We start from the raw sequence: 461373 nt of genomic DNA on the forward strand, positions 1-461373 counted from the left end.
ATCAAAGGCATCGTTCATTAAGGTGCGCGACATCTCTGTCATATGGTACTTGGCAATGGCGGTTACCACGCTTGGGCTTAACTTCATGTCGATAGCACCGGCGGTCATTACCCGTATTGCTTCCAGGCTGTAGGTGAAGCCACCGATACGCGCCAGCGACTCCTGCACACCTTCAAACTTGCCGATAGACATACCAAACTGTTGACGCACATAGCCATAAGCACCTGTCATCCGCGCTGCTAAATGCCCGGTAGCAGTAGCCAATGCCGGCAAGCTGATACCACGCCCCGCTGACAAACACTCGACCAGCATGCGCCAGCCACGACCAGCGTAATCCGGACCGCCTATAATCCACTCCAGCGGAATAAATACGTCTTTACCGTAGGTAGTACCGTTCATAAAGGCCATATTCATCGGAAAGTGCCGGTCACCAATTTCTACGCCTTTATGGCTGGTAGGAATAAGGGCACAGGTAATACCCAGCTCTTCTTTATCACCAAGTAAACTGTCCGGGTCATACAGCTTGAACGCCAGGCCCAGCACTGTCGCCACCGGTGCCAGCGTAATGTAACGCTTATCCCAATTTAAACGGATCCCAATAACTTCTTTACCTTCAAACTCGCCTTTACACACCACACCGGTATCCGGAATACCACCGGCGTCAGAGCCAGCCTCAGGCCCGGTCAGTGCAAAACAGGGTACATCGGTACCGTTAGCTAAGGTCGGCAACCAGAAATCTTTTTGCTCTTGGGTGCCATAGTGCATTAACAGCTCGCCCGGGCCCAATGAATTAGGCACCATTACCGTTACCGCTGCGGTTAAACTACGGGTAGCAATGCGCGATACAATAGTGGAGTTAGCAATAGCAGAAAATTCACGGCCGCCATAGGACTTAGGAATAATCATCGCGAAGAAACCTTCACGCTTTAGAAAATCCCATACCTCTTTAGGTAAATCACGCTGCTCCTGCACAATCTTGTAGTCATCCAGCATTTGCAGCAGGGTTTCTACCTGATTATCCATAAACGCCTGTTCGTCGGCATTTAATTCCGCTTTGGGAAAGCTGTGCAGCTTATGCCAGTCCGGCTTACCTTTAAACAACTCGCCATCCCACCACACATCACCGGCTTCCATCGCTTCACGCTCGGTATCCGAGAGCGGTGGCAGGATTTTTTTAAACATAGCAAAAACCGGCTTGGTGATCAGGTTACGGCGAATATCGCCAACACCCAATATAATCGCCACAGCAACAACTAATATTAACAGCACTAACATATTACCTTCCTTCACCCGCCAACAGCGGCGCGGTTTGACTAATGGGAGTAACGGTGGACACCGGCGCCGCTATCGCGGCCGACAAATAAGGCAGTAACCGCAGGATCACGCCTTCAATATCAACTTTTTCGTTAAAGTCAGCTTCAGCAATCTCAGCTAACGCTTCGTTGGATGCCATGGTAAACACCACAGTACCAAGCGAAAAATGTAACCGCCAGAACAACTCTCCGGGCGGTAAATCGGGGCACGCCTGCTGTACCAATAACACCAGCTTATCCAGCACACGGCCGTAATGATGGTTAAAGAACCAACGCAAATGGCCCTGCACATCGGTGTAGCCACGGCCGAGTAACTGCAAAAAAATCCGCGTACCGTTCTGATGTACTTTATTCAACTCCAGCAGCGGCTTAACAAATACCGACAATACTTGGCTTAAATTGTTTGCCTGCTGCGAGGCCAGCAACCGGGTAAATTCCTGATCTAAGCGTGGCATTAACACCACCAGATAGCGTTGCAATACCGCCTGGATCAGCTCTTTCTTTGAACCAAAGTGGTAATTAACTGACGCCAGATTCACCTCTGCCAGGCTGGTGATCTGCCGCAAAGACGTGTCATTAAAGCCGGTTTCGGCAAATAAGCTTTGCGCCGCATCAAGAATTTTATGTTGGGTACTGAGTTTACTTGTCATTACCAAACCAATATTTAAACAGGTGTTTGAAATGTACGTTTGAATCGGAAAACTGTCAAGCGGCAAATCTGTTACTGGTCTAACCTCAACGCTGAAAAATAACGGCAATTTGGGTACATTTCAGCCAATTGTTAAAAAGCGCTTGACAGTTTTACGCAGATCCGCGAGTTTAACCGGCAGCAAATTAATCAATTCTTCAGTATAAGGAGGCGTAACGATGCAAAAATGTGCAGTTAATCATCGCGGCTATTACGTCTCTCCTCACTATTTGTCCGAGTGGTTCAATAATTAGTTCTCCCTCTGCGTCTGGCAGAGGTTTTTACTGATCTTAAATCCCTGATCTGACTGACAATCGCATGTTGCGTTTGCCATCCTATTTGGGATCCCGCTGCTAAGACGCATTTTTACTGCTTTTTAATCAGATCGCCTTGCAAGGCGGCGTTTATTATCCAGAGGAATGTGTATGTACATTAAAGCAAAAATGAAGCTATCTACCCTGAGTGTGGCCATGTTGTTAGCAACAACCGGTTATAACGTGCAGGCGGCCGAAGAAGCCACCGCCGAACAGGAAAAAATTGAGAAAATTCAGGTAACCGGTTCACGCTTAAAAGGTGTGGACATGGAAGGCGCGAATCCGGTGCAAATCTTCAGCCGTGATGACCTCGCCAACCGCGGCTACGATACCGTTAGCGCCTTTTTACGGGATTTGCCACAGGCATCAAGCGCCGGCACCTTCACGGAAAATGGCGGTGTTGGTGGCGCTGATGGCGCCCCTGCCGGGTCATCCGGTGTTAGTTTACGCGGCCTGGGCAGCAGCTCTACCCTGGTACTGGTGAATGGCCGCCGCGTGGCTGTCGATTCCTTTACCAACGGTTTTGACTCCTTTGTCAATGTTAACGCTATTCCGATGTCAGCGCTGGAACGGGTAGAAATACTCACCGATGGTGCCTCATCAGTGTATGGCTCTGACGCCATCGCCGGCGTTATCAACTTTATTTTGCGCAAAGACGTCGAAGGCCATGAAATTTCGGTGTCTTATGGTGATGACACCGCCAGTAGTGACTTTGGCCGCACTAACCTGACTTATGTCGGCGGCTTTAATACTGCTAACAGCAACACCACCCTGGTCGTCGATTATTTTGACCGTGAAGCCCTGTTTAACAGCGACCGGCCAATAGCAGTAACGTTAACATCCAGCACCCGCACCACCATAGACGGTGTGGATTACGCTGAGCCCTGGTGTGGTGACAATACCAGCAATAACGGTAGCCGCTGCCGCTACGATTACGTGATCCAGCGGGCAATTCAACCTGACACTACTGCGATAGGCGCTACCTTGCACCACAATTATCGCCTGGCCGGTGGCACAGAATTCTTTGCCGAAGCCATGTATCAACAAAACAGTGGTTCTGCCTATGACGCTGCCGCCGCTTTTGATATCGGTATGGACGGTGATTTATCAGTGGTACCGGCCTGGGCCCGTGACATTGATGCGCTGGATGGCGAAGTGAATTCAATCCGTGTGCGTTCACGCTTCCCGGAAACCCGTATTCAGGATTATGACACCACCAGTTACCGTTTGTTGGCCGGTTTACGCGGCGAATTAGCCGACTGGTCGTGGGAAACCGCGGCCACTTATGGCAAAACCGAGAACGAAATTACCCACGTGCAGGGTTATATGGGTGTGGATAAAGTGCTTAACGCTATTGCCGACGGCTCCTTCGACCCGTTTAACCTCGGCCGGGATAACAGTGCAGCGGCACGCGCCGCAGTGCGTGAGTTGGCGCCGAGAGTGGGCGAATCAGAAGTATTCTCTGTCGACTTTAATATCGCCGGCGACCTGCCCATTGAGCTGTCAGCCGGCAACATCAGCGCAGTATTTGGTGGCGAATTCAGAAGTGAAGATATTTTCGACCGGCCGTCGCAAATAGCCAAAGATGGTGGTGTATTTGCACTGGGTGCCAGTGATGCCGAAGCCGATCGAAGCCAGTACGCTGCCTATGCCGAGTTTAATGTGCCGATTACAGATAGCCTGGATGTAATAGCCGCCCTGCGCTACGACCATTACAGCGATTTTGGTGGTGACGCCAACCCGAAGTTATCGCTACGTTACCGTGCTACCGATGATTTGATCTTGCGTGCGTCATGGAGCACCGGCTTCAGAGCTCCGTCGTTATCACAATTGGGCGCCGGCGAATCCCTGGGCACGGCCTACATCAACTGTGGCGCGGATCAACCATTTGATGCCTTGTGCGGTGATTTTGGTGCCTCATTCGGTGAGTTAGAATTAGACCAGGAAACCCTGGGCAACCGTAACCTGGATGCAGAAAACTCCGAAGCCATTAACCTGGGCTTGTCATGGAACCTTACTGACAATCTGCAAATTACCGCCGACTACTGGCGCTATGAGCACACCGATATCGTTGATGTCGATGCCAATACCACGTTAAAAGCTTGTATTGCCGGCACAGCGCCAACTACTGACAGCATTGCCGCATTAAACGGGGAATTTGGCTGCGTACTGGATGGCGGTAATGATCTGGTGTTTTTACGAACCGGCTTCTTTAACGTCGGTAGTCAGGAAACCGACGGTATTGACGTTAAAATTGATTACCGCATTGATACCGCCAACTTCGGTACTTTTAAGCTGTATGCCTCGGGCACGAAAACCTTTAGTTATGAGCGCCAGGTAACGCCCGATAGCAGCAAAGAAGACCTGTTAGGCAAGCTCAGTGGCGCCAACGAAGTTGCCCGGCCTGATTTTGTCGCAGATTTTGGCACTGACTGGAGCCTGAATAACTGGTCTGCCAGTTTGTCAGCCCATTACATCAGCGAACTGGGCGACGGCGATTTTAAATTTGGTGGCAACGAAACCGTTGACGCCTGGCTGGTATTCAGTGGCAGCGTTGGTTACGACATCAATGACAACCAATCATTGCTGTTTTCCGTTCGCAACCTGACGGATAAAGAACCACCTTATGCGTCATCACCAACCAATGGTTACGCCAGCTCAGTACATGACTGGATAGGCCGCTTATGGACCGTACGCTACACTATTCGCTTCTGATAAACCGCAGCTAACGCTAAGGCCGGCATTATCCGGCCTTTTTTTGTTCTGTATCATTGGTATTGTGCGCTTTGCTGCATAAACTAATGGCTAACATTGTTTAAACTGCGCCGGAGTTATGCTTGTCTGTTTTAAAAATTAAACCTGCGGCATTAAAATTAGGTTATGCCGTTAAATTGCCGGGCGGCTGGTTGAAACATCCGTTTTTATCCGGCGATATGATTATTGAAAACGCCCAGCAACTGCAGATAATCCGTTCACTTAATCTGGACTATGTGTTTTTCTACCCGGATAAAAGTGTCAAAGTTGCGCAACCGGATGAGTTAAGCGACGAGGACACAGCCGGGTTTAATATGGCCGCCAGTGAAGCACAGCTGAAAATGCAACAGGAAAAAATGCAGCGCATTGAACAGGCCAAAGCGCACCGGCGTGATTTACAGCGCACCGAAAAAGCCTTTGACCAATCTTTGCTGCAGGTAAAAAGCCTGATGAGCAAAATTAACAGCCGGCCACTTAATGCGATAGACGAAGCCGGCAGCCTGATCAGCGCCATGGCAGATATTCTGCTGGGTGCTGATTCGCTGGTGCTGCATTTAATCTCCGGCGCCGCGAAAGAGCAGGAAGGCTTGTATTATCATTCGTTGAATGTCGCCACTTTATCGATGATGCTGGCGAAAAACCTTAACCTGACACCGGCGCAGGTTAAAACCGTAGGTATTGGTGCTTTATTCCATGATATTGGCAAAATTAAAATACCCAGCCAAATCTTACGTAAAACCACACCCTTAACCACACCGGAGCAAAATCTGCTGAAAATGCATACCAAATATGGTGTCGAGTTAGTGGGGTTAACCGATATCTTTCCGCTGGATGCCTGGGCTATTATTGAGCAACACCACGAATATATTGACGGCAGTGGCTACCCCAAAGCCTTAAAAGAGCCGCAAATAGATGCCTTGGCAAAAATTGTAGCAGTGGTGAATGCATTCGACAATTTATGCCATCCGTTAGATATCAACAACGCCCGCTCACCACACCATGCGTTGTCGTATATGTATCGCAGCATGAAAGGCAAGCTGCCCGAGCGGGAAATGAAAGTGATGATTAAAATGATGGGCGTGTATCCGCCGGGTACCATTGTTTTATTGTCAGATCAACGGCTGGGGATTGTGATGTCCGTAAACAGCGACAACCTGCTGTGTCCTAATGTACTGGTGTATGACGCCGATGTGCCAAGACTGGAAGCACCGATCATTACCCTGGAGCCGGATAAACTCAGCATCAGCAAAGTGGTTAAAATTCAGTCTTTACCGCAACATATTGCGGAGTATCTCAACCCAAGGGCACAGGTCAGCTACCATATTCAGGGCAAACCATAATTAAAAGGCCGGTAAAATACCGGCCTTTTTTACTACTTCAGATGGCGGTCAAAAAACTGCGTAATGCTTTTATGCAGATGAGTTTGTACCGGCTGGCCAAACATCGAGTGTTTGCTGCCCGGGTAATTGATCATATCAAACAGCAAGCCCTTATCCTGCAGCTGTTTATACAGCTTGGTACTGTGGGTAAACAACACGTTGTCATCTGCCATACCATGGTAAATCAGTAAGTCGCCTGTTAAGCCATCGGCATAAGGGAACACCGCACTGTCTGTATAGCCCTTAGCATTTTGCTCCGGATGACCTAAATAACGCTCGGTGTAATGGGTATCGTACAACGCCCAGTCGGTCACCGGTGCACCGGATACGCCGGCGGCAAAATAATCCGCGGCTTTAAACATCGCCATTATGGCCATATAACCGCCGTAGCTGTGACCATAAATAGCGATTTTATCTGCCGCGACGTACGGCAAGCTACGCAGATACTCTACGCCGCGGATTTGGTCATTTAACTCTACCTCACCCAGTTTTAAGTAAATCGGATCTTCAAAGGCTTTGCCACGGTTATAAGAGCCGCGGTTGTCCAGCTGAAATACCAGATAGCCTTGCTGTACTAAGTAATGCAGATACAGATCGCGCGCACTCCAGCTGTTGGTTACGCGCTGCGCATGCGGGCCACCGTATACGCTGACAATTACCGGATACTTTTTATCCTGAACCAGGGCTTTTGGCGCAAACAGCCGGTAATGCATAGTCTGGCCATCTTCTGCTTTAAGCGTACCAAAACGCGGCGCCGTCAGTTCAGCGTGATACGGCGTGAGCGCATGGTTGCTGTTCAGCTCGTTTTGTTCCAGCCAGGTTAGCACTTTACCGTCAAGACCACGCAGCGCCACTTTAGCAGGCGTACTGACATTAGAAAAGCTGTCGATAAAGCTGCTGCCATCTTTGGCCATAACCAACGCATGGTCAAAGCCAGCTTCGGTTAAACGCTTAATATTGCCGTCTTTTAAACTGACCTGATACAGATGCCGCTCCAGCGGCGTATCTTTGCGGCCGGTAAAATACACCATGCCTTGCTTTTCGTTTACTGCATCCAGTTCGTCCACTACCCAGTTACCACTGGTTAATTGGCGCTGTAGTTTGCCGTTAAAGTCAAAATGATACAGGTGTTTGTAACCATCACGTTCAGAGGCCCAGATAAAGCCCTGCTCGTTAGCCAGAAAATGTAAATCATCATGCAGGTTCAGCCAGGTTTTGCTGCTTTCGCTAAGCAGTACTTTTTGCTGGTTGTTGTTTAAATCGACCAGACGTAATTCCAGTTGCTGCTGGTTACGGCTTTGCCACTGGTAACTTAAGTAACGGGCACTTTTTGTCCATTCAACCCGCGGTAAATAGATATCTTCGTCATCACCATGTGAAATCCAATTAACACTGCCGTCTTTCAGTGTTACTACGCCCAGCTGAATCTTGGCATTAGCGGTGCCGGTGTAAGGATAACGCTGGTTAAACAGCTTAATTTCGTCGGCATAAATCTCGTTGCGTACTACTTCTGCCACACCGCTTTCGTCGGTGCGGGTAAAGGCAATTTTGCTGTCGTCCGGTGCCCACCAATAGCCGGTCATGCGGCCCATTTCTTCCTGGGCAACAAATTCTGCCATGCCGTTTTTAATATCACCGCCACCATCTGTGGTCAGTTGGGTCTCTTTGCCGCTGGCAATCTCCAGCACAAACAGGTTTTGGTTACGGATAAAGGCAACATAGCGCCCGGTGGGCGAGATAGTCGCATCGGTTTCAAACTCGCTGGTGTCGGTCAGCTTTTTCGCGGTTTTGCTGCTTAGTTGGTAATAATACAAATCACCGTTTAACGGAAATAACAGCGCATCACTGTTTTTCGACCAACTGTAACTGATAATGCCTGAGGCAAATAACCGCATGCGCTCGCGTCTGGCCTTTTCTTCATCTGATAGGGTTTCAGCGCCGCTGATTAAACTGTCGGCATCGACCAACAGACTGTGTTTGCCCTCCTTAATATGGTATTGCCATAAATCCAGCCGGTTAGCATCTTCCGCTTTGCCTTTAAGATAGGTAACCCTGCTGCCGTCCGGAGCCATACTTAACGAGCGCGGTGTGGCACCGCTTAATGCCGGATCAGCAAATAAGCGTTCTAACTCCAGTTGCTTCGCATCTGCCATATTGCTGCCTCCGAATAGTAAACACAGTGCCAGTACAAAACGTGGTAATTTAACGTGCATTATTGTCCCTGCGACTTTGATTTAATTTTGCTTGCCGTTTGTATAATGCTTCAGCCTAAACTGCAACAAAAAGCCGCTTGCGTTATGCTTAGCTGCGATAAACAGAGGATTTTACAGATGAAACTAACCGAAGTTAACCATCCGCTGGTAAAACATAAAATTGGCTTGCTGCGCGCCGCCGATATCAGTACCAAACAGTTTCGCCAACTGGCCGCTGAACTGGGTAGCCTGCTGACCTATGAAGCCACCAAAGATTTGGCCACCGAAACGGTTAGCATCGACAGTTGGAGTGGCCCGGTGGAGATTGAGCAAATTCAGGGCAAAAAAGTCACCATAGTGCCGATACTACGCGCCGGCTTAGGTATGCTCGATGGCGTGCTGGAGCTGTTACCCAGTGCCCGCATCAGCGTGGTGGGTATTTACCGTGACGAACAAACCCTGCAACCGGTGCCGTACTTTCAAAAACTGGCGTCGGATCTCGGGCAACGCCTGGCGATAGTAGTAGACCCTATGCTGGCCACCGGCGGCTCGCTTATTGCCACCATTGACCTGTTAAAGCAGCACGGCGCCCGGCATATTAAAGCCCTGGTATTGGTCGCTGCGCCCGAAGGTATAGCCGCACTGCGTCAGGCGCATCCGGATGTCGAACTGTACACCGCGGCGGTTGACCGTTGCCTGAACGAGCACGGCTATATACTGCCGGGCTTAGGTGATGCCGGCGATAAGCTGTTTGGCACCAAATAAAACCCGATCTTGTTTAACCGTATAAAGCGTGGCAATTTAGCGCCGGATTTATTATCAAGGGCAACAATACTATGCAGTTAATTCCATGGTCTTATCATACCCGACAAGGCTTTACCCTGCGTGGCTATCGCAGCGAAGCCAGCGGCAAGCCGGTATTGCATATGTTGCATGGCAACGGTTTTTGCAGCCGGATGTATCAACCTATGCTACAGCTGTTAGCAGCGGATTATGACTTATTTTTATCTGATGCCCAGGGCCATGGTGACAGTGATCACGGCGGCGCTTTTGTTGGCTGGAATAAGAGCGCAGACCTGGCGGCAGAAGCCTGGCAGGCACACAAAACCTTGTATGCAGAGGTGCCGGTATACGGCGTCGGTCACAGCTTTGGTGGTATTTTAACCGCTTTGATCCACACTACCAGCCCCAGCCCCTTTGCCGCCGCCATCTTGCTTGACCCGGTACTGTTTACCCCTGGCATGCTAACGGTAATGAGCACCTTAAAGGGGGTACGCTTATATCATAAGAACCCGATGGCCAAAGCTGCACTGCGCCGTCGTCAGCACTGGCCGGACAGAGATACTGCACTGAATTATCTTAACAACAGGGGCATGTTCGCCAACTGGCACCCTGATGCACTGGCAGCCTATATTGACCATGCACTAAAACCGACTGAGCAGGGCCTGAGTTTAAAATGCCTGCCGCAACGTGAAGCTGATATTTTCTCGTCTTACCCTGAGAAGTTATGGCAACAACTGGCCCGGCCGTGCCCTCCGGTGCATGTCATCTACGGTGATAAAAGTTACGACTTTGTCGCCAAAGCGCTGAAAAAATGGCAAAAACGCAATAGCGCTGTCAGCATTGAACAAGTCAGCGGCGGCCACTGTTTTATGCAGGAACAACCGGCTATGGCAAAGCAGCAGATTCAGCATGCGGTTAACGCCCTGAATTCACCGTTAAAATAGCTGTTAATGCGCAGCACAATTTCCGTTATAATAGCGCAAATTTAACCGCGGATCCCAAGATGAAAAAGTGCTTACTCGTTACCGCCCTGCTGTTGTCTGCCTGTAGCCAGGTACCTTCTGAGCGCAGTGCAGAGACGAAAACCGCCATAGCTCCGGCGCAGGAAACACCGGTAACACAGCCGGAAGAGGTCGTTGTAGCAAACTCAACTACGGCCGAAGCCATGGCAACTGATTTTGAGCATATTTTTGTCGATGCTGATATGACCTTCAGCGGCACTCTGCCCTGCGCTGATTGTCCGGGCATTGCATATCATATCAACCTGTTTCGCGACGGTCGCTTTGAAGCACGTCAGGAATACCTTGAACGTAATCAGGTAAGTATCGTAAAAGGTATCTGGTTGTTGGAAAAACGCAGCCTGCATTTAGTCAATCAGCAACAAACCCTGCCGGCATTCCATTTTTTATCTAACAACCAGTTAGCCATGCTGGATTTGAACGGTAAACCTATCAGCGCTAATCCGCAATATCAGTTGCAGCGCGAAGCCGAATTTAAAAAGCTCGACACCCGTCAGGCCATGCTTGGCTTATATATGCTAAGCAATAATCAGGCGACCTTTACCAGCTGCCGCAGCGGTGACTCCCTAAGTGTGGCGAATACGCAGCACCATTTGCCGGTTATGCGGCAGTACCAGCAAGATGAGCGCTTTAGCGGCAATGCCGTTATCGCTACCTTAGTTGGCCGCAGAGGCCAGGACGAGCAAGCCGGTACGCTGTTTATCGACAAGTTTGAACAGTTTTGGCCAGGCGCCATCTGCCCCGATCATATCCAGCCAGGCAAAATGCAAGGTATCGTCTGGCGCGCAGAAAAGCTGACAGATCGTTATGTACCACAGCAACTTAATGTCAGAGTGATCTTTGATCAAAACGAGCGCCTGTATGGCTTTGCCGGTTGCAATAACTTTAATGGTAACTACAAGCAACGCTCTAACCAGTTAACGGTGCAACCGCTGGTCAGCACGCGTAAGTTTTGTGCCGACAGCAGTGATTTAGAGCAACAGTTTACCCAATCGCTGCAATCTGCCGACAGAGTTGAAGTAAACGGCGATAAATTACAGCTGTTTAAAAATAACCAGCTTATTCTGCAATTTAAGCCTGCGGTAAATTAACCGCCACCGGCAATCACACTGCTTATTCACTGAATATCAGACATAAAAAAGCCACCTTGCGGTGGCTTTTTCATTGCGGCGTAAATTACGCTGCTAAGGCTTGTTTCGCTTTGCTCACTAAAGCAGTGAATGCTGCTTTATCGAATACGGCGATGTCAGCTAAAATCTTACGGTCGATTTCAACAGAGGCTTTTTTCAGGCCATCAATGAAACGGCTATAAGATAAACCATTCATACGTGACGCAGCGTTAATACGCGCGATCCACAGTTGACGGAACTGACGCTTACGTTGACGACGGTCACGGTAAGCATATTGGCCGGCTTTAATAACGGCTTGGAAAGCAACACGATAAACACGACTGCGGGCACCGTAGTAACCTTTGGCCTGGTTTAACACCTTCTTATGGCGCGCACGCGCCGTTACACCACGTTTAACTCTTGGCATGTCAGACTCCTAATTAATTATGCGTACGGCATGCAACGGACTAAGCCGGCGATGTCTACTTTAGCGACTAAGGTTTTAGGACCTAACTGACGCTTACGCTTAGAGGTCTTCTTCGTCAAAATGTGGCGAAGGTGTGATTGCTTACGTTTAAAGCTACCAGAAGCGGTTTTTTTGAAACGCTTCGCAGCACCTTTATTGGTTTTCATCTTTGGCATAGTTAAAAACTCGCATTGTTAAGTTACAACGAATAATAAGGCGTCAACCCCACCCTTTGCAGTGCGGGGTTACACTTGAAAGCACTTATTACTTCTTATTTGGGGCCAGCATCATGATCATCTGGCGACCTTCCACCCGTGAAGGGAAAGATTCGCACACAGCAATGTCTGATAAATCTTCTTTAATCCGATTTAACATCTCAATGCCTATCTCAGTATGCGCCATTTCACGACCACGATAGCGCAGCGTTACTTTAGCTTTGTCACCCTCTTCAATGAAGCGACGCAGGTTGCGTAGTTTTACCTGGTAATCGCCTTCATCAGTTCCAGGCCGGAATTTTATTTCCTTAATCTGGATCTGTTTTTGCTTCTTCTTCTGCTCTTTCAGAGCTTTACTCTTTTCAAACAGGAACTTACCGTAGTCCATCAACTTACATACTGGCGGTTCGGCTGTCGGGCTGATCTCTACTAAATCTGCGCCGCCTTCCTCGGCCAAACGAATGGCTTCAGCAATACTTACTACACCCAGCTGCTCACCTTCAATACCAATTAACCGTACCTCTGGCAGGTTAATTTCTTCATTGATCCTGTTAGGACGGTTTGCAGGTAATGTTTTCTTTCCTACTTTAATAGTATGTTCCTCCGAAAATTAATCTTATACGCTTAATCTGGTTCAAACCCGGGTTTTAATTTCTGTTGTCAGCTTTTCTACAAAGGCTGCAACCGACATTTTACCCAAATCTTCACCCTTGCGCGTTCTCAGTGCAATATCACCGGCTTCCATTTCTTTATCACCAACGACAACAAGGTAAGGAATGCGCTTAAGCGTGTGCTCGCGAATTTTAAAGCCTATCTTCTCATTTCTCAAGTCACTTATGACTCTAATACCGTGAGATTTGAAAGTTTTTACTAAATTCTGTACATATTCGGCCTGATTATCGGTAATGTTCATCACCACCACCTGAGTTGGTGCTAACCAAGCCGGGAATAAACCGGCATATTCTTCAATTAAAATACCGATAAAACGTTCAATTGAACCCAAAATAGCACGGTGGATCATTACCGGCGTTTGCTTCTCGCCACTTTCAGCTACAAAGGTCGCACCTAAACGGCCGGGTAATGCAAAGTCTAACTGTACTGTACCGCACTGCCAGGCACGGCCCAGACAGTCGTGTAGAGTAAATTCAATTTTCGGGCCGTAAAACGCGCCTTCGCCCGGCTGTAAATCATAGGCGATATCATTGGCTTTTAACGCTTCGGTTAAGCCCTGCTCAGCGCGGTCCCACATCTCGTCGGTACCGATACGCTGTGCCGGCCGGGTAGACAGTTTAACTGCGACGTTTTTAAAGCCGAAGGTGCTGTAGGTATCAAATACCATTTGGATACATTTGGTCACTTCAGCCTGCACCTGATCTTCAGTACAGAAGATATGCGCATCGTCTTGGGTAAAGCCGCGCACCCGCATTAAACCGTGCAAGCCACCTGATGGCTCGTTACGGTGGCAGCAACCAAACTCAGCCATCCGCAGCGGTAAATCGCGGTATGATTTTAAGCCCTGATTGAAGATCTGCACATGGCCCGGGCAGTTCATTGGCTTAATGGCATATTCGCGGTGCTCAGACTGGGTAGTAAACATGTTGTCGGCGTACTTTTCCCAGTGGCCGGATTTTTCCCACAGCACGCGGTCCATCATTAACGGACCTTTTACTTCGTCGTAGTCGTACTCACCCAGCTTCTCGCGCACAAAGCTTTCCAACTCACGGAAGATGGTCCAGCCGTCGTTGTGCCAGAACACCATACCCGGCGCTTCTTCCTGCCAGTGAAATAAGCCCAGCGCCTTACCGATTTTACGGTGGTCGCGTTTCTCGGCTTCTTCTAACTGCAATAAATACGCCGCCAGTTGCTTTTTATCGGCCCAAGCGGTGCCGTAGACACGCTGCAGCATTTTATTTTTTGAGTCGCCGCGCCAGTAGGCACCGGCCACTTTCATAATTTTAAAGTGCTGGCAAAAACGCATATTCGGCACATGCGGGCCACGGCACATATCAACGTATTCTTCGTGATGGTACAAACCCGGCTGGTCATCTTTGCTAACGTTTTGCTGAAGAATTTCCAGCTTGTAGCTTTCGCCACGGGCTTTAAAAGTATCAACCGCTTCTTGCCAGCTAACCTTTTTCTTAATAACGTCGTATTCGGTTTTCGCCAACTCCTGCATGCGCTGCTCAAGCTTAGCTAAATCGTCGCTGCTAATCGGCTGGTCTAAATCAACGTCGTAGTAAAAGCCGTTATCTATTACCGGACCTATGGCCATTTTCACGTTTGGCCACAGCTGCTTAATGGCATGGCCTAATAAGTGCGCGCAGGAGTGGCGGATAATTTCCAGGCCGTCCTGATCTTTGCTGGTAATAATGCTTAAGGTTGAGTCTGTGGTGATAGGGTCACAGGCATCAACTAACTGGCCATTCACCTTACCGGCGATGGTGGCTTTGGCTAAGCCCGGGCCGATGTCTTTGGCAACATCCATAACTGAAACAGCATGATCAAAAGCGCGCTGGCTGCCATCAGGCAGAGTAATAACTGGCATGATAAATCCTTATACAGTGGTGGCCCATACCAAGGGTCACATGTTAAATAACGAGGCTAAAGCCGCTGTGCAGCAAAGCAGTTAATGGCCTATACAAGAAGCCATCTGCTAAACCGGGCACGGCAGCCGGTAAAAAATGCAGCGCTATAGTAGCATCAGCCGCGGTACTTGACCACACAGCGACAGGCTTTTGCTCAGCTGCAGTGATTTTTCCGCTTTATCAGCCATACTCAAACCACAGCACGACGCGGAGGTTATTATGTGGCAGGCGATTACAGATCATATCAACAGTGAGCTGGGCGGGCAGTTTCATATTACGCAGAAAACTCAACTTAGCGGTGGTGAAATTAATCTGGCCTGGCATATCAGCAACACTGAACAGGATTTCTTTGTCAAAATTAATCAACGCGAACAATTCGAGCAGTTTGAAACCGAAGCTTTAAGCCTGCAGGCATTGCGCCAGCACCACTGTATTCGCGTACCGGATGTGATCTGTGCCGGCCAAACTATTGATAAAGCCTTTTTGGTACTTGAATACTTACCACTGATTAACGACAACGGCGGCGACTGGCGCCAACTGGCACAGCAATTAGCCTTACTGCATAAACAACACGACCAGGCAATGTATGGTTTTGACTGGGACAATATGCTTGGCCGCACTGTGCAGCCAAATAAATGGCAAAGTAACTGGAGCAGCTTTTTTTCTGAGCAACGTATCGGTTGGCTATTACAGTTGCTGCTGGAACAAGGCTTCGGCTTTGGCAAAATTGATCACCTGGTAGAGCAATGCCGCCAGCGCCTGCAACATTACCAACCCCCACCCAGCCTGCTGCACGGCGACTTATGGCGTGGCAATGTCGGCTTTATGACAAGCGGCGCGGCGGTGTTTGATCCCGCCTGCTATTATGGCGACAGAGAAACCGACATCGCCTACAGCAGCCTGTTTGGTCGCTTTGATGACAGCTTTTATCAGGCGTACAATGAGTTTTATCCGCTGGATGCCGATTTTGAGCAGCGCAAAGCGTTGTACAATCTGTATCATGTGTTAAACCATGCTTATTTGTTTCGCGGTGCTTATCTGGTCCAGGCGCAGGAAATGGTAAAACAGCTGTTTTACTAGACTGCAGCCGGCCACAACAATAACGCCGCCTGTAGTTCAGGAAGAATACCAGATGTCCACTCCCGCTACCCAACCTGTTGTGCTTATTACCGGCAGCGCCAAACGTCTTGGCCGGCAAATGATAGAAACACTGCACCGGCAGCAATACCGCGTCATTATTCATTGCAACCGCTCCCGCAGCGAAGCCGACGCTTTGGCACAACAGTTAAACCAACTCCGGCCACACAGCGCGGCAGTATTGCAGGCCGACTTACTCGATATTGCAGCGCTGCCACAGCTGGCACAACAGGCTCTGGCTTGTTTTAACCGGCTGGATGTATTGGTAAACAATGCCTCGGCGTTTTATCCCACCGCAGTTGGCAGCGCAACACCGGCACAGTGGCAGGAGTTATTTGGCAGCAATGTGCAGGCGCCCTACTTCTTAAGCCAGGCCTTAGCGCCACAGCTGGCAAAAAACCACGGCGCCATTATTAACATGGTAGATATTCACGCCGAAAAGCCGCTGCTGGGCCACAGCATTTACTGTATGGCCAAAGCCGCCTTGTTAATGATGACAAAGTCGCTGGCACGGGAATTAGCGCCTACAATCAGAGTCAATGGTATTGCACCGGGCGCAATTTTATGGCCTGACTCGCCGGCAACAGCAACACCGCTGGCAGAGCAGGATAAAGCGCAGATTCTGGCGCAAATACCGTTACAACGGCTGGGAGCCACCACCGATATTGCGCAAACCCTGCTGTTTTTATTACAGGCGCCTTATATCACCGGGCAAATTATTGCCGTAGATGGCGGCCGCAGTTTAGGCGGCAGCAATAAGGCCTGATATTAAGCTACGCCAGTTAGCGGCGGAGGGAGTATGGACATACTGCACAAAACCATTGAATGCCCGTTTTGCGGTCACCCTGTGCATCTGAGTGTGGAGGTAACCGATGAAGACCAGGATTACATCGAGGACTGCAGTAACTGCTGCAACCCTATCCATGTGCGGGTGCATAAAGATGAGCTGCACCACAGTGTGCAGCTGTTTATCGACGCCGACGACGAACAGTATTACTAAGTCGTCGTAGCAGTAAAACGCTCTGCCATAATACGCTCTACCGTTTGCACTATGGTTTGCGTTTGCTGGTCCAGCTCGATATTTAGTATATCGCCCGGCTGCTTTTGCCCAAGGGTGGTAACAGCCAGGGTTTCCGGGATCAAATACAAACTAAAACCATCGGCATAGGTTTCGCCTACCGTTAAGCTGCAGCCTTCCACCGCAATAAAGCCTTTGCTAAGAATATAACGCATATATTCCGGCGCCAGCGTCAGGCGCATCGCACAGTTATTAGTGCTTTTATCCACCGCCGTTATCGTCGCCGTGGTTTGAATATGGCCGGAAACAATATGGCCGCCCAATTCACTGCCAAAGCTTAACGAGCGCTCAAAGTTAACCGCATCGCCCACTTTTAAGCCGCCCAGGTTAGTTTTGCTTAAGGTTTCGGCTATTACATCAAAACACACCCAACCGGCGTTACTGTCAAAATCGGTTACCGTTAAACAAACACCGTTAACGGCAATACTGGCGCCACGGCTTAAATTCTGCAGGTGTGCAGCGCCCGGCTGCAGGGTTAACTGACGAAATGCCGCTTTATCGGCAATGGCTGTTAACTCAGCCTTAGTTTGAACTATTCCGGTAAACATAAGCCCCCATTTGTGCTACATTGCGCGCCATTACACGCTGCTGATACAACAGACCTGCATATGTTACCTTTTTCCCGCTTTGAAGCCAGAACCATCCTGAAACTTTCCGGCCCCATAGTGCTGGCGCAGCTGACACAAACCTTAATGTACTTTGTCGATACCGTAATGGCCGGCCGATACAGCGCGGTTGATATGGCAGCGATAGCCGTCGCCTCCGGTTTATGGTTTCCGGTGGTCATGACCATGCAAGGGTTATTGCTGGCGCTTACGCCGATAGTGGCGCAGTATTACGGCAGCAAGCAGGTAAAACCGGTAACCCACTTTACTATGCAGGCCATGTACCTGGCCATGGCATTAGCGGCGGCGCTGTTTGTCGTGATGCTGTATGTGCATGTACCTATAGATTTGCTGAACATGGATGAAACCCTGCGGCAAAAATCGCTCGACTACTTATATTACGTCAGCTTTGGCTTGTTCCCGGCAGCAGGCTATATGGTGCTGCGCAGCATGTTTGAAGGTATCGGCAATACCAAAGCCAGCATGTGGATAGGCTTTGTCGGTATCCTGGTGAATATTCCGGCCAACTATGTGTTTATTTACGGCAAGCTCGGCATGCCCGCCATGGGTGGCGCCGGTTGCGGTATCGCCACCGCGCTGGTGTTCTTAGCCATGTTTATCGCCATGTTGGTATACGGCTGGTTTAGCCGCAGCACGGCAAATTACCGCACGCATCCGGATAGCTACAGCGTTAATCTGAAAGATATCTGGCAGATTGTTTGTATCGGTACCCCGATTGCCTTTTCTATCTTCTTTGAAGTTACCCTGTTTGCCTGTATCCCGCTGGCCATAGTGCATCTTGGCCCTATTATGGTGGCAGGCCATCAGATCGCGCAAAACTACAGCGGTATAGTGTTTATGCTGCCGCTGTCATTGGGTATGGCAACCACTATCCGTGTGGGCCATCTGGTAGGCCAGCAAAGCATTATGGAGCTGAAAAAAGCCGTGTCGACAGCCATCATACTGGCGGTGCTGATATCCTTGGTGATCGCCGGCCTGACCTTTATTCTCAGAGGCAGTATTGCAGCGCTGTATTCGCCTGACGCTACCGTTATTGCGCTGGCGGCGTCCTTGCTTATTCTGGCCTGTTTTTATCAGGTGTCTGATGCCATCCAGGTAGTGTCGGCTTGTGCCCTGCGCGGCATGAAAGTGACCAAACCGGTATTTTTTATTACCTTTATTGCCTACTGGCCAATCGGTTTTGGCCTGGGTGCCGTACTGGGATTAACCAACTGGCTGGTACCGGCGATGGGCGCTCATGGCTTTTGGATTGGTATTATCGCCGGGCTTAGCGTGGCCGCTGTGCTACTGGCCATTATCTTAAAACGCACTTTGCTTAAGTTAGAACTGCAAGCGGGTTAGACTATGAGGCCGTTGAAAAGATGAAGTTATGGCTGCTGCCACTGCTGCTGATTAACCTTATTGCCTGCTCAGACAATAACGGTGAGAAAGCGCTGCAGAACTATCAACAACGACTGGAGCGGGTGCTGGACACGGAAATAGCCGGTACACCACGCCCTGCTGCCGCGCCATTGACGGCACCACGTGATTTAAAACAACCGCTGCCGGATTTGCGGCTGGATCTTACCGATGCCTACGCCACCCGGCACTGCAGCCTGGATACCCTAATCGGCGAGCGCAACTCCAGCCTGGGTAAAGTGTACAGCGCCAGCAAACAGCTAAGCTACGAGCTGCGCTTTTTAAGCCAGTTACAACACTGCCTGCAGCAAAACTGGGACAACAGCGCGCTGTTAAGCCAGTTACAACAGGTGTACCGGCAAAAACAACACAGCATTGATATTGCCTTTAATAATATGCTGCTAACCGACGATACGCTGCGCAAAGAACTGCTGGGCATACGCAAAGCGCTGCCACTGCAAACTGCGCCCGGCTTTAGCGAAACCTGGCAAGCGCTAACCGAACTGAACCGGTTGCAGCAGTTTATCGCAGAGCAAAACTGGCAGGCTGCCAGCCAGGTGGATATCGAGCAACAACTGCAGTTGTTGTACCGCTATAACTTTGTTGCCAGGTTGCAATACAGTTTACGTGCTGCCAACCATCAGTTGGCACAACTTAACCTGCTAACCGAAGCCGTTGCGCCCATAACACTGTGCCCGCAGCAACGTGACAGCGAACAGTTACAAATTCTGGCCAATGTGTTCAGCAAGTATTTTGTCAGCGAAATACAGCTGTATACCAGCGAGCTAAGCCGCTACCACCAGCAGCTGTGGCCGCTGCTACAGCAACTGTATCAACACACCGACCTGAACACCCCGCTCACATTGCGTTTTGAACAAACGTACCTGGATATGCGCACCGAACTAAGCCGCCATGTAAAATGGTGGCAAGCGCTGAACAGCCAATGCCCGGTTAAACTTACCGCACAGCAATAAGCCGCCAATACGGCGAAAAATGCACCAAACACACAGTGTTAGCAGAAAAACACTTGCCATTGCCCCACTGGCGCAATAACATAGCCGCCGTTGTCTGCCAAGCTTAGCTTTGGCCTGCAACCTAAAGTGTGCGTCCTTAGCTCAGCTGGTTAGAGCACCACCTTGACATGGTGGGGGTCGGTGGTTCGAGTCCACTAGGACGCACCAATAAATTTAAACAAAAACGCCGCTCAAACTTAATAAGTTCAGCGGCGTTTTTGTTTAATACTCCTAACGGCAATGAAAGATCATGCCACCATGATGTAAAGTGTTCCGGTCAACAAACACATCATCGCGGTCCCGGTAAGTAGCCGCTGCAGGGCCGGCTCCAGCCCCTGAAGAGTTGCTTACGTCATACTTTGGTCGTTGTTGGTAGTAAGTGTTGTGTACTCTGATAGCGACCACGCCTGAACAGTAACACCATGATGAGCCCAAAAAGAGCAGTGCCTGCACCAGCCAACGGCACTGAGCTCAAGCTAAAGCCGGTATTGAGCATCGCAGCGCCAAGCATTGCACCTAAGGCATTACCCAGATTAAACGCGCCTATATTCATGGCTGAGGCTAAACTGGGTGCCTCTTTTGCCTCCTGCACCACTAAAGACTGCAGTGGTGGCACCAGGGCAAAACTGGCTATGCCCCATAAAAAGATTAACGGCGCAACAATCATCTTCGATGACAGGGTTACAGCAAAAACCACTAATAACACCGCTACTGCGATTAAAGAAAACACCAGGGTTAAATCCAGCGAGCGATCGGCAAAGCGGCCACCAAGATAATTACCAACGGACAACCCCACGCCATACAAAACCAGCATCGCAGTAATAAAAATGGTTGAAGCCTGAGTTTCATCCTGCAAAATTGGCACTATGTAGGTAAACACAGTGAACATGGCGCTTGAACTGACAACGGTTAATAACAGCGCGATTAACACCGGTCCTTTAGTGAGTACCCGCAACTCATCCCGTACATTGGCCTTGCGCTCGTTAGCAAGAGGCGGTAATGACATCCGTAGTGCAAGCATGGTAATTACGCCAATCGCTGCCATGGCAAAAAAAGCCGGCCGCCAGCCAATCACCTCACCAATATAAGCCGCCAACGGCACGCCACCTATTGTTGCAATAGTCAGCCCGGAAAACATTGCTGCCACTGCGCCGGCACGTTTTTCCGGCGGTACTACACTCATGGCAACAATAGCGCCCACACCAAAAAAAGCCCCATGATTAAACGAAGTAATAATACGCCCCAGCAATAACACGTTGTAACTGTCGGCCATTGCCGATACCAGATTACCTAATGTGAAAATTGCCATCGACAACAGCAGCAAGTTCCGTCGTGCCATATTGGCAAACACTAAGGTCATAAAAGGCGCCCCAACCAGCACACCAAAAGCATAAGCGCTGATTAACATCCCGGCGGTAGGAATAGAAACAGCTAAATCATTGGCAATGACAGGTAACATTCCCATTGGAGAAAATTCCGTCACACCAATGCCAAAAGCGCCGAGGGCAAGAGCAAGCAAAGGAATATTGATTTTCATATGAACTCTCGTTAATTTGTGATGTATGAGAATATAACCGATGAAAAACTGCTGAAAAAGTAGCGTCGAAGATATTCAGCTTTGCTTTGGAGGCACAAATGAACCACGGAAAAACCGATAAAACTGCTGAAATGGAAACCTTTTTGTGTGTGGCCTGCACCGGCAGTTTAAGTGCTGCCGCCCGTGAGCTGGAGCTTACCCCTTCGGCCGTTAGCCGGATCATGACCCGGCTTGAAAAGCGCCTGGGTGTCAGATTAATTGTCCGCAGTACCCGCAGCCTGCGCTTAACCAGCGAAGGTGAGTCTTATGCGCTTGCCGCCAGGCGGATTTTAAAAGATTTAGACGATACAGAAACCGCTATCGCCAACCGCGGCAGCCCAAGTGGCAATATCAAGCTCAGTACCGCAACAGCACACAGCCGCCTGACAATTGTGCCGTTAATAAAAGAATTTCTGCAGCGTTATCCTGACATCACTATTGAAATAGATGTGTCGGATCAAATCCGCGATGTCAGTGCCGGCCATGTCGACGTTGCTATCCGCTTTGGTCCGCTGGCAGATAACGGCCTGCATGCCAGGCGTCTTGGCGAAACCGGCAGGGTTGTAGTAGCGTCACCTGAATATCTGGCAAGCGCAGGCATACCGCAAAAGCCGGCCGATTTAGCGCAGCATAATTGCTTAGACTTTAGCTTTCGCCGCTTAGAACCGGGTTGGCCGTTTCGTGAAAGTGGCCGCGATTTTATGTTAGCCGTGAACGGCAATGTTATTGCAAACAATGGTGAAACCCTGGTGGAGCTTGCGCTGCAAGGGATCGGCATTACCAGAGTGGGCTGTTTTCATGTGCAACCGGCTCTGGCAAGCGGGCAACTGGTGCCTTTACTGGAAGAATATAACCCGCAAGACCGCGAAGCTATCCATGCGGTTTTTATCGGTGGTAAAAATATTCCGGCAAGAATACGGGTATTTGTCGATTATCTGGTTGAAAAAATGCAGTACGTTTAACCACATTAACCGGCTTTGTCGCCAGACAAACTGAGTTTTAACTGCCTGCTGTAGGTTCTGCTGACTTTCAGCGATTTACTGTTCACTAACGTCAGGTTGTACTCTGAATTGATTAAGGGTTCGAGCCTGGCGACATGTTGCAGGTTAACAATGGTTGATTTGTGAATACGCAAAAAGCCATCGGGCAACACATCGTTGATCAGGCTTTTTAATCTGGCCCGCATCACGAAGGTATCATCCCGGGTGTGCACACACATATAGTCGCCGGCAGCATCTATCCATAAAATATCGGCATAGGGGATCAATTGCGCCGGGTGATGCCCGTCCTGGATCACCAGCTTTTCCTGCTCAATGCGGTATGCGCTGCCAGGCTCTGTCTGCCGGGCGGTGTCACCATTTAGCAAGATGTCGCGTACTTCCAACATATGCTGCTTATTGGCCGGGCTATTAAGCCTTAATGATACCCTGGCTATGGCTTCTGCCAAACGCTCTTTTTTTACCGGCTTAAGTAAATAATCCAGCGCCCTTACTTCAAACGCCTTAACGGCATATTGATGAAAAGCCGTAACAAAAATAATCGCCGGGCACGATTCCGGCTGCAGCTGTTTAATCAGCTCAAAACCCGATTTACCGGGCATTTCTATATCGAGGAAAATTAAATCCGGCGCAGATTGACTGATTAATGCCATGGCTTCGTCAACACTGCGCGCATGTCCAACGATGCTGATCTGTGAAAATGCGGCCAGCCGGATGGCCAGCCCTTCGATAGCACTGTATTCGTCATCTACCAGTAAGGTTTTCAGTGGCTTCATCAAAGGCTCTCAAGCGTCTCCAGTGGAATTGACATACAGATCCAGGCACCACCCTTTTCATCATTGCCCAGCTTAAAACAACTGGCTTCCGGATAAATCAGCTGCAGTCTGTCGCGGCAGTTTTTCATACCAATGCCACCTGACGCCGGCTCTGCCAGATTAAAACCAGTACCGCTATCACTCACTCTGATATGTAACCGGCTGTCATCACAGCTAAAATTAACGGCAATAGCAATATTATTCTTGTTGCCAATACCGTGTTTTAAGGCATTTTCAACCAGCGGCTGCAGTAGTAAAGATGGCATCAGCGCAGAGTTGCAGCCTTTGTCTGCACTGATCTGTACATTAAGTTCACTTTGAAAGCGGCACTGTTCAATATCAATATAGGTTTGCAACAGCGTGATTTCTTCCTGTACCGTGATTTTTTCCAGCGGATCGGTGTATAAGCTGTAACGCAGGAAATCACAGAGTTTTTCCAGCATAATTACCGCGTTGGCGTTGTGCTGCTTCAGGATCAGGGTACAGATAGCATTAATACTGTTAAACATAAAATGCGGATTCAACTGATAACGCAACATTTTAAGCTGTGACTCTTTTGCCAGATGCAGCGCTTCTGCCGCTTTATGCTTTTGCTCAGCATTATCCAGATAGATTTTTATACCATAGTAACCGGCGGTCCAGGTTGCCAGCATGGTTAACGACGCCGAGGTCCAGGTACCAAAGTCGAACCAGGTCATCCGTTGCCACCAACTGCCATAAAACCACTGCAAGCTATGCCATTTAAATTGAGTCCACAGCAGTGACGCCGCCAGTAAACAGATAATATGCAAGCAAACGCTTACCCCGGCCGGTTCCTGCCTGAACCAGCCATATAGCTTTCTTAACAGCAGAGTAATAAAAAAGCCGCAGCAGGTATCCAGTAGCAAATGAGGCAGATGAATTGCCCACGGCTCCTGGCCGGGCATTTTAATCATCAGTTCAGTAAGCACAGCATAGGCTACCCAACCACAATATTGGCATAACCAGAACAGCTGCGTTTTTGATTCTAACTTTATCAAGTTACTTTCACTTCACTATCACTTCACTGCCTTAGCCTTAGCGCTGAATATCGTGCCGGGCCTGTTATTACCCGGCACGATATCACTGTATTTACTGCGCGCAGTCAAGTAGCTGTGTTGTTTGAGCCACACTGTTAACCAGCGCTATATCCGCCAGTGCCAGGCTAAATTGCTGTGTTGTGCTTAGCCGCATGGCATCTTCTGCTACTTGCGGTGCGCTGGCACCTTCGCAGTGCAGTGGCAGCGCTATACTATGCCATTGACCGCGCTCAAGGCCAGTTAAAAGCGGCAGCAGCGATTCTGCGCGCAGGCATGAGGACTGCTGACACATCAGCGCTATGCTGACATCTGCCACCGGCGTTTGATCAAGCCGGATACTCATTTGCAAAAATTTACTGTCGCCAAGCGCAGTTAATGGCTGTGCTGCCGCGTATTTCAGGCTGGCACTGGCATTGCCCCCCTCAGTTTGCCAGACAAACTTACGGCCATCTTCCTGATAGGCTAAATTAACGGACTGCATCGATAAACTTTTACCATCGCCACTGACAGCTGACGACGCATTGACCGTTTTTTGCCCTGTTGTGCTGTCTGATAATGCCCACGCCAAACCGTCGGCCAGGTTTCTGACAAATAATGGCAGCTGTTCGCCGCTGTGTTGTTTTGCTGCCGCACGGGTCACTTCTGAAAGTGGCGCCAGCCTGGTGTTGTCGGCATAGGTAAGGCCGTAGCCATAAGCAAACAACGGCTGGTACTGCGCATCTTTGACATTAAGCAGGTACTGATCATCGTATTTGGGCCAGGAAAAGCTCAGTTTACCGCTAAAGTCGTACTGTATATTGCCCTTGCTGTCGCTCAGCAACACATCAGCAATACCCTGGCCTTCCGAGCCGGGTAACCAGGCAGCGACAAAAGCATCAGAAGCGTTCAGCTCTTTATTTACCCACAGCGGCCGGCCGCTTAAAAACACCGTTACCAGCGGAATATTCTGCTGCTTTAAGCGTTGCAGCAGTGCTAAATCGCGCTTATTGCCATGCTGATATTCCAATAGCTGAATATCGCCAAACCACTCTGCATAGGGCTCTTCGCCAATAACCACTATGGCCACATCCGGCTTGCTGCTGTATTGGCCATCGGCACGGAGTTCTACCGTACCGCCGGCGGCTTCAATTTGCTGGCGTAAGCCGGCATATACTGACGTAGCGTTAGGAAAATCGGCATTGGTGTTATCCGTACCCTGCCAGGATACACTCCAGCCACCGGCCTGTTTGGCAATATTGTCGGCACCGTCACCGGCAATCAGTACCCGGCTTTTTGGCGAAACAGGCAGAATATTATTATTGTTTTTCAGCAACACCAGCGATTTTCTTACCGCTTCTCTGGCCAACTCACGGTGTTCAGGCGCATTAAACCACTCTGGCTTTAACGATTCCGGCCGGGTTGAGGGTTTACCACGCGTAAATACGCCCCAGCGTATTTTGGCGCGCAAAAACCGCCGTACTGCATCATCAAGCCTTGCGGTTGCAATAACACCGTCTTTTACCTGCTGCACCGTATTGTGGTAAAAGGCTTCAAAGTGCTCCGGCACCATCATTACATCCACACCGGCATTAAAGGCGGCGGCGCATTGCTCTAAATCGCAGCCATCAACAAATTTATGCGCATTCCAATCGCTTATGACAAAGCCGTCAAAGCCCATTTGCTGTTTCAGTACTTCGGTCAGCAGGTAGTGATCACCGTGCACCCGCTTGCCGTTCCAACTGTTAAAGGATGCCATCACCGACTGCACCCCGGCGCTGATAGCGGTGTAATAACCTGCAGCATGGATATTACGCAAGCTTTGCTCATCGGCCAGCGTATCGCCACGGTCAAGGCCGTTTTCGGTGCCGCCATCGCCGATAAAATGCTTGGCAGTGGCAATACGGTGATAAAAGCTTAAAAAATCAGCGCCAATATCACCTTGTACCCCGGTTACCATCGGCCCGGCATAGGCCGCGACAACGTCAGGATCTTCAGCGTAACTTTCATAGGTGCGGCCCCAGCGATCATCTCTTACCACGGCAACGGTGGGGGCAAACATCCACTCGATACCGGTTGCCGCCACTTCTTTAGCGGTGGCGTGGCCAATCCGGTGAATTAAATCAGCATCTCTGGCAGCCCCCAGGCCTATATTGTGCGGAAACAAGGTGGCGCCAAACACATTGCTGTGGCCATGCATAGCATCGGTGCCCCAGATGGTTGGAATGCTGCTGCCATCTTTGCTGCTGTCGACCGAGGCGGCATACATTTCATCGGCATATTTTAGCCAGGTTTTGGCATCCGCCTGCTTCTGGCCATAGGGTGCAGTGTTGCCACCATTCAGATAAGAGCCAAAGCCGTATTTGCGCATTTGTTCAACACTCAAATAGCCAATTTCCGGCTGGACAATTTGCGCCACCTTCTGCTCTATGGTCATGTTTGCCAGCAAGGCATCCAGCTGTTGCTCGGTTGCCGCATCGGTTTTTAACGCCGTGTCGGCCTTTGGCCAGCTAACTCCAGCTGCATCTGCAGCCAGGCCGCTTAACGGAAGCAGCAGCGAGCCTAACAAAAAGGTGTTGCGAAGCGCTGCATCTGATAGTGAAAACATAACGGGTTCCTTTGCGTCAGCAGCGGCAATACCAACAGATTGCCGCTGCTGACGCCTGTGCTTTAATGGGGAATATATTCAATGAAGTCGTAATAGGCCCAGGCATCGCCGCCAAAGTACTGGCCTGGAAAGTAAAAGCCGTCTTGCGAGTTGTCACCGTGCCAGTGGTTAAGCATAATTTTGGTGTTATCTACCGGCCAGGCATAGGCCGGTATTTCATCAGCGGCCAGATAACCATCGCCATTATCTTTATAGACCGTTCGGATAGTTTGCTCATTACCCGCCGCATCAAATACATACCAGCGGATTTGGTTTTCACTCCAGTCAAAGCCGATGCTCAGCAGGTTTTGCTGAATATTCAGCCCGTACTGGCCAAGGTCAATGTCCTGCTCCCAGCTTTGATAGGTACCGCCCTGAGGCTGATAAATCACATTGGTATGCACCACATTGCCAAGCGAGGGCAGAAATTCAATATCAATTTCCTGCCAGGCCCGGCCGGGCGCGTCCCACCAAGAGGTATAGGTAAAAATAGACGCCACGGTGCCGGGCGTATTGCCGGTTCTTAGCGCACCTTGTACTTTGCCGTAGCGATAACTGTTGCGGCTTTGCAGCTCTGCGCAACTGCCCTGATTTAGTGCCAGCGTAATACCATGCGAGCCGGGTGAAATCATGCCAGGGGTGAAGGTACAACCAAAAGGCGAGCCGTTATTACCACTTCTGGCTGACCATATACTGTTGTTAAAGCCCCAGCTGAAATCATCTTTAAAGTACTCTGCCTGCACAGTAGTAGTACTGCAAAGGCAGGTTGCCGCAAATATAACGGGCTTAAGTATACTGTTCATAGTGATGTCCTGTCGGTACACAAGATATTGCGCCCAAGCCATATAACAGACTGGTTTGGGCGCATAGTTAGCAGATGCTTAGCTTAGAAATTAAAACCGGCTCTGATCCCGTAGTAACGCGGCATACCAAAGCTGCCTTTGCTAAAGCCTTTGCTGGTGTTGTTCCAGTACTGCACCATTTCATCGGTGGCATTATTAACAAACACTTCGGCGTACCAGGCCTGGCTTTGCGGTTCATATTTCAATGAGGCATTAACCATGGTATAGGCGTCACGTTTATCGGTAATGTACTGCGCCGCTTCATCGCTTACCGCAAAGTCCATGTCATCCAGATGCTTATCCAGGTTCCAGATGGTGGTGTAGGATTTATCTTTCCAGCTTAAATTAAACCAGCTGTGTACATAGCCAAAGCGGCCTAAATCAAAGCTGTGGGTATAGCTGACATTAGCGGTAAACCGGGGCGTCATCGCCAGATCATTGCCCTTGAGATTGGTAGTCAGCAGGGTATTTTCCGGATCGATTGATTCTTCATAGGATAAATTAAACAAGTATTCAGGATCGTAATCCCACTTGGTGAGCCAGTCTTTTGTCACACGGGCGTGGGTCCAGGTAGCATAGCCAGTGATACGGCCATTCTGGTATGGCTTCCAGTCAAATTCAAACTCAACGCCTTTAATAGTTGAGCCCGGCACGTTTTGCGTATAGTAGGCAATGACCGGTTGGTTCTGGAAATCCAGCACCGGCATGCCGTTTTCATCCAGAATTGGCGCGCCGTTCTCATCTTCTACCGGCGATAAACGCTCAACATTACCAATTGAACCGACAGAGGCATACTGCATATCGGTATAATCGGTGTAGAAAAACGCCGCTTGCAGGTTCAGTGAGTTATTCAGAAAACTTGATTTAGCGCCCAGTTCTAACGTCAGCACTTTTTCCGGATCAAACTGGGTTTCAAAGCGGTTAACCTCACCGGTTCTGTCGTTCACCACTTCGAATACGTCACCAATACCACCGGCTTTAAAGCCTGATGCCAGATAGCTGTACAACATGGTGTCCTGGCTCAGGTTGTAATCCAAGCCAATTCTGAAGTCGTGATTATGCCACTGGCCTTTATTGTCATTGGCAAAGTAAGATGCATACAGCGCCGGGTCGTTAAAATAATCCACCGGCAACGCATTAAGTACGCTGCGATTTAACCAGCCCGGCGCACAACCATCGGCATTCGAGCAGCGATAAGTACGGCCGCCTTTGTCCTGCTTGGTCTCGTGGCTGTAGCGGTAGCCAAAGGTGGCGTGCAAGTCATCGGTAATATTGTAGGTGGCCTGGCCAAACAGCGCATAAGCTTTGGTAGAGCGGTCCGGCTGGTCCCAAAATGCTTTGTCATCCATTGGGTTGTCGTAATAGCCCAATGTCGTCGTTTTTTCATAGAAGTAATTCACGCCGGTTATCCAGACCAGATCGCCAAATTCGTCAGACTGCAGCTGAATTTCTGTCGAATAAGAAGTCGCACCGGTACCTTTGAGGAAATAGATGGCGCCATCCCAGGGATCAAGGCCGGTTTCACTGTCCTGGGCGGATGATCTGTCCATGTCCTCATAGCCCACTTGCCATACCAGGCTTAATTCATCACTAAGGCTGTAGTTCAATGTATTGCGCAGATAAGTAATATCCAGGTTCAGCTCACCCGGTACGTTAACCACCGCCTGGTAGGTATTATCGCTGGGTAAAAACGATGAGCAATCGCCGCCATATTCGTCAGGCCGGCCGCGCAGCTGGTCGCAGTTAACCAAATCCAGCGTGCCGGCACTGTTGTTCACATATTGCTGAAACACGGTATGGTTGCTGAATAGCCCATGTGCAGGTTGCCACAATGTGCTGATGCGAAACGAGTGCTCATTGGCATTATTATAAAAGTCTTTCTTATTGGCCGGCGTAAGCGCCCGCACCCGCTGTGCCTCCGGGTCGGTACCGGCACCGTCTATCCACCAGTTTTCGCGCTGTGTTACGGTAGAGCCAATGCCCTGGTAAGAGTCTTCAGAAATCACCGGGGCGTTTAGTACGTCTTCGCTAAGGCGGCGTGTATCGTACTGGTTCGGATCCCAGTAGCCTTCGAGGTAAGAGTCGCGTTTCAGCCCTTTTGCTGCAATCCGTACAGCAAACTCGTCATTTAGCGGAATATTGATAAAACCGCCGAGATTTTTGCTGTTAAATCTGCCCGCTTCGGCATTTATATTACCGGCAAAACCGGTAAAGTCGGGTTTGGCTGAAATAACGTTGATACTGCCAACGGTGGAGTTACGGCCAAACAAGGTGCCCTGGGGTCCACGTAGCGCTTCAACCCGCTCTACATCGTACATCAGTGCCAAAGCGCCCTGCATCCGCGGCGAGTAAATGCCATCTAAATGCACGCCAACGGCAGGGTCACCCAGCTCAGTAATATTGGTAGAGCGCACACCCCGCATAGAAATAACCGGCGCCGCCTGATCGGTCGCCGTTGAAATATCCAGCCCCGGCACTAAGTCGGCGATATCTTTTACGTTATTAACCCCGCTTTGCCGCAGCTGCGCTTCACTTAACGCGGATATAGCAACAGGCGTTTCCATCAACCGCGTCTTACGCTTGGTGGCAGTAACCGAAATCACTTCGATTGCAGTGTTATTTTTTGCTGATGCTTGTTTTGCTGCATCATCCGATGCCTGCTCAGTTTCCTGTGCAGAGAGCGGCAATGAAAAAGCCATTATAATGGCCATGGTTATCGTATTAAGCTTTTGCATATCTTATCCTCCCCGGACGTACTTAGTTTTTTGCAGGCACAACTACCCTGCTGTTGTTATTTTTTTAAGCACTCTAGTCTGGTCATCCAAGCGAAGGCTATATCATTTCGGTAAAGCGAACCTCTGATAATACAAGCCGATATTTCTGTTGTGGGAAGAGGGTGTTTCAGGGCCAGCGGGACGCAGCAGTAAGTTCATATAAAAACACCGCTCTTTGAGCGGTGTTTTTATATTTTAACCGATGCAGTAAAGCAATAGTTTCAGCGGGCAGCATCGGGTTTCACGCAGCTACACCACTTTGGAGTAACGCTGCTGGCCCTGGTTTAAGTAGGCATCAAAGCAGGCGCAGATGCTGCGTACCCACAGCCGGCCGGCGTCGGTTACTTTGATGCGTTCGGCGTATACCTCAACCAAACCGTCTTCCATAAACGGCTGCAAGCGCTGTAACGCTTCAGCAAAATATTGCCAAAAACCAGTGATGCGCCATTTGCTGCTGAATACCTCTGTATCCAGCTGAAAATGGCAGATTAGCTGGCTGATCAGTGCCGCCCGTAGTTTGTCATCGGCATTTAAGCTAAAACCGCGCTCAACCGGTAATTGCCCGGCGTTAATAGCGCGGTAGTAATCCGGCAAATCTTTGCTGTTTTGCCACAGCACACCGCTTACCTGGCTGATACTGGATACGCCCAAGCCAATCAACGCATCCTGGCCGGCTGTGGTATAGCCCTGAAAATTACGCTGCAGCTTGCCGCTTTGCTGGGCTTTTGCCAGCGCATCATCCGGCCTGGCAAAATGGTCCATACCAATAAACTGATAACCGGCAGCAACAAAATGGTCAATCGCCAGCTGCATTAACTCCAGCTTTAACGGCGCATCCGGCAGGCTGCTATCGGCAATTTTACGCTGGGCAGCAAAGCGCTCAGGAATATGCGCATAGCTAAACAGCGAAATACGCTGCGGGTTAAGGCGGATAATTTCATCTACCGTTTCACTAAAACTGGCCGGCTGCTGAAATGGCAAGCCGTAGATTAAATCCAGATTAATCGAGCTGAAACCCAGCTCGCGGCTAAGCGCTACCTGGTGACGAATAAGGTCAGTATCCTGCACGCGGTTAATAGCAATTTGCACTTTTTCATCTAAATCCTGCACGCCAAAGCTCACGCGGTTAAAGCCTAAAGTGCGCAAATGCCGCAATTTGTCATCGCTGCAGCTGCGCGGGTCTATTTCAATACTGATTTCGGCATCAGCATTAATCGTAAAAAACTTATGCAACAGCGCCATTAAGCGGCTAAGTTGCACTTCAGTCAAAAAAGTTGGGGTACCACCGCCCAAGTGCAGCTGATTAATACGTTTACTGTCCAGCAGTGGCGCATACAGCGCCATCTCTTTGGCTAAGGCATCAAGATAGGTATCGGCTTTATGCTGGTGCCGGGTAATCACTTTGTTACAGCCACAGTAGTAGCACAGCTTATGGCAAAACGGGATATGCAGGTACAGACTAAGCTCGTCCGGGCTTTGGCTGATTGCGCTTTGGATCAGCCCGTGCTCAAAGTCAGTACTCAGCGCCAGCGCTGTGGGGTAAGAGGTATAACGCGGGCCGTTAATATTGTACTTGCGAATTAACTGTGGGTCCCACTGCAGCTTGTTTAGATCCGGCGCCATTTTTACCTCTGTAATTACGCTTAGCTTAGGGTGCGAAGCGCCAGTATAGAGTCATTTCGCCGGGGTAACTTTGATCTGCCGCAGCTAACGTTGATATAGGTGCAGCCTGTAAACTGCTGCCAATGCTGAGTAGCGATATATTGCTGCAAGCGGCACAGCCGGTTTTACTCTACCTCTGGTAACAATTGCGGGTTCCACACTACTTCCCATAAATGTCCGTCCGGGTCTTGAAAATAACCGGCATAGCCGCCCCAAAAGGTATCTTTTGCCGGTTTTACTATTGCTGCACCGGCTGCGCCGGCCTCTGCCATGACCTCGTCAACTTCTGCCTTTGACATCACATTGTGGCCAATTGACACACCTGAGCCGTGGCTGCTGAACGCCAGGCCGGTATCATGTGCCAGGCTGCTTGTTGGCCACAGCGCCAGCTTCAGGCCGGCGGCTAAATCAAAAAACGCCACCGCTCCGTTTTCAAATTCGGTGCCGACTATACCTTCAGTTGGCAGGCCGAGGCCATCGCGATAAAAATGCACGGCGCGCGCTAAATCAGCCACGCCAAGGGTTATAACGGAAATTCGGGCTTTCATTTAAACTAACCGCCAGAGCACAGCTTTTGCATCTTTACTGTTACCTTTTATGGTACATAAGCGACAAAATCGGTTACACCAACGTCATGGCCAAGCTGGTGCAATAGCGTGGTTAGCTGGCCACGGTGGTGGGTTTGGTGATTAAACATATGCGCTACGGCCACCCAAGTGGGATGTTCGCGCAATTGGCCCTGCGAATTGCTGTACTTCATTGTGCCGGCAAGCTGTACATCGGTTAGCTCATCGGCAAACTGCGTTATCACCTTGTCGGTCGCCAGCCTTTGTGCGCTAAGTTCAGTAAAGTCGGCATACAGCTCATCGCGCAGTGAAGCAAACTGCTGCACCAATTGCGCCTGCTGCAAAGACGCCATAGCAGGCAAGGCGTTGGCAAAGCGGCCAAGCCAGATGCGGTCGGCCAGCAGAATATGATTAAGCGTGCCGTGGACAGAGCCAAAAAACGCGCCCAGATCTTTTTTGCGCTCTTTATCGCTTAAACCCGCCACCAGCGCGAACAACCTGGCATTAAACTCACAGTTATATTTGGCAAAGCCCTGCATTTGCTGCTGATGTGTGCCCATTATTGCCTCCTCTTGCTGGTTCCGGCATCATTTTTTATTCAGCGGTTTTACCAGCGATAACTGATACACATCATGGCGCCGGTCTTTCATGGTATGCACACTGCCATGGCTGTGCAGCTCTTTTAGTGCATCCAGGTCAACATCAACAATCAGCAGCATCTCTGAGTTGGGCGTGGCTTCAGCTTTAATACCGGTGGTAGGAAAGGCGAAATCCGACGGTGTAAACAGTGCCGACTGCGCATACTGAATATCCATATTATTGACCCGCGCCAGGTTACCTACCGCACCGGCAATAGCGACATAACATTCGTTTTCAATGGCTCGTGCCATGGCGCAGTGCCGTACCCGGGTGTAGCCGTTTTGCGTGTCGGTTAAAAACGGCACAAACAAAATATTCATGCCCTGATCGGATAACAGCCGCGCATATTCCGGAAACTCCACATCGTAGCAAATCATAATGCCGATTTTGCCGCAGTCGGTGTCAAACACTTCGACCCGGTTACCGCCACTCATGGCCCAGTTGCGTTTTTCTGCCGGAGTAACGTGTACCTTATCGTACTGCTCCCAGCTGCCGTCACGGCGGCATAAAAAGCCGCTGTTATACAGCTTGCCGTCTATCAGGTACGGCATGCTGCCGGTAATAATATTAATGTTGTAGGAGATGGCAAATTCAACAAACTTATCACGAATGGTTTCAGTGTATTTTGCCAGTTGACGGATGCTTTCGGTGACACTTAAATGGTTGTAATGTGCCATTAACGGCGCGGCAAACAGCTCGGGAAACAGAATAAAGTCGCTTTTGTAATCCGACACCGCATCAACAAAAAACTCCATCTGCTCAAATAGCTGCTCAATGCCGGCCATGCTGCGCATTTGCCACTGCACCAGCCCCAGCCGTACTTCGGCTTTGGGCGCATTAATCAGTTTTACCGACTTGGTGTAATAGATATTGGCCCATTCGATCAAGGTGGCATATTCCTGCGATTCAGTATCGCCACGCAAATAGCCTTTGAGTAATTTGCGTACATGAAAACCGTTAGCCAGCTGAAAGCTCAGCACCGGGTCATGCACTTCTTTGCCTTTAACCTTTTCAATATATTGCTTGGCGCTTAGCGTGTCTGCGTGCTGGTTATAGTTCGGCATGCGGCCGCCGGCCATAATGGCGCGTAAATTCAGGTTTTCGCACAGCTCTTTGCGGGCATCATACAGCCGGCGCGCCAGGCGCATGCCACGGTAATCCGGGTGAATAAACACCTCTATGCCGTACAACACATCGCCGTTGGGATCATGGTTAGCAAACGAATAACCGGTAACGATTTGATCGTAGGTGTGCTCGTCACTGAATTTGCTGTAATCGATAATAAGCGAAAAGGCACAGCCGACTACCTTGCCGTCAACACAAACGCAAAGCTGGCCATCGGGAAATTTGGTTAACAAGGTATTTACCACCGGCTCGGTCCAGGTAAGCAGAGGCCCGGCCTGATATACCTGCTCTGAAGCTTCGCGCAGTTCTGTCATATCCTTGCGGGTAAGGTGGCGCACTTCCACATGATTCGCTTCCATGATGTCTCCTGCAGTATCAATGATACCTTAAGGTTAACACATCAGGCCGCCGCTGACAGAAGTTAAGCCACCGCGCAAAACCGGTGTATAGCCGCACTTATATAGCGCTACGCCGCCAAATGCTCCCTTACAGCCACCATCAGCTGTGCCGTCCGGCGCTGGCGCCGCACCACCTCACCCACCAGGATTAAGCACGGTGACTGCAACGCCATGCTTTGTGCTGCAGTGGCGGCATCGGCCAGCGTAGTTAACAACTGGCGCTGTCCGGGCCGGCTGCCGTTTTCAACCAACAGCAGCGGCCAGTCGGCACTCAGGCCATGCGCTATCAGCTGTCGGCTTATTTCGCTAAGGGCGCTCAGCCCCATATAAAACACCAGCGTTTGGCCGGGTTTGGCCAGGCTGGCCCAGTCTTGTGCCGTGTCGCTGTTTTTATCTACCGCGCTGATAAAGCGCAATTGTTGGGCAATACCGCGTTCGGTCAGCGGTATGCCGGTAGCCGCCGCACAGCCTGAAGCCGCACTGATGCCGGGCACTATTTGCCAGTTGACACCAGCGTGATCCAGCGCATCCAGCTCTTCGGCCAGCCGGCCGAAAATAGCCGGGTCACCGCCTTTTAACCGCACTACTTTTAAGCCCTGCTGCGCCAGTTGTACTAACAAGGCGCCGATTTCTGCCTGCGACACACTGTGGCGGCCACGGCTTTTACCGACATCAAAGCACGGACATCCGGCCGGAATAAGCGCCAACACCTCTTCGCTTACCAAGCGGTCATATACCACGGCACCGGCTTGCTGAATAAGCTTAAGCGCACGCAGAGTAAGTAAATCGGCTGCGCCCGGGCCTGCGCCCACCAGCGCCACTTCGCCGCTATAACGGATACTGTTAATTGCTGACATCACTAAGCTCCTCACTTTTTTGCTGTGTCAAAGTTTGTTGCCGGGTTAAAGCTTTTTGCTGCAACAACAAGGCACTCAGCTCCGGTAAACAGGAGCCGCAGTTAGTACCGCACTGCAGCTGCTTACCCAGCTTGGCTGTGCTGTCGGCGCCGTTATTTATCGCCCGGCATATCGCCTGGCTGCGCACATTAAAGCAGCTGCAAATCAGCGCACTGTTGTCCAACGTTTTACCTTGCCCGGCCTGAGCACTGAGCAATTGCCGGCGGCTGTCAACGCTTAACGGCGCAATAAATTGCCGGTTCAGCCAAACCTGATCGGCAGCCGCTAATTCAGTACCGGCCAGCAACAACCATTGCAATTGGTTGTCCTCAATAGCCGCTGCGCGATAGCCCGTTAATTGGCTTTGCAGGCCTTGTTGGTCTTGTTGGCTATCGCGGCACGACAAGGTTGGCGTTAACTGCAGTTGCTGTAACAGCTGCTGCGGGCCAAGTGCCTCCGTTAAGCCAAGCCGGTAACTCTGGCAGTCCGCCAGCGGTACCCGCGCCAAATAATGCTGATTAAATAACTGCAGTTGCAGCGCCGTTAACGGCTGCTTAGTCAGTAGCAAGGCCTGCCACTTTGGCGTAAAACGGCGCAGTGCCACCTGGCTGAGTTTTAATGCCGGCTGGCCGGAGATAGGGTCCGTATCGGCAGCAAACAACACGTCAGCGCGGGCCCGGCTGGCAAACTGTGCGCTCCAGTGCATCGGTATAAACAGCTCGCCCGGGCGCTGGTTATCGCTGATATCAACGCGCAGCAGCAAGCGGCCGCTGGCGTTACTCAATTGCACCAGCTCGCCCTCACTGATGCCATATAAGGCAGCATCAGCGGGGTGCAGGCTAACAAAAGGCTCAGGCCTGTGCTGCATTAAGCTGGCGACCTCTCCGGTGCGGGTCATGCTATGCCATTGGTCGCGCAAGCGGCCGCTGTTGAGCCATAAGGGTGTGGCCGGCGCTGCCTCGTTAAACGCACGCTGGTGCACAGCAATAAACTGCGCGCGGCCATTAGCGGTAAAGAATTTGCCATCGGCAAATAAACGCGCCGTACCCTGTGGCCTGGTATCGGTTACCGGCCACTGGATAGGTGCAAGTTGGTGGTACTGCTCAGCGCTAAGTTGCGCCAGCACCGAGATATTAAAAGCACGTTCACCGCTATTTTGATAACCGGACAACGCGGCATGCTCGGCAAAAATCTCTGCCGCGTTGCTAAAGTTAAAGCCCTGGTCAAAGCCCATGGCTTTAGCAACCTCACAGATAATCTGCCAGTCGGCTTTAGCCTGACCAGGTGGCGGAGATAACGCCCGCTGGCGCGAAATACGCCGCTCAGAATTAGTTACTGTGCCGTCTTTCTCGCCCCAGCCCAAAGCCGGCAGTTTAATGCCGGCGACATCCAGCGTATCGGTATGCTGATAAATATCGCTGACGATAACCAGCGGGCACCCGGCCAGCGCCGCTTTTACCTTGTCGGCCTGTGGCATACTGACCAGCGGATTGGTCGCCATTACCCACAGCGCTTTTATCTCACCGCGCGCAATGGCATCAAACAGCTCAACCGCTTTATAGCCGGGCCTGGTCACCAGCCTTGGCGCCTGCCAGAACCGGCCAACCAGGGCTTGCTGCGCTTTATCACTGTAATCGATATGCGCCGCCAACTGATTGGCCAGGCCGCCTACCTCGCGCCCGCCCATGGCATTGGGCTGACCGGTCAGCGAAAACGGGCCACAGCCTGGCTTACCAATGCGGCCGCTGGCCAGATGGCAGTTGATAATGGCATTGACTTTATCGGTGCCATCGACTGCCTGATTCACCCCCTGCGAGAATAATGTCAGGCTAAGCGCTTCTGCAGCAAACCAGCGGTAAAACTGCAACACCTGCTCTGAGGGTAAATCACAGCCAATGGCCACCTGCTCCACTGTCGCTGCTTGCAGCTGCGCACTGGCTAAGGCCCGGGCAAAACCATCGGTATGTAAATTGATAAAACGATGATCAAGCTTGCCCTGTTCGGCCAGAAAGCTGAGTAGGCCATTAAACAGCAGTACATCGCTGCCCGGGCGCAGTTTAAGATGCAGTTGTGCCGCTTCACAGCTGGCACTGCGCCGCGGGTCAATTACTACTAACTTAGCCTCCGGGTTGGCTTGCAGTACCGCCTGAATGCGGCCAAATAACACCGGATGGTTCCACGCCATATTGGCGCCCACCAGCACAAACAACCGCGCCTGTTCAATATCGTCATAGCAGCCGGGTACTACATCGGCACCAAAGGCGCGTTTATGCCCGGCCACGGTCGATGCCATACATAAGCGTGAATTGGTATCGACATGCGCACTGCCGATAAAGCCTTTCATCAGCTTATTGGCGACATAGTAATCTTCTGTCAGCAACTGGCCGGATAAATACATCGCCACGGCGCCCGGGCCATGCTCAGCTATGGTTTGCTGTAAGCCCTGTGCCACAGCGTTAATCGCCGTTGGCCAGTCGCAGTCAGCACCGTTAAGCTGTGGCTGCAATAAGCGGCCCTCAGCAGACAACGTTTGCCCAAGCGCACTGCCTTTGACACAAAGCCGGCCGAAATTCGCCGGATGGCTGCTATCACCCCGAACAGTCGGAGTCTGCTCCGGGCCCTCAGTTGCCGCGCTGGCGCGGATACCACAGCCGACGCCGCAATAGGGGCAGGTCGTTAGAATGTCACTCATGCGTTTGGGCCATCTCCGAAAAAGGCGAAAAAAAACGCCCGCTACGTTAGCCGGACAACCGGATAACATAGCGAGCGCCATTGCTCGTGAAACTTTTGCTTTGTTCTTACATCTTAGTGCACCTAACGATTTGCAAGCACGATGCCAATCCGTAACTTTATTTATTATCAATACGTTACTAAAAAATCACCGTTGCAGCGCCCGCCCGTTGCGCCTTAGCACAGTGCAAGCTGCACCAAATAAGGGCATTTCAACCACTTTATTTATGCCGCCAGAATGAGTTATGCCGGTGCCAGCCCAGCCATGGCGCTAAATGCAGTGCGCTGGAACAGCTCTTGCTACATAGACGTTACAACAACCCAATGGCAGACAGCAGTACAGTGGATAAAACGCCGTTATCAGTGATGCTGGTAGATGATGAAACCGACCGCGCCCTGCTGGTAGAGCAGGCATTGGCACAGCATGGCTATCAGGTAGTATGCCGGCTAACCAGCACCGCTGCGCTGCGCTATCACGTCGAGCGGGTGCAGCCGGATATTATTATTATTGACATGGACTCGCCCGATCGCGATACGCTGGAGCATATGACGGTAATAAGCCAGCATAACCCAAGGCCTATAGTGTTTTTTGCCGGGCCGAATGACAATCCCGACAGCGCCGACAGCATTAAACTGGCGATCCAGGCCGGCGTCAGCGCTTACATTGTTGATGGCTTAACGGCAAAACGGGTAAAGCCGATTATTGATGTCGCTGTGGCACGTTTTAATGAGTTTCAGCAGTTGCGCCAGCAGCTGCATAGCAGCCAGAACCAATTAGCAGAGCAGCAATTCATCGATAAAGCCAAGCGTTTGCTGATGAAAAAGCAGCAGATGGACGAAGCCAAAGCCTTTAGCACTCTGCGTAAGCTGGCGATGGACCGGCAACAAAAAATGGCCGACGTCGCCAAAGATGTGATCGCTATTCTGGAGGCACTATGACCAGGCTTTATCAGACAGGACAACAAACACTTACGCTGGGCTTTGTGCCGCTGCTGGACGCCGCACCGTTAATAGTGGCGCAAGAGCTGGGGCTGTTTGCCGCCCAAGGGCTGAAGGTGTCGCTGCAACGCGAAGCGTCCTGGGCCAGTATCCGCGATAAAGTCGCCTTTGGCGTGCTGGATGGCGCCCAGATGATAGCCCCACTGCCGCTGGCCTCCAGCTTAGGCTTGGGCGCCGCAGCGGTGCCGATGACCACAGCACTGGTGCTAAGCAGTGGTGGCAACGCCATCACGCTGTCCAGCCGCCTGTTGCAACAGCTGGATCTGGACCCGGCCAAGCTGCCCTGCCCGCTGGCCAGTGGTAAAGCGCTGCAGCATTATCTGTTGCAACAATCACAGCAGAAACGCTCGCAACCACCGCTGCGCCTGGCTACCGTATCGCCTTATTCCTGTCATCATTACCAGCTGCATTACTGGTTAAGCACCGCCGGCATCAGCGCCCGCCAGGTAGAGGTGATAGGCGTGGCCCCGGCGGCGATGACGGCACAACTGGCCAGCGGCGCGATTGACGGCTTTTGTGTCGGCGAGCCGTGGAGCAGCCTGGCGCAATTAAGCGGCCACGGCAGCATTGTTACCAGCTGTGATCAGCTGTGGCACAACTGGCAGGAAAAAGTATTTGCCGTCAGCCAGCAGTTTGCCGACAGCAAACCGCAGTGTTATCTGGCCTTGCTTACTGCACTATTACAAGCCAGCCACTGGTTAAGCGACATCCAAAGCAATAGCGATAAAACTGCGCAGCTATGGCACTGGTTGGCGCAACCGCAGTATTTAGCGTTGGCAGACAGTGGCCTGAACAGCACAAACCTATTTAATCTGGCGGTAGCGCAAGCCTTTTTTGGCCCGGCGCTTAATATGCCGTGGCGCTCGCAGGGTGCTTTTATATTGCAGCAAATGCGCAACCTGCAGCAGTGGCAGGGGCCGCTTAATCAGCCATTGCTGCAACAGGTATACCGGCCGGATTTATATCGCCAGGTCGCCGCCAGCCTGGGCTTTAACGCTCCGGCAGAGGACTGGCGGCTGGAAGGCAGTGCCGGCATAAACGGCGAAGGCAGCCGCTTTATTGATGGTTTGCTGTTTGGTATGCAGCAATAGTTTTTTATATAGCGGCAGCAAGAGCCATGCTGGTGCAATTTGCACCGTTATTGTGCCTGAACACAGCTGACGCAGGTTACCAAAAAATATTAAGCAACTGAAAGTAAACACTTTTTAAAACTGGCACACTAGCTGCTTAGTTTTAGTTACAGGTTGCAAAGAGGCAACCAAAAGACAAAACCAGCTAACAAGCTAATGGCAAAGGCGCCATCTGGCTGTATCCACAACAGGGTGCAGCCAGATGGCGTTTTTTTTCGCCCTGCTTTTTAAATAATAAAAGGACAGCATAGATGACACAGCCGAATCGTAACAAAAGCACCCGCCTGCTGTTGGCCCTCGGCTTAAGCCTTAGCCTGCCGGCATGGGCCGCACCGGAAAAGCCGGATTTAAAGCTTGGCTTTATTAAGCTGACCGATATGGCACCGCTGGCGGTAGCGCTGGAGCGCGGTTACTTTGAAGACGAAGGCCTGTATGTGCAGTTAGAAGCCCAGGCCAACTGGAAAGTGCTGCTGGACCGCGTCATTGACGGCCAGCTCGACGGCGCCCATATGCTGGCCGGTCAGGCCTTGGCGGCCAGCATCGGCATAGGCACCCAAGCAGCAATGCAAACCGCCTTGGTGCTGGATTTAAACGGCAATGCCTGCACCGTTAGCAACGCCGTATGGCAGCAGATAGTACCGCAGGTGGCGCGTAATAGTGCAGGTAAACCGGATTATCCGGTTGGTGCTGATGCACTGCAGGCGGCGCTGGCGGCAAAAACCAAACAAGGTAAAAAGCTGCAATTTGGCATGGTATTTCCGGTATCGAGCCATAACTATGAGCTGCGTTACTGGCTGGCTGCCGGTGGCGTGCATCCGGGCTTTTACGCGCCAGAGCACGGCGATAACAGCGGCCAGCTAAAAGCCGATGTACTGTTATCGGTAACGCCGCCACCGCAAATGCCGGCGACGATGGAAGCCGGTACCATTGATGGTTACTGCGTTGGCGAGCCATGGAACCAGCAGGCGGTACTGCGTGATTTGGGCGTGCCCTTAGTCACAAATTACGATATTCACACTAACCTGGCAGAGAAAATCTTCGGCGTTAGCCAAAGCTGGGCTGAGCGTTACCCAGAAACCCACTTTCATCTGGTTAAAGCCTTGATCCGCGCCGGCCATTGGCTGGATGCCGATAACAACGCCAACCGCGCCGCGGCGGCCAAACTGATTTCGCAGCCGTTTTATGTTGGTGCCGATGAAAACGTTATTGCCAACAGCATGACCGGGGTGTTTGCCTATGAGCGCGACGATATCCGTGAAACGCCGGACTTTAATGTGTTTTTCCGCTACCACGCTACCTACCCCTACTACTCAGATGCTGTCTGGTATTTAAGCCAGATGCGGCGCTGGGGCCAAATCAGCGAGGCCAAGCCCGACAGCTGGTATCAGGATATTGCTAAACAAGTGTTTCAGCCGGCGCTGTACCAACGCGCTGCCAAAGCGCTGATTGCTGAAGGTAAGCTTACTGAGGCTGATTTTCCGGACTTTAGCGTGGAAAGCGGCTACCGGTCACCGGAAGCCACCCGCTTTATCGACGGCAAACAGTTTGATGCCACAGCGCCAAACGCCTATCTGCAGCAATTTGCCATTGGCCAGAAAGACTAACAGGAGCATAACGATGAGCGCTATTCCAACGCAATGGTCAAGGGTTAAAAGCGTGTTACCGGGCCAGCAACAACTGGCACAGTGGCTGAAACAAAGCCTGTTATCGGCCGCCGGTATTGCCGTGTTTGTCTTGCTGTGGCAACTGCTGGCCAGTCAGATCACTACCTCGCTGGGCAGTTTTCCCGGGCCGCTGCAGGTAGCACAGCAATGGTCCGGCCTGGTGGCTGAGCATAAAGCGGAGAAAGTGCGTGAGGCAGCTTTTTTTCAGCGCCAGCTTGAGCGTAACAGCGCCACCCTGGCCGCCAACCCGGATGCTGTGGTTAGCGTGCGGCCCTATAACGGCCGGCCGACCTTTTTCAGCCAGATTTTTACCAGCCTTTACACCGTACTCACCGGCTTTGTATTGGCATCAATACTGGCAATACCGGCCGGTATTGTTATCGGGCTAAGCCCCAGGCTGTACAGCGCCTTTAACCCGCTTATTCAGCTGTTTAAGCCGGTATCGCCACTGGCCTGGTTGCCGCTGGTGACCATTTTGGTCAGCGCCTTGTATCAAAGCGAGCAACCGCTGTTTGCGCGCTCGTTTTTGGTGTCGGTATTTACCGTTACGCTGTGTTCCTTGTGGCCCACCCTGCTTAACACCATTGTTGGCGTGAGTAATATCTCGCCCGATTTACAAAACGTCAGCCGCGTACTGCAACTGAACTGGTTAACTCATGTGCGGCGCATTGTGCTGCCCTCGGCGGTGCCGATGATCTTTACCGGCCTGCGCTTATCGCTCGGCATTGCCTGGATGGTGCTGATCGCCGCCGAGATGCTGGCGCAAAACCCGGGCCTGGGCAAGTTTGTCTGGGATGAATTTCAAAACGGCTCGTCCGACTCGCTCAGCCGCATCTGTGTGGCTGTGCTGGTGATTGGCTTAATCGGCTATGCGCTGGATCGGCTGATGCTGCAACTGCAGCAGCGGGTGAACTGGGATAAAAGTGCCACTCTTAGATAAAACATCAGTGCGCCAGGAGATAATGTATGCAAAAACCACATTTAGAACTCAGCCAGCTGGGGATCAGCTTCCCGACGCCAAAAGGGCCCTTTGTTGCCCTGCAAAACGTTAATCTGGAGATTGGCAAAGGCGAATTTATCAGCCTGATTGGCCACTCCGGCTGCGGTAAATCAACGGTACTGAATCTGGTCGCCGGTTTGCTGCAGGCAAGCAGTGGCGGCGTAATTTTAAACCAAAAAGAAGTCAATGCCCCGGGGCCGGAGCGCGCTGTGGTGTTTCAAAACCACTCGCTGCTGCCCTGGCTTAGCGTGTACCAGAATGTTGAGCTGGCGGTAAAACAAGTGTTTCGCGGCCAGAAAAACAAAAGAGAAATGCGCGACTGGATAGAGCATAACCTGGCGCTGGTGCAAATGAGCCATGCCCGTGATAAGCGCCCGGCGGAGATTTCCGGTGGTATGAAGCAACGGGTCGGTATTGCCCGTGCCTTAGCCATGCAGCCGCAGGTACTGCTGATGGATGAGCCGTTCGGTGCCTTAGATGCGCTGACCCGTGCCCATTTGCAGGACTCACTGATGGACATTCAGGCACAGCTGAATAACACCGTGATTATGATCACCCACGATGTCGATGAAGCCGTGCTGTTATCGGACCGCATCGTGATGATGACCAACGGCCCGGCGGCCACCATCGGCGAAGTTCTGCAAATTGAGCTGCCGCGGCCGCGCAACCGCATTGCGCTGGCCGATTGCGCCACCTACAACCATTACCGCCACCAAGTGCTGAGCTTTTTGTATGAAAAGCAGCGCAAAGTGGAAGTATTAGCTAAAGCTGAGCCGGTAAAAGCTGCGGTTAATACATCAGAGGCGCTGACGGCAAAGGAGAAACGGGCATGACAGAAGCAGAGCTGATTATTATCGGTAATGGCATGGCCTGTCAGCGCTTGCTGACAGAGTTAGTGCAACAGCCGAACCGGCCATCAAGCATAGTGGTATTTGGCGCTGAAGCTAAGCCGGCCTACAACCGTGTGCTGCTGTCCGGTCTGCTAAGTAATGAGCTGCCCGACAGCGCCGCCGAACTGGTAAGCCCGGATTGGTACGCTGAGCACAATATCGAGTTGATTTGCGACGATGCGGTGGTGCTGATTGATCGCGAGCGCAAGTTAGTAGTAAGCCGCCACGGCCGCTACCGCCGCTACCGGCAACTGGTGCTGGCCTGTGGTGCCCTGCCGCTGACACCAGGCTATGCCAACGAGAAGGCCAACAAGAATGCTAACGAGAATGCCAGGGATAGCGACCAGATTTTGCGCCCCGGTATTTGCCATTTTCGTAACTGGCAGGATTTAGCCACGCTGCGCCTGGCTGGCCAGCAATTACAACATGCGGTGGTGGTAGGCGGTGGTTTTCTTGGTCTGGAAGCCGCCGAAGGCCTGCGTAAACTCGGCATGCAGGTCAGCCTGTTGCAGCGCGGTGCTTATCTGCTAAACCGACAGCTTGATGCCAGCGCCGCCGGTTTACTGCAACAACAACTGACGCAGCGTGGCTTAAATATTATCACCAACAGCGAAATCAGTAGCCTTAACTATCGCCGCGGCCAATTGCAGTCTGTGGCGCTAACCAGCGGTCAGCAGCTTAAAGCCGATTTAGTGGTGCTGGCACTGGGCATTCGCCCGAATATCAGCCTGGCACAGCAATCTGGCCTTAGCGTTAAACGCGGCATCCTCGTTAACCGCAACTTACAAAGCTCAGACAGCGCCATTTATGCGTTAGGCGAATGTATTGAGCTTAACGGCGAAACCTTTGGTTTAGTAGCGCCAATTAACGATCAGGCGACACAGCTGGCGCAAACATTGTGCGGAAAACCTGCGCCCTATTGCAGCGAACAGGCAGCAACTCAGCTGAAAATAAGCGGTATTGCGCTTAGCTCCTGTGGCGATATTGCCACGCTTTGTGCCAATGCCGACAGCTTTGATGGCTGCACAGATTATCTCGATAGCGAACTTAATGAATACCGCCGGCTGTGGTGGCGCGGGCCTTACTTAGTCGGTGCCGTGCTGTATGGCGATACCGGCCTGAGCCAACAACTCAGCCAGCTGATTAATCAGCAGCAGCCCTATCATGGCTGTCGCAGCGCGCTGTTGCTTGGCCAAATCGAACCCGGCCCGGTCAGCAGTGCCGCGACAGAGCCCGCCGCTGTCAACGAACCACAACAAGATGCCGCTTAGGAGCACGACGATGACAACAAGCATCACAAAACAACTGCTGGTGATCGGCAATGGCATGGTTGGCCAGCATTTTATTGAGCAATTTCTGACCCGAGCTGATGCAGCGCAGTGGCAACTCACAGTATTTGCCTTTGAGGACAGGCCCGCCTACGACAGAGTGCATTTATCCGATTACTTCAGCGATGGCAATGCCGGCAAACTGCAACTGGCCCCTGACAGCTTTTATAGCGATAACAACCTGGCCTTAAAGCTGAACGAGCCGGTGCTGGCGATTGACCGCGACGCCAAAACGGTAACCACCGCTAAGGCGCGTTACTTTTACGACAAGCTGGTACTGGCTACCGGCTCTTACCCTTTTGTACCGCCAATTGCCGGTAACGATAACGCCCACTGCCTGGTGTACCGCACCATTGCCGATCTGGAAGCGATCAGTGCCAGCAGCAAAGGCGCCCGGGTTGGCGTGGTAATAGGCGGCGGCCTGCTGGGGCTGGAAGCGGCCAATGCGCTGAAACTGCAGGGCTTAGAAGCCCATGTAGTGGAATTTGCGCCGCAATTAATGCCGGTGCAACTGGATAAAGATGGTGGCGAGCTGCTACGCCGTAAAATTGAGCAGTTAGGCGTTAGTGTGCATACCGACAAAGCCACCAGCAGCATTACGCCAGGCACAGAGCAGCGCTTACAGCTTAACTTTGCTGATGGCAGCGTGCTGCAAACCGATTTAATTGTGTTCTCCGCCGGGATCCGGCCGCAGGACCAACCCGGCAAAGACGCCGGTTTAGAGCTGGGCGCACGCGGCGGCATCGTTATCAACAACCAGTGCCAAACCAGCGACAGCGATATCTATGCCATTGGCGAATGCGCACTATGGCAGGGCCAGTTGTTTGGCCTGGTGGCGCCGGGTTATCAGATGGCGCGCACTGCCGCAGCGGTGCTAAGCGGCGATAACAGCCACAGCTTTACCGGCGCCGATATGTCAACCAAGCTGAAGCTGCTCGGTGTTGATGTCGGTTCCATTGGCGATGCACATGGCCGCACACCAGGCAGTATCAGCCTGCGTTATCGCAATGACTTGCTGGGCGAGTACCGCAAATTAGTGCTGAGTGCGGACGGCAAACAACTGCTGGGCGCAGTGCTGGTGGGTGATAACAGCTATTACGACAGCTTATTGCAATATGCGCTGAACGGCATTGCTTTGCCTGCCGATCCACAAAGCCTGATCCTGCCACAAAGCAGCGGCAAGGTACTTTTGGGCCCGGCGGCACTGCCCGCTACGGCCACGCTGTGCTCTTGTCATAATGTTAGCAAAGACGCCATTTGTGCTGCGCTCGATAGCGGCGTGCAGGACTTAGCTGGCATTAAAAGCTGCACTAAAGCCGCCACCGGCTGTGGTGGCTGCGCTGCACTACTAAAAAGCGTGGTCGAGCACGAACTCACAGCCCGCGGCGTGGCGGTAAGCACCGATCTGTGCGAGCACTTCAGTTATAGCCGCCAGCAGCTGTACCATCTGGTACGGGTCGATGGCGTTAAAACCTTTAATGAGCTGATACAGCGCCATGGCCGTGGTCATGGCTGCGAAATCTGTAAACCGGCGGTGGCCTCGATTCTGGCCAGTTGCTGGAACGAGCCGGTACTGGCCAAACCGCATGTCGCCCTGCAAGACACTAACGACACCTTTTTAGCCAATATGCAGAAAAACGGCACCTACTCGGTAGTACCGCGCATTCCGGGCGGCGAAATAACCCCGGCAATGTTGATCAGCATTGGCAAGGTGGCGGAGCAATATCAGCTGTATACCAAGATCACCGGCGGCCAGCGCATTGATTTGTTTGGTGCTACGCTGGATCAGTTGCCGCTGATCTGGCAACAGCTGATCGATGCCGGCTTTGAAACCGGCCATGCCTATGGCAAGTCGCTGCGCACGGTAAAATCCTGTGTTGGCAGTACCTGGTGTCGTTATGGCGTGCAGGACAGTGTCAGCATGGCCATTTTGCTGGAGAACCGCTACAAGGGCGTGCGCGCGCCGCACAAAATTAAAATGGCCGTCTCCGGCTGCACCCGCGAATGCGCCGAAGCCCAAAGCAAAGACGTCGGCGTAATTGCCACTGAAAATGGCTGGAACCTGTATGTCTGCGGCAATGGCGGCATGAAACCGCGCCACGCTGACTTATTTGCTACCGACTTAAATGACGAGCAGTTGCTGAGCTATATCGACCGGCTGTTGATGTTTTATATCAAAACCGCTGACCGCCTGCAGCGCACCGCCACCTGGATGAATAACCTCGAAGGCGGCCTGGACTATCTGCGCGATGTGATTATTCACGACAGCCTGGGCCTGGGCGCCGAGCTCGAAGCGCAGATGCAGCTGTTAATAGGCAATTACCAGTGCGAATGGCAAACCGTACTGAATGACCCGGCGCAGCGCGCCCGCTTTAACAGCTATGTTAATGCCGCAGCCCCTGCACGCAGCGAGTTTGGTTTTACGCCTGAGCGCGGCCAGTTGATCCCCACCCGCCAGCTCAAAATCGACAGTAAGGAGACCAGCCTATGAGCCAGCTTGCCTATGCCTTAGACAGTCAGCCCGGCGTACAACAGCAGCCGGTTTTATTGTGTCAGCAGCAAGATTTAGTGCCGTTCTCCGGCGTAGCGGCACGTTTTGCAGAGCATGCCATAGCGCTGTTTTACCTGCCCGGCCAGGACGTCGAGTTGTATGGCGTTAGCCATATCGACCCTGCGACAGGCGCACCGGTTATCGCCCATGGCCTGATTGGTGAAAGCGGCGGTGAGTTTTATATCGCCGCGCCACTGCACAAGCAGCAATACCGGCTCAGCGATGGCCAGTGCTTAAGCGACAGCGAGCTGAAATTGCAGGTTTTTGCTGTGCAGCTACAGCACGGCCAGGTCTGGCTGCTACCCCCAACGGAGTAGTCAGGCGCCCCTTAATGGCAATAACAAAAGCAGATAAAAGCTTTTAAGCTTAACGACACAACACCGAGCAAGGCGCTCTAAAGCAGTATTGCAAAGCCATACTGCCATGAGGCCTTTGCCGTGGCACTAACGCCACCGGGTAAGTCTGGAAACGGCCTTACCTCCCCACTTGGAAAGGTGAATTATGTTAACTGACGCCTATGCGCGCCGCTTTAGTTATTTGCGGCTGTCTGTCACTGAAAGTTGCAATTTTCGTTGCAGCTATTGCCTGCCTGACGGTAATGACTGCGACTCCCGTAGCGGCGAGCTTAACCTGACTGAAATTCGCCGCTTAGTCACCGCCTTTGCCAAACTGGGCACCCGTAAGGTACGGATTACCGGCGGCGAGCCATCGCTACGTAAAGACCTGACTGAAATTATCGCTACCTGCAAAGCCGTGCCCGGCATTGAAAAAGTGGCACTAACCACTAACGGCTATCGTTTAAAGCGCGATGCGCTGGCCTGGCAAGCAGCCGGGTTGGATGCAGTGAATGTCAGTGTCGATAGCTTAGATGCTGATACCTTTCATCTGGTGACCGGTCAGGACAAGCTTGCCGATATCTTAGATGGCATAGCGCACGCTAAAGCCATTGGTATTAAGCAAGTGAAAATTAATACCGTGCTGTTAAAGCAGCACAATGCGCTGGCGCTGCCCGATTTTCTTAACTTTATTCAGCAGCAGGATATCGCGCTGCGCTTTATCGAGCTGATGCGCACCGGTGACAATGCCGGCTTTTACCAGCGCCAGCATTTAAGTGGCGCCGGTATTCAGCAACAGTTGCTGGCACAGGGCTGGCAGCTAAACGCCAAAGCAAAAACCGACGGTCCGGCGCTGGAGTATTCGCATCCGGCTTATCAGGGCCAACTGGGCCTGATTATGCCCTACAGCAAAGATTTTTGTGCCGATTGCAACCGGCTAAGGGTATCCAGCACAGGCGCGTTGTATTTATGCCTGTTTACCGACAGCCACCAGGACTTACGTAGCCTGCTGCAAAACGATGACAGCGCGCCCTTGATGCGTTTTCTACAACAAGCGGTGCAAGGCAAAGCCTTCAGCCATCAGCTGGCGCAGGATTACAGCGGCAGCACCCGTCATTTAGCCCAGATTGGTGGATAGCAGGTGGTTAACATGAGCAGCAATAAACCCTTTAGCGCACTGATTTTAGCTGGCGGTCAATCCAGCCGTATGGGTCAGGATAAAGCGTTGCTGCAACTTAATGGCCAAAGTCTACTTGAGCATATGCAGCAACTGGCGCTGGATAGCGGTGCCGTAGAGGTGCTGATTAGCCGCAACCAACCGGGCTTTATTGCCGATGCTGAGTCAGCGCAGCAGCAAGGACCTTTAGCCGGTATTTTAGCGGCATTACAACACTGCAGCAGCACACAGTTACTGGTACTGCCTATTGATACACCACTGTTAAGCGCCGCCAGCCTGCAACAGCTGGTGCTGCAAGCCAATGGTGCCGCTGCTTATTTTGCCAATAGCCCACTGCCCTGTGTGCTACCGGTTAGCCCGGCGCTAAGCGAGCTTATCAGCAACCAATTGCGCAGCGGTCAGCGCCCGGTAAAAGCGCTGCTAAGCAGCCTTAATGCCATAGCCCTGCCAGCGCCAACAACAGAACTACTCAATACCAATACACCAGCAGACTGGCAGCAATGTCTGGCAGTAGTTAACACCGGGAGCCTGTATGCCTAAGCCTGATTTACGCCGGTTTTATCCGCTCAATATCGCCGTACTCACGGTATCGGACAGCCGCAGCAGCGCTAACGACAGCAAGAGTGACAGCAGTGGCGACTTGCTCTGTGGGCTGTTGCAAAGTGCCGATCACCAGCTGGCCGCGCGCGCCTTATTACCCAATAACAAATACCAGCTGCGCGCTACCTTAAGCCAGTGGATCGCAAGCGATACCATTCAGGTAGTGCTGATTAATGGCGGTACCGGTTTTAACAAGGGCAACTGCACCGTTGAGGCCATAACACCGTTGCTGGATCGGCCGGTACCGGGTTTTGGTGAGCTGTTCCGCCAGTTATCGTTTAGCGAGCTGGGCTCAGCCGCGCTGCAATCCGGCGCTCTGGCAGGCCTGGCCAATGGCACCCTGCTCTTTGCCATGCCAGGCTCCGGCGGCGCCTGCACCCTTGCGATGCAACAACTTATTTTACCGCAGTTAGATAACAAAACCGGGCCCTGCAACTTTGTTGCCCATGTAAAAAACAGCCCAAGCCAGAGTTGTGGAGCTTAAGATGACAGCAACCCTTACCCATTTGGATCAGAGCGGCGCTGCGACTATGGTCGATGTCAGCGCCAAGCCAAACACCACCCGGCTGGCCCGCGCCGGCGCCTTAGTGCAAACCACGCCACAGGTGATTGATTTAATTGCCCGGGCATTGCTGAAAAAAGGCGATGTACTGGCCACCGCCCGCATTGCCGGCATTATGGCGGCGAAAAAAACCAGCGAGCTTATTCCGCTGTGCCATCCGCTGCTGTTAAGCAAAGTATCAGTCGATTTTCAGCTGCTGCCGGAGCAAGGCCAAATTCAGATAGAAAGCTGCTGTGTGCTTAGCGGCAGCACCGGCGTGGAAATGGAGGCACTCACTGCCGCCTCGGTTGCCGCCTTAACCATTTACGATATGTGTAAGGCAGTAGATAAAGCGATGAGTATCAGCGATATCCGTCTGCTGGAGAAAACCGGCGGCAAGTCAGGGCATTACCTTGTGGAGGCAGTATGATTAAAATTCTGTTTTTCGCCGCGCTGCGCGAGCGGCTTGATTGCGAACAATACCTGCTTAGTTGCGATGGCAAAATGTTGCAGGTGGCCGATGTACTGCAGCAACTGCAAAGCCGTTGCCATAACTGGCAGCAGGAACTTAGCCGCAGCGATTTGCTCTGCGCCGTAAATCAGCAACTGGTACCGTTAACGGCCAGCGTGCAGGATGGCGATGAGCTGGCGTTTTTCCCGCCGGTAACCGGTGGCTAGCAGGTGGTAAAGGATATGAACATCTTTGTTGCAGTACAAAGCGATGATTTTTGTGTCGCCAGTGAATACGACGAGCTACGCCGCCACTCAGCTTGTGGCGCTGTCGTCACTTTTAGTGGCCTGGTACGTGAGCTAAGCGATAACACCCTGCACAGCATGACGCTGGAACACTACCCCGGCATGACAGAACAAGCCCTTATCGCTATTGCTCAGCAGGCACAGAGCCGCTGGCAGCTTGGCGCGGTGCATATTATTCACCGCGTTGGCCCCCTTAAACCGAATGAGCAAATCGTGTTTGTCGGCATTGCCAGCGCGCATCGCGCTGGCGCCTTTGCCGCCTGTGAATTTATTATGGATTACCTGAAAAACCGCGCGCCATTCTGGAAAAAAGAGCATACCGCCAGCGGTGATTATTGGGTTGCAGCCAAAGCCAGCGACAGCCAGGCGCTGGCGCGCTGGGAGTAGCCAATGCGTCAGTTACTGCTGGTAGTGTGCTTTCTCTACGCTGTAACCGCCGATGCCAGTGACAAGCTGACTATCGCAGCCGCATCTGACTTACGCTATGCGCTGGATGAAATCAGCACACTGTTTCGCCGGCAACACCCCGCACTGGCGCTAAATATTGTCTATGGCGCCAGCGGCAAACTCAGCACGCAAATCCGCCATGGTGCACCCTATGACATGTTTTTCTCGGCCGACAGCCAGTTCCCGGCACAGCTGTATCAGGACGGCCTGGCAGCAACAGCGCCACAGCCGTATGCACTGGGGCATTTAGTACTGTGGAGCCCAAAACAAAATATGGCCGGAATTAGCCTGAGCCAACTGCCTGAGCTTAACTTTAACCGCCTCGCCATTGCCCAGCCCGCCCATGCGCCTTATGGCCAGCGCGCCAAACAAGCACTGCAGGCTGCCGGGGTGTGGGCCGCAGTAGAACCCAAATTGGTGTATGGCGAAAATATCGCCCAAACCGCGCAGCTGGCGCAAAGCGGTGGTGCCGATATCGCCATTATTGCGCTGTCGCTGGCCAAGTCTCCCGCGCTGGCTAAGCTTCCACAACTGGCCAGCCAGGGCTATCAGCTAATACCGGCAGAGCTGCATCAGCCGCTGCTGCAGGCTTATGTGATTACCCGCCAAGGTGCCGATAACCACAATGCCAGGCTGTTTAGCGCTTTTATGGCCAGCGCTGAAGTGCTACGCATTATGCAGCGCTATGGTTTTGAGCTTCCGGCCAGTCAACCGCAAAGCAGTCAGGAGTAACGCTATGCCGGAGCTTTTCGCCACGCTAAGCCCGCAGGACTGGCAAGCCATCCGGCTCACGTTAAAGCTGTGTTTATACACCACTATTATTTTATTGCTGCTGGGTACACCGCTGGCTTGGTGGTTGTCACTTAGCCACAGCAAACTACGCACTGCTATTCAGGCGATAGTGGCGCTGCCGTTGGTATTACCGCCAACGGTGCTGGGGTTTTATTTATTGTTACTGCTGGGGCCGCATGGTGCCGTTGGCAGTACCTTAGAGCAACTGGGGCTTAATCATCTGGCGTTTAGTTTTAGCGGCATTTTAATCGGCTCGGTGATTTACTCGCTGCCTTTTACCGTACAACCACTGCTGGAAAGCTTTCGCCGCATGGGGCCAAGGCCGCTGGAAGTAGCCGCAACCTTAGGTGCCGGCAAGCTGGATCAGCTGTTTAGCGTGGTACTGCCGCTATGCCGCGGCGGTTTTATCATCGCCGCCACCTTAACCTTTGCCCATACGCTGGGCGAATTTGGTGTGATCTTAATGCTCGGCGGCAGTATCCCGGGCGAAACCCAGGTGTTATCGGTGCTGATTTACGATCACACTGAAGCGATGAACTACGCTCAGGCGCAGCAGCTATCGCTGGGCTTAGTTATCAGCGCCTTTGTGGTGTTGTTTATTGTCTATGGCTTAAACCGCCGTTTTGAGCGCGAGGCCGTCCTGTGATGAACAATGTAATCAGCCTGTTTCATCGCACCGCGCGCCAGGGCAAACCCAGGCTGGCAGCCGGGCAGCGGGCGGCTCCATCAGCTCCGGCGGCTCCATCAGCCCCGGCGGTTCCATCAGTCCCGGCAGTCCCGGCGGCCCCGGCAGCCCCGGAAACTGCCGGTTTAACCCTGGCGTTAACTATTCAGCGCGGTGATTTTTCTCTGCAGCTTAACAACAGCTTGCCGCTACAGGGCGTAACAGCGTTATTTGGCCGCTCCGGCTGTGGTAAAACCACCTTGCTGCGCGCTATTGCGGGGCTGGATCGCCATGCCGGTGCCAAAGTGCAATGTGGCGCCGCCATATGGCAAAAGGGCAACACCTTTGTGCCGGTGCATCAGCGCCGTATTGGCATGGTGTTTCAGGAAAGTAGTTTATTGCCGCACTTAACAGTTGCGCAAAACCTGCTGTATGGCTTTAACCGGCTGGCAAAACCCACGGCAATACAGCTACAACCCGAGCAGGTGATCCAACTGCTGGAGCTAACGCCATTATTGCAGCAAGCACCAGAGCAACTCTCCGGCGGCCAGCGCCAGCGCGTGGCACTGGGCCGCGCCCTGCTATGCCAGCCGCAATTGCTGTTGCTGGATGAGCCGCTGGCATCGTTGGATCAGCAAAGCCGCAGCGAGATTTTGCCGTTTTTACAACGCATCGCCAGCCAAACCGGTATTCCGATGCTGCTGGTAAGCCATCAATTGGACGACGTGGTAAAACTGGCCGATCATCTGGTACTAATGCAACACGGCCGCATTCACAGCCAGGGCCCGCTGCAACAGCAGTTACTACAACCCGAACTAGCCGCTATCGGCGCTATGTCGCTATTGCATGCCAAAAGCCACGGCAGCAATAACCATCTACTTAAGCTCAGCATTGGCAAACAGCAGTTACAACTACCGGCGCCGCTGCATGGCGATACAGCAAGTTACTCACCCACTTCATACCGCTTACGTATTCAGGCCCGCGATGTGGCGCTTAGCCTAACACCGCTTAGCGACAGCTCGGTCAGTAATCAATTGCAAGTCAGCATCAGCGGCTTTAACCCCGCCCCCCACCCGGCCGAAACCCTGGTGCGGCTAACACTGGAAGGCCAGCCACTGCAGGCACTGCTAACCACACAGTCAGTTGAACGGCTGGGTTTACAAATTGGGCAGTTGGTATATGCGCAGATTAAGGCAGTGGCGTTGGATTAGAGTTTAAAAAGTCTTGTTCAACAGTTAAGAATATCGGCAATACTCTAAAATTTTCAACTTTGTTGCTTACTTGTACTTTTTCTATTATTGTATGTCGATTTTTTGGCTACATGGAAGACACGCTAATGACTAAAAATAAATGGCCTTCTGACTATCCTAAACATTTAGATATCCCTCCTGAAGCTGCTACAGGCATTCACGATACACTGCATCGGATTGTTCGAAACCAAGTCCCTAATGATAGTGATTTTTTAGCAAGCTATAAGGACCCGCGCCAGAAATGTTTAGCTAGAAATCCTGCGATTAAAAGCAAGCCAAGTTATTATGGAACTTCATTTTTCTCTACTAAAGAAGGAATTGATAAAGTGGTAGAAAGAAGTCCCGAAAAGTTTGCACATGACTTTGTGGCAATCGGTGAGATCGAGCCGAATCATGGAAAAGGCGAGTACTCTACCAACACTGATCATGTCACAGTTTGGTTTTATGAAGGAATATACCCAAAAGGATTTAAAGTTATATGAGCACTAGAGATGAATTGCTATTTTTAGAGAGTGCTCGCTATGGAGTGCTATATTACCATAACGTGTATAGCTATTATGATGAACCAATAATTTTCACCGCACTCAACGAGTATGACCAGCTGTTTTTTTGCTATAGCCTAGGAAATAATGAAACTCATGATCGGTGGATCATTGTTCCGACATCTCAAGATAAAGTTAACAAGTTGGAGCAGAAAGATCTATCTATTACAGGGATGATAAAGCAGGTCGGAAAAATAAAAATTCTTTTATTAGAAATAGATTTAAATGACTTCAGCATAAAAGAAAGCCTTATAAACTCGAAAAAATTTAACTTTAAGATGCCAAACGAGAATGTTTTCATACATGAAAATATTAACTATGATGGAAGAAGAAAACACACACACAGAATACGCATTGCTAAAACTTCAAGTTCAGAAATAATGTCGGAAGTTTTAAATAAAGTATCAGAAGTTTTCGGAGAATTCTGCCGTCACTATCTCAGAAAACATGACATATCTGTTTCATTATTTCCACAAGATGCAGTTGAGGGTTCATTTGTTTATCGAGTTAAAACGAAAGCAAAAGATGACCATCTCTTTAAAACAAAAGGGTATGAACTATTATCAAAAGTATCTATAAATGACAGTTTTACAAACGCATTGAAGCAACAAGAGATTGATTTGAGAATTGTAAGAAAACTTTTTGACTTAATAGGCACTAACAATATCGAAATTCAACTTATAGATGAAGATACTACTGACACAGTATTGAATTTATCACCAAGTTATGTTAGAGAAATCATTCCGGAAGTTGATAACTTGCTTGGAGCCTACCTTGATAGCAGCATGGTTCCACAAGCTGATAATTTAAGTAGAATTAAAAAATATTTAAGTCTTTTGGCAGATAAGCATTTAGTAACAGCAGAAGAACTTGATGTCGATCCGAGACAAGTAGATTACTACAGAGATGCTTGCAAGATTTTGTCTCTAATCCATGACTACTCATCATTAACACCTTTAGGTTTGAAAGTTGCACAATCTCAAAGCAACCATGAATGGATAAACATAATTCAAAGACAATTTGAAGAGTCTGACTGTGGTAGTTTATGGATGTTAAATCAAAAAGTTGATTCTTTACTAGAGATTGATGAAGGTTCTGCAGTTCAATTCTTAATAGAAAATTGTAATGGGCTCAGTATTAGTACAAGTACGAGAAGAGCCCAAACATTAAAATCATGGGTTAAAGCTTTCAAACAGTATTCCTAACTTGCAATATCCTTGTTTTAGTGATTTCTACAGCTTCAGCATTAAGGTCGTTCCCTTTAAAGTTACGACCAAGTATCTCTGCCGCTTGACCTACGAAACCTGCCCCACAAAAAGGGTCAATTACTATTTCATCTTCCTTTGAACTTTGAATAATCAAAGTCTTCGCAAGGTTAACAGGTTTCTCGGTTGGATAGCCTTTCCAAATTCTCTTCTCAGTTAAAACATCTGGTATTGATAAGTCGTTTATTTTTCGCTTTCCCTTTTCAAAGAAAAGAATGAACTCATATCTCGCTCGATAATGGTAACCCATCCCAATTACTACCTTGTCCCACACTATTGGCTTCCAGAATTTAAATCCTACAGCTTCTGCGATAGGTTTTATCACAAACATAGTTTCTTGATCACAAAATAAATAAAAGTGAGAATTTTTTTTCAATACTCTAAATACTTCCTCAAAGAACTCTTCAAAACGAGAATTTGGAAATATTTCAAACCATTGATTACTTGACGATTTACTGTTTTTAAGTCTAGTAGTAGTGCCTACTTTTCTGTGTTTCTCTAGAGATTCATAAGGAGGATCTGTTATTACTAGATCTATTGATGAATTCGGTAAAGTTTTAAGCCAATCAACCGCATCTTGATTAGATACATCTACTGTCTTAAAACTAGCATCGTTAGCTTCAGTCATGCTTACCTTGCATAGTGGTTATTTATACAGTGCATTATCGCATGGATATTTATAGAGGTCACCAAATTATATTTTTAATAACTAAGTTGGGTACAACCTAAATTTTGCAAGCGCCGAGGGTCGATCTTGCGTTCTGACATGCATTTCCGCTTCAGCATAAGTAAGTGAGTTAACCTTAAACCAACTGTTACATTTTCCGAAAAAACACACTTGGTCAAGCATTTAAATGGCATGTGCTTAGATGGCTGGATAACGCTGGTTTGCGCTGATGGTTAAAGCAGAGGGACGCTTTGCGAAGTGTTTTAGCTTTTAATAGTAAGCTCTTACTGCACAGGGCAATTACCGATTATATCGGACGGAATTTCCAATTTTTAGGATGTCGGCTGCCATGCAATACCGCATAGATCACAATAACATTTTCTTTTTCAGCGAAATAAACAGCAAATGGAAACTTAGAGCGATATAACTCACAGCTTTTGACGGATTTCATTTAATACCGTTGTTGCATCACGGCCCTGATTGCCGTCCTGTTCATAGGCATCAAGCCGGCGATCTAATTCTGCCCGTTGCGCATCGGTAACCGGCAGCGCTTGCTGATCTTGCGCAATGCTGTCCCATAAATCTTCAACCAATTGCACACGTTGCAGCAACGGTAAATCACGTAATGTTGGGTTCATAACAGCCCCCGGATAACGTTTCATTTAAGTGAAAGCACAGCGTAATTTAACCGGATGAAGTTCGCAATCATCAATCAGTGCAGCGCCAGATTAAACGGAGCCAAATTTGCAGGCAAAACAACATTACGCAATTAGCCCGTTTGGCATTGCGTTACGCAAAGCAACTGACCATTTCATTTGATCTGAAAATCTTCTGTCAAATTACGCCAGTGCTGCTTTAGCTTAAGTTTGTGATCGTCATGCATTGGCAGGTTGTTGATGGCCTCTGGCCAAAGGCTCCTGGCTTTTGCTATGGCATCATCCAGATGAGGTTTAATGGCTCGCCAAGGGATGCCGGCGCGGTCAGCCCACAACTGAAAGTTTGCCAGCGAAACGCCGTACCATTGTTTGGTTTTGCCTAAATTAAGGGCAAAGTGCCTTTCGCCGTCAATATATACACTGGTTGTGACGATGTCGTAAGCCGGTGACAGCCGTGGCGTGACTTGATCAGCATAGAGCAAGCTCCAATTCTTCAGGTGTGCATCGCCGTTGGCGAGCAGGATATTACCCAACAGCCGTCTGGCAAATTGTTGCGCGTCAGCCAGGCCGTCTCCGGAAAAATCATAGATAATCTTGCCAATTTGCTCATAGTTCGCCGATTGGTATTTTTCATGCGGATACTTCACTAATACCTGAGCAAAATCTTCCATGTGAATACGGATATTATCGTTGCGATCAAAACGTTTTATCGCAAAGGCCAGCTTTTCATCAGGCAGATTTATCGGCGGAAGGTTGTCCAGTTTATTCAGTTCAACCAGCTTGATCTCGGGAATGTCGATGCCAACCAGTGCCGCAAGTTTCATTGCCGTGTACTCGTTCAGCGGTACATCTTTATGTTTGGTCGACGGTGTTTTGATTATCCAATCTCCCAACACATCACCTTTGGCCAGGTTGTAGCGTCCATCCTTTTCCTTCATGGAAAACTTCATCTGCACACCCGCCAACGAAAACTTGTTCTCTGCGGCTGTTTTATTAAATTTAACGGCTCTGGCGTTGCGGTGTGTACTAAGCACGGTGTCTGGCACGTCTTCTGGTTCCATAGGCTCAGCTACCAGAGCGCCGGGCAAATCCGCGCCCAAATAGGAAAGAATATGGAATTCGTTATCGACATGCACTTTAAGGCCTTGTGCGATTAACTCCCTTAACGCACCTTCCGGCAGCAGATTGGATAATATAGGGTGCAACCTTTGGTTTCTTGACCAGGGTTCAGCCATTAATTTTTCAGCTCTGGGAAACGCCGGGTGGGTTATCAGGCTAAAGGTAGGGCGATTAGTGTCCTGCTTAAATTCCCCGGCAAAGCTCAGTACATTTTTACCACTTTGAAATCCGGCCAGGTAGCCCACTAACCTGTTATGCAAGGTTAACTTTAAAACACTTATTTCGTCCGCGAGGCCACTACTCATTGGTCATCTCCCAATAAATCCTGCCATGGGTCATCGGCCAGACTTTTCTGCGCATTTTCAGCTGTGGATTTAGCGGATTGTTGCAGTGAGGGACCTTGTTCCAGTAGCGCGACTACTGCACTGAGTTTTTCTTTCGGGATCAGCAGCAACTCGCTGTTTAACCCCTGCGCTATCAGCTCAAGAGTATTCAATCTGGGGTTACCCTTGGCTTCAAGGCGCTGGTACTGCTGACGGGATACCCCGACACGCAGCAGCATATCGTTCTGTTTTAAACCTAGTGTCAGCCGGCGCTTTTTTATTTGTTGCAGAATAGAGGCCATATTAGTAGTCACATATCTTGCTTTTATATCAATAAGAAACATATTAGCTTCCTATCAGACAAAAAGCAATAAATACGTTTCCTTGTCATACACTACCTTCTGGCAAAACCTTTTCTATTTGCCGCGATCAGGGAATTAGCTTGCTGCAATTAGGAGAGATAAAGTTATTGTCGCCGGACAAAGACATCCGCTAGTCCGCAATTTCGTCATATCCCGCGCCGAGGAATTGCACAAAACAGAAGCCGTGGCCAAAGGGGTCCGCCATTGGTGCCAACTTGCCCCAATTTTGCGTTACGATTGGTTTCTCCAACCGGGCGCCGGCGCGAACCGCTTGCTGAAGACTGGCTTCAATGTCTTCTACCACGAAGTCCAGATGCACCGGTGTCCAATGCCGCCGGTAGTCCCGCTGTTGTGGCAACGCCTCTACCGCTGCTGTGCCGGCGGCTTTGACCAGCAAATAAATGGGGGCCGAACTGCCAAGCATTTCTACGCCAAAACTGCCGAAGCGACGGCCAATGCGCAGGCCGAATGCGGCAGTATAAAAACCCACCGCGCGCTCAAGATCGTCAACATCGATGTTTACCAGCATATTCATAATTTTGTCCCTGAATTGCCTAACGTTCAGTTAAACTATATATCAGCTTTGGCAGAACAACACAGCGCAAAAGGGCTTGGCTACTTTGCCGCCTGCCGCAGCTCTGTTACCAGCTGATAGCCGATCCCCCAGTTATCGGTGCTCACTTCTTCTATCAGCACAAAGGTCGTAGCCGGGTTTTTACCCAGCACATCCACCAGCAGTTGGGTGGTGCCCTGCACCAGCTTGCGTTTTTGCTCGGTGGTTACACCTTCGTCGGTTATTTTGATATTTACATACGGCATAATGTGCTCCTAATGGGTGTTAATAAAAGGGTTGTCGGCGTACAGCTTGGCGACAATACGCCACTGGCCCTGCTCTTTTAGCAAACTCAGATAATCAATGTAGTGCCGGCCCAATAACGGACAGGATACTTTTGCCAGCGCTTGCCCGCCCAAGCATTCCACCGACAAAACTTGATAGGCAAAGGCGTGCCCCAGCGCTGCCGGTACCGGCCGGTTTGCCACCAGCTCCAGCCACTGCTGTTTGCTGCGACGCACCTCGGGGGCGTATAAGCGTGCGTCATCGTCAAAGATCTGATTTAGCAGCGCCGTATCGGCGCGGTGCAAACCATCGAAATATTGCCCGAGCAGCGCGGTAATGGCCGGTAAGTCAGTATCTTGCTCAGCAGCACTCATTATGCTGCCTGCTGCTCTGCCGCTACTGCAGCCTGATAGCCAGGCAAAGCGCGCACCTGGTCAATCATCGCCTGCGCGCGTGGGCCTATGTCGATAGTGACAGCAAAGAACCGGCCCCAACCGGCATACACCGCCAGCAAAATATCAGCGGCAGAGTAACGCTGGCCACCCAGATAAGGCTGGCTTTGCAGCCTGGTTTCTACTAACTGCCACAGCTTGCTGAGCTGATCTGCTGCCGCTTGCAATAGCTGCTGTTTAACGGCACCGTCTGCCAATTGGTTGTTGAGGAAAAACAGCTTGCTGTAAGCCGGATGCACAGTAGCATTGGCAAACATCAGCTGCTGTATCGCCTGTTGGCGCGCCGAAGCTTCAGCCGGTAGTAAATCGTTGGCGTGCTTGTCCAGCAAATACAGCATGATAGCCGCGCCTTCTGTCAACACAGTGCCATCAACCTCTAAAGCCGGTACCGCACCAACCGCATTGATCTGCTGATAATCCGCCACCCTGGCTTTGTGGATCAGTTCAAACGGCTGGCCCAGTTCGCGCAAAATAACCTGAACCGCTAACGAACAAGCACCGGGCGAAAAATACAATTTATACATAGTGAACTCCTGTTGTTAAATACTCCGCAGCGCCGGAGCAACGTCACTATAGCGATGTCTATTGAGTGGATATATAGCTACAATAGAACAAGTTTATTTCCTGCAAGGAAACAATATGGATAAATTAAGAGCCATGCAGCTGTTTGTGCGGGTGGCAGAATTGGGTAGTTTTAGCCAGGTTGCCGGGCAAACCGGTTGCAGCAAATCGATGCTGAGTAAGCAGATAAGCGCGCTGGAACAAACATTGGGCACCAGATTGCTGCAACGTTCCACCCGCAGACTACAGCTAACCCAAGCCGGCGAAGACTATTTACAGCGCTGCCGCGATATTTTGCGCCAGATAGAAGATACCGAAGCCCGTATGCAACAGCAGCAGCAAATACCGCAGGGCAAACTCAGAATTAACGCCGCCATGGCGCTGGGCCTGACGGCGTTGGCACCGGCCTTTGCGGAATTTATGCGGCTATACCCGCAAATTGAGCTGGATATCCAGTTAAGCGACGAAGCGCAGGACTTGCTGCAGCATAATTTTGATTTGGGCTTACGCGTGGCCAGCCAGGCGTTTGACTCGGCTTATGTCGGCCAAACCATTACGCAGTTTAGCTACAGCATCTGTGTCTCGCCAGAGTATTTACGCCAGCACGGCGCCATCAACTGCCCGGAAGATTTACTGAATCATCAGTGTCTTGAGTACAGTTATTTTCGTCATAAGCATATCTGGCCGGTAGGTAAAGATGGCGTAGCAATCAGCGGTAAGTTAAAAGCCAACAGCTCAGTATTTTTACTTGAGATGATTAAACAAGGCATGGGGGTTGGCTTTATTCCGCGCTTTATCAGCTATCAGGCCTTGCAAGATGGCGAAGTAGTTGAAGTGCTGGCAAACGAGCATAAACCGAAGATGACCTTGTTCGCGCTGTATCCGGTACGGCAATTTACCCCGCCCAGATTAAAGCTGTTAATTGAATTTCTGCAAAGTTGGTTTAGCCGGCATCCGTATCTTTAACTGCGCCCGAATCGCCTGCGGTGCGCTACTGCAGCGCCAGGTTAAGCGCGATACCGCCAAGCAAAATGGCGATGGCACCATCAAACAGCTGCCAGCGTTTGGCCGAGTTAAGCCAGATTTTTAGCTTTGGCGCCAAAGCGGTTAGTGAGGAAAACCACACTAACGAGGCGATACAAGCGCCGGCCATAAACCATAGCGGTGCGGCTTGCTGGTTGGCCACTCCGCCAATTAAAAATACTGTGTCCAGATACACATGCGGGTTTAATAAGGTAATGGCCAGTGCCGTTAGTGCGGTTTTGCTGTTACTCATTACCTGAGTAGTGGTATCGGTTTGCAAGCCTTTGCCGCCAGCCCGGGCGCGGCTGGCCGCTTGCCATGCCAGCCATAGCAGCAACGCCACACCCAGCCAGGTCAACAGCGGCACCAATGGCGGTACCCATTGCTGCATTTGCTGTACGGCAAATACCCCCAGCACAATCAGCAGGCAGTCGCAGAGTATACAGACAGCAGCAATCACCAGCCGGTTGGCCCCGGCCATGCTCTGGCTTAACACCCAGATATTTTGCGCGCCAATGGCGACAATTAAACTTAAACCGACACCAAACCCCAGTAAAAACGTCATGCTGCTTACCCTGTGCAGAAAAATCTGCTGCAGAAAATACCCTTTACGCTACTATTAATCCAACGAATTATTTTACGTATAAATGAATAAAATTAATGATTGATTATCGCTTATTGCAGGCGCTGTCTGCAGTGGTAGAACAAGGTGGTTTTGAACGCGCAGCAAAACTACTGTGCCTGACTCAGTCGGCGGTTAGCCACCGTATTAAACAGCTGGAAGCCCTTGCCGGCCAGCCGGTATTGCTGCGCACTGCCCCGCCGGTTGCCACGCCCGCCGGGCAGCGGCTGCTAAATCACTTGCAGCAAGTACGGCAAATGGAAGCCACGCTCGGGCTGGACGCCACCAGCGTGACGACGCTGCGATTGGCGGTAAATGCCGATTCACTGGCTACCTGGCTGCCACAGGCACTGGTACTGCCGGACTACCCACAGCTATGTTTTGATTTTGTAGTGGAAGATCAGTCGGTTGGTTTAAAACGGATGAAACAAGGCGATGTGATGGCGTGCCTGTGTGCCAGCAGCCAGGCCGTAAACGGTGCTAAGGTACAGCCGCTGGGTGCATTACGTTATCGCGCTGTGGCCAGCCCGGAGTTTATCCGGCGCTACCAATTGCAGCGGGATCTGCTGACACAACTGCCGCAGGCGCCTTGTTTGGTGTTTAATCAGGATGATCAACTGCAACATCAGTACCTGCAGCATATATGCGGTAAACCGCCGCAACAAACCCATTTATGCCCGTCGTCGGAAGGTTTTTTACGCGCGGCTCTGGCCGGGCTGGGTTTTGGCCTGCTGCCGGAATTACAGATGCAGCCTTATCTGGAAACTAAACAGCTGGTTGATTTAACGCCGGATTACCACCTCGATACCCCGCTGTACTGGCACTACTGGCAAAGCGAAAGCCCGCTAATGGTGCAGTTGCGCCAGCAAATTACTACCACCGCGCAGCAGCAACTGTACTGAGTTAGCTAAAGATGGCTCAGACCTTTATTACCGGCCGTTTAGAGCGCCATCAACCGATCGGCCAATTTTTTCATTGCCATTTCGGTGGAAGCATCGGCGCTGCGATTCATCAGAATAATAAAACCATCACGGCTGGCGCGATCGAAGTATAAAGCAGTATAAACGCCCAAATCCGAGCCCATATGGCCTGTCCAACCTTTACTGTTGTCGCGCCAGAAAAAGCGCTGGTTCTGTGAAACATCCGGCGACTGTAGCGCCAGCATTTCCTGATACAGCGCATCAGACAACAGTGGCTCGTCATGCAGGTCTTTATTACGCAGCACCGCGGTTAACAAAACACTCATGTCGTGAATGCTGCTGCGCATGCCGCCATCGGGATATTGTGGGTTGCCAAAATGCGGATAAGGCCTAAAGTGTTTAAAGGCGTAATCAGGGTTAATATAGTGGCCTATTAGCTGATTTAACCGCGGCGATTCAGTGTCGGCACAAAGGGATAAATAAGGCACGCACTGCTCTACTTCATAAGGTAACGCCACCTTAGCTAAATTTATATCGCCTATCAGCCAGCTGGTGTGCTGCATCCCTAATGGCCCAAATAGTTTTGCTTTACTGTATTGCGCCAGCGACTCGCCGGTTGTTGCTTCAACCAGGTAGCCTGCCAACCCGGCTGCCAGATTGCTGTAGGTTCGCGCATCGCCCGGCATTTGCGCTAAAAAATATTGCCCCTGGCCATATTTACTGCCGCCGGGAGTTAATAAAGCCAACAGATGAGCTTGTAAACTGATGTCCGCGTCTTTATTTTCGGCGTAACTGCTTAAATCATAATAATCGGCGATGCCAGAGGAATGGCTGGCCAGATGTCTCAGTGTGATGACTTCACCTTCGGTATGCGGGTTATCAAGCTTGAATGGCAGAAAGTGGTTAATATCCTCATCCAATGCCAGCTGTTCCTGCTGCACTAACTGCAACAATATCAACCCCATTACCGGTTTACTAATGGAGGCAATATTAAACATGGTGTTATCCTGCACCGGAACGTTCTGCGCAATATCGGCATAACCAAAAGTTTGCCGGTAAACCACATCGCCGGCATTGATTTTGGCTACCGCAAGCCCGGGAATGGCAGCTTCCCGCATCAGCGCAGTAATAAAATCATCAGTGCCGGGCGTATTGTCACTTAACGCAGCCTGCCGTGGCAAAGAGTAGATAAACAGCGCTAACAGACACAGCAATAACGCTAAGACGTATTTTTTCATTAGTTTAACCATCCAATAGCTGAATAAAAGAAACAGGTCAGCAAAGAATGGGCCACATACATATCTTATTGATATGTATGTTTTTAGTTGCACTGCCAATACCAGTGCAGCACCTGACTACGCGGAGTTAAACCAACTATTGCGCTATTTGACTAATGAGCAGAAAAACACAGGGCACGCCAATACACGCCCTGCAACATTTAGGTAAATGACTGGCTTGCCGTTACAGAGAAATAAACTCAGGCGCTTGCCGGCGATCGTTTAAACCATAGTCGCGCATCACAGTTGCAACGCGTAGCCGGTAGTGGGCAAACAAACCGCTGCGGCCTTGCTGCTGCGCTGCCTGATGCTGCAATTGCTGCCGCGAGCCGGACTCGCGTGTCATTCGCTTTAGCGCCAGCGGTATGGCGGCATTTCGCCGCTGCTATGCGATTACTTAGGTATTAACTACTTAGCCGCTGAACTGTTTTCGGCCAGCCGCGCTGCGGCGATATCGGCCAATTTGCTATCCAGCGTTGCCCGGCTTAGCCATTGGCCGCGCACCATTACGCCGGCCGGCTGATACAGCACAGATAAGTCATCCAAAGGGTTACCCTCTACCAACAGTAAATCAGCGCGCTGGCCGGCTTTTACCTGACCAAAGCGGTCTTTATCGGCAAAATACTCGCCTACCAGTACAGTACCACTGCGTAAAATGTCGTAGTTACTGATGCCCGCTGCCGCCATTTTTGGTAGTTCACGGCGCAGCGACAGGCCCGGTACACTATATAGTTGCGGCGCGTCGGTACCCATTAAGATAGTGACATCAGCGTCATTTAACGCCCGCAGCAGGCGCTGGCGGTTTTGTGCATGTAACGCCGCAGTGTCGCCACTGTAGTAAGCGCCAGCGGGTTGCTGCAGATAACGCTGCCAGCCGGAAATTACCCGCGCCGGCATATATTTCAACTCGTCATAGCGTTGCAACTGAGTGGCATCTGAAGCGCCGATAATGGTTTCCCACAACGCCTGGGTAGGCACTACGGCCACATTGTTGGCTTTAGTCAGCGCCACCAACGGAGCCATATCGGCAGCAGTCAGCGCTTTATCAAAACCGCCCAACGCTGCCATATACCCATCCAGATGATCAATGGTACGGCTGCCGAGCAAAATAGCCTGCTCAATACCGACGTCTTCCGGCACATGGCCGGCAAAGTCGATGCCTTGCTTGTTGGCTTCATCGGCTATCGCCTGATACTGCTCCAGGCTTAAACCCGGGTGAATTTTTAGTAAGTCCCAGCCTTCCTGTTTATGCTGGCGCACCCGCTCACGCGCTTGCTCTGCTGAGGTTACCGTATGCTGATTAAAACTGGGCCCGGCCAGATATAACGTAGGCCCCAGCCGTTTGCCACCGGCAATATCCTCTTTTAAGCGCAATTGCTGATCATGCCCCAGCATACCGCGCACTGTGGTAACGCCACCGGCCAGATACAGTGTTAATACATCATCTAAATAACGCGCCGGCATGCCGCTAAAATCGGCCAGCGGCGGTACATGGCCATGCATTTCAGCCAAGCCAGGCATCAGGTAACGGCCCGCGCCGTCAATCACAGTCGCGCCCTCTGGCACTGCCAGCTCAGCCGCCGGCCCCACGGCCATAATGCGATCGCCCTGCACCAGTACGCGCTGATTACGCAGTACCTGCTCTGAGTCCATTGGCAACACGTGCACCTGATCGAACACGGTAATGGCTGCGTCGGCCGATGGTTTTTGCTGCGCCAGCAGCCAGCTGTACAAGTCCTGGCCGGCATATACCTGGCGCCAGGCGTCATGTTCGGCCTGCTCCAGCATGCTAAAACGTACCTTGCTGTGGCCCAGCTGGCGCAGGGTTTCAATGCCGGGGTAAAAGTAGTTTTTATTAATAGCCGAATCACGCCCGGCGGCAAATACCCACAGCGGCGTTTGCGCCCTGGCGATAGGCGGCATTAAATCCGGATGGCCCCAACCGACTACCGGCGCCACAGCGGCGAATAACTGCGGGTGCTTACTGGCCATAAACCAGCTGCCAAAGCCGCCATAACTGATACCGGTTAAATATAAGCGGCTGGCGTCGGTGTTGTAGCTCGCCTGCACGTTTTGCAGTATGGCCAGCAGGTCTTGCTCTGCGCGCTCCCAACCGTCGGGTAGCAGCGGCGGTATTGTGCTCATATCGCTTACCGGCTCAGCCGGTGCAATGGGCCTGGTGGATGGAAACATATCCGGCCGTGGCGGAACGCCATCTGTTAAGCGCTTGGGAATATCCGCCGGCGAGCGGTTAGCTATATAAGGCAGTTGGCCCATAGCAAACATCTGTAGCTGTGGCACCACGATAATGAACGGCAGATCGCGCTTTTGCACCCAGGCTTCATACAAAGGCCCATGGATTAAGGTGTAATCCAGCTCATCCAGGCCGTTACCGCGTTCGCCATTACCATGTAAAAACAGCATCAGCGGCCATTTTCTATCACTGTTTTGCTGATAGCCGGCCGGTAAATAGACAAAATACTGCCGGTTGCTGTTGTCGATACTGCTGACATAGTCCAGCCGTAACAGCTGAGCTGCACTGCTTGCCTGCGGCGCAGTTGTGTCGCTACTGACGCAGGCGGCCAGCACCATAACCGTTGCTGCCAACAAGGATACCAGTGCCCAAAATTGCTTTTTCATCTTTGCTCCGCGGCCAAAAGTCCTGCTTTACACTGTATCACTGGCCAAACATCTGCGCCGCGCGTTTTGCCATTTCCTGCTCAGACACATCTTCAATATGGGTAGAAATCATCCAGCGGTGGCCAAACGGGTCCAACAAACAGCCGCTGCGATCACCATAAAACTGGTCCGCCACCGCCATAGTTAATTTAGCGCCGGCAGCAACAGCGCGCTCAACAAAGGCATCAACATCGGGCACATATACCATCAGCGTTACCGGGCTGTCGCCCAACATATCCGGGCTTTTGTTGCCCCAGTCATCGCTTTGCTCACTCAGCATAAATACCGCACTGCCAATGCGCATTTCGGCATGCATTACCGCACCGCCGGGCATATCCATGCGCATTATGGTTTCTGCGCCAAAAGCGTTTTGATAAAAATCCAGTGCCGCTGCTGCATTTTTGATTACCAGATAAGGCAGCACTGCTGCATAACCTGCCGGAATAGCCTGAACCTTAGACATTATTCTCTCCTTGCTGTAGTTAATGGAAATTAAAAGCGGTTTTAGTATAGCTGGCGACAGACGGCTTGCCGGTTCATTCTAACTGCTGTTTCAGTAAATCGACCACCGGTTGAAACTGCGATTTATTACTGTCGTTCAGCGCAATCAGTGCTTCATGCGCGCGCAGGATCATCAGGCCTTGTTGCTGCTCGCTATAGTGCTGTGCAGATACCGGTACCATATCGACAGCATGCTGAGTAGGCTGTTGAATAATATCAAACGCCTGATCCAGGCAGAGGCTAAACAGCAACGCGTTAACTTCAGCATGGGTAGAAAACAAGGCGGGCCGCGGCAATTGTTGCTGCTGGCAATAACGCGCCAGGCTGGCCAACAGGCCAATATAGGTGCTGTCCATAAAGCTGGCTTCGTTTAAATCGACCACCACCTGGTTGCAATCCGGTTGTTGCCGGAACAGCCGCTCTACCAAATCATCCATACCGGTAGCATTGGTGTAGCGCAGCTCGCCGCGTAATTTGAAGTAACAGCAGTTATCAATACAGGCAAACAGGATTTGCTCCTGCTCTGTCATAGGATCCTTACTCATCATCTGCTCCGCTGCTCTTTCCGCTTATGCCGTATAAGCTAATGCCGTGACAATTTAAGTATAGTTAAATCGTCCGGCAATGGCTGAGCCGGATCGATATTCAGTGCCTGCAGCAGTGCAGCTATGTCACTGTGTTGCTGGCTGCTTTGCAGCAAATGTTGCAGTTTTTGTTCAGTGCTTTGTTGCGGCAGTATATCTAACATACCATCAGAAAATAATAACAAGCTGCTGTCAGGTTGCAGTTGCATGCTTCGATTAGCGTAAGCGGCAAAGTCAAACATCCCCACCGGTGTGCTTTTTAACGGTAGATAACCGGCGTCTTGCCCCTGCAACAACAACGGCCAGGGAAAAGCGCCGGCATTGGCGAAAGTTATTTCACCGCTACGGGTATCCAGCACGGCATAAAACAGTGCGATGTATTTGCCGATTTTTTCCTGCAGCAATTCTGAGTTTAGCGCCACCAGTAGTGCTGCCGGATCAGTCAGCATAGCTGAACTGCCGCGCCGGTAACGCTCCAGGTTGGCACTGATAAAGCGTTTTAAGTACACCGTAACAAAGGCTGATGCCACGCCATGGCCTGACACGTCGGCAATATAAAACACGACTTTGTGTTCATCGGCAGCAAAATAGTCGACAAAATCACCACTCATAAATTCCGACGGATACAAGGCGTGGCTGAAGTGATAATCCGCGCAGTTAAAATCTTGCGGCGGCAGCATTTTAAACTGTACCTGCTTGCCGGCGCGCTCACCAGCTTCCAGCTCAGCCAGAGATTGCTGCAACTGTTGATTACTCTGTTGCAGCTGCTCTGTTCTGGCCTGCACCTGCTGCTCCAGGTTGTCATTTAGCCTGGCTAATTGCTCGATAGCGGTAAACGCCCGTAACGCTGATACCACGGTTGTGGTAAGGCGCTGCACCGTCAGCTCGGTTTTGGCGCGATAGTCGTTAATGTCATAATCCTGCACCACACGCTGCTCGGGCGCCTGCCCGGGCTGGCCGGTGCGCAAAATAATCCGTACCAGAGCGTTGTGTAAAGTTTCGCGAATATAGCGTACTAACGTCAGGCCGGCATCATCGGTTTCCATCACCACATCCAGCAGGATCAGCGCAATATCATGCTTTGCCGCCAGAATATCCCTTGCCTCAGCAGCACTGTAAGCACTGATAAAATTAAGCTTGTGCTGTTGGAAATTAAAATCACGCAGTGCCAGCCTGGTGATCTGATGGATCTCAACGTCATCATCGACAATCAGCACCGTCCAGCTGTCATATTGCTCGTCGGTAGCTTCAGTATCAGCAGCAAACACCAACACATTTTCATCCGCTGCAGAATTGTGCTGGCCATCAAAGTCCTGCGGCATAGGGCATTCCTTCACATTACAGTCTGCGCACGCAGCTATCAGCTAAGTAGCATAACTATAGCTGCCTGTCGGTTAAGATGCCCAACGTATGGTACAGATAGACATGCTGATGCTGTCGCTTAGGGTTAAACTCAAAATCCCACAGCGCTTTTAAAAGCAGCCTCGTTTGAATTGGCTCAGTGTTAACTAAAGTGCCGTTTGTACTGGCCTGGCGTGCAGCCAAAGGCAGAATTAAATAAGCGGACCAGGCTGCGTGGTTCATTGATCCCCACCGCATTACAGATGCGCTGCAGGCTATAGCCGTCGCACAACAACAAGCTGCGGGCTTTATCCAACCGCAGTTGCTGCAGGTATTGCACCGGCGCCATCGCAAAACGGGCGCGAAACACACGGCGAAACTGACGTTCACTCAGTGCTACCTGCGCTGCCATATCGGCCACAGTCAGCGGTTGCGCTAAGTTCTCCAGCAGCCAATGCTGTAACTGAATAAAGCGCTGTTCGGCGCTGTGTTGGATTTTTAGCGGGCTGGCATATTGTGATTGATCACCACTGCGGCGTAGGTACATCACCAACTCCTGCGCTACGGCCTGGGCCACTGCCACGCCCAGGTCCTGCTCAATCACCGCCAGGCATAAGTCAATACCGGCCGTCATACCGCCGGAGGAGTAAAACTTACCGGCATTAACATATAAGGCCGCTGAACTAACCTGTACCTTGGGGTATTTTGCTTGTAAATCAGCAGCAAAACGCCAATGCGTTGCCAACGGTTGGCCATCCGACAGACCACTGTGCGCCAGCAGATAGGCACCGGTGCAGATAGACAAAATCTTATCCGCCTTAACTGCACGCTGCTGTAGCCAACTGATAAACCGCGGATTACTGCTCAGCACTCTGGCGCCGGCACCACCCGGGATCACCAGATAATCCAGTGCCGGACAATCATCCAGCGCGTAGCCGGCGCTTAGCTGTAAGCCATTCTCAGCACTGATGCTGTCGCGGCTGAGCCCAACAGTACACAGTTGGTAGTAAGGTTCGCGCCCGCCGCTGATTAGCTCCTGATTCGCCTGGCCAAAACAATCCAGGGCGCCGGCAAGATCCAGCGCCTGAATGTCCGGGTAAATAACAATACCAACAGTAACCATAGTGGCCTCTGAAATAGGGATTTTTCTTTACTCTAACAAATTACATTATGGCCGGCAGGACATTAAATTCACCATTTCGGCCAAAGTTGCAAACTAAATAGCTAAGCACTCCCGGCAATCACGCTACGCAACTGTCCCCGGAAACAGCAGATTTTCACTAAGCCAGCGCAGGTATTCAGTGTCTCCTGTGCGCTAATAAGCCTATACTGCAGCACACTGTAACGTTAATGCAGGTTTGTATGTCTGATCCGATCATTCCGTCGCACATAGCCGCGCCGCTGCGCCAACAAGCTGAACAGCAGCTTCGTTCAGGTACGGCGCAGTTAAGCAATGCTTTTACCGCAAGTGCCGATGCGCTGGGCGTGCTTTACCGGCTTAGTAGTGTGGCCACTACTGCCGGTGACGGCCTGAAATTACTACATGAATTGCAAATTCATCAGGTAGAGCTGGATTTGCAGCTGGAGCAACTGCAACAGAATGAGCGCGAGTGTAATCACGAACTTGCTTGCTACCGCCAGTTCTTTGAACTGGCGCCGGCAGGCTGTTTTATTCTCAGCCTTGACGGCATGATTAGCGCCGCCAATGCTGCTGCGACAGACTTATTTGCCCACCTGGTTGCTAACCATGCAGAACTTCAACCTGCGCAGCTGACGGAACAACTGTGTGGCCGCTCAGTGTTATCGCTGTTTAGCGCGACATGCCGGCCAATGCTTAGCGCTACCCTGGCCCGGGTGCAACGCAAGCAACAAAGCGCGACGCTGATGCTGAGCACCGACGCGGCAGCAGCACGCACTTTGCGCCTGAGCGCACAGCTGAGCCCGGATCATAACGCTATATTGATTATGCTAACGTGAGCACTGCCAGCTCAACCAAAGCCGTAGCGGCTACCCCGCCCAAAGCCATAGTCGGTATTGGCGCCTCTGCCGGCGGTTTACAGCCGCTGGAGCAGTTCTTATCACACACGCCGGTGGACACCGGGCTGGCGTGGATAATAGTGCAGCATCTGGACCCGACACAAAAAGCCATGCTGGCAGAGCTGTTACAGCGTGCCACCGCCATGAAGGTGCAACAGGCGACCCAAGGCATGCAGGTAAACGCCAACCAGATTTATGTGATCCCGCCCAATACCGAGCTCAGGGTACATAATGGCGCCTTAAAACTGACTAAACCGACAGAGGCGCGCGGTTTGCGTCTGCCGGTAAATATCTTATTCCAATCGCTTGCCGATACCCTGGCTGAGAATGCTATCGGCGTGATTTTATCCGGCATGGGCAACGACGGCACTTTAGGGTCTCAGGCCATTAAAGCTGCCGGCGGCCTGGTTGCCGTGCAACAACCCGGGTCGGCGCAATTTGACTCGATGCCGCAAGGCGCTATTGCCGGCGGCGGTGTTGATATTATTGCAGAAGCAGCTGAACTGCCGGCACGGATCTTATCTGCTATGGCGCAAATGCCGTTTAATACAGTGCAGCCGTTAGCGGCGCAGATGGCTGCCCAAATAGAAAACGCGGCACAGCAGCCGGCACCTGACAGTGCGCTGCAGCAGATCATCACCCGGTTGCAAAGCCATACCCGGCACGATTTCTCGCTGTATAAAACCAGCACCTTGCAGCGACGCATTGAGCGGCGCATGGCGATTCACAATCTTGATAGCATGCAGCACTATGCCGATTTTCTCGCCGACAATCCGCAGGAAAACGATTTACTGTTTAAAGAGCTGCTGATTGGCGTAACGCAATTTTTCCGTGACACTGCGGTGTGGGATTATCTGACCGACAGCGCCCTGCCGGCACTGCTGCAACACAGCAGCGAAACAGCCCTGCGTGCCTGGTGTATTGGCTGCTCTACCGGCGAAGAGGCTTATTCACTGGCCATCACATTTTGCCAATTGTTGCAGCAACAACCGCAACTGCGCCGTTTCAGTTTAAAAATTTTCGCCTCTGATCTCAGCCCGGATGCGATTGCCCGGGCACGGCGTGGCCAATACCCGCTGGCGATCAGTGAGCATGTCAGTGCAGAGCAGCTGCAGCAGTTTTTTATCCGCCATGACAGCTATTACCAAATTAAGCAGCATATCCGCGACATGGTATTGTTTGCGCAACATGATGTGATACTCGACCCGCCCTTTACGCGGCAGGATTTAATTATTTGTCGCAACCTGCTGATCTATTTTGATACCCTGCTGCAGCGTAAGTTACTGCCGCTGTTACATTACAGCCTGCGCCCTAACGGCATCTTGTTGCTGGGCAGCTCGGAAACCATTGGCCGCAGCCAGAATTTATTTCAACCATTACAGGCCAGGTTACGGCTGTACTCGCGTAAGGATCCGCTGGCACATAGCGTGCGCAACCTGCCGGTACACTCGTTTCCGCCTTTATCAACCCTTGCTAAGGAGCATCCGGTGCCCAGTCAGAAAACCCCTTCGCCAGCGCCGGACAATCTGCAAACGGCAGCCGATCAGGTACTGCTACAGGTGTATGCCCCGGCGGCTGTGGTACTGAACAACGCCGGTGATATTGTTTATATCAGTGGCCGCACCGGTAAATACCTGGAGCCGGCCGCCGGTAAAGCGAACTGGAATTTCCATGCGATGGTACGCGAAGGGCTGCGCGCGCCGCTGGCTTTAGCACTACAACAAGCCGAAACTAAAGCAGCGCCGCTGCAATTACACCGCTTGCCGCTGTCTGGCGCAGACAACAGCATGCAGGTGGATGTGACGGTACAGGCGCTGCAGGAGCCGGCTGCGCTGCAGGGCATGACAATGGTGGTGTTTCGCGATGTTGCCGCGTCGCAACAGACAGATGCAGCAAGCGACATGGATTTTTCGCTGGCGGCCATACAGCAACAATACCTGGATGAAATTCAAACTTTACGTGAAGAAACCCGCACTTCCAAAGAAGAGCTGCAGTCAAGTAACGAAGAGTTACAATCGACCAATGAAGAGCTGCAGTCCACTAATGAAGAGCTGACCACCTCGAAAGAAGAAATGCAGTCGATGAATGAAGAGCTGCAAACCATTAATACCGAATTGCAGGCTAAGCTGGATGACCTGGCATTGGCGCAAAGCGATTTGCAAAATACGCTTAACAGCGTTGAAATTGCGATTTTGTTTTTAGATCAGCAATTAAACGTGCGCCGCTATACCGACCGCGCGGCGAATATTATTAACCTGCGGGAAAGCGATTTGGGCCGGCCACTGAGCGACTTAACCAGCAGCCTGCAGTATCCCGCCTTACACGAGGATGCACTGGACACCTTGCGCACACTTAAATTCAGCGAAAAACAAATTCCCACCACCGACGAGCGCTGGTTTTCGGTGCGTATTATGCCGTACCGGCGGCTGGATAATGTGATAGACGGCGTGGTGATCACCCTGGTGGATATCAGTGCGACGAAAAAGCTCGAAGCCGCACTGCGCGAAAAATCGCGCAGCTAACGGCCACAAGTGTACGGATAAAACCGCCAGTATCAGTTTAACAGCTGTAGCTGCGCTAATTGTTGATATAATGGACTGCTTTGCAACAGTTGCTGATGCGTGCCGCTGGCCACTAACCGGCCCTGCTCCAGCAGTAAAATACGATCGGCATTTATTACCGTGGCTAAGCGGTGGGCAATAATCAGCGTGGTTTTGCCTTGCATTAAATAATCCAGCGCCTGTTGCACCTGTTGCTCATTAACGGCATCCAGCGCGCTGGTGGCCTCATCCAGCAACAGTACCGGCCGGTCAGCTAAAATGGCGCGGGCAATGGCAATACGTTGCTTTTGGCCACCGGATAAACGTACACCGCGCTCGCCTAACTGGGTAGCGTAGTCGTCACTAAACTCACGAATAAAACCATCCGCCCGCGCCGCAATACAGGCAGCAATAACCTCTTGCTCTGTCGCATCAGGCCGGCCATAACGCACATTTTCCAGCACTGAAGTAGCAAAAATCACCGACTCCTGCGGCACCAGGGCAAACCGGGCGCGCAATACCGCTAAATCCAGCGCGCTGATATCCACACCATCCAACGTGATCTGCCCGGCTGTGGGTTGGTAAAAGCGTTGCAGCAACTGAAACAAGGTGGTTTTACCGCCACCGCTGGGCCCCACCAGCGCAACGCGCTCGCCGGGTTTAATGTCGACATTAAGCTGCGTAAGCACGGTTTTATCCGGCGCCAGCGGATAGGCAAAACTAAGCTGGCGGATGCTCAGCGCACCGGCAACCGGGGTGTTCAGGCTTAACGGCTGTGCCGGAGAGCGGATCTCTACCGGCGCTGTAGCAAGCTCAATTAAGCGCTCGGTAGCGCCTGCTGCACGCTGAATATCGCCTATTACCTCGCTGATGGTGGCGGCGCTGCCGGCTACCATAACGGCATAAAACATAAAGGCCGTCAGCTCGCCGGCACTGACCGCACCGGCCATCACATCACGGGCGCCAACCCAGCTTATCAACACCATAGCACTGATGCTTAGCAGCATGACTGCGGCAATCAGCAGCGAGCGGTAAAAAATACGCTGTTTTGCCGCCTGCATTACCTGTTCAATCCGATCGGCAAACAGCTGTTGATCTTGCGCTTCATGGCCGTACGCCTGCACAGTGTGTATTTCATGCAGGCTTTCATCCACATAAGCGCCGACATCGGCCAACCTGTCCTGGCTGGCGCGGGATAAACTGCGTACCTTACGACCCAGCACAATAATCGGCAGCAGCACCAGCGGTACCGCCAGCAGCACTAAACCGGTCATTTTAAAGCTGGTTAGCGCCATCATCAGCAAACCGCCGATAGCGGTTACCGCCGAGCGCAGCGCCATCGACAAGCTGGAGCCCACCACACTTTGCAATAAGGTGGTGTCAGCGGTAAAACGCGAAATGACTTCGCCGGTGCGCATCTGGCTATAAAACGCCGGCGACAGCTTCAGCATATGTTGATACACCCGATTGCGGATATCGGCACTTACCCGCTCACCCAGCCAGGTCATTAAATAAAAGCGGCAAAATACCGCAGCAGCGGCCAGCGCACACACCAGCAAAATAGCCAGCGTAATTTGGTTTAACCTGGCGGCGTTGCCGGCAACAAAGCCATCATCTACCAGCAGGCGCACGCCCTGGCCCAGTGCCAGCCAGCTGAGTGAGCCTATCAGCAAAAACAACACTGCCAGCATTACGCGGTTGCGGTATGGGCGTAAAAAACTGCCCAACCAGGGCAGCACGGCTATTTGCGGGGATAGCGTTATTTCTGCTGACACTGCTACGTTAGATGGTACAGCGAGGTGCGGGGTTTTATCAGTCATAGCCTGTGCTTAGTAGTTAACATTGCATTAGAGGTTAAAGTTGTGGCTGGCGCGGCAATTTAACAGTAAAGCAGCTACCCACGCCTGGTGTACTGCTAACATCAAGCACACCCTGATGTTTTTCAACGATGCTGCGCGACAACGGCAAGCCCAAACCAGTACCCTGGCCTTTGGGTTTAGTGGTGTAAAATGGCTCAAAAATGCGGCCAAACTGCGCCTCGTCCATGCCTTTACCATTATCGCTAACGCTAAACCAGACCCAGTTATCATCAAAGCCGGTACTGATACGGATAGTACCATGTTGCTCAATAGCATGAGCGGCATTCACCAGCAAATTAAGCAATACCTGGTTCAGCTGTGACGGAATACAACGCACCGGCGGCAACGCGGCAAAATCTTTCACCACCTCAGCTTTGTACTTTAATTCATTGCTGACAATATTCAGCGTTGACTGAATACCCTGGTGCAAGTCAGCATCGACAAATTCCGCCTCTTCAATATGAGAAAAGTCTTTTAGATCGTGAATAATATCCACTACCCGGTTCAGCCCCTGCTCGGATTCCTGCACCAGCTTGGGTAGGTCGGCACAGACATAATCAAAATCAAACTGTGCCAGCAGTGGTAAACGCTGCGCTTCATCAACCTGCAGGCTCAGTAGCTTAACCAGATTAATTAAACTGTCGGAATATTCCGCCAGCATTTTCATATTCGACGACACATAACCAATAGGGTTATTGATTTCGTGTGCCACCCCGGCCGCCAGCTGGCCTAAAGACGCCAGCTTTTCTGATTGCAACAATTGCTCTTTCAACACCAGCAGCTGCGCATCCAACCGCGCTATCTGTGCATCTTTGTTGTCATCGTCCTGGCTCATCACTCCCCCGTTTTGCTGTGGATCTGCTGCTGGTACTGCGCAAAGGCTTGCTTTATTTCGCTGCGCAGTTCGTCGTCCTGCCACGGCTTGGTCATAAATTTATAAATCGCACCTTTGTTTATCGCCTCGGTAACCGAGCGTAAATCAGTATAGCCGGACAACACAATACGAATGGTATCGGGGTACATATCTTTAACCTGGCTGAAAAACTCCGTACCGCTGACACCCGGCATACGTTGGTCGGACAAGATCACCTGCACCTGATTCAACGCCAATATATCGAACGCCTGCTTGGCGCCGGTACAGGTCAGCACCCGATAATTATCGCGCCGCAGCACCCGCTTCAAAGCACTGAGAATATTCTCTTCATCATCTACCAGCAGAATAGTTTGCTGATTACTGACCGACTCCGGCCGGATCTGCCGCTGTTGCGGGTATTGTTGGATAAATTGCTCAAGCTGGTCAGCTGGCATAGGTTTGGCAAAATAATAGCCCTGATATTCATCACACAGGCTTTTGCGCAGTAGCGCCACCTGGGCTTCGTTTTCCACGCCTTCAGCAATCACCCTGATATCCAAATGGTGCGCCATGGCAATAATGGCTCTGCTGATGGCCGCATCGCGTTTGTCGGTAACAATGTCGCGGATAAAACTGCGATCTATCTTCAGCTTATCCATTGGTAAGCGCTTCAGGTAATTTAAACTGGAATAGCCGGTGCCAAAATCATCAATCGATACCTTTACCCCCAACTGCTTTATTTGTTGCAGTTTGAGGATCACCTGTTCGGTGTTATCAAACAGCACTGACTCTGTCAGTTCAACTTCAAACCAGCGCGGCTCCAGGCCGTTTGTCTGCAAGGTATGTTGGAGATGTTCAACAAAATTACTGCGCTGAAACTGGATTGATGACACATTCACTGCCATCACCACAGAAGCAATACCGCGCGCTATCAACGACTGGTTATAGCGGCTGGCGTTATCCAGCACCCAGTTACTCAGCGGTACTATTTCACCGGTTTCCTCAGCCAGCGGAATAAACTCCTCCGGGCTGATAAAGCCTTGCTGCTCAGGCCAGCGCAACAGCGCTTCCAGCCCGATGATATCACCACTAACCGCATCAATTTGTGGCTGATAATACAGCTCAAACTCTTGATTGCTGATGGCTTTTTTTAGTTTTGCCCGCAAATTCAGTTGCTGATTCAGTGCAACATCCAAATCGGCGCTGTACCATTGGCAATTATTGCGGCCCAGTTGCTTGGCACGGTACATGGCCAGGTCAGCCTGTTGTACCATCTGCATCGGTTCAGATTGTGTATTGTCTGACAAACTGATACCAATACTGGCGGTGATATGCAGCTCCTGGCCGTCAACGTCAAGCGGCTGCGCCACTGCTGCCAGGATCCGCTCTGTTACCGGTAATACCTCATCTGCTGAGCTGAGATCGGTCAGCATTAACACAAATTCATCGCCGCCAATTCTGGCCAGGGTATCACCCGGCCGGATACAGGCGCTGATACGCATACTGCTTTGTTTTAATACTTCATCGCCGTTTAAATGGCCTAAGCTGTCATTTATCAACTTAAAACCATCTAAATCGATAAACAAAATGGCCACTTTCTGTTGGTTACGTTTACTGATTTGATAGCTCTGCGTCAGGCGGTCTTTTAACAGTGCGCGGTTAGGTAAACCGGTGAGGATGTCATGCGAAGCGTTGTAAGCCAGTTCCTGCTCGTAGTAGCGCTGCGCCGTAATATCGCTTTGCACACCAATATAATGGCCGATAAAGCCGTTTTCATCCGGCACCGGTGCCAAAAATAAGTTATTCCAGAACATACTGTTATCTTTACGATAATTCTTCAGTACCACACTACACTGCTGCTTTTGCGCTATTGCCCGTTTTATCTGATTTATCGCCAGAATATCGCGGTCATGGCCCTGTAAAAACCGGCAGTTACGCCCTAATGCTTCAGCAGCGCTGTAGCCGGTGAGCTTTTCAAACGCCGAATTAACATAAATCAGCGGCTGATCCTCAGCGGCAATGTCGACTATTACCACGCCGCTGGAGGTGGCATCTACCGCGTGCTTGTACAATCTGAGTTGGCGCTCAGCCTGCAGCCGCAGCGTAATGTCTTTGGCCATACCAAATACGCCGGCAATCTCGCCGTTGATCCAGATTGGCAGATTTATCACCTGCAACTCAATTTGCCGGCCGTGGCGGTTTAATACTGTCGTTTCATAGCGCTGAGCATGGCCCTGTGCTGCCAGTTGAAACTGCCGTGTTACCGCATCGAGCTTTTCCGGCAGGATTAGCCGGCTAAAATGCATCTGCTGTAATTCAGCTTCCGTCAGCCCCAGCAATTTGCAGCCCGCCGCATTCATATTGCTGAAATAGCCATTTAAATTAAAGGCATACACCGGCTCAGGGTTAAACTCATACAGGGAACGGTAGCGCTGCTCGCTGTCTTGTAGCAGACGTTTATGGTCAGCGCGCTCTATTGCCAAAGCAGCAAAACGACTGCAGCTAATCATCAGCTCCAGCTCGTCTTTACGCGCGGTTCTTGCCTCGCTGCAATACAGCGCAAAAGTACCTGCAACCTCATCCTGCGCCGACACCATCGGCATAGACCAGCACGCCTGCACCCCTTGTGCCTGCGCTGCCGCGGCATAAGCACGGCAATTTTCATCGCCGCCAATCGACGCTATCATGACCAGGCTTTTCTGATAAGCTGCCGTGCCGCAACAGCCGGCATTTTCCGCCACCGCCAGAGTATTAAGCGCCGCGCTAAAACCAACATTAAAAGAAGGTGCGGCTGCCAGTTGCAGTTGGTCGCCCTGCTTTAACATCACTGCCGCACGCACTATACTGCTTTGCTGCTCTGCCATCAGGCAAATACGCTGCAGGATATCAGGCAACGCCTGCTCGGTTGAGATCATTTTCAGTATATCTTGCTGTGCCTGCTGATATTGCTCAGCCTTTACCAACTCAGTAATGTCTCTGGCTATGGCATACAGCGTTTTGGCACCAGCCACATACCGCGATGACCACATTAAATGTACTAATGAGCCGTCCTTACGCAAATGCCGGTTACGGAAATTGCTGTTTTGCCCGCCAGGCTGCATGCGCAGCGCTTCAGCTTCAGTGCGCGCTTTGTCATCCGGATGAACAAAATCAATATAGCGCTGCTGCAGCAACTCCTGCCTGGAATAACCCAATACCGTTTCGCAGGATTCACTCAGTTCAATATAACGGCCGCGGTCATTAACGATACAGATCACATCGGCAGAGTTTTCCATAATCTGTTGCTGCTGCAGCTGTAACTGCTGCAATTGGTTCAGACTGTGGCGCAATCTGTCGTTACCTGCCATCAGACGTACACGATGCGACTGGCTTTGTTGATAATACTTTTGGCTTAACATCACCAGCAAGGTAGCTAACCATCCGGCCAGCAGAATCACCTCTGCTGTTCGTAATATCGCTTTGGCATCATTGTCCAGGTTAGTGTATACCGTCAGTTGCCACGACATGCCCGGTATCACATTAATTGCAAATTGCCCAACGCCGCTGACATCCGCCTGATTAATAGCAGAGCGATACAGCAGCCTGTCTGAGTCCTGCTGCAAACGGCCAAAATAGCCCTGCGCCAGCAACTGCGGTAAAACCAGCCGCAGCGCTTTGGCAAAATCAATACCTGCAACAATTTGTGCCACTCCGGCCTGATTACCGGGCGGCAATTTCGCCAGGATAAAGGCATGATCTGTAACGGTATCGTAATGCAGCGTTACGACAGGCTTAGTATTATCTGCTACCGGTTGTTGTAGCTGTGCGTCCCGGTGTTGATAGATATAGCGGTTAAACCAGGCCAGCACTTTGTCGTCCCGCGCGCCGGCATACAATACAGCTCCGTCAGCGTTCTGCACGGCCAGGTAGTCAATATAAGCATAATCGCGCAAATAACCCTGAATTTCAGTGCTAAGGTAAGGTGTTGTCAGTAGATGCTCTGCCACATTGATCCGCTCAGCCAAGCGGTTCACCAGAGCACGTTGCTCTGACATCATCTGCTCAACATTAAACTGCAGCTTGTCTGCAATCTGCTCAGCGGCCTGCTCTACTCTGTGTTGCAACTGATGGGCAAAATCAAACCATAATAAGGTGGATGCCAGCGCAATAAAGCACACCAGTAACCAGCCGCTGCTGCGCAGTTGCTCCACCGATGGCCGCGTTTTAACATAGGGCGCACTTAAGCCGGCAACCGCCAACAGCAATAAATAAAGCGCGGTATAAACAGAGGCCGATGCACTGGTGCCAAGCGCCATAGCAGGCAGAAAACCATGCTGCGCCAACAATACGCTGATACTAAAGCCGGCTAACAACAAATTACATAACAGCCTTAGCACAGTAAACAGCGGCCAGCGGCCGGCATTTTTACCACTGAACCAGCCGAACGAGCTCAGACACAACAGCAACAGTGCCAGACTTTGCAACAACGGCACTCTGGCCTGCGAACTTTGCCAGTTGATGGTTGCAGCGGTAGCGTCTGCCTGGTGCCACACCAGGCCGGCCAACGCGATCACGGCGATAACCAGATTAGCCTGTAACACCAGGATGCGTTTTTTACTGACAAGGCCCCACAACATCACTACCGCAGCGATAAACGCGAGTGCTGTATCCGGCAACATCACAAAACGGTCAACCCTGGCATCATGATGCAACAGCCAGCCGGATAGCAATAACACAGCGCCAAACAGCACAATAAGGCAGCTACTGTAAAACACACTGAGCCCCATTACCTTACTGATGCGAAATCCGCCGTTTATCATGTGTGTGCTGTAAGCCCCCCGCTAAGGCGTTGTAAGCATTCAACCAGTGCAGCTTTACTACAGGGTTTTTCTAAGCTGGCATGCAGTGTCAACCCCGTAGCCTGTTGGCTTAATGCTGATTGCAAGTCGCCGCTGATTAAAACACGCTGAATGGCCGGGTAATCGTGCTGCAACTGCAGCAATAATTCAGTGCCGCTGATACGTGGCATTTGCTGATCTGCCAGCACTATCTGCAGTGAACTTAAATAGGCTTGTTGCCATAACTGCTCAGGTTGTTGCAGATAAAAACCCTGATACACAGTGCCGCGCAGCATGCGCTGATAGGCGTTGAGAATAAAAGCATCATCGTCAATAAACAGGACGTTATACATCGGTATGGCCATGCTGCAGTAAAGTACGGTTCAGCTCTGTCAACAGCGCCAACCAGACGTCGGCTAATGCAGGCAACTGAGCCTGCAACACCAGCTGGTCTTGTTGTCTGGCGGCCTGCTCCAGCGCAGCGCACAGCTGCATCAGTTGCACGGCGCCTATCAGGCCGCACATACTCTTTAAACTGTGACATAAACGGGCGATATCAGCCGGCGCATTTTGTTGTGCCGCGCTTTGCAGCTGCTGCACATACTTAGTGGCCTCACGGCGAAAACCGGATAACGCCAGGGTAATAGTGGCGGCGCTGTCATCACCGTACATAGCAATCAGCACGTTCAGGTCCAGCACCGGCATTGCGGCTGCATCAGTCATGCCTGGCCTCCTGCTCATCATTTAATTGAATAATCGGCCGGTTACAGGTTTGCATCCACCAATACGACAGTTTTTTCAGCAGTGCCAATACCTGGGTATGGTGTTTAACATTAATAGCTGCTAATTCCGCAGCCAACGGTTCAAGCTTCAGTAAGCGCTGATTAAACAGCAGCCAGAAATCGTAACGCCGCTCTTTCTGCTTCATACTTTTGGCAATATGAAACAGGTAATCCATCGCTTCACAGGCGCGCTTACGTTCGCTTTCAATCGCCACCAGCTTGCAATTGCCGACAAACACATTGTGAAAACAACTGACATTAAAAGCGAAGTTGCGCAAACGGCGGTCAAGCTGAAAATAACCGGTAGTGGCATGTTCCGGCCAAAACAAAAAATCTTTTTTCTCCGGCTTCTCACCGGCCGGCGTCTCTTCTGCAGCCGCGTCGGCTTTTTGCTCCTGCTCGCGTACTATCGCCACACTGATTTTACGCGGTCCATCATCCGGCACTACTACTGCTTTGCTAAATTGATGGCCCAGCGCTGCATAATGCTGCGGGCCTTTGATGGGTTTGTCGGTTTGTAAATGATGCTGAATTTTCCGCGTCAGCAGATCAAAACTAATGGGTTTGGCCAAAAAATCATTTACATCATAGCTTTTGCATTGCTGGATCAGCTCAAGATAGGTATTGCCGGAAAAGATAATCACCGGGATGTCGTGCGGGGTGGCGTCAAAACTGCCACTGCGTAGTTGATACACCAGTTCCAACCCGGTTGGCGCCTTCATTTCAATATCGGTGATCAGTAAATCTATAGTTTCATTTTGCAGAATATCGGCCGCAGTTTTGCCATCCAGCGCTTTAAAAGCACTACAGCCCGGCACTTTATTGGCCACACCATGTAAAAAGTCACACATTAAAATTACATCGTCGACCACCAGCACATTGAATTGTTTCAGCAGCATAGTTCCCCTGTTTCGCCGTAGCATGCATTATCTAAGTGATACAACTGGTTAGATAATGAACAAAGAAAGTAATAAAGCCGAGTATACGCCTAAAAGCGGAAAATTTCTGTAGCAGAATCCTAACAAAGCCGGGTATTTGTTAATCAACCAACAAGCAGCTGAAACTCAACCGGTAATTTTCGGCCAGTGCCGGCACAGGTCACGTTGCAACCGGCCAAACTCAGCATTGCTCAGCGCCTGTTGACGCAGATAGGCGCATTGCACACTTTGCAGCGGACTGTTGCGGGATAAGGAGACAAAGTCGCGGTACACCGGGTAATAAGCTTTAGCCAGTTTTAACTGGTTACGAAAATACTGCGCTTTAAATTCAGCCGGCAATTGCGGCCAGAAGTCGTTTGCCAGCCGTACGCTTAGCAATAAAGGCTGCGGCATAAAGGGGCCATGGGTATCTGCCAACAATAATTGTTCTGCCGCAGCGCCGGGTTGGTCCAACACCCAGGCCAACGCATACGCATAAGCGGCATAACCATCGCCCCAGGTGGGTCGTTGTGCTACTGCGTGGCGATACAACGCCTGCAGCCGTGTGGGATCTATCGGCTCAAGTTGCTGATAATGCCCCCACTCCAAGGTGCGGGCTAACATTAAGCGATAATGCGGGTTAGCGCGGTCAAGCTTTACGGCTTGCTCTGCAGCGGCTTTCGCATCCTGATAAGACTGCGCAGTGGCTGCTTTGCCTTGATGCCAGCTATCAAGATAAAATACCGATTTAAAGTGAAAAGCACTGGCAATGCCCTGCCGCGCAGCCAGCGTTATGCCGGCCAGCATCAACAGCGCCAGCAGCGGATACAACCAACGGCTTTGCATCAGACCGCCACCAGCATGCCGCCGGCGTTAAACAGTGATTGGCTGATCTGCTGTGGTGTATCCTGCGCCAATTGCTGCGCCAGTTCAGGCGAGGTCCAGCTGCTGATTTGCGCCATGGCTTGTGCCAATAAAGGTGGCCGGCGTTTAAGCGAATGGCAATCCGTGGCCACCACACTGAAAATACCATCAGCCAAATACAGCTTTGCTACGTGCAAGGGCATATCGCCCATCGCCCCCAGCACTGAGGATGCGGTTAACTGAAACAAACAGTCCAGCCGTTGTAACTGAATAATCTTAGCGGGATCTTGTTGTAGCTCGCGATTACGTTCAGGGTGCGCCACCATAATGCGGTAACCTGATTTCGCCAGATATTTGATCAGCTTATCACTGCCAGGCGGTATATGGCTGTGCGGAAACTCCAGCAGCAGCAGCTTATCGCCCTGATAGTGCCCAAGCAGTGGCAGCGCTTTACGTTCGGCCAGCTGAATTAACTGCGGCTCTACCCTAAGCTCGGCCGCGGCAGCCAGTTGCACATTAATGCCTTCGCCTGCGGCGGCCGCACGCAAACTTTGCAGCGCTGCGCTTATGCTGTGCACGGTATTGTCATAATAACCACTTTGCACATGCGGTGTTGCCACCATATGGCTGATCCCCTGCTGCTGCGCCAGACGCAGCAGTGCTAATGACTCGGCCATATCGGCCGCGCCATCGTCTATGCCGGGTAAAATGTGGCAATGTAAGTCAATCACGCTTAGCCCTGCTCTGCGCCGTAGTAGCCATAAGAGCCGTAGGAGCCATAGTAGCTGGCCGCTTTTTCGGTATCCATTTGGTTTAGAATAACACCGTACAAATTGCCATGTGCCTGGTTAATTTTCGCGATTGAGTTTTTCACTGCCGGGCTGCGGGTATGGTCGGCTTTTACAATCAACAGCACCGCATCACTCATCGGTGCCAACAACAAGCCATCACTGACCATTTGCACCGGTGGCGTATCAACAATAATTTTGTCGTAGTCGGCTTTTAACTGCTCCAGCAAGCGTTCGAAAGCACCACCTGCCAGCAATTCCAACGGGTTCAGCGGCACAGCACCGGCAGTCAGCACATCTACGCCGCTTTGCTCATCTTTTACAATGCAGTCAGCTACGGTTTCAGTGCCGGACAGCACATTGGCTAAACCTGGCTGATAACCGGGCAAGCCCAGCTTGGTACCCAGGGTTGGTTTACGCATATCAGCATCTATCAGCAGTACCCGCTCCAGCGCGCCAAAGGCAAAAGCCAGGTTTAAGCTGGTAGAGGTTTTACCTTCGCCCGGATATGACGAGGTAATTTCTATTACCTTTAACGGCTTATCAATGGATAACAGTGACAAACCGGTGCGGATGTTAGACACCGCTTCAATATGCTGGCGCTGCGAGCGGTCAAAGAAGGCCCGCGCGCGGTCGGTCTCGCCGGTTTTCTTGCCGCCTTTGGGTAAAAAGCCCAGCGCGCGTTGATTCAACAGTTTTTCAACGTCAGTCAGGTGTTTTACTGTGTCGTTCAGTGCATCAAACACCAATGCCATTACCGTAGCTAAACCACCGGCAGCAATCAGCACCAGCAATAAAATCAGTTTTTTCTTCGGTTTTTCGGCTGTAGTTGGTAACTCTGCTAAGTCAGTAAATCGGGCTATAGGCGCATCAAAATCACCGGTTACTTCGGTTTCTTTTTGCCGTGCCATAAAGTTGTCAAACAATAAGCGGTTAGTTTCCACTTCGCGCTTAATACGGCGATAATCAGACTCCAGCGAGCCCATACCGGAAAAGCGGCTTCTGGCCTGTTCAAAGCGCAGTTCCAGTGCAGCCAGGCGTTCGGCAGCGGCTTCTGCTTCTTTTTCTACACCGTCAATTAAGCGTAAAATTTGTTGCGTCAGGCTTTGCTGCACCGAGCTTAACTCTGCCTGCGCCGAAATCATCTTCGGATGCTTAGGGCCATATATTTTGCCAAACTCAGACACTTTACGCTCTGTCAGCAGCACTTCGCGCTTCACGTTTTGCACAGAAATATGCGAGGTAATTTCCGGTAAACTTTCCAACCGGCGAATATCATCGCGGCCAAAGCGTTTTACCAGGGTTAAAAAACCTTCTGTTTCGGCTTTACGGGCCCGGGCCACAGACAGCTGTTCATTCAGCCGCTCCAGCTCTTGTTGATCCAGCGAGGTAACCCCCGCCACATCAACTAAGTTATTTTCAGCACGAAACAACTCCAGCTTTAACTCGCTTTGTTCCAGCCGCTCACGTAGCTCGGCTACACGGCCGCCTAACCAGCTGTTGGCCTTTTGCGTAATACCCAGCCTGGCATCCAACTGGCTGTTAATATAAGCGTCGCCCAGCGCATTGGCCACTGCCTGCGCCAGCTTAGGGTCTTCAGAGCTAAAGCTCAGCTTAACCAACTGAGTACGGCGCACCGGTACTATGTCAATGTTCTTAACAAAGGCATCTAACTGGCTTTTGCGCTGCAAAAAAGCAGCATATTCCGGGTCGTCTTCGACACCGGTTTGCGGTAAAAACGGCAGTAATGCCATCAGTTGTTGCTTTAAGCCGGCAGTGGGCTGGTATTCGGCATGGTTCGCCACATCCAGGTTGACAAACACCTGCTCGGCAATAGAGCGCGATTTGAGCACTTCAAATTGCGTCAGGTAGTATTCCTGCTGTGACGAGTTAAAGCCGTATACTTCTTCTATTTTAATTGCCCGCGCCTGGGTAGCTTCAAGCAATAAGGTTGAGGTGGCACGATACACCGGCGACATGTTCAGCAACACAAAAGTGGCCAGCACACCGCACAGTAAAGTAAAGGCCATAATGCGCCACTTGGCGCGGTAAACCACATTAAAGGTTTTCTTTAAATCAATAACCTGTACCGCCTGACCGGCCCCGTCAGCGCGTGCTGTTTCAACATGCATTAAAAGAATCTCTGTAAAATAGTGACAGTATCACCCGCCAGCACGCGGCTGTTCAGCGTACCGTTTTCGGTTTGGGCTTTATTGGCTTCGCGGGCAATAACAATGCGATCGCGTGAGGCGCGCTCTGTCAGGCCGCCGGCCAAAGCCACCGCCTGGTTCACTGTCATACCGGGTTGGTACGGGTAGGCTCCGGGCTTTTTCACTTCGCCATGGATATAAAACGGCCGGTACTCATCAATACCAACGTACACATTAGGCTCTATCAGATAGTCGCCTTTAAGGCCCTGATAAATTAATTGCTCCAGTTCTTTTAATGTTCTGCCGGTGGCTTTAATACTGCCCAAAAACGGATAGTTAATGTTGCCACTGTCCGTCAACTGGGTTTGCAGTTCCATATCATCCTGGCCAAACACCTTAATACTGATCTTATCACCGGCGCCAAGCAGATAGCTGTCATCTGCCAAAACGTTCAGGCTGGCAAATGCCAGCCCGCCTATTAACCACAACTGCTTCATTGTTAACATCAGAAACCTGCTTGTACACCAACATAGAATACGTTTTTGTCAAAACGGATATTCTGCACCGTAGAAGACTTACGCGTCAGATCGGTACCGGCCGTTAACATAATGTTAGTGCGCAGCAGGTAGTTAGCCGCCAAGCTCAGCGTTTTGGTTTTATCCGTGCGATCGGCACCGGAGTAATCTTCATGGCTGTAATTAAAACCGGCCGTGCTGGAAAATAAGTCAGACCAATCGTGCGTCCAGCTTACACCGTGCAGCGTTTCTTTCACGTAATCGCCTTCAACATTAGGATCTTTCGCCTGACGCCCGGTAGTCAGTGTGAAAGTAGAGTAGCTTAACGGTGCATAAGCCACTGCGGCTTCCCACGTCAGGCCACTGAAATCTTTACGTTCAACGCTGTCGAAGTCTTTGTCCTGGTAACCAATGCGGAAGCTACCCGAGGTTAACGCCGAGGCTTCCCATTCCATACCCACACGGTATTTGGTGGTGATGCTGTCACGTTTACCGGTAGGATCAACCAAGTCATAAGAAATATCTTCGCGGATAATCTCTGCCACTACACTGGTGGTCGCCTGAGTGTCATAGTAAAACGCTGCACCGTAAGAGAATTTGTCAAAATTACGCACGCTGGTCAGCGCTTCGTAATTAGTGAACTCTTTATCAAAATAACCCGCCATTACGCGCAACCGTGCCGGGGTAGACATAGCACCGTATTCGTAGTGGGCCTTGAGATTCCACGTATCAAATTCAGCCGGTTCATCCTGCAGGTTACCTAATCCTTCAGATACCCCGGTACCACGATCTTCATGGCCGGACACATATTCCACACCGGCTTCAAACCGGTTGCTTTGGTTCAGTTCAACTTTTGCCATAGCATCTGCATAAAAATCCAGATAGTTATCATCTGAACTGGAGAAATAAGTGCCGCTGGCCACGCTTAGTGTAGAGGTGTACACATTAGCGCCATCTTGTAACAAAGCGCGCAGGCTTGGTGTTACTGCAAAAATCCAGCTGGACTCTTCATTAGTGCTGGTACTGGCAATGTTGTCATTATGGGCTAAACGGGCTTGCACCATAGGTGTGAAGTCAATACCGCTCTCTGTAGTAATAGCAGCCGCAGTCATTTCGTTTGCAGCCAGATTTGCCGACAAACTAACAGCAGCGATAGCCAGCGTAATGCGTGAAATTTTAAACATTGAACGTCCTTATTAATAAGCGTTTTTGTTAATAAAACCTTTGAGCAAGGTGTTAAGGATAATTTTGATATCAAACAGCAGTGACCAGTTGCGGATGTAATCCAGGTCGAATTTTACCCGCATTTCCATCTTTTCCAGGGTATCCGTTTCGCCGCGCCAACCGTTTATCTGGGCCCAGCCGGTAATGCCGGGGCGCATTTTATGGCGCAACATATAAAAGGCAACCTGCTTACGGTACTCTTCGTTGTGCGCTACAGCGTGCGGGCGTGGCCCCACTACTGACATATCGCCCATTAACACATTAAAAAACTGCGGTAATTCGTCCAATGAGGTACGGCGTAAAAAAGCGCCAACCGGCGTTATGCGGCTGTCATTGCGCTTGGCCTGTATTACCTTGCCGCCATTTTCCATAGTGCGCATAGAGCGGAATTTGTACACACCGATACGGCGGCCATCCAGGCCATAACGGTCTTGTTTAAACAGGACCGGCCCCTTGGAGGTAAACTTGACTGCAGCGGCAATTAATACCAGCAACGGCGCTATAGCCAACAGCACGCTGGCGCTGAAAGCAATATCAAAGCTACGCTTATAAAAGTCCTGGATACCAAAGCCCGGCGATTCAAACACACTGATGGTATCAACATCACCAACATTACCAATACGGCCATGCATCAGGTTCTTCATCAGAAAATCCGGCACCAGTAACACATCTACTGTGCTGTCGCCCAGGGCGGTAATCATATCAGCCACACGCTGCTCGGCCAGCATTGGTAAGCAAATATACAGTTTTACCAATTCACCGCTGCGCGCCAGTGCCACCGCTTGCTCAATACCGCCACGTATATGCTGGCGCGCATCAACCGGCAGCCGGTCTGTAGTTCTGTCATCAAAAAAGCCGATACACTCAAAGCCCAGCTCAGGGTGGTTGGTTATTTCATTCAGTAAATTCAGGCCACTGCCGGTGGCGCCGATAATCGCCACTTTCTGCATTGCTAAACCACGGCGGCGTTGCATGGTTTTGATCACTCTGGCGCCAATACGCCACAAAGCCAGGGTAACTAAAGAGGCAACATACCAGCCGACTAATACTGCACGCGAGAAAGCTTCCGACTGCTTAAACAGGAAAAGTGCCGCCAGCACCAATAAAAATGCCAGCGTATGTGCTACCGCCAGCAGTACCAGCATGCGCGAAAAGCGCCCCACCCGCCAGGAACGGTATAACTGTACAGACTCTGCTAAATAGGAATAACACACCAGATAGCCGCACAGCAGCAGGCCGTATTTGCTGTTTAGCGTCACGTCATACATAGCGGCGCCCAAGACAAACACCGCAGCCAGGATCAGTAAATCTATCAGCCGGTAAATAACAGAAGAGGCATGGCCGGTATATCTAAACGTTTGTTTATTCACTGTGTTAACTCCGTTTAACTGTCGTAAAGCATGGGCATCTGACACTGCAAGGCGCAATGCCGCTGAGAAAAGTATGCCGTTGTACACTCAGGGCGGATAAAGCAAACCGCTTCTGCGCTGAATATCTGTTTGTAACCAATACCGCCACGCAAGCTAAGCTTGTACTATTATCTGCAAGGTAATTTGTTACTGCATGCTGTACTTAAAACGCCGACAATTTATCACATCGCGCGCTCAATGCAAGCAAAAATACCCACATATATACACCCACAGTTTACATAAGGTTATCATCGATACAATTCGATTAAAAAACAACCGTATCGATTAAAATATCACCAGAAAACCGCAATACTCACCAAAACAGTGCATGGCAGTAGTAATCTCACTGTAAGCGGTATTTATACAACTTTAATTAATCATTAAATTTCAACAGCTTAATTAAATAAAGCCCTAACAACTGCACTTTACTCATGCATATGCTATTCCACACCTGCCAGCCTGAACACAATCTGAACACATATTTATTACAACAAGACGACAAAATGGCGCAAAATCCAGCTTTTTGTTCAACCTGAAGCTCAAACCGCCAGCCTAAATTGTAAATATCAAGGCAATTTTAAATGTGTCATAAAATCTTACAGTTAACAAACAGCAAGATTATAATAGACTGTATTTAAACAACTTTAAAACAGGAATGAATATTGCATTGTAAATTTTGAGTATCCAAAAAAGGTGATGCATTATGAAAAATACGTTAACAAAGGTTTTATCCGCCACTGCGCTGTGTTTCAGCCTGAGTAGCCATGCAGCGCTAATTCAGGTATCTGCTACCGACACGGCGCCGGGCAGCAGCAGCTATCTGGCGCCAGGTGCCGGTGATGTGGGTGGTTTCCCAACCCCTTACAGCCCGGGTTCATCAATTCAACCGCAAAATCTGTTTGATGCTATGGACGATATCCGTATCGCCAGCCGGCTGGATCTGAGCGCTCTGGACCGCAACAGCGACAATGGTGATCCGGCTCTGGGTTGGGATCTGGACCAACTGGAGTGGTACACCGAGTTTTACTACTTTGACACCCTGCTGGACGACTGGCAGCAAGTCACTTCCTGGTATGCTTTTATCAGTTGGGATCAGGTAGAAACCTGGCAAGCAGATCCGGAACTTACCGGGATTGACTTCTGGACCGGTGACGTGCGTGGCTTCCTTACTGACAGCAGTTGGTTAGCCGGCGACTGGTTAGCGGTTTCCAGCTTTGAAGGTGCAAGCAACACTGTAAACAACACCTTTTTCTCAGTACGCGATCCTGCAAACATACCGGAGCCGGCCAGCTTAGCGCTGTTTGGTTTAGCCTTAGCCGGTATTGGTATTCGCCGCAGAAAGCAACAACCGCTTTAGTTTGAAAAGCCGCTGTTTGCCCTGCTTCGGCGGGGCTTTTTTCGTTGCTACGCTTTAATGTCAGTATTTTTTACACCATTATATTTCATCGCACTAAATGCTTTACAAATCAAATACTTTAGTAATGGCATAAATACTGCTAAGTACTGGTTTAGCTGAATTATGTTGTAGCCACCAGGAGTAAAAATGAAAGCCACTACTAAGCTGTTATTTGTATTAGCCACTGCAGTTTTTGCCTTTGCTGTTAAAACCCACGCCACACCAATTGTTATCAACGCCGCATTACACGATTATCAAAGCAACCAAAGCTATTATCGCACTGTTGATTTTTATCAGTTTTCCTCCACCGGCGGTTTAGCCAGCTTTGATATTCTGGCGTGGGGCTACCAGGGCAGCTACTTAGACAGTATGTTATGGTTGTTTCAGGATGACGGTGATTTAGGAGTGTCAGCTTTACTTACACAAAATGACGACTTTTGGTCATTAACTGGTCGCGGTTTTACCGACGGCAGCACCAGCGCGCTGGATTCGTATTTAAGTTTTAATTTTTCCGCCGGCAATTATCTGTTAGCCGTAGGCAGCTGCTGTAATTATGGTGCCCACGATATTATCGACGGTATGCAGTGGAATGGTGCAGCCAGCTATGACAACCCAACCTTGTACCGCACTTTGCCGTACCAGTTAACCGTAAATGGCGCGGTAAGTAACTTTCGCCCGCAAGACACGGCTATCAGCAATATACCGGAACCGGCATCTATTGCTTTATTAGGTATGGGGTTGTTGGCGTTACGCCTGTATCGCAAAAAAGCCGCTGTTTAACTACTGCTTGCCCAACTCAGCCCCGTAATCCGGGGCTTTTATATGCCGTTGCCAACAAGACCCTATAGCACTAATTAGTTTGCTCATTATGTTGCTTAACAGCCCGGTGGGCTAACGCGCGCAGCTCGGCGGCAAATTTAGCATCAAGCCCTTCAGGCACAAAATCGACATTAACAACCGACTCATTAAACAGCACTTCATACCAAACACTGGCGGTAAGGTATTTCCCGGCGATGTCCAAATGCGCGCCATCATCACTGTAAAGCATGTTAGAACGTTGCTTAATAGACGGCGCATTCTCAATACTTGCAGCCTGTTTCGTGTTGTTGGTGCTGGCTTTTTCTTCATCATCCGCTTTTGGCAATTGTTGATATGCCAGAGACATTGCATCGGCGGAGGGGATTATCGCTAAGCCGTACCTGGCAGCAAACCGGTTGTAAGCCTGTGTAAGTTGGCTATGCATATCAGTATGGCTCACCGGCCCTTCTTGCTGCTGTTTAAACATTAAGTGCTCATCATGATAAGCCCAGGTTTTATGCAGCAGTATTTTTGCGCCAGGGGCGTCACGTTTAATCTGAGATATCAGCGTTTCGCCATAGGGTTCAAAAGTAGCGAGGTCGACGCTCTGCCGGCTAGTCTGCTGAATAGTAATGACATCCCACTTCTCTGCTTTAAGTGCATCGTCTAAACTGACATTTGGCACAGCACCAGTATAGTTCTTCAGAACCCGCGTTACCTTGTAAGCCCTGCCATCAGGTTCATTCTGGCGCGCTAGCTGTAAGAAGTCTGCATGACACTGTAACGAACAGCCTCCCTTACTTGCTGCAAATATTGTTATTTTTCGTCCACCGGCCCTTGCCAGCTGTGGCAAGTAATGTGTGCTGTTCCATGAAAAGCTATTACCAATATGCATCAACTTTAGCTCGTCTGGTCCAGCAGTAGCACAAGCGGAAAAACCAAAATAACAGCCAAGCAAAAACAGTAAGTATCTAACGTTTAACATCTCTATCCCTCTGCAGCTAAAAAACATCGGTAAGAGTGCCCAGGGTTGACGGATATCGCAACCACAAATCACACTAAAACAAACTTTTTAAGATATTTAATTAACAATTAAAACAACTAAAACTCGCAACAAGGTATCATTAATAACATTAGTCATACAGAAATTAAACAGAGGAATTGCACCACATGACCAATCAGTCTCGAGAACTATGGATAGATGCCGTAAAAGGCCTGACAATAATTCTGGTGGTTTTTCACCATGTATTTCAGGGAGTACAAACCTCTATAGGCTTTTCCGACCTGACGCTGGAAATATACCGCTTAACCAGCCCAATCCGCATGCCACTGTTTTTCCTTGTAGCGGGCTTTTTTGCGAAAAAAGCGATAGAAGGCGACCTAAAGAACTTTGTCCACGGTAAGCTGCTGCACTTTGCATACTTTTACATTCTGTGGAGCATAGTCAGTATTGGAGTACGTTACCTACTGAGCTCATTTACAAATAACGAAGTCAAAATGACTGATATATTGCATATTTTCTGGGAACCTACGTTTTCACTTTGGTTCTTATATGCGCTGTTTCTTGCTTTTGCAACAGCAAGGTTAACAAGAAATATTTCATTTCTAACTCAAATTTCAATTTTTACATTGATCGCTGTCACACTAAATACAGTTCCGAATAATGACTTTATTTTGATTAAAACCTTTAAGTTATATCCTTTTTTCCTCATTGGTGTTTACGGCTCGTCGCAGATCAGGAGCTGGGTTAGCAAAGCAACGGTTACAAGGGTTGGCTGGTTAATCGTTACATACATACTGATTGCAGCATCCATTTCCCTACTTTCGTGGAAAGTAAATTCAGTACACTATTACGTAATGGCTCTACTTGGGTGTGCGGCTGTTATGTCATTAATATACGTTACTAAGAACACGTTTTTGGTATCACGTGTTTTAACGTATGTTGGGGAAAGAAGTCTTTACATTTATCTGATGCACTTTGTACCTGCCGCAGCGGTAAGAGTTATAGGTGTTAAACTTGGATTCGAAAGTTACCCGTTGCTTATGTCGTTGATTGGCACTCTGATCTCAGTAGGACTATGCCTGATAGTATTTAAAGTTTTGCAAAGTATCAGCATACTCAAATTTCTGTTAGAAAAACCCAGCTTCAGAGCAAAACTCAGATCAGCTTACTAACTGCTTTTAAACTAGAAACTATAGAGCCTGCGGTAGTTTTACAAGAGCTTCATACGCAGGCTTCGCTTTCAGAGACCTGTCAAAAATTAATGGATAATCAGTTCTCCCCTGAAGCGGCCAGTTATTACGCCAGTTGTGAGCGTCCGTTATCCCCCAAAAAGTAACTCTGCTTACCGACTTATGGTGTTTTAAAAAAACTTTAAACAAAGAAACGTACCTATCAGCAAGCTGCTGCTCAACGTCATCTGGTAGTTGCTCAACAAACGGGTTTAATGCTGTCATGCGCTCGGTGCTGATCACAGCATCTTCGCCGCGTTCCTCCTGACCCGGAAAGGGTAAAACAGACACATCTAATTCAGTGATCATTACCTTAATACCCAGCGTTGCAAAGCGCGCTATGGTTTTATCCAGTGCTTTCAGATCCGGATAAGTAAGGCTGTAATGGCCTTGTATACCAACTGCATGGATAGGTATACCTTTTTTCTTCAGTCGCTTGATTAGTGCAACCACCGCATCCTGCTTCTTGGGATTTACCAAGCCGTAATCGTTGTAGTATAACTCTGCATCAGGATCAGCCTGGTGCGCAAATTTAAAGGCTTTTTCGATATAGTCTTCACCAATAATATCGAGCCAGCGGCTGCTGCGGTATGAACCGTCAAAATTAAAAGCTTCATTTACCACATCCCAACCTTTAACTTTGCCACGATAACGCCCAACGTAGGTGTTTATATGGTACTCAAGCTTTCTTAATAACTTTTCTTTAGTTTCGGGTTTGCCGTCTGCATCCACAAAAAGCCACTCAGGGTTGCTCTTGTGCCATACCAACGTATGGCCAATAACGTTTTTGTTATTATTTTCTGCATAATCTATAAAACTGTCTGTCCAATTGAAGTTGTAAACCCCTTGCTCCAACTCAACAAAATTCCATTTCATCGAGTATTCAGCGGTAACAGAGTTGAAATTTTTATTAACTACTTTAATTTTATCATCCCGGAACAACTGTTTTCCGGAAACGGAGACGCCAATATCGAAGTGATTCTTGTAGGCTTTATATAAATCGGCAAAAGCTAAAAAAGGCCAGAGCAAAACCACTACCAACATAAACTTCATAAAGCTACCCGCTAAACAAATTTAAAGTCTGAAGCAAATTAACCTTACTGTACTTATCAAGACTGCTGTAATTGCTGTCTCCAGCTTTAGCTGATAAGGCTTGTTCAAGATTTTTTAACCTTGTCAGGTATTCGCACTCTAAATCATGCCACTCCTGCGAGCGAATAATAACGTTCCAATCCCCCCAGGAGTCCTGATTACCGCGCACCATACCAAGCTTTTTAGCCAGATGCCGCCAACTCCAAATCACAAACTGAACCGGTATATTTTGCCACCAACTCAGATAAGGCAAGCGGCCGTCACCATGAAGTAACCACTTACTTTTGCTTAAAAAAGGCTTACAGCCTTTGTGAAACAATTTGCGGTTTAACTTCCACTCAGTAGGTACAGCTGCGGCCAGTTTTACGACTTGCTGACACATAAAAGGTTCATAAGATCGGAATAACCGTCTGTTGCAATACAAGTTAGGTAATGCCACCCGCATGGTGGTGGGCCATAATACAAACCATTCATGTGCCGTGTGCGGCCGGATCTGCTGTATGCGCTGAAAATGTGCCAGCCGTCGAGTATCAAGTTGCTGCAAAATATCCGCTTTAAAAAAAGCATGCTTAGTTGGTTTGGTGCGGCTTTCGCCTTGTACAAAGCGCTCCGGAACAAAAGGATACTTTCGGCTACCACCTTTTTTATTGGCATAAGGTGCTTTTAGCAAAGAGTCAGCCAGGTAACCGCCAAATACCGCCTGATATTGCGGCAGCTGGCAGTCCTGATAAAAGCCCAGCGTATGCGCATGCATATACTGGTGACCGGCCCCAACCAACTTACTTGCCGCAGGCAAAATATCGACATAGTAGCCTGGTTGGCGTAACTTTAAATTGAATGACGAGCCGTAAGCATCGGCTACCTGTTTCGCTATTTTGCCTTCGCGATTGTAGCTATCAAGAAAGACAAAAGCATCCCGCTCCGTATACTCTGCCAACAGCCCCGACATGGCGCGGGAATCCTCCCCCCCACTAATAAACTGAGCCACCTTGCTACCACTTTGCACTACATTACTAACATAGTGCTGTAAACCTTGCCGTAAAGCTTGTGCGGCCGCACTGATGTCTTTGTAGGGGGTAACTTCTTCAGGTTGCCAGTAAGGCTGCACATCAAGCGTAATGTTCTGCGCCAAACTATACATTTGCAAAGCGGCAGGTGCACACTGCCGGATGTTGCGGTAAAGAGTGTACGGATAGGTTACAACATCATTCAGCACAAAATCGGCTACAGATACCATATCTATCTGCTTAGCTTGTCCTGTGCATTGCGCCAACACATCAACATGGGTAGATAAGACCAACTGCTCCGTCGTGTGATACTGATACGCCGGTATAAACATCATTAAATCGGTGATACAGCTCAGCGTCCTGTGCTGTTTATCCACAATTAACACCACAAAAGGCCCGCTAAGATCGCTATCCCATTGCAGCTCGCCGCTTAACCAGCGCCGATACAGTGCTTGCGTACCTTTATCGCTATCCGCTTCAGCTAAAAAGCTGTTAGTGGTAAAACTCAAAACCGGGCCGCCAATAACTAAAAAGATATGCCGCTCTGTTTGCAGCGGTTTAAAGCCACAATACAAATTCGGTGTATAGGCCAGGCTGCCCCAGGCGCCACTGATAAATTCAACGGCAGGTTGTGCCGAACTGTAAATACCTTGCAAGGCAGTTCTCGCTGTAGTTTCTGCCAGCGGTGCAGCGGAAAAAATAAAATCACTCATCGGGTGCGTTGCTCCACAGCTGCAGCTTTAATAAAGGTGAAAGCAATCAAAAGTACATTTAATGCCACACTAACCAAAGAGAACAACATAACAGCGATAACATCGCTGTTAAACAGCATAAACCCCGCTACCAGGGCGGCAGCCCGAAGCAGCACACTAACGATCTCATAACACAAGAAAAAGCCTTGCAGGGATAAGGTGGCAATAGCCGCTACACTGGGCCGGTTCAGAAAACCGGCATATAACCACAACGCCATCCAACGGGCATACTCACCCGATACAGTCCACTCAGCACCAAAGACAAAACCAAACAACCAAGGCCCTGCGACTACAATTAATGCAAAGGGTAACACTCCGACACCGGCCAATGCCCATGTGGCTTTGCGTAGCAAGGCAGCAACGTTCTCTCCGTTGTTGGCAGCTTCGGTAATGCGGGGATAAAACACGTCTGCCACTGCTTTACCCAGCAAGTTTGCCGGCATAGCCAAAATGGTTTTTGCTAACGCATAAAAGCCGGCTGCCGCAGGCCCGAAAAAGCTCATCAGCATTAGTACCGGCAAACTTAGCGACACCGCATTGATTAATGCCTGCGGTGCACGAAACAGCGGAAAATCGTAGTATTTCTTTGCTAACGCCCAAATACCGGCATTAGAGTTATCATCAACGGCTTGGCTTGCTAACGTAGCTTTAGCGCCAACAAATAACATTACGGCATGCAAAGCGTGAGCAAGGGTGGCAATAACTATTAAAACTGCCGCCACGGGGTTAAACCAGCCAATCCCCACTTTAGCGGTGTTAACAATAGCCGACTGCATAAAAGCCACTTTGGCGGTAACCTTAAATTGTTTTTTGCGGATTAACCATTGCTGCAAAATTTGATGCAATGCTGAGAAAAACATCGCCAGCGGGATAAACAACACAAAGGCATAAATAGCCTCTAACCCTAACCAGTGAACTATGGTTTCACCTGCGACCAACAGCAGTAAGGTAATGACAAATGCCAAAGTCAGTGCCAATAAGGCACTTAATTGCGCAATTTTTTTAGCTTCGCTGTCCTGACGTGGCAGTACAATAGCAATAGGGTAACAAAGCGCCGCTATCGGGCTTAGCACCATAACCAATGCTAAAAAAGCGCCCAGCACACCAAAAGCTTCCGGGCCATACAAACGGGTAATAAAAGGTGATGCCAGCATAGTAATAGCTTGGGCACCGGCAGTGCCGGTCGCAACTGTAAGGATATTACGGAATAAACTCCCCTGAGCCAGCTTTTTAAATCGCTTTAGCACAATAAGCCTCTTAACAGTCGTTTACAGCCAATATGCTAGTTTAATGATATCTTTTGGGGGAATATTAAGTCCCGGTACTTGAGCTTGCTTTAGCAACAGACTTGTCTCATGCAATGTGGCCAAAGCTCCGGGCAGCTTATGCAGGGAGTAACCTTCCGCAGGTATTGCATCCAAAAAATTTACCAAATCAACGTTGAATTTGCTAATACGCTGATTAATACTATCTGAACATTTCTGAGGCTTCTGCTCCAACGCTGTTCTCATTAACTGAATGTAATCAAAATCCAGACAGTAAGGCACCTTTTCTAAAAACGGTTCAGCTGTTAAATCGCTCTTGCATCTGTCGATTAACTTATCAGCGGCAATATAGCATCTGTCTGTTGCATGGTTTATCCAGTGAACATGCACCAAACCACCAATATCGCCATGCTCAGGATTATGCCGTAGCCGGTACGCCAAACGGAATAATTGCTGCAATAGTTCACTACGATAAGCTTTCATCAAGCCGGTATGAGCCTGTAAAATATGTCGATCGCAAGCTTCAAGCACCTGCAAAACTTGTTGCTCAGACACCTGCATTTTTGGATCATGCCGGGCAAAGGTTAGTAAAATTGAGGGGATACCACCAATCCAGTGGCTTACACGCCAGGTATGGTGCGACCATTTTGCAGGCCAGATAGGCAACTGCGTTTTTGCATCGACAAGTTTACTCAAATCCAGCGTGATTGATCCCAGTACATCTGCGCGAACATCTGCCCCTGCGTGAGCCAGCAAATTCAACGATGCCAGCAAATAAGCTGTAAGATGCGGTAGCATGGCTTGCTCAACACCATCTTTCCCTGCCAACGGTGCACTTTTTATAACTTCTGCGTATTTTGTAACTGCTTCAGGAACAAACCAGTCTGAATCGCCTAGCAAGGTCCTGGTATAGATATAATCCGCGTGATCTTGTAACGACTTCGCATTCCATTCTGTTTCTTTTCCGGTTAACCAAAATGCTTTGACAGCAGGAGCAACAACATCCAGATAAGCTTCAATTTTTATTTTCAATTCATAACTCCCGACAAAAAACTGCCAAGCCTTCCATGATTAAGGCTGAACACCAAACTTTGCTAAAACATCAGACATTCTACGATAGGCATTTTTTGACAACGCTACCTGTAAAAAAACTACTATCGCCATTTTCAATCTGAAACAGCCTTTGAACAACGCTTTAAAGTAATGCTTTAAGGCAATAGTTTTCTTCCCCTCTTCAGACAAGTATTTTGCGACAGGCCAGCCCATTTCAGCATAGTAAGCTTTGTCAGTAATCAAATCGCGAATACGATTCAACCAGTCAATTCGTTCTTGTGTATTCCGTGCGTTGGACAATCGGGTTGGATTCCATTGATCATCCCAAACAGCAGAGGGCTCACTTAACATCATGAATTTTCCACCCGCTGCGGCTAATCTGATAGCAAAGTCATAATCATCCCCTTTGCTAAGATTCTCATCATACCGGACCCTCTTAGCTAACTGCGCAGGCACTATCAAAGATATTGTTGGTACAAAACCTCTGTCACTCATTAAGTATTCAGAAATATGCTCATTTGCTCTGATCGCCCTATTAGGCTTAACATATTTAATACCGTCACCACGTTCTACGATTATCTGTGCATAAGTGCAAATATCATCACCTTGTTCTAAAGTACTTAAAGCTTGTTCCAAATGGTGTGGCAGAAAAACATCATCAGAGTCGAGAAATGCAATATACTTCCCGCGCGCAGCATCTATACCGGAATTCCGGGCGCGTGAGGCTCCGCCATTTTCTTGAGTAATTAGCTGTAAGCGAGCATCATTCATATTATTGACAACATCTGCTGTATTATCAGTTGACCCGTCATCTACAACAATCACTTCGTAATCTTCAAAAGTCTGATCGAATACAGAAGATATTGCTTTTTCGATAATACCTGCCCGATTATAAGCTGGTATAACAACACTAAAAATTGGAAAGCTAGCCATAAAATAACTCTATTTTAATACTATACATTAACGAGTCGTCGCACTGTCTTTATACAGCAACAGATAAAACGAAAGATAAAGCAACCAGTTTCCATTAGTTGCAACTAAAAACCCTGATTCCAGGAAGTTTCTAAAAATGGTAAAAAAGAATACTGCAGATAAAAGAAACAAAAAGTTATAATCACTCCCCTTCCAAGTGCAAAGCTTATATACCGGAGCAACAACAAAAACAGATAGAAAGATTAAAGTACCTAAAAAACCTATCGATGCGAATAAATCTAAGTAACCACTATGCCCCGTGGTTAGCGTAAATACCCAGTCAATCCAGCCATGAGCATATTCTACCAACGTCATATCATCACCGACTCGCCAAACCGAGCCGTAACCAAGGCCGAGCCAAAAATGATCCTGTATTGACAAGTACAAAAGGTTCCAAATGGTTGACCTACCCGTAAAAGCTGCAGGATCGTCCAATATATGATTAAAAGCCGATATAAGATAGTCACTCAAAACAACAGAAAAGGCACATGCAGCAAAAAAAACTGAACAGTTGAATAATTTACCAAGTCTAAAGCGCGTTACAGAAAACAGATAAATAGCAATTAAAAGCGAAGGAAGGAACAAATATAAGCTTGTCTTAGATTTAGTAAAATACAAAAAGACCAGCGAAACAAAAATTAGGAGTATCCAGCTAATTTTCCGACTTCGAATATACTGATAAGCACATAAAAATATTGACATTACAGCAGTAGGGCCTGCTCCGTTTTTATGTGAAAATATACCTTTCCAGTTACCAATAAGCCCGGGATCTGTCAATTCAGCTTCAATATGTTTCGCACCGGGAATAAAAAAGCAAGATATAAAACTTATTACAACAAGAGACACTACAACCTTAGTCAGCAAGTCAACAACATCATCTTTACTGAGTATAGAAATCAACATCATTACACTTAAAGAAGTTATTATTAGAAGAACTGAACGCCTGAAAGACACAGATGGATGAGTTGCCCAAAGTACGGACAACAAGCATACGACTAAGATAAGAGAAAACCCCTTCCAACACTTTAACTTATCAAATGATGAACACATAATAAATGTGTAAAAAGACGCAGAAAAGAACAACAGGAATATAATTTGCCTTATCACATTGCTGTAGCCTGTTTCTGACAATTCAATATCCCTGCCAGACATTGAAAATGGAGCTAGTCCAACATAGCAAAAAACTAACAACGCTGCGAACAAGAAACGCGCCAGTTGATAACAATCAATATGTATGCGTTGCTCATTTAACTTTATAATATTATTAATCACAATTTGCACCAGATGCTGAGTATCGGCTAACTACCATGAACCTTTTTATAAACCTCCCGCTGGCGCCCCCACAAGGCACTGAGCTTTCCAAACTGCCTTGCTAGCTTTAATCTGGCATGCATTTTTTTGTAAGGCACGCCCGACATAACTATTAACATGATCGATGACACAATAATCGCAGCTACAAACTTGAAAACCTCTGCACACCAGGCAATGAGACCAGGTTGAGATTTGCTGATAATACGAATATCACCGGCACCGATGCGATAGGCCCGCTCAATCGCCCATTTTTTGGTTAAACGTGATGCACCAAAAATTTCATGCGCCTGGGCTTCATGCGCAAAAGCAAATGTAGCGCCGCGCCGCTTAATGCGGGTAAAAAACTCTTTATCTCCACCACCGACCAGCGAATAGAACGGATCGAAACGTTCTTCAGGGTAAGCGTCGACAATATGGCGGCTAAGCAGTACGTTTGTAGTACCGGAAACCAGAGGGATGACTCCTGATGTGGTTTCTTCACTCTGATAGTAAATATTTAAACCTTTAGCCCACGCCGGCGGCGCCACTTCAAATTCCGGCGCGACACTACCACCTACTACATCAGCCTTAGTTTGTTGCTGCACCTTAACTAAAGCAGCAATCCACTGCGGCTCAACCCACTCATCGTCGTCAATCATCGCCAGCAAATCGGCCTGCATATTGTCAAAAGCCTCATGCATCAAAGCATTGCGTACTTGCGAAATACCGCGCTCATTCACCGCTATGGCTTTTAACGGCAGCGGATAACCTTCCGCCATTATTTGCTGCACAGTAACCAAACCCACACCACCATCGCCTTCGTTATCTGCAACTAATACCACAGGTTCAAAGCCGGCAACCTGTTTACTGATGGACTCCAGTAAACGCCGGACACCCTGCGGCCTTTTAAAGGTAGGTATGCCAATTACAACTTTAAGTTGACTCATATAATGTATCTTTCCCGACTCTGTTGCGGTACTCATGTTAACTTTGCCGCGCCATACCGTGTTTTACCACACAGTAAATGGCATGTGGATTAGTTAGCAAATAACGGACAAACAACTTACGCGGGTCGTTTGCCATACGAAACAGCCATTCTAAGCCGGCGTTTTGCATCCACATGGGCGCACGCGGATATTCACCGGTGATGTAGTTGTAGCAGCCACCACAAGAAATAATAACCGGCACCTTTAAACGGTGTTTGTTGCGAATGCAGAAAATTTGCTCTTTCGGCTTACCCAGCCCTACCCAAAGCACATCCGGCTTGGCGGCGTTAATGGCATCACAAATTGCCGTTTCATCGTCATCGCTGAAATAACCATGCTGGTGGCCCACTACGTCAAAATTAGCGTAGGTTTGCGCCAGTATTTCACCGGCTTTAGTTACCGAGACATCCTTGCCGCCAAGTAAAAAGTGTTTCAACTTACCGGGGTAAAAATTTGGAATATCGTGGATCATATCTGTAGTAGCTGTGCGTTCCGGCACGGCATTGGCTTTATTAAACCAACGCGAAAAACTGACTACACTCTGGCCGTCGGCATGTACCAGGTCGGCCTGATCCATTTGCTCACGCGCTTGTTTATCAGAATTATAAATTGAAATGGCATGGCCATTATTACTGAAAATAACAAAAGGTTCTGCGTTAGCCTTAGTTGCATAACCGGCACAAATATCGCCCACCAGCTGCGCTAATTCCTTACGCCCCAGCCTGGCGGTGTTAATACCACCGACATTTACCGTGTCAAAAACCGGCTTAGACATGTTTTTTCCTATCTGTTGTTCAATATAAAGCAGCCGGTTAAGGCTGCTTTAGCTGTGTTAGTTACCGCACGTTAAGACTGGGCTATCGCCAGTTCCAATTCGGCTCTTTTCAATGGCTCGTTAATCAGCTTTTGCATCTGCGCTTTTAACGGAGCGCCAAGTGTAGGGTGGCGCAGGCCGTATTCCATATTGGCAGTTAACAAGCCCAGCTTGGTGCCACAGTCGTGGCTTTTGCCCACTATGCGGTAAGCTTCCAGTTGCTCAAGTAAACGCAACTGGTGCAACGCATCGGTCAATTGAATTTCATCACCGGCGCCTGGTGGGGTAAATTCCAGCAGATCCCAAATAGCGGCAGACAGCACATAACGGCCGGTAATGGCGTAATTGCTTGGCGCCTCGTCCAACGCCGGCTTTTCTACCATATCGTAAATTTTAGCGGCGCAACCTGCGCCTAAATCGGTGCCGTTTAAATCAACCACACCATATTGGTTTACCATGTCGTGCGGCACCGGCTCTACCATGATCTGGCTGGCATTGTTTTCTTTGTAGCGCGCGATCATTGCTGCCAGGTTGTCTTTTTTCAGGTTGCTGTGGTATTGGTCTATCAGTACATCCGGCAGTAATACAGCAAAGGCGTTGTCGCCTACTACCGGCCTGGCACATAAAATAGCGTGACCCAAGCCCAGTGCCACCGGTTGGCGCACGGAAATAATGGTCACATTTTTCGGCACTATGGCACGCACCTCCTCCAACAGCTGACGCTTAACGCGTTTTTCCAGCGTAGCTTCAAGCTCAAAGCTGGTGTCGAAGTGGTTTTCAATGCTGTTTTTCGACGAGTGCGTGACCAGCACAATTTCAGTGATACCGGCGGCTACCGCTTCCTGTACTACATACTGAATAAGTGGGCGGTCTACTACCGGTAACATTTCTTTTGCCATCGCCTTGGTGGCGGGCAACATACGGGTACCCAAACCCGCAACCGGAATAACAGCCTTAGTGATGGCAGAGGTTTTTACTGCAGATAACGATGAAGGCATAGTACCGGTCCTTGTGATGAATGACAATTAATTAACAAAAATCGACACAACATTACAACATTCTGTACGAATAGACAAAGCGGGCACGGATAAAAGCGATAATAAGCGGCAAAAGCGCAATGCTGGTGCGGTAATCGTCCATGGCTGAAATGTTACATCTTGTCGAGCGTCGCAATTTTACGTACACAAATTGTAAAGTCAAAGTATTTTAACTGCTATTTATGACGCTCTGATGGCAAATTGCTACCGCGGTAATTGCAGCGCTTAGCCGCAGCCGCTATAGTCTGGCAATAACTTACTGATAACGCTGGTGTGTTACATATTGCGGTTTAGCCTGCAGCTCTCCTGTCCCTGGTATCTTACCGAAAGCTTTCGCCGTTTTTGCCGGCGCTTTAGCTATTGCCTGTTACTTTCTGTTAGCATACTGCTCAGTTTTCAGGTGTTTACCCGGGTAGAGCCTTTTGCGTTAAGTGATACATTACTGCAACAAACCGAACAGCGCTATGGCGACACAGCATTGCAACGGGTATTGCGTTGGCAAGCATTAATTAACAACAGCCGCGGTAACAACGACTGGAACAAGCTGCACAAGGCTAACGACTTTGCCAACCGCGAAGTAGCTTATGCCAGTGATGAAGCGCATTGGGGCAAAAGCGATTACTGGGCTACGCCGCTGGAGTCACTGCAAACCGGTGCCGGCGACTGTGAAGATTACGTGATCCTGAAGTACTTTATGCTGCGCGCTATGGGCGTGGAGGAAAACAAACTGCGTTTAATGTATGTACGCGCTCTGACACAGAATGAGCCGCATATGGTGCTAACCTACACCGAAAAGCCCGGCCAGTATCCACTGGTACTGGACAATATAAACCCGAAAATTTTGCCGGCGAATAAACGCACCGATTTGCGACCGGTATACGCCTTTAACGGCAGTGGTTTATGGATGGCAAAAGCCCAGGGCCTGGGCAATAAGGTGGAGAACAGTGCCGGTGTGGCACAATGGCAACAGTTGCTTGAACGGATAGAACATGGTAATTAACAATTTGCATACATTAAAGGAACAACAAGCGTGTTGAGTAAAGGAATCAGTCTAAGTACACAGTTTTATGCGCTGATCATTGTAATGACCTTTGTCGCCTTTGCCGGCAGCTTGCTTAGCAGCACGCTGACGCTGCGCGATTATCTTAACAGTCAATTAGGTTCACATGCACAGGATGCAGCCCATAACCTGGGGTTAGCGATCAGCAGCAGCGGTGGCGCCGACAAGGTACTGATTCAAACGTTAGCCAGCACCTTGTTCGACTCCGGTTACTATCAGCAAATCCGCTTTGTTGACAATGAAGAACGCGAACTGGTTAATCTGAGCCACAACACCAATGCTGCCGTTCCGCGCTGGTTCAGCGATGTTTTTGCGTTGCAGGCACCGATAATGCAAAGTGAAATAAGTGATGGCTGGTTAGTGCTGGGCACGCTAACAGTGCAATCTAACACAGTGCTGGCTGAACGCAGCCTGTGGCAACAAACTACCCGTAACCTGCTCAGCAGTGCACTGTTGTTTGCGCTGGCGGCATTGGCAATTCATGTTATTTTGCGTGCCCTGCTCAAGCCGCTGCGGCAAATAGTGCAGCAAGCCGAAGCCGTGGGCCGCAAAGAATTCCGGCAGAACCCCACCCGCACCGCTACCCGCGAGTTAAACCTGGTGCTAACGGCGTTAAACACTATGGTGCTGAATATCAGCAAGGTATTTAGCGAGCAGAGCCGCTATGCCGAGCAATTAATGCAGCAAGCCTTTTTAGACCCGTTAACCGGCCTGCCAAACCGCCGCGCGCTGCAGCAGCAACTGAGTAATTTGCAGCAAGACGCCAAACTTAATCACAATGCGCTTTATGTGGCAATGATCACCCTAAGCTCGCTGCAACAAACTAATGACGAGCAAGGCTATGCCAGCGGTGATGAATATGTGCAAAAAGCGGCCGGCCTGTTACAGCAGCTAAAGCAACAATATCCAAGCCTGCAGCTGTTCCGGCTGTCAGGTTCAGAGTTTGCTATTATTGGCGCGGCAGACAAAGCCGGTGCTGCAGAGCTGGACAACAAGCTGACACTGGCGCTGGAGCAAGAACACAGCCAGTGCTACAGCCTGGGCTTTGGCCGTGCGGTAAGTGTACTGGCGCAAGCTGCAGAGCCATTTAGTAATATTTTGGCCAGGCTCGATACGCTGCAGGCGCAAGACAGTGTGCAGCTGTTAAGCGGCAGCATGGCTACAGAAGCCGACTTGTGCGCGCCGGGCCGCCTGCAGTGGCAACAACTGATTGACCGGCTGTTGCACCACAACGACAGCAGCGATGCCAATATGGAGCTGTTGCTGCAGCCGGTAGCCGATCAGCAACATAAGCTACTCTATGCTGAATGTTTACTACGTTTTGTGGTAGACGATAAGCCCTTGTCTACCGCCGAAGTGCTGGCGATGGCTGCCAGGCTAAACCGCGCAGATACGTTAGAGCGGCAAATGTTGCAGTTTATTTTACAATCACTGCCGCAATTAGCCGGCGGTGCAGTGGCCATTAATATCAGCGAAGCGGTATTATGCTCGGACGATTTACGCCAATGGTTGTTGCTGCAACTTAGCCAACGCGCTCCCCAACTGCCGCCACTATTGGTAGAAATTGCCGAGCACAGCATTCTGCAACACCCGCTACAGGCCGCTCAATTTATAACCAAATTGCAACAATTGAAGATAAAAGTGGTGATTGAGCGCTTCGGTGCCAACTTAACCTCACTGCGGCATATTCAACACTTAAACATTGACTACGTTAAGCTGGATGCCGGATTTATCAATGACTTAGAGCAAGAAAGCAGTCGGTTTTTTATTATGACCCTGACACAAATTTGTCACAGTGTCGGCATTAAGGTTTTGGCCACACACCTTGAAAGCATAGACAGCTTGGAAGCCTGTAAACTACTGAATGTAGATGGGTTTCAGGGGTTCGTTTTAGGTGAGATCATAAATTTTACCTTTTTAAGCAAAAAAGGGGATGCCAATAAAACCAAAATGCAATATACTCTGAAACAAGTTTTTAACCCCAAAGGAGATACCTATGATGCTTCGTAAAGCTCTGGTGCTGGGTACCGCTTGCACAATGATGTTGTGTTCAGCTACGGTATTTGCACAGGACATTGCACAAACGACTGATGTTGCTGTTGTTCAGACTACTGCTGAATTTGCCGCTCAATTAGCGGCTGCACCTGAAAATGCTGCGCAATTAATTGCTGATGCTATTACTGCAGCCAACGGTGATGAAGCCGCAATTGAAGCTATTTTAGCTGCTGCTGCAGACGCAGGTGTTGAAGCCGACGTTATCCTGGCTTCTGCAGTAAGTGCCGGCGTTGACCCAAGCTTAGTGGCTCAGGTTGTTGCTGATACGCAAACGGCTGCAGCGCCGGTTGCACCTGGTTCACAAGGCCTGCAAACCGCTGCTTCTGTAGCGCCGGTTGCTTTGCCCGCGCCTGGTGCACCTGGCTTCGGTGGCGGCGGCGGCGGTGGCGGCGGTACTATTTCAGGTAACTAAGCCTCTGTTTGTTGCGAAAAAAGGGCCTTTGGCCCTTTTTCTTTGCGCAGGATTATTTTAATACGGATGTTACGTAGTCTTTGATGAAAACACAGCACAGCACTTTAAGCCGCTTCATCCCCCTACTGTTAGGCTTTATTATTATCTGGGCCCCCATACCGCTTGGCTCTAACCGTATTTGGGCCTGGTCTGTGTTACACAGTTTAATTGCCGTTGCGGTATTACTGCACTGTATAGTGGCATTTCAACAGCGTCAGCCGTTATGGCGCGAGCGTTGGATAGGCCGCTTTCTTGCTGTGCCGGCCTTTACTGCCCTGTATATGTGGCTGCAGTGGTTGGATGTTATTCCCGGCCTGTCCACCTTTGATGCTTATCACACCTCTATGCTGGCGCAACGCACCTTTTACCTGCTGCTGTTTTTATGGCTGTTGTGCCAGTACACCGATTCGGTAACCCGGATCAAAGCCATATTAATTGCCATTGTTAGCGCCGGCTGCATTCAAGCCTGTTACGGCAGTATGATTAATTTAGCCGGGTTGGAGCAATCGCCGCTGTTCGGTGTCATTGAAGCTGACAAAGCCCGCGGTAGCTTTGTGTATCAGAACCATTATGCCAATTACCTGGCATTGTGCCTCAGTATGGCCATTGGCTGGATGATCAGTGAGCTGAATGTAGATAAAGTCAGCGGCAGCCGTAAAGCCAAATTACGCGAAGCCGTCAGCACCTTACTCAGTGCTAAAATGCTGCTGCGCCTTGCCGTGATAGTAATGATTATCGGCTTAATTTTAAGCCGCTCGCGTATGGGCAACAGCGCCTTTTTTGTCGGTCTGGGCGTAACGGCGCTGCTGGCGATTTTTTGTTATAAAAAGCCGCCACGGCTGCTCAAACCGTTAGTGTTAAGTATTTTTGTGCTGGATCTACTGATAGTCGGCGCCATGTTTGGTGTAGAAAAAGTAAAACAGCGATTGGCAGAGACCAGCTTTGCCGGCGAAACCCGCGATGAAGTGGTGCTGCACAGCTTACCGCTGCTGCAACAGCATTGGTTAACCGGCAGTGGCGCCGGCAGCTTTTACACCGTTTTCCCGGCGCAACAGCAAGGCGTATACACCGGGTTTTACGACCATGCCCACAATGAATATCTGCAGTTCAGTATAGAGCTGGGCATACCGCTTACGCTGTTGTTAGGCGCCTGGCAACTGTATGCGCTATGGTTATGTATACAGACCATGCGTAAGCGCAATACCCGCCTGTATAAGGGGGTTGCCTTTGGTGCCATGATGGCCAACCTGCATATGCTGCTGCATAACACGGTGGACTTTAACCTGCAAGCGCCGGCTAATGCGTTGTTATTTGTCAGCATTCTGGCACTTAGCCATCTGGCTTACCATAACAACCAACCGCAGCGCGCGGTTTAACAACAGGCCACTTTAACCCACAATTAATTCAATATTAAATTTTTACATTAACAACTGTTGTACCATAATTACCGAAACAGACTGATCGGTACAACCTTTGATGAGCCAATGGATCCAGCAGCTAAGGGATAGCGACAACAGCCAGTATCTGGTTTATCTGTTACTGCTGCTGATATTCGCCGCCGATAGCCAAACCCAGCTGGGCTTTGCGCACGGCTTTTTATATGCACCTCTGCTGCTGTTAGCCAGCCTGGCGAATAAAATCCGTTTGTTAAACACCTGCTTTTATAGCGCCATACTGCTGATTATTCTTGGCATTTTCACCTCGCCTGCCGCGCCGCAAGGCTTTGCTTTCGGTTATGTTGTTGCCAACCGCCTTGGTGCCTGTATCTGTTTACTGCTGATTTATCTGCAAATGCGCGCAGCTATAGTGCTGCAGCTACACCAGGCGCGGCAACAAGCTAATCTGCAGCGCCAGCAACAACAGTTGCAATTAATTAACCAACTGACACATTTCGGCCGCTGGACGCTGGACCCGCACAACCATATGCTGTTGCTGTCTGCTGAAGCCAAAGCGCTGTTGCCATCGGGCAGCCGCAGCCGGCTGACACTGAGCCAGTTCAGTGCGTTATTTCACAGTCCTTACCAGGCGGCCTTGCAGCAATTGCTCAGCGACTGCATTGATCTGAAGCAGGCCTTTGATATTGAGTGCGCTTACCGGCTGGATAACGACAAAACACATTGGCTGCGTATTGTCGGCTATCCGGCCACAGACAGCGACACCGGTATGCACGGCATAGTGCAGGATATTAATTCCGCCCACCAAATCAGTATGCGGCTGGCACAGCAGCAACAGCGGTTTAAACAATGGGCCGACAGTATGCCCATTTTTGTCTGGACCGCAGACAGCAGTGGTAGCGTTACTTTTGTTAACCAAACACTGACGGCATTTTGCGGCAAAACAGAGCAGGAGCTGTTAGATAACTGGCTGGAGATAGTACATACGGAAGATCGTGACGCCGTTATGTCGCACTGGCTGCACTGCGTACAAAGCGGCGATGCTTACAGTATAGAATTTCGTATGCGCCGGCTGGACGGGCATTATGTCTGGCATCTGGTTAAAGCGGTTGCCGTGTACGACACTGATGGCAAGATTGAAAAATGGCTCGGCTCTGCCATGGCGCTGGGGGCAGCAGCCAAACCCGGCGCCGCTAAGCCTTATAACGTGCTGTCCGGCTGATACCAATCTGTCCAATTGCGGCTGAGCATAAACACACTATAGCTGGCAAATTCTGCCATCAGCTTGCTGTAAAAATCAAAGTTGGTCAGGTTAACGGTAACCAGGCAATTGAAACCACAATTAACACGGCGGAAAGTTTGGCTGGACGTTGCCACCACCTTAGCGCTGAAACCATGGTGCGCTGTCAGCTGTGATACCCGCCAGGCATGAAAATCACTGGTAAGAATATAATCCGGCTTAAGCTGCGGCCTGGCCGCCAAGCTGTTAAATTCTTTATAAGTATTGTCGCCGCCGAAAAAACAATCAATGGCAAAATCACCCGGCATAGTCAGTAAATAATCAACATAAGGCCGGCAGTAACGGGTGGTAATAAGCACGCTGCCGCCATGCGGCATTAACGCGGACAGTTGCTGCAAGCGCGCTTTGGCACAGGCTGGTAAGGCGCTGTCAGAACCGCCGCAGCCCAGCACCACTACCGTGCTGTCTGCACTTAAGGTGTAGGCGGCGCTATAACTGCCGTACCAGGCCCGCACCTGATTAGCTACAAAACTGTTGCCGGCCAGATAATAAAACACCAGCAACAACCAGAGGCCTTTTTTACGGTAGCACAGGCAAGCCAGCAACAGTCCGTACAGCATAAGATTATGCGGAAACATTAAGGGTTCAAGAATATCTTTCATCAGCACTCCTCTTGCCGGCGGCGCTTTGCAACAACAAAGCATTACATAAGGCCCAGGGCAGCCACAGCATGCCGGAAGTCAGAATATGCCCGGCCAGCGACGACACCAGCAGCAACAACAGGTTTAACACTAACAGACTGCGCCCGGCACCACTGGTACGCAACTGCCAGCTATGACGGATAAACACAGCAAATACCAGCACAAATGTCAGCAAACCGGCGATGCCGTGAAAAACCAGTAAATCAAACCAGTCCAGCTCGGCAAAGTATTTTTTCAAATACAATGCGATGCCGCCCTGACCTACCCCAGCCAGGCGCTGCCAGTCGCTGTAGTGGTCAGCTGCGGTTTGCCAGATGCGGCCGGCATAATAGTCACGCGACGACAATAAGATACCGCTGATACCACGCTGCTGATAGACAAAACTCAGCTTGTCGTAAATGCCGAGTAGTCTGAGCAGGTATTCGCCGTTTAACAGCAACAGCATTAATAACAGCAGCGATAACGCCGCCATTATTGCGATAACACGGCGTTGCCGCTGCCAAAATGCCGCCGGCTGCATCAGCAGCGGCACCAATACCACCAGCACTAACACACCGAACAAGCCGGTTTTGGTCAGCAACAGCACTGCCAACACCAGCGCGCAGACACTGATTAGAGCGTAAGCGGCTTTATATTGCGGCCAGCTCAGCACCAGCAAGCCGCAACTGATTACCAGCAGTACGGCGGATAATTCATTGGTGGAGTAAAAAAAGCCTTTAATGCCCAAAAACGACTGCGCCACGCCATCCAGCGGCTGATAAGCGGTAAAGCCCAGGCCGGCAACGCCGGCCAGCACATTTAGCAACAATACCAGAGCACTGATATACAGCGTTTGCTTTAACAACCGTTTTGCCGGCGCGGGTTGGCGCTGTTGCAACGACAGCAGATAAACAAAAGCCAATAGCGGGCTGACCGCTTTAACCGCCAGTTGGATGTCGGCCAGCATCCAGCGTGTAGCAACAACAGGCCAGTGCATGGCCGGCCCTGCCAACAGCAGCAGTAACAGCGCCAGCAGAGCAAACGCCAACCGGGGTTGTTGCAGCAGCAATGTCAGCGCCATCAGCAGCAACACAACAAACTTATAACCAATGGATAAGCCATAACTGCTGCCATGCCATTGCAGCAAAGCACCATTTAAGCAATCAAGCGCTAAAAACAGCGGGATCAGACAGCACAGCAGTTTATCAATGCTACTTTGCAGCTTCGTGATCAGTAACAGCGACGGCATTATTTTTTAAACAATCCAGCCAGGCCCTTACTAAACACCTTAATGCGCCAGCGACTGAGCACACCCAGCTTATGCTTAATAAAGTAGCGCCACTTTAACCGCACCAAACCATAACGGCTGCTGCTGAGTAATTGCGCCAGCGTCAGCGGAATTTGCTCCATGCTTTGGCGGTAAAACATCTGGTTTTGCAAGTTGCGCTCGCTCATATGCACACGGTGCTTGGCAACAAACTGTTTATGCGCATCCAGCCGTTTCGGTGAATTGGTAATGCGCCCCAGCTCATGGCCAACATTTACCTTGTAGCTGGCATCAGCAATACGCAGCGCCGGTCCGAAGGCCTGCACTACCCTTACCCACATATCGTAATCCTGAAACGCGGCCAGGCCGGTATCAAAACCGCCCAACTGCAGCATGCGCTCGCGCCGCACCAGCGCCTGATTAGACAGCGTATGTAAATCAAGCAATTCAGGAAGATTGACCACCCTGCGCTCAGCATACAGCTTTTTTTGTACCGTACCGTAATCCCAGATATAGCCGGAGCAAACACAGCTGTATTTGTCGTTATAAGCGCTATACAAACTGCTTAAACGCCAAGGCAAAAACTCGTCGTCGTCGTCAATGCCGGTAACAAATTCGCCTTTAGCCTCGCTAATAGCGCGGTTACGCGCCGCACAGGCGCCCTGCCCGCTGGCCTGGCGGAAAAAGCGGATCCGCTCGTCATTAATGTATTTATTGGTCAACACCGCCCAGGTATCATCGGTAGAGGCATCATCGACTACCAGCAATTCAATATTGGTGTAATCCTGCGCCAATACCGACTCAATGGCGCGTATTGCCATCTGCACACGGTTAAAGGTCGGCATATAAACACTGATCAGCGGTAACGGTTGCGTGCTCATGTTGTTAGCTTCCATAGCGTTAAATTTTACCGGTCCAATACCACCAGACGTAGCGCAGCAAACCCAATTGCCGGCCAATACGGCTGGGTTGTGATAACAGGCGATAGGCCCATTCCAGATTCAGCTTACACCAAAGCGGCGGTGCCCGTTTTACATTGCCGGTAAATACATCGTAAGTGCCTCCCACGCCCATATAAAAACAGTCCGGATGCTGCGCCCGAATACGCTGGATCAACAGCTCCTGCTTCGGCGACCCCATAGCTACACTGACAATACGCGCACCACTTTGCTTAATTTGCGCAATCAGCGCCGCTTCATCTTTAAAGTAACCATCTACCGCGCCCACCAGAACGGCCTTTTGTTGCAGTAATTTAGTTGCCGTTTGCCGGTTAACCTCCGGTGTGGCCCCAACAATAAACACCGGCACCTTATAGTGTGCCGCACGCAGCATTAACTGCTGCCACAGCTCGCAACCAGGGATCCGCTGTACTGCCCGCTTCAGCCGTTTGCGCATCACCTTTACCACGCCGATACCATCTGCATAGCGGATATCCGCCGCAGCAATAACAGCGGCAATTTGCGGTTCACGCATTGCGGTTAATACTTTTTCCGGGTTAATGGCAATGGCAGAGCCGGCGTAGACACTGCCGTCTTCGCGCACTATGTAAGCCAGTAACTGTGTCATACCGGCAAAGGCCGACACCTGCACCGTCCCTATGCTCACCTGTGGCGGTGCCGTGGCAACGGAATTATCCGGCATCATGCTATTGGCGTTGCTTGCATTCATCGTAAAACATCCTGATAAAGCTGTTGTAATTCGGTGATCACCCGACTTAGCAGATATTGCTCTGCGCTGCTACGGGCGGCCAGCTGCAGTTGCCGGTATTGCAGATCTGATAGAGCAAAAAACTGTGCCAGCGCATGTTCCAGCGCGGTATGCAGTTGCTGCTCTGTGCCCTGCTGGCTGATAAGAATACCATTGTCACCGTGGTTAATCTGCTCTGCTGCACCGTCGGTATGGGTAGCAATAACCGGGGTGTAGCAGGCCATGGCTTCAGCCATCACCAAGCCAAAGGCTTCATGGCGTGACAGGCTGATAAAACAGCGCGCCTGGCTGTATAACTGTTTTAACGCCTGGCTGTCTTTTGGCCCTACTACCAGCACATTGGGAAAACGCCTGGCAGCAGAATGCAGTTTATCCAGCCAGGGGCCGGAGCCGGCGATCACCAGTTTTTTATCCTGTAATTGCGGCAGCAAGGCCAGTAAGCGATCCATGCCTTTGTTGTGATCCAGGCTGCCGACATACAAGATATCGATGCTTTTATCCTGCCAACTCAGCTGCTGTGCCTGGCCAAACAGCTCACTGATACCGGCCGGCAATACTATGGCGCGTTTTAGCGGTAAACTAAACTGCCGTGCCAGCGCTTTGCTGGCAAAAATCCATTGGTCTACCTTTGCCGCGCACCAGCGATAAGCTTTACCGGGCGGCTGATATAAGTAAATATCACTGCCGTGGCAGGTAACGACAATCTTCACTTTCGGGTTGCGCAAGGCTTTATACAGCATCGCCAGCCAGATAGTGGGGTAAAAATAATGCACATGCACAATATCAAAACGGCGCCGGCTAATGACAAAGCGCCAGAGAAAATCGAGCGCAAAAACCGGATATTTCAACCACTTGTTCAGCAAAGAGTCACTGTGCCAGCGCATATAATGATACGCAGGGTTAAGCGCTGCCAGCGCCCATACCTGATTGTGGACAAACTTGCCCTGAAACGGTGATGATGGCTTGGGGCCCATATTACTGATAATTAAAATGTTGCTCTTTGCTGCCTGCACGCTGAAATATCACCCTGAACCGCTGGCGGACTGTGTACAATACTTGTTGTCAGCCGGAAAAACACTTAGTTTATAGCGCATTGCGCTACAACCGGAATAGCGCCAGTAAAACCGATTGTAGCTGACGCCCGGCTGAATAGCTGTTCACCCTGACGTAACCAGGATAGTTAAATGTCTGAATATATTAGCCTTTATGTTACTGCCTTGTTCGCTGCCATCGCCGCCATCGCGGTATTATATCCGTTGTCGGTGCGCGTAGGTCTGGTGGATGTACCGCGCGGTCGCAAGCAGCACCAGGGCGCGGTGCCATTGATCGGCGGTATTGCCACTTACTGCGGCCTGGCCATTGCAATGCTGCTGTTTGCCGACAGCAACATACAACCTGTGTATTACCTGGCCTGCAGCGGCGTTATTCTGGTATTGGGCGTGTTTGATGATTACCTCGATTTAAGCGTAAAGCTGCGCCTGGCAGTACAAACCTTAGTGGGCCTGGCGATGACTTACAGCCTGGATTTGCATTTGGCCAGCCTGGGCAACCTGTTTGGCTTTGGCGTAATAGAGCTTGGTGTGCTGGGGCTGCCGGTGACGCTGATTGCCGTTATCGCCGCGATTAATGCCTTTAACATGACCGATGGCATAGATGGCCTGGCCGGTATGCTCAGCCTGGTCAGTTTTATCAGCATCGCTATTTTTATGGCGTTATGGGGCCAGCAGTTGTATGCCGGTTTTGCGCTGGCGTTGGCACTGGCACTGCTGCCCTACCTGGCGTGTAACCTGAATTTAGTGCCCGGCCGGCGTATTTTTATGGGTGATGCCGGCAGTATGTTAATTGGCCTGAGCGTGATCTGGCTGCTGATTATCGGCACCCAGAGTGAGAGCGCCAGCTTTCGCCCGGTTACCGCACTGTGGATCATTGCCATTCCGCTGATGGACATGATTGCCATTATGGTGCGCCGCATCCGCAAGGGCCAGTCGCCGTTTCAGGCCGACCGCGAACACCTGCACCATATTTCATTGCGTTTGGGCTTAAGCTCACGCGAGTCGTTGGCGCTTATTACCGCGCTGGCCTGTATTTGTGCCTGTATCGGCATTATCGGCGAATACCTGCTGCTGCCGGAGCCGCTAATGTTAACGCTGTTTATCGCGCTGTTTGCCGCTTACCTGTATGGGCTGCAGAACATCTGGCGTATTATCTCGCACTTTCGCCATAAGCGACTGCACAACCGCCAGCCAAGGGCGGTAAAGTAACGCCAGTGAAGCAGCCGTCATTAAATAAGGACAGTTAAGTAGTGAACATCATTAGAAAGCTGTTGCAGGCCCGCGCCACGGCGATGCTGGGTGACAAAATGGTTAAGCTGGCTGCCGGTGCGGTACTAACGGTATTTGTTGCCCGCATGCTGGGCGCCAGCGAGCTGGGTGTGTATTCCATTGTGATGGCCTGGAGTGCCTTTTTGGTGCCGATAACCAGCATGGGGCTGAACAATATCGTAGTGCGCCAGATGGTAAAACACGACAGCGGCCACGATGCAATGACCATGCTGTACAGTGCCATCAGTATCCGGCTGGGCCTTGGCATAGCGGGCGGCAGCCTGATGTTGCTGGCGTTTTATCTGCTGTATCCGGCCATGTTTAGCGGCAATACGGCTGTTGCCATTCCGGTACTGTTTTTGTTGCAGGCATTTTTCGGCTTTTTACTGTTTGAATTTTACTTAAATTATCAGGGCACCTTTCGCACGGTGGCCTATGTTAAATCGGCTATATCACTGCTCAGCTTTGGCGTTAAACTCGCCCTGCTGTACAGCGGCTTTGGTATTGCCAGCCTGCTGCTGCTAACCGGTATCGAGTTTTTTCTGGTTGGCATGGCACAGTACGTTATTTACCGGCGCAAACTGCAGCCGTTTAGCAAAGATGAAGCACGCTGGCCGGGCTATCATCCGCGCTGGTTTAATTGGCAGCAGGCTAAACAGCTGCTGCGCCGCTCTTCCTGGTTGTGGTTGTCCGGCATAGTGTCGGTAATTTACCTGAAAATTGATATTGTTATGATTGGCTCTATTGCCGGTACCGAACAGGCCGGTATTTATGCTGCCGCCAGCCGTTTATCTGAGCTGTGGTATGTGTTTCCGGCTACCTTAGCCGCACGCTACTACCCGGATATGCTAAAAGCTTATCAACTGGGCAAAACCAGCTACTATCTGAAATTACGCCGCTTTGCGCTGCTGTTTTTCAGCGCTGCCTTTGCCATAGCGGTGCTGATGTCGCTGGCCGCGCCGTGGCTTATCAGCCTGTTATTTGGCGACAACTTTGCCGCTGCCGTTGAGGTGCTGCGTATTCATATCTGGGCCGGTTGTTTTATCTTTGTGCGTTATTTGATCAGCCAGCATTTACTTATTACCGAGCAGGAACCGCTGTCGCTGCTCAGTCACGGTATCGGCGCTATCCTTAATGTCGGGTTAAATTTATGGCTTATTCCAACCATGGGTATTGTAGGCGCGGCCTGGGCAACGTTGATTTCCTACGCCTATGCGTCGTTGTTTTTTCTGCTGCTGGCAAAGAGTACCCGCGCCCAGCTATGGCAACTTATTACTGTGCGTCGCACAGACACTCACTGACAAGGTTTTTCTATGAGCAAACCACTTTTCGTTGAAATTAAAGGCGTGCAGTTTCGCAATAAAGGCGCTTACTTAATGCTATTGGCCAGCCTGGAAGGGTTAAAAGGCATTAAACAACCGGTAGAACTGGTGTTATCACCCGGCCCTAACCTGCCCTACGTTGAGCGTGCCCGGTTAGGTGCCTGGCAAAAGCTGTCGTTTCGCCGCGGTGGCCTGGATTTAACGCCGTTAATCGGCAAGTTACCGGGCGCAGTACAGCAGCTGTTTAACCGCTACGGCATGGTAAGCGAGCAGCAAGTTGATCTGGTGCTGGAAGCCAGCGGCTTTGCTTATGGCGAGCAGTGGCCACTACGCTTTTTGCAAAACACCGCTAAAGAAGTAGTGCGTTTTGCCAAAGCCGGTAAACCTTTTGTGTTTATGCCACAGGCCTTTGGCCCGTTTAAAACCGACGACAGTAAAGCGGCGATGCGCGATATTATTAACCACGCCAGGTTAATTTTTGTGCGTGACCCGGTGTCGTTACAACACTTGCAAAGCTGTGTTGCAAACCTGCCGGACTCGGTAGTATTAACGCCGGACTTCACTGTGGGGTTAACCGCTCGTGCCAATGCTGAAATACCGGCTTTAAATGGCCCTTATGCCGCACTGATTCCGAACAACAAAGTGGTATCCAGCTTTAACCACGCCGGTGCTGAGCAGCAGCGCACTAACTATATTGCCGCCTTTGCCGCTGCCGCCAATAAACTGGCCGCCGAAGGGTTACAGTGCGTACTGGTAAACCATGAAGGTAAAGAAGATGCACAATTGTGCGCAGAAATAGCGGCTAAAGCGCCATGCCAGATAGTGCAAATTGACGATCCGCTGGCGGTAAAAGCCTTTATCGGTCAGGCGGAACTGGCGATAAGCTCACGGTTTCACGGTGCGGTAAATGCGCTAAGCCAGGGCGTGCCCTGCATTGCCACCAGCTGGAGTCATAAATACCACGCCATGATGACTGACTTTGGTATGGCTGATTATTGCGTAACAGAACTGAGCGAGCAGAGTTTGCTTAGCGCGCTGCAACAGTTGCTGGATAATAAAGCCAGCCTGGCCGCTGAGGTAAAACTTAAAGCGGCCGGGTTAAAACAGCAAAATGCCGCTATGTGGCAGCGACTGTATCAGGCTATCGGCTAGTGTGTTAACTGACACCGGGTACAAACAGCGGCACTTTTAAGGTGTTATCCACTTTTTCAGCGCCACCGCACATTTCATCATAAGCTGACAGATGCACTAAATACGCTTTGTAAATAGTGCAACGGTCCAGCGCCAGCTTCACTTCATCTATGCTGTGAAACTGCTGTGGTTTGTTATCTGCATCAACTAAAAACGCTTTGCGGCCGTCATAGTCGGCCTCAGCCAGATACACACCCATTTCAAACGAGTGAATGGTCAGTTCATTGATGCGTACACCCTGATGATTTAAATGATTAGCACGATGATAAGGCATGCTTAGGCTCCTGTTTTCAGGTTGGCGTTATATCTGCAATGTTATTGCTGTAACAACATTGCTTCTACGACGCCGGCTGAGGTTCAGATCTGCCGGAGCTGAACCCGGATACTACTAAGTATAGCCAGGTTTAACTATTACCAAATTGTACTATGGCCAAATTGCACTGCGCTGACGCCAGCCCCAATGCCTGCAGTTTTTAGCTATCGCGTGGGGCCTGGCAAATTTCTGCGTTAGTTATGGGCGGATTTTCCCATCAGCAGCAGCCATACACCTGCCATTGCCGATGCAGCGCCGAGGATCAGAAACCAGGTGGTAGAGTCAGTAAAGCGGCCGGTAACGGCTTCTGTTACCTGCTCGCCCAGACTTTCAGATGCCTGATATCCAAAGAAAAGCAGCAGTACACCCACAACAAGTAATACAATGGCCAGGATTCTGTTATTTATCATGTTAATCTCCTTCCGGTAAATGAAACCTGTGTTCTGTTGTATAAAGGTAACGCCGGCCGGGGCCAGCGTTACCTGAAGCGGACAGCTAACACTGTCCTTATCTCAGGCTTATTGCCTGCCGGGTGCAGCCATTATCTGGCGTAGTAGGACTCGACACTTGAGTTCCAGCTGGCATCAGCCATATCCGGCCATTGATCTTTATCGAAGCCCGGCGCGTTCTTTAAGCGCTCAACATCGACATCAAGCATAAAACGCTGATTCTCCCTGTCCAGCGTCAGCGCTTTCCACGGCACAGCAAACAGACGATCGCCGATACCAAGAAAGCCACCTGCCGATAGCACAACATAACGTATTTGGCCCTCTGCCATATCCAGCATAATGTCCTGGATTTTACCCAGCTTTTCATCCTGCATATTGCAGACTTCATCGCCGGTAATACTGCCGGCACTGAGTAAGGCGCCTGTGCCATTAAGGCCGCCATTCGGTTGCATCATGATAGTGCTCATTTGTTTTTCTTCCCGGTAGGATCATTAATTTCACCTAACACGGCGCCGTTTCTGCCGTCATTTTTCTCAGTTCTGTCCTTCTTAGGCACTTTTTTGTCGTCAGTTACTTTTTCAGCAACTTCCCTGCCCTGTCTTTTATCGTCGTTTGAACTGCCTTTGTTAGATTGATTTTTGTTCATAAGTTGTGCTCCACATATTTATTACGCTTGGTATCTGCCTCTTATCATTAACTGATTCAGATGCAGGGTGACGCTATTACGTTAGTTCAGCCGCAAGCTATGTTCTGTACGCTATCTAACGTAAGCCATCTTTTAACGCCAATACGGATAGCCGCGTTCTTAAATTCACGCTGACTCCTGACTTAACGTTTGCGCTCTGTGTATCTGCCGGAACAGCCCGACACGCCGGCAACGTTGGTGCGCTGTCGCACAGACAATGGCCGCCTGCGCCCGCAAAATCGTTGCAGGCCGGCGGTTCGGGCGAGATGCCGATTGACCACCTTCCCACCTCAGCGCAGCATGTTGTTAGTACAGGCGTTGACACCTATGGCAACAACATAAGGCAAAAAAATGGCAACAAAGCATAAATCCGCCAGACCAGACGTGTTAAAAACCAACGACATCGTGGCCAAGCAGGCACAAGCCAGCGACGATTTTGTGGCAGCGATGCCGCATAACAGTAATAAGCCACTCGAGCATGGCCACAACAATGCCATGGCGCCACCATCCGGTGTAACCGTAAAGCCGGATTCAGCGACATTAACGGCCAGCACCGACACTGAACAAGGCAGCACGGCAAAAACCGGTGGCGCCGCAACGCCCGGTTCAAACCCCATGGTGGCAGCGCTTGAACGCGTGCGGGTAGATGGCAGCGGGCAACGGTTAACCACCAATCAGGGTGTTCCGGTTGGCGACAACCAAAACAGCTTAAAAGCCGGCCTGCGCGGACCAACATTATTGGAAGATTTTATTCTGCGGGAGAAAATCACCCATTTTGATCATGAGCGCATCCCCGAGCGCATTGTGCATGCCCGCGGCTCAGCCGCGCACGGCTACTTTGAAGCGTACGATGCCCAAACCAAATACACCCGCGCCGCGCCTTTTAGCGAAAAAGGTAAGATAACGCCGGTGTTTGCACGCTTTTCTACTGTGGCCGGCGAGCGCGGCTCGAAAGACACCGCACGCGACGCCCGCGGTTTTGCGGTGAAGTTTTACACCGACGAAGGCAACTGGGATTTGGTTGGCAATAACATCCCGGTATTTTTTATTCAGGATGCGATGAAGTTTCCTGATCTGGTACACGCCGTTAAACCAGAGCCGCACCACGGCATGCCGCAGGCAGCGTCGGCGCATGATACCTTCTGGGATTTCGTGTCGTTAATGCCGGAATCGACACATATGCTGATGTGGGTGATGTCAGATCGCGGCATACCACGCAGCTACCGGATGATGCAGGGTTTTGGCGTACATACTTTCCGGCTGGTTAACGACGAAGGCCAGGCGGTATTCTGTAAGTTTCACTGGAAACCCCTGCAGGGCACCCATTCATTAGTGTGGGATGAAGCAGTAAAAATCTCCGGCGCCGACCCCGATTTTCACCGCCGCGATTTATGGGAGGCCATTGAATCCGGCGAATTCCCGGCTTGGGAGCTTGGGTTGCAAATTTTCAGTGAGGCCCGGGCTGAAGGTTTCAGCTTTGATGTGCTCGATGCCACCAAGTTGATACCGGAAGAGCTGGTACCGCTGGTACCCGTCGGCCGCATGGTATTAAACCGTAACCCGGACAACTTCTTTGCCGAAACCGAGCAAGTGGCATTTTGCACCGCGCACGTTATCCCCGGCATTGATTTCTCCAATGATCCGCTGCTGGCCGGGCGGATCCACTCTTATGTTGATACGCAGATCACCCGGCTTGGCGGGCCAAATTTTCATGAAATTCCGATCAACTCCCCATTGGCGCCGGTACAAAACAACCAACGCGATGGCATGCACCGTCAGGCAATAAACCGTGGCCGCGTAGCCTACGAGCCCAACTCCCTGGCCGGTGGCTGCCCGTTTCAGGCCGGCGCCAACGGCTTTGTCTCCTTCCCCGCCGCTGTTAGTGCGAATAACGTCAGCGAAGATAAAGTGCGCGGCAAGCCGGAAAAGTTCGCTGAGCACTATGCCCAGGCGACGCTGTTCTTCGACAGCCAAACGCCGCCAGAGCAGCAACATATCGCCGACGCCTTTCGCTTTGAGCTGAGTAAAGTCGGCGTGCCGGCGATACGTCAGCGCATGTTGTCTTCCTTGGTAAACGTGTCACAACAACTGGCCGCGGAAGTGGCCGCCGGTTTGGGCATGCAGCTACCGGACGCTATGCCCAAGGCTATTGCCGCACCGCAGCCACCGGAAGTAACGGTTTCACCGGCACTATCGTTAACAGCACTGCCCGGCGAGTGCGGCATTCGCAGCCGGCAGATTGCGGTGTTAGTTGAAAAAGGCGTGCACCAGGCCTCCCTCGCCACGCTGTATGCCGCCCTGACTGACGCCGGTGCCGTGGTGCATTTCGTCGGGCCACGGGTAGGCATGTTCACCGGCTTAGCCGGCGAGAAAATAGCCGCAAACAAGTCGCTGGAGAATTCGCCATCTGTACTGTTTGATGCACTGATCCTGCCCGACGGCAACGAAGCCGTACAAGCACTGGCACACAATATAGATAGCATGGCGTTTATAAAAGATGCTTTTCGCCACGGCAAGGCAATGCTGGCATTAGGCGCCGGACAGGAATTGCTGGATATGGCTGGCATTAAACCCGGCGCGGAGCAAACCGCAGGCGTATTACGGGCAGAAAGTGCCGACGCTGCCGCCGTAGCGCCAACCTTTATTAAAGCGGTTGCTGCGCATCGCCTGAGTAGCCTGAGTTTTACTTAACAGAGATGGAGAATCTTACGTCACAAATTAATACAGCAACTGATCCGGCAGCAGCACGCAGTGCGCCAACCGTTGGTGTAGATAGGCTAATTCCTGTTATCATCATTATCGCGCTGATTTTTTAGCAGCAATATAAATAAGCGGCAGAGGCTTTCGCCCCTGCCGTTTAATTATATCCAGCTAATCAGATAACCGGCAGATGTTAATCCAGTTTTGCAAACTTCGGTGCGGCTTTTAACTCATCACGGGTCACATCTACCCGTAATTTCACGTCATCAGCTGTGCCGGAGCGTTTTATGTGGTCCCAGCCAATGGCAACGTCTTTCTCGCCCATACCGAGAAAGCCGCCAACACTGACAACAATAGCCATCACCTGGCCATTACTGCCAATAATCAGATCGCTTACATCACCGATATCTTCGTTATCAGCGGTGTGAACATCAGCGCCAATAAGGTGGCTGGCATGCGAGCCATTGGCCGGCACAGAACCTAAATAGTCGCGGTTCTGCATCCGGGATTTGCCCTGCATGTTTTTGCGTTCAATATCCCGTTGCGCGTCAGACTGCATGGTGCGAGGTTGGTTTTGATCACTTTGAGTATTCTTATCTGTGGTTTGTTGCGCTAACACAGAACCGGCACCTAAGGCGATAGCCGGTGTAACCAGCGCATAAAACACTAACGAATTTAGCTTTTTCATATGAATCTCCGTCGAATTGAATGTGTTTGCCGGACACAATGTCCGGTATAACCGCTTCATCACAGCTTTTCTTCGCCGGCAGCATTTATTAGATAAGTACTGAATAAATACCGGAAAAGGGCTGAATCGCCACGAGATATGGAATTCAGGATGAACCTGTAAACTACGCTGCAAAAGCCGCGCAGTCGGTTCGCTAGCGCACTTAGGAAATCACAGTAAAGCAAGTGCCTGAAATAGTTGACCGCCCTGCCCGGTTAACCAGCTAAGCACGGCCAGATTAACCAGCACGGTAAGCCAAAACACGATAAGAAAGGCGCGCTTTTTTGATTTATGCCGCAGATAGCTTTGCGCCAGCAACGCACCTGGCCAGCCCCCGATTAGTGATAACAACTGTAAATTTGCTTCCGGTATGCGCCAGCGGCCAGTCTGAGCTTTGCGCTTATCCAGCCAGTAACTGATAAAGGTAAACAGACTAATAGCGGCGTAGGCGGCAATAACGTATAGCGGCAACCTTTCCAAAGCGAACGCTACTACAAGCGCTGCGCTAAAAATAGCTACCAGCGATAACGGCCAGCGCGATGAGGTTCTGGCAGTTTTAACAATAAGCTTTTCACCGGCAAAGGTTACCGCGTTGGCCTGCGCCCTGCCTTTGTCATCTTTACCAACCGAATAGGTTACCACCTCGCCAATAACCGGCCGGCGTGCGCGGTTTTGCAAGGCTTTAATATGTACAAATACCCGATCACCTTTCAGCAGCGGTTGGATAAAGCCAAAACCTTTAGCGTCATCCCACTGAGTAATTTTTCCTTTTACGCGCATTACGACTCCGTGTTAACCAGCAAATAATTTCAACTCATCTCGCTGTAGTAAAATTGGCTACGATTGAAGCTTTTTTAACTTCATTCGTCAATACACATCAAATATTCACCAAAGCACTAAGTAATTATTTTTATAGCAATGTGAATTCACAAAAAATTAAATTATTGCTATCATTTTTGCAGTTTACCCTTGATTGGTATCTGAAAAAGCTCAGCTTAGCCTCGTTAATGCTTAACTTCACCACCTGCGAAGCAGAGCGTTTCAATTAGCTACGCGCATTCGCACTAACATACTTATGTATCTTTTTTCATTAACTTATATTGTTGCTATCAGCTCGGAGGATAGATTGTGATTACGCTAGAACAGATTATTATTGCCAGAGGCGATCTCGAAAAGATTTACCGTTCAGATATTTCACTTACGCTATGGCGCGCCATCAACAAATCAGAAACCGCTATGGCAACCAACCCGCTTTATCCAGACCTGACAGACAGATCGCTTCCAAATGGGCGGGTGCGGCTAGCCGATGTTACAACGTATCCGAAAAATGGCATTACCTATGTAAAATCTGAGGAAAGCCGTGGTACATCTTTATCCGACATAAACGGTTTGTTTGGCCATAAAAACTGGGACTATGTTGTAATTCCCGCCGGTACCATTATTCCGAAAGAGTTAGTTATTACAAAAGATCACTACATCCCGAAGAAAGATTCGTGGCATTATTCCATTTCGCCAAACTTTGATATGCCGGTAAATAAATTCCTCAGGGCGTTGGACCAGTTGGCAATAAATGCTGAGATTAAAATTCAGGGGGTGTCTAATGCAAAATCTTGATCTTCGTTCTGTAGCAGTCTGCATTCAGGCATTAGAAGACGCTATTCGTTATTACGAGCTACTGGCTCAATCAGAGACGACCGATAGCGACGACTATGAAGAATGCAAATACATGTATGAAGTCGAACTAAGCCGCTTATGCGAATTATATTCAGCAGCAGAACAGCGCGGAGAAGCACCGACCCCACTGAAGAAACTGCTGAAGTCTGGCTAAGAAGAGTGTCTGCCTGGTTGTTGCAGCAATTGCTCTTGCTCGACGCTTTCGGCCAGCAGGTAAATAATAATATCACGGCCGCGAATAGCAAAACCGCTAAGCGGGGCTTCATCGCTGCCGCGGCTCGCCAGGTAATTCGCTACACTGGCGCTGGTTGCTTTGGTTTTTGTCTCTGCCATTAGCCCTTAGCTTCTGGTTTTACCGGGTTAGCTGCGCCTTCGCCTACTACTGTATGCCAGGGTTTAACCTGCCAGCGGGTTACCAGGCCGTTTACTACGTAGGGGTCGGCTTTGGCAAAAGCGGCCGGAATATCCGCGCTATCGCAGCGAAACAGCAGCAGTGCGCTGTCTGCCGGCTCGCCCACGGCGCCGCCCAGCAGCAACTCACCACGCTCAACTGCTTGCCACGCCAGTGCCAGATGCGCCTGGCGAAATTCAGCGCGCCGTTGCAGATAATCCGGCGCAGTGTCGTATATCAATACAAAGTGTTTCACAACATCTCCGTTAGCCGGCAATCCCGTGCGTTTGGGTTATTCCGCTTTACTCGTGGCTTGCCAGTTTACTGCCTGCCATTGGCCGTTTTTACGCACAAAAGTACCGCTGTTTAAATAGCGTTTGGTTTCATTAGCTGATTTACCCACCAATACAAAGGCCACCACTGCGGTATCGCCGTATTGCATAATGCGCACATCTTCGCTGCTATACACGGTGTCGATCTCTTCTGGTTTTAACATGCCACGGCTGGTTACGCCTTGCATCAACTCAGCCTTACCAAAACGGGTGCCGCCAGAGCTGGTGTAAATAAGCTCGTCAGCCCAGTATTTATTGTGAATGCTTGCATCGTTGCGGCTGGCGCCGTCTAAAAATTCGCTTAGCAGTGCAGTAAGTTCGGCTTTGTCATCGGCCAGGGCCGGCATGGTACAAAACAGCAGTGACATAACGATTAGTATTTTTTTCATCAGAGGTTCCAAGATGTTGTTTTTGCTTGCTTCAGAGTAACAATTTCAGCCACTAACGCAATATATAAAGTATGTCCGCCAATTAAACTGTTGACCTTAAGCTAAGTTGAGCTTTTACAGTGCCTGCGTTTTGCAACAAGCACTTAGCTTAGTTCTTCTTAATCCGCTTATTTCAGGAGTTGTTCAATGAGTTCAGCCGTAACGCAAGCCCGCTGGTTCGATATTGGTTTAACCGCTGCAGCACCATTAATTTGGGGCAGCACTTATCTGGTTACCACAGAGTTTCTGCCACCCGATGTACCGCTGCTGTCTGCCACGCTGCGCACCCTGCCGGTTGGCTTACTAATGCTGTTGTGTTTGCGCCAACTGCCGGCTAAAGGCTGGTGGGGCAAAATTTTTCTGTTGGGCATGCTGAATATCGGCATCTTTCAGGCGCTGCTGTTTGTGGCCGCCTATCGCTTGCCCGGAGGCGTGGCAGCAACAGTTGGAGCCATTCAACCGCTGGTGGTGGTACTACTGGGCTGGGCAGTGCTGAATGCCAGAACCAGCATGCTAAGCTGGATTGCCGCACTGTGTGGTTTAGCCGGCGTGGCCATGTTGGTGCTGGGGCCGGCCGCGAAATTGGATGTTATCGGCGTAGCCGCAGCGGCGGCAGGTGCCTTTGCCATGGCCTGCGGTACTTTACTGACCAAAAAATGGCTGCCGCCAGCCAGCGCTATGGTACTAACCAGTTGGCAGCTAACGGCCGGTGGTCTGTTTTTATTACCGCTGGCTCTGCTGTTTGAAACCTTGCCAGCCCAACTTAGCCTGGCTAACGTTTTCGGCTATATCTGGCTGGGGTTAATCGGCACCGGTTTAACTTATGTGTTTTGGCTACGCGGGGTAATGAAAATGCCGGCAGCGGCCGTAACTACACTTAGCCTGCTTAGCCCGCTAAGTGCTACCGTACTGGGCGCACTGGTGCTGCAACAAAAACTAACACTGCTGCAAAGTGCCGGTATGGCGCTGGTACTACTTGGGGTGTGGCTGGGGCAGCGCACTACTGTTATAGTGCCGGCCTCTGCTCAAGTGAAGCTTAAAGTAAGCAGCTGAGCATAAAAAAGGCGCCGCGGCGCCTTTTTATTCAAAACAAACTGTTTATCCTGCTCACGTTAAAACCCAAAATCGGGCAACGGCAGCGTTATGTGTTTAATATCGGTTTTGCCCTTAGCGAAAAACTGCAGTATTGCAGTTTCAACCTGCGGCGACGCCATAAACAGATTGTGCCCGGCATGCTCAACAACCACATGGTTAAGCTGAGTTAGCCCCATCACTGCTTCAATTTGCTCTGGCAGGTAAGTTCTGCCGTCAAGCGTACCGCTGAGTAATAAGGTTGGCACCTCTGAGTTTAGCGGTTGGCGAAAATCAGCACCCAAATCAAGCGCCGGTACCTGTCCCAGTAAATGTGGCATCGGGAAATTTAATATTCCACCAAGCAAAGCGCCGGCATTTTGTTGTTTAAACTGCTGCAACCTGTTGTTTGATATGCCTGAGGCAATATCCATTACTGTTGGCATAATCCGCATTGTGATCGGCTGGTTGGAAAAAAAGCCACGCTTTAAAGCAAATTGCAGCATGTCGGTTTCACCTTGGTCCAAACTGCGGTATAGCTCCAGCAATAAACCAACAGAGCGATTGGGATCGGCGATAAGCATCGACGATAACAATTGCAAATGCAGCTTCTGAAACAAAAAGTCGGTTTGCTGACCATCGTCAGTAGCCAGTTTTACCTTTATTGGCGCTTGCTCAAGCTTTTGCTGTACCCGTCGCATCATGTTTGCAAAATCAGGATAACGCGCGTTAAGCGCTGGCTGCATCTCTATTACCCGCTGCAATGCTGCAAAATACTCATCGGTATGCCGGGGTAGCTTTACTGTCTGATCCAACCCTTCGGCACTGGCCAGAATCACTTTATCTAAGTTACCTGCAAACAGTTTTATAGCCGCCAGCGCTAAATGACTACCGTAGGATATGCCCCATAAACTGACTTTCTCCGCCTGTAAGTGCTTACGCAGATCATCAATATCCAGCGCATTTTGCACTGTGGTATAACCATAAATGTCAGCACCTTCTGCCTGCCAGAAGGCGGTGCATTCTACCAGTGCTTGCTGGTGTAGCGCCGTCAGCTTCTGCTCATCCCAGGCTGCGGTGGTATCCATAACCTGGCTGGACTGGCAAGGCGCCACGTCATCCGATAAACCGGTGCCACGCTGGTCCAGCGCTATTACATCAGCGTGCTGACGCAGCGCCATAAATAGCTCAAAGCGTCGTCCCTTAGCGGTGCTAATGCCAGAGCCGCCGGGCCCGCCGGCAAGATACACTATTGGTGCTGCCGGTTTATCAGTTAAGGCGGGAAAGCGCACATAGTGAATTGTAAGTTGGCGGCTATCTGGTTTGTTTCTGTTCTCCGCCACCTGAAATGACCCGGCATAAGCTTCAGTGCTTTTTCCACTGTCGGCAGTGAAGGTTATTGCCGTTTCATTCGCCGTCGGTTGCATTGCTTCATTAGGCTCTGACGGTATAGGCTGAATGTATTTCGAAGCTACAATTTTTAATTCATTCAGAATCTTGTATAACGTCGATTTGTTGCCGTCACTCGACATTAAAATAAATACATTGCCTGTGATAAAGTCATGATGTTTAAGTGTGTGATGGCTGGGATTTGAGCCGTCGTGCTGCCAGGAAACCAGACGACCTTTATCGTCGAGCGAAAAATTGCCAAAATCAAAATATGCCCTGTTGCCTTTTCCTGACAAAATGTCGCCAGGCAAGACCCGCTTTAACTGCTCTGCGTCAATTAACGAACCGTTCCACAGAGCGCTCTCAAACTTAAACAAGTCAAGCGGCGTTACATAGATGGTTAATCCAGCAATATTCGTCGGAAAATCACCTGAAACAATGGCTTTAGAGGCAAGTTCTTTTTCGGCTTGATGAAACGAGTCTGTCATGCCCGCTACATTAAAAATGCTCTTCGCAACATAGTCTGAATAGCGTTGCCCTGTCATGCTCTCCACTATTAAAGCACGAACAACAACATTCAAATTTGTATATTTGTAGCCTGCTCCGGGCTCAAAAGCTAACTGCGCTTGCTTAATTTGCTGCACCGCATCGGCTGTCCTGATGTGCTGCTTCCACACCACATCAGGTAACCCTGAAGTATGAGTAAGTATGTGCTCTATGGTTATGTTATTCGCCCACGAGGGTAATCCATGGATATATTTTGAGATTTTATCTTGGTATTCCAAGCTGTTATTGGCCGCCAGTTGCATAATTGAGACAGTAGTAAACTCTTTACCAACCGATCCCGGGCTAAATAAGTGCTTTGCAGTAAGTGGTATTATTCTATCAGCGTCGGCGTAACCTATGCTTTTCTGCCAAATAACCTGCGTCTTATTGCCGATGACAATGGTGCCATTAAAACCACTTTCCTTAACAGCTTTCTCAATGGCGCGCCAATACTTATCACCTTTGGTCTCATCTGCCTGCACAGGTAAAAATAAAACGGCAACGTGTAACAACAGCAATAGAAATTTCATAACCATTTCCTCGTTTCGACCGCGAACATTGATACCGAGTCGATAACGGCTAGCCTCGCTATTAATTCTTTTTTTGATAACATAACATGCTCTCCTTGATTAACCTGCTGACAATACAGCAGAAACAACCACAGACAGCCCGCGCTATTCGTTTAGTGGTAGCAATTTGCAATGTAAAACCATTAAGCGGTAGCTAATAGTCGATAAATGGTTGGACAACTTACAACCAACAGGATACCGATGTTCGTAGCTCTAAACCGGAAAACAGCCAGCCTGCTGCTTACTTTGCTAACGCTGTTTAGCGCAAGCTGTTTTGCTGTTATAACGCCGCAGCGGCAGCAGGCTGTGACAGTTTGTGATGCGACAATACAGCCGGATTGGCCTGTCGACTTTACCGCAGCCACATGCCAGCACCTCGCCTTGGCAGATGTTGACCCTCAGGGCAAAACGCTCTGGTTGCAGCTTACGTTATCCGTTAGTAAGCAGCAGTTAACTCAGCTAAAGCCTCCGTTAGCGCTGTATTTAAACGCCAAAGCGTCCAGCAGCAGCTATTTAAACGGCTACCATCTTGGCAATAATGGCCTGCCTGGCAATCAACCAAACGAAATCGCAGGTAATATGGATGCACGATTTTATGTTCCGTTGGATCTGCTGCTGGTGGGTGACAATCAACTGGTTGTTAAAATGTCTGCCCAGCAAAGTTTATTTACGCTGCCTAACCCGGTGCACTTTATTGGCATCGACCACTACAACGCTCCCCAACACCATCTGCAACGTTACAGTAGCTGGATGTTGGTTATACTCGGTATTTTGCTTACTGCCACTTTGTATTTTGCTATCCGCAGCTTGCAGTCAATGCAGCGTGGTCAACACCTATTGTTAGCTCTTATGAGCCTTTTTGCCGCGCTGCAGTTGTTTAGTGAAATTGGCCGCGCCTTGTTCAGCTACTCCTATCCATTACACGACGTACGGTTGTTAGTTATCGTAACCTTCTCTTTTGGCTTTGGGCTTTGTTTGCTAACCCTTATAACGCAACGCTTTGTCAGGACCCATGCCGTGCACTGGATTTATGCCGGCGCTGTTGCAACGCTGCTAACCGTACTATTGATACCCGGCTTCGACAACAAAACCACAGCAGCAACTTTTTGCCCGATGCTGCTATCTGTGATCCTGGCGGCGGGACATGGGTACCACCGCAGAAGCTTAACAGCCGTAGCGACAACAGTGACACTATCGCTGTTTTTACTGATTATTGTACTAACTGCCGATTACTTTCATGAGACCTTGTACTTTGTGCTGATAACGCTGTTGCTGAGCGTTTTATTTATGCAACAGGCTAAGGATTACAACGCTCTGCTCAGTAATCAGCAACTCGATAAAGAACGCATCGCCAAACTGACGTTACGATTGGAGCAGAACCAGCAACATAACAGACCCGCAATACTGAAAATAGCCAGTGCCGGTAAAGTGGACATAATCAATACCGCTCAAATAAACTTTTGTCAGGCAGCCGGTGATTACAGCGAGATTAATTTGACGGATGGCCGCCAGCATTTATACAGCGGTACCCTGAAAAACCTGGAGTCGGAGCTGCCCAGTACCTTTTTGCGTGTGCATCGCTCATATTTGGTCAACTTAGAACAGGTAACACGATTACAAACCAGTACCAATAAAAGCAGTGGCAGTGCCGCTTCGCTATTATTACAGAATGGTCAGCAGCTGTCGGTAAGCCGCCGCCTGATCCCTGCAGTGCGCCAGGCTGTTACGACAGAGATAAACTAACTTTGGCGAGGATGCAGTTTTAAAATGCTAAATTGCTTTCCTAATCAAAAAAGGCGCCGCGGCGCCTTTTCTGCTCGTATCGGATGTGAAATTAAATTTATCGTAATTTTGCCAGAGGATCCTGCCAGCGGCTCAAAATACGCAATATAAGCAGTGTATCTCCTTTTACCCGGTAATAAATGCAGTGAGAACGGTGCACGATGCGCCGCACGCCGGTTCTGATATCACTGCAGTCTTTACCCAACAACGGCTGTGTGCACAATAAATCAAACATTTTCAGCAGTTGCTGATAGCAAATGTATGCTTGATATTCACCGAATTCAGCCAGGGTAAAATCGGCGATAACAGTTAAATCCTCTTTCGACTGCGCCGAAAGCTGTAATGTCAGCACTTACTTTTATGCCGCATCAATGCTGCCTGCCAAATATCCAGCGGGGATGATTCGCTGACACCTGACGCCAAAGCCTGATCCAAGATATCGCCCAGCTCAGCCTCAGCTTGTCGGCGCATCTGATCCTGCCTGACCAAATGCCGGATATATTCAGAGTCGTTACCAAACTGACCGGACGCCACCTGAGCTTTAACCCACTCGTCTTGCTGTGGCGTTAAGGTAATGGTTTTACGTTGCATAACATACCTCCACTAACAGTATGAATTTATCATACGATCCGCTGCCGGATCCGGCAACAAAAAAGGCGCCACGGCGCCTTTCATTCTGGTGCGAAAAGCAGCTTACATGCTGATGCCGCCGTCGATTTCTACTACCCGGCCGGTGAAAAAGTCGTTTTCAAAAATGTATTTAGCCGTATGAGCTATTTCGCTGGCTTCGCCTAAGCGCCCTACCGGCTTCATTTTCTCTAAGCGGTCACGCGCTTCAGGCTTCATCGCATCGGTCATCGCCGTGCGGATAACGCCTGGCGCTATAGCACCAACGCGAATACCAAAGCGGCCCAGCTCGCGCGCCCAGGTAACTGTCATGGCTACCACGCCGGCTTTAGAAGCGGCGTAGTTAGTCTGACCCATATTGCCGCCACGGGCGACGCTGGACATATTAATAATCACGCCTTTGGTACCGCGTTTTACCATCACCGCCGCGGCTTCGCGGCCACACAGGAAGACGCCAGTCAGGTTTACATCGATAACCGATTGGAACTGCGCCAGCGACATCTTACTTTGCAGCTCGCCGTCTTTGTATTTCAATAGCAAACCATCGCGCAAAATACCGGCGTTGTTAATCAGGCCATCAATGCCGTTAAAGTCGCTGTCGATTTGCGCAAAGGTAGCTTCTATCTGTTCTTCATTAGCCACGTTGGCGATGTAGGTGTGTACTGTAGTTGTAGCACCCAGCTCAGCTTTGGCAGCCGCCAACTGATCGGCATTCATGTCAATTAATGCCAGTTTGGCACCTTCTGCCGCGCACATGCGTGCCATTTCCAGGCCCAGTCCTTGTGCCCCGCCCGTAATAACGATGGTTTTGTTTTGCAGGTTCATTATTTTTTCTCAAACAGTTTAAAAATACTGGAAAAATCCAGTTTGCCATTACCGGCCCGCTGATGTGCCACGTACAGGCTACGTGCCAGTGCGCCCATTGGCGTGCTGCTTTGGCTTTGCAATGCTGCTTCCAGCGCCAGGCCTAAATCTTTTGCCATCAAATCCACCATAAAGCCGCCCTGATAACCATTTGATGATGGCACATTCGGCATCACGTCCGGGCAGGGGTTGTATAGCTCTAATGTCCAGTTACGGCCTGAGCTTTTCAGCATAATATCAGACAGCACTTTTGGATCCAGGCCATTGTCCACGCCCATTTGCAGCGCTTCTGAGGTGCCGACCATTAAAATACTTAACAGCATATTGTTGCAGATCTTGGCGACCTGGCCTGCACCAACATCACCGGCATGAAACAGGTTTTTACCCATATTGCCAAGCACGGTTTTCGCGCGCTCAAAATGCGCTGCATCACCACCGATAATAAAGGTTAAAGTACCAGCCTTAGCACCACCGACACCACCGGATACAGGCGCATCAATAAAGGCAATGCCCTGTGCGGCAAGGCCTGCACCGACTTTACGCGCGCTGTCAGCATCTATGGTAGAGCAGTCAATGACCAGCGCTTCTTTGCTGATACTGCCGGCAATGCCCTGCTCACCCAGATATAAACCCAATACATGCTTACCGGCCGGCAGCATTGAAATAACAAACTCCGCCCCTGTTACCGCTTCTGCTGCGGTAGCAGCAACGACTGCACCTTCGGCTTTCACTTGCGCCAGCGCCGCTGCCGATAAATCAAAGGCGGTTACTGCATGCCCGGCCTTAACCAGATTGATGGCCATAGGGCCACCCATATTACCTAAGCCTATAAATGCAACCTTAGCCATGTTTGCTCCTAATCAGTTATCCGGTTGACCCAGTTCGCGCAGCGGGTGCTCGTTAGCATGCCACGGCGAGCGGAACAGCTCATCAATGACGCTTTGCGGCACGTCGCTCACCGTTTTGTATTGCCACTTAGGTTGTAAATCTTTGTCCATTAACAGCGCGCGCACACCTTCGGTAAATTCACCCAGCTTGCCGCACTGCACGCTTAAGCCCAGCTCCAGCCGGAAGCTGTCAGCCAGTATTTTGCTCTGGCCCAATTTTAACAGCTCAAATACGATATGCGCCGTAATGGGGCTGCCATAGGCCAGCGACTCTTTGGCTTTTTGCAGCCATTTATCTTCGCCCTGCATGGCATTAATGCTGGCAATAACAGCAGGCAAACTCTCCAGTTTCGCCAGTGTTTCAATGCCGCCCTGATGTGGCCGGATATTACTCAGCGGCATCTGGGTGCGGCACTGGTCTTCTTCGCTACGCAGTACATCGCTGAGTTTTTGATGATTAAGGGCAACAGTATCGCCCCACTTTACTGTCAGCAGCTTTTCCAGTAACGCGGCTTTACGCTCATGCAGTAAGAAGTTATCGGCCAGGCCGATAAATTTGGCGTCAGCAGCGTTAATAGAAGCACCGGTTAAACCTAAAAACAGGCCACAACCGGCGGGCATGCGGTTTAAAAACCAGCTGGCGCCAACATCCGGATACAAACCAATCGCCATCTCCGGCATAGCAATACGGCTGGTTGCGGTTACCACCCGATGCGAAGCGCCGGCCATTAAGCCTAAACCGCCGCCCATCACGATGCCATTGCCCCATACCAGTACCGGCTTGCCAAAGGTGTGGATTAAATAATCCAACGTATATTCTTTGGTGAAAAACTCTTCAACGTACGGCGCATAAGTACCGGGCTCTGCCAGCATAGCTTTGTATAAATCACGAATATCGCCACCGGCACAAAAGGCCTTATCGCCTGCGCCCTGCAGTAATACCATGCTGATGCTGTTATCCGCCTGCCAGGCTTGCAGTTGTGGCAGTAACGACTCCACCATCGGCAAACTTAGTGCATTCAGTGACTTTTCTGAATTCAGAGTAGCAACGCCGATTTTTTTACCGTTTTGTGCTGCAAGCTCTTGATACAGCACTACGTCATTTGCGCCGCTCATCAGCCATTCACCCAGTTAGCTTTGCGTTTGTCTAAAAACGCCTGCACACCTTCTACCTGATCCTTGGTATCAAACAGGCCGACAAACAACTCACGCTCCAGCGGCAGCGCGCTTTGCATAGTGCCGCTGCGGCCTTGCTGAATAAGCTTTTTACAAGCGGTAACCGATGACGGGCTTTGTTCAGCGACTTTATCAGCAAGTGCCAGTGCACTCTCCAGCGCCATACCGGTTGCCACCACTTCTTCCACTAAGCCAATTTGCAGCGCTTTTTCTGCACCTAAACGCTCGCCGCATAAAATCATCCGCTTGGCCCAGCCCTCGCCTACCAGCCAGGCCAGGTTCTGGGTACCACCGGCACAGGGCAGTAAGCCGACCTTGGCTTCCGGCAGTGCCATTTGCGCTTGCTGCTCGGCAATGCGTATATCACAGGCCAGCGCTACTTCTAAACCGCCGCCCATGGCATAGCCGTTAATGGCCGCAATAGACACACCGCTAAAGGCGCTTAAGGTTTCAAAGGCTTCGCCGAAGATACGCGCCATATCGCTGGCAATAGCTTTATCGCCATCGGCAAACAGCTTTAAATCAGCGCCGGCAGAGAAAAATTTATCGCCTTCGCCGGTGATGACCAGGGCATAGATATTTTTATCCTGATCCAGGCTTTTTACCGCGTCGCGCAGCTGGGTTAAGGTGTCACGGGTCCAGGTATTGGCCGGCGGGTTAGACATAGTGATAAGCGCCGTGTGACCACGCTTTTCCAGTTTTAGTTGAGCCATTTAAATCTCCTGTTACAGAATATCGCCTGCGGCTTCATCCAGTAAACGCCGGCCGATAATCAGCCGCATAATTTCGTTGGTGCCTTCCAAAATCTGGTGCACGCGCACATCGCGGAAATGCCGCTCCAGCGGATACTCTTTAATGTAGCCATAGCCGCCGTGCAGCTGCAGTGCCTGATCGCAGACCTGGAAACCCACATCGGTAGCAAACCGCTTGGCCATAGCGCAATAAGCAGTGGCTTCGCCGTCTTTCTGGTCCAACTTAAACGCCGCTAAGCGCACTAACTGCCGTGCAGCCACTAACTCGGTGGCCATATCAGCCAGTTTAAACTGCAGTGCCTGAAATGCTGCCAGTGGCTTACCAAATTGCTGGCGCTCTAACATATAGTTGCGCGCGGTATTCAGCGCCTGCTGCGCAGTACCGATAGAACAGGTGGCAATATTAATCCGGCCGCCGTCTAAGCCTTTCATGGCAAAACCAAAGCCTTCGCCTTCGTTGCCCAGCAGGTAATGCGCCGGTACACGTACATCTTCAAAGGTAATCAGCCGGGTTGGTTGGGCGTTCCAGCCCATTTTTTCTTCGGCTTTACCGTAAATAACGCCCTTGGCATCGGCCGGTACAATAAAGGCCGAAATGCCTTTTGGCCCGGCTTCGCCGGTACGTGCCATCACTACTAATACTTCGGTTTCACCGGCACCGGAGATAAACATCTTCGAGCCGTTGAGTACATATTCGTTACCATCTTTTTTCGCACTGGTACGCAGGCTTGCTGCGTCAGAGCCAGAGCCTGGTTCTGTTAAGCAATACGACGCCAGTTTTTGGCCGGTAACTAAATGCTCCATCCACTGGGCTTTAGCATCACTGGTGCCCCAGTTGGCGATCATCCAGGTGGCCATATTGTGAATGGTCAGCATGGCCGTGGTGGCGGTACAGCCCATCGACAGCTGTTCGAAAATAATGGAGGAGTCTAAGCGCGATAGCCCCATGCCGCCGTCATCTTCCGGGGTGTACAGCGAGCAAAAGCCCAGTTCACCGGCTTTTTGGATCACGTCTTTGGGAAAGTGATGCTCACGATCCCACTGGGCTGCGTGTGGCGCCAGTTCTTGTTCGGCAAACTGTTTGGCCACATCGACAAAGGCTTGTTGGTCTTCTGTTAAATTGAAATTCATCTGTTTGGACCTTACCGCTTAACCAATCGCTACGCTTTCAGGGGATTTAAACGCTCGCCCGTTCGGCTCTCCCAGCCTCACTTTTGATCGCTCGCTAATTAATTCCCCTTACGCTGCGCTTGTTCCGATTAGTAATTTACTCAGGACTTGCAGGCGGGCGGAACCGGAACAACTAAGCAGACGATCAAGAGCGAATTTGGGAGAAATTCGCGGGTCTGCGTGTTGTTACGGTGGAAGCGCCGCACTACAAATGCACTTTAATCTGACTTAACGCAAGTTAATCGACATATTCGGGCCGGAAACCGGAATATCGTCGTCAAACCAGCGCGCTGTAATAGTTTTCGTCTCAGTGTAAAAACGCACCGCCTGCTTACCGTAAGCATGCTGGTCACCATAGAACGAGCCTTTCCAGCCGGTGAATGAGAAAAACGGCAGTGGCACCGGAATTGGAATGTTAATACCCACCTGACCTACTTCCACCTCATGCTGATACTTACGTGCCGCAGCACCGCTGGCGGTAAAGATAGAAGTCCCGTTACCGTACGGGCTGTCATTTACTACTTTTAATGCTTCAGCCAGCGAGCCAACCTGCATGGTAGTTAATACCGGGCCGAAAATTTCCTGCTTATAAATTTCCATCTCGGTGGTGACATTGCTAAACACCGTTGGTCCTACCCAGTTACCGTTCGGGTAGCCTTCCACTTTGCAGTCTGAGCCATCCAGCACACACGTGGCGCCTTCTTTTTTACCCTGTTCAATCAGCGATAACACCCGGGCACGCGCCTGCGGGCTGATCTGCGGGCCATAAGCAGCGTTAGGGTCGGTGTAGACACCCGGGCGTACTTTGCCAATGGCAGCGGCCACTTCGGGGATCCAATCTGCTGCTGCGCCAACAAATACTGCTACGGATATGGCCATACAACGCTGACCGGCGGCGCCTACGGAAGCACCAACCAAGGCATTAACTACCTGCTGCTTATTGGCATCCGGCATAATAACCATATGGTTTTTTGCACCGGCAAAAGCCTGCACGCGTTTTAAATTGTCAGTACCGGTTTTGTAGATGTACTGGCCAACATTAACCGAGCCAACGAACGAAATGGCTTTAATATCCGGGTGGTGCAGTATCGCATCTACCTGCTCTTTGGCGCCGTGCACAACTTGTAATACGCCTTTAGGCGCACCGGCTTTAACAAACAGCTCGGCAATTTTGTTTACCGTCATCGGGTCTTGCTCAGACGGTTTTAAAATAAAAGTATTACCACAAGCAATGGCCATCGGGAACATCCACAGTGGGATCATCGCCGGGAAGTTAAACGGCGTAATACCGGCGCAAACACCCAGCGGCTGAATGTAACTGTAAGTATCGATGCTGCGCGCCACGTTTTCTACTGTTTCGCCCATCATCAGCGATGGAATGTTAGCGGCCTGCTCGACCACTTCAATACCACGCCAAACATCGCCTTTGGCGTCTTCTACCGTTTTACCTAATTCGCGGCAGATAATGTCGGCAATCTCGCCCTGGTGTTCTTTTAACAAATGCGCAAAGCGCATCATTAAGCGCGCGCGCTCTGATACCGGCACTTCTTTCCACGTTAAAAAAGCCGCTTTGGCCGACTCGATCGCCTGCTCCATTTCGCCAGCTGTGGCACATGCCACCTGAGCAATCACTTCTTGTGTTGCCGGGTTGGTAACGGGGATCAGTTTGTCACCGGTAGGGGTAACGAACTCGCCGTCGATAAAATGCTTAACCTGTTGTGTCATGTTGCTTCTCCCGATTGTTTGGCTGTACTGCCGGCTTGTTATCTGTGTAATGCTATTCGCCAGTCAGTTGTTTATTTGTTACTACAGTTGCAGTAAGTCGGTAGCAAAGCCTGCTATGCTCGCCACAGCGGCATTTCGGCCAATCCCGGCCTCAATGAGGCGGGCCGGCTTACGCCGACCAGCTTCGTTCCCGACGAAGCTGTTCCCCGCCTTCGCTACCGCGAAATGGGTCTGTGCCTGCGCTATCAGGTTTACCACCTTGCTTGTTTGATTCGTTACAGTACTTCCACAGCTAAAGCTACGGCTTCACCGCCACCGATACACAGTGAGGCCACGCCTTTGCTTAAACCGCGGTTGCGCAGCGCATGAATAAGGGTAACCAGAATACGCGCGCCTGAAGCACCGATAGGATGGCCCAGCGCACAAGCGCCGCCGTTTACGTTTACTTTGCTCTCATCCAGGCCCAGTTCATTAATCGCCAGCATGGTGACCATGGCGAAGGCTTCGTTAATTTCCCACAAATCTACCTGCTGTTTATCCCAGCCGGCTTTTTGCAGCGCTTTTTGCATAGCGCCCACCGGAGCAACAGTAAACAGTGCCGGTTCCATCGAGTTAGTCGCATGTGCGACTACGCGGGCTAATGGCTTAACGCCCTGCGCTTTGGCATCGCTTTCGCGCATCAATACCAGCGCAGCCGCGCCGTCAGAAATTGAGCTGGAGTTAGCCGCCGTAATAGTGCCGTCTTTGGCAAAGGCCGGACGCAGAGAAGGAATTTTGTCAATTTTGGCATTGCCCGGTTGCTCGTCTACTGCAAAGGTCATTTCACCTTTACGGGTCTGGAAAGTGACCGGGGTAATTTCGTTTGCAAAAGCACCGCTGGCAATCGCCTGCTGCGCACGGGTGGTAGATTGCACCGCGAAGGCGTCCATCTGTTCACGGGTAATGCCTTTCTCATCAGCAGTGCCCTGGGCAAAACAGCCCATAGCTTTACCGTCATAGGCATTTTCCAGGCCGTCTAACATCATATGATCTTTAATTTCGCCGTGGCCCATGCGGTAGCCGCTACGGGCTTTTGGCAGCAGGTAAGGTGCGTTGCTCATCGATTCCATACCACCGGCTACCACTACATCAGCGCTACCGGCCTTTAACAGGTCGCTGGCCAGCATTACCGCTTTTAAGCCCGAGCCGCATACTTTATTAATGGTAGTGGCACCGGCACTTAGCGGTAAGCCGGCTTTTAATGTGGCCTGGCGTGCCGGAGCCTGGCCTAAACCGGCCGGCAGCACGTTGCCCATAATCACTTCACTGACCTTATCACCGCTGATACCAGCCTGCTCTAACGCAGCTTTAATCGCCGTGGCACCCAGCACTGTCGCATCAACGTCGGTTAAGCCGCCCATAAAGCCGCCCATAGCGGTGCGTGTAGCAGCAACGATTACAATATTGTCGGTAGCCATGAAGTTCTCCTGAAAAAGCTGTCGGCTAAAAAGTTGTTCCAGAGCCTACACCAAATTTACGTTTACGCCAACGTCAACCACCTAACACTATGGTAGTGTGCACCGCTTTTGGTTCAGCAAAGTGTACAGTCTGACCAGTACAAACTGGCATTTTAGCTTTACAAACACGGTAAAAATGGCCGTTTTGCCAACTTAGCACCAAGTCACCAGCTTTACCTTTACGTAAACTTCACTTATATTGACTGCGTTTTCGGGGAAGGCGGATATGACAGAAAAAGAAGAAAAAACATATAGCATCAGCGAACTGGCCAAAGAGTTTGATATTACCACCCGTAGTATCCGCTTTTATGAAGATCAGGGGCTGATCACGCCTTTACGTAACGGCCAAACCCGTATCTACAGCAAGCGCGACCGGGTGCGGTTAAAGCTGATTTTACGCGGCAAACGCCTCGGTTTTAGCCTGGCCGAAACCGGCCAGCTGTTCGAACTGTACGACGCAGATAAAAGCAGCGTCACCCAATTAAGTACCATGCTGAAGCTGATAGAGCTGAAAAAAGCCGAGCTGCATCAGCAATTGGACGATATCAAAGTTGTGCTGATGGAGCTGGTAACAGTAGAGAAACGTTGCCGCGACACCTTAGCCGACGCCAAACAACATAAAACCGGCCTGAATTAATACAGCGCCGGTTAAAAAACATAGCAAACGGGGATCAACATGATTAGTAGTTATAAAGGGCTTAATTTCGATTTAGGCGAAACGGTAGATATGATTCGTGAGCAGGTTAACGCCTTCGCCCGCGAAGAAATCGCGCCGCGCGCTGCCCATATTGACGAGAAAAACGAGTTCCCGAATGAGTTATGGCGCAAATTCGGTGACTTGGGCCTGCTGGGTATTACCGTAGATGAAAAATACGGCGGCTCAGGCTTAGGCTACTTAGAGCACGTGGTTGCGCTGGAAGAAATCAGCCGCGCTTCAGCCTCTGTTGGCTTATCGTACGGTGCGCATTCAAACCTGTGTGTAAACCAGATTTTCCGCAACGGCACTGAAGCGCAGAAGATGAAATATCTGCCGAAACTATGCTCTGGCGAGCATATCGGCGCGCTGGCGATGAGTGAACCGAACGCCGGCTCAGACGTCGTCAGCATGAAGCTGCGCGCTGAGAAGCAAGGCGATAAGTACATTTTAAACGGCAATAAAATGTGGATCACCAACGGCCCGGATGCACACACTTATGTGATTTACGCCAAAACCGACATTAACGCCGGCTCTAAGGGCATTACTGCTTTTATTGTTGAGCGTGGCACTAAAGGTTTTAGCACGGCGCAAAAGCTGGACAAGCTGGGTATGCGCGGCTCTAACACCTGTGAGCTGGTGTTTGAAGATTGCGAAGTACCGGAAGAAAACGTGCTGGGCCAAATCGGCGGTGGCGTTAAAGTATTGATGAGTGGCCTCGACTACGAACGTGTGGTGTTATCCGCCGGCCCACTGGGCATTATGCAGGCCTGTATGGACGTGGTAGTGCCGTATATTCACGACCGTAAACAGTTTGGCCAATCTATCGGTGAATTCCAGCTGGTACAGGGCAAACTGGCTGATATGTACACCCAGATGAATGCAGCGAAATCTTACGTTTACACAGTAGCTAAAGCCTGTGATCGTGGTGAAACCACACGTAAAGATGCGGCCGCAGTAATTCTGTACTCGGCAGAGCTGGCGACTAAGATGGCACTGGATGCGATTCAGCTGCTAGGTGGTAATGGCTATATCAACGAGTACCCTACCGGGCGCTTACTGCGCGATGCCAAGCTGTACGAAATTGGCGCCGGTACCTCGGAAATCCGCCGTATGCTGATTGGCCGGGAATTGTTTACCGAATCAAACTAAGGTTTAAAGGCGAAACTCGGGTGGAAGCGGCTGCTTCCACCGTAACAACACGCAGACCCGCGAATTTCTCCCAAATTCGCTCTTGATCGTCTGCTTAGTTGTTCCGGTTCCGCACCGCCAAAAATAGCCGTAACCAAATAGAAAGTTGAACGAGGCGAAGCGCGTAACAGATTTAACTAAACGAGCGATCAAAAGTGAGCCGGGGAGCGGCGAACGGGCGAGTGTGTTAAATGTGTGAAAGCAGCGAAGCCGTGAATCTAAGTCCGGTGCAGGCCAAAGCTTCCACCGTAACAACACGCAGACCCGCTCGGATCTCCCATCCTCGCTCTTGATCGTCTGCTTAGTTGTTCCGGCTCCGCTTTGTCTAACCAGCTCTGGTATAAGGTGACTTAAGTGACCAGAATTACCTCCAAAATAAACCCTCGCTCTGAGGACTTTCAGAATAACGCCGCTGCCATGCAGGCTGTGGTCGATGATCTGAACAGCAAAGTACAGCAAATTAAACTCGGTGGCGGCGAAGCCTTAATTGCCCGCCATACCGCCCGTGGCAAGCTGTTTGTGCGTGACCGCATCCAAAAGTTACTCGACCCGGGCTCACCGTTTTTAGAAGTCGGCCAGTTTGCCGGTTGGGAATGCTATGACGACTACGTACCCAGCGCTGGTGTGGTCGCCGGTATTGGCCGCGTTAGCGGTGTCGAGTGCATGATTGTCGCCAATGACGCCACAGTAAAAGGCGGTACTTACTACCCGCTAACGGTGAAAAAACACCTGCGCGCACAGGAAATAGCCGAGCGCTGCCACCTGCCGTGTATTTATCTCGTTGATTCCGGCGGTGCCAACCTGCCGCGCCAGGACGATGTGTTCCCCGACAAACTGCACTTTGGCCGTATCTTCTTTAACCAGGCCAATATGTCAGCTAAAGGCATACCGCAAATTGCCGTGGTAATGGGCCTGTGTACTGCCGGTGGCGCCTATGTGCCGGCAATGGCCGATGAAAGCATTATCGTCAAAGAGCAAGGCACTATCTTTTTAGCCGGCCCACCGCTGGTTAAAGCCGCTACCGGCGAAGAAGTCTCCGCCGAAGAGTTGGGCGGTGCCGATGTGCACTGTAAAATCTCCGGCGTGGCTGATCACTATGCGTTAAACGACGAACATGCGCTGCAACTGGCACGCAATGCGGTAAGCCGCCTTAACCGCCCTGCCCCGCAAGCGATGGACGTTAAAGCACCGCAAGAGCCGCTGTATGACGCCAAAGAGCTGTACGGTGTTGTTGGCACTGACCTGCGCAAGCCGTTTGATGTCAAAGAAGTGATCGCCCGTATTGTTGACGGCTCTGACTTTGATGAATTTAAGCAGTACTACGGCGCAACCTTAGTTTGCGGCTTTGCACGCATCTTCGGCTATCCGGTGGGCATTGTCGCCAATAACGGCATACTGTTTTCAGAGTCGGCGCAAAAAGGCGCGCACTTTATTGAACTGTGCGCTCAGCGCAAAATTCCGCTGCTGTTCCTGCAAAACATTACCGGCTTTATGGTAGGTAAAAAATACGAAGCCGAAGGCATTGCCAAGCACGGCGCTAAAATGGTGATGGCCGTAAGCTGTGCCAAGGTGCCGAAATTTACTGTGTTGATTGGCGGCAGCTACGGCGCCGGCAACTACGGCATGTGTGGCCGTGCCTATGACCCTACCATGATGTGGATGTGGCCTAATGCGCGTATTTCGGTAATGGGTGGCGAGCAAGCCGCCGGCGTTATGGCGCAGGTCACCAAAGATGGCCTGGCGCGTAAAGGTGAAACTCTGTCGGCAGATGCCGAAAAAGCACTGAAACAGCCGATTATTGAGCAGTATGAAAAACAAGGCCATCCGTATTACGCCAGTGGCCGGTTGTGGGATGACGGTATTATCGACCCGGCACAAACACGGATGACAGTAGGTCTGGCATTAGCTGCAGCGCTGAATGCACCGATTGAAGAGAGCCGTTTTGGCGTGTTCCGGATGTGATTTTGAGTATAAACACGCACTTGCTGGTTCAACGGTAGAGGCAAGCGCGCAGCACACTTTGACCAGAACCGTGTTTTTCAGGGACGAAAAACACGAGCCTACAGGGAGGTATTTACGGCGTGTTCTGGCAAAGTTGTGCGGAGTGATTGCCGGTTGAATAAACACTTTCATTGAATAGAGAGTAAAAACTTTCGGAGAGAAAATGAACCAGGTTTACACAGAAGTCAGTATCGACCTGCGCGGCGTAGCCACCTTAACGCTAAACCGCCCCGAGGTACATAACGCCTTTGACGATGCGATGATAGCCGAACTTATCACCGTACTGAAAGACTTAGCCAATAACGACAGCGTGCGGGTGCTGGTACTGACCGCCAACGGCAAAAACTTCTCTGCCGGCGCCGACTTAAACTGGATGCGCTCGATGGCGCAAAAAGACTACCAGCAAAACCTGAATGACGCAGGCGAACTGGCCACCCTAATGCACCGGCTGGATAAATTTCCTAAGCCCACTCTTGCACTGATAAAAGGTGCCGCCTTTGGTGGTGCTTTAGGTTTGGTTGCCTGCTGCGATATCGCCATTGCCGAAGAGAACGCCAGCTTTTGCTTAAGTGAAGTGCGCATCGGTTTAATACCGGCAGTGATCAGCCCCTACGTAATGCGCGCCATTGGCGAGCGTGAAAGCCGGCGTTACTTTTTAACTGCCGAGCGCTTTATGGCACCCAAAGCCAAACAGCTCGGCTTATTGCATGAAGTGGTAGGCGATGGTGAATTAGCCGACAGCGCAGAAACCTTTATCAATACCCTGCTGCAAAACAGCCCTGCGGCGTTAACTGCCGCTAAATCGCTGATCCATAATATTTATAACCGCAAGATCAGCAATAACGTAATAGCCCATACCGAGCAGGCGATTGCTGAAATCCGGGTATCGCCGGAAGGTCAGGAAGGCTTAAGTGCATTCTTAGAAAAACGTAAACCGGCCTGGCTTGGCAAGGAAGACGCATAATGTTTCGCAAAATATTAATAGCTAACCGCGGCGAAATTGCCTGCCGCGTTATCGACACCGCGCATAAACTCGGCATCCGCTGCATTGCCGTGTATTCCGAAGCTGACGCCAACGCCCGCCATGTGCGCATGGCCGATGAAGCCTATCTGCTGGGCCCGGCACCGAGCAAAGACTCTTATCTGCGTGCGGATAAAATTATCGCCATCGCCAAACAAAGCGGTGCAGAAGCGATTCACCCGGGCTACGGCTTTTTGTCAGAAAACGAAAGCTTTGCCAAAGCCTGTGATGAGGCCGGCGTGGTGTTTATCGGCCCACCGGTAGGTGCCATTACCGCTATGGGCTCAAAAAGCGCCGCCAAAGACATTATGGCCAAAGCCGGAGTGCCGCTGGTGCCCGGTTATCATGGCGATGATCAAAGCGATGCGCTGTTAAGCACAGAATCAGAGCGTATCGGCTACCCGCAACTGCTAAAAGCCGCTTACGGTGGCGGCGGTAAAGGCATGCGCGTAGTGTGGAAACAAGCTGAGTTTGCTGATGCCTTAGCCAGTGCGCGCCGTGAAGCCCAGGCCGGTTTTGGCAACGACAAAATGCTGATTGAGCGCTATTTAACCAAGCCGCGCCATATTGAAATTCAGGTATTTGCCGATAATCATGGCAACGCTGTTTACTTAGCAGAGCGCGACTGCTCCATCCAGCGCCGTCACCAGAAAGTGATTGAAGAAGCGCCGGCGCCGAACTTCAGCAGCGAACAGCGCAAAGCCATGGGCGAAGCGGCAGTAAAAGCCGCCAAAGCCATTGATTATCGTGGCGCCGGTACGGTGGAGTTTTTATTCGACGAAGACGGTTCGTTCTATTTTATGGAAATGAACACCCGGCTGCAGGTAGAACACCCGGTTACCGAGATGATCACCGGCCAGGACTTAGTAAAATGGCAGCTGTTAGTCGCCGCTGGCGAGACTCTGCCACTGGCGCAGGACGATATTCAGCTGGATGGCCATGCGATAGAAGTGCGGGTGTATGCAGAAGACCCGGATAACGATTTCCTGCCGCAAACCGGCAAGCTGACTTATTTGCGCCAGCCCGAAGCCAACCGCCATGTACGGGTGGATACCGGCGTGGTGGAAAACGATGAAGTATCGCCGTTTTACGATCCAATGATAGCCAAGTTAATCGTCTGGGATGAAAGCCGCGACCGCGCTATCGCCCGCATGCTGCGTGCACTGGACGATTACCGTATTGCCGGTGTTACCACTAACCTGGGCTTTTTAACCAGCCTCACCGAGCACCCGGCGTTTAAAGCGGCTGAGCTTGATACCAACTTTATTAATCAGCACCAACAGACGCTGTTTGCACCAGCCAACAAAGAAAACAACCAAGCGCTGGTGCTGGCAGCACTTTATATATTGCAGCAGCAAAAAGCACCGCAAAGCTCATGCAACAGCTTCAGTCCGTGGCAGTTCAGCCATGGCTGGCGGATGAACGAGACACCGACTGTCGAAATTGCGCTGCAACATGGTGAAGACACCAGCCTGTTAAAAGTGCAGCAACTGCAGCAGCATTATGTAATTGACGTTGAAGGCCAGCAGCTTTGCTGCACAGCAGAGCTAAACGGCGATGAGCTAAGCGCGGTATTGGGCGATCATCGCACCAAGGTGCGGGTAAGCCGCTATGCTGACACCATCAGCGTGTTTATTAAACATCAGCGTTATGACTTTATCTACCAGACCGAAGTAACCACAGAAGTGGAAGGCGCCGAGCACGCCGGTAGCTTAACCGCACCAATGAACGGCACTATAGTGGCGGTAATGGCCAAAGCCGGCGCAACCGTAAAAGCCGGTGATACGCTGGTGATAATGGAAGCAATGAAGATGGAGTACAGCATTAAAGCGCCGAAAAACGGTGTGGTGAATGAAGTATTCTATGCCGCCGGCGACCTGGTAAAAGACGGCGCCGAGCTGGTTGACTTTACCCCGGAGGAAGCATGAATTTCCCCAAACAAGTTCGCCTTGTTGAAGTAGGCCCGCGTGATGGCCTGCAAAACGAAGCTGCAGTTGCTACCGCCGATAAAATCGCGCTGATTGATATGCTAACCGCCGCCGGCCATAGCTATATCGAAAGCGGCGCCTTTGTCTCGCCGAAGTGGGTACCGCAAATGGCGGACTCTTCAGACGTATTTGCCGCTATCAGCCGTAAAGCCGGGGTTACCTACGCTGCGCTGACGCCCAATTTAAAAGGCTATCAAGCCGCCAAAGCCGCCGGGGCGACTGAAGTAGCAATTTTCGGCGCCGCGTCTGAAGCCTTCAGCCAGAAAAATATTAATTGCAGCATCGCAGAGAGTTTGGAACGCTTTGCGCCTGTGGTAGAAGCGGCCAAAGCCGACGGCATCAAAGTACGCGGTTATGTGTCTTGCGTGGTCGGCTGTCCGTATCAGGGCGATGTCGCCCCTACTGAAGTGGCGTTAGTGGCGAAAGCGCTGCTGGAGATGGGCTGCTATGAGATATCGCTGGGCGATACCATAGGCGTCGGTACGCCGGCTAAAGTCAATGCGATGCTGGATGCGGTGCTTTCCATGGTGCCGGCAGATAAGCTGGCGGTGCATTTTCACGACACTTACGGCCAGGCGTTAACCAATATTTACGTGGCGCTAAACCGCGGTATTGCTGTGATAGACAGTGCCGTCGCCGGTTTAGGCGGTTGCCCTTATGCCGCCGGGGCGTCAGGCAATGTTGCCACTGAAGATGTGGTGTATTTACTTAACGGCCTTGGCATTTCGCACGGTATAGATTTAACTGCGCTGGCAAAGGCTGGCTGGTTTATTACCGACAAGCTCGGGAAGCAGCCTAGTTCTAAAGTAGGATTGGCGCTAAAGGCCAAGTGCACGCAAACTAACAGTTAAAAAAGCGCGTAGAGGATTTAAAATGGCAGGGTTTAATAAAGTCGTACATAGCTACGAAGACGCCATGGCAGGCCTGCAGGACGGTATGACCGTCATCGCCGGTGGCTTTGGCTTATGCGGTATTCCGGAAGGCTTAATTGCCCAGATCAAAAAAATGCAAACTAAAGATTTAACCGTGGTATCAAACAACTGCGGCGTTGACGGCTTTGGTTTGGGCATTTTGCTTGAAGATCGGCAAATCAAAAAAATGGTTGCCTCTTATGTCGGCGAAAACGCCCTGTTTGAAAAACAACTGCTGAGCGGCGAGCTGGAAGTAGAGCTAACACCACAAGGCACCCTGGCCGAGAAAATGCGTGCCGGCGGCGCTGGCATACCGGCGTTTTTCACTGCCACAGGTTATGGCACTCCGGTGGCTGAAGGCAAAGAAACCCGCGAAATTAACGGCCGCCATTATGTACTGGAACCTGCAATTACCGGTGATTTTGCCATAGTGCGCGCCTGGAAAGCCGATCGTTACGGCAACCTGGTGTTTCGTCACACCTCAATGAACTTCAACCCGATGGCCGCTACGGCCGGTAAAATTACCGTGGCTGAAGTAGAAGAAATTGTCGAGCCGGGCGAGCTGGAACCGTCACAAATTCATACCCCGGGTATTTACGTGCAGCGCGTTATTAAAGGCAACTTTGAAAAACGCATTGAACGTCGTATGGTCCGTCAAGGTTAAGGAGGCAACAATGGCTTTATCTCGTGAACAGGTTGCCATGCGCGTGGCGCAGGAGCTGCAAGACGGTTACTACGTTAACTTAGGTATTGGTATTCCTACGCTGGTGGCTAACTATGTGCCGGCCGGCATTGAAGTAATGCTGCAATCAGAAAACGGCTTGCTCGGTATGGGCCCCTACCCGACAGAAGACGAAATTGACGCCGATATGATTAACGCCGGCAAAGAAACCGTTACTGCCATTAAAGGCGCGGCCATTTTCAGCTCAGCAGAAAGCTTTGCCATGATCCGCGGTGGCCATGTCGATCTAACCGTACTGGGCGCATTTGAAGTGGACCAAAACGGCAACATCGCCAGTTGGATGATCCCAGGTAAACTGGTTAAAGGCATGGGCGGCGCGATGGACTTAGTCGCCGGCGCGCAAAATATCGTCGTAACCATGACCCACGCTGACAAGTACGGCAACAGCAAGCTGCTACCCGACTGTACGCTGCCGCTAACCGGGGTAGGCTGTGTGAAGAAGATCGTAACCGACTTAGCCGTGCTGGAAGTACGCAACGGTGCCTTCCACCTGCTGGAACGAGCACCAGGTATTTCAGTTGAGGAAATTCAGCAAAAAACTGCCGGTAAGCTGGTTATCGAAGGCAACGTGCCGGAGATGGTGTTTAGCTAAACTGCCGGTTTAATCTATTAAGAGCGCTATGATCGCACGATCTTAGCGCTCTTTTTTTGACCAAAAAAAATCACATGATATACTCGTAAAATATCAAATGAGGCAGGACATATCATGACAGCATTAGTCCGTGAGTTTACCCCTACACTCTATTCCGCACCAAACCTGTGGCAACAGCTGGGTATTGCTGAACGTGGGCCTAAATTGTATCAGGCATTACATGAAGGGTTTAGTTACAGCGTATTTGATAAGCTTTCCCTGGTATCCATGTTAGATAAAAAGCAGTTGGCACAGGTATGTCAGTTAGCACCGGCTACATTGGCCCGGCGGGCAAAGCTGGGTAAATTTACGCAGGAAGAAAGTGACCGGCTGCATCGTTTTGCTACCGTGCTGGTAGCTGCGAATACCCTGTTCGATAAAGATATGGTAGCAACCAAACGTTGGCTTACTGAACCGGTATATGGTCTTGGAGATAAAGCCCCATTAAATATGTTGGCAACCTCTGCTGAAACCCAAGCCATACTGGATTTAATTGGCCGCTTAGAACATGGTGTGTTTGCCTGATGCAGTTGTATCGCTTAGTGCATCATAAATGGGCTGCACAAGCATTTGACGGCGAAGGAGCAAAAATTTATGGCGGACGCTGGAACAGCAAAGGTCAATTGTGTATTTATACCGCCGGCTCTGAAGCCCTGGCCATACTGGAGGTACTGGTACATTTAAATAACCGTACAGCACTTAAACAATACAGGCTATTTCAATTAACTATTGCCGCCGAAGAAGTATTATCGCTCAGTCAGATCAATCTGCCATCTAACTGGCAACAACAACCCGCCAGCATTGACACCGCACGTATTGGCGATAACTGGCTGGAACAGCAAGCCAGCCTCGCGTTATCGGTACCCAGTGTTATTGCACCACGCGAGAGCAATATATTGCTTAATCCACAGCATTCGCAGTTTAACGAGTGTCTGGCAACAATTACCGAACTGGATTTTATGCCAGACCCACGCTTAACGCTTTAACCGCGCCATCAGGCTGGAGGTATCCCAGCGGCTGCCGCCCATTTGTTGTACTTCGCTGTAGAATTGATCCACCAGGGCCGTCAGCGGCAAGTGACTGCCGTTCTCACGTGCTTCGGTTAAGGCTATGCCTAAGTCTTTGCGCATCCAATCCACCGCAAAGCCAAAATCATATTTACCATCGAGCATAGTCAGCGAGCGGTTTTGCATCTGCCAGGATGAAGCTGCACCTTGTGATATTACCTCTACCACCGCTGCGGCGTCTAAGCCGGCATTTTGGGCAAAATTCAGCGCTTCGGCCAGGCCCTGTACTACGCCGGCGATACAAATCTGGTTTACCATTTTTGCCAGTTGGCCAGAACCTGCCGGACCTAACAGTTTGGCACAGCGCGAATAACTCATAATGGCAGTTTCGGCTTTGGTAAAGTCAGCCGCTTCACCACCGGTCATTACCGTTAACACGCCGTTTTCGGCGCCGGCCTGGCCACCGGATACCGGTGCATCTAAAAAGCCAATACCCTGCTGCTTGGTTGCTTGCGCCAGCTCGCGGGCCAAATTGGCCGATGCGGTTGTGTGATCAACCAATACTGTGCCTGCTGCCATACCGGCTAATACGCCCTGCTCGCCATACACTACTGAGCGCACATCGTTATCATTGCCTACGCAGATAAACACCAGCGCTGCGCCCTGTGCGGCTTTAGCCGGGGTTTCGGCATAAACACCACCATGCTGCTCTGCCCACTTTTCTGCTTTAGCCGCTGTGCGGTTATACACTGTTACCTGATAACCTTTTTGTTGCAGGTAGCCCGCCATCGGGTAACCCATTACACCCAGGCCGATAAAAGCCACTTTGTTCTCACTATTATTTGACATATTACTGACTTAAAACTGTGACATACTGTGGCGCTGAGCTTACAAAGATATTGCTCTGATTGAAAGCACTTAAAGAAGGAAAGGTTATGCCAAATGTTCATCAGCACAAGGTAAAAGACGCACAGGGCAATGAGGTAGATTTAAGCCAATACCGGGGCAAAGTGCTGCTGATAGTAAATACCGCCAGCCAGTGCGGCTTTACACCACAATATAAAGAGCTGGAACAGTTGTACCAAAAGTACCATGACAAAGGTTTAGTGATCCTGGCCTTTCCCTGCAATCAGTTTGGTGGCCAGGAGCCGGGCTCTGATACTGAAATCCAGCAATTTTGCCAAATTAACTACGGCCTGAGCTTTCCCGTTATGTCCAAGCTGATGGTAAACGGGCCGGAAGCGTCACCGTTGTTTGAACACTTAAAAGACAGCGCCCGCGGCCTGATGAAAACCCGTGCTATTAAGTGGAATTTTACTAAGTTTTTAGTCAACAAAGACGGCGATGTGGTCAAACGTTACGCGCCGCGCACCAAGCCCGCCAGCATTGCCCAATCAATAGAAGAATTGCTGTAACTTTGATCCAGCGCTAAATACTTTAGCGCTGATTAAGCTAAGCTGTACGGCAAGGAATGGGAGAGATACCATGAAAGTTGCCGTATTCAGTGCGAAAAAGTATGACCGCGATGGTTTTAGCCAATGGGCTGATACCAGCCTGCAGTTTAGCTACCATGAAACCAGATTAAATAAAGACACCGCCAGGCTTGCCGTTGGTTGCCACGCCGTGTGCGTATTTGTTAACGACGAGCTCAACGCAGAGGTATTGCAACAGCTGTCAGAGCTGGGCATCGAAATGGTGGCGCTGCGCTGCGCCGGTTTTAATAATGTCGATTTAGCTGCAGCCAAAACGCTGGGGATCCGCATTGCACGGGTACCGGCTTATTCACCCGAGGCAGTGGCAGAGCACACCATAGGTATGATGCTGTGCCTTAACCGCAAACTACACAAAGCTTACAACCGTGTGCGCGATGATAACTTTGCGTTGGACGGTCTGCTGGGCTTTAACCTGTTTGGCAAAACCGTTGGCTTAATCGGCACCGGCCGTATTGGCCAGGCTACCGCCAGAATATTGCGTGGCTTTGGTTGCCAGCTGTTGTGTCATGATATCGCCCCCAGCGACGTGCTTACCGGGCTGGGCGCGCGCTACGTACCACTGGCAGAGCTGTACGCACAAAGCGACATTATCAGCCTGCATTGCCCGCTAACACCCGACACTAAGCACCTGATCAATCACTACAGCATTGGCAGCATGAAAGATGGCGTAATGCTGATCAACACCAGCCGCGGCGCGTTAATCGACAGTAAAGCGGTTATCGACGGCCTGAAGAACCGTAAAATAGGCTATTTGGGGCTGGATGTGTATGAACAGGAAGCGGATTTGTTCTTTGAAAACTTATCCGAACAAATGATCGATGATGAGGTATTTAAACGCCTGCTTACCTTCCCCAACGTATTGATCACCGGCCATCAGGCATTTTTTACCCGGGAAGCGCTGCAGGAAATTTGCCAGGTAACCAGCGATAACCTGCTGGCTTTTGCCAGCAATACCACCAGCGGCAATGAATTAGTTAGTTAAAAAAAGCAGCCATCAGGCTGCTTTTTCAGTGAAAGACCAGCCGCTTACTGCGTTAGTCTTCCTGCATTTCGTTAATCAGGGTTTCTGCCAACTCTTCCGGCATTACCACTACACCAGGGCCATCAGCATCCGGTAATACGGCTATGGCTAACTCGTCGCCGTTTAAACCCGAGGTCCACTTATCCAACCAGGTATCAACATCCACCGCCTGGGCGGTACAATGTTGCCATTCGCCTTCAATCCACTGCTCTGCCAGCTCGGCATGTGGCCATACCGGAATACAACGCTCATCTTCGGCGCTTACCAGTACAAAGCCTTCTTCGTCGGTTAAAATCCAGATTTTTTCCAGATCAGCCACTGCCTGAATAAAATAAGTGTAACGCTGCTCCGCATCTAAAGCGGTAATGCGTTTGATCTCGTCAGCGGTTAATTGGTATTCCATAAGATGTTCCTGTTAAGCGAATCAATAATACCGCTAATGATGACGGATCCGGCAGCCTTTTACCAATAATAATTACGCCAGCCAAGCATTACCAAGCCAAATCAGCAACGCATAACGGCCGGCTTTGCCAAGCGACACCAACAGCAAAAACAGGCTAAACCGCACCTTCAGCAAACCGGCTATCAAGGTTAGTGGATCGCCCACCACAGGCAGCCAGGCAAATAGCAAACTCCAACTGCCGAAACGCTGAAATTGCCGCTGCGCCTTATCAAGCGCTGCCGCTGAACAAGGAAACCAGCGCTTATGTTGAAACTGCAGCAGTTTCAACCCCAAGTACCAGTTAACACAGGAGCCCAGCGTATTACCGGCAGTAGCCGCAATAAACAACCACAGCGGGTTATAGCCTTGCTGCAACAGAGCCAGCAATAATACTTCACTGGACGCCGGAAACAACGTAGCGGCCAACAGGCCGCTACAAAACAGAGAGAAATAAGCTAACATTTATCAGCCGGCCAACACCTGCCAGGCCAAGCGCAGCCAAATAGCCCACAACACCACACAGCTGAGTAAAAACACATTAAAACGCAAACGTACTGCATTGCTGCCAATATGTACCGCAGTATGCAATATCCGCAGTAGTACATAGGCTGCGCCTAACACCACATAAGCCAGATCTGCCAACCCCAATTGCAAGGTAAACAGCACGCTGAATAAATACAGCATCGGCATCTGGAACTGGTTATCAAAGTTACGGCTGGTGGCAATAACCTGCTCGTTAGCGCCGGTCAGGTTCATGGTTTTAAATGCTGCTACGCTTATCTCTTTGTTTTTGGCCGCGCGAATACGCCGGCGGCCCATCAGCACCATTACCACGCTGGTGAGCAATATCTGCACAAATACCGGCAGCAAGATCATTTTTTCCATTTTATTCTCCTGATTTAATCCGCTCAGAGCTTAATGCAGCGCGGCCAAAGATGCCAGCGTCTTAATTTTGTCATGTTCAGCCTTTATATTTCAGCCAATGATGTTGTTATACTGCGTCGTGTTTTTTTGCAGAGCGATACTATGGCGCAATTATATTTTTACTACTCGGCAATGAACGCCGGTAAATCAACCTCTTTACTGCAAAGTGCGTATAACTACCAGGAAAGAGGCATGACAGTGGCTATTTACACGGCTGCACTGGATAACCGCTTTGGCCTGGGCAAGGTAAGCTCGCGCATTGGCCTGGCGATGGACGCGCATATTTTTGACAGCAGCTTTAACTTTGTTGCCCATGTGCAGCAGCTAAAAGCGCAGGGCCGGTTGGATTGTGTACTGATAGACGAAGCACAGTTTTTATCCAAAGCCCAGGTCAGGCAGCTAACCGATGTGGTAGATGAGATAGATATACCGGTGCTGGCATTTGGTCTGCGTACCGATTTTTCCGGCGAGACTTTTGCCGGCAGTGCTGCATTGCTGGCCTGGGCCGACAAATTAGTCGAGCTGAAAACAATCTGCCACTGCGGCCGCAAAGCTAACTTTGTCGTGCGGCTGGATGAAAATGGCAACGCCGCGACTACCGGCTCACAAGTACAAATTGGCGGCAATGAAAGTTATGTCTCCATGTGTCGCGCGCACTTTAAAGCGCTGGTTTGGCAGGATAAATCAACTCAGGGCAATACCAGCCAGGAGCAAGCAACGGAGTAACAGATGAAAATTCTCTATGGTGTGCAGGCAACAGGAAATGGACATATCAGCCGGGCCCGCGCCATGGGGAAGTATCTGGCGAAAGCCGGCGTACAGGTAGATTATCTGTTCTCCGGCCGCCCCGCCGACCAATTGTTTGATATGCAACAGTTTGGTGATTACCAGCTAAAACGCGGCTTAACTTTTGTCACGCAAAACGGCAAGGTTAACTACTGGCAAAGCTTTTGGCAGGCGCAAATACGTACCCTGCAACAGGATATCAAGGCGCTGGACTTAACCGGCTACGACCTGGTACTTACCGATTTTGAACCGGTAACCGCTCAGGCAGCCAAACAGCAAAATAAGCACAGCATTGCCCTTGGCCATCAGTACGCCTTTTTACACGATATCCCGATGGAACACGCCAACCTGATGAGCAAACTGGTGTTTAAGCATTTTGCTCCGGCGCAATATCAGCTGGGGTTGCATTGGCACCATTTTAACCAACCGATCCTGCCGCCTATTATCGACGAAGCTGAGCACAATGCGGAAGTTGAAGCCAATAAAGTACTGGTGTACTTACCCTTTGAAGATCAGCAACAGGTTATCGCTATGCTCACTCCGCTTAGTGAGTACCGTTTTCATTTGTATGGTCCGGGTTTAAGCAAAGCTGAGCTTGGCCATATCTACACTCACCCACCGGCACTGGCACCGTTTAAAGCCGATTTAGCCAGGTGCAGCCATGTGCTCAGCAACGCCGGGTTCGAGCTGATAAGCGAAGCCCTGCAATTACAAAAGCAAATCATGGTAAAGCCACTGCATGGCCAGATGGAGCAAGAGTCCAACGCCCTTGCACTGCAGCAACTGCAACTGGCCAGCCGCAGTAATCAGCTCAACAGCAATATTATTGCTAATTGGCTCAGTGCACCGGCCAACAGCCATAAAGTGCAATACCCTAATGTTGCCAGCGCCATTTGTGATTGGTTACTGCAAGACACACCGGACAACATAGCCGCGCTGAGTAAATTACTCTGGCGCTGAGCTGCTTTTTGCCAATACGGCCAAATCCGTTATAGTAAAAGCTCAGCACTAACCTGAGAGCGCTATGTCTGATAACGCTGTTGCTTTGCCACATTTTTGGGCTATTATCGACGCCCTGCCCATAGCGGTATTGTATAAAGAACACGCCAGAAGCCGTATTTTGGCGAATCAGGCCGCATTGCAGTTGTTTAAGCCGGCGCTGACGACCCCCTTGTTAACCTTAGCCGACATACAGCAACTGCAACTGCTTAGCCGCGATACGCAAACCCCTTACGATTTACTGCATAATCCTTTACTACTGGCACTAAGCGGTACTGAACTTACCCAGCCTTTGCTGCTGGCCGGCAAGCCCGGACAAAATATGCTGCTGCGCAGCAGGTCAATCTCGTTATCCTTTACCCTGCACACCAGTGTGCTTATTACCCTGGAAACCGACAACAGCAACGGCGCCGTCGTGGTAGCAGACAATAGCCCAGCGCCGCCGGATATTACCGAGTTGGAAGAAGCGCTGGCATTCGACAAACTTATTTCACTGATCTCAACTGAATTAATCAATGTGCAGGATGACGAGCTCGATCAGCATATTGAAGACGCTCTGGCGGCTGTCGGCGAATTTTGCCACGCCGACCGCAGCTATGTATTCCAGTTTAACGCTAAGATCACCGAGATGAGTAATACACATGAATGGGTACGGCCGGGTATCAGTGCGCATAAAGAGCACCTGCAGCAGATCCCCCGACCGGCCATGCCTTACTTTTATCGCGAGATACAACAAAATCTGATTTTCGCCGTGAATAACGTTGCCGAACTGCCGGCAGAAGCCGGTGCCGAAAAACGCGAATTCATCGCTGAAGATATTCAGTCTGTACTTTGCTGTGCCATGCTGGCCGGCGATGCACTTATCGGCTTTGTCGGTTGTGACATGGTATCGCGCCAGCGCAACTGGACCAGTAACGACCTGCGCCGGTTAAAACTGGTCGGCGAAATGCTGGCCAATACCCTGCAAAATGTCAGCTACCGCCGCTCGCTGCAGCAAATTCAATTACAGTTGCAACAGGCTAATGCAGAATTGCAGCAGCAAGCGTTACAGGATGGGTTAACCGGCATTGCTAACCGGCGGAGTTTTGATAGCAAACTGCAACAAGAGCTGCAGCGCTGCGCACGGCATCAAATGCCACTGGGCTTATTACTACTGGATATTGATCACTTTAAGGCCTACAACGACCATTACGGCCACCAGGCCGGCGATCAGGCATTGCAGCAAGTTGCACAGCTGGTGGCCGGGTTGTTAAAGCGTCAGGGCGAACTCGCTGCCCGTTACGGTGGTGAAGAGTTTGCCGTTATCTTGCCGGGCAGTGACAGCACAGCTTGTCGCCAGATGGCAGAAAAAATCCAACAGCAACTGAGCACCCTGGCTATCCGTCATCAGCAGTCTGCTGTCAGTAAGCTATTAACGCTTAGTATTGGTTATTGCAGTTTGATTCCGGATAAAAACAGCAGTGCAGAGCAGCTAATCCAGGCCGCCGATACTGCGCTGTATCAAGCCAAAGACGCCGGTAGAAATCAGGTTATGCCATGCAGCAATAAAAAAAAGGGCAGCTAACAAGCTACCCTTCTTACCACTGCATATCGCTGTTAATCGTAGAACGGCGAGCGTTGCTCGGTAGAATCAATTAACCGAATCGGTCTGTTCAGCGATTGCCCGCCATCGCGCGCAATAGGTACCCAAGGCAGAGTACCGCGGCCCGTTGACGGACGCAGCGAGAATAAATCAAACGGGATCGATAAATAGAAACCTTTAGTAAAACTGCCTTCACCGTAGTCAGCAGAAGAAACATTGGTAATAGCTGCATAGGCGCCAACAATAATGCCGCTGTCAAACCGCTTGGCAAAGTCGATATTTACACCTTTATCTTTGGCAAGAAACCGGCCGATATTAAAAGTTAACCGTGTATCCGGCAGGAACTCAGGTTGCCAATACACATTGAGATGTCCGGTAAGGGTTTTGTAATCAAAAAAATCAACATCATTCTCAAATGAGCGCTGTTGCACATAATTGACATCTAAACCTACTGCAAAATTGGAATCGACCGGCCGGTAAAGCACTTCACCACCAACGCCGCCGTACATCGTCTCCAGATAACCGCCATAAGCCTGGGCATACCAATCAGATACCAGCTCATCTTGCCAACTGATAAACAAGTTCTCCATGCTCACAGTTCGACCGGTAACATACTCCCGAATGTAAGAACGCACCCTTGGCAGTGGCGTGTTTTGATTGTCCACTTTAAAGTTAAATTTATCGAAATTTTCCAATAAGGTAACTTTTGCCGTCGCATTTATACTGACGTTACGTGCTAATTGATACCCACCAGACAAAAATACACCGCCCTGGTACATATAAAATGCTTCCGGGCTACCGAAACTCTGGATCCAGAACGTTTCTAAACCGGTATAAAAGCCGCTATAACCAGGTATCTTAGCCTGCGCCATTGTTGCCGCTTCTGGTTGCTGGCGCACATAGGTAGATTTAATGTCAGTGTTTAAACTGTCATAACGTGCGGCACGGATAAACTTATCAGCGTCAACTACGGTTTCTACCATAGGTAAATGACCACTGTAATTCACGATACGATAACGCTCAACAGTATCAGGAAGTTCTGTTGCCAATATCCTGCCAATGCGCTCAACCGCTTCATCAAAATCGCGATAGCCAACCTGGGAGCCATAAATAGTAAATTCATTATCACTATAATGCCGCCCCCGCAGCACAAAGCCGGCTTCCGAATATAACGCTTCAGCTAAACCATCGGGCTGATACTGTTGAGCTGAAATATCGTCCGGAATAATACGTGGCGCCGGTTTTACCTTAATTTGGCTGGCAGTATGCAAATTCATGTTGTAATGCACACCAAAACCTAAGGTATTACCGCGCTGATAATTTAAATCAAAGTTAAAATTACCCCAACGGTATACAGCACCAATATTCCATGCGCTGTCTTGCACCAAATCACCGGCTCTATCGTTCTTATAGTCATTGCCTTCATACTCCAGCTTTAACCGCAAAGGCTGCCAGGGAGTTTGATACTCAATACCGGCAAATAGTGACGCAGGGCCCTTAAAAAACTGATCGTAATCAATTTTGCCACCCTGGCCACCAAAACCACCTGGCCGGCTACAAAAGCTGTCTTTAATTTCGCAAAACGGGTTACTGGTATTGGCAGCATTACCTAAATAGCCCCAGCCCATACCGAGGTGAAAGTCTACATTGCCCCAGCGCTTGCTGAGCGTAATAAACTCGCTTTCAAAAAAACCGGTACCACCAAAGTCTCTGAAACCAACCGACACTTGCGGTAAATAGGTGCTCTCTTGCAGTAAACGGAATTTGACGTCGATACCTTTATCTTTCAGCGTTTGGTCACCGCTAAAATTCGGGTCATCACTATACAACCTGGTGCGCACATCGGTATAACGCACAGTTGATTCCATCCAGTCAAATAACTGAATACTCACCGACCACAAGCGGTATTCTTCGTTGTCGGTATAATTAATCGATAAATCGCCGGCCGGCGCCATACGCGCAGTAGGTGTTTGTATTAAACCAACGCCACCATGCGCCATTTGTGACACACCTGAGCCAGGAAGCTGCCAGCTATGTTCTGCCTCAACAGAAGCAGCAAAAACAGCAGCCCCCGGTAACAAAGCGCCAGCAGCAACCAAACAACAAAAAACGGCATTACGGCTAAAACTCATGGCAAAATCCTGTGCATTGCAAGCTGCTCTAATTGCTCATTTAACCGCGCAAACTCGCGGCTAAACAGCTGTGCTTTAAATGGAATAAACAGCTGTGCTCCGGGCATTACTTCAACATGTTGTTGGTTCCAGTACGCCACCCCCACTGCCAACTGGCTGCCGTCCGGCTGTAATATTATTACTTCATGGTCTGCAGCCAAGTTGCTGCGTTCAATATCAGGTAAATAGTGTGATACCGCTGCGCTGCTTTGATGTGTTACTGCTACTGCACGTTGCACAGCACCAAACACATGCACAACTTGCGGCCTAAGCTGCAACTTCAGCAGATAGTTACCGTTGTCAAAGCGGGGATTCAAACCCGGCCGTAACCGGGCAAAATCATAGTCCATTGGAATAGCAACCCGCTCGGCCAGCTGCCAGGCTTCAACTTGCCGCTCGACTGATACCAAGGCAGTGAAAACTTCAGAATCAGCTGCATACTGTTGTCTTAATTCAATAATATTTTTTAGCAGTTGCTGTTGCAGCATAACAGGCTGGTTGCTGTTCAGCTTATATAATGCCGAGGCCGGCCAATACCATTTAGCCTGCAACGCAGCAGGCGCTAATACGTCGCTTAAGCGCGGATTGCCGGCAAATTGAAAGTCTGCACCGTTAATCTGTACGGTGACCTGCGCCTGGCTCACGCATGACAGCAGCGCGGCACCACAAAACAGAGCTTTGTCCATTAACTTAATCATTATTAGTTACCCCGGAAGATCCATCACGCACTAACCTGGCAATACGGCTAATGTAAGTCATGCTAACCGGTTCACGAAAAGGTGCCAAAGTTTGTTCGCTCTTTAACAAAGCACCGCTGGCAGTGTCAAACCAAAAGTAATTTTTCCACTGCCCATCAAAGCGTACATAGTTCGGTTCAGCCTGATACGTTACATATTCAACTACCAAGGTAGTATTCAGCATGCTGTTAAAAAAACTAAGTTGCTGCCCTGGCATCAGTTCAAACCGGGACTTCAGCGGATAACCATATTCACCGTGCTGCCAGTCGGCCAACCTGAGCCAACTGCTTTGTGCGTTAATAGTGTTATATCGCGCAACGGGATCTGCTGCCGTGTTAGTAAGGTAAAGCAAGTCACGGCCAAAACCCAAAGTACGCACTATACGGCCCTGCTCCATCACTAACAAAGCATCATCTGCCGACACCCATTTGTGTTGGCCTGCTTCAATAAACATTAGCGCCATCGCCGCTTGAGAGCGCTCACCATGGGTAACATAAAGTAAATCTGATTTAGAACTCAGCACTTCATCTATCGACAATTCAGCGTCCGGAGTATCGGCCAAAGCAAGCTTAATAGTATCAATATAGGAATGGTAAGTGCCGGCACAGGAAGATAAAAAAAGACAAGCCGCAACAATGGCAAAGGGTTTTAACATAGATTTTTCCAAACAGGATTTTCCAACACAATGGTTATCCCCGGCAATAAAAAAGCCGCCTTAAGGCGGCCTTTTAACGGAAAACCAAAATTACTGAGCAGCGTATGCCTGAGTAGTAGTGAAAGTGTTAGTACCGGTACCGGTTACGATAACACGAACACATTGGCCGTTACCTAAATCTTCATCACCAGCTTCGCAAGAAGCACCAGGGCCTGGGCCTACTGAAGAGCCACGGTTGTTAGAAATAACAGCCGCTGCTACAGCAACACCAACAACACCGGCAGCTACAGTAGTAGTAGCAACACCACCGATAGTACCTTCTTTAGCATCAGCGCCACCAGCTACATCTTGTGCATTTACGCCGGTAGCGAAAGCTAAAACCGCTGCAGCCATAATTAATTTTTTCATACTATTTCCCTCATTAAGAAACTTTAAGTCAAACTTGTACGCAGCATAAACTAAAAAAAAGCCTAGCTCAACCTCAAAAGCGACAAAAAGCTGACTTTTTTACAATTAATAATAAATAAAATATCAGCCACGCCACAACTCACTCTAACTGTTTGTCAGGCAATATATTTTTTAGCCGCCCCAGGGTCTGAATGCACAACCAACAGTGGTTTGTCTATATCACTGTCGCAACCGGCTTTAACCACCAGGTCGCTGCTGGCACAGCTGTAATTAAAACCGGTTGGCGCCGCTCGCATTAACTCAATAATCTGCTCAACCGCGAAGCTGTCACACAATGCATCCAAGCGTAACAACAGGCTTTCCATCTGGCTCCAGCTTAAGCATATTTCATCCGCCGCCATAATGCGCGGGTGAGCTGTCTCACGTACATTCTCACCAATCAGCAATTCTTCATACAGCTTCTCGCCTGGTCTTAAACCTGAGTAATGCACTTCAATATCACCATTTGGGTGTATATCGTCTTTTACTTCCAGCCCCATCAGGTGGATCATCCGTTTGGCCAAATCCGCAATTTTAACCGGCTCGCCCATATCCAGCACAAATACATCACCGCCCTGGCCCATAGCACCGGCCTGAATCACCAATTGTGCGGCCTCGGGTATAGTCATAAAGTAGCGGATAATATCTTTATGCGTTACCGTAACCGGGCCACCGCGGCGAATTTGTTCGCGAAATAACGGTACTACAGAGCCGCTGGAGCCCAACACATTGCCAAAACGCACCATGCAAAACCGGGTTTGGCTTTGGTTTTGTGCTAACGCCTGCAGCACCAGCTCGGCCAAGCGCTTAGATGCGCCCATTACGTTGGTTGGCCTTACGGCTTTATCGGTAGAAATTAATACAAAGGTTTCAACACCGGTTTTAATTGCCGCCTCTGCCGCATACCAGGTGCCAAACACATTGTTACGTACGCCTTCTACCACATTGTATTCCACTAAAGGCACATGCTTATAAGCCGCAGCGTGATAAACCGTTTGCACTTTAAAAGCCTGCATTACGGTTTCCAGCCGGTTTTTACGCTGTACAGTGCCCATTACCGGAATCAACTTTATATCCAGCTCACGCTGGCTAATGGTATTGGCTAACTCTTGCTCAATGCTATACAAACCAAATTCGGATAACTCGAATAACACCAGCACGCTTGGCTCATAATTAATAATTTGCCGGCATAATTCCGAGCCGATAGAGCCACCTGCGCCGGTTACCATTACCACCTTATGTTGGATATTCGCCTGCATCAGCTTTACTTTCGGCGCTACCGGGTCACGCCCCAACAGGTCTTCAATTTTCACATCTTGCAACTCGTCAATCCGCATAGAGCCATCGACCAGGTCACTCATCCCCGGAATCGACTGCACCGGAATAGGCAGCTCCTCCAGTGCATCTAATACTTCACGCCGTCTGGCACGGCTGGCTGAAGGTAACGCCAGCAAAATGCGGCTGATATTGTAGTTTTTCAGTAAAGCTGTAATTTGCGCCGGCGCCCCCACCGGAATACCCAAAATGGTTGAGCGCTGTAAGGTGGTATCATCGTCGACAAAAATCACCGGATGATATTGCTCACCATTCATCAGCGCATGCGCCAACTGGCGACCGGACGAGCCGGCACCGTAAATTAATACCCGTTCTTTATGGCCGTTATTACGCTGCACCAAAAACATCCGCGCCAACAACCGCACACCGCCGGAGGTAATTAACGCCAAAATGGCATAAACAAAAATCAGATTGCCTTTGTCATGCACATTAAACACACCAAACAGCAATGCCAACACAAAGGCGCTACTGACTATACCGGCCAACACCGCACCCAACGCATGCTGGCCTATATAACGAATTACCGCCCGATATAAACCCAGCTTGGTAAAGATAAATAAGGTAACCGGCAGGGTAATAGAAAATGCTAACGCTATTTGCGGCACATTAGTATGTGCTTCATGCTGCGTTAAAAAATAAGCGGCAAACAACGACATAATCAAAAAAAACATATCTGCACATACAGAGACGAGTCGTTTTACCGAACGCGGTAAGCCCAATAACCAAGCCAGCATCTAATACCTCATAACACTTGTTTGCTAATTAACACAGTGCTGATATTTAAAATTTGATAAGTATAGCATTTATTATTATCCAACACGCAGTGCTACTGCTGCGTCAACAGCTGCTGCAACCAGGTAGTAAACTGCGGGCCTAACTGCTTATCGCGCAGTCCATGTTCGACAAAGGCCTGCATATAGCCCAGTTTATTACCACAATCATGGCTGCGCCCGACAATATGATAAGCATTAACGGCTTCTTGCTGCATTAGCATAGCAATAGCATCGGTTAACTGTATTTCATCACCGGCGCCCACTGGAGTGCGCTTTAGCCACTGCCAAATATGGCTGCTAAACACATAGCGGCCCACTACAGCTAAATCAGAGGGTGCATCATCTATTGCCGGCTTCTCCACGATGGCTGTCATTTTTGCTGACTCCCCGGCCACCAGTTGGTGACCACTTACATCGGCAACACCGTAGCTGCTAACTAACTGATGCGGCACAGGCTCAACCATCACCTGGCTAACACCGCTTTGTTCAAACAGCCGCACCATTTTTGCCAGGTTGTCACGGCGCAAATCACTGTCGTAACTATCTACCAACACATCCGGCAATACCACGGCAAAAGGAGCTTCGCCTACCAGTGGCAAAGCACACAATACTGCGTGCCCCAAACCTTTTGCCTCGCCCTGGCGTACATGCATAATGGTAACGTCTTTAGGGCATATTGCCTGTACTTCATCCAACAACTGCCGCTTAACGCGCGTTTCCAGCATCGACTCCAGCTCAAAGCTTTTGTCAAAGTGATTTTCTATGCTGTTCTTTGATGAGTGCGTTACCAGCACAATCTGCTTAATACCGGCAGCAATACATTCATTTACCACGTACTGAATAAGCGGCTTATCCACTATCGGCAGCATTTCTTTCGGAATAGCCTTGGTTGCCGGCAGCATTCGCGTGCCCAGCCCCGCCACCGGGATAACCGCTTTTAGTACTTTCATTTAAACTCCAATAAAAGAAAAGTGACGAGTTGCCAAAGGCAACAGTAACAAGTGACCGCCAGCATAGCTGGCTGGTTACCGCTTGCAAAGCAAGCTAGTCACCATAATAACCTTTGTACCAATCCACAAAGCGCTGCACGCCCACTTCAATCGGCGTGGCCGGTTTAAACCCTACAGCTGCCTGCAAGTCGTCTATATCGGCAAAGGTTGCCGGCACATCACCATCCTGCATCGGCAAGTACTGTTTTACTGCCTCTTTGCCGAGGGCTTTTTCAATCGCCTCAATAAAGGTCATCAGTTTTACCGGCTGGTTATTGCCGATATTAAATATCTTATAAGGCGCCGTGCTTTCTGATGCATCAATGCCATTCCAATCTTTATTCGCTACCGGCGGCTTATCCTGAATACGGATAATACCTTCAACAATATCGTCAATATAGGTAAAATCGCGCTGCATCTGGCCATGGTTAAACACTTTAATCGGCTTGCCTTCTGCTATGGCTTTGGTAAACAAAAACATCGCCATATCCGGCCGGCCCATAGGGCCGTAAACGGTAAAAAAGCGCAGCCCGGTAGTAGGAATACCATATAAGTGGCTGTAAGTATGCGCCATCAGCTCATTGGCTTTTTTCGTTGCCGCATACAAAGACACCGGATGATCTACCCTGTCTGAAGTAGCAAACGGCATTTTCGCATTCATACCATATACAGAGCTGGATGATGCATACACCAGGTGCTCTATATTATGCCGGCGGCAGCCTTCAAGAATGGTAAGAGTGCCAATCAGGTTGCTGTCGGCATAAGCCATCGGGTTTTCCAGCGAGTAACGCACCCCGGCCTGAGCCCCCAGGTGAATAACACGCTGAAATTGCCCGGCAGCAAACAACGCCGCCATAGCTTCACGGTCAGCCAAATCCAGCTTAACAAAAGTAAAACCGGCACTGGCCTGCAACGGCGCCAAACGGTCCAGCTTTAACTGCACATCGTAATAATCGTTCAGATTATCAATACCGGTAACGCTGTATCCTAAAGCCAACAAACGCTGACACACATAAGAGCCGATAAAACCGGCAGCGCCGGTTACTAAAAAACGCATGTAAACTCCAAGTTTTTTAAAGCAGTGACGAGTGACCCGCGACTACGTCGCTGGTGACAAGTTGCCAAAAGCAACAGTGACAAGTGACCGCCAGCATAGCTGGCTGGTGACTGCTTGCAAAGCAAGCTCGTTACCCGTCACCGTTGCCACAGGCAACTCGTCACTGCAGTTCCACTAATCGCTACCAAACAAATCACGGGTATACACTTTGTCTTCTACATCGGCCAAAGCGTCACTGCGGCGGTTTGCTACTATTACATCAGATATGCGTTTAAATTCCGCTAAATCTTTAATTACCCGCGAGCGGAAAAACTCATCTTGCTGCAACTCCGGCTCATACACCACCACTTCGATACCTTTGGCTTTAATCCGCTTCATAATGCCCTGAATGGCCGAAGCGCGGAAATTATCCGAGCCGGACTTCATTACCAGGCGGTACACGCCAACAATTTGCGGGTTGCGCTTCACAATAGAGTCAGCAATATAATCTTTGCGGGTGCGGTTAGCATCTACAATGGCCTGAATCATGTTATTTGGCACTTCACTGTAATTCGCCAGTAGCTGTTTGGTATCTTTGGGCAGGCAGTAGCCGCCGTAGCCAAAGCTGGGGTTGTTATAGTGATTGCCAATGCGCGGGTCCAGCCCTACACCTTCAATAATTTGCCGTGCATTTAAGCCATGGCTTTCGGCATAGCTGTCCAGCTCGTTAAAATATGCCACCCGCATGGCCAGGTAAGTATTAGAAAACAGCTTAATGGCTTCGGCTTCGGTGCTGTCGGTAAACAATAACGACACATCCTGCTTTATTGCGCCCTGTTGTAACAAAGCCGCAAAACGCGCTGCACGCTCACTTTGTTCACCAACAATAATGCGCGACGGATACAGGTTATCGTACAAAGCACGGCCTTCACGCAAAAACTCCGGTGAAAAGATCAGGTTATCAGTAGCAAATTTCTGCCGCGCCGCAACAGTAAAGCCCACCGGCACCGTAGATTTAATTACCATTACCGCCTTGGGGTTAACCGCTAATACATCGCGGATCACCGCTTCTACACTGTTGGTATTAAAATAGTTGGTTTGCGGGTCATAATCGGTGGGTGTAGCAATAATAACAAAGTCGGCATTGGCAAACGCCTGTTGCTTATCCAGCGTAGCGGTAAAATTCAGCGTCTTATTGGCCAGAAAATCGGAGATTTCTTTGTCTTCTATCGGTGATTTTTTCTCATTCAGCAGTGCCACTTTTTCCGGCACTATATCCAGCGCTACCACTTCATTGTGTTGCGCCAGCAACATAGCATTGGACAGCCCGACATAACCGGTACCGGCAATGGCAATTTTTAAAGCAGACATAAAAATCCTTCTCGCTATTATTTACAGAATACTATTTAAAAAATTTTGTCGTGATAAAACAGTGTTACCGCTCACACTTCAGGTTAGCTGGCAATAATAGCACTGATCCCTAAGCTGGAAAAAGCCTGTTGTAGTGCTGTTTTGGCGCTATTGTCACCATGTACTATGCGCACCTGCTGTGGCTTATGCCGCATCCGGCCGACAAAATTCACTAAACCGGTTTTATCAGCATGGGCTGAATAGCCACTTAACGTGATAATTTCAGCGCCGATAACAATGCGCTCACCATCAATTTCAACATAGCCCCCTTGCGGGCCAAAACGTTGTATTGCTGCACCCAGGGTACCGCGCGCCTGATAACCAACAAACACCACCTGATGTGCCGCATCCGGCAATAACGCCTTTAAATAATTAACCACCCGGCCACCTTCGCACATGCCGCTGGCAGCGATTACAATAGCCGGCTGTTTGCTGCGGGCTAAAAACTGCACCAGTTCCAAATGCTGTGTATGGCTGTCTATGGTATGTAATTGTGCAAAGCTCAGCGGATGCCGGCCTTGTTTCAGCCGTTGTTTGGCTTCACTGTCCCAACAATGCTTCAGCTGCGCATAAGCCCGGGTAAATTTTGCCGCCAGCGGCGAATCAACAACAATTTGCAGCTCATCCCAGCACAGCTGGCGGTGAATTTTTTGCCCGCGCAAACGGTGAATAATGGCCTCCAGTTCATACAACAGCTCTTGGGTACGGCCAATGCTAAAAGCCGGAAACAATACAGTGCCGTTATCTTTAAGCGAATGCAGCAACACCTGCTCTAAGCGCTTGATTCTTGCACGGCGATTATCGTGTTCACGATCACCATAGGTACTTTCTATTACCACCACATCTGCCGCATAAGGTGGTTTAGGTGCAGGTAGCAAGGGTGCATAGGGCGCGCCCAAATCGCCGGAGAATACCGTTTTATAGCCTTTTTTTGTTGCCGTATTATGCCGCAGCTCAACATAGGCCGAGCCCAAAATATGCCCGGCGCTCTGAAAGCGCAATTTGGGCTCAGCGCCCGCTAAAGCGGGCAAAACAACCCAGTGTTTAAACTCACAGGCCACTAACTGGCGGCGTACTCTGGCTAAAAACGCCTTAATTAACGCTTCATCGCGGGTAACACCGACCTTTAATGCATCTTCCAGCACCAACGGTAATAAGGTGGCAGAAGCTGCAGTGCAATATATCGGCCCGTTAAAGCCGGCAGCCAGCAAATACGGAATACGCCCAACATGGTCAATATGCACATGGGTTACGATAAGGGCGCGGATATGCTCAAGCGGAAAGTTAATCTGTGGTGTAGCGGCAGAACCAGAGCCTGATACTTCATCGCCCTGAAACAAACCGCAGTCGATTAGCACGCCGTAGTCATCAGCCAAACGATATTCATGGCAAGAGCCGGTAACACCATCTACCGCGCCATGGTGGATAAATTGGGGGGTGTTGTACAAAGTCGACATCCTGTCTCCTTGTTAGGGGTGAGTTTTGAGTGTTTAGTTTTGAGTTAGTTTTTAGTGTTGCGTTGGGCGGTTTTTACTATGCTGGTTAGTATTTTAATTAGCTCTTCGCTTTGGTTAATTAAGCTGGCTACATGCGGTTGGGTATTATCGAGGTAGCCGGTTATACATAGCAGCTCCAGCCAATACTTTGCTTCTCTTGATTCCTTGCTGGCGATACTCATTTTAGCGATAAAATCAGCTTTAGATTGCCCCGCCTGCGCCTCGTTGATATTGGCACCGACAGAAGTACCACAGCGCACTAACTGCTTAGACAGCACAAATTCTTTATGCTCTTTTACCAAATACTGATAAAGCCTGACAACCCGAACCGCAAACTCAAAAGCCTTGGCCAATACATTATTCGACTCAGCAGGCATCCAAAGCCCCAACCAATCAAAATCCTATACTACCTATAGCCCAAACCATAAATTTTACAAATAATAAACACCAGCCATTCACAACTAAGCACTCAAAACTCAGCACTAACCACTCACCACTTAAAATTCATCACTCAAACCTACCTAACCCTATCCCCACTCCCCTTACCGGCCACAGTCATAAAAATATACTTAAAGTAGTCCGCTACCGTAAGCTGTGCCAGCATTTTTGCGTCTGTTTCAGCCAATAGCTCCGGGGTCGACATATCAATATCGTTAACCTGCGCCAGGCCGGTAATGCCGGGGCGGGCATTTAACACACCGCGTTGTTCGCGCTCACTAATTAATTCTTCCTGATTAAACAGGCAAGGCCGTGGGCCTACCAGGCTCATTTCGCCTTTTAATACATTCCACAGTTGCGGCAGTTCATCCAATTTGGTTTTACGCAAAAAGCCACCAAAGGGCGTTATCGAACTGGCGCTGGCTAAATGGCTGGCCACATGGGCGGTATCTGGTTTCATGGTACGAAACTTTACCAGCGTAAACGGCTTTTTATGCCGCCCCACCCTTACCTGACGAAAAATCGGCGAACCGGTATCAAATAAACCAATAAGGGTTAAAATAACCAGCACCGGAAAACCAAACACTAAGCCGAAAAAGGCAAAAATAATATCCAATAAGCGTATCAACATAATTCCTCTAAAATTTGCCAGCAACAACTAAAAACTCAGCACTCACAACTAAACACTAATCACTCAACCCTTCGCTGCAAAGCAGCGAGCAATCCCCTCTTCAACCGTCACCGGCGGAACCCAACCCAAGGTTTCTTTGGTATGGCTTATATCCACCTGCAAATTACCGCAAAGCCGGTCTATTACCGCCTGCTTACCGGTTAGTTTCGCCGCCAGCTTTAACCAACTTACCGGCACCGGCATAAGCCACGGCGTTTTACCGGCAGCCCGTGTCATCATTTGCAGCAGCTCTGTGGTAGATACATCCTGGTCGTCGCTAACCAAAAAAATTTGATTCGCTGCCTTGGGGTGATCTATGCAGGTAACAATTAAATCGACCAGGTTATCCAATGCCACCAGGCTGCGTTTATTATGAATAGCACCCAGCGGCAACGGCAGGTTTTTCCGTGCCAAATTTAACAACTTGCCAAAGTTACCCGGCGCATTGGCGCCATAAACCAGCGGCGGCCTTATAATGACTACTTCCATACCGGTGTCAGTGGCAATTTTCCGTAGGCCTATTTCAGCTTCAAGCTTCGATACCGCATAATCTTCTACCGGTGCAGGCGTATCAGTCACCTGAAACGGTTCCGCGCTCTCTATACCGTGCACACCGATTGAGCTTAAAAAAATAAAACGCCCAACGCCAGCATCTGCCGCCAAGCGAGCAAGCGCCAATGTTGCATCCCTATTCACTTTACGAAACTCTGCACGCGATTCGGCACAACTGTCAGACAAAATATGCGCCCTGGCAGCCAAGTGAATTAAACAATCCACCCCCTTAAAATCCAACTTGCTTAGCTGTGCGCTATCAAAGTTACTTACACGATGAACAGTAACAGCTTCAGAGATATTAAGTGCATTCGCATGACGTACTACCGCAGCTATTTCACTACCATTTTTCAGCAACAACTCTGTGAGAAACTGGCCAACAAAACCGTTAGCTCCAGTAAGCATAATCGTCATAATTTTGCTGCCACTTGCTGATAAACTCGTTCAGTGTCGTTGATCATACGCTCTAAGGTAAAGTGTTCTTGGTAGCGGGTTCGAGCTGCCATCCCCATAGTTGCGCGTAATGAAGCAGAACTGATCAATTGCTCAAAGGCGTTAAGTAAAGCGGAGTCATCAGTGGGCGCTATTAAAAAGCCACATTGCTTATCTATAGTCTCACTAACGCCCCCCACGTCGGATGCAACAACGGGTAGGCCGAGGCTCATAGCCTCCAGGATAGTCAACGGTAAACCTTCCCAATGAGATAACAGTACAAAAGTATCAGCCGCCGCTAAGCGACGTGGTACATCAGTGCAAGCACCGCTAAAGGTGACCTTAGCGGCGATACCCAGCTGCCGGCAAAGCGCCTGTGCAGCAGGCAAACCCGGCCCATCTCCAACAAGCTCTAAATGCCAAGGCAACGCAGTAAGCTGCGACAGTACTCTAAGTAGTCGCGGTTGATCCTTGGGTTGCTCAAAACGTGCAACCATAATCAGCCGTACTTCTGCTTTTTCGCAATGTTGTACCACACCTGTGTGCTCAGCTTTGTCCGCAACACCATTGTGTACTAATGTCAGACTTGATGCAGTCGCCACCCCATTTTGCAAAGCCAGCGCTTTGTCATAATCGGATACAGCAATAATTTTAGCGGCCAATGGTGCTGCAAGTCGTTCTAAAACCCGATACAACCAGCGTCTTTTTGCTGAAACCCCCTCAGTGAATGCCCATCCGTGCGCAGTAAACACACAAGGTACATCAGTTGCTTTGCAGGCTAACCTCCCCAGCAACCCAGCCTTGGAGGAATGTAAATGCACCAGATCCGGCTTAAATTCTCTGATAGCTCGCTTTAACTCAAAATACGCCTTAAGATCCTTTAACGGATGAATTTGGCGCATTAAAGATGGCACAGATGATATGGATAAATTAAACTCTGCTGCGCGCTGCTGCAGAATACCTATACCACCAACAAGGATATGTACATTATAATTTCTTTCTTGCAGACCTGCCGCTAAATCAAGTAAATGCACACTAGCGCCGCCCATTACATCTGAGCGGGTAATAATAAAAAGAACTTTTAAAGCAGAGTGTCTAAACATCAGCATTCCAAACCTGCAGATATGAGCAAACCATCTTATCCACACTAAAATTAGATACTATCCTCTCACGACAATCAGCACTTCGCTTCTCCCAGGATTTGCTATCACGGTAACATTCAATCGCGGCAACGATTGCGTCAGCCAGCTTTTCAGCGTCTTTTGCCGGAACCACCCAACCGGTGTCTCCAACTATAATTGCTGCATCACCTACATCAGTTGTAACACAAGGCGTACCGCAGGCCATGGCTTCGCATAGCACATTTGGAAATGCTTCAGCTACTGACGACAATATATGAATATCCAACGCGCTCATTACAGCAGGTATATCACTACGTAAACCAAGCAATATAACGTGTTCGTTCAACCCCAAAGCACTTATTAAACCCGCCAGTAGTGTGTTGTCTTGTGTCATTTCGTTGCCTACCAGACAACAGCGGAATGCGACGCCTCGTTGAACAAGTAACGCCAACGCATCCAGAAGATTTCTATGATCTTTAGCTGGGTCAAATCTACCTACACAGCCAAGTAACGGAAGTTTTTTTAACTGCCCAATCTCAGCTAGAAAGATATTTGCCTGGTACTGATTAAAGTTAAAGTTATTAGTGTCATAACCATTGTTAATAACAGTCATAATAGATTTTCTATAATTGGCCTCAGCATGAACCTGTAACGATTTGTTAGCGCAACAAACTATTTTTGAAGGTACGATATAACTTAAATAGCTACAAACTTTTGATACGAAAATTGTGCTTCTTTTATTCACACCAGGGATAAGATTCGTATTATGAACCCCCCATATTATCCTCTTCACACCGGCAAACTTAGCTGCCAAGCCGCCAAGCAAGTCAGCGTGGTACATCCAAGTCTGTACAGTATCGGGCTTGTATTGCCTGATCAATCTGAACAAATAAATAAAGCTGCGAAAGCTGAAACTGCCTCGTGACATGCCTAGCGTTCTAACTTTAATCCCGTCCGCTATCAGCAATGGGCCATACTTTCCTTCAGATTGTAAACAGATAACGATATTATCGACGTCCTTCTTGCTGTTAAAACATAAGCTGTATAATGCTGCCTCAGCCCCTCCAGCATCAAGTGATGCTATAACATGAACGACTTTCATTATTTTCTATGCCTTTCTGATTACTCAACACTAGGAATGTTACGAAGTACAACAATGATACCGGTGGTATCAAGAAATCACCTATGACTGCCCCACCTAAGAAAAACACTATAGAATATACAAAAATAACAGCCCCCGAAAGGCGACTCAGCGCAAGACAATATAAAAAAACCATAACATACATCAAGACGGCTATAATACCACTCACAGCTGCTATAGACACAAAAGCCGAATCAGAAATGAAAGATGAATCGACCCCAAAAACAAGGCTCCCCGGAAGCTCATCAAACAAACGATAAAACGTAGCAGCGGTAGTGTCCTCCCTGCCAGAGAAAGAGTCATCGACTTTAACTGAAAACGTCCTGGATACTATATGCCCTATGCCAGCTTCGAAAGCGAAGTATACCGCCAGAAGTAAAAAAGAAAACGCAAGAAACAAAACAAAAAAATAGGTAAGTTTTATCTTTAAAGTGTATAAAAACATTTTCTTATTAAGAAATAAGGCAGAAAAAGACAAAAAAGAAAAAAGAACAAATCCCGTTCTAGATCCAGACAAGATAATAATTATCAAAACCAAAAACAAATAAAAATAAGACCTTTGCACAAACAAAAAATAAAATGAAAGAAAAATTGTTAACGCAGCCGTGCTAAGGGATGAGCCGAAAAGGGTCCTGACTCGCAGCACGTCGGGCCTCTTGTCACCGTAATTTTCAATGAAATCTTTATAAATAGAAATACTTAAAACATTCAACTTAACCATTAACTCTATGAAAGACACCATCAATATAAGAATAGCGATAAATCTAACAGCACTACTGAGCTCTTTAACTGAAAAACTTTGAAAGGAAAAAACAAAGCAAAATGCTATCATAGGCACAAAAACAACCATGTTAAAGCCAGCATCGAATATGTAATTAACACTAAAAAAAACTAGGGAAAGCAACACATATGACAATATAAAAACGTCCGCATACCCCCCAACTCCAGCAATCCTGAAAAACATAACAAAAATAACTGACAAAAACACCAATAAGAAAATAGCCGGTGAAATAAAGATAAAAAAATCAGTCAATGACAAAAATAGCAGAATAAAGAAAAACGAGATCAAAAGCTGCCTATACAACATAAATGTAGAGTCGCGCAAATTAACATATCTTATTTTGATAGAGCAATTCATACCACTTATCCGCTATATCTGAAGATTTATAAGGCTTAGCACTATCCAAAATAGGTCTCTCTTGCCAATTTAAACGCAATGCAATAGAAATATTCTCCGCCAATTTCTCAGCATCAAAGTCTCTGACGAGGTAGCCATTAACACCATCCTTAACAATCTCAGACGGCCCGCTTTGGCAATCAAATGAAACCACCGGCGTTCCAACCGTAATAGACTCGACTAGGACATTGGGAAACCCCTCGTACATCGACGTCAACAACGTTAACCGCGCCCTCTGGTAGTATGCACCGATATCTTGTGAGTACCCCTCAAAATCAACATAATCAGTTACATTTAACGTAGCGGCTAACGCTTGAAGTTCTGGTTTAAGACTGCCATCACCCACAAATTTCAGCCTTAAACCCCGAAAATCTTTAACAATTAACGAGAACGCCGCTATTGCATAATGGAAAGCTTTTTGCTCCTCCAGCCGACCTACGCACAAGATAAAATTTTCTTTCGCGACTTTCAGCTGTGATTGTTCCTCTGCTAACTGCTCAATACATCGATTCACCGGATTGTAAATAACACTCGTTTTGTCACGGCTAACGTCGGTAACATCAATAAAGTCTTGCCGCATGCCCTCACACTGATTAACAATATGATCAACATAACGGTATAATTTTCTGGTAAGAAACCCGACAAACAAGTCTTTTATTGATATTTTTTCACGCAAGGTATTCTTCGACAAATTATTAATATTTCTAGCGATAAGTCTGAACTTGAAACGAAGACAAGGTCGTAACATTACCATAACTACCATCAACTCGTAATTAAAAGCAATAACTGTTGATGGCTTGGTTTTGTTGAGATGCCGAAGCAAAGGTAGAAATGACGCTCTGGCATGTTGCACACCTAACGATGTCAATTTCACACTGCCTGACAACTGTCTTTTATTTATAGCATTGTCGAGGTTCAATACTAACAACTCAATACTTCCCCCCCTATCTGCTAAGCTACTGCAAATATTGACACATACTCCTTCGGCCCCCCCCCCAGCAAGAGTACTAATTAAGCAAGTGACCCTTTTTGAACTATCCATTTAAATATCTATTCCAATTTGCCCAAGCCGATAGTAAATATATGCGATATATTAATTGCCCAGATAAGTGAGCATACTTATGTTTGCTTTGCATTGTACCCTTAAGACGAGTAATAACTTTTTCTAACCCAGGCTTCTGCCAAAGCTTACAACTTTTTATTTCTGAAATAATATGATCCCAGTTCTGCAAGACAATACTGCTGAAATCATAAGTCCAGCCCATTTTGCCTATAGCATCAGAATCAAGCTCGACACGATCTTTAAGAATTTTACGCAAGGTTAGTTTATTTTTTAATTGATGTCTGTCAAACAGATGGCTCTCAGGCATCTTCCCAAAGTAATAAGCCACTTGTGAATCCGTAAATGGTAGAATAATTTTCGCACCTATGACGTCAGAAAAATTATGTAACTTTCTAATCATCCGCTCGGTAATTACTCTTGTTGAATATATATCCGTTTTAAAATCAAAAATGTCCCAATCTTTTCTTAAATCTGATTCTTTAGACCAATACGGAAGAACAGAACAAGTATTAGGGTAAATTTGCTCGCAATCTCTTAATGATAATCCGGATGTTCCAAACCATTCTGCAGGTGTACGCAGCAATGTATTAACTCTGTTCTCAGAATTTATATAGTTACGCACAAAACCGAATTTAGAAGTAAATCTGGCGTAAGGAAGAACCATTTTCTGCATTTTATCGGGGGGGGACATCATATGACTGTCGTTACCATCTCCAAAAATAAGATTGGAGCTTCTTAATTCCGGCTCCTGAAAGGCATATAGAGGATAAGCTAGCGTGACATTATCAGTGCAAGGAAAAGGCGCATTAATAAAATAGTTTTCTATAGCTTGGTGATGCGCTTTTTGAAGTTGATCGACTTCATGCAATATCCTGTGCTTAAAGCCTAGCTTTTTAGCTATTTGACGACTGATTTCACTTTCATCTAGTGCACCTTTAGATTTGTGAGTAATCAAGGTTATTTTATCTTGCCAACCAGCTTCTGCCAACGCAAGCGCAATAGCATTGCTGTCCTTACCTGCGCTGTGAAATAGAAAACTAGGCTTAGTTTCATCAAGGCGCGAAATAGTTGCTTCTGCCAACATTTTAAGAACTAAGTCTTCATCAGGCTCCATTTCAGTTGCCAATAGCCGATTAGCATTCATAAATGGAAATTCGTGGCTGAACGTAACTTGCACCCTACCATTTTCCGTACTAACCAAAGCTCGATCACCAATACCGACAATATAAATATCTTGATAAGCTGTTTTTGGCGGTGGTACTACTCCACTTTGTAACAAAAACGAAAAACCTTCATGCGATATATTTAACGGCTTTGGCAATCGAATGTCGTTCAGCAAAGTCGTTATTGATTTGGAGTAGAGGAGAGTCAATTGATCTTGAGGCCAATAAAGATATATCGGAAACTCACCAGCAAGATCCGATTCAAGAACAAACCCCACTTGCCCAAGGACGTATTCATCAACCATGCCTTTTATCCTTAATGGTATTGTTTTGCCAAATATCAAGATACTGCTGAGCAACCTTTATATATGCATGCAGTTCTACTGCAAACTGTCGAGACTCATAGCCGATCGAACTTATTTCAGCCTTGTTTTTAACGAGCCATTCTAATTTTGAATAGATATCAGCGACATCTGGCCGTATAGGAATCAAAGGAGATTTTTCAAGATTAAATTCCTTTAGAAACTCTGATTCGCCCCCCCCAAGTACAACTTTACCCATGGCAAGATTGTACACACCATTGACACCAGCAGAAACCGAATAGGCTTGATCTATTACTACATTTACGCGCCTTAAAAAATCTAAATATGTGTCCAGTGGCATTTTACCATCGATAACACATTCAACTTCATCTGGATAATTTCGCTGCAACTGCATCATAGCTTCACGAATTAACGGTGTACCTTTATCTCCCTCTCTATTTAAACCATGAAAAATAATGACTTTGCCTTTTACAAGGTTATCTTGATAAATAACTTTATCAATATTTATAGGTATTGGTACTGTTGGACAAAGTTTAATATGTTCAGCATTACGATATCCTTCTGCATATTCATACATAATAGGTATGTAACCATCGATTTTACTAAAAAACCATTTATTATAATCACGACCTTTAGGTGTTTGACTCCACATGTCAGGAGAGATTTTTTTTATTTCCTTATAAAACTGAGGATACTTGTATTTTTTTTCCAGAAAATCTGCAATTAAAGTTGTATTGGATGTAGCACCTGCTCCAACTAAAAAAACTTTTTTATTAAATTTAAAGATGTAATTAACAAGTATGCGATTTATACCCATAAATCTAGGGAATACTACAGGAGATACAAATTGAACCACATCATATCTTATGAGCTTTGGCAGAGCTCTAACGAGACTTGTAACAGCCAGCAGTCTACCCACAAGACCAGACTTAACCGCTCCTAAATTCAGATCAGCATCAATTTTTTTCCATCCATCACCACTTGACGCTATTGTGACATCATGGCCTAATTCGACCAATCCCTCTTTCAAGTTTTTATGCAACGCGCTGAACTCACCCAACAAAAGAATTTTCAAAGCCATTTTTCTCTAGTTTTATAAGAAATAACTATAAAATACAGCGTATAATTAGCAGCATAGGCCATTACTGCACCTTCCAACCCATAAATTGATATGAAGAAAAAGCTAAAAAAAACAAACAAAAATGAAAAAACAATTTCAGTAATAATATATAAATCTCGCATAGCTTTCGCATGCATTATGTAAGCAAAGAGTAAGGCAGATATTCTTATTGTGTCACCTAAAAGCTGCCATTTAAAAAGATTTCGCATTGCAGAAAACTCACCAGAAAAAAGCACCCACACGATGAAGTCCCTCAAAATAAACACCGACAGAGACATAATGATCACAACGGGAACTATTATCTTAAATCCAGAAAGAATTTCTTGGCGAAGTTCAGATTTATTATTAATTTCTGACAACCTTGGCAGATAGTAAACTGTTAACGCTGTCGTCACAACCATCAAATAAGTGGTTGATATAAATAAAACAGCTTGCCAATAACCAGCCCCTTCAAGTCCTACATTATCGACTATATAATTCCTTACAATCATCTGTGAAACAGGAACCGTAGCCGCAGTAGTTAGCGCCATAGAAGAGTAAGTCAGTAGTTTCTTAGCTTCAACAGTGTTGAATTTATTCAAGAAATTTTTTAATTTTATTACTTCATGCTTTCGCAAGAGCCATATGATTATAAAAAATATGATAGATTGATTTGTTACCAGTGCAATCAGGGCACCATCAAGGCGCCAAAAAAAAATAAGCAATGATGTAAAAACCAAGCTAAACAAACTTTGAATAATATTAATGAGAATGAACTTTTTAATTTCTCGCAAACCATTCAATATTGAAAGAAGCAACTGATTAAGGGAAAAGAATATCAAGGTCACACCAAGAACTACTACTACATAACTTAATGCGACCTCATGCAACCAGTTTTCGGCAATGTAACTTGAGCTGTATATACATATGACACCAACAAAAATGGAACATGCTGTTGTCATGGCTGCTGCGGTACTTATGTGCGAGACCGTTTTAGAATTGTTAGAGCCATACTCTGCGATGTATTTAGTGACCCCGTTATTAATTCCACCTCGTGCTAAAGTCATAGCAATCTGACTGATATTTTGAAACTGACCAATAACGGCCAAACCTGCTGGTCCAATGAATACAGCTACAGCTTTATTTATAATAATCCCAGATAGAATTTTTATTATTGTTGCCATAAAACTCAGAGCTGAGGTTTTAATTAAGTTCATCTTAATACCTTGGCACACAGAGTCAGAATTACAGACACTATACTTTTCATGCTGTCAGCGTTGAAATCAGCTAAATTCATTTATTACAGCAATAACTTTATCAATTTCTTCGTTACTAAGCACAGGGCTCATAGGAATGCTTAACACTGTTTCGTGAATTTTTTCTGTTAATACTAGCTCTAAATTATTCCAACCTGAATAAGCGGCTTGTTTATGTGGCGGGACAGGGTAGTGAACAAGAGTATTTATACCGTTTTCACGCAAATGACATTGTAATTTTTCTCTATGCTCCACTTTTATAACAAATAGATGGAAAACATGTTCACCTATACCGCCATACTTTGGGAGCTGAATAAGCGGATTACTGATTTCGTTCATGTATCTATTAGCTACAACCTGACGTTGCTCAGTTTCTTTAAATAGATACTTTAACTTAACACGTAAAAATGCAGCCTGAATTTCGTCCAGTCGACTATTGACGCCTTGATAGAGGTTTTCATATTTTTTATGGGAACCATAATTACGTAAAGCTCTTATTGTATTCGCGAGTTCAATGTTATTAGTAGTAATTGCTCCAGCATCACCTAACGCACCCAAGTTTTTCCCTGGGTAAAAGCTAAACCCGGATGCATGTCCCCAGTTACCCGCTTTTTTACCGTTAATTTCGGCGCCATGTGCTTGTGCACAGTCTTCTAATACCAATAGATTGTGTTGCTCTGCTATTTGCATTAACTCTGGCATCGGCGAAATAAGTCCATACAAATGCACTGGCAAAATAGCTTTTGTATTTGGAGTAATCGCAGCTTTAACCTTTTCAGGACAAAGGTTGTAAGTATGCTCATCAGGTTCAACAAGCAACGGCTTTAATCTATTCTCAGTAATCGCAAGAATTGAGGCGATATAAGTGTTTGCCGGGACAATAACTTCATCCCCCTCTTTCAGTTTGCCCAGTTCTTTCCAAGCTCGCAGTACCAAGATAAGAGCGTCCAAGCCGTTGGCAACTCCAATGGCATATTTTGTACCGCAGTATTCGGCAAACTCTTGTTCAAATGCTTTGAGTTCTTCACCCATAATGTACCAACCTGAGTCTATGACTCTCGATGCGGCAGCTTTTAATTCATCTGAGTACTGCTCGTTAATGGATTTCAAATCTAAAAAAGGGATCATGTCATTCCTGTGAATATCTAATTATTTTTGCCGGGTTTCCAACAACTATGGCGTAATCTGGTACATTTTTAGTTACAACTGCACCTGCGCCTACCATGGCATATCTGCCAATAGTAACACCTGGAAGAATAGTCGCATTTGCACCAACACTAGAGCCCTTTTTCAAAATTATCCCTGAAAAACTATCTGGATACTTTTTAGAGCGAGGCATTAGGTCATTGGTTAAAGTTGCATTTGGACCAAGAAACACATCATCTTCGATTCTTGTTCCTTCCCAAATATACACACCAGACTTTACTGTCACATTATCGCCAATTACGACATCGCCCTCGATAAGGGTATGCGCACAGACATTACAATTTTTACCAATTTTTGCACCCTTTAGGATTACAACGAACTGCCAAATTTTTGTACCATCACCTATTTCACAGGGGGCTACATCTGCTAAGTTATGAATAAAACTCATGATTTAACTTGTTCTAGAAAATCTTCGTAGTCACGAATATAATCGGCCTCATCATAGTGTTCACTTGCAAAAACTATTAGAACGCAGTCCTTTGAAAAATCGTGCATTTCACGCCAAACCATATCAACAATAAATAGACCTTTAGCGGGGCTGTCGAGCAACACCGATTCTCTCTGCAGGCCGTTGTCTAGTTCAAAACGACACTGCCCAGAGACACAAACGGCAAGCTGCTTCAAATTTTTGTGCGCGTGAAACCCTCTTGCAACATTATCTTTGGTGTTGAAAATATAATAAGCTCGCTTAATATCGAAAGGCACCGTATTATTCGCTTCAATTGAAACAAGCGAACCACGGGCATCGCCTAAGACTGGTAATTCAATAAGATTAATTAATGACATATCACTTCTTAATTAAAGATAGCAAATATTGACCGTATGAGTTCTTGCTCATAGTGCTACCAAACTTCAAAATTTCATTCTCTGACAACCATTTATTATTGAAAGCAATCTCTTCTAAACATGCAATTTTAAAACCTTGTCGATGTTCAATCGTCTGTACGAATTGAGCAGCATCATTCAAGCTGTCATATGTTCCTGTATCAAGCCAAGCAAATCCCCGCCCTAATAACTCCACATGTAAATCACCCCGCTTCAAGTATTCGCGGTTAATACAGGTAATCTCAAGCTCACCGCGGTTCGAGGGTTTGATACTCTTAGCAATGTCGATAACATCGTTGTCATAAAAATACAAACCGGTAACGGCAAAATTTGAGCTAGGTTTTTTGGGTTTCTCTTCTATAGATATGGCTTTCTTTTGGACATCAAACTCAACCACGCCGAAACGTTCAGGATCCTTTACCTCATACCCAAACACCGTCGCGCCAGTTTGCCTGGAGGCAGCTTGTTTTAACTTGGGGCTAAAGCCCTGGCCATAAAAAATGTTATCACCCAACACTAAGCAGACGCTATCATCACCAATGAAGTGCTCACCAATGATAAAGGCTTGCGCCAAACCATCCGGCGTCGGCTGAATAGCATAACTGAGACTAATACCAAAATCACTGCCATCGCCCAACAGGCGCTGAAACGCAGCCAGATCATCCGGCGTGGTAATAATCAGAATGTCACGAATCCCAGCCAGCATCAGCACGGATAACGGGTAGTAAATCATTGGTTTGTCATATACCGGCAACAGCTGCTTAGATACGCCGCGGGTAATAGGGTAAAGCCGGGTGCCGGAGCCACCTGCTAATATTATTCCTTTCATTCTCGATCTCCCTGCCCTAAGCGCTCTAACTGATAACTACCATCAAGCACTGCCTGCCACCAGTCTTTGTTGTTTAAATACCACAGCACAGTTTTGCGCAGGCCGCTTTCAAAGGTTTCTTCTGGCTTCCAGCCCAGCTCACGCTCTATTTTACCAGCATCAATAGCGTAGCGTAAATCATGGCCCGGACGATCCTGAACATAAGTAATGAGTGATGAGTGTTTAGTGTTGAGTGGGTAGCCACGCTGGTGCATTGGGGCAAGTTCGTCCATTAGCTCGCAGATTGCTAGTACCACTTCGATATTTTGTTTTTCGTTATGGCCGCCGATATTGTAGGTTTCACCTACTTTGCCTTCGGTTACTACCTTGTACAGTGCACGGGCGTGATCTTCTACGTACAACCAGTCACGGATCTGATTACCCTTGCCGTACACCGGCAACGGCTTACCTGCCAATGCATTGAGAATCACCAGCGGTATCAGCTTTTCCGGGAAATGGTAAGGGCCGTAGTTGTTGGAGCAGTTAGTAACAATAACCGGTAAGCCGTAAGTCCGGTGCCAGGCTCGGACCAAATGGTCAGAACTTGCTTTACTTGCTGAATAAGGACTACTGGGTTCATAAGGCGTAGTTTCGGTGAATAAATCATTGGTACCGTGCAAATCACCATATACCTCATCAGTTGAGATATGGTGAAACCGGAAAGCCTGTTTACGCTGTTCCGGCAAAGCCTTCCAGTAATTCCGTGCAGCTTCAAGCAAAGTGTAGGTGCCGATTATATTGGTCTCCATAAAGGCAGCTGGACCATCAATTGACCGATCGACATGACTTTCTGCAGCCAAGTGCATAACTACATCCGGTTGATGTTTAGCAAAAATGTCTTGCATTGCATAAGCATCACAGATATCGGCGTGCTCGAAAATATAACGGTCATTAGCAGATATTGATATTAACGAATTAACATTACCGGCGTAGGTTAGCTTGTCGACATTAATAACAATATTATCGTTACAAGAAATAATGTGGCGGACTAACGCTGAACCTATAAAACCGGCACCACCAGTGACCAAAAATTTCATTTAAAACCCTGCTTCAGATGATTTTTTTGAAAAATTGCGAACAATTACAAAAAGGATGCTAAAAACCCCGCCTAAAAATGCAGATAAAATCACAATCATCGCCCGTCGAGGTTTGCTTTTTAACTCAGGAACAATAGCTGGATCAACTGTTTTAAAAACATACTCGTCACGCACATTTGCTAACATTACTGTTTGTGTTTGCTCTTCGATCAAGGAGTACAACGTGCTTCGCATATCCGCAACATTGGTACTTTGTATTTGCTGATTTAAATAAGTAATACTATTTTGCGCTTCCGACAAGTCTCTACTACGCATTTCGTTATTTATTTCTTTTACCAATAACTCCACCCACTGCTGGGCAAGATAAGGTGAGTAATGCTCAATGGAGAGCTTAACCATGCCGGTTTTAACGTCTTCTGTTATATCCAGCATCTTCAGAAAAGTCTCGTGAACCTCCAGCAAAGATGGTTGAGGCTGAAATGGTGCTTTTACCTTTCTCACCCATTTTTTATTTACTGCATCGTATAGCTCTTCGTCTATTTGCAGAACATCCCCAGATCGCTGCCAACCTTTTGACGCCATAACAGGCACCAAAAGATCGTATTTTTCTATAAAGCGACCGATAAAGGTTCTGGATTTTAGAATTTCTAACGCCAATACGGTTTTATCATCACCTCCATCGCCTAAATTAACACCGGCTAAAGCTGCAAGCCCCCCCAACTGCCCAGGCATTTTAAGTGCGGAGCTTTCAGACACCGGCGCAAGCAGAACCTCACTTTTATATATATTTGGCAAACTTAACGCATAAAATACTGAGGCCACTGCAAACACAAACGTTGTAGCGATAATAATCCACTTGCCGTGCCAGATAACGGCGAATAGCTCGCGCAGGTCGATTTCGTCATCGGCTGCCTGAGGGCGCTGGGTAACATGTTGTTGGGACATAAACATCCTTTAAGGTGACTAGCTCGCTTCGCGAGCGGTAACTGTTTGTATTTCGTGACTAGCTCGCTTTGCGAGCAGTAACTGGTAACTTGTCACTGTTGCCGCAGGCAACTCGTCACTGCTGCATAAGCAGCTTGTCACCGTTTGTTATTAAAACGAATTAAGTGCAGCGATGGTAATAGCGCTCTGATAGAAAATCTGCGTTACCTGAGCCCATAAACTTAAGCTGTCTTTGTACTCGGTATCCAGCGGTACGATAACAGTGTCGCCGGGTTGCAGCTGATCACTGGATACAGCAAACCAACCCGTATTAGGTACCATAACCGAGCCATCTGCGCGGATAACATAGGTACGCTCACCGTCTGCACGTTTACGCAGGCCACCGGCCAAGTTTAAATATTCATCTAACGACAACCTGGCATCGAACCTGTGCGTGCCGGCGTGCTGCACTTCGCCCAGCACGGTAACGGCACGATTAACGCGCGGTACAAATAAGCGATCACCATTTTCTACTGTCATATCATAGGCCGGGTTAGCTGCCATAACTTGCTCTAAATTCACCACCAGCCTACCCATCGGCTGTAACTTTTCCAGTTCCTCGATCATTTTCATCGCATCGGCCGGTGTAATATTCGCGCGTTCAGCAGATAGCGCACGGGTAGCAACATCAGACTTCAATTGCTCTACCAGCTTGGCATATTGCATTATCTCTTTTTCTTTTACCTGCTCACGGGTAAATACCGAGCCAAATACAAAGGCGTTTTCAGTTACACCGCCGGCACGGGCGATAACCTGGGATAAGGTTTCGCCCTGCTGAATAATATAGGTGCCGGGGAAGCGTACTTCGCCCTCGATAAACACTTCGCGTTTATCTTCCCACCCTGGGGTGCTGAATACGTTTAAGCGGTCGCGGTTATGTAAGGCAATATTGTCGTTACCGCCGGCCAATGCTTGCTGCAGGTTAAGGCTAATATGTTCAACACGGATACCGCTGCGCTGTGTGTCCTGCCGGATTGTGCGGCTAAGCTCGGCGCGGCTGATATAGGTGGCATCGTTTAAGCCACCGGCGGCGTTAACTAAATCGGCTACTTTAGCGCCACGGGTAAGCGGGTATTCACCGGGTACCCGCACGGCACCACTAACCGATATCAGTGCCAGGCTGTTATCTACTCTGGCCTGCAACTTTAGCTGTTTAAGTATAGGGTACAGCAATTCCGTGCGACTAAGATGCTGACTTAACTGCAACTTGTCGTTGTCACTAAAGATGTCGTTAAACAGGTTTTTCAGCTCCGCCAGCAATAACTCGTCTTGTTGTTGCTTACTCAGCACAACACCTTCCGTTACGGCAGCGCCGTTGACCGGGGCATCTGCAACAATTAATTGCGGGGGTAACTCAGCTGCCTGCACTTTTTCCAGCGCTGCGTTTGATAAGTCCTGCATTAACCAGCGTTGGTCCTGGTTATCGTCTATTTTTGCCAAAATAGTATCGCGCAAATATTGGTTAAGTTTGTTGCGGCTATACATTTGGTCGGCGTAGTGAAACAGCAGCACTTTATCACGCGGGGCTAACTGCAGATCATCAGCACTTCCGGGTGTTGCCAGCGCTTTGGCAGGGCTAAAATGCAGCAGCTCGCTTATTGTGCCGGGTGCGGCTTCACGCACTATCAAGGCATAATTCAATTCTGCGGTTGGCAGTAAATCTGACCAATGGTGGCGAATTAAGTCGGTAATTCTGATGCCGTCATGCCAGGCATAAAAACCCGGCCTTGCTGCAGCGCCGGCGATAATAATTTGATTCTGAATTTGTGCTGATGCCGCAGCTATGCGCAGTACATCACCATTTTGTACCGCTTGCTGCTGTGTTGTGCTGTTGGTCAGATCTAAATTTTGCAAACTGCGGGCATTGTTACTGAAACGCTCCAATACAGCTGTACGCGGGGATGCACCGGCGGCGGCACCACCGGCCATGCTCAGCAGGCTGCTAAGGGTGTCAGAGGGCTTTAATTCGTATAATGCCGGACGTTTAACTTCGCCTTTTACCTCGGCCATGGCTTTTACCGGCGCGACAAACACCACATCGCCATTTTGTAAATGAATGTCGCTGCGGCTATCGCCACGCAGCAACAGATCATACAGGTCAAATTCACTTACCGTTTTACCGGCGCGCTTTACGGTAATTTCACGCAGGCTGCCAATATCTGATACACCACCTGCGACAAATAATGCCTGAGTAACGGTAGTCAGCGCTGACACTGCATAAGCACCCGGGTATTTTGCTTCGCCGACGACAAAAATATTAATGGTGCGCAGCGGCCCCATACTTACTGCCGCTTCAACGCCGATAATGCTTTGGCGCACCCGTTCAGAAATTAACTCACGCGCCTGGTTAAAACTTAAACCGCCTACAGTAACCGGGCCTACGTCGGGGATAACTATGCGACCATCGCGGTTTATACTAAGCATTAATTCTGAGCTTTGTTTGCCGTACAGCTGTATTTGTAACTCGTCATCGACACTGAGGATATAATTGTCCGGCACCGGCATTACCGACACCGGAGCAAAGGTACTGATACTGGCGTCAAATAAGGTTAAACCGAAACGTTGCGGCCCGGTCGGCTTCTTTTTATCTGCCATCTCCATGTCAGCCAACAATTCAGCGTCACGCCTGGGTTGATTAAGCTGCTGCGGAGTGCTGTTTTTATCTACCAGCCCGGTTGAGCTGCTGCCGTTTTGCTGCAACATGGCAGGGTCGATACCGTATTGCCGCGCCAAACGCTCTTGCTCGGCACGCGGTAACATTTTAAATTGCTCCAGCATTGCCGGCGATATAGCCTGGGCAACTGCCGCTAAAGGTGCCAGGGCAGCCATGCTGACCGTTAGCGTTAGTAAGAGACTTTTTACAAATTTAAGCACCCGCAAACTCCAGTGTTGTTAGTGATCCAAACAGCTTTAATTATCCGTTTAAATGGCCGTTTAAACACGCTACCGCCATTAGGTTACAGCACCCTAATGCCTGATGGTGTGAAACCTTGTTATTTGTCGCGGCTGCTACAGCCACTTTAATGCGACATTTATCCGAAAAAACTGCAGAATGTTACCGTTTTTTCGCTGATTAATCGAATATTATTACTTACTTTTGTAACGCTGCTAACCGCCGGTATTTTTTTTAACCGCTATTTGGCTGTTATCTACGGCCGCCTCTACCCACTGCCCCAGCAGGCTGATTAAAATGCTGCTGCGCTTGTCGCCTTCGGCCGTATTAAACACTGCCTGTAGCCCACTGAACGGGCCATTAATTATGCTTATCTCATCACCTTTTTTCAGCCTGGTGTCTTGCGGCTGTTGTTTCAGCTGTATTTGCTGCTCTGTCAGCAGCTGAATAAGTGCTGCAGGCACTTGGGCAAACTGCGCACCAAAACGGACAAAGTCGCTAATACCAAGGGTGGATCGCACAGCATTAATATTCAGTTCCTGCCCTGCCGGCAAATGTAAAAACAGATAACGCGGAAACAGGGGGGCAGTAATCTGCAGCCATTTATTGCCACGCAGTTTTTGCAATGTTATTTGCGGTAAAAATGAGTTGTAGCCCTGATTGGCCAGCTGTTGCTGTGCCCGTAGTTCCTGCCGGGGTTTACAGTACAGTAAATACCATTGGTTATCGGCTGAATTCACAATGTAAAACCCGTGTGTTGCAGCAGGTAACGAATTAACGCTAAGCCGATAAAACCGCAGCCGCCGGTGATTAAAATGGTCATAGTGTTACCTGTTTTAACTGCTGTAATGCTGCCTGCCACTGTGGCAACGCAATAGCAAAGGTATCGCAAAATTTACTGCAGTCAAGCGCGGAGTTAGCCGGCCGGGTTGCTGCACCAGCATATTGCGCACTGCCAACCGGCATAACGCTGACCGGTATTTGCTGCACAGCGAAAATAGCTTGCGCAAATTGATACCAGCTTACTGCCGGCTGCCCGGCCAGGTGATATACGCCATAGGCTACACTGCCCTGCAGCTGATAACGCTGCAGCAGTTGCAGCACTATAGCCGCCAGATCGCCGGCATAGGTAGGGCAACCAAACTGATCATTTACCACCGATAACGGCTGTGCCGCTGATAGCCCTTGCTCTGCCAGCTTTAGCCGTTGCTGCGCCAGCCTTAGCATAGTGCGGTAGAAGTTATGGCTATATTCACTAAACAACCAACTGGTACGCAAAATTAAGTATTTAGTGCAATTGGCCTGTATCAGCTGCTCTGCTGCCAGCTTGCTGCGGCCATACACATTTAACGGTGCTGTGCTGTGCTGCTCGGTGTAAGGCACGTTGCTTGTACCGTCAAACACATAGTCGGTAGAAAACTGCACTAACAAGCTATTGTGCTGCTGGCATAGCTTCGCCAGTTGGCCTGCTGCCGTGGCATTTACGGCAAAACAGCTGTCGCTTTGCTGTTCGGCGTTATCTACTGCCGTATATGCCGCGCAGTTAAGTACCACATCCGGGCTATAAGCGGCCATTTGTGCAGCTAATGCAGCACTATCGGTAATATCCAGCTTTGCGCGGCTTAACGCCAGGCTTTGAAATTGTGACCGCTGTTGTTGCGATTGAAGCAATTGGTGTAAAAAGGCCTGGCCTAACTGACCGCTACCGCCTAACAATAGCAGTTTCATGCCAGTGCCATGTGAAAAGCCGGCGCAGCGGCATCTTTAGCTGACAGCTGTGTTGGTTGCTGCGGCCAAGCTATAGCTAATTCGCTGTCGTTCCAGCAAAAACCACCTTCGTCGGCGCTGTTGTAGTAGCTACTGGTTTTATACAGCACATCGGCAATGTCGGATAACACCAGAAAACCATGCGCAAAGCCGGGCGGTAGCCATAATTGCTGCGCTTTGTGCTCTGACAGTACTATGCCCTGCCATTGGCCAAACGCAGGCGAGTTACGGCGGATATCTACCGCGACATCAAAAATTTCACCGCGCAGTACGCTGATTAACTTGCCTTGCGGCTGTGTGCGCTGAAAATGCATACCGCGCAGCACACCTTTTACCGAGCGCGACCAATTATCCTGCAGCAGCGGCTGTGTAATACCGGCAGCCTGATACGCAGAGGCACGAAAGTTTTCCTGGAAAAAGCCGCGCTCATCGCTAAAGCGCGGCAGTTCAAACAGTAAACTGCCGGGTAAAGCACAGGGAGTGATTTTCATAACAGGCAACAACATAAAAATTTATGCCGCGATTATAGCGTAACAAAGCTGACTAAAGTACCGGGGCAGCTTTGCCGCCCCCCTGGTTTGAAGGCACTTTCTGTTAAAGCCGCAGATCACTGTCTGCCACCGGCAGTATGTATTTTAAGTCGTAAAGCACATGTTGTGGTTTGGTCAGCGCTTTAATGCCGGCAGCACCCAATTGACGAAATTCTTTATGGCCTACTGCGATGATCACCGCATCATAAGCGCCTTGCGCCGGCTGTTGTACCAAACTGATACCATACTCATGCTGCGCTTGAGCAGGGTCTACCCAAGGATCAAATACATCCGCTGCCACGCCGTACTCTTTTAACTCAGCGACAATATCCACTACCTTGGTATTGCGGATATCGGGGCAATTTTCTTTAAAGGTTAAGCCCATAATCAGTACATTGGCTCCCTGCACATGCATATGCCGGTTGATCATAGCTTTAACTAACTCGCTGACCACATAACGGCCCATGCTGTCGTTAATACGCCGCCCGGCGAGGATAACCTCGGGGTGATAACCGATAGCCTGAGCTTTATGGGTTAAATAATACGGGTCAACCCCGATACAATGCCCGCCAACCAGGCCCGGCCGGAATGGTAAAAAGTTCCATTTAGTGCCGGCGGCTAATAATACTTCTTCAGTATCAATGCCCAGCTTATTAAAAATAACGGCCAGCTCGTTTATCAGTGCAATATTTAGATCGCGCTGGGTGTTTTCAATTACTTTGGCCGCTTCAGCTACCCGAATGGAGCTGGCTTTATAGGTACCGGCGGTAATGATGCTGGCATAGACAGCGTCAATCAAGGCCGCTGCCGTAGGGGTAGAGCCTGAGGTAACTTTTTTAATGGTGGTAACGCGGTGCTCTTTATCGCCGGGGTTTATCCGCTCCGGGCTGTAGCCGGCAAAGAAATCAACATTGTATTTTAAACCGGAGATACGTTCGATAATCGGGATGCAGTCTTCTTCGGTGGCGCCGGGATATACGGTAGATTCGTACACCACTATATCGCCTGGCTTAATAACCTTACCGAGGGTTTCCGAAGCCTTTTTCAGCGGAGTAAGATCGGGTTGACGATGCTGATCTATCGGTGTTGGTACTGTCACGATGTAAAAATTGGCACCCGCCAGGCTACTCAGCTCACTGCTGTAACGCAGCAATTCTGCCTGCTGCATTTCCTCCGGACTAACCTCTAAGGTGTGATCTTCACCGCGTTGCAGCTCTGCAACCCGGCTTTGATTAATATCAAAGCCCAGTGTCGGGTATTTTTTGCCAAATTCAACCGCTAACGGCAGACCTACATAGCCAAGCCCGATAATGCCCAGCCTGATTTCAGTTAACGCGTGCATATGCTTCCTTTCCTTTTCATATCCCTGATTAAAAGAGTAGCGTAATTATTGTGCTATGTACCATGGCATTGCCAGTTTTAAACCATCGTGAATGCGATATTGCGGTTGATAACCCAGCATAGTAGCCGCCTTACTGATATCGGCCTGTGAATGGCGCACATCACCGGCGCGAAACGCGGCATACACCGGTGTTTTGCTGTATTGCAGGCCATTTTCTGCCAGCGTAGCGGCAATAGCATTAAACAAGGTGTTCAGACTGGTGCGATCGCCTACTGCTACATTAAACACTTCACTTTGCGCAATATCGGCCAGCGCCGCTTTAATATTGGCTTGTACGGCATTGGCAACAAAGCAAAAATCGCGGCTGGTTTCGCCATCGCCGTTAATTACTACGTCTTGCCCTGCTATCATCGCGGCGGTCCATTTCGGGATCACGGCGGCATAGGCACCGTTAGGGTCCTGGCGTGGGCCAAACACATTAAAATAACGCAACCCTATGCTATGAAAGCCATAGCTGCGGGAGAACACATCAGCATAAAGCTCATTAACGTATTTGGTAATGGCATAAGGCGATAACGGCTTACCAATCACGTCTTCTACCTTGGGCAGCGCCGGATGATCGCCATAGGTTGAGCTGGACGCGGCATAGACAAAACGCTTTACGCCGGCATCTCTTGCGGCAAGCAACATATTTAAAAAACCGCTGATATTAGTCTCGTTAGTGGTACCAGGGTCGTTAATTGAACGTGGTACCGAGCCAAGCGCGGCCTGATGCAGTACATAGTCGACACCGGCACAGGCTTGCTGACAGCTGCTGAGGTTACGGATGTCGGCGTTAATAAACTGAAAGTTAGCCCACTGCGCTGCACTAACCAGGCTTTTTACTTCATCCAGATTGCGCTGATGGCCGGTGGCGAAGTTATCCAACCCCACCACCTGCTGGCCGGCTTTTAGCAGGGTTTCCAGCAAATTAGAGCCGATAAAGCCGGCACAGCCGGTTACCAGCCAGCGTTTAGCCGCCGGCTGCAGTTGTTGCAGAATATCCATATTCATTCCTTTTTTTCGGTTCAGAGCGCACAGCTCTCATTATCCCGCTGTTTGTCAGCTTGCGGCGCTGACCTGCGCTTTTATCGCATCGATAATACGTTGACAACCGTTGCCGTCGCCATAAGGGTTATGCGCAAAGCTCATGCTGTCATAGTATGTCTTATCGGTGAGCAATTTGCTGACCTCCTCTACAATGCGGGCCTGGTTGGTGCCGACCAGCTTAACCGTACCGGCAGCCACGGCTTCAGGCCGCTCTGTGGTGTCACGCATTACCAACACCGGTTTACCCAACGACGGTGCTTCTTCCTGAATACCGCCGGAGTCTGTTAACACCAGGGTGCTGCGGCTCATCAGGTAAACAAACGGCAGGTAATCCTGCGGTTCTATTAAATGCACGTTTGGCGCATCAGACAGTAAACGGAATACCGGCTCGCGCACATTGGGGTTTAAATGCACCGGATAGACGATATCGCAATCCGGAAATTGTACGGCAATTTGTTTTAATGCGGCGCAAATATTGTCAAAGCCGGCACCAAAGCTTTCACGCCGATGGCCGGTAACCAATACCAGCTTGCGGCCGTGTTGGCCGTATGGAAATTGTTTAGCAAAACCGGCACTTAATGCGCTGTCGCTGTCGATTTTTTTCACTACCTGCAGCAGCGCATCAATAACCGTATTGCCGGTTACGACAATATGTGCCGGGTTAACCTGTTCATTCAGCAAGTTTTGCTTTGAAGTGTCGGTAGGCGCAAAATGAAACCGCGTAATAGCACCGGTAAGTTTGCGGTTGGCTTCTTCGGGCCAGGGGCTGTATATATTGCCGGTGCGTAAACCGGCTTCTACGTGGCCGACAGCAATTTTTTCGTAGTAGCAGGCCAGCGCGGCAGCAAAGGTGGTGCTGGTATCACCATGCACTAAGACGACATCCGGTTTAAAATCACGCAGCACCGGTTTGATGTTCAGCAGTATGCTGGTGGTAACGTCATATAAATCCTGGCCGGCTTTCATAATAGCCAGGTCATATTCTGGTTTAATATCAAATAATTGCAGTACCTGATCCAGCATTTCACGGTGTTGACCTGTTACACAAACCCGGCTGTCGATACCGCTTTGTTGTTTCAGCAAGTTAACCAGCGGCGCCATTTTAATGGCTTCCGGCCGGGTGCCAAATACGCTGAGTACTTTTATCATCGAAGATCCCTGAATGTGCAATTGGCGTAAAGCTTACCAAAAGCGCTTTTAAAGCGATAGTAAGAACCGCTAAACTAGCGCCGGCAATAATAAGGATCTGAAGATGTTATACCTGAACAGTCAAAAAATACCCGAACTTGCCGGGTTAAGTTTTTCCCAGCGCATGGAGGTGATCCGCAAAGCCGCCGACAACCTGCCGGTACCAACCAAAATTACCCTGAACATTATTAAGTTGCTGGTATTGGTACCGCTGTTTTTACTCATCGCCCGCGCTGAAGGCTGGGCCATTGCCGGTTATATTGTGTTGTTATTGGTAGCCTACCCTGCTATTACCCGACCGCTAACCTTTGCTTTATGTCGCAAACACTTTGCCACAGTGCGCCGGCAGCTGTTTCCGTCCTGAGGGCGGTAAGCAGCAACATAGCCGCGTTTTTCCTGCATTTTAGCCGTTAGCACCATGCTTAGGGATGACAAGCCCCGACAACATCTGCATAATCCGCTGAGCTTCAGCAATACCAAACGAAGCAGATAATTCTAATAATTCCGGGGATCCCATGACTACAACTGACACTGTTGCGGTGGCGAACGCCAATCAGCCGCAATTTCTCGGCCATCCGGTCGGGCTTTACGTGTGCTTTCTCACTGAGATGTGGGAACGCTTTTCGTTCTACGGCATGAAGTATCTGCTGTTGTTATATTTAACAAAGTATCACTTGTTCAGCGATGCCGGCGGCCTTGACGTACTGGGCAGCTATGCCGGTTTAGTGTATGCGATGCCGGTTATCGGCGGCATGCTGGCCGATCGCTACTTAGGTATGCGTAAAGCCGTAACCTTTGGCGCAATTTTGCTGTGTCTGGGCCATTTGGGCCTTGCCTATGAAGGCTTTCAGGCCTATGTGCAAGACGGCGTAATAGTGCAGGATACCGGCGCTATTCAGGTGTTTTACTTCTCGCTGGCGTTAATCATTATGGGTGTCGGTTTTTTAAAACCAAACATTTCCACCATAGTGGGCCAGTTGTACGGTAAAGAAGATGCACGGCGCGACTCCGGCTTCACCATCTTTTATATGGGTATTAATACCGGCTCTTTTATTGCAACACTGTTGGTCACCTACATAGGTGAAAGCTATGGTTGGGGCTATGGCTTTGGTTTAGCCGGTATTGGTATGGTGCTGGGTTTAATTGTGTTTCTGGCCGGGCAGAAATACTTATATGGCTATGCAGAACCGTCCAACCCGATATTGCTCAAACAAAAGCTGTTTGCCGGCATTGACCGCGAATGGCTAATCTATCTGGCGACTATTCCGGCATTGTTTGTCGTTTGGCAGCTGGTGCAATATAACCCGGTAGTGCACAACACCTTACTGGGTATGTCATTTGTAGTATTAGTCGGCATTATCTGGTTTATGGTTACGCAATGTACCAAAGAAGAGCGTGACCGCATGATGGTGCTGATAGTGCTGACCATTTCTACCGTGGTGTTTTGGGCGCTGTTTGAACAGTCAGCTTCGTCTATGACCTTATATGCCGACCGTGTAATGGACCGCAATGTATTTGGTTTTGAAACCACTGCCGGCCAGTATGGTGCGTTAAACCCACTGTTTATTATTACATTGGCACCGTTTTTTGCCTGGCTGTGGATTTTCCTGGCTAAGCGCAACATGGAACCGGGTACATCGGTGAAATTTGCGCTGGGTATTATTCAGGCCGGTTTGGGCTTTGGTGCTTTAGTGTTGGGTGCTCAGTATCCAAATGAGGCCGGCATGGTTGGCGCCGGCTGGATGGTATTGGCCTATATGCTACACACTATGGGCGAGCTATGTTTATCACCGGTAGGGCTATCGGCGGTAACTAAGCTGGCGGTACATAAAGTGGTTGGTGTAATGATGGGTGCCTGGTTTTTGGCTACGGCGTACTCAGAATTATTAGCCGCTCAGTTGGCGAAGCTGGCAGCAATAGACATACCGGCCGGTGAAGTAGTTGAAGTAAGCGTTGCCCTGGCTGGTTACACTGAGCTGTTCAGCTTTTTGATGTATGTTGGTCTTGGCATCGGCGTGTTTATGCTGCTTATCAGCCCCTGGCTGAAAAAACGCATGCACGGCGTGCATTAACGCAAAAAGGGTCGGCACTGCCGACCCTTTTTATTTAAGGTGATGTAAAGATAATTTACTGGCCGCGCCGCCTTATGTTATTGGCCGCGCCACTGCGCATGACACAAAGCTTCATGTTTTTCGCGGCTTAGCAAAATGCGGGCTAACACCATATCGGCTGCGCCGTTTTCACCGGTTAAACCAATTTGCGCTTCGTAGTGCAGTTCCGGCTCCAGGTCCTGCATCATCATTTCTACCCAGTCTTCGCCCGGGGTTGCCAGGTCGACATAGCCACGCGCTTCATAGTGTTGCTGGTAAAGGGTGTAATCTTCTGCGCTCAGGTTTTCTGACGCCAGTTCTTCAAAAATATCAAACGCGTGGTCACATAACTCGTCCAGCGTCCACAATTCTAAGTCTTGCATTAATGCTCCGGTATTTTTTGCCAGTTTATGCGATGTCGGAGTAGCTGGCCGGTTAGAACCTGCTGCGCACAGCCGAAGAGTGTCTGAGCGAGCGCCCTGCGTGAGCGACAAATTCGTCTGGAACGAATTTGAACAGCTACGCTGGTCCGTCAGGACGAAGGGCAGGAGCCCTAAGTAGTTGCTTCGGCGAGCACAGCAATGTTGTAACGCAAGGCCGGCTAAACACCAAACCATCTGGCTGAGTAACGTTATTATGCCCGCCAGTATAGCAAGGCTTTGCCGAAAACACTGCTGTGCTGCTACACTGTCGGCCTTTTTTCCGGCCGGAAGTTGCTATGTACCTGTGTCCGCTGTGCCATAACCCGCTGGCGCTTAATGATAAACAGTATCAGTGTGCCAATCGTCACAGCTTTGATATTGCCCGCGAAGGTTATGTTAATTTACTGCCGGTGCAACAAAAAAACTCGAAAGACCCAGGCGACAACAAAGAGATGATGTTAGCCAGGCGGGCCTTTTTGCATGCCGGCTGGTATGCCCCGCTGGCGCAGGCGGTATGTGACACACTAACCCCGCTGGCAGCACAAAGCATATTAGATACCGGCTGTGGCGAGGGTTATTATACGGCGCAGGTTAAACAAGCACTGCCGGCGGCGACAGTATATGGCGTTGATATCTCTAAAGCGGCGATTAAATTTGCCGCCAAAGCCAACAGCGCTATTCAGTTTAGTGTGGCCAGTGTGTACCAATTGCCGTTTGCGGCGCAGTCTTTTGACGCCATAGTGCGCATTTATGCGCCGTCTAAACCGGAAGAGCTGCAACGGTTGTTAAAACCGGGCGGCCATCTGGTTACGGTAACGCCGGGCCCGCAGCATCTGCTGCAAATAAAACAAGCCGTATATGACACGGTGCGGCTGCACAGCGACGATGTGGAAGCCATTAACGGTTTTAGCCATTTGAACCGGCAACGCCTGCAGTATCAGCTGAGTTTCAGCCAACCGGCAGACGTGCTGGCACTGATACAAATGGTGCCGCTGGCGTGGAAATTCAGCACAGAGCAAAAACAACAATTTGCCGCCACGCTGCCGCAAATTGATGTCGACTTCCTGGTAGATCTACATCAACGCAGCGACGCGAATGTTTAGTGTTTAGTGTAAATCCGGTAGCTCCAGGCTGGTAACGTCAGGCTACTGTCAGCACTAAACTCTGCTTCCTCAGCGGTTAAATACTCCACATACCGGCCATGATGCAAGTGCTCTTTAAAGCTAACGTTTTGTGTTTTATCACTGAAGTTAAACACAGCAAACACTTTATCCTTATCATTTTGCCGCACAAAGCTTAATACCTGCGCTGCTTTACTGTTATGTACCGGGATCATCCGCGCTCCCCAATCCGCATTCCACAGCGCAGTGTTGGCCTTTTTCAGCGCAAACAGCTTTTGGTATAACACGCCGTTATCGTGCCGGATAAAATCACCGTTTTCATCGTGCCATTTAATAGGATCACGCTCAAAAAACGCCAACCGCCTACTATTGCCTACTTCCTGGCCGTTGTAGATCATCGGCATGCCCTCCCCCACTACCGACAAAGCCATCACGGCCGGCAAGGCATCGCCGAACATCTCAAATTCGGTGCCTTCCCAGGCATTTTGATCATGATTACTAACACCCAGCATGCGCATAATATTTTGCGGGTAATATTTTTCGTTCCATGAGTAATACACATAGAGTTTATTTACGTCCGCATGGCCCTGCGCTATAGCATGCACGGCCTGATGCCAGGTCCAGCCGTAAGTCATATCGAACGCTCTGGCGTGAAAGTCACGGCCTTCAAACTCAGCCAGCATAAATACCGGTTTTATGCTATCCAGCTCCTTACGCACCCTGTTCCAGAAGTCCAGCGGCACAAAACCGGCAACATCGGCGCGAAAGCCGTCAAAACCGACCTCCTCTACCCAATACTTCATGGCTTCTGTCATATACTTGCGCAGGCCGGGTTGGTTGTAGTCCAGCTCGATAATATCGCTCCAGTCCCACCAGGGCGTAGGGCGAAAATCACCTTTCCAGTCACGGATATACCAATCGGGGTGCTCTGTCACCAGGTTATTGTCCCAGGCGGTATGGTTAGCGACCCAATCCAGAATCACATACATGTCCAGGGCATGGGCGGCATTAATAAAGGCTTTTAAATCGGCCATGCTGCCAAACTCCGCGCTTACTCCATAGTAATCTTTAACCGAGTATGGGCTGCCAAGCTGGCCTTTGCGGTTAACCCCGCCTATTGGCTGCACAGGCATCAGCCAAAGAATATCCACCCCCAGCGCTTTTAGCCGTGGCAGTTGCAACTGCGCAGCAGCAAAGGTGCCTTCAGGCGTAAATTGGCGGGTATTTATCTGATAAACAACCGCATTTTTGCTCCACTGCGGATGCTTTACCTGAACATAAGCTTGTGGCTGATAAGCGTTGTCCGTTAGTTTTTGCGAATTGCTGCAGGCGCAAAGCAAGGTAGCCGTAGTGGCAAGCAGCACCAACCGGCGCCAGCGCTGTAATAAAGTGAGTTGGTGTCGCATACCGCTCCCCTGTCATTTGAACATCAGTCGTGTTATCGCTCTGTATCGATTAACATCAATAGACGTTGCAGGGCAATGTCTCAAGCTGAATACGTATTCAGCCAAACTGGTCAGCTAAGTGCCCGGGCGGACATGTACAGAAAAACGGCAGGTTTAATCCTGCACTGTGGATAAATCAGTATCGGCAACGTCCGCCGTTTGTTGTTGGCGAATAGCGGTTAACATACCGGACCAAAAGTAAGTGCCAAGCTCGTTAATCATATTAGATTCGGCATTAATCAGCATGACCAGGCCCAATTGATGCTGGCGTGAATAGGCTATTTCAGCACGGTAGCCCTGCACCCAACCGCCATGATATATCAATTCATCCTGGCCAAATTGGTATACCCGCCACCCCAATGCATAGTGTGCATCGGTTAAATAACGGCGCCACTCTTTGCGACGCAGGTCGCGTCGGGTTTTAACGCGCTTACCGGTAAGCTGCCGCAACAGTTCATCAGAAAATACCGCGGGGTTATGGCCCAGTTGGGCAATCAGCCAGTAACCAAGATCTATAGCGCTGGCATTAACGCCGGCAGCGGGACCAAAGCGGTAATAACTTTCGGCCACTTTGCTTTCATGCCACTTACCCCGCGCTCTGACATGCGGCATAGCACGGTTTTCTGTACTGAAAAAGCCATCCAGCCCTACAGATGCGGTAGGTAACTGCAGTGGTGTAAAGATGCGTTCCTGCATTAATTGGGCGTAACTTTTGCCGGTAGACTGCTCCAGTACCGGCTCAATTAAACTAAACAGTACATTCTGGTAACCATAGCATTGGCCTGGCGGGCACAGGGGATCAATTTTATTAAACTGCGGCAGTATGCGTTCCAGCGGTACGTTGGCTTCAATCAGGTTGTCGTAGGCATTGGGCATAACACCGGTACTTTGCGACAGTAAATGCTCCAGCTTTAACTGGTTATTATAGCGCTTGGTTTTAAACGAGAAGCCGGGTAAATAATCCACCAGCTTGTCATCCCAGCTAAAATGCCCTTCAGCCGCCAGAATACCGGCGAGGCCGCCGGCAAAGGTTTTAGACACTGAGGCAATACGAAATACCGTATAAGGGTCTACCGGCTCTGTGCTGCCTTGTTGACGTGCGCCAAATCCGGCAGTGGCAATAATTTTATTGCCCTGCACTATCGCATATACACCGCCCGGAATAGCATGCTGCGTTAACTGGCCGGCAAAGTGCTGATCAAAATCCGCGATCAACGGTGCCATATAAGCATTGCTTAACGCAGTGTCTGCAAAAGCAGCTGCACTGCAACAGCTCAATATGATTGCTGAAAAAAACTGTTTCACCCTGTATTGTTATCCGTTGTTATAGGTTACACCTGCAGCAACCCGGCCGCGCATTGTAAGAACTTTAGCCCGGCTTGCCAAGCCGGCGCCAGCCCAGCAAGCCAAGTATTGCTAACCACCATGCACTGCTGCTACCGCCACCACTGCTGCCGCTATCACCACCATTATTGCCACCGTTGCCTCCGCTTAACGGATTTACCGTTACCGTAACAGTATCGGTGCTGCTGCTAATGCCATCATCGGCAGTAAAGCTAAAGCGTAAAATAGTGACACTACTGACAGCCGGCGCAGTAAAGCTGCTGCTCAGCGCTGTACTGTTGCTAAGCGTAACAGCGGGGCCGGCGGTTTGCTGCCATTGATAGGTTAACGGGTTAAATTCTGCATCTGTTGCTGTCGCCTGCAACTGCACCGGTGCGCCACTGACTACCTGCTGCGCCGCACCGGCAGACACTAACGGTGCCGTGTTAGTGCAATCAGTGTTAACCTCCAGCTCTTCTAACCCGGCCAGCCAATCGCCAAACTGTTGATTAACCGGCGCACAAAGCTCTGTACCGGCGAAACTAAAGGCAAACAGCTGTGACAACCCGGTGAGTGTTTGCGGCAAGGTACCGGAAAAGTTATTGTTTGCCAGCCACAACACCTGAAGCTGCGACAGCTGACCTAACCCAGACGGTATAGCGCCGGACAGCTGGTTATCCTCAACAAATAAATGCTGCAAAGCGCTGAGATTGGCAAGCGCCGGCGGCAATTCACCGCTAAAACGGTTAAATGACAGGTCCAGCGTAACCAGTGCCGACAGGTTCCCCAGTGCTGCAGGAATAGTCCCCTCCAGCGCATTATTCCAAAGATCTAATCTTTGCAGCTTGCTCAATTGCAATATTGCCTGCGGGAAAGTGCCGGTTAAACTGTTAAAACTCAGATCCAGCCTTTCCAGTTGCGTCAACTGAGAGAACCCGGCGGCGACAGAACCGAACAGGCGATTATCATCCAGTTCAATTGCCGTGACACGGCCACTACGGCAGGTAATACCATACCAGGCGCAGGGGAAAATGGTTGTTAACCAGTTGTCCTGCCGCTGCCAATTTTGCCCCTGCGTATCGTAATACAGCTGTACCAGCGCATTACACTCCGCCAGCGGAATTTCACTGACATTATTATCTGTACAGTAATTATCGTTGCGGGAAGAAACCTGCACTACGCCATCGGGGAAATTCAGCGTCGTCGCAGTACCATCAAAGGTCCAGCTGCCGCTGTAAATGCCATCACCGGCATGGATATCGGGGGTTACTCCATTGTCTGCAATGCTCACCGGCGTTGCAGCAAGGCCCTCTGTCACTGTGGCCGCTATGCTGTTGCCATCACAATCAATACTTAACAGCTCAATACGAATGCTGCTGTTTGCGGCAACATACAGCGTATCCGTTGCCGGCAGCATGCGCCGTTGCAATTGTTGATTAACGCAGTTTAATGCACCGCTTTGGCCCGGGCCACTGGCTAATAATAAGTTGCCGCTGGCGGTTTGCTCTGCTAACAAGGCATCTGCCGCCGGCACCCCGGACGCTAAAATACGCCCGCGGAGTTGCTGCATTGTCAGCGCAGGCTCAGCAGCTTTTAGCAACGCCGCCACACCGCTCACCATCGGTGATGCCATAGAGGTACCCGATGCCAGAACAAAGGCATTGTCTTGCGGCCCGTCATTTACTAAGGTCGTAGATAAAATCGCCACGCCCGGAGCTGAAATATCCACCCAGTCGCGGCCATAGTTAGAAAAGTCTGCTTTTACGCCCTGCTCGTTATGCGCAGCCACACTGATAACATTGGGTAAGTTGAAGGCAGCCGGGTAAAATTTTGCCTGGGTACTGTCGTTACCGGCACTGGCAACAAATAGAATACCGGCAGCATTGTGCTCAGCAATGGCGTTATAAAGCGCCTGAGAATAAGAACCGCTGCCCCAGGAGTTATTGGTAGCCACGATATTGATGCCATGGTTTTGCTTTAAATCCAGCACGTAATCCAGACATTTTATGGCATCGCTGACAAAACCGGAGCCATTCACATCCATAAAGCGGCACGCCAGTATTTTTAACTGCCAGTTAATACCGGTAATACCTTTATCATTGTTGCCGGATGCCGCAATAATGCCGGCAACTATAGTACCGTGGCCGTCGTCATCCATAGGATCAACGCTGTTGTCAGCCGGGTTAATGCCATAGATATCATCAATATAACCATTACCGTCATTATCAATGCCATCAGCAGCCGTCTCGCCCGGGTTCTGCCAGATATTATCCACCAGATCACCATGCGTGTAATCGATGCCGGTATCGATGACCGCCACCACCACCTGATTATCACCGGTAGTTAAGTCCCATGCATCCACCGCATTAATACCGCTACCGGCCTTTAAATGCCATTGATCTGCAAAGCCAGGATCATTCGGTACTGCCGTTTTATACACACGCTGATCGCGCTCTACTGCGGTAATGCCCGGCAAGGCACTATATTGCGCTATAGCAGCAGCAATATCGGCATCTGCCGGCAACGCAACCACCGCCAGTTGCGGCAGATGGCTAAAGTAATGCAGCCTGGTTTGCTCAGTATCATGCACTGCGACACCTTGCACCCGTTGCAAATCAGCACGGCTGGCAGCCACCTGAGGTTCAAAGGTAAGAATAAGGCGTTGCTCAGCAGCGTGCAGCTGACAAGCCCCGACAGATAACAGCAACACAGCTGACAGCTTACTCACAACAGACCTGATCATAACATTCCCCTTATTGCGCAACACGGCACACGGTTCTTGCTATAGTACGGCATTATTCACAAAAAAGAGCAACTGTTTATATAAAGTCTGTTGTTAGATTAACCTTGCCGGCATTGCAAAGGCTGTTGCGCCGGGCTAATCGCCAGCAGTTGCCCCTTGTTGTTACTGACAAACTGCACCCATTGCTCTGCGTTAATTGCCGCAGGCTCAAGATTGGTTAAGCTAATCTTTGCCAGCAGGTTATGATCAATACTCAACAACAGATCGTCACACACACTGATCTCCCAGTCTTGCTGTTGCCGGCGCAACAACCCGGTTTGATAGTGGAAATGTTCGCTCTGCGCCCTGGCGGTAAGATAATCAGCTATGCCATAACCGCTGACGCTGTTGACAGAGCCGACAACGCCCTGCTCTGCTTGTGCTGATAAACTGTGGCGCTGCACCTCTTTATATTGATGCTGCTCCTGCTGTTGTATCTGCACTATATGGTAATATCCGCTTTGCGCTGCCGGCTCACGCTGCAGCATCACACCAAGCAACAGCACACCACAGACACTCATTGCCAGCTGCATATTGCGCCATAAGCCCGGCAGAACGGGTTTAGTGCGTTGCTTTGCCCGTACAGCGATAGCATTAAGCACAGCCCCCGGCAGCGGATGCTTAGCTTTATTGTGCTGGTATTGCTGTTGTAATTGCTGTTCAAAGCGCTCAGGTGTTGTCATTGTTAACTCCGGATAACTGCTGCAATGCTTGCTTAGCGTAGCGCAGCCTGCTTTTAATGGTCTGCGCCGGTTGCCGCGTTATTTGGCTGATTTCAGCCAGCGAGAAGCCTTCCAACTGCAACATTAGTGCTTCGCGTTGTAAAAACGGCAATAACAGCAACTGCCGGTTAAATTGCAATTGTTGTTGCTGCTGTTCCAACTGCTGCAGCGGACAAAGCAACTCTGCCAACGGCTCTTCTTCAGACTCTTGGTACTGCCAGCGTTGTAACCGCCGCAGTTCGTCTAACAACCGGTTACGGCCGATACTGAACAGCCAGGTTTTAAAGCTGCTCAGGCCAAGAAAATTGCCGCGTTGCTCCAACAGGGTTAACCAGCATTGCTGGCTGATATCGCCGGCCAAAGCGGCATCAGACTGTTGCAATAAGAAGTAGTACAAATCGTTACCGTGCAACGCGATTAATTGCTCCAGATAACACGAATCAGCACTGTCGCGATACAGGCTGAACAACTGCTCAGCACTGTATTCCGGCGCACTGCTGCGGGGTAGGAAAAAGCTCAATGCCATACAACCACTCCTTGTGCTTAAGCTTAATTTTCAGCTTGGTCGCTGTGTAAGCTAAAATCAAGTTGCACCTGCAAATTAGTTTGCTTTATTGCTTTTCCGTCAACTACTTGCGGCTGATACTTCCAGCGCCGCAATGCCCGTATCGCTTCACGGTTAAAGATATTACCAGGCTCGGCAGCCAATACAGTGACATCTGTCACCGCGCCGGCCTCATCTATGCTAAAGCTCAGCTTTACCCAGCCGGAAATACCCTGCCGCGCTGCATCCACCGGGAAACGCGGCTCAACCTTGACCAGAGGTGTCGCGCCGCGATTACCCTGCTGGCCACCGCCGGGCAAACCTTTGCTGCGCGGCAACACCGGCGCGACAATGTCCACCGGGCCAATACTGATCCTGTCCGGCACGTCTATCGGCGGCTGCACAGGTTCAATATTACGTATCACCGGCTCAGGCTTAACCGGCGGCTGCGGCCGGACAATAATATCGCTGTCTTGCGCCGCCACCGACAGTTCTACCGGAATAGCCGGCGGCGGTATCAGCCGCGGCCCGGTTGCGGGTTTAACCAACTGTTGCATCAGGCTAAACAGCAGCGCGGTGATCAGTAAGGCAGCGCCGCCACTGACAGCCAGTTTGGCAACAGGATTAGATGAAACAAAATCAGAGTGAGTCAGCAGCATAACCATTCCTTATTGTTGTTAATTACTGATAAGACGTTTGACAGACAACTAAGGGGTTAAGCCAGCACACATTTTTTTGCCGTGCCTTTACCCCCGTAGCTTTACGACGTACTTTTGCGCCGTACCTTTACAAAACCTTTACCCCTGTTGACTTTGTCCGGCCGGCGCAGCTGGTTATAGTAAGCAGTAACAACTTTATGGAGTAAAAGTAGTGCGTTATCTGATGTCAGCCGTTGTTGTAATTGTTGTCGCTGCCGGTCTGTGGCTGTTTGCCGGAGCTGAGCCGCAACAGGTGCAGTATCAAACTCAGGTTTTGGCCAGGGGCGATATTGAAAGTGTGGTAAATACTGCCGGCACCACCCGTGCTGTGGTAACCGTAGAAGTAGGCACTGAAGTGTCAGGCCTGATCACCGAGCTGTACGTCGATTTTAATGACGACGTAAGCCAGGGCCAGGCCATTGCCAAACTGGATGACCGCAGCTACGTGGCACGTTTACAGCAGGCGCAGGCCGATGTGGTAATGGCGCAAGCCAACCTGGCACAGCAGCAGGCAACGCTGAGTAAGTCGAACACGGAATTAGCACGGGCAGAACGCGCCTTTACCCGCCAACAACAGCTGGTGCAGCAAAAACTGACTAATCAAAGTGAATTGGATGAAGCGCAGGCGGTATTTGAAACCGCACAAGCGCAAATTTTGCTGGCCAATGCACAAATCCAAAGCGCGCAGGCTCAGTTGTTGCAACGTAATGCTCAGTTGGAACAAGCACAACTGGATTTAGACCGCACCACTATCCGCTCGCCGGTAAAGGGTACCGTGATTGACCGTCAGGTAGATATTGGCCAAACCGTAGCGGCCAGCTTATCGGCACCAACCTTATTTACCATAGCGCAGGACTTGTCACAGATGCAGATTGAAGCTGATGTCGATGAAGCCGACATTGGTAAAGTGCAACAGGGCCAGCAGGTGCGGTTTCAGGTTGATGCCTACCCGGAGCGGCAGTTTCGCGGTGACGTGGCCCAGGTTCGCAAAGCGGCCACTAATACCAATAATGTGGTTACCTACAAGGTAATTATTAATGCGCCGAATCAGCAGCAACTGTTGCTGCCCGGCATGACCGCCAATTTAAATATCGTGCGCGGCCAACAAACACAGGTATTGCGGGTGCCAAATGCCGCGCTGCGCTTTAAACCGGCCGGCAGCAGTAATAACCCAACCGCAGGCGAACGGCCGGATCAGGCTGCGGAGCTGATTAAACAACTGCAGTTAAGCGCTGATAAAGCCGCTAAGGTGCGCCAACTATATGATGTGCTCAGAGACAACCTGCAACAAGCCCGGGCGCAAGGTGCAGACAACCCGATGGCCGACGCGCGCCAGTTGTTCGCCCGCGAGCGGCAAAAGCTGCAAAACGAATTACAACTGCTGCTATCGGAGCAGGAGTATCAACGCTACCTGCAGCTGAGCAATGCACGCCGTGCAGAGCGCCGCCAGGCAGACAACGGCACTGCCGCTCAGGTTTGGCGGCTCGACAGCGCAGGTCAGCCACAGCCGGTGAATATCCGTATTGGCCTTAGTAATGATGAGTACAGTGAAGTGCTCAGCGGTGATGTAACAGACGGCGATGCGCTGATAGTGCGTGCAGTAAGGGTGGACTAAGCATGACCACAGCAGTTATTGCCACCCGCGCGCTGGAAAAGCACTACCAAATGGGTGGCCAGCATTTACGTGCGCTTAAAGGTATAGATATCAGTATCGCCAGCGGTGATTTTGTCGCGGTAATGGGCCCTTCCGGCTCGGGTAAATCAACCTTTATGAATCTGCTGGGATGTTTAGACTCACCCAGCCTGGGACAAATTCTATTACAGGGCGAAGATGTAACCACCTTAAGCGCAGCGCAGCTGGCACGGGTGCGCAACAAATATATCGGCTTTGTATTTCAGCAATTTAATTTGCTGCCGCGCACCACAGCACTGGACAACGTGATGCTACCGCTGCTGTACAGCACTACGCCAAAACACCAGGCGATAAGCCGTGCCACTGAATGCCTGCAATTAGTTGGCCTGGCACAGCGTATGGATCATCATCCGTCGCAGCTGTCCGGCGGCCAGCAACAACGGGTTGCTATAGCGCGGGCGCTGGTAAACCAACCGGCGTTACTGTTGGCCGATGAACCCACCGGCGCGCTGGACACTGAAACCGGGTTGGAAATAATGCAGCTGTTTCAGCAGTTACATCAGCAGGGTAAAACCATAGTACTGGTAACGCACGAGCCGGATATTGCCGCCTTTGCCAGCCGTCAGCTGGTATTTCGCGACGGTGAGCTGATCTCAGACAAGCGCTCACAACCACAAAGCGCCGCAGCGGCGCTGCAACACTTTCGTCAACAACGGCTGGCGGAGACAGCACCATGAATAGCTTAACCTTGCTTAACGTGGCTGCCGTGGCGCTGCGGGTGAATTTGCTGCGCAGCATTTTAACCATGCTGGGCATTATTATCGGCGTAGCGGCGGTTATTATTATGCTGGCACTGGGCGCCGGCGCGCGTTATGACGTAGACCAACAGATTAAAAGCCTCGGCGGCAATGTGTTTGTGGTATTTGCCCGCGGCCGTTTTATGGGCGGCGCCCGTGAAGCCAGTGGCAGCAGCCAGGGCTTAACCGAAATGGATGCCTTGGCAATTGAACAGCAAATTCCGCAGGTGAATGTGGCTGCACCAACGTTGCGCGCCAGTGGTCAGTTGATTTACGGCAACCTGAACTGGGCGCCGGAAATTCATGGTGTGGATAACCGCATCTATGCTGCACAAAGCTGGCAAGTTGTTGAAGGCCGAACCTTTAGCGACACCGAGTTAAATACCGCGGCCAGAGTGGCGGTAATAGGCCAGACGGTAAAACGTGAGCTGTTTGGTGCCGGCGACGCCCTGGGCCAAACGGTGCGGGTAAATAAAATGCCGGTAACCATAATAGGTGTGTTGAACAGTAAAGGCCAAAATACCCAGGGCAACGACCAGGATGATCTGATCTTTATGCCGTTAGATACCGTGCGCAAACGTATTGCCGGCATGACGTTATCCAGCCCTAAAGCCATTCGCGCTATTATTGTGCAGGTAGAAGATGAGCGCGATATGGCCGACGTTGAGCAACAAATGGACAGCCTGCTGCGCCAACGCTTGCGCAGCAGCGACAGTGAGCCGCCGTTCCGGATCCGCAATTTGTCAGAAATGATTGCCACCCGCTCAGAAACCATGCAAATCTTCAATGGTTTGCTGGCCGCGGTGGCGTCGGTGTCATTGCTGGTGGGCGGCATTGGCATTATGAACATTATGTTGGTGTCGGTAACCGAGCGTACGCGCGAAATTGGCCTGCGCATGGCGGTGGGCGCCGAGCCCAAAGTGATCATGAAACAATTTTTAATCGAAGCGGTGCTGTTGTGCGGCCTCGGCGGTGCCATAGGTTTGGCGCTGGCGGTAGCGGTTAGCTTGTCATTGCAGTACTTTGCCGGATTTACCGCTATTATTGAGTTGTATGTGGTACTGATGAGTGTCGGCTTCTCCTGCCTGATTGGTATCTTTTTCGGCTACTACCCGGCCACCAAAGCCGCAGGGTTGCAGCCAATAGATGCGTTGCGTTATGAGTAAGGCTGCCGGCCCGCTTATCAGACTTTAGTCTCATCCGGCAGCGGCTGAATTGACAGCTGCCGGCTTTTTCCCAACACTGCAGCATCTGTAGTTGTTTTTGTTGCGATAAGAGACGCTTATGCAAAACATCAAACTTAAACCTGTGCTGTTGGTATTGCTATTTGTCCTGCTGCAAACGGCAGCATTTGCGCTGAGTAACTCGGCCGTATGGCCTGTGTTGCTTGGGGCGGCGCTGTTACTGCTGTACCTGTATTGGCTGGCAGCAAACAGCACTGCCGTAACCGGCGCAGATGGTTCTCTCTCAGACAGTAAAACGGCGCTGGCGGACACGGCAGATAAAATTACTGCCGCCACCTCTAATATGGCGATTGGCTCAGCGGAAGTGTCGTTTTATATTGATAGCCTGATTAAAGATATTCAGCACAGCAGTGAAGACAGCGGCAAAATTGCCGATGTCAGTAATATGCTGGCCAGCACCAGTACTGAACTGACCCACTCGTTACAATCTATCGGCGCCACCTTGCAACATACCGCCAATGCCTCGGCGCAGGCCGATACTTTGCTGAGCAACTCGGTGAATAATATCAATAGCCTGGTGCAGGCCGTAAGCCAGGCGGCACAGGACTTAGAACAACTACGCAGCAGCAGCGACAATATTCAACACATTACCGAAGTAATTAATACTGTCGCCGGGCAAACGAACTTGCTGGCGTTAAATGCCGCCATAGAAGCGGCGCGGGCCGGAGAACAAGGCCGTGGTTTTGCTGTAGTAGCAGAGGAAGTCCGGGCACTGGCCGGTAAAACCGCCGCGGCTACTCAGGATATTGCCGCTATGTTGGCCGATATCCGCCAGCAAAGCCAGCATACCGCCAGCCAGATGCAAAGCCTGCAGCAAAGCGGCACTGTGGTACAGCAGGAATTAACCGGGGTGGCGACCGGTTTTGCCGACATTAACCGGCAAATTGCGCAATCATCCGACACCTTCGGCCAAATTGAACAAGCCAGCAGCGAACTGAACCGCACCAGTGTGGCGCTGGCACAATCGGTAGACAATATCAGCCGTACCTTGCAAAGTATCACTGATAAGGGCCAGTCTGTTGCCGGCCAGGCCATCAGCTTATCCGAAGAGACCGAAAGCATTTACCGCGAGCTGAGCAGCCTTAGCAGCCACAGCTTTTACAGCGACATTTTACAAGAAGCGCAGCAAGCTGCAGAGCAGATTGGCCAACTGTTCAGCCAGGCGATTGCTGATGGCAAGTTGACGGCGCAAAGCTTATTTGCCGAGAGCTACCAACAAATCAGTGGCAGCAATCCGCCGAAATACCATACAGGTTACGACAACTTTACCGATCAGCAGTTTCCGGCGATTCAGGAGCCCATTTTAACACGGCACGCCAATGTGCTTTATGCCGGTGCGGTGGACAGAAAAGGTTATTTCCCGACGCATAATAAAAAGTTTTGCCAACCTTTAACCGGCAATTACGACAAAGATTTGCTGCAAAACCGCACCAAACGGATTTTCAGCGACCGTACCGGCAGCCGCTGTGGCAGCCATACCGAAACCATGTTGTTGCAAACCTATAAGCGTGATACCGGCGAGATTTTACATGACTTGTCAGTGCCGGTTTATGTCAACGGCCGGCATTGGGGTGGTTTTCGAATTGGCTTTAAGCGGCACTAAACCGGCGTTTAGTGCCATGGCCGCTACAGATCATCCAGCAGATCGTCGAAAATATCTTCATCTACTTCCGGCTCTTCCTGCTGTGGCGGGTTGCCGTCGTAAATTTTAAACTGTTGACGCTGATAATAAGACTCTTTGATAAAGGCATAAGGGTCGAGCGACTCTTCCAGCAAGCTTTCCATCGACATTAACTGTTCACGGCTGTCCAGTGCCCCAATTAAAGCCCGCGTCAGCGTTAGCGGCGTATTAAGCAGGCCCAACGGGAAATACAGGTTATCTACCAAACCGCCGGTGGTGCCACGCACTGTGGTTGGCCCCAGCGCCGGTAGCATCAGATAAGGGCCGTCGCCAACACCCCACACCGCCAGCGTTTGGCTGAAATCTTCCTGCTGTTCAACCAGGCCAATTTTGGTGGCCACGTCGAATAAGCCAAATAAGCCCAGGGTACTGTTCACAAGGAAGCGCCCCGCGCTCACCGCAGAGCGGGATGGCTTGGCTTGTAACATACCATTTAAAAAGCTGGCCGGTTCACTGAGGTTATTTGCGGCATTAACCAGACCTTTGCGCGCCGGTTTCGGCACTACGGTCATATAACCGACGGTGGCAGGGCGTAACAGGTAAGCATCGAGAATGTCGTAGTTAAAATCCCACAATGGCCGGTTGATGGTTTCCAGCGGGTCGCGCGGGTCGGTATAGCCGGCGGGCGCACTGCTTTGGGCTACGGCCTGCTCCGGTGCCACTGGTTTAGCGGCACAGCCCGATAACACTATCAGCGCTGCAGTCAATACAACATAGCGCACAGAAAAAGATCGCATACTAAGGTTCCAGTTTTAATGTTATTGACAGTGCGTCCCGGCCGAAGCTTAATACGTCAGACACAGTCTGAATATCACCCGGCCGTTGCTCTACTGTACCGGATAACGACATACGCGCCACTACTTCTACCTCGTCGGCATTGGCCAAACTCCAACCGCTTTGCATCGCCATTTGTTCGGTTAATACCAATTGCACTTCCCCCTGTGGCAGCGGAACACGTTGTACCGCCAATGGCAAGGCCGCGCCGCCAACAGCACGGGCAAACAGGAATAAACTGGCATCCGGGTTAGCTTGCTGCAGTTGCGGCGCCACATATAAGTTCACCTTAATCTGTCGCCCGGCCGCAGGCTCTGCTGCCCCCAGTTCAGCAAGGCGCTGCTGCACCGCGGCATAACGCGGATCCTCTGCCGGCAATTGCTTTAACAGCATTTGCCAGGCCGTGATGGCCTCTGCCATATCGCCTTTTTCGTAAGCTATCAGCGCCATTAATGACAAGGCATCGCTGTTTTGCGGCTCACGGCTCAGCACCCTGGCCACAGCACGCCCGGCTCGTGCCAGGCTGTTATCGTCACCCAGCAGGATCAGCGCCTGGGCATAACTCAGCAGCAAGGGTGGGCGCTCCGGTGTCAGTTTCAGGGCGCGCTCAAAGGCATCAACTGCTTGCTCAACCGCACCCTGCGACATGCGGATCCGCCCTAACAACATCCAGGCGACAGCATCGTCACCTTCGTTTGCCAGCCGGGTACGTAACGCCAGCGCAAATAATTCCACTTCCTGCTCTGATAACGGCTCGCCCTGATTTAACAAGGCCCGCTCACCGTATTGTTGCAAATGCTGCTGCGCCAGTTGCCAATCCTGCAACTGCCGGTAATGGCCGTTCAGTGCGTACACGCCGCTAACAACTATAGCTACCAGCACCAGCAACACCGCCGGCAATGGCCAACGCGCGCGGTTATCTTGCTGCACAAGGTTGTGCTGCTGCAATAAAAACTGGCTTTTCAGCTCTTGTGCCGCGCTGTCAAAATCCTGCTCTGCCAACTCGCCGGCATCGCGGGCCAACGCCAACAATTGCAGCCGTTCTTCAAACAACTGTGCCGGGGTTTGCAGCGGCAACTGCGCACTGCGCCGCGGCCAAAACAAACACAATGCCGTTAACAGCAGCATGGTTAAAGCAGCAATAAATAACGGCCACATCATGGTTTTTTACTCCGGTAACGCTCAATCAGCTGATCCAGTTCGGTATCCAGCCCCTGCTGCGGTGTTGCAGTTGCCGGCGGCAACTGCTGCTTGCGCCGGTACAAGCCAACGCCAGCCAGACCGGTTAATAACAGCAATGGCGCTAACCATAACCACAGGGTAAAACGGTTGAATGGCGGTTGGTAATGCACAAAATCGCCATAGCGGTTTTTCATATAATCCAGCACCTGCGTCCTGTCATGGCCTTCGCGTACCAACTGATAGGTTTTTTGCCGCATATCTACCGCGACAATAGCGTTGGAGTCAGCAATATTCTGATTCTGACATTGCGGACAACGCAGCTCGGCCGTTAACTGCTGATACAACTGACGTTCGGCTTCATTGTCAAAGCTGAGGATTTCATCTGCCTGCACGCCCGCCATGCCAAGCAACAGCAGCAAGCTGAGTATGCTTGTTATCAGCTGCTTCATGGCTGGCTCCATTGCTGATACAGCGGTGCCAGCTTAGTGCGCCACACCTGTGGATTAATATCGCCGATATGGTGCGCCCGCACTATGCCGTTGGCATCGACAATAAAGGTTTCCGGGGCCCCGCTTACGCCTAAATCCAGGGCTAAACTGCGCTCAAGATCGAGAATATTAAATTGATACGGGTCGCCATGCTGCGCCAGCTTTTGCGTCACATCCTGTTGCAGTACCGCTAAGTCAAACGGCGCATCAAACGCCGGGTCGCGCGGCAGTTCGTAGTACAGGCCGACAATTTTTACGCCCATAGCACGCAGCTCACTCAGGTAGCCAAGCTCAGCATTACAGGTGGGGCACCAGGTACCCCAGACATTCAGCAAAAAGGTTTGGCCTTTTAACTGCTCTGCTGTCCAAATCTGCTGCGGTTGCATTAAGTCGGCCAGCGCAAAATCCGGTAAGGCTTTATTTAAGCTGGCCGACTCGCGCTCACGCGGATCAGAAAACAAGCCACTGAGTAAAAACAGCGACAAGGCCAAAAATAATGCCAACGGCAAATAAAACAACACTTTACGCATCAGCTTGCTCCAGATTCTGCGGGACAATTTTGCGCCGGTAACGCTTATCTGCCAGTGCCAACAAGGCCCCCAGTGACATTAACAGGCCGCCAAGCCAAATCCAGCGTACGAAAGGTTTCACCTGAATGCGCATTGCCCAGGCATCGCCAGGTAATTCTTCGCCCAGCGACACGTATAAATCGCGACTTAAACGGGCATGTACCGCAGACTCGGTCATAATGGTGCGCTGAATACGGTAGAAGCGCTTCTCAGCATGCAAATGCGTGACATAACGGCCGTCTTTGCGCACATCAAGCTCGGCAGCCTGGCCGCCAAAGTTGGCGCCGTTTAACTCATACACGTCGGTCAGCGTGAAGTCATAGCCGGCCACGTTGGCAGTATCACCCTCCTGCATGCGTACATCGCGCTCTATGGTGTAGGTTTTGGTCATCGCCACGCCAACTACCAGTACGGCAAAGCCGATATGGGCCACTGTCATGCCGTAGTGGCTGGCGTTTAATTTAGTTATACCCTTGCTGACAGAGCCAAACTGACGGATACGCAGTGCCACTTCTGCCAGCGCAGAAATGCCCACCCAGGCCCCCAGCAACAAGCCCATCAGCGCCAGGTTGGCCTGCACACTTTGCATGCTGGCCATAACACCCAGCGCCAGCGTTAAAGCTGCCAGTGCCAGCAAGCTGAACGGTTTAATCAGCGGTGCAACCTGCTGCTGCTTCCAGCGCACCCAGGGACCTAACCCCAGCATTAACGCAAAAGGTATGGTCAGATAATAAAACATCTGGTTAAAAAACGGCTCGCCGATAGAGATTGACCCCAAACCCAATTCTTTGTGAAACAGCGGGAATAAGGTACCGAGAAACACGATTAAACAAGCGGTAAGCAGGAAGATATTGTTGCCCCACAGCAGCATTTCGCGGGAGAACAACTGATAACGTGCCTGGCTGCGTACAGAGTTCATCCGCCGGGCATACAGCAATAAAGAACCGCCGACTACCAGTAGTAAAAACACCAGTAAGTACATACCACGGCCGGGATCAGTGGCAAAGGAGTGCACCGATACCAATACACCGGAGCGCACCAAAAAGGCCCCGACTAAACTGAGCGCAAAGGCAGCCAGTGCCAGCAATACTGTCCAGCTTTTAAAGGTACCGCGCTTTTCAGTAACCGCCAGGCTGTGAATTAATGCCGTACCGGCCAACCAGGGCATAAAAGACGCATTTTCTACCGGGTCCCAGAACCACCAACCGCCCCAACCCAGTTCGTTGTAGGCCCACCAACTGCCGAGCATAATGCCCAGAGTTAAAAACAACCAGGCGGCTAAAGCCCATGGCCTTACCCAGCGCGCCCAGACACTGTCAAAACGGCCGCTCATTAACGCTGCAATAGCAAAAGCAAACGCCACGGCAAAACCGACATAGCCCATATACAGCGTGGGCGGATGCAGAATCATGCCAAAGTCCTGCAGTAAGGGGTTAAGGTCGCGCCCTTCTACCGGATAAAACGGCAGGCTGCGTGCAAACGGATTAGACATAAACAGCGAAAAAGCGATAAAACCAACACAGATAATACCGAGAATCGCCAGAATACGGCCTTGCAACAGCAACGGCAACGCTTTGGAGAACTGCGCCACCAGCGCGGTCCAGCCGGCCAGCATCAGCACCCACAGCAGCATAGAGCCTTCATGTGAGCCAAAGCTGGCGGTGATCTGATAATACCAGGGCAAGGTAGAGCTGGAGTTTTGCGCTACATTAATCACGGTAAAATCGTTAGTGCGAAAGGCGTAAATAAGCGCCAGCATCGCCAGCAAACAAAACACAAACTGGCCCAACGCCAGCGGTTTAGCCAGCAATAACATGCGCTGGTTGGCCACAAAACTGCCGTATAACGGCACTATTGCCAGCATAATCGATAATGCAAAAGCAAACGTAAGCGCCAGCTGACCGGCTTCAACTACCATTTAATAACGTCCTTCTGCTGGCTTAGCCTCTGTACCGTTTTGCTCCGCTGACGACTGCTGTTGTGACGGCGGCACATGGCGAATACCTTTTAATGCTTCGGCCACTTCAGGCGGCATATATTCTTCATCGTGTTTGGCCAGCACTTCAGTGGCGGCTATGGTGGTGGCATCGAGCAATACCCCCTGAGCGACTATACCCTGACCTTCGCGAAACAAGTCCGGTAAAATACCCTCATAGGTAACAGTGACAATGGGCCCGGTATCGACTAAATCAAAGCTCACTTTCAGCGAGTCAGGGTCACGCTTTACGGAGCCCTGCACTACCATACCGCCAATACGTAAGCGCTGGCCGGGTTGCGGTTTAACTTTATCTTTACCCAAGCCATCAACCAACTGTGATGGTGTATAGAACAAGTCAATATTTTGCTGCAACGCATACAACATGGCCGCGACGGCGCCGGTTAACAGCCCTATTACCAGTAATACGGCGAATAAGCGTTTCTGACGTCTTGGTTGCATTAGTCTGTTTGCTCCTGATACTGCTTAACCCGTTGCTCACGCGCCAGCCTGGCGGCCAGCTGATGCTTAAACTGCTTATGCTGGTAATGGCTGTACGCCACCAACCCGGCTAACAGTAAATACGTAATGCCAAACGACAGCCAGACAAACAGGCCGTAACCGCCCATGGCCCAAAATTCCGCCCACGACTGAAAATGCATCTAGTGTCCTCCCGCCAGTGTTTTTACCCAGGGCCGGTGCTGCTCGTTCAGTAAGATGGCATTGCGTAGTCGTAAACACAGCAAAGCCAACATTAAAACTTTAAACGCCAGAATGCTGATTAATAACGGCCATAGCATGCTGGGGTCAATCGACGGTTTGGCAAACTTGGTTATAGACGCGCCCTGGTGCAAAGTGTTCCACCATTCGACAGAAAAATGGATCACCGGTAAATTAATCACGCCGATCACCGCCAGCAAAGAGGCTGCTTTAGCACCGGTTTGCCGGTCTGAAAAGGCTCCGCTTAGCGCTATAACACCCAAATACAGAAATAATAAAATAAGCTCTGAGGTTAACCTGGCATCCCACACCCACCAGGTGCCCCACATCGGCTTGCCCCAGGCCATGCCGGTAAGTAATGCTATGGCGGTATAGACTGCGCCCACCGGGGCCAGCGCCAGCACCGACCACTGCGCAACCTTTACCTGCCACACCAGAGCAATAAAGGCGGCAATCGCCATCGCCGAGTAGGTACCCATCGACATAATGGCCGAGGGCACATGAATATGAATAATGCGGTAGCTGTCGCCCTGCTGATAATCCGGCGGCGTAAAAGCCAGGCCCCAGATATTGCCGAGCAGTAACAACAACACGGCTAACGCCATTAACCACGGATACAGCCGGCCGCACAAATGATAAACGGTCTCAGGCTTGGCAAAAGGATGCAACCACTTAAACATATCAGCTCACATTCAGTTTTAATGCACTGATCACCGCCAACGGGATCAACGCCATGGCAAACAACAACATTGCCAGCATTATTGCCAGCTGGCCATAATAAGGTAACGCCATCGCTGCAGCTTCCATTGCTGCACTGGCAAAAATTAACAGCGGAATATACAGCGGCAGTATCAGCAGCGCCAGTAAAATACCGCCTTTATCGGCCGATACCGTAAGCGCTGCGCCCATTACACTGAGCAAACTCAGCAGCGGTGTACCAAGCAGCAAGGTAAATACCATGGCCACCAGGCTGGCTTGCTCAATATTGAGTAGCAAGGCCACCAGCGGCGATAACAGCACCAGCGGTAAGCCGGTACTCAGCCAGTTAGTAATCAACTTTGCCAACACAAAACTCAGCAAGGGCTGCTTCGCCGCCACTAACTGCTCTATTACGCCGTTGCGGTAATCATCTTTAAATAAGCGCTCTGCCGCCAGTAACACGCTAAGCAGCGCCGCTATCCAGACAATACCCGGCGCCATAATGCGCAGTAAATTCGGCTCCGGCCCCACGCCCAACGGAAACAGGCTAAGCACAATAACAAAAAACAGCAGCGGATTAAGCCAGTCGGCTTTTTGCCGCGCCAGCAAGCAAAGCTCACGCTGGGTAAAACGGTATAAGGTTACCATCGGTAAGCCAGCTCCAGCGTCGTTAAAGCCTGATGTGTCATCTGCAGCGCCTGATGCGTCGTTAGCACTATGGCGCCGCCCAACTGTAAATGCTGCAAAAAGTGCTGCTGTAACATGCTGATAGCGCTTTGGTCCAGCGCAGTAAAAGGCTCATCTAAAATCCACAGTTGTCGCTTTACAAACCATAATCTGGCCAGTGCCACCCGGCGTTGTTGCCCGGCCGACAACATCCGGCAGGGAATATCCTCCAACCCGGCCAGACCTAACTGCGCCAGCAGCGCAAAATCATCAGCGGCTGCCACACCGGACGCCGTACGCCAGAAACTGACATTTTCCAACGCGGTAAGCTGCTCATGAATTCCGCTTTGATGGCCGATATAACATAAATCTGCCGCATAGTCGGTTGCTGCCTGTGGTAAGGTTTGCTGTCGGTAATACACAGCACCGTCGTCCGGCTGAGCAAGACCTGCCAAAATACGTAACAGCGAGCTTTTGCCGGCGCCATTTTTACCGGCCACCTGTAACAGCTCACCGGCATGCACTGTCAAGCTTTGTTGTTCAAACAACACACGGTCCTGACGGATACAGCACAGAGCACGGCCTTCAAGCAGAGGCTGACCGGTTAATACGGGAAAAGGCTGTGGTTTAATGTCTAACCTCTGACTATCGACGACGGTTAAAATTGGGCGCATATTACCATATTGGCGTAATAATACGAATGCAGCAGCAAGGCGGACCAACGCAAAACAGGTAAAAACATGAACCAGATCAATCCGGACAAACTGCTGCAACTGAGCGCAGGCACCAAGCTTGATAGCCCGGCTATTAAGCTGATGCTGGCAGAGGTGTATCAAAGCCAGGTGCAGCAGTTAACTGACGGCCGCTTTCGTTTACAATTACCCTCGTCGCAAGGCGCAGTACACATTACCTTACCGGCGTCGGCCAGCGCCGCGGTTCAAGCCATGTTGCCGGCCACGCCAGCAAGCCTGCAGGGCAGCTTGCAACAGCTGCAATTACAATTTCAACCACTGGCCAACGGCCAGCTGCAACTGACACTGCAAAGTGCTGCCAACAGCCTGACTGTTCCGCTGACGCTGACACAAGTGCAGCAGCTATTGGCAATACCGGCAGCACCAGGCAGCGCGGCCGCGCCGGCAACAATAGCCGCCAGGCTGCTGCCATCTGCCGCTGCCGTTACTCTGGCGCTGCCCGGTTTTAGCCCGGTGCCGCTATCAACACAAACACAGCAAGCACTGAGCACTATGCTGCCGGCGTTGTCCGCCGCAACGTCACAGATATTGTTAAAACTGGATACCAACGCGAAAGACTTGCAGTTGCGCTTAATAGCGACGGTAACACCCCCTGCCCAAGGCAATAGCAATACGCAGAGCAACAGCGTGGTATTACAAAGAACAGAACAAGCCGCGATAGTGCAGCAATTGGTAAGGCTGTTTAATCAGCAAGCCGGCGCGGCCGACACCACTAAACTGCCTCCTGTGTTGCAATCCGTATTGCAGTCTGCGTTGTCCGCAGCGCCTGCCGCCATACCGGCACAGTATAAAGTACAGCTGCAACAGCAGGCCGGACAATGGCAACTGCAGCTGAGCACAGCGCAGCTTAGTAGTAAAATCAGTGTACAGCAGGACGATATCAGCCGGCCGCTGCAGTTTATCGCCGGCCCAAACCAAAGCAGTAACGAAAAAACACAGCTCACTGCCCCCCAGACCTCTGCCGCCTTGCAACAAACAGCACAACAGGCGGCGCAGCAAGCCGTGCAGCAAGCATGGCGGCATTTATTACCATTACTGCCGGCTACTGCAGATCCCTTGGCCAGCCTGGCGGAATTGCCGCAACCGGTACAGCAGATATTACAATTATTACGCCAAAGCCAACCGGATGGTGCCAGGGTGCAAACGCCGCTGCAAGTTACGCAGCAACTGGCCGCGCTATTGCAGTTTCAACCACTGCAACCGGCGGCAACGGTGCAAAACAGTGGCGGTGCTTTGGCAGCAGCGATCCAACTGTTGTTGGGTAACCTGCTGCAGCGGCCACCGGCGTTGGCAAACTTGCCAGCCAACCAACGTCTGGCACAGTTGGTTAACCAATTGGAACCGGCCCAGGCCAGTAACCTGTTACGGCAATTGGCGGGCCATAGCAGCACCTTGCAACAAAGCCAGCTTGCTACGTTAGACAGCAATAACACCGCCCAGCAGCAACTGCTGCTGCAACTGCCGCTGCAACTGGCCGGCCAGTCGGTATTCAGCCAGCTGCAGTTAGAGCAACGTGAAGCCGATGGCAAGAAAGGCGGTGAAAAACAAACTCAATGGCAACTGACGATGAAATTTGATTTACAGCAGTCAGGTCAGTTACTGGTGGTGGCCAAGCTGCAACAACAGCAATTGCAGCTGCAGTTTTACACTGAGCAGCAGCGTGCTAAACAGTTGGCCGAGCAGTTCTTACCACTGCTGAAAGACCGCTGCGAAGCACAGGGGCTGGAAGTGAAACAAGCTGAGTGTGTGTTAGGGAAAATACCCGACAGCTTATTACCGCGCGCCAACAGCTTACTTGCCGTTAAGGTATAAGGACAGATATGAGCGACAGTGAACACAACAAGAAAGAAAAAACCGCCACCGCCTTACAGTATGAAGGTAAAAAAGCGCCCACCGTCACGGCAAAAGGCCATGGCCAGCTGGCAGAAGATATGATTGCGCTGGCACGCGAGCATGGTGTACTGGTGCATCAGGATGACGAACTAAGTAAGTTATTGAACCAACTGCAATTGGGCGAACAGATCCCTGCGCAACTGTATATCGTTATTGCCGAGCTGATCGCCTTTTCGTATGTACTACAGGGTAAGTTTCCGGAGAACTGGCACAATATCCACCAGCGGATTGATATTAAAAGTTAGCCCTGCTTTTTTTGCTGATGCAAATTAAACAGCAGCTCTGCTTCTGCGCGCGGTAATTCACATTCGCGGATAATTTCATCGAGATCTGCCCCCAGTTGCACCATCTTCATAGCGCGGCTGTATATCTTCGATTCCGGGTCGGTCAACTCCAATGCCTGTTGTTTGTCTGCCAATAATTGCAACTGCGCCGTTAACTGCTCGCTCAGCTGGTTTAACCCGGTATCCAGTTGCAACACCCGCTGGCCTACACCAATAACGCCGGCACGCAACTCTTCTACTTCGTGCTGGCTACCGGCCAATTGCTTAGCCGCATATTCCAACTGTTTTTCCAGCGCAGTTTGCTGCAGCTGTATATGCCGCTGCTGCCGGCTAACCCACAGGTAAATGCCGACAGCAAACAGCACCAACAGGCCGGTTTGAATTGCTACACCAAGCCACATAAGGGTTCCTAGATCGAGTTCACTTCTTCCCATTCTTCTTCGCTAAGCAATTTATTCAGATCAACGAGGATCAATAATTCGCCTTCACGGTTCGATACGCCCTGGATAAAACGCGCACTCTCATCGGTGCCAACATTAGGTGCAGTATCAATTTCTGACGATTTTAAGTACACCACTTCAGCCACACTGTCGACCATAATGCCGAGCACTTGCTTTTCTGCTTCAATGATCACAATACGGCTGTTATCGGTAACATCAGCCGGCGCCAAACCAAAGCGTGAACGGGTATCAATTACCGTGACCACGTTGCCACGCAGGTTAATAATACCCAGCACATAGTCGGGTGAACCCGGTACAGGGGCAATTTCGGTATAGCGCAACACTTCCTGTACCTGCATAACATTAATGCCGTAGGTTTCTTCCTGCAGCTTAAATGTTACCCACTGCAACACGATGTCGGCTGCTACGTTTTTGTTGGCAGACTGCTTGGTTAAATTGCTCATGCACAGCTCCTGTATAAATAGCTTTTCCGGTTAAGCACTGATATCCAGACCCCGGTTTAATAAATCAATCATAGCGTCAACATCAATCAATACGCACATATGCTGTTTGATCAAACCCGCCATCCACGGGCGTTTGCCTTCTGCCTCACGCCATTTTACATCGTCCTGTTCCAGCACGTAGGTGTTGATCAGGGTTTCGCAGCACAGGCCCCAGTTACTGTTGCCCAGCATAATAACATATTGATAGTTTAGCTTTTGCTGCAAAGTTTGATCATATTTTTCCGGCATTACCCAACGTGCGGTATCAACAATATTTATTTTCTGCTCGCGGTACAGCATAACACCTTTAAACCAGTCGGGTTTACCGATCAGGCTGCTGACATTGCCCAGCTGATGAATGCCGCCCAGCTCTTTTAACGGCACCGCCACTTTTAACCCGGCAACATCAAAAAACAATGCCTGAAAACGGCCCTGGCGGTAATCTTTCACTACAGCCGGCGTGGCAGCAGGCGCTGCAGCTTTTACCATCGGGGCAATGCGTTCGGCTACCGGAATATCACGTTGCGCCAGGCTCTGTGCTTGTTCAGCTGCAGCAAATTTGGCTTTTAATGTTGCCAGCGCCGCAGTATCTGCTGTTACAGTGGTATCCGTTTTAACTACGGCTTTTGCCACAGGCGCGGCCACCACAGCTTGCGACAGTAAAGCGTTAAGTTGCTGCTTTTTTTCTTCCGCCAGCGCCAGGGTTTCAGTGTCGTCTTCTGTCAGCAAAGCTGACAAATAATGCTGCATCACTTTTTGACTGGCCATTAAATTACTCATACCTTACTCCGGCGCCAGTTGCAGTAAATAGGTCAGCAGGGTGTTGTAAGCAAATACGCCGCGCGACGCCGAGGCATACTCGCTCGGTGGTGTTTGTGCCAAGCTGGCATCACGAAATTTAGTATCTACCGGGATAACTGCTGACCAAACACGGTCCTGATACTTGGCTTTAAGCTCTTTGTAAGCCTCCAGTGAGGCTTTAGTGCGCTTATCGTACATGGTTGGAATAATAGTATAGGCGTAATCTTTTTTCTGCGACGTGCGCATTAACGCCATGGTGGCAATCATCCGCTCCAGGCCTTTTAACGCCAGAAACTCAGTTTGCACCGGGATCAGAATACGGTCGCAGGCGGCAATAGCGTTCACCATCAATACGCCCATTACCGGCGGGCAATCTATCAGCACATAATCGTATTCTGTTTTGACTTTTTGCAGGGCTTTTTTCAGCATCAGGCCCATGCCGCCTTTATTACCCATAGAGCGGTCCAGGGTTGCCAGCGCCATGGATGATGGCAAAATATCCAGATTAGCTACGCCACTGGGGCACAGTGACTGCATGATCTCTTCACTGGTGATGTCTTTGCCACGGATAAACATATCATACACGCTGACTTCCAACTCTTCAGCGTCAATGCCGAAGTAGTATGTCAGGGACGCATGCGGATCCGTATCGACCAACAGCACTTTGTAACCGCGTTGCGCTAACAAGCCGCCGAGGGTTACTGTAGTGGTGGTTTTGCCTACACCGCCTTTTTGATTTGCTACCGTCCAAATTACCACTTCAGGGTTCCTGTTGTTCCGGCGGCCGTGCATCCGGATTATCCTGCCGTGTGGTGATACGAATACCACCGCCGGGTAAGGCTATCACTCTGATACTGCCGTCTTCCTGCGAAATTTGTTCCAACTGGCGCTGCAGCGCATCGTTTTCAGCATTTTCGCTGTTGTCTGTTGTTTCGCTCTGTGCTGCATATCCATAACGCGAAATCGCTATCACCACTTTGCGGTTAGCCGCCCGCCCCTGCGCACTGTCGTTAGCACTAAACGGATAATACTGGCCGAACCCTTCAATAGCCATACGCTGCGGTGCAGTACCCAGCTGTTCCAGCATACGCAGCACCGAGGTGGCCCGGCTGACTGACAGTTCCCAGTTAGACGCGAACAGCTCATTGTTAATCGGTTGGTCATCAGTGTAGCCACGCACGCGGATAAAATTATTAATCGGATTAATTACTTTGGTTATTTCGGCCAACAGAGTTTGCGCTGATGAGGTTGCGGTGGCACTGCCACTGGCAAACAGTAAGCCGCTGCTCAGTTCAATACTCAGCCAGTTTTCATCCTGCTGTATTTTTGCCAATCCCTGCTCCAACAGGTTAGCCAGGGCGCGGGTTAGCTGTTGTTCAACAGACTGCAGCGGGCTGCCTAACTGTTTTGCCGTAACCTCTGATAGCTGTTTCGCATCAGCAACCAAAGACGGGCCTTTGGCGTCTTCCAGTGAGGTGCCGTATAACTCCAACTCACTTTGCGGTGCCGGCTTGGTTAACACCGAGCTGCCGGGCACACCGCTGCCGGATTGCTCCGGTTTTTCAAACATCCGTGCGATAGAGTCGGCCAGTACATTGTACTGTTCTTCTTTAACAATCGACATGGCATACAGCACGACAAACAGCGCAAACATCAGTGTCATATAGTCGGCATAAGACACCAGCCAACGATCAAGCTGTTCCTGCTCTACGTGCTGATGCTTTTGCTTATGCCGGTACATGCTGCTTAACCGGGGTGGTAAGCGGCCAGCTTACGCTCAATATTACGTGGGTTCTCACCATGAGCAATCGACACCAGGCCTTCGATAATCAGTTCATGGTACAGTGTGCGTTGCTGCACCAGGCTTTTTAGTTTATTGCCCACCGGGATAAACACCAGGTTAGCAAAGCCGACACCATAAATAGTGGCAACAAAAGCAGTGGCGATACCCAAGCCAAGTAATTCCGGCTCAGAAATATTCGACATCGCCTGAATAAGGCCCAACACTGCGCCGACAATACCGATAGTCGGGCTATAGCCGCCCATAGCATCAAAAATACGCGCCCCACGCAACAGACGCTCACGCTCCAGCGTCAATTCGGCATCGAGGGTGTCTTGCAATACCGCAGGTTCCACGCCGTCAACCAACAGATTAAGGCCACGGTGTAAGAAGGCATCATGCTCAGCCAGAGCATCGTTTTCCAGCGCAAGGAAGCCACTGCCACGGGCGGCGGTGCCCCACTGCACGATACGCTCTGCTGTATGTTCCAGCGGTAACTGCGCCGGCCGGATCACCCAGGGTAGCATACTCAGCCCCAGCCGGAATTGATTAAACGGGGTTTGCAGCATCACCGCACCTACTGTGCCGCCCACTACAATTAAGAACGCCGGAAAGTGCAACAAGGTGGACAAAGCGCCACCTTCCATGACAAAGCCACCTGCTACCGCCACTACTGCCAGTAAAAAGCCGCTGATTGCCAGTTTATCCATGTGTCACTTCCGTGATAAGCCGCGTGGCCACTTCATTCAGACTAACCTCTACGTCCATTAAGCCGGCTGCTGCTATTGCCTGTGGCATACCATACACCACACAACTTGCCTCATCCTGAGCCCAAATCCGCGCCCCGGTTTGCTTTAACAGCCGCGCACCTTCACGGCCGTCGGCGCCCATGCCGGTCAGCACTATCGCCAGTACTTTGTCACTGTACACTTTGGCGGCGGTGGCAAAGGTAATATCGACGCTGGGTTTAAAGGTGATGCGCGGTGAGTCATCTTCTTTTATACGTAACCGCGCTTCGCGCTCATTACCCTCGATCAACATTTGTTTACCACCGGGCGCCAGATAAGCTACGCCTGGTCGCAGCACATCATTGTCTGCTGCTTCGCGCACTTCAATTTTGGCTAACGAATTTAAGCGCTGAGCAAAAGCACCGGTAAAGGCAGCCGGCATATGCTGTATTAATACAATTGGCAACGGGAAATTCGCCGGTAGTGCGGTAATAATGCGCTGTAATGCTACCGGACCGCCGGTTGAGGTGCCTATTGCCACCAGTTTATAACTCTTACCACTGGCCTGGAAATTAGCGCTACGCGCCGGCGCCGCAACTCTGTCACTTAACTTTGGCCGTTCAAACGCCGTACGCGTTAACGCCGGACGCTCGCTTAAACGTGGCGCAGGGGTTTCAGTGCGCGCAGCTGAGCTACTAAAAGTGGTTCTGCCTGGCTGGCGTTTACGCGCTACGGCTTTAACCCTGTCGCGCAGCAATTGCCCGGCTTCATCTTTGTCGCGGGCAATGTCTTCAAACTTTTTCGGTAAAAAATCTACCGCGCCGGCTTCAAGTGCATCAAAGGTGGCTTTTGCTCCTTCATGTGTTAATGAAGAGAACATCAGAATAGGAATACGCTGCTGCTGCATAATTTCGCGCACAGCCGAAATGCCGTCTAATACCGGCATTTCCACATCCATGGTAATAACATCCGGTTTCAGCGCTAAGGCTTTATCTACAGCTTCCCTGCCATTATTGGCCGTATCGATAACTTCAATATCGCCATCCTTTGCCAGGATTTCTGTCAAGCGGCGACGAAAAAAGCTTGAGTCGTCAACCACTAACACCTTAATCGCCATAATTATCTCTCTTTAGGCATTAATTTTATTGAAGCGATCAAATTTGATCTTTGATTTCTTCGCATAATGTTTCAGCAAGTTCGGCACATCAAGGATCAGCGCTATACCGCCGTCGGAGGTTATCGTTGCACCAGCCATGCCCGGCGTGCCCTGCAACAAGGCATCCAGCGGCTTAATTACAACTTCTTCCTGACCAATCAACGAGTCAACGACAAAGCCAACTTGCTGGGTACCAATCTGCACTATGACCACATGGCCCTGTTCGCGCCGGCGTTTTTTGTCTGACCCTTTCACCAGCCAATGCTCGAGGAAGAACAGCGGTATGGCTTTATTACGCACAACCACAGTTAACTGACCGTCAACAACGTTGGTTTTGTTTAAGTCCAGATGGAATATTTCACTGACGCCGGCCAGCGGTAAGGCAAAGGTTTGCTTGCCGACAATAACCATCAGGGTTGGCAATATCGCCAGGGTCAGCGGTACTTTAATTTCCAGTAAGGTGCCCTCACCCATTTTGGAGTGAATGTGCACAGTACCGTTTAATTGGGTGATCTTGGTTTTTACCACGTCCATGCCGACACCGCGGCCGGAGATGTCAGAAATTTGCTCTTTAGTAGAAAAACCCGGCGCGAAAATCAGGTTAAAGGCTTCTGTGTCCGACATTCTGGCGGCCGCATCGGTATCGAGGATACCGCGCTTAATGGCAATACCTTTGAGTTTTTCCGGATCCATACCGGCGCCGTCATCATGGATAGTCAGCAAAATATGGTCACCGGCTTGGGCCGCAGCTAATTTAACTGTACCGGTACGGTTTTTACCGGCTTTTTGCCGCACCTCTGGCATCTCAATACCATGGTCTACCGAGTTGCGCACCAAATGCACTAAAGGATCGGCCAGCGCTTCTACCAGGTTTTTATCAAGATCCGTTTCTTCACCTTCTAATACCAGCTCAATGTCTTTTTGCAGTGAGCGCGCTAAGTCACGTACCACCCGGGGGAAACGACCAAATACTTTTTTAATCGGTTGCATCCGCGTTTTCATCACCGCACCCTGGATATCGGCGGTAACCACATCCAGATTAGAAATGGCTTTGCTCATTTCTTCATTTTGCGCCGTAGTGGATAAACTGACCAGGCGGTTACGCACTAACACCAGCTCACCGACCATGTTCATGATCTGATCCAGCCGCTTGGTATCAACCCGCACTGTGGTCTCTACCTGAGCGGCTTGCTGCGCAGCCGCTGCTTTATCGGCTGCTACCGGAGCCGCCGCCGGCGCGGCCTTCGTTTCAGCAACCGCCGTTTTAGCCGGTGCAGTTGCAGCCGGCGCTGATGCTGCGGCTGGCTTAGCCACTTCTACCGGGGCTTTACCTTTGCCGTGTAATTGATCCAGTAGGGCTTCAAATTCTGCATCGTCTATTTCGTCATCAGATTTCTTCGCTGCCGCGCCGGACGTTGCCGCAGGTGCCGCAGCCGTTTTATCTGTTGCTGCAGCGGCGCTATCCGGAATAAATGAGCCTTTACCATGCAGCTGATCCAGAATAGATTCAAACTCATCATCAGTAATATCTTCGCTGCCGGACGAGCTTGCTACCTCAACGGCGGGTGCAGGGCTGGCGGCTGCGCCGCCTTTTTTGCCGTGCAGCTCATCCATCATGCGTTCAAATTCTTCTTCGGTAATATCGTCGACACTGCCACCGGACGATGACGCAGCCGGCTCTGGCTCTACCGGCGCAGATGCAGGTGCAGCTTTAGCGACAACAGGTGCCGGGTTTGACGCCGACTCCGGTTCGCTGTAATGGTGTAAAGCTTCAAGTATGGCGGGAGATGCAGGAGTTAACGGTTGACGATTTTGCACTTCAACAAACATTTCGTTGATGCTGTCGAGTGACTGCAGAATAACGTCCATCAGCTCAGGCGTAACGCGGCGTTTACCGGTGCGCAGAATGTCGAACACGTTTTCAGCACCATGGCAGGCGTCAACCAGCTCAGTTAATGACAGGAAACCGGCGCCGCCTTTTACCGTATGGAAACCACGGAAAATTGCATTGAGCAAGTTAGCATCGTCCGGATTATTCTCCAGCTCTACCAGTTGCTCCTGCAGTAATTCGAGGATTTCACCGGCTTCAACCAGAAAGTCCTGCAGTATATCTTCGTCCATATCAAAGCTCATGCAATGACACCTCTGTTAAAAACCTAAACTGGATAACAAATCATCGACGTCATCCTGACCGCTGACCACATCATCACGCTCTGCTGCATCAATAATAGGCCCTTCCGCTTCATGTGCCTTGGGCTTACTTTTTGCAGGTTTCGCTTCAGCAGACTGCACCATCAAACTTGATTGGCCAAACGCGGTTAACAAACCAATCAGACTTTCTTCAACTTCACGCACCAGTTCAATAACACGGCGCAAAATCTGGCCGGTTAAATCCTGATAATCTTGTGCCATTAACACGTCGGTTAGCAACGAGTTCAGCGTATTGGAATCACCACTGGCTTGCTGAAAAAACGCATCGAGGTTATGACATAACGATTTAAACTCGCCCAGTTGCATTTGCCGTTGCATCAGCTTTTGCCACTGCGGCTGAATACTGCCCAGTTTCTGGCTGATTTGGTCTGCAATGGGTAAGCACGACTCTACCGCATCCATAGTACGGTTAGCAGCCTGCTCGGTCATATCGATAACATGATTAAGCCGTTTTTTCGCGTCCGGAATATCTTCTTCAAGCAGGTTGTTCAGTGAGGGGTCTATCTGGAAATTTTTTAACGAGTCATGCAGCTGGCGTGTTAACTTACCTACTTCCGCAAATAACTCTGATGAACCCGGCACAGCCAGTTGCTGTACCAATTCGTTGGCAGAGTCATGCTCACCCATTTCCAACAGCTGTACCAGCTCCCGGGCCTGGTCCAGAGAAATTAAAGGCGCCGTAATTGCAGACATGGCTATGCTCCTTTGTCAGTTACGGTTAGCCGATGCGTTCAAATACTTTAGCTAACTTCTCTTGCAGCGTGGCTGCAGTAAAGGGTTTGACGATATAACCGTTTACGCCGGCCTGAGCCGCAGCGATGATTTGTTCTTTCTTTGCTTCTGCCGTTACCATCAGCACCGGGATATGCTTTAACTTGGCATCAGCACGGATAGCACGCAACAAGTCTATTCCCTGCATGCCGGGCATATTCCAGTCTGTTACCACAAAATCAAAGTCACCGTTTTGCAGCATAGGCAAGGCAGTGCTGCCATCGTCTGCTTCAGACACATTCGTAAAGCCAAGGTCACGCAACAGGTTTTTTATAATTCGTCTCATGGTTGAAAAATCATCTACCACAAGAATCTTCATGTTTTTATCCAAAATCCCCTCCGACGAGATATTATTGTTATCTCAGAATAGGTTACAACCAATCCTGCATTCTGGCTTTTAACCTGATTAATGCCTGACTATGAATTTGACTAATCCTGGACTCACTGACATTCAGCACAGCCCCGATCTCTTTCAAGTTTAGCTCGTCATTATAATACAGCGAAAGTACTAATGCTTCACGCTCAGGTAAATTACTGATTGTTTTCGCTAAATCCTGGTGGAAAGTTTCATTTGCCTGGGTTTCATACAAATGATCACTGTCTGTATCACCGGATGTTACCAATACATCTGCCGAAATCCCGAGGTCTTCAATACCAATAACTCTGCCGCTACTGATATCGTTAAGCATATGATGGTATTCATCTATAGATATATCAAGTTTTTCAGCAACTTCTGTATCTTTAATATCACGACCATATTCAGCTTCCAGCCCGGCGATGGTTTCCGCTATCAATCTGGCATTACGATGTACCGAGCGTGGTGTCCAATCACCACGGCGCATCTCATCGAGCATGGCACCGCGGATACGGATGCCGGCGAAGGTTTCAAAGCTGGCCCCTTTGCTGCCGTCAAAATTCTTTGCCGCTTCAATCAGGCCAATCATACCGGACTGAATAAGGTCGTCGGCCAGCACGCTGGCGGGTAACCTTGCCATTAAATGGTAAGCGATACGTTTAACCAAAGGCGCGTGACGTTCGACCAACTGCTGCATATGGTCAACACCGCCATAAGCTGCAACTTTACTGTTCACGCGATCCCCCGATCAACCTGAGGCTGCACCAATTGCTCCAGAAAAAACTCCAAATGGCCGGATGCCGTTGCCGGTAGTGGCCACTTGCCGGCTTTTAATGCCAGGCTTTTAATTGCCATGCTGGCCGGTGTCTTCGGAAACGCTTCGACAAAGCCTTTTTGCTTACGCGCAGCTTTGCGTACGTTTTCGTCGTACGGGATAGTAGCGACCAATTCCAGACTTATATCAAGAAAACGATCGGTTACGCGGGTTAATTTGGCAAACAGCTCCTGGCCTTCTTTTAAACTACGCACCATATTGGCGACAATTTTGAATTTTTCCACCCCATGATCGCGACTGAGAATTTTCATCAGTGCATAAGCATCGGTAATCGATGAGGGCTCATCACATACCACCACCATCACATCCTGGGATGCGCGGGAAAAGCTTAATACCATGTCGGAAATACCGGCTGCCGTATCCACCAGTAATACATCTACCGGGGTTTTTAATTCACTGAAAGCGCGGATAAGGCCGGCATGCTCTGCCGGTGCCAGCTCGGTCATATTTTGCGAGCCGGATGTAGCGGGGATAATTTTGATGCCGAAGGGGCCGTCAATAATAATGTCGTCAAGCCCGACGTCACCTGCCAATACATGCGACAGGTTTTTTTCTACTCTAAGGCCCAACATAACGTCACAATTGGCCAGGCCAAGGTCGGCATCCAGCACCAGCACTCTTTTGCCCATCTGAGCCAGTGCCATGGCAAGATTCAGCGTAACGTTGGTTTTACCCACGCCGCCCTTGCCACCGGTAATTGATATTACTTTTACCATCTGCTTATTCATTTTTCTCAGGCCATTGGCTTGATCGTCGATATTGTCATGACTATGCATAGGTTCCGTCCGCGCGGCTCATCTCATCGTTATACCACTGATGACCCGTACTACTGTGTGCGATTCGTAATTTTTCTGCCTGCTGCACCATAAGGCGGGCCTCGGCAACTGCTATATCTTCAGGTACGCGTTGACCATTGGTCAGGTAACTGACAGGTAACGCATTCTGAATAGCAACATTGATGACTTCACCTAAGCTTAAGCATTCATCAAGTTTGGTGAAAATACAACCAGACAAAGGTATGCGTTTGAAATGTGTCACGCTTTCCTGCATAACCCTAGCCTGCGCTGTGGCAGACAATACCAGATAACTTTTTATTTTGACACGACTATTATGCACCAAACCGGCAAGTTTTTCCGCTAAACGTACGTCACGCTGACTCATACCGGCCGTGTCGATTAATATCAGTTTACGTTGTTGTAACTGATTAATTAACAACGCTAACTCGTCACTGTCTTTGGCTTGCTTCACCGGACAACCAATAATACGGCCAAACGTAGCCAATTGCTCATAAGCACCGATACGGTAGCTGTCAGTGGTAATAAGCGCGACCTGGTCGGCGCCGTGCCGCTTGGCAAACTCAGCCGCTAATTTGGCGACAGTAGTGGTTTTGCCCACCCCGGTGGGCCCTACCAGCGCAATCAGGCCGCCACGGCGTAAAATATCGTCATTGGTGGTGCTAAGCTGCCCGGCTAACAATTCCAATGCTGCATCCCACGCATCTGCACTGTTTAGCTCTTCCGGCATAAAACACGCCAGTTGATCGGCTACCTGCTCAGACAACCCCAATTGTTGTAAGTTCTCTATCACCAAAGCCCGTACCGGTTCGCGCCGTGCCAGGTCTTGCCACATTAAGCCTGATACCTGATGCTGCAGCAGTTGCCGCATCGACAGCATCTCGTTGCGCATTGCATCCATTTGCTGCTGCACTAATTTAGCTTGTTGCTCCTGCTGCTTGCTGATCTCGGTCAGCTGCACGCTGCTAACACCCTGTGCCACGCCGGAAGTTTGACGCTCAAACTGTGCGCTACGCGGCGCTTGTTGCTGTGCTTGTGGTTTAGCTGCTGTCTGAGCATTCACCTGCTGCTTAATCATCTGCCGTGCCAGCAGGGCTTTTAGTGAGTCGGCCGGCGCTTCAGCGGCGCTATCAGACTCAGCGGTATTAATCTGGTTATCATCGTCGGCTACCGTTACGGCAAAGCGCGGCTCAGCACGTTTTTCCACTGCCGGCGCTGCTTTAACGGCAGCTGCGGCATCATGATCAATCGCCGCAACAATTTCCACGCCACCGGCCACTTTTTTATTTGACAAAATAATGGCGTCAGGACCAAGGAACTCTTTTACCTCGGTTAAGGCAGTACGCATATCTTTTGCCACAAAGCGTTTGATTTTCATCAGTTAACTCCTAGTTTGCCTGGCCAATAACGCTGACAATACGAATTTGTTTATCGTCGGGTATTTCCTGATAGGACAATACCCGCAACCCTGGTATGGTGTACTTCACGAATCGTGCCATAACTGAGCGTAAAATTCCTGACGTTAACAATACGGCGCTGTCACCGCTCAGTTCCTGGTTTTGATGCGCGTCCTGCAGCGATTGCTGAATGCGATCGGCCAGGCCCGGTTCAATGCCCGCGCCATCGTTGCCGGCCGCCTGCATCGACTGATGCAGCATTTGCTCCAGCTCCGGCGCAAAGGTAATAACCGGGATTTCTTTACGGCTGCCGCCTACTTCCTGCACGATCAAGCGGCGCAGCGCAATACGACAGGCGGCGGTTAACACATCCACATCCTGGCTCTTGGCTCCGTATTCCACCAGGGTTTGCACTATGGTGCGCATATCACGGATAGGCACACCTTCCTGCAGCAGGTTTTGCAGCACTTTAACGACAGTGGTTAATGCCAGCGTGTCCGGCACCAGGCCTTCTACCAGTTTGGGTGAATGTTTTGCCAGCATATCCAGCAGGTTCTGCACCTCTTCATGCCCCAACAAGCTGGCAGCATGATTGGTTAAAATCTGGCTTAAATGTGTCGCCACCACAGTTGCCGCATCTACTACGGTGTAACCCAGTGTTTGCGCGTGCTCGCGCTGATCTTTGGCTATCCATACCGCGTCCAGGCCAAAGGCCGGGTCTTTGGTAGCCACACCTTTTACCGTGCCAAATACCTGGCCCGGGTTAATCGCCAGTTCGTTGTCGTGGCGCAGCTCGCCCTCGCCACTGGTTACCCCCATTAAGGTCATCCGGTAGCTGTTAGGTTCCAGGTCCAGATTATCGCGGATGTGTACAGCCGGGATAAGAAAGCCCAGCTCTTGCGACAGTTTTTTCCGTACGCCTTTGATGCGGCTTAACAGTTCGCCGCCCTGGGCTTTATCTACCAGTGGGATCAAGCGGTAACCCACCTCAAGGCCAATGGTATCGACGCCCTGCACATCATCCCAACCAATTTCTTTTACGACACCCGACTCTACCGGCGTTAATTCTGCCGTGTTACGGCTTACCAATTCAGCCTGTTGCTGCTGGCCGCGCTTATGCATCAGATAAGCCATGCCGCCTACCACGGCAGCTAAGGTTAAAAAGGCAAAATGCGGCATGCCGGGCACAATACCCATTAAGGTCAGTACGCCGGTGGCGACAAACAACACTTGTTTGTTACCCAGCTGAGCGGTCATTTGCTCGCCCATATTTTCCGACTTGTTCTGCCGCGTAACGATAATGGCAGTACCGATAGACAGCAGCAGTGCCGGTATTTGCGCCACCAGACCATCACCAATGGTCAGCAGGGTATAAATCTCCATTGCCTGGCCAAACGATAAGCCGTGCTGGATCATGCCGATAAACAAACCGCCTACCAGGTTGATCACCAAAATAACGATACCGGCGATGGCATCGCCTTTCACAAATTTACTGGCACCGTCCATCGAGCCGTAAAAGTCGGCTTCACTGGTTACTTCATCACGGCGTTTGCGCGCATCTTCCTGAGTAATCAGACCGGAGTTTAAATCGGCGTCAATCGCCATCTGCTTGCCGGGCATCGCATCAAGGGTAAAGCGGGCTGATACTTCAGCAATACGGCCGGCACCTTTGGTTACTACCACAAAGTTGATGATGATTAAAATTAAGAACACCACTATACCAACAGCATAGTTACCGCCGATAACCACAGAGCCAAAGGCCTCGATAACTTTACCGGCAGCATCGCCACCGTTGTGGCCCTCAAGCAACACCACCCGGGTACTGGCTACATTCAGCGCTAAGCGCATAATGGTAGCAACCAGCAAAATAGCGGGGAAAGCGCCGAAGTCCAGCGGCCGCATGGTGTACACCGTCACCAGCAACACGATAAGCGCCAGCGAGATATTAAAAGAGAACAGCATGTCCAGCAGCATCGGCGGTAGCGGCAGCACTACCATTGCCAGTGCAGCGAGGATAAATAGCGGCGTACCCAGGCCTTTTGCAAAAGCAAAACGGGAGCGATCAAACTTAGTGAAGTAACCGGCTAACTGCATAACAACCCTGACAGTAAATTGGCGCAATACAGGGTGTCAGCAAGAAGTGTTCCAAAACGTGCAAGCCATTGCGTAACTGCACGTTTTGTTTAACGCAGGAGGCAGAATTAGTGGCGGTAATCTTCGGGGATTGGCAGTTCTTTCGCCAGAGTTTTCGGCCGGCTGCCTTTGCCTTTTTTATACATCTTCAGCTGATACACATAGGCCAACACCTGGGCTACTGCAGCGAATAACTGCTCCGGAATAGGATGATCCAGTTGGGTGGTGTAAAAAATGGAACGTGCCAGGCCGGGTGATTCAATTACCGGCACTTTATGCTCATTACCTATTTTACGGATATGCATCGCCACTTCGTCCACACCTTTTGCTACAACTACCGGCGCACGGAACTTGCCCTGGTCATATTTCAGCGCTACCGCATAGTGGGTTGGGTTGGTAACGATAACATCGGCTTTGGGCACTTCCTGCATCATGCGTTTCATCGACATTTGCATTTGTGTGCGACGAATACGGGCTTTAATTTGTGGATCGCCCTCGGCGTTTTTATGCTCGTCTTTAATTTCCTGCAGCGACATTTTCAGCTGCTTAATATGGTTCCACTTTTGGTAGGGCGCATCCACCACGGCTATCACCGATACGCTGGAGCACAAGCCTAAAAACAACCAGGCTAAAAAATACAGCGCCGATTCAATATTATTCGGCTCGCTCATTAAAGACAGCGCCATAATGTCAAAGAAAAACATTTTCAGCAGCAGATAGGCAATGCCCACTACCACTATAACTTTGAGAATACTCTTTAACAGCTCCACCAATGCCTGCAAGCCAAACATCCGTTTAAAACCTTTCATCGGACTCATCTTACTGGCTTTTGGCCCTGCGGCCTGCCAGCTGAAATTAAAACCACCAAGCAGAGTGTTGCCAATAAAAGCAGCGATTAAAATAATCAGAAAAATACCGGCCAACGGCGGCACGATCCGCTCCCCCACCGCGCCCCAGGCAGTAAACATCGAGTTGGTCTCAAACATATCTTTTTGGTCCAACCGCAACATGCGCTGACCAATATCCAGCACTGCCGTGGCCAGCATTTTGCCAAACATCAGGATCGCCGCCGCGCTGCCGATTAACACAAATGCTGTGCCTAAATCCTTCGAGCGGGCTATCTGGCCCTTTTCCGCTGCGTCTTGCAGCTTCTTCGGCGTGGGCTGTTCGGTCTTTTCGGTGCTTTCATCTGCCATAGCAACGCCCTGTGTTTAACAGCCAATCAGCCGGCAGCTGTAGTCAATTGCATGCTGCCACTGTTTGTCGTAATGGAATAAAAAGGTATCCAGCGTTAACCATAAAATGGTTAAGCCGGCCAGCATAGTTACCGGAAAACCGATAGAGAAAATATTCAGCTGTGGTGCCGCCCGCGTCATAATGCCAAACGATAAGTTTACCGTCAGCATTGATACTATCGGCGCCAGCGCAATCGCCAGGGCGGTAGCAAACATCCAGCCGCCAAACTCTATTACCGTCCGGTAACTGGTCACGTCCCACCACTGGCCGTTAATCGGCAGGGTGTCAAAGCTGAATACCAGCATTTGGATCATGATTAAATGGCCATCGAAAATCCAAAACAACAGGGTAGCCAAAATCAGGTAGAACTGACCGATAGCCGGCACATTGACACCGCTGGCCGGGTCTACCATAGAGGCAAAACCCAAACCGGTTTGCGTGGCCAGCAGCTGCCCCGCCAGCACAAAAGTGGTAATAAACATCAGTGATATAAAGCCCAGTGCAAAACCAATTAACAGTTGCAACAGCACTTCTAAAAACATTTGGCCGGACATCAGGTTAGGGTTAGCCACCGGCGGCAGTGTTGGCATAATAATCAGTGTGATCATGACTACCAACCCGGTTTTAATCCGCATAGGTACATTGCGCACCCCAATACCGGCCATAATTAAAAACATGCCGGTAACGCGACACAGCGGCAGTAAATAGTCCGCGATGGTTTGCATTAGCAGTTGCAGCGGAAAGTCCATTGCCGTTACCCTACCACGGTAGGAATACTCAGGATCAGCTCATGGGTGTATTCCATAATCACCCGCGTCAACCAGTGGCCGCCGAAAATAAGCGCCAATAAGGTGACAATTAAGCGTGGCAAAAAGCTTAAAGTTTGTTCGTTAATCGAGGTTGCCGCCTGAAACACGGCCACAATTAACCCGACAAACAACGATGGCAGAATAATGGCGCTAACCAGCAAAATCACCAAAAACAGCGCATCACGCAACACATCAACAAACACCTCAGGGCTCATGTGCCTACTCCGTAACTGGTGGCCATGGTGCCCATCACCAGCAGCCAGCCGTCAACCAATACAAACATCATCAGCTTAAACGGCAGTGAGATAATCATTGGCGACAGCATCATCATACCCATGGCCATCAGTACGCTGGCTACCACCAGGTCGATAATCAAAAACGGGATAAACAACATAAAGCCAATTTGAAAAGCGGTTTTCAGCTCGCTGGTAATAAAAGCCGGAATAACAATGGTAATGGGGTAATCCTGCGGTGAAGCAGCAATCTCATGGCCGGCTATCTGAGCAAAAGTATCCAGATCCTTGGTACGGGTTTGATGCAGCATAAAGGCTTTAACCGGCGCAATTGCCGCGTCCAGTGCCTGTACCGGCGAAATTTCTTCACTCAGGTAGGGCTGAATGGCCGTGTCGTTAACCGTTTTAAATACCGGCGCCATAATAAAAAAGGTCAGAAACAGCGTAATGCCGATTAACACCTGATTCGACGGCGATTGTTGCAAACCTATAGCCTGGCGCAAAATAGCCAACACTACGATAATGCGGGTAAAGCTGGTCATCATAATGACCATGGCAGGAATAAAGCTCAGTGCTGTCATCATCGCCAGCACTTGCAGCGTTACGCTGTATTGCTGACTGCCGTCGGCAGCGGTGGTTACGGTAACGGCTGATAAGGCACCGTTATCAGCCAGAACATCGGGGCTCAGCAGCAGGGCCAGCACCACGAACAACAGTCGCAACATAGTTCACACTATTTTTTGAGTAAAGATTGCAACTGTGTATGAAAGTCTGATGCCAACTTTTCTTCAGGCAGGGAATTTTCCAGTTCAAACAGTAAATTTATGCTGTGTGCCGTAACACCCAAAACTCGCTGTTTTCCTTGCATTTCAATAACTAACAAGCGCTCTTTTGGCCCAAGCGGCATACTGGAAATAATTTTTATATGCCGGCTACCGGGCAGGCGCAGCGTCAATTTTTTGAACGCCCAACCCAGCGCAATCACAATAGCAACCACTATGGCCAACGACAGCGCCATTTTTCCTAATCCCAACCCGGCCGCAGGGCGCTCGCCGTCACCGGCTTGCGCTTTAGCGCTAAGCGCCGGGATGCTGTTCTGCGTGCCACCGTCTGCCGGTTTTGCCGGCGCAGCTGTGGTATGCGGCTGCGCTGCTGCCTGCCCCGCGACTTCGGTTTGTGTCGCCGTTTCAGGTTCGGGCTCTGCTTGTGCCTGCTGCTGTTGTGCCGCCGGCGTTGTGCTGTCGGCCGCTACGACGCCTGGCAACATCAACCACAATAGCGTTAAAACATAGAATATTCGCATTAACGTAACTTCTTAATCCGTTCAATCTGGCTTATTACATCAGTCAGGCGAATACCAAACTTGTCGTTTACTACTACGACTTCGCCATGGGCAATCAGGGTGCCGTTAACCAGCACATCCAACGGCTCACCCGCTACCCGCTCTAACTCCACCACCGAGCCCTGGTTCAGCTGCAGTAAGTTGCGGATACTGATTTTAGCGCGGCCCACTTCCATTGAAATGGTAACCGGAATGTCTAAGATGGTATCCAGCTTACGTTTCTCATCTACCGTAATATCGGCTTTTTCGTCACGTAACTCTTCCAGCTCAACAGCTTCTGCACCGTCGTCCCCGCCTTCGGCTTCAGCCATTGCTGCCGCCCATTCGTCCATCGTATCTTTATCATCAGCCATGTTACTTACCTTCTATCGCGATCTGACAAGTTCAGATCGGCCTCTAATTCAGAAATGTCGGCATCGCTGTCCAGCCGACGCCCGCCTTTAGTGAACACATGCATCTCAGATTTCACTGATTCAGGCCGCTTAATCTTTTCAATAATTTTCAGCGCCGCATGCTCGCGTGAGCGCCCCAGTTTTGCTCTGTAGGTTGGCAAGTCTTCCACTAACACCGTAATATGGTCCGGCATTTCAATCGGTATAATATCACCGGCCTGTAACTCCATGATCTGGCGCAGCGACAGGTCGAAATCCATCATTTTGGTAGTTAAGTCTACCTTTACATCCATAATTTCGTCGCGCAACGCCTTACTCCAACGCAAGTCGGTATCTTCTTTATCGCTTTGCACCCCTGCATCGAGCAATTCACGGATCGGTTCCAGCATGGAATACGGCAGGGCCACGTGGAAGTCACCACCTCCGCCGTCCAGCTCAATGTGGAACGAGCTTATTACCACCACTTCGGTCGGGCTGACAATATTCGCCATGGCCGGGTTTACTTCTGAGTCCAGGTACTCAAAGGACACATCCATTACCGGCGCCCAGGCTTCTTTGTAATCCTCAAAAATCAGTTTCAGCAGCATCTGAATAATACGCCGCTCGGTGGGCGTAAACTCGCGACCTTCAATTTTGGCATGATAACGGCCATCACCGCCGAAGAAGTTATCCACCAGAATAAACACCAACCGCGCTTCCATAGTAATAAGGCCGGTGCCTTTTAACGGCCGGAACCGCACCATGTTGAGACTGGTAGGAACAAACAGCGTGTGCACGTACTCACCGAACTTAATCATCTGCACGCCGTTAATCGACACTTCTGCGGTACGGCGCATCATATTAAACAAACTAATGCGCATATGCCGTGCAAAACGCTCGTTTACCATCTCCAGCGTTGGCATACGGCCACGCACAATACGATCCTGCGACGAGAAATCGTATTCCATGGCAGAGCGGCCCCGGCCACCGCCGGAGTCGTCTATTTCTTCTTCTTCGACGTCATCAACACCATGTAACAGCGCATCAATTTCATCTTGTGACAGTAAATCGGTCACGGCTGCTCACTCTTATTGCATTACAAAACCGGTGAAAAGTACTTCATCCACTACCACCGAGCCCACCACTTCAATCATGGCTTGTTGTAAATCACTTAACGCTTTATTTTTCAGTGCATCACGCCCTGCTACAGTAACCAGCTCATCGGCATTGGCCGAACTGAACGTTTGCAGCAAACTGCCTTCTATCAGCGGAATATGCCGCATAGCAATAGTTTCATTGTTACTGCCCCGTACCATTAGCTGCACTTTAATTTGCACCATGCGATCGCGCGAAGCCCCGGGTACATTAAACACAAAAGGCCGCGGCATCGGCACATAAAGTGCGTTGCCTTTAGCCTGGCCGGCGCCATCATTTGCTGCAACCTGACCACCGTCACCACTGCTGCCGGCAGTACCGGTATCACTACCGCCGGAAAACAGCATAAATCCCACTACTGCCAACACGATAACAAGCACTGCGCCGCCGGCTATAAACAACAATTTTTTCTTTTTGCCACCATCGGCTATAACTAAGTCTTTTTCTGCGGCCATGTCATGCTACCTGTGAGTTTATTTGGCATTATTATGCTCATCTGTCGCCGGCAATGTAAATCACCGCCGGCGAATTTGCGCCGTTAGCAGCTTTTATGCGTAATAATCCACCAGACGCTCACTGACTACCGCCGTTACCTCCACGGCACCGGCCATTGGCCCGCCCTCATCTGCTGCGCCCTGCTGTGCCCCGCTGCCGCCATTATTATCCCGGGCTAACTGACGCTCCTGCTGCTGTTGCGTTTGCTGCTGCACATTACCCTCGCTAAGCGCTATGCCCTGCTGCTGCAACATCTCACGTAAACGCGGCAACTGTTGCTCTAACAGCTCTTTAGCTTGCGGCTGTTGCACGATAAATTGCACAGACGCCTGGTCTTGCTGCATGTCTATTTTGATCTGCATTTGGCCAAGCCCGGCCGGGTCAAGTCGGATTTCAGCCACCTGAATATTCTGCCGCACCATCAGGCTAACCCGTTCCCGCAATTGCCCCGCAGCATCTTGCTGCAATAAATTCAGACTTTGTTTTAACTGCTCTGCCGGTGCTTTGGCTGCCGTTTTTTGCAGTGTAGCTTGTTGCCGCTGCTCAGCTACCTGCAAGTTATGGCTAAAGGCGGCTTCGCTGCGATGGGTACCGGCCTGCTCCGGTACAGCTTTTAGCGCCATATTGTTATCTTGCGCTAACAACTGGCTATCGGTAATTGCCTGTGCCCCGGGGTTACGCTGCTGCTGATGCTGTTGCTCTGTATTATGTTTATCAGCAGCATTGCTGGTTTGTGATTTAGCGCCACTCTCTGCACCAGCCGTGGCAGTGGCAGCGCCTTTCCCGCTTAGATGGCTTTTATCTGCCGGGTTAACTGCTACGTCGGCTTTTACCTTATCACCAACTACCGCTTCCGGCTTTAATGTCGCGGCCTGTTGTTGTGCTTGTGCTGCAGTATTTTGCCCGGCGCTTTGTTCATTATCTTGTGCATTACGTTGGCCACTGCTTAGCTGCGTGCTTTGCTCAGCACCGGCTTTGGCATTAAGCTCTGCCGGTACAGCTTTAACCTCTGTTGCTGCACTGCTATCTGCTTTGCTGTCAGCACCACTTTCGTCTGCGCTCAGCATAGCTTGCTTGCCGGCTTTATCTGCAGCGGCTGCGCCAGCTTCCGGCTCTGCCTGTGCAGCAGGCTGCTTTGTTTCTTGCGCCGCTGCAGATACCGCAGCTTGCTGTTTTGCGGTTAAGGTTACAGCAGCGCTGTCATCTGTCTCTGTAATGGTATCCGTGTCTGCTTCTGCATCAGCGCTATTTTCGCTTTGCGTTTGCAACAAAGCACTGAGCTGCTTATCAGTAGCTTTGCTGTCGCCATCTGCCGGCGCTTTATCTTTCAGGGCAATTTGGCCCAGCAGACTGGCCGTGAGCAATATTGCCTCCGCATCGGCATCTTCAAGGGTTATTTCGCCGGACTGACCGGCAAGTGGCAGGCCGGTATCATCGGTTAACGGCTCTGCACCGGCATCAGCAGCTTTAGCAGCCGCCAGCGCCTGGCTGATCCCCGACAATAAGCTGATGCCGGCAGGAAGTTGCCGCACAGCTCCGCCAGGCGTTTTGCCGCCTGGCGCCGATACTTTGTCGCCGGTGGAGGGCGCCAGGCCACTGAGCAATTCGCCAAAAGCGTTACCACCGTCTGACTCAGCCCCGGCCTCAGCCGTAGCGGCATCGAAGCGCAGTGCCTGGTCAGCACCGCTCATCAGCGTAGATAATTGTAAGCCCTGTGCCATACCACTCTCCCGTTTACCGGCAACACTGTGCCGGATTTATGTTGTACTACCCTAACCACAAGGTGATAGCCGGTTACATTCAAAATTCAGGCCAGAATATAAAAGCGCTACTGTAACCGCTCTGCAGCAAGACGGCGCATAAACAGCTGGCTGGCATATTCATCGGCATTGCGCTGCTCTTGTTGCAGCTGTTTTTGCAACTCTGCAGCGTCATTGCGTTGCACCAATAATTCCAGCGCCTTACGTTTTTTCTGCATGGCTAACCAGCTTTGTTTGCGCTGCTCTGCTGCTGCTTTGGCCTGTTGTACCGCCCGGCCTTGTTGTTGTATTGCCTGGTCCAGTTTGCCGATAAAGCTGACAAACTGGTTATACTGCCGGCTTTGTAACCCGGCACTACCCTGCTGCTGGCTTTGTTGAATATATTCAGTACGGTAGTTAGCCAGGCCCTGATACTTCATTTGCGCCTGCTGATAAAACTGCTGCGCTTTAACAAAGTGCGCCTGTAATTTCTCTTCTCTGTCCTGCTGAATTTTAATCAGCATAGTAAAGCGCTGGTTTATCATAAGCCGTTATTCCCGGTTAACGGCACCAACCGTGCCAGGCCCTGCAAACTGTCATCATAGCCAACTACTTCGTGCATACCTTGCTGCAAAAAGCGATTAATGTTCGGCATCATACCAATGGCTTTATCTAACTGCGGATCACTGCCACGCACATAGGCGCCAATGGCGATTAAGTCTTTGCTTTGCTGAAAACCGGAATACAACTGCTTTAAGGTGCGGGCCATTTGTTGGTGCTCAAGGCTGGTAACTGCCGGCATAACCCGGCTGATGGATTTTTCCACGTCTACCGCCGGAAAATGGCCGGCGTCGGCCAACGCCCGTGACAATACTATATGGCCATCCAGAATCGCACGCGATGCATCGGCTATCGGATCCTGCAGATCATCACCTTCCGATAACACGGTATAAAACGCTGTGATAGAGCCCTGGCTACCACTGCCGTTGCCGGCGCGCTCTACCAGTGCCGGTAATTTGGCAAACACCGATGGCGGATAACCTTTGGTGGCCGGCGGCTCCCCTACGGCCAGCGCAATTTCACGCTGCGCCTGAGCGTAGCGGGTTATAGAGTCAATCAACAGCAGCACATCCAGGCCCTGGTCACGGAAATACTCGGCTACCTGTACTGCTGTTTCGCAGCCTTTTAACCGCATCAGCGGCGAGACATCGGCCGGGGCTGCGATAACCACCGAACGGGCTTTACCCTCGTCACCGAGGATTTCATCAATAAATTCTTTCACTTCGCGGCCGCGCTCGCCCACCAGACCAACTACAATAACATCGGCGCTGGTGCCGCGCGTCATCATGCCCAGCAACACGCTTTTACCCACACCGGAGCCTGCAAATAAGCCCATGCGCTGGCCTTTGCCAACCGTAAGCATGCTGTTGATAGAGCGCACGCCAACATCCAGCGGCTGTTTAATCGGCCGGCGCTGCAGCGGATTAATCGGTTTGCCTTTAGCGCCACCATACTGCTGTGCAGCAATAGGGCCTTTACCATCAAGCGGTGTGCCCATGCCGTCAATCACGCGGCCGAGTAAACTCATACTCAGCGGTACGCCTTTAAAATTCAGCAGCGGCGTTACCTTAGCGCCAGGCACCACCCCGGACACATCATCTTTGGGCATCAGGTAAATCCGCTCGTTAGCAAAACCCACCACCTCTGCCATAATGGCGCCGCGGGCGGTTTCGACACTGCAGGCCTGGCCAATGGCGGCGCTGCAGCCGGTGGCTTCCAGCGTCAGGCCGACCACCCGCACCAAATGCCCGGCCACCGCCGGCTTGGAGCTATGCACGTAGTTGTGCTGTTGTTGCAAAAAACGGCTTAAGGTGTCGCTGCTGGCCATGTTTTATTCCTCAACATCCGGCTGCCCGGCGTGCTGCTGCAGCTGTAAGAAATGCTCAAGGCTGCTTTGCAGCCGCTGGTTTAACGAACGGTCAACACTGGACTGGCTGCTTTGCACCAAACAACCGCCCTGCTCTACAGCAGGTTCAGCGCGCAGTTGCCAGCCGCGCTGCTGTATATCTTCTTTGCTGTAGTGCTGTTCTATAATGGCGATATCGGCCGGATTGAGTTTGATCAGCAGTTGCTTAGCATCTAACGGCAGCGCTGCCGTGGCCTCTGCCAACGCCTGTAATATCACCTGCGAATTAGTTTTGACTTCAACCGCAATAACCGCTTGTGCCATTGCCAGGCTCAGTTGCAGCAATTGCTGTTGTACCTGTTCGTCGACATTGGCCAGCGGCTGCTGCAGTTGGTCCAGCAAGGCGGTTAACTGTTGCAACTTTTCCTGCAGTTCGGTTTCGCCCTGAGCCAGGCCCTGCTTTTTACCCTCTGCTACGCCCTGCGCCAAACCATCTTGCTGGCCTTGTTCACGCCCTTCAGCATAGCCTTTACTGAAACCGTCCTCTTTGCCCACGGCAAAGCCTTCATCGTAAGCGGCCTGACGCATTTGCTCCATATCTTCTGCTGTCAAAGGTTTGACAACCAGCTCTTCGTCTTCTTCCTGCCGTGCTGCGCGGGCAACCGGCCGGGTTTTATTCAGCGCATTGGTGCGCAGCGGATCTAACTGCTTGTCAGATGTCAGCTCCGGCGTTTGCCATTGCTTCAACTGCTCATCGGTGGCTTCATCCGGCGAAAACGGCCGTTTATATTTAAAGGCGTCATCAATCATGGTACGGCTCATTTAACTTAGAGGAAGTCATCGCCACCGCCGCTGCCCAGCATAATTTCACCGGCGTCAGACAAGCGCCGCGCTGTGGACAGAATTTCTTTTTGTGCCGCTTCAACGTCACTAACCCGTACCGGCCCCATGGCCTCCAGATCATCCTGCAGCAGTTCTGCTGCCCGTTTTGACATATTCTTGAAGATTTTCTCTTTTAAGTTTTCGTCGGTGCCTTTCAGTGCCTTCATCAGCACATCCTGCTGAATTTCACGCAGCAAAGTTTGAATACCACGGTCATCCACATCCACCAGGTTCTCAAATACAAACATCAGATCCTGAATTTGCTGCGCCATTTCTTCGTCATGCTCACGGATAGAATCCATCAGCTGGCCTTCAATATTGGTATCCATATAGTTGAGGATATCGGCAGCCGCTTTTAAGCCGCCCATTTTCGCTGTTTGTGTACCGGCCTGACCGGCAAACTGTTTCTCCATAATTTCGTTTAACTCCTGCAATGCTGCCGGCTGTACTTCTTCCAGGTTGGCAATACGCATGGTTAGATCCAGCCGCACTTTTTCCGGGAACTGCGACAGAATTTCCGCCGATTGTTCCGGCTCCAGATAAGACAATACAATGGTTTGGATCTGCGGGTGTTCGTTGCGGATAATATTGGCAACCTGCTTGGAGTCCATCCACTTCAATGAATCCAGGCCTTTAGCTCCGCCGCCCAGCACTATCTGGTCAATCAGGTTAGCGGCTTTTTCTTCACCCAGCGCTGCGGTTAAAGCACGCTTGATAAACTCTTCGCTCTGGAAGCCGATGGTGCTGAAATTCTGGATCTGTTCAATAAACAAACGGTGCACAGCAGAGATTTTCGCCTGGTTCAGATCGGTCATCTGCGCCATGGCCAAACCCACTTTCTGCACTTGCTTCGGCTCCAGGTGTTTTAAAATTTGCGCAGCATCTTCTTCTGACAAGCTCAGCAGTAAGATGGCGGCTTTTTCAACACCGTCCAGTTTACCTACGTCAAAGGCAGGTTTTGTTGCTTCTATGCTACTCATCTTCAGCCAACCAGTTTTTCACTACCAGAGAGGATAATTCCGGCTCATTTGCTACCAGAGCCCGAACTGCGCGTAACAAGTCATCATCACCATGCAGGTCCGGCAACATCAGGGTGCCATCTGCGGCAAAGCCCACAGCGTTCTCATCAAAAGATGAGCTTAGCATGTCGATAGTATCATCCCCTAAATCCAGCCCGCTGCTCAGTGCATTTTCATCATAAGCATCTTTGGTATCTTCAGGGTAAATCAGTTTTTTCAGCATCGGCCGCACTATGGCCAAAATCAGCACGATAATGATCAGGCCGCCAATGGCCAACCGCACCACGCGCAGGAACCAGTCTTCTTCATAAAATGCCGGTACGGATTCTTCTACCACAGCCTCTTTCATAAAGGGTACGGAGATCACTTCGATCATGTCACCGCGCTGCGCATCGAAACCAACACCGCCCTGCAACAAGCGGCGGATGTTCGCCAGCTCGGCCTGAGCACGCGGTTGCGGTTCACCGTTTTCGCCGGCAACATAATCAATTGCCACCGACACACTCAAGCGGCGGATCACGCCGCTTTGCTGGGAAATGTGGCTGATAGTGGTATCCAGCTCGTAATTACGGGTGGCTTCTTTGTGATTGCGGCCAGGCACCACCGGCTGGGCGTTACCGCCGGTTGCCTGCTCCGGAATGTTGGAGTTTAGCGGCGGCTGGTTAGACAACGCGCCCGGAATACCACCACTTAAACCACCGACACTGTTTTCTTCAATGGTCATTTCACTGCGCACGGCCGGCAAATCGGGGTTAAAACGCTTTTGCGTTTGCTCGGTAGCGGTAAAGTCCATATGTAAATCGACCTGAGCGGTATAGTTACCATAGCCCAGCACCGGCATTAAAATAGAGTCGACTTTCTGGCGGTATTCTTCTTCACGGGTGCGCTGCAGCTCGTATTCTTTACGGGTACGGGCTGAGCTGGCATCCTGAGAACCGCTGTTTAATAAGCGGCCGTTCTGATCCGTTACTGTTACTCTGGAGGGCGATAACCCCTGCACAGCAGAGGCCACGATATCGACGATGGCATCCACTTCGCTGTCACGCACCATAGTGCCACCACGGGCGGTAACCAACACCGTAGCCGACGGCAGTTTTTCTACCCTGGCAAAGACGTTTTCTTTCGGAATAGCCAGCAACACCCGCGCCCGCGAGATACTTTGTAATTCTTCAATGGTGCGGGCCAGTTGTTGCTCACGGCTGTGCTTTAACCGTTCCATTTCCAGCCGTTGGCTAACGCCGAAGCCGCTGTCCTGCAGCAAAAACTCGGTTCCGCTGGAAGGCTCTTTCGCCAAACCGGCACGGGATAATGACAGTTTAATATTCTGGAACTGATCTTCAGCTACCATGATCACATTGCCTTCGAGCTTGTAATCAATTTTCTGCGCATCTAAATGGTCCAGCGTCTGGATCAGCTCCTGGGTTTGAAATGTGCCCAGCGGGCGCATTTCCGGTTGTCGCGCCCACATGATAATTAAGATAGCGATGGCCAGACAGATGGTCAGTGCGACAATCAGCGTAATCTGCCGCACCAGGTCCATGCCACCCAGTGAGCCGACAAAGCCCGGTTTTTGTTCCTGTTGCTCGCCGCTGTTGTAGTCGTTGCCTGACAGCGCCAGCTCGGTGGATTGATTCTCAGCCACTGCTTATCCCTCCGTTATACCGGCATCGACATTATGTCTTTGTAGGCTTCAACTAATTTATTGCGCACCTGCACTGTCGCTTCAAAGGCTAAAGAGGATTTCTGGCTGGCAATCATTACCTGTGCCAGTGACACGCTTTTGTCGCCCATTTCAAAGGCAGTACGCATTTGGCCGGTTTCCTGTGCAAGGTTATTGACCTTGCTCAGTGCGCTGGTCAGCATGCTGCTGAAGTCGCTTTGGCTTGGGTTTACTTCTGCCGCATTTTGCAGTTTCAGCTCATTGCCAATAGCTCTGGTTTGATTAACCATCGACTGCATTTCGGCGTAAAGGGCCTGACCTTTGATATTCATAGCGACACCTGTCAAAAATTTGCTGCTGTTACCGTTACACCAGCTAAAGCAGGAGTTGTGCCATATTTTAATCAACTGAATTATAAAAGAAAAAGCCCTCTTTTTGAGGGCTTTTGCGGCTTACGCCGGCAGGTCAATACCATGATCACGCATGCGCGCTAACTTGTAACGCAGGGTCCGGTCGCTGATACCCAGTTTTTCTGCCACGTCTTTGCGCCGGTTAGCGCAGGCTTTCATTGTCGCCAGAATAATGCGGTGTTCCTGCTCATGTACTGAAGCTTTAAAGGCGCCGCCTCCCTCTTCATTACCATCTTCCGCGCGCTGTTCTATATTGCCGTCAGCCGCAAACAAGGCATCGGCCGCTATAGCCGGCTCGCGGCCTGGCGGCAACATATCCACCTGCTCCAGCATAATGTCGTCGGTGCCAATCTCATCGCCGGCAGCAATAATCAATGCCCGCTGCATAACGTTATCCAGCTCACGCACATTGCCTGGCCAGCTGTAGCGCTGCAAAAGCTGCTCAGCCGCCGCGGTTAACACCGCCTGGCTGCGGCCACTGTGCTGGCAATGGCGCTGCAGTAAATGCTGCGCCAGTGGTACTATATCTTCCGGCCGTTCAGCTAATGCCGGCCACACCAGCGGAAAGACATTCAGCCGGTAGAATAAATCTTCACGAAATTCCCCCTGCGCCACCGCCTGTTTTAAGTTGCGGTTGCTGGTGGCCAGGATGCGCACATCCAGTTTAATGGTTTTACGCGCACCCAGCCGCTCTACTTCCCGCTCCTGCAATACGCGCAACAGCTTGGCCTGCAGGTTAAGGTCCATCTCGGTAATTTCATCCAGCAGCAAGGTACCCTGCTGTGCTTGTTCAAACTTGCCCGGGCAGGCATTTACTGCGCCGGTAAAGGCGCCTTTTTCATAGCCAAACAGGGTAGATTCCAGCATATTTTCCGGAATAGCGGCGCAATTTATCGCAATAAAAGGCCCGCTGCTGCGCGCCGATAGCTGATGAATATAACGCGCCAACACTTCCTTACCCGAACCGCTGGGGCCGCTGATCATGACGCTGGCGTCGGTACGCGCTACTCTGGCACACAGCGCCAGTAACTGCTTACTGGCCGGTGCGGCGACGACAGGTTCAATATTGGCGACAGCTTCCGGCGCCACATAGCGGCTAACGGTGCTGAGCAACACCTCCGGCGAAAACGGCTTGGCCAGGTAGTCAATGGCCCCCAGCCTGATGGCTTCAACAGCCGCCTGCACCGTGGCATAGGCTGTCATCATTAATACCGGAATTTGCGGATACTGGCTGCGCAGGGTTTTTAATAAGGTAAAACCGGACACGGCGCCCATTTGTACGTCGCTGATCACCAGTTGCACGCTGTGTTGCTTTAACTGCAGCAGCGCCTCTTCTGCACTGCTGACAGCGACCAGCTGATAATTGGCCAGCTGCAGCGTATCGCTGAGCGCTTCGCGCAGGCCGGCGTCATCTTCTACCAATAAAATGCACTGGCTCATAATGGCTCACTCCCTTGCTGCATTAACGCCGTGTGGTATGGCAGCAACAGCTCAAAGCAGGCGCCGCCGGTGGCACTATTGTGATATTGCACAGTGCCGCTGTGTGCTGCCGCTACCGCCTGTACAACTGCCAAACCTAAGCCTGTGCCATCGGCACGGCCGGTCACAAAGGGTTCAAACAAACGGTTCAGTAAATGTGCAGCCACGCCGGGGCCATTGTCGGTTACCTGAATGGACAGCATGGCAGGGTTTGATGCAGAGGGGGCAATATTCAGCTGTACCCGGGCGGCATCAGGCTGCGCCGGTGTAACATCGGCCAGCGCCTGTACGCTGTTATGAATTAAATTCTGTACCGCACCGCTTAGCGCGCTCAGATTACCCAGCACGGTAAGATCAGGTTCGGCCACGGTAACGGTTAACACCGCTGCGCTTTGCTGCAGCACAGCATCAGTAGCGGTAATCACCTGCTCTGCTAATTCTTTACAGCTAACAGGCGCCACCGCCTGGGCTGTGCCACTGCGGGCAAACAGCAGCATGTCATTCAGTTGCTGCTCCAAATCCTGCAGCCTTGATAACAGCTTTTGCTGAAACTGCTGCTGCACCTGAAATGTCGCCCTTGGGTTGCTCAGGTTCTGCGCATATAACATGGCGGCGGATAAAGGCGTGCGGATCTGATGCGCCAGCGAGGCCATCATTTTGCCTAAGGTAGACAGCCGCTGCATTTGGCTGAGCCGGCCCTGTAGCTGCCGGGTTTGGGTTAGATCGGTCAGCATAATCAGCTGGCCCGGTTCAGTGTAATCGGTACGGCTGAGTAAGGCACTGATCTCAAGTTTTACCAGACGGCCGTCTTTTAACGACACTTCCAGGCCATCATCACTGCGCGGGCGAAAACACCGGCTGATCACTGCAAACCAGCGCTGTCCCACTAACGGCTCGCCTAACATCGCCACCGCCGCAGGGTTAGCCTGATACACCAATCCGCGTTGATCCAGCAGGATCACTGCCGCCGGCAAAGCCTGCAAAATAGGGTCTTGTAATTCTGATGACAGTAACTGTAGCCCGGGCCGCGCGCTGCTCAGGCGGTGGCTCAGGTTGGATGGCGTAAAATCGTATGCGTTTGCCGTTGTCATTAGTTTCCCCTGCGACAGCTTAATCTAAGGGGAGTAATGCAGGCATTATGCCAGCTATAAATTCTTATTTTTTAGTAAGTTAATGCTGTCAATTCTCTGACAGCGTTAATTATTCGTCTTTACCGAGGTTGTATTTACGCATTTTTTCCACCAGGGTAGTGCGACGCAGCCCCAATACTTCAGCTGCGCGGGCAACCACGAATTCATGCCGCTCTAACGCCTGAGAAATAAAGCGGATTTCCAGCTCTGCCAGATATTCTTTTAAATCCAGCCCCTGCTCCGGCAAATGCTGTGGGTCGCTGTCTGTGGTGAAAAACGCCGCGCCGCTGTCGTCTGCGTCATCTTCGTCGTCGGCCTGAAACAGCTCATTAAGCAGATCGCGCTCCTGCAGACTTTCCGGGTATTGCGGCACATAGCTGTCGACATCGAGATGGCGGTATTTTTCCGGTAACTCGGCTACATCCGCTACCTGGTCCGGATACATAATCACCATGCGCTCCAGCAGGTTTGCCAGCTCGCGCACATTACCCGGCCAGCTGTGTAACTGCAGGCTTTCAATAGCACGTTCGGTAAACTTAACCCGTGCCTGATGGCTTTGCTCCAGCCGGCGCATTAATTCCTGCACCAGCAGCGGCAAGTCTTCAGCGCGCTGCTGTAATGACGGTGTTTCTATCGGGAACACATTAAGGCGGTAGAATAAATCTTCGCGAAAACTGCCGTCGCTAATCATATGTTCTAAATTACGATGGGTGGCCGCTACTATCCGTACATCGGCTTTAATCGGTTGCGTGCCACCTACCCGCTCGTAAGTGCGCTCCTGCAATACGCGCAGCAGTTTTACCTGCATTGGTAGCGGCATATCGCCGATTTCGTCTAAAAACAGCGTACCGCCCTGCGCCAGTTCAAAACGGCCTTTACGGGTTGATATGGCGCCGGTAAAAGCGCCTTTTTCGTGGCCGAATAATTCACTTTCCAGCAGCTCTGCCGGAATAGCACCGCAGTTAATCGGCACAAAGGGGCCGGCAGCGCGATGCGATAATAAATGGATATTGCGCGCCACCACTTCTTTACCGGTGCCCGATGGCCCCAGCACCAACACATTGGCATCGGTTTTGGCAACTTGCTGAATCAGAAAACGTACCTGCTGCATGCTGGCGGCATTGCCTACCATGCCGTCAAACTTTACCGCCGCTTCCTGCTGTCGCTGTGCCGGTAACAAACGGTGATATTGTTGGCTGTCGCGCAGTAATTGGGTCAACGAGGCGTAAGCAAAAGGCTCGCTTAGCAGGCCGACGGCATTGGCATATTGCAATAACGGCTGCAGAGTTTCGCCAAGCAGTAAAAAGGCGGTGGCCGGAAAGCTTTGCAGTAACTGAGCATGCTGCTGATTGGCTAAAGCACCTAACAACACCACACCCGGGCCTTGCTGCTGCAGTTTTTGCTGCAGTGCAGCAAAATCCAGTAATTGGTGTGGTTCATTAATAAAACTCAGCACCGTGCTTAACCGGCTACTGCGGTTACTGTGTTCATCAACGATATAAAGTGAAAGACTATTCGACATGCCGCTGCTTTTATTATGCTTTTAACTGCATTGTACTTTGCACAAAACAGCTTGCAAGGTAATACGCTATTTTTTTGACACTGCGTCAAAAAAATAGCGTGACTAAAAAGCCATCAGGCCAATAAGTTTAATGCCTGCTGGGGCTGCATCCTGGCTTGCATTGCCACACTAACAGAGGTGTTAGCTAAGATGTCCGCTGCTGCTTTATCGCTGCTGGCCCGGGCAAAATCCAAATCTTCAATCCGGCTGCGCGCGGCAGACTCGGCAATTTGTTGGCTGTTTAAATTACTGGCCGCGGAGCTGAAACTGTTGATGGACGCCCCGGCATCAGCCTGCAGGCCGCCGATATAATCCAGTGACTGCTGAATATTACTCAGCGACGCCTCTGCACTGCCGGCAGAGCTTAAATCGATACTGAAAATATTCTGCGCATTAAGGCCGGCCGCCACATCTACCGTACTGAAGCTTAAACTGCCGGAGCCGGTGCCAAAACTTAAAGCACCATCTTGATTAAACAGCTTTTTACCGGCAAATTCTGTATTATCAATGCTTTGTTGGATATTGGCGGTATACTGGTCAGCTTCAGCCTGCAGAGCCGCGCGCTCCTGCTCGCCGTAGATGCCATTGCCGGCGGCCACCGCCAACCGGTTTAATTCGCCGAGGTTATCATTGATGCCTTGCAAGCCTTGCTCATATACCCGCGCCAAAGACACGCCGTCATACAGGTTGCGTTCGCCCTGGCCTTTGCCGTTAATACTGCTGCTAAGCTGATTGGCTATCTGCAAACCGGCCGCATCGTCGGCTGCGCTGTTAATACGCTTTGCCGTCGCCAGCTTTTTCAACAGGCTTTCCTGTTGCAACTGCGCCTGATTTAACGTATTCAAACTGCCGGGAGTATTAATTTTCATCTTGGCACCACTTTGTTGAAAACTGCTTATAAGTTTAGTCAAAGCGACAATAAAGCGCTATTAATTAAATCCCGGCACAAATCTTCACAATGTATTAGTATTAAAACTGTTTAATCTGAATATGTTAGAAGCAGCGGCACAGTTTATGCTAAAGTCGGGCGAAACAGCAATTCGCTAAAATGCGTGGTTCCTGAGGGCAACTTATGTTTAACGGCAAAACAATTTTAATCACCGGCGGTACCGGCTCATTCGGCCATAAGTACACTGAAACCCTGCTTACCCGCTATAAGCCGAAAAAAATCATTATCTATTCCCGCGACGAATTAAAGCAGTACGAAATGCAGCAAAAATTTAATCAAAGCTGTATGCGCTATTTTATTGGTGATGTGCGCGATGAACACCGTCTGGTGCGTGCGATGCATGGCGTGGATTATGTGATCCATGCAGCGGCTTTAAAACAGGTACCGGCCGCCGAGTATAACCCGATGGAATGCATCAAAACCAATATCAATGGTGCCGAGCATGTGATCAACGCGGCCATTGAGAACAGCGTGGAAAAAGTGATTGCCTTGTCTACCGATAAGGCTGCTAACCCGGTGAATTTGTACGGAGCCACCAAGCTGGCATCAGACAAGCTGTTTATTGCCGCTAATAATATCTCCGGCGGCGCAAAACCGCGCTTTTCTGTGGTGCGCTACGGTAATGTTGTCGGCTCGCGTGGCTCAGTAGTGCCGTTTTTTCAACAACTAATGGCACAGGGCTCGGACCATATTCCGGTTACCCACCTGGAGATGACCCGGTTTTGGATCAGCCTGCAGCAGGGCGTCGACTTTGTGTTAAAGAATTTTGAACGCATGCTCGGCGGCGAAATTTTTGTGCCGAAGATCCCTTCCATTCGCATTGTCGATTTAGCCAAAGCCATGGCACCGGATCTACCAATTAAAGAAGTGGGTATTCGCCCGGGCGAAAAGTTGCACGAAATGATGTGCCCTGGCGATATGTCGTATCACACCTTTGAATTTGACGATCACTTTGTGATTGCTCCGGCAATTAAGTTTTTTAACCGCAGTAATGATTTTTCCAGTAATGCCTTAAATGAAAACGGCAAGCTGGTGCAACCGGGCTTTGAGTATGTATCCGACAGCAATCCGGATTTTCTCAGTGTGGAACAAATGCGTCAGTTTAATCAGGAAGCGATGTCGTGATCCCCTACGGCCGTCAGCATATTACTCAGGCTGATATAGAAGCAGTTACCGACGTACTGCAAAGTGACTTTTTAACCCAGGGTCCTGCCGTGTCGGCGTTTGAGCAACGTTTATGTGAGCTGACCACCGCGCAGCATGCAGTAGCAGTAAACAGCGCCACCTCGGCATTGCATATTGCTTGCCTGGCGCTGGGCGTAGGGCCTGGCAGCCGCGTTTGGACCTCACCGGTCAGCTTTGTTGCCTCGGCCAATTGTGCGCGTTATTGCGGCGCTGCGGTTGATTTTGTCGATATCGAGCCCGACACCGGCAATATGGCGGTAGACAAACTGCGGCAAAAGCTCGAACTGGCGCACAGCAATGATACGCTGCCACAAGTTGTGATACCGGTGCATCTGGCCGGTGCCAGCTGTGATATGCAGCAAATACATTATCTGGCCAATGAATTTGGTTTCAGCATTATTGAAGATGCATCTCATGCGGTGGGCGCCGGTTATCAGGATGAGCCGGTAGGAAGCTGCCGCTACAGCGACATTACCGTATTCAGCTTTCACCCGGTAAAAATTATCACCACCGCCGAAGGTGGCTTGGCTCTGACTAACAGCACGGAGCTGGCCGATAAAATGCGCCTGCTCAGAAGCCACGGTATCTGCCGCGATGAGAGCCTGATGACAGAACCCGCGCACGGCGCCTGGTATTATCAGCAATTGCTGCTGGGTTTTAATTACCGCATGACAGATCTGCAGGCCGCGCTGGGCTTAAGCCAGAGCATGCGCCTGCTGCCAATCATTCAAAAACGCCAGTTGCTGGCAGCAAACTATAACCGCTTGCTGGCAGAGCTGCCTGTTAGCCTGCCGGCGTTGGATGATATTAATATCAGTGCCTGGCATTTATATATTGTCCGGCTGGATGACAAAACCAAACGTAAGGTGGTATTTGACGGCCTGCGCGCTGCCGGCATTGGCGTGAATGTGCATTATATTCCCATTCATACCCAGCCGTACTACCAGCAACTGGGCTTTGACTGGGGCGATTTTCCGCTGGCGGAGGATTTTTATGAGCGCATTATCAGCCTGCCGATGTTTCCCGAGCTAAGCGGTGAGCAACAGCAGTATATTGCCGATAAACTGGCAGAGCTGCTGCAATGAGAGTGGCTATTATTCCGGCGCGTGGCGGCAGTAAGCGCATACCACGCAAAAACATTAAAACTTTTTGCGGCCAGCCTATGCTGGCTTATCCGATTCAGGCGGCGCTAAACAGCGGCGTAGTGGACAAAGTAGTGGTCTCCACCGATGATGCAGAAATAGCCGCCATAGCCAGGCACTACGGCGCCGAAACACCGTTTATGCGCAAGGCAGAGCTGGCAGATGACTTTACCGGCACCACAGAGGTTATCCGCAACGCCATTACAGAGCTGCAGCAACAGGGCTGGCCGCTCAGTGCCTGTGCCTGCATTTATGCCACTACCCCGTTGTTAAACAGTGAGCGCATTGCAACGGCATACCAGTTGCTGTTAAGCAGCAAAGCAGATTATGTCTTTAGCGCAGCCCGTTTCTCTTTTCCTATTCAGCGCGCCCTGCTGCAAACTGCAGCTGGTGGTGTAGTGCCGTTTGATCCAGCCAGTATTATGCAACGCTCGCAAGACCTGGCCGAAACCTTCCATGATGCCGGCCAACTGTATTGGGCCACAGCTGATACCTGGCTGGATAACGACAAAGCTGTATTCGGCAGCGGCTCCAGAATGCTGCTGTTACCGGCGCATTTAGTGCAGGATATTGATACGGTTGAGGACTGGCAGCGTGCCGAACTGTTGTACCAACTGCTGCAGGCACCTGCGCAGTGAAAGTGCTGTTTCGCACTGACGCTTCGGTAATACTGGGTTCAGGCCATGTTATGCGTTGCCTGACGCTGGCACACGCTTTGAAAAAAACAGGCGCCAGCTGTGATTTTGCCTGCCGGATAACATCCGGCCATTTGGCAGATGTTATCCGCAGCCAGGGGTTTTGCGTACTGCAATTACCGGATGTGCTGACCGATCAAATTGCAGATGCAACAGCAACGCTGGCGCAGTTAACCCAAAATTATACGCTGTTGGTGGTGGATCACTACGCGCTGGCAGCTGACTACTGCCGGATGCTACGGGCCCGTTGCCGGCATATTTTGCAAATAGATGACCTGGCCAACCGCAGCTATGACTGCGACCTGTTACTGGATCAAAACCTGGTAGCCAACGCAGAGCAGCGTTACAACAAATGGTTGCCAACGCATTGCAAGGCGCTGCTGGGCCCGCGTTATGCCTTGCTGCGTGAAGAGTTTTACCAGAGCGCCGCGCCACACAGCCGCAACCTTAGCAGCAACCGTATCCTGATTGGCTTTGGCGGCAGTGACGAGCAAAATTTAACCGCTCTGGCGATTGAGGCTGTAGATAAACTAAAGCTTCCCGGTATTTCTGCCGATATAGTAATTGGAGCGAATAATCCGTGGCATGCAGACATTAAGCAACTTACTGCAAGCCTGCCCGATATGACGTTACATGTGCAATGTAACTATATGGCGAAGTTAATGCATCAGGCGCGACTCATGCTTGGTGGTGGTGGTGCCAGCCATTGGGAAAGGTGTATTAGTGCTCTGCCGGGTTTGGTTGTTACCGTTGCCGAAAATCAGCAGGCGGCAACGGCTTATCTTGACCAGCTTGGCGCCTGTGTGTGGTTGGGACAGGCTGCAGATATGTCAGCAGAGTTCTTTGCAGAGCAACTGTGCTATTACCTGTCGCAACCGGCACTGCTTGATAGTATGGGCCAAACGGCAGCCGGTCTGATACCGGCTGCCGCAGGCACACCACTGGTAGTTGAAACTATAATGAAGACACTGAATAACGGACATCCGTAACGAGGATAAGCAATGGCTGTAATTATGCTTGGCAAGCACGCGGTAGGGCCGGACCAGCCGCCGTTTATTATTGCCGAATTATCCGGTAACCATGATCAAAGTCTGGACAAAGCATTGTTGATGGTTGAGGCCGCAGCAAAATGTGGTGCCGACGCGATAAAGCTGCAAACCTATACCCCGGATACCATTACGCTGAACCTGCACCAGAACGAATTTTTTATTGATAACCCCGACAGCCTTTGGCACGGCAGCTCACTGTACAGCCTGTATCAACAAGCGATGACACCGTGGGAGTGGCACAAGCCGTTGTTTGACAGGGCAAAAGAGTTAGGCATGCTGGCGTTCAGCTCACCGTTTGATTTAACCGCGGTAGACTATCTGGAACAGCTGGATGTGCCTTGCTATAAAATTGCCTCATTTGAAAATATCGATCATGGTTTAATCGCCGCCGTTGCCCGCACCGGCAAACCGGTGATCATATCTACCGGCATGGCCACCCAAGTTGAACTGGCTGAAGCCGTTGAGGTACTGCAACGCAACGGTTGCCGTGACATCATCTTGTTAAAATGTACCAGCAATTACCCGGCCCGCCCCATCGACGCCAACTTACATACTATTCCGCACCTGGCGGAACTGTTTGGCTGTCAGGTCGGCTTATCTGATCACACCGCCGGTATTGGTGTCAGCGTCGCTGCCGTGGCGCTGGGCGCAACTGTGATTGAAAAGCACTTTGTGCTGGACCGCAGTGAAGGCGGCATTGATGCAGCTTTTTCCATGGAGCCGGCCGAATTCAGCCTGCTGGTATCAGAATGCCGTAAAGCGAAAGATGCCTTAGGTAAAGTGCATTATGGCTGTACCGACAAAGAAATTGCTTCACGGATACACCGCCGCTCACTTTATATTGCCAAAGATATGCAAGCCGGTGATATTTTTACTGCAGATAACCTGCGCTCTGTGCGCCCCGGGCTTGGCCTGGCACCGAAATACCTGCCACAGTTTCTCGGCCGTAAGGTCAAACAAGATGTGGCAATGGGCACCCCACTAAGCTGGGAGTTAATCTAAGGCATGACTGCGTCTGTCCGGCTTCGCTTTGCTACTCTGGCCGATGCTGAGCGCTTGTTGCACTGGCGTAATGACGCCGACACGCGACGATTCAGCCTTAACGCAGAGCAGGTTACAGAGCAGCAGCATATGCGCTGGCTACAACAAAGCCTGAGTAATCCGCAACGCCGGCTGTTTATTGCAGAATATGCCGATCAGCCTGTCGGCACTGTCAGAGTGGATTCGACAGCAGACTGTCATCGTATCTCCTGGACAGTAGCTGCAGAGTGTCGCGGCAAAGGCTTAGCTAAAGCTATGGTTAAATTGTTGGTAAGCCAACTAACAGGAAAAGTAGTCGCTGAAATTCTGCCCGGCAATATAGCGTCAATAAAGGTTGCACAATATGCCGGATTAACCTATCAAAGCACGCACAATGGCATTATGTATTATGCATACCAGACACCAGGCTAATATTCACATTACGCTGCAACAGGATGTTTTATGAAAGGAATTCTTCTGGCCGGCGGTACCGGTAGCCGGCTTTACCCTATTACTTTGGGCATTTCCAAACAGTTATTGCCTATCCATAACAAGCCGATGATTTACTACTCCTTATCAGTGCTGATGCTGGCAGGCGTACGTGATATTTTGTTAATTACTACCGCAGAGCAACAAGCCGCGTTTCAACGCCTGCTCGGCGATGGCAGCAAATTTGGCATTCATCTGCAGTACGCCGTGCAGCATAAACCTGAAGGTATTGCTCAGGCGTTCTTAATTGCAGAGCAATTTATTGGCAATAACGATGTTTGTCTGGTGCTGGGCGACAATATTTTTTATGGCGAAGGCTTTACTCCTAAATTACACAGAGCGCGCAGCCGCCTGCCGGGCGCAGTGATTTTTGGCTACCAGGTAAAAGACCCGGAACGTTTTGGCGTAGTAAAGTTCGACGCCGACTTTAAAGTACAATCGATAGAAGAAAAGCCGGCACAACCGCAAAGCAAATATGCCGTTACAGGGCTGTATTTTTACGATAATAATGTTGTTGATATCACCAAAAATCTGCGCCCTTCCCAGCGCGGTGAGTTGGAAATTACTGGTGTTAATCAGGCCTATTTGGCGCGCAAACAACTGCAAATTGAATTGCTCGGCCGTGGTTTTGCCTGGCTGGATACCGGCACCCATGAGAGCTTGTCGGAAGCTTCTACCTTTGTCGAAACCATCGAAAAACGTCAGGGCTATCAAATTGCCTGTCTGGAAGAAATCGCCCACCTCAACGGCTGGCTGTCACATAATGATGTGCTGCAGCGTTTGCAGACGATGCCCGATTGCAGTTACAAAAGTTATCTGACTGAACTGCTAAAAGCAACGCCTTAGCATTAGAGCTCTGCCGGCATACCGCGGTTCAGCGCTGTAACGCCTGCGTTAGTGCTGCGACAACCTCCTGCTGCTGTTGCTCACTGATGCCACACCACAGCGGTAAGCGTATTAATGCCTGCGGCAGGCTGTCGGTGTGCGTCATGGTACCGTGCACGCGGCCAAAACGCTGCCCGGCAGTTGAAGAATGCAGCGGTACATAGTGAAACACCGCATGCACACCTTGCTGTTTCATCACGTCCAGCACCTTTTGCCGCTCAATTTCCGGCGACAACAGCACATAATACATATGTGCATTATGCTCACAATCATGTGGTATCACCGGCCGTCTGAGCAAGCCCGCAGCCTCCGATGACTGCAGCAAACTGTGGTACAGCTGCCAGCTTTGCATCCGGCTATCTGTTATTGCTTGCGCATGCTCCAGCTGCGCCCAGAGAAAAGCAGAAATCAGCTCGCCGGGTAAAAAGGATGAACCGTAGTCATGCCAGGTGTATTTATCAATCTCACCGCGGAAAAACTGGCTACGGTTAGTGCCCTTTTCGCGGATAATTTCTGCCCGCAAAATCAGTTCCGCATCATTAACCAGTAAAGCGCCGCCTTCACCGGAAATAATATTTTTGGTTTCGTGAAAACTGTATGCCCCCATGGCGCCAATGCTGCCCAACGCCCTGCCTTTGTATCTGGCCATCACGCCCTGAGCGGCATCTTCTACCACCTTAAGCCCGTGCCGGCCGGCTATGGCGCAAATAGTATCCATCTCGCAGGCCACGCCGGCATAGTGCACCGGTACTATGGCTTTGGTTTTGCCGGTAATCGCCGCTTCAATCAGGGTTTCATCGAGGTTTAACGTATCCGGCCGGATATCAACAAACACCGGACGGGCACCGCGCAGCACAAAGGCATTAGCAGTTGAGACAAAGGTATAGGACGGCATGATCACTTCATCACCGGGCTTAATATCCAGTAATAATGCCGCCATCTCCAGCGCCGCGGTGCAGGAGTTGGTCAACAGCGCTTTGGCGCTGCCGCTGTTTTGCTCCAACCAGTTGTGGCACTGCTTGGTAAAAGGACCGTCGCCGGCCAACTTACCGTTAAAGTGCGCTTCCGAAATATAGTGCAGCTCTTTACCTGTCATGTACGGCCAGTTAAATGGGATCATGGCATTCTCACTTTATAAATACGCTAAGGCATCCGGCCCGGTGTTAAACAGCAAATCCAGTACCGTTACCGCATGCTCAAACGGCTGCTGCAACTGTGGGTAAGGCGGATAATGCTGGTATTGCATCCACTGCACGCTTACACCCTGTTGCTTAAACAGCTCAGTGTCCAGATAAGCTTGCGCAGCCGGGCCGCTGAGGTAGTGTGTGGCGTTAAAATGCTGGCAAATGTCCAGCAAACGCTGATTCCGCTCTGTACTGAGTTGCAGAGATTCGGCTTTAACCAGGGTGGTTTTTATCTGCAGCAGCTCACACAACAACGTAATAAAGCTTTGATTAAGATCTGAAAGATAGCGCCAATCGCGGCGATAAAAGTCTTCGAGCTGTGCGGCATAACGGTCAAAATAAGTCGCTTTGCGGTAATTTTGCTGCAGGGTTTTCCAATGTTTGGCTTGCCAACTGTTGCCGGCCAGCTCAATTTGATTAATCGGTTGCCCCAAATGGCGGTGCAATACCGGCACGGTTAACCACTGCAGGCCGGCCGGGGTTTGAATTTTATTGCGGTTACGCCAGTCGTTCTTGGTGTACTGCACTATGTCGTAAAACACGAAATAGTCCGCACGGCGGATCATGTCAAAGTAACCTTTCCACGGCATATAATTTGACTGACAAACCGCTACAGTGGTCATAGCCGGATCCCTGTAGAGCGATGCGTGCTTACCACCCGCGCTGGGCTGCCGATATATTTACCGGCCAATGCGGTGTCGTGCAATACCAGCGCGGATGCGCCGATAAGCGACTCATCAGCAATATGCAACTGCTGGATCACAACAGCGTTAAAGCCGAAAAAACACAGATCGCCAATCCGGCAACAACCGCCAATAGTTGTGCCGGCGGCAACAAAATTGTGGCTGCCAACAGTGCTGTCGTGACACAAGGTGCTGGATGACCACAATAAATTATTGTCCCCCAGTACACAAAACGGCTCAACTACCGTGTTGGCCATAATCACGCTGTTATCCCCCAACACCACGCTGCTGTCGACCACAGCCGCGGGGCTGATATAACTGTAAAAGCGCCGGCCGTCGGCTTTTAAGCGCAAAAACAGCTGCTGCCTGGCACGCATGTCGCTATAACCGACAGCACAGAGTAGTTTAATGTTGTCTGTAGCAAGATGCTGCTCCAGCTCGTGATAGGCGTATACCGGCTTACCCTCAAACTGCTCGCTGGTCTTGTAAGCGGCGTCCACCGTAAACGCCACCACTTTATCCCCGGTAGTAGTTTCTATCAGATGGTGCAGTAAGCGCGCCAGCGGCCCCGTACCGAAAACAATTACATGCTGCATCAGCTATTCCTGCCCGGGTTTATACAGCCGCTGTTCAGGCGGTAAATAAAACTCATCCAGGCTAGCCGGCATACGGACATTCATACCAACAAGGCGGCGGCCATCTTCACCCAGGCTGTCAATTTGCTGTTGTGTTAACAGCCTGGGGAAGTCAAAGCGCTGGCGCATATAAGGCCGGCATAAATTAATGGTCAATGCATGCCGCGTATAATTATCCTGATTTACGCCGGCAGCATGCACCAGCCTGGCATTAAAAATAACCATATCGCCGGCCTGACACTGTAGCCGCTTTGCCTGCTGATAAAATAATGGCTCCGCTGGCAGCTCTGCCAACCGGTGTGAGCCCGGCAAATACCAGGTGGCGCCGTTTTGCAGGGTAAAATCGTTCAGGGGTAAGATAACACCGACATTGGTGATGTAGTTGTCTATCCAGCGCGGGCAGTCGACATGCACCCGGCTACCGTAATTGCCCTGACCGGGCGTCAGGCTGGATGACTGGTAAGCGTAAATAATACAATGCGGTGTAAACAACGCCTTAATGTAGTGATTCAGCAGCGGGTGATCCAGCACGGCACACATCTGCTTACCCCGGGTCATGCAGTTGTGTACCATACCGGCGTCAAACACATCCGGCCGTTGCTGCGCATCTTCAGCAATAGCAGCTTCCAGCTCTTGTTGCAGGGCACTGAGCCAGGTTTTGTCCAGCACTTGTGGAATAACGACCACACCTTGCTGGTCAAATTGCTGCTGTAGCAAGCTTAAATCCATCTGCGTTACCTACCGGCGTTATTTCGTCATCACAAAACGAAGATACTTATACAGCTGATCAGACAGCGGGCGCATCGACAGTAAATATTCTTCAATCAACTGCGCCTGTCCATCCGGTTTCTGATTAACCCATTCGCCCTGGTTAACAAACCACTCAAACTCTACCTTGCATGAGCGAAAACCAATGTCTGCTGCCACCTGCATGACTTCACTGGCTAAAAAGCCTTTGTTCACCGTTTTACCGGGCTCTGCCAGCTCCAGCTTGGCCGCATCCATGCCAAACTGGTTGTGGTAATGCTCGCCATTATGCAGGGCGCCTTTAACCTCCCGTTGAATTTGGCCGGAAAACTGCTGTTGCTGCGCCAGGCGGGCAGTTTTTTCCATCGCCAGAATAAACTCACGGTTTGGATTAAGATCGGTGTAAAACACGCCGCCGGGTTTTAGCACCCGAAAGGCTTCTTGCAAAAACGTCTTATAGTCAAACAAGTGGTCCATAAAGGAGTAAGCGGTAGCAAAATCAAAGTGATTGTCCGGGAAAGGCGTCGACTCGGCCAAAGCTTCGCACAAGCTTATGTTGCCGGGTGTCAGATCTACCTGCGCCATCATCTGCTGCGTAATATCTACCCCAACTACTTCGGTGAACAAATCGTGGCTCAGTGCTATAACAAAACCGGTGCCACAACCAAAATCAATCATGCGCTGACGCTGCGGCAAGCTGTTACAAATACCCTGAATAATATTGCGTACCTTACGCTTATTTTCCGGCCGGAAATGCGGGCTTTTGTTGTACTCGTCTTTTTCAACCAAAAAAGCGTGCACATAGCGATTCGACTCCAGCACCTGCTGCATTTGTTCGTCAATATTACTTTTCGTCACCATTCACCCCTTCGATCTCTAACTTTGCGTGCACAAAACCCGTGTTGTCAAACAACGGACTGGCTGACAGCATGCTGATAAGTTTGTTGATGTCTGATCGCTGATCGATAATCTCTGCAGCTTTTTGACGCGCCAATTCAGCACGCAAACTCAGGTAAGTTAAATCGAGCGTCATTCGGCTAAGCTCTTGTTTAATATCAGAATACGAATTCAATCCGAAGGCTGCACCTGCAACCGCATAAACGTCGCCCTGTTTTAATGTCAGCACCGGCAAGCCTGCGCGCATCGCGTATAAAGCAGAATTACCACCGCCCATTCGCGGATAATTCAAAAATACATCAAACTGACTCAGTGCACTAACTAATTCGCTTTGATAGCCCAGTACCGTTGCCCTCTCCTGCAATACGGGATAGCGCAGGCACCACTGCGCAAACTGACTGAACTCGCCGACAAACACAAAATGCACAGGTAACGGCATCAGTTCCAGCAAGAAATCGAAGAAGGTATTATCCAGCTCAGCATCCAGTCTGTTACCAACTATAGCAATCTGTAACGGGAGCTGCTGCATTCGCGCTCCTTGCTGTGTATCTTCGGCAATATCCGGTACAACACGAAAATCAACTATACCCTGATAAAACAGGTCGGATTTTATCGCGCAGTTATCCGGCAAAATGCTGGCATCGGCTAAACGAAACTGTCCCAGCGTATGTGGTAAACGGGCAATCGTAGGCACGACCACATTCGGAATTAATTGGCTGCATATATCGGCGGTAACGCTTTCGCCCACAGTAATAGCAAAATAGGGTTTGTAATTTTTAATCAGGTCGACAATGCCGATAATTTCGTCTTTGTTTGGCATCCCCGCAGAAAGCTGCAAATAACTGAAATTTACCCCTTCATACGTTAGTGTATCGGCCTGAAACTGCCCTCTGGTGCCAAAAGCTGAATCGTACCACGGTATAGCCCCCCGTCGTGGCAGCAGCTCACAAGTGTCAATTAATACCACTTGTTTCTTTGCCGACAAACACAGACTTTTAACAATATCTAAAGCAATTTTACTTGGCGCATGTCTTGGACTCAGAAACTGAGCAATAAAGACAAAAACAATATCAGAATTACGTGATTGGCTTGGAATGAACTTCTCTTGCATGTTCAGCTGTGCTGAAAAACTGTCCACGACGCTTTTATACGCTCGGAAGCGAATGTTAAAATCTGATTTTGTTTTTAGAATCCCGCCAAATTCCATCGATAAAACCTGGTTATAAATAAACAAACGTTCATTGGCGTTGTACCGCCGGTCAGACACCAGTTGCCATAACTGAGTCGCACTGACATTGCCATCACCACATTTTAAAGACAGGCTTTTGAAATAAGCATCACCATACTTGTTAAGTTTAGCGGAATAAAAACTCAGTAAGCGAATTTGCACAAAAGCAGAAAAAGCGCAGTGTTGAGCTGATACTGCAGCCAGAAACGCATCAGTCAGCTGACTGATTACGTCGTGCTCTGACATATCGGTAAGACGTTCGTCCAGCCAAAAGAAGTTCTTCAAGCGCTCAAATTCTGCTGACACTAATGGCTCGTCCGGCACCAATTCAAAAGGCGGAAGGGTCGTAGCAACCGACATCAGCTGTGTCACGTCAGTTTTTGTCAGTGCTAATGGCAGTTGATCTATAAAACGGATGCCGCGAAACAACTCGGGAAAGAACCGGGTTAACTCAGTATGTATGCCAGCGTTATTAGTAACAAAGCTTACGGCGTCAAACTTTACATAATGAGCCCGCAGCGCGCCCAATAAAGGCTCTATATAGCCTCTGGTGCTGCAGTTAAACACCAGTACATTGCTCTGCGGGGCCGCAGTATTAAAGTACGCATCATCGCCAACGCTATCCTGGCAATCAATTAAGATGACAGCGGTTTGCTTAATATCTGCAATCGTCATTTATCCCTTTCCATTCAGCGCAATAACCAAACTATAATGCACTGGTGCATGCAAAGATAACGCCATATTTTGCACAGAATGAAATAACCTGACTCTGTACGAGATATGCAGAATATTACTGGTTTTATACAAATAAAATGTCAAAAAAATAACGCGTCAACTTTTGGCAAACAAGTGTTGTACATCCACATCGTCAAACTTTAACGGCTGTTGTTCAAACTGCTCGCCGGCGCTTTGCACATAATCACGCCATACCTGCATAACCTGGTTAAACACCGGCAAGATCTCCGGCGTATCGTCACTGATACAAGATGCAACCTTGGTCATCAGGCCACCAAAGTAATTGGTGCTGCCGTAGAACAAATAAAAGGTTGGATCTGACGGGTCGCGCGCAGCAGTTTGCAGCAAGCGCCATTGTTTAGCAATAAAGGCTTTGGCTTGTTCTTGTGTGGTAATCTCTTCGTCAAACAGCGCCAACCAAGCGTCAATAGTACGACGAAAAGCAGCAAAGTCTATTTGAGCCAGTATCGGCCCGGCATAAGATGATAAATCGGCGTAGTACGCCGTATCGATCAGCTGTTGCAGCACCTGGTCTTTGTGCTTGGGTAAGTCACTGAATAAAATGTTATCCGGGCGAAGCGGCACAGCACCGTCAATTTTCACGCCGTTGCTGCAGTTGTAAATCTCTACTTTACGTCCGGCTTTGCTGATAGCCTGTTCCAGCAATTTTCGCGACATATCAAATTCAGGCTTGGTAAACACATAAGGTAAAAAGTTACCCTTGGCCGGCATGCCGCCGCCATGAGTTTGCTGGTAGTCATATACTTCTGTGCCATCGTTACGATAATAAGCCGACGCCTGAGAATGGTGTTGGCGCACATCTGCATAGCCAAGATCAACCCCAAACAGGTAGAATACTTTAAAGCCCAGCCTTAGTGCGTAATTGAGCACTAAGTTGGTTACTGTAGGATAAGCATAACTAAGCGATGCTACCTGCACGCCTTGCTTTTTCAGTCGTATATCGAAAAAATTCGTCGATGACTCACCATCTTTAAAACACAACAAGGTTTCTTTAAACAGCTCTGCTGTGTCCGGATGAATACCGTTAACACTGATCAGCCGGATATCCTTTAAATAATCAGCATCTTTCACCTGGCCTATCCAGCAGAAAGTAGAGCGATTTTGCTCAACTTCGGCATGAAAGTCCGGCTTAATACCCTTTTTGTACAGTGAATACAAAGCGGTACCGCAACTGATTAATACGACCTTGTCGCGATGTTCCTGCAAATAGCCGAAGCTGCTGTCTAACGATGGGCCATTACCCACCACAAATACCGGCAGGTTTAATGCCGGCAAATTACGGTAGCTGTTGTTGTCGTACTGCAAAAACTTATGCTGCTTTGCCACGCTGTTATAGGTATGCGCAATACCATAACGGCAATGATCATAATATTCGCCCAACGCCAGTACGACCTTTAATTCGGCGCGTAAATCGGCAATCGCTTTATGCATTTTCTGATTGAAGTAGGAGCAAAACATATAAGTATTGGCGATGGAATAAGCACCAACCTGGTAAAACTGTGCCATCAGATCGTAAAAATAGGTTGAGCCATCGCCGCCAAGGTTCAGGTATATCCGCAGGCCATTTTGCTCCGCACGGTCAAATATAGCGGCCCAATCAGTCACCTTAAGGCTGGCAGCAAAAAAATCTAAATTAGGCTCACAAATGTACAGGTTGCTGATTTGATACTGTTCGGTAAGTAACTGAATATGTTTCCCCAAACCCACACCGAAGATAATCAGTGAGTCGACCTCTTGCGGTAACTGAATTTTTTGCTGCAGTTGTTTATTAATCAGTGGCTGGGTTTGCGCAATATGCGAGTAATGAATGTAGTGGCTGAATTTATCAACAGAGGTCTGGCCTAACAACACATCATCTTTATACGGCTGCCGGGTAAAATGCTCAACCAAGCGGGCCGATTCCGCATCAAGGTCCTGATAAAAGAACGCTTTACGCTGTGGATGGTATAAATTGTTTTTGCCATTGTCATCAGTTACCGCTTGCCAATGCCGGCTTTGGTGCTTATCAATTTCATCATGTACTTTGGGGTAAAACTTTTGCAACGCCGCCATATTGCGCAGGTACAATTCATCGGCAGGCACCGCGACATGCGGTTGTTGGTTACCGAGCACGTTAGCGCTGCGCTCGGCAACGTAATCGTTAAAGTCTTCGTAGGCGACAAACTGTGCTGTGCTGCCCAGCAGCTGCTCCGGCTGACCGCTGTGAGCAAATAAATATTCGGCTACTTTATCCATCACCGGATGGCAGTAATGCCGGTATACATAAACACGGCTAAAACCGGCCACGCTGCGCAGCTCTGCCAGGTCTTCTGCAACCGAGCTGCCGTCATTCTCCAACTGCAGAAAAATCTGCGTGCCCGCAGCTTCTGCCGCGGCAAACAGTTGCCGCCAATCATTAGCCTGCACCGAGCAAATCAGCGTATCTACATTGGGTTCGTACACAATAAGGTACTTAACCACGGCTTTTTGCAGCAGAGCGTTTATCTGATAACCCAGCCCCAACCCCAACATAACCACCACATCAGGCTGCTGCGGCAAAGCCTCAACCGGCCATGGCTGGTCAGCCTGCGTTGGCGAGGCAGACGAATCCAATTCAACATAGGGTGCATTGCGGCAAAAGCTGTCAACTTCGCGTGATACTTCAGCAGCGGGCGTTTCGCTGTACCAGACCCGGCCGGTAGCAAAGTCGACAATATTCAGCTCTGCTGCGCGGGTACAGAATACCGAATACTGCTGCATACTATGTTGCTGAATTATTGGTACCACGGAAGGAATGTACTGCGATAACGCCTGAAGATTTTGAGTAAAACGCTGCTTGATGCCGGCAGCGACTTTTTGCTCAGACGCCGCCTGAGCAGTATCGTCTGAGTCCAGCTGATAATTAATATACTTCAGCATGCAAGAGCCTGATTTTATTGTTGGTTATGTTGGCCGTAGCTATGCCGGGCGCGCTGGCCCTTTTTTATTTCTAACATATTGCCGGCTACAGCATCTTTATCTGCTGACAGTTTTGCCATTGTTGCCTGTAGCCAGTCAAGGTTTTGCTGCAGAAACAGGGCAAAAGACTCAATATTGTCCTGCGGGGGAACAGTTTGGCATAAATGCTGATTTAATTGCGCAACCAAATCAGCAACCCGGGCTACATCATAGTCGGGTTGCTGTATCAGGCTATCGATGTCGGCGCGCAGGGTTGCGCACTGTTGTTTAACGGTTTGGGTTGCCGGCATCAGGCACCAACAGCCAACTGCTGATTTTTCTGCGCTTGCAGCTGATAGCCTTTTTCACGATCGCTTACCGGAATTTGATCCCAGGCACCTTTAATCGTCAGCAAAATCTCCATGACTTCATCCAGCTTGCTGATGCTTTTATCCCGGCTGGCCTGAATAAGGTGATTAAGCATAAAGTCGTACAGGGAAAACAGGTTGTCTGAGATTTCACCGGCGCTCATATCCAAACATCCCTGCAAGGCAGAAATGATATTGATAGCTTTAGAAATGGCTTCTGACTTACCGGCGAAGTCTTTACGGTCAATACAGCCTTTCGCTTTGGCCATATTTTCCAGCGCGCCTTGCATTAGCAGCTGAATAACGCGATGTGGATCGGCTACCGCCAAATCATCTTTAATACCAACCGCTTTATAGGCTTTAATTCCGTAACTCATAAGATGCTCCACTAATTCGATTTATTGGTTCCAAATCCGGGCAAACTTGCCAACTGCGAGGTCACTGTTGATGCCATATTCTGCATCGAGCCCAATAATGCATCCAGGGCGGTGTACCTTTTGCGCAACGTTTGCTCAAAGCTATCTATATATCGGTTAGCTGCTTCCAAATCTTTAGTGTTTTTATCTAATTGTATTTTCAGTGAACTCTCTTTGCTGGCAATAATGCCACCTGCTTCGGTAAATTGAGACACAAATTGGTCCAATTTAGCGCTCAGGCCGGTGTCGCCGCCAAAAATAGCCGCCACTCCGTCGTAATTCTCAGTTAAAGCTCTGTCAAACCGGACGCGACCGGAATCGGCGCCAAAAGACGAAGTAGCGGAAATTTCCAGCTTGCCGTCGTCATTAAACGTAATACCCATAGAATACAACGTGGCCAGTTCAGAGCCTGACTCACCTACCACGCCACCCAACATGCCTTTTAGCTGATTCATAATGGAACGCGGTAACGAATCTGCGGCCAGCGCACCACCCTCTGCCGTTACGGTTTTACCGTCAGAGCCTAAGGTGCGCATTTTGGTTAAGTCAGCAATTTGATCAACCAGCACATTGTAATTATTAATAAAATTCTGGATATTCTCTTCGGCCGCTTCCTGGTCTGTAGCGATATCCACAGTGGCATTATTACCATCCGGCGTAACCGCCTTCACCGTCAGGCTGACGTCCTGAATAGCATTAGTAAAGGTATTGCTGCTGTTGGTGGCAACAATGCCGTCAATTTCTATAATGGCATCCTGCGCTACCTGGCTTGCTGTCAGGCCTGCTGTAGCACCGGTAGGTACTGTTGAGATGGCGTCCAGCTCAGCATTGTTATTGGTAATCACCAAGTCATTACCGGCACCGGTTTCATTGGATGTTAAAACTAACTTAGTGCCTACTGTGCCACCGGCATTAATAATATTGGCGTTGATGCCAAAATTATCCGTTTGCGCGTTAATTTGCTGGCGTAACTGGTTAAGCGTCATACCTGCGGTCACTTCAACGTCAAAGCTCTTACTGCCTGCCGTTAGTGTCAAGGTGCCGTCGGTGGTGGAAATAATATCATCAGCAGAGCCGTAGGCTAAATCAGCACTTTCAAGCCGGCTGCCTGATGCCAGCTGATTTACCTTTATATCAAAACTGGCAGCCACAGCAGAGTTGGATGCCGACGCTTCAATATAGGTTTTATTCTCGGTGGGTTGCGTTACCGTGGCAACGCGGGCATTTAAATTATTGCCGCCTAGTTTTTTTATTGCATCCTGAAACGCTGAAAGTGCAGATTTCAGCTGCCCTACGCCGGAAAGCGAGGCATCTAAAGTTTTTTTCGTGGTACTAATGCGGCCCAGTTTACTGTCGCGCTCTACCTTTACCAGCGTGCTGACAAGCTCTTCAAGCGGTAAACCGGAAGCTGAACCTAAAAAATTAATACCCGACATAATAAACCCCTACACTTTGCTATCGATTAACAAGCCAATGGATTGCCCCATTTCTTCCTGTAATCGCTTAATATCCTGCGCTACTTTTAACAACTCTTCAGACGGGATCTGTTTTATCAGCTCATCAGTCTCAAAGTCTACCACTTTGATAACCGAACGGCCTGACACATCATCTATCGAAAAGCTTAATGAGCGTTGCTCCAGAGCAACAGCCTGATTTACCACATCTACTGCATTTTGCAATTCAGTACGGCTTACTGCGGCTTCCGGCTTACTTGCCTGTATTGGTGTAACGGCAGCTACCGGCTCTTGCTCCGACGCTGTAGCTACTTTAGCCGGCTTTTCCGCGTTTAGCGGATAAGTCAGCGCTGACGAATTATTAGCGTTAATGCTACTCATAGTCTGTTCCTTTATCGGCGCGCAGGGTGAAAGCTTTAGATAAAGCCTTCACCACTACGCGTATTAGTTTAACCCAATAAGGACAAAGCTGCCTGTGGCCGCTGGTTAGCCTGTGCCAATACAGTAGTACTGGTTTGTTGCAGGATCTGCTGACGCGTTAATTCTGCAGTTTCACGGGCGAAATCAGTATCACGGATCCGGCTACGGGCGCCTGATACGTTCTCTGAAATATTGGTTAAGTTACGGATAGTTGACTGGAAGCGGTTTTGGATCGCACCCAGGTCAGCACGGGTACCGTCAATTACACCAATAGCGGTATCGATCAACGCCAGAGCTGCTGAAGCACCACCGACTGAAGATACGCTCAGAGCACTTAAGCCCAATGCATTGGTGCCGTAGCCTCCGGTACGGGATAACTTAATGTCAATGTTCTGGCCGGCGTTTGCGCCTACCAGGAAAGACGCTGAGTAAGTACCGTTTAACAGATTTTGCGTACCAAACTGCGTTACAGAAGCAACACGGCTCATTTCCGCTTTTAGTGCTGTTACCTCTTTTTGCAGTGCAGCGCGGTCAGTTGAACTGTTGATACCGTTTTGCGACTGGATTGCCAAAGTACGGACACGCTGCAAAGAGTTAGTGATCTCTTCCATCGCGCCTTCTGCTACCTGGGCTACTGAAATACCATCGTTGGCATTACGGGCCGCCTGGTCCAAGCCATTTACCTGGCTGGTTAAGCGGTTAGAGATTTGTAAGCCAGCCGCGTCGTCAGCTGCGCTGTTAATGCGAAAACCTGAAGACAAACGCTTAAAAGCGGTATCCAGATTATTGCCTGAATTAAACAACTGACGCTGTGCGTTCAGTGACGACGTATTGGTGTTTACATATAAAGCCATGAGTCACTCCTTAGTCTTCGGTAGCAGGCTACTTACGACTATGATTAAAAATACGGTTATCCCGTTAATTGAGCCAAGCTGCAACTTGGCTTAACCAGTTTATCGGCCGTAACTTTGGTGACTTTAGCGAAAAAATGAAATTTTTTGTATTTTTTTAGTTTTAAATAAAAAGTTATTCAATATCAGTAGCATAAAAAACAACTTCACAGCGACTTTCGATAATTCTCAGTTAACCAGTACACTTAACGCAGCTTGTGGCCGCTGATTTGCCTGCGCCAATACCGTGGTACTGCTTTGCTGAATTATTTGTGTCCGCGTAAGCTCGGTAGTTTCTCTGGCATAGTCGGTATCACGAATGCGACCGCGTGATGCAGAGACATTTTCACTGATATTACTCAAATTACGGATAGTGGTAGTAAGTACATTTTGCCAGGCTCCCAGGTCTGTGCGCCCAACGTCAATAGCTAAAATGGCCTGGTCCAGCGCTAACAGTGAGTCCGCCGCATCATCAACCCCTAACTGCACTGCTGCCACATTCAACCCGGTAGCACCGCTGCCGTAGCCGGCGGATAAATCAATTTCAATTTTCTGACCGGCATTAGCACCAATCTGAAAAATAACCGAAGGTGTGCTGCCGTCCAGCAGTTTAATACCACCAAATTCGGTATTATCAGCAATATTCTGAATGGAGGCCGCCAGCTCATCATATTCCTGCTGAATCGCCGCAATATCAGCGGTGGTATTAATGCCATTTTCAGATTGAATGGTCAGTACGCGCATACGTTGCAGGCTGGTGGCAATTTCGTCCATGGCACCTTCAGTTACCTGCACCAGTGACACCGCATCATTAGCATTACGCACCGCCTGGTCCAAACCATTCACCTGACTGGTTAACACATTCGAAATTACCAACCCGGCTGCATCATCCGCCGCGCGGTTAATGCGAAACCCGGATGTAAGACGCTCAAAGCTGGTACTTAACCCACCTGTTGCATTGCTAAGCAAGCGCTGGGATGCCAGTGAAGACTGATTAGTATTGACGACTAAAGGCATAGTACGGTTCCTGACACAGTAATAACAGCTGTGCATTAAGGTAAAGTTTCTGACTTAATTCTGTATCGGCGGGAAAAGATATTTCTTTAGTTTTTTAACTAAGATCAAATAGATAAGCCGCCAAAAGGCGGCTTTATCCGGTAAATCAAAATTACTGCAGTAAACTCAACGCGGCTTGTGGCCGCTGGTTAGCCTGCGCCAATACCGTGGTACTGGTTTGCTGCAATATCTGTGTACGGGTTAACTCTGCAGTTTCTTTGGCAAAGTCGGTATCACGGATACGGCTGCGGGCGCCCGATACGTTCTCTGAAATATTGGTTAAGTTACGGATAGTCGCCTGAAAGCGGTTTTGAATCGCACCCAGATCAGCACGGGTGCCGTCAATGACACCGATAGCGGTATCAATCAGTGCTAAGGCAGCTGAAGCACCGCCAACTGACGATACGCTCAATGCACTTAAACCCAGCGCATTAGTACCGTAGCCACCTGTGCGTGACAGTTTAATATCGATATTTTGTCCGGCATTGGCGCCGACCAAAAATGACGCAGAGAAACCGCCGGCTAACAGATTTGTTACGCCAAACTGAGTGGTTGAAGCAACACGACTCATTTCAGCTTTTAATGCCGTCACTTCTTTTTGCAGTGCAGCGCGGTCTGTCGAGCTGTTGATGCCGTTCTGCGACTGGATAGCCAGGGTACGGATACGCTGTAAAGAGTTGGTGATCTCTTCCATCGCGCCCTCTGCCACCTGGGCCAGAGAAATACCATCGTTGGCGTTACGTGCCGCCTGGTCCAAGCCATTGATTTGGCTGGTTAAGCGGTTAGAAATTTGTAAGCCGGCAGCATCATCAGCAGCGCTGTTAATACGAAAACCGGAGGATAAACGTTTAAATGCCGTATCCAGCGAATTGCCGGAATTAAACAGCTGGCGCTGGGCATTTAATGATGAAGTATTGGTATTTACATATAAAGCCATGTTAACTCTCCTGATACCTGATTAAACACTAACAGCAGCCATCTTAATGATGATTTTTGCTATATCTTCGTGCTATTTATATATCGGAAAATAAATAGAAAACTTTAGATAATTTATATAAATAAGTACTTAACTATAAAAAACATCTGAACATGAAAAAAGCCACCTTAAGGTGGCTTTTCAAACCGGTTATTAATTAACCTTGCAGTAAGCTTAATGCTGCCTGTGGCCGCTGGTTAGCCTGCGCCAATACCGTGGTACTGGTTTGCTGCAATATCTGTGTACGGGTTAACTCTGCAGTTTCTTTGGCAAAGTCGGTATCACGGATCCGGCTGCGGGCGCCGGAGACGTTTTCAGAGATATTGGTTAAGTTACGGATAGTCGCCTGGAAGCGGTTTTGTACCGCACCCAAATCAGCACGGGTACCGTCAATGACACCGATAGCAGTATCAATCAGCGCTAAGGCAGCTGAAGCACCGCCAACTGACGATACGCTCAGTGCACTTAAGCCCAATGCATTAGTGCCGTAGCCACCGGTACGTGACAACTTAATGTCGATATTTTGCCCGGCATTGGCGCCCACCAGGAAAGTAGCAGAGAAGCCACCGGCCAACAGATTCTGCGTACCAAATTGAGTAGTGGTTGCCACCCGGCTCATTTCGGCTTTTAACGCTGTCACTTCTTTTTGCAGTGCAGCGCGGTCTGTCGAGCTGTTGATGCCGTTCTGCGACTGGATAGCCAGGGTACGGATACGCTGTAAAGAGTTGGTGATCTCTTCCATCGCGCCCTCTGCCACCTGGGCCAGAGAAATACCATCGTTGGCGTTACGTGCCGCCTGGTCCAAGCCATTGATTTGGCTGGTTAAGCGGTTAGAAATTTGTAAGCCGGCAGCATCATCAGCAGCGCTGTTAATACGAAAACCGGAGGATAAACGTTTAAATGCCGTATCCAGCGCATTGCCGGAATTAAACAGCTGACGCTGGGCATTTAATGATGAAGTATTAGTGTTTACGTATAAAGCCATGATAGTGCTCCCAACTGTTGTTCTGTCGTACAAACCCGTTTGTTGTTCGGGTTTATCACCTGATACTTATGTATCGGAACCGGCAGCGGAAACTTGAATATTTTTTGCAGAATTTTACATCATTAGCGCCGGATGCCTTATCCGGCGCGGCTTGCTTAGCGGATATAATCGAACAAACTTACCCCGGACACCTTAACAAAGGTATTGGAAATGGCTTGCAGCGCTATTTCCTGCTTGGTGATTTCGGTTAAGGCAGCGGCGTAATCGACCTCTGATAAATCCGCGCGGTAAGACTTATTGTTAATCGTTAAATCTTCATTGGTACCAAACACACTGTCCAGCACATTCACCCGACCACCAATAGTTGACAAGAAACTGTCAATATTGGACGCCGACGACGTGACCTGTGTAATAGTGTCACTGATGGCTTCGTTAAACTCAAAACTGTTCAGGCCCGGATTTTCCAGCGCGGTAATAAACTCACCTATGGTCGTAAGAATATTTTTCTTTTCCGGCGGCTGCAGCGAAAAATCAACCTGGCCAGGTACCGCAGCTGCACCACTTATGGTGATAGTTAAACCGTTAAATTGTATTGGCGCATCGGCAACAAAAGTGCCGGTTACCGGCGGCACCAAGGCAACACCGTTTTGCAGAATTTCATAGTCTGACGGAGCTGTCAGCACCACACTGAAATCATTGTTACCCGGCGTCAGACTGTCGTAGCTTTGCTTGTAAAAGGCATCAAACCGGCTTTGGTCTGTTACGGAAACTTCTGCTGCAGTGGCGCCACCGGCACTGATAACGGCAGCGGTATTTTTAAACCTGGCATCAACGTTTTCGAACACCATTTTGCCGCTGTCGTTGCCAGGCAGCGCTATGGTAGGTGATATTTGCAGTGATTTTTGGCCGTCATCGCCTTGAAACTCATAAATACCGGTTGCCTGGTTAAAACTGTAACTTTGTTTTTTATCCTGAAAGCCGGAGAAAATATAGCCGCCTTCTGCATTGCGGGTATTCATTAAATCCAGCAACTCTACCTGAATGTTTTTCAGCTCCTGCGCCACAGCCTTTTTATCATTTTCCGTGTAAGCGCCGTTACCCGATGCAATGGCAAGCACCCGGGCCCGGTCAATTGAGGTGCGCATATTGGTCAGCACGGTTTCTTCCAATGCCAGATTGTTTTTTAACAACACACTGTTGTTTTGAAACTGCGCTACCTGCTGCAGGTTTTGATCTAAGCCCAGCACCTTAGCCGACGCAGCCGGATCATCCGCCGGTGTCAAAATACGCGTTTGCTTGGTCAGTTGATCCTGGGCGCGGTTCATCTTGTTCTGGGTGTTTAATATGCCGTCTAAGCCGGCATTAAACTTCATGTTAAAAGATAATCTCATCACTACCTCACTGCCGCTAACAAGGTATCAAATACCGTTTGTGACGTTGAAATGATTCTGGCTGCTGCCGCATAAGTTTGCTGAAACCGCACTAAATTAGAGGCTTCTTCATCCAAACTTACGCCGGACAAGGATTCATACCAGGCCGTGGTCTGCTCCAACAAGGCCTTGCCGGCCGCTTCGTTATTACGCGCCTGGTTAGTGCGCTCGCCAATTAAACTGACCATATCACCATAAGACTGATTAAAATTAACCGAGTTAACCCCACCCGGTACCGACAGCGGATTTAACCGCGTGGTTTGCGCAGTTTGCAGGGCCGACAACGCCAAACCATTACGGTTGTCATTAAAACCACCATCGTTAAAGCTGATATTAAAGGTATCGCCTATAGCCGGCACCCCGGTAACCGAAAAATCAAAACCGACATCAATACCGGCTTGGGCGAAAATATCCTGATACTGGTTCGAGCCAAAGGCTGCCGTGGCAACCGGGTTACCCAGGTTATCAACTATTTCAAAGGTATCGCCACCAACATAAGTCATGGTCCAGGGGCCGTTAATTAAGCCGGAAGGGGTATCAAAACCATACGCCGGTAAGGTGGCCGGCGTGGTATCGGTTACCGTTAAGCCCTCAACCTGAGCATTGCCTAAATTTGTTACAGTAAACTCTGTACGTACCGGCGAAGCCAGTGCGATATCTTCCGGCCGGGTTGTCGCCAGTTTTAAGGTTCTGGAGGCAGTACTCAAGGGTTTTAATTCAAACTGATCGCCTACTGCCGGCGCTCCGGTTAAAGTAATTTCCAAACCGTATAAATCACCGCCGGCATCTGCCGAGCTGATAGTGACAGGGAAGCCGCCTACCGGCACCACTTTATCTGAACCAGTGATAACATTACCCTTTACATCAATAGCCTGGATCCTCACCTGACCAGCTTCAACCGTAAGCAGAAAATCATTCGGCGGTAAACTTTCACCCTCGCCCTGCTCAATGCCTACTGTAACGGCACCGGTACCGGCATTGCTTGATAAGGCAAAACCGCTGCTTACCGGTAAGGTAAACAAATTACCGCCAATTTCGCCGTTAAGGTTCATACCCAAACGGTTTTGACTGTTCATAGCATCTGTCATCGACAGCGCTAATTGCCCAAGCCGGTTTTGCGTTGGTACCAGAATCTCTTCTCTGAATTTCAGCAGGCCACCGATTTTACCGCCCAGGGCCTCTATATCAATATCACGCTCAACTGTAGTGCGCCCTGACAATTGCAGCTTCAAGTCGCGCTGTGAAGGATCGGGATCGCCGCGTAATGTCACCAAATTAAACTGGCCGCGCTCGACCACTAAGGACTGACCGGTGCCGAGAAACACCAGCTTTTCACCGTTGTCTGCATCCAGGGTGCGGATCTCAACCATTTCGGCCAGGTTTTTGATGGCCAAATCGCGCTTATCCAGTAAATCCAGCGGCACCGGCCGGCTGTTCCCCGTGCCGAATGAAGCAATTTCGAGATTTAAATCAGCAATTTGCTTAATATAACCGTTGGTTTCACTGGTATAGATATCCAGTTGCTGGTTAACAAAGTTTTCCTGATCCAGCACCAGACTGGACAAGGTAGAGAATTTATCCAGCAATGCCTGCGAGCTGCCGATAATCAGTTGCCGGTTGGCCAGGGTCGCCGGCTCATTGTTGGCAATTTGAAATTGCTTAAACAGGTCATTAATGCCGGTAGCAATACTGTTGGCGGGGTTAGAAAACAACGCATCGACACGGTTGGCTTCAGTAACATACTGTTGCGCATAGCTATAGTTAGACGTATCGCGACGCAACTGTTTCAGAGTAAAGTCACTGACCAGGCGTTCTGTAGTACCTTTACCCACCCCAAGGCCAAGAATTTGTGATTCAAATTCGGTGCGCTGGCGTACATAGCCCTCAGTGTTAATGTTGGCAATGTTATTACTGGTCGTGTTGAGTAAAGTGCTGTTAGCCAAAATGGCCGACGTGCCTATTCTCAGTAAATTGTCTGACATTGCTCTCTCCGCTGGCGCCGCTATGCTGCGCCCATTCAATTATTAATCGGCGCCAACACTGTTTTCTTGAGCATCATCTTGCTCTGAGCGTACCTGTTGCATCACAGGACTTTGATATACCGCCATAATTTTTTGCGCATAAGCCGGGTCGGTGGCATAACCTGCCGCTTGCAGTTGCTCAAAATAAGCTTTTGCATCAGTTGTCACTTTCACCGCATCCTGATAACGCGAACTGCTACTGATAAAGTTTACATAGTCTTGCAAACTGTGCGCCGGTGAATCATAGGCGCGGAATTTGGCTTGCTCTTTTTTCGCCACACCGCCGCGATATTCCAGCGTATCCACCACTGCTGTTTGCCCCTGCCAGCCGTTATTAGCTTTAATACCAAACAGGTTAAAGCTGTTTTCACCCTGTGCGGTTTTTATCATACGTTGGCCCCAGCCGGTTTCCAGCGCAGCTTGCGCCACCAGCGCTAACGGATCCAATCCCAGCGCTTTGGCAGTTTGCCGCGCAGCCGGTAATAAGCTTTTGACAAAATCGGCCGGGCTGGCCACTTGCCAGTTGGTGCCGGGTTGTTCGGTGGCAGCTTGTGCCATCACATCCGATACAGCAGGCACCGCCTGTGCGCTATTTGCTGCAGTTGTAACAACGTTAGCTTTGCGCGCCGGCAGAATATGTGTTGGCATCTGCAGTGTTTTTTCCGCTTTGCCCTCCGGCTTGGCACTGCCGCCCAGCGCCGGGCTTAATTGCTGCACCAACAAATCAGCCAGGCCCAAAGCGCCCTTTTGTGCCAAATCGGTGGCCATTTGGCTGTCGTGCATATCACGGTAAAACTTGGTTGTTTCACTATTCATCATACCATCCACCTCAAAGGCGGCATTGGCCTTGCGCATACTGCCGAGCAACATGCTGAAAAAAATTGCTTCAAACTGCTCTGCCGCCTGGCGCAAACCTGCCTTTTCATCCTTAGCCGAATTGCTGCGGATTTGCTGCAGGCTGTTTAAGTCGTGATAAGACACATTGTTCGGCGTCAGGCTCATATCAGATCACCACCAGTTCGCCGTGAATAGCCCCGGCTTCTTTCAATGCTTCCAGGATAGCCATTAAATCGCCAGGGGCGGCACCTACGGCATTTACCGTGCGCACTAAATCATCCAGGGTTACGCCCGGGTCAAACTTAAACATACGTGACTGGTCCGGCCGTACATCAATAATGGTGTTTTCTTCAATAGCCGTCTCGCCACCGGCAAGGGGCCCCGGCTGCACCACCCGCGGGTTTTCCGCAATGGTTACCGTTAAGCCACCATGAGTTACCGCCGCAGGGAACAAACGCACCTCTTTGCCGATAACAATAGTACCGGTACGCGAATTAATAATAATTTTGGCGGAGTGATCGCCTGGCTCAAAGCTCAGGTTCTCTAATGTAGACAAGTAAGACACGCGCTGGTTGATATCTCGAGGCGCCCTTACCTGTACCGAGGTCGCATCCATAGAGTAAGCCGTTTCCGGCCCCATAAAGCTGTTAATCGCTTCAGCCAACCGCTTGGCGGTGGTAAAGTCAGACCGTTTCAGATTAAAGGTAATAAAATCACCCTGCGCAAAGGGCGAAATAACTTCACGCTCTACCATGGCGCCGTTGGGAATGCGACCAACTGTGGGCGTATTAACCAGAATACGTGAACCGTCCAGGCCCTCGGCGCCCAGGCCGCTGACAATCAGGCTGCCTTGGGCTACCGCATAAACATTGCCGTCCAAACCGGTTAAAAAGGTTTGCATTAAGGTACCGCCACGCAGGCTTTTGGCACTGCCGACAGACGACACGGTAATATCCAGACTTTGGCCGGGTTTGGCAAAAGCCGGCAATTCTGCATGCACGGCTACGGCGGCGACATTCTTAATTTGCGCTTTCATGTTACCAGGCAAAGTAATACCAAAATTGCTTAGCATGGTGCGAAAGCTTTGCTCGGTAAAGGGGCTTTGCTCACCGGTGCCGGGCAACCCCACTACCAGGCCATAACCGACTAATTGGTTACTGCGCACGCCCTCAACATCGGCCACATCTTTAATACGGGCCGCATTTGCCTGACTCAAACTAAGCACTAACAGCAGTGCTGATAACGGATACAATAAGCCTTTCATCATACGTCTCCTAGAAAGGCCACAGCGGGCCGTTAAAGAACCGGCTTAACCAACCGGGGGACTGGCCGCCGTGCGTCGCGCCGGTGCCGCTGTATTCAATACGGGCATTGGCAATTTTGGTCGACTCTACGGTGTTGTTCACATCGACATCAGAAGAGCGGATCACCCCGGTTAAACGGATATATTCTTTACCGGTATTTAATGTCAGCCATTTTTCACCGCGGATCACCAAGTTGCCGTTATTCAGCACCTGTAACACGTTAACCGAGATATCACCGACCAGGCTGTTACTTTGGTCCGCTTTGGCATCCCCTTTGTAATCTGATGATGAGTCGGCACCAAACTGCAGCACATTGCCGGCTACCGACACATTTCTGCCGCCAAGGCCTATCATCGGCTCAAACGACGCTGAGCTGTCTTTTTTCATTTCGGTCTTGGCGTTTTTGCTGGCTTGGGTACGCTCTTTTAACACCACGGTAATAATGTCGCCTTCGTGCCGTGCTTTATTATCCGAATACAGGCTGTTGGAATGATTTTGCGCAAACAGCGAGCCGTTTTGCACCAGCGGCCGCGACGGCGGTTCCGGCATTAACGGCGCAAAGTAGGGATCGTCGGCCTGTGGCTCTTGCAATGACGCGCAGCCTGCCAGCAATAGCACACAACATCCGGTAATAATGCGTAACATAAAGCCTCCTGTTACAGCTGCTGAATAGCAAAGCCAAGCATTTGGTCTACCGACGAAATCACTTTCGAGTTCATCTCATACACCCGCTGACTTTCAATTAAACTTACCAGCTCTTCGGTAACATTCACGTTTGAGGTTTCCAGCGCGCCCTGCACAATAATGCCAAGGCCTTCCAAACCGGGAATACCCTGTACAGGGTCGCCACTGGCACCGGTTTCATTAAACAAGTTCTGCCCTATCGGCTCTAAACCGGCCGGATTAATAAAGTTAGTTACCGTAAGCTGGCCCAATACCGCCGGCTCACCCTGGCCGGGCAGTTGCACTGACACCTGACCATCTTGCGACACAGTAATGCTGCGTGCATCCGGCGGAATAACAATATTGGGCTGTACCTGATAGCCCGCACCGGAGGTAACCAGGTTACCCTCGTCATCTACGGTAAACTGGCCATTACGGGTATAGGATATGGTGCCGTCCGGCATCAGGATCTCAAAAAAACCATGGCCCTGCACCATCATATCCAGGCTGTTATCCGTAGTTAACATATTGCCCTGAGTAAAGTTTTTCTGCGTTGCCACCACCTTGGTACCGGCACCAATCATTAAACCGTTAGGCAGTTCGGTATTTTGTGAAGACGCGCCGCCCGGCTGATTAACGTTTTGATACAGCAAGTCTTCAAATATCGCGCGGCTCTTTTTAAAGCCAACCGTACTGGCGTTTGCCAGGTTGTTTGAAATAACCGAAATATCACGCTGCTTAGCGTCTAAACCGGTTTTACTGATCCATAATGCTGGATGCATGTGTGCCTCCCGGGGCTTGCGCCCTTTGCTTATTCAGCTAATTAGCCGACTATTCTGAGTAACTGATTCTGCTGACGATCCATCTCTTCAGCGCTTTTCATCATCTTTACCTGCAGCTCAAACTGACGCTGCAGACTAATCATATAAGTCATCTCACCTATCGCATTGACATTGCTGCTCTCAATGGCGCCTTTCAGCAAGCTGACATCCACCGCAGCTTCCGCTATCTGGCCGTCCTTGCGCCGGAACAAGCCGTCGTTGCCTTTTACCATCTCGCTGTTCAGCGGCCGTACCAACTTAATTCTGCCGGCCGGTAAAATGGCATCTGCCGGTGCGCCCTGCGGCAACACACTGATGGTGCCGTCCAGTGCAATCTCAACTTTTGCCAGCGGTACCGGCAACTGAATGGGGCCATCATCACCCATTACCGGCAAGCCGGAAGAGGTTTCCAGCATGCCTTGGGCATTAATTTGCAAATTGCCGCCACGGGTGTAGGCTTCGTTACCATCCGGTGCCTGTACAGCCAGCCAGCCGTCGCCCTGAATGGCCACATCCAGCTCACGCTCAGTCATAATAATTGCACCGGCGTCAAAGTTTTGACCTGGTTGCTCCGTTAACGAGAACACGCGGGTGGGCAAGCCCTCACCAAAGGCCTGCATCGACCTGGCCTGCTCAAAATCGGCTTTAAAGCCCACAGTTCCGGTATTGGCCAGGTTGTTGGCCCGCACCGCTATACTGTTCATATTTTCTTTGGCACCGCTCATGGCGATATATAACAGACGATCCATCACGTGCTCCGCAGATAAAAACTATGTATTCTATCTAGCAATAACCAGGCCAAAAAAAAGACCTGCATAATGCAGGTCTTTTTAAAACACGTTGTTCAGTTACATCGCAGGAATACTGGCAGCATTAGTGGGATCAGAACCCGCCAGATACTCTTCCAAATTGGTATAGCCGTCACTGTCAGTATCGACTACTGCATCATTGGCATCCTGGTCAGTCAATCCGTAATACTCTTCAAACCATGCAGGCATGCCATCAGCATCAGCGTCCACATTTGAGCCCAGCAGTAACTCAACATTTGATGACACAAAAGTAGCAAACGTTTTAGGATTCTGAAATCTGGTAATTACCGAAATAGATTCATAATCTGTCGGATTCATAGGCGTAGGCAACAGTATTGTATTAGCCGCTGCACAGTTACCATTATGGTAAAGAGTACCTACTGTCTTACCTTCCACCTTCTTATAGCCTATAACCTGGAATGTGCAATTTGAAATATTTATCATCGAGATAATCCGGTTAAAACCGATTAATACTGGATAATCCGGATTCTTTGGAAAAATCATGCTTTGAGTAGCAAACCCTCTGGCTGGCGCCATACTACTTTTATAATCTGATACCTGTGAGATTGCCGACACTTCAACCGGAGGCTCAACCGGCTCTTCAGGTTCAACTGGTTCTTCAGGATCCTCGGGGTCAACAATCTCACCATTATCTATTGCATCGGAAAAGCGAAATCTGCTACTGAAGCTAAAACTTTTTGCCAAGTCAGATGGCCGCTCGCTGTCAAAATACTGAAGCGAGATTTCTACTCTTAATCCCGACGAGGCATCAATGGACGGTGACAAAACCCGAGTGTCACCGCCCTGACCTTGGCAGCTTACACTTTGCAACAGCCCGCCGCCAAGATGATAAACTCTCATGCTGCACATAACAAACTGACTATCTGACGACGGCGTGGCACTGATAATAGTGAGATTGTCAAACCCCTGCTGCGGAGCAATATTAAACTCTCTGACTATCGTAGTAGCCTTATTATAAAGGGTATAACTATGTGTATTAACAATATCGACAATCTCTTCAGCTTTTACTGCTAAAGCAGATAAAAAAGAAACAGCTAATATTAAGTATCTGATAAATTTCATAAAACCTCCTATTTAAAGAAATAGGAGGTTAACCAAAGCAGAAACAAATGACAATTAAATAAATATTAAAAATTAATTATCGGATCTGCAGCACGGTTTGTTGTAAGGTGCTGTTAACTTCTAATGCCCGCGAGTTGGCCTGGAAGTTACGCTGCGCGCTGATTAAATCAACCAGCTCGGTAGTCAGGTTAACGTTAGATTGCTCCAGTGCCGAGGCATTAATAGCACCAAAGGTATTGGTATTGGCCTGGCCACCGATAGGCTCACCGGAAGTAATGGTTTGCTTCCACGACGTATTACCTACCTGCTTTAAGCCCTGCACATTGGCAAACCGCACCAACGCCACTTGGGCTAAATAAGCAGAATCACCATTGCTGTAGCTGGCTAATACGCGACCAAAAGCATCAATATCCACCCCGGTTAAGCTCCCCACAGTGGTACCGTCCTGGCTTAAACTGGTTGCTGCGAAATCCCCGGCAACCTGAGTTGGTGTGCTGGTACCGGCAACATCACTGAAGTTAACTACTATATCAGTCTGATACTGGGCGCCGTTATCCAGATAACCATTGGCCGGATCGTTTAAATCAGCAAAGGGCATTCTTAGCGTCGGTACTGGCGTCGTTATCATGTTACCACTGGAATCAAAAACTAAGTTGTCGCCCTGAAACGGTGCTGCTGTTACATCATCCCATACCACAAAGGTTTCCCATTCGGAGTTGGCCGGTGGCACGGTAGTTGTGCGGCGAAAATACATAGTCGCAGTATGAGACTCCCCCAAGCTGTCATATATCGTTATCGAGGTAGAGTGGTTATAAGTCCCTCTATCAGTGGCATCAAACGGCAATGCATCTGTTGGCAACTTGCGTGAATCCAGGTTCATATTGATAAAAATATTACTGGTTGCCCGCGGTGCGCCGGCCGTGGTGGGTATGGTAATAGGTTGCGCAGTACTTAAGCTAACTGATTGATTGGCACCATCTAATCGGTCAACGGCAAAGCCCTGCAAAAAATTGCCGTTATTGTCGACAATAAAATTGTCTTTATTTAATTTAAACGCACCGGCACGGGTATAGGTTAAATCCCGCGATTGCAGATCCGGCGTTAAGGCAAAAAAGCCTTCGCCGGTAATCGCCATATCCAGCGAGTTATTGGTAAATTGCAGCGAGCCCTGGCTAAACTGTTGCGCCACTACAGAGGTAGTAACACCATCACCCACTTTAGTACGGCCGGAGGCAAAAATGGATGTGGCATACACATCGGCAAATTCAGCCCGCGACTCTTTAAAACCGGTAGTATTAACGTTAGCGATATTATTCGCCGTAGTATCCAAATCTTTTTGTGCTGCGGCAAGGCCGCTTAGTGCGATATTAAAACTCATAATTCACCTCAGCTCACTGTTAACCGTAAGAAACTTCTAACACATCACCTAATTTCACGGCACCAAGGCCAATCAGGTTTAACATAATTCCGCCGCCGGTGCCGTTCATGCTGACACTGCCTACCGGGGTATACACATTCACCGGCAAGCTGGCATTGGTACCATCGCTATAACTGACATCAACTTTAATTTTGTACACACCGGCTTTTACCCTGTCGATAACATCATCGTCATCGCCTTCTGCCGGGAGTTCATCGCCCTCAGCATTACTGCCACCAGATGACGCACCTGAGCCGGTATGGGTACCATCCCAGACAAATTCGTTTTTACCCACTTTAGGGTTGTCTACGCTAAAGCTTTGGATCAGTTCGCCTTTTTCATTCTCAATACTGATTTTCATTCTGTTGGCCGGTTTATCCAACTGGATATTGCCGCGCGCCAGGGTTTCACCGGTAAACACTATTTCATCTGACTGTGTCAGCACACTGCGGCCAACCAAAGACGATGCCTGCAACGCCTGGTTTGAACTCATACTCTCGGCGAAGCCTTTAAAGCTTGCATTGAGTTGCCCTATACCGTCAGCCATAGTGAAATTGGTCATCTGAGCAATCATCTGATCGTTTTCTACCGGCTTGGTCGGGTCCTGAAACGCCAGTTGCTGCGTTAGCAGAGCAAAGAAATCTGACTGCGTTAAAGCACCGTTGTTTTTCTCCGGTGTTTTGTCTTTGTTATCCCAATACATGCCATCAAGGGCAGTATTGTTATTTACGTTAGTAGTCATGATTCTGCCCTTAGTTTGCCTGGCCTAAGCGCAAGGTGCGCATAACCATCTGCTTGGCCGCTTCGGCGGTTTGCACATTGGTTTCATAAGATTGCGACGCCGACATCATGTTCGCCATCTCTTCCATAATGTTGATATTGGGTTTGTAGATGTAGCCGTTTTCATCCGCCAACGGATGATTGGGCGCGTACTCCACATTTAGCGGCGCATCGGATTCAACAATACCTAATACCTTAACCCCCACACTGGCATCGCCCTGCTGCCGCTTGGCTTCTGACAGCTCGGCGGCAAATACCGGATGGCGGCCACGATAGGTTTGATCCACACTGCTGCTGACACTGTTAGCATTGGCAATGTTGCTGGCGGTGGTGTTCATCCGTACCGACTGGGCTGTCATGCCACTGCCACTGATATCAAAAATATTGAATGCACTCATGGTTATTGTCCTCCGCCGGTAATGGCTTTTTTCAGGCCACTGATACGGGAATTTAGAAAGGTCATACTGGTTTGGTATTCCAGACTGTTTTGCATCACGGCGCTACGCTCACGATGAATATCTACACTGTTGCCATCGCCGGTGTCGGGTTGATCCGGGTTACGAAATTGGGTTTCGTGCCGTGCGGCGGTAGAAATGTGAAAGTGCTTTTCGTGGGTTCGCGCCATAGCGCCGGATTGACGGGCTTTAGCATTATTCAGCGCTTGCTGAAAATCCACGTCTTTTGCTTTATAGCCGGGCGTGTCTGCATTAGCGATGTTTTCTGCCAACACCTGAGCCCGCCGATCACGAACCAGCATGGCTTCAGGGTGCATACCAAATGCTTTTTCAAAACTGATTGCCATTTTTTTGCCACCTCTGAATTACCGATGGCAAAACAAATGCAAAACTCAGGCCAAATATAAAAAATGGGAAAGGACTATGTCTTCTTGCGGTAAATAATGCCCGGATTACAGCGGATCATCTCAAAATCACTGTTAACGCTGGATAGCGATTCTGACGCGCCGAGGAATAAATATCCTTTCGGGTTAAGCGACTGGGCAAACTGGCGGATAATTTTTGCTTTTACATCAGCAGAGAAATAAATAAGCACATTACGACAAAAAATAATGTCGAATTTCCCCAGTAAGGTGTAGCTGTCCAGCAAGTTAAGATGGCGAAAACTGACGTTTTTACGCACCGGATCTTTTACCCGCATCATGCCTTTGCCGCTGTCTTCAAAAAACTTACTGCGCCGCTCCGGCGATAAACCGCGCGACAACGCCAAGCCGTCGTATTCACCGCGTTGACAGTGCTCCAGCATGGTATTTGAGATGTCGGTACCGAGTATATTTACGCCAAGACTAAAGGCGCCGGGCCGGGTTTGCTGGTATTCCATCGCGGTCATGGCAATAGAGTATGGCTCCTGACCACTGGAACTGGCCGCCGACCAAATTTTGACGGTGCGGCAAGTTTTTTCCAGCTCCGGCAAAATTTGTTTCTTTAACAGCTCATACGGGTAGGTATCGCGAAACCATAAGGTTTCATTGGTCGTCATGGCATCAATAACGGCCGATCTTAACTGACGTTCAAACGGGCTTAGCGTCTTACTTACCAGCTCAGACAGTGACGCGACAGAAAAACGTTGCATCAGCGGACCAAGCCGGCTCTTTACCAGGTACTGTTTGTTTTCACCCAACACAATACCGCACTGTTGCTCCAGAAAATCCCGGAACAACACATATTCTTTATCTAGCAGGTCTTTATTCGGCACCGGTTATCCTTAACGATTAATCAGCATGCAGCCACTTTTCTACAGAGCCGGCCAGCTCGTCCGGATTAAATTTAGCAATAAAATCATCCGCGCCAACCTTTTGTACCATCTGCTGATTAAATACTCCGCTGAGCGAAGTATGTAAAATCACATGTAATTTCTTTAGTTTCGGTTCCAGCTTAATCTCGGCAGTCAGGGTATAGCCGTCCATTTCCGGCATTTCAATATCAGAAATTAACAGGCCGATTTTTTCCGTTACCGATTCATTGCAATCTTTTGCTACCTGCTGCAGGTACTCCAGCGCTTCGCGACCATTATTAACCAAATGCATCTTTACGCCTAATACTTCCAGCGCACGTTTTACCTGGTTGCGCGCAACAGCTGAGTCATCGGCAATCAGAATAACCCTGTCGCCCAGGTCAGCAGTAATACTTTGTGTGTCCAGTTGTTTGGTAAGGGTGGTAGCTGACGGCGAAATTTCTTCCAGAATTTTTTCCACATCGAGAATTTCAACCAGCTCTTTGTCAATCTCGGTTACTGCCGTAAGATAGCTTTGTTTGCCGGCGGTGCCTTTTGGCGGCGGCATAATAGCTTCCCAGTTGATATTGATAATGCGCTCTACCGAGTTAACCAAAAAGCCCTGCACAGAACGGTTATATTCGGCAATAACAATAAAACTGTCTTTGGTGTTCTCAATAGCCTTACCACCGGTAGCCAGGCTTAAATCGATCACTGAAATAGTCTGGCCACGAATATGGGCAATGCCGCGAACAAACTTATTTTGCCTTGGAATAGCGGTTAACGGCGGGCACTGCAATACTTCGCGTACCTTAAACACATTGATACCATAGCGCTGGCGGCCAACCAGTTTAAACAGCAACAACTCCAGCCGGTTTTGTCCGACTAACCGGGTGCGCTGGTTTACCGAGTCCAGAATACTCGCCATCGGCAACTCCTCTTTAATACGTTCAGGATCGATTCTTGCTTAGTGTCAGAACACAAAGCGGTTATCTACATATAGCGTCAATTTTCTGCGCTATGTTATAACCCCTGGTCCGTAAAGCATAGCCGAAACCTTATGAAAAAGTACGAAAATTTATTTAAACAAACACTTACAGTTACTGTCGCGCTACTAAGTTTTAGTAGCGTTGTGCAGGCGGAGCCGCAAAGCTATACGCCGGCGCAACTGACTGAACTTGCCGGGCAATGGTTGGAACAACACGTCGGCGCTAACAGCGGCGAGCGGCAAATTAATGTCACACCGCTGGATAACCGCATTGGCAGCAAATACTGCGTTACCCCGCCGGAGCTGAGTTTGTCGCAGGACATTACACAGCGACAAAATACTATTCAGCTGCGTTGCAGTGCTGAGCAGAGCTGGCTGCTGTATGTTCCGGTAAGAATAGACGAGATTGTCCGCACTGTAGTGATGACACAAAATATTACTACAGGAACCCTGATCAGTGCCGATATGTTGACAACAGACAGCCGCGAGCGGCGTTTTGTGCGTGGTAGCCTGGTAAGCGACGAAAGCCTGATTATCGGCGCTAAAAGTAAAAAGTCGCTGTCGTTAGGTCAAATTATCACCTTGCAGGATCTTTGCCTTGTCTGTAAGGGAGATGTTGTTACAATATCAGTAAGCGACAACGGATTACAGGTAGCCGCTACCGGCATAGCGCAAAACGACGGCAGCCTGGGTGATACCATCAGCGTGCTGAATCGGCAGTCCAAACGAACGATCAGCGCAGAAGTAACTGCAGTAAACCGTGTCAGTATTAAATTTTGATTATTTTACTAAAGTTTTGCTGTTTAACGCCGTTAACCTGAACATAAGGAACTGTATTAAGGTGATGAGGTCCGAGCATGGCTATTAATATCAACAACTTGCAAAATACACCGCAAGTAAAAACTGACAAGGTTGAACAAAATGTTCAGCGTCAGCAGGCTACTGTGCAGCAAAATGCCAGCCAGACTGCTAACCAGAAACAGGATTCAGTCTCTATTACGCCGCAAGCTCAGCAGTTTGCCAAACTGACCGAGAAAGCCGGCAACAGCACTGGTATTGATCAGGAAAAGGTCGATAAAATTAAGCAAGCTATTGCTGAAGGTAAGTACAAAGTTAATGTTGAGCAACTGGCACGACGTATTGTGCAGTTTGAAAGCGAAATATTCGGTAAAAAATGACCGACGCCGCCAGTGCCATCATCATCCTGTTAAACCAGCAACAGCAACATCTGGATGAGTTGCTGTTGTTGTTACGGCAAGAACTTGCCGCCCTCGCCGGCCGTGACATTGCCGCGCTGGAACAACTTACCCACACTAAATCTGATATGTTGAGCCGGTTACAACAGACCGACAGCGAGCTTGCCGCAGCGGCAGAGTTGGAACAGTGCAAACAACAAGAGTGGTTTAAGCAAAAAGTAGCAGCGCTGGATCTGCAACTGGAAGAATGTAAGCGTCAAAACGACATTAACCAGCAAACTCTGGAGCAAAGCCAACTGACTCTGGCGCGGTTTAAAACTGAACTGCTGTCCAGCAGAGGTAAGTCAGGCTTAACCTACACCAGTAAAGGCAAGCCTGCGGTAGAAAACAAAGGTAAAGGCATTAAAGCCTGAGCCGGCGCAGCAGAAATTGTCCGGTTTCAGTACCCCCGCCTTAATAATAGTACCGCACGCTTTTAATGGTCTGCCTCGGTTTGGTGTTCTGATACAACAAATACACCTGCTCAAAATCCAACTCCAACTCAGTAATATACACATCGTCTACCGCATAGGTTTTTACCACTCTGGCGCCGGTGATCACGCCTTTTACTGACGCCGACAGTTTTTCATCCGCCAACACCATTTTTTGCAACTGATTACTGGCGTCAATTTTTTGGCCGTAAACAATCTCGGTTAACTCACGGTAGGCATCTAACTTCGATGCTTTCATCGCCTGCAGCATTTTATGTTCGGTGTTAGCCCCTAACTGAGCGCTGATTGGCGCATAGCCTACCGCACGTACCAGCGGAAAGGCTTCCGGCTTGACATCGGCATACTCAACGTGGCGGTTGTACAACGGTGAACAACCAGCGGCCAACAAGGCAGCAACTACACTGACACTCAACAAGAGTTTCATATTTATCCCCGGGGTGAGTTTTAATTAACACTGTTAGTCAAAGTAATAGCAAAATTCACGCCAGCATTAAGGCATACATTTTGCTTATTCAGCGGTAAGTACAAAAGCGTCAGCTGTTAATAAGGGTGTTATGAATAATCATCTAAAGCTCGGTGTCCTCACCGGTATGCTATTCAGTGCCAGCCTGAGCGCAGACTGGTATGAAGCCACCGGCCAGGCCATGATCGAACAAGGCAATACCGAAGCGGCCAGACAAGCCGCTATTGATGACGCGGTAAAACGTGCCGCGCTGTTTGCCGGCGCCAGCCTCAGCAGCACCCAACAAATGCTTAACGGCGTGCTGCAGGCAGAGCAGCTCGGCGTGAGCAGTAACAGCGAAATTAAACAACTGCAGCTGCTGTCAGAGAGCCGCAGCGGTAATGTGATCAGCGTCACGGTGCGGGTCGATATAGAGCCTCAGCTATCCGGTTGTATCGGTAACACCTACCGTAAACCGCTGTTGTTGGGCCAGGTACAGCTGCATGCGAGGCAAGATGCCATTTACGGCCAGTTGTTTGAATTGGGTAAAGACGCCACAACGCAGTTAGAACGTCATTTACGTGATTACAGCCCGACAGCATTGGTTACCACCTATACACAAAGCATTACACCGCAGCAATTGGTGTACCCCGATACCGATCGTTTATTCAGTGAAGGCCACCGCTATGTCCTCAGTGCGGCGATCAACGACTTATCGCTCGGGCAAACCACCAGCCGCTTCTGGCAGCAAGATCAGAAAGAGCGTTTCTTTGCGATAGAAATCACACTGTACGACTTATTTGAGCAAAGCCTGTTGCATCAACAGGAATATCGCACCAGTGCATCCTGGCCTTATAAACGCAAAAATACGCCGCTTAGCCACAGCAGGGCATTTTGGCAAATGCCCTATGGCCAAAAAATTGACCAGGTATTGCAAGCCGTGGCTGAAGATGTGCAGCAACAACTGCAATGCGAACCCCTGCTCAGCACAGTAATACAGGTAAAAAATAATCAGATCACGCTGGCGCTGGGTAAAATGCACGGCCTGCAACAAGGCGATGAACTGCAGCTGTTTCAGTTACAGCGTAACCCGGGCTCTCCACAGGTAAAACGCCTGCTGCAAAGCCCCGTTAAGCTACAGGTAACCGGGCTTAACGAACGCCACGCCAGTGCCGTCAGTACGGAGCAGCAACTGCTACAGCATATTCAGCCCGGCGATGTGGTAAGTGTGCGAAAAAGCACCGGTTATTAGCGGCCCAGGTTCCCAACACCGGCGCACTCTGCTACACTTTCGCGCCGTTGCCCCATAGTTAAATGGATATAACGGCCCCCTCCTAAGGGGCAGTTGCAGGTTCGATTCCTGCTGGGGCAGCCATAAAACGAAAGGTTCGATTCCTGCCGGGGCAGCCATAAGACAGCACAACCGCGTCTTATTTGGTGTGAAACTCCTGCAAAAACTTTATATATCAAGCTACAGTTAGCCCGATACAATCTATCGGACACACGGCAATGCAGGTTGGTTTGTCATAATAGCCAATGCATTCTGTGCATAGCGCCGGGTCCACTTCATAGTGACGGGGCCCCATGCTAATGGCCTCGTTCGGGCACTCTGGTACGCACATATCGCAATTTATACAGCTCACTTCAATCACGGCGGGCATAGTTAACCTGCCGCGGCATTGACGGTGGTAACCTGGTGCCCCGGCAACTGTTTTAACAGCATGGCAAAGCACAAGTTGTATTGCGCCGGCAGCTGTACCTTTAACTGATAACAGGCGCCCGGCGCCAGTACTATGGCGCTGTCGTGTTTATCACGCAGTGCTGTCAGCGTAAAAGCGTGGTTGCCTTGCGGGGTCATCAGCATCAGCTGGTCACCAACTGCGAACTGGTTTTTTACCTCCAGCAAGGCAAAGCCTTCGCTATCCTGCGGCGCAATAAACTCACCGACTAACAGCTGCTGCCCCACGCTGTGGCTGGTGTCATAGTTTTGTGTATCCTGCGGTTTATGCCGGCGTAAAAAGCCTTCGGTAAAGCCGCGGTTGGCCATGCCTTCAAGCTCGTTCAGTAAAGCCGGGTTAAAAGCTTTACCGGCAACAGCGTCGTCAATAGCCCGGCGGTAAACCTGGGCCGTGCGCGCCACATAATAAGGCGATTTAGTACGGCCTTCTATTTTCAGCGAATGCACGCCCATGGCGGTTAATGCCGGCACATGCTCAATGGCGCGTAAGTCTTTTGAGTTAAGAATATAGCTGCCGTGTATATCTTCATCTATCGCCATCAGCTCGCCCGGCCGGCCCTGCTCTTCGAGCAATGCCGGTGTGCTTACCGGTTTAAACTGCCCGGCTTCATCCTCTACCGCGGCATGCACCTGATAGGGCCAGCGACAGCTGTTGGTACAAGCGCCCTGGTTCGGGTCGCGTTTATTAATATAGCCGGATAACAAACAACGGCCGGAGTACGCCATACACAGCGCACCATGCACAAATACTTCCAGTTGCATATCCGGCACCTGGCGACGAATTTCGGTTATTTCCTCCACCGCCAGCTCGCGCGACAAAATGACCCGCTCCACGCCCTGCGCCTGCCAGAACTTTACCGCGGCCCAGTTCACCGTATTGGCCTGCACCGATAAGTGCAGCGCTACCTGTGGAAAATGCTGCCGCAGTAAAAACACCACGCCGGGATCTGACACGATTAACGCATCGGGTTTAAGCGCCACCACCGGCGCCATATCAGCAACAAAGCTGACGAGTTTGCTGTTATGCGGCGCAATATTCACCACTACATAAAACTTCTTACCCTGTGCGTGGGCTTCATGGATACCGGTTGCAAGCCCGGCTAAATCAAACTCGTTATTACGCACCCGCAGGCTGTAACGTGGCTGGCCGGCATAAACGGCATCTGCGCCATAAGCAAAGGCCAGGCGCATGGCTTTTAAACTGCCGGCCGGGGAGAGTAGTTCAGGTATTAACATAGCAATTGTCTCTGCCGTTTTATAAAACGCTGCCAAAAGGAGCGGAAAAGGCGGCTATTCTAACGCCGGGGTGGGCACCGGTTTTGATCTGCCGCAAAAGCCAGGCCATTAGCACTGACACGGCTCACTCTGGCCACAGGCTTTAAAACCGGCAGCAAAGTTAGTTAAACGCCCGGTACGGCTACCTGCTGGCAGCATGACTTCAATCAAACTAAAATGCTGTTTGTTATCAAACGCCAGCTGCAATGCCTGAACAAAGTCATCCAGATTGCTCACCCGGATGCCGTTACCCCCCATGCTGCGGGCCAGTTCGGCATAATGCCAGTTGCTTAAGTTGGTGCAAGCAAGCCCGGGGGCAAAGGCGTCTATCATGTCCCAGCGCTGGTTATTAAACACAATAATTACCGGCGCAAAGCCGTAACGGGCACAGTGGCCAAGTTCGAGCCCAGTCATTAGAAAGGCGCCATCCCCCACCAACACTACCGGGCGCAAACCGGTAACGGCCTGCACACCAAAAGCCGCCGGCACCGCATAGCCCATGGAAGCGTAAAACGCCGGCGCCAACATTAAGCTGGGTTTGGCATGCAAGGACGCAAACAGACAATCACCGATATCGGAAATCAGCGGCACTATGTCTTGCCGCTGAGTTAAAAACTTATCCAGCTGCTGTACCAGACTGCTGGCTGTCAGGGACTGCGGCGCCATCGTCAACACTACCGGTTCCGGCTGTGTTGTGTCATTAAACGGCGCTACAGGCTGTTGTAATAACGCCGCCAGCACAGGCTTTATTGCCAACTGATGATAAGTAGCAACGCCAAGCGTCAGCTGGTTTTGCTCAAGGCAAACCACTTTATTGGCGGGAAACAGCTCGCTATGAGCAGCAAAGTTGCTGTCGGTTTTAATTACGCCAATTTGCAAAATCAAATCGGCATCACGCAGCAGCTGCGTCGGGCGAATGTCGGTTTTATCAAGAAAGATACCACCATACAGCGGATGCTGTTGGTTAAAGCTGGCACGGCCCATTAGAGTACTGATAAAGGGAATATTCAATTTAGTGGCCAGCGCCTCAAGCTCTGCTACTGCATCAAAGCGGCGCACATCCACCCCGGCCAGAATAACCGGGCGCTGCGCATAGCTTAAACGCTCGGCCAGATGCGCGGTTGCCAGCATCAGCTCATCTTCCGGCACAGCCGGTGGCTGGTAGTCTCCTGCCGGTATGGTATTAAACTGCACCGCATCGCGCGGTATTTCCAACAGCACGGGTCGGCTTTGTTCTTGCACTGTTTTCAGCGCCAGGCGAATATCTTCGCCGGCGCGTGCCGGATTATCTAAGCGTAACTGAGCTGCAGTAATTTCTTTATAAATATCGCGCTGCGAGTTAACGCTTTTGGCCTGATGGTGAATAAGCAAGCCGCGCTCAAGCTCGCTCTGACCGGGGAAACCGGCAATAATCAGCAACGGCACATGCTCAACATAGGCCTGTGCCACAGCGTTGACAGCATTAAGTGCACCAGCGCCGTACGTTAGGATCACCACCGCCGGTTTATTGCTGATGCGTGCGGCGGCATCAGCGGCAAACACCGCAGAGGGCTCATGGCTTAAGTAATACAACGGCAAACTGCTGCGCTGCTGTAATTGTTCAAACAGCGGCAAAACAAAATCACCGGGAATACCAAATAGCTGTTTTACACCAAACAACTCCAGCTCGTGCAGCAGTGCATCAACCAATAACATAACCCACTCCGGTTAAACTTAACGCTAAGCAGTGTGCTGATTATTGTACTGATGGGTGTTGATGCAGATCAAAACCACGCCGGCGGCCAGCGGAGCAAAGGTGGTAGAGGGCGCCTGGTTTCAGAAAAAGCAGACGCCCCGACTAAGTATCAACGCAATAAATTAGAAAACGGCAGTATGTTTACCGTTTCACCGGCGGGTAAACTGCTGCTGTCGCGTTCCAGCACGATATAACAATTGGCATTGGCGATAGAGCTGAGCATACCTGAGCTTTGCGCACCTAAAGTTTTTACTTTTAAACCGGCTTCCCCCTGCCAGTACCAGCCACGCTGATAATCCAGACGGCCGGGTTGTTTTTTCAGAGGCACTTCGCATTCAGCTTTTAACAATTTGCTTGTGGTGTGTACGACTTCACCGCTAAGTTTGCGCAGCACCGGCTGCACTAATTGCTCCAGTGTTACTACAGCAGCTACCGGGTTACCGGGTAAACCAAAAAACCAGCAGTTATCCAGCTTACCAAAAGCAAACGGTTTGCCAGGCTTTATCGCCACCTGCCAGAAGTTGATTTGGCCCAATTTATGTAAAATTTGCCGCGTATAATCGGCTTCGCCGACCGACACGCCGGCACTGGTAATCAGTACATCGGCCTGTGCCATCGCCTGTTTAAACGCCTGCTCTATCGCTGCCGGCTTATCCGGCAATAAACCCAAGTCTAGCACCTGAACGCCAAGACGCTGCAACATAGCAGCGATAACATAGCGGTTGCTGTCATAAATATGGCCAGCCGGCAGGCTTTGGTCCGGTGGCACTAACTCATCGCCGCTGGAAAAAATGGCTACTTTTAGCTGGCGCATTACTGCTATGTTGGCAAAACCCAACGACGCCAGCAAACCAAGATCTGCCGGGCGTAACTTATGGCCGGCGGCAAACACCTGCGCCCCTTTGGCAATATCTTCGCCGGCACGGCGTACATGCTCACCTGCAGTAGGTACCAGCTGACACAATATCTGCGGTTGTGAGCCATTTTCAATCAAGGTTACCTGCTCTTGCATGACGACAGTATCAAGCCCTGCTGGCATAACCGCGCCGGTGGTAATACGCACACAGGCCCCCGCAGGTACCGTATCGCTAAAAGCATGGCCGGCCAACGCTGCTCCCGCCACATTTAGCGGCTGGCCGGGTGCTACCTCTGCCGCGCGCAGTGCATAACCGTCCATAGCAGCATTGTCGTAGCCGGGTACGTTAATATCCGACAACAGCGGCTGCGCCAACACTCTGTCCAGCGCTTCAGTTAACGGCACTGTTATGCTCTGCTGCAACGGTTGTACTTCGCTGAGCATCTGCAGTATCGCCTGTTCAGCGCTTAACATTGGTTTCGGGACACGGGCGTCTTGCATCAGTTTTTGGCTCCCTGTTGGTTTACCATCCACACCGCGGCTTCTACCCGCGAGCGCAGGCCAAGCTTTTTCAATAAGTGTTTTACATGCACCTTTACCGTACCGTCTGAAATATTCAGCTCGCGGGCAATCAGCTTATTGCTCAGGCCTTTGGCGATAAAACTTAAAATCTCATATTCGCGATTGGTCAGGCTGTTCAGTTCGGCTGATGTTTTTACTGCCGGGCGGCGTAATGCCGTGGCCAAAACCTGAGTAATGGCTTCACTGAGTACCATTTTGCCGCTCAGCGCACGCTTTATCTGTTCCAGTAATACTTCCGGATCAGCATCTTTTAACAGGTAACCATCGGCGCCATTGCTGATGGCATTAACCACATCTTCGTCGGCATCTGATACTGTCAGCATTACTATGCGCGAAGTTACCCCCTCGTCACGCATCTTCTTCAACGTGGCAATGCCATCCATACCTTGCATATTTAAATCAAGGATAATCAGATCCGGGTCCAGCTCTACTGCCAGTGTAACTGCGTCGGCACCATTACCGGCTTCAGCAATAACCTCCAGATCGTCCTCCAGTGCCAATAATTGGGTTAATCCTTTACGTAGCAGGGGGTGATCATCTACCAACATAATGCTGGATTTTTGCTCTGACATTTTTTACTCCGGGAGTTAACTTGGCCGACAGTTACTATTAGCTTATAACAAGGTGCCGCTAACTTTGATATAAATCAGGTAAATAGCAGATCAGTATATTTTACCCTGCGGCCAATGATTGCCAACCGAAGCCCGAAACAATACGCTAATAAATTGATTTAATTCAACATTAAAAACTCAACACTAAAAAATTACCACTTAATAGGTACCTCTAACTATCCCCCCGCCGCTGATAGCTAACTCCGAAGATACATTGTGACAATAAGCCCCGGCCTGCATAGTTTCCGCAGTCTAGTTTGCTGTTCCTCACAGGAGTTTATTATGTCAGACCTGAAAAAGTGGCAGCCGGAAGATGAACACTTCTGGCAAACCACAGGCCAACGCATTGCCAGCCGCAATCTGTGGATCTCGATCCCCAGCTTGCTGTGTGGCTTTGGTGTCTGGATGCTGTGGAGTATTGTTACGGTGCAAATGCTCAACGTTGGTTATCCGTTCAGTACAGCCGAGCTGTTTACCCTAACCGCCATAGCCGGTTTAACCGGCGCGACCTTACGTATTCCGTCCAGCTTTTTTGTGCGTTTATGCGGCGGGCGCTATACGCTGTTTCTCACCACCAGTTTACTGATGATACCGGCAGTGGGCACAGGGTTAGCGCTGCAAAGTATCGACACCCCACTGTGGATGTTTCAGCTAATGGCATTGCTGTCTGGTATTGGTGGTGGTAATTTTGCCTCGTCGATGTCCAACATCAGTTTCTTCTTCCCGAAAAAGCAGCAGGGCTTAGCGCTGGGTTTAAACGCCGGGCTGGGTAATTTTGGTGTGACCACAGTGCAAATTCTGGTGCCGATTTTTATGTCATATGGCGTCTTTACATTGCTGGGCGGCGGTGACCCTATGGTGCTGGCTAAGGCCAGTGGCACGGTAACCGGCGTTATTCCTGCCGGCACTACAACCTGGATCCAAAACGCCGGCTTTGCCTGGCTAATTACCTTAGTGCCACTGGCGTTTTTACTCTGGTTTGGCACCAACAATATCCACACCGAAGAAGTTACCCCCAAGCTGCCATCAGCAGCGAAATCTTTCAGTATTATTCTGGCCATGCTCGGCATAGGTTTTGTCACTTCTATTGCCGGTTTATGGCTGATTTTACCGGCATCGGCTAATGGTTCCGGCTTTGGCATTCCAAAAGAAATTGTGCTTATCGCCGTATTGTTCGCCACCGTTTTCTTATTAAAACTCTTACCCGGCGCCATCCGTACCAGCCTGGACAGGCAATATAAGATTTTTAATAACAAACACACCTGGGTAATGAGCGTACTGTACGTCATGACCTTTGGCTCTTTTATCGGTTTCTCTGCAGCCTTTCCCTTATCTATTCAAGTAATTTTTGGCTACAGCCATATTATGGTGGACGGCGTTATGACGCACAGCACACCCAACCCGAATGGCCCCAGTGCGTTAACCTATGCGTGGATAGCCCCTTTTGTCGGCGCTTTAATTCGTCCGGTGGGTGGCTGGATAGCCGATAAACTCGGCGGCGCCTTTGTTACCCAATTATGCTCAGCTGTGATGGTATTGTGTGCTTTAGGCGCGGCTTACTATATGCAACTGGCGTATCAAAGCGCGACACCAGAGCAGTATTTCGTACCTTTTTTCCTGATATTTTTAGGCTTATTTGCTGCCAGTGGTATTGGTAATGGCTCTACCTTCCGTACCATCGCGGTGGTATTTCCCAAAGAACAAGCCGGCCCGGTGTTGGGCTGGACCTCAGCGGTTGCCGCCTATGGTGCCTTTTACATTCCCCAGGTGTTGGGCGAGCAAATTAAAGCGGCCACACCGGAGTATGCCATGGTCGGTTTTGCCATTTTCTATGGCTTATGCCTGCTGATTAACTGGTTCTTTTACTTGCGTAAAAACGGCGAGTTTTATAATCCGTAGTTGAAACACCGATTCCCACAAACCACAAGGGGCGCCCATTTTCATAAAAGCTGGCGCCCCTACATATTACTCACGCCATTTGCTGCTGTAACAAATATTCCGGCCGGAAGCTGAAATACACTCCGGTACCGCCCTGGCTACGCCGCTTTATGTCTATTGTCCCGCCCAAATGTTTACTGCGCTCCTGCATAATCGCCAAACCGTAGTGATTCAGCTTTTCTGCCGACTGCGGGATGCCAACACCGTTATCTTCTATTGCCAGCACTACCGACTCGCCTTTATGCTGCTGCAAACTGATTACAATCTCGCTACCGCCACTATGGTGCACTGCATTTTGGCTGGCCTCGCGAATAATTTGCAGCAGGTGAATTTCTTCATGCGGTGCCAGCGGAATATTGGTTAACTGATAATCCAGCTTTATCTGCATGCCGGATTGTTCGCTGAGCTGTTTCACCGAGGCTTGCAGCGCACTGTGCAGGCCGGCGCCATCCACTTTCAGCCGGAAGGTGGTCAGCAGTTCGCGCAGCTGACGATAAGCTGCATCCAGGCCCTGTTTTAATTCAGCCGATACATCGGCAATGGTGTCTTTATCGTCTTTTTGTGTGGCTTTATTTAACCGGGTAACCTGAATTTTTAAGTATGACAGCGCCTGCGCCAATGAATCGTGTAACTCACGGGCAATCACAGTACGCTCCTGCATCAGGGCCAGGCGCCTAACCTGCTCTTCCTCCGACTTTAAACTCAGTGCCAGTGCCAGCTGATCGGCCACCGAAGTCAGCAATTTTTGCTGCCAGCGCTCCAGTTGTTGCCCTTGTGCGGTGCGGGCCACCAATACGCCATATTTCTTCCTCTCACGGTGCAGCAAATAGTTGTAACTATTGCTGTTGCAGCCCGACGATTGCGGCAAACTGAGGCAGTCACCGCAATTTTCCTGTGCGCAGGGGTCGTCACTGCTACTACCCGGCAACACCTGCATATAGGGTTTATTACCTTCCTCAGTAAACAGACATAACTCCAGATCGTCTACTTTCACCACCGCTTTTAACTCAGACACTATCTGATTAAAATCAACATACTCGGGTGCATGCTCACTAATACGCTGCGCGGTATTGTATAAAAAGCGCAAAGTGGTGTTGGTATGCTGCAGCGCTTCGGTTTGCTCTTCTACCCGTTTTTCCAGGTTACCGTACATATAAGCGATGGAGTCACTCATTTTATTAAAGCTATGCGCCAGCGCTCCAAGCTCATCGTTATTCACCACACTGACACGATGAGTAAAATCCCCCATCGCCACCTGCCGTGCCCCTTTAGTTAAATCTTCCAGTGGCTGCTGCACCATCACTTTTAACCAGTAGATCACTATTGCCGACAATAATACTGTTGCCAGCAAAGCTACCAGTTGCAAGGTGCGAAAACTGCGCACTTTATATTCAGCATCTTGCTGAATGTAAAACACCAGCTCTTCCAGCAACTGAATTTGCTGCTGTAACAACGTTTCCAGTTGCGGCATATCTAACGGCTTTTGTTGCAACAACGGCTCAATGTGTTGCCAGTGCTGCTGCGCGGCATCGAACTGCTGCACTATCCCGGCATTGTGCAAAAACCGCTTAAACACCGGATGCTGCCAGCTGCGGCTGAATTGTTCACGGGCATGTTCCAGCTTCACTTCGTCTTGTTGCAAGGTTAACCAGGCCAAACGATAACTTTGCATCCGCAGCGAGCCGGCAACATTTACCGCATGGGCGTCACTGTCGGTTTTATCCGACAACCAATACGATGCCAGCATGGTGCCAATGGCCAGCGTAACAATACAGGCCAGCGCAATATTAATTCGGGTAACAATGGAAAACTGTCGCATAACCGCTCCGCTTAGTTTACTGCCTAAAGCATACCTGCTAATTGCCCCCCGTGCTGACTTGTCGCTAAAAACCAGCGGCACAATTGAGCTACCCCTTTTTCCCTGCCGGGGTAGCCGCAACAGCCAACACCACGCAATAAGGGGTAACAGCCGGCGTATTATCAAGCATAACAGCGCTACCCACACTACCACCTTGTAGGTATTTTCGTTTTTTATCATGCATTTAGCGCTCTGGCTGCCTTGATCCAAATCAAGCATCATCACAGCGTTGTTTCTATAGTGTGCATACCAGAAAAGCAAAATGTCTGTTCATGCAGGACAAGACCAGGAGTTAACCATGAGTCACCTACTCGACAAACTGCGGTTTTTTAAAACCCGCAAAGCCCCGTTCGCCGATGGCCACGGTGTCACCACCAACGAGGACAGAAGCTGGGAGCAAGGCTATCGCCAGCGCTGGCAGCACGATAAAGTTGTGCGCTCAACCCACGGCGTAAACTGTACAGGCTCTTGCAGCTGGAAAATTTATGTTAAAGACGGCCTGGTGACCTGGGAAACCCAGCAAACTGACTACCCGCGCACCCGGCCGGATTTACCGAACCACGAACCACGCGGCTGCCCACGCGGCGCCAGCTATTCCTGGTACATTTACAGCGCCAACCGCTTAAAATACCCCAAGGTACGCCAGCAATTAATGCAGCTGTGGCGCGAAGCCAAAGCAGAGCATAAAGACCCGGTAAAAGCCTGGGAGTCTATTGTCAGCGATCCGGTAAAAGCGAAAAGTTACAAAGAACGCCGCGGTTTGGGCGGCTTTATCCGCGCCAGCTGGGATGAAGTCAACGAGCTGATTGCCGCTTCAAATGTGTATACCACTAAAACCTATGGCCCGGATCGGGTTACCGGCTTCTCACCTATTCCGGCCATGTCGATGGTGTCGTACGCCGCCGGGGCGCGTTATTTATCGTTAATTGGCGGTAACTGCTTAAGCTTTTACGACTGGTACTGCGACTTGCCACCGGCCTCACCTCAGGTATGGGGCGAACAAACCGACGTCCCCGAATCGGCCGACTGGTACAACTCGAATTACATTATTGTTTGGGGCTCTAATGTGCCGCAAACCCGCACGCCGGATGCGCACTTTCTTACCGAAGTACGCTACAAAGGCACCAAAACCTGTGTGATCACCTCCGATTACTCTGAGGCGTCTAAATTTGGCGATACCTGGTTAGCCCCGCGCCAGGGCACTGATGCCGCGCTGGCGATGGCCTTTGGCCATGTGATTTTAAAAGAGTTCCACGTTGATAACCCAAGCGCGTATTTTACTGACTATGTAAAACGCACCACTGATATGCCGATGCTGGTAATGCTGGAGCAAGGTGACAAGCATCTGACTCAGGGCCGTTTTTTACGCGCTGCCGATTTAGTCGATAACCTGGGTGAAGATAATAACCCGGACTGGAAAACCATAGCGCTGAACAGCGATGGCCGCTTAACCAGCCCGAACGGTGCCATTGGTTATCGCTGGGGCCAGGCCGGTAAATGGAACCTGGAGCAAAAAGATAAAGACGGCAAAATCGACTTACAGTTATCGCTAAAAGATAACCGCGACGAGCTGGTCGATGTGGCTTTCCCGTATTTTGGCGGCGCGCCGCACGAATATCAGTACTTCCAGCACACCGCACATAATGATGTGCAAATTCGCAAAATTCCGGCCAAACGCGTTGAGCTTGCCAATGGCAGCACCGCTTTAGTTGCCACCGTATTTGATTTAATGCTGGCGCACTATGGCGTCGATAACGGCATTGGTGATACCAGCCGCGCGACATCCTACTTAGATAACGTGCCTTATACACCGGGCTGGCAGCAGCCCATTACCGGCGTTGATCCTGAAGATGTGATCCGCGTAGCACGCGAATTTGCCCGCAACGCTGATAAAACCCGCGGCCGCTCTATGGTGATTGTCGGTGCGGCACTGAACCACTGGTACCACATGGACATGAACTACCGTGGCCTGATCAATATGCTGATGATGTGTGGTTGTATCGGCCAAAGCGGTGGCGGCTGGGCGCACTATGTCGGCCAGGAAAAACTGCGGCCGCAAACCGGCTGGACCCCATTGGCCTTTGCGCTGGACTGGCAGCGGCCACCACGTCATATGAACGGTACCTCGTTCTTTTACAACCACTCCAGCCAATGGCGCTATGAAAAGCTGGATATGACCGAAGTGATCTCGCCACTGGCGAATAAAGAAAAATGGAGCGGCAGCATTATCGACTTTAACGCCCGCGCCGAGCGGATGGGGTGGTTGCCTTCGGCACCGCAGCTGGGCGTTAACCCGCTGGGCCTGGCCGCTAAAGCCAAAGCCGCCGGGGTTGAGCTAAAAGACTATGTAGTGCAGCAGCTAAAAGATCGCAGCATTAAGTTTGCCTGCGAGCAACCGGAAAGCCCGCAAAATTTCCCGCGCAATATGTTTATCTGGCGCTCTAACCTGCTGGGGTCCAGCGGTAAAGGCCACGAATATATGCTGAAGCACTTTTTAGGTACCAAACACGGCCTGCTGGGTAAAGACTTAGGCGAGTTTGGCGGCAAAAAGCCGGAAGATATCGAGTGGACTGATGATGGCGCCGAAGGCAAAGTCGATTTATGGGTGACGCTGGATTTTCGGATGTCCACCACCTGCCTGTATTCGGACATTGTACTGCCTACCGCTACCTGGTACGAAAAAGACGATATGAATACCTCGGATATGCATCCGTTTATTCACCCGTTAACCGCCGCGATTGACCCGGTATGGGAAGCGCGCAGTGACTGGGAAATCTTTAAAGGCATTGCCAAGGCATTCTCTAAAGCCGCAGTGGGCCATCTGGGCGTTGAAACCGATGTCGTCACCACACCAATGCACCACGACACCCCGGCTGAGCTAGCCCAGCCTTATGGCGTAAAAGCCTGGTGGAAAGGTGAATGTGAGGCCATCCCGGGGTTGACCATGCCACACATTAATATTGTTGAGCGTGACTACCCCAATACCTATCAGCGCTTTACCTCGATTGGCCCGCTGCTGGAGAAAATCGGCAACGGCGGTAAAGGCATTGGTTGGGATACCAAGGACGAAGTGAGTTTCCTGAAAAAACTCAACCGTGTGCACACCGACGAAGGCATTAACAAGGGCATGGCGAAAATTGACAGCGCCATCGACGCCTGCGAGATGATTTTATCCTTAGCGCCGGAAACTAATGGCCAGGTGGCCGTTAAAGCCTGGCAGGCCTTGGGTAAAATTACCGGCCGCGATCACACCCATTTAGCCCTGCCCAAAGCTGATGAAAAAATCCGCTTTAACGATATCGTCGCCCAGCCGCGCAAAATTATCAGCTCACCAACCTGGTCTGGCCTGGAAGATGAGCATGTGTCGTACAACGCTGGTTATACCAACGTGCACGAGCTAATCCCATGGCGCACCATTACCGGCCGCCAGCAGTTTTATCAGGATCACGAGTGGATGCGCGATTTTGGCGAGCAACTGTGTAGCTACAAGCCACCGATTAACTTAAAAACCGTGCAACCGGTGCTGAATAAAACACCAAACGGCAATAAAGAAATCGTGCTGAACTGGATCACACCACACCAGAAATGGGGTATTCACAGCACATACTCTGACAACCTGCTGATGCTGACGTTATCCCGTGGTGGCCCTATCGTCTGGTTAAGTGAAACTGACGCCGCTGCCGCCGGCATTGAAGATAACGACTGGATTGACATCTTTAACGTTAACGGCGCCATCGCCGCCCGCGCCGTGGTATCTCAACGGGTGCCGGAGGGCATGAGCATGATGTATCACGCTCAGGAGCGCATTGTAAACGTGCCCGGCAGCGAGTTAACCGGTACCCGTGGTGGTATTCACAACTCAGTTACCCGCGCCGTAATGAAGCCAACCCATATGATCGGTGGCTATGCCCAGCAGGCTTATGGCTTTAACTACTATGGCACCGTTGGCTGTAACCGTGACGAGTTTGTCATCATCCGCAAGATGGGCAAAGTCGACTGGTTAGACACTAAATAAGCTTGGAGTAAGTAACATGAAAGTAAGAGCCCAAATTGGCATGGTGCTGAATTTAGACAAGTGTATAGGCTGCCACACTTGCTCCATCACTTGTAAAAATGTCTGGACCTCGCGCGAAGGCGTCGAGTACGCCTGGTTTAATAACGTTGAAACCAAGCCCGGTATTGGTTTTCCGAAAGAGTGGGAAAACCAGCAAAAATGGAACGGCGGCTGGGTGCGCAACAAAATCGGCAAGCTGGAGCTGAAAATCGGCGGTAAACGGCGTATTTTGGCGAATATTTTCGCCAACCCGGATTTGCCGGAAATTGACGATTACTACGAGCCGTTCGATTTTGACTACCAGCATTTACATACTGTTGGTGATACTAAGCACCAGCCGGTAGCACGGCCACGCTCACTGATCAGTGGTCAGCGGATGGAAAAAATTGAATGGGGCCCGAACTGGGAAGAAATTCTCGGTACCGAGTTTGCCAAACGCAAAATCGACCAGAACTTCAATGAAGTGGTGCAAAAGGACATTTACGGTCAGTTTGAAAAGACCTTTATGATGTACCTGCCGCGTTTGTGCGAACACTGCCTGAATCCGGCCTGTGTTGCAGCCTGCCCTTCCGGCGCCATTTATAAGCGTGAGGAAGACGGCATAGTGCTGATTGACCAGGACAAATGCCGCGGCTGGCGGATGTGTGTATCGGCCTGCCCGTACAAAAAAATCTATTACAACTGGAAAACCGGTAAATCCGAAAAATGTACCTTCTGCTTCCCGCGCATTGAAGCCGGTCAGCCAACGGTATGTTCGGAAACCTGTGTCGGCCGCATCCGCTACTTAGGTGTGCTGCTGTATGACGCCGATAAAATCGAAGTCGCCGCCAATACCCCGAACGAGAAAGATCTGTATCAGGCGCAATTGGATATCTTCCTTGATCCGAATGATCCGGCAGTCATTGCTGCTGCCAAAGCAGAAGGTATCGGTGATAACTGGATTAAAGCCGCCCAGCGCTCGCCGGTGTATATGATGGCGATGGAGTGGAAAGTGGCGCTGCCACTGCACCCTGAGTATCGCACGCTGCCGATGGTGTGGTATGTGCCGCCATTGTCACCGATCCAGAGTGCAGTCCAGGCCGGCCATGTTGGCATGAACGGTGAAATACCGGATCTGAAATCGCTGCGTATTCCGCTGCGCTACCTGGCCAATATGCTCACCGCCGGTGATGAGGCGCCGGTAGTGCGGGCGCTGGAACGGATGATTGCCATGCGCGCCTTTAAACGCTCGCAGCAGGTCGATGGCGTTGAAGATGCCGAGGTATTGCAGCAGGTAGGGTTAACACCGGTGCAGGTAGAAGAAATGTACCGCTATATGGCGTTGGCTAACTATGAAGACAGGTTTGTCATTCCCACCAGCCACCGTGCCTATGCCGAAAATGCTTACGACCTGAAATCCAGTTGTGGTTTCAGTTTTGGCAACGGCTGTGGTGATGGTAATAACGGCGTAAATCTGTTTGGCACTAAAGCCAAAGGTGTACGTCAGGTTATCCCGGTAGAGATTCAGGAGTAAGCCCAATGACCATACAACGCATGCCCATACTACAACTACTATCCTTGCTGCTGGATTATCCGAAGCAACCGTTAGTCGACGCCAAAGCCGAATTGCTGGCAATAGTGGCCGATGCCGCTATTGCCTCAGAACTTAAGCAAAGCCTGAGCGCTTTTATCAACAGCCGCACCAGCGGCGAGCTGATGGACTGGCAGTCTGAATACGACAGCCTGTTTGAACGCGGCCGCTCGTTATCTCTGCTGATTTTTGAGCATATCCACGGCGAGTCACGCGACCGCGGCCAGGCGATGGTGAACCTGCTGGCGCAATATCGCGAGGCCGGGCTGGATATCGGCGTAAAAGAGCTGCCGGATTATCTGCCGCTGTACCTGGAGTTTTTATCTACCCAGGGCGAGCAAAACGCGCAAATTGGCCTGGAAGAAATTGCGCCGGTGCTGGCGGTACTGCTGTGCCGCCTGCAACAGCGCGAGTCTGACTACGCCGGTATTTTTGCCACCCTGGTAGCATTATCTGCCGCTGAAGTCGATCTAGCCGATATTAAAAGCCAGATCGCCAGCGAGAAGCGTGACGATACGCCCAAAGAGCTGGACAAGGTTTGGGAAGAAGAAATGGTCAGCTTTATCGGCAACGAACAAACCAGCCCGGCCTGTGGCAGCGGCAATAAACCGACAGACGGCCAGCGCCGTGACCAGTTTATTCCGCTAAGCACTGAGCTGCTCGGTAGCGAAGAAGCCGGGCAACAACTTTACAAAGCAGCCGCGGCCAAGCGCGCTTAAAGGAGCATTAACATGGCACACTTAAACCTGTTTGCCTTTGGCATTTATCCGTACATTGCCATCGCCATTATGGTGATTGGCAGTTGGATCCGCTACGACAGAGAGCAATACAGCTGGAAAACCAGCTCCAGCCAGCTGCTGGAAAGCAAACAGCTGCGCAAAGGCAGCATTGCCTTTCATATTGGCGTGTTGGGTATCTTTTTAGGCCATTTTTTTGGCTTATTAATGCCCAAAGAAATCTGGTATCTGTTTGGTATTACCACCCAGCTGAAACAACTGATCGCTATCGGCGCCGGTGGCTTGTTCGGCCTGATCTGCTTCTACGGCTTAACGGTGCTGATTAAACGCCGGCTGTTTAACCCGCGGATCCGCGCTACCAGTAACCCTATGGATATCGCCATATTGTTTTTGCTGTATGCGCAGTTGATCCTCGGGCTGCTGTCTATTTTTGTTTCGATGGGCCATTTAGATGGCGCCGAGATGCTAAAACTGATGGCCTGGGCGCAAAACACCGTTACCTTTAACAGCGTGGCAGCTGCAGAAGCCATTAGCGGCGTGCACTGGATTTTTAAACTGCACGTGTTCCTTGGTATGACGCTGTTTGTGGTGTTTCCGTTTAGCCGCCTGGTACATATGCTCAGTGCACCGGTGCAGTACGTGCGCCGCCAGCACCAGATAGTTCGCCAGCGTTTTGTGCGGTAGTTCACAAATGGATTATCAGGGCGCACGCTTTATCGAAAATCAGGCGCCCCTACTGGACACCCCGATTGCAAAAAAATCGCCAGGTTACAGCCAGACCATTGTAGGGGCGCATCATTGCGCCCCCGTAACGCACCAGATAACAGAGGTTCAAAATGATACAAGTAAACAATGCCAGCATCAGCGAAGCGGCCATTATGGCCGAAGTACAATACCACCCGGCCGCCAGCAAACGCGCGGCTACGCTTAAAGCCGCTGAATCGCTGATCATCGGTGAATTATTACGTCAACGCGCAATAACACTGGGCCTGAGTGTAAAAAGCGAGCTGAATAGCGCCAGCGATGATGACTTTCTGGATGCCCTGATTAGCCGCGAACTGCCGATCCCCACCGCATCTGAACAAGAATGCTTACAATACTACAAGCTGAACCCGCAGCGCTTTGCCAGCTCGCCGCTGCTGGAAGTCAGCCATATTCTGCTGCCCGCTGCCCCGGAGGATGATAAAGCCAGGGTAGAAGCCAAAATACTATCCGAGCAATTAATCCTGCAACTGCAACAAGGCGACAGCCTGGCTGAGCTGGCTAAACGCCACTCGGCCTGCCCGTCAAAAGAAACCGGCGGCAGCCTGGGCCAAATAAGTCGTGGCCAGACAGTGCCGGAGTTTGAACGGCAAATATTCAGTGCTGAACCGGGTTTACTGCCGCAGGGTATCGAAAGCCGTTATGGTTTTCATATCGTGTTTATTGCCCGCAAAGTGCCGGGTAAGCTGTTGCCGTTTAGTGCCGTACAACAAAAAATAGCCGAATATCTGAATGAAAAGGTACGCCGTAAAGCGGTAGCACAATATATCCATACCTTAATTGTGGAAGCAGAAATTGAAGGCTACGACTTTAACCTGTCGGCCTCGCCGTTAATGCAGTAGGGCCGCGTATTTGCGCCCTTACATTTGGGTTAGGGCGCCCCTGTTTAGCACGTTATTGCCCCAATGTTGGACAACAGCAAGCCTGTTACCACTACAGCAAAACCTAATTCATTAATATAAAAGCACTTATGTTATGGAAATCAGGCTGGCACAGAGCCTGCTAGCGTTATCTCGTTGGTACTAATTAAATAAACAAAGGCAAAGACGCCAGTCGCTCAGGTCCGGTAACGGACTGACAGCGGCCGGCGTTTTTTTATGCGCAGCGAAAAGGAGTACTGCCGTTGTACCAACATCAGCACAGGCTTACCGCATCTGGGGTAACCCTTTAATTAAATTATATAAATTAAACAGTCGCGCTAAGATCAGCCTGCTTTTACGCGGCCCTGACCAAAGGAATACATTATGAAAGCTCTCCCCGCTGTGATGTTGTTTGCTTTACCTTGTTGTTTCAGCCCCGGCCTTATTGCCAGTGACCTTAGCAGCGCACTGCAGCAAAGCAGTGTATCCGCGCATTTTCGCTACCGGCTGGAATACGTTGACCAGGACAATCAGCTTGATGATGCCTTTGCCTCTACCCTGCGTAGCCGCTTAAGCGTTAATACCGGTAAAGCCTATGGTATCAGCGCCTTGCTGCAGGTTGATAATGTCAGCCTGGTGGGTAACGACAACTACAACAGCACAGTAAATGGCAAAACAGACTACAGCGTGGTGGCCGACCCTAAGGGTACCGATATTAATCAGGCGCTGCTGCGCTATCAGAATGACAGTGGCACCACGTTTAGCGCTGGCCGCCAGTTGGTTAATCATCTGAACCAACGCTTCTTAGGCGGTGTCGGCTGGCGGCAGAACGAGCAAACCCTGGACGGTTACCGGCTGCAGCAAACATTCAACGCTAATATCAGCGCAGAGCTGGGCCATTACCATAATGTTAACCGGGTATTTGGCCCCAAAGGCGCCAGCGCCGACCAAGGCGGCAGCATTAATACCGCTCTGCTACAGTGGCAGCTAAACCCGGCACATCAGCTGGCCGCTTTTGGTTATGATTTTGACTTTGACAACTGGGCGGTGCGCAGCAGCCGCACTGTCGGTATCGATTATCAGGGCAAGCTAAGCAGCGGACCTAAGCTTAGCTGGCAGTTAGCGCTGGCTAAACAAGACGATGCGCATAATGCGCCGTTAAGTTTCAGCCATCACTATCACCGTTTAAGCCTGAGCTGGGCGCTGGATAGCGTAACGCTGCAAGCCGGCCAGGAGCGTTTAGCCGGCGATGGCCAAAGCGCCTTTCAAACGCCACTGGCAACCCTGCATGCATTTTCCGGTTTTGCCGATATGTTTTTAAATACGCCCAGCAGCGGCCTGCGCGACAACTGGCTTGAGGCCAAGACCAAACTAAAAGATGTCGCCATCACGCTGGCTTATCACCGTTTTGACAGCGATCTCGGTAGCCAAAAATATGGCGATGAGTGGAATGCCAGCGCCGGCTATGCCGTTAACAAGCAATTATCTGCCCTGCTCAAACTGGCGCATTACCAGGCTGATACCCTGGCGGTGGATACCACTAAGGTCTGGTTGATGCTTAGCTATCAATTATAAACATAATGTATCCGTAGGGGCGCATCATTGCGCCCCTGCTAAATTGCACCCCATCTAAGCCGGATTTTCTCTCATAGTTCCACCTTGGCCAATACTGCATGTTGGCTCCTCTGTACCGCCCCTGGTTTTCAGTGGGCGGTTTTTTTATTTGCTATGCCACACAGCCCGCGAGGCGCCTTACTCCCGATGGGGTAATAACTACAGTAAAACCGCGCCCTGCCACCGGGCTGATGTTTTCACAGCTGCAAAAACATGATCCAGATCAAACTTTGCCCCGGGCTTAGCGCTAAGCTAAACCACAACATCTAGTGTAACTTTAAACAAATAGCACTATATAGAGGGTTAAATGCTTAGATTTACTGATGAACAAATTGCCTTTCAGGAGGTGCCTGGCGAAGTATCACTGGCTTATACCATCGCCGGTTGTCCGCTGGGCTGCAAAGGCTGCCATAGCAGCTACAGCTGGCATAGCGGGCAAGGTGCAGCGCTAAGTAGCAGCTATCTGCAACAACGGCTGCAGACGTATCAGGGCCTGATTAGCTGCGTGCTGTTTTTAGGCGGCGAATGGCAACCGCAAACGCTACTGCCGCTGTTAATGATGGTGCGTAGCGCCGGCCTGAATAGCTGTTTATATACCGGGCTGGACGATGTCAGCCCGGCACTGAAACAACAGCTGACTTACCTGAAAACCGGCCGCTGGCTGGCAGAGCGCGGCGGCCTTAACAGCCCGAACACCAACCAGGTTTTTACTGACTTACGCACAGGCCAATGCCTGAATTCGCTTTTTATCCAATAATGACAAAGGGATACACTATGCACGCGCTAAACTTTTCGCAACTACAGCAAAAACTCAGTTTTATTGAAAACTATCTGCATGCCAATAATGCCGCCGATGGCTCCAAACTGGATGCCAATGCCAACGTCACCCAGAAAAATATCGCCACCTTAGAAGCTGAACTGATGAAAGATCACTTTATTCAGGTAAACCGGGCCTTAGTCAGCAATAAGATCAGCACACTGTTTGGCGCGGAACTGGCAGCGGAATACCTGCGCCAAATCACTGAGCATGAAATTTATGTGCACGACGAAACCAGCTTAAAGCCGTACTGTGTGTCGGTAACCATGTATCCGTTTTTACGCGATGGTTTAACCAGGCTCGGTGGCGAATCACAGGCACCCAAGCATTTAGAATCGTTCTGCGGCTGCTTTGTCAACTTTGTGTTTGCCGTATCCAGCCAATTTGCCGGTGCTGTGGCCACAGTAGAGTTTTTAACTTACTTTGATTACTTTGCCCGCAAAGATTACGGCGATAATTACCTGCAAACCCACCGCAAGCAAATTGCCAACCACCTGCAGCATGTGGTGTATGCATTAAACCAACCAGCCGCTGCCCGCGGTTATCAGAGCGTGTTCTGGAATATCTCAATATACGACCGGCACTACTTCGACAGCATGTTTGGCAACTTTGTGTTTCCGGATTTTGTCAAACCAGAGTGGCAGTCGGTGTCTGCCCTGCAGCAGTTCTTTTTGCAGTGGTTTAATAAAGAGCGGGAAAAAACCGTACTAACCTTTCCGGTGGTCACCGTGGCGATGCTGACCGACAAGGGTAAATGTAAAGACGCGGCTTTTGCCAACGACATCGCCCGCGAGATGGCGGCGGGTAATGCCTTCTTTATTTATCAGTCAGAGAATGCCGATTCTTTAGCCAGCTGCTGCCGGCTACGCAGTGAAATCAGCGACAATACCTTCTCGTATTCACTCGGTGCCGGCGGTGTCGCTACCGGCTCCATCAACGTAATTACGCTTAATATGAACCGCTTAGTACAGGATGGCCGCGACATCGCTGCAGAAGTGGCCAAAATTCATAAGTATCAGGTGGCGTACCGTAAATTAATGGAAGAGTACAAAGCTGCCGGCTTACTCACCGTATACGACGCGGGTTTTATCAGCCTGGATAAGCAATTTTTAACCATTGGTATTAACGGCATGGTCGAGGCTGCTGAATCGCAAGGCTTAACCGCCGGCAATAACCCGGCCTATATCAATTTTGTGCAACAGCAGTTAAAAGTCATTTTTGATGCTAATAAGGCCGCTAAGGCCGAATACGGCTATATGTTTAACACCGAATTTGTACCGGCCGAAAACCTCGGCGTAAAAAATGCGAAATGGGATCGCGAAGATGGCTACTTTGTACCGCGCGATTGCTATAACTCGTACTTTTATGTGGTAGAGGATGAGCACAGCAATACGCTGGATAAATTTCAGCTGCATGGCCGGCAATTATTAGATTATCTCGACGGTGGCTCAGCACTGCATTTAAATCTGGCAGAAAAACTGGACCAGGCCGGCTACGTTAACCTGTTAAACATTGCTGCCCATACCGGATGCAACTACTTTTGCGTCAACGTAAAAATTACTATTTGCAACAGCTGTGAGGCCATCGACAAGCGCACCTTGTGCGCCTGCCCGGCCTGTGGCAGTAAGGATATTGATTACGGCACCCGGGTAATCGGCTACTTAAAACGGGTATCGGCCTTTAGCAGCGGCCGCCGACAGGAACATGCCCTGAGGCACTATGACAGAGAAAATAATACCGGTTTAAACCGGGCCAGATAAAATATTCCACCAAGCTGGGCCAGAGCCAACAATGCACATACTGTTCGTGTTGGCGCTGCCAGGCTTGGCTTTAACGCGCCGATACCAAAGGCGATGTAGCCCAACAGCAGTAAAATTTTAAACCCAAGCCACTGGTGCACAAAGGGCTGCCAGGGCCCTATTGCCAGCAAGGTGAATGCCAGCGTCAATAACAGGCTGTCGTTAATATGCGGTAAGTAACGCGCCGGGCTTTGCCGCCAGCCGGGTTTTCCGGCCATATCCAGCAGCAACCGGGCAATAAACAAGCCGGCGCTTAAATAAGCACAAAACATATGTAACTGTTTTACCTGTAAATAGTACTCCATATCGCCCTACCTCTGTGCCTTTTCTGCGCATTACCTTAAAGCAACTTTGCCGCTAAGCCTATATCGCCAAAGAGGTAGAAAATACTGCGTGGCAAACAGCATGGGTATTTATTACCCAGCGGGTAGATCCCACCCCATCCTGCTCAGGTTGAAAACACCCACCCGCAAGCAACAATTTCAAAATACCAATAAATAACAATAACTTAATCATTGGCTTATTTTTTGTAATGCTTAACCGGCCGGGTAAAGCCCGCTTAATAAGAAAACAGGAGTGAAATATGACACTTAGGCGCAATAACAATGATGTAAGGGGGCTGTATGGCCGGATATCGTAAACTCTGGTGGCTGTTAATTACCATTTTAGCCATCACCTTTAGTGTGCTGGGCTATTTTGGCGCCGAGGTATACCGCTCGGCGCCGCCCATTCCGGCGCAGGTAGTTGATCAGCAAGGCAGGGTGCTGATGACTAACGAGACCATTTTAAACGGCCAGACCGCCTGGCAGTCGGTTGGCGGTATGCAGCTGGGTTCTATCTGGGGTCATGGTGCTTATCAGGCACCAGACTGGACGGCCGACTGGCTGCACCGCGAGCTGATGGCCTGGCTGGAGCTGGCCGCCCAGGACGAGCATGGCCAACGCTATGGCGAACTAAACGCCACGCAGCAGCATGCGCTTAAGTTTGCCCTAAAGCAGGCCTATCGCACGAATAGCTATGACGAAGCCAGCGATACGCTGCAGCTAAGCAACAGACGGGCGCAGGCTATTGCACAAACGGCTGAGCACTATATTGCTTTATTTGGCGATGATGCTGAACTGGCGCAAACCCGCGCCAACTATGCAATGAAAAATAATACCCTGCCGTCCTTAAGCCGGCGCCGGGAAATGACACAGTTTTTCTTCTGGACCGCCTGGGCTGCCAGCACAGAGCGCACGCCGGATAGCGCCACCTACACCAATAACTGGCCGCATGAGCCGCTGATAGACAACAGGCCTACCGCCGAGAACCTGATCTGGTCTTTGGTGAGTATTATTTTACTGATCGCCGGTGTCGGCGGCCTGATCTGGGGCTGGGCGTTTTTACGCCAACACGACGAAGAGGAACCCGAAGTACCCAGGCATGACCCTATTGCCCGGCTTAAACTTACGCCGTCACAAAAGTCACTGGGTAAGTATATTCTGGTGGTGGTGGCTTTGTTTACACTGCAGGTAATGCTGGGCGGTTTTACTGCACACTACACGGTAGAAGGCGATGGTTTTTATGGCCTGAACACCACCGAATGGCTGCCTTACAGCCTGGCGCGTACCTGGCATATTCAGGCGGCGATGTTCTGGATAGCCACCGGCTTTTTAGCCGCCGGCTTGTTTTTAGCCCCGATTATTAACGGCGGTAAAGATCCGAAATACCAGAAGCTGGGCGTGGATATCCTGTTTTGGGCTTTAGTGGTGCTGGTTGCCGGCTCTTTTGCCGGTAACTACTTTGCCATTATGCAAATTATGCCGCAGCAGTACAGCTTCTGGTTTGGCCATCAGGGCTATGAGTACATTGATATTGGCCGCTTCTGGCAAATTATTAAATACGTTGGCGTGCTGTTCTGGCTGTTGCTGATGTTGCGGGCGATAGTACCGGCGTTTAAAGCACCGGGCGATAAAAATCTGCTGGCGCTATTTGCCGCCTCGGTGATTTGTGTCGGTTTATTCTATGGCGCCGGGCTGTTCTACGGCGAGCGTACGCATTTATCGGTAATGGAATACTGGCGCTGGTGGGTAGTACACCTGTGGGTAGAGGGCTTCTTTGAAGTGTTCGCTACCGTATCGCTGGCGTTTATTTTCCACAGCATGGGGCTGGTATCGCGCAGCGTGGCCACCAGTGCCAGCTTAGCGTCAGCATCCCTATTTATGCTCGGCGGTATCCCCGGTACTTTCCACCATTTGTATTTCTCCGGCACTACTACACCGGTAATGGCAGTGGGTGCGACCTTTAGTGCACTGGAAGTGGTGCCGCTGGTGGTACTGGGTTATGAAGCCTGGGAAAACTGGCGTTTAAAAAGCAAAGCGCCGTGGATGGGCGATATTAAGTGGCCGCTTATGTTTTTTGTCGCGGTGGCATTTTGGAATATGCTCGGCGCCGGCGTATTTGGTTTTATGATTAACCCGCCCATTGCGCTGTATTACCTGCAAGGCTTAAATACTACGCCAACCCATGCCCATGCTGCGCTGTTTGGTGTCTATGGCTTCCTGGCACTGGGTTTTTGCTTATTGATCCTGCGCTATATACGGCCACAGCTGGTGTTTGATGAAAAACTGATGAAAACGGCATTTTGGTGGATGAACGGCGGCCTGGTGCTGATGCTGTTTACCAGCTTGTTGCCGATTGGTTTTATTCAGTTCTATGCCAGCGCCACCGAAGGTTTATGGTATGCCCGTAGTGAAGCCTTTATGCAAAGCAATATCCTGCAAACATTGCGTTGGGTGCGTACTATAGGCGATGTGATCTTTATCATCGGCGCGCTGGCGGTAAGCGCTCAGGTGGTAAAAGGCGTGTTTGACAGCAAAGCCGCGCGGCAACCACTGCAACAGCTTAGCTAAACTACTTCTGCATAACGACACCGTTGTTTACAGCGGTGTCTTTTTTGTTATTAACTCCCTATAATTGCCCCCCTTTGGTGCAACTGGCGGATTTAACCTTGCAACACCAAGCCAAAAACCTGTTTACTGCCGTACTGGCCCAACTGGGCCTGATTAAACGCGACAGCCAGCGCCTGTCTGCCATACCGTTAACTCAACGGTTAAAAGTAGCGCTGTCGGCCTTTATCGCGTTATTTATTGTCACTTATATCAGCCTGCAACTGGCCGATACTGCCGGTAGCATAGTATTACTGGCTTCAATGGGCGCCTCTGCAGTGTTGCTGTTCGGCTTACCCAACAGCCCGCTGGCGAGGCCCTGGTCTTTTGTCGGTGGCCACCTTATCTCCGCCACCGTTGGCCTTATCTGCTCGCATCTGTTTACCGATTTAGCCCTGATGGCCGCTGTTACTATTGGTATAGTGCTGTTTGTTATGTATCTGTTTGAATGTATGCACCCGCCTGGCGGCGCCACTGCTCTGGTACCGGTTATTGCGTCTACCGACACCGTGCTTGGCTACGGTTTTTTACTGTACCCGGTGGCACTGAATGTGTTTGTGCTGCTAGCGATGGCATTGTTGCTGCAAAAACTCTGGCTTAAACACGGCATGCAAAAACCTGCACAGAAATATGATCCGGTACATTTGCACCAGGATGCATCGCCACTAAAACGGCTGGGCTTGCAACCGGAAGACTTACTCAGCGCGTTAAACAGTTTTGATACGGTAGTGGATATCAGTGAACAGGATTTAGAGCGGCTATATCATCGTGCGCAGCTTAATGCTTATCAACGTAAAAGCGGTGAAATACGCTGCGGTGATATTATGTCGCGCGATCTTATTACCGTGGGCCCCAACAGCGCCGTAGCCACCGCCTGGCAGCTGCTGCGCAAGCATAAAATCAGCATGCTGCCGGTAACCGACACAGAGCAACAACTATTGGGTGTGGTGTCGACTGTAGATTTTCTGAAAAACCTGCAAGTGCCGCATTACTGGGGGCTGCTACGGCATGTTAATCAGTTGCTGTTGAAAAACCGCCACAATAAGCAGTACAAGCGCAAGGTAGCGGAGATTATGGTCAGCAACCTTAGCGTGGCACATGAGGATGATCATATCGTTGCTCTGGTACCCATACTGTCAGATCAGGGCCTGCACCATATTCCGGTGTTAAATGCGCAGCAACAGCTGGTCGGTGTAATTACCCAGTCCGACCTTATCGCTGCGCTGTTTAACAGCAAGCTGGCCTGAACACTACCCCATCCGGGGTAAGCCGTTACCCCCTAATACCACAGCTTAGTCCGGGCGGTGTTTGCTACACTGGGCCAAACCCTTACTGAGCTTTTCGTATGAATATTGAAACCTACTCCGACTTAATCCGGGCCGCCGGTCAGCAAACGGAACCGCAACGTTTGTTGTTTGTATTTGCCAAAGCCGAGCTGCCTAATGGGTATACCGACACGCAAAAGCACAACTTTGAGCAGGGCCAGGGCGGTGCATTGGCGCCGGTGCTGTGTGTCGATAAACTGCCGGACGAGGTAAACGATTTTACCAACCTGGTAGCGGAATCAACTACTACCGGCGTCGACTGGGATATCGCCTTTGTTTCAGCCCTTGGCGGCCGCGGCGGCTTTGCACCAAACAGCGATGAAGCCAGCCAACCACTTAAGATGATGATGGAAAAAATTCAGGGCGGCATGATTGCCGATTTTCTTACCTTTAATAAAGCCGGTGAGTTAGTAGCGTTGTATTAACGCCCCCCGGAAAGCGTAGGGGCGCATTAATGCGCCCCTACCTCACAGCCAAATTCGTGTTATGTCAGCGCCATTGCTAAGACGCTATTTCAACCCCAACGCCGTACGCACCGAGTTAGCAAAGTCGGTAAAGCGCTCTTTCAGGTTGCGCTTTACGCTAATACTCACCGAGCCTAACACAGAGTAACCCTCTACCCGGATAAAGTGGCTTTTGTGTGCCCCCGCCTGGTCAGCACTGACACTGTTACTGCTGGACGAGGCGATATTGTTAATATCACTAAGCACGGCCACATGCCCCGGCACCTTAATATCGATGCTGCCAAGCCAGTTGCGGGTGTACAGCGTTACCTGCGGCTGATCAAACACCGCGTCGGAAAAATCCAGCTCTACCGATGACAGTGCATTAATAATGGTCAGTTGCTGCGGCACCCGCCAGGGCCCGCTGCGCTCGTCACTGCTTAACACCGATACCAGGCGATCGCTGTCGGTCGCATATGCACCGCGCTCTGCTTCCGGCTGTGGCTTTGCAGAACTACTAAAACTCTGTGCCCACATGGCGCGGTATTTCGCATCCGGCAGCAGGGTTAAATCAGCCACTTGCTCTGCCAACAGCAGGTGCTCATCAGAATTAGTGGCAATATCCAGCCTGCGCTCAAAGGCTTGTTCAGAAATCACGCCGTGGCTGTAGTTCATAATAAGCTGGTCTATTACTTCTTCCCTGACCCGGGCAATAGGCCTGTCTTGCAGTTTTACGCCTGTGGTATCAAGTGCCATGCTGTTTTCCCCTCACCGGCTATTGCCTTGTCCATGTATCAAAGCTGAGCATATAGCCATCAGCATGGCGTAACTTTACCGGTTCAGAAAGGAGAAAATTGTAAGGGTTTTTAACAGCGCGGCGGTAATTCCTCCTGCACTGCCAACGCTGCGGCCCCTTGTTGCTGTGCCAGCCATTGCAGGCCGCGGGTTAAAGGTAGCGGTAAACGCTCCGGCCCTATGCTGTCGAGCAGGTTTTTGCAGTACAGGCCAAGCTCTGTATCGCCCAGCATTTGCAGCCGGCGGCGGAAAAACAGCGTGTCGGGGTCAACCTGGTTACTGATCATGGCGATAAAATCGGCCAGCTCAGCTTTTAACAACAAGTCCTGTTGTGCCGGTTGCAACTGCACTTGCAACTGCTTGCCGTTAAGGCTGATGCCAAACTCCAGAGCAATATCTGCCACGCTTACCACCACAGTCTTATCCTGCAAAAAACTCAGCTCGCCGGTGCTTAGCTCCGGAGAAAAAAACCGGTTTAACGCCAACTGTAACATGCCGGCCTGAGCGGCTTTGGGCGCACAGCGGTTAAGCCGGCGCAACATTGTAGGTAGAGCAGCTACCAACTTAGAGTTAACTCTTTTAATATCAAACATATATAAGCATTCCAATCGTATCCGGCCCTATAATAAAACCACAGCACAACCACATTTGGCTATTCCCTGTCGGAGGTAGCTAAGGTAACGAAAGCTAAGCAAGGAAAGTAAAAATGGAGCTGCTCTGCCCCGCCGGCAGCATGCCGGCGTTAAAGGCGGCCATCGAACATGGCGCCGATGCCGTGTATATCGGCTTAAAAGATGATACTAATGCCCGCCATTTTGCCGGGCTGAACTTTGACGAGGCCAGACTAAAAGAAGCTGCGCGCTACGTGCACCAGCACGGCAAAAAGCTGCATGTGGCCATTAATACTTTTGCACACCCTGATAACTATCAGCGCTGGCAACAAGCAGTCGATCTTGCTGCCAATGCCGGTGCCGATGTGTTGATCCTGGCGGATATCGCCGTGCTGGCCTATGCCGCAGGGCGCTACCCCAAGATAGAGCGGCATTTGTCGGTGCAGGCTTCCGCCACCAATGCCGCCGCGATTAATTTTTACCGCCAGTTTGGCATTAGCCGTGTGGTATTACCGCGGGTGTTATCAATGCAACAAGTGCGGGCATTGGCAAAAAGCTGTGATATTGACCTGGAGGTGTTTGCCTTTGGCAGCCTGTGCATTATGGCCGAAGGGCGCTGTTATTTAAGCTCCTATATGACCGGGCAGTCGCCCAACACTGCAGGCGCCTGCTCACCGGCGGCTTTTGTACAGTGGCAGGATAATAACGGCACGCTGGAATCGCGCTTAAACGGTATTTTAATTGATCGCTTTGCGCCAAACGAAACTGCCGGCTACCCGACCTTGTGCAAAGGCCGTTTTAACGTGGGTGCAGACACTTATCATGCGCTGGAAGAACCCACCAGTTTAAACACCCTGGATTTGCTGCCACAACTTTATGCCGAAGGCATTAAGTCATTAAAAATTGAAGGCCGCCAGCGCAGCCCGGCTTATGTTACGCAAATTACCCAAGTGTGGCGCGCTGCCATTGATGCAGTAATGGCTGATCCGCAGCGCTTTAGCGTGCAACAGCAGTGGCAACAGGTGCTGGCAGGCTTGGCAGAAGGCAGCCAAACCACACTCGGTGCTTATCATCGTAAATGGAAATAATCTGATGAAATTTTCTCTGGGGCCTGTGCTGTACTTTTGGCCAAAAGCACAGATGCAGCAGTTTTACCGCGACGCCGCTGATTCAGCAGTAGATATTGTTTATCTGGGGGAAACGGTATGCAGCAAAAGGCGTGAGCTGAAATTTGATGACTATATGGCGCTGGCACAGATGCTGCGCGAAGCCGGCAAACAAGTGTGCTTGTCGTCAATGACCTTATATGAGGCACCCGGTGAGCTGCGGGAGTTACGTAAGTATGTTGATAACGGTGAGTTTTTAGTTGAAGCCAATGATGTTGGCGCCATTAGCATGCTGCAGCAACATAGCCTGCCGTTTGTCGCCGGCGCCGCCATAAACTGCTACAACCAGCACAGCTTACGCCACCTGGTTGCGATGGGGCTAACACGCTGGGTAATGCCGGTAGAGTTATCACAGCACTGGCTGGATACGCTGCTAAGCCAGGGTGTTATCAGCGATATCCGCGATTGCTTTGAAACCGAGGTATTCGGCTTTGGCCATTTGCCACTGGCATGGAGTGGCCGCTGTTTTACTGCCCGCTCGGAAAACCGCAGTAAAGATCAATGTGAGCTGTGCTGTATTAACTACCCCGGCGGGCGCCAGGTAACCAGCCAGGATGGCACTGCTGTTTTTGTGCTAAACGGTATTCAAACGCAGTCCGGCAGCCGTTATAACCTGATTAATCAGTTACCGGCTATGCAAGGCATGGTGGATATAGTACGGTTAAGCCCACAACCACAAGGTACCTTTGACTGGCTGACAAAGTTTAAAGCCAACATCAACGGCGCAGCACCACAGCCGCTGGCTGCAACCGACAGTAACGGCTACTGGCTAAACCTGGCCGGTATGGCAACCGGCTGACAAACATACGCATAATGCAACGGTTGCTACACACCTTGTGCTCGCCGCAGCAACTCGCCGCCATCCATGGCGGCTCAGACACTCTGCGGCTGTGCGCAACGCGGTAGCAACCTCAGTGAAATACAGGAATAATAATGACCAGGCAAATTGCTAAAATCGGCATAGTAACGGTAAGCGACCGCGCCAGCGCCGGCGTCTACGAAGACTTATCCGGTAAAGCTATTATCGATACTTTAAACTACTATTTAACCAGCGATTGGCACAGCGAATACCGGCTTATTCCGGATGAGCAGCCGCTGATAGAACAGACGCTACGCGAGCTCTGTGACGAGCAAGGCTGCTGTTTAATTGTCACCACCGGTGGTACCGGCCCGGCCAAACGCGACGTTACGCCGGAGGCCACCGAAGCGGTGTGTGACAGAATGATGCCTGGCTTTGGCGAGCTGATGCGCACTGAATCGTTAAAATATGTACCAACGGCCATATTGTCACGTCAAACCGCCGGCCTGCGCGGCAGCAGTTTAATTATCAACCTGCCGGGTAAGCCCAAAGCCATTCGCCAATGTTTAGATGCGGTGTTTCCGGCCGTGCCTTACTGTATCGATTTAATGGACGGGCCTTATTTGCAATGCAATGAGGCAGTGATTAAAGCGTTCAGGCCGAAAAGCTGACAGATGATTAGTCCGGACGATGGAGCCTGAACCGGTTTGCTCTAAGTCAACCGTTGAAGCCCCGGACGGGCTGAGACGAGCCCCCAGGGATGGGTTCACGGCGTGTTGACGTGGGCAAACCGGTTCATGCCAACACAACACTTAACGCCGCAGCAAAAACAACCACACAACCAGCAATAAGGTAATAAACCAGAAGCCGGAAAGCAGTTGCCAGAATAACAGCGGATTGGTTCTATGCTCCTGCTTCACCTCCTCGTGCAAAAACTCAGGGTTAGGTTGCTGTAAGTCTGTCAGAAGTTGGTTAATGCTCTGGTAGCGCTGCGATAAATCCAGGCTAACGCCCTTTTGCAAGGCACGGTCAAACCAGGTGGGAATAACCGGATTAAACTGACTGGCACTGCGATAGCGCAGTTTGTCGTAATCGGCTGCAGTGCGGCACTCTTCTACTGCATTGCCATAGGGTAAATGGCCGCCGCTGAACAGCTCGTAGGCAATGGTGGCCAGAGCGTATATATCACCCTGCACACCGGAGTTATGCCCGAGTAAATAGTGCGGATCTGAATACGCAGCCGTACCCAGCGCCGCTTCATGCTGCAGCGGGCTGTATATTTCGGCCAGGCCTGCCACATACACCGAACCAAAGTCGACAATTTTTAAGCGGCCGTCAGCAAGGTAAATAATATTACCGGGTTTTAAATCCTGATGAATAGCACCCATGCGATGAAACGCGGTTAAACCTTCGGCAATTTGCTTTACCAGCTTAATGGCCAGTGCCGGCTTTAACGGCTTAGGTTGGCGCTCGAACCACTGCTCTAAACTTTGGCCCGGCAGATATTCCATCAGGTAATACAAAAAGCTGCGCGGCCGTGTTTGCCGTACTACCTTGACTACGTAATCAGATTCAATGCGCAGGCCAATCCATTCTTCACGAATAAAGCGATCAATATATAAGGCATCATCATCGTAATTCAGCGACGGGCATTTTAATACCAACTGCCGGCCGCTGGCTTCGTCCTGCACTAAATACAAATGGCTGCGGCTGCTGGCAAACAGCTCGCTCAGCACTTTATAGCCGTCCAGCTTCATGCCCACGCTTAACGCCGGCGGAAACGGCAACCGGGTAAGATGTTGGTTTAAATCATCCAGGCTTTGCTGCGGTAACCTTGTTACTTCTACCAGGATCAGGCTGAGATTATCATCACTGCCCTGCGCCAAAGCCTGCTGCTTTAATTGTGCGGCCGTTAGGTTTAAATCAGTCGCGGTTGATAGCGCACGCTGCAGCTCGTCGGCACTGATAAAATCGGATATGCCGTCAGAGCACAGCAAAAACCTGTCACCGGGGCGTAAACTCTGGCTACCCTGCTGCAGCTCAACCCGTGCATCCATGCCCAGCGCCCGGCCAAGAAACTGACGCTGCCCGGATAATACCGTGGTGTGATCCTGGCTAAGTTGCACCAGTACACCGTCACGCCAGTGGTACAGCCGGCTATCGCCAATATGAAAAAAATGCGCGGTTTGCGATTTGATAATCAGCGCGGTAAAAGTGGTGAGATAGCCTTTCTGGTTGTGGACAAACTGATGGCTCAGCTCGTACAACTCATTATTAATGGTGGCCAGCAACTGTGTTGCGCTGTAGGCCACCGACCAGCTGTCCGGCGTCTGGCTGTATTCACGGCAAAACCGGCTTACCGCACGCTCACTGGCCTGCTGGCCGGCCTCAGCCGTGCTGACGCCATCGGCCAGGGCAAAACAAGCGCCTTTGTACGTTAACAAGTGCGGATCTTGAGGCACATTGACTGCCACCGCATCCTCATTGGCGGGCTTAATACCCGCCTCACAGAGATGGCTGTAGCGAAGTTGCAATTCAGATCCGCTCACTTGTTAATCCTTTTTCCGGCAGTAGTCACATTAACCGACATTAATCCGGTGCACAGTACCGTCTTCTCCTACTTCGGTAATATGGCCTTTCGGGTCGTCCAAAAACATAACCGCAACCAGGCCCACCAAGGCAGAGGCGGCAATAACATAGAAGAACATGCTGTAACTGACATAACTCAGTACCGTTAAATACACCACAGCCCCCACATTACCGTAAGCCCCGGCCATGCCGGCAATTTGCCCGGTCATGCTGCGCTTGATCAGCGGCACTATAGCAAACACCGCACCTTCACCGGCCTGCACGAAGAAACTACACGCCATGGTGGCCAATACTGCCAGCGGGATCCACCAGTGGCTGTCCATCAGGCCCATCAGGAAATAACCGGCCGCTAAACCGCCAATTAAGATCAGCATACTTTTGCGCCGGCCAAATTTATCAGAAAACCAGCCGCCCATTGGCCGCGATACCAGGTTCATAAAGGCAAAACCCGACGCCAGTAAACCGGCTTTCACCGCACTTAAACCTTCGAAGGTTTCCAGAAAGTACAATGGCAGCATCGACACCACCGCCAGCTCAGAGCCAAAGGTAGCAAAGTAGGCAATATTTAATATCCCCACCTGCTTAAAGCTGTATTTATCCGCCTCCGGCACACCGGCACGTAAATGCTCAACATTAATACGTAAGGTTTGCTGCGTTTGCAGCACAAACAGCAGCAGTAATATGCCCCAGAATATATACATCATATCGGTAGAAAACAGGTTAACCCCGGCCGGAGACAAACGCCAGGCCAGCATGCCCAGCGCCAGATGCATAGGGATATTCATTAAGATTAAGCCCCACAAGGCGCCCCAGCTGGATACCACCATAGCACCGGTTTTTTTCGGCTTAAAATACACCGAGCCTTTAGGGGTATTACGGGCATACTTGTAGAATACCAGCGCATACACTGCGCTTATCACACCGACAGTACCAATAGCATAGCGCCAACCATCGTCGCCGCCATAAGCCAGCGCCAGCGTTGGTAACGTCATGGCCGCAGCAGCGGAGCCAAAGTTACCCCAGCCACCATAGATGCCCTCAGCGGTACCCACCTGATGATGCGGAAACCACTCGCCTACCAGGCGGATGCCAATGACAAAGCCGGCACCAACAAAACCGAGTAAAAAGCGAAACACTGCCAGCGCAGAGTAAGTTTGCGCAAAGGCAAAGCCAATACACAGCAGTGCCGAGATAAACAACACTACCGAGTAAATAATACGCGGGCCGTAGCGATCAACCAACATGCCCACGACAATACGTGCCGGGATGGTTATCGCCACGTTTAGGATCAACAGGGCTTTAACCTGAGCATCGGTCAGTGCCAGGGCGTCTTTAATATGAATCAGTAACGGCGCATGGGCAAACCAGATAACAAAAGTTAAAAAGAAGGCAAACCAGGTCAGGTGCAGCATTTTTACTTTTTGCTCAGCGAAATTCAGCAGGTTTAACCCACTGCCGCTTGCAGTTGCTAAAGCAGGTCCAGCCATAATACTCTCCACAGGATTAACAGATAAACTGCGCCAAGTGTAGAGAGCTGAAGCGGCAAAATCATTGATATAAAACAAAGCCGAACCGGCAGTTTCTTACTATAAAACAAACAGATACCAACTTATAGGTAGGCCGGCGACCGTCGTCATGGCGCGGTATTTCAGCAACCGCTACCCACTTTGGCGTAATAACCTGACCCGCCCCGCCTTAGTCAGCGCGTCAGAGGTACGCCCTCTGCGCTGCAGCAGCGTTTAGCTTTGGCGTTACACTAAGCTGTAATACTGATTAGCGGATATTTTGCGATGGAGCATACTACTCCCACCACGCTGGCACAGGCCACGCTGCCGGGGGCTAACCGGGCGCTACTGCTTGCCACGCTGGCCTTTGCCGCTTGCTTTTCGGTCTGGACCTTATACGCCGTAATGGGCATAGCGTTACAACAGCAACTGGCGCTTAGCGCTACACAATACGGCATACTGCTGGCGGCACCTATATTAAGCGGCGCCCTACTGCGGGTGCCGCTTGGCATATTGGCCGACCGTGTCAGTAGCCGGCGCTTATGGCTGTACCAGATGCTGGCAGTAATACCGGCGCTGTTACTGCTGCCGCTGGTAAATAGCTACAGCGGCTATTTATGGCTTGGGCTCTGGTTTGGTATCAGCGGTGTGTCTTTTACCTTTGGTGTGCGCTATGTCAGCGTCTGGTTTGCCTCAAGCCGCCAGGGCCGGGCGCTGGGTTTATTTGGTGTGGGCAATGCCGGTGTTGCCATTACCTTTGTGCTGGTGCCGCTGGCGGTAACTTACCTTGGCTGGCAGTGGGTGGGGCCGCTGTATGCTGCAGGTATGTTACTGATCACACTGCTGTTTGCCCTGTTGTCACCGGCAGAGCCTGCTCAGGCTTACACTCAGGCCGCAGCGCTTAGCCTGCGTACACTGGTATCAGATGCACGTATCTGGCGTTTTTCCCTGTACTACTACTTTGTGTTTGGCAGTTTTTTAGCGCTGCTGTTGTGGCTGCCACAATACTATATGCAGGCCTATGCCATGAATGCACAACAAGCTATGGCGTTTACGCTGTTTTTTGTTGCCACCTCAAGCATGGTAAGGGCATTGGGCGGCTGGTTTGCCGATCGCTACGGTGGCCGCGCAGTAAACTGGAGCGTATTCTGGGTATGCCTTGTGTGTTTGTTCTTTCTTAGTTACCCACCTACTACCTTGATTGTGCATGGCCTGGAAAAAGATGTGCAGTTGGAGATTGGCCTCAATGTCTGGTGGTTTACACTGCTGATTTTTGTTATCGGTGTGGCTCAGGGCTTTGGCCGCGCCAGTGTGTATAAAGTGATCCACGATTATTACCCGCACCATATGGGCAGCGCCGGTGGCTTTGTTGCAGCGGTAGGTGCCCTCGGGGGCTGTACGCTACCGGTGCTGTTTGGTGTGGCACAGGATGTACTGGGCATAGTCACCGGCTGTTTTATGATTTTATACGGCGTACTGGCGCTGTGTATGATCACCATGTTTTTTGCCAACCAGGCCGCGCAATACCGGCAAAAACTGGCTCAGGCACGCACAGAGAATTTTTTACGCGATGAGGATCAACCTCTTTAAGCTAAGGATAAATCATGCAAATTACTGATCTGGCAACCGAGCAAAAGCTGTTGCCGCTGTTGCGCCAGGCGTTTCGGCCGATGTTTTTATTTGGCGCTGTCTTTAGTGCTATTGCTATGCTGCTGTGGGGCCTGACACTGGCCGGCCATATTCAGCTAAAGCCCTTTGCCAACGTGCTGTTCTGGCACAGCCATGAAATGCTGTTTGGTTTTGTTAGTGCTATTGTTATCGGTTTTTTACTGACCGCAGTGCAAAACTGGACCGGGCTGCGCGCGCCGCATGGTAAAAGCCTGCTGTTTATCAGCCTGTTGTGGTTAAGCGCCCGTCTGCTGTTGTTGTTTGGCCAGGGCTTACCGCTGTATCTGGTGGCCGCAGTGGATTTAAGCTTTCTGCCGGTGTGTGCGGTATTGTTAGCCATCCCTCTGATTAAAACCGGCCAGCAGCGCAACCTGTTTTTTATACCGCTGCTGTTGCTGCTGACCGCCTGTAATGCACTGATGTATATCGGTGTGGCCTACAATCGCTATGATTTAATGCAGCTGGGCAGCCAAAACGCCATCTGGCTGGTTACGCTTCTGATGGCGATAGTCGGTGGCCGGGTGCTGCCGATGTTTACCGCCAATGGCACCCAAACTAAAAAGGTGGCGGCCATGGTCTGGCTGGACCGCGCTGCGCTGGGTTCTTTATGGCTGATATTTGTACTGCACTTTTTTGCCCTGAACAAATACCTGCCGCCACTGGCTATCAGCAGCTTATTTGCCTTAAGTGCCCTGCTCACCGCCCTGCGCTGCCTGCGCTGGAAAATCTGGCTTACGGTTAAAGTGCCGCTACTGTGGTCGCTGCATCTGGCGTACTGGTGTATACCGCTGGGGTTAGCGCTATACAGCGCACGCTACGCCGGGGTAAATATCAGCAACAGCATAGCGCTGCACGCGCTAACCGCCGGTGCTATGGGCAGCATGATTTTAAGCATGATGGCACGGGTATCATTAGGCCACAGCGGCCGCATGCTCAAACCGCACAGTATTATGTCGTTGGCGTTTTTACTGGTACTGGCTGCAGCCATCAGCCGCACGGTATTAATTTGGCTGTGGCCGGCCCAGACTATGCAATGGCTATGGTTAGGCATAGGCGGCTGGGTGCTGGCGTATGGACTATACGTATTGGTGTATTTTCCGGTGCTAACCACGCCAAGGCCAGACGGCCGGCCAGGTTAATGTGACCTTACCTCTGAAGAGGTAAGCCTGCCGCGGCTTTGATTTATATCAAGCCGCAACCCGTCACGGCTTTTACACTGGGTGCATGCTCTTGCTATGACGGAACGCAAAATGAACACCGATTACGATAACAAGCCGCTGGTATACTCCTGCTCCGGCTGCTCTAACGTGGCCCAGTTAGCCAACGATCTGGCCGTGGTACTGGATCGGGAAGGCTCGGCCCAAATGTCCTGTATTGCCGGCGTTGGCGGCCAGGTAAAACAACTGGTAAAAGTTGCGCAGTCCGGCCGGCCTATTCTGGCCGTAGATGGCTGCCCGCTTAACTGTGTAAAGCAAACCCTCGCCACCGTAAACGTAGTGCCCACCTGGCATATAGAGCTAACCTCACTGGGCTATAAAAAACGCGACCACGAAAACTGCGGTTTAGCCGATGCCTATAAACTGCTGCAAATGGTGCATAGCGATATCCTTGGACAGCCGGGCAAACCGGTCTGATCTCCCTCATTGTTCCGGCGCCATAGTTCGCGCGTATTTGCCCGGCGGCAATCAGCGTGAAGCCGGCGTTGGGATTATTTTTTATCTGCTGCTGAAATTTACCCTAAAATGATACTGTTGCAATGTGCCGTGAAAGGGCTACTGTGAAGCAGTGCGCCTGATTGTACAAACGAAACCCATATCAACGTCCTTTAAATCCGTTACGTTAGGAAGACTACTGTGAAAGCATCTGACTTATTTGTAAAAGCACTGGAAAATGAAGGCGTTAAATATATTTTTGGTGTTCCGGGTGAAGAAAACCTCGATTTTCTGAATTCATTAAAAAACTCCGGCATTCGCTTCGTCCTGACCCGTCATGAACAAGGCGCAGGGTTTATGGCCGCCACTTACGGCCGTTTAACCGGCCAGCCCGGTGTCTGTTTAGCCACGCTTGGCCCCGGCGCAACCAACCTGGTGACGCCCGCGGCTTTTGCTCAGTTAGGTGCCATGCCTATGCTGTTAATTACCGGACAAAAACCGATCAAAACCAGTAAGCAGGGACGGTTTCAAATCCTGGATGTGGTGGATGTAATGCGCTCTGTCACCAAGTTCAGCAAACAGATTGTGAATGGCAATACCATTGCGCCGCTGGTACGCGAAGCCTTTCGTTTAGCCATTGAAGAGCGGCCGGGAGCCGTGCATCTGGAACTGCCGGAAGACATCGCCGCTGAGCAATGCGCAGACACCATCTACCCCGTGGTTGGCCATCAGCGCCCCCATGCGGCAACAGCGGCATTGGTCAAAGCCACTGCGATGATAGAAGCCGCCAAACGCCCGCTGCTGCTGATTGGCGCCGGCGCTAACCGCAAAAGTGTCTGTCAGGCACTAACTGCTTTTGTAGAAGCTACCGGCATGCCCTTTTTTACCACTCAGATGGGTAAAGGCGTGGTCGATGAGCGCCACCCGCAGTACCTCGGCTCGGCCGCCCTGTCGGACCACGATTTTGTCCACTGCGCCATAGCTAAAGCGGACCTGATTATTAATGTTGGCCACGATGTGGTGGAGAAACCGCCGTTTTTTATGCAACATGGCGCCAAACAGGTTATTCATGTCAACTTCTTACCTGCTGCTGTCGATGCGGTGTATTTTCCGCAGCTTAACGTGGTTGGCGATATTGCTTTTTCTGTAGCGCAACTGACGAAACTTATCCAAAACAAGCAGCATTGGGATTTTTCCTATTTCAGCCGCATCAAAACAGAACTGGAGCAGCATCTGGCGCAGTACTGTGCTGATAGCCGGTTTCCAATGTTGCCGCAACGGCTGGTGCACCTGCTGCGCCAGCGCCTGGACGATAATGCCATTGTCAGCCTCGATAACGGCATCTATAAATTATGGTTTGCCCGTAACTACAAATGCTACTCAGCCAATACCATGCTGCTGGATAATGCCCTGGCGTCAATGGGCGCAGGCCTGCCCGGCGCCATGGTGGCTAAAATGCTGCAGCCAGACACTCAGGTGGTGGCGGTATGCGGTGATGGTGGTTTTATGATGAACTCACAGGAGTTGGAAACTGCAGTACGCCTGCAGCTAAACCTGGTGGTAATTGTGCTGAACGACAATGCTTACGGTATGATCAAGTGGAAACAGCAAGACATGGGCTTTGCCAATTTCGGTCTGGATTACACTAACCCGGATTTTGTCCGCTATGCGCAAAGTTTTGGTGCTAAGGGTTACCGCATCGGGAATGATGAGCATTTTAAACACATTCTGAACAGCTGCCTGAACTCTGCCGGGGTGCATGTTATCGACCTGCCGGTAGACTATTCACTGAACCACGACATCCTTAACGTGTTACTGAAAGAAAAAACCTGTCAATTGTAATTGCCGCGCGTCCCGGTTACGCCTGCAGCAGTATTGGCGACGTTGCTGTTCCTTAACCTGAGTGCGCCAACGCCCAGCGTAACAGCCGGGCATACAGCCATTGCCGCGGTCCGCGTGGCTCTGCCAGCCCCATACGGCCTAACGCTTCAGGTGCATCAGGCCCGCCGCGCAGCAGCGCGCCCAGCGCTTGTAATTTTGACTGTTTCAGCCGCTTCAGGCGCTGCAATACCGCCACCAGCTGTTGTTCCAACACAGTAAAATCACTGCCAAAAGGGTAACGGGGTAAGTTGCCCGTTAAGCGCAGCGCATCTAAACGGGCCTCAAGGCTTGCCGGGGTATTTGCCGCAGCAGCAGCGGGAATAGTCCAGTTTGCATCCAGTTTGCCGGCAGCCACTGCTTTACTTAATAGTTTTTGTTGGAAACGGCTATCACTGATACAAATCAGCGCTTTTATGCATTCCTCGTCCGTTGCGCCCCGCAAATCGGCAATACCGTATTCGGTAACCACAATATCGCGCAGATGGCGCGGAATAGTGCAGTGCGGATATTCCCAGACAATACCGGATGTTAGCTTGCCACCACTTTGGCGGGTACTACGCAGCATCAGGATCGAGCGACCATCGCGCATGGCATGCGCCATGGCGACAAAGTTGTATTGCCCGCCGACACCGGAAACCAGCTGATGATCTTTCAGGCCATCAGAGGTGGCCGCGCCGGTTAAACTCACCATCATACAGGTATTGATAAAGCGGGCTTTTTGCCGCTGTAATTTCTCCAGTGTCGGGTTGCCACCATATAACTGGTTGATCCGGCCAACCGAGCTCATCCTGAAACGGGGCCATTCTGCTGCAGTCAATTGGCGCAACCAGCGGTAAAAATGCTCTGAGCCGAGAAAAAATGCCGCGTCTAATAAAGCGCCACTGCCTTCAATACCGGCCTGCTCCCCGATGCGCCCAGCATTGGCCAGGCTCTGCAAGCGCTCATCGTCGAATACTTCGCGTTTGAGGATGCCGGCCTGATACAAATGCATAAAACCATCGAGAAACATTTCACTGGCGCCATACAGCCCGGTGTCAAAGCTGTCATGGCCACCAATAGCATCTATCAGCGCCTGGCCCGGCAACCCCTGGTTAAAATAGCCGCGATAGGCTTCATTGTTTTGCTGGCGCTGGATCAAGCTGTACACCAGAGCATCACTGAGTGAGCCAATGCCGATTTGCAGCGTACCACCGTCGGCTACCAGCGCACTGGCGTTCATTCCGACACAATAATCCTGCGTAGTGACCGGGCTGCGGGGCAATGCAAACAGCGGTTGTTGTGGGTTATCGTCGATGATTTGGTGAAAAAAATCCTTGCTAACCAGCGCATCGCCGGCCATAAAGGGCAAGTCCGGGTGCACCTGCGCCAGTATCAGGCACTTCCTGTCAGGACGATGACGCAGTTCTTCTGCCAGATCCAGCGTAACATCCGGGTTGCTGCTCAAACTGTATTGCCAGTCTGATTCGCCCGCCCGCCGCGCGACCAGTTGTAAAATCAAATTCACGCCGCGGTCGGCCAGATCCCGCGCTACATGGGTGTAGTTGCTGGACACATAGTTGCGCTGAGCATCGGTATTACCCAGCATGCTGCCGGACTGAAAATAAAATTCGGTAACGGTAATATTGGCCGGTAGCTGTTGTGCCGCCAGCGCATCGGCATAGGCCAGCCGCGGATAGTCTTCACCAAAATGACGTTTGACAAAAGGCTGCAAAAAACGCTGTTCCAATTCACTACCGGGTTTAGGCGGATTAAGCGACAGCGCGGTGAAGATATCCAGCCGGATACTGCTGTCCCGGCAGGCCCTGTGGTAAAACGCATTGATCAAGCGGTTAGGTTTGCCCAGGCCCAACGGTAGCCCCAGCACCACATGCTTACCAATTTGCGCTAAGACGCGGTCAACGATATCGGCATAATCATTATTGCTCATTGCTGTAACTTATCTCCGTGTTCTGTACCACCGCATTACTGCACTGTACTACATTGACCAAAAGATTGGTTGATTGAGCAAAAGATTGGTTGACGCAAAGCGCAAATAACGAGGCAGTGCCAAACACTCATACCACTATTTATCTTAAACACCCTTTAACCACAGACACTACACAGCGGATCTTTGTTTAAACTAAACTGCTGCCATTTACCGGTTAACGCATCAAACAGCTGTAATTTGCCGTATAACGGCGTACCGACTCCGGCAAGAATTTTGACCGCTTCCAGCGCCTGCATGCTGCCGATAACCCCTACTACCGGGCTTAAAATGCCGGCTTCCATACAGGTTAACTGCTGTTCGCCAAACAATTGGCTTAAACAGTGATAACAAGCGCCGTCGCCCTGCATACTAAAACTGGCGACCTGGCCTTCAAAGCGGATAGCGGCACCGGATACCAGCGGCACTTTGGCTTGCACGCAAGCGGCGTTAATGGCATTGCGGGTGGCGAGGTTATCGGTGCAATCCAGTACCAGTGAAAACTGCGGTACCAGCTGTGCTAAGTCATCGGCAGTCAAGCGCTGCTGCAAAGCATTAATGACAATGCCAGAGTTTAGTGCCTGTAAGCTCGCTGCAGCTTGCTGTACTTTACTCTGGCCGATATCCTCTTCGCGGTACAGAATTTGCCGTTGTAAATTGCTGTGGTCGATAGTATCGCCATCTGCCAGGGTGATACTGCCAACACCGCCGGCCACCAGATAAGGTGTAGCGGCGCAGCCGAGCCCACCCATACCTACCAGTAGCACCTTACTGGCAAGCAACGCTTCCTGCCCCCTGAAGTCCAGTGCCGGTAGCATTAGCTGGCGGCTGTAGCGCATAGCTTGCTGCTGATTCAGCGCAAGCGTGTTCTGCGGAGGCGGGCTAAACGGCTTAGTCATGCTTGTTATCCTGCGTTATTTGTTCAGGCCTGCGCCACAACCAGCATGCTACCAGCAGCAAAAACAGCGGTAACAACAGCTTGAGTATTACCGGAGCAGCTGAAAATTGAATCAGTACGGCGCTCAGTGTCATCATGCCGCCGGCCAGATATTTAGCGCGCCGCGGCACTATACCATGCGCGCGCCAGGCTAATACCGGCGGGCCCAACCGCGAATGTGCCAGCAGCCACTGCTCTAAAGCCGGCCAGCCTTTACCGGCTGACCAGGCACTCAGCAGAATAAAGGGCACCGTTGGCAAACCGGGTAACGGAATACCGATAAGCCCCAGGATTAAACTTGTTAACGCTAACAGCCGCCAAAAAAACAGCTTAGTAATATGCCACATTATTTCAACCCCAGCCGCTGTGCCAGTTTATGCAGGTTGCTCGGATCCAGCTCTAACTGTCTTGCGGCCTGTGACCAGCTGCCATCATGCTGCATTAATGCCTGCTGTATCATATGCCGCTGCAGTTGGTTAACGGCCTGCTTAAGTGTAATAGCCGCATTATGCTGCACCGGGTTATTCAGCGCCATGTGATGCTCTGCTACCGCTACGCTGTCAATATCCAATAGCTCAGCGCCCAGTGTTACAATATCGCTGCGTGCCGCCCCCTGGCTTAATGCTTTAATTGCCGCGCGGCTGATAACATGCTCCAGCTCGCGCACATTGCCCGGCCAGTCGTAGTTTAACAGCGCCAGCTCAGCGGCCGGTGCTAAACGCAGAGCTCTGAGCCCAAGCCGGCTGCGGTTCAGCTCTAAAAAATGCCCGGCCAACAGCGGAATATCATCGCGCCGTTCGCGTAAGGGCGGGATGGGTAAAGGATAGACCGACAGACGGTGATATAAATCGGCGCGAAACTCGCCACTTTTTACCTGTTGCTTCAAATCACGGTTAGTGGCGGCAACCAGGCGCACATTCACCAGCCGCGTTTTATCAGATCCCAGCCGCTGAATTTCACCGTTTTGTAGTACACGCAGCAGTTTAGCCTGCACCAACAGCGGCAGCTCACCTACTTCATCCAGAAACAAGGTGCCACCATCAGCCGCTTCAAACCGCCCCGCCCGTTCACTGTGCGCACCGGAAAAAGCGCCCTTGTTATGGCCAAACAATTCGCTTTCTGCCAGGCTTTCCGGCAACGCTGCACAATTGAGGTAAATCATCGGTTTACTGGCCCGGGCTGAACTGCGGTGCAAATGCCGGGCAAACAGCTCTTTACCCACCCCGGTTTCTCCCAACAGCAATACCGGCAAGTCAGAATTTGCCACTACGGTAAGTTCCTGCAAAATTTGCTGCAGTACTTTACTCTGGCCAATCAGTTCATAGCGCAGCTTGGCGGCCGGTTCAAATTGTTGCTCATCGGCCTGATGATTCAGCCGCAGTGCCCGGTTAGCCTGCTCCAGCTCAGTGGTACGCACCGCCGCCTCGACCAGCAAGCTATAACGTTGCAGTTCAAATACAGCTGCCGCCGAAAAACTACCGGCTTCTAACGCATCCAGCGTTAGCACTCCCCAACAACGGCCTTCAATGTACAGGGCTATGCCCATACAATCGTGTACCGGCAGCGCCTGGCCCGGTTGCTCTGCCAATAAACCATCGTAGGGGTCCGGCAAGCCACAGTCAGGCTCAAACCGCACCGGATTGCGACTGGCTAAAATAGCGGCCAGCCGCGGATGCCGGCTAACCACAAACCGGCGTCCAAGCGCTTCGCGCACTAAACCATGTAAGGCCACCGGCTTTAATATATCGTGCTCAAGTTTAAGCAACCCTACAGCACCACAGCCAAAATGATTACGTAAAGTGCTGACTAAACGCTGTAAGCGCACAGCTGCCGGCAGATCTGTGACCAAATCTGCAATTAAACTTTCTTCCAACATGGTAGTTATGACCCTTGGGTTATTTTAACCCTGATTTAGCTGGGTTCAATTTACCATAGCTGCAAATAAAGCCATATAAATCAAAGGTGGTAGTTTTGGCCTGACTCTTGCCATTTATAACCAGACGGGAGCTTTACCCGGCATGTTAATTACTTAGTCAGGAGTACCTATGTCATTATTGGATCAATCTTTAGGCCAGATCGCCACCTCCGTAGCCGGCGCTACCGCCGTATTTCATCAGTACAAACTGGATTTCTGCTGTGGCGGCCAACTTAGCCTGCGCGAAGCCTTAGCCAAACGGCAGTTGCCGGCAGACGCTGTGGTGAATGCGCTGCAAACATTGCAACAACAACCGACTGAGCATATCGATTGGCGCACAGCTCCGGCAAAACAGCTTATCGAACATATTTTAACCCGCTTTCACCAGCGGCATCGCCGGCAGTTGCCTGAGCTGTGTCGGTTAGCGCGCAGAGTTGAACATGTTCATGCGCTGGACCCGCAGTGCCCGACAGGCCTGGCCGATCATCTGGGCGATATGTATCAGGAACTGGAAAGTCATATGATGAAAGAAGAGCAAATTCTGTTTCCGATGCTGGCCGGCGGTATTTATCCGGCCGGGCCCATCAGTGTGATGGAAGAAGAACACCTGCAACATGGCGATGCGCTGGAAAAACTTGACCAACTGACCAATAGCATCACCTTGCCGGCAGATGCCTGCAATACCTGGACCGCACTTTATGTTGGCTTAAAAGAGCTGAAAGAAGATTTAATGCAGCATATTTTGTTGGAGAACCATATTTTGTTCGTGCAACCCAGCCACACCGCAAAAGATGATGATCGCCAGCTGTGTTGCGGCAGTTGCCAATAAACAACCTGCGGCTATTTACCAAAGCGCCGGGCGCAAAAGCCCCGGCGCAGCCTACCCTGCCGCTATTCACTTTGGCATACCCGACTGCCGGGGTTAAACTTGATTTTCATGCTGTTCCTGTCCATTCTGGGTAAAACTCACCACTTAGCGGATACCACAGATGAGCATTGAAACAGATAAAACTGAACTGGAATGCAGCATTAACCGGGGCTGTGACGCCATAGAGTTGATCATACAACCGCGCGAAACTGACTTAGGCGAATTTTCAGTTAAACGCAGCTTACCTACCCGGGCCCGGAAAATGGTGGGGCCCTGGATATTTTTCGACCATATGGGGCCGGCTGAGTTTGCCCCTGGTAAGGGCGTGAATGTGCGGCCGCACCCACATATTAACCTGGCAACGGTTACTTACTTGTTTGACGGCGAGATACTGCATCGCGATTCACTGGGCAGCTACCAAACCATTACACCGGGCGATATTAATTTAATGGTCGCAGGGCGCGGTATAGTGCATTCAGAGCGCGAGCGGCCGGAGGTGCGCAGCACGGCCCATAAACTACATGGCTTACAATTGTGGCTGGCGTTGCCACAGCAAGATGAAGAGATAGCTCCGGCGTTTTACCACTACCCCGCCAGTACTATTCCGGCATTAACCGTCAATGGTGTGCCGCTGCGGGTATTAATTGGTCAGGCGTACGGCGTAACCTCGCCGGTAAAAACCTTTGCGCAAACCCTGTATGTCGAAGCGCATTTACAACCAGGGCAGTCGCTGACACTGCCGGATTGCGAAGAACGGGCACTGTATGTTGCCAAAGGTGAGCTGCAGGTTAAAGACACCCTGGTGCCGGAATTTTCCATGGTGGTGTTTAAAGCGGCAACAGGCGTAAGCATCACTGCCACAACAGAGAGCCGGATTGCACTTATCGGCGGTGAAAATGTCGGCCCGCGCTTTATTGACTGGAACTTTGTTTCCAGCCGCAAAGAACGCATTACCCAAGCCAGGCAAGACTGGGCTGCCGGCCGCTTTGCAAAAGTGGTGGGTGATGAAGACGAGTTTATTCCGCTACCGGAGTAAAACCGGCAACGGCATAACCTACATAGCCTGCCTTGCCAGTGGTGTGGTCAGCACAAATTGCGGTATATGAATTTGCCCGCCGGCAATAACGGTTTTGTTCAGCAAATGCATCACTCTGGCGTTTACAACAATACCGGCATTATCCTGCAGCATAGTGCCGCTTAATACATAAGTGGCCTGTTGTTGCATATCCAGATAATCACCGCGGCTGAAAACAAAATCACCGCGTGGCGTAACGCGGATTTGCCGCGCCAGTTTGATGTCGGCAACTTTAACCCCCAACCGTTGTAGCTGAACATACAGATGCTCTGCCAACTGATTACCCAAGGCGTTGCTTTCATCCAGTTGTGAGTCAAACAGTACAAAAGAGCTGATGGCGATGGTGGGCTCTGCAGTTTCAAACTGCATGGACAACATCAGTTGCAGCGCAAGGTCGGCTGCGTAATCAGACAAAGGTTTAACAGGCCGCGCGATAGCCGGCGGCAGATAATTGCCGCCTGGCAGGTATTGCAGTTTTTGTTCATCCGGCAATAAAGCCACGGTTGGTGCAGCCTCTGCTGCCGTGCACGTCGGGCAATGGGCCTGCTGCGCAGCAGGCGTTGTTAACTGACAACCGGCCAAACAACACAGCCCCGCCACTACCGCATATACTTTCATTGCAACCTCTGTCATTACTGAATACCGTATTCAGTAAGCTATCGGCGGCAATGGCAGTTTTCTTTAGTAAAGAATGTGTCAGCCCTGCTTTAACTGCAACCGGTCTTCGCCGCTTTTACTCAGAATGGCTCTCACCACCTGCTCTGGCATAAAAGTTCGGGCAGCAGAAATAACCTGTTTGTTATCAATACGGATTAATCTGGCGTTGATCAATACCCCCTGCTTGTGTGCTGTCATCGTGCCGGTAACCACAAAACGGATGGGCTGCTCTGTGCTTAATTCCGAGAAATCGCGGCTAAGGGCAAAATCGCCACCAGGTGTAACGCGGATATAATCTGTCACTTTATAATCCAGCACCGCTACACCAAACTTATGCAGGTCGTACATTATGGCTTCGCTTAAATGGTTACTCAGCACAGAGCCCTGATCCAACGCTGTATCAACGTAAGCGAAATCTGTTACGCCAACCATGCCGGTTTCTTCGGCGGCACGGTGGTTCGACATCAGCTCATGCACCAGGGCGCGCGAATATTCGTTGGCCGTCAGCAATGGTAAGGCATGGCTTGATGTATCTGCCGCCGTAAGCTGAAAATGCGACACCCCGGCCAGCCGTTGATCGCGCTCAGGCTGTTGCATAACCACCGCTTGCTCTGCGGTGTTACGGGCACAGGCGGCCAGCAGCAATATACTTAGTACAGGTAATATCTGTTTCATCGTTGTTCTCCTGAATATCTCTGCCGGTACAGCTTGTCACCACGTTTACCAACCTCTTGCCGGCTCCACAGCACATTGTGCGGTACATAGCCGCTGGCAGCGGCCAGTACTTGTTTATTACGGATACTAATCAGCCTGGCGTTTAACAGCATGCCGTCTTCCATCACGGTATAAGTGCCAACCAACAGGGTGTCGGCATCGCTGAGATTACCGATATCTGCCAGTTGTCGCGACAGCGCCTGCTCGTGATCGGCTTGCAATAACAGTTGGCCGCGTAAACGGTAATCGTACACCACAAAACCGCGCTGACGCGCATGGGTAAGCATACTTTCACTAAGCTGGTTCGCCAGTTGCTTCTGCACCTCGTCAGCCTCTGCTAACGATAAGCTGTTTACCGGCAAAAAACTGGCCACGGCTATTTCAGCAGCCGGCCGCGCCAGCGTGCTTTGTGCCGGCACCTGGGCAAACAGGCTGTCTGCCAACTGCTGCGTATAATAATGCAAAGGATATTCGCTGAGCGCTGGCTGTTTTACCACCTCGCGCGGTGGCGCTGCACTATTGCAAGCAGCCAGACTACAACCGGCAAGCCATACTGCCAGTACACGGTAAAATATTACTTTCATGGGCAACCTCTGCTTCTGACCTGCAATGCTTAAGCAAATTACGGGCCAGAAACAGCGGCGGGCTTTTGGCGTTAAATCGCCACCGGAGCTTTGATATGCGGATGGGCCTGATAATTAAGCAGAGTAAAATCAGCAGCGCTAAAGGCGAAGATGTCTTTAACGTCCGGGTTTAACTGCATTTGCGGCAACGGATAAGGCTGTCGCGCCAGCTGAGTATTCACTTGCTCTAAATGGTTTAAATACAGATGCGCATCACCAAAGGTATGCACAAAGTCGCCCGGCTGTAAGTCACATACCTGAGCCACCATTAAGGTTAACAGGGCATAGCTGGCAATATTAAACGGCACGCCGAGAAAAATATCGGCACTGCGCTGGTACAGCTGGCACGACAACTTGCCGTCATTGACATAAAACTGAAACAAGGTATGACACGGCGGCAACGCCTGCTTACCCTGGGCGGCATTTTGTTTTGGTGAAACAGAGGTATCCGGCAGCACCGCCGGGTTCCACGCGCTGACAATCAGCCGGCGCGAATCCGGTGTGCGTTTAATATCGCTGATCAACTGGCTTATTTGGTCAATAACACTGCCGTCAGCAGCTTGCCAGCTGCGCCACTGGGCGCCGTATACCGGGCCCAGCTCGCCCTCTGCAGTAGCCCATTCATCCCAAATAGACACACCGTTGTCTTTCAGGTAGCCGATATTGGTTTCACCTTTTAAAAACCACAGCAGTTCATGAATAATGGAACGCAGATGGCATTTTTTGGTGGTAACCAGCGGAAAGCCCTGCTGTAAATCAAAGCGCATCTGGTAGCCAAACACGCTGATGGTGCCGGTACCGGTGCGGTCGGTTTTCTTATGGCCATGCTCAAGCACATGGCGCATTAAGTCGAGATATTGCTTCATATTCAGGACACCTGCTTAGTCAATTTTGCCTTGTTGATATTGGCATAAATAATCAGCGCCACCCCGGCGATAATCATCGGCAGCGACAACCACTGCCCCATTGACATGCCTGCCGACAGTATTCCCAGATGCGCATCCGGCTCACGATAAAACTCTACTGTAAACCGAGCCGCACCATAACCGGCTAAAAACAGGCCACCCAAGCTGCCGGCCGGCGGGTTAAAGCGGCGATACAGCATGATCAAGATAAACAACAACACGCCTTCCAGCGCAAATTCATACAGTTGCGACGGGTGCCGCGGCAGCGGGCCGGCGCCCGGGAACAACACAGCCCAGGGCACGTCTGTCGGCCGGCCCCACAGTTCAGCATTAATAAAGTTACCCAAGCGCCCTGCCGCCAGCCCCAACGGAATTAACGGCGCAACAAAATCGCCCAATTGCAGGTAATGCTTGTTATAGCGCCTGGCAAACCAGAGCATCGCCACCATTACGCCCAGCAAACCGCCGTGAAACGACATACCACCGGTCCAGATTTTAAATAAATACAGCGGCTCGCTGATAAACAGCTCAAACTGATAAAACAGCACATAACCAATACGGCCACCGAGCACCACGCCCAAAAAACCGATAAACAATAAATCGCTGACCTGCTGCTCTGTCCAGCCGGAGCCCGGCTTTTTTGCTGCACGGTTTGCCAGCCACCAGGCAATAGCAAAAGCAATAAGATACATTAAGCCATACCAGCGCAGGCTTACCGGACCGATGGAAAAAATCACCGGGTCTATTTGCGGAAATGTAATATAACCAGAAGCCATAACAACCCTTAACTAAACATCATTTTTGCTGAAACCAGCAGTAAAAAAACACCAAACACCCGCTTAATTGTCAGCACCGGCAAGGTTTGGGTTAACCTGGCCCCCAGGGGCGCAGTAAATACCGACGTTGTCACTATCCCCAGCAAAGCCGGTAAGTAGATGTAACCGATAAACCCCTCCGCCAGCCGGTAGTGTTGCCAGCCGGCAATAACATAACCAAGAGTGCCGAACAGCGCAATGGCAATACCACTGGCAGCGGCACAACCAATGGCGCGGCGCATATCCACTGAAAAATAATTCAGCACCGGCACAAACAGCGCACCACCGCCAATGCCGAGCAAACTGGCAATGCCGCCCAACACAGCTGAAAGCATTACCACCACACCTTTACCCGGCAGCGGCTTTTTGCCCAGGGTAGAGCGCGAGCCCAACATCCGCAATGCTAGCAGTAACACTGCCACACCGAAAATCAGCTGCAACACAGCACCACTGATATTGTGCGCCAAATAACCAACGCTCCATGCACCAATAGCGGCTCCGGTCATAATACCCCCGGCTATCGACCAGGGCACACTGCCCCAGCGATGATGCGCATACACAGACGAGGTAGCGGTAACAATAATAGACCCCAGCGAAGTGGCAACCGCAACCAGGATAGCGTGATCAGCCGGCACCACACCATAGGCCGGCAGCAGCATCACCAGTACCGGTACAATGACCAGGCCACCACCAATGCCGAGTAATCCGGCAAGAAACCCCACCAGGGCACCAAGTAACAAAGCAAGCAGAATAATGGTTAACACAGAGTTCCCGTAACCGGCCAGCGATATCCTTCGTGGCAGCCTTTAATAAGGGCAGACGCAGGATCAGGCACGTAGCTGGCTTAATAATTGTTTTTGCTCTAAAAAGCGCTGTATATGTGCGCGTACCTGTTTAGCTGACGGACAGGCCAGCACTTCAGGCAGCAATAAAGCCAACTCAGACATTTCTACCCGGCGTAACAGCCATTTTATTTTTGCCAGGTTACTGCTGTTCATACTGAAACTGTCATATCCCATTGCTGCTAACAGCAATACACCGGCCGGTTCACCGGCAAGCTCACCGCAAACGCTGATGGGAAACTGTAAGCCGTTTGCCTGTTGTGCCAGTTGATGTAGCGCCCGCAGCACCGCCGGATGCATAGCGTCATACAGGCCCGCTACTCTGGGGTTGTTGCGATCTACCGCTAATAAATACTGGGTTAGATCGTTGGTACCGATAGAGCAAAAATCCACTTTACGTGCCAGCTCCGGTAGCTGATACATAATGGACGGTACTTCAATCATTACACCAATTTTGGGTTTGGGTAAATCAATTGCTAACTCGTCGCTGACTTCAAAACTGGCCTGCCTGATCAGCCGGATTGATTCATCCACTTCGGCTAAATCCGTGATCATCGGCAGTAAAATATGCAAATTATCCAGCGCCAGATTAGCCTTTAACATGGCACGGATTTGTACCAGAAAAATCTCCGGATGATCCAGGGTTAAACGAATACCGCGCCAGCCCAAAAACGGGTTTTCTTCAATAATGCTGAAATAGGGCAAGGCTTTATCACCGCCCACGTCGAGGGTGCGCATTATCACCGGTTTATCGGGGTAATTTTCCAGCACCTTGCGGTACAGCTCTATTTGTTCCTGCTCCGTCGGAAACCGGCTGCGCATAATAAAAGGGAACTCGGTACGGTACAAGCCGACACCGCCGGTATATTGCGGTTCTGTGGTTTCCAGCTCTATGGCTAAACCGGAGTTCACCATTAAATTAAACCCGGCGCCGCATAAGGTTTGTGACGGCAATGCTATTTCGGCCAGATAACGGGCATTTAACGCGGCATCTTCACTAATTAAACGCTGGTATTCAGCACATATGGCTTCTACCGGCGATAGCAGAATATGGCCCTGGTAACCATCAACAATCAGCCGTTGTCCCTGCCAGTGTAGCAGTGGCAGCTCATCTACCCCCATAACGGCAGGAATGCCCAACGCCCGCGCCATAATAGCCGCATGCGAGTTTACCGAGCCTTTTAGCGACACTATTGCTACCAGTTGTTCCCGCGGCACTTCCGCCAGCATAGTAGCAGTAACGTTGTCAGCCACCAGCACCACTTTTTCCGGCAGTTTAATTTTACGCTGCTCGGTATCCAGCAAATTGTTTAATACCCGCTGGCCCAAATCCCGGATGTCGGTGCCACGTTCACGCAGGTATGGATCGTCCATATCGTCAAATTGCCTGGCGAATTTTTCCACCACCCGCTTTAACGCGCTTTTGGCACACCAGCCCTGGGCAATTTGTTGCTCTATTTCACGCCCCAAACTGGCGGCATCCAGCAGCTGGTGGTACACATCAAAAATAGCCAGGGCATCGGGCGGTAAATGCCCGCTCATGCGCTCAGCCAGCCGGTTGAACTCGGCTTTGGTAATTTTTACGGCACGGTAAAAGTGCGCCAGCTCTTTTTCCGGCTCGTCCGAGCGTTTCAGCGAAATGGCGTTAAAGTCATTGGCAGGCTCTAACACAAAAGCTTCACCGATAGCGATGCCGGGCGCGCCGGGTAAGCCTTTTAACTGTCCGGTTTGGGTGTGGCCTGCAGTTGTTTCACTGGCCGCCTGACGCATTTCAGCATTGGCCAGCACTGATGCCAGCTGGGCGCCCAAGGTAACGAGGAAAGACTCTTCATCTTCATTAAACACACGATCGGCGCCCTGCTGGATGGTTAACACCCCAAGCACTTTACGATGGTGAATAATAGGACAGCCTAAAAAGGCGGAGAAACGGTCTTCACTGACTTCGGGGGTAACTTTAAAGCGTGGATGTAAGTGGGCTTTCGCCAGATTGATGGGCTCTTCACGCTGGCCTACCCAACCGATTAAGCCTTCAGAGAAGCCGATAGCAATACTGCCGATAGCGTCAGGGTTCAGGCCGTCAGTGGCCATCAGCATAAAGTGCTGTTGTTCATAATCAGCCAGGTACACTGAGCAACATTCCGTTGCCAGTGCCTGTTTAACGCTTGTCACCAAACCGGCTAATGCGTTTTGAAGCACCGGCTCTTGTGCTACGTCCTGAACTATTCGCCTTAACTGGCCTAACATAAGAGCCCCATCTTCAGTTCAGCGGTTAACCTGCTTTACTAACTCTTCTTTTTGCCTTCGCGGCGGATAAACGGCAAAGCGACCGGAGCAAACTCTTTCATGACTTTTCTGTAAACTTCACGCTTAAACGCGACAACCTGGCGCACCGGATACCAATAACTGACCCAACGCCAGCTATCAAATTCAGGATGCGTGGTTTTAAGTAAATTTACATCTTCGTCTGCACAGGTCAGCCGTAGCAAAAACCACTTTTGCTTCTGGCCTATACACACCGGGTTACTGTCTTTGCGAATTAACCGTTTCGGCAGCTTATACCTTAACCAATGCTTGGTTGTGGCAATGATCTCCACATCTTTTGCGGTCAGGCCTACCTCTTCATGTAATTCACGGAACATGGCTTGTTCCGGCGTTTCGCCATCATCAATGCCACCCTGTGGGTATTGCCAGGAATGCTGACCATACCGTTTTGCCCAAAACACCTGTCCCTGGTGGTTACAAATCACTATGCCGACATTGGCCCGAAAACCTTCGGCATCGATCACACAAACCTCTGGCGGATCTTAAAACAATATGTAAAAGATTCTTTCATAAAGTCAGGGCTTGGGCAAACGGTATTTTCAGCAGCAGTTTTACAGACTTATCCACAACAAACGCTTTACAGTACCAGCCTATGTGCACTTTTTCACAGAGACTGTTGATAAAACTGTGCACACTATCAGTTTAACCACTGCATAACCCGGAAAGTCCCCGGGTCGGCTGTCAGCTTTGTAGTTTTTTTTGAAATAGTTTCAATGCATTACAGCTTATACATCAATATTGGTTATCAGCTTTGCTTGTGAGTAAGTCCGTTTGCTGTGTTTTTAAGCAGCAAACGGGGCGAAAAAATGCTAGCGTATTCCAACTCTTGCCAGAAATGACCTTTATGCCTGCTCCTCCTGCAACACTTGCCGAATTACTAAGCCGTAGCAATGCCCTCGCCGGATTGACATTGGGGCAACTTGCCGGCCAAATACAGCTGTCGGTGCCGGAAAATTTGCAAAAAGACAAAGGCTGGGTCGGCCAGTTACTGGAGCAAATACTTGGTGCCAGCGCCGGTTCAAAAGCCGAACCCGATTTTCCGCATTTAGGCGTAGAGCTAAAAACCCTGCCGGTTGATCAACAGGGTAAACCGCTTGAGAGCACCTATGTCTGCGTCGCACCGCTCACCGGCGTTGCCGGTCAGCAATGGCATGAGTCCTGGGTTTGTCAGAAGCTGCAACGGGTACTGTGGGTACCCATTCTGGCGGAGCGCAGCATCCCGTTGGCAGAACGTATGGTAGGCACGGCATTTTTATGGCAGCCCAGCCAGGAGCAGCTACTGGCGCTACAGCAAGATTGGGAAGAGCTGATGGAACAAATCACTCTTGGCGGTATCGCTTCTATTCGCGGGGCTCAGGGTAAAATTTTGCAATTACGTCCCAAAGCCGCCAACAGCAAAGCACTGACAGCGGCTGTTGGCGCAAAGGGTGAACCTATCCGTACTCTGCCCAGAGGTTTCTACTTAAAAGCCGGCTTTACCGCGGCGCTGTTACAACAACAGTTTCAGCTGAGTTAATTACGGTATTTATCCACAATGCGGTTGTAACTGCCATTGTCACGTAACTGCTGCAAGCCGCTGTTAAAACGCTGCACCTGCTGCTCTGTCACCGAACTTTTGCTGAACATAACGTACACATCTGACGCCCCCAGGCTGATACTGTGCGGCTGAATATACTTGTCCAACCCTTTGCGGCGTAAAATTGACGCACCAACGAAGCTGTCTTCCAACAAACCGTCGATCTCTTCGTCTAACAAGCGGGCCATATTCAGCTCACTGATAATAGCCCCGACAAACTTATCACGGTGTGCTTCATCAGCGTATAAAGCTGCTACTTCGTCGCCATAGAAATACTCGTTAACAATACCAACTTTATGCCCGGCGCCGATAAAGGCTTTCAGATCATCGAACGGTAAACCAGCTTGCTCTTTACGCACATACAGCTGAAAACGCTCTTCACGATACGGCTCTGAAAAGTAAGCAAATTCTTCCCTGTCGGGCGTTTTCGATGCGCCGAGCACAAAATCTACCTCTCCGTCTTTTAACAGGGTTAATAACTCCAACCAACTGCCCTGCACCACATCTAACCCACACTGCATCCCTTCAGCTACCGCCTGCACCAGCTCTACATCAAGCCCGGTAACGGTATTACCAACAGAGATATACTGGTATGGCTCCCACGCATCCACACCCATGGTCATATTACAGGCCGGTTTTTCAACTTCAGTTGATGCCAGCGCATCTGTGGCAGGTGTTTGTGTCTGTGGCTGTTGCATGGCGGGTTCGCAACCAGCTAAGGTGATAGCAAGTACAACGATTAACAGCTTGTCAGTTTTCATATTACACCTCAAGGCGTTATCGGATCGCCTCAAGCTTAGTGCATAACAGCTGCTTTTGCCGGTTAAAGCAAAAAGATACAAAAAAAGCTTTAATCAGCGGATGGTGCCTGGTGCTCTGATGGCGCGGACTTTACCGGCGCACCAAATAAGGTCCGGCCAAGGCTGCGCAGTGATGACTGTGTTAAACAGTCACGCCCCATGCGACGCCACTCGTAAAAGGTGATGGTTAACGGGTTGTCGGAGTGAAAATCATCGGTGATGCCGTAACGGCAGGGCTCGTCATCACGCTCTGCGACAAAGCTGCCGAACAACCGATCCCAGATAATCAGCACGCCGCCAAAATTCTTATCGATATATACCGGGTTACAGGCATGATGCACGCGATGATGTGACGGCGTATTAAACAGCCATTCCAGCACGCCTAACGAGCGCACGGCTTGTGTATGAACAAAAAACTGAAAGGCCAGATTAAGCGCTACCACAGCAAACACTACTGTTGGTGTAAAACCAGCCAGCATCATCGGCGTCCAGAATAACCACATGCCGGATAACGGGTAGGTCAAGCTTTGCCGGAATGCAGTACTGAAATTCATCAACCTGGAGCTGTGGTGTGCTACATGCGAAGCCCACAACCAGCGGACATGGTGCGACGCACGATGAAACCAGTAATAGAGAAAGTCTTGCAATAAAAACGCGATAGTAATAGTAGCGACACTCAGCTCAATATCGAACAAGCGAAACTGATGCAGCCAGAGGAAAAACGGCATTAACAGCAACAAAGCCAGCATATCACTGCCCTGATGCAGCAGTGCCAATACCGCGTTTGCCAGCGTATCTTGCCAGCGGTACAACGCTGGAGTAGCATGCCTGGCGCGGTACCACTCCCAGCCGATAAAGCCGAGAAATACCGGGCTTAGCACTAACAAAATTAACTCAACAGGGATCATCTGCAGTTATCCGGACACTGTGTACGAAATCCGCTACCGGCTAACGTACCGGTAAATCGAACCTGGCAAACATACGGTCAATTTCTTCCTGATTGCGCAGCATATTGGCCTTCTCTACTACATCCCGCGTCAGATGCGGCGCAAAACGTTCAATAAAATCATACATATAAGTGCGTAAAAAAGCACCTTTGCGAAAGCCGATTTTCGTGGTCGAGGCATCAAATAAATGGCTGGCATCAATAGCGACCAAATCTTTATCCAGCTCTTTATCCATTGCCATCGATGCTATTACACCAACCCCCAGCCCGAGCCGGACATAGGTTTTAATAACGTCAGCGTCGGTGGCAGTAAACACGATTTTCGGTTCCAACCCTTTAGCCGCAAAGGCTCTGTCTAATTCAGAACGTCCGGTGAAACCAAATACATAGGTGACGATAGGGTGCTGTGCCACATCTTCCACCGCAATTTTACGGCCCAGTTGCAGCAACGGATGATCATGACGCACTATGACACTGCGATTCCAGTGATAGCACGGCAACATGACCAAATCGTTATATAAATGCAGGGCTTCGGTGGCTATAGCAAAATCGGCATCGCCGCGTGACGCCGCTTCGGAAATTTGCTGCGGCGTGCCCTGGTGCATATGCAAGGACACTTTCGGGTACTTTTGCATAAAGCCGCTGATCACCGGTGGCAATGCATAGCGCGCCTGAGTATGGGTGGTAGCAATATTCAGTTTGCCCTGATCAGGTAAGGTATGCTCTTTTGCTACCGCTTTAATGCTTTCTACTTTAGCCAAAATTTGCTGAGCTATATCAATAACATCGCGACCGGCCGGGGTAACGTGGGTTAAATGCTTACCGCTGCGGCCAAACACCTGAATGCCCAGCTCGTCTTCGAGCATACGCACCTGTTTACTGATACCCGGCTGCGAGGTATAAAGGCTTTCAGCAGTTGAAGAAACATTCAGGTTGTGGTTCAACACTTCAACTATATAGCGCAGCTGCTGCAATTTCATGTGTCACAGATCCGGTAATGGCATATCATTGCTCAATATACCTATCTGGCAAGATATTCCAACTTATTTTTAATTTCCTTGCCGCTATAACTAATGGTAGCTAAAACTATAGTGGCTGCCAGCCGCTTTTGTGGCCGTAGCGTTGTTATCCTAAGGAGCACCTATGAGTAAAACTGTACCGGCCATTGATTTTGCTTCAGTGCTGGCATCTACTGTTCACGATATGAAAAACTCATTGTGTATGCTGATCCAATCTACTGAGCTTATTCAGCAGGAAAGTGCGCAGTTATCCGGCGACGCGCGCGATGAGTTGGCAAGGCTGAATTATGAAGCCAACCGGCTTAACTCCAATCTGCTGCAGCTGCTGTCATTGTACCGTTTAGAGCGAAACCAGCTGCCGGTACAAATTGATCAACACTATATGGCAGACATAGCCGAAGAGCTGGTGCTGAAAAATCAGTTTTATACCGAACAGCGTCAGTTACAGCTGCAGACTGAGCTGCCGGATAACCTGCACTGGTTCTTTGACTATGACCTGGTTATGAATCTGCTTAATGACGCCGTCGCTAACGCGCTGCGCTATTGTGACCGGCGTATTTTGCTTAGCGTTAGCCAACAACAGCAACTGTTGGTACTGGAAGTGCATGACGATGGCCGGGGTTTTCCGGAGTTTATGCTGAACAGCGACGCTATTGACATGAATACACCGGATTTAGCTAACAATCACACCGGACTTGGAATATTTTTTGCTAAGCTTATTGCACGTGCGCACAACAATAAGGGCGTGCGGGGTACTGTTGAACTGCGTAACGGCGGCAGATATGGCGGTGGCGTGTTCCGGCTGACTTTGCCCTGAAGTATACAGTTCGCTGTTATTTCAGCTGTTTTGTGATTAATATGACAGTCAGGTTCTGTCCTTAACGAGGTTTTGATGCTGTTAACCTTAATAATAACGCTGGTTGTGGCTCTGGTTGTTATTGCAGTAATAGTTAATGCTATTCAACAACATAAAGAGCGCTTAGCCACGTTAAAACGTGCTGAGTTCAGCAAGTTGCGCGCTATGTTGGAGGACACCGAAGAACTGATGGTGAATGCCGCTAATGTGCCGCTGTCTGCACCGCTGCAACAGATGTTGCTGAAACGAACCGCAACAACGCTTAAAGCTATGGTTGAATTGGAACCCGGCGCGCGTGATATTAAACAGCGCTTGCACGATACTGAGAGCCGGCTGGCAGACAACAGCGCCGATACCAGCGCTGTAGCAGAAACAGTAACTTTGCCGGACAACGACCAACAGCTTATTGCCATGATCAAAGGCATTAAGCGGCTGCGCACTGTGCTGCGCGGTGAGCACGCCAGAGGCAATATCGATACGCAGATGGTAATCCAGGAAGATAAACGGCTTGAGGTGCTGCAACTGCGTATTAATGTTGAAAGCCAGGTTAAACGCGGCAATCAGGCCAGGACTAACAATATGCTCGGCTCTGCCAGGCAGTATTTTGAAAAAGCCCTGACAGCGCTCAGCAGCACCCCGCATCAGGATGACTATGTATTGATGCGCAAATCAGAAATTATGCAGGGATTGGAAGACATTGCCAGCCAACTGAAAGAAGGTAATGTAAGAGACCGTGAGAAAAAAGAAGAAAAAGAAAACAAAGACTTAGACGAGCTGTTTGCACCAAAACGCAAATGGTAGTGCTACCAACATAAAAACGGGCCGCAATAGCGGCCCGTTTTGTTTTGGCATTACAGCAACATCAGGCTTTAGTGACCACCCACTTGCCGGCTTCATACCAGGCCGACCAGCCGGTGGCTTTGCCGTCTTTTTCCGACATCACATATTGCTGCTTGGTCTTGCGGCTCCAACGCACTATTGCCGGATTTCCTTCCGGATCTTTTACCGGCGCATCGGCCAGATAATAGAACTTTGGTGATAACTGCTCGCGGTACCTGGCCAACTCTGCCACCAACGGCGCCCTTGTCTCGCGTGATTTCGGGAAGGTAGATGCCGCCAGGAACAAACCGGCTGCACCGTCACGCAGTACAAAGTAGGCATCCGATTTTTCACACTTCAGTTCCGGTAAATGCACCGGATCTTCTTTTGGCGGTGCGGCTTCACCGCTACGCAGCAGCTTACGGGTATTTTTACAGTCAGCATTAGTACAACCAAAATACTTGCCGAAGCGGCCGGATTTTAACTGCATATCGCTGCCACACTTATCACATTCGATCAGCGGGCCATCGTAGCCTTTAATTTTAAAGCTACCCTGCTCTACCTGATAGCCATCACAGGCCGGGTTATTACCACATACGTGTAATTTACGCTGCTCGTCAATCAGATAACTGTCCATTGCCGTACCGCATTTGGCACAACGTTTTTTCTGCCGCAGCGCCTCGGTTTCCATTTCATCTTCGTCACTGACATTTACCGCCACATCGCCGGACACCAGATTCATGGTGGTGGTACAACGTTCTTTCGGCGGCAGGTTATAACCGGAGCAACCTAAAAACACCCCGGTAGAAGCAGTACGAATACCCATTGGCCGGCCGCAAGTAGGGCAGACAATATCTGTCAGGACAAACTGATTTACCCGCATGCCGCCCTGCTCCGGGTCATTTTCTGCAGTTTTCAGCTTTTGATAAAAATCGCCGTAGAAGCTGTCCAGCTCTTTACGCCATTGCGCCTGACCATTGGCAATATCATCCAGCTTCAGCTCCATATTGGCGGTAAAATCGTAGTTCATCAGATCATTGAAGTTTTCCACCAGCCGGTCGGTAACAATTTCGCCCATCTTTTCCGCGTAAAAGCGTTTGTTCTCTACCCGCACATAGCCGCGGTCCTGAATGGTCGAAATAATGGAGGCATAGGTAGAGGGCCGGCCGATACCGCGCTTCTCCAGCTCTTTTACCAGGCTGGCTTCACTGAAACGCGCCGTGGGCTTGGTAAAGTGCTGCGCACTGTTCAGTTGCTGCAGCTGTAACATTTCTCCCGGTTTCACATCGGGTAACAGGCTGTCTTCTTCGTCTTTGCGCTTAACTGCCGGCTGCACCTTAGTCCAGCCATCAAAACGCAGCACGCGGCCTTTGGCTTTCAACTCGAAATCACCGGCCTGCACAATAATATTACTTACGTCATACAACGCCGGTGGCATCTGGCAAGCCACAAACTGGCGCCAAATCAACTCATACAGCTTACGGGCATCGGCTTCCATATCGCCCAGGCTACCGGCTAACACATTCACATCTGACGGCCGTATCGCTTCGTGCGCTTCCTGGGCATTGGCTTTACTGCCGTAGCTCAACGGTTGCTCCGGCAAATACTTTTTACCAAACTGCGCGGCAATATAATCACGACAAGCGCTGACGGCGTCCATGCTTAAGTTGGTCGAGTCAGTACGCATATAGGTAATGTGGCCGGCTTCGTACAAACGCTGCGCCAGCATCATGGTTTTCTTCACACCATAGCCCAGCCGGGTACTGGCTGCTTGTTGCAATGTCGAGGTGATAAAAGGTGCTTGCGGCTTGCTGCTGCTGGGTTTATCTTCGCGCTCCAGCACCTTGTAGCCGGCGTTATTTAATAAGGCTAAGGCAGCGTCAGCTTCGGCTTTATTCACTGGTTTAAAAGCTTTGCCCTGCTGTTTGGTTACATCCAACTGCAACGCCTGTTTTGCCGCTGTTAAGGTATCTGCGGCAACTGTCCAGTATTCTTCCGGCACAAAGGCTTTGATCTCGCGCTCACGCTCTACCACCAAACGCACCGCAACAGACTGCACGCGGCCGGCAGACAAGCCACGGGCGACTTTTTTCCACAGCAGCGGCGATACCATAAAGCCCACCACGCGGTCGAGAAACCGCCTGGCTTGTTGTGCATTAACGCGGTCTACATTTACTTCACCGGGTTCTTCAAACGCATTTTGAATGGCGTTTTTGGTAATTTCGTTAAACACTACCCGTTTAAAACGCTGCTCATCACCACCGATAATTTGCTGTAAATGCCAGGCTATGGCTTCCCCTTCACGGTCTAAGTCCGTTGCCAGGTAAACGGTTTCCGCCTTTTCAGCCAGAGCTTTGAGCTCTTTAACAACCTTTTCCTTACCGGGCAAAATTTCATAACGGGCCTTCCAACCATGTGCTGGGTCTATGCCCATGCGGTCAACCAGGGCCTGATACTCTTTTTCTTCTTTGCTCAGCGTTTTGTTCGCGGCGGCTTTTTCTTTACTGCTGCTGGTGGGCAAATCGCGAATATGGCCAACGCTGGATTTGACGATAAAGTCTTTACCAAGGTATTTGTTGATTGTTTTCGCTTTTGCCGGTGATTCGACTATAACCAGTGATTTCGCCATCTTAATCCCGAGATCCCTAACATTTTATGCATGTCAATTATGCTGCTTTTTTAACGTATATCCGTAAACCGCAGTTGTGACAAGTGAATAAACTCATTATTATGCAAACCAGCTCAATTTAAGAGCTGTCTGGCGAAACGTTCGCCAAACCGAATGAAGCATCCTCAGCGGCCGCAAAAATAATAAAAACAGTGCCCATTCCAAATAAAGGATATAAAGCAAAAATGAAATTCTTTGAAGCAAACTTCGATGGCCTGGTAGGGCCAACTCATAACTATGCCGGTTTATCTATCGGCAATGTTGCCTCGTTATCTAACGCTAAAAACAGCTCCAGCCCGCGTCAGGCAGCTAAACAAGGCTTAAGTAAAATGAAAGCCCTGCATGACTTAGGCATGGTGCAAGGTGTACTGGCACCTCAGGAACGTCCTGACGTCTACACCTTACGCCGCCTTGGTTTTACCGGTTCAGATGCTCAGGTAATAGAGAAAGCCGCTAAACAGGCACCTGCGGTATTCCGGGCGGTATGCTCAGCTTCCAGCATGTGGACAGCTAATGCGGCGACTATATCGCCTTCTGCCGACACTGCAGATGGCAAAGTGCACTTCACCCCTGCCAACCTGACCAACAAATTTCACCGCTCGCTGGAACCTGTTACCACCGGCAAAATTTTGCAGGCAATGTTCCGCAACCCTGAGCATTTTGCGCATCATACACATTTACCCGACAATGATCACTTCGGTGACGAGGGCGCGGCGAATCATACCAGACTTTGCAGCGCTTATGGTAAGCGCGGCGTAGAACTGTTTGTGTTTGGCCGTTATGCGTTCGATAGTAGTAAACCTGCACCGCAACGTTTTCCGGCACGCCATACATTAGAAGCCTGCGAGGCCGTAGCACGCTTGCACGGGTTAAGTGATGAACATGTAGTGTATATGCAGCAAAATCCGGACGTTATTGACCAGGGCGTGTTCCATAACGACGTTATCGCAGTAGGTAACCAAAACGTACTGTTTTACCACCAGCAAGCCTTTGTTGACTCACAAGCTAAATTAAGTGAGTTACAACGTAAATTCGGCAATGACAGCGAACTGCACCTGATTGAAGTACTAAACAGCGAAGTCTCCGTGGCAGAAGCCATTAAAACCTACTTGTTTAATACCCAGGTTATTACCCTGGGCAATGGCGAAATGGCCATTATTGCCCCGACAGAATGCCAGGACAGCGCGGCCGTATCGTCTTATCTGGCGGCATTAACCGAGCGTAATACACCGATAAAGCAAATTCACTATTACGATGTTAAACAAAGTATGCGTAACGGCGGCGGCCCGGCCTGTTTACGCCTGCGCGTTGCTATGAGCGAGCAGGAAAAACAAGCCGTTAACCAAAATGTGCTGATGAATGACAAGCTGTTTGCCAAACTGAATCAGTGGGTAGATAAGCATTATCGTGACCAGATCAGCGAAGCAGATTTAGCCGATCCGCAGTTATTGCTTGAATCGCGCACAGCATTGGATGAGTTAACCCAAATCCTGGATCTGGGTTCGGTGTATCAGTTCCAGCAAGCATAGATTGCATCGGTTTAGCATAAAGAAAGGGAGCTGATTCAGCTCCCTTTTTAACTACGTTTGTTAAGATGCTGAATTAATCAACAGATGCACAGTTCGCAGTAGCACCAAAGGGCATTGGCGGCGGCGGCACATCTTCATTTGTTACGTCGTCGGATAATACACTTAACGTGAAGTTACGCGAACTGACATTCTCTGTACCCGACGCCGCACCTGACACCTGAATCAACACATCAATCCAGGCACCGTAGTCTTGCGTGTAAGTCAGATAAAATTTTGCTATACCAGAACTATCTGCAGTAATGTCTTGGCCGGCTTGCTCACCTGAGACAGCTACTACATTTCCCGGAGTAAGTTGACCGTCACCATTAGTATCTTCAAACGGTGCCATAATACCGTCCAAATCGATATCTTCATTGGGGCAAGTAATGGAGCGTACAGCATCATAGTATTCAAATGCTGCCGGAGCAGCAGGCGTTCTCACCCACTGACCTTTGGCGTATGAAACCGGAACTACCGCAACACTAAGTGGCTGGCCTGCAACAGGATTACCTGAACTGTCTGTTACAACAATAGAGAACTCTTTGCGGTATGTACTTTGATCCGGTTCCTCTAATTCGTTACCGGTACCAAAACGGAAGAACAGCGTGCGCTCACCTACAGCGATATCAGTAGCGTCAGCAATTGCATTATTACTTTGCAATGCTGCCCTTACTTGAAGATTAAGTCCGCCAACGCCAGCGCCACTGGTTGCATCAGCGGTAAATACTGTAGTAGCAATGCCTTGAGAATTGGTTATTGCAGTTCCGCTGCTAATAGTACCACCGGCTGCGTTATCCAGTGAAAACACTATTGTCTGGTTCTTAACAGGATTGTTGTTAGCATCACGCAGTACTGCGCGCACTGTGCTGGCTTCACCCGGGCCAACTTGTGCCGGAGTAGCCTGAGTCTCGATTTTTGTGGGTGCAGTGGCAATAAACTCTATTACTTTTTTTGCACTTACGGCACTGTTACCTGCACCGGCAGCTGCGCTGAGCGTGACCAAACCAGCATAAGCTGAGCGCACATAAGCCTCTGCCACGCCATCAGCATCAGTATCATTTGTTGCTGAAACAGCGTTTGCCAGATTAGCAGCCTCATCAGCAATAACACCCCGTGTTGTAGCAAAAGTCACTTCTGCAGCAGGATTGGCCGCATTATTAACTAACCACTCAACTTCTACTTTTTGTGCGGTATTAAGCGCTACTTCCTGTACCGGATCGCCTGGCAGCGCGTCGTCAGCGTTATCTGTTAACGTTAAAAAGGCAAACGCATCGGCACTAACGTTGATACTTGCAATCGCAGTTACGCCTGCTGCAGTGACTGTAAGTGAATCTGTACCACTATTAACCGCAGTATAAGAAAAACTGGCTTTACCCGAAGAACCTGATGTCGCCGGACTATCATCATCCAGCGTATTTTCCAATGCTGATACCACCTGCACTTCGGTGCCCTGGATACCTGTGCCGCTTGAGTCTGTTAAAAACACATCTATCGTGACGGTGTCACCTAAAACGATAGACTCAGGTGCGGCTATTTCTAACTGACTACCAACAACAGATACCGTCAGCTCAGCTACTTGCTGCTGAACCCGGGCTGTTACCACCATATTGCGGTTGCTCTTATCAGTTTGCGTTGACAATGTCGCACGCGCAACACCATTCGCCCCTGTCAAACTGTCAAGCGAAACCAGTTCGCCTGAGTCGGCAGCAAACGTTACCGGCACACCTTCGACCACCACATTATTTGAATCCCGTACTAATGCCGTCAGTTCAATTTTATCTGACACGGCAGTACCCAGTTGTAAAGAGTCAGCAATCAGTACTATAGACCCTACTGTCACATCTACTTGATCACCACCATCACCGGCGGAGGTAAATGCTGCATCGGCAAAGGCGTCTTCATAGCTGGCAGTAACGCTTCCCGCTCCGCTACTGCTACCTGCCAACAATGAAATTGTCGCTACGCCATCAGCGTTAGTCACTGCGGTTCCTGCAGTATTTCCCAAGGTTGCCAGGGCTGTATTACTCAGTTCAAACTCAACTAAACGCCCGGCGACAACGCCATTGTTTGTTGCTGTCAACGTCGCAGTTGCTGTTAAAGGTGTCGCCTGAGCCAATGCAGAGGATGATTCACCTGCTGCATTAGTCAAAGCAACCGTGACACTATACACAGGTGTGTTTCCGCCGGTGCCGCCATCTGAACCCAGTGTGCCACCGCCGCCGCAGGCGGCCAGTGTTGTAACGATTAGCGCAACAATAAGTTGCCGGATGTTTCGCATGAAAACTCTCCCTAGCTGTTTTTATTATATAGTTTTGTTAATTCTGTATCTTAAACCATTAATCCGGCAAACGTCACAGCTATTTTGAAAAAAAAATTGACCGTATCTGCCTTTCGCCTGCCCAACCTGTTAGGCTTAAGCTTATTATAAACTTACAATTAGTTTGATGTTATGACAGCACCTAAAAAGCTGGGCTTAACAGCCCGCATTGTTATTGGTATGGCCGCAGGTATTGCCGTGGGCTTTTTCTTTAAATGGCTGCTGGCCGGGCAGGATGAACGCGTATTGCACCTGGTTGGCTTAGAATTGCCGTTAAAGGCCCTGTTTGTAGATGGTTTGTTTCATATTGGCGGTGAAATCTTTATTGCCAGCTTAAAAATGCTGGTAGTGCCACTGGTGTTTGTTTCGCTGGTTTGCGGTACCTGTTCGCTATCCGATACCTCCAGCTTGGGCCGGTTGGGTGGAAAAACCATTGGTTTGTATATGGTGACTACAGCTATTGCTATTAGCCTGGCTATTTTCGCTGCGTTGCTGATCGGCCCCGGTGAAGGTGTGCAAATGCAGTCTGACGCCAGTTTTAACCCCAGTGAAGCCCCGGCGCTGTCGCAGGTGTTTATTAATATTTTCCCCAGCAACCCTATCGAATCAATGGCCAAAGGTAATATGCTACAGATTATTGTCTTTGCTGTGCTGTTCGGCCTGGCAATGGCAATGAGCGGCAAAGCCGGTGAGCGATTATCAGCCGTGTTCACTGATCTTAGCGAAGTGATTATGAAGCTGGTTACTCTGCTGATGAACCTGGCTCCCTATGGTGTATTCTTCCTGATGGCTAAACTGTTCACTACGCTGGGTTTTGAAACTATTGCCAGTTTAGCTAAATACTTTGGCGTCGTAATGTGTGTACTGCTTATCCATGGCATTGTCAGCTACGGCATTATCCTTAAGCTGTTGTCCGGACTTAATCCGTTAATATTTTTCCGTAAAATGCAGGATGCCGCATTATTTGGTTTCAGCACCTCCAGTAGCAACGCTACCATGCCGGTAACGATGGAAGCGGTGACTAACAAGTTGGGTGTAAAAAACAGCATTGCCTCTTTTACCGTGCCGCTGGGCGCCACCATTAACATGGACGGCACTGCCATTATGCAGGGTGTCGCAACCGTATTTATTGCTCAGGTGTTCGGCGTAGACCTTACCCTTGGCGATTACCTGATGGTGGTATTAACAGCAACTTTAGCCTCTGTGGGTACTGCCGGTGTGCCGGGAGTCGGCTTGATTATGCTGGCCATGGTATTACAGCAAGTAGGCTTGCCGGTGGAAGGTATAGCACTGATTATCGGTGTAGACCGCCTATTGGATATGACCCGCACCGCGGTCAACGTTACCGGCGATGCGATGGTGTCCTGTATTGTTGGCAAAAGCGAAAAAGCCTTCGATCAAACTGTATTTGATGATGTTAATGCCGGCAGCAAAGAAGAGAATATCGATTTTCATCACTTGCGTTAACTGAACGCATCAAGCAAAAAGCCTGCTGTTGCAGGCTTTTTTATCGGTAGGCTAACGTAGCCAACTGTGTTGCACCAGCTTTTGCCACCACTGAAATACAACATTGGCAGAGCCCATGCCGACTTTCTCAGCAATGCCCTTTTTAAGCTGATACTGCACCTGAAACAGTCTGCGCTGTGGTAATTGCTGCTGCATATAGTCATCACTGGTTTGAATGACATCAACCAGCTGCAGCGGCAGTGCCTGATAACCAAACCAATGCTCGCCGGTGGCTACCGCATCAATATCCAATTGCGGCCGGTGATCACGAACAAACTGTTTGAATAGCTGATGTGTCTGTTCCAGTTCTTGCTGAAACTTCTGCCGGCCTTTTTCAGTATTCTCACCAAATAAGGTGACCGTGCGCTTATATTCCCCGGCGGTAAACTGTTCAAAATCGACATGGCTTTTTTTCAGCAGCTTATTGAAGTTCGGCAATTGCGCTATCACACCAATAGAACCGACAATAGCAAAAGGCGCGGCTAAAATGTGGTTACCGATACAAGCCATCATATAACCGCCACTGGCAGCCACCTTATCTACTGCAACAGTTAAGCTAATGCCAGCTTTACGCAGACGGTCCAGTTGCGACGCAGCCAGGCCGTAACCATGCACTACACCACCACCACTTTCCAGCCGTAGCAGCACCTCATCAGCTTTGTCTGCTACTGCCAGAATAGCAGTAACTTCCTCGCGCAGGGCTTCGGCTTCTCTGGCATCCATACTGCCGTTAAAATCGACCACGAATAAGCGCGGCTTTTGCTGCTCAGCAGTATCAGCTTGCGCTTTGCGCCATTTCTTAAACTGCTTTTTATCCATTAAATGCTGTTGCAACTCCGCTGTCTGCCGGCGGTACTGCGCAGAAATATCGGTAAATTGCAGTTGGCCTTTTTTTGGCCGCGGCTTATTTAACGCAGCGCCAGCTATCAAACCGATAACTACCGCTATCGCAACAACAAAGGTAGCAACCTTGGCCAAAAACAGGCCGTACTCATATAGAAATTCCAATACAGTATCCTCAACACGCTTTTGAGCATTGTAACCGCTTATTGTAAAAGAAAAAGCCCGGCAAGCCGGGCTTTTAAATCGGTTAATACAACTTAGTTTGCTGGTGCTAACACTGCCGGATTTGCAACAACAAGTGCCGCGCCCTGATTCGCCAGGAACGTAGCAACGTGTGTTTGCATTTCCTGAGTAACCGCACCACTGCTTGTTGGGTCAAGCAGTGAACTGTGAGTACCTGCAGTAAAGCGCGCAATCACATTCCCTGCCAATGCCTGTGGGCCAGCCACTGCACTAATTGCTGTTGCGCCTAACAAGCGGCCAAATGGCTCAGTACCACCCAACGGCATGCCAACTGTTCGGTTCGGAATGACACGGTCAGAAGTTGCAGAGTTCACACCAGTGCCGATTACCTCAGCGATATAGACCGGTGTTTCGGTACCAGCCAACAGTTGCAGGTAATTATTTGGGTCACCCGCATCAGTAATGGTTTGCGCTGCGAAAGCAAATTGCGCCAGAGTACCGCTGATCGCAGCAGCTACCGGCGCTGTCGCGCTGGCTATGTAGGCATCGATCTGGCCGGCAGCACAGTTAGTAAAGGCTGCAGCATTTTCTGCCAAAGGCAGGCACTCTGAATTTGCTCCCAGATACTCCACAAAGCCAGGCTTCAATGCATCAGCACCCAGCACAATACTGGCGCGGATCAGCGCACCAAAACTGGCCGACTCCAGCAGGAAGTTAGCCACAGCGCCGCCTGGTACAGATAAGGCCGCTGATTGCATACGGTAAGCTGCATCCAAATTAGTATTGCCACTTGGCATATTGGCTAAGGCTACCGCAGAAGCACCGGTAATAGAGCCCAACGACATACCCAGCAATTGTACGTTGGCCATATTCAGGTCAATGCCGGTAACATTATTCAGTGCCAACCTTAATGCCAGGGTATCGGCAACACTTTGACGCAAGTTATCGCGGGTAACCAATAAATTGGATAAATTCATATACACAGTTGCATTGCCATTCGCGACACCACAGCTGCTACCGGATGCATTGATACCATTAAAACCACGTGAACCGTGTAATGGCTGGTCAATAGCGGCAGTAGCAAAACCAGCCTGAGTCAGCGCTGCCGTTACCGCCAGCATGTTTTCTTTACAGGATGTAATACCGTGCGACAGAATGACTACCGGCCAGCCCTCTGCCGGTGCAGCCGCATTAGGCGCAGTCATAATGACTTCAGCTGTCTGATATGAATTGATTTTTGGAATAGTGTTGAATTTGGTCAGGTGACGCTGTGGATCCTTACCCAAGTCACGTAGCTGGTTTTGCGACAAAGCTAAGCATAAGCCGTCAGCTGCAGATTGCGCACCTTCCGGTTTTTCACTGGCAGGCAGTTGCGCCAAAATAGCCCCGCTGTCACATAATGCGCTCCAGCGCGTATTTAACGGCGCTGTTGGCGCTTCTGCAGTTTGCGCACCAAGGTAATACGGCAGGTTAACCGAGCCGCTATACAATATCACGTTGTCGAAAGCTGCATTACCGGTTAACGGCGTATCCGGAATCATGGATACCGGTGCTACTGCATTTACCGTGATTGCGCCCGGGTTATAAGGTGAGCCCGGCGCTGCCATCAATGATTTTACAGTAGCCAACACATTCAGGGTAGATTGCGTTGTCATCGCTGCAGTATAAACGATGGTATCTTTATCAACACCTTCACCGGCTAACACATTTTCAAAGCTGTTAATTAAGCCCTGCAAGCCCCGTTGCGCCGGAGTATTCAATGGTAAGGTGGTAATATCTTGTTTGACCAGTTCATACGAGGTAGAAGGCGCCAATGATTGACCATTATCATCTTCAATTAAAGATGTTAATGCGGTGATATAAGTCGTTGCGGCTTTTAAAGGCTTTAATGGCACTACAACTACATTTTTACCACTAACCGTAGTAACAAAATCGACGCCAAACGTAAGTTCTGCCACCACTTTACAAGCAAAGCCACGATTCGCTGTGGCGCAATCTTCATCCGCCGACATCGGGTCTTGCATTACCATCTCAAACACGCGCACAGCACCGGGTTGCTGAACGGACGCCAAAACTAACTCTGCGCCGCCGATTAAATCAACTTCTATCGGGTACGGATGCTGGGTTGACCAACCATCTAAGGCACCAATCGCAGTAGAAGGGTCGCTACCATACTCCGGTGCGTCTAGCGGTAAACCCAAAGCATTACGCTCAGATGGCATATATAAAGTGCCGTCTGAATACAGCGGGGTGCCATCTGCCGCTGCTGAAGGAAACTGAAATAATAAATCGTTTGGAACAGATAAGCGCGGTGTTGATGCCGCAGGGTCAAATACCACGCGGGATAATGGCTTAACGCTACCCTGCTCTTCTTGTTTAATATCATCTAACGATTCGCCACCACACCCGGTCAAACCTAATGCGAGTGCGACAGCTAAGCTTAGTGCCAGCTTATTCATAGTTTCTCCCCTATCCTGACTTTATTTTTTATTGCAAAGCAAACACTTACCTTGCTTATTGGAAATCTGTTGTGCTTATAGCCTGTAACAGCTACGACCAGTTAAAGTTAACTCAAACTAAAAGAAATCGCTAGCTGAAAAATACAGATCCCACGAAGAAAGGTGCAAATTCCGGCATTTGCGCGTATGCTGACGCCGTTTTTGCGGCAACAAGTGAGATTTTATGCAAAGTTATCAAACGACTACTGACGCACTGCAAGATAAAGTAATACTGGTAACCGGTGCCGGAGACGGCATAGGTAAAGAAGCAGCCTTAACCTATGCCCGTTATGGCGCCAGTGTCATTCTGCTGGGTAAAACAGTTAATAAGCTTACTGCTGTGTATGACGAAATAGTCGCAAGCGGCGCTAAAGAGCCGGCTATTATCCCGCTGGATTTAAAAGGGGCGACTGCCAAACACTATCGTGATATGGCCGCAACGATTAAAGCCGAGTTCGGTAAGCTTGATGGCGTATTGCACAATGCCGGCATTTTGGGGGTGCTTAGCCCGTTTGAGCATATTGATTTGCCTACCTGGCAAGACATTATGCAGGTTAACGTTACCGCACCTATGCTGATGACCCAGGCATTACTGCCGGTATTAAAACTGGCACCTAACGCCTCCGTAGTATTTACCTCCTCCGGCGTAGGACGTAAAGGCCGGGCATTTTGGGGCCCATATGCGGTATCCAAGTTCGCTACCGAAGGCTTGATGCAGGTAATTGCCGATGAATATGATACCAGCACTATCCGGGTAAATTGCATTAACCCCGGCGCTACCCGTACTAAAATGCGCAGCCGTGCTTACCCTGGTGAAGATGTCAATTTACTGAAAACACCTGCCGATTTAATGTGGCTTTATCTGTATCTGATGAGCAACGACAGCACGGCGGTAAATGGCCAATCGCTGGACGCGCAGCCTAAATGACAAAAACCCGGCAGAAGCCGGGTTTTTCTTAGCATATAACGCTTATTTCTTGGTCAGAATTTCTTCGCCGTTGGCGGCTGCCCATTCATTCCAGGCATCCACTTTGGCGTTAAAGTTTTCTACCGCCTGAGCTGTAGCATCAACAATTAAGCTGTCTATTTGCTTAGCGTACTTTTTGTCTACTTTCGTTACCGGCACCACGTCAATGCCGCGATCCTGCAAACCCTTTTTCATAGTATGGGTACGTAATAGCTGCAGTTGGCCGTTTTCTACATAAAAGTACTGGCTGTCTTTATTAATTGTTTTGAATTTTGGCTTGGTAGGTCTTTTATCTGAGCGTGCAGCAGGGTCGGCTGACTCAAGCACCATTTCATTGTTCAGTTTGTAACCTAATTGTTCCAGCGTAAAGCCCTGAGATTTAGCCAGCTGCTCCAGCTGAGTAATTAACTCAACTTCTTTTTGCCGCTCGGCTAACACGCTGTTCAGCGTATCAATTACGTCGGTCAGCTTACCTAACGTCAGCTCTTTTGCTGCTTTCTTTAACTCGCGTTTATCTAATAAAATCGACATTGCCATCTCCTTTAATAATTCGTTGCAACAGGATAAGCAATTAACCGCATAAAAGAAAGATTTAATAAAGATTGATTACACTAAAATAATATCATTCATTCAGCTTCGGTTAAGATTGATATTATTTCGGCGGTTTTTTGTTCCATTATCAGTACATCACCTTTTGATTCCACGTTCAATCTTAGCACATTCTCTGTATTTGAACTGCGGATATTGAAGCGCCAGTCCACCATTTCGATACTTAAACCATCGGTATAGTCGACCGATACTGCGCCCGGGAGATAGCGTGATCTGACCAGCTCAATCGCCTGCTGCGGCTTGGCAATATGGAAGTTCAGCTCACCGGACGAAGGGTAGGCCGTAATCATATTCTGCACTAATAGCGACAGAGGTTTTGTTGTTACCGACACTAACTCAGCAACTAACAGCCAGGGTATCATGCCACTGTCGCAATAGGCAAAGTCACGAAAATAGTGATGCGCACTCATTTCGCCGCCATAAACCGCATCTTCCAGCCGCATGCGCTCTTTTATAAAAGCATGGCCGGTTTTACTCATTATCGCTACGCCGCCGTGCCGCTGCGCGATCGCACGGGTATTCCAGTACAGCCTTGGATCATGGATAACTTTCTCACCGGGGAATTTTTGTAAAAACGCCGCCGCCAGCAGGCCGACAATATAATAGCCTTCAATAAAGTTGCCCCGCTGATCAAACAGAAAGCAGCGGTCAAAATCACCATCCCAGGCAATACCAAAATCAGCCTGATGTTTGATAACAGCTTCTGCCGTTGCTGCACGGTTTTGGCTTAACAGCGGATTAGGAATGCCATTAGGAAAGCTTGCATCCGGCTGATGGTGCAGTTTAATAAAACGCAGCGGAACCTGTTGCAGCTCAAAGGCTGCTTCAATGGCATCAATTACATGGCCGGCGGCACCGTTGCCGGCGTTGACTACCAATGTCATTGGTTTGAGTTTGTTAACATCGATATAGCTCAGCATATGGGCAATATACGCCGGCAAGATGCACTGTTTGCTGTAAGACACACCATTACATTTCAGGCTGTCTTGCTGTACCAGCGCTACTGCGCGTTGACAAAACTGCTGATAAGCCTGCTGAGGAAAAGGCTGCGCCAGCAACTGTGCGGTAACGACCTTAATAGCACCAAGGCCGGTATCACCACTGATGGGCCGCGCATTGTGTCGCACCAGTTTCATGCCGTTATAGTCAATCGGGTTGTGGCTGGCGGTAACTTCAATAGCACCATCCACAGCCAAATGCTGAGCGGCAAAATACATTTCTTCCGTGCCGGTCATGCCAAGGTCAATCACTGCCACGCCTTCAGTCGTCAACCCCAGCGCCAGCGCCAACTTTAACGACTCTGACGTGGCGCGCACATCAGCGCCTAAGGCGACGGTTTTGGGCTTTACCACCTGCGCATAAGCGCGGCCGATACACCAGGCAATATGTTCATTCAGCTCTTCGCCCAGCTTGCCGCGAATATCATAGGCTTTAAAACAGCGCAGCGGATCCTCAGTTACGGCCATATTTATCCTCAAAACGCACTATATCGTCTTCCCCCAGATAACTGCCGGATTGCACTTCAATCAGCTCTAACGGAATTTTGCCGGGATTTTCCAGAGAATGGATCACACCGACCGGAATATAGGTAGACTCATTCTCGGTTACCATAAACTCTTTATCACCATTTCTGACCAAAGCCGAGCCACTCACCACTACCCAGTGTTCGGCACGATGATGATGCATTTGTACCGACAGCTTGGCGCCGGGTTTAACGGTAATATGTTTTACCTGGTAACGGTTACCGCTATCGATAGCATCGTATTTGCCCCAGGGCCGGAAAACTTCACGGTGTAAATCGACTTCGGTACGGCCATAGCTTTGCAGTTTAGCCACAATATTCTTTACACCCTGAATATGCGCTTTATCAGCCACTAACACGGCATCTTTGGTTTCCACCACCACCACATCGTCCAGGCCAATCACGGCTACCAGCCGCTCTTCAGCATTAACGTAGCTGTTGTTACATTGCTCCAGCAGCACATCGCCACGACAAGCATTACCCCGCTCGTCTTTGGCCATTACCTCCCACAACGCATCCCAACTGCCGACGTCACTCCAGCCGGCATCCAACGCCACCATGGCCGCGTTAGCGGACTTTTCCATCACGGCATAATCAATAGAGTCCGATGGGCTGGCAGAAAATGCAGCCTTATCCAGCCGGACAAAATCCAAATCACCAGCGGCCTTTGCCAACGCCAGTTCTGCCGCGCTGACGATAGCCGGGGCAAACTGCTGCAGCTCAGCCAGAAAACGGCTGGCTTTAAATAAAAACATGCCGCTGTTCCAGAAATAATCACCCGAATCAACAAACTGTTTGGCGGTTGCAAGATCCGGCTTTTCATAAAACTGCGCTACTGCCGCGACCTGCGGCGGCAGCGTGTTATCTGTATTGTCGGCCCGGCGAATATAGCCATAACCGGTATGGGCACTGGTAGGTACTATGCCAAAGGTAACCAACTTACCTTGCTCTGCAGCAGGAATGGCTAACTCAATAGCACGATGAAAAGCCGGAATATCTTTAATAACATGGTCGGCAGCGAGGATCAGCAGCAGGGGGTCTTCACCGCTGGCCATGGCCTGCAATGCTGCTACAGCAATTGCCGGCGCCGTATTGCGCCCTACCGGCTCTAACATAATGGTAGCTTGCGCAGTGGCCAGTTCGCGTAGTTGCTCAGCTACCATAAAGCGATGATCTTCATTGCAAATAATCAGCGGCGGCTGTAAATCTGCCAGGCCTTTTAGCCGCAGCAACGTATTTTGCAACATGCTCTTTTCATTTAGCAGCGGCAAAAACTGTTTGGGTTTTTTCGCGCGGGATAAAGGCCACAGCCTGGTACCTGAACCGCCCGACAGGATAACGGGGATCATTTTGACTCCTTTCAAGGTGAAATTCCGTTTTGAAACAATGCTTGCCACAGTATAGTCAGATTGTCAGCCAACCGTCAGCTGTTTGTGTTAACTTAAAATGCGTGCAGCAAATTTGTTTAATTGAGCTGATTTTAGCTGGTCGGTGCTCTAAAAGTGGTTAAAATCGGCTATCTTGGCGCAATTTTTCTGATCAGGGTGGGCTATGCCGGATTTTAAACAACTGTTTATCAATAATAAAAATTGGGCGGACCGGATTGAAAAAGAGCAACCCGGTTTTTTCAAACAGCTGTCAGAGCAACAAGCACCGGAGTATTTGTGGATTGGCTGCTCCGACAGCCGTGTGCCGGCGAATGAAATTGTCGGCTTGTTACCGGGTGAACTCTTCGTACACCGCAATGTGGCGAACCTGGTGCTGCATTCCGATATGAATTGCTTATCGGTACTGCAGTACGCTATTGATATTCTCAAAGTTAAACATATTCTGGTGGTAGGTCATTACGGCTGTGGTGGCGTAAAAGCCGCCATGACCAAGCAGCGCGTTGGCTTTGTTGATAACTGGCTGCGTAATGTCAAAGACGTGTATTCCATGCATCGCGACGAGCTGGAACAAGTTGCCGATGAAAGTGAGCGCTTAAACCGGCTGATTGAGTTAAACGTTATGGAGCAGGTACGTAACCTGTGCCATACCAGCTTTGTGCAGGAAGCCTGGGAACGCGGCCAGCCATTAACTATTCATGGCTGGGTGTACAGTTTGCGCAACGGCCGCGTAAAGGACTTACGCGTCAGCCATTCCTGCGCCGATAAAATCGACGATATCTATACGCTGGATCTGACTGACGCCAGCCTGAGCGAAAAATAGTTATTTAAAAATGATCTGCTGCTGCGCCACCGGTTTGTAAGTGGCGCTGTGGCCCTCAACCCAGTTGCCATTCTGCAAGTAACTGGATTTTGTCTGTAAGCTGCCATCCGGCATAATGCGGCTGAACGATTTTACCTGCGTAATACCGTTTTGATTATTGGCGACGTTTTCCTGCGCAATAATTTCACCAATCTGCTCATTAAACTCCATAGTGCCGTGGGTGTAAAAACCTGCAGTGGTGAAATAATAATACGCCAAACTCTGTTTACTCTCGTCCCAGAAAATAAACGACTCGCCACCATACTGGCCATCGTTAACCGAGTGCACGGTTTTAATGGCCTGACCATTTAACGCCCGGCTCCACAACGAACGGTCAATCACTTTCTCTGCCTTACCCGGCTGCGTCAAATCCCCCTGCCATGGCTGGTTCAGATAAGGTCTTAACGGCTCCAGTTTCGGATGCAGGCTACCCTGCTCTGCCGCTGCCAACCAGGTGCTGCAAAGCAGTAATATACTTAATACTATCCGGCTCATATAGGTATCCTTCTGTAATGTTCAGCCAAAGTATCAGAGAAAACTGCGGCAATGTAAAACCGGTCGTTACAGGATCACCGTTTTATTGCCATGCACAAATACGCGGTCTTCTACTACCAACTGCAGGGCTTTGCTCAGTGCCGACTTTTCTACATCACGACCGGCTCGTGCCATATCGTCAGCACTGAAGTTATGATCTACCGGCGCCACCATTTGTTGAATAATCGGCCCCTCGTCTAAATCATCATTCACAAAGTGCGCCGTAGCACCAATAATCTTTACGCCGCGCTCAAACGCTTGTTGATAAGGGTTAGCACCGATAAAGGCCGGCAGGAAACTGTGGTGGATATTGATAATTTTTTCCGGAAACTGCGCCACAAACGCCGGCGTTAAAATACGCATAAACTTGGCCAGTACCAGATATTCCGGTTGATAGGGTTTAATTACCTCCAGCAGTGCGGCTTCGTGTTCAACGCGACTTAAGCCCTGGTGGCTGACATAGTGGTAGGGTAAATCAAAGCGCGCCGCCAATTGAGCCAGATCAGGGTAGTTACCCACTACAGCAGCAATGTCCAGCGCCAGCGAGCCGTCAAACACCTTGATTAAAATATCCCCCAGGCAATGCGCTTCTTTGGTTACCAGTACCACTACACGCTTGGCACGCTGGCTGACTAAACTGCGCTCTGAGCCGGGCGGTAAGGCACGGTCCAAATCAAATAACAGGGTGGCGTCATTAAACACCCCCTCCAGTTCAGTACGCATATAAAAACGGCCGCTCACCGGGTCGACATATTCGGTATTACGGCTGATATTTAACTGGTGCTTATAGCAAATATTGGTGATCTGTGCGATCAAGCCTTTAGAGTCAGGGCATTCGGTTAATAAAATTTTACGTTCCATACATCACATCGGTTAGGTTTAGCGCCAGTCTCTGTTGTACCGCATCTTAGGCTGCAGCGTCAAAGACATTCAGACGTCTTCGACTTAACTTGTTGTTTCGACAAAAAACCGCATAATACCGCTCATCGTACTTTGTTGTGGCACAAGGAGCCTATGGCGTCGTATCAGTTTAACGTGGTGGGTTATATTCAGTCGCCCTATAAGCAAAAGTTTGCTATTCCGCGCCAGCCGGGGTTAATCCCGGAAGCCAACGGCTATCTGGTACTGGAAGATGACTACAGCGACGACGCTATTTTGCGCGGCATCGATAGCTTCAGCCATTTATGGTTGTTGTTTGTGTTTCATGAAACTGCGGATAAAGGCTGGTCGCCGATGGTGCGGCCGCCGCGTTTAGGTGGTAATGCCCGCAAAGGCGTGTTTGCCACCCGCGCCACCTTCCGGCCTAACCCTATAGGGTTGTCTGTGGTAAAACTGGAGGCTGTTGAGCGTAACAACGGCAAATTGATGTTGAAACTGAGCGGTATTGATTTACTTGACGGCACTCCGGTAGTAGATATTAAACCTTATTTGCCATACTCCGATGCACTGCCACATGCAGCCGGTGGCTTTGCCGATGCAGCACCGCAAACCGCGATGACGGTCAGCTTTAACGACGCGGCCAGCACATTTTGCCAGCAGCAAAACCAATACCCTGATTTACAGGTATTTATAGAAAAGGTTTTAAAACAAGACCCACGGCCGTCTTACAAAAAACAACGCCAAGGTGAACAAAGTTACGGCATGACGCTGTATAACTACAATATTAAATGGACCGTGAACGGAGAACATAACCATGTTACTGAAATCCATCAGCTACCTGAGTAGTTTGGCAGCTGCAGCAACCTGTGTTGCCGTATCCGCCACTACGTTACCGGATTTACCCGAGCCGGTAAGCAATAACGCTGTGGCCAGCACCACAGTGCGCGGCAAAACCTATATTGCCAGTTTTATGGGTATAGCGCCTGGCAAACAACACAGCGATATTCACAATAAAGTGTGGATGCACACCGTTGGCGAATTTAACTGGCAAAGCCTGCCGGCAGTGCCCAGCACGCAAAAAGTGAATGGCAGGATTGCCGCCGCTGCGGTAGCGCTGAACAATAACTTTTTTGTTTTTGGTGGTTTTAGCGTTAATGCGGATGGCTCTGAACAAACTGCGGTAGATAGTTATCGTATTGATCCGGTAACTAAACGCTATACAAAACTAAATGATATGCCGGTGCCGGTAGATGACGCTGTGGCGTTAACCTACCAGAACCGCTATATCTATCTGGTCAGCGGCTGGAGTGATCATGGCAATGTCAATCTGGTACAGGTATTTGACAACTTTACCCAGCGCTGGTCACAGGCCACGCCATTTCCCGGCAAGCCGGTATTTGGTTTAGCCGGCGCAATGGCAGACAATACCATGCTGCTGTGTGATGGTGTGGCGCTGCAGTATTACGCTGATAAAAAGCGGGAGTATAAAAGCGAACCGGCCTGTTATCTTGGCACGGTGGGCAGCAACGCCAACCAGATTGACTGGCGGTTGATACCTCACCCTACCGGCACCGCACGCTACCGTATGGCCGCCATCAATAGCAAACTGGACGGCAAAGATATGCTGGTGTTTATCGGCGGCAGTACCAACCCATACAACTACAATGGTATTGGCTATAACGGTGAGGCTTCCGAACCGGACAGCAAAGTCTGGTTGTTTTCGCTGCAGGATAAACGCTGGCTTAAAGCAGCTGACACCACGCCGGTGATGGACTTACGTTCTCTGGTAGAGATAGATGGCGACATCTACTCTGTTGGTGGCATGCAGGCCGGCCAACAAGTCAGCCCTAAACTGATTAAACACCCGATAAAACTCCAATAGAATTGCCCCTGCCGCCTTGCTAGAATGGCGGCAATTTTTTTCAGTATCAAGACAGGAATACGATGCGCAGCAGTCAGTACTTACTATCCACTATCAAAGAAACACCGGCCGATGCTGAAGTGATCAGCCATAAATTAATGCTGCGCGCCGGCATGATCCGTCGCGTCGCCTCCGGCATGTACACTTACCTACCCACCGGCGTGCGGGTATTGCGCAAAGTTGAGCACATTGTACGCGAAGAGATGAACAAAGCCGGTGCCATTGAGGTACTAATGCCAATGGTGCAACCGGCAGAGCTGTGGCAGGAATCCGGCCGCTGGGACAAGATGGACGCCGAGCTGCTGCGCTTTAAAGACCGCCACACGCGTGACTTTGTGCTGGGCCCAACCCACGAAGAAGTGATCACCGACCTGGTAAGGCGCGAAATTACCAGTTACAAACAACTGCCACTGAACCTGTATCAAATTCAGACCAAATTCCGTGACGAGCGCCGGCCACGTTTTGGTGTAATGCGTGCGCGTGAATTCCTAATGAAAGACGCTTACTCGTTTCATTTATGCCAGGACAGCCTGCAGCAAACTTACGATGCCATGTATCAGGCCTATTGCAATATCTTCACCCGCTTAGGGCTGGATTTTCGCCCGGTACTGGCCGACACCGGCGCTATCGGCGGCAGTATGTCGCATGAATTCCATGTGCTGGCTGCTTCCGGCGAAGATGCTATCGCGTTTTCAGATGAAAGCGATTACGCCGCTAATATTGAAATGGCCGAAGCCCTGGCCCCTGCAGGTGAGCGCGGCGCTGCGACACAAACTCTGGCAGAAGTTGCCACACCCAATGCCAAAACCGTGGCCGATGTCGCGGCACTGTTGCAACAAGATATGGCACTGGTAAGCAAAACTCTGATTGTCTATGCAGCCAAAGCCGATGATAAAGCGCCGCAAACCCTGGTGGCACTGGTGCTGCGGGGCGACCACGAGCTGAACGAAATTAAAGCCGAAAAACTGCCGCAGGTACAAAGCCCGCTGGTGTTTGCTTCTGAAGAAGAAATTCGCGCAGCCATTGGCGCAGGCCCGGGCTCACTCGGGCCGGTTGGCATGCCGCTGCCGGTTATTGTTGATCGCAGCGCAGCGCATTTAAGTGACTTTATCTGTGGTGCCAATAAAGATAGCTATCACTTAACCGGCGTAAACTGGGATCGTGATATTAAAGACTACAGCGTAGCCGATTTACGTAATATCGTTGAAGGCGATGCCAGCCCCTGTGGCAAAGGTAAGCTGGTAATTAAACGCGGTATTGAAGTGGGCCATATCTTCCAACTGGGCGATCGCTATTCACAGGCGTTAAAGGCCGGCGTGCTAAACGAAGAAGGCAAACACCAGATCATGACCATGGGCTGTTATGGTGTCGGCGTGTCGCGCATTATTGCCGCTGCTATTGAGCAAAACCACGATGAAAACGGCATTATCTGGCCCGATGCCATAGCCCCGTTTCAAATTGCGTTAATACCAATGAATATGCATAAATCGGTACGGATTGAAGAAGCCACAGTACGTTTATATAACGAGCTGACTGCAGCGGGTTTTGAAGTGCTGTTTGACGATCGTAAAGAGCGGCCGGGCGTAATGTTTGCCGATATGGAGCTAATGGGTATTCCGCATAGTATCGTCGTTGGCGAGCGTAATCTGGATAACCAGCAAGTGGAATATAAAAACCGTCGCAGCGGCGAAAAAGAGATGTTGGATATTCCATCTGTGGTTGCTGCCATGCAGCAAAAGCTGGCAAAGTAAGCCGGTTTTCAACAATAAAAAAGGCAGCGAATTCGCTGCCTTTTTTATTTTCGCGCTTACATCAAAACAGCAGGTTTTTACCGAAGAAAATCGTCGATACGGTATTCACGAATATCACGGCCAGGATCAGCGGGATAAAGGTGCCCAACGAGAAGTTAACGTATTTTTGCAGTAATGAACCGGCAAAGGTGCTGTTACCCTGGCTGATTTCAGCGTCCAGATTATGCTTCTTCCAGCGGTAGATTACGAACAAGCACAACAGCAGGCCGTTAAGCGGCAATATGGTTTCGTAGAAGATGTCGTATACCAGGTCGAAGAAAGATTTACTCACACCACCGTAGCTTAGCAGGTTGCTGAAAAACTCTACCCGACCAAAAGACAACGCACTAATCACGGCCAATGTAATCATGGCTGCGCCCAAAGAAAACAGCGCGGTGCGCCGGCTTACACCTTTTTGGTCCATTAAACTGCATACCGGCACTTCGATAATGGACACCAGGGACGTTAACGCCGCAAAGAACACCAGCAGGAAAAAGAAACCGGCAATAAAACTGGCACCGAAATAACCAATATCAGCCTGCATAGCTAAGAAGATTTTCGGCAGGAAAGTAAAAATCATACTGATGCTGGACTCAGACAAGGTGCTCAGCTGTATATCCGGATTAAACGAGAATACCGCCGGCAGTATCAATAAGCCGGAGCAACAAGCTACCAGTACCGACAAGCCTGCCACCATTTTACCGGCGTGCACAATATTGTTGTTTTTCTGAATGTACGAGCCATAGGTAATTAAAATACCCATTGCCAGCGACAGCGAGAAAAACGCCTGCGCCAGGGCGCCGTTTAATACCTTGCCGGTAAGTTTATCAAACTCGGGAATAAGGAAAAACTTCACCCCCAGCATGGCATTATCCAAAGTCATTACGTAAATAACCAAGGCAATCAGCATAATAAACAGCATCGGCATTAATACCCGCGCGGCTTTTTCAATACCCTGCTTTACCCCGCCTTGCAGGATAAAAAAGGTTAAACCAATTACCACGGCCATATAGACAAACAGCTCGTTGCTGTTAATAAAGTTGCCAAAGCTGTCCGGCCCGGCCAGCTCGTTCAGCTGCCCCATCACCGATTTACCCAGGTAACCAAAAATCCATACCGTGATTACCAGATAAAACACGCCTATCATAAAAGGCGTAATGACCGACATCCAGCCCACGGTGCGCCAGGCACGGTTGCGGCCTATTTCGGTATAAGCACCCAACGGGTTTTGCCGCGTATGGCGGCCCAGACTCATCTCGGCCAGCATCACCGGCAAACAGATAAAAAAGACAAAAAAGGCATACATAATTAAAAAGGCGGCGCCGCCGTTTTTACTGGCCATTACCGGAAAGGCGACCAGATTACCGATACCTACAGCTGAACCGGCTGCTGCCAGTACAAAGCCGAGGCTGGAACTGAATTGTTCACGTTTCATTGCTACGCGGACTCCCTGAATTTCTCTTATTAGAATGCCGGTGCTGTGCCCGGTTATTGTTATAGCGCTCTGCATGCTAACAGGCTGTTGCAGCAAATCCTAGCCTGTACTGCTCCGATGCGTTCAATGTCGTTGGAACAAGGCCGGGGATCTGCTATCGTGCGCCGGTGAAAACAGGCTCTGCAGAAGGACAGCCCACTATGTTTTATATGATTTACTCCGAAGATGTCGCTGACAGTTTAGAAAAACGCCTGGCTACGCGGCCGGCACATATCGCCCGCTTAGAGCAACTGAAAAACCAGGGCCGCCTGTTACTGGCCGGGCCAACGCCGGCAATAGATAGCGCAGACCCGGGGGCCGCCGGCTTTAGCGGCTCTTTGGTCGTAGCAGAATTTGCCTCGTTAACCGAGGCGCAAAGCTGGGCTGATGCCGACCCATATCTGGCTGCCGGCGTGTATGAGCGCTCAACGGTAAAGCCGTTTAAAAAAGTACTGCCATAAGGCAACAGTAGCAAGGACAGTGGCATGAGTTACATTTTACTTACCGGTGGTGCCGGTTATATCGGCAGCCACACTGCGCTGGAGCTGTTAAACGCCGGCTTTAAGGTGCTGAGCTTTGATAACTTCAGCAACAGCTCAGATGCCGCGCTAAAGCGCGTTGAGCAGCTTAGCGGCAAGCCAGTCGTTAGCATAAAAGGCGATATCCGCGATGAAGCGGCACTGCGCCAACTGTTTAGCGACTACAACATCAGTGCCGTGGTGCATTTTGCCGGACTTAAAGCCGTGGGCGAATCGACACAAATACCGCTGCATTATTACGACAATAATGTTGCCGGCACCGTTACGCTGTGCCGTATCATGCGGGAATCTGGTGTTAAAAAGCTGGTGTTCAGCTCTTCCGCTACCGTGTACGGCGATGCCAAACAAGTGCCAATCCCGGAAACTGCGCCCCGCTCTGCCACTAACCCTTATGGCCAGAGCAAGCTGATGATAGAACATATTCTTGAGGATTTAGTGCAGGCTGAACCCGATTGGGGTATTAGCCTGCTGCGCTACTTTAACCCGGTAGGTGCGCATGACAGCGGCCGGATTGGCGAAGATCCCAACGGCATCCCCAATAATCTGATGCCATTTATTTCCCAGGTGGCAGTGGGTAAGCGCGAAAAACTCAGCGTATTTGGTGCTGACTATCCCACTCATGACGGCACCGGCGTACGTGACTATATTCATGTGGTCGATTTAGCCCGCGGCCATGTTAAAGCGCTGCAATATCTGCAACAGCATAGCGGTATCGAGGCGATAAACCTCGGCACTGGCACAGGTTACAGCGTATTGGATATGGTTAATGCTTTTAGCCACGTCAATAACATTGCTGTGCCATACCAGATAGCACCACGCCGGCCGGGCGATATTGCCACTTGCTATGCGGAGCCGGGTAAAGCCCAAAAACTACTAGGCTGGCAGGCAGAAAAAACGCTGGATGATATGGTGCGCGACAGCTGGCGCTGGCAGTCAGCTAACCCTAATGGCTATAAAAGCTAGCTGATCAACCCCAGCTCCAGTGCCAGCAATACCGCTCGGGTGCGATCGCGCACCCCCAGCTTAGACAATATTGCTGAGCACTGGTTTTTTACCGTCCCTTCAGATTTATACAAGGCCGCGGCAATTTCCTTATTGCTATACCCTGCCGCCATCAGCTGCAGAATTTCCAGCTCTTTATCACTTAGCGGCTCAAGCTGTACCGGCATAGTGAAGTTGGTGCTGTTGCTGCGTACACTGCCAAGCAGGCGTTCGGTAATATTCGGCGCAAACCAGCTGCCCCCCTCTGTTAAGGTAGCGATCGCCTGCACTAAAGTATCCAGCGACACATCTTTTAATAAAAAGCCGCGTGCACCCAAGATAATACTCTGTAATACCAATTCATGTTCATCAAAGGTGGTCAGAATCAGCACCGGTATACTAATCCCCGCCTGTTTTAACGCCGCCAACGTTTGTACACCATTCATCAGCGGCATGGATAAATCCAGCAGTATCACATCTGGCACAAACTCACCACATGCCGCTATCACGCCGGTACCGTCAGCACATTCGCCTACTACCTCTACTTTGCCCGACAGACCAAGCAAACTTTTAATGCCATCGCGGATCAATTTCTGATCATCTACCAGCAACACCTTATGCATTGTCACCCTCCATGTAGGGCAAAGTTATTCTAAGTTGCATTGCCTGCTGTACTTTACCCAACTGCAAACTGCCGCCGCACTCAATCAATCGCTCCTGCATGCCGGCTATACCATTACCCGGCTGCCAGTGTTGTGACAAATTGCCATTGTCATAAATTATTACCTGCAGTTGTTGCTGTGCTACACAGGCCGTAATATTCACTACAGTGGCACCACTGTGCTTTAAGCTGTTGCTAATCGCCTCCTGCACAATACACAACAGATGCTGCGCTTGCTGTAGGTCATTAAGCATAATATCGGCAGGGATCTGCAGTTTTACCTTAAGTTGCTCTGGCAGTAATCGTGTTAACGAGCTTATCGCATCAAGTAGCGGGACATCCGCATACCGGCGCATAGTGCTTACCGCTTCCCGGACATCGGCCAACAACAGTTTCGCCAACTGATGACATTTATCCACCTGCACTTTGGCTTCACCGTCCGTTAAATGGCCGGCTACCTGCAGTTGTATTGTCAGCGCAGTTAAATGATGCCCTACCAGATCGTGCAAGTTGCGGGCAATACGGGTGCGCTCACTCTGGCGAGAAGCCGCCTGCAGTAATTGTTGAGTCGCCAGCAATTGCTGATGCTTTTGTTCCAGCTCTTCTTTGGCCGCTTCAGCATCGCGGCTGGCACTTTGCACCAACACAGCAAACAAATGAAAACTGCCATACAACAAGGCGCTGATCCAGGTACTGCTGCCGCTCTGCCAGGCTACCACACTATACCAGGTTGCCACTACCGCTACCGCCAGCAGCATGGCAAGGCCGGTGCGCATCACAAAAGGCAACATAGCCGCCCAGATAATGGTCAGGATGGATAAAAACTCAAAATTGCGTCCCGGCAGCAGCCACAGCAGGCCAAACGCCACACCTAATTGCAACAGCAACAGTGCCGCACCATAACGACCACGCAGCGCAAAATAACCCTGCTCGCGGGTTAACAGCCAAAACAGGCCACCGTATGCAATAAACAGCACATGCACTAACAGCTGGCTTTGGCCTGGCGCCGTTTTTTGCAACAGGTGATAGCTGATGCCATACACCAGCAGCCAGGTCAACACACCGGCCAGGGTGGCAAAATCAAATTTTCGTTTCATCAACGCATTATGCGTAACAAAAAAATAACTGCAATAGGCCGGAAGTCATAGTGAAAAGTCCTGACTTTCGACACCTGTGTCAATACAACCCCTGGCGTAAGCTGCTGTTATCAATCAAGGGGGTTATCATGTCAACGTTTCATACCACGCTGTTGTATCTGCATATTGCGCTGGGCGCTGTTGCTCTTGTTTTATACTGGGTACCTATTGTTACCCGCAAAGGTAGCGCCTTACATATTAAAGCCGGCAAAGTATTTTACTATCTTATGTTAACCGTTGCCGGCTCAGGCATAGTGCTTAGTGTTATCGGTTTAGCTGATCCTGTAGGGATATACACCGCGGGAAAACAAATGACCAGCGAGCAAATTGCACGCATGTTGGTATGGCGAGTGCCGGTGTCGCAGTTTTTACTGCTGTTAAGTTTACTGACCTGGGTTACCGTGCGTCATGCCATTGGTGTGCTGCGGACCAAAAGCGACAGGCGTATACTGCGGCGTTGGTTTTATCAAGGGCCGGTGTTATTGCTGTTTCCGACCGCATTGTATGTGGCATATCAGGGTATAACAGTGGGCATGCCACTGCTGATCATTTTTGCTGTCGTCAGCCTTATCACTGCCAGCACTATCAGCTTTTATGTGTACAAAGCGGAAATACAACCACGCGCCTGGATTATTGAACACTTCAGCTCCATGGTAGGCAGCGGCATTGCGGTTTACACCGCGTTTTTTGCAGCCGGCGGCCGGCGCATGCTGTCGCAGTGGTTACCCGGTGAATGGCAACTGGTTAGTTGGCTGGCGGCACCGGTTATTGGTATAAGCGCAATGATGCTGCTAAGCGGTTATTACAAGCGCAAATATAAAGTGCAGCCTGACAGGGCTTTACAACAGGCTTAAAGCTGGCTTAATGTCGTGCAAACTGTAAGCACAGGACAACAAATTCAAATGGCTGTCACCAACACGGCAATACGCAACAAAGTAATTTGGATAACCGGCGCTTCCGGTGGCATTGGCGAAGCACTGGCCCGCGAGCTGGCAGCCGATGGCGCCAGGCTGGTGCTAAGCGCCAGACGCCACAGCGAGCTGGAGCGGGTGCGCGCCAGTTTAGCCAATAGTGCACAACACTTACTGTTGCCGTTAGATATTACCGACGGTGCTGCCGTTACCTCTGCCATTGACACCGTAAAACAACAGATTGGCGGTCTGGACTGGCTAATTAATAACGCCGGCATCAGCCAGCGTGCGCTGATCACCGACACCACAAGTGATACCGACCGCAAGCTGTTTGAAGTGGATTATTTTGCTCAGGTGAATTTGACCCGTCAGGCGCTGCCGCTGCTATTGACCGACGGCGGTGGCAAGGTGGTGTTCGTCTCATCTGTCGCAGGCCTGGTCGGCACCCAATATCGCGGCAGTTATTCCGCTGCCAAAGCGGCCCTGCATTTATGGGCTAATAGCCTGCGTGCTGAACTGTTTGAGCAAGGCTTAAGTGTGGCCACTATCTTCCCGGGTTTTGTTAAAACCGATGTATCACTTAACGCCTTAACCGGCGATGGCAGTGCCCTTGGCCAGATGGACGACGCCCAGGCCAATGCGATGAGCGCAGAAACCTTTGCCGAACAAGCAGTAAAGGCGCTGCTAAAAGATAAAAACTATATTGTGATAGGCGGCTTAAAAGAGCGCTTAGCCGCGCTGGTGTCCAGGCTATCGCCGGAATTACTGTATAAAATGATACGTAAAAGCAAAGTGCGTTAACTGCTCAGAGCCTGATAAATCAGCCGCAAACCCAATAGCAACATGCTGATACTAATCAGGTGATAAAACGCTTTTTCGCTGAATTTATGTTGTAACACTATGCCAAGCTTTACCCCAAGCCACACCAATGGCAGGCTGAGTAAGGCATAACCAAACAGTGTGGTATTAAGCTGCCCAAGCAATAAGTACGGTGGCAATTTAAGCAGATTAACCACTGCAAAAAACACCACAGCAGTGGCCAGATATTGCGATTTCGCTAAGTGTTGCGGTAATAAATACATATTCAGCGGCGGCCCGCCGGCATGGGCGACAAAGCTGGTAAAGCCACTTAGCGCGCCGAGTACCCGGCCAGCCCAGGGCGAGGTTAAACGCGATTGATTCACCAGCTTTAGCAGCATATTCAGCGCAAATAGCAGCGTAATTATCCCCAGTAGTAAGCGTAAACCCGCCTCATCTAACCAGCCAAAGCTGATGTAACCCAGCACTATACCCAGCAGCGCCGCCGGCAGTAACAGCTTTAAATGGTGCATACTATGCTGCCCCCACCACTGGCGCAGGCTTAGTACATCAGCAATGATTAAAATCGGTAGTAATAACGCTGCTGCCTGCGCCGGGCTTAAAACCTGCGACATCAAAGGCACGGTAATACCACCAATAGCACCGGCAAAACCGGATTTGGAAATACCGGTTAGTACTACCGCTACGGCGATAATCAGCAAGGTGATTGTATCGATATCAGGCACTATTCAACCTTGTTTTAATAAGCGTTTTCTATTACAAACATTCTCTGAAAATAACAAGCATATCCGTGGGAACCTTAAACCGGGTTATCGTTACATAGTTTTATTCCCGGTTACAGCGTTAATGAATAGGAAGAATATGTCATTGCCTGCAAAAGCATTCGCAGTGTTAATACTGCCTTTATCGATCGCTTCATGTAGCGAAAGCACCTCTTATACTGCTGAGTTTTTTACCGATAAACTCAGCGACGGTACCAGTGGTCCACAGCTAAGTATTATTCCAGCGGGGAAAGGTGTTGCTGGTGAAGAATATACTACTTCAATCGGTTATCTTGGCCCGCAGCGCAGCATAAAAAACAACACGGCTTTTGCTATAAACCGCGCTGAAGTTACTTTTGCCCAATACGACAAATTTGCTAACGCCACTAATCGCGCCTTACCGGATGACAGAGGCTGGGGTCGTGGCGATATGCCGGTAATTAATGTCAGTTGGATGGACGCAACGGCCTACGCTAAATGGTTAACGGAGCAAACTAACCAGTACTACCGCTTACCGTCGGAAACCGAGTGGGAATATGCCGCCAGAGCAGGAACAAAAACGGTGTATTGGTGGGGCGAAGAGTACATTCAAAGTAAAGAACACTGTGATCGCGATATAGGTGGCTGTACAGCCGGCACCGAAGCAGCGCAGCCATGGATATCCGGGCGCTATAGCGCAAACCCTTATGGCCTGTATGACGTGTCATCTAATGTGGCGGAGTGGGTGCTGGATTGCGATGAGGAAAAAATTCGTTCAAATGATACAACACCGGTAAAAACAGGCAATTGTGAAAACCGGGTTGTCAAAGGTGGCAGTTATTCAGACCGGGCACACAACACAAGGTTATCCGCCCGGGATGCTTTATCTATTGACGCTAAATACCCATCAGTTGGCTTCAGGTTGGTAAGGGAAGTTTACTGATGAAAATACTTGAATGCCCAGCCTGCAAACATAAAGTAAATTTAAAGCTGGCTGCAGCAACTAAAAAACTTAACGGTATTTTTATGCTGCAATGTGCTAATTGTCAGCAATGGAGCCATGAGAACCGCAAGGCGGCAGTGGTAAAAAACCTTGGTTTAATACTACTGCTAACCGGCTCGGTGATGGGATATTTTCAGCTTGGCGGCATTATCACGGGCCCGTTGATTGCCTTTGCCGGTGGATTAATAGCTGTGGCTACTATGTTCACAGTACCCAGAACAATTTACACAAACGCTTAGCTGCGGCTGTAATACTCTTTAGACACAACAAAGGCGCTTTACGCGCCTTTGTTGTATCTCACTTAACCTCTGCCTTCACGGCTGGGCTTTTTACCGTTAGGCTGCCGTTGTGGTTTGCCTTTAGGCTTGGCCGGGCCTCTGCGCCCTGCCGGTTTGTTGCCATCCGGTTTTGCCGGCCGGGTTTCTGTTGGCTTGCGCTCTTTCGGTGTACGCTCCGGCGTTTTGGCAGCGATATCATGCTTACGCACCGCGCGCTTCATGCTGGCCATACGGCGACGACGCTCGTCTCTGTCTTCCGGTTTTACTAAGGTGGCTACCTCCGGCGCTAAACTGACTAACTTACGCAGGTAGTTAACATCCTCCAGCGGGTATTCGGCATAGCCACCGGCCGGTAGGTGTTTGGGCAGCAGTAAATCGCCATAACGCACGCGAATAAGCCGGCTGACTACCGCGCCCTGTGATTCCCACATCCGGCGCACTTCACGGTTGCGGCCTTCGGTTAATACCACATGGAACCAGCGGTTAATGCCTTCGCCCGGCAGGGCTTTAATTTTTTTGAAGTTAGCTTTGCCGTCTTCCAGTTCAACGCCGGTGCGCAAACGCTGGATCATCGCATCGTTAACATCGCCAAATACCCGTACCGCGTATTCACGCTCTACTTCAAATTTGGGGTGCATCAGGCGGTTGGCCAGTTCACCGTCGGTGGTAAACAACAATAAACCTGAGGTATTAATATCAAGGCGGCCAATGGCTATCCAGCGTGCGCCTTTAATGTTTGGCAAGCGCGAGAACACTGTGGGGCGTCCTTCCGGATCGGTGCGCGAGCAAATTTCACCTTCCGGTTTGTGGTACGCCAGTACACGGCAAATTTGCTCGGCTTCGCTGGCAATTTGCACCGGGTGGCCGTCTACCCGTACTTGTTGAGTGGGGCTGATACGATCGCCTAACGTGGCCGGTTTACCATCTACGGTAACCCTGCCACCGCTTATCCACTCTTCCATTTCGCGGCGTGAACCTACGCCGGCGCGGGCCAATACTTTTTGTAGCTTTTCACTTGCGACTTTTTCACTCATTAGTGCAATTCTCCTGTCGTCACGACGGTGTCAGCCAGATCCAGGCTAATGGCCTGAAATTCCGGCAAAGGGGGTAATTGGTTTAAATGTTTCAAACCAAAGTAATCTAAAAACTCTTTTGTAGTGGCGTATAAACCCGGCCGGCCTGGCACTTCTTTATGACCAACCACCTTAACCCAGTTGCGATCGAGTAAGGTGCGCATAATCTGGCTGCTTACCGACACGCCGCGAATATCTTCTATTTCACCGCGGGTAATGGGTTGGCGATAAGCGATCAGCGCCAGCGTCTCCAGTACAGCGCGCGAATAACGCGGCGAGCGCTCCGGCCACAGTCTGGCTAAATAGTCACTCAGCTCAGGTTTGGTAATAAAGCGATAGCCAGATGCAGTCTCAGTTAAGGTAACACCGCGGCCGGCGTAATCCTGCATCAGCCGTGCAAGGGTGTCGGTCAGGCGTTTTTTGCTGACATTAAAGCCATCCAACACTGTGCTTTGTAAATCGTCGCTGCTCAGTGGCTTGTCGGCGGCAAAAATCGCCGCTTCCACCAGTTGCATCAGCTGCACATCATTAATTTTATCCGCCATTATGCCTCACCAGCTTTGAGTTTGACATGAATTTGGCCATAGGCTTCCACCTGAATAATCTCTACCAGCTTTTCTTTGGTTAGCTCCAGCATAGCTAAAAAGGTTACCACTACCCCTTCGCGGCCTTCTGTTACATCAAAACAGCCGGAAAACGCCAGATAGCCATTGTGTTGGCTAAGTAAATCCAGAATACGGCTCATACGTTCACGGGTCGATAAATGCTCGCGCTTAATATGATGGTGCTGAAAGTCTTTTGCCCGCTTTACAATGTCTTTCAGTGCCAGGCTAAGTTCGGCCAGTTCAACATCGGGTAAAATCAACAGCGGTGCAAAGTTATCCGCCGGCACGGCATTGGCATTAAAGTGATCGCGCTCATCGCGCGGCAGGCTGTCGAGCTCAGTGGCGGCCTGTTTAAATACCTCGTATTCCTGCAGGCGGCGGATCAGCTCAGCCCGCGGATCAGCCTCTTCGTCTTCCACTTCGCTGTGCCGCGGCAACAATAGGCGTGATTTAATCTCAGCCAGCATCGCCGCCATCACCAGATACTCTGCCGCCAGCTCAAAATTCAGCCCCTGCATCAGGTCAATATATTCCATATATTGCAGCGTAATTTCGTTTACCGGTAAGTCGACAATGTCGAACTTATGTTTGCGGATTAAATACAGCAGAAAATCCAGCGGACCTTCAAAAGCATCAAGCAGAATTTCCAATGCATCCGGCGGAATATACAAATCTTCCGGGCGATCCAGCACCGCTTCGCCACGCACAAAGGCCAGCGGCAGCGGTTGCTGTATGGTCAGGCTATCTGGCAGGTTATCGGGCAACATGTCGCTCAATGTCAGCTCTTAGCGTTAGCGTTTAACGAAACGGCGTGGGGTCGCCACGGCCTTCACGCAACAACACTGGTTCATCGTCCGATAAATCAATCACGGTGGTTGGCGCTTCGCCAATAATGCCGCCATGCATAATTAAATCGACCTGTTTCTCCAACCTGGCACGCATTTCTTCCGGGTCGCTTTCGGCAAACTCCTCTCCTGGTAAAATTAAACTGGTACTGAGTAGCGGTTCACCCAACTCTGCCAGCAGCGCTAACGCCACTTTATTTTCCGGAATGCGCAGGCCTATGGTTTTCTTTTTCTCGTTCAGCAAACGCTTGGGCACTTCTTTGGTACCGCGCAAAATAAAGGTATAAGCGCCCGGGGTATTGTTTTTGATCAGCCGAAAGGCACTGTTTTCTACTTTGGCGTATACCGACAGCTCGGATAAATCACGGCACAGCAGCGTAAAATGGTGATCACCACTGACCTGGCGAATTTGCAAAATACGCTCCATGGCGTTTTTATCGCCGACATGGCAACCCAACGCATAGCCGCTGTCGGTTGGGTAAATAACCACACCGCCCTGCTGAATAATTTGCACCGCTTGTTTAAGCAAACGCTGCTGCGGTGTTTCCGGGTGGATATGAAAAAATTGGCTCATCGTTATTCTTCTTTAAATAGTATTTTCTGTAGTGTTGTTAGCGGCTTAAACACCTTGCGGCTGTAATCCGCTTAGCGGCCAGTTGGCCCACACCGGTATTACATCGTCGGTTAAATATAGGTTTTTTCCGATATCATTCCAAGTTGTTACCTGATGAAAATCAGAACCGACTGACGCCGTTAAGCCGTGTAGTTGGCATAGTGCCCACAGTTCACGTTTTTGTACCGGCGTTTGCTGCGGTGAGATGACTTCTATGGCATCACCACCGGCAGCAGCAAACTGCTCAGCCAGCCGTTTTACCCACTTTGTCGTTAGCTTGTATTTCAGCGGGTGCGCCAGCACAGCCACACCGCCGGCATCGTGGATCCATTCAATAGCCTGCGCCATCTCAACCCAGTTATTCGGTACATAACCAATTTTGCCGCGGCCTAAGTACTTTTTAAACACGCCATCCATCGTACCGGCTTTGCCAATACTCACCAGGTGACGGGCAAAATGGGTACGGGTTAAGGCCGCGCCGTTAGCCAGCTTAAGCACCGCCGGCAATACATCCGGGATCTGGCTTTTCTCTAAACGCCGCGCCATTTCTTCTGCGCGTACTAACCTTGCTTGCTGCTGCGTGGCTAAACGCTGTAAAAACTGTGGGCACTGCGGGTTGATATTTAAGCCAACAATATGAATTTCCAGTTGCTGCCAGGCAGTAGAAATTTCCACGCCGTTAATCAGTTGCAGCGGTAATTGCTGCTCAGTAATGGCATGTTGTGCCGCAGCTAAACCGGCCACCGTGTCATGATCGGTTATGGCCAGCGCATCCACGCCCTTCTCCACCGCACGCGCCACCAAATCGGCAGGCGATAGTACACCGTCAGAGCACAGGGTATGGCTGTGTAAATCAATTTTCATCGGCACCTCAAAATAAGGCCGTTATTGTCGCACAGCACCGGCATATCGCAAAGCAAGCACGTTGGCCATCCGGCCGCTTATACGCTTTTATTTCTGTGTTATAACAAATAAGCACTTGACGCCTGCTACTGTTTTGCGGTTTTATGTCTGGCATAACAAACGAGGTTACTAAAGCTAATGCAATTTATCACAACCCTTAACCTGACTAACTGGTGGTGGCACATTCCCAACGGGCGTGTGTAGGCGTTGTATTAGCTTTAATTACCGAAGCCCGTTTCCACAAGAAGCGGGCTTTTTTTATGTGCCTGCAACACCGTGCGAACCGGCTTAATAAAAAATTGTTTGACTAAATTTATGAATCATAAGGAAAAAGTAAAACATGATTTTTAGCCATATCACCGATACGCCGGGCGAAGTCGCCAGTATCGCCATGCAGCTGCCGTATCACAGCGATGCGCTGTCGTGCTACCGGCAGCTTACGGCACAAAGTCCCTATTCGTTGTTGTTAGAATCCGCCGAGATAGACAGCAAAGATAACTTAAAAAGCCTGCTGTTGATTGATGCGGCGCTGCGGATAGAATGCAACGACCAAACGGTAGTGGTTAAAGCCGTTAGCAACAATGGCGCTGTGTTATTACCCTACCTGGCGGATAAACTCAGTGGCAATGCGGCTGTTGAGCAAAGTAAAGACCAACTGCGCATTACCTATCAGCGCCCGGCTTTATTGCTCGAAGAAAGCGAGCGGCTGCTCTGTGCCAACCCCTTTAGTGTACTGCGCACCTTACAACGTGAGCTTAAATGTCAAAGCGATGAGCCATTCGCGGTATTTTTAGGCGGCGTAATCGGCTACGACATGGTGGCCACCGTTGAGCAGTTGCCTGACGTGCCAACGGCGGAAAACCAGTGCCCGGATTATGTGTTTTATCTGGCAGAAACGCTGTTAGTGCTGGATCATCAAAGCGGCCACAGCCGGCTGGTCGGCAACGTGTTTTGTGGTGAGCAAGCGCCAGCCAACTGTTTTGTTATTGGTAAACGGCTGGAGCAACTCAAGCAGTTGCTGCAAACTCCCGCTGCTGCCACGCCAGCAACAGAAACAGCAGTAAATGCAGAGGTGCAAGTCGATATCAGCGATGCTGATTTTGTGGCGCAAGTGGAAAAACTGAAACAGCATATTGTCGCCGGTGATATTTTTCAGGTGGTGCCATCACGCTGTTTTCGCCTGCCCTGCCCGGATCCGCTGGCCGCCTATGCCCGGTTAAAGCAGCAAAACCCCAGCCCTTATATGTTTTACTTAACAGACTCTGCCTTTACCTTATTTGGCGCTTCGCCCGAGTCGGCGCTGAAGTTTGATGCCAACAGCCGCCAGGTGGAAATTTATCCTATCGCCGGTACGCGGCGGCGTGGTTTTAAAAGCGATGGCAGCATAGATCGTGACCTGGATAGCCGCATTGAGCTGGAGCTGCGCCAGGATGAAAAAGAAAAAGCCGAGCATTTAATGCTGGTCGATTTAGCCCGTAACGACGTGGCGCGTATCAGTGTGCCCGGCAGCCGTTATGTAAAAGAGCTGCTGAAAGTAGACCGCTACTCTTATGTCATGCACCTGGTCTCCCGCGTGGTCGGCACCTTAAAGCCTGAACTTGACGCGCTGCATGCCTACCAGGCCTGTATGAATATGGGCACTTTGGTTGGCGCGCCCAAAGTAAAGGCAGCAGAGCTTATTCGTGGCGTCGAGGGCAAACGCCGTGGCAGCTATGGCGGCGCCGTCGGTTATCTGGCAGGTAACGGTGATTTTGACAGCTGCATTGTGATCCGCTCGGCTTATGTCACCGATAACATGGCTTATATTCAGGCCGGCGCCGGCGTGGTGTTCGACTCTGTCGCCCAAGCCGAAGCCGATGAAACCCGCAGCAAAGCTCAGGCGGTAATCAACGCCATAGTTTCAGCGCATACCAGCTCCATAATGTCAGCGCATAGCAGCGCCGGGAGGAGTAACTGATGGCCGTTATTTATTTACTCGACAATATCGACTCCTTTACCTACAACCTGGTCGATGAATTTGCCCAGCTGGGCTATGCAGTAAAGCTGTATCGCAACACAGTACCGGCTGACTATATTTACCAGCAAATGCAAAGCGAAACCGAACCGGTATTACTGGTACTGTCGCCTGGCCCGGGCAGCCCTGGCCAGGCCGGCTCTATGCCAGCGCTGCTAAAGCTGTGTGAAACACAATTTCCGGTACTGGGCATATGCTTAGGCCACCAGGCCATAGTGGAGCACTTTGGCGGTGTGGTCGGTCGCGCCGGTGAAACCGTACATGGCAAGACTGCAGCGATAACTTTGCAACAGCATCCGTTATTTGCCGGCTTACCTAACCCGTTTTTGGTGGCACGCTATCACTCATTAATGGCCACCGAAATGCCCAACGCCTTAACTTTACTGGCCAATGACCGGCATATTCCAATGGCGGTCATTAACGAGGATAAACGTATGCTGGGGTTTCAGTTTCACCCCGAGTCTATTTTGACCACGCTGGGTAAGCCCTTGTTAAAAAACAGCATTGATTATTTATTGCGAGACTGAAGATGACAGATCCGATATTAGCGACAGTACAGCACAGCCTGACTGGCCAGCCACTAAGCTTCAGCCAGGCCGAGCAGTTTTTTAGCGCAGTAGTAAAAGGCGACGTTGAGCCTGTGCACCTGACGGCGCTGTTGGTGGCGCTAAAAATGCGCGGCGAAACTGCCGATGAAATTGCCGGTGCCGCCAGTGCGCTGCGTGCTGCCGCCACGGCTTTTCCACAACAACTTGCCGGTAGCATCGACTGCTGCGGCACAGGTGGCGATGGCAGCAATACTATTAATATCTCTACTACCGCCGCCATTGTTGGCGCGGCCATGGGCTTAAAAGTGGTAAAACACGGTAACCGCAGCGTATCATCACGCTCCGGCTCGGCCGATTTATTAGAGCAACTGGGTGTTAATATTCAAATGACACCAAAGCAAGCCGCTCAGGCATTAGTAGAATCAAACTGCAGTTTCTTGTTTGCACCGCAATACCATGCCGGAATTAAACATGCGATGCCGGTGCGCAATGCGCTCAAAAGCCGTACGCTGTTTAATCTGTTGGGCCCGTTGGTTAATCCGGCCGCACCGGATTATCAGCTGCTGGGCGTGTACGACCCTAAACTGTGCTCCATCATGGCACAGGCGCTGCAAAAACTGGGCGTAAAACGCGCCTGGGTAGTGCATGGCAGTGGTTGTGATGAAGTGGCGCTGCACGGCACCACCTATGTGTGTGAGCTGAAAGATGGCGAGCTAAACGAGTTTAGTCTGACACCAGATGATTTTGGTGTTGCACTTACCCCGCTATCAGCACTGGCAGGTGGCGAGCCGGCCGACAACGCTGCCGCTACGCTGGCCATTTTGCAAGGCGAAGGCCAAAGCGCGCACAAGGCAGCCGTGGCGATAAATGTGGCGGCAATGCTGAAAATTGCCGGCCTGGGTGATGATTTAAAAGTAAATACCCTGGCGGTGCTGGAACTGTTAAGCAGCAATAAGGCTTTTACTACACTGAGCAACTTTAAACAGCTGAGTCAGCAGGAGACCAGCCATGACTGAGCAAATGCCGAATGTACTGGCAAAGATTGTGGCGCATAAACGCGACGAAGTGGCGCTACTTAAACAGCAACAACCGCTGGCGGCTTTTATCAACGACGTAAAACCCACTGAGCGCCACTTTTTGGCCGCACTTAAGCAACAGGGTCCGCGTTTTATTCTGGAGTGTAAAAAAGCTTCGCCGTCCAAAGGCCTGATCCGTAGTAATTTTAACCTGCAGGAATTAGCTCAGGTATATGGCCAATATGCCGATTGTATTTCGGTACTTACTGATGAGAAATTCTTCCGGGGTAGCTACGATTATTTGCGTACTATGCGCACTTTGGTAGATAAACCGCTGCTGCATAAAGACTTTATTATCGACTGTTACCAGATTTATTTAGGTCGCCACTGCGGTGCCGATGCAGTGCTGCTGATGCTGTCGGTACTGGATGACGAAGAATATCGCCAGCTTGCCGCCACGGCGGCAGAGCTGAATATGACGGTGCTGACCGAAGTCAGCAACGAAGCAGAAACCCTGCGTGCTGTTGCGCTTAACGCTGAGCTTATCGGCATTAATAACCGTGATTTGCGTGACTTAAGCACTAACTTAGCTACCAGCTTTACTCTGGCAAAACTGATCCCACAGGGCAGAACAGTAGTATCAGAGTCCGGCATTTACACTAACCAGCAGGTGCGGCATTTAGCCCGGGTGGCCGAGGCGTTTTTAGTTGGCAGCTCATTAATGGCGCAAGCAGATTTAGCTGCGGCTACACGCAAACTGGTGCTGGGTGAGCATAAAGTTTGTGGCTTAACCCGGCCGGAAGATGCCGCCGCCGCTTATGCGGCCGGCGCTTATTATGGCGGCTTAATTTTTTATCCGCCATCAGCGCGCAACGTTACTCCTGAGCAGGCCGCGGTTGTGCAACAAGCTGCGCCACTGAATTATGTCGGCGTGTTTGTAAATGCAGAAGCTACCGATGTGGCTAAGCTGGCACATACATTAAAGCTGGCAGCCGTGCAGTTACATGGCGAAGAGACTGATGACTACCTGCAACGCTTAAAGCCGTTGTTACCGGCAGATTGCCAGATTTGGAAGGCCTATCGGGTAAAAGAGGCGCTGCCTGGCTTTACGCCACTTGCCGATCGCATTTTGCTCGATGCTTATCATCCTACACAGCATGGCGGCAGCGGTATCAGCTTTAACTGGGCTTTATTAACTGAACAAAAAGCCGCTCAGCCGATAATGCTGGCCGGCGGCTTAAACAGCGATAACTGCCTTGCCGCCGCCAGATTGCCGGTAGCTGGGCTCGATTTCAATTCAGGGCTGGAAACTGCGCCTGGCATCAAAGATGCGGCAAAAATCCGCTCAGCCTTTACACAATTACGGGAGTTTCACTATGAGTGAGCTAAAGCTTAATCCTTACTTTGGCCAGTATGGCGGCATGTTTGTACCGCAACTATTGGTGCCGGCATTAAAACAACTGGAACAAGCCTATGTCGATGCTTTAGAAGACCCGGCCTTTCATGCCGAGTTTCAACAGCTGTTAACCGAATACGCCGGCCGGCCGACGCCGTTAACGCTGTGTCGCAATATTTCGCCGAATCCGTTGGTAAAAATTTACTTAAAACGCGAAGACTTGCTGCACGGCGGCGCACATAAAACCAATCAGGTACTGGGCCAGGCGCTGTTAACCAAACGGATGGGTAAAAAAGAAGTTATCGCCGAAACCGGTGCAGGCCAGCATGGTGTGGCCACGGCCTTAGCTTGTGCGCTACTGGGGCTGAAATGCCGCATTTATATGGGTGCCAAGGATATTGAACGCCAGCAGCCGAACGTATTCCGGATGAAACTGATGGGCGCTACCGTTATTCCGGTAACCAGCGGCAGCGGCACCTTAAAAGATGCGGTAAATGAAGCCATGCGCGACTGGTCAGCCACTTATGACAGTACCCACTATATGCTCGGCACAGCGGCTGGCCCGCACCCGTTTCCGACCATAGTACGTGATTTTCAAAAGATGATTGGCGAAGAAGCCAAGCAACAAATTTTGAAAGCCGAAGGCAAATTGCCCGATGCGGTTATTGCCTGTGTTGGCGGTGGCTCTAATGCTATTGGCATGTTCGCCGATTTTATTGCCGAGGAAGGCGTAAAACTGATTGGCGTTGAACCCGGCGGTAAAGGTATTAACACCCACCAGCACGGCGCAGCGCTGTCTACCGGCAGCTACGGTATTTTGCACGGTGCCTATACTGCTATTATGCAAACCTCTGACGGCCAGATTGAAGAATCCTATTCTATCTCGGCAGGCCTCGACTACCCGGCTGTTGGCCCGCAGCATACGCATTTGCAGCAAATTGGCCGCGCCGAATACGTGGCAATAAATGATGATGAAGCCTTAGCGGCGTTTCAACAACTGGCCAAAAGTGAGGGTATTATTCCGGCGCTGGAAAGCTCGCACGCGCTGGCTTATGCGCTGAAACTGGCGGCGCAGGCAACAGAGCCCACGGTGCTGCTGGTGAATTTATCCGGCCGTGGCGATAAAGACTTAGCCCACGTACACAGTGTATTAGCAGGAGGCAGCCTATGAAGCGCTATCAGCAGATGTTTAACCGCTTAACCAGCGAAGGCCGCGGTGCTTTTGTGCCCTTTGTGACTTTAGGCGACCCCGGCGCAGAGTTATCATTTGAGATTATAAAAACCCTGATAGACGCCGGTGCCGATGCGCTGGAGCTGGGTATTCCGTTTTCCGACCCGATAGCCGATGGCCCGACGATTCAGGGTGCCAATATCCGCGCCCTGGCAGCGGGCGTAACCCCGGCCATCAGTTTTGATATTATCCATAAAATCCGCGCTTATCACGCCACCATTCCTATTGGCTTGTTGTTGTATTCCAATTTGGTAATGGCGCGTGGTATTGATGATTTTTATGCCAAAGCGGCTTCAGCCGGCGTGGATTCCGTATTAATTGCCGATGTGCCGCTGCACGAGAGCAAGCTGTTTCGCCAAAGTGCCATTAAGCATGATATAGCGCCGATTTTTATTGTGCCGCCAAATGTCGATGATGATGACCTGCGCCAGATTGCCTCTTATGGCCGCGGTTATACCTACTTGCTTAGCCGCGCCGGTGTAACCGGTGCAGAAACCGTGGCCGCTATGCCAACCAGCGAACTGATTGCCCGTATTCGCAGCTATAACCCGGCGCCGCCACTGCTGGGCTTTGGTATTTCCACCCCGGCGCATGTCAAAGATGCGATTCAAAGCGGTGCCGCCGGCGCTATCTCGGGCTCAGCCATTGTTAAGCTGATAGAGCAGCATCAGAACGAACCGGCCACCTTACTGGCGCAGTTAAAACAATTTGTCAGTAGCATGAAAGCCGCAACCTAATGCAGTGTTCAGCAGGAATCGGCTTGCTCTAAGTCAACCGTTGAGGGCATGGATGCCTGAGTCGAGCCCCCAGGGACTGGGTTTACGGCGCGTTGACGTGAGCAAACCGATTCTGGCGGTTGTAACATTTATTGCGGCAGGCTGTCTGTAAGTTGATACTTGTGCTTTAAAGCGCTGATTTGCTCCTGATGGCTGAGCAAAAAGCGGTTAAATTGTTGCAATACTTGTGGATGGCGTGTAGTGGACAAATGAAAACTGACCCGTGTCACCGGCAGGTGCTGCGCCACCACTAAAGCGCCCTCCTGCTGTTGCTCACGTAAAATATGCTGCGCCACATTATATTCAACATCCGCGCCGTCCAACTGGCCGCGCAGCACCAGATTTATCGCTGATACGGCATTGGGTACTTCATATAATTTAAACCGGTACTGGTCGCGCAAACTCAGCCATGCGGTTGGGGTAAAACCGTGGATCACCGCCAGGGTACGAAACTGCGTTAAGTGGATGTGTTGATTCTCCGGTAACACCATAGTGCTGCCCAGATTATATATTACCGGGTCACTGAATAAGCGCCTGGCCTGCGAATTCTGATACTTTGCCCAGTTCGGGTTATCCGGATAGATAAAATCGACCAGATTATCCAACTCGTGATACAAGCGTTTTACCGGCAACGGTTGAAAGCTGAACTGATAGCCGTGTGTTGCAGCAAACAACCGCAGTACTTCATTAGCAAAACCGCTGCTGTCTGCTGCGGTGAAATTGTAATGCGGATAAAAATTCAGATCCTCGGTACCCACGGTAAACTGCTTTTGCGCCAACGTAGCCGGCGCTAACAGCAAACAAAGTATGACAGAAACGGCAGCCATATTTATACGCATTGATACCTACCCTGAAAACGCTACATCTTTAAGCAGTGTAGTGAGCAAATGCCGCTACGCCAACCTGGAGTTTGGGAACAGGCACAAAAAAGCAGTCGATTTTTCTGTTGCCGCACCGGATAATAGCGGCTTTATGCTAAGCGGACTCATTTTATGCAAATCAGCGACAACAGCGTAGTACAGTTTCATTACACCCTAACCGACGTCAGCAATGGCGCCAGTGTTGAACTTGAAAGCTCAAACGGCAGCCACCCGCTGCTGTATCTGCATGGCCACGAGCAAATGCTGCCGGCGCTGGAGCAAGCATTAAACGGTAAAGCGGCCGGTGATAAGCTGGAAGTTACTCTGACGCCAACCGAAGCCTATGGCGAGCGCGACGAAAATGCCATTCAAAGCATGCAGGTGAAACACCTGATGGGCGCAAAGAAATGGCAGCCGGGCATGACTGCTGTGGTACAAACCGAGCATGGCCAGCGCCAGGTGACTATTGTTAAAGTAGGCATGTTTAAAGCAGACGTGGATACCAACCACCCGCTGGCCGGTAAAACGCTCAAATTCGCCGTTGAGATAGTGTCAGTACGCGAAGCTACCGGCGAAGAAATTGCCCATGGCCACGCCCATGGTGAAGGCGGTCATCACCATCACTAAAGCTTTACCAGTGCTATATTACCGGCAGCTAAGCTTTGTCGCTTAGTTTGCCGGTGTTACTTTAATCAGTTGGCCTTTATCGCTGTCGGTCAGTAAATACAATGCCCCATCAGGTCCGCTGCGTACATCGCGAATGCGTTGCTTCAACTCACTAAACAGCACCTGTTCATTTACTACCTTATGGTTTTCTATTTGCAGCCGGTACACGCTTTTCGCTGCCAGTGCGGCAACAAAAATATTACCCTGCCACTGCGGAAATAACTCGCCACGGTATAATGTCATGCCTGCCGGAGCGATAGACGGTGTCCAGCCCCAAACAGGTGCCTGCATACCACTGAAAGCGGTATAAGGTGATACCCTGGCGCCGGTGTAATCGATGCCCTTCGTCGCCACCGGCCAGCCATAATTTGCACCGGCGGTAATAATATTTAACTCATCGCCACCACGCGGGCCGTGCTCGTGGCTATACAGCGTTTGGCTTGGTGCATCATAAAAAATACCCTGCACATTGCGGTGCCCTAAGCTGAAAATCTCAGCAGCATAGCCTGCTTTATCAGCAAAAGGGTTATCCTTCGGTACTGAACCATCGGCATTTAACCGCACTATTTTACCCAAATGATTAGCCGGGTTTTGCGCTTGCTCACGATAGTCAAAACCATCACCCAGGGTTAACACCAGGCTGTTATCCGGCAAAAAGACAATACGGCCACCAAAGTGTGCGGCACCGCTTTTTAGTGGCTGAGCCTGAAAAATACGCTTAATGCTGTCAAGGCCACTCGCCGTCAGTTCAGCGCTGGCAAGGCAGGTATTGTTAGCTTTTAAGGTGCCACAGGCATAGCTGAGCAGGATCTGATTATTAACAGCAAAATCCGGTGTCAATATCACATCATGCAAACCGGCCTGCGATGCCTGCAGCAGATTGGGTAATTGCGGTTTAACGCTGAAACGTTCGCTGCCATCGGCCGCCAGGCGTTTTAGTGTACCGCTACGTTCAGTCAGCAACATATCGCCATCGGGTAAAAACACCAGCGCCCAGGGGTAGTTCAGGTTATCAGCTACAATTTTCAGCTGATAAGGCTGAGCAGAATTTAGCGCGGGTACGGCAAAAAGTAACGCCAGTAAAACAGTAAGTTTAAGCATAAAGCTTTCTCCGTTTTAATAGCCACAAATAGCACAAGCTACCGGCACTGCTGCACAACAACATACTGATACTACCTGCGTTGCTGCGGGTTGCAGCAATTAGCGTAGGCATAGGCGCTACGGCATTGATAATCAGTAGCATAAAGAACAGCAACACTGCGCCAAGCCCGGCTGCCAGCCAGTAACGCCGCAGTAACGGTAAAAAATGCAGTAAAACAGCCGCCGCCAGCAGGTTAACCAAAGCTATAGGGGCATAAGTTAAGCTAAAGTGGGTTAGGTCAAACCACACTGTGGCTACAATGTCACCGGGCGCTATACTGCCGGTAAGCGCAGCTATAGCCGCCAGATTAAAAGCACTTTGTGTAATGCAAGCCAGCACAGTTGTTAATAATACGGCCAGCAACAGATAACCCACCAGGTACCAGCGCACAGATATCATGATATTTCCTCTTCCGGCATCAGTTTGAGGCTACCGTGCCAACAGCAATGTAACAAGATTAATTTTGCCTCCGGCTTACTTATCCTTATCAGAAGCTGCTAAGATCGGCTCAGGCTTTAAATCAGGTAAACTGTCTGCGCCACGCCAGCGTAGTGTCAGTTCCTCCAGCAAGAAGAGCAGCCATTCTGTTATGCGTTATATCAATACCCCCAACTTCGACCATCAGCAAAGCGATAAAATCGGCATACTGTTAACCAACCTGGGGACCCCGGATCAGCCTACGCCTAAGGCGTTAAAACGCTATTTAAAGCAGTTTTTATCCGACCCGCGCGTAGTAGAAGTACCACGTTTGCTATGGTGGCTGATTTTAAATGGCGTAATTTTACAGTTCCGGCCACGTCGCTCGGCCAAAGCGTATGCCACCGTATTTACCGAGCAAGGCTCACCACTGTTGTTCCATACTCAGGCACAGCGCGATGCCGTTGCGGCACAACTTAAACAAGATGGTCTGACTGATGTGGTGGTCGAATTTGCCATGCGCTACGGCAACCCTTCTTTTGATTCGGTATTAGATAAAATGTTTGCCCAAGGCGTGCGCAAACTGATTGTGCTGCCGCTGTATCCGCAGTATTCAGCTTCCACCTCAGCCTCCACCTTTGATGAGCTGGCGCGTAATTTTATGCGCCGCCGTTGGCTACCGGATTTACGCTTTGTGTCACATTATCCGGACTACGCGCCCTTTATTGCCGCCGCTGCCGACAAAATTCGCCGCCACTGGCAGCAACACGGCCAGGCCGACAAACTGATATTGTCTTATCACGGTATTCCTAAGCGTTATTTACTTAACGGCGACCCTTATCACTGTGAATGCTATAAAACCTCGCGTTTAATTGCAGAGCAGCTGGGTTTGAATAAAGAGCAGTATATGACCACCTTTCAATCGCGTTTTGGCCGCGAAGAATGGCTAAAGCCTTATACTGATGCCACCTTAAAAGCGTTGCCGGGTGAAGGCGTAAACAGCGTACAAATTTTTTGCCCTGGCTTTTCAGCGGATTGTCTGGAAACCATTGAAGAGATTGGCGAAGAAAACAAAGAGTACTTTATGCATGCCGGCGGCAAACGCTATGAGTACATCAGTGCACTAAACGCCGAACCTGAACACATTAATGCGTTGTGCCAGCTGATTAAAGATAATTTACACGGCTGGAACCTCAGCACTGATCCGCAGCGCGCCCAACGGGCCGTTGACCTTAATACAGCCAAATACGGAGACTAAAGCTTTTGTATGAGTGCAGAGCGCGGCAGCAACTTCAGAACTGAGCCGACATTAAATGCCGAACCGCTGTTAAAACGCATGCGGTTCGATAATGTGCGCGAGACGCCCTATGTTACGCCACCGCAACCACCGGTGCGCTATCTGCGCTGGCTGTTGTTGTTACTGCTAATACTGCTGATACTGGCGGTGTACCAGGAAAGCCGTAACCATTTTTATCAATCGACATTTTGGCATTGGTATGCCGGCAAACTGACCTATGAAGTCAAACCGGGCGCCGCTACACAGATCACCTTTCCGGGCCCGGGCCCGTTTGACCAGCGCTTTGGCTACAGCACACTGCCACAGTGGAGCAACAGCCTGCAGCAACAAGGCTTTTCCCTAAGTGCGCAAAGCCATTTTTCTACCGCGTTACAGCGCTATAGCCAATATGGTTTTTACCCGCCTTACCGCGAAAAAAACCAGCCGGGATTAACCGTGCTGGGCTGTCAGCAGGACACCCTATATCAGGCGCGTTACCCGGGCTACCAATTTGCCACGCCTCACCAGGTAGCACCGGCTATTGTTGCTGCATTATTGTTTGTAGAAGACCGCAGCCTGCTTGCCCCAGCGCACCCCAGAGCAAATCCGGTATTAAACATACCGCGGCTGGGCGCTGCTGTGTTGTCACAGCTGCAACGGGCAGCAGGCATTCCGGCAGCGGCAGCCGGTGGCAGCACTTTGGCCACCCAATTGGAAAAATACCGCCACAGCCCGCATGGTTTTACCTCGGGTACCAAAGACAAATTTCACCAGTTGGTATCGGCCAGTGTGCGCTCTTATGCGGAATCAACTTATACCCTTGCCAGCCGGCAACGGATAGTACTGGATTACCTGAACTCTGTGCCGTTGGCTGCTACGGCCGGTCATGGCGAAGTGCATGGTCTGGGGGATGGCTTACAAGCCTGGTTCGGCGCTGACCCGGCAGCAGTGAATGCCTTGTTGTGGCAAGGCGCACCTTATAACACACAGCAAGCGTTAGCACTGCGTCAGGTATTGGCGCTGATCATCGCTCAGCGCCGGCCATCGTATTATTTAGTCCAGGGACGGCGGGATCTGGAGCAACTAATCTCTGCGCATCTGGTGTTAATGCAACAGCAAGGCATTATTGATAAAGAACTCGCTGATCTGGCCATACAACAACAACTGACATTTCAAACCCAGCATATTATATCTGCCGCGACGGATCATGATTTTAAAGCCAGTACCATGGCCCGCAGCCGGCTGGCGTATTTACTGCAACAAAACTTATATCAGCTCGACCGGCTGGATTTAACGGCGCACACCACTATCGACTCCAAATTGCAGCAAGCCGTTAGCCGGCATTTGCAGCAACTTGGCCAATATGACCATGCTGCTGCCGCCGGTTTGTTTGCTGAACGCTTACTTCGCCCGGGTCAACAAGACAAAGTCCGTTACAGCTTTACTCTGTACCAAAGCAGTGACAGCGGTAATAAGGTTCGGCTGCAAACTGACAATACCGACTTACCCTTTGATTTAAATGACGCCAGCAAACTGGAGCTGGGTTCCACCGCTAAACTGCGGGTACTGGTCAGTTACCTGGAAATTATTGCTGAATTACACCGGCTGTATGCCGATGAGCCTGCTGACACGCTGCAGTTTCTCGACATAGCACCGCAAGACCATCTGACCGCCTGGGCAGTACAATATCTGACACAGCAGCCCGGCAGCAACTTAAGCACTATGCTGCAGGCAGCACTGCAACGACGCTACAGCGCCAATCCGAAAGAAAGCTTTTTTACCGGCGGCGGGCTGCATACTTTCAGCAACTTCAACAAAGATGAAGACAAACTCAACCCTACGATAGCTGAAGCGCTGCAACTATCGATCAACCTGCCATTTGTGCGTCTGCTGCAAGATATGGTGAATTACAGCATTTATCACGGTGAAAACAGCAGTTATCAATTGCTGAAAGATGACGACAATCCGCAGCGGGAGCAGTACTTACGTCGTTTCGCAGACAAAGAAGGCACCACCTATTTGCGCCGTTTCTGGCAGAAATACCAGGCTAAAACGCCGGCACAGCGGCTGGACACTTTTATCCAGAGCAGCCGGCAAACACCGGACCGCTTAGCGGCGGCTTATCTGTACATCCGCCCGGACAGCACACCGGCGCAATTTAGCGCACTGATGCAACAACAGTTTGGCAGTAGCAATGATTGGCAAGGGCTGTACCTTAAATACCAGCCCGACGCGTTTAGCCTGCCGGACAGGGCTTACTTGTCCCGCAGCCACCCGCTTGAATTATGGTTATTGGCGTATCTGCAACAACAGCCGGATGCCACTTTAGCTGAAACCGTAGCAGCCAGCGCTCAGCAGCGGCAGGAAATTTATCAGTGGTTGTTTAAAACCCGGTTTCGCAGTGCCCGTGATAACCGTATTCGCAGTATGCTGGAAATTGAAGCCTTCTGGGACTTGCATCAACGTTGGCAGCGCCTGGGTTATCCGTTTGAGTATTTAGTGCCCTCGCTGGCAACGGCGCTGGGCAGCTCCGGCGACAGGCCGGCTGCATTGGCTGAACTGGTAGGCATTATTCTCAATGAGGGTAAACAGCTACCAACAGTGCGCATTGATCAGTTAGATTTTGCTGTCGATACACCTTACGAAAGCCGCTTTGCCCGGCCGCCGGCGCGGGCAATACAGGTGATGGATACTGAGGTTGCTCTCACAGTACGCCAGCTGTTGCAACAAGTGGTCAGCACCGGTACGGCGCGCAGGTTACAGCAAGGCTTTAACAGCACTCTGCTGCAGGGCGGGAAAACCGGCACCGGCGATAACCGGTTGGTAAAGTTGAACAGCCGCGGCCAGCAAATCAGTTCTAAAGCGCTGAACCGCACCGCAACCTATGTATTTTATCTGGGCGCGTCACATTTTGGTGTACTGACGGCTTACGTCGCCGATGAAACGGCGGAACACTTCAGCTTTACCTCTGCTTTACCGTTACAGGTATTGAATAGCATGGCGCCAATACTGGTGCCTTATATTGAGCAAACTGCCGCCGGCGAATGCCGTTAACCGGCAACAACTCTGTTGCGGCCATCATGTTTAGCCTGGTATAGCGCCATATCAGCGCGGTGCAACCAGGCTTCCCAATCCTCTGCCGGCTGCAACATCGCCAAACCAATTGAGGTTGTCATATGCGAACCGTCCGGTGCTGTCAGGAACTGTGCTATGCCGACGCGGATTTTCTCTGCCAGCTTAGCCAAATCAGCCGGTTTAACATCGGCCAGTAACACAACAAATTCTTCGCCACCAAACCGAAAAACCTGATCACTCTGGCGCAGCATAGATTGCAGCAGCGGAATAAGCCCTGTCAGCACTTCGTCACCGGCTTTATGACCATGATTATCGTTAATCCGTTTAAAATGGTCCAGATCAAGCAACATAAGACCATAGGGCCGGCCAAAACGCTGGTGTTCGTTAATTGCCAGCGCCAACTGATCATTTAAGGTACGCCGGTTTGCGGCGCCGGTAAGGCTGTCGGTAGTCGCCAAACGTTGCAATTCACGCCGTTGCAGCTGAGCACGGTAGGCAAAAATAAACGCAAAAATGCTGGTGATCGTTGTCGTCACCATAAAAGACAGCATTTGAAACTGACTGGCAAACACCTGGCCGGGCCGCCACTGAGCGAACAATAATAAGCATGCCAACATAGCAATTAACAACACAAAAGCTTTAAGCGGGGATACCAGGAAGAAAATAAACACCAAAAACGGATACACCCAAAACAGGCCATCCACCCCCAAATTAATGCAAACTAAAACGGCGCCAAAACAAAATACCAACGCCATAAACAGCCCCGGCTTTACCGTATCTCCGGTGCGCCAGGCCATACGGGTAGCGATAATAGCGCAGGTTACCATCACAAGGTCGGCAATGCCGACAACATAGTTACCACTATACAGCCGGTATATGCCATAGGGTGTCACACAAAGCACTATCATCGCGCCCACCAGAGTGAGCATCGCCAGATAAAAATCGTCTTGCAACCGCTTTAACACCAATAGCCTCCGGGGTTCTGCATTACGCCGCACGTTATTAATATAGAGGCAAGCTTGCTGATTACCTAATCAGAATCTGCACTCTTTTCACGCTTGCAGCGCTTGCGTCAGTTGATCAAAATGACTGAACACCCAATCTGCCTGCGGTGCAAAATGTTGATTGTGTGCGTTCAGATATAAACAGGACGCCATACCGGCGTTGGCTGCTGTTTCAATATCATAGATGTAGTCACCAACATAGATCATTTGCTTAACTGACAGTTGCAGCTTCTCCGCCAGTAACAATAATCCTGCCGGATCCGGCTTGGCAGCACAATCTTCTCTGGTCAGTACATGTTCTATCGGCATTTGCAACCGCTGCATGGTCAACGCTGTAGCTTCGCGCATATTACGGGTTAACAATGCCAGCGGCATCTTGTTGGCACACAGTGTTTGCAGGCATTGTTGTGCTCCGGGCATCCAGGTCGCGTTAACGGCGCCCTGCAACTCGTGGCGGCGGATAATCTGGTCGGCCCGGCTAAACAGCTTTGGATCATCCAACAGCGCCAGCTGCTCTAACAACGGCGTGCCCGCCGGCCAGCCGATATCACGACAGATGGCGGTAAAATCCAGCGCTGAATCCACCAAAGTGCCGTCCATATCAAATACCACGGCTTTAATATGCTGTAACTGCAAGGGTAAACTCCTGTTTCGGGTAGTCATTTTTGCCATAAATTAGCTAATTTACCATCAGCCAATTACGCCAATATTCTAATACACTGTTTTTATTGATTATAATTTTGGCGCATTTTCTGCTTACTGCTTAGTATCTTTAAAATAGGAGGTAGAAAATGACAGTGTTCAGATTAATATTTAATATACTGTGGTTTGTGCTGGGCGGTTTTGTTATGGGGTTGCTGTGGTGGCTGGTAGGTCTGCTGTGTTTTATCAGTATTGTCGGCATTCCGTTTGGCCGCAGCTGCTTTGTTATTGGTGAAATGGCGTTTTGGCCCTTTGGTCAGGATGCGGTAAACCGGCGCTATATTAACCGCTATGATGATATAGGCACCGGCACCTTAGGTACCCTGGGTAATATTATCTGGTTTTTGTTGTTCGGCATTTGGCTGGCACTGGGGCATTTGGGTCATGCTATAGTGTGTTTTATCAGTATTATCGGCATTCCGTTTGGTATACAGCACCTTAAGTTGGCGATGTTAAGCCTGGCTCCGATTGGCAAAACCGTTGTTGCCCGTCGCGCGGTTTAACACGGCGCCTGATTGATTATTTAGTTCGGAGTAAGCAGTGTCTGCAGATAACTACCAACGCATCTGGCAAACCGTGCTATTGATCCCCTGCGGTAAAGTGGCCAGCTACGGCCAGATTGCAGATTTAGCCGGCTTACCCGGCAGAGCCAGATTAGTGGGTAAAGCCTTAGGCTATGCCCCCGCGGAGCTGGCGGTGCCCTGGTACAGGGTATTGCGCAGTGACAGAAGCCTGGCGTTCCCGCCGGGTAGCGCCAGCGCAGTAGAGCAACGGCAATTATTGCTGGCTGAAGGCGTAATGCTGAAAAAAAACAGAGTGGATAATGCCACATTGTGGCAGCCCGACCTGGCTGAGCTGCTGTTTAAGCTGCAATATTAAATCCGGGTTAAGCGCTGCTTAGCCCTTAATAAGGCCTCCTGTTCAAACTCTTCCATATATTCAGCCAAATCGCCTTTCCATTGTTCGTCGGCTTGCTCTGACGCTTCTTTAACTAAACCAACTTCCAACTGATCACGCCGCACCAATAACTGATGAGCACGGCTTTGCATTTCCAATTCAATTTCAGCCTGAATCTGGCTGATAGAGCGTAATACACAGAGTTTGCGGTATGCTACCAGCGCCAAAGTATCAAGCAGTAAAATGATAAGCAAACAAAGTACAATCACTGCGCCGGCTCCATCGAAAACGCTTTTCTGGCCCTGATTTCAGCCAACCAAAAGAAAATTATCATCGGCACCAGCGCCAGGTTCATCGCCGGGATGGCATTACGGTAGACAGCGGCAAGCACTTCGGTATCGAATACAAAGCGGTCAATAAAGCGGAAGCTTTGCAGCAGGGTAAAAAGCAGAAATGTAAAACCCACCAAATGCGCGACACTACTGACGTTTTGCTTTAACAATTTGTGCAATTTAAATAGCAAGTACAACGCGATGCAATCAATAAACGCAAAACCACCGTACCAGGCAAATTTGTTCAACACACCAGACTGAGATGATACTTCATACAATACTGGTGTCAGCGCTGACATGATGCCACTGGCCAGCGCCAGCACTAACAAGCTGATAACAATCGACGAGACCTTGCGCTCAAACATCACTGCTATCAGCAACAGAATGAAGTTCGACAGAAAAACAAATTTCCCCATCTCAAACAGAACAGTTTGTATGTAACTCCAATCCATAGTGTATTCTCGTTGTTTGGCTGTATTCGCGTGACTGTTTATTAGTTGCTTTTTGGTGGTTCAATACCCATACCATTGGTTAACGGTGATACATTGTCGTTGATTGCAGACGAATCTTTCGATTGCAAGGCCCGTGCCTGCTCACTGATCCTCACAGAATCTGTCTGTGCGGCCGGTGTAACAGTATTCTGGTTTTGCGCTGGCACAGTGCCTGCCGGCTTTTGTGCTGTAGCTTTTTCATTAGCATACAGTTGTAATTGTGCTGCACTGTTATTGATATTATTTACTGGCATAACATATAGTCCTTTTAACGGTAATTTGTTACCTGATACTAAAGCTAAGTACGTGATAGTTCCAGTAAATATGCCTTCAATCATTTGACAAAAAACTGATATTTTCAAACTGACAGTAAAATGTAACCGAAACATAAGTGCATAATGCGATCGCGTGTTGCGGGGGGAATGGTGAATTATTTAGCTCATGCGGTGCTGGCCCAACCCAATCAATATTCGTTAACCGGTAATTTGCTCGGCGATTTTTGTAAGGGTGTTGCTACTGCGCAGTTGCATCCGCTTATTTTAGCCGGACTGTATAATCATCGCGCTGTCGACCGTTTTACTGACCAGCATTATGCGGTGCGCCTGGCCAAGCAGCTGTTTTCACATCAGCGCCGCCGCTTTGCCGGTATTGCGTTGGATGTCTTGTTTGACCACTTTTTAATTAAACACTGGGCACAGTTTTACCCGCAACCTTTTGCCGACTATAAACAACAGTTGTACCTGCGACTGGCCGCAGCAGAGCATCTGATGCCGGCACAAATGGCAGCAACAATGCACAGCGTACGCCGCCATGATTGGTTCAGCAGTTATCAGCAACTGCCGCAGTTAGGTGTAGCCCTGGACCGCATTGCACTGCGGATCCGTTTTGCCAATCAGTTCGCCGGCATGATAGATGAAATCCAGCCGCATTATGCAGCATTGGAACAAAGCTTTTTACAGCTTTACCCTGAACTGCGCCGGCATATTTCAGAGCTGGCGCTGGAAACCTGACGGCTTACTGCTGTGAATGCATGCCTACTTTATTACCTTCACTATCAAGAAACACGCCGATAAAGCCATGCTCGCCAATGCTGGTCTTACCCAGCAGTAACTTGCCACCGGCATGTTCTACCTTCGCCAATAAGGGCGCCACATCAGCACATTCAAAATACACCATGGTGCCTCTGTCGCAAGGTTCATAATCCGGCCCCTGCACTAAAGCCCCGCTGCTGCCTGGCGTACTGTGGTCAAACGGAAACATCGCCATTACATCGGCGCCCATTTCCAACAGATCAAACTCCACAGCAAACACATGGTGGTAAAAATGCCTGGCACGCTGCATATCGCTGACCGGTATTTCAAACCAGGCTACGGGATTAGGGTTAAACATGGTGTTCTCCTTAGCTAAGAGCCAAAAGCGTAGTGCAGCCCGGCACAAGCTGCCAGTTGATCTGTGCCGGTAGCGTAGATTTATTCTGGCTTTTGTTGCGTTAAAAGCCTGCTATTGGCTAGACTAGCGCCCTGTTCGTTTTGATAGCCAAAAATACAGGAGCGCAATAATGGGCGCACAATGGAAAGCCAAACATAAAATGGATGCGGCCAACGCCAAAGGCCGTATTTTCACCAAGCTGGCAAAAGAGATTGCCGTCGCCGCCCGCAATGGTGCCGACCCGGATATGAACGCTAAGCTACGTTCTGCCATAGAGGCAGCCAAAAAAGCCTCTATGCCCAAAGACACACTGGAGCGCGCCATTAAGAAAGGCGCCGGCTTGCTCGATGGCCCGGCAAACTATGAGACCGTAGTATACGAAGGCTTTGCGCCACATCAGGTACCGGTAATTGTAGAATGTTTAACCGACAATAAAAACCGCAGTGCTATGAGCATCCGCCAGTTGTTCCGTAAAGGGCAGTTGGCCACCTCCGGCGCTGTGTCCTGGGATTTTAAACACCTGGGCCAGATTGAAGCCGAGCCACTCAATGCCGATGCCGATGCCGAATTGGCGGCCATTGAAGCCGGCGCGCAGGATTTTGAAGCCGGCGATGATAACGAAGTTGTATTTTTAACTGAAGCGACCGATTTAGACTTGGTGGCCAAAGCCCTGCCGGAATTTGGCTATAACGTATTGACCGCTAAATTAGTATACCGTGCCAATAACCCGGTAGCGCTGGACGATACACAGCGTGCTGAAGTAGAAGCCTTTTTAGATGCCATTGATGCCGATGATGACGTGCAAAACGTCTACGTTGGCTTAGCCGGCTAAGGCATGCTTTAGTTTTAAGCTATTTGCTAAGCTGACACAGCCATCCTGCGGGATGGCTGTGTTGTTTCTGCGCCGGGCTTTAACCAAACAATAAGCGCCAGATACTTACCTTGCGCTGCTGATGGTACTCTTTACGCAGTGCATCGACCTGCTGCAGATGCAGTCTGGCTTGGGTGACATCATCCTGCTCCGCCGCTTGTTTGGCTAACTGCAACTGGGCCAATACCTGTTGCAAGCCTTGCTTAAACTGCTCTGCTTTATCCGCTGCAAAATCAGCGCCGGCAGATTGCTGTGTCAAAATGATCAGCTCATCCAACAACGGCAACAGTTGCTCAGCGCTTTGTGCGTCATAGGCCAGCTTATACTGAAAGGCCATATTTTTCATGGTTTTTTCAAGATCAACCGACGCTGTCACCGATACAGAGTAAAGCAAGCAGCACAGGCTGAAATAAAGGACGCGCATAACAACACCTCAAAATACAACACGGCGGCCATTGTAGCGCAAAAGCGCCGGGCAGGCATATCATAGTACCGCCCGGCTTAAGTGGTAACAGGCTCAGTAGCGGCTGAAGAAGTCCTCTACCTGCGCCATGGCATCATCCCTGTCCAGGCCATAACGTTCCTGAATTATATCGGCCAGCTCATCAAAGTTACCTTTGGTCTGCTCCAACTCATCGTAGCTAACCTTATCCCATTGTAATTTTGCTCTGGCGCGCATTTCGCCCCAGTTGCCTTCATAGTATTTGTAGCCCATGCGATTACTCCTTTGCCTCTAAGTAACACGCTAAAGCCGGTGCCGTTTGCTCAGCGTTACAGCCCGGCCACCTGACAAGCGTCATCTGTCTCGCAACAATATATTTGTCGCGCTACCGCCGTCGGGCTAAGTGTAGCTGTTGCATGCACCAGGCGTGAAAATTATCCTACTGGTCTGACAGCACTTGTCGTTACCGGTTAAACCTGTTGAGATAGCAACGGGAACCCGGATCACAATAAGAGATAAAAACAATGAAGCAAACATTCACCCCTTTCGCCTTTTTCTGCAGCGCGGCTATGCTAAGCGGCTGTGCGGCCACTGCCGGTAACACCGCCTTACAGGCCGGCACCGCGCAACAACTGGCGCAACAATACATTATTATCGACACCCATATTGATGTGCCTTACCGGCTGCATAAAGACTGGGAAGACGTTACGGTGGCGACACAACGCGGTGAGTTCGATTACCCGCGAGCACAAGCCGGCGGCTTAAATGCACCCTTTATGTCTATTTATATCCCGGCCTCTTACGAGCGTAGCGGGGGCGGTTATCAGCTGGCGAATCAGCTGATTGACAGCATGGAAGCGCTGGTGGGCCGCGCACCGGATAAATTTGCCATGGCCTACAGCAGCCAGGATGTGCTCGACCAGTTTGGCAGCGCTAAAGTATCGCTGGCCCTGGGTATGGAAAACGGCACGCCGATAGATGGCAAGCTGGAAAACCTGCAACACTTTTATCAGCGCGGTATTCGCTACATTACGCTGTCGCACTCTGAGAGCAACCATATTGCCGACTCCAGCTACGACTTACGCCGCAGATGGAACGGCTTAAGCCCGTTCGGTAAAGAGCTGGTAGTGGCAATGAATAATATCGGCATGATGATTGATATCTCGCATGTATCAGATGACGCCTTTTACCAGACAGTAGCAATCAGTAAGGTACCGGTTATCGCCTCGCACTCATCACTGCGCAGTTATACCCCGGGTTTTGAGCGCAATATGGATGATGACATGATCAAAGCGCTGGCGAAAAACGGCGGTGTGGTACAAATTAACTTTGGCTCTTCCTTTGTTACCATGATGGCAAACCAATACGGCGCCTTGCGTAAAGCCGCAGCAAAACAGGCTGGCGTAGCCGACGATGACGCTTTTGAGCTGGCGTTTCGCAAAAAACACCCTTACCCGTTTGCTACGTTAGATACGGTACTGGACCATATAGACCATGTGGTAAAACTGGTGGGTATTGATTACGTAGGTATTGGTTCAGACTACGACGGCGTAGGCGATTCACTGCCGGTAGGGCTAAAAGACGTGGCCAGCTATCCGAATTTAATCGACGGCTTGCTGCAACGTGGCTATAGCGAAGCCGATATCGAAAAAATTCTGTCGGGTAATTTATTGCGGGTGTGGCGCCAGGTGGAAGAATATGCGGCGGCACATTCAGCCGGGTAAACATAAGCCTGATAAGTAACAAAACAGCGCGGCCCTGGCCGCGCTGTTTATCGGCAGATCACTGAATAAAGGCTGCCAACAGGCCGATAAGACCGCCAAACACACCGCCCCACACCACCAGCCAGCCCAAATGCTGACGGATCATCTGCTGAATAATGTCTTTTACCAACTCTGGCGTCAGCTCGTTTAAACGCTGCTGCACTATGGTGTCTACCTGAGTACGGATACCTTCGAGCTGTTCGGGTTTATCTAACTGCGCCAACACCAACTGATTAAACTCATCTGTTTGTGATACCTCTGTCAGTGCACTTTTCAGCTTAGCGATAAACGGCTCTTTTAACGGCAATAAGGCTGCACTGCCGCCAAACATACCCAACATAGTGCCAAAAGAGGACTGCTCTACCACTTTTAGTAACGAGTCAAACGCCGGTGATAAATCGCTTTGCTCAATCACCGGAGCAAAATCAAAAGTGGCACTGTGGCTTTGTTGTTTGTCGGCTAAAAAGCGGTCGATATTGTCACTGCTGAAAAACTGCGTCATCACCAACTGGTAAATACCGGCCTTAAACTGCTCAAACCGCGCCGGTATTACGCCGGAGCCATATAACAGCGGCACTTTCTCAAACAGCATATGCACGGCCAGCCAGTTGGTTAATGCACCCGACAAGGCAAATAAACCCACACTCAGCAGCACCGGTTGCTGTAAATACCAACCTGCCAGCGTAATTACTGCGGCAACCCCATTAGTAACAACATTTTTATTCATGCCTGCCTCACCCTGTTAAAACCTAAGCCTTGTTGAACCTAAGCCTTATTGAACCAAAACGTAGTGGCGCCGATTCTAATCAGCTAACCGTCTGCGGGCAAGCTCCGGCTTCAGTCAACGGCCAATTCAGGTTATGCTTGGCAGGTACAAATAAATAAAGAGAACCAGGATGAAAATAGCAGTTGCCTCGGCCAACCCGGCCAAAATCCGCGCGGTCCAGGATGCATTAACACAGGTATTTAGCGGCGAAACACTGCAGTGCAGCGGACAAAGCACCGGGTCCGGCGTGTCAGCCCAGCCGATGACCAGTGAAGAAACCTTACGAGGAGCACTGAACCGGCTGCAGGCAGTTGCAGCTGCCGCGCCGGGTGCAGACTATTATGTTGCGCTGGAAGCCGGCCTGGACGGCGACTGCAGCTTTGCCTGGATCGCTATTTCACATCAGGGCCGTATCAGTAAAACCCGGTCGGCCAGTTTACCGCTGCCGCCTGCTGCACTCATGGCTATACAGCAGGGCGAAGAGCTGGGCGATGTGATGGATCGCATGTTCGCGCAACATAACGTAAAACAACAAGGTGGAGCCATTGCCATGCTAACCAATCATTTGCTGACGCGCTCCGGCGTATATCAGCAAGCGATTATCCTGGCAATGATCCCGTTTATACAGCCGCAGCTGTTTACCCAAGAAGCTTAGTTGTAACCCAGCTCGGCACAATGCGCAGTATCGGCATCACGACGGACAGATTTTGCCGCTCCGGTATCTTCTTCAGTCCATACCAAGCTCAGCGCTTTACGCTCTTGCTGAGTTAAATCAACAGTTTTCTGCTGTTGAAAGAAAAAACGTTGCTGTTGTACATGGCTTTGCTTAACGGCACTCATAACAGACTCCTGCATTAAAAATGGCTGCGGGTCAGTACATGCTTACAGTACAAGAACCGCGAATACAGGTGAAGCTTAAAGCAGGTAAACTGAGCAGTAGCTGAACCCGGCACTAATATCAGCATATTTTGTTAAAAATATTTGCCGGAGCGTCCGGGCTAAGCGGCGCAGACTATGAGTCTGCCGGCGGCGGCAAATAACCCGGCACCGGCAAGCCCGGCGTCCGTGCAAGCTGCATTAATACTGTGGAAAATATTGTATCATCAAGCTTTTAAGACGTTATCCAACCCTACAGGTGAGTTGTTCCAATGTGGCTGAATAAAGAGCTGGTTACCGATTCTGCGCTATACAGCTACCGCAAGACATTATCGAATTCCGGCCCCAGGCATGTGGTGATTGATAATTTATTTGATAGCGCCACTCTGGATGCCATCGTCAAGGTTTTGCAGCAAGATAGTGGCTGGCAAACGCAGAAACACACCTACTCAGCTTTATATGTCGATAACGCTAAATGGCAAAAAACCCGCAAGAAAAACCGTTTTGTACAGCGGGATGCCTGGCAGCGCCCTGCGCCGGAAGCCGGCAGCAATATTGCACTGGAATTTTTGGCGTTTTTACGCGGGGATGAGTTTATGTCCTTGTTATCACGCATCTTTAAGGTGCAATTAACCGATATCAACGTGGCTAAGCCCGATATTAACAGCAATTATTTTCGCTTGGGTGCCACCGACTTTGTTAATCAACATGCTGACGACTCGCCGGGCAGAGAGGTATGCATGCTGTTGTATTTAAATAAAGACTGGCATCAGGGGGGCGGCGGTGAACTGGTTTTTACGGGAGTGGATGATAAACCGGTCAATATCGCGCCGTTATATAACCGCTGCGTGCTGTTCGATCCCTCTTCACCAGGCTCTGAACACTTTGTAAAACCAGTGACAAGCGAAAATACACAGCGATATCGTTACAACGTCACCAGTTGGTATTGGTCTGAGTAGAGAGGGATTATTCCGGGCTTCCTGCCCTCCACCCCTTCAGGGCCGCACTTAAGTGCGTTCCAATTCTCTCCCGGAGAATTGGTCGAACTCAGGGTTCGAACCAAGACCTCGCTCACCGCGTTAAAATAAAAAACCCGAGCTTTTGGCCGAGAGAGGGATTATTCCGGGCTTCCTGCCCTCCACCCCTTTGGGGCCGCACTAAAGTGCGTTCCAACTTGTTCCTGACAAGTTGGTCGAACTCAGGGTTCGAACCAAATCCTCGATCTCTGCCGCGTTAAAACAAAAACCCCGAGCTTTTGGCTCGGGGTTTTTGTTTTAATCTGGCGGAGAGAGAGGGATTCGAACCCTCGTTAGGGGTTAACCTAAACACACTTTCCAGGCGTGCGCCTTCAGCCACTCAGCCATCTCTCCGGAACTTGCGTTGCAAGCGCGGCTATACTAGGGAAATTCGTGCCGTGCTGCAACTGTTATATGTGATTGTGCTTTGCTTCCGGCTGATTTTTATACATATCAGCCGAAAAGCAGATCAAGCGTTGCCTTTTACCTGCCTTTTCAGCTCTTTTGCAAAGTTCAGCATGCGGTTAAGTGGTACTAAGGCTTTTTCACGCTGCGACGCATCGACAAAGATCTCATGGCCGTTAGTGTCCGTCAGGGCCGCCTCAATCGCTTTTAAGCCGTTCATTGCCATCCAGGGGCAATGGGCGCAGCTTCTGCACGTGGCGCCGTTACCGCCGGTTGGAGCTTCAATAAAGCTCTTATGCGGCATCTGCTGCTGCATCTTGTAAAAGATGCCCTTGTCGGTAGCGACAATAAAGGTGTTGTTAGGCAGCGTTTGGCTGGCTTTAATCAGCTGGCTGGTAGAGCCTACCGCGTCGGCCAACTGTACTACGCTGTCCGGTGACTCGGGGTGAACCAGCACGGCTGCATCGGGGTACTGCTTTTTCAGCTCAATTAAGGCTTTGGCCTTAAACTCGTCGTGTACGATACAGGCTGCGTTCCACAGCAGCATGTCAGCGCCGGTTTGCTTTTGCACCCAGGCGCCCAGGTGTTTATCCGGGCCCCAAAGAATCTTTTTGCCCTGGCTGTCTAAATAATCCACCACATCCAGCGCAATGGATGAGGTAACCACCCAGTCGGCGCGGGCTTTTACCGCAGCAGAGGTATTGGCATACACCACCACTACGCGATCCGGGTGCGCATCACAAAACGCCGAGAACGGCTCTGCCGGGCAGCCTAAATCTAACGAGCAGGTGGCTTCCAGCGTGGGCATTAATACGGTTTTGTTTGGCGTAAGAATTTTCGCGGTTTCGCCCATAAACTTTACCCCGGCGACAATCAGTGTTTTTGCCGGGTGTTCATTGCCAAAACGGGCCATTTCTAAAGAGTCTGACACGCAGCCGCCGGTTTCTTCGGCCAGCGCCTGAATTTCCGGATCGGTATAGTAATGCGCTACCAGCACAGCGTCTTTTTGCTGTAACAGCGTTTTGATACGGTCTTTGTAGGCTTGCTTTTCGTCACTGCTAAGTGGCAGTGGCTTTTTCGGAAAGGCAAAGTCTTGCTCTGTGAAATACAACGTCTGTTCCATAGGGCTTACCTGCTGGCATTAAAGGGCGGCTATTATAGCGCTGCGAATTGAGAAAATACAGTATGGCGGCATGGTGGGTCGTGCTGGATTCGAACCAGCGACCAATTGATTAAAAGTCAACTGCTCTACCAACTGAGCTAACGACCCATGCAGGAAAAATGAAGAAAGTGGTGGGTCATGATGGATTCGAACCATCGACCAACGGATTAAAAGTCCGCTGCTCTACCAGCTGAGCTAATGACCCAAACAGGGCTATCGAAATGGTGGGTCATGATGAATTCGAATCATCGACCAACGGATTAAAAGTCCGCTGCTCTACCAGCTGAGCTAATGACCCATTTCGATATCAAAGTTTGCGCGATTTGGTGGGTCGTGCTGGATTCGAACCAGCGACCAATTGATTAAAAGTCAACTGCTCTACCAACTGAGCTAACGACCCTAACCGCGGACGCATATCTTACTGATTTACGGCTTTTGTGCAACCAAAAAGTGTTAAAAAGCACGCGGATGTAGTCTGATTGCTCAAAATGCCAGCGTTATCCGGCGTTATACAGGAAGAAAAAACCCGGCCTGAGCCGGGTGGGATTATTTCAGCGCATTAATTCTGTCTTGCGCCAGCTTAGCTGATGTCGCCGTTGAGTGCTTGTCAACTAACTGTCGGTAAAACCGCAGTGCTGCGTCTTTGTTGTTCTCGCGCTCGGCCACCTGGCCTAATTTCAGCAAGGCGTCGGCAACTTTATTGGACTGGGGAAAATTATTCACTACCCGCTCAAAATGCGTTTTTGCTTTAGCCAGCTCGTTGTTGTTAAACAACAACTGCCCCAGCCAATAATGCGCATTAGGTGCATAGCCTGAGTTAGGGTAAGTGCGGATAAAGTTCTCGAACTCCGGTATTGCTGCATCATAGCGCCGATCTTTCAGCACCATATTGACCGCTTTATCGTAGGCGTCATTCTCTGACAGATCAGAAGAATACGCCGCTGTGTTACTGCTGTCAGGTTGAACCACAGGTATAGTAGCAGGCGCAGCCTGTATTGCACTTACCCGACGGTCAATTTCCTGGTACAAATCACGCTGACGCTGCAGAATCTCGTTCAACTGGTGAGCATGGGTTTCAGTAACGCCACGCAACTCGCTGACTTCGTCCAACAGCAACTGTAATTGCTGAGCCATCCGCATTTGTGCGTCGGAACGGGCTTCTACAATGCGCTCCAACGTCGCCAAACGTTGCTCTATCGAGCCGGCGGGCTGGCTTTGTACAGCAGTAGCAGCAGGCCGGTTACGATTAATATCGGTAACCGGTGCCGGATTAGCCATAACACCGGTATGCACCAGCGTTATGGCTGCTAACAGAGAGTATTTAACTGTCATGCGTATCAATATAGTAATGAGTCAGGATTAATAGACTAACACCGCACGACGGTTTTTAGCAAAGCCTGCTTCAGTACGTGACATATCTACCGGCTTTTCTTCACCGTAACTTACAGTAGAAATTTGACCGGCAGACACGCCCAGGTTTTGCAAGTACTGTACTACGGCCTGAGCACGACGCTCGCCCAGCGCGATGTTGTATTCCGGCGTGCCGCGCTCATCTGAGTGGCCTTCAACGGTTACACGTACGCTTGGGTTAGCGGTTAAAAACGCACCGTGTGCTTGCAGAGTTTCTACAAACTCAGGGCGAACTGTGGCTTTGTCGAAGTCAAAGTAAATAGTGTTTTCCTGACGCAGTGCATCCAATTTCTGACGCATTTGCTCAGCAGGGCTTACTACTTGCTCAACCGTTTCAACCTGCACCGTTTCTACCGGCTGAGTTGTTTGGCTGCGGTCTGCATCAGACTGGCCGGTAGATGAAGTAGAGCTACAAGCAGCCATGGTCAGCACTGGTAATGCGATCAGTAAACCTTTTAACACTTTATTTAATTTCATGATGTTGTCCTTAGTATTTAAATGTAATAACTCTTTTGCTTTTTATAAAAAAGGCGACCAGGCCGGCGATTTTACTTGTCCTTCCACCGCCGGCAGCCGTGCTTTAAAACGACCATCCATAGAAACCAGTGCTAACACCTGCGAAGAACCGTGCATGGTGCTGTATATAATCATTGAACCGTTTGGCGCCACACTGGGTGACTCATCCAAATTGGTTTTGGTCAGTACTTGCAAAAACCGGGTTTGACGATCCATTTTTGCAATATGGTACTGGCCACGGGTGCGATTCACCATGACTACCGAACTACCGTCCGGAGTATAGGAACCGGCCAAATTCATTTCACCTTCAAAGGTTAAGCGTCTGGTCGTACCCGTTAACAAATTTACGCTATAAAGTTGTGGATTGCCACCTCGCTCCGAACTAAATAACAGCTCTTTGCCATCAGGAGACCACGCAGGCTCGGTATCTATAGCCCTGTGATTGGTAACCCTGGTCAGCGCTTTAGTAGCAATATCCATGGTATAAATTTCAGTGTTACCATCTTTAGATAACACCATGGCCATGCGCTTACCGTCCGGTGACCAAACCGGCGCGCCATTAATACCGGGTGTGCTACTTAACATAGTGCGACGTCCGGTGTAGATATCCTGAATATAAATTTGTGACTGGCGCTTTTCAAAAGTGACATACGCCAGCTTAGTACCGTCCGGAGACCAGTTAGGTGACATTAACGGCTCTTTCGAGCGCAGCAGCACCTGCTCGTTTGCACCGTCATAATCGGCTACCACCAGTTGAAACGGAAATTCAACCTGGCGGTTTACCAACACATAGGCAATTTTTGTTAAAAAAGCACCGCGCTCACCGGTCAGCTTTTCATACACAATATCGCTGATGCGATGCGCATACTGGCGAAACTGGCTGCCGTTAATGGTGGTTTCACGGCTGTCGAGTATATGTTCTGCACTGCCGGTTAAGCGTCCGGCATTCAGCGACTGACGGCCGGCTGCATTACCACCTTTTAATACATCAATTAACTCGAAACTTACGGTATAACGATCAATACCCACTTCGGTGATCTGGCCGATAACGATAGCCTCTACGCCCTCGCGTGACCAGGCGGCGTAATCAATTTGCGCAGCACTTTGCGGCCGTTGTGGCATTTTAATGCTGGCCAGCGGGCTGAATTTACCGCTACGCATTAAATCAGCGCCAATAATTTCATCCAGGCGTTGATTAGGCAAAGTGGCACCTTTAAACGTAAACGGCAGGATGGCTATCGGCCTGGCCGAGTCAATACCTTCAGTAATGACAATCTCCAATGACGCCTTTGCCTGAGCACTTAGCATCATTACGGTAACCAACACAGCATTTCGGATAAATTTATACATAATTAAAGTTCTGGACTCACCGTTAAGTTAATATCTTTCAACTGGTTATACACATCCGGGTCTTGTGACACCGGTAAGGTTCCGGCACGGTTCACGGCACGGACTGTCGCATCACATACGGCTTTATCGCCGTTAATCACGCTAACGCTGGTAACAAAGCCACTACTGGCCAGCCGCACATTAATGCGGCACGATTTACCGCGCATGCCTTCATCCACCAACAAATTGCGTTGAATAGCATCTCTGATCAATGCCGTATAACGTTGTACTTCTGTTGCAGCTTGCCGGGCTCTGGCCGCTGAGCGGGCCTGCGCCTCTTTTGCCAGTTGCTCCTGCATGGCGCGCTCCTGCTCGGCTTTTTGCTTTGCTTCAGCAGCCTGGCGTGCGCGTTCTGCTGCGGCCTTTTCGGCAGCTTCCTGTTCTGCTTTACGTTTTTGCTCTGCTGCTTTGGCAGCATCTTCCGCTTTTTTGCGTTCCTGCTCTTTTACCAGCCGGGCTTGTTCAGCTTCGCGCGCTTTGGCATTTTCCTGTTCCTGACGCTTTTTCGCCTCAGCTGCCGCAGCCCGGGCTTTAACCGCTTCAGCATCAGCCTGACGCTTTTCTTCTGCTACCCGTTTTAACCGCGCTTCTTCAGCGGTACGGTTGTTCTCAGCCTGCTGCGCACGCCGCTCTAAATCGCGGATACGTTTTTCTTCCGCAGCTTTGGCCGCATCACGTTCTTGTTGCATCTGCTGTACGCGGGCATTCAACTGCTGTTGATCCACTGCAACGGCTTCGACCGGTGCCTTACCTTCCGACTCCAACGTAACCGAGACCATTTCCGGCTTACTGGAAAAGTCGGCACTAAACACCAGCGCGACGACTATCGCCAAATGTAAACCCAGCGATTTTGCCAATGGCGGATCAATCGCAACAGCCATACTAGTTTGCATCCACGTTATCGGTCATTAAGCCTACAGCAGGTGCGCCTGCTGTCTTTAATACATTAATTAACCGGATCACGGCGTCATAACTTACTTTACGGTCACCTTTTACAATGACCTGGGTACCGGGTTCAATCGTCAACCAACCGGCGACTTCAACCGTTAGCTCAGCGGCAGTAAAAGGTCCCTGCTGCTTGCCGTCTTTTTCAAAATAATACAGGCCGTCTTGATCCACCGTTGCTACCAACGGTGTTTTACCGTCCTGCATTTGTTTAATCGGTTCGGCGGCAGATTTTGGCAACTCTACCTTTACACCCTGGGTAATCAGCGGCGTAGTCACCATAAAAATCACCAACAGCACCAACATAACATCGATATAAGGCACCACGTTAATTTCGGCCTTTAAACGACGCTTCTTTCTAACGTACATCAGGCTGCCTCTCCACCGTTTGATACGGCCTGGCGATGCAGAATATTGGCGAACTCTTCGACAAAGTTAGCATAACTGCTTTCGAGCATTTCTACCTGATGCGAAAACTTGTTGTAGGCAATAACCGCCGGAATCGCGGCAAACAAACCGATAGCTGTCGCAATCAACGCCTCTGCAATGCCGGGGGCAACCATCGCCAGCGACGCCTGCTCTACCGCCCCTAAAGCGATAAAAGAATTCATAATACCCCACACGGTGCCAAATAAGCCGATATATGGGCTGATAGAACCAACGGTGGCTAAAAACGGCAAGTGCATTTCCAGCCGCTCTACTTCACGCGACAAGCCAACCCGCATCGCACGCTGGGTACCTTCCATTACCGCAGCCGGCTGGCGGCTGTTGGTCTTGTGTAAACGGGCAAATTCTTTAAAACCGGCCTTGAACAAGGCTTCCAGGCCATTGTTGGCGGCACGGGCACTAATCTCGTTATACAGTTTGGATAAATCGACGCCGGACCAAAAGCGGTCTTCGAACTTCTTTGCGTCTACTACCGCTTCGCTTAATGCCTTGCGGCGGCGAAAAATCATGGTCCAGGACATTACTGACATACCCAATAAAATCAGCATTACCAGCTGCACCACAAAGCTTGCTTCAATTAACAAGCCTAAAATAGAAATTTCACCTGCCACGCGTTAATACCTCTGTCACTTCTGCCGGAATAGCCCGGGCTTTCATCTGCTGTAGTGAAATACAGGCGACTTTAATCTGAGCTGAACAAACCAGTTGTTCAGCGCTATTGTAAATTTTTTGCTCAAAAACCATACTAGCTTGCTTTAAGGTACTGATTTGACTATGTACCGTCAATAATTCATTAAATTTAGCCGGCTTTTTATTGTCCATTAAAACCTGAGCAACAACAAAAGCGATGTTTTTTGACAACAATAAATCTTGTTCAATACCCAGGGCGCGCAACCATTCGGTGCGCGCGCGCTCAAAAAACTTCAAATAATTTGCGTAGTATACTATTCCGCCGGCATCGGTATCTTCGTAGTACACGCGCACCGGGAATATAAAGACTGTATCAGACATGAATTTCGCTTTAATTGGTGTCTATGATAAGTAAGCCTGAGCACGAACTCAATCGCCTTAGCACGCTAAAAGCAACTATATTTTTCTTTGCCGGCTACTTGTATTTTTTTATTGTTTCTGTTGACCCATGCAGTACGATAAAGTTCCGCTATCGTCGCATTTGCGACCAGCGGTCAACCAAGTACGACCAACGCATTTAAGATTATCAATAGTAATAAAAAAGTAATGCTGCTTATAATGCACATTCTAGCTTAACCCTGCATGAACACTGACTATTACTGCCGTTACACTACAGCATTGCTTATAGTTTAGGCAAACTCACAAGCTCAATGCATTAGTTTTTTTTATGCTTAAGCTGCAATTTTTCTCGTTTGAAGTAATTACTCAGGATCTCTATTATACGCAGGTGTTCTGAGCTAGCGCAAAAGTGCGGTAAGAGGGTTACCAAACTTTAGTGAAGATCATCTGGTAATAAGATTTGTGTGTTTTACCAAATTTTATTGCTGTTTCAACATGTTCCCTGGATTTTTTTGAAGCACTCCTTCAATTTGTAGCCCGCTCCCTGAGCGGGCTTTTTTTTACTCTGTTTTGGGTAAGTCAAAGCCAAAGTGTTGGTACGCCCGTGGCGAGGCAATACGGCCGCGCGGCGTACGCTGAATAAAACCCTGCTGAATTAAAAACGGTTCTATCACATCTTCAATAGTATCTTTCTCTTCACCGATGGCGGCGGCTAAATTATCCAAGCCCACCGGGCCGCCCATAAACTTTTCAATAATGGCCAAAATAAGTTTGCGGTCCATATAGTCAAAGCCTTCGGCATCCACATCGACCATCAGCAGCGCCTGCGATGCAATCTCTACTGTTACCTCGCCATTGGCTTTAACCTGGGCATAATCACGGACACGGCGCAGTAAGCGGTTGGCAATACGTGGGGTGCCGCGTGAGCGTCTGGCAATTTCAGCCGCACCGGCTTCATCTAACACTAAATTAAGAAAATGCGCCGAGCGCAGAATGATCTGCGTTAACTCTGACACTTTATAAAACTCCAGCCGCTGCACTATGCCAAAGCGATCGCGTAGCGGTGAGGTTAAGGCTCCGGCACGGGTAGTCGCGCCAACCAAGGTAAACGGCGGTAAATCCAGTTTTATAGAGCGCGCCGCGGGGCCCTCGCCTATCATGATATCGAGCTGATAGTCTTCCATCGCCGGATAGAGAATCTCTTCCACTACCGGGCTTAAGCGGTGGATCTCATCAATAAACAGCACATCGTTTGGCTCAAGGTTGGTCAGTAGCGCCGCTAAGTCACCGGCTTTTTCCAACACCGGGCCGGAGGTGGTTTTAATATTCACGCCCATTTCGTTGGCAACTATCATCGCCAGCGTGGTTTTACCTAAACCCGGCGGGCCAAATATCAGCAGGTGGTCCAGCGGATCGCCTCTGCCGCGGGCGGCCTCAATAAAAATCGCCATTTGCTGGCAGACATGCTCTTGCCCGGTGTAATCGGCCAGGGTTTTCGGCCTTATCGCCCGGTCAATGACCTCGTCTTCACGGGTGGCACTGGTTTGAATTAAACGATCAGCTTCTATCATGGTTTACATCATGCTCCGCAGTGCCGCTTTAATCAGCTGCTCACTGCTCATGCCGCTTTGTTTTACCTTTTGCACAGCTTTATCGGCCTGTAATTGGCTGTATCCCAGCGAAACCAGCGCGCTGGCGGCATCTTGCTCAGCACTTTGCTCCGGGCTGAAAATCGCCTCATCATCTTGCAACACCAAACCATCGGTAACCGGTGTGTTCGGCGCTATGCCCCAGTCTTTTAAGCGGTCGCGCATTTCTACCACTAAGCGCTCAGCGGTTTTTTTGCCCACACCAGGTAATTTCACCAAAGTGCTGACATCATCCAACTGTACACAACGGACGAATTGCTGTGCTGTCATGCCGGATAAAATGGTCAGGGCCAGCTTGGGGCCAACACCGTTGGCTTTAATAAGTTGACGAAACAGCGCACGCTCGGCCTGATTAACAAAGCCGTATAGCAGTTGCGCATCTTCGCGTACAACAAAATGGGTATAAATAGTGGCTTCAACGCCGGTAGCCGGCAGCTGATAAAAACTGGTCAGCGGCAGCTGTACTTCATAGCCGACACCGGCCACTTCTATTAATAGATCCGGCGCCTGCTTTTCCAGCAGAATACCGCGTAAACGTCCAATCATAAGGTCTGCTTATAGAATAAGGTAATAAATCCGCTTAGCGTAACCGGCCGCGCACGGTTTTGCGCGCCTGACCGGCCAAACTGATTAAACTCTGCTGAGTATGCCCATGACACAGGGCGACTGCAAGCGCATCGGCGGCGTCGGCCTGGGGGTTGGCCGGTAACTTTAACAAGGTGCGCACCATATGCTGTACCTGAGCTTTATCGGCCGCGCCGGTGCCCACTACCGACTGTTTGACCTGGCGCGCCGAGTATTCATATACCTCAAGCCCGGCATGTTTGGCGGCAACTATGGCGGCGCCACGCGCCTGGCCCAGTTTTAACGCCGAGTCAGCATTACGCGCCATAAACACCTGCTCAATGGCAAAGATGGTTGGCTTAGTCTGAGTGATAATTTCACTGACGCCATTGAAAATATCCAGTAAGCGCTCGGGTAGTAAATCAGTGGTAGTCAGGCGGATACAGCCGCTGGCGACGTACTCAAACTTCATGCCCACCTGGCGTACTACACCATAGCCGGTTAAGCGGCTGCCAGGGTCAATGCCCAAAATAATGTTCACGTTAACTGCACGCTTAACCGTGCTCTGCCATCAGCTCGTCACTGATATCGGCATTGTGATACACATTTTGCACATCATCTGAATCTTCCAGCTGATCGAGCAGTTTAAAAAAGGCGCTGACATGATCGGCATCAACTTCAGCGCGGGTAGACGGCACTAAAGTAACTTCACTGTTATCCGGCACAAACCCAGCCGCCACCAGCGCATCTTTAACATCGTTAAACTGCTCTGGTACGGTAAATACCTCAAAGCTGCCATCATCATGTGCAACAACATCCTCAGCACCGGCTTCCAGTGCCGCTTCCATCAAAGCATCTTCATTAACGCCCGGAGCAAAAATCAATACGCCACGACGGGTAAACAAGTAGGCCACAGAGCCACTGGTACCCAGGCTGCCACCGGCTTTGGTAAACGCATGGCGTACGTCGGCCACGGTGCGCTTATGGTTGTCAGTCATGGTTTCAACAATTACGGCTACGCCGTTCGGGCCATAGCCTTCGTATACCAGCTCTTCGTAGTTTTCCCCCTCGCTGGCACCGGCACCGCGTTTAATGGCGCGATCGATGGTGTCACGGGTCATATTTTCTGACAGCGCTTTGTCCACCGCCAAACGCAGCCGCGGGTTGGCAGTAACATCAGGGTTTAAGCGGGCAGCGACGGTGAGCTCGCGGATAATCTTGGTGAAAATTTTATTCTTTTTCGCATCCTGACGGGCTTTGCGATGCTTCATGTTCGCCCATTTACTATGGCCGGCCATCAGTTACTCCTTAGTTGTGGCAGCAAGATTGCTGCCACGGTATTGCAGGTAAAAATAGTACAACTTATTCTGCTTTAGCTACCACAGCGATGCCCAGCTCAGCCAGTTGTGCCGGGTTAGCGGCGCCCGGGGCATCAGTCAACGGACAAGCAGCAGTGGCGGTTTTCGGGAACGCCATCACATCACGTATGGAGGTGGCGCCTGTCATTAACATTACCAGACGATCCAGGCCGAAAGCCAAACCAGCGTGCGGCGGCGTACCGTATTTTAACGCTTCCAGTAAGAAACCAAACTTCTCTGCCGCCTCTTCATCGCTGATCCCCAACAGGGTAAATACCTTAGCCTGCACATCTGCACTGTGAATACGCACAGAGCCACCACCCAATTCGGTGCCGTTTAACACCATATCGTAGGCATTAGACAACAGTTTGCCCAGTTCAAGCTCGCTATTGGCGGTGTTTAAAAATGCGGCCGTATCCAGCGGTGAGGTAAAGGGGTGATGCACAGCGGAGAAGCTGCCGTCGTCGTTTTCTTCAAACATCGGGAAGTCTACTACCCACAGTGGTTTCCAGCCAGGCTGAGTAATGCCTAAGTCTTCACCCAGCTTTAAGCGCAGCGCGCCCATGGCTTCACAGACCACTTTGTAGCTATCGGCACCGAAGAAAATTAAATCGCCGTTGGCGGCAGCGGTACGCGTAATAATAGTGGCAATAATGTCCGGCGTTAAAAACTTCGCTACCGGCGATTGCACGCCATCCGCGCCTGCGGCAATATCATTGACCTTCATCCAGGCTAAGCCTTTGGCACCGTAAATGCCGACAAAGCTGGTGTAGTTATCGATATCTTTACGCGATACTTTCTCGGCAGCACCCGGTACTTTCAGCGCCACTACCCGACCTTTGGCATCGTTGGCCGGGCCGGAGAATACTTTAAATTCAACGTCTTTGAGCAAATCGGCGACATCAACAAACTGCATCGGGTTACGCAGATCCGGTTTGTCTGAGCCATACAAACGCATTGCTTCCCAGTATTGCATGCGTGGCATTTTGCCTAAATCGACACCCAGCAACTGGTTAAACATTTGTTGCACCATCTGCTCGGTCACTTGCATGACCTGCTCTGCGCTCATAAAAGAGGTTTCAATATCGATCTGGGTAAATTCCGGCTGGCGATCAGCACGTAAATCTTCGTCACGGAAGCATTTTACTATTTGGTAGTAGCGGTCCAGGCCCGACATCATCAGCAATTGCTTAAACAGCTGCGGCGATTGCGGCAGGGCAAAAAACTCGCCTTTGTGGGTGCGGCTTGGCACTAAATAATCGCGCGCGCCTTCGGGCGTAGCTTTAGTTAAAATGGGCGTTTCGACATCCATAAAACCATGGCTGTCCATAAAGTTACGCACAAAGCTGGTGACTTTAGCGCGAAACTTTAACCGCTCGCTCATCAGCGGCCGGCGCAGGTCAAGGTAACGGTACTTTAAGCGCTGCTCTTCACTGTTGTTTTGGTTAGAATCCAGCGGCAAAGGTGCGGCTTTATTGAGGATAATCAGTTCGCTGGCGTACACTTCTACTGCGCCGGTAGCCATATCCTTATTAATCTGAGAATCCGGCCGTGCCCGCACCTGGCCTTTGATTTGGATGCAGAATTCATTGCGCAGTGTATAGGCAACGTCAAACAGGTCTTTTAAATCCGGATCGCAGACCACCTGCACCATGCCTTCACGGTCACGCAAGTCTAAGAAAATCAAACCACCCAGATCGCGGCGCCGGTTAACCCAGCCGCATAAAGACACTTGTTGCCCAACATGTTGTGCGGTTAATAAACCGCAATAATGGCTACGCATTAAACCTTCCTTCTACCTTGCTAATCAGCGGCACTAAAATGACGGCTAATTATATAGAAATGACGCCTAATGTCACTGCCCGCTTACGAAAACACCGCCCTGGAAAAGCAGTACTGGTTTTTACCCTGCTGTTTAATACGATACATCAGGCTGTCGGCCACTTTCAGCAGTTTAGCGCTGTCGGTACCGTCGTCCGGATAGATGGCAATACCAATACTGGCCCCCACCTGCACCGTACCTACTGATAAGGTTACCGGTTGCGCGAACTGATGCAGAATTTTGCCGGCCACTATGGCGGCATCATCGCGGCTTAACAGCCCGGTTAATAAAATAACGAACTCATCCCCGCCAAACCTGGCTACAGTATCACTTTTCCGCACCGTGGCGCTGAGTTGCTGCGCCAACTTCAATAACAACTCGTCACCGGCGTCATGGCCGTGGGCGTCGTTTACTTCTTTAAAGCCGTCTAAATCAATAAACAACAATGCCATAATTTCATTGTGCCTGGCATGTTGCAGCAGCGCTTGCTCAATCCGTTCTTTAATTAAACTGCGGTTGGGTAGTTTCGTCAGGTCATCATGTGTGGCCATAAAGCGCATTTTCTGCTCAGCCTGACGGCGCAGCTTAACTTCGCGTCTTAGTGAGACATTCCAAATGATAAAAAACGCCAGCAACGCCAGCACGGCACCACCGATTTGCCATAACATCCTGACAAACTGCTCGTTGTTAATGCCTTGGGTAACCTGAAAATCAAACCATTTCTGGTACAGTTGTTTGCGCTCGGTCTGGCCGATACTGCGCAAGCCCTTGTTCAACATGGTCACCAGCGGTTGGTAGTCGCTGCGTACGCCAATCAGAGAAGGGTATGCCGGTAAGCCGTCAATAAGCTGAATACGCAAATTAATATAGCCTGTTTGGCGCAACAGTTGGCTGGCGGCCTCTACCGAGTCCAGCAGATAATCAACCTCCCCCTGCTGCAGCAACACCAGGCCGCGGCGCACATTGTCTACCAGCACGACTTCACTTTGCGGCAGGGCTTCGGCACTGTGCTGCGCCAGTTGATAATCTTTCATAATGGCGATACGTTTGCCGGCAAGTCCCGCTGCGCTGCTGATGTCACTGTCACTCAACCGGCTGACAACAGCCCATTGCATAGACCAAAATTCATCGGTAAAGGCCGCATATTCGCGCCGCTCTGCGACATCAGACAAACTTGCGACCATGTCAATGTTGCGTTGCTGTAAATCTGCCAGCATCTGTTCAAACCGGCTGTAGCGTTGAATATCAAAACTGATACCTGTGCGCTGGCTAAGTAAATGCAAGATATCTACCGTTACCCCAGCAAAGTTGCCATCTTCATCAACAAACTCCATCGGAGCCCAGTTCTCCAGCATGCCCACGCGGATCGGGTTGTGCTGCGCCAGCCAGCTTTGCTCTGCATTGGTTAACGGTATATTGTTGCGAAATAAGCTGAAATAATGCTGGTTGGGGTTGCTTAACCAATGTGCTTCAATTTGTTCAAGTTCGGTCAGACTAAGTAAATTAAAGCCGTGGCGTATCTGCTCTTTTAATTCCGGCCGGTCAGCTCTAATTAAGCTGTACAACGGTGCTTTAACCTGACTATCCGGCAATGACGTAAAGTAATCCCAGATATTTAACTGCTGTAAGCGCAGCCCAATAATGGCTGAGGCGCCATAAAAGCCGGCCAAATGGCCGCTCTGCACCGCCGCAACCATATCGTTGAGTGCGCTGTAACGCTCAAACTCAATGTTCGGATAGCGCCGTTGCAGCTCTTCAAGATAGGTAGCGTTGCGAAATAAACCGACACGGCGGCCGCTGACATCTGCCATGCTATGAATGTTAGTTTGCCGCGGATAGTAAAATTCTGAGTTAAAACTATACAGGTGGTATGCCTTGTCCAGCCCGACGGGTAAATCGCTGACATCCGGAAAAGCCACCAGTGCATCAATACGGCTCTTTTGCAGGCTGGTGAGTAAGTTTACTGAGGTATCAGGTACAAACGCCACTTTAATACCGCTTTTTTCTGACCACTGCCGCCATAAGTCAACCAGCAGGCCCTGCGCCTGGCCCTGAGCAGATACATGCATATAAGGCTGATTGTCTATCGGCACACCGAGGATCAGGGTGTCATCATCAGCCGCGCCGCCCAACCAGCGCCGTTCCAGCTTATCAAGATAATCACGGGCAATGCCCTGAGTCAGGGCAGTTAGTTGCTGCGCCAGGGCAACATTGTTATTCACAGCATAATTTAAATCGATTTTGCGCAGCGGCATCTTGCGATACAGCGGAAATTGGCGTTGCAACTCATCATAACGTGCATAACGCGGCGGTAACCTGTCCAGGCCGCTAATGGCTTTTATATCGCCTGCCAGGGCGGCATCATACATCGCCGTCACATTGGGGTAATACTTTAACACTGCCTCCGGCACCAGGGCGGCTACGGTATCAACATGGCTGGATTTATCTACCACGCCGATAGCATAAGCTTTTAGCTCCGCTAACGCGCTGACAGGAGGCATATCACGCTGAATAAACACATTACTGTAAATATCAATACCGGTATCACCCAGTTGGTACTGCTGCTCACGTTCAGCGGTGTAAGCAATACCGCCATGCACATGCACGGCATCGCTTTGCAACAATGTAATAGTTTGCGGCCAATTAGCGCCGACAAACTGCAGTTGCACGCCGCCAAGCCGGCCCACTTCTTGCCAATAGTCTATTACCAGCCCGGCAAGCTGGCCCTGCTCGTCTGTGTACATATAGGGGTAAGTGTCATCACTCACGGCAACCCGCAATGGATCCGGTAATGCTGCGCTGGCACTGCTGAGCGAAAAACACAGATAAATCAGGCAAATAATAGTTCTGGCTGTCATTATGTTATGCTTTGCGAACCGATACATTTAGTTTTACGCTGCCACTGCAACAAGGTCAAGCTGCCAATGTTATATCTTGGGTGCCCGGTATGGGCCAATCCGAAATGGAAAAATGCACTGTTTTCGGCTGATGCGAAAAGTGCTGAGTATTTGCCGCAATACAGCCGGTTTTTTAACTCCGCAGAGGGTAACACCACCTTCTATGCGGATCCGTCAGCTGACACCTTGCAGCGTTGGCGGCAAGATACGTCGGAGCAGTTTCGTTTTATGTTAAAAGTGCCGCAGCGCATCAGCCATCAGGGCGGCGCAGACAATCTGCTGCAATTGCAAGACTGGCTTAAACGCATGTTGTCACTTGGGCAAAAACTGGCTCTGGTGCATCTGCAACTACCCGCCCGCACCGGTCCGGCCGAGTTTAGCTACATCAGCACCCTGGTTGAACAGATTAGCCAGCAGTGCCGCTGTGCACTGGAAGTGCGGCATCCGGCTTTTTTTGACAAAGGCCAATATGAAATTCAACTACACAAGATGTTGCAACATTATGGCGCTGAGCGCGTGGTTATTGACAGCAGGGCCTTATTTTCAGTACCGGCAACTACTCAGGCATTAACAGATGCCCAGGCAAAAAAACCACGCGTGCCGGTGCATGCGATAAGTTTCAGTCAAACACCGGTGCTGCGTTTTATCGGTACCGATGATATGGCGCTAAACCGGCAGTTTTATCAGCCGTGGTTAACCAAAGTGCAGCAATGGTTGGATGAAGGCAAAAGCCCGTTTTGTTTTTTTCACACCCCGGATAATCATTTAGCGCCGCAGTTATGCCGCCGGTTTGCACAGGACTTAGCCTATGCTCACAGCTGCCTGGCACCCTGGCCTGGCGAGCAGCAATTCAGCTTGCTGTAGTTTTGCGGTATTTAAGGTAAAATAGCGCTACTTACACTGTTTCCTACCGACAAGTTTTTATGCAAAAAGATGCCATTTTCGCCGAGCCACTGGCTCATATTCAGGATTTTCGTTTTGACGATCAGGTCGCAGATGTCTTCCCCGACATGATCCAGCGCTCGATACCCGGCTATCAAACGATTATTCAAACCATTGGCAAGTTAAGCGGCCGCTTTCAACAAGCTGACAGCAATTACTACGACCTTGGCTGCTCACTCGGCGCCGCCACCCTGGCGATGCGGCGCAATATCAGTGTAGCTAACAGCCGTATTATTGCGGTAGATAACAGCTGCGCCATGGTAGAGCGTTGCGAGCGGCATTTGCAGGCATTTCGCTCTGATATACCGGTTGAAGTAAAACTGGCTGATATTCGTCAGCAGCCGATAGAACAGGCCGCCATAGTGGTAATTAACTTTACCTTGCAGTTTTTACCCAAAGAAGACCGTAATACCCTGATTAACCGCGTGTATCAGGGCTTAAAACCCGGTGGTTTACTGATCCTGTCGGAAAAATTTATCAACAACGACCAGCTGACAAACGACTTGTTGGTGGAGTTACACCACGACTTTAAACGCGCCAATGGCTACAGCGAGCTGGAAATTAGCCAAAAACGCAGCGCGCTGGAAAATGTGATGAAGCCCGACACTCTGCCGGAACACCAACAACGCTTGCAGCAAGCCGGTTTTACCAGCCAAACCTTGTGGTTTCAGTGTTTTAATTTTTGCTCCATGGTCGCCATTAAATAAGGCCACTCTTAGATAAGGTTAGCTATGCTCGATTTCACGCCCTTTTATGCCCAATTGGCCCGCAATAAACTGCACAGCTGGCTGCAAACCTTGCCGGCGCAGCTGGCAGCCTGGAGCAAAGATGCCCTGCATGGCGACTTTAAACAGTGGCAAAAAGTGATCACTAATCTGCCGGCAACAACCCCCACTGCTATTGAGCTGAAAACTGCGGTGCAGTTTGGCCATGCTGATGATATCAGCAGCGGCGAAGCGCAGCAGATCCGTTACTTACTGCAGCAGTTAAAGCCGTGGCGCAAAGGCCCGTTTAATATTCATGGCATTGCTATTGATACCGAGTGGCGCTCTGACTTTAAATGGGACCGGGTACTGCCGCATATTGCTCCGCTGGCAAACCGCACGGTACTGGATGTGGGCTGTGGCAGTGGTTATCACCTGTGGCGTATGCGCGGCGAAGGCGCAGAATTTGTCGTCGGCATTGATCCATCACAACTGTTTTATGCCCAGTTTCAGGCAATTAAACATTTTAACCCCGACCCAAAGGTAAACCTGATCCCGATTGGGATAGACGAGATGCCAGCACTGAAACAGTTTGATACGGTGTTCTCAATGGGCGTATTGTACCACCGCCGTTCGCCGCTGGATTTTCTGCAACAGCTGAAAAACCAACTGCATCCGGGTGGCGAGCTAATCCTGGAAACCCTGGTGGTAGAAGGTGACGAACATACGGTACTGGTGCCGGGCGAGCGTTACGCCAAGATGCGCAATGTCTGGTTTATCCCCAGCGTCACTGCGCTGATACACTGGCTGCAAAGGTTAGGCTTTAGCAATGTACGGCTGGTGGATCTAAACCGCACCGGCTTAGACGAGCAGCGCAAAACCGACTGGATGGAAAACGAAAGTTTAATTGATTTTCTCGATGCAACTGATCATAGTAAAACCATAGAAAGTTATCCGGCGCCGCTTCGGGCGGTGATCGTCGCCAACGTATAACGCCACAAGGAGCGCACGCCCGTTATGCCCTACCGTCCACGTTCAACTCTGGAGCAATGGCGCATTTTGCAAGCGGTGGTCGATGCCGGTGGCTATGCGCAGGCGGCAGAGCTGCTGAACAAAAGCCAGTCATCGCTGAACCATGCCGTAGCGAAATTGCAAACCCAGCTGGGTGTTGAGCTACTGGAAGTACGCGGCCGTAAAGCCTATCTGACCGAAGCCGGTGAAGTCATGCTGCGCCGCTCGCGGCTATTGACGCAGCAAGTGGAGGATTTGGAATTGCTGGCCGCCAACATCGACCAGGGCTGGGAACCGGAAATCCGTATTGCTGTAGAACTGGCCTATCCGCGACGCTTTTTAAATGCCGCCCTGGCGGCATTTTATCCGCTTAGCCGCGGCAGCCGCATTCAGCTTATCGATTGCGTTATTACCGGCACCGCAGAAATGATCCGGCAAAAACGGGCTGACCTGGTTATAGCGGCCTCGGCTGTGATTCCTAAAGGCTATCTGGGTGAACATTTATGCCATACCCGCTTTATTCCGGTGACCGGCACTAATAATCCGTTGGCCACGGCAAGCCATATTGACCAAAATGAGTTGAGCCAACATTTGCAACTGGTGATCCGCGACACCGCACAAAAACCGCAGGAAAATATCGGCTGGCTACGCGCGGAGCAACGCTGGACACTCGATAACTTCTTTGAAGCGATAGAAATTTTGCAACTGGGGTTAGGCTTTTGCTGGTTGCCGGATTTTATGGTGACAGACTATATTGCCCGTGGCACTCTGGTACAACTGAGCCTGAACCAAAGCAGCGAGCGCATGGCAACCATATCGCTGGTAGCGCCCAAAGAAGAAACGCTTGGCCCCGGCAGTAAACAATTACGCCAGTTAATTCTGGCCGCTCATCAAAAATCCTGAGGCAATTATGCAACAACAAGAACTGAATAACTTAATGCAGGCCGCGGCCGCTGACGCGGTAAATTACGCCGCAGAAGAGCACAAATTAACGCTGGATCACAGCATAGACAGCCTGCAGCAAATTGATGTGTTGCTGGCAGAATTACACAGCCGTGAACAAAAGCAGCGGCATTCGGCCGAGGTGGTGTTTACCTTATGTAACATTATCGGCGCTTATATTGGCCAGTTGTTTATCGCTAATGTTGGCGGCCACTGGCAACATGATCAGACTGACAGCGAAGCCCCCTTTGTTTATATACGGCTGAATGACAAAGAATTTCCATTTGCTTCAGTGTGTTACCACAAGTTTACCCGCGACAACAGCATCAGTTTATATGACTACGTAAAGCAGGCAATGGCAAATGCTATGCAGTAAGGCTTTTGTCGGCGGCGTTAAGCAGGTAAAATGCCGCCAATTTTTAGCCTTTCCACTTTCAGTCATTCGAGGATTGCCGTGAGCGAGCAGAAAACATCGTTAAGCTACAAAGACGCCGGAGTTGATATTGACGCAGGTAATGCGTTAGTTGAACGGATTAAAGGCGCAGTCAAACGCACACGTCGCCCTGAAGTTATGGGTGGTTTAGGCGGCTTTGGCGCCCTGTGCCAAATTCCGGCCGGTTATAAAGAGCCGGTGCTGGTATCTGGCACTGACGGTGTAGGCACCAAGCTGCGTCTGGCGATGGATTTAAAACGCCACGACGGCGTGGGCATTGATCTGGTGGCTATGTGTGTTAACGATCTGGTAGTACAAGGCGCTGAGCCACTGTTTTTCCTGGATTATTACGCTACTGGTAAGCTGGATGTCGACACTGCGTCAGCGGTAGTCAACGGTATCGCTGAAGGCTGTTATCAATCAGGTTGTGCCCTGGTAGGTGGTGAAACCGCCGAAATGCCGGGCATGTATCACGGCGAAGACTACGATATCGCCGGTTTCTGTGTGGGTGTAGTGGAAAAAGCCGATATTATCGACGGCAGCAAAGTACAACCAGGCGATCAGTTAATCGCCATGGCCTCTTCCGGCCCGCACTCCAACGGCTTCTCGTTAATCCGTAAAGTACTGGAGGTCAGTGGTCAGAGCCCTGACACTCTGCTGGACGGCAAATCACTGGCCGATCACCTGCTTGAGCCAACCCGCATATACGTAAAAAACCTGCTTAACCTGTTTAAGCAAACCCCGGTGCATGCACTGTGTCATATTACCGGTGGTGGCTTTTGGGAAAATATCCCACGCGTACTGCCAGAAAATACCAAAGCCGTTATCGATGGCAATAGTTGGCAGTGGCCGGCCATTTTCAACTGGCTGCAGCAGCAAGGCAATATCAGCCGCCACGAAATGTACCGCACCTTTAACTGTGGTGTTGGCATGCTGGTAGTGGTACCACAGGACAAACTGCAGCAAGCCATCAGCATACTGCGTGATGCCGGCGAAACTGTATGGCACCTGGGTGAAATTCAATCTGCAGCTGCAGGTGATGAGCTGGTTATTATTAACGAATAAGGCAACCGATGAAATCTATCGTAGTACTGATTTCCGGCAGCGGTTCTAACCTGCAGGCCATTATTGATGCCTGCAGCAGCGGTTTTATCCCGGGCAAAGTCAGTGCCGTCATTGCCAATAAAGCCAACGCCTATGGCTTGGTGCGTGCGAATGAGGCGGGGATCAGTACTCAGGTATTGAGCCATAAAAATTACGTCAGCCGCGAAAAATACGATATTGCCCTGATGGATGCCATAGACCAGCACCAACCGGATTTAGTGGTGCTGGCCGGTTTTATGCGCATTTTAAGCCCGGCTTTTGTGCAGCATTTTAGCGGCCGCTTGTTAAATGTGCATCCTTCTCTGTTGCCAAAGTATCAGGGGCTGGATACCCATCAGCGTGCTATTGACGCCGGTGATAGCGAGCATGGTTGCAGTGTGCACTTTGTTACCGAGCAACTCGATGGCGGCCCGGTTATTTTGCAGGCCAAGGTACCGTTGTTTAACGACGATGATGCAACCAGCCTGGCTGAACGGGTACACGAACAGGAACACCGCATTTATCCGTTAGTGGTACGATGGTTTTGTCAAAACCGTTTACAACAGCAGGCAGATCAGGCATGGTTGGATGGCAATGTATTAGCAGCCAACGGTTATGCCAATGATGATGAAGACTAACCGGCGCCTATGGGCGCCTTTTATCGTAATAGCAACACTCTTTTGCACCGCAACCAGTGCAGAAATTACACCGTTAAGCAGCTTTAACGCTGACTATGTTGTCTACCGCGCCGGCAAAAAGCACGGTGAGGCCAACCGCTATTTAAAGCAGACTGAGCAAGGCTATCAACTCGGCTACAGCAGTGATATCAGTTGGATGATTTTTTCTGACAAGCGGCAGGAAACCTCTGACTTTGTGATTAATGACGGCAAAATTCAGCCACTGCGTTATGTACTTAACCGCACCGGCAGCGGCCCCGATCGTTATTACGAGCTGAACCTTAACCCTGACACCAAAGTACTGAGCGAAGGCAAAAACCGCAAAGCCAAGGCAGTAGATTGGCAGGATGACTGGCTGGATCAAATCAGTTATCAGCTGCAATTGGTGCTGGATCTTAAAGCCGGCAAAACAGAATTCAGCTACAACGTACTAAACCGTAACGGCAACAGTAAGATGTACCATTACAAAGTGGTGGCTGAAGAAAAGCTGCCCCTGCCTTATGGCAATATTAATACGCTGCGTATTGCCCGGGTTGAAGCAAACAGCGATAAACAAATTTACGCCTGGGTAGCGCCCGAGCTGGATTATATGCTGGTACGCTTATGGCGCGGTGAAGACAACGTCGAACAATTTGATGTGCAGCTACACAAACTGGACCTGACGCCGCAGATTCAGGCTAAAGGCTCGCCGTAGCGGAACAGCTGGCTTTCCCCTGCTTGCATCTTGTGCCACTGCTCATTATTGGTCAGTGGCTCAGTAGCAATAATAGTGACCACATCATTGGGTGTGGTTTCACGGCTGAAATCAATATCCACATCCACATCTGACAACCGCGCCACGCCAAAAGGCGCACGACGCGTGATCCAATGCAGTTTAGTGCTGCAGTAAGTCAGCAAGTACTCGCCATCCGTCAGCAGCATATTAAACACACCGAGCTTTTGCAGCGCCTTACACTTACGCTGAATAAACTTAAACGCCGTTTTACGCGCCGGTGGTTTTTGGCCATAGTGCCGTTCCAATTCACTGAGCAAGTAGCAAAACGCCCGCTCGCTGTCGGTAGTGCCCACCGGGGTGAAACGCGTTAGCGGTAACTGCTGATAACCACTCAGTTGGCCGTTGTGAGCATAAGTCCAGTAGCGCCCCCATAACTCGCGGGTAAACGGATGGGTATTTTCCAGGCCGATACGACCACGGTTGGCCTGGCGCACATGGGCAATAACAGCAGTACTTTTGATCGGGTAATCCGACACCAACCGGGCAATTTCTGACTGGTAGCCGGGTAATGCATCCTTAAAAGTGCTGACGCCCTTATTTTCATAAAATGCCACACCCCAGCCATCTTTGTGCGGTCCGGTGCGGCCACCGCGCTCTTTTAAGCCTTTAAAGCTGAAACAAATATCTGTCGGCACATTCGCCGACATGCCAAGTAATTCACACATACAGATCCTTAGCACAAAACCTGCCTGCAGCAGGCGAAACTGAGCCAAACGGCTATGCTTAAGCGTATAAGCCTACGAGTTGCACCCTAAGTTGACAATCACTTTGTGCATCAGCAGGTTTCAGGGCTTGCAACTTTAGCCAAAGCGTTCTACTCTAGCCGCATAGTGGTCAGACCTCTCATCAGGAGCAAAAGATGGAAGTGATAATTCTCTGCGCGGTGCTTATCGCCGCAATCGGTATCCTGGCATATAACCGTGCCAGTTTAACCATGTTTACCGCTGCAATAGCAGTAATTCTGGCGGTAGGCAGCGCCTTTGATGCTGCCGGCACCGTAGCTTGGATAGTGTTTTTGTTGGTGGCACTGCCACTGAATATTGCCGTAATACGCCAGCAGTACCTTACCAAGCCACTGCTGAAGCTATACCGCAAAATTATGCCGGAAATGTCTACCACGGAAAAAGAAGCCATCGACGCCGGTACTACCTGGTGGGAAGCCGATCTATTCCGTGGCAACCCGGACTGGCACAAGATGCATAACTTTCCGGTGCCACGTTTAAGTGCTGAAGAGCAGGCGTTTCTGGATGGCCCGGTAGAAGAGTTACTGGCGATGGTCGATGACTGGCATACCACGCACGAGCGTGCCGATCTAACCCCGGAAGTTTATCAGTACCTGAAAGAAAAAGGCTTTTTCGCCATGATCATCAAGAAAGAATATGGTGGTCTGGAATTCTCTGCTTATGCCCAATCTTGCGTACTGCAAAAATTAACCAGTAAAAGCATGGTGTTATCCAGCGTTGTTGGTGTACCTAACTCTTTAGGCCCCGGCGAATTACTGCAGCACTATGGTACTGACGAGCAGAAAAAACATTATTTACCTCGCTTAGCCAAAGGCCTGGAAGTGCCGTGTTTTGCGCTGACCAGCCCGGAAGCCGGCTCTGACGCCGGTGCAATTCCCGATACCGGTATTATTTGTAAAGGCCAGTGGGAAGGCCAAGAAGTCATCGGTATGCGCCTGACATGGAACAAGCGCTATATTACGCTGGCTCCTATTGCTACCGTACTGGGTTTAGCCTTTAAACTGTACGACCCGGAAAAACTGCTTGGTGAAACCGAAGAGCTGGGTATTACCTGTGCGCTGATTCCGGTTAGCACCCCGGGCGTTAAAATTGGCCGGCGCCATTTCCCGCTGAATGTGCCGTTTCAAAATGGTCCTACTCAGGGTGAAAACATCTTTGTACCACTGGATTACATTATCGGCGGCGCCAAAATGGCCGGCCAGGGCTGGCGTATGCTGGTGGAGTGTTTATCGGTAGGCCGTGCTATTACGCTGCCGTCAAACAGTACCGGTGGTATTAAAGCCGTAGCGTTGGCTACCGGCGCCTATGCCCGGATCCGTCGCCAGTTCAGATTACCGATTGGTAAAATGGAAGGCGTGGAAGAAGCGATGGCACGTATTGGCGGCTATGCCTATATGGCTGATGCCTCTACTACGATGTCAGTTGGCTCGATAGATTTAGGCGAGAAGCCATCAGTAATTTCAGCTATTACCAAATACCATATGACCGAGCGGATGCGCCAGGCCATCATTGATGCGATGGATATCCACGGCGGTAAGGGCATTTGTATGGGCCCGAACAACTATCTGGCGCGCGGTTACCAGGGTGCACCGGTGGCCATTACGGTAGAAGGTGCCAATATTCTTACCCGCAATATGATTATTTACGGTCAGGGCGCTATCCGCTGCCATCCTTATGTACTGGCAGAATTACAGGCTGCGCAGTTAGATGACCAGGGCGCAGCAGTAACCGCCTTTGACAAAGCGCTGTTTGGCCATATTGGTTTTGCTATCAGCAACTTCTTCCGTACTTTCTGGTTGTCGTTAACCGGTGGCGCTTTCAGCGGCGCACCATACAGCGACGCCACGGCAAAGTACTACAGACAAATGAACCGTTTCAGCGCGGCTATGGCGCTAATGTCAGACGTAGCAATGGGCACCTTGGGTGGCGATTTAAAACGCCGCGAGCGTATCTCTGCCCGTCTGGGTGATATTTTAAGTATGCTGTATCTGACATCAGCAGTGTTAAAGCGCTACAACGACGAAGGCCGTAAAATTGACGATTTACCGTTGGTGCAATGGGCCTGTGAAGACAACCTGGCTAAAGCACAGCTGGCGTTAAACGAGTTGTTTGATAACTTCCCTAACCGCGTGGTAGGTGTGGTATTAAAACGTGTGGTATTCCCGTGGGGTCGTACCTTACGCAAAGCGTCTGATGTTATCGAACACCAGGTTGCCCGCATTATGCAAACGCCGGGTGAAGCACGCTCACGTCTGGGCCATCATATGTACCTGACCAATGAGCCGCAAAACCAATTAGGTTTAATGGAACAGGCGTTACTGGATGTACTGGCTGCCGAGCCAATCTTTGATAAGGTAACCCATGCCGCCGGTAAGCGTCTGCCGTTCTTCCGCCTGAACGAAGTGGCCGATCTCGGTTTAGAACTGAAAGTGATTACCGAAGCAGAAGCCGGCATACTGCGCACCGCAGAAAAAGGCCGTTTGTTTGCCATCAATGTCGATGACTTTGAGCCGGAATATCTGGCTGCAGACAAAACCCTGACCCAACAGGGCCCGGGTGCTGTGGCCAAAGATAAGAAAGATAAAGCCGCTTAAGGCTTCACCTTTTGGGTAAAAAAACGCCGGCGATTGCCGGCGTTTTTATTTGTTGCACAGTTTTGCTGCACAGTAATACTGCAACTTAGTTAAAATTCACCACTAACTCAGCCGAGCAGCTTGTGGTAGCTTGCTGACAAATTTTGTAGCTTACGCTCATCGCATCCGAGCGGAAGCTGTCATTCACCCGACCAGAGCGGTTTAACTCGCGTACCGGAGCATTGTCACGATACAGGGTTAAATCTGTTGCATCGCCGCTCCAACGCAGTTGCACCAGGCTTTGGCCTGAGCGCGAGCGCACAGTACGCAGCAGCTCTAACGTCACATCCAGCGGCGGAATAACGGCCGGCAAACTGAATGACACCACCACCGGATCATGATCTGATGAGCGGTACGCATCAGATGCATAATAATCCAGTTGTTGCTGCGGTGTTTTAAACTCAACATTGTAATCCAGCGCTATCGGCTCATCAGCGTTAATATTCCACTTGGTTGCATCCTGCAGATACTGCAACGCCATGTCATTTAACAGCGCATGATCCAGCGCGCCGGATAAACCGGAGAACACATAGCCATGGCCCGGCACTTTGCCCAGCGCTTCAAACACATTGATATAACCGGCTTGCGCCAGAGTAGCAATAGGGTCTTCCTTGGCGTAGGCATTGAGATCACCCATTACCACGGCAGGCGTTTGAGCAAAATGCTCAGCAGCAAAAATGCCTATCGCTTGTGCAGCACGGGTGCGGCTGATGTTACAGTTGCCCTGGCCATCGCCGGTATCACCGTCTTCTGCGCCACAGCCTGAGCCTTTCGATTTTAAATGGTTTACCATCACAGCAAATTCGGCATCGTTTTCCAGTAAACGGAAACGCTGTGCCAACATCGGCCGGTTACGGCTGTCATCAAACAGCACCACGCCCTGTTCGTCCACCGCCGAATTAGCAGAATCCAGTATCAACAATGGCGCTGCCGGCGTAACCAGATCGGCACGATAAATTAAGCCCACCGCAATTTCATCTGTGCCAACCGGGCCACCGGCATTAATATATTGCCAGCTGTCATTACCGGATGCGCTACGCAAGCCAGTGACCAGATCCGCTATGGCAGAAGTGTCGCTGTAGCCGTCGTTTTCAATTTCCATCAGGCCAATAACCGCAGCATCCAGCGCTACCATAGCCGACAGAATTTTCGCCCGCTGCCGTTCAAACTCCAGCACGCTATCTGCACCACGTGCCGTCGGGAAGCCGCCGCCCAGGCCATCGCCGTTAAAGTAGTTCAGCACATTAAAGCTGGCCACTTTGATATTGCCGTCACCTGCCAGTTCCGGCGCTGTGGTACGTGGGTTGCTGTGAATAAAATTAACGTTTTGCGTAGGCATAATGCGGTATTCATTAAAACCGTAATGCACGGTACCGGTAAGGTTAAGCACCGTATCACCACTGCGCACCACATTCGCCGCCGATAAGCCACCGGTTGGATAAGGCACCACAGCCGGGTTCTGTACAGTACTGGCATCATCCAACACAATTTTATTTAACGCATGCTCTGCCGCCAGCGCTATCGCTTCCGGCCCCGGGTTTACTACCTGAGTAGGCGTATAACGGCGGCCATTGGCCAGCGTCAGCTCACCAAAGCGGCCCAGCGTAAAGGTATCGTTTACCGTTAGTGGCTGTGTAAAGCTTACTAACATGCCTTCTACCGCTTCAAGCTCTGCCAGGCTGCTGACCGGTAAACCAAAGGGGGTCGGCGCCGGTAAAGTGCTGCTGCCGCAATCCAGCGTAGCGCTGACATTTGTCAGCTGGGTATGGCCGTTAAATTCCGCAACGGTTGCCAGTAAGCGCACACGCCGGCCAACTTCTACGGCTATATCAGCAGTGTTGACATAGACAAACACCCCTTCTGAGGTAGCAGGATCATTATCCTGCTCTGCCGCCGGGGCCTGAATATTGTAGCCACGTAAACCAGGTAATGTTTGCGTTACTACGGCTTCAACCTGCACCACTTCACCCACCAACGGGCTTGCCATGCCACTGCCCTGAATAGCAAAAATCGGCGTCGCCGGTTCGCCACAGGCTAATATCGGCTCCGGATCAGGATCCGGATCGCCCGGGCCACCACCTTCGCCGTTAAATAAGCCAATATCGCTGAAATCGTCCTGGGCAAAACCCAGCCACTGATCTGCCGGGTCAAAGGTGTCAAAAGGCTCTGAATCATAACTTACAGCAGCCCGGCGTAAAGTGTCGTTTGCCGTGGTAATACTACCACTACCCCAGGCAGAGCCGGGATCAAAACCCACCTGGCCAATGCTGTCTACTACCACACCATTTTTAGTCAGCGTAATGGCATCATCGCCGTTCCATAAACCAGAGCCGGTGGTTTGGTCGGCTAATGCAACCAGCTCTGCAGCAGCATTAGCAGCAGCAAAAACATAAATGCCGCCCGGAGCTAAGTCACCGTTTAGCGCTACGCTAAACCCGGCTGTAGCACTACCATTGAAAAATACATTAATACGGTACTCAGACAGGTTCAGCGTCTGTGTAGTCGGGTTATAAAATTCCAGCGCTTTATTATTGCCGGACCCTTCAACATATTCTGAGATAAACAGTTCGGCATGTACTGCCGGTGCCAAAAGCATGGCGATAGTTGCTGATAATGTCCTGATCTTCATTTTGTGCTCCCTGGTTGTTTTATTAAGGACAACCGAATATAAAACGCTTTTATGGCACATTCATTAACTTTGGTTAATTTATGCCACTTATTTTATTACACTGTAACGTCAAATTTTTTTACAGCAGCAATAAAGCGCGGTTTGCTTCCAATAAACAGACGTAAAGCCATCTAAATTTAAGCAAGTTACTTCCATCTGCAACCGGGATCAGGTTTACTGTGGCTGAGCTTAGCTAACGGAGATTAAGATGTTTAAAGTAAACCAGTATTTTGACGGCAAAGTGGCCTCTATCGCCTTTGCCGGCGAGCAATTACCGGCAACAGTAGGTGTAATGGCGCCGGGTGAGTACGAATTCGGCACCAGCCAACATGAAGTGATGACCGTCGTCAGCGGTGCCTTAACCGTGTTACTGCCTGGCGCTAACGGTTGGCAAACTTATAGCCGCGGCCAGCAGTTTGAAGTGCCGGCCAACAGCAAGTTTCAGTTGCAGGTGGCCATAGATACCGCGTACCTTTGCACCTATGCCTGATGTGGTAACAAGGAAACCGTCATGCGCGGTATGCGCTCTGCTGCAAAACAACCCGAACCGGTAAAACGACCGCAAGCCACTAACCTGAAACAAACCCTGGCCATGCTATGGCCGTATTTGTGGCAGTTTAAATATCGCGTATTGCTGGCGTTACTGGCATTAATTGCCGCTAAGGCTGCCGTGCTGCTAATGCCGCTGGCGTTGAAATACATTATTGACGCGCTCGACAGCGGCCGGCACAGCATATTACTGGTGCCGGTGGCGCTGCTGTTGCTGTATGGCGGCCTGCGCTTTGCCGGGGTGTTCTTTGGTGAAGTGCGCGATGCGCTGTTTGGCCGGGTAACAGAACACGCCATGCGCCAGCTTGGCCTTAAGGTATTTCAGCATCTGCACAGTTTGGAATTGTCGTTTCATCTGGACCGGCAAACCGGCGGTGTCAGTCGCGATATAGAGCGCGGCACCAATGGCCTGAGCTTCTTAATGCGCTTTTTAATGTTTAATATCGCGCCCACCCTGTTTGAAATTCTGGCTGTCGCCGTTATTTTCGCCACGCTGTTTTCCCCGTTGTATTCGCTGGTTACCGTGTTAGCCGTTGGCATCTATATCTTTTTTACCGTAGTCATAACCGAGTGGCGCAACAAATACACCCGCGAAGCCAACCAGGCTGATAACACCACCAACAGCCGCGCTATCGACAGCCTGCTGAACTACGAAACGGTAAAATACTTTAATAACGAGCACTATGAAGCGCAAACCTACGACAGCTTTTTAGCCAAATGGGAGCAAGCGCGGTTAAAAAACCGCTTAAGCCTGCTGGCACTGAACTCGGGCCAGGCGCTGATTATTGCCGCCGCTATTACTGCGCTGATGTGGCTGGCCGCCGATGAGGTGGTCAACCAACAGCTGACCTTGGGTGATTTAGTCATGGTAAATGCCTATATGATCCAGCTGTTTTTACCGCTGAATTTTTTAGGTTTTGTCTACCGTGAAATTCGTCGCGCACTGACCGATCTGGAAAATATGCTCGGTTTACTGAAACGCAAGCCACAGATTGTCGATGCCGCTGACGCCACGGCATTGCAACTGACGCACGGCAGTATTGCCTTTAATCAGGTCGATTTTGCCTATCAGAGCGAGCGGCCAATTTTGCAACAGCTCAGCTTTAGTGTGCCGGCCGGCAGCAAGGTCGCCATAGTCGGCGCCAGCGGTGCCGGTAAAAGCACTATCGCCAGGCTGTTATACCGCTTTTACAGCGTCAGCGGCGGCAGTATCTGTATAGATGGCCAGGACATCAGTAAGCTCACACTGGACAGCCTGCGCCGTGCCATTGCTATAGTGCCGCAAGACACGGTGCTGTTTAACAACAGTATCCGCGATAATATCCGCTATGGCCGGCCGGATGCCAGCGAGGCACAGATTGACCAGGCGATTGAGCTGGCCCACCTGCGCAGCTTTATCGACAGCCTGCCGCAAGGCGATGCCACTGTGGTAGGCGAGCGTGGCTTAAAAGTCTCCGGCGGTGAAAAACAGCGTATTGCCATTGCCCGCGCCATTTTAAAACAGTCGCCGATTTTGCTGTTTGATGAAGCCACCTCGGCGTTAGATTCCGCCTCCGAGCAGGCTATTTTGCAGGCGATGCGTGAAGTGGCGCGCAACCATACCAGCGTAGTAATTGCCCACCGGCTGTCTACCATTACCGACGCGGACAATATCATCGTATTAAAGCAAGGCCGGCTGGCTGAGCAAGGCACACATGATGAACTGTTAACGGCGGCAGGCGAGTATGCCCGAATGTGGCAGTTGCAGCAAAAGCAGCACAACTAATACCGGCCGGCACTGGCATTGCGCCCCCGGCCCTGTCTATACTGTTGGCGCTTAAAATGATAACAATATGCTGAAGGTACTCTATGACAACATTTAACCTCTCTGTTACCGCTCTGCTGGTAAGCTCTGCCCTGCTGCTTGGCGGCTGCGGACCACAGCAACAGCAAGCGGCGCCGGCACAGGCTGAGCAAAAACAACTTACCGAAGCCGATGCGGTGGCGTTTCTGAGCGAAACGGAAACTAAACTGGTGCAGCTGTACAAAGAATCCAACCGTGCTGAGTGGATCTACTCAAACTTTATTACCGAAGATACCGCCTCGCTGGCCGCTGACGTGAATGAAAAGCTGACGCTGGAAATGGTGCAGCTGGCCACCGCCGCGGCGAAGTTTGATCAGGTGGCCTTGTCAGACGACAGCCGGCGCAAGCTGGACAAACTGAAGCTGGCGCTAACCTTACCGGCGCCGCAAGATGCGGCGAAAACTGCCGAGATGGCAAAAATTGTCGCTGAACTGGGCGGCATTTACGGTAAAGGCAAATATTGCAAAGCCGACGGTAACTGTTTATCGCTCGGTGACATGTCGGCCATTATGGCCGGCAGCCGCGATTATAACGAGCAGTTGGAAATGTGGCAGGGCTGGCGTGAGATTAGCAAGCCTATGCGGCCGCTGTACACGCGCTTAATTGAGCTGACCAATGAAGGTGCCAAAGAGCTGGGTTATGCCGATACCGGCGCCATGTGGCGCTCTAAGTACGACATGCCAGCGGATGACTTTGCCAAAGAGCTTGACCGCGTCTGGGGCCAGGTAAAACCGCTGTACGAATCCTTGCACTGCCATGTGCGCAGCAAGTTGTCTGAGCAATACGGCGCCGACAAAGTGCCGCTGGATAAACCAATACCGGCGCATCTGCTGGGCAATATGTGGGCGCAAAGCTGGGGCAATATCTACGACCTGGTGGCGCCGCAAGATGCCGATCCGGGCTATGACGTAACCCAGCTGCTGGAGCAGCATAACTACGACGAAATTAAAATGGTGCGAGGTGCTGAAGCGTTTTTCAGCTCGCTCGGATTTGACCCGCTGCCGGAGACTTTCTATCAGCGTTCACTGTTTACCAAACCTGCCGATCGCGACGTAGAATGCCACGCCTCCGCCTGGGATTTAGACGCCAAAGACGATTTGCGGATTAAAATGTGTATTCAGCGTACCGGTGAAGAGTTCTCGGTTATTCACCACGAACTGGGGCATAACTATTACCAGCGCGCCTATAAAGACCAGCCGGTATATTATCAGGAAAGCGCCAACGACGGCTTCCACGAAGCCATTGGTGATACCATTGCCCTGTCGGTAACGCCGGATTACTTAAAGCAAATCGGCTTACTGGACACAGTACCGGACGAGAGCAAAGACATTGGCCTGCTGCTGAAAATGGCGATGGACAAAATTGCCTTTGTGCCCTTTGGCTTGTTAGTCGATCAGTGGCGCTGGCAGGTGTTTAACGGCCAGATTACGCCGGAGCAATACAACCAAAGCTGGTGGCAGCTGCGCGAGAAGTATCAGGGCGTAGCCGCACCAATCGAGCGCTCAGAAGCCGATTTTGATCCGGGTGCCAAATACCATGTGCCGGGTAATGTGCCTTACACCCGTTACTTCCTCGCGCATATTTTGCAGTTCCAGTTCCACAAAGCATTGTGTGATATCGCCGGGAACGAAGGTGCCGTGCATCGCTGCTCGATATACAACAGCAAAGAAGCCGGCACTAAGCTAAACCAGATGCTGGAAATGGGCTCAAGCCAAAGCTGGCAGCAAGCATTGGAAGTGGTGACCGGCAAACCGGAGATGGATGCCAGCGCGATACTGGCTTATTTTGCCCCACTGCAAGCCTATCTGGATGAGCAGAACAAAGGTCAGCAATGCGGTTGGTAACACCTTAAGCTGCTGACATAAAAAAGCCTGCTTCTGCAGGCTTTTTTACATCTTGCTATCTGAAAACAGTATGGCAAAACACTTATGCGGTTTTAGTGTCACCGATATAACGATAAATCAGTGCACCGATAACAGCGCCCACTACCGGCGCCAGCCAGAATGCCCATAACTGCATAACGGCCCAGTCACCGACAAACACCGCCACGCCGGTGCTGCGCGCAGGGTTAACCGAGGTGTTAGTTACCGGGATACTGATCAGGTGAATAAGGGTTAAACACAGGCCTATTGCTATCGGTGCAAAACCCGGCGGGGCTTTTTTATCGGTCGCGCCCATAATCACCAGTAAAAACAGCATGGTCAGCACCACTTCAGTCAACAAGGCGGCCTGCAAGCTGTAGCCACCAGGCGAGTGGGCACCGTAACCGTTAGAGGCAAAGCCTGCCGACACATCGAAGCCGGCTTTGCCGGTGGCGATACAATACAACACCGCACCGGCGGTAACAGCGCCCAACACCTGCGACACGATATAAGGCAACAACTGATTCGCCGCAAAGCGGCCGCCGGCCCATAAGCCAATTGATACTGCCGGGTTTAAATGACAACCGGAAATATGGCCAATGGCATAGGCCATGGTTAATACCGTTAAACCAAAAGCTAACGACACGCCGGCAAAACCAATGCCCAACTCCGGAAAGGCCGCCGCCAAGACAGCGCTACCACAGCCGCCCAGCACCAGCCAGAAAGTACCGATAAACTCCGCGACATAAGATCTCATAGTGTTCTACCTTAATTTAAGTAAACATCGACCAAAGCAGCGCGCAGCACACCAGAATACAGCGACAACCTGATTGCCGGCATATATAACGCATTGAAAATAGTCTGCAAACTCAGAAACAGCAAGGTAGAAACAACAGAGCGGTATCGACTTATCAGCCGCAAAATATTAATGACAGGTGAAGCAGTTTTTCTTGCTGATAGACAACAGATTGGCCGCTAACGCGGCCAGAACAGCGGTTTTACTATTGGCTACGGGAAGGCTTATATGTGTTATACATTATAGCAACGCAAACCTTCTGTTTTTACACCATGAAATTCGTCCATCCCTCGACAAAACTCTGTAGCATGGCGACCCAGCAGTGGAGCCCAATACTTGCCTGGCAACTCAGTTTGATTTTGCATACTTTCTAAAAACCCTGTTGCGATGATCTCCCTAACTTGCCCGTCACCATTTTCAAGAAGAGCTTCCACTGAGGCGAAAAGCTCATCACTATTGTCATAGTTTCCTTCAGTGAATCTTTCCAAAACTAATGCTGATAAGGAACCGATTAAGATGATATAAAGAATGCTACCGTCCTCAGACATCCAATCGCTTGCTCGAGAAACCATCCTATCTCTAAAGCCCGGATAGCTCTTGCAGAGTATTTTTATCATTTCCTCTTTGTTTATCATCAATCCGTACTAACCCTCATGCATAACGCCCGCCACAAACGCGAGCAACTTGTTGCGAGTCGAGCGCCCAACGGGCGCGTTTTTGATGGCGATTGTTATGCATCCATTAACCCAAATATTGCAGTGTAATTTTTTTCATACTCACTTACGGTAACAAAAGGCCATATCAAACAATTGATGCCTACAAGAAGCGTTAGCGTCATTGTGATACCGGATGGAACCTCAAAAAACCAAGGTACTGCAACCAAAGGAACTAATGCAAATGTTGTAAGTGTGTAAAAACGGTAACCCACCAAGCGCTTTACCATCAACTTAACTTCATTTTCCAAGGAAAACATTAAAAGCGATGATACCGCCAGTACCACTGCAATAATCCAGCGCTCGACACTTGGTGTATGAATGGCGAACGCAATTGAACCTACGAAGCCACAATAAATACCTATAAATTTGCTAGTGCCCAAGCTCAGAGAAAATTTGTCATGCTTATCTAAACTGCAATATTTCATTTGTACCCACTGGCTGCATAACGCCGCATTCAGCGGCTTGTCCGCTGCAATGCTTTGTTATGCCAAATAGCTAAGCAAAAAACTCTCTACATCACGGATCATATTTTCTACATCTAGATCGGTGAACTCCTCTGGCTTACCGTGAGCAGCGCTGTTCCGTATATCTGCAATCGCCGTTATACGTTTTTGTTGAAGCTTGTTATAGGCACCGGCTTTTGCTAGTTGCGCATTCATTGTGTCTAGCTTGCCACATGGAATTGAGTTGCTGTCGCATAGATCCCGTAAAGCCGTTTCTAGAACAACCCCACAAATAACAGCAGAAGCCAACTTATAACCACTAGAAAGCAACTCCTTTGCTTGCTCTAATTCACTATCGAAAACCTCTGCTTGAACTAAATACTTGAGAGTGGCTAAATATCCACCATCAAAATCTTCTTTGGCAGCCAAGAATATCGCACCAAGTCGTTTCTTAATGGAGTAATTTGACTCCATGCCGCTACGATTTTCGCCTTTCTCGAAAGCAATAAAGTGCTGAGAGCTCTCGCCACAGGCTGTGACCAATAAGTTTTTGACCTTTACTTTCCACCCAGTAAAAAGCTCATAATCAATAGTTTCAGTAGCCCCGTATGCGCCATTAACAGATCTCTTGGTTTTTTCAATTTCATCTAACTGAGTTTCTAGCTCAGAGAATCTTTGCTGTAGTTTTTTATTCACAAAGTACCTTTTTACGGAATTGGCCTAAAAGGGGCATAACGCCAAAATAAGCTGCGCTTTAGCGTCGGCTTGATTTTTTTGTTATGTAACGTTTCCTACTGCTTCTAAATCTACCTCCAATAAAGGCTGAAACAACAGCTACGTTTACTGCAACCAGTTCCAATCCTGTTACTCGTAACCAAGCTAATAATGGATGAGTTGATTCTATGTAATCCAACATATGAATCATCGAAACAAAAGTAATAGGCAATACAAGAAAAGCTACGTGAGAAATTGTTTCGAATAAACCATAACTTGAAACGTCATGAGCTTCATAACCAGCTTCATTTAATTCGTGGTCATTTAGATACACGCTTTGATTCTCTATCCCTAATTTTAACTCTTGTGCGACGCTTAACAGTGTATTTTTAGGCTTGAAAAAACTTATCATTTCCCTTCACCTTTGTTGTCATTTAGAATTTTTTCTACTAAGTGGTGTAGCATTGCAGCTGCATCATTAGAAGTGCTTGATTGACTTAAAGGGGCTTCCAATAACCTTATCGCAATATTTTCTCTCCTAGTTTTTCTAGCCGCTGACATGGCAGGCCAAAACATGACTGATGCAACAGTACCTAAAATACTGGCAGTATCGTTATTTTGAAGTAGGCCTGTGATTAAAACTGCCAACCCAACGAAAACAAAGACAATTGCAAACCCATATAACAACCATGCTGCTGAATTATTTTCTCTGATAGCATCGTCTATTACATCTTTCGCTGTTCGTTTTTCATTTAAGTCAAACAATACTGAACTCCCTTTTAGTTACATAACGCTCAAAGCAGCTGCGCGGTACGCGTCGGCTGCCTTTGCTTGTTAGCTTTATTTTCATTCCGCCAACTCCTAGATTCATATCACATTCTAAAGCAGGGAAAGTAACAATGGTATTTGATTTGCCAGCTGCGCTCCGATTGCGCTACCAGCAGCTGATTCAAGAATGTTTTTCGCACTGTTTAAACAATCTTTCAGTATTGATTTTTTTGGCTTGGGAGATTAATTTGAGCTTGCATAGTTGAGCATTCAGCTTTTAGCTCATTCAAATCATCTTCAGCAAGAGCAAGCTTATCCATAGAGTTAGATAGCTCAGAAATTAATTCTCTTATTCCTACGATAGCATCAGTTGAAATATTCAAATTTTGATTGCTATTAGTTGTTCCCTGTTGAACATTGGAACCTATCATCTGCCCCACATTTAATATATTTATAGGCATAAAATGCTGTGTGGGTTTATCAGGGTTTTCTAGTGCATCTTCAATTTCTTTGATACCGTAATGAGTTAATCGCACCCATCCTGGAAAACCTCCAATTACTCGATCTACGTTGATTAGACCTTCACCCTCGAGATAATGTGCGATATCTCGAATTAATGCTTCATCCCCATTTACAAGGCCTATTTGCTCACCGATTTCTGCACCATTAAGAGATTTCGCCGTAGAACCGTCAGCCATATCGTAAATCTTATTTAAATACTCAATACGCTGCTTTTGTTTCATTTTAATCATTTCATTCACAATGAATTTTACTCCTGTAAGCTAACATTTTATTCTTGTGCATGCTTGTTTTCTCATTTCCTATAGAGGAAACAACCCCAGGTAATCCCCTGAAAAATAACCGTAAATTTCCAGATACTATTATCACATTCTGGAAAAACGAGCTTGCCTTATATTTCGGGAGCTTTGCATTATATTTCTGCGCGCTTCGCGTTAAGTACCTAATCTATAGCATGTAAATAAAACCGGCAACCAGCTTATATGCAGTGTTAACGGGATATCTGACCGATAATATATAAAAACCCAAATATAACTGTATGTATTAACAGTTTTTGACATTGCCAGCGCACTGTTATGAAGCTTCGCTATCACAAGTTTATGTATTGCAAATTACTGACTTGATGCTTGTTTGGCAAAACGCCTCAGCACTAAAGTGCTATGGTGAATTTTTCGCCAGTTGCTTAGCTTAGGTTGCAACCCAACAGGAGCTAACACCATGTATAACTATAAAAATTATCTATTCCCCACCCTTTTAACCCTTCTTGCCAGTTGCAGCCTGATGCTGCAGGCGGCTTGTGTTGATGCGGTGGTGCTGGTGCACGGCAATACCGCTACACCGGCCAGCTGGAATAACACCTATAACTACTTACTGACTAAAGGCTACAGTAACAGCGATATTTACCGGCCGGACTGGGGTTCGAAAAGCTGCGCTGCCTGCAATGACCACAGCGGCAGCGAAGAAACCCCGGTGCGCAATGCACTGCAACAGGCCTTAGCCAATTCCTGCACCGGCAAGATAGATGTAATAGGCCATTCGATGGGCGCCACCCTGGCTGCTCAGCAGATAGACAAGCTGGCTATAGCATCACAGGTAAACAGTTTTGTTGGTATTGCCGGTGCGTTTCGCGGCTTATTAAGTTGTGGCGTTTACCCGTACAATGTATGGAACTCAACCTGCGGCAGTGCGGGTTTGTCGGTATCCAGCCCGTTTCTGGACAGCTTATACGGCAGCCGTTTTGCGCAGAAAGTGTATTCAATCAAAAGTTACAGCGATCAGGTGGTGTGTGGCAGCGGCAGCTGCCTGGTATACGGTATCCACAGCAGCAGTATCTGGGGTGAAAATGCCAGCTATAACTATGTGCTGGGGCATTTTGGCCTGCAAACCGACACCGTGGCGCAGCAATATCAGTTGATTAAATAATGTTCTGAATCAGCCCGGCCGGTTTGCTTTTGCCGTTAACACCCTTAGCTCAGCAGCCACTGCTGCAATTGCTGCAGTGAGCTGACTTCATAATGTGGTGTTATATCTTGTGGCCGCGCAGTAGCGTGGCGGTTTAGCCAGCAGGTGTCGATACCGGCGTTAATGCCGCCGCGGATATCGGCATGCGGGTTATCGCCGACCATTAAAATCTGCTGCTTTGGTGGATGCTCCATCAGCGCAAAGGCATGGTTAAAAATATCAATATGCGGCTTGGCTACGCCTACTTGCTCTGAAATCACCAGCGGTGAAAATACGTCGGCAAAGCCGGTGCGCTCAAGGCGGATTTGCTGCAGCTCGGTAAAACCATTGGTAATAATGCCCATATTAACCCGGCCTTTTAACGCGGTTATCAGCTCAGTAGCACCGGGCAGCGGTGTGCAGATATCGGCCATTGCCAGCATAAAGGCACTGTTCAGCGCCGCAGCGCTGGTATTCAGTTTGGCCGCCCAGGGCGTAAAACGGTTCACCTGCAGCTGTTTGGCGCTGATTTCGCCCTGCTGATACTGCTGCCACAGCGGCAGGTTAATGGACTGATAGTAATCGTATTCCGTGCTATCGAACGCATAATCATGGCGGGAGAACATTAACTGCAGCCCGGCAAAGGCATCAAAATGAAACAAGGTTTCGTCGGCATCAAACAAAATCCACTGGTAACGCACTGCACTCTCCACAACCTGGTATAAAGCGCCAGTTTACCAGCTCACGTCCGGCTTTGCAGTGCCGCGGTTATTATTCGTCTAACTGCCAGCGCTGTTTAATTTGTGCCAAAGTGCCATTTTGTTGCAAGGTAGCAAATGCCCGATGATAGCGCTGGCGCAAGGCAGGATCTGAGCGGAGGTTAAACGCAGCACACAGCGGATGATTTAACCCGGCGATCTGAAATACCTTCTCCAGTTGCCCGGCATCATAGCCCAACTGCTGTGAACGGCGATACACTGATTTTTCAGCCCCGATCACCAGATCCACCCTCTGTTTAAACAACATACTCAGCGCATGTTCCGGTGTGGCAGTACGCAGTAGTCTCTTCATGCCCTGCGCCGTTAAGTACTGATCCGGGTTAGACGAGATACTAACGGCGATATGATATGGCAGTAGATCATTTAGTGTCAGCAGCGGCTGGCTGATTCTCCCCTTCAACGCCCAGAAAAATAACTTTTCGTTATCAAGCTCAGCCACACAATCGAATAACGCTGCCCGCTCCGGGTTATACGCCATAGAGTAAATAAGCACGTTGTCGTTATTTACGGCTTCGTAATAACTACGGGCCCAGGAATTAACTTCAAATTGCGCGGTATCGCCGGTAATGGCAAACAGCGCCTGCACCACCTCAGTGGCGTATCCCCCTAAACTGTCATCGCTGTTTTTCAACTGATAGTAACTGCGGTATTCCGTTACCACCCTGATATTATCTGCCTGCAGTGGCAGGCTTTGCAGGCACGATAGCGACAACAACACTAACTGTACTTTTCTTGCGTACATACACTCTATCCAAGCTGCTTATCCGGGGTTCTTCAAGCTGAGCTCAATGGTGCAGAAGTTTAAAATTCTCACCGCCCACCATTAACATAAAGTTAATCTTTATCTTTAGCAACCGCCTGGCAGCCGTTAACCAGCTGAAATTGTTACTGCCGTTATATACTCTTACATTTTGTCGCTGGCGTCTGTGGCTAACGCCGTTATTATTGCGCTGTATCAAAGCAGGTCTGCCTGCTGTCAGATAGTATGCAGCTTGCGTGGTACCTTTAGTGGTATTCGACCGGTCAGAACCCCAACCTTCTGACCGGTCTTTTTTTGTCTTCAGGCCTGTAACTGTTGCACCACAAACTCACAGAGTTGATGGCTGCTAAGCAGGGTTTTATTTTGCGCTGTGTTGCTACCGCCTGCTGCCAACTGCTGAATAAAGGCCTGCAGCATAGCTACAAAACCGCGTTTGTATAGCGTATTGTGCCAATCGTTCACCACAAGTTGCTGTTGCCGGTTATCCGTCATCAGATGCCCCTGCACCAGGTTATCTACCTGCCAGTGCTGGTTATCAGCGAAGTACTCCAGTCGTTCAAAGTTACCGCCCGCCGACCGGTTCATTGATGCTGACACCAGCGTATTACCGGACTGCCAGTTTACCTGCACACAGCCCAGTTGCCCGCCTTTAACGCGGCCATACACCGTAGGCGTAAAGTTGCCGCTGTTATGTAACGCGCTGGCATAGTGGGCAAAATCCAGCAGATGAATAAAATCGTCATAGACAAAGGTGCGCACATCGGCCGGCAGATTGTGACGGTTTTTCTGGTAGTGCAGTTGTATTGGTGCCGCCGCCAGAGCCGGCTGGTACAAGGGCACATAACGGCGGTTAAAGCCAACAAACAGTAACAGGTTTTTCCGCTCGGCCAGCGCCAGTAATTGCTCACACTCTGATAACTGATAACTCAGCGGTTTATCAATAAATACCGCAATACCGGCATTCAGCAATTGTGTTGCAATACTGAAGTGGCTGTCGGTGCTGCTGTGGATCATCACCGCATCGGGCCGGGCAGCAATTAACTGCGCAAGCTCAGTGTAGCCCTCTTTAATACGGTATTGCTGCATTAGCTGCTGCAACACTGCCGCTTGCCGGGTGCACAGCAACGGCGTAATGCCCGGCATAGCGGCGATTAAGGGTAAATAGGCTTTTTGCGCTATATCGCCAAGCCCCAATAACGCTATTCTCATGCGGTAACCTTGTCTGAATTGCTTGCAGGCAGGTTACGCTAAAACATTAGTAACAAACAAGTTGTTAACCCGGATGTTGACGGAAAAACGCCGGGCTGTGCAACCTTACCGCGCCTGCATCACGCCATTATTTGCCGCTCTGTTTCAGCGGAATTTTCATATAACTGACGCCATTATTTTCAGCCCGGGGCAACTGGCCGGCGCGGATATTCACCTGCACAGCCGGGTAAATTAACCGCGGTACGGCGAGGGTTTTGTCGCGTGCTTCACGTTTTTGCACAAACTCCTGCTCCGCCGTGCCGGCCTTTACATGAATATTCTGCGCCTTTTGCTCAGCTACGCTGGTTTGGTATTTCAGTTCCCGCCCGCCCGGCTGATAGTCATGGCACATATAAATTTGCGTAGTGTCCGGTAGCTGATAAATACGCTGAATAGACCGATACAGAATATGCGCATCACCGCCCGGGAAATCGCAGCGCGCGGTGCCGGCGTCCGGCATAAACAGCGAATCACCGACAAATAGATGGCCTTCGATCAAATAGCTGACACTGTCGTTAGTGTGGCCCGGTGTATTAATTACCTGTGCGGTTAAGTTGCCAATGCGGAAGCTTTCATTGTCGGCAAACAGTTTGTCGAAGTAATCGCCCTTCGCCTGCAATTCCTCATCAGCCAGGTTAAATACCAGCTTAAAGGTTTGCTGTACTTTTTTAATGCCCTCACCTATTGCCACCGGCGCACCGGTTTTCGCATGCAGATAGTGCGCCGCCGATAAATGATCGGCATGGGCATGAGTTTCTAAAATCCACTCTACGTTAAGCTTATTCGCTGCTATATACGCCAGCATTTTATCTGCATCTGCAGTGCTGACACTGCCACCAGCCGCATCGTAATTTAACACCGGGTCGATAATAGCAGCACTGCCGCTGCTGTTGTCGGCCACCACATAGCTGAAGGTTGAGCTGTCAGGGTCAAAAAACATTTCGATATGCAGCTTGTCAGCGGCCATACACACCTCGTAAATTAGAACATGCTAAATTTAGATTGCAGCTTAGCGAAAACCACTCTAGAATGCAATTCATGTTATAAGCATATTCCATTATGTTATATAAGGTAAAGTCATTATGTTAGCGTTGCTCGGAGCCTTGGTCATTGGCTTAAGCTTGGGGTTGTTTGGCTCCGGTGGCTCTATTCTTACCGTGCCGGTACTGCTTTACTTACTGCATATGCCGCCGCAACTGGCCATAGCGTCATCGCTGTTAATTGTAGCTGGCATCAGTTTATTCGGCTCGGTGCGCAACGGTTTACAGCGCTTAATCAGCTGGCGTCATGTGATGTGGTTTGGTCTGCCCGGCATGTTGGGCACCTACGGCGGCGCCTGGCTGGGTACCTTAGTTGATGCGCGCTGGCAGCTGTTAGTGTTCGCGCTGCTGATGCTGGTGGCGGCAGTAATGATGTGGCGCAGCAAGATTGGCGACCCGGGTAACGGTAAAGCATTTAAGCCGGTAAAAATTGTTATTGATGGCTTAGCTGTGGGTGCCATAACCGGCTTTGTTGGCGTGGGTGGCGGCTTTTTAATAGTACCGGCCTTAGTGTTGCTGGGCGGTTTAAGCATGCCGGTCGGCGTAGCCACCAGCCTGGTGATCATTGCAATGAAGTCCTTTGTCGGTTTTGGTAAATACTATTGGGTGATGGCCGCAGACGGCGCGGTATTTGACTGGAACACTATAGGCCTGATGATAGTGGCCGGTATTGCCGGTAGCTATGTGGGCGCTGCCGTTGGCAAGCGCTTACCCAAACAGCAGTTACAGCGCGCCTTTGCGGTGTTTTTAGTGATCATGGCGGTGGTAGTAATTTATCAATCTGTTATTTAATTTCAGCGAGCAGGAGTGTCAGATGAAAACAGCACAACAGTTAGTGGCACAGGCCAAAGCAGTAATTAAAGAAGTCAGTATCAATCAGCTGAACGCAGCACTAGCTGCCGACGCTGAAACCTTGTTGGTAGATGTGCGCGAGAGCGCAGAATTTGCGCAGCAGCATATCGTTGGTGCGGTAAATTATCCGCGCGGCGTGCTGGAAATGAATATTCATAATCATCCGAAAGTAGCGGCCAGCGGCTGCGCGCCGGACGTGGCGCTGGCGCAGCTGTCGCAAAGCCCGCTGTATTTAATTTGCCGCTCCGGCGCACGCTCAGCCCTGGCAGCAGAATCATTGCAGCGCATGGGATTCAGCCAGGTGTATTCTGTCGCCGGCGGTATGCAGGCCTGGCTGGATGCCGGCTTAGCCGTTAAACACTAATCAGCCGTTCAACACCGGCAGGAGCAAAAAATGGACAACTTTACCCCGATAGCCGCACTGGTTGGTGGCAGCATAATAGGCTTGGGTGCACTGATATTATTTGTGTTCTCCGGCCGCATCGCCGGTATCTCCGGCATAGCCGCCGCGGCGCTGTTCTCCGCTGAAGGCCGCAGTTGGCGCTTAGCATTTTTAGCCGGCATTATCGCCGGCCCCCTGCTGGTTGGCACCGTGATCAGTGATTTCAGCTACAGCACACCGCAGCTGAGCTGGCAGGTTATTGTTGCCGGCTTGCTGGTGGGCATTGGCACCGGCTGGGGTAGCGGCTGCACCTCCGGCCATGGCATTTGCGGTATCAGCCGCTTATCACCACGTTCCATCACCGCCACTGTGCTGTTTATGTTTAGCGGCATGCTGGTTGCCACCCTGCTGCGTTAAGGAGACTGTGATGCCGATTATTATTGCTTTTGTTACCGGGTTATTGATGTCTGCCGGTATTGCTTACTCACAAATGATCGACCCGAACAAAGTACTGGGTTTTTTAACGCTGAATGCCAACTGGGACCCCAGTTTAATACTGGTTATGGCGGCAGCCTTAGCGGTTTACAGCACGGGGTATTGGCTGTTCGCCAAAAAAGATAAACCGTTGTTTGCTGAGCACTTTAGTTTGCCCGGCAAAAAAGATTTAGATAAGCCGTTGGTAATCGGTGCCTTACTGTTTGGCGCCGGCTGGGGCTTAGTGGGTTATTGCCCGGGCCCGGCGCTGGCCGCCATCAGCTCCGGCAGCAGCGGCACCCTGGCCTTTATTGCTGCTATGGTGGCCGGTTGGTTTATCAGCCGTAAGCTGCCCATTTAGCCGGCGCTTGCGCCAGATCAATTTGCCGCAGCCAGCTGAGGTCGCCGCTGCTAAAATGCTATGTTATGCTGATTTTACTTACTGTACTCTGGCAGGACTTGCGACCTTATGACTGGGTTTACCTCTGTGTATCTGTTTATTGAACGCACCTTTTTTGGCAGTTTAAGCCGGAAAATTATCGGTAATATCAGCTTCTTAGCTATTTTCTTTTTACTGGCGCTGTACTTAGCCTATCCGCCGGGCGGGGCAAGCGGTAGTTGGTGGGTCCTGTTGCTGCTGGGGCTGGGCGCCTTTGTCTTTACTATCGGCTATATGCATTATTTAATTGTCCGGCCGGTAAAAGCGCTGGTATCGGCGTTGCATGACACCAATCGCAAAGGCACCGATTTAAACCATCGCCTGCCGGCTTTTACCTTTGATGAATTTCGTACCCTGTCTGAGGAATACAATCAGTTCGTCAGCCAACTGGGTGTGCTGCTGGGCGATATTCACCAGCAAGCACGCGAAACCCATCAGGTAAATGAGCAGGTGTCAGGGGCGGTAAAAAGCACCCGCAGCCATTTACAAGACACTGAACAGCGCAGCGGGCAAATTCGCGGCGAAAGCGACCAGGTATTGCAATATTTAGCCGATATAGTGCAGCACGGCGACGAAGTTAACCAGGTATCCGGCGTGGCGGTAGATAAAGCCAAAGTGGCCAGTGGCCAAATGCAGCAGTTAAGTGGCCAGTTATCCGGTATCGTTAAATTGCTCGACAGCTTTGGCCATACCATTAACGGCCTGCATAAGAACTCAGAAAATGTGCGGCAAATTTTGGTAATGGTAGAAACCTTTTCTGATCAAACCAACCTGCTGGCATTAAATGCCGCCATTGAAGCCGCCCGTGCCGGCGACGCCGGTCGCGGTTTTGCCGTGGTGGCCGATGAAGTGCGCACCCTGGCCGCCAAGGTAAATGATGCCACTAAACAAATTTCCGGCTTTTTAAATGAAATGGAGCAGCTGGTAAGCGAAACCCGCACTGAATCACACAGCCTGAACCAACAAGCGCAGCAGGCGCAGCAACAAATTGACAATACCAGCGGCGAGTTCAGCCAGTTGCAACAGGAACTGCAGCAGGCGAAAAACGGCATTCAGAGCATAAATAAAACGGTGCTGGAGCTGGAGCAGCGTTACCAACATACGCATCAGCATTTAAGTGCTATTGAACAGGTAACCAGCGACGCTTACAGCCAGATGGCGTCTATTGATCAGGCGGCTAAAGATTTGTTATCGGGCACCGCCCGCACGCAGCAGCAACTGGGCCGCTTTGCCCGCAGCCAACAGTAATTGCTGTCATCGGGTTTAACAGAGTGTAAAACTCTGTTAAACCCGCCATATTTGCTTACAGTTGCAAGCTTGCTGGCATTCACGCCTGTAGGTATATTTCACGCTACGCTTAACCCCGCTCTGCCGCTTTTTGCCGCCAAGGATATTTTATGTTTAAAAAAATTGCTGTCTCACCTGTTATTATTGCTGTGATATTAAGCCTGATGCTGGTGTTTTGGCTGTTCAGCGGCGACAACTACAGCGCTAAAGACCAAGCGCCGGCAGAGCAAAAAGTAGCCAAAGCACAGTTGGCGAAGGTAGAAACCCGCTGGTCTGACGCCTCGCCCTATCAGCTGACGCAAATTGCCCAAGGCCAGGTATTGCCCTGGCGTAGTGTCAGCATTAAATCACAACAAGCCGGCATGGTAACGGCACTGTTAAAGCAACAGGGCGATACCGTGCAACCTGGTGACAAGCTGCTGCGTTTATCCGATGAAGGCCGCACTGCCAGGCTGGCGCAGGCGCAAGCTAACCTTAAACTGCGCAAAAGCGAGCTGGACAGCGCCCGCACTTTGGGCAAAGCACAATTTTTATCGGCCACCGAACTTACAAGGCTGGAAAGCGAGCTGGCCCAGGCTGAAGCCGAGCTGCAAAGTGCTGCTCTGGCCGTTAAGCAAACGGAACCGGCCGCACCTTTTGCCGGCGTGGTAGACCGGCGCCATATTGAGGTAGGTGATTTGATTCAAACCGGCACAGAACTGATGCAATTAGTGCAAATTGATCAGTTAAAAGTTACCGCGCAAGTACCGCAGCAACATATTGCCGCGTTAAGCGAAGGCCAGAGCGTTACGCTGCGCTTGCTGGATGGCAGAAAACTGGATGGTAAACTGAGCTTTATCAGTTATGCCGCCGATACCGCTACCCGCAGCTTTTATATTGAAGTTACCGTAGCCAACCCGCAACTTTGGCGCATCGCCGGCGCCAGTGCCACTGTGGAAGTGCAACTGACACCGGTACTGGCGCACCTTATTTCACCGGCCCTGCTAAGCCTGGACAACAGCGGTAATCTGGGTGTATCCGTGGTGAATGAGCAGCAGAAAGTGGAGTTTTATCCGGTACAGATTTTAACCGCCGATAACGACGGCGCCAGGGTCAGCGGTTTACCGGCGCGCAGCCAAATTATTACCCAGGGTGCCGGTTTTGTGCAGCCAGGCGACACCGTGCAGGTGGCAGGAGCTGAGCTATGAACAGCATTATTCAGGCGGCGATACAACGCAGCCGCGCCAGCTTAATGCTGCTGCTGTTTTTATTTATCGCCGGTATCAGCGCTTATCAGTCTATTCCGAAAGAAGCCAACCCGGATGTGGCCATTCCGATGATGTACGTATCGATGTCACTGGATGGCATCAGCCCGGAAGATGGTGAGCGTTTGCTGGTGCGGCCAATGGAGCATGAGCTGCGCTCGTTAGAAGGCATTAAAAAGATGACTTCTACCTCCAGTGAAGGCCATGCCTCGGTAATGTTGGAATTTGATGCCGGCTTTGATGCCGACAAGGCGCTGGCTGATGTACGGGTAAAAGTTGATGCCGCCCGTTCCAAGCTGCCCGGCGAAGCAGATGAACCAACGGTAAACGAGATTAACGTCGGCTTATTTCCGGTGTTGTCGGTGGGCTTATCCGGGCCAATCTCGGAAAACCAGCTGGTGTATATCGCGCGGCAGTTGCAGGAGAATATTGAAGCTATTCCTGAAGTGCTGGAAGTAGACATTGGCGGCGACCGTGAAGACTTACTGGAAATAGTAGTAGACCCACAAGTACTGGAAGGCTATGGCCTGGATTACCAGCAGCTGTTTAATCTGGTATCAAACAATAACCGCCTGGTGGCAGCCGGCAGTTTAGATACCGGCGCCGGCCGCATGGCAATGAAAGTGCCCGGCGTGATTGAGAATTTAGATGATGTGCTGTCGATGCCAATCAAGGTAGACGGCGATACGGTGATTACCTTTGGTGATGTGGCAACCATCAGCCGCAGCTTTAAAGATCCGCTCGGTTTTGCCCGCATAAACGGCCAGCCGGCTGTGGTACTGGAAGTTAAAAAACGCAGTGGCGCCAACATTATCTCCACCATTGAGCAAACCAAAGCGTTAATAGAGCATGCCAGTGCGCAGTTTCCTGACGGCATGCAGATTAACTACATTATGGACCAGTCCAAAGAAGTAAAAAGCATGTTGTCAGATTTGCTCAACAACGTGCTAACCGCAGTGGTGTTGGTGCTGATCCTGATCATTGCCACTATGGGCGTGCGCTCGGCGCTGCTGGTAGGCATTACCATACCCGGTGCCTTTTTAGCCGGTATTTTAATGATTGCGGCGTTGGGCTATACGATGAATATAATCGTGCTGTTTGCCCTTATTCTGGTGGCTGGCATGCTGGTAGACGGTGCCATAGTGGTCAGTGAGCTGGCCGATCGTAACTTGGCCGAAGGGCAAAAGCCGAAACAAGCCTGGGCTAACGCTGCCGGCCGCATGGCCTGGCCAATCATCGCCTCTACCGCCACCACAGTGGTGGTGTTTATGCCATTGCTGTTTTGGCCTGGCGTAGTCGGCCAATTTATGAAATACCTGCCGGCCACCGTTATTTTATGTTTGCTGGCATCCTTATTTATGGCACTGATTTTCTTGCCGGTAATGGGCGGTCTGAGCAAAGCGCAGCCACCGGCGCACGAAGTAGAGCAAAGCCGTGCCGGTAAAGCCTATCGTGGCTTACTGGCCCGCTTGTTACGCCGGCCCGGGTTAACCTTTGCCGGTATGCTTGGCGCCATGGTGCTGATTTTCTTTGCTTATGGCAAATACAACCACGGCCTGGAGTTTTTCCCGTCGGTAGAGCCCGAGTCGGCCCAGGTTTGGGTGCGGGCTCGCGGCGATATGTCGATTTATGAAAAAGATACCTTGCTGCAAAAAGTCGAGCAGCGCTTGCTGGGGTTATCCGAAGTAAAAGCACTGTATGCCCGCTCGTTAGCCAGCGCCGGTGGTGAACTGGCAGCCGATGTGGTTGGCACCTTGCAGTTTCAGTTTATTGATTGGCATCAGCGTCGCCGCGCAGCTGAGATCCTCGATGAGATGCGCAAACTTACTGCAGATATTCCCGGTATCATTCTGGAGTTTCGCCAGCAGGAAGAAGGCCCGGCCGGTGGTAAACCGATAGAACTGCAAATCAGCGCCAACCAAGCCGCCGCCACGGAGCAGGCCGTAACGCAAATTATCAGCCAAATGCAAAAAATGGGCGGCTTTGTTGATATTGAAGATGACCGCAGCCTGCCGGGCATAGAGTGGCGCATTGAAGTTGACCGCGCCGCCGCTGCCCGCTTTGGTGCCGATGTGCTTACCGTAGGTAATGCGGTACAGATGATCAGTAACGGCTTATTGCTGGCAAAATTCCGGCCGGAGTATGCCAGTGATGAAGTAGATATCCGCGTGCGGTTTCCGCAAAATTGGCGCTCGTTAGATCAACTGGGCCGGTTAACTATTCAAACCGAACGCGGCCAGGTACCGCTGAGTAACTTTGTCACCTTAGTGCCGGCAGCGAAAACCAGTGTGATCAAGCGGATTGACGGCAACCGTGCAGTAACGATAAAAAGCGATCTAGCCCCTGGCGCTCAGGTAAGTGAACGCTTACAGGCGCTACTGGCAAGCGATATTAAGCTGCCGGACAACGTTAATGTAAAAACTGCCGGTGAAAGTGCTGATCAGCAAGAGGCGATGACATTCCTGATGGGCGCCTTTGCAACGGCTATCTTCCTGATGCTGATGATTTTGCTGGTGCAATTTAACAGCTGGTACCAGAGCTTGTTAATTTTATCGGCCATTATTTTTTCCACCGCCGGTGTGTTGCTGGGCCTGCTGGTCAACGGTCAGAGCTTTGGCATTGTCATGGTAGGCATGGGTATTATTGGCCTGGCCGGCATAGTGGTAAATAACAATATCGTGTTAATTGATACCTATAATCAGCTGCGCGACAGCGGCTTATCAGCCTTTGAAGCAGCGCTGGAAACCGGTTGCCTGCGCCTGCGGCCGGTGTTGTTAACCTCAGTTACCACTGTGCTGGGCTTAATGCCGATGGTGCTGGCGGTTAACGTTAACCTGCTTGAACCCAGCCTTGGCTTTGGTGCGCCGTCAACTCAGTGGTGGACTCAGCTGTCCAGCGCCATTGCCGGCGGTTTAACCTTCGCCACTGTGCTAACACTGTTTTTAACGCCCTCTATGCTGGTGCTGGGGGAAAAGCTGCGGCCGCGTAAAACAGAATCGGATGCGCAGCCGGTAAGCAGCAGTGATGATATTGCCCTGCTGCTGAAGAAACGTGCCTAAGCTTATCGCAGCTGTGCTGGTGCTGCCTGGCAGCGCCGACACAGCTGTTTCTGCAGCTATATCAGCTGTAAACTTGATTCCTTTCAAGCTATAGCATATTTTTATAAAACAGGACAAACAGGACAGCTTTTAATGTCAGCGACGCCTGAAACAACTAAGCCTCTGGTACTGTGCGTGGATGATGAATCCAACATCCTGAAAGCACTACAGCGATTGTTTATACACCAAGGTGTTCAACTACTATTGGCGGACAGTGGCGCTAAAGCACTCGAATTGATGCAGCAACACCGGGTTAATCTGATCATTAGCGACATGCGAATGCCGGGTATGAGCGGCGCGGAGTTTCTGGCCCGGGCTGAGCAGTTGCAGCCTGACGCCTATCGCATTCTGATGTCTGGCTATTCTGACGTAGCCTCAACAGCGTCAGCTAAAAACCTTGGCAAAATTCATCACTATATCCAAAAAC

General features: G+C 50.1%; 439 protein-coding genes, 7 tRNA genes, 1 pseudogene and 1 riboswitch (2 of these 448 running past the window's edge). Of the genes and pseudogenes, 160 read left to right on the forward strand and 287 right to left on the reverse strand.

Annotated elements, in window-relative coordinates:
• Positions 1 to 1275 carry the 5' portion of an acyl-CoA dehydrogenase gene (locus ACTZWV_RS09580; protein ID WP_444786329.1) on the reverse strand. The gene continues 1041 nt to the left of window position 1, outside the view, so the window shows 1275 of its 2316 coding nt (coding positions 1-1275); it begins with the start codon at positions 1273 to 1275; its stop codon lies beyond the left edge, outside the window.
• A 1-nt stretch (position 1276) separates the two neighbouring features.
• Positions 1277 to 1963: a TetR/AcrR family transcriptional regulator gene (locus tag ACTZWV_RS09585; RefSeq protein WP_444786330.1), complete on the reverse strand. Its 687-nt coding sequence runs from the start codon at positions 1961 to 1963 to the stop codon at positions 1277 to 1279.
• Between the two features lie 463 nt (positions 1964 to 2426).
• Here ACTZWV_RS09585 and ACTZWV_RS09590 point away from each other — a divergent pair, with 463 nt between their 5' ends.
• Complete coding sequence (locus tag ACTZWV_RS09590) at positions 2427 to 5030, forward strand: TonB-dependent receptor (protein ID WP_444786331.1); 2604 nt, start codon at positions 2427 to 2429, stop codon at positions 5028 to 5030.
• A gap of 122 nt (positions 5031 to 5152) precedes the next feature.
• Positions 5153 to 6409, forward strand: coding sequence for an HD-GYP domain-containing protein (locus ACTZWV_RS09595; RefSeq protein ID WP_444786332.1), 1257 nt, complete (start codon positions 5153 to 5155; stop codon positions 6407 to 6409).
• A gap of 32 nt (positions 6410 to 6441) precedes the next feature.
• Here the strand turns inward: ACTZWV_RS09595 and ACTZWV_RS09600 are convergent, their stop codons facing one another.
• Positions 6442 to 8661, reverse strand: a complete 2220-nt coding sequence (locus tag ACTZWV_RS09600) for a DPP IV N-terminal domain-containing protein (RefSeq protein ID WP_444786333.1) — start codon at positions 8659 to 8661, stop codon at positions 6442 to 6444.
• Positions 8662 to 8778: 117 nt separating this feature from the next.
• Here ACTZWV_RS09600 and upp point away from each other — a divergent pair, with 117 nt between their 5' ends.
• The 3 genes from upp to ACTZWV_RS09615 all read left to right on the forward strand — a co-directional run bounded on the left by upp (position 8779) and on the right by ACTZWV_RS09615 (position 11533).
• A complete protein-coding gene (gene upp, locus ACTZWV_RS09605; RefSeq protein WP_444786334.1) occupies positions 8779 to 9405 on the forward strand; it encodes a uracil phosphoribosyltransferase in 627 nt (208 codons plus the stop codon).
• A 71-nt stretch (positions 9406 to 9476) separates the two neighbouring features.
• The gene (locus tag ACTZWV_RS09610) at positions 9477 to 10367 is read left to right on the forward strand and encodes an alpha/beta hydrolase (RefSeq protein WP_444786335.1); all 891 of its coding nucleotides are present in this window, start codon (positions 9477 to 9479) and stop codon (positions 10365 to 10367) included.
• Positions 10368 to 10426: 59 nt separating this feature from the next.
• Entirely contained in the window at positions 10427 to 11533 is a 1107-nt protein-coding gene (locus ACTZWV_RS09615; RefSeq protein ID WP_444786336.1) for an META domain-containing protein, read from the forward strand.
• A gap of 85 nt (positions 11534 to 11618) precedes the next feature.
• On the opposite strand, the gene rplT is transcribed toward ACTZWV_RS09615, so the two are convergent.
• The 4 genes from rplT to thrS all read right to left on the reverse strand — a co-directional run bounded on the left by rplT (position 11619) and on the right by thrS (position 14777).
• Positions 11619 to 11978 carry a 50S ribosomal protein L20 gene (gene rplT, locus ACTZWV_RS09620; RefSeq protein WP_068235207.1) on the reverse strand — a complete coding sequence of 120 codons (360 nt, stop codon included), beginning with the start codon at positions 11976 to 11978 and terminating at the stop codon, positions 11619 to 11621.
• Positions 11979 to 11995: 17 nt separating this feature from the next.
• The gene (rpmI, locus tag ACTZWV_RS09625; protein WP_027672243.1) at positions 11996 to 12193 is read right to left on the reverse strand and encodes a 50S ribosomal protein L35; all 198 of its coding nucleotides are present in this window, start codon (positions 12191 to 12193) and stop codon (positions 11996 to 11998) included.
• A gap of 88 nt (positions 12194 to 12281) precedes the next feature.
• Positions 12282 to 12824: a translation initiation factor IF-3 gene (gene infC / locus ACTZWV_RS09630; RefSeq protein WP_084153632.1), complete on the reverse strand. Its 543-nt coding sequence runs from the start codon at positions 12822 to 12824 to the stop codon at positions 12282 to 12284.
• Positions 12825 to 12866: 42 nt separating this feature from the next.
• A complete protein-coding gene (thrS, locus tag ACTZWV_RS09635) occupies positions 12867 to 14777 on the reverse strand; it encodes a threonine--tRNA ligase (RefSeq protein ID WP_444786337.1) in 1911 nt (636 codons plus the stop codon).
• A 259-nt stretch (positions 14778 to 15036) separates the two neighbouring features.
• On the opposite strand from thrS, the gene ACTZWV_RS09640 reads away from it, so the two are divergent.
• From ACTZWV_RS09640 to ACTZWV_RS09650, 3 genes are read left to right on the forward strand one after another with little or no spacing between them, the layout of a single operon-like run.
• A complete protein-coding gene (locus tag ACTZWV_RS09640; protein ID WP_444786338.1) occupies positions 15037 to 15897 on the forward strand; it encodes a fructosamine kinase family protein in 861 nt (286 codons plus the stop codon).
• A 52-nt stretch (positions 15898 to 15949) separates the two neighbouring features.
• Positions 15950 to 16720: a pteridine reductase gene (locus tag ACTZWV_RS09645; protein WP_444786339.1), complete on the forward strand. Its 771-nt coding sequence runs from the start codon at positions 15950 to 15952 to the stop codon at positions 16718 to 16720.
• Between the two features lie 33 nt (positions 16721 to 16753).
• Complete coding sequence (locus ACTZWV_RS09650; RefSeq protein WP_444786340.1) at positions 16754 to 16954, forward strand: CPXCG motif-containing cysteine-rich protein; 201 nt, start codon at positions 16754 to 16756, stop codon at positions 16952 to 16954.
• Here ACTZWV_RS09650 and ACTZWV_RS09655 read toward each other — a convergent pair.
• On the reverse strand, positions 16951 to 17580 hold the full coding sequence (locus tag ACTZWV_RS09655) for a riboflavin synthase subunit alpha (protein ID WP_444786341.1): 630 nt from the start codon (positions 17578 to 17580) through the stop codon (positions 16951 to 16953). The two genes, ACTZWV_RS09650 and ACTZWV_RS09655, sit on opposite strands and share 4 nt — an antisense overlap.
• A 60-nt stretch (positions 17581 to 17640) precedes the next feature.
• Between ACTZWV_RS09655 and ACTZWV_RS09660 the strand changes: the two genes are divergently transcribed.
• The 3 genes from ACTZWV_RS09660 to ACTZWV_RS09670 all read left to right on the forward strand — a co-directional run bounded on the left by ACTZWV_RS09660 (position 17641) and on the right by ACTZWV_RS09670 (position 20237).
• Positions 17641 to 18999, forward strand: a complete 1359-nt coding sequence (locus ACTZWV_RS09660; RefSeq protein ID WP_444786342.1) for an MATE family efflux transporter — start codon at positions 17641 to 17643, stop codon at positions 18997 to 18999.
• Positions 19000 to 19019: 20 nt separating this feature from the next.
• Positions 19020 to 20030: a DUF3080 family protein gene (locus tag ACTZWV_RS09665; RefSeq protein WP_444786343.1), complete on the forward strand. Its 1011-nt coding sequence runs from the start codon at positions 19020 to 19022 to the stop codon at positions 20028 to 20030.
• A gap of 130 nt (positions 20031 to 20160) precedes the next feature.
• Positions 20161 to 20237, forward strand: a tRNA-Val gene (locus ACTZWV_RS09670).
• A gap of 184 nt (positions 20238 to 20421) precedes the next feature.
• Here ACTZWV_RS09670 and ACTZWV_RS09675 read toward each other — a convergent pair.
• On the reverse strand, positions 20422 to 21606 hold the full coding sequence (locus ACTZWV_RS09675) for an MFS transporter (protein WP_444786344.1): 1185 nt from the start codon (positions 21604 to 21606) through the stop codon (positions 20422 to 20424).
• Between the two features lie 98 nt (positions 21607 to 21704).
• Here ACTZWV_RS09675 and ACTZWV_RS09680 point away from each other — a divergent pair, with 98 nt between their 5' ends.
• Positions 21705 to 22607 (forward strand): LysR family transcriptional regulator, encoded by a 903-nt coding sequence (locus ACTZWV_RS09680; protein ID WP_444786345.1) that lies wholly within the window; start codon positions 21705 to 21707, stop codon positions 22605 to 22607.
• A gap of 5 nt (positions 22608 to 22612) precedes the next feature.
• Here the strand turns inward: ACTZWV_RS09680 and ACTZWV_RS09685 are convergent, their stop codons facing one another.
• The 11 genes from ACTZWV_RS09685 to ACTZWV_RS09735 all read right to left on the reverse strand — a co-directional run bounded on the left by ACTZWV_RS09685 (position 22613) and on the right by ACTZWV_RS09735 (position 38733).
• On the reverse strand, positions 22613 to 23419 hold the full coding sequence (locus ACTZWV_RS09685; RefSeq protein ID WP_444786346.1) for a LytR/AlgR family response regulator transcription factor: 807 nt from the start codon (positions 23417 to 23419) through the stop codon (positions 22613 to 22615).
• Positions 23419 to 24477, reverse strand: coding sequence for a sensor histidine kinase (locus ACTZWV_RS09690; RefSeq protein ID WP_444786347.1), 1059 nt, complete (start codon positions 24475 to 24477; stop codon positions 23419 to 23421). The genes ACTZWV_RS09685 and ACTZWV_RS09690 overlap by 1 nt, the downstream gene beginning before the upstream one ends.
• 91 nt (positions 24478 to 24568) lie before the next feature.
• A complete protein-coding gene (locus ACTZWV_RS09695; RefSeq protein ID WP_444786348.1) occupies positions 24569 to 27100 on the reverse strand; it encodes a glycoside hydrolase family 3 N-terminal domain-containing protein in 2532 nt (843 codons plus the stop codon).
• A 62-nt stretch (positions 27101 to 27162) separates the two neighbouring features.
• A complete protein-coding gene (locus ACTZWV_RS09700; RefSeq protein ID WP_444786349.1) occupies positions 27163 to 27942 on the reverse strand; it encodes a family 16 glycosylhydrolase in 780 nt (259 codons plus the stop codon).
• Between the two features lie 83 nt (positions 27943 to 28025).
• Positions 28026 to 30716 (reverse strand): TonB-dependent receptor, encoded by a 2691-nt coding sequence (locus tag ACTZWV_RS09705; protein ID WP_444786350.1) that lies wholly within the window; start codon positions 30714 to 30716, stop codon positions 28026 to 28028.
• Between the two features lie 288 nt (positions 30717 to 31004).
• Positions 31005 to 32378: an oxygen-independent coproporphyrinogen III oxidase gene (gene hemN, locus ACTZWV_RS09710; protein WP_444786351.1), complete on the reverse strand. Its 1374-nt coding sequence runs from the start codon at positions 32376 to 32378 to the stop codon at positions 31005 to 31007.
• Positions 32379 to 32542: 164 nt separating this feature from the next.
• Positions 32543 to 32965: a VOC family protein gene (locus ACTZWV_RS09715; RefSeq protein WP_444786352.1), complete on the reverse strand. Its 423-nt coding sequence runs from the start codon at positions 32963 to 32965 to the stop codon at positions 32543 to 32545.
• 47 nt (positions 32966 to 33012) lie between these two features.
• A complete protein-coding gene (locus tag ACTZWV_RS09720; protein WP_444786353.1) occupies positions 33013 to 33543 on the reverse strand; it encodes a DinB family protein in 531 nt (176 codons plus the stop codon).
• Between the two features lie 27 nt (positions 33544 to 33570).
• Positions 33571 to 35106 (reverse strand): GNAT family N-acetyltransferase, encoded by a 1536-nt coding sequence (locus ACTZWV_RS09725; protein ID WP_444786354.1) that lies wholly within the window; start codon positions 35104 to 35106, stop codon positions 33571 to 33573.
• Between the two features lie 107 nt (positions 35107 to 35213).
• Complete coding sequence (cobA, locus tag ACTZWV_RS09730; RefSeq protein ID WP_444786355.1) at positions 35214 to 36002, reverse strand: uroporphyrinogen-III C-methyltransferase; 789 nt, start codon at positions 36000 to 36002, stop codon at positions 35214 to 35216.
• Complete coding sequence (locus ACTZWV_RS09735; RefSeq protein WP_444786356.1) at positions 35989 to 38733, reverse strand: nitrate reductase; 2745 nt, start codon at positions 38731 to 38733, stop codon at positions 35989 to 35991. Before ACTZWV_RS09735 ends, cobA begins: the two co-directional genes overlap by 14 nt.
• 335 nt (positions 38734 to 39068) lie before the next feature.
• Between ACTZWV_RS09735 and ACTZWV_RS09740 the strand changes: the two genes are divergently transcribed.
• From ACTZWV_RS09740 to ACTZWV_RS09830, 19 genes are all read left to right on the forward strand, one after another.
• Positions 39069 to 39710, forward strand: coding sequence for an ANTAR domain-containing response regulator (locus tag ACTZWV_RS09740; RefSeq protein ID WP_444786357.1), 642 nt, complete (start codon positions 39069 to 39071; stop codon positions 39708 to 39710).
• On the forward strand, positions 39707 to 40861 hold the full coding sequence (locus tag ACTZWV_RS09745; protein ID WP_444786358.1) for a CmpA/NrtA family ABC transporter substrate-binding protein: 1155 nt from the start codon (positions 39707 to 39709) through the stop codon (positions 40859 to 40861). The genes ACTZWV_RS09740 and ACTZWV_RS09745 overlap by 4 nt, the downstream gene beginning before the upstream one ends.
• Before the next feature lie 290 nt (positions 40862 to 41151).
• Positions 41152 to 42504 (forward strand): CmpA/NrtA family ABC transporter substrate-binding protein, encoded by a 1353-nt coding sequence (locus ACTZWV_RS09750; protein ID WP_444786359.1) that lies wholly within the window; start codon positions 41152 to 41154, stop codon positions 42502 to 42504.
• Between the two features lie 13 nt (positions 42505 to 42517).
• A complete protein-coding gene (locus tag ACTZWV_RS09755) occupies positions 42518 to 43504 on the forward strand; it encodes an ABC transporter permease (RefSeq protein ID WP_444786360.1) in 987 nt (328 codons plus the stop codon).
• Positions 43505 to 43530: 26 nt separating this feature from the next.
• Positions 43531 to 44397: an ABC transporter ATP-binding protein gene (locus ACTZWV_RS09760; protein ID WP_444786361.1), complete on the forward strand. Its 867-nt coding sequence runs from the start codon at positions 43531 to 43533 to the stop codon at positions 44395 to 44397.
• Entirely contained in the window at positions 44394 to 45725 is a 1332-nt protein-coding gene (locus ACTZWV_RS09765; RefSeq protein ID WP_444786362.1) for an NAD(P)/FAD-dependent oxidoreductase, read from the forward strand. Before ACTZWV_RS09760 ends, ACTZWV_RS09765 begins: the two co-directional genes overlap by 4 nt.
• Positions 45726 to 45735: 10 nt before the next feature.
• On the forward strand, positions 45736 to 48273 hold the full coding sequence (gene nirB / locus ACTZWV_RS09770) for a nitrite reductase large subunit NirB (protein ID WP_444786363.1): 2538 nt from the start codon (positions 45736 to 45738) through the stop codon (positions 48271 to 48273).
• Positions 48270 to 48650: a nitrite reductase small subunit NirD gene (gene nirD / locus ACTZWV_RS09775; RefSeq protein ID WP_444786364.1), complete on the forward strand. Its 381-nt coding sequence runs from the start codon at positions 48270 to 48272 to the stop codon at positions 48648 to 48650. Before nirB ends, nirD begins: the two co-directional genes overlap by 4 nt.
• A gap of 49 nt (positions 48651 to 48699) precedes the next feature.
• A riboswitch (molybdenum cofactor riboswitch) is annotated at positions 48700 to 48846 on the forward strand.
• Positions 48835 to 49806, forward strand: a complete 972-nt coding sequence (moaA, locus tag ACTZWV_RS09780) for a GTP 3',8-cyclase MoaA (protein WP_444786365.1) — start codon at positions 48835 to 48837, stop codon at positions 49804 to 49806. Its footprint overlaps the riboswitch before it by 12 nt.
• Positions 49807 to 49818: 12 nt before the next feature.
• On the forward strand, positions 49819 to 50385 hold the full coding sequence (gene mobA / locus ACTZWV_RS09785; protein ID WP_444786366.1) for a molybdenum cofactor guanylyltransferase: 567 nt from the start codon (positions 49819 to 49821) through the stop codon (positions 50383 to 50385).
• Positions 50378 to 50929 (forward strand): molybdenum cofactor synthesis domain-containing protein, encoded by a 552-nt coding sequence (locus tag ACTZWV_RS09790; protein WP_444786367.1) that lies wholly within the window; start codon positions 50378 to 50380, stop codon positions 50927 to 50929. The genes mobA and ACTZWV_RS09790 overlap by 8 nt, the downstream gene beginning before the upstream one ends.
• Before the next feature lies 1 nt (position 50930).
• Positions 50931 to 51416, forward strand: coding sequence for a cyclic pyranopterin monophosphate synthase MoaC (gene moaC, locus ACTZWV_RS09795; protein WP_444786368.1), 486 nt, complete (start codon positions 50931 to 50933; stop codon positions 51414 to 51416).
• Positions 51413 to 51664, forward strand: coding sequence for a MoaD/ThiS family protein (locus ACTZWV_RS09800; RefSeq protein ID WP_444786369.1), 252 nt, complete (start codon positions 51413 to 51415; stop codon positions 51662 to 51664). Before moaC ends, ACTZWV_RS09800 begins: the two co-directional genes overlap by 4 nt.
• Before the next feature lie 15 nt (positions 51665 to 51679).
• Entirely contained in the window at positions 51680 to 52129 is a 450-nt protein-coding gene (moaE, locus tag ACTZWV_RS09805; protein WP_444786370.1) for a molybdopterin synthase catalytic subunit MoaE, read from the forward strand.
• 3 nt (positions 52130 to 52132) lie between these two features.
• Positions 52133 to 52921, forward strand: a complete 789-nt coding sequence (gene modA / locus ACTZWV_RS09810) for a molybdate ABC transporter substrate-binding protein (protein ID WP_444786371.1) — start codon at positions 52133 to 52135, stop codon at positions 52919 to 52921.
• A gap of 4 nt (positions 52922 to 52925) precedes the next feature.
• A complete protein-coding gene (modB, locus tag ACTZWV_RS09815) occupies positions 52926 to 53627 on the forward strand; it encodes a molybdate ABC transporter permease subunit (protein WP_444786372.1) in 702 nt (233 codons plus the stop codon).
• On the forward strand, positions 53627 to 54856 hold the full coding sequence (gene modC, locus ACTZWV_RS09820; RefSeq protein WP_444786823.1) for a molybdenum ABC transporter ATP-binding protein: 1230 nt from the start codon (positions 53627 to 53629) through the stop codon (positions 54854 to 54856). The genes modB and modC overlap by 1 nt, the downstream gene beginning before the upstream one ends.
• Positions 54857 to 54981: 125 nt before the next feature.
• Positions 54982 to 55377: a hypothetical protein gene (locus tag ACTZWV_RS09825; RefSeq protein WP_444786373.1), complete on the forward strand. Its 396-nt coding sequence runs from the start codon at positions 54982 to 54984 to the stop codon at positions 55375 to 55377.
• Complete coding sequence (locus tag ACTZWV_RS09830; RefSeq protein WP_444786374.1) at positions 55374 to 56642, forward strand: DUF6575 domain-containing protein; 1269 nt, start codon at positions 55374 to 55376, stop codon at positions 56640 to 56642. Before ACTZWV_RS09825 ends, ACTZWV_RS09830 begins: the two co-directional genes overlap by 4 nt.
• Here ACTZWV_RS09830 and ACTZWV_RS09835 read toward each other — a convergent pair.
• The 8 genes from ACTZWV_RS09835 to ACTZWV_RS09870 all read right to left on the reverse strand — a co-directional run bounded on the left by ACTZWV_RS09835 (position 56626) and on the right by ACTZWV_RS09870 (position 61643).
• The gene (locus ACTZWV_RS09835) at positions 56626 to 57330 is read right to left on the reverse strand and encodes a DNA-methyltransferase (RefSeq protein ID WP_444786375.1); all 705 of its coding nucleotides are present in this window, start codon (positions 57328 to 57330) and stop codon (positions 56626 to 56628) included. The genes ACTZWV_RS09830 and ACTZWV_RS09835 overlap by 17 nt on opposite strands.
• A 467-nt stretch (positions 57331 to 57797) precedes the next feature.
• A complete protein-coding gene (locus tag ACTZWV_RS09840; RefSeq protein ID WP_444786376.1) occupies positions 57798 to 58007 on the reverse strand; it encodes an addiction module protein in 210 nt (69 codons plus the stop codon).
• 173 nt (positions 58008 to 58180) lie between these two features.
• Entirely contained in the window at positions 58181 to 59449 is a 1269-nt protein-coding gene (locus tag ACTZWV_RS09845) for a type II toxin-antitoxin system HipA family toxin (RefSeq protein ID WP_444786377.1), read from the reverse strand.
• Positions 59446 to 59781, reverse strand: a complete 336-nt coding sequence (locus tag ACTZWV_RS09850; protein WP_444786378.1) for a helix-turn-helix domain-containing protein — start codon at positions 59779 to 59781, stop codon at positions 59446 to 59448. Before ACTZWV_RS09850 ends, ACTZWV_RS09845 begins: the two co-directional genes overlap by 4 nt.
• 178 nt (positions 59782 to 59959) lie before the next feature.
• Positions 59960 to 60364 (reverse strand): VOC family protein, encoded by a 405-nt coding sequence (locus ACTZWV_RS09855; RefSeq protein WP_444786379.1) that lies wholly within the window; start codon positions 60362 to 60364, stop codon positions 59960 to 59962.
• 80 nt (positions 60365 to 60444) lie between these two features.
• Positions 60445 to 60648 carry a 2-hydroxymuconate tautomerase family protein gene (locus tag ACTZWV_RS09860; protein WP_444786380.1) on the reverse strand — a complete coding sequence of 68 codons (204 nt, stop codon included), beginning with the start codon at positions 60646 to 60648 and terminating at the stop codon, positions 60445 to 60447.
• Between the two features lie 9 nt (positions 60649 to 60657).
• Positions 60658 to 61041 carry a nuclear transport factor 2 family protein gene (locus tag ACTZWV_RS09865; protein WP_444786381.1) on the reverse strand — a complete coding sequence of 128 codons (384 nt, stop codon included), beginning with the start codon at positions 61039 to 61041 and terminating at the stop codon, positions 60658 to 60660.
• Positions 61041 to 61643: a glutathione S-transferase family protein gene (locus tag ACTZWV_RS09870; protein WP_444786382.1), complete on the reverse strand. Its 603-nt coding sequence runs from the start codon at positions 61641 to 61643 to the stop codon at positions 61041 to 61043. Before ACTZWV_RS09870 ends, ACTZWV_RS09865 begins: the two co-directional genes overlap by 1 nt.
• A 115-nt stretch (positions 61644 to 61758) precedes the next feature.
• Here ACTZWV_RS09870 and ACTZWV_RS09875 point away from each other — a divergent pair, with 115 nt between their 5' ends.
• A complete protein-coding gene (locus ACTZWV_RS09875) occupies positions 61759 to 62646 on the forward strand; it encodes a LysR family transcriptional regulator (RefSeq protein ID WP_444786383.1) in 888 nt (295 codons plus the stop codon).
• A gap of 25 nt (positions 62647 to 62671) precedes the next feature.
• On the opposite strand, the gene ACTZWV_RS09880 is transcribed toward ACTZWV_RS09875, so the two are convergent.
• Positions 62672 to 63268, reverse strand: a complete 597-nt coding sequence (locus ACTZWV_RS09880) for a LysE/ArgO family amino acid transporter (RefSeq protein WP_444786384.1) — start codon at positions 63266 to 63268, stop codon at positions 62672 to 62674.
• Positions 63269 to 63363: 95 nt separating this feature from the next.
• Between ACTZWV_RS09880 and ACTZWV_RS09885 the strand changes: the two genes are divergently transcribed.
• Positions 63364 to 64227: a LysR family transcriptional regulator ArgP gene (locus tag ACTZWV_RS09885; RefSeq protein WP_444786385.1), complete on the forward strand. Its 864-nt coding sequence runs from the start codon at positions 63364 to 63366 to the stop codon at positions 64225 to 64227.
• A 38-nt stretch (positions 64228 to 64265) separates the two neighbouring features.
• Here the strand turns inward: ACTZWV_RS09885 and ACTZWV_RS09890 are convergent, their stop codons facing one another.
• The 7 genes from ACTZWV_RS09890 to ACTZWV_RS09920 all read right to left on the reverse strand — a co-directional run bounded on the left by ACTZWV_RS09890 (position 64266) and on the right by ACTZWV_RS09920 (position 71750).
• On the reverse strand, positions 64266 to 65483 hold the full coding sequence (locus ACTZWV_RS09890) for a serine hydrolase domain-containing protein (protein ID WP_444786386.1): 1218 nt from the start codon (positions 65481 to 65483) through the stop codon (positions 64266 to 64268).
• Positions 65484 to 65706: 223 nt separating this feature from the next.
• Positions 65707 to 65868: a hypothetical protein gene (locus ACTZWV_RS09895; protein ID WP_444786387.1), complete on the reverse strand. Its 162-nt coding sequence runs from the start codon at positions 65866 to 65868 to the stop codon at positions 65707 to 65709.
• A gap of 62 nt (positions 65869 to 65930) precedes the next feature.
• Positions 65931 to 68162 (reverse strand): amidohydrolase family protein, encoded by a 2232-nt coding sequence (locus ACTZWV_RS09900; RefSeq protein WP_444786388.1) that lies wholly within the window; start codon positions 68160 to 68162, stop codon positions 65931 to 65933.
• Between the two features lie 37 nt (positions 68163 to 68199).
• On the reverse strand, positions 68200 to 68664 hold the full coding sequence (locus tag ACTZWV_RS09905; protein WP_444786389.1) for a VOC family protein: 465 nt from the start codon (positions 68662 to 68664) through the stop codon (positions 68200 to 68202).
• A gap of 73 nt (positions 68665 to 68737) precedes the next feature.
• The gene (locus tag ACTZWV_RS09910) at positions 68738 to 69247 is read right to left on the reverse strand and encodes an STAS domain-containing protein (protein ID WP_444786390.1); all 510 of its coding nucleotides are present in this window, start codon (positions 69245 to 69247) and stop codon (positions 68738 to 68740) included.
• A 38-nt stretch (positions 69248 to 69285) separates the two neighbouring features.
• The gene (locus tag ACTZWV_RS09915) at positions 69286 to 70608 is read right to left on the reverse strand and encodes a PP2C family protein-serine/threonine phosphatase (protein WP_444786391.1); all 1323 of its coding nucleotides are present in this window, start codon (positions 70606 to 70608) and stop codon (positions 69286 to 69288) included.
• 182 nt (positions 70609 to 70790) lie between these two features.
• Positions 70791 to 71750 (reverse strand): GlxA family transcriptional regulator, encoded by a 960-nt coding sequence (locus ACTZWV_RS09920; RefSeq protein WP_444786392.1) that lies wholly within the window; start codon positions 71748 to 71750, stop codon positions 70791 to 70793.
• Between the two features lie 239 nt (positions 71751 to 71989).
• On the opposite strand from ACTZWV_RS09920, the gene ACTZWV_RS09925 reads away from it, so the two are divergent.
• Positions 71990 to 72604, forward strand: coding sequence for a PAS domain-containing protein (locus tag ACTZWV_RS09925; RefSeq protein WP_444786393.1), 615 nt, complete (start codon positions 71990 to 71992; stop codon positions 72602 to 72604).
• A complete protein-coding gene (locus ACTZWV_RS09930) occupies positions 72601 to 75186 on the forward strand; it encodes a chemotaxis protein CheB (protein ID WP_444786394.1) in 2586 nt (861 codons plus the stop codon). The genes ACTZWV_RS09925 and ACTZWV_RS09930 overlap by 4 nt, the downstream gene beginning before the upstream one ends.
• A gap of 32 nt (positions 75187 to 75218) precedes the next feature.
• Here ACTZWV_RS09930 and ACTZWV_RS09935 read toward each other — a convergent pair whose 3' ends face one another.
• The 12 genes from ACTZWV_RS09935 to ACTZWV_RS09990 form a co-directional block, all read right to left on the reverse strand.
• Entirely contained in the window at positions 75219 to 77024 is a 1806-nt protein-coding gene (locus ACTZWV_RS09935; RefSeq protein WP_444786395.1) for an ABC transporter transmembrane domain-containing protein, read from the reverse strand.
• A 34-nt stretch (positions 77025 to 77058) separates the two neighbouring features.
• Positions 77059 to 77898 (reverse strand): sensor histidine kinase, encoded by an 840-nt coding sequence (locus ACTZWV_RS09940; RefSeq protein WP_444786396.1) that lies wholly within the window; start codon positions 77896 to 77898, stop codon positions 77059 to 77061.
• Positions 77898 to 82715, reverse strand: coding sequence for an EAL domain-containing protein (locus tag ACTZWV_RS09945; protein ID WP_444786397.1), 4818 nt, complete (start codon positions 82713 to 82715; stop codon positions 77898 to 77900). The genes ACTZWV_RS09940 and ACTZWV_RS09945 overlap by 1 nt, the downstream gene beginning before the upstream one ends.
• Complete coding sequence (locus tag ACTZWV_RS09950) at positions 82712 to 83086, reverse strand: response regulator (RefSeq protein ID WP_444786398.1); 375 nt, start codon at positions 83084 to 83086, stop codon at positions 82712 to 82714. Before ACTZWV_RS09950 ends, ACTZWV_RS09945 begins: the two co-directional genes overlap by 4 nt.
• Positions 83079 to 83456, reverse strand: a complete 378-nt coding sequence (locus ACTZWV_RS09955) for an Hpt domain-containing protein (protein WP_444786399.1) — start codon at positions 83454 to 83456, stop codon at positions 83079 to 83081. The genes ACTZWV_RS09950 and ACTZWV_RS09955 overlap by 8 nt, the downstream gene beginning before the upstream one ends.
• Entirely contained in the window at positions 83449 to 84414 is a 966-nt protein-coding gene (locus ACTZWV_RS09960; protein ID WP_444786400.1) for a response regulator, read from the reverse strand. The genes ACTZWV_RS09955 and ACTZWV_RS09960 overlap by 8 nt, the downstream gene beginning before the upstream one ends.
• Positions 84415 to 84579: 165 nt before the next feature.
• A complete protein-coding gene (locus tag ACTZWV_RS09965; RefSeq protein ID WP_444786401.1) occupies positions 84580 to 85278 on the reverse strand; it encodes a hypothetical protein in 699 nt (232 codons plus the stop codon).
• A complete protein-coding gene (locus ACTZWV_RS09970) occupies positions 85278 to 86027 on the reverse strand; it encodes a tyrosine-protein phosphatase (RefSeq protein ID WP_444786402.1) in 750 nt (249 codons plus the stop codon). Before ACTZWV_RS09970 ends, ACTZWV_RS09965 begins: the two co-directional genes overlap by 1 nt.
• Before the next feature lie 2 nt (positions 86028 to 86029).
• Positions 86030 to 88216: a GumC family protein gene (locus tag ACTZWV_RS09975; protein WP_444786403.1), complete on the reverse strand. Its 2187-nt coding sequence runs from the start codon at positions 88214 to 88216 to the stop codon at positions 86030 to 86032.
• Positions 88216 to 88740, reverse strand: coding sequence for a polysaccharide biosynthesis/export family protein (locus tag ACTZWV_RS09980; protein WP_444786404.1), 525 nt, complete (start codon positions 88738 to 88740; stop codon positions 88216 to 88218). The genes ACTZWV_RS09975 and ACTZWV_RS09980 overlap by 1 nt, the downstream gene beginning before the upstream one ends.
• A complete protein-coding gene (locus ACTZWV_RS09985; RefSeq protein ID WP_444786405.1) occupies positions 88740 to 89933 on the reverse strand; it encodes an outer membrane beta-barrel protein in 1194 nt (397 codons plus the stop codon). Before ACTZWV_RS09985 ends, ACTZWV_RS09980 begins: the two co-directional genes overlap by 1 nt.
• Positions 89934 to 89945: 12 nt before the next feature.
• Positions 89946 to 91343 (reverse strand): undecaprenyl-phosphate glucose phosphotransferase, encoded by a 1398-nt coding sequence (locus ACTZWV_RS09990; protein WP_444786406.1) that lies wholly within the window; start codon positions 91341 to 91343, stop codon positions 89946 to 89948.
• A gap of 742 nt (positions 91344 to 92085) precedes the next feature.
• Between ACTZWV_RS09990 and ACTZWV_RS09995 the strand changes: the two genes are divergently transcribed.
• Both ACTZWV_RS09995 and ACTZWV_RS10000 read left to right on the forward strand, forming a co-directional pair.
• Positions 92086 to 92739 carry a PEP-CTERM sorting domain-containing protein gene (locus ACTZWV_RS09995; protein WP_444786407.1) on the forward strand — a complete coding sequence of 218 codons (654 nt, stop codon included), beginning with the start codon at positions 92086 to 92088 and terminating at the stop codon, positions 92737 to 92739.
• A 186-nt stretch (positions 92740 to 92925) separates the two neighbouring features.
• The gene (locus ACTZWV_RS10000; RefSeq protein ID WP_444786408.1) at positions 92926 to 93558 is read left to right on the forward strand and encodes a DVUA0089 family protein; all 633 of its coding nucleotides are present in this window, start codon (positions 92926 to 92928) and stop codon (positions 93556 to 93558) included.
• Positions 93559 to 93628: 70 nt separating this feature from the next.
• Here the strand turns inward: ACTZWV_RS10000 and ACTZWV_RS10005 are convergent, their stop codons facing one another.
• A complete protein-coding gene (locus ACTZWV_RS10005) occupies positions 93629 to 94561 on the reverse strand; it encodes a DUF4886 domain-containing protein (protein ID WP_444786409.1) in 933 nt (310 codons plus the stop codon).
• A gap of 185 nt (positions 94562 to 94746) precedes the next feature.
• On the opposite strand from ACTZWV_RS10005, the gene ACTZWV_RS10010 reads away from it, so the two are divergent.
• Positions 94747 to 95751 carry an acyltransferase family protein gene (locus ACTZWV_RS10010; RefSeq protein ID WP_444786410.1) on the forward strand — a complete coding sequence of 335 codons (1005 nt, stop codon included), beginning with the start codon at positions 94747 to 94749 and terminating at the stop codon, positions 95749 to 95751.
• Positions 95752 to 95769: 18 nt separating this feature from the next.
• Here the strand turns inward: ACTZWV_RS10010 and ACTZWV_RS10015 are convergent, their stop codons facing one another.
• The 9 genes from ACTZWV_RS10015 to galU (ACTZWV_RS10055) all read right to left on the reverse strand — a co-directional run bounded on the left by ACTZWV_RS10015 (position 95770) and on the right by galU (ACTZWV_RS10055) (position 106037).
• A complete protein-coding gene (locus ACTZWV_RS10015) occupies positions 95770 to 96861 on the reverse strand; it encodes an endo-1,4-beta-xylanase (protein ID WP_444786411.1) in 1092 nt (363 codons plus the stop codon).
• 4 nt (positions 96862 to 96865) lie between these two features.
• A complete protein-coding gene (locus ACTZWV_RS10020; protein WP_444786412.1) occupies positions 96866 to 98620 on the reverse strand; it encodes an asparagine synthase-related protein in 1755 nt (584 codons plus the stop codon).
• Positions 98617 to 99906 carry a lipopolysaccharide biosynthesis protein gene (locus ACTZWV_RS10025; protein ID WP_444786413.1) on the reverse strand — a complete coding sequence of 430 codons (1290 nt, stop codon included), beginning with the start codon at positions 99904 to 99906 and terminating at the stop codon, positions 98617 to 98619. Before ACTZWV_RS10025 ends, ACTZWV_RS10020 begins: the two co-directional genes overlap by 4 nt.
• Before the next feature lie 21 nt (positions 99907 to 99927).
• On the reverse strand, positions 99928 to 100956 hold the full coding sequence (locus tag ACTZWV_RS10030) for a hypothetical protein (RefSeq protein WP_444786414.1): 1029 nt from the start codon (positions 100954 to 100956) through the stop codon (positions 99928 to 99930).
• Between the two features lie 39 nt (positions 100957 to 100995).
• Positions 100996 to 101910, reverse strand: coding sequence for a glycosyltransferase family 2 protein (locus ACTZWV_RS10035; RefSeq protein ID WP_444786415.1), 915 nt, complete (start codon positions 101908 to 101910; stop codon positions 100996 to 100998).
• Positions 101911 to 101937: 27 nt separating this feature from the next.
• Positions 101938 to 103221, reverse strand: coding sequence for an O-antigen ligase family protein (locus ACTZWV_RS10040; protein ID WP_444786416.1), 1284 nt, complete (start codon positions 103219 to 103221; stop codon positions 101938 to 101940).
• A 26-nt stretch (positions 103222 to 103247) separates the two neighbouring features.
• Positions 103248 to 104186 carry a glycosyltransferase family 2 protein gene (locus ACTZWV_RS10045; protein ID WP_444786417.1) on the reverse strand — a complete coding sequence of 313 codons (939 nt, stop codon included), beginning with the start codon at positions 104184 to 104186 and terminating at the stop codon, positions 103248 to 103250.
• A 37-nt stretch (positions 104187 to 104223) separates the two neighbouring features.
• The gene (locus tag ACTZWV_RS10050; protein WP_444786418.1) at positions 104224 to 105000 is read right to left on the reverse strand and encodes a WecB/TagA/CpsF family glycosyltransferase; all 777 of its coding nucleotides are present in this window, start codon (positions 104998 to 105000) and stop codon (positions 104224 to 104226) included.
• Positions 105001 to 105071: 71 nt separating this feature from the next.
• A complete protein-coding gene (gene galU / locus ACTZWV_RS10055; protein ID WP_444786419.1) occupies positions 105072 to 106037 on the reverse strand; it encodes a UTP--glucose-1-phosphate uridylyltransferase GalU in 966 nt (321 codons plus the stop codon).
• A 310-nt stretch (positions 106038 to 106347) separates the two neighbouring features.
• Here galU (ACTZWV_RS10055) and ACTZWV_RS10060 point away from each other — a divergent pair, with 310 nt between their 5' ends.
• From ACTZWV_RS10060 to ACTZWV_RS10080, 5 genes are all read left to right on the forward strand, one after another.
• On the forward strand, positions 106348 to 107076 hold the full coding sequence (locus ACTZWV_RS10060) for a transglutaminase-like cysteine peptidase (protein ID WP_444786420.1): 729 nt from the start codon (positions 106348 to 106350) through the stop codon (positions 107074 to 107076).
• Positions 107077 to 107106: 30 nt separating this feature from the next.
• The gene (locus tag ACTZWV_RS10065) at positions 107107 to 109146 is read left to right on the forward strand and encodes a bifunctional diguanylate cyclase/phosphodiesterase (protein WP_444786421.1); all 2040 of its coding nucleotides are present in this window, start codon (positions 107107 to 107109) and stop codon (positions 109144 to 109146) included.
• The gene (locus ACTZWV_RS10070; protein WP_444786422.1) at positions 109133 to 109603 is read left to right on the forward strand and encodes a hypothetical protein; all 471 of its coding nucleotides are present in this window, start codon (positions 109133 to 109135) and stop codon (positions 109601 to 109603) included. The genes ACTZWV_RS10065 and ACTZWV_RS10070 overlap by 14 nt, the downstream gene beginning before the upstream one ends.
• A gap of 83 nt (positions 109604 to 109686) precedes the next feature.
• Positions 109687 to 111018 carry an O-antigen ligase family protein gene (locus ACTZWV_RS10075; RefSeq protein WP_444786423.1) on the forward strand — a complete coding sequence of 444 codons (1332 nt, stop codon included), beginning with the start codon at positions 109687 to 109689 and terminating at the stop codon, positions 111016 to 111018.
• A 100-nt stretch (positions 111019 to 111118) separates the two neighbouring features.
• Complete coding sequence (locus ACTZWV_RS10080) at positions 111119 to 112258, forward strand: PAS domain-containing protein (protein WP_444786424.1); 1140 nt, start codon at positions 111119 to 111121, stop codon at positions 112256 to 112258.
• On the opposite strand, the gene ACTZWV_RS10085 is transcribed toward ACTZWV_RS10080, so the two are convergent.
• From ACTZWV_RS10085 to ACTZWV_RS10105, 5 genes are read right to left on the reverse strand one after another with little or no spacing between them, the layout of a single operon-like run.
• Positions 112237 to 112938 (reverse strand): hypothetical protein, encoded by a 702-nt coding sequence (locus tag ACTZWV_RS10085; RefSeq protein ID WP_444786425.1) that lies wholly within the window; start codon positions 112936 to 112938, stop codon positions 112237 to 112239. The genes ACTZWV_RS10080 and ACTZWV_RS10085 overlap by 22 nt on opposite strands.
• Positions 112922 to 114205, reverse strand: coding sequence for an O-antigen ligase family protein (locus tag ACTZWV_RS10090; RefSeq protein ID WP_444786426.1), 1284 nt, complete (start codon positions 114203 to 114205; stop codon positions 112922 to 112924). The genes ACTZWV_RS10085 and ACTZWV_RS10090 overlap by 17 nt, the downstream gene beginning before the upstream one ends.
• A complete protein-coding gene (locus ACTZWV_RS10095) occupies positions 114205 to 115104 on the reverse strand; it encodes a glycosyltransferase (RefSeq protein WP_444786427.1) in 900 nt (299 codons plus the stop codon). Before ACTZWV_RS10095 ends, ACTZWV_RS10090 begins: the two co-directional genes overlap by 1 nt.
• A gap of 19 nt (positions 115105 to 115123) precedes the next feature.
• The gene (locus tag ACTZWV_RS10100; protein ID WP_444786428.1) at positions 115124 to 115891 is read right to left on the reverse strand and encodes a WecB/TagA/CpsF family glycosyltransferase; all 768 of its coding nucleotides are present in this window, start codon (positions 115889 to 115891) and stop codon (positions 115124 to 115126) included.
• Complete coding sequence (locus ACTZWV_RS10105) at positions 115888 to 116943, reverse strand: glycosyltransferase family 4 protein (RefSeq protein WP_444786429.1); 1056 nt, start codon at positions 116941 to 116943, stop codon at positions 115888 to 115890. The genes ACTZWV_RS10100 and ACTZWV_RS10105 overlap by 4 nt, the downstream gene beginning before the upstream one ends.
• Before the next feature lie 171 nt (positions 116944 to 117114).
• On the opposite strand from ACTZWV_RS10105, the gene wecA reads away from it, so the two are divergent.
• The 3 genes from wecA to ACTZWV_RS10120 are packed head-to-tail and all read left to right on the forward strand — an operon-like array spanning position 117115 to position 120725.
• Positions 117115 to 118191, forward strand: coding sequence for a UDP-N-acetylglucosamine--undecaprenyl-phosphate N-acetylglucosaminephosphotransferase (gene wecA / locus ACTZWV_RS10110; protein WP_444786430.1), 1077 nt, complete (start codon positions 117115 to 117117; stop codon positions 118189 to 118191).
• A 41-nt stretch (positions 118192 to 118232) separates the two neighbouring features.
• Entirely contained in the window at positions 118233 to 119552 is a 1320-nt protein-coding gene (locus ACTZWV_RS10115) for a flippase (protein ID WP_444786431.1), read from the forward strand.
• Between the two features lie 12 nt (positions 119553 to 119564).
• A complete protein-coding gene (locus tag ACTZWV_RS10120; protein ID WP_444786432.1) occupies positions 119565 to 120725 on the forward strand; it encodes a polysaccharide pyruvyl transferase family protein in 1161 nt (386 codons plus the stop codon).
• Positions 120726 to 120729: 4 nt separating this feature from the next.
• On the opposite strand, the gene ACTZWV_RS10125 is transcribed toward ACTZWV_RS10120, so the two are convergent.
• The 4 genes from ACTZWV_RS10125 to ACTZWV_RS10140 all read right to left on the reverse strand — a co-directional run bounded on the left by ACTZWV_RS10125 (position 120730) and on the right by ACTZWV_RS10140 (position 122172).
• The gene (locus ACTZWV_RS10125; RefSeq protein WP_444786433.1) at positions 120730 to 121038 is read right to left on the reverse strand and encodes a DUF6482 family protein; all 309 of its coding nucleotides are present in this window, start codon (positions 121036 to 121038) and stop codon (positions 120730 to 120732) included.
• A 233-nt stretch (positions 121039 to 121271) separates the two neighbouring features.
• Positions 121272 to 121487 carry a DUF3185 family protein gene (locus ACTZWV_RS10130; protein WP_444786434.1) on the reverse strand — a complete coding sequence of 72 codons (216 nt, stop codon included), beginning with the start codon at positions 121485 to 121487 and terminating at the stop codon, positions 121272 to 121274.
• Positions 121488 to 121618: 131 nt separating this feature from the next.
• Complete coding sequence (locus tag ACTZWV_RS10135; RefSeq protein ID WP_444786435.1) at positions 121619 to 121993, reverse strand: PRC-barrel domain-containing protein; 375 nt, start codon at positions 121991 to 121993, stop codon at positions 121619 to 121621.
• Complete coding sequence (locus tag ACTZWV_RS10140; protein WP_444786436.1) at positions 121990 to 122172, reverse strand: hypothetical protein; 183 nt, start codon at positions 122170 to 122172, stop codon at positions 121990 to 121992. Before ACTZWV_RS10140 ends, ACTZWV_RS10135 begins: the two co-directional genes overlap by 4 nt.
• Before the next feature lie 390 nt (positions 122173 to 122562).
• On the opposite strand from ACTZWV_RS10140, the gene ACTZWV_RS10145 reads away from it, so the two are divergent.
• On the forward strand, positions 122563 to 124902 hold the full coding sequence (locus ACTZWV_RS10145; protein ID WP_444786437.1) for a catalase: 2340 nt from the start codon (positions 122563 to 122565) through the stop codon (positions 124900 to 124902).
• Between the two features lie 202 nt (positions 124903 to 125104).
• On the opposite strand, the gene ACTZWV_RS10150 is transcribed toward ACTZWV_RS10145, so the two are convergent.
• Entirely contained in the window at positions 125105 to 125599 is a 495-nt protein-coding gene (locus ACTZWV_RS10150) for a PRC-barrel domain-containing protein (RefSeq protein ID WP_444786438.1), read from the reverse strand.
• A gap of 210 nt (positions 125600 to 125809) precedes the next feature.
• Positions 125810 to 126418 carry a DUF1294 domain-containing protein gene (locus tag ACTZWV_RS10155; protein WP_444786439.1) on the reverse strand — a complete coding sequence of 203 codons (609 nt, stop codon included), beginning with the start codon at positions 126416 to 126418 and terminating at the stop codon, positions 125810 to 125812.
• A gap of 348 nt (positions 126419 to 126766) precedes the next feature.
• Here ACTZWV_RS10155 and ACTZWV_RS10160 point away from each other — a divergent pair, with 348 nt between their 5' ends.
• Together ACTZWV_RS10160 and ACTZWV_RS10165 are read left to right on the forward strand one after the other, a co-directional pair.
• Positions 126767 to 127252 (forward strand): Tse2 family ADP-ribosyltransferase toxin, encoded by a 486-nt coding sequence (locus ACTZWV_RS10160; RefSeq protein ID WP_444786440.1) that lies wholly within the window; start codon positions 126767 to 126769, stop codon positions 127250 to 127252.
• Complete coding sequence (locus ACTZWV_RS10165) at positions 127239 to 127466, forward strand: hypothetical protein (protein ID WP_444786441.1); 228 nt, start codon at positions 127239 to 127241, stop codon at positions 127464 to 127466. Before ACTZWV_RS10160 ends, ACTZWV_RS10165 begins: the two co-directional genes overlap by 14 nt.
• Here ACTZWV_RS10165 and ACTZWV_RS10170 read toward each other — a convergent pair.
• From ACTZWV_RS10170 to ACTZWV_RS10180, 3 genes are read right to left on the reverse strand one after another with little or no spacing between them, the layout of a single operon-like run.
• Positions 127463 to 127645: a hypothetical protein gene (locus ACTZWV_RS10170; RefSeq protein ID WP_444786442.1), complete on the reverse strand. Its 183-nt coding sequence runs from the start codon at positions 127643 to 127645 to the stop codon at positions 127463 to 127465. The two genes, ACTZWV_RS10165 and ACTZWV_RS10170, sit on opposite strands and share 4 nt — an antisense overlap.
• Positions 127645 to 127959 carry a YciI-like protein gene (locus tag ACTZWV_RS10175; protein ID WP_444786443.1) on the reverse strand — a complete coding sequence of 105 codons (315 nt, stop codon included), beginning with the start codon at positions 127957 to 127959 and terminating at the stop codon, positions 127645 to 127647. Before ACTZWV_RS10175 ends, ACTZWV_RS10170 begins: the two co-directional genes overlap by 1 nt.
• A 36-nt stretch (positions 127960 to 127995) precedes the next feature.
• A complete protein-coding gene (locus tag ACTZWV_RS10180) occupies positions 127996 to 128424 on the reverse strand; it encodes a nuclear transport factor 2 family protein (RefSeq protein WP_444786444.1) in 429 nt (142 codons plus the stop codon).
• A 186-nt stretch (positions 128425 to 128610) separates the two neighbouring features.
• Between ACTZWV_RS10180 and ACTZWV_RS10185 the strand changes: the two genes are divergently transcribed.
• Positions 128611 to 129516, forward strand: coding sequence for an EamA family transporter (locus ACTZWV_RS10185; RefSeq protein WP_444786445.1), 906 nt, complete (start codon positions 128611 to 128613; stop codon positions 129514 to 129516).
• 59 nt (positions 129517 to 129575) lie between these two features.
• Here ACTZWV_RS10185 and ACTZWV_RS10190 read toward each other — a convergent pair whose 3' ends face one another.
• On the reverse strand, positions 129576 to 131999 hold the full coding sequence (locus tag ACTZWV_RS10190) for an alpha/beta fold hydrolase (RefSeq protein WP_444786446.1): 2424 nt from the start codon (positions 131997 to 131999) through the stop codon (positions 129576 to 129578).
• Between the two features lie 420 nt (positions 132000 to 132419).
• Between ACTZWV_RS10190 and ACTZWV_RS10195 the strand changes: the two genes are divergently transcribed.
• Positions 132420 to 133781 carry a LytR/AlgR family response regulator transcription factor gene (locus tag ACTZWV_RS10195; protein ID WP_444786447.1) on the forward strand — a complete coding sequence of 454 codons (1362 nt, stop codon included), beginning with the start codon at positions 132420 to 132422 and terminating at the stop codon, positions 133779 to 133781.
• 97 nt (positions 133782 to 133878) lie between these two features.
• Here ACTZWV_RS10195 and ACTZWV_RS10200 read toward each other — a convergent pair whose 3' ends face one another.
• The 9 genes from ACTZWV_RS10200 to ACTZWV_RS10240 all read right to left on the reverse strand — a co-directional run bounded on the left by ACTZWV_RS10200 (position 133879) and on the right by ACTZWV_RS10240 (position 142478).
• Positions 133879 to 134172, reverse strand: coding sequence for a type II toxin-antitoxin system RelE/ParE family toxin (locus ACTZWV_RS10200; RefSeq protein ID WP_444786448.1), 294 nt, complete (start codon positions 134170 to 134172; stop codon positions 133879 to 133881).
• The gene (locus ACTZWV_RS10205; RefSeq protein ID WP_444786449.1) at positions 134166 to 134411 is read right to left on the reverse strand and encodes a type II toxin-antitoxin system ParD family antitoxin; all 246 of its coding nucleotides are present in this window, start codon (positions 134409 to 134411) and stop codon (positions 134166 to 134168) included. The genes ACTZWV_RS10200 and ACTZWV_RS10205 overlap by 7 nt, the downstream gene beginning before the upstream one ends.
• A gap of 102 nt (positions 134412 to 134513) precedes the next feature.
• Entirely contained in the window at positions 134514 to 135272 is a 759-nt protein-coding gene (locus ACTZWV_RS10210) for an SDR family oxidoreductase (protein WP_444786450.1), read from the reverse strand.
• Complete coding sequence (gene mmsB, locus ACTZWV_RS10215) at positions 135272 to 136159, reverse strand: 3-hydroxyisobutyrate dehydrogenase (protein ID WP_444786451.1); 888 nt, start codon at positions 136157 to 136159, stop codon at positions 135272 to 135274. The genes ACTZWV_RS10210 and mmsB overlap by 1 nt, the downstream gene beginning before the upstream one ends.
• 12 nt (positions 136160 to 136171) lie before the next feature.
• Positions 136172 to 137314 (reverse strand): enoyl-CoA hydratase/isomerase family protein, encoded by a 1143-nt coding sequence (locus ACTZWV_RS10220; RefSeq protein ID WP_444786452.1) that lies wholly within the window; start codon positions 137312 to 137314, stop codon positions 136172 to 136174.
• Complete coding sequence (locus ACTZWV_RS10225; RefSeq protein WP_444786453.1) at positions 137314 to 138087, reverse strand: enoyl-CoA hydratase; 774 nt, start codon at positions 138085 to 138087, stop codon at positions 137314 to 137316. The genes ACTZWV_RS10220 and ACTZWV_RS10225 overlap by 1 nt, the downstream gene beginning before the upstream one ends.
• Positions 138088 to 138099: 12 nt before the next feature.
• Positions 138100 to 139257, reverse strand: a complete 1158-nt coding sequence (locus ACTZWV_RS10230; RefSeq protein ID WP_444786454.1) for an acyl-CoA dehydrogenase family protein — start codon at positions 139255 to 139257, stop codon at positions 138100 to 138102.
• A 267-nt stretch (positions 139258 to 139524) separates the two neighbouring features.
• Positions 139525 to 141021 (reverse strand): CoA-acylating methylmalonate-semialdehyde dehydrogenase, encoded by a 1497-nt coding sequence (locus tag ACTZWV_RS10235; protein ID WP_444786455.1) that lies wholly within the window; start codon positions 141019 to 141021, stop codon positions 139525 to 139527.
• A 275-nt stretch (positions 141022 to 141296) separates the two neighbouring features.
• Entirely contained in the window at positions 141297 to 142478 is a 1182-nt protein-coding gene (locus ACTZWV_RS10240) for a thiolase family protein (protein ID WP_444786456.1), read from the reverse strand.
• Between the two features lie 265 nt (positions 142479 to 142743).
• On the opposite strand from ACTZWV_RS10240, the gene ACTZWV_RS10245 reads away from it, so the two are divergent.
• The 10 genes from ACTZWV_RS10245 (at position 142744) to ACTZWV_RS10290 (ending at position 152682) form a co-directional block, all read left to right on the forward strand.
• Positions 142744 to 143154, forward strand: coding sequence for a MerR family transcriptional regulator (locus ACTZWV_RS10245; RefSeq protein WP_092791404.1), 411 nt, complete (start codon positions 142744 to 142746; stop codon positions 143152 to 143154).
• 39 nt (positions 143155 to 143193) lie between these two features.
• The gene (locus ACTZWV_RS10250) at positions 143194 to 144363 is read left to right on the forward strand and encodes an isovaleryl-CoA dehydrogenase (protein ID WP_444786457.1); all 1170 of its coding nucleotides are present in this window, start codon (positions 143194 to 143196) and stop codon (positions 144361 to 144363) included.
• 393 nt (positions 144364 to 144756) lie between these two features.
• Positions 144757 to 146364: a carboxyl transferase domain-containing protein gene (locus ACTZWV_RS10255; RefSeq protein WP_444786458.1), complete on the forward strand. Its 1608-nt coding sequence runs from the start codon at positions 144757 to 144759 to the stop codon at positions 146362 to 146364.
• 202 nt (positions 146365 to 146566) lie between these two features.
• The gene (locus tag ACTZWV_RS10260; protein ID WP_444786459.1) at positions 146567 to 147367 is read left to right on the forward strand and encodes an enoyl-CoA hydratase/isomerase family protein; all 801 of its coding nucleotides are present in this window, start codon (positions 146567 to 146569) and stop codon (positions 147365 to 147367) included.
• Positions 147367 to 149352, forward strand: coding sequence for an acetyl/propionyl/methylcrotonyl-CoA carboxylase subunit alpha (locus tag ACTZWV_RS10265; RefSeq protein WP_444786460.1), 1986 nt, complete (start codon positions 147367 to 147369; stop codon positions 149350 to 149352). The genes ACTZWV_RS10260 and ACTZWV_RS10265 overlap by 1 nt, the downstream gene beginning before the upstream one ends.
• Complete coding sequence (locus ACTZWV_RS10270) at positions 149349 to 150263, forward strand: hydroxymethylglutaryl-CoA lyase (RefSeq protein ID WP_444786461.1); 915 nt, start codon at positions 149349 to 149351, stop codon at positions 150261 to 150263. The genes ACTZWV_RS10265 and ACTZWV_RS10270 overlap by 4 nt, the downstream gene beginning before the upstream one ends.
• A gap of 22 nt (positions 150264 to 150285) precedes the next feature.
• Positions 150286 to 150987: a CoA transferase subunit A gene (locus ACTZWV_RS10275; protein ID WP_444786462.1), complete on the forward strand. Its 702-nt coding sequence runs from the start codon at positions 150286 to 150288 to the stop codon at positions 150985 to 150987.
• Positions 150988 to 150997: 10 nt separating this feature from the next.
• Complete coding sequence (locus tag ACTZWV_RS10280) at positions 150998 to 151657, forward strand: CoA transferase subunit B (RefSeq protein WP_444786463.1); 660 nt, start codon at positions 150998 to 151000, stop codon at positions 151655 to 151657.
• Positions 151658 to 151771: 114 nt separating this feature from the next.
• Positions 151772 to 152221 carry a type II RES/Xre toxin-antitoxin system antitoxin gene (gene parS / locus ACTZWV_RS10285; RefSeq protein WP_444786464.1) on the forward strand — a complete coding sequence of 150 codons (450 nt, stop codon included), beginning with the start codon at positions 151772 to 151774 and terminating at the stop codon, positions 152219 to 152221.
• Positions 152221 to 152682, forward strand: a complete 462-nt coding sequence (locus tag ACTZWV_RS10290; RefSeq protein WP_444786465.1) for an RES family NAD+ phosphorylase — start codon at positions 152221 to 152223, stop codon at positions 152680 to 152682. Before parS ends, ACTZWV_RS10290 begins: the two co-directional genes overlap by 1 nt.
• Here the strand turns inward: ACTZWV_RS10290 and ACTZWV_RS10295 are convergent.
• Positions 152671 to 153552 carry an NAD(P)-dependent oxidoreductase gene (locus tag ACTZWV_RS10295; RefSeq protein ID WP_444786466.1) on the reverse strand — a complete coding sequence of 294 codons (882 nt, stop codon included), beginning with the start codon at positions 153550 to 153552 and terminating at the stop codon, positions 152671 to 152673. The genes ACTZWV_RS10290 and ACTZWV_RS10295 overlap by 12 nt on opposite strands.
• Positions 153553 to 153638: 86 nt before the next feature.
• Between ACTZWV_RS10295 and ACTZWV_RS10300 the strand changes: the two genes are divergently transcribed.
• Both ACTZWV_RS10300 and ACTZWV_RS10305 read left to right on the forward strand, forming a co-directional pair.
• Positions 153639 to 154118 carry a glutathione peroxidase gene (locus ACTZWV_RS10300; protein WP_444786467.1) on the forward strand — a complete coding sequence of 160 codons (480 nt, stop codon included), beginning with the start codon at positions 153639 to 153641 and terminating at the stop codon, positions 154116 to 154118.
• 70 nt (positions 154119 to 154188) lie between these two features.
• Complete coding sequence (locus ACTZWV_RS10305) at positions 154189 to 155178, forward strand: 2-hydroxyacid dehydrogenase (protein WP_444786468.1); 990 nt, start codon at positions 154189 to 154191, stop codon at positions 155176 to 155178.
• 52 nt (positions 155179 to 155230) lie between these two features.
• Here the strand turns inward: ACTZWV_RS10305 and ACTZWV_RS10310 are convergent, their stop codons facing one another.
• From ACTZWV_RS10310 to ACTZWV_RS10320, 3 genes are all read right to left on the reverse strand, one after another.
• Entirely contained in the window at positions 155231 to 155620 is a 390-nt protein-coding gene (locus tag ACTZWV_RS10310) for a DUF2750 domain-containing protein (RefSeq protein WP_305553729.1), read from the reverse strand.
• A gap of 72 nt (positions 155621 to 155692) precedes the next feature.
• Positions 155693 to 156121 (reverse strand): YqaA family protein, encoded by a 429-nt coding sequence (locus ACTZWV_RS10315; protein ID WP_444786469.1) that lies wholly within the window; start codon positions 156119 to 156121, stop codon positions 155693 to 155695.
• 3 nt (positions 156122 to 156124) lie between these two features.
• A complete protein-coding gene (locus ACTZWV_RS10320) occupies positions 156125 to 156544 on the reverse strand; it encodes an MAPEG family protein (RefSeq protein ID WP_444786470.1) in 420 nt (139 codons plus the stop codon).
• Positions 156545 to 156685: 141 nt separating this feature from the next.
• Here ACTZWV_RS10320 and ACTZWV_RS10325 point away from each other — a divergent pair, with 141 nt between their 5' ends.
• The 3 genes from ACTZWV_RS10325 to ACTZWV_RS10335 all read left to right on the forward strand — a co-directional run bounded on the left by ACTZWV_RS10325 (position 156686) and on the right by ACTZWV_RS10335 (position 159932).
• Entirely contained in the window at positions 156686 to 157309 is a 624-nt protein-coding gene (locus ACTZWV_RS10325; RefSeq protein WP_444786471.1) for a thymidine kinase, read from the forward strand.
• 3 nt (positions 157310 to 157312) lie between these two features.
• Positions 157313 to 158329, forward strand: a complete 1017-nt coding sequence (locus ACTZWV_RS10330) for an MJ1255/VC2487 family glycosyltransferase (protein WP_444786472.1) — start codon at positions 157313 to 157315, stop codon at positions 158327 to 158329.
• Between the two features lie 64 nt (positions 158330 to 158393).
• The gene (locus ACTZWV_RS10335; protein ID WP_444786473.1) at positions 158394 to 159932 is read left to right on the forward strand and encodes a diguanylate cyclase domain-containing protein; all 1539 of its coding nucleotides are present in this window, start codon (positions 158394 to 158396) and stop codon (positions 159930 to 159932) included.
• Between the two features lie 32 nt (positions 159933 to 159964).
• Here ACTZWV_RS10335 and ACTZWV_RS10340 read toward each other — a convergent pair whose 3' ends face one another.
• From ACTZWV_RS10340 to wecB, 32 genes are all read right to left on the reverse strand, one after another.
• The gene (locus ACTZWV_RS10340) at positions 159965 to 162082 is read right to left on the reverse strand and encodes a YjbH domain-containing protein (RefSeq protein WP_444786474.1); all 2118 of its coding nucleotides are present in this window, start codon (positions 162080 to 162082) and stop codon (positions 159965 to 159967) included.
• Positions 162079 to 162819 carry a capsule biosynthesis GfcC family protein gene (locus tag ACTZWV_RS10345; RefSeq protein WP_444786475.1) on the reverse strand — a complete coding sequence of 247 codons (741 nt, stop codon included), beginning with the start codon at positions 162817 to 162819 and terminating at the stop codon, positions 162079 to 162081. Before ACTZWV_RS10345 ends, ACTZWV_RS10340 begins: the two co-directional genes overlap by 4 nt.
• The gene (locus ACTZWV_RS10350; protein WP_444786476.1) at positions 162812 to 163513 is read right to left on the reverse strand and encodes a YjbF family lipoprotein; all 702 of its coding nucleotides are present in this window, start codon (positions 163511 to 163513) and stop codon (positions 162812 to 162814) included. The genes ACTZWV_RS10345 and ACTZWV_RS10350 overlap by 8 nt, the downstream gene beginning before the upstream one ends.
• A 90-nt stretch (positions 163514 to 163603) precedes the next feature.
• Complete coding sequence (locus ACTZWV_RS10355; protein ID WP_444786477.1) at positions 163604 to 163921, reverse strand: hypothetical protein; 318 nt, start codon at positions 163919 to 163921, stop codon at positions 163604 to 163606.
• 155 nt (positions 163922 to 164076) lie between these two features.
• Positions 164077 to 166029, reverse strand: a complete 1953-nt coding sequence (locus ACTZWV_RS10360; RefSeq protein ID WP_444786478.1) for a polysaccharide biosynthesis protein — start codon at positions 166027 to 166029, stop codon at positions 164077 to 164079.
• Between the two features lie 92 nt (positions 166030 to 166121).
• Positions 166122 to 167018, reverse strand: a complete 897-nt coding sequence (gene galU / locus ACTZWV_RS10365; RefSeq protein ID WP_444786479.1) for a UTP--glucose-1-phosphate uridylyltransferase GalU — start codon at positions 167016 to 167018, stop codon at positions 166122 to 166124.
• Positions 167019 to 167112: 94 nt separating this feature from the next.
• Positions 167113 to 168114: an NAD-dependent epimerase gene (locus ACTZWV_RS10370; RefSeq protein ID WP_444786480.1), complete on the reverse strand. Its 1002-nt coding sequence runs from the start codon at positions 168112 to 168114 to the stop codon at positions 167113 to 167115.
• A 174-nt stretch (positions 168115 to 168288) separates the two neighbouring features.
• Complete coding sequence (locus ACTZWV_RS10375) at positions 168289 to 169464, reverse strand: nucleotide sugar dehydrogenase (protein ID WP_444786481.1); 1176 nt, start codon at positions 169462 to 169464, stop codon at positions 168289 to 168291.
• A gap of 83 nt (positions 169465 to 169547) precedes the next feature.
• Positions 169548 to 170960: an MBL fold metallo-hydrolase RNA specificity domain-containing protein gene (locus ACTZWV_RS10380; protein ID WP_444786482.1), complete on the reverse strand. Its 1413-nt coding sequence runs from the start codon at positions 170958 to 170960 to the stop codon at positions 169548 to 169550.
• A 44-nt stretch (positions 170961 to 171004) separates the two neighbouring features.
• Complete coding sequence (locus ACTZWV_RS10385; RefSeq protein WP_444786483.1) at positions 171005 to 171376, reverse strand: four helix bundle protein; 372 nt, start codon at positions 171374 to 171376, stop codon at positions 171005 to 171007.
• Between the two features lie 140 nt (positions 171377 to 171516).
• Complete coding sequence (locus ACTZWV_RS10390) at positions 171517 to 172068, reverse strand: sugar transferase (protein ID WP_444786484.1); 552 nt, start codon at positions 172066 to 172068, stop codon at positions 171517 to 171519.
• A 63-nt stretch (positions 172069 to 172131) separates the two neighbouring features.
• On the reverse strand, positions 172132 to 173073 hold the full coding sequence (locus tag ACTZWV_RS10395) for a UDP-glucose 4-epimerase family protein (RefSeq protein ID WP_444786485.1): 942 nt from the start codon (positions 173071 to 173073) through the stop codon (positions 172132 to 172134).
• Positions 173070 to 174194, reverse strand: a complete 1125-nt coding sequence (locus ACTZWV_RS10400; protein ID WP_444786486.1) for a glycosyltransferase family 4 protein — start codon at positions 174192 to 174194, stop codon at positions 173070 to 173072. Before ACTZWV_RS10400 ends, ACTZWV_RS10395 begins: the two co-directional genes overlap by 4 nt.
• A complete protein-coding gene (locus ACTZWV_RS10405) occupies positions 174187 to 175314 on the reverse strand; it encodes a glycosyltransferase family 4 protein (RefSeq protein ID WP_444786487.1) in 1128 nt (375 codons plus the stop codon). Before ACTZWV_RS10405 ends, ACTZWV_RS10400 begins: the two co-directional genes overlap by 8 nt.
• Entirely contained in the window at positions 175283 to 176491 is a 1209-nt protein-coding gene (locus ACTZWV_RS10410) for a hypothetical protein (RefSeq protein WP_444786488.1), read from the reverse strand. Before ACTZWV_RS10410 ends, ACTZWV_RS10405 begins: the two co-directional genes overlap by 32 nt.
• Complete coding sequence (locus ACTZWV_RS10415) at positions 176460 to 177572, reverse strand: glycosyltransferase (protein ID WP_444786489.1); 1113 nt, start codon at positions 177570 to 177572, stop codon at positions 176460 to 176462. The genes ACTZWV_RS10410 and ACTZWV_RS10415 overlap by 32 nt, the downstream gene beginning before the upstream one ends.
• Entirely contained in the window at positions 177565 to 179061 is a 1497-nt protein-coding gene (locus tag ACTZWV_RS10420) for an asparagine synthase-related protein (RefSeq protein ID WP_444786490.1), read from the reverse strand. The genes ACTZWV_RS10415 and ACTZWV_RS10420 overlap by 8 nt, the downstream gene beginning before the upstream one ends.
• Positions 179054 to 180160 carry a hypothetical protein gene (locus tag ACTZWV_RS10425; RefSeq protein WP_444786491.1) on the reverse strand — a complete coding sequence of 369 codons (1107 nt, stop codon included), beginning with the start codon at positions 180158 to 180160 and terminating at the stop codon, positions 179054 to 179056. The genes ACTZWV_RS10420 and ACTZWV_RS10425 overlap by 8 nt, the downstream gene beginning before the upstream one ends.
• Positions 180151 to 181395 carry an O-antigen translocase gene (locus ACTZWV_RS10430; RefSeq protein WP_444786492.1) on the reverse strand — a complete coding sequence of 415 codons (1245 nt, stop codon included), beginning with the start codon at positions 181393 to 181395 and terminating at the stop codon, positions 180151 to 180153. Before ACTZWV_RS10430 ends, ACTZWV_RS10425 begins: the two co-directional genes overlap by 10 nt.
• A gap of 66 nt (positions 181396 to 181461) precedes the next feature.
• Entirely contained in the window at positions 181462 to 182562 is a 1101-nt protein-coding gene (locus tag ACTZWV_RS10435; protein WP_444786493.1) for a DegT/DnrJ/EryC1/StrS family aminotransferase, read from the reverse strand.
• A 1-nt stretch (position 182563) separates the two neighbouring features.
• A complete protein-coding gene (locus ACTZWV_RS10440; protein WP_444786494.1) occupies positions 182564 to 183028 on the reverse strand; it encodes an acyltransferase in 465 nt (154 codons plus the stop codon).
• Positions 183025 to 183426: a sugar 3,4-ketoisomerase gene (locus ACTZWV_RS10445; protein ID WP_444786495.1), complete on the reverse strand. Its 402-nt coding sequence runs from the start codon at positions 183424 to 183426 to the stop codon at positions 183025 to 183027. Before ACTZWV_RS10445 ends, ACTZWV_RS10440 begins: the two co-directional genes overlap by 4 nt.
• Before the next feature lies 1 nt (position 183427).
• A complete protein-coding gene (gene rfbA, locus ACTZWV_RS10450; RefSeq protein WP_444786496.1) occupies positions 183428 to 184294 on the reverse strand; it encodes a glucose-1-phosphate thymidylyltransferase RfbA in 867 nt (288 codons plus the stop codon).
• Entirely contained in the window at positions 184291 to 185370 is a 1080-nt protein-coding gene (gene rfbB, locus ACTZWV_RS10455; RefSeq protein WP_444786497.1) for a dTDP-glucose 4,6-dehydratase, read from the reverse strand. Before rfbB ends, rfbA (ACTZWV_RS10450) begins: the two co-directional genes overlap by 4 nt.
• Complete coding sequence (locus tag ACTZWV_RS10460; RefSeq protein ID WP_444786498.1) at positions 185371 to 186315, reverse strand: Wzz/FepE/Etk N-terminal domain-containing protein; 945 nt, start codon at positions 186313 to 186315, stop codon at positions 185371 to 185373.
• A gap of 150 nt (positions 186316 to 186465) precedes the next feature.
• Positions 186466 to 189228, reverse strand: coding sequence for an SLBB domain-containing protein (locus ACTZWV_RS10465; RefSeq protein ID WP_444786499.1), 2763 nt, complete (start codon positions 189226 to 189228; stop codon positions 186466 to 186468).
• Positions 189229 to 189462: 234 nt separating this feature from the next.
• Positions 189463 to 189987, reverse strand: a complete 525-nt coding sequence (gene rfaH, locus ACTZWV_RS10470) for a transcription/translation regulatory transformer protein RfaH (RefSeq protein ID WP_444786500.1) — start codon at positions 189985 to 189987, stop codon at positions 189463 to 189465.
• A 79-nt stretch (positions 189988 to 190066) separates the two neighbouring features.
• A complete protein-coding gene (gene rfbD, locus ACTZWV_RS10475) occupies positions 190067 to 190975 on the reverse strand; it encodes a dTDP-4-dehydrorhamnose reductase (RefSeq protein ID WP_444786501.1) in 909 nt (302 codons plus the stop codon).
• Positions 190972 to 191505, reverse strand: coding sequence for a dTDP-4-dehydrorhamnose 3,5-epimerase (gene rfbC / locus ACTZWV_RS10480; protein ID WP_444786502.1), 534 nt, complete (start codon positions 191503 to 191505; stop codon positions 190972 to 190974). Before rfbC ends, rfbD begins: the two co-directional genes overlap by 4 nt.
• Before the next feature lie 103 nt (positions 191506 to 191608).
• Complete coding sequence (tviB, locus tag ACTZWV_RS10485; RefSeq protein ID WP_444786503.1) at positions 191609 to 192886, reverse strand: Vi polysaccharide biosynthesis UDP-N-acetylglucosamine C-6 dehydrogenase TviB; 1278 nt, start codon at positions 192884 to 192886, stop codon at positions 191609 to 191611.
• Between the two features lie 45 nt (positions 192887 to 192931).
• Positions 192932 to 193933 carry an SDR family oxidoreductase gene (locus tag ACTZWV_RS10490; RefSeq protein ID WP_444786504.1) on the reverse strand — a complete coding sequence of 334 codons (1002 nt, stop codon included), beginning with the start codon at positions 193931 to 193933 and terminating at the stop codon, positions 192932 to 192934.
• 54 nt (positions 193934 to 193987) lie between these two features.
• Entirely contained in the window at positions 193988 to 195124 is a 1137-nt protein-coding gene (wecB, locus tag ACTZWV_RS10495) for a non-hydrolyzing UDP-N-acetylglucosamine 2-epimerase (RefSeq protein ID WP_444786505.1), read from the reverse strand.
• Positions 195125 to 195227: 103 nt separating this feature from the next.
• On the opposite strand from wecB, the gene ACTZWV_RS10500 reads away from it, so the two are divergent.
• Both ACTZWV_RS10500 and ACTZWV_RS10505 read left to right on the forward strand, forming a co-directional pair.
• Positions 195228 to 195527: a DUF6170 family protein gene (locus ACTZWV_RS10500; protein WP_444786506.1), complete on the forward strand. Its 300-nt coding sequence runs from the start codon at positions 195228 to 195230 to the stop codon at positions 195525 to 195527.
• A 151-nt stretch (positions 195528 to 195678) separates the two neighbouring features.
• Complete coding sequence (locus tag ACTZWV_RS10505; protein WP_444786507.1) at positions 195679 to 197235, forward strand: peptide MFS transporter; 1557 nt, start codon at positions 195679 to 195681, stop codon at positions 197233 to 197235.
• Positions 197236 to 197312: 77 nt separating this feature from the next.
• On the opposite strand, the gene ACTZWV_RS10510 is transcribed toward ACTZWV_RS10505, so the two are convergent.
• Entirely contained in the window at positions 197313 to 197636 is a 324-nt protein-coding gene (locus tag ACTZWV_RS10510; RefSeq protein ID WP_444786508.1) for a DUF440 family protein, read from the reverse strand.
• Between the two features lie 335 nt (positions 197637 to 197971).
• Here ACTZWV_RS10510 and rlmA point away from each other — a divergent pair, with 335 nt between their 5' ends.
• On the forward strand, positions 197972 to 198778 hold the full coding sequence (gene rlmA / locus ACTZWV_RS10515; RefSeq protein WP_444786509.1) for a 23S rRNA (guanine(745)-N(1))-methyltransferase: 807 nt from the start codon (positions 197972 to 197974) through the stop codon (positions 198776 to 198778).
• Here the strand turns inward: rlmA and ACTZWV_RS10520 are convergent.
• The 6 genes from ACTZWV_RS10520 to ACTZWV_RS10545 form a co-directional block, all read right to left on the reverse strand.
• Positions 198775 to 200202, reverse strand: a complete 1428-nt coding sequence (locus tag ACTZWV_RS10520) for an alpha-amylase family glycosyl hydrolase (RefSeq protein WP_444786510.1) — start codon at positions 200200 to 200202, stop codon at positions 198775 to 198777. The genes rlmA and ACTZWV_RS10520 overlap by 4 nt on opposite strands.
• Positions 200203 to 200355: 153 nt before the next feature.
• Positions 200356 to 201465 (reverse strand): serine hydrolase domain-containing protein, encoded by a 1110-nt coding sequence (locus ACTZWV_RS10525; RefSeq protein ID WP_444786511.1) that lies wholly within the window; start codon positions 201463 to 201465, stop codon positions 200356 to 200358.
• 145 nt (positions 201466 to 201610) lie between these two features.
• A complete protein-coding gene (locus ACTZWV_RS10530) occupies positions 201611 to 204307 on the reverse strand; it encodes a S8 family serine peptidase (protein WP_444786512.1) in 2697 nt (898 codons plus the stop codon).
• A gap of 98 nt (positions 204308 to 204405) precedes the next feature.
• Positions 204406 to 205029: a hypothetical protein gene (locus ACTZWV_RS10535; protein ID WP_444786513.1), complete on the reverse strand. Its 624-nt coding sequence runs from the start codon at positions 205027 to 205029 to the stop codon at positions 204406 to 204408.
• A complete protein-coding gene (locus ACTZWV_RS10540) occupies positions 205016 to 205594 on the reverse strand; it encodes a sigma-70 family RNA polymerase sigma factor (RefSeq protein WP_444786514.1) in 579 nt (192 codons plus the stop codon). The genes ACTZWV_RS10535 and ACTZWV_RS10540 overlap by 14 nt, the downstream gene beginning before the upstream one ends.
• A gap of 23 nt (positions 205595 to 205617) precedes the next feature.
• Positions 205618 to 206271, reverse strand: a complete 654-nt coding sequence (locus ACTZWV_RS10545; protein WP_444786515.1) for a TonB family protein — start codon at positions 206269 to 206271, stop codon at positions 205618 to 205620.
• A gap of 223 nt (positions 206272 to 206494) precedes the next feature.
• On the opposite strand from ACTZWV_RS10545, the gene ACTZWV_RS10550 reads away from it, so the two are divergent.
• The 4 genes from ACTZWV_RS10550 to ACTZWV_RS10565 all read left to right on the forward strand — a co-directional run bounded on the left by ACTZWV_RS10550 (position 206495) and on the right by ACTZWV_RS10565 (position 211587).
• Positions 206495 to 207925 (forward strand): efflux RND transporter periplasmic adaptor subunit, encoded by a 1431-nt coding sequence (locus ACTZWV_RS10550; protein WP_444786516.1) that lies wholly within the window; start codon positions 206495 to 206497, stop codon positions 207923 to 207925.
• A gap of 2 nt (positions 207926 to 207927) precedes the next feature.
• Entirely contained in the window at positions 207928 to 208680 is a 753-nt protein-coding gene (locus ACTZWV_RS10555) for an ABC transporter ATP-binding protein (RefSeq protein WP_444786517.1), read from the forward strand.
• The gene (locus tag ACTZWV_RS10560) at positions 208677 to 209906 is read left to right on the forward strand and encodes an ABC transporter permease (protein WP_305553572.1); all 1230 of its coding nucleotides are present in this window, start codon (positions 208677 to 208679) and stop codon (positions 209904 to 209906) included. The genes ACTZWV_RS10555 and ACTZWV_RS10560 overlap by 4 nt, the downstream gene beginning before the upstream one ends.
• Positions 209907 to 210024: 118 nt before the next feature.
• Positions 210025 to 211587, forward strand: a complete 1563-nt coding sequence (locus ACTZWV_RS10565) for a methyl-accepting chemotaxis protein (RefSeq protein ID WP_444786518.1) — start codon at positions 210025 to 210027, stop codon at positions 211585 to 211587.
• Positions 211588 to 211610: 23 nt separating this feature from the next.
• On the opposite strand, the gene ACTZWV_RS10570 is transcribed toward ACTZWV_RS10565, so the two are convergent.
• Genes ACTZWV_RS10570 through ccmA form a run of 10 tightly spaced genes read right to left on the reverse strand, consistent with a single transcriptional unit; the run spans position 211611 to position 219412 of the window.
• Entirely contained in the window at positions 211611 to 212402 is a 792-nt protein-coding gene (locus ACTZWV_RS10570) for an MlaA family lipoprotein (RefSeq protein ID WP_444786519.1), read from the reverse strand.
• 1 nt (position 212403) lies between these two features.
• Positions 212404 to 213600, reverse strand: a complete 1197-nt coding sequence (ccmI, locus tag ACTZWV_RS10575) for a c-type cytochrome biogenesis protein CcmI (RefSeq protein WP_444786520.1) — start codon at positions 213598 to 213600, stop codon at positions 212404 to 212406.
• Positions 213597 to 214070, reverse strand: coding sequence for a cytochrome c-type biogenesis protein (locus tag ACTZWV_RS10580; RefSeq protein ID WP_444786521.1), 474 nt, complete (start codon positions 214068 to 214070; stop codon positions 213597 to 213599). The genes ccmI and ACTZWV_RS10580 overlap by 4 nt, the downstream gene beginning before the upstream one ends.
• Positions 214067 to 214639, reverse strand: coding sequence for a DsbE family thiol:disulfide interchange protein (locus ACTZWV_RS10585; protein ID WP_444786522.1), 573 nt, complete (start codon positions 214637 to 214639; stop codon positions 214067 to 214069). Before ACTZWV_RS10585 ends, ACTZWV_RS10580 begins: the two co-directional genes overlap by 4 nt.
• A complete protein-coding gene (locus tag ACTZWV_RS10590) occupies positions 214632 to 216596 on the reverse strand; it encodes a heme lyase CcmF/NrfE family subunit (RefSeq protein WP_444786523.1) in 1965 nt (654 codons plus the stop codon). The genes ACTZWV_RS10585 and ACTZWV_RS10590 overlap by 8 nt, the downstream gene beginning before the upstream one ends.
• On the reverse strand, positions 216597 to 217115 hold the full coding sequence (gene ccmE / locus ACTZWV_RS10595) for a cytochrome c maturation protein CcmE (protein ID WP_444786524.1): 519 nt from the start codon (positions 217113 to 217115) through the stop codon (positions 216597 to 216599). It abuts the gene before it with no gap.
• The gene (gene ccmD / locus ACTZWV_RS10600) at positions 217115 to 217315 is read right to left on the reverse strand and encodes a heme exporter protein CcmD (RefSeq protein ID WP_444786525.1); all 201 of its coding nucleotides are present in this window, start codon (positions 217313 to 217315) and stop codon (positions 217115 to 217117) included. The genes ccmE and ccmD overlap by 1 nt, the downstream gene beginning before the upstream one ends.
• The gene (locus ACTZWV_RS10605; RefSeq protein ID WP_444786526.1) at positions 217316 to 218053 is read right to left on the reverse strand and encodes a heme ABC transporter permease; all 738 of its coding nucleotides are present in this window, start codon (positions 218051 to 218053) and stop codon (positions 217316 to 217318) included.
• Between the two features lies 1 nt (position 218054).
• Positions 218055 to 218720 (reverse strand): heme exporter protein CcmB, encoded by a 666-nt coding sequence (gene ccmB / locus ACTZWV_RS10610; protein WP_444786527.1) that lies wholly within the window; start codon positions 218718 to 218720, stop codon positions 218055 to 218057.
• On the reverse strand, positions 218714 to 219412 hold the full coding sequence (gene ccmA / locus ACTZWV_RS10615; protein WP_444786528.1) for a cytochrome c biogenesis heme-transporting ATPase CcmA: 699 nt from the start codon (positions 219410 to 219412) through the stop codon (positions 218714 to 218716). Before ccmA ends, ccmB begins: the two co-directional genes overlap by 7 nt.
• Before the next feature lie 66 nt (positions 219413 to 219478).
• Here ccmA and ACTZWV_RS10620 point away from each other — a divergent pair, with 66 nt between their 5' ends.
• Positions 219479 to 221302 (forward strand): flagellar hook-length control protein FliK, encoded by a 1824-nt coding sequence (locus tag ACTZWV_RS10620; protein WP_444786529.1) that lies wholly within the window; start codon positions 219479 to 219481, stop codon positions 221300 to 221302.
• Positions 221303 to 221310: 8 nt separating this feature from the next.
• Positions 221311 to 221628 (forward strand): EscU/YscU/HrcU family type III secretion system export apparatus switch protein, encoded by a 318-nt coding sequence (locus ACTZWV_RS10625; protein ID WP_305553532.1) that lies wholly within the window; start codon positions 221311 to 221313, stop codon positions 221626 to 221628.
• On the opposite strand, the gene ACTZWV_RS10630 is transcribed toward ACTZWV_RS10625, so the two are convergent.
• The 33 genes from ACTZWV_RS10630 to ACTZWV_RS10790 all read right to left on the reverse strand — a co-directional run bounded on the left by ACTZWV_RS10630 (position 221625) and on the right by ACTZWV_RS10790 (position 253867).
• Positions 221625 to 222068, reverse strand: coding sequence for a DUF2802 domain-containing protein (locus tag ACTZWV_RS10630; protein WP_444786530.1), 444 nt, complete (start codon positions 222066 to 222068; stop codon positions 221625 to 221627). The genes ACTZWV_RS10625 and ACTZWV_RS10630 overlap by 4 nt on opposite strands.
• 8 nt (positions 222069 to 222076) lie before the next feature.
• Positions 222077 to 222571, reverse strand: coding sequence for a chemotaxis protein CheW (locus ACTZWV_RS10635; protein ID WP_305553526.1), 495 nt, complete (start codon positions 222569 to 222571; stop codon positions 222077 to 222079).
• 30 nt (positions 222572 to 222601) lie between these two features.
• Positions 222602 to 223390 (reverse strand): chemotaxis protein CheW, encoded by a 789-nt coding sequence (locus ACTZWV_RS10640; protein ID WP_444786531.1) that lies wholly within the window; start codon positions 223388 to 223390, stop codon positions 222602 to 222604.
• A gap of 3 nt (positions 223391 to 223393) precedes the next feature.
• Positions 223394 to 224170 carry a ParA family protein gene (locus ACTZWV_RS10645; RefSeq protein ID WP_444786532.1) on the reverse strand — a complete coding sequence of 259 codons (777 nt, stop codon included), beginning with the start codon at positions 224168 to 224170 and terminating at the stop codon, positions 223394 to 223396.
• Between the two features lies 1 nt (position 224171).
• Positions 224172 to 225152, reverse strand: a complete 981-nt coding sequence (locus tag ACTZWV_RS10650; protein WP_444786533.1) for a flagellar motor protein MotB — start codon at positions 225150 to 225152, stop codon at positions 224172 to 224174.
• A gap of 5 nt (positions 225153 to 225157) precedes the next feature.
• Positions 225158 to 225901 carry a flagellar motor protein gene (locus ACTZWV_RS10655; RefSeq protein WP_444786534.1) on the reverse strand — a complete coding sequence of 248 codons (744 nt, stop codon included), beginning with the start codon at positions 225899 to 225901 and terminating at the stop codon, positions 225158 to 225160.
• A complete protein-coding gene (locus tag ACTZWV_RS10660; protein ID WP_444786535.1) occupies positions 225894 to 227036 on the reverse strand; it encodes a protein-glutamate methylesterase/protein-glutamine glutaminase in 1143 nt (380 codons plus the stop codon). Before ACTZWV_RS10660 ends, ACTZWV_RS10655 begins: the two co-directional genes overlap by 8 nt.
• A 12-nt stretch (positions 227037 to 227048) precedes the next feature.
• Entirely contained in the window at positions 227049 to 229208 is a 2160-nt protein-coding gene (locus ACTZWV_RS10665; protein ID WP_444786536.1) for a chemotaxis protein CheA, read from the reverse strand.
• A gap of 15 nt (positions 229209 to 229223) precedes the next feature.
• Positions 229224 to 229979: a protein phosphatase CheZ gene (locus ACTZWV_RS10670; protein ID WP_444786537.1), complete on the reverse strand. Its 756-nt coding sequence runs from the start codon at positions 229977 to 229979 to the stop codon at positions 229224 to 229226.
• Between the two features lie 25 nt (positions 229980 to 230004).
• Positions 230005 to 230376, reverse strand: coding sequence for a chemotaxis response regulator CheY (gene cheY, locus ACTZWV_RS10675; protein WP_206109480.1), 372 nt, complete (start codon positions 230374 to 230376; stop codon positions 230005 to 230007).
• A gap of 52 nt (positions 230377 to 230428) precedes the next feature.
• Positions 230429 to 231148 (reverse strand): RNA polymerase sigma factor FliA, encoded by a 720-nt coding sequence (locus tag ACTZWV_RS10680; protein ID WP_444786538.1) that lies wholly within the window; start codon positions 231146 to 231148, stop codon positions 230429 to 230431.
• Positions 231145 to 232023 (reverse strand): MinD/ParA family protein, encoded by an 879-nt coding sequence (locus ACTZWV_RS10685; RefSeq protein WP_444786539.1) that lies wholly within the window; start codon positions 232021 to 232023, stop codon positions 231145 to 231147. The genes ACTZWV_RS10680 and ACTZWV_RS10685 overlap by 4 nt, the downstream gene beginning before the upstream one ends.
• Positions 232016 to 233419, reverse strand: a complete 1404-nt coding sequence (gene flhF / locus ACTZWV_RS10690; protein ID WP_444786540.1) for a flagellar biosynthesis protein FlhF — start codon at positions 233417 to 233419, stop codon at positions 232016 to 232018. The genes ACTZWV_RS10685 and flhF overlap by 8 nt, the downstream gene beginning before the upstream one ends.
• Before the next feature lie 10 nt (positions 233420 to 233429).
• On the reverse strand, positions 233430 to 235532 hold the full coding sequence (gene flhA / locus ACTZWV_RS10695; RefSeq protein WP_444786541.1) for a flagellar biosynthesis protein FlhA: 2103 nt from the start codon (positions 235530 to 235532) through the stop codon (positions 233430 to 233432).
• Between the two features lie 107 nt (positions 235533 to 235639).
• The gene (gene flhB, locus ACTZWV_RS10700) at positions 235640 to 236767 is read right to left on the reverse strand and encodes a flagellar biosynthesis protein FlhB (RefSeq protein WP_444786542.1); all 1128 of its coding nucleotides are present in this window, start codon (positions 236765 to 236767) and stop codon (positions 235640 to 235642) included.
• Between the two features lie 15 nt (positions 236768 to 236782).
• A complete protein-coding gene (gene fliR, locus ACTZWV_RS10705) occupies positions 236783 to 237556 on the reverse strand; it encodes a flagellar biosynthetic protein FliR (RefSeq protein ID WP_444786543.1) in 774 nt (257 codons plus the stop codon).
• Between the two features lie 5 nt (positions 237557 to 237561).
• A complete protein-coding gene (fliQ, locus tag ACTZWV_RS10710) occupies positions 237562 to 237831 on the reverse strand; it encodes a flagellar biosynthesis protein FliQ (protein ID WP_444786544.1) in 270 nt (89 codons plus the stop codon).
• The gene (gene fliP, locus ACTZWV_RS10715; protein ID WP_173500525.1) at positions 237828 to 238574 is read right to left on the reverse strand and encodes a flagellar type III secretion system pore protein FliP; all 747 of its coding nucleotides are present in this window, start codon (positions 238572 to 238574) and stop codon (positions 237828 to 237830) included. Before fliP ends, fliQ begins: the two co-directional genes overlap by 4 nt.
• An 8-nt stretch (positions 238575 to 238582) precedes the next feature.
• Positions 238583 to 239152: a flagellar biosynthetic protein FliO gene (fliO, locus tag ACTZWV_RS10720; RefSeq protein ID WP_444786545.1), complete on the reverse strand. Its 570-nt coding sequence runs from the start codon at positions 239150 to 239152 to the stop codon at positions 238583 to 238585.
• The gene (gene fliN, locus ACTZWV_RS10725; RefSeq protein ID WP_305553477.1) at positions 239152 to 239544 is read right to left on the reverse strand and encodes a flagellar motor switch protein FliN; all 393 of its coding nucleotides are present in this window, start codon (positions 239542 to 239544) and stop codon (positions 239152 to 239154) included. Before fliN ends, fliO begins: the two co-directional genes overlap by 1 nt.
• Before the next feature lie 5 nt (positions 239545 to 239549).
• Positions 239550 to 240638, reverse strand: coding sequence for a flagellar motor switch protein FliM (gene fliM, locus ACTZWV_RS10730; RefSeq protein ID WP_305553474.1), 1089 nt, complete (start codon positions 240636 to 240638; stop codon positions 239550 to 239552).
• 12 nt (positions 240639 to 240650) lie between these two features.
• On the reverse strand, positions 240651 to 241172 hold the full coding sequence (gene fliL, locus ACTZWV_RS10735; RefSeq protein ID WP_444786546.1) for a flagellar basal body-associated protein FliL: 522 nt from the start codon (positions 241170 to 241172) through the stop codon (positions 240651 to 240653).
• 93 nt (positions 241173 to 241265) lie between these two features.
• Positions 241266 to 242933, reverse strand: a complete 1668-nt coding sequence (locus ACTZWV_RS10740; RefSeq protein ID WP_444786547.1) for a flagellar hook-length control protein FliK — start codon at positions 242931 to 242933, stop codon at positions 241266 to 241268.
• A gap of 107 nt (positions 242934 to 243040) precedes the next feature.
• Positions 243041 to 243496, reverse strand: a complete 456-nt coding sequence (gene fliJ, locus ACTZWV_RS10745; protein WP_444786548.1) for a flagellar export protein FliJ — start codon at positions 243494 to 243496, stop codon at positions 243041 to 243043.
• Complete coding sequence (gene fliI / locus ACTZWV_RS10750; protein ID WP_444786549.1) at positions 243493 to 244839, reverse strand: flagellar protein export ATPase FliI; 1347 nt, start codon at positions 244837 to 244839, stop codon at positions 243493 to 243495. The genes fliJ and fliI overlap by 4 nt, the downstream gene beginning before the upstream one ends.
• Positions 244840 to 244842: 3 nt before the next feature.
• Entirely contained in the window at positions 244843 to 245667 is an 825-nt protein-coding gene (gene fliH, locus ACTZWV_RS10755; RefSeq protein WP_444786550.1) for a flagellar assembly protein FliH, read from the reverse strand.
• Positions 245668 to 245684: 17 nt separating this feature from the next.
• Positions 245685 to 246719, reverse strand: a complete 1035-nt coding sequence (gene fliG / locus ACTZWV_RS10760) for a flagellar motor switch protein FliG (RefSeq protein WP_444786551.1) — start codon at positions 246717 to 246719, stop codon at positions 245685 to 245687.
• Positions 246712 to 248400 carry a flagellar basal-body MS-ring/collar protein FliF gene (fliF, locus tag ACTZWV_RS10765; RefSeq protein WP_444786552.1) on the reverse strand — a complete coding sequence of 563 codons (1689 nt, stop codon included), beginning with the start codon at positions 248398 to 248400 and terminating at the stop codon, positions 246712 to 246714. The genes fliG and fliF overlap by 8 nt, the downstream gene beginning before the upstream one ends.
• A gap of 14 nt (positions 248401 to 248414) precedes the next feature.
• A complete protein-coding gene (gene fliE, locus ACTZWV_RS10770; RefSeq protein WP_305553450.1) occupies positions 248415 to 248750 on the reverse strand; it encodes a flagellar hook-basal body complex protein FliE in 336 nt (111 codons plus the stop codon).
• 120 nt (positions 248751 to 248870) lie between these two features.
• Positions 248871 to 250268 (reverse strand): sigma-54-dependent transcriptional regulator, encoded by a 1398-nt coding sequence (locus ACTZWV_RS10775; protein WP_444786553.1) that lies wholly within the window; start codon positions 250266 to 250268, stop codon positions 248871 to 248873.
• Positions 250265 to 251398, reverse strand: a complete 1134-nt coding sequence (locus tag ACTZWV_RS10780) for a sensor histidine kinase (protein WP_444786554.1) — start codon at positions 251396 to 251398, stop codon at positions 250265 to 250267. Before ACTZWV_RS10780 ends, ACTZWV_RS10775 begins: the two co-directional genes overlap by 4 nt.
• Positions 251399 to 251507: 109 nt before the next feature.
• A complete protein-coding gene (locus ACTZWV_RS10785; RefSeq protein WP_444786555.1) occupies positions 251508 to 252959 on the reverse strand; it encodes a sigma-54 dependent transcriptional regulator in 1452 nt (483 codons plus the stop codon).
• Between the two features lie 113 nt (positions 252960 to 253072).
• Positions 253073 to 253867 (reverse strand): flagellin, encoded by a 795-nt coding sequence (locus ACTZWV_RS10790; protein WP_444786556.1) that lies wholly within the window; start codon positions 253865 to 253867, stop codon positions 253073 to 253075.
• Positions 253868 to 254070: 203 nt separating this feature from the next.
• On the opposite strand from ACTZWV_RS10790, the gene pseB reads away from it, so the two are divergent.
• From pseB to rfbA (ACTZWV_RS10825), 7 genes are read left to right on the forward strand one after another with little or no spacing between them, the layout of a single operon-like run.
• On the forward strand, positions 254071 to 255072 hold the full coding sequence (gene pseB, locus ACTZWV_RS10795; RefSeq protein WP_444786557.1) for a UDP-N-acetylglucosamine 4,6-dehydratase (inverting): 1002 nt from the start codon (positions 254071 to 254073) through the stop codon (positions 255070 to 255072).
• Positions 255069 to 256217 (forward strand): UDP-4-amino-4,6-dideoxy-N-acetyl-beta-L-altrosamine transaminase, encoded by a 1149-nt coding sequence (gene pseC / locus ACTZWV_RS10800; RefSeq protein WP_444786558.1) that lies wholly within the window; start codon positions 255069 to 255071, stop codon positions 256215 to 256217. Before pseB ends, pseC begins: the two co-directional genes overlap by 4 nt.
• The gene (gene pseF, locus ACTZWV_RS10805) at positions 256214 to 256912 is read left to right on the forward strand and encodes a pseudaminic acid cytidylyltransferase (RefSeq protein ID WP_444786559.1); all 699 of its coding nucleotides are present in this window, start codon (positions 256214 to 256216) and stop codon (positions 256910 to 256912) included. The genes pseC and pseF overlap by 4 nt, the downstream gene beginning before the upstream one ends.
• Positions 256909 to 257958, forward strand: coding sequence for a UDP-2,4-diacetamido-2,4,6-trideoxy-beta-L-altropyranose hydrolase (gene pseG, locus ACTZWV_RS10810; RefSeq protein ID WP_444786560.1), 1050 nt, complete (start codon positions 256909 to 256911; stop codon positions 257956 to 257958). The genes pseF and pseG overlap by 4 nt, the downstream gene beginning before the upstream one ends.
• A gap of 12 nt (positions 257959 to 257970) precedes the next feature.
• Entirely contained in the window at positions 257971 to 259020 is a 1050-nt protein-coding gene (pseI, locus tag ACTZWV_RS10815; RefSeq protein ID WP_444786561.1) for a pseudaminic acid synthase, read from the forward strand.
• A 3-nt stretch (positions 259021 to 259023) separates the two neighbouring features.
• On the forward strand, positions 259024 to 259470 hold the full coding sequence (locus ACTZWV_RS10820; protein WP_444786562.1) for a GNAT family N-acetyltransferase: 447 nt from the start codon (positions 259024 to 259026) through the stop codon (positions 259468 to 259470).
• Between the two features lie 30 nt (positions 259471 to 259500).
• Positions 259501 to 260373: a glucose-1-phosphate thymidylyltransferase RfbA gene (gene rfbA / locus ACTZWV_RS10825; RefSeq protein WP_444786563.1), complete on the forward strand. Its 873-nt coding sequence runs from the start codon at positions 259501 to 259503 to the stop codon at positions 260371 to 260373.
• 28 nt (positions 260374 to 260401) lie between these two features.
• On the opposite strand, the gene rffA is transcribed toward rfbA (ACTZWV_RS10825), so the two are convergent.
• From rffA to ACTZWV_RS10970, 29 genes are all read right to left on the reverse strand, one after another.
• Complete coding sequence (gene rffA, locus ACTZWV_RS10830; RefSeq protein ID WP_444786564.1) at positions 260402 to 261532, reverse strand: dTDP-4-amino-4,6-dideoxygalactose transaminase; 1131 nt, start codon at positions 261530 to 261532, stop codon at positions 260402 to 260404.
• 12 nt (positions 261533 to 261544) lie between these two features.
• Entirely contained in the window at positions 261545 to 262219 is a 675-nt protein-coding gene (locus ACTZWV_RS10835; RefSeq protein WP_444786565.1) for a WbqC family protein, read from the reverse strand.
• Positions 262216 to 262875 (reverse strand): acetyltransferase, encoded by a 660-nt coding sequence (locus ACTZWV_RS10840; RefSeq protein WP_444786566.1) that lies wholly within the window; start codon positions 262873 to 262875, stop codon positions 262216 to 262218. Before ACTZWV_RS10840 ends, ACTZWV_RS10835 begins: the two co-directional genes overlap by 4 nt.
• A 3-nt stretch (positions 262876 to 262878) precedes the next feature.
• Positions 262879 to 263643 carry a phytanoyl-CoA dioxygenase family protein gene (locus tag ACTZWV_RS10845; RefSeq protein ID WP_444786567.1) on the reverse strand — a complete coding sequence of 255 codons (765 nt, stop codon included), beginning with the start codon at positions 263641 to 263643 and terminating at the stop codon, positions 262879 to 262881.
• Positions 263644 to 263661: 18 nt separating this feature from the next.
• Positions 263662 to 264519, reverse strand: coding sequence for a class I SAM-dependent methyltransferase (locus ACTZWV_RS10850; protein ID WP_444786568.1), 858 nt, complete (start codon positions 264517 to 264519; stop codon positions 263662 to 263664).
• On the reverse strand, positions 264506 to 266158 hold the full coding sequence (locus ACTZWV_RS10855) for a hypothetical protein (protein WP_444786569.1): 1653 nt from the start codon (positions 266156 to 266158) through the stop codon (positions 264506 to 264508). The genes ACTZWV_RS10850 and ACTZWV_RS10855 overlap by 14 nt, the downstream gene beginning before the upstream one ends.
• Before the next feature lie 459 nt (positions 266159 to 266617).
• Positions 266618 to 269440 (reverse strand): motility associated factor glycosyltransferase family protein, encoded by a 2823-nt coding sequence (locus ACTZWV_RS10860; protein WP_444786570.1) that lies wholly within the window; start codon positions 269438 to 269440, stop codon positions 266618 to 266620.
• 14 nt (positions 269441 to 269454) lie between these two features.
• Positions 269455 to 269769 (reverse strand): hypothetical protein, encoded by a 315-nt coding sequence (locus tag ACTZWV_RS10865; RefSeq protein WP_444786571.1) that lies wholly within the window; start codon positions 269767 to 269769, stop codon positions 269455 to 269457.
• Positions 269769 to 270203 (reverse strand): flagellar export chaperone FliS, encoded by a 435-nt coding sequence (gene fliS, locus ACTZWV_RS10870; RefSeq protein WP_305553384.1) that lies wholly within the window; start codon positions 270201 to 270203, stop codon positions 269769 to 269771. The genes ACTZWV_RS10865 and fliS overlap by 1 nt, the downstream gene beginning before the upstream one ends.
• Before the next feature lie 11 nt (positions 270204 to 270214).
• The gene (fliD, locus tag ACTZWV_RS10875) at positions 270215 to 271678 is read right to left on the reverse strand and encodes a flagellar filament capping protein FliD (RefSeq protein ID WP_444786572.1); all 1464 of its coding nucleotides are present in this window, start codon (positions 271676 to 271678) and stop codon (positions 270215 to 270217) included.
• Between the two features lie 9 nt (positions 271679 to 271687).
• Positions 271688 to 272077, reverse strand: coding sequence for a flagellar protein FlaG (locus tag ACTZWV_RS10880; protein WP_444786573.1), 390 nt, complete (start codon positions 272075 to 272077; stop codon positions 271688 to 271690).
• 68 nt (positions 272078 to 272145) lie between these two features.
• Positions 272146 to 272970 (reverse strand): flagellin N-terminal helical domain-containing protein, encoded by an 825-nt coding sequence (locus ACTZWV_RS10885; protein ID WP_305553375.1) that lies wholly within the window; start codon positions 272968 to 272970, stop codon positions 272146 to 272148.
• Positions 272971 to 273195: 225 nt separating this feature from the next.
• Positions 273196 to 274023: a flagellin N-terminal helical domain-containing protein gene (locus ACTZWV_RS10890; protein WP_444786574.1), complete on the reverse strand. Its 828-nt coding sequence runs from the start codon at positions 274021 to 274023 to the stop codon at positions 273196 to 273198.
• 151 nt (positions 274024 to 274174) lie between these two features.
• Positions 274175 to 274999, reverse strand: a complete 825-nt coding sequence (locus ACTZWV_RS10895) for a flagellin N-terminal helical domain-containing protein (RefSeq protein ID WP_305553369.1) — start codon at positions 274997 to 274999, stop codon at positions 274175 to 274177.
• 196 nt (positions 275000 to 275195) lie between these two features.
• Complete coding sequence (locus ACTZWV_RS10900) at positions 275196 to 276023, reverse strand: flagellin N-terminal helical domain-containing protein (RefSeq protein ID WP_444786575.1); 828 nt, start codon at positions 276021 to 276023, stop codon at positions 275196 to 275198.
• A 155-nt stretch (positions 276024 to 276178) separates the two neighbouring features.
• The gene (gene flgL / locus ACTZWV_RS10905) at positions 276179 to 277414 is read right to left on the reverse strand and encodes a flagellar hook-associated protein FlgL (protein ID WP_444786576.1); all 1236 of its coding nucleotides are present in this window, start codon (positions 277412 to 277414) and stop codon (positions 276179 to 276181) included.
• 2 nt (positions 277415 to 277416) lie between these two features.
• A complete protein-coding gene (gene flgK / locus ACTZWV_RS10910) occupies positions 277417 to 279435 on the reverse strand; it encodes a flagellar hook-associated protein FlgK (protein WP_444786577.1) in 2019 nt (672 codons plus the stop codon).
• A gap of 42 nt (positions 279436 to 279477) precedes the next feature.
• The gene (flgJ, locus tag ACTZWV_RS10915) at positions 279478 to 280476 is read right to left on the reverse strand and encodes a flagellar assembly peptidoglycan hydrolase FlgJ (protein WP_444786578.1); all 999 of its coding nucleotides are present in this window, start codon (positions 280474 to 280476) and stop codon (positions 279478 to 279480) included.
• A 1-nt stretch (position 280477) separates the two neighbouring features.
• Positions 280478 to 281575, reverse strand: a complete 1098-nt coding sequence (locus ACTZWV_RS10920) for a flagellar basal body P-ring protein FlgI (RefSeq protein WP_444786824.1) — start codon at positions 281573 to 281575, stop codon at positions 280478 to 280480.
• 10 nt (positions 281576 to 281585) lie between these two features.
• Positions 281586 to 282260: a flagellar basal body L-ring protein FlgH gene (gene flgH / locus ACTZWV_RS10925; protein ID WP_444786579.1), complete on the reverse strand. Its 675-nt coding sequence runs from the start codon at positions 282258 to 282260 to the stop codon at positions 281586 to 281588.
• Positions 282261 to 282271: 11 nt separating this feature from the next.
• A complete protein-coding gene (flgG, locus tag ACTZWV_RS10930; RefSeq protein ID WP_173500570.1) occupies positions 282272 to 283060 on the reverse strand; it encodes a flagellar basal-body rod protein FlgG in 789 nt (262 codons plus the stop codon).
• A 41-nt stretch (positions 283061 to 283101) separates the two neighbouring features.
• Positions 283102 to 283848 (reverse strand): flagellar basal body rod protein FlgF, encoded by a 747-nt coding sequence (locus ACTZWV_RS10935; RefSeq protein WP_444786580.1) that lies wholly within the window; start codon positions 283846 to 283848, stop codon positions 283102 to 283104.
• A 99-nt stretch (positions 283849 to 283947) separates the two neighbouring features.
• Complete coding sequence (locus ACTZWV_RS10940) at positions 283948 to 284991, reverse strand: thrombospondin type 3 repeat-containing protein (RefSeq protein WP_444786581.1); 1044 nt, start codon at positions 284989 to 284991, stop codon at positions 283948 to 283950.
• 76 nt (positions 284992 to 285067) lie between these two features.
• Positions 285068 to 286369: a flagellar hook protein FlgE gene (gene flgE, locus ACTZWV_RS10945; protein WP_444786582.1), complete on the reverse strand. Its 1302-nt coding sequence runs from the start codon at positions 286367 to 286369 to the stop codon at positions 285068 to 285070.
• 19 nt (positions 286370 to 286388) lie between these two features.
• Positions 286389 to 287150 (reverse strand): flagellar hook assembly protein FlgD, encoded by a 762-nt coding sequence (locus ACTZWV_RS10950; protein ID WP_444786583.1) that lies wholly within the window; start codon positions 287148 to 287150, stop codon positions 286389 to 286391.
• Between the two features lie 10 nt (positions 287151 to 287160).
• Positions 287161 to 287586, reverse strand: a complete 426-nt coding sequence (flgC, locus tag ACTZWV_RS10955; protein WP_173500575.1) for a flagellar basal body rod protein FlgC — start codon at positions 287584 to 287586, stop codon at positions 287161 to 287163.
• Positions 287587 to 287588: 2 nt separating this feature from the next.
• A complete protein-coding gene (gene flgB / locus ACTZWV_RS10960; protein ID WP_444786584.1) occupies positions 287589 to 287990 on the reverse strand; it encodes a flagellar basal body rod protein FlgB in 402 nt (133 codons plus the stop codon).
• A 74-nt stretch (positions 287991 to 288064) separates the two neighbouring features.
• Positions 288065 to 288898 carry a CheR family methyltransferase gene (locus tag ACTZWV_RS10965; protein WP_305553332.1) on the reverse strand — a complete coding sequence of 278 codons (834 nt, stop codon included), beginning with the start codon at positions 288896 to 288898 and terminating at the stop codon, positions 288065 to 288067.
• Positions 288899 to 288914: 16 nt separating this feature from the next.
• On the reverse strand, positions 288915 to 289844 hold the full coding sequence (locus tag ACTZWV_RS10970) for a chemotaxis protein CheV (protein WP_444786585.1): 930 nt from the start codon (positions 289842 to 289844) through the stop codon (positions 288915 to 288917).
• 132 nt (positions 289845 to 289976) lie between these two features.
• On the opposite strand from ACTZWV_RS10970, the gene flgA reads away from it, so the two are divergent.
• The 3 genes from flgA (at position 289977) to flgN (ending at position 291513) form a co-directional block, all read left to right on the forward strand.
• Entirely contained in the window at positions 289977 to 290684 is a 708-nt protein-coding gene (flgA, locus tag ACTZWV_RS10975; protein ID WP_444786586.1) for a flagellar basal body P-ring formation chaperone FlgA, read from the forward strand.
• Positions 290685 to 290761: 77 nt separating this feature from the next.
• Positions 290762 to 291082 (forward strand): flagellar biosynthesis anti-sigma factor FlgM, encoded by a 321-nt coding sequence (flgM, locus tag ACTZWV_RS10980; RefSeq protein WP_444786587.1) that lies wholly within the window; start codon positions 290762 to 290764, stop codon positions 291080 to 291082.
• Entirely contained in the window at positions 291079 to 291513 is a 435-nt protein-coding gene (gene flgN / locus ACTZWV_RS10985) for a flagellar export chaperone FlgN (protein WP_444786588.1), read from the forward strand. Before flgM ends, flgN begins: the two co-directional genes overlap by 4 nt.
• 40 nt (positions 291514 to 291553) lie before the next feature.
• On the opposite strand, the gene ACTZWV_RS10990 is transcribed toward flgN, so the two are convergent.
• Entirely contained in the window at positions 291554 to 292015 is a 462-nt protein-coding gene (locus ACTZWV_RS10990; RefSeq protein ID WP_444786589.1) for an LPP20 family lipoprotein, read from the reverse strand.
• A gap of 130 nt (positions 292016 to 292145) precedes the next feature.
• Between ACTZWV_RS10990 and ACTZWV_RS10995 the strand changes: the two genes are divergently transcribed.
• Together ACTZWV_RS10995 and ACTZWV_RS11000 are read left to right on the forward strand one after the other, a co-directional pair.
• The gene (locus ACTZWV_RS10995; RefSeq protein ID WP_444786590.1) at positions 292146 to 293285 is read left to right on the forward strand and encodes a flagellar assembly protein T N-terminal domain-containing protein; all 1140 of its coding nucleotides are present in this window, start codon (positions 292146 to 292148) and stop codon (positions 293283 to 293285) included.
• 48 nt (positions 293286 to 293333) lie between these two features.
• A tRNA-Arg gene (locus ACTZWV_RS11000) sits at positions 293334 to 293408 on the forward strand.
• A 103-nt stretch (positions 293409 to 293511) separates the two neighbouring features.
• Here ACTZWV_RS11000 and ACTZWV_RS11005 read toward each other — a convergent pair.
• The 5 genes and pseudogenes from ACTZWV_RS11005 to narL form a co-directional block, all read right to left on the reverse strand.
• Positions 293512 to 293694 (reverse strand): annotated as a pseudogene (locus ACTZWV_RS11005) (YfhL family 4Fe-4S dicluster ferredoxin); the annotation flags it as partial.
• 2 nt (positions 293695 to 293696) lie between these two features.
• Positions 293697 to 295007 carry a prephenate-dependent tRNA uridine(34) hydroxylase TrhP gene (gene trhP, locus ACTZWV_RS11010; RefSeq protein WP_444786591.1) on the reverse strand — a complete coding sequence of 437 codons (1311 nt, stop codon included), beginning with the start codon at positions 295005 to 295007 and terminating at the stop codon, positions 293697 to 293699.
• A 108-nt stretch (positions 295008 to 295115) separates the two neighbouring features.
• Positions 295116 to 296741, reverse strand: a complete 1626-nt coding sequence (locus tag ACTZWV_RS11015) for a thiamine pyrophosphate-binding protein (protein WP_444786592.1) — start codon at positions 296739 to 296741, stop codon at positions 295116 to 295118.
• 149 nt (positions 296742 to 296890) lie between these two features.
• On the reverse strand, positions 296891 to 298138 hold the full coding sequence (moeA, locus tag ACTZWV_RS11020) for a molybdopterin molybdotransferase MoeA (protein WP_444786593.1): 1248 nt from the start codon (positions 298136 to 298138) through the stop codon (positions 296891 to 296893).
• A complete protein-coding gene (narL, locus tag ACTZWV_RS11025) occupies positions 298138 to 298791 on the reverse strand; it encodes a two-component system response regulator NarL (protein ID WP_444786594.1) in 654 nt (217 codons plus the stop codon). Before narL ends, moeA begins: the two co-directional genes overlap by 1 nt.
• A gap of 321 nt (positions 298792 to 299112) precedes the next feature.
• On the opposite strand from narL, the gene ACTZWV_RS11030 reads away from it, so the two are divergent.
• Entirely contained in the window at positions 299113 to 300729 is a 1617-nt protein-coding gene (locus ACTZWV_RS11030) for an MFS transporter (RefSeq protein WP_444786595.1), read from the forward strand.
• 70 nt (positions 300730 to 300799) lie between these two features.
• Here ACTZWV_RS11030 and ACTZWV_RS11035 read toward each other — a convergent pair whose 3' ends face one another.
• Positions 300800 to 302587, reverse strand: coding sequence for an ATP-binding protein (locus tag ACTZWV_RS11035; RefSeq protein ID WP_444786596.1), 1788 nt, complete (start codon positions 302585 to 302587; stop codon positions 300800 to 300802).
• 337 nt (positions 302588 to 302924) lie between these two features.
• On the opposite strand from ACTZWV_RS11035, the gene ACTZWV_RS11040 reads away from it, so the two are divergent.
• The 8 genes from ACTZWV_RS11040 (at position 302925) to nrdD (ending at position 314800) form a co-directional block, all read left to right on the forward strand.
• On the forward strand, positions 302925 to 306641 hold the full coding sequence (locus ACTZWV_RS11040) for a nitrate reductase subunit alpha (RefSeq protein ID WP_444786597.1): 3717 nt from the start codon (positions 302925 to 302927) through the stop codon (positions 306639 to 306641).
• A gap of 16 nt (positions 306642 to 306657) precedes the next feature.
• Positions 306658 to 308193, forward strand: a complete 1536-nt coding sequence (narH, locus tag ACTZWV_RS11045; RefSeq protein WP_444786598.1) for a nitrate reductase subunit beta — start codon at positions 306658 to 306660, stop codon at positions 308191 to 308193.
• 5 nt (positions 308194 to 308198) lie between these two features.
• A complete protein-coding gene (gene narJ, locus ACTZWV_RS11050) occupies positions 308199 to 308969 on the forward strand; it encodes a nitrate reductase molybdenum cofactor assembly chaperone (RefSeq protein ID WP_444786599.1) in 771 nt (256 codons plus the stop codon).
• 12 nt (positions 308970 to 308981) lie between these two features.
• Positions 308982 to 309671 (forward strand): respiratory nitrate reductase subunit gamma, encoded by a 690-nt coding sequence (narI, locus tag ACTZWV_RS11055; RefSeq protein ID WP_444786600.1) that lies wholly within the window; start codon positions 308982 to 308984, stop codon positions 309669 to 309671.
• Between the two features lie 152 nt (positions 309672 to 309823).
• Positions 309824 to 310591: a peptidylprolyl isomerase gene (locus tag ACTZWV_RS11060; protein WP_444786601.1), complete on the forward strand. Its 768-nt coding sequence runs from the start codon at positions 309824 to 309826 to the stop codon at positions 310589 to 310591.
• Between the two features lie 402 nt (positions 310592 to 310993).
• Positions 310994 to 312184 (forward strand): hypothetical protein, encoded by a 1191-nt coding sequence (locus ACTZWV_RS11065; protein WP_444786602.1) that lies wholly within the window; start codon positions 310994 to 310996, stop codon positions 312182 to 312184.
• Positions 312185 to 312530: 346 nt separating this feature from the next.
• The gene (gene nrdG, locus ACTZWV_RS11070; protein WP_444786603.1) at positions 312531 to 312980 is read left to right on the forward strand and encodes an anaerobic ribonucleoside-triphosphate reductase activating protein; all 450 of its coding nucleotides are present in this window, start codon (positions 312531 to 312533) and stop codon (positions 312978 to 312980) included.
• Between the two features lie 17 nt (positions 312981 to 312997).
• Positions 312998 to 314800 carry an anaerobic ribonucleoside-triphosphate reductase gene (gene nrdD, locus ACTZWV_RS11075; RefSeq protein ID WP_444786604.1) on the forward strand — a complete coding sequence of 601 codons (1803 nt, stop codon included), beginning with the start codon at positions 312998 to 313000 and terminating at the stop codon, positions 314798 to 314800.
• On the opposite strand, the gene ACTZWV_RS11080 is transcribed toward nrdD, so the two are convergent.
• A complete protein-coding gene (locus ACTZWV_RS11080) occupies positions 314758 to 315144 on the reverse strand; it encodes a SirB2 family protein (protein ID WP_444786605.1) in 387 nt (128 codons plus the stop codon). The genes nrdD and ACTZWV_RS11080 overlap by 43 nt on opposite strands.
• A 318-nt stretch (positions 315145 to 315462) precedes the next feature.
• Between ACTZWV_RS11080 and ACTZWV_RS11085 the strand changes: the two genes are divergently transcribed.
• The 3 genes from ACTZWV_RS11085 (at position 315463) to ACTZWV_RS11095 (ending at position 319516) form a co-directional block, all read left to right on the forward strand.
• Positions 315463 to 317730 (forward strand): nitric-oxide reductase large subunit, encoded by a 2268-nt coding sequence (locus ACTZWV_RS11085; protein WP_444786606.1) that lies wholly within the window; start codon positions 315463 to 315465, stop codon positions 317728 to 317730.
• A 98-nt stretch (positions 317731 to 317828) separates the two neighbouring features.
• Complete coding sequence (locus ACTZWV_RS11090; protein WP_444786607.1) at positions 317829 to 319013, forward strand: HPP family protein; 1185 nt, start codon at positions 317829 to 317831, stop codon at positions 319011 to 319013.
• A gap of 98 nt (positions 319014 to 319111) precedes the next feature.
• Positions 319112 to 319516, forward strand: a complete 405-nt coding sequence (locus ACTZWV_RS11095; protein ID WP_444786608.1) for a ribonucleotide reductase subunit alpha — start codon at positions 319112 to 319114, stop codon at positions 319514 to 319516.
• Positions 319517 to 319600: 84 nt separating this feature from the next.
• On the opposite strand, the gene ACTZWV_RS11100 is transcribed toward ACTZWV_RS11095, so the two are convergent.
• Positions 319601 to 320290, reverse strand: a complete 690-nt coding sequence (locus ACTZWV_RS11100) for a LiaF domain-containing protein (protein WP_444786609.1) — start codon at positions 320288 to 320290, stop codon at positions 319601 to 319603.
• Positions 320291 to 320400: 110 nt separating this feature from the next.
• The gene (ubiT, locus tag ACTZWV_RS11105) at positions 320401 to 320922 is read right to left on the reverse strand and encodes a ubiquinone anaerobic biosynthesis accessory factor UbiT (RefSeq protein ID WP_444786610.1); all 522 of its coding nucleotides are present in this window, start codon (positions 320920 to 320922) and stop codon (positions 320401 to 320403) included.
• Between the two features lie 113 nt (positions 320923 to 321035).
• On the opposite strand from ubiT, the gene ubiU reads away from it, so the two are divergent.
• The 3 genes from ubiU (at position 321036) to mog (ending at position 323576) form a co-directional block, all read left to right on the forward strand.
• Positions 321036 to 322028: a ubiquinone anaerobic biosynthesis protein UbiU gene (ubiU, locus tag ACTZWV_RS11110; RefSeq protein WP_444786611.1), complete on the forward strand. Its 993-nt coding sequence runs from the start codon at positions 321036 to 321038 to the stop codon at positions 322026 to 322028.
• 4 nt (positions 322029 to 322032) lie between these two features.
• On the forward strand, positions 322033 to 322905 hold the full coding sequence (locus ACTZWV_RS11115) for a U32 family peptidase (protein ID WP_444786612.1): 873 nt from the start codon (positions 322033 to 322035) through the stop codon (positions 322903 to 322905).
• A gap of 134 nt (positions 322906 to 323039) precedes the next feature.
• Positions 323040 to 323576: a molybdopterin adenylyltransferase gene (gene mog, locus ACTZWV_RS11120; RefSeq protein WP_444786613.1), complete on the forward strand. Its 537-nt coding sequence runs from the start codon at positions 323040 to 323042 to the stop codon at positions 323574 to 323576.
• 141 nt (positions 323577 to 323717) lie between these two features.
• On the opposite strand, the gene ACTZWV_RS11125 is transcribed toward mog, so the two are convergent.
• On the reverse strand, positions 323718 to 325454 hold the full coding sequence (locus ACTZWV_RS11125; RefSeq protein ID WP_444786614.1) for a protein kinase domain-containing protein: 1737 nt from the start codon (positions 325452 to 325454) through the stop codon (positions 323718 to 323720).
• 30 nt (positions 325455 to 325484) lie between these two features.
• Positions 325485 to 326981 carry a NarK family nitrate/nitrite MFS transporter gene (locus tag ACTZWV_RS11130; protein WP_444786615.1) on the reverse strand — a complete coding sequence of 499 codons (1497 nt, stop codon included), beginning with the start codon at positions 326979 to 326981 and terminating at the stop codon, positions 325485 to 325487.
• A 303-nt stretch (positions 326982 to 327284) separates the two neighbouring features.
• Here ACTZWV_RS11130 and ACTZWV_RS11135 point away from each other — a divergent pair, with 303 nt between their 5' ends.
• The 4 genes from ACTZWV_RS11135 to ACTZWV_RS11150 all read left to right on the forward strand — a co-directional run bounded on the left by ACTZWV_RS11135 (position 327285) and on the right by ACTZWV_RS11150 (position 332161).
• Positions 327285 to 328589, forward strand: coding sequence for an MFS transporter (locus ACTZWV_RS11135; protein WP_444786616.1), 1305 nt, complete (start codon positions 327285 to 327287; stop codon positions 328587 to 328589).
• A 14-nt stretch (positions 328590 to 328603) separates the two neighbouring features.
• A complete protein-coding gene (locus ACTZWV_RS11140; protein ID WP_444786617.1) occupies positions 328604 to 329806 on the forward strand; it encodes an NnrS family protein in 1203 nt (400 codons plus the stop codon).
• A gap of 111 nt (positions 329807 to 329917) precedes the next feature.
• On the forward strand, positions 329918 to 330301 hold the full coding sequence (locus ACTZWV_RS11145; RefSeq protein WP_444786618.1) for a putative zinc-binding protein: 384 nt from the start codon (positions 329918 to 329920) through the stop codon (positions 330299 to 330301).
• A 219-nt stretch (positions 330302 to 330520) separates the two neighbouring features.
• On the forward strand, positions 330521 to 332161 hold the full coding sequence (locus ACTZWV_RS11150; protein ID WP_444786619.1) for an acetolactate synthase large subunit: 1641 nt from the start codon (positions 330521 to 330523) through the stop codon (positions 332159 to 332161).
• Between the two features lie 52 nt (positions 332162 to 332213).
• Here ACTZWV_RS11150 and ACTZWV_RS11155 read toward each other — a convergent pair whose 3' ends face one another.
• The 4 genes from ACTZWV_RS11155 to norR form a co-directional block, all read right to left on the reverse strand.
• A complete protein-coding gene (locus ACTZWV_RS11155; protein ID WP_444786620.1) occupies positions 332214 to 334127 on the reverse strand; it encodes an acetyl-CoA hydrolase/transferase C-terminal domain-containing protein in 1914 nt (637 codons plus the stop codon).
• A gap of 155 nt (positions 334128 to 334282) precedes the next feature.
• Positions 334283 to 335062: a HesA/MoeB/ThiF family protein gene (locus ACTZWV_RS11160; protein WP_444786621.1), complete on the reverse strand. Its 780-nt coding sequence runs from the start codon at positions 335060 to 335062 to the stop codon at positions 334283 to 334285.
• Positions 335055 to 335447 (reverse strand): YbaN family protein, encoded by a 393-nt coding sequence (locus ACTZWV_RS11165; RefSeq protein ID WP_444786622.1) that lies wholly within the window; start codon positions 335445 to 335447, stop codon positions 335055 to 335057. Before ACTZWV_RS11165 ends, ACTZWV_RS11160 begins: the two co-directional genes overlap by 8 nt.
• Complete coding sequence (gene norR, locus ACTZWV_RS11170; RefSeq protein WP_444786623.1) at positions 335447 to 336976, reverse strand: nitric oxide reductase transcriptional regulator NorR; 1530 nt, start codon at positions 336974 to 336976, stop codon at positions 335447 to 335449. Before norR ends, ACTZWV_RS11165 begins: the two co-directional genes overlap by 1 nt.
• Before the next feature lie 169 nt (positions 336977 to 337145).
• Here norR and ytfE point away from each other — a divergent pair, with 169 nt between their 5' ends.
• Both ytfE and ACTZWV_RS11180 read left to right on the forward strand, forming a co-directional pair.
• Positions 337146 to 337844, forward strand: coding sequence for an iron-sulfur cluster repair protein YtfE (ytfE, locus tag ACTZWV_RS11175; protein WP_444786624.1), 699 nt, complete (start codon positions 337146 to 337148; stop codon positions 337842 to 337844).
• A gap of 160 nt (positions 337845 to 338004) precedes the next feature.
• Positions 338005 to 338919 (forward strand): pirin family protein, encoded by a 915-nt coding sequence (locus ACTZWV_RS11180; protein WP_444786625.1) that lies wholly within the window; start codon positions 338005 to 338007, stop codon positions 338917 to 338919.
• A gap of 18 nt (positions 338920 to 338937) precedes the next feature.
• Here ACTZWV_RS11180 and ACTZWV_RS11185 read toward each other — a convergent pair whose 3' ends face one another.
• From ACTZWV_RS11185 to rppH, 8 genes are all read right to left on the reverse strand, one after another.
• Positions 338938 to 339591 (reverse strand): FlgO family outer membrane protein, encoded by a 654-nt coding sequence (locus ACTZWV_RS11185; protein ID WP_444786626.1) that lies wholly within the window; start codon positions 339589 to 339591, stop codon positions 338938 to 338940.
• A 63-nt stretch (positions 339592 to 339654) separates the two neighbouring features.
• Entirely contained in the window at positions 339655 to 340290 is a 636-nt protein-coding gene (locus tag ACTZWV_RS11190; protein WP_444786627.1) for a FlgO family outer membrane protein, read from the reverse strand.
• A complete protein-coding gene (locus ACTZWV_RS11195) occupies positions 340287 to 340913 on the reverse strand; it encodes a FlgO family outer membrane protein (RefSeq protein ID WP_444786628.1) in 627 nt (208 codons plus the stop codon). The genes ACTZWV_RS11190 and ACTZWV_RS11195 overlap by 4 nt, the downstream gene beginning before the upstream one ends.
• Before the next feature lie 71 nt (positions 340914 to 340984).
• Complete coding sequence (locus ACTZWV_RS11200) at positions 340985 to 341818, reverse strand: thymidylate synthase (protein ID WP_444786629.1); 834 nt, start codon at positions 341816 to 341818, stop codon at positions 340985 to 340987.
• A gap of 2 nt (positions 341819 to 341820) precedes the next feature.
• Positions 341821 to 342633 carry a prolipoprotein diacylglyceryl transferase gene (gene lgt, locus ACTZWV_RS11205; RefSeq protein ID WP_444786630.1) on the reverse strand — a complete coding sequence of 271 codons (813 nt, stop codon included), beginning with the start codon at positions 342631 to 342633 and terminating at the stop codon, positions 341821 to 341823.
• An 8-nt stretch (positions 342634 to 342641) separates the two neighbouring features.
• Positions 342642 to 343436, reverse strand: coding sequence for a sulfite exporter TauE/SafE family protein (locus ACTZWV_RS11210; protein WP_444786631.1), 795 nt, complete (start codon positions 343434 to 343436; stop codon positions 342642 to 342644).
• Positions 343437 to 343499: 63 nt separating this feature from the next.
• A complete protein-coding gene (gene ptsP, locus ACTZWV_RS11215) occupies positions 343500 to 345758 on the reverse strand; it encodes a phosphoenolpyruvate--protein phosphotransferase (RefSeq protein WP_444786632.1) in 2259 nt (752 codons plus the stop codon).
• Positions 345759 to 345796: 38 nt separating this feature from the next.
• Positions 345797 to 346300, reverse strand: coding sequence for an RNA pyrophosphohydrolase (gene rppH / locus ACTZWV_RS11220; RefSeq protein ID WP_305553032.1), 504 nt, complete (start codon positions 346298 to 346300; stop codon positions 345797 to 345799).
• 380 nt (positions 346301 to 346680) lie between these two features.
• Between rppH and mutH the strand changes: the two genes are divergently transcribed.
• Positions 346681 to 347352, forward strand: a complete 672-nt coding sequence (mutH, locus tag ACTZWV_RS11225; RefSeq protein WP_444786633.1) for a DNA mismatch repair endonuclease MutH — start codon at positions 346681 to 346683, stop codon at positions 347350 to 347352.
• Here mutH and ACTZWV_RS11230 read toward each other — a convergent pair.
• The 3 genes from ACTZWV_RS11230 to cysB form a co-directional block, all read right to left on the reverse strand.
• Positions 347349 to 348173: a substrate-binding periplasmic protein gene (locus ACTZWV_RS11230; RefSeq protein ID WP_444786634.1), complete on the reverse strand. Its 825-nt coding sequence runs from the start codon at positions 348171 to 348173 to the stop codon at positions 347349 to 347351. The genes mutH and ACTZWV_RS11230 overlap by 4 nt on opposite strands.
• Positions 348174 to 348262: 89 nt before the next feature.
• Positions 348263 to 349120: a sterol desaturase family protein gene (locus ACTZWV_RS11235; RefSeq protein WP_444786635.1), complete on the reverse strand. Its 858-nt coding sequence runs from the start codon at positions 349118 to 349120 to the stop codon at positions 348263 to 348265.
• A 40-nt stretch (positions 349121 to 349160) separates the two neighbouring features.
• On the reverse strand, positions 349161 to 350138 hold the full coding sequence (gene cysB, locus ACTZWV_RS11240; RefSeq protein WP_305553024.1) for an HTH-type transcriptional regulator CysB: 978 nt from the start codon (positions 350136 to 350138) through the stop codon (positions 349161 to 349163).
• Between the two features lie 163 nt (positions 350139 to 350301).
• Between cysB and ACTZWV_RS11245 the strand changes: the two genes are divergently transcribed.
• Together ACTZWV_RS11245 and ACTZWV_RS11250 are read left to right on the forward strand one after the other, a co-directional pair.
• On the forward strand, positions 350302 to 350994 hold the full coding sequence (locus tag ACTZWV_RS11245) for a sensor histidine kinase (protein ID WP_444786636.1): 693 nt from the start codon (positions 350302 to 350304) through the stop codon (positions 350992 to 350994).
• Positions 350995 to 351069: 75 nt separating this feature from the next.
• On the forward strand, positions 351070 to 351834 hold the full coding sequence (locus ACTZWV_RS11250) for a hypothetical protein (RefSeq protein WP_444786637.1): 765 nt from the start codon (positions 351070 to 351072) through the stop codon (positions 351832 to 351834).
• 61 nt (positions 351835 to 351895) lie between these two features.
• Here ACTZWV_RS11250 and topA read toward each other — a convergent pair whose 3' ends face one another.
• Complete coding sequence (gene topA / locus ACTZWV_RS11255; protein ID WP_444786638.1) at positions 351896 to 354481, reverse strand: type I DNA topoisomerase; 2586 nt, start codon at positions 354479 to 354481, stop codon at positions 351896 to 351898.
• 224 nt (positions 354482 to 354705) lie between these two features.
• On the opposite strand from topA, the gene astB reads away from it, so the two are divergent.
• On the forward strand, positions 354706 to 356049 hold the full coding sequence (gene astB / locus ACTZWV_RS11260) for an N-succinylarginine dihydrolase (protein ID WP_444786639.1): 1344 nt from the start codon (positions 354706 to 354708) through the stop codon (positions 356047 to 356049).
• 73 nt (positions 356050 to 356122) lie between these two features.
• Here the strand turns inward: astB and ACTZWV_RS11265 are convergent, their stop codons facing one another.
• Positions 356123 to 358366, reverse strand: coding sequence for an Ig-like domain-containing protein (locus tag ACTZWV_RS11265; protein ID WP_444786640.1), 2244 nt, complete (start codon positions 358364 to 358366; stop codon positions 356123 to 356125).
• Positions 358367 to 358537: 171 nt separating this feature from the next.
• On the opposite strand from ACTZWV_RS11265, the gene ACTZWV_RS11270 reads away from it, so the two are divergent.
• Positions 358538 to 359872, forward strand: coding sequence for a dicarboxylate/amino acid:cation symporter (locus tag ACTZWV_RS11270; protein WP_444786641.1), 1335 nt, complete (start codon positions 358538 to 358540; stop codon positions 359870 to 359872).
• 51 nt (positions 359873 to 359923) lie between these two features.
• On the opposite strand, the gene sohB is transcribed toward ACTZWV_RS11270, so the two are convergent.
• Positions 359924 to 360919, reverse strand: coding sequence for a protease SohB (gene sohB, locus ACTZWV_RS11275; protein WP_444786642.1), 996 nt, complete (start codon positions 360917 to 360919; stop codon positions 359924 to 359926).
• Between the two features lie 92 nt (positions 360920 to 361011).
• A complete protein-coding gene (locus ACTZWV_RS11280) occupies positions 361012 to 363396 on the reverse strand; it encodes a VolA/Pla-1 family phospholipase (RefSeq protein WP_444786643.1) in 2385 nt (794 codons plus the stop codon).
• 223 nt (positions 363397 to 363619) lie between these two features.
• Between ACTZWV_RS11280 and ACTZWV_RS11285 the strand changes: the two genes are divergently transcribed.
• A complete protein-coding gene (locus ACTZWV_RS11285; protein WP_444786644.1) occupies positions 363620 to 364363 on the forward strand; it encodes a YciK family oxidoreductase in 744 nt (247 codons plus the stop codon).
• A gap of 42 nt (positions 364364 to 364405) precedes the next feature.
• Here the strand turns inward: ACTZWV_RS11285 and ACTZWV_RS11290 are convergent, their stop codons facing one another.
• The 3 genes from ACTZWV_RS11290 to ACTZWV_RS11300 form a co-directional block, all read right to left on the reverse strand.
• Positions 364406 to 364933 (reverse strand): H-NS family histone-like protein, encoded by a 528-nt coding sequence (locus tag ACTZWV_RS11290; RefSeq protein ID WP_444786645.1) that lies wholly within the window; start codon positions 364931 to 364933, stop codon positions 364406 to 364408.
• Positions 364934 to 365028: 95 nt separating this feature from the next.
• Positions 365029 to 366477 (reverse strand): phosphomannomutase CpsG, encoded by a 1449-nt coding sequence (locus ACTZWV_RS11295; RefSeq protein ID WP_444786646.1) that lies wholly within the window; start codon positions 366475 to 366477, stop codon positions 365029 to 365031.
• Positions 366464 to 367882, reverse strand: coding sequence for a mannose-1-phosphate guanylyltransferase/mannose-6-phosphate isomerase (locus tag ACTZWV_RS11300; protein WP_444786647.1), 1419 nt, complete (start codon positions 367880 to 367882; stop codon positions 366464 to 366466). Before ACTZWV_RS11300 ends, ACTZWV_RS11295 begins: the two co-directional genes overlap by 14 nt.
• Before the next feature lie 202 nt (positions 367883 to 368084).
• On the opposite strand from ACTZWV_RS11300, the gene can reads away from it, so the two are divergent.
• A complete protein-coding gene (gene can, locus ACTZWV_RS11305) occupies positions 368085 to 368741 on the forward strand; it encodes a carbonate dehydratase (RefSeq protein ID WP_444786648.1) in 657 nt (218 codons plus the stop codon).
• Here can and ACTZWV_RS11310 read toward each other — a convergent pair whose 3' ends face one another.
• Both ACTZWV_RS11310 and purU read right to left on the reverse strand, forming a co-directional pair.
• Positions 368742 to 369275 (reverse strand): hypothetical protein, encoded by a 534-nt coding sequence (locus ACTZWV_RS11310; RefSeq protein WP_444786649.1) that lies wholly within the window; start codon positions 369273 to 369275, stop codon positions 368742 to 368744.
• A 66-nt stretch (positions 369276 to 369341) separates the two neighbouring features.
• Positions 369342 to 370175 (reverse strand): formyltetrahydrofolate deformylase, encoded by an 834-nt coding sequence (gene purU / locus ACTZWV_RS11315; RefSeq protein ID WP_444786650.1) that lies wholly within the window; start codon positions 370173 to 370175, stop codon positions 369342 to 369344.
• 153 nt (positions 370176 to 370328) lie between these two features.
• Between purU and tsaA the strand changes: the two genes are divergently transcribed.
• From tsaA to ACTZWV_RS11330, 3 genes are all read left to right on the forward strand, one after another.
• Positions 370329 to 371039: a tRNA (N6-threonylcarbamoyladenosine(37)-N6)-methyltransferase TrmO gene (gene tsaA / locus ACTZWV_RS11320; protein WP_444786651.1), complete on the forward strand. Its 711-nt coding sequence runs from the start codon at positions 370329 to 370331 to the stop codon at positions 371037 to 371039.
• Entirely contained in the window at positions 371008 to 372075 is a 1068-nt protein-coding gene (locus tag ACTZWV_RS11325) for a Kelch repeat-containing protein (RefSeq protein WP_444786652.1), read from the forward strand. The genes tsaA and ACTZWV_RS11325 overlap by 32 nt, the downstream gene beginning before the upstream one ends.
• 62 nt (positions 372076 to 372137) lie before the next feature.
• Positions 372138 to 373865: a proline--tRNA ligase gene (locus ACTZWV_RS11330; RefSeq protein ID WP_444786653.1), complete on the forward strand. Its 1728-nt coding sequence runs from the start codon at positions 372138 to 372140 to the stop codon at positions 373863 to 373865.
• A gap of 61 nt (positions 373866 to 373926) precedes the next feature.
• On the opposite strand, the gene ACTZWV_RS11335 is transcribed toward ACTZWV_RS11330, so the two are convergent.
• Positions 373927 to 375339: a sodium-dependent transporter gene (locus tag ACTZWV_RS11335; protein ID WP_444786654.1), complete on the reverse strand. Its 1413-nt coding sequence runs from the start codon at positions 375337 to 375339 to the stop codon at positions 373927 to 373929.
• Between the two features lie 200 nt (positions 375340 to 375539).
• Here ACTZWV_RS11335 and ACTZWV_RS11340 point away from each other — a divergent pair, with 200 nt between their 5' ends.
• Together ACTZWV_RS11340 and galE are read left to right on the forward strand one after the other, a co-directional pair.
• Positions 375540 to 375839 carry a YciI family protein gene (locus ACTZWV_RS11340; protein WP_444786655.1) on the forward strand — a complete coding sequence of 100 codons (300 nt, stop codon included), beginning with the start codon at positions 375540 to 375542 and terminating at the stop codon, positions 375837 to 375839.
• A gap of 24 nt (positions 375840 to 375863) precedes the next feature.
• Positions 375864 to 376880, forward strand: a complete 1017-nt coding sequence (gene galE, locus ACTZWV_RS11345; RefSeq protein ID WP_444786656.1) for a UDP-glucose 4-epimerase GalE — start codon at positions 375864 to 375866, stop codon at positions 376878 to 376880.
• On the opposite strand, the gene ACTZWV_RS11350 is transcribed toward galE, so the two are convergent.
• Together ACTZWV_RS11350 and ACTZWV_RS11355 are read right to left on the reverse strand one after the other, a co-directional pair.
• Positions 376877 to 377521 (reverse strand): response regulator, encoded by a 645-nt coding sequence (locus tag ACTZWV_RS11350; RefSeq protein WP_444786657.1) that lies wholly within the window; start codon positions 377519 to 377521, stop codon positions 376877 to 376879. The two genes, galE and ACTZWV_RS11350, sit on opposite strands and share 4 nt — an antisense overlap.
• Complete coding sequence (locus tag ACTZWV_RS11355) at positions 377514 to 378656, reverse strand: sensor histidine kinase (RefSeq protein WP_444786658.1); 1143 nt, start codon at positions 378654 to 378656, stop codon at positions 377514 to 377516. Before ACTZWV_RS11355 ends, ACTZWV_RS11350 begins: the two co-directional genes overlap by 8 nt.
• A gap of 128 nt (positions 378657 to 378784) precedes the next feature.
• On the opposite strand from ACTZWV_RS11355, the gene ACTZWV_RS11360 reads away from it, so the two are divergent.
• On the forward strand, positions 378785 to 379549 hold the full coding sequence (locus ACTZWV_RS11360; protein ID WP_444786659.1) for a hypothetical protein: 765 nt from the start codon (positions 378785 to 378787) through the stop codon (positions 379547 to 379549).
• Between the two features lie 48 nt (positions 379550 to 379597).
• On the forward strand, positions 379598 to 380407 hold the full coding sequence (locus tag ACTZWV_RS11365) for an SDR family oxidoreductase (RefSeq protein WP_444786660.1): 810 nt from the start codon (positions 379598 to 379600) through the stop codon (positions 380405 to 380407).
• Here the strand turns inward: ACTZWV_RS11365 and ACTZWV_RS11370 are convergent.
• Positions 380404 to 381150 (reverse strand): sulfite exporter TauE/SafE family protein, encoded by a 747-nt coding sequence (locus ACTZWV_RS11370; protein ID WP_444786661.1) that lies wholly within the window; start codon positions 381148 to 381150, stop codon positions 380404 to 380406. The two genes, ACTZWV_RS11365 and ACTZWV_RS11370, sit on opposite strands and share 4 nt — an antisense overlap.
• 136 nt (positions 381151 to 381286) lie before the next feature.
• Between ACTZWV_RS11370 and ACTZWV_RS11375 the strand changes: the two genes are divergently transcribed.
• A complete protein-coding gene (locus ACTZWV_RS11375) occupies positions 381287 to 382108 on the forward strand; it encodes a formylglycine-generating enzyme family protein (RefSeq protein ID WP_444786662.1) in 822 nt (273 codons plus the stop codon).
• A 361-nt stretch (positions 382109 to 382469) separates the two neighbouring features.
• Here ACTZWV_RS11375 and rluB read toward each other — a convergent pair whose 3' ends face one another.
• Genes rluB through rnm form a run of 5 tightly spaced genes read right to left on the reverse strand, consistent with a single transcriptional unit; the run spans position 382470 to position 386446 of the window.
• Positions 382470 to 383480, reverse strand: a complete 1011-nt coding sequence (gene rluB / locus ACTZWV_RS11380; RefSeq protein WP_444786663.1) for a 23S rRNA pseudouridine(2605) synthase RluB — start codon at positions 383478 to 383480, stop codon at positions 382470 to 382472.
• On the reverse strand, positions 383480 to 384064 hold the full coding sequence (gene scpB, locus ACTZWV_RS11385; protein WP_444786664.1) for an SMC-Scp complex subunit ScpB: 585 nt from the start codon (positions 384062 to 384064) through the stop codon (positions 383480 to 383482). Before scpB ends, rluB begins: the two co-directional genes overlap by 1 nt.
• On the reverse strand, positions 384064 to 384891 hold the full coding sequence (locus ACTZWV_RS11390; RefSeq protein WP_444786825.1) for a segregation and condensation protein A: 828 nt from the start codon (positions 384889 to 384891) through the stop codon (positions 384064 to 384066). The genes scpB and ACTZWV_RS11390 overlap by 1 nt, the downstream gene beginning before the upstream one ends.
• A 31-nt stretch (positions 384892 to 384922) precedes the next feature.
• Positions 384923 to 385543 carry an L-threonylcarbamoyladenylate synthase gene (locus tag ACTZWV_RS11395; protein ID WP_305552986.1) on the reverse strand — a complete coding sequence of 207 codons (621 nt, stop codon included), beginning with the start codon at positions 385541 to 385543 and terminating at the stop codon, positions 384923 to 384925.
• Between the two features lie 45 nt (positions 385544 to 385588).
• Positions 385589 to 386446: an RNase RNM gene (gene rnm, locus ACTZWV_RS11400; protein WP_444786665.1), complete on the reverse strand. Its 858-nt coding sequence runs from the start codon at positions 386444 to 386446 to the stop codon at positions 385589 to 385591.
• A 379-nt stretch (positions 386447 to 386825) separates the two neighbouring features.
• On the opposite strand from rnm, the gene ACTZWV_RS11405 reads away from it, so the two are divergent.
• Genes ACTZWV_RS11405 through trpA form a run of 6 tightly spaced genes read left to right on the forward strand, consistent with a single transcriptional unit; the run spans position 386826 to position 393427 of the window.
• Entirely contained in the window at positions 386826 to 388442 is a 1617-nt protein-coding gene (locus ACTZWV_RS11405; RefSeq protein ID WP_444786666.1) for an anthranilate synthase component 1, read from the forward strand.
• Positions 388442 to 389026, forward strand: a complete 585-nt coding sequence (locus ACTZWV_RS11410) for an aminodeoxychorismate/anthranilate synthase component II (protein WP_444786667.1) — start codon at positions 388442 to 388444, stop codon at positions 389024 to 389026. Before ACTZWV_RS11405 ends, ACTZWV_RS11410 begins: the two co-directional genes overlap by 1 nt.
• 2 nt (positions 389027 to 389028) lie before the next feature.
• On the forward strand, positions 389029 to 390063 hold the full coding sequence (gene trpD, locus ACTZWV_RS11415) for an anthranilate phosphoribosyltransferase (protein WP_444786668.1): 1035 nt from the start codon (positions 389029 to 389031) through the stop codon (positions 390061 to 390063).
• Positions 390056 to 391447 (forward strand): bifunctional indole-3-glycerol-phosphate synthase TrpC/phosphoribosylanthranilate isomerase TrpF, encoded by a 1392-nt coding sequence (trpCF, locus tag ACTZWV_RS11420; protein ID WP_444786669.1) that lies wholly within the window; start codon positions 390056 to 390058, stop codon positions 391445 to 391447. Before trpD ends, trpCF begins: the two co-directional genes overlap by 8 nt.
• Complete coding sequence (trpB, locus tag ACTZWV_RS11425; protein ID WP_444786670.1) at positions 391440 to 392630, forward strand: tryptophan synthase subunit beta; 1191 nt, start codon at positions 391440 to 391442, stop codon at positions 392628 to 392630. Before trpCF ends, trpB begins: the two co-directional genes overlap by 8 nt.
• Entirely contained in the window at positions 392627 to 393427 is an 801-nt protein-coding gene (trpA, locus tag ACTZWV_RS11430; protein WP_444786671.1) for a tryptophan synthase subunit alpha, read from the forward strand. The genes trpB and trpA overlap by 4 nt, the downstream gene beginning before the upstream one ends.
• 128 nt (positions 393428 to 393555) lie before the next feature.
• On the opposite strand, the gene ACTZWV_RS11435 is transcribed toward trpA, so the two are convergent.
• Positions 393556 to 394305: a substrate-binding periplasmic protein gene (locus ACTZWV_RS11435; protein ID WP_444786672.1), complete on the reverse strand. Its 750-nt coding sequence runs from the start codon at positions 394303 to 394305 to the stop codon at positions 393556 to 393558.
• A gap of 153 nt (positions 394306 to 394458) precedes the next feature.
• On the opposite strand from ACTZWV_RS11435, the gene ACTZWV_RS11440 reads away from it, so the two are divergent.
• Positions 394459 to 394953 carry an FKBP-type peptidyl-prolyl cis-trans isomerase gene (locus ACTZWV_RS11440; RefSeq protein ID WP_444786673.1) on the forward strand — a complete coding sequence of 165 codons (495 nt, stop codon included), beginning with the start codon at positions 394459 to 394461 and terminating at the stop codon, positions 394951 to 394953.
• A 42-nt stretch (positions 394954 to 394995) separates the two neighbouring features.
• On the opposite strand, the gene ACTZWV_RS11445 is transcribed toward ACTZWV_RS11440, so the two are convergent.
• Positions 394996 to 396093 (reverse strand): PQQ-dependent sugar dehydrogenase, encoded by a 1098-nt coding sequence (locus ACTZWV_RS11445; protein WP_444786674.1) that lies wholly within the window; start codon positions 396091 to 396093, stop codon positions 394996 to 394998.
• Positions 396086 to 396532 (reverse strand): hypothetical protein, encoded by a 447-nt coding sequence (locus ACTZWV_RS11450; RefSeq protein ID WP_444786675.1) that lies wholly within the window; start codon positions 396530 to 396532, stop codon positions 396086 to 396088. Before ACTZWV_RS11450 ends, ACTZWV_RS11445 begins: the two co-directional genes overlap by 8 nt.
• Positions 396533 to 396722: 190 nt before the next feature.
• Between ACTZWV_RS11450 and hemH the strand changes: the two genes are divergently transcribed.
• Together hemH and ACTZWV_RS11460 are read left to right on the forward strand one after the other, a co-directional pair.
• Positions 396723 to 397808, forward strand: a complete 1086-nt coding sequence (hemH, locus tag ACTZWV_RS11455; protein WP_444786676.1) for a ferrochelatase — start codon at positions 396723 to 396725, stop codon at positions 397806 to 397808.
• 9 nt (positions 397809 to 397817) lie between these two features.
• Entirely contained in the window at positions 397818 to 400880 is a 3063-nt protein-coding gene (locus ACTZWV_RS11460) for a transglycosylase domain-containing protein (RefSeq protein WP_444786677.1), read from the forward strand.
• Here the strand turns inward: ACTZWV_RS11460 and ACTZWV_RS11465 are convergent.
• Both ACTZWV_RS11465 and ACTZWV_RS11470 read right to left on the reverse strand, forming a co-directional pair.
• Positions 400877 to 401866: a GGDEF domain-containing protein gene (locus ACTZWV_RS11465; RefSeq protein ID WP_444786678.1), complete on the reverse strand. Its 990-nt coding sequence runs from the start codon at positions 401864 to 401866 to the stop codon at positions 400877 to 400879. The two genes, ACTZWV_RS11460 and ACTZWV_RS11465, sit on opposite strands and share 4 nt — an antisense overlap.
• An 87-nt stretch (positions 401867 to 401953) precedes the next feature.
• A complete protein-coding gene (locus ACTZWV_RS11470; protein WP_444786679.1) occupies positions 401954 to 402541 on the reverse strand; it encodes an HAD family hydrolase in 588 nt (195 codons plus the stop codon).
• Between the two features lie 155 nt (positions 402542 to 402696).
• Here ACTZWV_RS11470 and ACTZWV_RS11475 point away from each other — a divergent pair, with 155 nt between their 5' ends.
• Together ACTZWV_RS11475 and ACTZWV_RS11480 are read left to right on the forward strand one after the other, a co-directional pair.
• The gene (locus tag ACTZWV_RS11475) at positions 402697 to 403110 is read left to right on the forward strand and encodes a YccF domain-containing protein (protein ID WP_444786680.1); all 414 of its coding nucleotides are present in this window, start codon (positions 402697 to 402699) and stop codon (positions 403108 to 403110) included.
• A gap of 37 nt (positions 403111 to 403147) precedes the next feature.
• Positions 403148 to 403486, forward strand: a complete 339-nt coding sequence (locus ACTZWV_RS11480; protein ID WP_444786681.1) for an MGMT family protein — start codon at positions 403148 to 403150, stop codon at positions 403484 to 403486.
• On the opposite strand, the gene ACTZWV_RS11485 is transcribed toward ACTZWV_RS11480, so the two are convergent.
• From ACTZWV_RS11485 to ACTZWV_RS11495, 3 genes are all read right to left on the reverse strand, one after another.
• Complete coding sequence (locus ACTZWV_RS11485; protein WP_444786682.1) at positions 403483 to 403773, reverse strand: hypothetical protein; 291 nt, start codon at positions 403771 to 403773, stop codon at positions 403483 to 403485. The genes ACTZWV_RS11480 and ACTZWV_RS11485 overlap by 4 nt on opposite strands.
• The gene (locus ACTZWV_RS11490; protein ID WP_444786683.1) at positions 403770 to 404201 is read right to left on the reverse strand and encodes a hypothetical protein; all 432 of its coding nucleotides are present in this window, start codon (positions 404199 to 404201) and stop codon (positions 403770 to 403772) included. The genes ACTZWV_RS11485 and ACTZWV_RS11490 overlap by 4 nt, the downstream gene beginning before the upstream one ends.
• Positions 404202 to 404329: 128 nt before the next feature.
• Positions 404330 to 404581, reverse strand: coding sequence for a hypothetical protein (locus tag ACTZWV_RS11495; protein WP_444786684.1), 252 nt, complete (start codon positions 404579 to 404581; stop codon positions 404330 to 404332).
• 171 nt (positions 404582 to 404752) lie between these two features.
• On the opposite strand from ACTZWV_RS11495, the gene ACTZWV_RS11500 reads away from it, so the two are divergent.
• Positions 404753 to 405337, forward strand: a complete 585-nt coding sequence (locus tag ACTZWV_RS11500) for an acyl carrier protein phosphodiesterase (protein WP_444786685.1) — start codon at positions 404753 to 404755, stop codon at positions 405335 to 405337.
• A gap of 4 nt (positions 405338 to 405341) precedes the next feature.
• Here the strand turns inward: ACTZWV_RS11500 and ACTZWV_RS11505 are convergent, their stop codons facing one another.
• Complete coding sequence (locus tag ACTZWV_RS11505; RefSeq protein WP_444786686.1) at positions 405342 to 405716, reverse strand: VOC family protein; 375 nt, start codon at positions 405714 to 405716, stop codon at positions 405342 to 405344.
• 169 nt (positions 405717 to 405885) lie between these two features.
• Here ACTZWV_RS11505 and ACTZWV_RS11510 point away from each other — a divergent pair, with 169 nt between their 5' ends.
• Positions 405886 to 406587 carry a YebC/PmpR family DNA-binding transcriptional regulator gene (locus ACTZWV_RS11510; protein WP_444786687.1) on the forward strand — a complete coding sequence of 234 codons (702 nt, stop codon included), beginning with the start codon at positions 405886 to 405888 and terminating at the stop codon, positions 406585 to 406587.
• 79 nt (positions 406588 to 406666) lie between these two features.
• Here the strand turns inward: ACTZWV_RS11510 and ACTZWV_RS11515 are convergent, their stop codons facing one another.
• Together ACTZWV_RS11515 and ACTZWV_RS11520 are read right to left on the reverse strand one after the other, a co-directional pair.
• Complete coding sequence (locus ACTZWV_RS11515) at positions 406667 to 407050, reverse strand: cytochrome b562 (protein ID WP_444786688.1); 384 nt, start codon at positions 407048 to 407050, stop codon at positions 406667 to 406669.
• 93 nt (positions 407051 to 407143) lie between these two features.
• Positions 407144 to 407341, reverse strand: a complete 198-nt coding sequence (locus ACTZWV_RS11520; RefSeq protein WP_092794992.1) for a CsbD family protein — start codon at positions 407339 to 407341, stop codon at positions 407144 to 407146.
• Between the two features lie 251 nt (positions 407342 to 407592).
• Here ACTZWV_RS11520 and ACTZWV_RS11525 point away from each other — a divergent pair, with 251 nt between their 5' ends.
• On the forward strand, positions 407593 to 408792 hold the full coding sequence (locus ACTZWV_RS11525) for a dipeptidase (RefSeq protein WP_444786689.1): 1200 nt from the start codon (positions 407593 to 407595) through the stop codon (positions 408790 to 408792).
• A gap of 58 nt (positions 408793 to 408850) precedes the next feature.
• Here the strand turns inward: ACTZWV_RS11525 and ACTZWV_RS11530 are convergent, their stop codons facing one another.
• Complete coding sequence (locus ACTZWV_RS11530) at positions 408851 to 409558, reverse strand: DUF445 domain-containing protein (RefSeq protein ID WP_444786690.1); 708 nt, start codon at positions 409556 to 409558, stop codon at positions 408851 to 408853.
• 169 nt (positions 409559 to 409727) lie between these two features.
• On the opposite strand from ACTZWV_RS11530, the gene yjjX reads away from it, so the two are divergent.
• Positions 409728 to 410252 (forward strand): inosine/xanthosine triphosphatase, encoded by a 525-nt coding sequence (yjjX, locus tag ACTZWV_RS11535; RefSeq protein WP_444786691.1) that lies wholly within the window; start codon positions 409728 to 409730, stop codon positions 410250 to 410252.
• Here yjjX and ACTZWV_RS11540 read toward each other — a convergent pair.
• A complete protein-coding gene (locus ACTZWV_RS11540) occupies positions 410249 to 410437 on the reverse strand; it encodes a hypothetical protein (protein ID WP_444786692.1) in 189 nt (62 codons plus the stop codon). The two genes, yjjX and ACTZWV_RS11540, sit on opposite strands and share 4 nt — an antisense overlap.
• A 308-nt stretch (positions 410438 to 410745) precedes the next feature.
• Between ACTZWV_RS11540 and ACTZWV_RS11545 the strand changes: the two genes are divergently transcribed.
• A complete protein-coding gene (locus ACTZWV_RS11545) occupies positions 410746 to 411432 on the forward strand; it encodes a 2OG-Fe(II) oxygenase (RefSeq protein WP_444786693.1) in 687 nt (228 codons plus the stop codon).
• 321 nt (positions 411433 to 411753) lie between these two features.
• On the opposite strand, the gene ACTZWV_RS11550 is transcribed toward ACTZWV_RS11545, so the two are convergent.
• The 19 genes from ACTZWV_RS11550 to ACTZWV_RS11640 form a co-directional block, all read right to left on the reverse strand.
• Positions 411754 to 411843 (reverse strand) — tRNA-Ser (locus ACTZWV_RS11550).
• Positions 411844 to 411958: 115 nt separating this feature from the next.
• On the reverse strand, positions 411959 to 413017 hold the full coding sequence (gene nadA / locus ACTZWV_RS11555) for a quinolinate synthase NadA (RefSeq protein ID WP_444786694.1): 1059 nt from the start codon (positions 413015 to 413017) through the stop codon (positions 411959 to 411961).
• A 71-nt stretch (positions 413018 to 413088) separates the two neighbouring features.
• Positions 413089 to 413164 (reverse strand) — tRNA-Lys (locus ACTZWV_RS11560).
• 21 nt (positions 413165 to 413185) lie between these two features.
• Positions 413186 to 413261: transfer RNA gene (locus ACTZWV_RS11565), tRNA-Lys, on the reverse strand.
• Between the two features lie 17 nt (positions 413262 to 413278).
• A tRNA-Lys gene (locus tag ACTZWV_RS11570) sits at positions 413279 to 413354 on the reverse strand.
• A gap of 26 nt (positions 413355 to 413380) precedes the next feature.
• Positions 413381 to 413456 (reverse strand) — tRNA-Lys (locus tag ACTZWV_RS11575).
• A 146-nt stretch (positions 413457 to 413602) separates the two neighbouring features.
• A complete protein-coding gene (gene ybgF, locus ACTZWV_RS11580; RefSeq protein ID WP_444786695.1) occupies positions 413603 to 414388 on the reverse strand; it encodes a tol-pal system protein YbgF in 786 nt (261 codons plus the stop codon).
• 27 nt (positions 414389 to 414415) lie between these two features.
• On the reverse strand, positions 414416 to 414943 hold the full coding sequence (pal, locus tag ACTZWV_RS11585) for a peptidoglycan-associated lipoprotein Pal (RefSeq protein WP_444786696.1): 528 nt from the start codon (positions 414941 to 414943) through the stop codon (positions 414416 to 414418).
• A 42-nt stretch (positions 414944 to 414985) separates the two neighbouring features.
• Positions 414986 to 416332, reverse strand: coding sequence for a Tol-Pal system beta propeller repeat protein TolB (gene tolB, locus ACTZWV_RS11590; protein ID WP_444786697.1), 1347 nt, complete (start codon positions 416330 to 416332; stop codon positions 414986 to 414988).
• Between the two features lie 2 nt (positions 416333 to 416334).
• A complete protein-coding gene (gene tolA, locus ACTZWV_RS11595; protein WP_444786698.1) occupies positions 416335 to 417252 on the reverse strand; it encodes a cell envelope integrity protein TolA in 918 nt (305 codons plus the stop codon).
• Between the two features lies 1 nt (position 417253).
• Positions 417254 to 417685 carry a protein TolR gene (gene tolR / locus ACTZWV_RS11600; RefSeq protein ID WP_305552951.1) on the reverse strand — a complete coding sequence of 144 codons (432 nt, stop codon included), beginning with the start codon at positions 417683 to 417685 and terminating at the stop codon, positions 417254 to 417256.
• On the reverse strand, positions 417685 to 418374 hold the full coding sequence (gene tolQ, locus ACTZWV_RS11605; protein ID WP_444786699.1) for a protein TolQ: 690 nt from the start codon (positions 418372 to 418374) through the stop codon (positions 417685 to 417687). The genes tolR and tolQ overlap by 1 nt, the downstream gene beginning before the upstream one ends.
• Entirely contained in the window at positions 418364 to 418774 is a 411-nt protein-coding gene (ybgC, locus tag ACTZWV_RS11610) for a tol-pal system-associated acyl-CoA thioesterase (RefSeq protein ID WP_444786700.1), read from the reverse strand. The genes tolQ and ybgC overlap by 11 nt, the downstream gene beginning before the upstream one ends.
• Positions 418775 to 419352: 578 nt before the next feature.
• A complete protein-coding gene (gene ruvB / locus ACTZWV_RS11615) occupies positions 419353 to 420363 on the reverse strand; it encodes a Holliday junction branch migration DNA helicase RuvB (protein WP_305552949.1) in 1011 nt (336 codons plus the stop codon).
• A gap of 3 nt (positions 420364 to 420366) precedes the next feature.
• Positions 420367 to 420987, reverse strand: a complete 621-nt coding sequence (ruvA, locus tag ACTZWV_RS11620; protein WP_305552948.1) for a Holliday junction branch migration protein RuvA — start codon at positions 420985 to 420987, stop codon at positions 420367 to 420369.
• 34 nt (positions 420988 to 421021) lie between these two features.
• Complete coding sequence (gene ruvC, locus ACTZWV_RS11625; RefSeq protein WP_444786701.1) at positions 421022 to 421546, reverse strand: crossover junction endodeoxyribonuclease RuvC; 525 nt, start codon at positions 421544 to 421546, stop codon at positions 421022 to 421024.
• 13 nt (positions 421547 to 421559) lie between these two features.
• On the reverse strand, positions 421560 to 422303 hold the full coding sequence (locus ACTZWV_RS11630; protein ID WP_444786702.1) for a YebC/PmpR family DNA-binding transcriptional regulator: 744 nt from the start codon (positions 422301 to 422303) through the stop codon (positions 421560 to 421562).
• 64 nt (positions 422304 to 422367) lie between these two features.
• Complete coding sequence (gene aspS, locus ACTZWV_RS11635) at positions 422368 to 424146, reverse strand: aspartate--tRNA ligase (protein WP_444786703.1); 1779 nt, start codon at positions 424144 to 424146, stop codon at positions 422368 to 422370.
• A gap of 83 nt (positions 424147 to 424229) precedes the next feature.
• Entirely contained in the window at positions 424230 to 427043 is a 2814-nt protein-coding gene (locus ACTZWV_RS11640; RefSeq protein ID WP_444786704.1) for a transporter substrate-binding domain-containing protein, read from the reverse strand.
• Between the two features lie 66 nt (positions 427044 to 427109).
• Between ACTZWV_RS11640 and ACTZWV_RS11645 the strand changes: the two genes are divergently transcribed.
• The 8 genes from ACTZWV_RS11645 to ACTZWV_RS11680 all read left to right on the forward strand — a co-directional run bounded on the left by ACTZWV_RS11645 (position 427110) and on the right by ACTZWV_RS11680 (position 433568).
• Positions 427110 to 427946, forward strand: coding sequence for a DUF72 domain-containing protein (locus ACTZWV_RS11645; RefSeq protein WP_444786705.1), 837 nt, complete (start codon positions 427110 to 427112; stop codon positions 427944 to 427946).
• Positions 427947 to 428005: 59 nt separating this feature from the next.
• Entirely contained in the window at positions 428006 to 428731 is a 726-nt protein-coding gene (gene cmoA, locus ACTZWV_RS11650; RefSeq protein WP_444786706.1) for a carboxy-S-adenosyl-L-methionine synthase CmoA, read from the forward strand.
• A 24-nt stretch (positions 428732 to 428755) separates the two neighbouring features.
• Complete coding sequence (gene cmoB / locus ACTZWV_RS11655) at positions 428756 to 429721, forward strand: tRNA 5-methoxyuridine(34)/uridine 5-oxyacetic acid(34) synthase CmoB (protein WP_444786707.1); 966 nt, start codon at positions 428756 to 428758, stop codon at positions 429719 to 429721.
• Positions 429722 to 429745: 24 nt separating this feature from the next.
• Positions 429746 to 430642 carry a LysR family transcriptional regulator gene (locus ACTZWV_RS11660; protein WP_444786708.1) on the forward strand — a complete coding sequence of 299 codons (897 nt, stop codon included), beginning with the start codon at positions 429746 to 429748 and terminating at the stop codon, positions 430640 to 430642.
• A gap of 7 nt (positions 430643 to 430649) precedes the next feature.
• The gene (locus ACTZWV_RS11665) at positions 430650 to 431057 is read left to right on the forward strand and encodes a hypothetical protein (protein WP_444786709.1); all 408 of its coding nucleotides are present in this window, start codon (positions 430650 to 430652) and stop codon (positions 431055 to 431057) included.
• A gap of 78 nt (positions 431058 to 431135) precedes the next feature.
• The gene (gene purM, locus ACTZWV_RS11670; RefSeq protein WP_444786710.1) at positions 431136 to 432179 is read left to right on the forward strand and encodes a phosphoribosylformylglycinamidine cyclo-ligase; all 1044 of its coding nucleotides are present in this window, start codon (positions 431136 to 431138) and stop codon (positions 432177 to 432179) included.
• Positions 432180 to 432187: 8 nt separating this feature from the next.
• Complete coding sequence (purN, locus tag ACTZWV_RS11675) at positions 432188 to 432835, forward strand: phosphoribosylglycinamide formyltransferase (RefSeq protein ID WP_444786711.1); 648 nt, start codon at positions 432188 to 432190, stop codon at positions 432833 to 432835.
• On the forward strand, positions 432819 to 433568 hold the full coding sequence (locus ACTZWV_RS11680; protein ID WP_444786712.1) for a DUF3108 domain-containing protein: 750 nt from the start codon (positions 432819 to 432821) through the stop codon (positions 433566 to 433568). Before purN ends, ACTZWV_RS11680 begins: the two co-directional genes overlap by 17 nt.
• On the opposite strand, the gene ACTZWV_RS11685 is transcribed toward ACTZWV_RS11680, so the two are convergent.
• Positions 433547 to 434314, reverse strand: a complete 768-nt coding sequence (locus ACTZWV_RS11685; protein WP_444786713.1) for a class II glutamine amidotransferase — start codon at positions 434312 to 434314, stop codon at positions 433547 to 433549. The genes ACTZWV_RS11680 and ACTZWV_RS11685 overlap by 22 nt on opposite strands.
• A 194-nt stretch (positions 434315 to 434508) precedes the next feature.
• Between ACTZWV_RS11685 and fadE the strand changes: the two genes are divergently transcribed.
• On the forward strand, positions 434509 to 436986 hold the full coding sequence (fadE, locus tag ACTZWV_RS11690) for an acyl-CoA dehydrogenase FadE (RefSeq protein ID WP_444786714.1): 2478 nt from the start codon (positions 434509 to 434511) through the stop codon (positions 436984 to 436986).
• Between the two features lie 85 nt (positions 436987 to 437071).
• Here fadE and ACTZWV_RS11695 read toward each other — a convergent pair whose 3' ends face one another.
• Complete coding sequence (locus ACTZWV_RS11695) at positions 437072 to 439654, reverse strand: ExeM/NucH family extracellular endonuclease (protein ID WP_444786715.1); 2583 nt, start codon at positions 439652 to 439654, stop codon at positions 437072 to 437074.
• 247 nt (positions 439655 to 439901) lie between these two features.
• Between ACTZWV_RS11695 and ppnP the strand changes: the two genes are divergently transcribed.
• From ppnP to ACTZWV_RS11710, 3 genes are all read left to right on the forward strand, one after another.
• A complete protein-coding gene (gene ppnP, locus ACTZWV_RS11700; protein WP_444786716.1) occupies positions 439902 to 440183 on the forward strand; it encodes a pyrimidine/purine nucleoside phosphorylase in 282 nt (93 codons plus the stop codon).
• Positions 440184 to 440204: 21 nt separating this feature from the next.
• On the forward strand, positions 440205 to 442007 hold the full coding sequence (locus ACTZWV_RS11705) for an ABCB family ABC transporter ATP-binding protein/permease (RefSeq protein ID WP_444786717.1): 1803 nt from the start codon (positions 440205 to 440207) through the stop codon (positions 442005 to 442007).
• An 83-nt stretch (positions 442008 to 442090) separates the two neighbouring features.
• Positions 442091 to 443929, forward strand: coding sequence for a M2 family metallopeptidase (locus tag ACTZWV_RS11710; RefSeq protein WP_444786718.1), 1839 nt, complete (start codon positions 442091 to 442093; stop codon positions 443927 to 443929).
• 82 nt (positions 443930 to 444011) lie between these two features.
• Here ACTZWV_RS11710 and aqpZ read toward each other — a convergent pair whose 3' ends face one another.
• The 7 genes from aqpZ to ACTZWV_RS11745 all read right to left on the reverse strand — a co-directional run bounded on the left by aqpZ (position 444012) and on the right by ACTZWV_RS11745 (position 448145).
• Positions 444012 to 444704: an aquaporin Z gene (gene aqpZ, locus ACTZWV_RS11715; RefSeq protein ID WP_444786719.1), complete on the reverse strand. Its 693-nt coding sequence runs from the start codon at positions 444702 to 444704 to the stop codon at positions 444012 to 444014.
• A 272-nt stretch (positions 444705 to 444976) separates the two neighbouring features.
• Positions 444977 to 445378, reverse strand: coding sequence for a DUF7674 family protein (locus ACTZWV_RS11720; RefSeq protein ID WP_444786720.1), 402 nt, complete (start codon positions 445376 to 445378; stop codon positions 444977 to 444979).
• Between the two features lie 95 nt (positions 445379 to 445473).
• Positions 445474 to 445884: a hypothetical protein gene (locus ACTZWV_RS11725; protein WP_444786721.1), complete on the reverse strand. Its 411-nt coding sequence runs from the start codon at positions 445882 to 445884 to the stop codon at positions 445474 to 445476.
• 57 nt (positions 445885 to 445941) lie between these two features.
• Positions 445942 to 446598, reverse strand: a complete 657-nt coding sequence (locus ACTZWV_RS11730; RefSeq protein ID WP_105198851.1) for a DUF4145 domain-containing protein — start codon at positions 446596 to 446598, stop codon at positions 445942 to 445944.
• 58 nt (positions 446599 to 446656) lie between these two features.
• A complete protein-coding gene (locus tag ACTZWV_RS11735) occupies positions 446657 to 447028 on the reverse strand; it encodes a hypothetical protein (protein ID WP_444786722.1) in 372 nt (123 codons plus the stop codon).
• The gene (locus ACTZWV_RS11740; RefSeq protein WP_444786723.1) at positions 447025 to 447381 is read right to left on the reverse strand and encodes a hypothetical protein; all 357 of its coding nucleotides are present in this window, start codon (positions 447379 to 447381) and stop codon (positions 447025 to 447027) included. The genes ACTZWV_RS11735 and ACTZWV_RS11740 overlap by 4 nt, the downstream gene beginning before the upstream one ends.
• Positions 447382 to 447599: 218 nt before the next feature.
• A complete protein-coding gene (locus ACTZWV_RS11745; protein ID WP_444786724.1) occupies positions 447600 to 448145 on the reverse strand; it encodes a hypothetical protein in 546 nt (181 codons plus the stop codon).
• Between the two features lie 475 nt (positions 448146 to 448620).
• Here ACTZWV_RS11745 and ACTZWV_RS11750 point away from each other — a divergent pair, with 475 nt between their 5' ends.
• The gene (locus ACTZWV_RS11750; protein ID WP_444786725.1) at positions 448621 to 449325 is read left to right on the forward strand and encodes an esterase/lipase family protein; all 705 of its coding nucleotides are present in this window, start codon (positions 448621 to 448623) and stop codon (positions 449323 to 449325) included.
• Between the two features lie 44 nt (positions 449326 to 449369).
• Here ACTZWV_RS11750 and yjjG read toward each other — a convergent pair whose 3' ends face one another.
• The 4 genes from yjjG to ACTZWV_RS11770 form a co-directional block, all read right to left on the reverse strand.
• A complete protein-coding gene (gene yjjG, locus ACTZWV_RS11755) occupies positions 449370 to 450044 on the reverse strand; it encodes a pyrimidine 5'-nucleotidase (protein ID WP_444786726.1) in 675 nt (224 codons plus the stop codon).
• A gap of 70 nt (positions 450045 to 450114) precedes the next feature.
• Positions 450115 to 450864, reverse strand: a complete 750-nt coding sequence (locus ACTZWV_RS11760; RefSeq protein WP_444786727.1) for a substrate-binding periplasmic protein — start codon at positions 450862 to 450864, stop codon at positions 450115 to 450117.
• A gap of 318 nt (positions 450865 to 451182) precedes the next feature.
• On the reverse strand, positions 451183 to 452091 hold the full coding sequence (locus ACTZWV_RS11765) for a Gfo/Idh/MocA family protein (RefSeq protein ID WP_444786728.1): 909 nt from the start codon (positions 452089 to 452091) through the stop codon (positions 451183 to 451185).
• A gap of 127 nt (positions 452092 to 452218) precedes the next feature.
• On the reverse strand, positions 452219 to 453097 hold the full coding sequence (locus ACTZWV_RS11770; protein ID WP_444786729.1) for an MBL fold metallo-hydrolase: 879 nt from the start codon (positions 453095 to 453097) through the stop codon (positions 452219 to 452221).
• Between the two features lie 115 nt (positions 453098 to 453212).
• Between ACTZWV_RS11770 and ACTZWV_RS11775 the strand changes: the two genes are divergently transcribed.
• The 8 genes from ACTZWV_RS11775 to ACTZWV_RS11810 form a co-directional block, all read left to right on the forward strand.
• Complete coding sequence (locus ACTZWV_RS11775) at positions 453213 to 453962, forward strand: sulfite exporter TauE/SafE family protein (protein ID WP_444786730.1); 750 nt, start codon at positions 453213 to 453215, stop codon at positions 453960 to 453962.
• A gap of 22 nt (positions 453963 to 453984) precedes the next feature.
• Positions 453985 to 454386 carry a rhodanese-like domain-containing protein gene (locus ACTZWV_RS11780; RefSeq protein ID WP_444786731.1) on the forward strand — a complete coding sequence of 134 codons (402 nt, stop codon included), beginning with the start codon at positions 453985 to 453987 and terminating at the stop codon, positions 454384 to 454386.
• A 30-nt stretch (positions 454387 to 454416) separates the two neighbouring features.
• Entirely contained in the window at positions 454417 to 454821 is a 405-nt protein-coding gene (locus ACTZWV_RS11785; RefSeq protein WP_444786732.1) for a YeeE/YedE family protein, read from the forward strand.
• Positions 454822 to 454831: 10 nt separating this feature from the next.
• Complete coding sequence (locus tag ACTZWV_RS11790; RefSeq protein ID WP_444786733.1) at positions 454832 to 455239, forward strand: DUF6691 family protein; 408 nt, start codon at positions 454832 to 454834, stop codon at positions 455237 to 455239.
• A gap of 108 nt (positions 455240 to 455347) precedes the next feature.
• A complete protein-coding gene (locus tag ACTZWV_RS11795; RefSeq protein ID WP_444786734.1) occupies positions 455348 to 456565 on the forward strand; it encodes a methyl-accepting chemotaxis protein in 1218 nt (405 codons plus the stop codon).
• Between the two features lie 149 nt (positions 456566 to 456714).
• Positions 456715 to 457791, forward strand: a complete 1077-nt coding sequence (locus ACTZWV_RS11800; RefSeq protein WP_444786735.1) for an efflux RND transporter periplasmic adaptor subunit — start codon at positions 456715 to 456717, stop codon at positions 457789 to 457791.
• Positions 457788 to 460907, forward strand: a complete 3120-nt coding sequence (locus tag ACTZWV_RS11805) for an efflux RND transporter permease subunit (protein WP_444786736.1) — start codon at positions 457788 to 457790, stop codon at positions 460905 to 460907. The genes ACTZWV_RS11800 and ACTZWV_RS11805 overlap by 4 nt, the downstream gene beginning before the upstream one ends.
• A 132-nt stretch (positions 460908 to 461039) precedes the next feature.
• Positions 461040 to 461373, forward strand: partial view of a response regulator gene (locus ACTZWV_RS11810; protein WP_444786737.1) — the 5' portion only. It continues 74 nt past the right edge of the window; only the first 334 of its 408 coding nucleotides appear in the window; its start codon is at positions 461040 to 461042; its stop codon lies off the right edge, out of view.

Origin of the sequence: Rheinheimera sp. NSM (assembly GCF_052380015.1) — a bacterium.
GTDB lineage: Bacteria > Pseudomonadota > Gammaproteobacteria > Enterobacterales > Alteromonadaceae > Alishewanella.

Bases quoted from the DNA above. Each gene is read 5' to 3' on its own strand.
- ACTZWV_RS10780 (WP_444786554.1), bottom strand. From the start codon at position 251,398: ATGACAACGGCAAACGCATACGATTTTACGCCATCCAACCTGAGCCAC.
- ACTZWV_RS10125 (WP_444786433.1), bottom strand. From the start codon at position 121,038: ATGCCTTATCATCGTGCTAATCATTTAAATCATCAGGGTGTACGCATC.
- ACTZWV_RS10375 (WP_444786481.1), bottom strand. From the start codon at position 169,464: ATGTCTGCTTTAAAAATTGCCATTGCCGGTACCGGTTATGTCGGGCTG.
- ACTZWV_RS10570 (WP_444786519.1), bottom strand. From the start codon at position 212,402: ATGCGATCTTTTTCTGTGCGCTATGTTGTATTGACTGCAGCGCTGATA.
- flhF (WP_444786540.1), bottom strand. From the start codon at position 233,419: ATGAAAATCAAACGCTTTGTGGCAAAAGATATGCGTACTGCCTTAACC.
- ACTZWV_RS09840 (WP_444786376.1), bottom strand. From the start codon at position 58,007: ATGAACCCAACATTACGTGATTTACCGTTGCTGCAACGTGTGCAATTG.
- ACTZWV_RS09880 (WP_444786384.1), bottom strand. From the start codon at position 63,268: ATGACGTTTTTACTGGGGTTTGGTGTCGGTTTAAGTTTAATTGTCGCC.
- ACTZWV_RS09660 (WP_444786342.1), top strand. From the start codon at position 17,641: ATGTTACCTTTTTCCCGCTTTGAAGCCAGAACCATCCTGAAACTTTCC.
- ACTZWV_RS09975 (WP_444786403.1), bottom strand. From the start codon at position 88,216: ATGCATGTTGAAACAGCACGCGCTGACGGGGCCGGTCAGGCGGTACAG.
- ACTZWV_RS10640 (WP_444786531.1), bottom strand. From the start codon at position 223,390: ATGAGTAATTTAATGGCCAGTCAAAAAGTGATGCAGCATTATTTGTCA.
- ACTZWV_RS09610 (WP_444786335.1), top strand. From the start codon at position 9,477: ATGCAGTTAATTCCATGGTCTTATCATACCCGACAAGGCTTTACCCTG.
- ACTZWV_RS11475 (WP_444786680.1), top strand. From the start codon at position 402,697: ATGACAGTGTTCAGATTAATATTTAATATACTGTGGTTTGTGCTGGGC.
- ACTZWV_RS10660 (WP_444786535.1), bottom strand. From the start codon at position 227,036: ATGGCGATTAAGGTGTTAGTGGTTGACGACTCAAGCTTTTTTCGTCGC.
- nirB (WP_444786363.1), top strand. From the start codon at position 45,736: ATGACAACAAGCATCACAAAACAACTGCTGGTGATCGGCAATGGCATG.
- ACTZWV_RS09700 (WP_444786349.1), bottom strand. From the start codon at position 27,942: ATGAACAGTATACTTAAGCCCGTTATATTTGCGGCAACCTGCCTTTGC.
- ACTZWV_RS11040 (WP_444786597.1), top strand. From the start codon at position 302,925: ATGAGTCACCTACTCGACAAACTGCGGTTTTTTAAAACCCGCAAAGCC.
- fliJ (WP_444786548.1), bottom strand. From the start codon at position 243,496: ATGATAAACCAGCGCTTTACTATGCTGATTAAAATTCAGCAGGACAGA.
- ACTZWV_RS09860 (WP_444786380.1), bottom strand. From the start codon at position 60,648: ATGCCGTATGTAAATATCAAAATAACCGACGAAGGTGTAACCACCGAG.
- ACTZWV_RS11140 (WP_444786617.1), top strand. From the start codon at position 328,604: ATGCAAATTACTGATCTGGCAACCGAGCAAAAGCTGTTGCCGCTGTTG.
- ccmI (WP_444786520.1), bottom strand. From the start codon at position 213,600: ATGATGTGGCCGTTATTTATTGCTGCTTTAACCATGCTGCTGTTAACG.
- ACTZWV_RS11060 (WP_444786601.1), top strand. From the start codon at position 309,824: ATGATACAAGTAAACAATGCCAGCATCAGCGAAGCGGCCATTATGGCC.
- ACTZWV_RS11200 (WP_444786629.1), bottom strand. From the start codon at position 341,818: ATGAAGCAATATCTCGACTTAATGCGCCATGTGCTTGAGCATGGCCAT.
- ACTZWV_RS10840 (WP_444786566.1), bottom strand. From the start codon at position 262,875: ATGCAGCATGTAATTGTTTTCGGTACGGGGCCGCTGGCGCGCTTACTG.
- ACTZWV_RS10075 (WP_444786423.1), top strand. From the start codon at position 109,687: ATGAAAACACAGCACAGCACTTTAAGCCGCTTCATCCCCCTACTGTTA.
- ACTZWV_RS10325 (WP_444786471.1), top strand. From the start codon at position 156,686: ATGGCGCAATTATATTTTTACTACTCGGCAATGAACGCCGGTAAATCA.
- ACTZWV_RS10245 (WP_092791404.1), top strand. From the start codon at position 142,744: ATGACAGAAAAAGAAGAAAAAACATATAGCATCAGCGAACTGGCCAAA.
- mobA (WP_444786366.1), top strand. From the start codon at position 49,819: ATGAGCAGCAATAAACCCTTTAGCGCACTGATTTTAGCTGGCGGTCAA.
- ACTZWV_RS10270 (WP_444786461.1), top strand. From the start codon at position 149,349: ATGAATTTCCCCAAACAAGTTCGCCTTGTTGAAGTAGGCCCGCGTGAT.
- rplT (WP_068235207.1), bottom strand. From the start codon at position 11,978: ATGCCAAGAGTTAAACGTGGTGTAACGGCGCGTGCGCGCCATAAGAAG.
- ACTZWV_RS11630 (WP_444786702.1), bottom strand. From the start codon at position 422,303: ATGGCCGGCCATAGTAAATGGGCGAACATGAAGCATCGCAAAGCCCGT.
- ACTZWV_RS11680 (WP_444786712.1), top strand. From the start codon at position 432,819: ATGATGATGAAGACTAACCGGCGCCTATGGGCGCCTTTTATCGTAATA.
- ACTZWV_RS09905 (WP_444786389.1), bottom strand. From the start codon at position 68,664: ATGTCTAAGGTTCAGGCTATTCCGGCAGGTTATGCAGCAGTGCTGCCT.
- ACTZWV_RS10535 (WP_444786513.1), bottom strand. From the start codon at position 205,029: ATGACAACACCTGAGCGCTTTGAACAGCAATTACAACAGCAATACCAG.
- ACTZWV_RS09995 (WP_444786407.1), top strand. From the start codon at position 92,086: ATGAAAAATACGTTAACAAAGGTTTTATCCGCCACTGCGCTGTGTTTC.
- ACTZWV_RS10295 (WP_444786466.1), bottom strand. From the start codon at position 153,552: ATGTCAAATAATAGTGAGAACAAAGTGGCTTTTATCGGCCTGGGTGTA.
- ACTZWV_RS10580 (WP_444786521.1), bottom strand. From the start codon at position 214,070: ATGAAGCAGCTGATAACAAGCATACTCAGCTTGCTGCTGTTGCTTGGC.
- ACTZWV_RS11525 (WP_444786689.1), top strand. From the start codon at position 407,593: ATGAAGCAAACATTCACCCCTTTCGCCTTTTTCTGCAGCGCGGCTATG.
- ACTZWV_RS10015 (WP_444786411.1), bottom strand. From the start codon at position 96,861: ATGAAGTTTATGTTGGTAGTGGTTTTGCTCTGGCCTTTTTTAGCTTTT.
- ACTZWV_RS10005 (WP_444786409.1), bottom strand. From the start codon at position 94,561: ATGTTAAACGTTAGATACTTACTGTTTTTGCTTGGCTGTTATTTTGGT.
- flgG (WP_173500570.1), bottom strand. From the start codon at position 283,060: ATGCATCCAGCATTATGGATCAGTAAAACCGGTTTAGACGCTAAGCAG.
- ACTZWV_RS10440 (WP_444786494.1), bottom strand. From the start codon at position 183,028: ATGAGTTTTATTCATAACTTAGCAGATGTAGCCCCCTGTGAAATAGGT.
- ACTZWV_RS11350 (WP_444786657.1), bottom strand. From the start codon at position 377,521: ATGCATAAGGTGTTGCTGGTAGATGATCAGAAATTGATCCGCGATGGC.
- ACTZWV_RS10585 (WP_444786522.1), bottom strand. From the start codon at position 214,639: ATGCGTAAAGTGTTGTTTTATTTGCCGTTGGCATTATTTTTGGCCTTG.
- ACTZWV_RS10135 (WP_444786435.1), bottom strand. From the start codon at position 121,993: ATGAGCACTATCATGATGCAACCGAATGGCGGCCTTAATGGCACAGGC.
- ACTZWV_RS10150 (WP_444786438.1), bottom strand. From the start codon at position 125,599: ATGAAAAAGCTAAATTCGTTAGTGTTTTATGCGCTGGTTACACCGGCT.
- ACTZWV_RS10390 (WP_444786484.1), bottom strand. From the start codon at position 172,068: ATGTTGATACGCTTATTGGATATTATTTTTGCCTTTTTCGGCTTAGTG.
- ACTZWV_RS11095 (WP_444786608.1), top strand. From the start codon at position 319,112: ATGAATATTGAAACCTACTCCGACTTAATCCGGGCCGCCGGTCAGCAA.
- moeA (WP_444786593.1), bottom strand. From the start codon at position 298,138: ATGCAAGACGCCCGTGTCCCGAAACCAATGTTAAGCGCTGAACAGGCG.
- fliG (WP_444786551.1), bottom strand. From the start codon at position 246,719: ATGAGTAGCATAGAAGCAACAAAACCTGCCTTTGACGTAGGTAAACTG.
- fliS (WP_305553384.1), bottom strand. From the start codon at position 270,203: ATGAGTTACGGAATTAAAGCCTATAAAGCGGTTGGTATTAAAGATGAT.
- modC (WP_444786823.1), top strand. From the start codon at position 53,627: ATGAACAATGTAATCAGCCTGTTTCATCGCACCGCGCGCCAGGGCAAA.
- fliO (WP_444786545.1), bottom strand. From the start codon at position 239,152: ATGCGAATATTCTATGTTTTAACGCTATTGTGGTTGATGTTGCCAGGC.
- ACTZWV_RS10625 (WP_305553532.1), top strand. From the start codon at position 221,311: ATGAGCGACAGTGAACACAACAAGAAAGAAAAAACCGCCACCGCCTTA.
- ACTZWV_RS11015 (WP_444786592.1), bottom strand. From the start codon at position 296,741: ATGTTATTGGTTGATGCACTGCTGCACGAGCTGGAGTTGTTTGGTGTA.
- moaA (WP_444786365.1), top strand. From the start codon at position 48,835: ATGTTAACTGACGCCTATGCGCGCCGCTTTAGTTATTTGCGGCTGTCT.
- ACTZWV_RS10355 (WP_444786477.1), bottom strand. From the start codon at position 163,921: ATGAAAAAATTAATTATGGCTGCAGCGGTTTTAGCTTTCGCTACCGGC.
- tviB (WP_444786503.1), bottom strand. From the start codon at position 192,886: ATGCACGCGTTAACTGAAATCAGGCTGGGCATTATCGGGCTTGGCTAT.
- ACTZWV_RS10020 (WP_444786412.1), bottom strand. From the start codon at position 98,620: ATGAGTGATTTTATTTTTTCCGCTGCACCGCTGGCAGAAACTACAGCG.
- can (WP_444786648.1), top strand. From the start codon at position 368,085: ATGCCGGATTTTAAACAACTGTTTATCAATAATAAAAATTGGGCGGAC.
- rpmI (WP_027672243.1), bottom strand. From the start codon at position 12,193: ATGCCAAAGATGAAAACCAATAAAGGTGCTGCGAAGCGTTTCAAAAAA.
- ACTZWV_RS11805 (WP_444786736.1), top strand. From the start codon at position 457,788: ATGAACAGCATTATTCAGGCGGCGATACAACGCAGCCGCGCCAGCTTA.
- ACTZWV_RS11085 (WP_444786606.1), top strand. From the start codon at position 315,463: ATGGCCGGATATCGTAAACTCTGGTGGCTGTTAATTACCATTTTAGCC.
- flgH (WP_444786579.1), bottom strand. From the start codon at position 282,260: ATGTTACGCATTATTACCGGATGTTGTGTGCTATTGCTGGCAGGCTGC.
- ACTZWV_RS10555 (WP_444786517.1), top strand. From the start codon at position 207,928: ATGACCACAGCAGTTATTGCCACCCGCGCGCTGGAAAAGCACTACCAA.
- ACTZWV_RS10510 (WP_444786508.1), bottom strand. From the start codon at position 197,636: ATGCAAGACTTAGAATTGTGGACGCTGGACGAGTTATGTGACCACGCG.
- ACTZWV_RS10330 (WP_444786472.1), top strand. From the start codon at position 157,313: ATGAAAATTCTCTATGGTGTGCAGGCAACAGGAAATGGACATATCAGC.
- ACTZWV_RS10785 (WP_444786555.1), bottom strand. From the start codon at position 252,959: ATGTCGAATAGTCTTTCACTTTATATCGTTGATGAACACAGTAACCGC.
- ACTZWV_RS10395 (WP_444786485.1), bottom strand. From the start codon at position 173,073: ATGACGATTATGCTTACTGGAGCTAACGGTTTTGTTGGCCAGTTTCTC.
- nrdG (WP_444786603.1), top strand. From the start codon at position 312,531: ATGCTTAGATTTACTGATGAACAAATTGCCTTTCAGGAGGTGCCTGGC.
- ACTZWV_RS11750 (WP_444786725.1), top strand. From the start codon at position 448,621: ATGTATAACTATAAAAATTATCTATTCCCCACCCTTTTAACCCTTCTT.
- ACTZWV_RS10275 (WP_444786462.1), top strand. From the start codon at position 150,286: ATGGCAGGGTTTAATAAAGTCGTACATAGCTACGAAGACGCCATGGCA.
- ACTZWV_RS11510 (WP_444786687.1), top strand. From the start codon at position 405,886: ATGGGCGCACAATGGAAAGCCAAACATAAAATGGATGCGGCCAACGCC.
- scpB (WP_444786664.1), bottom strand. From the start codon at position 384,064: ATGGCGGATAAAATTAATGATGTGCAGCTGATGCAACTGGTGGAAGCG.
- ybgC (WP_444786700.1), bottom strand. From the start codon at position 418,774: ATGTCTGATACAGTCTTTATATTCCCGGTGCGCGTGTACTACGAAGAT.
- ACTZWV_RS10415 (WP_444786489.1), bottom strand. From the start codon at position 177,572: ATGGATAGTTCAAAAAGGGTCACTTGCTTAATTAGTACTCTTGCTGGG.
- ACTZWV_RS10260 (WP_444786459.1), top strand. From the start codon at position 146,567: ATGAACCAGGTTTACACAGAAGTCAGTATCGACCTGCGCGGCGTAGCC.
- ACTZWV_RS09655 (WP_444786341.1), bottom strand. From the start codon at position 17,580: ATGTTTACCGGAATAGTTCAAACTAAGGCTGAGTTAACAGCCATTGCC.
- wecB (WP_444786505.1), bottom strand. From the start codon at position 195,124: ATGATAAAAGTACTCAGCGTATTTGGCACCCGGCCGGAAGCCATTAAA.
- ACTZWV_RS10165 (WP_444786441.1), top strand. From the start codon at position 127,239: ATGCAAAATCTTGATCTTCGTTCTGTAGCAGTCTGCATTCAGGCATTA.
- ACTZWV_RS11145 (WP_444786618.1), top strand. From the start codon at position 329,918: ATGAACACCGATTACGATAACAAGCCGCTGGTATACTCCTGCTCCGGC.
- ACTZWV_RS09935 (WP_444786395.1), bottom strand. From the start codon at position 77,024: ATGACTGATAAAACCCCGCACCTCGCTGTACCATCTAACGTAGCAGTG.
- fliR (WP_444786543.1), bottom strand. From the start codon at position 237,556: ATGGACTTTCCGCTGCAACTGCTAATGCAAACCATCGCGGACTATTTA.
- cmoA (WP_444786706.1), top strand. From the start codon at position 428,006: ATGCAAAAAGATGCCATTTTCGCCGAGCCACTGGCTCATATTCAGGAT.
- flgM (WP_444786587.1), top strand. From the start codon at position 290,762: ATGGCTATTAATATCAACAACTTGCAAAATACACCGCAAGTAAAAACT.
- ACTZWV_RS11790 (WP_444786733.1), top strand. From the start codon at position 454,832: ATGCCGATTATTATTGCTTTTGTTACCGGGTTATTGATGTCTGCCGGT.
- ruvA (WP_305552948.1), bottom strand. From the start codon at position 420,987: ATGATTGGACGTTTACGCGGTATTCTGCTGGAAAAGCAGGCGCCGGAT.
- topA (WP_444786638.1), bottom strand. From the start codon at position 354,481: ATGGCGAAATCACTGGTTATAGTCGAATCACCGGCAAAAGCGAAAACA.
- ACTZWV_RS09965 (WP_444786401.1), bottom strand. From the start codon at position 85,278: ATGCAAAGCCGTTGGTTGTATCCGCTGCTGGCGCTGTTGATGCTGGCC.
- ACTZWV_RS10565 (WP_444786518.1), top strand. From the start codon at position 210,025: ATGCAAAACATCAAACTTAAACCTGTGCTGTTGGTATTGCTATTTGTC.
- ACTZWV_RS11795 (WP_444786734.1), top strand. From the start codon at position 455,348: ATGACTGGGTTTACCTCTGTGTATCTGTTTATTGAACGCACCTTTTTT.
- ACTZWV_RS11310 (WP_444786649.1), bottom strand. From the start codon at position 369,275: ATGAGCCGGATAGTATTAAGTATATTACTGCTTTGCAGCACCTGGTTG.
- ACTZWV_RS11770 (WP_444786729.1), bottom strand. From the start codon at position 453,097: ATGGCCGCTGACAAGCTGCATATCGAAATGTTTTTTGACCCTGACAGC.
- flgJ (WP_444786578.1), bottom strand. From the start codon at position 280,476: ATGAGCCTGACGCCGAACAATGTGTCTTATCACGACTTAAACAGCCTG.
- astB (WP_444786639.1), top strand. From the start codon at position 354,706: ATGAAATTCTTTGAAGCAAACTTCGATGGCCTGGTAGGGCCAACTCAT.
- ACTZWV_RS10995 (WP_444786590.1), top strand. From the start codon at position 292,146: ATGAATAATCATCTAAAGCTCGGTGTCCTCACCGGTATGCTATTCAGT.
- ACTZWV_RS09750 (WP_444786359.1), top strand. From the start codon at position 41,152: ATGACACAGCCGAATCGTAACAAAAGCACCCGCCTGCTGTTGGCCCTC.
- ACTZWV_RS09945 (WP_444786397.1), bottom strand. From the start codon at position 82,715: ATGATAAACGGCGGATTTCGCATCAGTAAGGTAATGGGGCTCAGTGTG.
- ACTZWV_RS11235 (WP_444786635.1), bottom strand. From the start codon at position 349,120: ATGATCCCTGTTGAGTTAATTTTGTTAGTGCTAAGCCCGGTATTTCTC.
- ACTZWV_RS10490 (WP_444786504.1), bottom strand. From the start codon at position 193,933: ATGGATATTCTGCAACAACTGCAGCCGGCGGCTAAACGCTGGCTGGTA.
- ACTZWV_RS11130 (WP_444786615.1), bottom strand. From the start codon at position 326,981: ATGGCTGGACCTGCTTTAGCAACTGCAAGCGGCAGTGGGTTAAACCTG.
- ACTZWV_RS10385 (WP_444786483.1), bottom strand. From the start codon at position 171,376: ATGCCTGCTGAGTCGAATAATGTATTGGCCAAGGCTTTTGAGTTTGCG.
- ACTZWV_RS09825 (WP_444786373.1), top strand. From the start codon at position 54,982: ATGACTAAAAATAAATGGCCTTCTGACTATCCTAAACATTTAGATATC.
- ACTZWV_RS11245 (WP_444786636.1), top strand. From the start codon at position 350,302: ATGAGTAAAACTGTACCGGCCATTGATTTTGCTTCAGTGCTGGCATCT.
- ACTZWV_RS10970 (WP_444786585.1), bottom strand. From the start codon at position 289,844: ATGGCGAGTATTCTGGACTCGGTAAACCAGCGCACCCGGTTAGTCGGA.
- ACTZWV_RS10335 (WP_444786473.1), top strand. From the start codon at position 158,394: ATGTCTGATAACGCTGTTGCTTTGCCACATTTTTGGGCTATTATCGAC.
- ACTZWV_RS10035 (WP_444786415.1), bottom strand. From the start codon at position 101,910: ATGGCTAGCTTTCCAATTTTTAGTGTTGTTATACCAGCTTATAATCGG.
- ybgF (WP_444786695.1), bottom strand. From the start codon at position 414,388: ATGACAGTTAAATACTCTCTGTTAGCAGCCATAACGCTGGTGCATACC.
- ACTZWV_RS10300 (WP_444786467.1), top strand. From the start codon at position 153,639: ATGCCAAATGTTCATCAGCACAAGGTAAAAGACGCACAGGGCAATGAG.
- ACTZWV_RS09915 (WP_444786391.1), bottom strand. From the start codon at position 70,608: ATGCCGCAGGACTTTGATGGCCAGCACAATTCTGCAGCGGATGAAAAT.
- ACTZWV_RS10185 (WP_444786445.1), top strand. From the start codon at position 128,611: ATGAGTTCAGCCGTAACGCAAGCCCGCTGGTTCGATATTGGTTTAACC.
- galU (WP_444786479.1), bottom strand. From the start codon at position 167,018: ATGAAAGTACTAAAAGCGGTTATCCCGGTGGCGGGGCTGGGCACGCGA.
- mutH (WP_444786633.1), top strand. From the start codon at position 346,681: ATGCCTGCTCCTCCTGCAACACTTGCCGAATTACTAAGCCGTAGCAAT.
- flhB (WP_444786542.1), bottom strand. From the start codon at position 236,767: ATGGCAGATGAAAGCACCGAAAAGACCGAACAGCCCACGCCGAAGAAG.
- ACTZWV_RS10685 (WP_444786539.1), bottom strand. From the start codon at position 232,023: ATGCATAGTCATGACAATATCGACGATCAAGCCAATGGCCTGAGAAAA.
- ACTZWV_RS11160 (WP_444786621.1), bottom strand. From the start codon at position 335,062: ATGACTAAGCCGTTTAGCCCGCCTCCGCAGAACACGCTTGCGCTGAAT.
- ACTZWV_RS09835 (WP_444786375.1), bottom strand. From the start codon at position 57,330: ATGACTGAAGCTAACGATGCTAGTTTTAAGACAGTAGATGTATCTAAT.
- ACTZWV_RS10445 (WP_444786495.1), bottom strand. From the start codon at position 183,426: ATGTCATTAATTAATCTTATTGAATTACCAGTCTTAGGCGATGCCCGT.
- ACTZWV_RS10405 (WP_444786487.1), bottom strand. From the start codon at position 175,314: ATGAAAGTCGTTCATGTTATAGCATCACTTGATGCTGGAGGGGCTGAG.
- ACTZWV_RS10315 (WP_444786469.1), bottom strand. From the start codon at position 156,121: ATGTTAGCTTATTTCTCTCTGTTTTGTAGCGGCCTGTTGGCCGCTACG.
- ACTZWV_RS10460 (WP_444786498.1), bottom strand. From the start codon at position 186,315: ATGTCCCAACAACATGTTACCCAGCGCCCTCAGGCAGCCGATGACGAA.
- ACTZWV_RS11290 (WP_444786645.1), bottom strand. From the start codon at position 364,933: ATGTCGATTTTATTAGATAAACGCGAGTTAAAGAAAGCAGCAAAAGAG.
- ACTZWV_RS11495 (WP_444786684.1), bottom strand. From the start codon at position 404,581: ATGCCAGTAAATAATATCAATAACAGTGCAGCACAATTACAACTGTAT.
- ACTZWV_RS10310 (WP_305553729.1), bottom strand. From the start codon at position 155,620: ATGGAATACCAATTAACCGCTGACGAGATCAAACGCATTACCGCTTTA.
- ACTZWV_RS10550 (WP_444786516.1), top strand. From the start codon at position 206,495: ATGTCAGCCGTTGTTGTAATTGTTGTCGCTGCCGGTCTGTGGCTGTTT.
- ACTZWV_RS11800 (WP_444786735.1), top strand. From the start codon at position 456,715: ATGTTTAAAAAAATTGCTGTCTCACCTGTTATTATTGCTGTGATATTA.
- pseF (WP_444786559.1), top strand. From the start codon at position 256,214: ATGAGAGTGGCTATTATTCCGGCGCGTGGCGGCAGTAAGCGCATACCA.
- ACTZWV_RS10430 (WP_444786492.1), bottom strand. From the start codon at position 181,395: ATGAACTTAATTAAAACCTCAGCTCTGAGTTTTATGGCAACAATAATA.
- ccmE (WP_444786524.1), bottom strand. From the start codon at position 217,115: ATGCAACCAAGACGTCAGAAACGCTTATTCGCCGTATTACTGGTAATA.
- ACTZWV_RS09715 (WP_444786352.1), bottom strand. From the start codon at position 32,965: ATGAAAGCCCGAATTTCCGTTATAACCCTTGGCGTGGCTGATTTAGCG.
- ACTZWV_RS09950 (WP_444786398.1), bottom strand. From the start codon at position 83,086: ATGTATAACGTCCTGTTTATTGACGATGATGCTTTTATTCTCAACGCC.
- ACTZWV_RS10100 (WP_444786428.1), bottom strand. From the start codon at position 115,891: ATGAATGCAAGCAACGCCAATAGCATGATGCCGGATAATTCCGTTGCC.
- ACTZWV_RS11390 (WP_444786825.1), bottom strand. From the start codon at position 384,891: ATGTTGCCCGATAACCTGCCAGATAGCCTGACCATACAGCAACCGCTG.
- ACTZWV_RS09615 (WP_444786336.1), top strand. From the start codon at position 10,427: ATGAAAAAGTGCTTACTCGTTACCGCCCTGCTGTTGTCTGCCTGTAGC.
- ACTZWV_RS11300 (WP_444786647.1), bottom strand. From the start codon at position 367,882: ATGATCCCCGTTATCCTGTCGGGCGGTTCAGGTACCAGGCTGTGGCCT.
- fliE (WP_305553450.1), bottom strand. From the start codon at position 248,750: ATGAATATCAAAGGTCAGGCCCTTTACGCCGAAATGCAGTCGATGGTT.
- ACTZWV_RS09910 (WP_444786390.1), bottom strand. From the start codon at position 69,247: ATGAGTAAGGATCCTATGACAGAGCAGGAGCAAATCCTGTTTGCCTGT.
- ACTZWV_RS11375 (WP_444786662.1), top strand. From the start codon at position 381,287: ATGTCATTGCCTGCAAAAGCATTCGCAGTGTTAATACTGCCTTTATCG.
- ACTZWV_RS09640 (WP_444786338.1), top strand. From the start codon at position 15,037: ATGTGGCAGGCGATTACAGATCATATCAACAGTGAGCTGGGCGGGCAG.
- fadE (WP_444786714.1), top strand. From the start codon at position 434,509: ATGGAAGTGATAATTCTCTGCGCGGTGCTTATCGCCGCAATCGGTATC.
- ACTZWV_RS11180 (WP_444786625.1), top strand. From the start codon at position 338,005: ATGAGCATTGAAACAGATAAAACTGAACTGGAATGCAGCATTAACCGG.
- ACTZWV_RS11325 (WP_444786652.1), top strand. From the start codon at position 371,008: ATGTTACTGAAATCCATCAGCTACCTGAGTAGTTTGGCAGCTGCAGCA.
- ACTZWV_RS11540 (WP_444786692.1), bottom strand. From the start codon at position 410,437: ATGAGTGCCGTTAAGCAAAGCCATGTACAACAGCAACGTTTTTTCTTT.
- ACTZWV_RS09865 (WP_444786381.1), bottom strand. From the start codon at position 61,041: ATGAGTGCTGCTGAGCAAGATACTGACTTACCGGCCATTACCGCGCTG.
- ACTZWV_RS10920 (WP_444786824.1), bottom strand. From the start codon at position 281,575: ATGAAAGGCTTATTGTATCCGTTATCAGCACTGCTGTTAGTGCTTAGT.
- ACTZWV_RS10360 (WP_444786478.1), bottom strand. From the start codon at position 166,029: ATGCTGGCTTGGTTATTGGGCTTACCGCGTTCGGTAAAACGACTCGTC.
- ACTZWV_RS11660 (WP_444786708.1), top strand. From the start codon at position 429,746: ATGCCCTACCGTCCACGTTCAACTCTGGAGCAATGGCGCATTTTGCAA.
- ACTZWV_RS11705 (WP_444786717.1), top strand. From the start codon at position 440,205: ATGCGCGGTATGCGCTCTGCTGCAAAACAACCCGAACCGGTAAAACGA.
- ACTZWV_RS11030 (WP_444786595.1), top strand. From the start codon at position 299,113: ATGTCAGACCTGAAAAAGTGGCAGCCGGAAGATGAACACTTCTGGCAA.
- ACTZWV_RS11710 (WP_444786718.1), top strand. From the start codon at position 442,091: ATGACAACATTTAACCTCTCTGTTACCGCTCTGCTGGTAAGCTCTGCC.
- ACTZWV_RS09855 (WP_444786379.1), bottom strand. From the start codon at position 60,364: ATGAATATGCTGGTAAACATCGATGTTGACGATCTTGAGCGCGCGGTG.
- narH (WP_444786598.1), top strand. From the start codon at position 306,658: ATGAAAGTAAGAGCCCAAATTGGCATGGTGCTGAATTTAGACAAGTGT.
- ACTZWV_RS09830 (WP_444786374.1), top strand. From the start codon at position 55,374: ATGAGCACTAGAGATGAATTGCTATTTTTAGAGAGTGCTCGCTATGGA.
- ACTZWV_RS10010 (WP_444786410.1), top strand. From the start codon at position 94,747: ATGACCAATCAGTCTCGAGAACTATGGATAGATGCCGTAAAAGGCCTG.
- ACTZWV_RS09590 (WP_444786331.1), top strand. From the start codon at position 2,427: ATGTACATTAAAGCAAAAATGAAGCTATCTACCCTGAGTGTGGCCATG.
- ACTZWV_RS10130 (WP_444786434.1), bottom strand. From the start codon at position 121,487: ATGATAAATAACAGAATCCTGGCCATTGTATTACTTGTTGTGGGTGTA.
- ACTZWV_RS10520 (WP_444786510.1), bottom strand. From the start codon at position 200,202: ATGCGACACCAACTCACTTTATTACAGCGCTGGCGCCGGTTGGTGCTG.
- flgE (WP_444786582.1), bottom strand. From the start codon at position 286,369: ATGAGTTTTAATATCGCACTAAGCGGCCTTGCCGCAGCACAAAAAGAT.
- ACTZWV_RS10080 (WP_444786424.1), top strand. From the start codon at position 111,119: ATGAGCCAATGGATCCAGCAGCTAAGGGATAGCGACAACAGCCAGTAT.
- ACTZWV_RS09760 (WP_444786361.1), top strand. From the start codon at position 43,531: ATGCAAAAACCACATTTAGAACTCAGCCAGCTGGGGATCAGCTTCCCG.
- ACTZWV_RS11410 (WP_444786667.1), top strand. From the start codon at position 388,442: ATGGCCGTTATTTATTTACTCGACAATATCGACTCCTTTACCTACAAC.
- ACTZWV_RS09980 (WP_444786404.1), bottom strand. From the start codon at position 88,740: ATGTTAACAATGAAGCAGTTGTGGTTAATAGGCGGGCTGGCATTTGCC.
- ACTZWV_RS09650 (WP_444786340.1), top strand. From the start codon at position 16,754: ATGGACATACTGCACAAAACCATTGAATGCCCGTTTTGCGGTCACCCT.
- ACTZWV_RS10880 (WP_444786573.1), bottom strand. From the start codon at position 272,077: ATGAGTAGCATTAACGCTAATAATTCGTCAGCGCTGACTTATCCGCTA.
- ACTZWV_RS10540 (WP_444786514.1), bottom strand. From the start codon at position 205,594: ATGGCATTGAGCTTTTTCCTACCCCGCAGCAGTGCGCCGGAATACAGT.
- rfbA (WP_444786563.1), top strand. From the start codon at position 259,501: ATGAAAGGAATTCTTCTGGCCGGCGGTACCGGTAGCCGGCTTTACCCT.
- ccmA (WP_444786528.1), bottom strand. From the start codon at position 219,412: ATGCGCCCAATTTTAACCGTCGTCGATAGTCAGAGGTTAGACATTAAA.
- ACTZWV_RS11285 (WP_444786644.1), top strand. From the start codon at position 363,620: ATGCAAAGTTATCAAACGACTACTGACGCACTGCAAGATAAAGTAATA.
- ACTZWV_RS10940 (WP_444786581.1), bottom strand. From the start codon at position 284,991: ATGAAATTTATCAGATACTTAATATTAGCTGTTTCTTTTTTATCTGCT.
- ACTZWV_RS11775 (WP_444786730.1), top strand. From the start codon at position 453,213: ATGTTAGCGTTGCTCGGAGCCTTGGTCATTGGCTTAAGCTTGGGGTTG.
- ACTZWV_RS11115 (WP_444786612.1), top strand. From the start codon at position 322,033: ATGAAATTTTCTCTGGGGCCTGTGCTGTACTTTTGGCCAAAAGCACAG.
- aqpZ (WP_444786719.1), bottom strand. From the start codon at position 444,704: ATGAGATCTTATGTCGCGGAGTTTATCGGTACTTTCTGGCTGGTGCTG.
- ACTZWV_RS10070 (WP_444786422.1), top strand. From the start codon at position 109,133: ATGATGCTTCGTAAAGCTCTGGTGCTGGGTACCGCTTGCACAATGATG.
- ACTZWV_RS11780 (WP_444786731.1), top strand. From the start codon at position 453,985: ATGAAAACAGCACAACAGTTAGTGGCACAGGCCAAAGCAGTAATTAAA.
- ACTZWV_RS09870 (WP_444786382.1), bottom strand. From the start codon at position 61,643: ATGTATAAATTGTATTTTTCGCCCGGTGCTTGTTCGTTAGCGGTTCAG.
- ACTZWV_RS09695 (WP_444786348.1), bottom strand. From the start codon at position 27,100: ATGTTTTCACTATCAGATGCAGCGCTTCGCAACACCTTTTTGTTAGGC.
- ACTZWV_RS11135 (WP_444786616.1), top strand. From the start codon at position 327,285: ATGGAGCATACTACTCCCACCACGCTGGCACAGGCCACGCTGCCGGGG.
- ACTZWV_RS09920 (WP_444786392.1), bottom strand. From the start codon at position 71,750: ATGGTTACTGTTGGTATTGTTATTTACCCGGACATTCAGGCGCTGGAT.
- ACTZWV_RS11490 (WP_444786683.1), bottom strand. From the start codon at position 404,201: ATGTTTGAGCGCAAGGTCTCGTCGATTGTTATCAGCTTGTTAGTGCTG.
- ACTZWV_RS11505 (WP_444786686.1), bottom strand. From the start codon at position 405,716: ATGTTTAACCCTAATCCCGTAGCCTGGTTTGAAATACCGGTCAGCGAT.
- ACTZWV_RS10090 (WP_444786426.1), bottom strand. From the start codon at position 114,205: ATGCCGTCGCTGTTACTGATCACGAAGCTGCAAAGTAGCATTGATAAA.
- ACTZWV_RS10620 (WP_444786529.1), top strand. From the start codon at position 219,479: ATGAACCAGATCAATCCGGACAAACTGCTGCAACTGAGCGCAGGCACC.
- ACTZWV_RS09645 (WP_444786339.1), top strand. From the start codon at position 15,950: ATGTCCACTCCCGCTACCCAACCTGTTGTGCTTATTACCGGCAGCGCC.
- ACTZWV_RS11720 (WP_444786720.1), bottom strand. From the start codon at position 445,378: ATGATAAACAAAGAGGAAATGATAAAAATACTCTGCAAGAGCTATCCG.
- fliD (WP_444786572.1), bottom strand. From the start codon at position 271,678: ATGTCGGGTATTAATTTTTTAGGTTCAGCTTCCGGTTTACCGCTTGAA.
- hemH (WP_444786676.1), top strand. From the start codon at position 396,723: ATGCGTTATATCAATACCCCCAACTTCGACCATCAGCAAAGCGATAAA.
- ACTZWV_RS10860 (WP_444786570.1), bottom strand. From the start codon at position 269,440: ATGCTGAAGTATATTAATTATCAGCTGGACTCAGACGATACTGCTCAG.
- ACTZWV_RS10560 (WP_305553572.1), top strand. From the start codon at position 208,677: ATGAATAGCTTAACCTTGCTTAACGTGGCTGCCGTGGCGCTGCGGGTG.
- ACTZWV_RS11360 (WP_444786659.1), top strand. From the start codon at position 378,785: ATGTCAACGTTTCATACCACGCTGTTGTATCTGCATATTGCGCTGGGC.
- pal (WP_444786696.1), bottom strand. From the start codon at position 414,943: ATGAAATTAAATAAAGTGTTAAAAGGTTTACTGATCGCATTACCAGTG.
- nirD (WP_444786364.1), top strand. From the start codon at position 48,270: ATGAGCCAGCTTGCCTATGCCTTAGACAGTCAGCCCGGCGTACAACAG.
- ACTZWV_RS09955 (WP_444786399.1), bottom strand. From the start codon at position 83,456: ATGACTGATGCAGCCGCAATGCCGGTGCTGGACCTGAACGTGCTGATT.
- ACTZWV_RS11435 (WP_444786672.1), bottom strand. From the start codon at position 394,305: ATGCGTATAAATATGGCTGCCGTTTCTGTCATACTTTGTTTGCTGTTA.
- ACTZWV_RS11695 (WP_444786715.1), bottom strand. From the start codon at position 439,654: ATGAAGATCAGGACATTATCAGCAACTATCGCCATGCTTTTGGCACCG.
- ACTZWV_RS10155 (WP_444786439.1), bottom strand. From the start codon at position 126,418: ATGCGCGTAAAAGGAAAAATTACTCAGTGGGATGACGCTAAAGGTTTT.
- ACTZWV_RS11665 (WP_444786709.1), top strand. From the start codon at position 430,650: ATGCAACAACAAGAACTGAATAACTTAATGCAGGCCGCGGCCGCTGAC.
- ACTZWV_RS10230 (WP_444786454.1), bottom strand. From the start codon at position 139,257: ATGAATTTCAATTTAACAGAAGACCAACAAGCCTTTGTCGATGTGGCC.
- ACTZWV_RS11405 (WP_444786666.1), top strand. From the start codon at position 386,826: ATGATTTTTAGCCATATCACCGATACGCCGGGCGAAGTCGCCAGTATC.
- ccmD (WP_444786525.1), bottom strand. From the start codon at position 217,315: ATGCATTTTCAGTCGTGGGCGGAATTTTGGGCCATGGGCGGTTACGGC.
- ACTZWV_RS10290 (WP_444786465.1), top strand. From the start codon at position 152,221: ATGCAGTTGTATCGCTTAGTGCATCATAAATGGGCTGCACAAGCATTT.
- rfbD (WP_444786501.1), bottom strand. From the start codon at position 190,975: ATGAAACTGCTATTGTTAGGCGGTAGCGGTCAGTTAGGCCAGGCCTTT.
- ACTZWV_RS09765 (WP_444786362.1), top strand. From the start codon at position 44,394: ATGACAGAAGCAGAGCTGATTATTATCGGTAATGGCATGGCCTGTCAG.
- ACTZWV_RS09745 (WP_444786358.1), top strand. From the start codon at position 39,707: ATGACCAGGCTTTATCAGACAGGACAACAAACACTTACGCTGGGCTTT.
- pseI (WP_444786561.1), top strand. From the start codon at position 257,971: ATGGCTGTAATTATGCTTGGCAAGCACGCGGTAGGGCCGGACCAGCCG.
- ACTZWV_RS10885 (WP_305553375.1), bottom strand. From the start codon at position 272,970: ATGGCTTTATATGTAAACACCAATACGTCGTCACTGAACGCACAGCGT.
- ACTZWV_RS09845 (WP_444786377.1), bottom strand. From the start codon at position 59,449: ATGAGTAGTGGCCTCGCGGACGAAATAAGTGTTTTAAAGTTAACCTTG.
- ACTZWV_RS11155 (WP_444786620.1), bottom strand. From the start codon at position 334,127: ATGAGCAATAATGATTATGCCGATATCGTTGACCGCGTCTTAGCGCAA.
- aspS (WP_444786703.1), bottom strand. From the start codon at position 424,146: ATGCGTAGCCATTATTGCGGTTTATTAACCGCACAACATGTTGGGCAA.
- flgN (WP_444786588.1), top strand. From the start codon at position 291,079: ATGACCGACGCCGCCAGTGCCATCATCATCCTGTTAAACCAGCAACAG.
- flgK (WP_444786577.1), bottom strand. From the start codon at position 279,435: ATGTCAGACAATTTACTGAGAATAGGCACGTCGGCCATTTTGGCTAAC.
- ACTZWV_RS10380 (WP_444786482.1), bottom strand. From the start codon at position 170,960: ATGTCGACTTTGTACAACACCCCCCAATTTATCCACCATGGCGCGGTA.
- trpB (WP_444786670.1), top strand. From the start codon at position 391,440: ATGAGTGAGCTAAAGCTTAATCCTTACTTTGGCCAGTATGGCGGCATG.
- ACTZWV_RS11185 (WP_444786626.1), bottom strand. From the start codon at position 339,591: ATGACAGAGGTTGCAATGAAAGTATATGCGGTAGTGGCGGGGCTGTGT.
- tolR (WP_305552951.1), bottom strand. From the start codon at position 417,685: ATGTACGTTAGAAAGAAGCGTCGTTTAAAGGCCGAAATTAACGTGGTG.
- ACTZWV_RS11295 (WP_444786646.1), bottom strand. From the start codon at position 366,477: ATGGCCGTAACTGAGGATCCGCTGCGCTGTTTTAAAGCCTATGATATT.
- ACTZWV_RS10670 (WP_444786537.1), bottom strand. From the start codon at position 229,979: ATGTCTGCAATTACGGCGCCTTTAATTTCTCTGGACCAGGCCCGGGAG.
- ACTZWV_RS11515 (WP_444786688.1), bottom strand. From the start codon at position 407,050: ATGCGCGTCCTTTATTTCAGCCTGTGCTGCTTGCTTTACTCTGTATCG.
- ACTZWV_RS10210 (WP_444786450.1), bottom strand. From the start codon at position 135,272: ATGAACCTGCAAAACAAAACCATCGTTATTACGGGCGGGGCACAAGGA.
- ACTZWV_RS11645 (WP_444786705.1), top strand. From the start codon at position 427,110: ATGTTATATCTTGGGTGCCCGGTATGGGCCAATCCGAAATGGAAAAAT.
- ACTZWV_RS10265 (WP_444786460.1), top strand. From the start codon at position 147,367: ATGTTTCGCAAAATATTAATAGCTAACCGCGGCGAAATTGCCTGCCGC.
- ACTZWV_RS11760 (WP_444786727.1), bottom strand. From the start codon at position 450,864: ATGTACGCAAGAAAAGTACAGTTAGTGTTGTTGTCGCTATCGTGCCTG.
- ACTZWV_RS09925 (WP_444786393.1), top strand. From the start codon at position 71,990: ATGTCTGATCCGATCATTCCGTCGCACATAGCCGCGCCGCTGCGCCAA.
- ACTZWV_RS11765 (WP_444786728.1), bottom strand. From the start codon at position 452,091: ATGAGAATAGCGTTATTGGGGCTTGGCGATATAGCGCAAAAAGCCTAT.
- ACTZWV_RS11190 (WP_444786627.1), bottom strand. From the start codon at position 340,290: ATGAAACAGATATTACCTGTACTAAGTATATTGCTGCTGGCCGCCTGT.
- cobA (WP_444786355.1), bottom strand. From the start codon at position 36,002: ATGTCAGCAATTAACAGTATCCGTTATAGCGGCGAAGTGGCGCTGGTG.
- ACTZWV_RS10370 (WP_444786480.1), bottom strand. From the start codon at position 168,114: ATGCGTTTTTTAGTAACCGGCGCTGCCGGTTTTATCGGCTCTTATGTG.
- ACTZWV_RS09875 (WP_444786383.1), top strand. From the start codon at position 61,759: ATGGATAAATTAAGAGCCATGCAGCTGTTTGTGCGGGTGGCAGAATTG.
- ACTZWV_RS10410 (WP_444786488.1), bottom strand. From the start codon at position 176,491: ATGAATTGCTCTATCAAAATAAGATATGTTAATTTGCGCGACTCTACA.
- ACTZWV_RS11355 (WP_444786658.1), bottom strand. From the start codon at position 378,656: ATGAAACGAAAATTTGATTTTGCCACCCTGGCCGGTGTGTTGACCTGG.
- ACTZWV_RS10865 (WP_444786571.1), bottom strand. From the start codon at position 269,769: ATGCCGGCAACCCAAACCGTTAAACAACAGTGCGCAACCCTGCGCGCC.
- ACTZWV_RS09720 (WP_444786353.1), bottom strand. From the start codon at position 33,543: ATGGGCACACATCAGCAGCAAATGCAGGGCTTTGCCAAATATAACTGT.
- ACTZWV_RS10235 (WP_444786455.1), bottom strand. From the start codon at position 141,021: ATGACACAACAGGTTAAGCATTTTATCGACGGCGAGTTCGTTACCCCT.
- ACTZWV_RS09960 (WP_444786400.1), bottom strand. From the start codon at position 84,414: ATGCTGCTGAAACAATTCAATGTGCTGGTGGTCGACGATGTAATTTTA.
- tsaA (WP_444786651.1), top strand. From the start codon at position 370,329: ATGGCGTCGTATCAGTTTAACGTGGTGGGTTATATTCAGTCGCCCTAT.
- purN (WP_444786711.1), top strand. From the start codon at position 432,188: ATGAAATCTATCGTAGTACTGATTTCCGGCAGCGGTTCTAACCTGCAG.
- ACTZWV_RS09890 (WP_444786386.1), bottom strand. From the start codon at position 65,483: ATGAAAAAATACGTCTTAGCGTTATTGCTGTGTCTGTTAGCGCTGTTT.
- ACTZWV_RS11395 (WP_305552986.1), bottom strand. From the start codon at position 385,543: ATGAGCCAATTTTTTCATATCCACCCGGAAACACCGCAGCAGCGTTTG.
- ACTZWV_RS10180 (WP_444786444.1), bottom strand. From the start codon at position 128,424: ATGAAAAAAATACTAATCGTTATGTCACTGCTGTTTTGTACCATGCCG.
- tolB (WP_444786697.1), bottom strand. From the start codon at position 416,332: ATGTATAAATTTATCCGAAATGCTGTGTTGGTTACCGTAATGATGCTA.
- purU (WP_444786650.1), bottom strand. From the start codon at position 370,175: ATGGAACGTAAAATTTTATTAACCGAATGCCCTGACTCTAAAGGCTTG.
- ACTZWV_RS10590 (WP_444786523.1), bottom strand. From the start codon at position 216,596: ATGGTAGTTGAAGCCGGTCAGCTGGCGCTTACGTTTGCTTTTGCATTA.
- ACTZWV_RS09685 (WP_444786346.1), bottom strand. From the start codon at position 23,419: ATGAAGCCACTGAAAACCTTACTGGTAGATGACGAATACAGTGCTATC.
- ACTZWV_RS11280 (WP_444786643.1), bottom strand. From the start codon at position 363,396: ATGAATAAGCTGGCACTAAGCTTAGCTGTCGCACTCGCATTAGGTTTG.
- narI (WP_444786600.1), top strand. From the start codon at position 308,982: ATGGCACACTTAAACCTGTTTGCCTTTGGCATTTATCCGTACATTGCC.
- ACTZWV_RS09895 (WP_444786387.1), bottom strand. From the start codon at position 65,868: ATGACACGCGAGTCCGGCTCGCGGCAGCAATTGCAGCATCAGGCAGCG.
- mmsB (WP_444786451.1), bottom strand. From the start codon at position 136,159: ATGGCTAAGGTTGCATTTATAGGCTTAGGTAATATGGGTGGCCCTATG.
- fliN (WP_305553477.1), bottom strand. From the start codon at position 239,544: ATGGCTGATGATAAAGATACGATGGACGAATGGGCGGCAGCAATGGCT.
- cheY (WP_206109480.1), bottom strand. From the start codon at position 230,376: ATGAAGATTCTTGTGGTAGATGATTTTTCAACCATGAGACGAATTATA.
- mog (WP_444786613.1), top strand. From the start codon at position 323,040: ATGACCAGGCAAATTGCTAAAATCGGCATAGTAACGGTAAGCGACCGC.
- rffA (WP_444786564.1), bottom strand. From the start codon at position 261,532: ATGATCCCATTTAACTGGCCGTACATGACAGGTAAAGAGCTGCACTAT.
- fliQ (WP_444786544.1), bottom strand. From the start codon at position 237,831: ATGAGCCCTGAGGTGTTTGTTGATGTGTTGCGTGATGCGCTGTTTTTG.
- ACTZWV_RS10345 (WP_444786475.1), bottom strand. From the start codon at position 162,819: ATGATTAAGTTAATGGACAAAGCTCTGTTTTGTGGTGCCGCGCTGCTG.
- modA (WP_444786371.1), top strand. From the start codon at position 52,133: ATGCGTCAGTTACTGCTGGTAGTGTGCTTTCTCTACGCTGTAACCGCC.
- ACTZWV_RS10530 (WP_444786512.1), bottom strand. From the start codon at position 204,307: ATGATCAGGTCTGTTGTGAGTAAGCTGTCAGCTGTGTTGCTGTTATCT.
- tolA (WP_444786698.1), bottom strand. From the start codon at position 417,252: ATGGCTGTTGCGATTGATCCGCCATTGGCAAAATCGCTGGGTTTACAT.
- rfbA (WP_444786496.1), bottom strand. From the start codon at position 184,294: ATGAAAGGAATAATATTAGCAGGTGGCTCCGGCACCCGGCTTTACCCT.
- lgt (WP_444786630.1), bottom strand. From the start codon at position 342,633: ATGGCTTCTGGTTATATTACATTTCCGCAAATAGACCCGGTGATTTTT.
- ACTZWV_RS10170 (WP_444786442.1), bottom strand. From the start codon at position 127,645: ATGGCAGAGACAAAAACCAAAGCAACCAGCGCCAGTGTAGCGAATTAC.
- ACTZWV_RS09985 (WP_444786405.1), bottom strand. From the start codon at position 89,933: ATGTTTAAAATTTCACGCATTACGCTGGCTATCGCTGCTGTTAGTTTG.
- ACTZWV_RS10845 (WP_444786567.1), bottom strand. From the start codon at position 263,643: ATGGATTTAAGCTTGCTACAGCAGCAATTTGACCAGCAAGGTGTGGTC.
- ubiU (WP_444786611.1), top strand. From the start codon at position 321,036: ATGGAGCTGCTCTGCCCCGCCGGCAGCATGCCGGCGTTAAAGGCGGCC.
- ACTZWV_RS10790 (WP_444786556.1), bottom strand. From the start codon at position 253,867: ATGAAAATTAATACTCCCGGCAGTTTGAATACGTTAAATCAGGCGCAG.
- ACTZWV_RS11440 (WP_444786673.1), top strand. From the start codon at position 394,459: ATGCAAATCAGCGACAACAGCGTAGTACAGTTTCATTACACCCTAACC.
- rluB (WP_444786663.1), bottom strand. From the start codon at position 383,480: ATGAGTGAAAAAGTCGCAAGTGAAAAGCTACAAAAAGTATTGGCCCGC.
- ACTZWV_RS09725 (WP_444786354.1), bottom strand. From the start codon at position 35,106: ATGGAAGCGAATCATGTGGAAGTGCGCCACCTTACCCGCAAGGATATG.
- moaC (WP_444786368.1), top strand. From the start codon at position 50,931: ATGACAGCAACCCTTACCCATTTGGATCAGAGCGGCGCTGCGACTATG.
- ACTZWV_RS11065 (WP_444786602.1), top strand. From the start codon at position 310,994: ATGAAAGCTCTCCCCGCTGTGATGTTGTTTGCTTTACCTTGTTGTTTC.
- ACTZWV_RS10305 (WP_444786468.1), top strand. From the start codon at position 154,189: ATGAAAGTTGCCGTATTCAGTGCGAAAAAGTATGACCGCGATGGTTTT.
- ACTZWV_RS10145 (WP_444786437.1), top strand. From the start codon at position 122,563: ATGGCAACAAAGCATAAATCCGCCAGACCAGACGTGTTAAAAACCAAC.
- ACTZWV_RS10250 (WP_444786457.1), top strand. From the start codon at position 143,194: ATGATTAGTAGTTATAAAGGGCTTAATTTCGATTTAGGCGAAACGGTA.
- cysB (WP_305553024.1), bottom strand. From the start codon at position 350,138: ATGAAATTGCAGCAGCTGCGCTATATAGTTGAAGTGTTGAACCACAAC.
- fliI (WP_444786549.1), bottom strand. From the start codon at position 244,839: ATGGCCAGCAGCGACACCTTAAGCCGTTTTTTGCAACAACAGCACAAC.
- ACTZWV_RS10505 (WP_444786507.1), top strand. From the start codon at position 195,679: ATGACTACAACTGACACTGTTGCGGTGGCGAACGCCAATCAGCCGCAA.
- ACTZWV_RS10655 (WP_444786534.1), bottom strand. From the start codon at position 225,901: ATGGATAAACTGGCAATCAGCGGCTTTTTACTGGCAGTAGTGGCGGTA.
- trpA (WP_444786671.1), top strand. From the start codon at position 392,627: ATGAAGCGCTATCAGCAGATGTTTAACCGCTTAACCAGCGAAGGCCGC.
- rfbC (WP_444786502.1), bottom strand. From the start codon at position 191,505: ATGAAAATCACTCCCTGTGCTTTACCCGGCAGTTTACTGTTTGAACTG.
- galU (WP_444786419.1), bottom strand. From the start codon at position 106,037: ATGCCTTCATCGTTATCTGCAGTAAAAACCTCTGCCATCACTAAGGCT.
- ACTZWV_RS10635 (WP_305553526.1), bottom strand. From the start codon at position 222,571: ATGAGCAATTTAACCAAGCAGTCTGCCAACAAAAACGTAGCAGCCGAC.
- ACTZWV_RS11195 (WP_444786628.1), bottom strand. From the start codon at position 340,913: ATGAAAGTAATATTTTACCGTGTACTGGCAGTATGGCTTGCCGGTTGT.
- ACTZWV_RS10835 (WP_444786565.1), bottom strand. From the start codon at position 262,219: ATGACCACTGTAGCGGTTTGTCAGTCAAATTATATGCCGTGGAAAGGT.
- trpCF (WP_444786669.1), top strand. From the start codon at position 390,056: ATGACTGAGCAAATGCCGAATGTACTGGCAAAGATTGTGGCGCATAAA.
- ACTZWV_RS10775 (WP_444786553.1), bottom strand. From the start codon at position 250,268: ATGAGCCAGTGCATTTTATTGGTAGAAGATGACGCCGGCCTGCGCGAA.
- ACTZWV_RS10320 (WP_444786470.1), bottom strand. From the start codon at position 156,544: ATGGAAAAAATGATCTTGCTGCCGGTATTTGTGCAGATATTGCTCACC.
- galE (WP_444786656.1), top strand. From the start codon at position 375,864: ATGAGTTACATTTTACTTACCGGTGGTGCCGGTTATATCGGCAGCCAC.
- ACTZWV_RS11725 (WP_444786721.1), bottom strand. From the start codon at position 445,884: ATGAAATATTGCAGTTTAGATAAGCATGACAAATTTTCTCTGAGCTTG.
- yjjX (WP_444786691.1), top strand. From the start codon at position 409,728: ATGAAAATAGCAGTTGCCTCGGCCAACCCGGCCAAAATCCGCGCGGTC.
- ACTZWV_RS09755 (WP_444786360.1), top strand. From the start codon at position 42,518: ATGAGCGCTATTCCAACGCAATGGTCAAGGGTTAAAAGCGTGTTACCG.
- ACTZWV_RS09735 (WP_444786356.1), bottom strand. From the start codon at position 38,733: ATGAGTGACATTCTAACGACCTGCCCCTATTGCGGCGTCGGCTGTGGT.
- ACTZWV_RS11460 (WP_444786677.1), top strand. From the start codon at position 397,818: ATGAGTGCAGAGCGCGGCAGCAACTTCAGAACTGAGCCGACATTAAAT.
- ACTZWV_RS10500 (WP_444786506.1), top strand. From the start codon at position 195,228: ATGTTATACCTGAACAGTCAAAAAATACCCGAACTTGCCGGGTTAAGT.
- ACTZWV_RS11340 (WP_444786655.1), top strand. From the start codon at position 375,540: ATGTTTTATATGATTTACTCCGAAGATGTCGCTGACAGTTTAGAAAAA.
- fliH (WP_444786550.1), bottom strand. From the start codon at position 245,667: ATGATTGATGACGCCTTTAAATATAAACGGCCGTTTTCGCCGGATGAA.
- ACTZWV_RS11685 (WP_444786713.1), bottom strand. From the start codon at position 434,314: ATGTGTGAATTACTTGGCATGTCGGCGAATGTGCCGACAGATATTTGT.
- ACTZWV_RS10140 (WP_444786436.1), bottom strand. From the start codon at position 122,172: ATGAACAAAAATCAATCTAACAAAGGCAGTTCAAACGACGATAAAAGA.
- fliP (WP_173500525.1), bottom strand. From the start codon at position 238,574: ATGTTGCGACTGTTGTTCGTGGTGCTGGCCCTGCTGCTGAGCCCCGAT.
- ACTZWV_RS11035 (WP_444786596.1), bottom strand. From the start codon at position 302,587: ATGCGACAGTTTTCCATTGTTACCCGAATTAATATTGCGCTGGCCTGT.
- ACTZWV_RS11735 (WP_444786722.1), bottom strand. From the start codon at position 447,028: ATGATAAGTTTTTTCAAGCCTAAAAATACACTGTTAAGCGTCGCACAA.
- ACTZWV_RS10935 (WP_444786580.1), bottom strand. From the start codon at position 283,848: ATGGATCGTCTGTTATATATCGCCATGAGCGGTGCCAAAGAAAATATG.
- ACTZWV_RS10120 (WP_444786432.1), top strand. From the start codon at position 119,565: ATGAGCAAACCACTTTTCGTTGAAATTAAAGGCGTGCAGTTTCGCAAT.
- ACTZWV_RS09665 (WP_444786343.1), top strand. From the start codon at position 19,020: ATGAAGTTATGGCTGCTGCCACTGCTGCTGATTAACCTTATTGCCTGC.
- ACTZWV_RS10050 (WP_444786418.1), bottom strand. From the start codon at position 105,000: ATGTCTAAGCCGGTTTTTGACACGGTAAATGTCGGTGGTATTAACACC.
- ACTZWV_RS11545 (WP_444786693.1), top strand. From the start codon at position 410,746: ATGTGGCTGAATAAAGAGCTGGTTACCGATTCTGCGCTATACAGCTAC.
- flgL (WP_444786576.1), bottom strand. From the start codon at position 277,414: ATGAGATTATCTTTTAACATGAAGTTTAATGCCGGCTTAGACGGCATA.
- ACTZWV_RS09940 (WP_444786396.1), bottom strand. From the start codon at position 77,898: ATGAGCCAGGACGATGACAACAAAGATGCACAGATAGCGCGGTTGGAT.
- rnm (WP_444786665.1), bottom strand. From the start codon at position 386,446: ATGAAAATTGATTTACACAGCCATACCCTGTGCTCTGACGGTGTACTA.
- pseB (WP_444786557.1), top strand. From the start codon at position 254,071: ATGTTTAACGGCAAAACAATTTTAATCACCGGCGGTACCGGCTCATTC.
- ACTZWV_RS10045 (WP_444786417.1), bottom strand. From the start codon at position 104,186: ATGAGTCAACTTAAAGTTGTAATTGGCATACCTACCTTTAAAAGGCCG.
- ACTZWV_RS10820 (WP_444786562.1), top strand. From the start codon at position 259,024: ATGACTGCGTCTGTCCGGCTTCGCTTTGCTACTCTGGCCGATGCTGAG.
- ACTZWV_RS10525 (WP_444786511.1), bottom strand. From the start codon at position 201,465: ATGGCACCGTTGATCGCGGATTTTGATCAGCACTTTGCCGGCCAGTTA.
- ACTZWV_RS10950 (WP_444786583.1), bottom strand. From the start codon at position 287,150: ATGACTACTAACGTAAATAACAATACTGCCCTTGATGGCATGTATTGG.
- fliL (WP_444786546.1), bottom strand. From the start codon at position 241,172: ATGGCCGCAGAAAAAGACTTAGTTATAGCCGATGGTGGCAAAAAGAAA.
- ACTZWV_RS10545 (WP_444786515.1), bottom strand. From the start codon at position 206,271: ATGCTGCTGACTCACTCTGATTTTGTTTCATCTAATCCTGTTGCCAAA.
- ACTZWV_RS09675 (WP_444786344.1), bottom strand. From the start codon at position 21,606: ATGAAAATCAATATTCCTTTGCTTGCTCTTGCCCTCGGCGCTTTTGGC.
- ACTZWV_RS10420 (WP_444786490.1), bottom strand. From the start codon at position 179,061: ATGGTTGATGAATACGTCCTTGGGCAAGTGGGGTTTGTTCTTGAATCG.
- ACTZWV_RS09680 (WP_444786345.1), top strand. From the start codon at position 21,705: ATGAACCACGGAAAAACCGATAAAACTGCTGAAATGGAAACCTTTTTG.
- ubiT (WP_444786610.1), bottom strand. From the start codon at position 320,922: ATGTTTGATATTAAAAGAGTTAACTCTAAGTTGGTAGCTGCTCTACCT.
- wecA (WP_444786430.1), top strand. From the start codon at position 117,115: ATGTCTGAATATATTAGCCTTTATGTTACTGCCTTGTTCGCTGCCATC.
- ACTZWV_RS10740 (WP_444786547.1), bottom strand. From the start codon at position 242,933: ATGGCACAGGGCTTACAATTATCTACGCTGATGAGCGGTGCTGACCAG.
- ACTZWV_RS10425 (WP_444786491.1), bottom strand. From the start codon at position 180,160: ATGGCTTTGAAAATTCTTTTGTTGGGTGAGTTCAGCGCGTTGCATAAA.
- ACTZWV_RS11365 (WP_444786660.1), top strand. From the start codon at position 379,598: ATGGCTGTCACCAACACGGCAATACGCAACAAAGTAATTTGGATAACC.
- ACTZWV_RS10280 (WP_444786463.1), top strand. From the start codon at position 150,998: ATGGCTTTATCTCGTGAACAGGTTGCCATGCGCGTGGCGCAGGAGCTG.
- ACTZWV_RS11230 (WP_444786634.1), bottom strand. From the start codon at position 348,173: ATGAAAACTGACAAGCTGTTAATCGTTGTACTTGCTATCACCTTAGCT.
- parS (WP_444786464.1), top strand. From the start codon at position 151,772: ATGACAGCATTAGTCCGTGAGTTTACCCCTACACTCTATTCCGCACCA.
- ACTZWV_RS11530 (WP_444786690.1), bottom strand. From the start codon at position 409,558: ATGAATAAAAATGTTGTTACTAATGGGGTTGCCGCAGTAATTACGCTG.
- trhP (WP_444786591.1), bottom strand. From the start codon at position 295,007: ATGTTAATACCTGAACTACTCTCCCCGGCCGGCAGTTTAAAAGCCATG.
- flgA (WP_444786586.1), top strand. From the start codon at position 289,977: ATGAAAAAGTACGAAAATTTATTTAAACAAACACTTACAGTTACTGTC.
- ACTZWV_RS11640 (WP_444786704.1), bottom strand. From the start codon at position 427,043: ATGACAGCCAGAACTATTATTTGCCTGATTTATCTGTGTTTTTCGCTC.
- ACTZWV_RS10605 (WP_444786526.1), bottom strand. From the start codon at position 218,053: ATGTTTAAGTGGTTGCATCCTTTTGCCAAGCCTGAGACCGTTTATCAT.
- thrS (WP_444786337.1), bottom strand. From the start codon at position 14,777: ATGCCAGTTATTACTCTGCCTGATGGCAGCCAGCGCGCTTTTGATCAT.
- flgC (WP_173500575.1), bottom strand. From the start codon at position 287,586: ATGAGTGCATTCAATATTTTTGATATCAGTGGCAGTGGCATGACAGCC.
- ACTZWV_RS11250 (WP_444786637.1), top strand. From the start codon at position 351,070: ATGCTGTTAACCTTAATAATAACGCTGGTTGTGGCTCTGGTTGTTATT.
- ACTZWV_RS10350 (WP_444786476.1), bottom strand. From the start codon at position 163,513: ATGTTAAAACCCTTTGCCATTGTTGCGGCTTGTCTTTTTTTATCTTCC.
- flhA (WP_444786541.1), bottom strand. From the start codon at position 235,532: ATGCAGTTAGCCGGTTACTTCACTAAGTTTGATCGCTCCCGTTTTGCT.
- ACTZWV_RS10190 (WP_444786446.1), bottom strand. From the start codon at position 131,999: ATGAAATTTCTATTGCTGTTGTTACACGTTGCCGTTTTATTTTTACCT.
- ACTZWV_RS10665 (WP_444786536.1), bottom strand. From the start codon at position 229,208: ATGAGCTTTGATATGGACGAAGATATACTGCAGGACTTTCTGGTTGAA.
- ACTZWV_RS10900 (WP_444786575.1), bottom strand. From the start codon at position 276,023: ATGGCTTTATACGTAAACACTAATACTTCATCATTAAATGCCCAGCGT.
- ACTZWV_RS09585 (WP_444786330.1), bottom strand. From the start codon at position 1,963: ATGACAAGTAAACTCAGTACCCAACATAAAATTCTTGATGCGGCGCAA.
- narL (WP_444786594.1), bottom strand. From the start codon at position 298,791: ATGTCAGAGCAAAAATCCAGCATTATGTTGGTAGATGATCACCCCCTG.
- ACTZWV_RS09600 (WP_444786333.1), bottom strand. From the start codon at position 8,661: ATGCACGTTAAATTACCACGTTTTGTACTGGCACTGTGTTTACTATTC.
- ACTZWV_RS10085 (WP_444786425.1), bottom strand. From the start codon at position 112,938: ATGAAAGATATTCTTGAACCCTTAATGTTTCCGCATAATCTTATGCTG.
- ptsP (WP_444786632.1), bottom strand. From the start codon at position 345,758: ATGTTAGGCCAGTTAAGGCGAATAGTTCAGGACGTAGCACAAGAGCCG.
- ACTZWV_RS09790 (WP_444786367.1), top strand. From the start codon at position 50,378: ATGCCTAAGCCTGATTTACGCCGGTTTTATCCGCTCAATATCGCCGTA.
- upp (WP_444786334.1), top strand. From the start codon at position 8,779: ATGAAACTAACCGAAGTTAACCATCCGCTGGTAAAACATAAAATTGGC.
- ACTZWV_RS11520 (WP_092794992.1), bottom strand. From the start codon at position 407,341: ATGGGCTACAAATACTATGAAGGCAACTGGGGCGAAATGCGCGCCAGA.
- cmoB (WP_444786707.1), top strand. From the start codon at position 428,756: ATGCTCGATTTCACGCCCTTTTATGCCCAATTGGCCCGCAATAAACTG.
- rfbB (WP_444786497.1), bottom strand. From the start codon at position 185,370: ATGAAATTTTTGGTCACTGGTGGTGCCGGTTTTATAGGTTCAGCGTTA.
- ccmB (WP_444786527.1), bottom strand. From the start codon at position 218,720: ATGGTAACCTTATACCGTTTTACCCAGCGTGAGCTTTGCTTGCTGGCG.
- ACTZWV_RS09900 (WP_444786388.1), bottom strand. From the start codon at position 68,162: ATGAAAAAGCAATTTTGGGCACTGGTATCCTTGTTGGCAGCAACGGTT.
- ACTZWV_RS11330 (WP_444786653.1), top strand. From the start codon at position 372,138: ATGCGCAGCAGTCAGTACTTACTATCCACTATCAAAGAAACACCGGCC.
- ACTZWV_RS10895 (WP_305553369.1), bottom strand. From the start codon at position 274,999: ATGGCTTTATATGTAAATACCAATACTTCATCATTAAATGCCCAGCGC.
- ACTZWV_RS11165 (WP_444786622.1), bottom strand. From the start codon at position 335,447: ATGTGGCATATTACTAAGCTGTTTTTTTGGCGGCTGTTAGCGTTAACA.
- ytfE (WP_444786624.1), top strand. From the start codon at position 337,146: ATGTCATTATTGGATCAATCTTTAGGCCAGATCGCCACCTCCGTAGCC.
- ppnP (WP_444786716.1), top strand. From the start codon at position 439,902: ATGTTTAAAGTAAACCAGTATTTTGACGGCAAAGTGGCCTCTATCGCC.
- hemN (WP_444786351.1), bottom strand. From the start codon at position 32,378: ATGGCGCCGGATCTAAACAAGCTGCAGTGGGACCCACAGTTAATTCGC.
- ACTZWV_RS10340 (WP_444786474.1), bottom strand. From the start codon at position 162,082: ATGAGTTTTAGCCGTAATGCCGTTTTTTGTTGTTTGGTTGCTGCTGGC.
- ACTZWV_RS10990 (WP_444786589.1), bottom strand. From the start codon at position 292,015: ATGAAACTCTTGTTGAGTGTCAGTGTAGTTGCTGCCTTGTTGGCCGCT.
- ACTZWV_RS11265 (WP_444786640.1), bottom strand. From the start codon at position 358,366: ATGCGAAACATCCGGCAACTTATTGTTGCGCTAATCGTTACAACACTG.
- narJ (WP_444786599.1), top strand. From the start codon at position 308,199: ATGACCATACAACGCATGCCCATACTACAACTACTATCCTTGCTGCTG.
- ACTZWV_RS10095 (WP_444786427.1), bottom strand. From the start codon at position 115,104: ATGAGCACGCAACCGTTACCGCTGATCAGTGTTTATATGCCGACCTTT.
- nrdD (WP_444786604.1), top strand. From the start codon at position 312,998: ATGCACGCGCTAAACTTTTCGCAACTACAGCAAAAACTCAGTTTTATT.
- ACTZWV_RS11335 (WP_444786654.1), bottom strand. From the start codon at position 375,339: ATGAAACGTGAACAATTCAGTTCCAGCCTCGGCTTTGTACTGGCAGCA.
- flgB (WP_444786584.1), bottom strand. From the start codon at position 287,990: ATGGCAATCAGTTTTGAAAAAGCATTTGGTATGCACCCTGAAGCCATG.
- ACTZWV_RS11080 (WP_444786605.1), bottom strand. From the start codon at position 315,144: ATGGAGTACTATTTACAGGTAAAACAGTTACATATGTTTTGTGCTTAT.
- ACTZWV_RS10890 (WP_444786574.1), bottom strand. From the start codon at position 274,023: ATGCCTTTAGTCGTCAATACTAATCAGTCTTCACTGGCATCCCAGCGC.
- modB (WP_444786372.1), top strand. From the start codon at position 52,926: ATGCCGGAGCTTTTCGCCACGCTAAGCCCGCAGGACTGGCAAGCCATC.
- moaE (WP_444786370.1), top strand. From the start codon at position 51,680: ATGAACATCTTTGTTGCAGTACAAAGCGATGATTTTTGTGTCGCCAGT.
- ACTZWV_RS09705 (WP_444786350.1), bottom strand. From the start codon at position 30,716: ATGCAAAAGCTTAATACGATAACCATGGCCATTATAATGGCTTTTTCA.
- ACTZWV_RS11445 (WP_444786674.1), bottom strand. From the start codon at position 396,093: ATGCTTAAACTTACTGTTTTACTGGCGTTACTTTTTGCCGTACCCGCG.
- ruvB (WP_305552949.1), bottom strand. From the start codon at position 420,363: ATGATAGAAGCTGATCGTTTAATTCAAACCAGTGCCACCCGTGAAGAC.
- ACTZWV_RS09800 (WP_444786369.1), top strand. From the start codon at position 51,413: ATGATTAAAATTCTGTTTTTCGCCGCGCTGCGCGAGCGGCTTGATTGC.
- ACTZWV_RS11100 (WP_444786609.1), bottom strand. From the start codon at position 320,290: ATGGCACTTGATACCACAGGCGTAAAACTGCAAGACAGGCCTATTGCC.
- ACTZWV_RS11450 (WP_444786675.1), bottom strand. From the start codon at position 396,532: ATGATATCTGTGCGCTGGTACCTGGTGGGTTATCTGTTGCTGGCCGTA.
- ACTZWV_RS10650 (WP_444786533.1), bottom strand. From the start codon at position 225,152: ATGTACCGGCATAAGCAAAAGCATCAGCACGTAGAGCAGGAACAGCTT.
- rlmA (WP_444786509.1), top strand. From the start codon at position 197,972: ATGTACCTGTGTCCGCTGTGCCATAACCCGCTGGCGCTTAATGATAAA.
- ACTZWV_RS10400 (WP_444786486.1), bottom strand. From the start codon at position 174,194: ATGTTTAGACACTCTGCTTTAAAAGTTCTTTTTATTATTACCCGCTCA.
- ACTZWV_RS10630 (WP_444786530.1), bottom strand. From the start codon at position 222,068: ATGTGGCTTGGTGTAGCAATTCAAACCGGCCTGTTGGTGCTGTTTGCT.
- trpD (WP_444786668.1), top strand. From the start codon at position 389,029: ATGACAGATCCGATATTAGCGACAGTACAGCACAGCCTGACTGGCCAG.
- ACTZWV_RS10435 (WP_444786493.1), bottom strand. From the start codon at position 182,562: ATGATCCCTTTTTTAGATTTGAAATCCATTAACGAGCAGTACTCAGAT.
- norR (WP_444786623.1), bottom strand. From the start codon at position 336,976: ATGTTGGAAGAAAGTTTAATTGCAGATTTGGTCACAGATCTGCCGGCA.
- ACTZWV_RS10205 (WP_444786449.1), bottom strand. From the start codon at position 134,411: ATGCAACGTAAAACCATTACCTTAACGCCACAGCAAGACGAGTGGGTT.
- nadA (WP_444786694.1), bottom strand. From the start codon at position 413,017: ATGGAACAGACGTTGTATTTCACAGAGCAAGACTTTGCCTTTCCGAAA.
- ACTZWV_RS10240 (WP_444786456.1), bottom strand. From the start codon at position 142,478: ATGGCTACCGACAATATTGTAATCGTTGCTGCTACACGCACCGCTATG.
- ACTZWV_RS09885 (WP_444786385.1), top strand. From the start codon at position 63,364: ATGATTGATTATCGCTTATTGCAGGCGCTGTCTGCAGTGGTAGAACAA.
- ACTZWV_RS10220 (WP_444786452.1), bottom strand. From the start codon at position 137,314: ATGAGCGGCGCAAATGACGTAGTGCTGTATCAAGAGCTTGCAGCACAA.
- ACTZWV_RS10000 (WP_444786408.1), top strand. From the start codon at position 92,926: ATGAAAGCCACTACTAAGCTGTTATTTGTATTAGCCACTGCAGTTTTT.
- ACTZWV_RS10225 (WP_444786453.1), bottom strand. From the start codon at position 138,087: ATGGCTCAACTAAAACTGGAAAAGCGTGGTCACACGGCGCTTATCACT.
- ACTZWV_RS11785 (WP_444786732.1), top strand. From the start codon at position 454,417: ATGGACAACTTTACCCCGATAGCCGCACTGGTTGGTGGCAGCATAATA.
- ACTZWV_RS11270 (WP_444786641.1), top strand. From the start codon at position 358,538: ATGACAGCACCTAAAAAGCTGGGCTTAACAGCCCGCATTGTTATTGGT.